This is a genomic window from Sphingobacterium sp. UGAL515B_05, assembly GCF_033097525.1.
Lineage (GTDB): Bacteria > Bacteroidota > Bacteroidia > Sphingobacteriales > Sphingobacteriaceae > Sphingobacterium.
In genome coordinates, this window is sequence record NZ_CP109907.1 from 1095759 (window position 1) to 1557131 (window position 461373).

Genomic DNA, 461373 nt, shown 5'->3' on the forward strand with positions numbered 1-461373 from the left:
ACACGTGTAATATCTGTTGTACCCGTGTTATATTGCCCACCCGAGTCTACCAACAATAAGCCTTTAGATTGTAATATATAGTTTGATTTTTCATTAGCCGAATAATGTGGCAGGGCACCATGATCCAAATATCCAGCAATCGTCGTGAATGAGACATCAACGAAGCCATCTTGACTTTCGCGGAATTCACGTAATTTGGCTGCGATGGACAATTCAGACAGTTCGCCCGAAGAAACATTTTCTTCCAACCACTTAAAGAAACGTGTCAAAGCGACCCCGTCTTTTATAAACGTATGGCGGTTATTTTCAATTTCAACTTTATTCTTAATCGCTTTTAAACTTGTTGAAGGATTTATTTTCTCAACAATCTTCACCTGTTTAGGTACACTGTCGAAAACAGCAAAACAGGTACGCTTAGGGTCAATAAGAACTGAAGCAACATTCAATGTAGGAATCGTTGTAAAGATATCTTCATAGGCTGCCACATCTACGCCGTAACCTTTAAGTTCTTCTATTGCATGCGCCGTCAATTTCGAAGGTTCGATGTAAAGTGTTGCATGTTCAGCAGTGATCAATACAAATCCCAACACAACAGGGTTACAAGGCACATCTTGACCACGGATGTTTAATAACCAGGCTAAATCATCCAAAGAGGAGATCAGATGAGCCTCTGTTCTATTCTTTTTCATCTCGGCACGTACCGCCTCAATTTTAGAAACAGTAGACTGCCCCGTGATATCTTCGGGCAACAGATAAGCCTGCGCCTTGGGTAGCTCTGGTCTACCCACCCAAAGGGATGACAGCAGGTCAACATGACCATCCACTTTAATTTCCAATGGCTCCAAAGTGTTCTGAACAGATTGAGCGACCAATAAGGAAGCAAGATTGCCATCAAAAGCAACTTTTGAACCCGCAGGCAATTTCTCAGCCAACCAATCGGCATATTCCGCAGCTCCCTGAGCTTTCAATTTCACCAATTCAAAACCTGTTCCCTCCAATTGCTCCACAGCTTGTACAAAGTAACGGGAATCTGTCCAAAGACCAGCGAAATCTTGTGTGATAGCTAAGGTACCTGCAGACCCGGTAAAACCCGAGGCCCAAGCAATACATTTGTAACGTTCTGGTAAATATTCACTGATATGAGGATCTGATGACGGAATAATATATCCATCGATTCCTTGAACCTTCATCGCCTCACGAATGGCAGCTAATTTTTCGATATGCTTCATGTCGTCTATACAATTTTATGCAAGTTAGGATTTTTTAGGGTCGAATGCCTAACTTTAGGGCAAATAAAACAAACGAAGAATAACGAGCACTTTTTGCTTAAATGATAGCCTCTGCTCGATATATCTCGATATATAATTATAAATCCGATAAAATATCCATGATTTCAAAACATGAATTAAAATAACCGTGTTAACAGGATCAACAAAGATAGGCTGGATATACCATAGAACAATAAAAAGATGCTATATGAACCAATTTCTGCTAAGTACCATTACTTTTTCCACTTACGCGTTAGCGACCGTTACCACTCCACTATTTGCGCAGGATCTTCGCAGTAAAATCCAGGATGCTTTTACGCAGTTTCAAAATCAGGAAAGCCTCAGGAATGGTTTGAGCTCACTGATAGTTTTCGATGGAAAAACAGGCCAGACTGTATTCGCGGCAAATGAAAATATTGGACTAGCAACTGCGTCCACCATGAAGGTAATCACTTCCGCGACGGCCCTGGACTTCCTGGGCAAGAATTTTCAGTTCAAAACAACGCTGTATTATACAGGCGAAATCGACGAGAACGGTGTGTTAAATGGAAATATTGTTGTGACAGGCACCGGAGACCCGACCTTGGGGAGCTCGCGCTATCCCGAGACACAGGCTGCAACGATATTGAATAAGTGGGTCGCAACGATCCAAAATGCAGGTATCAAAAGTATTCAAGGGGCTATCATCGCCGATGATCGGCTTTATAATGGCAACCAGCTTCCGGGTGGCTGGATCTGGACTGACATGGGCAACTATTACGGTGCGGGAATTTCTTCGCTCAACTGGTGTGAAAATGCCTTTGGCATCAATTTTCAGCCAAACACGAAAGTTGGAGCAAAAGCCGAGATCGTCAATTATACAGCACATGTTCCTTACCTAGAAATTATCAACGAGACAACGACAGGAAAAACCGGCAGTGGTGACAATGTATATGCCTATTCGGCCCCCTATTCGACTAAGATTTTTGTGCGTGGATCTTACGGACAAGATCTCAAAAAAACAATCGAGCTATCATCGCCGGACCCCGCTTATGACCTCGCTTATCAACTCAACGACGTATTAAACAATAACGGTATTGTTGCCAGCGAAGGGCCTGCTACTGGGACAAAGATGGATTCAGTCGATGTTTCAAAAAAACAAACCCTGGATATCCACCTATCCCCAACCTTAGATAAAATTGTCTACTGGTTTAACCAAAAGAGCATCAATCTCTATGGAGAAGCCCTATTGAAAGCGATCGCTTATACAACAGCGGGTAAAACAGGTACCGACGATGGCGCCTATTATATCCAAAAATATTGGAATGCCAAATTAGGCATAAAATCCAGTGAACTCAATAGTATGGATGGTTCGGGACTATCCCCTCAAAATCGAGTGACCACAGCAGCGATGAATAAGATTATGCAGTATGCACAAAAACAAAGTTGGTACCCTGCTTTCTACGAAAGTCTTCCTACCTATAACAATATGAAGATGAAAAGTGGAACAATCGGCGGCGTACTTGGTTATACAGGTGTACATACCAATAAAACAGGACAGTCATTTACCTACACTTTACTGGTTAACAACTATGCTGGCTCGGCCTCCAGCATGCGTCAACAAATGTTTAAACTGTTGGATGTCCTGAAGTAACATATTATTGTCTAATTATAATAAGATATTGGCAAATATTTCCAATTATCAAAAAGAATGATAGATTTGTAGCCTTAAATTAATAAAATCGTAATGAGTAACACTAATCGTAAACAGGCAGCGTTAAACTACCACGCAATGGGTAGACCTGGTAAAATAGCTGTTGTTCCGACCAAACCAACAAATTCGCAAAGAGACTTATCATTAGCATATTCTCCAGGTGTAGCGGAGCCATGTTTGGCTATTGCTGAGAACAAAGAAGATGCTTATAAATATACCGCAAAAGGAAACCTTGTTGCTGTTATCAGTAATGGTACAGCAGTATTGGGCTTAGGCGATATCGGCGCCCAAGCTGGTAAACCAGTTATGGAAGGTAAGGGTTTATTATTTAAAATTTTTGCCGACATTGATGTATTTGACATCGAAGTAGACACCAAAAATGTCGATGAGTTTGTCAACATTGTCAAAGCATTGGAGCCTACTTTTGGAGGGATCAACCTGGAAGATATCAAAGCACCGGAATGTTTTGAAATCGAACGCCGTCTAAAAGAAGAAATGAACATCCCAGTGATGCACGATGATCAACATGGTACGGCAATCATCTCAGGTGCAGCATTGATCAACGCCTGTGAAATTATCGGTAAAGATATTTCAAAAGTAAAAATCGTCGTCAATGGTGCTGGAGCAGCTGCAATGTCGTGTACAGCCATGTATATTTCAGTAGGTGCCAGCAAAGAAAATATTGTGATGCTGGATAGTAAAGGTGTAATCCGTACTGATAGAGAAAATCTAGACAGCATGAAAGCACAATATGCAACAGATCGCGATATTCGCACCCTGGCAGATGCTGTAAAAGATTCGGATGTATTTATCGGTCTATCGGCAGCAGACGTCATGTCGGCAGAGATGTTGTTATCGATGGCTCCAAACCCAATTGTATTGGCAATGGCAAATCCAAATCCTGAGATTGCTTACGATTTGGCGATGGCAACACGAAACGATATTATCATGGGTACAGGTCGTTCAGATTATCCCAACCAAGTAAACAATGTATTGGGTTTCCCATATATCTTCCGTGGTGCTTTGGATGTACGTGCAACAGCAATTAACGAGGAAATGAAAATTGCCGCAGTGCGTGCAATTGCAGATTTGGCGAAACAACCTGTTCCAGAAGAAGTAAATCAAGCCTATAACACGAGCAATTTAAAATTCTCGGAAGAATATATCATTCCAAAACCTACCGATCCGCGTTTGATCACTGAAGTTTCCATGGCTGTTGCAAAAGCTGCCATCGCATCAGGTGTAGCAAAGACCGTAATCGAAGATTGGGATCAATACAGCGATGCGCTACGTAAACGTCTTGGTAAAGATGATGCGATTATGCGCAATTTAACTATGGCTGCTAAAAGAGATCCTAAACGTGTTGTCTTTGCAGAAGCAGACAATTACAAAACGTTGCGTGCGGCACAGATTGTTAAAGAAGAAGGTATTGCAATTCCGATTCTTTTAGGTAGAAGAGATAAAATCGAACGTTTAATCAAAGAATATGCTTTTGAATTGGATGGTCTTGAAATTATCGACCCAGTTGCTGAAGTCGACAGCGAAACGGAGCGTTCGAAGAAATTTATTGAGCATCTATACATCAAAAGACAACGCCGTGGTATATCAAAATACGATGCCCGTAAGTTGATGTACGACCGCAACTATTTTGGTGCCTCTTTAGTGGAATTTGGTGAAGCTGATACCCTAATTTCCGGTATGACCAAAAATTATGCAAATACAATCCGTCCGGCATTACATGTAATCGGCGCGAAACCAGGCAGCCGTGTCGCAGGTATGTACATGATGCTAACTAAAAAAGGACCAATCTTCATGGGTGATACAACCGTGAATGAAGACCCTACAGCACAAGAATTAGCAGACATTACCCTGTTACTGGATAAAGCTGTGAAACGCATGAACATTCAGCCACGTATTGCATTACTATCTTACTCTAATTTTGGTTCAAGTGAAGGAAAAACGCCAACAAAAGTGAGAGCAGCAGCGCAGATTCTACACGATCAACATCCAGAGATTATTGCTGATGGTGATTTACAAGCAAACTTCGCCCTAAACAGCGAAATGTTGACAGCAAACTTCCCTTTCAGCTGCTTAAATGGAAAATCTGCAAATACACTCGTATTTCCTAATTTGGAGTCCGGAAATATCGCTTATAAATTATTGCAAGAAGTTGGTGAAGCTGAGGCTGTAGGTCCAATCCTTTTGGGTATGAACAAACCGATTCACGTATTGCAATTGGACAGCTCTGTGCGCGAAATCGTCAATATGGTTACCATTGCCGTAGTAGATGTACAAGCACATCTTAAAAATTTATAGAATCGCTTAAAATCTTCCTATATTCGTATACTATGTACGAATATTTCAATGGAAAATTAGCATATAAAGCCCCCACTCATGTTGTTATTGACGTGAGTGGGATTGGTTATTATGTCCACATCTCTCTTTATACCTTCTCCCAAATCAAGGATCAGGAAAATTGTAAACTATTTATTTCACTTCAAGTTCGGGAAGATTCACATACGCTTTATGGCTTTGCGACAGAAGGCGAGAAAAAATTATTCGAAAATTTGATCTCTGTTTCCGGTATTGGCCCCAATACAGGCCGGATGATCCTATCGTCAAACACACCGGATGAGATCCAGTCTGCCATCGTCAATGGCCAGGTTGCCCTAATTCAAAAGATTAAAGGAATTGGACCTAAAACAGCACAACGTCTTATCCTGGAACTTCAGGATAAATTAAAAAAACAGGGTTTCGAAGCTTTGGCAGCACCTATCCAATCCCAATCTGTACCAGAAGAAGCTTTATCAGCACTGGTTATGCTCGGATTCAACAAAGCCGCGGCAGAGAAGGTCTTAAATACCATTTTAAAGACCGAAAGCAATCTTTCCGTAGAGGATATGATCAAATTAGCACTGAAACGACTTTAATGCATAAACATTTGCTGAACATATCCGATATTAATCTTAGATAACGGATACCTACTGCTAACGCTATAACGCAAAGATATAAAGGAACCTTCGGGTTCCTTTGTCATTTCCCGGACCTCAGTTTTGCAATAAATCGAGGCCTAAAAGGAAGCATCACAACGGCGATTTATTCTTTACAAAGGCATAGCAATTTCCTTTTTTCCCCTTTGACTTTTAGCTTCAGCAAACGGATATTAAATAGGAACCAAATCCGGTCTTTTGACATTGCTTGTTCAGTGATCGTTCAGTGATCATTCAGTGCTTGCTCAGTGATCAGTCAGTGTAGACTGAATAAACACTGAATGATCACTGTCTAAAAACTGTTTTAAAATTGTGATTAATCCGAACTTGGTATCAGCCATTATGGCCATCTTTAATATGGTATTTAAGGGACTGTTACCAGAAAAGCAAATTCCGTTGTGCCCGTTACTGAACAGCTGCTCAGTAGAGCACAGGTAGATACAGTTAAAAGACATAAATTTTTTCACCTAGATTTAGCTACTATTTCCCGAAGTAAAAAGCCCCTCTTTAACAGGCTAAACAAACGATTGATCTACCCTAAAAACGCGATCACACAAACTACTTCTAAGTGGCCAAAAACACTGTAAGCAGTGTTTTCATACCCTATTTGTTACATTTCCTCTTTGCTAAAACGTATTTATTCACCTATTTTTAGGACTTCTTATTTCAGTTATAATCTCACGCATGAAGAAACTATTTTCACTTGCGCTGGCTCTAAGTATAGGAGCAGCAGTATTTGCGCAAGAAAAGAAAGATGCTACCTTGAACATTGTGCCATTACCGCAACAGGTTCAAATTAAAAATGGTACGTTTAAAATCAACGCTAACACCAAAATCGCCTTTGATAGCGAAGAGGACAAAAAAGTTGCAACGCTGTTTCAGGATTTCCTAAAAAGCAACTACAATCTCACTTTATCAGTAGTGAAATCAGCGAGCAGCAATACGATCTATTTCTCCTCCAAAAACGCAAAATCCACTAATGCTGAAGCGTCTGAACTTAACATAAGTTCAGACCGCGCAACTATTAGCGGAAAAGCTGCCGGTCTATTTTATGGTATGCAGTCGTTGATCCAACTGCTACCTGTAGATAAAAAGGCCAGCATAGAAATTCAACAAGCTTCCATCCAGGATGAACCTCGTTTTGCCTATCGTGGATTACATCTCGATGTTGGCCGTCACTTCTTTCCCGTGGAATTTGTAAAAAAATACATTGATATTCTGGCATCTTACAAATTGAATACATTTCATTGGCATTTGACAGACGACCAAGGCTGGCGTATAGAAATCAAATCACATCCAAAATTGACTCAAATTGGCGGTTACCGCAAGCAAACACTGCTGGGTAACTACAAGACAGATGGCGATTATGACAACACACCTTATGGTGGTTTCTATACCCAGGACCAAATCAAAGAAGTGGTTGCCTATGCAAAAGCTAAATATGTAACGGTTATACCCGAAATCGAGATGCCTGGACATGCATTAGCAGCACTTTCGGCTTATCCAGAATTGGGCTGTGGTGATAAGCCAGGACCTTACACAGCTGCTCAGACTTGGGGAGTGTTTGACGATGTATTCTGTGCCGGAAAAGAAGAGACATTCAAATTGTTGGAAGATGTAATTGATGAAGTCATTCCCTTATTCCCTAGCGAATATATCCACATCGGTGGTGATGAGTGTCCAAAAACGAGATGGAAAACATGTCCATTTTGTCAAAAAAGAATCAAAGATAACAACCTCAAAGATGAACACGAGTTACAGAGCTATTTTATCCAACGTATGGAAAAATACATCAATAGTAAAGGTAAACGTATCATTGGATGGGATGAGATCTTAGAGGGCGGTTTAGCGCCTAATGCGACGGTCATGAGCTGGAGAGGCGATCAAGGCGCAATTGATGCAGCCAATCAAGGTCACGATGTGATCATTATGGCAAACAGCTATGGTTTATATTTTGATCACAAACAAGGTCCTGATCAAAACAGAGAACCTTTAAGCATCGGCGGACTTTCCACATTGAGCAAAGTATATTCGTCAGACCCAATGCCTAGCAAAATTGCTGAAACCAACAAGAAACACGTTTTAGGTGTACAAGCAAATATTTGGACAGAGTATATTGGATCATCAAATAAAGTCGAATTTACAGTGCTGCCACGCGTGTTGGCGCTTTCTGAAATTGCCTGGACACAGCCAGAGAAAAAGAACTGGAAAAATTTCTCAGAACAGCGTGCAGCAAATCAGCTGGCTAAACTTGACCAAACCAATACGTTCTATCGTGTACCGGAAGTATATGGCATAACAGATACCACTGTATATGCTTCGGAATATACGATCAAAGGTTTGAAACCATCTGTTGAAGGGGCCAAAATTTATTACACATTGGACAACTACGATCCTTCAGAATTGGATTTAGAATATACAGGTCCAGTGAAAATTACGGTTCCTAATAGTAAGGAACGTGTTTTCAAAGCCGTTGTTGTAACGCCTTCCGGCAAAAGAAGCAACTACATTCGGGTGAATATTATCAACACCAAGAAATAATAACATTTGCCTGATAAGAAAGCGCTAATATTCTGTTAACTTTGAACAGCGTATTAGCGCTTTTTCATTTCATGCAGGTTGGCACTCAATATGCCGTGAAGCTTTCCGGACAGGCAAAACATGCTTGGCAATTGTAATCCTGATAGCAAATGCATGATTATTTTTTATACATAGATTTTTATGGCAGAGGATTTACAGATAGCTAAAGGTAGCAAAGAAGAACAATATCAAAATTTACTTCCTCAGATTGGAGGACTTTTACAAGGCGAGCCTAATCAAATTGCCAATTTGGCTAACATCGCTGCAGCACTGAAAGAACAATTCAATTTTTTCTGGGTTGGTTTCTATCTTGTTGATGGAGACGAGCTCGTATTAGGCCCTTTTCAGGGACCCGTTGCATGCACACGTATCAAGAAAGGCCGTGGCGTATGTGGGGGTGCTTGGGCACAGGAAAAACCATTGATTGTTCCTGATGTGGAGCAATTTCCGGGACACATTGCCTGTAGTTCGCTCTCGCGGTCCGAAATAGTGTTACCCGTTTTTAAACAGGGACAGATTATCGGTGTGCTGGACGTTGATAGCAGTGAATTAAATAGTTTTGATGAAGTCGATGAGAAATACCTTACGCAGGTATTACAGCTTTTAGACAGCGAATAAGTAAGCTCCACAAAAAGAGTGAAATAGCGTTAGTATCGGCCTAGATTTGAAAAACGAACCCTATACTTACGCTATTTTTTTACATTTCATGCTATCGACACCTGTTAATACAAAAAAACATCCGATCGATACCTAAAAACCAAATCCTACCTGTAAAGTAAAACGGTGCAGATCATATTTTTTATCCATTTGTGTTGTTCCATATCCTATGCTCGTGTCTGGCAAACTTCCTGAGGGTCGCGTATAAGTCTCCTTTCGGCTATAGTGCTGATACCGGTATCCCGTTGCCAAAGACCAATATTTCGCTGAATTCTTAAATTTAAAGCGCCAACCCAGCTGTGGATTTACCAACAAGCCGCCCTGATATTCATATTTTAAATTGTTCTCTACTAGATTTTTATTCAAGAAAGCAAAACTATAGCCTAAATCCAATCCTGCAAAAAAACTACGTTTTCTGTCAGGGAATTCCACATAATTCACTTTGGCTGAGAGTGGTAAAAACCATTTTGATCCTTCATTGCTTACAGGATACCTATCCACCCCTGTATTTAAACCCAGAGCAATATTTTCATGGAGCTGCACCCCATGGAATGTATGCAGACCAAATCCAGATTCGAGAAAAGCTGGGCCATAAGTAATAACCGAAAATTCATTATGATTTGTATATTTTTTTGTTTGGGCATCAACAGTTAAATACCCGAAGAGAGCCAAAATGGCAATCGAAAGTCTTTTCATATCAGAATAATGAAGCGCTTGAAATAGTTTCTTAATTGGATCTAATAACAGGAATAATGCTCAATTCATTCAATTTGGCTTTATTGCTATAATCGTATTGATGTACACCTTTTTCTCCAACAACGATCAGCGATTTTGGTCCAGCGATAACATCCATGCTCGTCAGATCTTTGTGAGTTTCTAAAAGCTTATTACCTATTTGGCTGACATCACTGGCATCGAATGACTTCAATCCAAATTTTCCATCACAGACATATAAGGTTTGGTCTGCTAGCGCCAGGCCATAGGGGTTCTCCAAAGTGAAGGTATTTTTCAACATCGGTTTTCTCAGATCTTGAATATCGATAACTTCCAACAAATTCTGCAGTCCACCACATACCACGCCTGCACGTAAGGTTACAAAGGCATATTTCTCATTGACAACGACAGGATCACAGGCACGAATATGTGCATAACGTGACAGTTCTACGGGAGCAGATGCCGTCGTGATATCATAAATCACCATGCCTGTATTGGAGCCGATAAACAGGCTGTTTTTAAAAGGAAAAATTGTTTCGATACCAGGGCCTACTTTGATATCCTTTACATAGGCCGGTTTACTTGCATTCTGTACGTTAAAAAGGTGTAATGTTGTTTGATCTACAGCATACAGGTGTTTATTGGCAATGGTAAATCGCGCCATAGATCCTCCTTTTCCAGATCCCGAATTGGTCTCATTATACACAATATCTTTTCGGCCATAGGGTGAATATTTATCTTTTTGGCTATAGCTTACCAGACTGTCCCGGAATCCTGTAATGATGCGATCGGCAGTGTTATTGAAGTAATCCATTTGAAGCAACATCTTAAACACATCCTTATTCCGTGTCAATAATTTGGGAGATGCAGGGTTTTCAAGATCGAAGGTCAACAGATCTGTAAAACTATCAGCATACAGTTTTCCATCTAGAACCGCAAGATCCACATTGCCAGGGATACTCAGGAACGATATCGCCAGAGGTTTTGACGGATCGACATTATTAAAAATATGAATACCTTTCCCCGGCTCATTAATAAACAGGTAATCTTGATAAATATAGATCTTTCCAGGTTGAACAATTGTGGTAGGACTACTTACGGGATTAGCTTTAGCCCGTATACTTTCCATTGTTTCAAATATGGGCACGCGAGCCAGGTACATTCCTTTACTTTCGATTTTATCACAGCCCGAAAGCGCTATACAGCCTAATAAGATAAGCCAAATTCTTTTCATAAAATATAACTATAAGGTCAATTAAATTTATAATTACCATAGTTAACGATATAATTATGAATTCGCTACAGAAGAAATCTATTTTTTTAACTGCTCAGTTAGTCCGTACCTTCTGCCCAATCTTTTATAAATGAAATTCCCATACCTTCACTAATTTGTCATCGCCGACACTAAAGAAATATTGTCCATTTTCGGACCATGCACCTGCGTTTACAGATAAATGATGGCCATCTTGCATCTTCTCGCGACTTATATTTTTCAATAGTGCGAAATCGGCTGTGGACCAAAATTTTAACGATTTGTCCCGACTGACAGTTGCAAAAATTGGTGCTTTAGGATGAGGATATATTCCGTATACGGTAAAAAGATGTGGTACAAAGGAAAAATGAGTTGTCAATTGATTTGGGTCTGAAATCACCAATTGCGCATCCCTCCCCCCACTTAGCAATTTATTATGGACAAATGCCAGCGACGTTGCGGGCATACTATGCAATTTTGATTCAGTAATAACATGAAAGTCAGCACTGTCCAACATATAAACTTGTCCATCTTTATCGCCCAATGCTATTCGTCCAAGTCCTTCATCAATTGCAATTGCTCGAATTGTTGTTGAGGATAAACGTTTTTCGTAAATATTTTTATACGTTTCCAAATCAATGACATACAATGTACCCTCTTCACCTACTGCCAGAAGCTCATTTTTCCAGGACATATAAGCCAATGCAAAAATAGCTTTGGTGCTTAGTTGTATGCTTGCTACAAGCTTTTGCTCTTCTACATGTACCAAAAGCAGCTTGCCTTCGCGCAAGGCTATGGCTAGAATGGGCGTTCCCGATATCATCCGTAAAGCGTAAACCGATGAACTTACCGCGCAGAGAATACGTTTAAACGCATTGTTTTCAATATCCCATTCAACAACACCCTTGTCGTTACCAGCGGTAAAAAAAGTATTCGGGTGGTAGCCCTTTTCTACACAAAAAATAGGGTTTTGATGTCCTGGTAATGTTGATTTTAATGTAATATCCATAGTAATTTCGGTAAAACTCATTCTCTATCCAGATCGCATAGTTCATATCTATTTTTTTATGCTGTAGGATTAAATTTTCCGCCGACCGAACTGTGATCCGCTAAAGATCAATACAGCAATACATAGTGTTCGTCGGTAGAAACAAGAAGTGCAGTATATCCACAAATATACTGCACTTCTTAGATTATTTTGTCATCTTAGCTTAAAGCCTTTTCCCGGCTCCGGATTTTATTCAACGGTGTTGCCATCATCCGATTTTAAGTGAGCTAGGAGCACGAGGTAAGATGTGCCATCAGCGACCTATTGATGTCTGCTCTCGAGGTTTTTCGCAATTGTTTCCAAAGAAAATCCTTTCTCACGCAACAATACGATCAAATGAAACAGTAAGTCTGAAGTTTCATTGATAAAATCAGTATCTGTTTCTGTCAATGCTGCAATTACTGTTTCTACGGCTTCCTCGCCAACTTTTTGCGCAATCTTATTGATACCGCGAGAACGCAGGCGATTGACATACGATTCGTCAGAAGGGTGTTCATAGCGATGGTTGACAATACGCTCTAACTCCAACAGAAAGTTTTGGTTGAAGTCCGTACTGAAACAGCTTCTGCTCCCGGTATGACAGGTCGGCCCCATTGGTTCTGCTTTGATCAAAACAGTATCTTTATCACAATCAACATGGATGCTTTTTACATTCAAAAAGTTTCCACTCTCCTCTCCTTTTGTCCAAAGGCGATTTTTGCTGCGGGAGAAAAACGTAACACGTTTTTCTGCTTGTGTTTTCTCCCAAGCTTTCTCGTTCATATAGCCTAACATCAACACTTCCAACGTTTGGAAGTCCTGCACAATCACTGGAACGAGGCCGTCACTTTTTGCAAAATCTAACATGATTTTAGTATTTCAATTTTTAATTATTTTCGAAGAGCCATGAGCTCTCGTTTAACTTCTCCGGACTTCATTCAGCAAGTGTATGACTTACTGCTCTTTGCTCATCGGTCTTCAATCCTGTTTCCTATCTTACGACAATTCCATTTTGACGCAAAGTAGCTTTAAGATCGGGAATCAATATTTCACCATAATGGAAGACCGATGCCGCCAGGGCAGCATCCACGTTAGCTTGTTGAAAAACATCCACAAAATGCTGTTGATTACCAGCTCCGCCAGAAGCAATCAGTGGAATATGAATCTGGTCGTTTATTGTTCTTAAAAAACCATTGTCAAAGCCATTTTTTGTTCCGTCATGATCCATTGAGGTCAGCAGGATCTCTCCCGCTCCACGTTCCTGCGCTTCAAGAATCCAATCTGCTGTGTTCAATTCCGTCTTAATACGTCCGCCACTCAGATGGACAAAATGCTGACCTTCGATGGACCGGGTATCGACAGCAACCACAACAAATTGTGCTCCAAAAGCGGCTGCCATCTGATTGATAAGATCGGGGTTACGTACCGCCGCGGAATTGATGGAAATTTTATCTGCCCCTGCATTCAACAGGATGTCAGCATCTTTAATTTCATTGATACCACCGCCGATTGTAAAAGGAATATTCACCTGACGTGCGACCGCTTTGACTAAATCAATTGTCGTTTTCCGCTCCTCATGTGTCGCTGTGATATCCAGAAAAACGAGTTCATCAGCCCCTTGTTGAGAATATTCATAGGCCAATTCAACGGGATCACCCGCATCGCGCAGATCCACAAAATTGACTCCTTTTACAGTCCGCCCATCCTTGACATCCAAACAGGGAATTATACGTTTTGCCAGCATTTTAAAATCTGATTAGCGATTTTAAATTCCAATCTTTGATTTCATCGATCGAGATTCTATTTTCATAGATTGCTTTACCAACGACAACAGACTCTACTCCGCCCAATTCCTGAAGTTTCTGAATATCATCCATTGAACTGATTCCGCCAGAAGCAATTAACTTGATAATTGGAGAATGGCTCAACAACTTTTGGTACAATTCAACACCTGCACCGCCCAATTTACCATCTTTACTAATATCGGTACATAAGAACCTAAAGAATCCTAAAACCAAGCATTTATCAATATATTCGATCAATTTGATTGGCGAGCTTTCCAACCATCCGGAGTATTTGATAACTTCATCCAATACGTCAATTGCGATAACGATGTGGTCTGCATATTTTACTTTACCTTCGTTCAGTGTAGCCAGTTCCTCCAAGAATGAAGGATTTGTGATTGCCTGTGTTCCGACAATAACGCGATAAACACCTGCATCTACCAATTCTTTAACCTTTTCTATGCTTCTAACACCACCGCCATATTGAATCTTCATATCCGTCTTTTGGATGATATCAAATAAATAGGCCTGATTGCTGAAGTCTCCTTTTGCACCATTTAAATCAATGATATGGACGAGTTCCGTACCATTTGCACGGTAGGTTTCGATTTGCTCTTCTAAACTAATCGCATACGTTGTAACGTCATTGTAGTTACCCTCTCTCAAACGGACAACTTTTTTGTCCAAGACGTCTATTGCTGGAATGATATACATAGTCGAATATTTTTAATCAATTTGAATAGTTGAAAAATTGAGCAACAGCTGCTCTCCTGCTTTTCCAGATTTCTCCGGATGAAATTGTACGCCAAAGAAATTGTCTTTAGAAATTGCAGCCGAAAAAGGCTGTCCATAGACACATTTTGCCGCGGTATATGTCGCATCGAATTCGATAAAGTACGAGTGGACAAAATAAAAATAAGTCTGATCTTCAATATGTGCAAATAAAGGACTATTTGTTGGCACAGAAACACTATTCCAGCCCATATGTGGTACTTTACCCGACTTTTCGGCATCAAAATGTAACGTCTTCAAAGGAAATAGCTTTAACATTTCGGCATTTCCTTCTTCTGAAAAAGCCGTCAGCAATTGCATACCAACACAAATCCCCAATACAGGCTTTTTTAGCTTTTTGATATAAGGCACCAATCCTGATTCCTGTAGTTTGTCCATTGCTGCGCCAGCATGCCCCACTCCAGGAATGATGATACGATCGTATTGATCGATCTCATCGGCTGTATTGACCATACCATAGGTAAGCCCAACACGATCCAGTGCTGCTGTCAAAGAGAAAATATTCCCTGCACCGTAATTAATAATTCCTATCATCTTACAATACTCCTTTTGTACTTGGCAATTGCATATGGTCGGCATCGCGTCTTACTGCTTTCTTGATAGATTTAGCAAAAGCTTTGAAAATCGCTTCGATCTTATGGTGCTCATTGTCACCTTCCGCTTTAATGTTTAAATTCGATCGTGAAGCATCTGAAAACGACTTAAAGAAGTGGAAAAACATTTCCGTAGGCATATCGCCGATCTTCTCGCGTTTAAATTCCGCATCCCACACAATCCAGTTGCGACCACCAAAATCCAATGCCACCTGAGCCAAACAATCATCCATTGGCAACGTATAGGAATAGCGCTCAATTCCACGTTTGTCCCCTAAAGCCTTCAAAAAGACTTCACCCAGTGCGATACCCGTATCTTCGATGGTATGATGTTCGTCGATATGAAGATCCCCTTTCGCCTTAATGGTCAAATCAAGTGCTCCATGTCTAGCCAATTGATCCAACATATGGTCGAAAAACGGCAATCCTGTTTCGATATCAGACTTACCCGAACCATCCAAATTCAACTGAATAAAAATATCCGTTTCATTGGTTTTCCGATGATGTTCGGCAGTGCGCGTACCCAATTTAAGGAATTCATACACCGTCTTCCAATCTGTTGTCTCTAAAGCTATAACAGTTGAATCTATCGCAAGGTTTTCCAAAGCACCTAATTGATCGTTAGCACGCAGCCAAATTGCCTTTGCACCGAGGTTTTGTGCTAATTTAACATCATTCACACGATCGCCGATGACGAAGGATTGGCTCAAATCGTATTTCGACGTATCAAAATAAGCTCCAAGCATACCAACTCCCGGTTTTCGGGTTTCCGCATTCTCGTGTGGAAAGGTTTTATCAATATGTTCCTCAGCAAACACTACTCCTTCTCCTGCAAACGTATCAATCACAAAATGATGGACTGGCCAGAAATTCTCCTCCGGATGGGAAGACGTTCCTAAACCATCTTGGTTGGAAACCAAGATCAATTCGAAATCCAGCTCCTTTGCGATACGTGGAAGATACTGCAAAGCACCAGGATAGAATTTTAATTTGGCAAAAGAATCGATTTGTTCGTCTTCAGGTTCCAAAATTAATGTTCCATCGCGGTCTATAAACAGTACACGTTTTAAGTTATCAGACATAGTATTATTTATTGATTTGATTAAGTTTTTCTAACAATATTTGATTTTCTGCAGGTGTTCCAACGGTGATCCGCAGGCAGCCTTCACACAGTTCGACTTTGGATCTATCTCTAACGATAATTCCGTACTGAACCAGGTAATCGTAAACTTCACGTGGCTGTTCCATCTTGACCAGAATAAAATTGGCATCAGAAGGTGTAATATGCTGTACATAGTCCAGTTCGAGCAATTCACGCACGAGTTTCTCGCGCTCCGCCACCGTCTCCTTGATCCAGTCATTGACTTGATCAACCTGATCTAAGGCCTCCAATACAATATCTTGTGTAGCCTGGTTAATGTTGTATGGTGGTTTTATTTTATTGTAAACAGCTATAATCTCTTTACTGGCAAAAGCCATGCCCAGACGTAGGGCCGCAAGTCCCCAAGCTTTAGACAAAGTCTGCAAGACCACTAGATTGGGATATTCAGCCAGTTCTTGCGTAAATGACTTGACAGCAGAAAAATTAATATAAGCCTCATCGACAACAACAAGCCCCTGAAAATTATTCAAGATCGTTTCAATATCCTGACGACGGATTGAGTTTCCTGTTGGATTATTTGGAGAACAGATAAAAATCAGTTTAGTATGTGCGTCTATTGCATTGGCAATACCATCCAAATCCAGCTGGTAATCAGCAGTAAGGTTTACCTTTTTGAAAGCAACATCATTGATGTTCGCAGAAACTTCATACATCCCGTAGGTTGGCGGAACTAATATGACATTGTCAACACCAGGGGTACAAAATGCACGGTATAAAATATCAATAGCTTCATCACTTCCATTTCCCAAAAAGATATGCTCTGATGGTACACCTTTTATTTTAGAAAGTTTTGCTTTAACTTGATGTTGGAGAGGGTCTGGATATCGGTTGTAATCATGGTTTAAGGGGGATCCAAAAGGATTTTCATTGGCATCAATCAATATGGATGCCTCCCCTTTAAATTCATCTCTTGCGGATGAATAAGGTACGAGCTTCTTAATATTTTCCCGTAGTAGGTTGTTTAAGTTGAATGGATTATCCATTATAAAAAAATTAGAGCCGTAAACTTAGATAAATTGTTCATCATATGCAATATAATAAGCAATTATTCATAGGCGACTATTGGATGTTCAGTTGCTTTGATCAGCTTGTTCTACCTGATAGTTTGCTTGTATCTATTCGTTTCGGGGTCCTGATTACTTCTCCTCTATCGCTATTTCAGTGGTCTTTACCCGTTAATCGCTAGGATATAAGAGAAAAATCAAAAAAACTAGACGGAAAACCATCTACCTTCCACAGAGAGTTCCGTATTTGGGAATACAGTTCTCGCTTCTTCCAATAGAGGATTTAAATCTCTGTACCGAGCTGAATAATGACCTAATAGCAACTTCTTTGCGTGAGTTTCCCGGGCGATTTCTCCAGCTTCCAGCGCTGTTGTGTGAAACGTCTCTTTTGCGCGATCAACCATATCGTGCAAGAATGTAGACTCATGATACATCAGATTAGCCTTTTGCACATAAGGCAGATATTCTGGCGTCCGTACGGTATCCGAACAATACACATAACTGCGCGATAAGGGAGCAGGAAGGCTCAGGTCGTCTGCACGATATACTGTACCGGTTTCATCGACGTAATCAAATCCTTTTTTGATCATCGGAAAATAGGCGGTAGGTATATTTAATTCCTGCACGACATCGCCCAACAATGTTCGCGCGCGGGGTCCCTCATCAAAACGAAAGCCGGTACAGGCAATACGATGCTTTAATGGAAAAGCACTTACTTTTAATGTTCTGTTTTCAAAAATAACGCCAGGCTGTTCCGGTGAAATCGGATGAAAAATAAGATTATAGCGTAAGATAGTCTCGGAATGCAAAAACTGCACGTCTAAAATTTCCTTTAACGCAGGCGGGCCATACAAATGGAGATCACTTTTTCGGCCGACAAGGTGCATCGATGAAAGCAGCCCCACCAAGCCCAAATAATGATCCCCATGCAAATGGCTAATAAATATATGTCCAATGCGATTACTTTTGATGCCATAGCGGCTGAGTTGCATTTGTGTGCCTTCTCCACAGTCTATCAAAAACAATTGCTCATTAAAGTTCAGCACTTGGCTAGTCGGATGACGATCAAACATGGGCGTCGCCGAGCTATTTCCTAATATCAGAACTTCAAACTTCATAATTAATCCTCAATTGCCCCACGATACTCAGATTCCAATTCGTGTGCAAAGATTAAATCCTCCGCAACCTTTAAAGATGGTGCTATTTTCAGCGATTTATCCAAATGCGACACACGAACCATATCCATTAGCGTTGGACAAAGATTAACCAAAATAAATATGCCACCAACAGACTGACATAAGCGATGGGCAAGTACGCCTAAACGGATACCTACCTCGTCCGTCTGCTTAACGTGGATCATATCCAAAACAATATTCCGTTGTCCAATTGTATTCCGCAACAAAAACTCCCCTTTGAGTTTGGCGGCATTATCCGCGTCAATCACATCGACATGAGGTTCAATGACAATATAGCGATCGTGCTTATCAATGGTATACTTCATTAGTCTATCTCCTTTGTTTGAGGATACAATGTACTAATAATTTAGCGTTTTCAAGGCGTTTGCCACATTTCTTTCCACACGTTCCAGTACGTTTTCCTGATTTGGATACACAAACTTCTCTCCGACTATATGCTCGTATAGCTCAATATAACGTTCAGAAATGGAAGCCACGATCTCATCGGTCATCTCCGGAACGACCTGACCGTCTTTCCCTTGGAAGCCATTTTCGATTAACCATTTGCGAACAAATTCCTTCGACAATTGCTTTTGTGGCTCCCCTTTTTCCTGGCGTTCCTGATAGCCTTCTGCATAAAAATAACGGGAGGAATCTGGTGTATGAATTTCGTCGATCAGCACAATTTTTCCGTCTTTTTTTCCAAACTCATATTTTGTATCCACCATTATTAGCCCTCTTTGCGCCGCAATTTCAGTTCCTCTTTGGAACAACGCTTTGGTATATTGCTCCAATTGAACATAATCTTCCTCGCTTACGATACCTTTTTTCAAGATATCGGCACGTGAAATATCTTCATCATGTCCAACAGCAGCCTTTGTTGTCGGTGTAATAATTGGCTCAGGCAGTTTGTCATTTTCTTTCAGTCCTTCTGGCAATGCCTCACCACATACTTCACGTTTGCCTGCAGCATATTCACGCCAAGCGTGCCCCGACAAGTAACCCCGAATAACCATTTCTACTTTAAACGGCTCACACATTTGACCGATAGTTACACTTGGATCCGGAACAGATACAACCCAATTTGGAATAATATCAGCCGTAGCCTTTAAAAATTTGGCCGCAATTTGATTCAACACCTGCCCTTTATAGGGTATAGGACGTGGGAGTACCACATCAAATGCCGAAATACGGTCTGAGGCAACCATCGCCAAATAAGTATTGGCAATCGTATATACGTCACGTACTTTTCCTCGGTAAAAAGCAGTCTGATTGTCGAAATTGAAATTTGTTTCTTTTATAGCATTCATGTTCAAAGTAAAATTCAAATGTAAGTAATTGTTCATCTATGACTGCGTTTAATGGCATTCATAGATGCAGCGCATTAATTTAAGAGCTCGCTCGGCTCTATTTGCCTTTTAATATTTAAATATCACCATAGGCTTCGAGGATGCGGCGAACCAATTTATGGCGAACCACATCTCCGCCACTGAGGTGGATAATGTCTATTCCTTCGATATTCTCCAATAAACGAATCGAAGTAGACAATCCAGATTGATTTTTTTTCGGTAAATCTACCTGTGTCATATCACCTGTAACGATAAATTTTGCCGTCGGCCCCATACGTGTCAAAAACATCTTCAGCTGCATATCCGTTGCATTCTGAGCTTCGTCCAGAATCACAAAGCAGTTATCTAGTGTTCGTCCACGCATAAATGCTAAAGGAGCGACCTCAATGGTCCGGTTTTCCAGATAACCTTTTAGCTTCTCTGCTGGAATCATATCGTCCAAGGCATCGTAAAGCGGTCTCAAATAGGGATCTACCTTCTCCTTTAAGTCGCCAGGTAAAAAACCGAGATTTTCGCCGGCCTCTACAGCAGGTCTTGTTAGAATGATCCTTTTGATTTCTTTATTGCGAAGTGCCCGAACAGCTAATGCAACCGCCGTATAGGTCTTTCCTGTACCCGCTGGTCCGATCGCAAATAAGATGTCATTTTTCGAAATACTATCCACCATCTTCCGCTGGTTGGCCGTACGTGCACGTACAATAAGACCATTAGGTCCATACACAATCGGTTCGGATCCAAAGGCTGCATGTTTGGCCGCAAGTTCTTTTTCTTGTTGGACTGCAGAACCTGCACTTGCTCCAAGGAGATTTTCAAAATCCAATAAAGTAATGTTGTTAAATTTCTCCAGATGAGCCATGACTTCCTTAAACGATTGCTCAAACAGATCTAATTCCTTCGCGTCTCCCAACACCTTCATTTCACTTCCGCGAGCTACAATCCGCAGTTTTGGGAATTGCTTCTTCAAATAATCGAAGTGCTCATTGTCTGCTCCCCATAATATGGGCAAATTCAGACCATCTAATGCAATTAGTAATTCGTTCAAATTTTATCCTATTTAGAATTAATTAGATTGTAGCCATTACACAATATCGTTGCTGTATAATACTATTCAAAATTAACGTATTCTAACGAAACAACCAAGAATATACACTGTACAAAAGACGATGATTTAGAAGCTCATGGAAACACTCCACAACGACACAAGAAGATTTCATTATACATAAAATCTTCGCTATGTTTGTGTATATCAATCGAAAAAAGAGCGATTCAAAATAAGTTATCCAATTAGCTTTATAAATCATCTGATAAATAGTAATTTTGTCCACTATTTAGATAAATTTAAAGGTATATTTAAGGGAATTCGACAGCAATTCGATCTAGGATTAGATTACAATGGCAGTAATTACATTAACAACAGACTTAGGACACAAAGATTTTTATCAAGCCGCGCTAAAAGGTAGTCTTTTATCGCAGTTGTCTGATGCCAATATTGTTGATATTACCCATGAAATCCCAGCCTTCAATATCCCTCGGGCAGCCTTTGTATTAGGTAACGCTTATCATTATTTCCCGAAGGGAACCGTACACATTATCGGAATTAATACCCTGTTTCATGAAGAGTCAAAATATATCGGCATGAAATACAACGATCATTATTTCGTCGGGGCCGACAACGGTATTTTCAGTCTATTGCTGAATGGTAATGAACCACAGGAACTCTATGAGCTCAACTTAATGCAAGACCTTCGGTATCTTCACTTTCCGCTTGCAGATATCCTTTCAAAATCCGCCTGTCATATTGCCAAGGGGGGCAAACTGAAAGAAATCGGAACTCCAATGCAACAGCTCATTGAAAAAGTAACTTTGCAGCCTATCTTCGACAAAGATATGATCCGAGGCAACGTTATTTATGTGGATGCTTTCGGCAACGCCATTACCAATATCTCAAAAGATCTATTCAATAAAGTTCAAAAAGGAAGGCACTTTGTCCTCTATTTCAAACGTAATGAAACCATTACCAATCTTTCCTGGCACTACAACGAAGTGGGAGAAGGAGAGAAACTTTGTTTATTTGGTATTTCCAACTACCTTGAAATCGCCATCAACAAAGGAAATGCAAGTCAGCTACTCGGGCTTCATGACGACGACTCCAATGTAATTCGTATCGAATTTAAAGATTAATTTCATAAATTCATCTTTGGTTCATTCGCTTCTTTTTTTCCCCTTGGTCAAACTGACCACAGCGCTAAAATTGTAGGCGTACCATCATGGCAAAATAAAATTTTACCATGAACGTTAGTTTAAACTAAACATTTGATAAATAGATCGTCCAAATACATGATGAAATTCTTAAGCTTCCTACTTCCAATCACCGTTCTTTTTTGCTTCTTTGGACAGGCCAAGGCGCAAAACAACCCAGACTCCAGCTCTTTTGAGGTACAACGAAGCCGTGTAAATGACCTACTCGATGCCCGTCAACAGAAATTCGGGGCTTATGACACGAGCCTCACACAAAAAACAGGACTTTTTGGTCTTTTCAAATCAAAGGGTGACATGCAAAAGAGCATCGATATCCTTAAAGATATCGTCATCACCGATAACAACATTTTCCTGGAAACCCAAAAACTATTGAAAATCAAAGATTTTGAAAAAGACAAGTTTCAACAGTTGGCAACCGATTACGACAAACAGGTCTCAGCCTATATAGGCACCATAAGCAAACTTCAAAAAGAAAACGAAAAGCTACGGGCACAGATTGACAAAACATCCGGCAACGGAGGTATAGGCAATATACTGCTCTATATCGCTTTACTTATTATCGCCGTATTAGGATATTTATGCTATAGATTTAAAGCGCAACAAACAGCTTCGAAACAACAAAATTTAAAATAAAGCGCCACAGCAATAAGCATCTGCATAACGGCATTCCGCTTAAAACTGCTGTTTAAAATAGAGAATGTACGATTCTGTTTAAAAAATTGACTAAAGTATGATAGCAAAATATTTTTAATCTCTTTACATTTGTCCTCGCAACAAAATTTGAAGTAGCGGATATGGCAAGAGGATTCAACAGCGGTAATAAACAAGAAGAAGATCTACCAAAACCAAAATTGAATAAAGAGCTCCTTTTGAGAGCGGCAAAAATAATGACCTATTTAAAACCCTATCGGTTTAAATTTGGGATCGGCATGTTTTTCTTGGTTTTATCAAGCTTGGCCATGCTGGCGTTTCCGGCCTTGCTCGGCGCTATGATTGACGCCGCCCAAGGCAAACAAACCTATCCATGGCTTACACCACAGGTCTATTATATCGGCGGAATAGCTTTCATTATTCTGTCTTTTTTATCGGTCGTTTCTTTTTTTCGAATCCGAATCTTTGTTGAAATTGCAGAGCGGACCTTGGCCGCCCTCCGCAAAGACACCTATCTTAAGCTGATTTCACTTCCCATAGAGTTTTTTGCCAATCGCCGCGTCGGGGAGTTAAACAGCCGCTTGTCTGCAGATCTTTCACAGATTCAAGACACCTTGACAACAACGCTCGCCGAGATTTTGCGTCAATTGATTAGCCTTTGCTTTGGTGTGTTCTTATTGGTTTGGGTATCACCCAAACTCGCGCTCATGAACCTTTGTATTTTACCGATCATCGTTGTGGCTGCTATTATTTTTGGAAAATTTATCCGCGAATTGTCGCGACAAGCACAGGATAAAATGGCCGAGTCGAATAGTATCGTTCAAGAAACATTGTTGGGAATAAGCAACGTAAAAGCCTTTGTGAATGAATATTTCGAATTCAACCGTTACAGTAATCAGATGGATTCAGTCGTGAAATTAGCGGTCAAAGGAGCTACCTTCCGGGGGCTTTTGCCTCTTTTATTATCTTCTGTATTTTCGGTGCTGTGATCGCAGTTATCTGGTATGGAGCAGCATTAGTTTCTATCCATGAAATGACAGTAGGCGACCTAACGACCTATATTCTATATTCGATGTTTGTTGCCGGTTCTATGGGCAGTTTTCCTGAGTTATATGCCAATATCCAACGCTCTTTGGGAGCGAGTGAACGGATTCTGGAAATTTTGGATGAGCCACAAGAAAACCTTAATGTAAAGCCGACTTGCAAGGAAGTCCACAAGACCATGACCGGTAAATTAAGCTTCAATCATGTTTCCTTTGCCTACCCAAGCCGTCCCGATATTGAAATCCTCAAAGACATCAACTTTACAGCCAATGCGGGTGATAAAATCGCCATAGTTGGCCCAAGTGGAACCGGAAAATCAACAATAGCTTCACTGATTCTGCAATTCTACACAGCAAAAAAAGGGGAAGTATGTTACGACGACAGACCGGCATCCGATTTTGAGCTTTGTGATATCCGCAATCAGGTCGCTATCGTACCACAAGATGTTTTGTTATTTGGCGGGACAATACGTGAAAATATAGCTTATGGCAAGCTCGAGGCTACAGAAGATGAAATTATAGCAGCTGCGAGACGTGCCAACGCACATCAGTTTATTTTAAATTTCCCTGAAGGCTATGACACCATTGTTGGTGAACGTGGCGTTAAACTCTCCGGTGGTCAACGCCAGCGCATTGCCATTGCCCGTGCGCTTTTAAAAGATCCTGCAATTCTTATCCTGGATGAAGCCACCTCTTCCTTAGACTCAGAGTCAGAAAGACAGGTACAGGAGGCATTGGAGGAATTAATGCGTGGACGCACCTCGATCATTATTGCGCACCGACTATCGACCATTGTTGATGCCGATAAAATTATCGTTGTCGAAAATGGAATCGTATCTGAAAGCGGCACTCACTTTGAACTGCTCCAAAAAGAAAGCGGTCTCTATCAGCATCTGTATAATCTGCAGTCAAAACAGCAGAAAATTGATATGTAAAATTTTGTTAATTATTGATTCTTTTTAAACAAATTCACCCGGTGATTGTTCATTTGGTATCATACTTGATTATCATTTGAATATATAACAAAATAGAAGAATTATGAAAAATAGCAAAAATGGATTAGTGGCATTTGCTTTGGTAGGATTAGCTGCGGGAGCTGCTGCATGGTATCTTTTAGGAACTGATGATGGAAAAAAACAATTAGATCGTGCAAATGATGGCATTAAAAGCTTAACTAAGTCATTGAAAGATCTTTCAAAAAAAGAAGCTAAAAAGGCACAAAAACTCGCTAACAGAGCTTCGGCTGAACTAGACCATTTGAAAGCAAAGGCACAAGCAGCGTTCAGCAAGGCGTCAGATGATGCAGATGCACTGAAAAACAAAGCAAAAGAAGCCGGCAGAGAAGCTTTGGACCACGCCAATAATGCCGCTCAAAATTTGGCAAGCAAAATCGACAATACAACTGATGCTGCAAAGTCCAAAATTTCTAACGCATAAGTAAAAAAATAGCTTTTTTAAGAATTGATGGTTCTGGTCACTCTCGTGGTCAAAATACATTTGTATCTTTGCTGCATATGACTTTGCTGCAACAGGTAAAAACTTTAATTCTTAAAGACATCATTCTGGAATGGCGTTCAAAATATGCTATTAACGGAATTCTACTATATGTCGTATCAACTGTTTTCGTTTGCTACCAAGCATTCAAATCAGTTGATACGGCTACTTGGAATGCATTATTCTGGATCATTATGCTCTTTGCTTCCATCAATGCAATCAACAAAAGCTTCGTCCAAGAAAACCCAAACCGACAACTTTACTATTATTCACTGGTCGATCCCAGAGCGATCATTTTAGCGAAAGTCATTTACAATATGATGATGATGACCCTGCTGGCCATCATTGCCTATTTTGTCTATTCGACGATATTCAGAAACCCTGTCGGTGATCCGACCCTTTACTTCATTTCGGTCATTTTGGGCAGCATTAGTTTTGCTACCGTTTTTACCATGATCTCCGGGATCAGTTCCAAAGCAGGCAACAACAGTACCTTAATGGCCATCTTGAGTTTCCCCGCCATCATCCCGCTATTAATCGTATTAATCAAACTTTCCCGCAATGCAATAGAAGGCCTGGAAAGGGCTTCCAGCAGCAAAGAAATAATCGTATTACTTGCAATTAATGTAATCACCATCACTATTTCTTTGTTGTTATTTCCGTACCTTTGGCGAGATTAAGTATCAGAATTGAGAACAAACTAAATTCAATTTATCCATGAGAAAAAAATGGTGGAAAATATTAGCGGTGATGATTATCTGTGCGGTCATTATCAATGGTCTTTTAGGACCTGTTCCCCGCCTATTCATCCTTCACGAAAGCATTCGAAATGTTTATTTTCATGTCCCAATGTGGTCTGCCATGTTCGTTATGTACTTGGTCTCTGTTATTTATAGTATTAAATACCTCAATACAGGCAAACAGGAGTATGATTTAATGGCCATTGAAGCTGTCAATACCGGAATAACATTTTGTTTTCTTGGACTTGCGACAGGTATGCTTTGGGCAAACATCACCTGGGGAGAACCTTGGCCAAATGATCCGAAGCTTAATGGCTCTGCAATAGCAACACTCATGTACCTGGCCTATTTGGTGCTCCGTAATGCGCTGGAAGAAGAGCAAAAAAGAGCCAAAATATCGGCTGTGTACAATATCTTTGCATTTCCAATTATCATCGTATTACTTTATATTCTACCGAAGATGACGGACTCTCTTCACCCTGGAAGTGGAGGAAACGCCGCCTTTGGCGATTTAAAAATGAGCAGCGAGCTGCGTCCTACATTTTATGCAGCGATGATTGGCTGGCCAATGATTGCAGCTTGGATCTGTTCACTTCGCTACAGGGTACGGTTGCTCGAAAAGAAAGATTTAAACGCATAGAATTGAACGGCTAATCCGATCCTTTATTTCTAAGATAGAGAAATCGGGTAGAGCACATTCTATAAAAAACAGGATATTACATAAATCAAACAGCGTGTATCGAATCATGTATTACACTGAAAACGACACGGATAATATTTTAAACAAATGAAAAAAATAACATTGTCAATCGCCTTACTACTCTTATCCACTTTGAGCACATTTGCACAAGATGATGTCGAGATGGCGACTGGATTGCGTAGCGAAGGTAAAATCTACGTTGTTGTATTGGTCATGTTGGTCATTTTTCTAGGTTTGGCTTTCTTCCTTTTTTTGCTCGATCGCCGTATCAGCAAATTGGAAAAAAAGAATAAATAGCATTTTATCGATCGCATACAATGATTATAAGTCAGTTTAGAAATTATTCACCCATCAATATTTTATTTCTATCCATCGTGGGTTTTGTTTTATGTTTAGGCATATTTCTTCACCTTCCGGACAAACTTGATTCTGTAATCTTTGAACCCGCATTGGGAAATTTATTGGGCGAAAATAACTTAATCAACCTCTCTCCCTCGACCAATGTTTTTATCACACTGATCTTAACGATCTTTCAGGCAACAATACTCAATCGCATCACAAGCCATTTTAACCTACTTGGGAAACCCAGTTTTTTGGTTGCTTTGATGTACATGACGTTGGCCAGCTTATTCTTACCATTTCTGGTTCTCTCCCCAACGCTGATCTGTAATTTCATTTCGATATGGATGCTGAGCAAGTTGCTTTCTCTCTATCGGCAGACAGATGTTAAAGCCGAAATGTTTGATCTCGGCATGATTGTCGGTATAGGAAGCCTGATCTACTTCCCATTTCTGAGTATGTTCTTCTTATTGTGGATAGGCCTGCTCATTTTTAGACCATTCAATTGGCGTGAATGGATCACACCATTGCTTGGACTGGCAACAGTGTACTTCATCTTGGCAGTTATCTATCTTTGGATGGGAAAAATGGAACAATTCTATACCATCTGGCTGCCGTTTACCTACAAATTTCCCACAGCTATTCGTATCCAATTAGTCGATTATCTGGTACTTGTCCCGGTAATCTTTACTTTGATACTTTTCCTACTGGTATTAAAAGACAACTTTTTCAAGAGTGTTGTGCATATCCGCAAGTCCTTTCAATTGTTGTTTTTTATGTTATGCTTGGCGATAATCTCTTTTTATTGGAATAAAAAACTGACTGAGGCTCATTTTTTACTTTGTGCCCCTTCGATCGCCATCTATATGGCTTACTATTTCACTTACGCCAAAAAGAAATGGTTTTTTGAGGTCGTGTACGGCATTATAACACTCACCATCATCTACTTCCAGTTTTTCTAAACAACTGTACAACAAGTGTTTAACCTTTTTTAACAAAATCGGCTTAACAAGCTCGCAAAAATTGAATAGTTTTGTATGCGATTAAAAGCAAAGAACATTTAAGACAAGAGTCAAATAACTCGAAAATTTCACTAAAACTAAATAAACATTAGTTTCTCAATTTTATAGATTGACCATGCAGAAACGCTTTACAAGCTCTCTAAGAAATAAATCACTCCAACTGTTGTTAGCAGGTGGAATTTTAGCTAGTTCTACTACCGCATTTGCCCAAAAAACGACATCAGCATCACCTTATTCTCAATTTGGACTTGGTCAGATGCGTGAAGATTTATTGCCACAATATAGAGGGATGGGAGGGGTCAATACCGCTATAAGGAAAATCAATGGTGTATACAATACCAACCCGAGCAACCCTGCATCTTATTCTGCGACACAGTTTACAACCTTTGATGCTGGTTTATATGGAAATTACACCCAATTAAACTCGACAACCAGATCAGACAATACGGCTGACTTTGCTTTTAGCCACATCACCATGACTTTCCCGATGAAACGATTTGGCGGTATCAGTTTAGGTATCCTTCCTTATTCAGATATAGGCTATCGGACATCTTCAACAGGAACGGTAGATTCTAATCCTTATACGAAAGTGTTCACTGGCGAAGGTGGTTTAACTAAAGCCTATGCCGGTTGGGGGGTACGCCTTGTAAAAGGCCTAAGTATTGGTGCCAATATGTCTTATCTATTTGGAACGCTAAATGATTATAGCCGTGTAGAATTTTTGCCTTCATCCGGAGCGTTAAATACCCAACAACAAAATAAGCGTGAGATCCAAGGGATTATCTTCGATTATGGTCTACAATATGAACAACCTTTAAATAAAGAATATTCCTTGACCTTTGGTTATTCGGGATCCTTAAATAATAACATCAAAGAGAGAGAGACAGTATTTAACACCAGAATTACACCTTCATCCGATCCAGACAATCAAAATATTCCTTTGGATAGCACCTATGTTTCTGATCGTAGCAGCAGACATTTAACGCTTCCTTTGCGACATAATGTTGGAATCACACTGGCACGTAGTGGACGTTGGTTAGTTGGCGCTGATTTTAAATACGCAGATTGGTCCAGATTCCAAACAAGAGCGGGAGAAAACGAACTACGGAAGAATTATGGCGTCGCTGTCGGAGGCCAGATAACTCCAGATGTTACTTCACTCAAGTATTTGAACCAAGTAGATTACCGAGTTGGTTTCAGATATAACAAAACACAATACTTCTTAAGTAACCAGAATATTAACGATATGGCGGTTACTGTAGGGGTAGGGTTGCCATTGGCAAGAAATCAATTTTCAGGAGCTTTCTCTAAGATAAACTTTTCCGCAGAATTTGGCCAAATGGGCAAAATCAGCAATAATCTCCTACGCGAACGCTATATTAACTTTAATATCGGCTTTACCTTAAATGACCGCTGGTTTAGAAGAACACAATTTGATTAATACGATGGCACGCAAAACATTTGCTTCATCCATAATCCAAAATATATCGCCCCTAGTAACATTATTTTTACTAGGGGCGCTCTCATTGACATCCTGCGAACCTGACCTCAAAGAGGTAGACCGCATCGCCAATATGAAAAAAGAAGAGGCCGTCGATATTTCACGTCATGTCGATATTATCTATAGCGATTCCACACGTGTAAAAGCAAATCTTACAGCGCCTGAAATGCGCATCAAACACGATAGCACTGAAGTATACGAATTTCCAAAAAGCATAAAAATCATCTTTTACGATGACAACTTAAAGGAAACTCAGCGAATTACCTCCGACCATGCCATTCGCAGAGAAAAAGAAAAAACGACCACCTTCACAAAAAACGTTGTAGTTACCATGGCTGATGGCTCTATCATTAAAACAGAAGAGATCATTTATGATGAAAGTAAAGTGGACAGCAACAGTAACATGACCTTTTACAATCATGTTCCGATTACGGCCTTCTTCCGGGATAATCGGGGAAACTTACAGGGCTCATCATTTACTTCAGACAAAGATTTTAAACATGTCAATATCGCTAATGCGACAGGCTATACGGTAATCACGAACAACAATCTCTTCCCTTCGTTAGGGAAATAGTTAATTGCGAGAAATACTTCCCATTATTTCGAGTTTGGCTTAATTTCTATAGGGGTATGACCAAATGGCTTTAGTCTGTTTCTCCAGACAGTTAAGTCGTTCAAAACAAACCCTTTGAACTAAAAAGAAACAAAAAACTCCACTTTATACAAATAGTTTTCAAATTTGTTTTACTACATTCAGGAAAATATTCCGTTTTTTTTTATAAAAATTGTATCTTGCACCGCATTTTGCTATACTATGCATAAATTAACGAAATACAAGTATTTACACAATATAAACACAATAAGCAGACTATGGGATTAATGGGCTTTTTGCGTAACAAAGCTGGTGTCATCTTGACCGCAGCTATGGCTATCGCAATTTTAGCATTTTTACTAGGCGATGTCGTTCGAGGGGGGGCTCCTTTTTGGGCGAGACATCAAAATCGTGTAGGGGAAGTCAACGGAACTGAAATTGAATATCCTGCGTTCAGTAAGCAAGTTGAACAAACAGAAGAAATGTTCAAACAACAAATGGGTGGCGCAGTTACCCCTCAAATGCGGACATACGCTGTTCAACAAGTATGGAATCAATTTTTGTCAAGAGAGATCTTGAAAAAGGAAATTGAAAAAATCGGTTTGACTGTCGGTAAAGACGAATTAAATGATTTAGTACAAGGCAACAACCCTTCGCCTCAAATCGTTCAAGCGTTTACCAACCCACAAACAGGACAATTTGACCCGAGTCAACTGCGTGCTTTTATCACCCAAATGAACTCATCAGGTAACCAACAAGTGGCTCAGCAATGGGAAGCACTACTTGAAGGCGTTAGAGATGAGCGTTTAAGCAGCAAATATGGAGAATTGCTATCCAATAGTGTATATGTTACTTCTTTGGAAGCAAACGAAGAATATCAGGAGCGTAATAAACTGGCAAACTTCAAATACATTCTTTTAGATTACGCTTCTGTTAAAGATGCTGATGCTAAATTGACTGATGCAGATTACCAAGAATATTATAATGATCATAAAAGTATGTTCAAAACACAAGAGGAAACACGTGCGATTCAATACGTAATGGTGGATGCAAAACCTCTTGCTAAAGATTCATTGGCCGTAAAAGAGACCATCAACAAGTTGAAACAAGATTTAATCGTTGCGAAAGACGACTCTTTATTTGCTTCAATCAATTCAGATAACAAATATCCATTTACTTATTTGAAAAAAGGTCAGTTGAGCCCTTCTCTGGATTCAGTTGTATTCAATGTTGCCGCCGGAACAACGGTTGGACCTTTTTTAAACAACAATGCGTATGAAATTGCAAAAGTTGTTTCTACGATTATCAGCCCTGATTCTGTAAAAGCATCACATATCCTATTGGATCCTGCTGCCGAGGGCGGCGTTGATAAAGCATTGGCAAAAGCTGACTCGATTAAAGGATTGATTCAAAAAGGAGACAATTTTGCAGCGCTTGCAGTTCAGTTTAGCAAAGATCCAGAGAGCAAAACCAATGGTGGAGAGCTTGGTACTTTAACAAGAGGCCGTATGGCTCCAGATCTTGAGAAAGCCATTTTCGAAGGTAAAACAGGTGATATCAAAGTTGTGAAATCACAATATGGCGTCCATGTCATTAAAATTGAGAAACAAACAGGAAGTTCAAAATATGCTAAAGTTGCCATCATTGATAAAGTGATCAACAGTGGAAAAGAAACGTTGAACAATGCGCATAGCAAAGCAACAGCATTCTTATCTGCAGCTACAGCACAGAACTTTGCTCAGGAAGCGAAAAAGCTTGGTCTAGAAGCAAAAACAGCCTCACGCGTAACAGCGATGGACAATGTACTAGATGGTGCCGAAGCTCCACGTGATTTAATTAAATGGGCTTTCGAGGCTAAAAAAGGTGAAATTTCAGATAAAGTATTTGAGACTGAAACCTCTTATATCTTAGCAAGCTTGGTCGACATACAGCCTAAAGGAACCCTTTCCTTGGATGCTGTTAAGAAAGATATTGAACCTGCCGTAAGAAATATGGTTAAAGCTAAAATCTTGAAAGATAAATTTGACAAAGCTTTAGCAGGTACATCTTCTATTGATCAAGTTGCACAAAAAGTTGGTAAAGCAGCTATTCACGTTGAAAATGTTGTCTTCGCAAATCCAGTTATCCCTGGTGTTGCATTAGAAAACAAGGTAGTTGGTACTGTTTTTGGACTACAGCCAAACAAACCTTCCAAAGCGATTGAAGGTAATACAGGTGTATATGTTGTACAAGTGAATGGTTTTACCAATCCTGCCGCTATTTCGGATATCAACGGACAAAAGAAACAAATGCTTGCAGCTAAAGCACAACGCGCTTGGGGATCTATTTTCCGCGCATTGCAAGACAAAGCTGAAATCATTGACAATAGAGTGAAATTCTTTTAAAAGAATTTTAAGTAAATTTGTAGCCGGACGAATTATCGTCCGGCTTTTTTTTGATGTAAATATGGATATTCAAACAAATATTGTCAACAAAGTTGCGCAAAGTGGGTTAGTCACTGTTGACTTGGCCGACTACCACCCTAAAGCAGACAATGTAGTATATGATATTAAGGATAATCTCTTCCATGGCCTGATTCTTAAAGAAAAGGATTTTCGCGAATTCATTAAGACGAACGATTGGTCGCAATATACGGGTAAACATGTCGCAATTACTTGTTCTGCTGATGCTATTGTGCCGACCTGGGCTTACATGTTATTGGCAAACAAATTGGAGCCCTATGCGGCAACTGTTATCTTTGGAGACGCGGATGAGCTATTACGCATTCAATATGCTGCGGCAATTGAACAGATTGACATGGAACAATTTCGGGATCAACGTGTCGTTGTGAAAGGTTGTGGCGATACTTTTATTCCAGCGTCTACATTTGTACAGTTTACGGTAAAACTAAGTAAAGTAGCAAAAAGTATAATGTATGGCGAACCTTGTTCTACAGTTCCTGTATTTAAGCGAGCGCAGCCGAAATAAATCAGATCCAAGATCAATATAAGTGATTGCACATGAACGTCTCATTAACATCAAAAGTTAAATTTATTTGAATGAAATTAACATTTCTTTTTCAAACAAATTTCGTAAACTTACGTACATGAAACTTATATCGACTTTGCTCATTTACTTATCCGTTATAGTAAGTACTGCTTTTGCTCAAGATTTACCGCATTTAAAAGAATCAGCGTTTAAAGGTGGCGAGAAATTAAAATATAAACTCCGTTATGGCTTTATTTCAGCCGCTACGGGGACATTAACCGTTGAGGATACCAAGGACGGAGCTGGAAACCCTTCCTTTCATCTATACGCTGCCGGCAAAACAGCTGGCGCCTTTGCAATATATACCGTACGAAATGAGTACAATTCGTATATCAATAGCAAGACATTTTTACCGTATTACTATACAGAGAACATTCGCGAAGGCGGGTATAGACGGAATGACAAAGTCCGCTTCAACCAAGAGACAAATACTGTTGTGGGTAATAAAGGAACTTTTAATTCGAAGGTAGATCAAACTTTTGATTTGCTTTCCTCCTATTATTTCGCCCGCAATCTGGATCTATCTACGGTAAAACCAGGTGAATCTTTTAAGCTGACTTATTTTTTGAATGATGAGATTGCCACCTTGGGCATACAATATATTGGTATAGAAAAAATAAAAACAGAATTAGGCACTTTAGAATGTCTCAAATTCAGTCCTGAGATTAAACCGGGACGTATCTTTAAAAAAAATAGCAAGCTTTATCTGTGGGTAACCAATGATGGCAACCGTATCCCGGTCAAAGCCAATGTAGATATTCTCATCGGCTCGGTCACATTGGAACTACTCGAAGCCAGTGGATTAAAATACAAATTGGGACAAAAAGCAAGCTACTCAAAATAATTAGCATGATTGAAGTAGGAAATGTATTGGTGCACGAAGATCTCATCAACAATGACTTTGTGTGTAACTTATCAAAGTGTAAAGGAATCTGTTGTATTGAAGGCGACTCGGGCGCTCCTCTGCTAGAGAGTGAAAAGGCTATATTGGAGGAGATTTACCCCAAAGTAAGGCCCTATATGACCGAGAAAGGTATTGAAGCGATTGAAGAGCAAGGGAAGTATGTTGTCGATGTGGATGGCGATCTTACGACCACCTGTGTCGATGGGAATAAAGAATGTGCCTATGTGACCTGGGAAAATGGCATCACAAAATGCGCTATCGAAAAGGCGTACGAACTTGGCGAGGTCCATTGGCGCAAACCCGTTTCGTGCCACCTCTATCCTATCAGGACAACACATTATCCCGAATTCGACGTACTTCACTATGACCGTTGGCATATCTGTAAAGATGCCTGCGCATTTGGCAAAGAATTACAGGTCCCTGTATTCAAATTTTTAAAGGATCCGCTCATCCGCACCTATGGTGAAGAATGGTACAAAAATCTTGAGAAAGCAGTCGAAGAGTTGTAACAAAATCACTATCTTTAAGCTTTAACTATTTTGGTATTTCACCCCAATTCATGTCAAAATTAAGAGAGATCCAACGCCCTATTGCCCACGAACTTGAGGCTTTTGAAAAAAAATTCAAAGCTTCCATGAAAAGCTCCGTCCCCTTGTTGGATCGTATTACACAATACCTGATCAAACGTAAAGGCAAACAAATGCGGCCTATGTTTGTGTTCTTTTCTGCTGGTATATGCAACGGAATTAATGAGTCTACTTACCGAGGAGCTGCTCTCGTAGAATTGTTGCATACCGCCTCACTCGTACATGATGATGTGGTGGACAATTCCTATGAACGCAGAGGTTTTTTCTCCATCAATGCATTATGGAAAAATAAAATCGCTGTTTTGGTGGGTGATTTTCTCCTGTCTAGAGGCCTGCTTCTTTCCGTAAAACATCAGGATTATCACTTGTTAAAAATTGTATCTGAAGCTGTGGATCAGATGAGCGAAGGTGAATTGCTCCAAATCGAGAAGGCCCGTAAACTGGATATCGAAGAGTCTATTTATTTTGAAGTCATTCGAAAGAAAACAGCGTCGCTGATTGCCTCCTGCTGTGCCTGTGGATCGGCTTCTTCCAATGCAGATCAGGAAACTATAGATAAGCTTCATCAATTTGGTGAAAAAATCGGAATAGCATTTCAAATCAAGGACGATTTATTCGACTTTGGGTTAGATGATGTTGGCAAACCGCTCGGCAATGACATCAAAGAGAAGAAAATGACCTTACCGCTCATCTATGCCTTGAATCAAGTGACTTCAAGTGAAAAGCGTAGGATCATTAATTTGATTAAAAACCATAATGAGGATGCACAAAAAGTGGCTGAAGTCATTGCCTTTGTCCGCCAGAGCGGAGGGCTCGAATACGCTACAAATAAGATGCTGGAATACCAACAAGACGCTTTCCGGATTTTGGAAGACTTTCCCGACAGCGAATACAAAGCGGGGTTGGAGCAGCTGGTAAAATATACAACAGAAAGAAAAAAATAAAATGAGTCACGAATTAATGTTTTTTGGCGGATTCCTCATCTTTATAGCACTTATGCTAGCAATAGATCTAGGCTTATTCTCCAAAGGCGACAAGCCTGTTAGCCTAAAGATGGCTAGCATCATGAGCGCCATCTGGGTCTTATTCTCATTAGGTTTCTATTGGCTTCTTCGTCACTATGGATTTGAACTACACAACATCCATGACTTAGACCACCTTCAGGAAATCATTACCAAACACCACCACGATATTAAAATTATTCCGGGTGATTTAGCGGCGAGTCTCGAGCTCTACAACAAAAATCTTGGTCTGGAATATCTCACCGGTTACGTTGTAGAATATGCCCTATCCGTAGATAATATCTTTGTGATGGTATTATTATTTACTTCGTTTGGTATTCCGGAGCGCTATTACCATAAAGTTTTGGTATGGGGAATTTTGGGCGCCATCATTATGCGTTTCTTATTTATTTTCCTTGGCGCTACCCTTATTGCTAAATTCGGCTGGATTCTATATGTTTTTGGTGCTTTTTTGGTCTTTACAGGTGTAAAAATGTTTATCAACCGTAACCAGGAAGAAGAAGTAGATCCACAGAACCACCCAGTTGTTAAATTCGCGTCCCGATATTTTAAGGTAACACCAAAATTAGATGGCGGGCACTTCTTCCATGTCGAGAATGGCGTGAAATATATGACGCCACTATTTCTTGTATTACTGGTCATAGAATTTACGGATTTGATTTTTGCAGTGGATTCCATCCCTGCAATTTTCTCGGTTACCAAAGATGCCTATGTTGTATTTTTCTCCAATATTTTTGCCATACTGGGATTGCGGTCTATGTTCTTCCTTTTGGTCAATATTATCCACAAATTCCAATATCTCAAAGTAGGTTTAGCCTTTTTGCTGGTCTTCATTGGTCTAAAGATGCTGCTGCATCACTGGTTGGCCGAAGTAGGTTTTACAACAACACATTCGTTGATCGTCATTGTCAGCATACTTGCATTGAGTATCGTTGCTTCGCTGCTTTTTCCAAAAAAGGCTACACCTGCTGATTAAGCCAATTTGTATTAAAAGAATACCAATGATTGTTATTCAGAAACATATGCTAGCAGTCAGCAAAAATTCATAAGTTAAACAAAATATAATGGGGCTGTCCAAAAAGGTTGGATAGCCCCTTTTTCTTGATATTTTAACGTATAACCTATACAGAACCTTTTCAAATATCCAATTCTCAGCGAGTTTGTTTTTACTTTTTAGAGCCCCACATTTCGAATCAAAAATACAGCATTTTGGGAGCCCATTCTCCAGCAATGGATTAGCAGAAAAACAGAATATTTTAAGAACAATTATTTTACAGAGGAATATACCTTACTAAATTTAATTTATTTAATTTAGCACCACATTAAATTAACAAAATACTAACAATGAATTGGAATAAAACCATTGTACTAGCCGCTTCACTTTTCGCAGCTTCCTTCCAAGTACAAGCACAGGACAATTTGATCAATGCACTAAAAGCAAATCAAAATGACAATAGCAAATCTGGATTTACATTTACTGAAGTCATCAATCTAGGGAACACATCGATCAAAAATCAAGGTTCATCTGGTACTTGTTGGTCTTATTCGGGTAATTCTTTCCTGGAATCAGAGATGATCCGTATGGGTAAAAAACCAGTTGAGATTTCCCAAATTTACACTGCGCGCAACACATACTTAGACAAAGCCCGTACATATGTCCGCCTTCATGGTGGATTGTCTTTGGGGGAAGGTGGTCAATTCCACGATGTATTGAACTCATTCCGTAAATACGGTACAATGCCACAATCTGCTTATACAGGTCTTCACTACGGTACTACACGCAACAACTTTGGTGAAATGACAAATATGTTGGATGCGATGTTAGGCGCAGTAGTAAAAGGTAAAACATTAACGCCAAACTGGGAGAAAGCATATACCGCAGCAATGGATTCCTATCTTGGGGAAGTGCCTGAGAAATTTGATTACAACGGTAAATCCTATACACCACGCACCTTTGCAGATCAGGTAATCGGTATCAATCCGGATGATTACGTTGGTATTGCGTCGGTAACTGACCATCCATACTATAGCCAATTCGTATTGTTAATTCCAGACAACTGGTCATTTGACCGTTTCTATAATGTTAAAATGAACGATTTAACGGATATCATCGACAATGCTTTACAAAAGGGTTATACTGTAGCTTGGGCAACCGACGTATCAGAAAAAGGTTTCTCTTGGAAAAATGGTGTTGCTTATGTACCTGAAAAATCTTTCGAGGATATGACAGATCAGGAAAAATCAACAATGTTTGTCGGTCCTAAACCAGAATTAAAAGTAACTTCAGAAGAAAGACAAAAAGCTTTCGACAACTGGCAAACTACAGATGACCACGGTATGCATATCGTAGGTCTTGTAAAAGATCAAAACGGAAAAGAGTATTACATCGTTAAAAACTCTTGGGGCACAACAAATGACTATCATGGTTATTTGTATGCGACAAAAGAATTTGTACGTTATAAAACAACTTCTCTGATGTTACATAAAGACGGTCTGACAAAAGATTTAAAATCGAAGATAAATATCAAATAAGCGATTTATCAGTCCACGAAAACACCTCTGAAATTAATACTTCAGAGGTGTTTTTGTTTTCAGATTAATTTAATAACTTAAACATAATTATGAATCTTTTGTTGAGTGAGTATGAGAAGTATAATCGCATTATGCCTTACAATTTTATTCGGGAATTTGGCTCAGGCCCAGACCAAGGGGGTGAAATTTGTAGAAGGGTTGAGTTGGAAACAAATAAAGGAGCGGGCACAAGCTGAGAACAAGTTTATCTTCGTAGAGCTATTTGCAACCTGGTGTGGCCCATGCCAATATATGAGCAATGAGATCTTTCCCTTAGAGCAGGTGGGGCAGCCAATTAATCAGAACTTCATTAGTGTTAGGGTACAAATGGATTCCACAGAGTCCGACAATGCCAATGTCAAAAAATGGTATGCCGATGCGCGTACTATTTCCAATGAATACAATATTCAATCCTTTCCCACATTTCTGATCTTTAATCCCAATGGGCAAGCGGTACACCGGATTGTCGGTGCAAGTGACGCTCCCGAATTTGTCGGTCATGTGATGGATGGCCTCTATCCCGAAACACAGTATTACACGCTGTTAAAAAAATTCGAGAAAAGACCGCAAGATATTTATACAGCCAAGCAGATGCTGAAAGCAGCGAATATTGCTTACGATGAAAATACGGCACGAAAGGCAGAAAATACCCTAGCAAATTCATTGGGCACGGATGAATTATTCAAAAAAGAAAATGTCCATATTTTATTGGCGGCGGCCAAATTCACCAATTCAAAAGCTTTCAATCTTATTCGCAACAATAAAGAGAAAATTGATATTTTATTAGAATCACCAGGTATTGCCAACCGGACACTGGCAAATGTTGTTGTCAACGAATTGTTTCAGATTAAAATAGATGCCAAACATGAACCCAACTGGGATAGTTATCAAAATGAACTCGCAGCAAAATATCCAGACATCGATTTCGTCCCGATGTTCAAGAAGATAAAAGCACACTATTACCTTCAGGTAAAGAATTATGTAGCCATGAAGAATACGATCAACGATTATCTTTCATCAGAAGACTTTACCCCCCATCAGTTAAACACTTTTGCCTGGACTATTTTTAACAATAGCAGTGATGTTGCATGTATTGAATCGGCACTCAGTTGGAGCAAAAAATCAATTATTGAAGATCCGAGCAGCGCATTCTTGGATACCTACGCAAACCTACTCTATAAGAAAGGAGAAAAAGAAAAAGCCATAAAGTGGCAAAATAAAGCTATTGAAATGGCCAGTGAGGACGATCGTCCTATCTATCAAGAAACACTGGACAAAATGATGAAAGGAATAAAAACTTGGGAGAACTAGCCTTATCCCAACCAATGCGAACGATTAAATTAAAAATCTAAAATACCAACATTATGAAAAAATTGATTTTGATGCTATTCCTCATTCCTACCCTACTATTTGCGCAAAGCGAGGGGGTCAAATTTGAGCATGGGCTCAACTGGAGTCAGATTAAAGAAAAAGCGGCTAAAGAAAACAAATTCATTTTTGTAGACTGTTTTACAACCTGGTGTGGCCCTTGTAAATATATGTCGAGTACTATCTTCCCACAAGCTAAAGTTGGTGATTTCTTCAATGCAAAGTTTATCAATGCAAAAATTCAGATGGATAAAACCAAGAATGATCATGAAGATGTAAAATCATGGTACGAAGAGGCCGACCGTTTTGCCAAAGATTATAAAGTTAGGGCATATCCAACTTTTTTGATCTTTGATTCAAAAGGTACCCTTGTGCATCGTATCGTAGGTGGCGGTGAAGCCGACGATTTTATAGCAAAAGCACAAAAATCACTTGATCCAAATACACAATATGAAACGCTATTAGCAAAATTTAATGCCGACCCAACTAATGTAAACATTGCCAAAAGTATGGCTATGGCAGCCAAAGAAGCGTATGATCAAGAGACACAGGCAAAAGCGGAAGGAGTGGTATTAGCGTCCTTGACTACAGATCAAATCTTTACAAAGGAGAATGTCAGTTTATTACTTTCGGCAGCGAATGTTGTCGATTCTAAGGCGTTTAATTTAATCAAAGACAACCCTGCTAAATTTGATGCTGTTAGTGAAAAAGTCAAAGCAAATGACTTCTTGTCCCAGCTGTTGGTTGGTAACGCGGTAAATACCAAAATCCGTGCAAAGGAAACGGTTGATTTCGCAAGTATAGAAAAAGAATTGGCGCAAAAATATCCAACTGTCAATACAGAAAAAGCAAGTCTCGAAATGCAACCACGTTATTACGGTTATACCAAAAATTACCCGGGCTTAAGAGATAGCTTCAATAAATATATTGCAAAATATGGGTCGACCATCACAGCAGGAGAATTGAATAACATGGCTTGGTCTATTTTTGAAAACTGTGATGATCCTGCCTGTTTAAAAGCAGCAGCGGAATGGAGTAAATTGTCCAATGAGAAAGAAAAAGATGCGCCGATGTATCTAGACACTTTTGCAAACATATTGTATCGCCTTGGAGAAAAAGAAAAAGCTATTAAAACGCAAGAAAAAGCAATTTCACTGATCACAGATGCTACCCAAAAAGAAGAATATGTTGCGACCTTACAAAAAATGAAAAAAGGCGAAAAGACTTGGCAATAAGAAGATCTTCTGATCGTCAATTTATAAAAAGGTCCCGATCGGTAATTTGATCGGGACCTTTTTATTGATTAATCCATAGCAAATGCGCTGAACTAACAGGCAATGCGCTTGGCGTTAGAAACTGCCTACTTATTTTAACTCTTTAACCCCCATATTCCAGAGTGCGAAAGCATATTTATCAACGGTACTATTGATCAGAACTTCTGTTGACCGTCCCGCACCGTGGCCAGCTTTTGTCTCAATACGAATCAATACGGGGTTATCACAAGCTTGCTTTGCCTGCAGTTCGGAAGCAAACTTGTAAGAGTGCGCAGGTACCACCCGATCATCATGATCTCCGGTAAAAACCATCGTCGCGGGGTAACAAACGCCAGATTTCACATTATGCACCGGAGAATAGGCTTTCAGATAATCAAACATTTCTTTGCTATCGCTGACCGTACCATAATCATAGGACCAACCTGCACCAGCTGTGAAGGTATGATAACGCAACATGTCCAAAACACCAACCTCAGGCAGTGCGACCTTGGCAACTTTGGGATCTATTGTCATTGTTGCCCCAACGAGCAAGCCACCATTGGATCCCCCCGATAAAGCAGTATACTCGGGTGATGTATAACCATTCTCCTGAAGATAATGTGCCGCGGCAATAAAATCGTTAAACACATTCAATTTGTTGAACTGTCTACCGCCATCATGCCATTTCTGACCATATTCACCGCCGCCGCGCAAATTTGGAACAGCATAAACACCACCATTTGCCAACCAAACTGCAACGGAAGTACTAAAGGCAGGTGTCAAGCTGATATTAAAGCCACCATAACCATACACAATCGTTGGGTTTTTCCCATTTAAGACAATCCCCTTTTTGTACGTAATAATCATCGGAACCTGAGTACCATCTTTGGATGTGTAGAAAACCTGTTTTGATTCATACTGATCGGAATCAAACTTCACCTTAGGTTTGATATAAAGTGTAGACTGACCAGAATTTACGTCAAACTTATAACTTGAAGAAGGTGTAATGTAATTTGAAAAACCAAAATAGATTTCTTTTTCCTTTTTCTTACCCGAAAAACCACTCGCCGTACCCACACCAGGCAATTCTATTTGCCGAATCTTTTTACCCGTATAATCGTATTGAATCACAACCGAAACGGCATCTTTCAAATAGTTTGCAAAAAGATAGCCTCCACCTGTACTGATCGAAAGTACATTTTCAGTCTCTGGAATAACATCTTTCCAATTCTCCTTGGCAGGATTCTTCAAATCAACTTTTACCAAACGGTTGTTAGCAGCCTTGTAATTTGTCTCCAATAAGAAACTATCCCCAATATTGTCAACGACACCTGTATTTGCATCAAAATGATCTTGTAGGCAGACAATCTTGCTATTCGGCTGATTGAGATCCTGATAATAAAGTTCATTTCCTGTTGTCGTATTTGCAGCAGAAATAATTAAGTAACGTTGATCGTCTGTTAATGAAGCCCCTACATAACGTCGCGGTGTTGCCGGGCCGCCAAAAATCAATTTATCTGTAGCTTGCGATGTCTTCAGTTTATGGTAGTATAATTTATGTTGGTCTGTTTTTTCAGAAAGTTCAGATCCCTTTGGTTTATCGTAACTCGAGTAATAAAAACCATCATTTCCTTTCCATGCAATACCAGAGAATTTGACATCCACTAGCGTTTCACCTACAGGCGATTTATCCTTGGCATTCAATACAATGACTTTCCGCCAGTCTGATCCTCCTTCAGAAATAGAATAGGCAACTAAGCTGCCATCCTTTGAAAACGAAACATCGGCCAATGAAGTTGATCCATCTTTCGAGAATGTATTTGGATCCAGGAAAACTTCTTCGGAGCCTTTTTCCCCCAGTTTACGATAAAGTACAGCATGTTGCTGTAAGCCGTTATTCTTAAAAAAATAAGTATATCCACCTTCCTTAAACGGAGTTCCTATCTTTTCATAGTTCCATATTTCGGTTAATTGATCTTTCAGTTTTGTGCGGAATGGAATTGCATTCAAATAGTCAAATGTTACTTTATTCTCTGCCTGTACCCAGCTTTTTGTTTCAGCGGACCGATCGTCCTCTAACCATCGATAAGGATCCGCAACCTTTTCACCCCAAAATTCATCCACAACTGTTCCTTTATTTGTCGTCGGATATGTTAACCGTTGTCCGTAACCGGTCGTCGCCGTACCTGTCATACCTATCATCATTAGGATAAGACCAAAATTTTTGTTTATCATAAAAAATTTTATACTTGTTTCAACCAACCTAAGTTTCACTCACTTAGCATCTGAAAATTCAATTTGAGTTGAATATAAACAAATTTATCGATCTCTTATTAAAAACAAGCTAGCTGATTCGGTAGCTGCGTTAATAAAGTCTTACCCACCAGCATCATAAACATATTTCTTCTTGACATATTTTTATAGCCACCGAAATTTCTTTAGATTTATTTAAATCTTGAAAATACTAAAACCATGTTCAAAAAAGTCATATATCTTACTTTGTCGATTTCCATTCTTCAAATTGGAGTAAGTGAAGCGCAACAACTTCCCATAGATCAACAGTATCGAGCCACCCCTACCAAGATCAACAATCTGGTCCACACCAAGCTGGATGTTCGTTTTGACTATAACAATCAATTCCTAAATGGAAAAGAGTGGATCACGTTACAACCCCATTTCTATCCAACAGATTCCCTTCGTCTCGACGCAAAAGGCATGGATATCAAACAGGTGTCGCTAGTCAATGGCCAACAATTGGTCCCTTTAAAGTATAGCTATGACAATAATTCCCTGCTGATCAAGCTGGACCGCAATTATCTTGGAAATGAAAAATACACGGTATACCTAGATTATACAGCAAAACCAAACCTATTGAAAGCACAGGGAAGCGCTGCAATCAACGATGCGAAAGGACTTTATTTTATTAATCCTGACGAACGTACGCCAAATAAACCACGGCAGATATGGACACAAGGAGAAACCGAAGCTTCTTCGGCATGGTTTCCGACCATCGATCGTCCCAATCAAAAGACGACAGCCGAAATCTCCATGACCGTACTTGACAACTATGTCAGCCTATCGAATGGTGTATTGAGTAAGCAACAGAAAAATAATGACGGTACCCGTACAGATACCTGGACAATGGATTTACCACATGCCCCATACCTATTTATGATGGCCGTTGGTGATTTTAAAATCTATCAGGACAAATACAACAATATTCCCGTTGACTACTATCTTGAACCGAAATATGCGCCCTATGCCAAAGATATCTTCGGTAAGACACCAGCGATGATGGATTTTTACAGCAGGACTTTGGGTGTTCCTTACCCTTGGAATAAATATGCGCAGATCGTCTGTCGCGATTATGTCTCAGGTGCCATGGAAAATACAAGTGCAACACTACATGGCGAACATGTACAAAAGACGAAACGCGAATTGTTGGACGATAATCAGGAAGGAACAATTGCGCATGAACTATTTCACCAGTGGTTTGGTGATTTGGTCACAGCAGAGTCCTGGTCCAATTTGACCATGAACGAATCTTTTGCCACTTTCGGCGAAGTGATCTGGCGTGAACACGACGGCGGTAAAGATCGTGGCGATAAATCCAGATTTGAAAAACTCCAGTCCTATCTAAAATCGACTAAAAATGGGAAAAGCCCGACTTTAGCCCGTTATTATTATCATGATAAAGAAGATATGTTTGATAATATCAGCTATGCGAAAGGCTCATTGATTCTCTACGCGCTCAAAGAACAAATGGGTGATGAAGCGTTCTATCAATCGTTGAAAAAATACTTGACAGACAATTCCTTTAAAACTGGCGAACCACAACAGCTCCGTCTAGCAATGGAAGAAGTGACCGGTAAAGACTGGGCTCCGTACTTCAATCAATGGTATTACCAAGGCGGGCATCCAATTTTGAAGGTCACAACAAGAAACGGAGAGAACAGTGTCGTGCTAAATGTAGCCCAAATTCAAGATTCTACAGTACAGACATTCCAGCTTCCCTTGGCCGTCGATATCTATACCAAAAATGGGAAGATCAGACAGACCTTTCAACTCAACAGGCGGAACGCCCAATTTATGATCCCGCTACCTGCTGCTGTTGAATTTATTGATATTGATCCCGAAAAAACACTCGTGGGTCAAATTCAAATCGATAAATCAGATGCCGACTATTTATATCAATATGAGCATGCACCTTCATTTGCCAACCGCGTCGGTGCAATTGCTTATGCCTCAAAAAATCCGACAAATACCATCAGCCAGCAAATCTTAACAAAAGCATTGGCGGATACCGATGCGGATCTCGCCGCAACAGCGATTCAAGGTCTCGATCTAAGCAATCCCGCGGTCCGCAAGTCGGCCGAAAAAACCATCTTGGCACTTGCAGAGAAGTCCGAAGCCTCTGTTATCCGTGCCTCTGCGATTCAAAAGCTTGCACAGACGAAAGATAAAAAATACAAAAATTTAATTCTGAATGCTGTAGCCGACAAGTCCTATATGGTTATTGCAAGTTCAATCATGGCAATAAAAAGTGCTTATCCGGATCAACTTCAGCAGTCTTTGAAGCGCATTGATCCCGATGCTACGGAATATCTAAAAGCGCTGATCACCGAATTATCTAAATCATAGCAAAATATATTGTGGAGGCGAATTTTGTATTCGCCTCCATTTTTTTTAGTTTTGGCCACATGTCAACAAGAACAAAAATTTATTTTGCCTCCGACTTTCATCTTGGATCTTACCCCTTGGAAAGTTCACGGGAAAGGGAGCTGCAAATTATACAGTGGCTGGATCAGATCAAAACGGATGCTGCACAGCTCTATCTTGTTGGCGATATCTTTGATTTCTGGTTTGAATACGCAACTGTTGTCCCAAAAGGCTATATCCGCTTTTTGGGCAAATTAGCCGAAATTGCAGATCTTGGCATTCCCATTACTTTATTTAAAGGCAACCACGATATGTGGATGTTTGATTACCTCAAAAAGGAATTAAATGTACGGATCATCGACAATGAGCTGGAGTTACAACTTAACGGAAAACATTTTTACATTCACCACGGCGACGGTTTAGGTTCGGGAGATTACAAATACAAGATACTCAAGAAAGTATTTCGGAGCCGTCTCTGTCAATGGTTATTTGCACGATTACATCCAAATCTAGGAATAGGAATCGCGACACGTTGGTCCAAACATAGCAGGCTTTCGAATAATGAGGACGAAAAATTTCTGGGCGAAGACAAAGAGTGGTTAATTGGTTATGCAAAGGAACTGGAGTCAACCCAACATCACGACTACTATATCTTTGGCCATAGACATCTTCCCTATGATGTTGAGCTGAACTCTAATAGTCGTATTCTAAATTTAGGGGAATGGATCAATTACCATACCTATGCCGTATGGGATGGTGAAACTTTACGTTTGGAAAAATGGGCGAGCAAATCCTAATTTCTTTATCCGATTGCCTGAATGGTTATCACTTTCTAACGCCTGAAAGTGCTGCAAAATTGGAGCAGGTCAGTAAGAAAATCACGGCGAAAAGAAATAGCCTGTTGATCGAACAGGACAAAATTCAAAAAGACATCTATTTTCTGGCTTCAGGGTTAGCCCGCGTTTACTACGAGACGGCCAACCGTCAGATAACCCTGGATTTTGTTTCGCCCGGTGGAACACTCATATCCATGAATAGTTATGTTCACGGCACCCCAGGCTATGAAAACATTGACGTCCTCGAAGACAGTATTGTTTATCAAATAGACCAAAAACAACTATTTGAACTCTATGAAAGTGATATCGCCATTGCAAATTGGGGAAGAAAGATGGCTGAACTTGAATTTATCAAGGCCGAACAACGAACCATGTCCAAACTCTTTAATACCGCCCAGGAGCGCTATGCTGAATTACTTCAAAAGTACCCCCAATATATCCAACGCATAAAACTGGGTTACATTGCCTCCTATCTTGGTGTCAGTCAAGTTACATTGAGCCGGATTCGCGCAAATATTCATACAAATTTTTAACATTTGTAAAAATTATTATCGCCCAAAAGCCGGACATTTGTATCGAAACAAAAAATCAAAAAAGATATGAACTGGGTATTTTTAATATTGGGTGGATTATGTGAAATTGGCTTTACGACCTGTTTAGGTAAAGCCAAAGATGCAACTGGAAATGCGCAATGGCTCTGGTACGGTGCTTTTGTCGTATTCTTATTTGCGAGTATGGGTTTATTGATCAAAGCCACACAGACACTTCCCTTGGGCACAGCTTATGCTGTTTGGACCGGAATAGGTGCCGTAGGTACCGTTTTAATGGGGATCTTCTTCTTTAAGGAGCCAGCAGATTTCTGGCGCATATTCTTTATTTTCACGCTGATTGCTTCCATCGTAGGACTAAAAGCAGTTTCCTCTCATTAATAGCAGGCTAGGTTGTTTAAAAGCAACAAAATTTCCTTACTTTTGTACACTCAATAGTAATCTAGGTCATACATTCCTAGAAGAAGCATTTTTGATATATGTTAGACAAATTACAAGCGATAAAGGAAAGATGGGAAGAGGTGGAAGCTGAACTGAGCAACCCTGAAACCATGCAGGATATGAAACGTTTTGCCAAATTGAATAAAGAATACAAAGATTTAGGCAAAATTGTAGACCAATACCATATTTACAGAAATATGGTCAGTAATATTGACACCAATAAGGACATCATCATGAACGAGAAGGATCAAGAACTTCGCGAGATGGCCAAGGAGGAGTTGGATCTTTTATATGTAGCCAAGGAAGAAAAAGAAGAGGAAATACGTTTAATGCTTATTCCGAAAGATCCTGAGGATGCGAAAAATGCCATTATAGAGATTCGTGGTGGAACAGGTGGTGATGAAGCAGCCTTATTCGCTGGTGATCTTTACCGCATGTATACACGTTATTTCGAAACCAAGGGCTGGCGCAACGAAGTAATGGACGTTACTGAAGGAACTTCCGGTGGTTACAAAGAGGTCATCTTAAAAGTTATCGGTGATGATGCTTATGGTCAGTTGAAATACGAATCTGGCGTTCACCGTGTGCAACGTGTTCCTGACACAGAGACACAAGGTCGTGTACATACTTCTGCCGCATCTGTTGCAGTTCTTCCTGAAGCTGAAGATGTCGATGTTGAGATCAATCCGGGTGATATAGAATTACAGACATCCCGTTCAGGTGGTGCTGGTGGGCAGAACGTCAACAAGGTAGAAACAAAGGTACAGTTGACGCATAAACCGACAGGTATTGTCGTTGTTTGTCAGGTAGAACGCTCCCAATTAGCCAACCGTGAGTTAGCAATGGAGATGTTGCGGAACAAACTTTATGAGCTTGAGTTGAACAAAAAGAACGGCGACATTGCTGCAAAAAGAAAAACTTTGGTGTCTACAGGAGACCGTTCGGCAAAAATTCGTACATATAACTACCCTCAAGGTCGCGTAACGGAGCACCGCATCGGAATGACGATGTACAACTTGCCGGCAATTATGGATGGTGATATTCAGGGAATTATCGATGCATTGCAATTTGCAGAGAATGCAGAGAAGATGAAAGAAGGTCAAGTAGATTAGTTTTTTTTCAAAAAATCTTTGCAGATACGTAAACAAACGCTATATTTGCACACCTTCTGAGGAGAAGGGTTGAGGTCTGGTAGTTCAGCTGGTTAGAATACATGCCTGTCACGCATGGGGTCGCGGGTTCGAGTCCCGTCCAGACCGCTTCAAAAGAGAGAGAAATCTCATACGTTCTTTAACAAAATAAGTTTTTAAGATTTTTAGGTCTGGTAGTTCAGCTGGTTAGAATACATGCCTGTCACGCATGGGGTCGCGGGTTCGAGTCCCGTCCAGACCGCCAAAAATTATTAAAAACAATCCTTAAGATTTTAGGTCTGGTAGTTCAGCTGGTTAGAATACATGCCTGTCACGCATGGGGTCGCGGGTTCGAGTCCCGTCCAGACCGCTAAAATTTTAAAAACACAATTGTTGGTCTGGTAGTTCAGCTGGTTAGAATACATGCCTGTCACGCATGGGGTCGCGGGTTCGAGTCCCGTCCAGACCGCCAACAAAAAAAGCATCATTTATATTTAAATGATGCTTTTTTTTTGCCTTAACAATACAACTGCTATTATTTTTTTAATTCGTACTGAAGAGCTCCCGAAGGGCAGTGCTTGATCTGTTCAATCAATTCAGCCGTACTCGCATTTTGGGCCGTAATCCAGGGCTTATCTTTAGGATGATAAACATTGGGCAGACTCTTCACACAAACTGCAGCATGTGCACAGCGTTCAGGTATCCAAAGAACGGTTATCTCCCCATTTGGATGTGGATATCTCATTATTTTTTCCATAATTTCATCTCTCTTTAACAATTCATCGTTTTAAGGACTAATAACAAAATGAGCAATTTTGTTTTAAGAATCAGCGCGTCGCTTTTTGATCATATTGCTTACCCGATAGATCATAAAAATACCCACAACGGAAATCAGAATAACAATCATCCCCAAGGTAGGGTAATGTTCCAATGGACTTTCTTTGTTTTCTTGGACAATGATTACACCTGCTAATGAAGCAGCCACACCACCAGCCAGCTGTTGCAACGAAGAACTGATACTCATAAATGCCCCCCGATCTTTCACCTCAGGAACAGCAGTGATCAAGGCCGAAGATGGTGTCATTCGACTTAAAATGCCCGCCATCATAAAAATGTTTAAGATAACAACGATATAAAATGGCGTGACACCTAGATTCGTGTAGATAAATACGACAACCATAAGCCAAAAGGAAGCGAAAGCAAAAATCTTAAACTTATCGTAACGATCACTCAATTTGCCTACAATAGGCATAATAATCAAGGAAGCAATACCCGATATCATAAACAACATCGGCAGCTGTTCGTGGCTTACTTTAAGGTTATTTACAGCAAAAGCACTTCCAAACGGCATCATCATATACCCCCCAATCGAAAGCAGGGCGGTGGCCATAAATCCAACCCGGTACTCTCGCTGTGAGAAAGTCAACCAAAGATGTTTTAACGCGGATTGATGTTTCTGAAGACCTATATGTGCTGTAATAGGAATGAGTTTGACCGCAATAATAACGACAATAATCAACGCCATCACGGCAATCCACAGGAAGGCACTATGCCAGCCCCAATTGTTTGCAATATATAGTCCTATGGGAATACCCAAAACCTGACTTGCGCCAAAGCCCATCTGCACAAAGCCCATTACACGTCCCCGCTGTTGAAGTGTAAAGATATCGGTAATAATAGCCATAGAAATCGATCCAATAACACCGCCAAACAGTCCCGTGATTATTCGTGCAGCAACCAACGTCCAGTAATCGTTAGCAAAACTACAGCAGAATGTTCCGATGATAAAGCCAGAATAGAAAAACAACAGGAGTTTCTTCCGATCAAAACGATCGGCAAAACCCGCGGTAAGTAAGCCCGAAGCACCCGCACTGAAGGCATAGGCTGAAACCGCAATACCAAATTGAGCCGGTTTGAGATCTATGGCTTTCATCAGGATATCCCCCATCGGTGACATCACCATAAAATCAAGCACCACCGTAAATTGCGTCATTGCCAATAAAAACACCACAAGTTTTTGATATGCCGTAAAGGGTGCATTATCAAGTTTATTTATTTCCATACTGTTCAGATTGCCACAGTTTAAACTGGCCTAAAAATACAGAAGTGTGTGAACATTCTTTGTAATATGTTTGCAAGATTATCGTGCAAGATTCTACCTTACCTTACCTTACCTTACCTTACCTTACCTTACCTTACCTTACCTTACCTTACCTTACCTTACCTTACCTTACCTTACCTTACCTTACCTTACCTTACCTTACCTTACCTTACCTTACCTTACCTTACCTTACCTGTTTAGGCTAGACGGCCAATCACTCTTTTCAATCGCTATTTAAACATAGCATAGGTCGCTAACAAAAAAAGCCAGCATCTGTTTGACAGATGCTGGCTCAATATGCGATGTAACGCGATTTACTCAGCTATAACAGCAAATTCAGCTCCCGACGCATAATCATCACCACGTTGGGAGTTAAGTCCAGTAAAACGGATATAACGTCCTTTCACAGGTTTTTCAAATCGAACAGTTTTTAACTTTTTATTCCGTTCAAAAGATCCGGACATCACATCTTCCCAGTTCTTTCCATCTTTACTCACCTGAATCTTATAATCCTTGATATCACCATTCGGCCCATCCTGTCTTGGTAGAAAAGTGAAGCCTTTAATTGTTTTGCTACTTCCAGCATCGAAATCAACCCAATGTGGATACTGTGCTACCGTAACCGAATACATCGTATGCCAAATCGAGGAAGGATCCCCATCCAGTAGGTTCTTAGCATCCCCTTCGCCAGTCTCCTGACTTGAAGCAAAAATAACTTCCATTGGAATAGTTTCGATTTTTGAGTATTGCTGTGTTACCTTTAATTTTTCGTTACGCTGATACCAAGCCGTCACTGTACCGCCGGCGCGTAAATCAAAAGGCGCCTTGTAGACACTTGCTTTCGCGTTATTCAAACTGTATAACACAGGCTCATTCTTATCTCCTGATTGAATAGAAACTTCACCATTTGAACTTCTTGCCAAAGAAATTGGCGCATCACCGGCAGTCGCTACCTGAGCCTTCTCCATCATATCATTGTTCTGAATCGGACGGATAATAAAGCCCATAGACGTTGGCACTGCTTTCACACGGTCTTTCTCCAACGGCGGACCTTGTCCACAGCTGTTACCGCCCAATCCTGTTACCGCAGCATCTAGATGCAGATGTACACCTGAACTTTTTGGCAATTGATAAGGGTGTGGCGCAAATGTCAGTTCGAGCTCACTATATTCCAAAACGGAAGTTGCCAAATGATTTTTTGCAACAAAGATAGCTCCTTGACCATTATTGTTGGTTAATGCTGTCCAGCGTACCTCTTCATTGTTGCTCATATTTTGCGGATTAGGCCATGGCACAAACTGGTCTTTTACAGTACTTTTATGCAATTCAATAAATTGAGCAGTCTTCCGGTCAGCATAATTGTTGATCGGTCCACGTCCGTAGTAACTATAATTGCCAAACTCGGTCGGTAATTGCAAAGAATAGCCCAATCGAGCTAATACGACACTCGCATTATTGGATGTAATACTTGACGACAATTCAATAGAGCCATCCTTATAGATTGTCCAGATCTGATTGCTTGTAAATTTAAAATCATCCTTACCAAAAGGCTTATCCGTATGTTCTTTAAGGGTATACGTTCCAGAAGTTCCACCTAACAGTGATGCGCCATAAGGTGCTTGTGACTCAATTGTAAACGCCAATACAACTGTTCCATCCTTCTTGGTATAGCTGTTTGAAGACAAAACCTTATGTTTCAGGTTATGTAATCCTTTTTCAAACCATTGTTGGTAAGCCCAGTTGTCATTGTCAACCGGAGCACGTAACGCATCCAATTTAGGACCTTCACCATCGCGGATAATTTGTTTACCGGCATACGTTAGATTATATATCGAGCCAGTTTTATTGTCAAACTTAACGATAAACTGATCTCCCTTTACCACCTGCAAATCACCTTCTTTGGAAAGCAACGGAGCCTCCCCTTGTGCAACAGATGAAATCAACGGTTTATTTTCGGCCGCTTTGACAAACAATTGTTCCTCCATTTGTACAAAGCCTTTGGCTGCCCAAGGTCGATCCGTATTGAGAATAAACTGTACTTTTACAAAATACTCCGATCCCGCATCCAACTGCGCATAATTTATCGGCAATACAAGTTGCTTGCGTTGGCGCGCCTCGGGCAAATCTGTCGCACTGATTGTACCCCCGCTATTTTTCACCTCTATCCCATTTTTATATAGCGACCATTGCACCTGATAATCGGATAGATCTTTAAAATAATTTTTATTGAAAAGTTCAATTTTCCCTTGTTGAATATCAATAGCTTTTACACCCGCATTTTGGTACACTTTCTTTACCTCATAATACTGTGGCTTAGGTTTCATATCGGCAAAGATCAACCCGTTATTAACAAAGGTCCCATCATTGGGTTTGTCTCCAAAGTCGCCACCATAGGCAAGAAAGCGTTCGCCGGTCTTTTTATCATAATAATACATGGCCTGATCAATCCAATCCCAGATGGCACCGCCCATAAAAAAGTTGGTCGATTCGATGGCTTCCCAATAATCAATTAGGTTACCAACAGCATTCCCCATGGAATGTGAATATTCCGAAATATGAAATGGATATTTCAATTTGTAGGTACCTTTTACAGCTCCTCTTACCCAGTCTATCGAAGGATATTGGTTGGATCCCATATCAACGATTGTATTATTACGCTCGTATTGAACAGGTCGTGACGTATCAATTTTTTTAATAGCCTGATAGGCGGCCACGAAATTATCACCCGGACCGGCTTCGTTTCCTAGAGACCAAATAACGACTGCCGGATGGTTGATGGTCGAATGCACCATCTCGATATTACGGGCTACATGGGCATTTTTCCATTCAGGAACATGAGAAAGAGACTCTTTGCCATAATAATATTCATGGCTCTCAATATTGGCTTCATCCTCGAGATAAATTCCATATTTATCGCATAAATAATACCAATAAGCAGGTTCTGGATAGTGCGAATTCCGGACATGGTTGATGTTCGCCCGTTTCATCAATTTCACCTCAGCTTCCATCTGTTCTCTGGTCACTACCTTACCATGTTCAGGATTGGTCTCATGACGGTTGACACCTTTGAGTTTCACCGTCTTGCCATTGACATAATAATAACGTCCGGCCAGGCCAAATTCATCATCCGCAGCCTTGGTGTCTTTAATCTCAACCTTTCTAAATCCAACGTAGGTAGAAATAGTCTCTATCGTTTTGTTCTTTTTATCCTTCAGTTCAGCCACCAAAGTATACCGATAAGGTAATTCGGCAGACCATTTATCTGGATTTTTGACATTCAACGTTGCTGTGATGCTATTGGAAACTTGACCATCCAGGGTTGGCACAGCAGAAGAGGCTTCTGTCTGGTCGACAAGGGTATTCTCGTCACTGTATAGCTTATTTTTATAAAGTGAATAAACAACTTTATACCCTTCAGCTTTCTTATTCCCTAGATTGCGTACAGTACTCGTAATTTTCAACGAACCATTTTCGTACTTGCTGTCCAAGTCTGGAATAGCCGCTAGATCGCGAATCTGAACTTTTGGCGTTGAAGTCAGCGAAACATCCCGAAATATTCCGGGCAATCTAAACATATCCTGATCTTCCAAAAAGGAAGCGTCCGAACTGCGGTAAACTTCAACTGCTAACACATTTTCAGCCCCCTTTTTTAAGTAAGGTGAGATATTGAAAGATGCGACGTTTCTTGAATTTTTTGAAAATCCGACATATTTGCCATTTATCCACAGGTAGAAAAAGGAGTCTACACCATCAAAATTGATAAATACTTCACGACCGTCCCAATCAGTAGGTACGGTAAAATTGCGTCGGTACGATCCCACTTCATTACGGTAGACATAAGTTGTCCAATCTTGGGCTGGTGTTCGCATGACTCCACCGCGCCAATCATCGACCTTCACTTGATGATGAAAGATCACACGTTGGTTCGTGTAAATAGGTACACCATATTTTAGGCTTCCATCCTTCTGTATACCATAAATATTCCAGCTCATCGGGACCGGAACAGATTCCCAGGCACCAACATTATAACTAGGATCATAAAAGTCCTTTGGCCGCTCTTCCGGAGTCTTTACCCAGTTAAACTTCCAGGATCCATTGAGCGAAAGCCAATAGTTACTATGCTCGGGAAGTACTTTTCGCGCACTTTCTACGTTTTGAAAGGAGAAGAACGAAGCATGTGGCAACTCCTTATTAAGTGATAATAATTGAGGCGATTCCCATTCATTCCCTTTCGGAGCCGCTGCAGCTCCATACTGGAAACCGTCGATAGATGGCGTAATCGTTTGCCCTATCGCAACAGTAGTGTCCAGCGACAGCAATGAGGCTAGAATCGTTGAAAAAATAACAGAGTTTCTTAACATAATGTAATTAAGCAATTTAGTCCAGGAAACCAAATGTAACTTCATTTTGCAGTAATAACAAGCAGATTATTAAAGCACTCGATTGCGAAACTTTTTCGATACAAAAAAAGATCATATAGCACGTTAAAATCGTCCCATAAGATCTTCCTTCCAGAATTGTACATAAAACAAAGCAAAAACATAAAAAATAGAGACGGTGAAAAAAAACTAAGTCTTGCCAAAAGCAGCTGATTCCAATAAAAAACAAATGCTTTCGGTTTCAAGGAATAAGCCTTATTTTTGGGGATAGATTTCGCTTTACACAAATAAAAGTTTACGTTTGAAAATATTTCGAAGAATTTTATTTTTCAAAGGGTTACAATTTAAGCATTAAGGTATTAATAGGTGAGTAAATTCAGTAAATCAGTCCTGTTAGAAAATGATGAGCAGATCATTGATGGCATCAGAAACGGCAACAGCTTGGCGATAGATGCTATCTATAAGCGGTACTATCCGTCTATAAGCCATATGATCTTGCAAAACAATGGAAGTGAGGATGAAGCGAAAGATATCTTTCAAGAAGCTGTCATTGTGCTCTACGATAAAGTTTCCAAGGGAAACTTTGAGCTCAGCAGCAAACTAAAAACATATCTTTACTCGATTTGCAGAAGGCTTTGGCTTAAGCAACTCAATCGTGCTGGTTTCGGCAACAGTGACATTAGGGGTTATGAAGATTCCCTCTTTGAGGAAGAAGATCTTCAACAGCATCAAGAACTTGAAAAAAAGTTCGACCAAATGGAACTTGCCCTCGAGAAAATGGGAGAACCATGTAAGACGATCTTACATGATTTCTATATCTTAAACCATTCGATGCAGGACATCTGTGAAAAATTTGGTTATACCAATACAGATAATGCCAAGACTCAGAAGTATAAATGCCTACAAAGGCTGAAAAAAATATTTTTTTCAACAGATTAAAATTTGAGTAACACCATGGGAACAATGAATCAAAAAGAATTTTTCGAATTAGCAGATCAATATCTTCGCGGCGAATTATCGACCGAGGAAAAAGCTGCATTTGAATCTTTTTGTGCTGAACAGCCCTCCTATGCTGCCCAATTACAACAACACCGCGAATTTGTCGTCAATATGCAGGAAACTAGCCATCGGCTGGATTTCAAAAATGCATTGGCACAATCAGCAAAAGAATACCATAAAACCCAAAGCAAAACAACCAAGGTTGTTCCAATGAAGCAATCAACAGTTATTTCACTTTGGGAACGTATCAAAGCAAGTTCTTTGGTGGCGGCAGTGGTAGCGGTATTTGCGGTATTTGGCACATTATGGTTGAGCGGTTATTACAGCAACCTCGAAAAAGCATCTTCCGATTACAGTGCATTACGTAGAGACATGAACAATGTCAAAAAGAACGTCAACGCACACAACGCTGCAATCAGGGATATCAATGACAAAAAATCAGTAAAAGGTACTGAAAGCCAGTTTGGCGCAACAGGATTTATGCTGACAACAGATGGCTATGTGGTCACCAACTACCATGTCATTAGTGGAGCAGATTCAATCTATTTACAAAATAGTAAAGGCGAATCTTATAAAGCACAAATCGTACATACCGATCCAAGCAAAGATTTAGCAATTTTATACATCGCAGATAAGACCTTTAAGAAAGCTAAAAGCTTACCTTACACGTTCAAAACTTCGAATTCAGATCTTGGCGAAGATATTTATACAATCGGGTTTCCTCGTGACGAAGCAGTATATGGTCAGGGATACCTAAGTTCATCAACAGGTTATGCTGGTGATACCATCGCATATCAGATCTCCGTGCCTGTCAATCCAGGTAACAGTGGCGGTCCCGTATTGGATAGCAGAGGTAATGTGATTGGTATTATTTCCGGAAAACAACGTGGCATAGATGGTGCTGCCTTTGCAATCAAAACGAAATCAATCTTGAATGCTTTAGCGGACATCCCAAGTGATTCACTGGTTACTGGTCTTAAGATCAATAAAAAGAATAGCTTGGCAGGCTTACCAAGAACAGAACAAATCAAGAAAATGCAAGACTATATCTACATGGTTAAAGTCTATTAGGATGCATTTTAAATCTATAAAAAAGGCAACGTTTTCCAATGTTGCCTTTTTTTTGTCCCTTAATTCAAGCCTAATTTTTACAGATTAGGTTGTGGTGTCGTTCTCAAATACGGTTTGATCTCTTTAAACCCTTTTGGAAATTTAGCAGGAATATCTTCTGTCTTTATCGCTGGAACAACAATAACATCTTCACCATGCTTCCAGTCAGCTGGCGTGGCCACTTGGTAATCGGCTGTTAACTGTAAAGAATCAATGACCCGTAAAATTTCATCAAAATTACGACCAGTTGATGCTGGATAGGTCAACGTCAGTTTGATCTTTTTGTCGGGACCGATAATAAATACCGAACGCACGGTCGCTGTTGCGGACGCATTTGGATGGATCATATCGTACAATTCCGATATATGACGATCTTCATCAGCGATAACCGGGAAATTCACTTCGGTATTTTGCGTTTCATTGATGTCCTTAATCCAATTCAAGTGATCGTTTACATTATCGACGCTTAGTGCAATGGCCTTCACACCTCTCTTGTCAAATTCAGATTTCAATTTTGCAGTACGGCCCAACTCTGTCGTACATACTGGCGTATAATCTGATGGGTGCGAAAAGAAAACGACCCAGCTATCTTTGATATAATCGTGAAAATCTATTTCACCAATGGTTGTTTGCGCTTTAAAATTTGGCGCTTCATCTCCTAATCTTAAACTCATAATCTTATTTTTTAAATGTGTTTAAATTATATAGTCTACAAATATAGTAGATTAAATTTAGCAAACAAGTAATTCTTCAATTTTTTAAATTAAGATGAAAAAACTAAACCTAATCCAATTGAAAGTAAGGATTTTAATACGTTGACTTTTCGCTGCAAATACGTCTCCAGATTAACCAAGACCAGGTGCCCTATCCAGCCCATTGTTCACCAAAAGCCTATATGATTAACTGAATTAGTATAAAAGTATTTTGCTTATTTACTATGCTCGCATAATATATATTTTGTATATTTGAGTATAGTGGTACACCAGTCTCATAAAATGATTGTGAGTTGGGAGAAAACTTTTTGACAGCAAACCTTATTAGATATATAAGTTATCGGCTTGGTAACTGACGAACCAAAAAAAACTGAAATACCATGAATTTTGAATTAAGCGAAGAACATAAAATGATCCGTGACGCAGCACGGGAATTCGCCCAGGAGCTAAAGGCTGGGGCAATCGAGCGCGATGAAGCCGCAAAATTTCCAATAGATTTTGTCAAGCAGATGGCTGAACTAGGATTTATGGGTATCATGACCCCTGAAGCGTATGGTGGGGCTGGCATGGATACGTTGGCCTATGTTCTTGTTCTCGAAGAAATTGCCAAAATTGATGCCTCTGCGGCCGTTATTGTATCCGCCCACAATTCCCTGGTATTATATGGACTCAATGCTTTTGGTACAGAGGAACAGAAACAAAAGTACCTGATTCCTTTAGCGAAGGGCGAGAAACTTGGCGCTTTTGCGTTATCAGAACCCGAAGCCGGTTCGGACGCCTCCTCGCAGCACACAACAGCCGAAGATAAAGGAGATCACTATCTACTAAATGGCACAAAAAATTGGATCACCAACGGTGGCCATGCTGATATCTATCTTGTAATCGCACAGACACATCCTGAAAAAGGCCACAAAGGAATCAATGTATTGATTGTTGAAAAAGGGCTGACGGGATTTACCATTGGTCCGAAGGAAAACAAGTTAGGCATCCGTAGTTCTGATACCCATTCACTTCTATTTTCCGATGTCCGGATTCCTAAGGAAAACCGCATCGGAGAAGATGGCTTCGGATTTAAGTTTGCCATGAAAACACTCGATGGCGGTCGTATCGGCATTGCAGCACAGGCTTTAGGAATTGCTGCCGGTGCTTATGATCTCGCTTTGGCTTACTCAAAAGAGCGAAAGACTTTTGGAAAACCAATTTCGGACCATCAGGCCATACAGTTTAAATTGGCCGATATGGAAGTCGATATCGAGGCTGCTCGACTTTTGACCTATAAAGCTGCCTGGACAAAGGACCAAGGTCTTCCTTACGGTAAAGAAGCTGCGGTAGCTAAATTACATGCATCGGAAGTTGCCATGAAACATACTGTGGAAGCTGTACAGATCCACGGTGGCTATGGTTACGTAAAAGAATATCATGTCGAAAGGTTAATGCGCGACGCAAAAATCACACAAATCTACGAGGGGACCTCTGAAATCCAACGTCTGGTGATCGCCCGCGAGATTCTGCGCTAAGCAACCGGAACAAAACCGCCTATTTCCGTTCACAATGGAAGGTCTAAAAAAGATTACACAAATTTGTTATTACTTCTGTTATAACGAGTCGATCAATGCGCTGCCCCAAAAAGTTTACAATTTCTTGGGGCAGTTAATTGATGGGCAGTTTTCTGCCCATTAGTAGATAACTTCCGAAATTCTGCTCCTATGCCAATTTAATCCCTTACGGTATCTAATTCAACATGGGGAAGTATCAGAAGTTATCTTTAAAGGCTCTTCAACTTGTTATCGATCATGGCAAGATAGTGATAATCCTGAAAGGCAAAGCTCGCCGTTTCGGCCATCGCCAGATTCAAAATAAACTTTGCTTTGCGAAGTAAATTTTCCTGATTACCATCTGTAGCATTCAAACCATCAAACAACAAGGTTAAAGCCAATGGATGTAGTTGCTGTATTTGAAGATCTGTTTTGAGATATGCCGAAAGCTCGCTTTCGGAAAGATTTAAAAAATAGGCCCTACTCTTTTCGAAGAATTTCTCATAAGCATCTTCAAACACTGCTGGATCAGTCCGCTCGATAAAGGCATCATGGCCTTCTGTCCATATGCGAAGAAATTTACCAATTTCTTCGATCCAATTCATCAATACATCTTTTTTAAAACTTAATCCCATGATCTATGCTTATCTGATCTGTCCATTTCCACGGACAATCCATTTCTCTGTTACCAATTTTTCTAATGCAAATGGTCCGCGGGCATGTAACTTTTGGGTCGAGATACCGATTTCTGCCCCCAAACCAAACTCACCACCATCTGTAAAACGTGTTGATGCATTGGCATATACCGCAGCAGCATCCACTGTGTTCAAAAATTGTTCGATATGGAGTTCACTGGAAGAAACAATACATTCCGAATGTTTGGAAGAATATTTTGCGATATGATCCAAAGCTTCATCTAAACTCCCAACTGTCTTTATTGAACACTTCAAATCTAAAAATTCTCTTCCAAAATCATCTTCTTCTGCACGTCTTAAATTTGAAAAATTTTCAGCCTTTAACACCTCATAAGCTGTAGGATCCGCAAAAACTTCCACCTGAGCATCTTCAAAGTAGGTCTTCAGTTTTGTTAGAAACTCGGGAGCAATAGTGCGATCGACCAAAACAGTATCTAAAGAATTACACACCGATGGTCTTGAAATTTTAGCATTAGCAACAATTTTAGCTGCCATATCCAGATCTGCTGTACGGTCCACATACGTATGGCATACTCCCGCCCCTGTTTCAATGACAGGCACCTTCGCGTGTTCCCGCACATAATCGATCAGCGACTGAGAGCCTCGTGGTATGATAATATCCACATATTGGGTCGCTTCCAACAATTCCGACACATGCTTTCTATCGACAGGCAATAGTTGCACAATATCCTTTGAGATACCATGCAGCTGCAGGACGTCATGGATCACTTTTAACAATGCTTCATTGGTTTGTAATGCATCAGAACCACCACGCAATAGACAAACGTTACCCGATTGAATACATAGTGCCGCAACATCTATCGTCACATTAGGTCGCGATTCATAGATTACGCCAACAACACCTAGTGGAACTGTAATTTTCTCGATCTCCAATCCATTCGGCAATATCTTTTTAAGCAATAGCTGATCTGCTGGGTCCGCTAGCTGGGCTATTTGCTTAACACTGTCAGCCAAACCTTTTAAACGATCGCTGTTGAGTAGGAGACGATCCTTTTTGGGGTCGTCATCAGACATACGATCCAAATCAATCTTATTCGCTTGTAATATAGCTGCGGTATGCGCGACAAGACCATCTGCGATGGCATTTAAAATAGTTATTTTGGTATCAGGAGCCAGTTGTTGCAAAATTTGTTTTGCTTTGGCCGCCGCCTGAAGTTGTTTTACGATGGATTCACTCATAACAATACGATATCATTTGCATGTGCAATTTCTACATTTTTTTTACTGGCCTGGGACAAAGCGGATGAATCCATCTTCGCCCGGGCAACGGCAACGGTTAGGCCTTCTAGATTGACGATATTTAACACTTCTCCTTTTTCAAAATGTTCAACGATACGGGTTACCCCCACGGCTAGTAAACTTTTGTGCTTCAATAACGCTTCCTCCGCTCCACGGTCGACCATCAATTCCCCTTTTATCAAACTTCCACTCGCAAGCCATTTCTTGCGGGAAGAGATCTTCTTACTTTGAGCCAGACACAATGTGCCGGTCTCGTGCTTAACCGCTTTTTGGATCGCCTCTTCGGTTTGCATACTGAAAATGACAACAGCGATCCCCATCTGATTGGCCAATCGGGCAAAGTTCAATTTCGAAGTCATTCCCCCCAATCCTACTGAAGATTTATCCTTCCTTGCCAAACCTAAGATATCCCGATCGATGGTTTCAATTTGCGGTATAATCTTGTTGTTTGCATCTAACACACCGGGGACGGAAGTACTAAATAGCAATTTTTCGGCACCAAAACCAACAGCAATCAAGGTTGCCAACTCATCATTATCTGAAAACTTCAGTTCTTTATTACTTACCACATCATTTTCATTTGCGATTGGAATCACATTGTTCCGCCACAATTCCTCATACGTATTTTTCAATTGTAGAAATTGATCCCGATTGGAAAAATGATGTCGCTCACATAAACTTTGCGCCAATGAAATTTTAAACGGTCGGAAATAAGTTGAATACGTATTAATCAATATGGGGTTCCCAATTGCAGCCGCGGCCTTTCGTTCGGATAGCGTTCCCGTATAACTGGGCAGAAAACGTTTACCGGCGGCAACAGCACCTGAAGAGACCAAGACAATATTGTATTTCTTTTGTAAGGAAGCAATCTGCCTAGCGATCTCCAAAACAATACGTTCATCAACTTCTCCCTCTTTCGTGGTAATAGAAGCCGATCCAAATTTGACAACGAGAATTGGCTTTTTCATTTTTTAGTATGTTTTAGTTTAGATTTGAGCACTAATTTACTGAGAAGAATTTGATTTACGCAAAATATGTTAACAATTGAACAATATAATTCAATTGAGAAACTCATGAAATAAGGTCGATTCCAGTGGATCAGGAGACATCTGATGTGAAAGAAAGGAAAATAATTAGCGTGGATCTCAGAGGTCATTACAGATCTCATCGATCAGTACAAATGACCTGAAGATGAAAACATAAAACTTGAGATTACAAAAAAGCAGCAAATCCGATGATAACGCTTCAAAAAAACAGGTTCTTTCTGAGGCGATATAATTGATGGAGTGCTGCTTCCCGTTAAAGTTATATTAGTTGCTATTTTTTCAGTATCTGATGGAGGTCAAATCGTAAGCCAACATTGAACGTACGGTTATAGAGTTTTACATTTTCATTGACGCTCATATCCTTCATCCCATAATTGGAGCCAATGAATAAACCATAGCCCCCATTCCATTTGTAACCTAAGTTAAAACCCAAACCATAGTCTGAAGGATTGGTCGTTGCATCGTAAAATTTTCCATCATTATTATTCACAGACATCTGTTTACCATAATAGGGACTAGCAGCAAGATAAATCCGACCTTCTCCAACCGTAATATTATAAGCTATATTCAATGGAATCTCGATCGCATTTCTTCGGTATGTTGTCCAGTTATTTTCAAGGGCATGCTTTGCCTCCATACCATTTTGGGTAAAGTTTACTTCAGGCTGAATAGAGAGTCCACCAACGAGCGGTATTTCAAGAAAAAGCCCTGCTGTAACACCCGAAATGCTTCGGAAGCTATAACTGTGGGATCGTTTATTGGATACCAATGATCCGGCATTCGTGTACCCGGCATTTATACCGTAGGAAATTTTACTTTGACAAAATGCTGTGGAAAGCACAGAAAACAGTATTATACTGCAGATTAAATGTTTCATATGTGGTCAATTTATTTACAATTGCCACAAATATGCACGGCGGAATCTTAATTTAAACGCTATTTAGCGTTGTTTAACAAATCTTAATATTGATTAACAATAATTAATAGATATTAACAAACCGCCTTCCTTTACGATGGGAACCGCTCTTCATAGAGCTTCTCCAAAGAGAACATTTCATCACGATATTTCGCAGCTTCCAAGAAGTCCATTTCTTTTGCAGCTTTGTCCATTTTCTTCCGTACGTTATCGATCGCCTTCTTCAAATCTTTCTCACTCAGGTATTGCATCACTGGATCAGCTGCAATAGCCTTCGACGGATCAGGTTCAACATAAATTTTAGGTTCAATACCCGAAAAATCAGCAACAGAAGTCTGCTCCAGAATCTCCTCCCTTGTTTTGCCGACTGTACGCGGTGTAATGCCATGTTCCAAGTTATACTTCATCTGCTTGTCTCGGCGACGATTGGTTTCATCTATTGTGACACGCATACTATCCGTCATTTTATCGGCATACATAATAACCCGACCTTTATCATTCCGGGCAGCCCGGCCAATCGTCTGAATAAGCGATCGTTCGGAACGCAGAAAGCCCTCTTTATCCGCATCGAGAATCGCGACAAGCGTAACCTCAGGCAAATCGAGCCCCTCACGCAGTAAGTTCACCCCGACCAGGATATCAAATTCGCCCAATCGAAGACCGCGTAAGATTTCCACCCGCTCCAGGGTTTTAATTTCGGAGTGTATATAACGGACTTTTAAATTCAGCTTGGTCATATATTTGGAAAGCTCTTCGGCCATGCGTTTGGTCAATGTAGTAGCCAAAACACGCCCTCCTTCTTTGATGGTCTTATCGACCTCTTCCAAGAAATCATCGACCTGATTAATCGCTGGTCGTACTTCAATAATCGGATCCAAAAGTCCTGTTGGACGAATGACCTGCTCAACAACAACACCTTCAGTCTGCTGCAGTTCGTAATCGCCCGGAGTCGCGGACACATAAATCGTCTGATTCGTCAGGGATTCAAACTCCGGAAAGTTCAAAGGTCTGTTATCCAAAGCTGCTGGCAACCTAAACCCATGTTCCACCAAGGAAACTTTACGCGACCGGTCACCACCATACATCGCACGCAATTGTGGTAAGGTGACGTGGCTTTCATCAATGACCAACAGGTAATCCTCTGGAAAATAATCCAGCAAACAGAACGGACGCATCCCCGGTTGTCTACCATCGAAAAAGCGGGAATAATTTTCAATTCCCGAGCAATAGCCCAATTCACGCATCATTTCCAAATCATAATTGACCCGCTCCTCCAAACGCTTCGCTTCCAGCATTAAGCCTTCCTCTTCCAGTTGCGTTTTACGTTGCATCAATTCATCTTGAATAGCCCAGATTGATTCTTTGAATTTTTCTTTCGGTGTAACGAAAAGGTTTGCCGGAAAAAGAGCAAGATCTTCCATTTTGTTGAGCGTTTTACCTGAAATAGGATCGATCTCACTCAGTTCATCAATTTCATCCCCAAAGAATGAAATCCGAATGGCATTATCCAAGTATGCCGGAAACACGTCCACCGTATCACCTTTAACACGAAAGGTACCCCGTTTAAACTCTGTGGTCGTCCGTGAATATAAGATCTCGACCAATTTATGCAGGAAAGCATTTCTTGTGACAGTCATACCGACACCAAAACGAAAAATAGATCGGGAGAAATCCTCCGGATTTCCCATACCGTAGATACAGGATACCGAAGAAACGACAACAATATCACGCCGACCCGACATCAATGACGACGTAGTCGCCAAACGTAACTTTTCGATTTCTTCGTTAATCGCTAAATCCTTCTCAATGTAGGTATTTGTCGAAGCAATAAAAGCTTCGGGTTGATAATAATCGTAATAAGACACAAAATAGTTGACCGAATTATTGGGAAAGAACTGCTTGAATTCACCGTACAACTGGGCCGCTAATGTTTTATTGTGACTTAAAATCAAGGTTGGCTTTTGTGTTTCCTGAATCACATTGGCAACAGTAAAGGTCTTACCCGATCCCGTTACCCCCAAAAGCGTTTGGTATTGCTCTGCCTGCTCTACACCTGCTACCAACTGCTTAATTGCTTCTGGCTGATCGCCTGTGGGTTTGTACTCCGATGTCAATTCAAATTTCATATACTTCCTATTTCTTAAAGAAAACTATTCAGGCCTCTTTCAGCAAACATTGCACCACGAATTACTTGAGCCGTAGGCTCAAAAAAAGCCTTTATGATCCGATGGTTTCAATCTGCTAACAAGAGGATTTTTCGACCTGTAGCCCAGGCCAAATCCTCTTATGGTCTTACACAAATTTACTAAAAATTTTACCATTTTAGCGCAAACTATAATAATACCATAGATGTTATTACTTTCAATTGATTATTTATTATCTTTAGTTTAATTGAACTAGCACACACGCCATGGTCACTATTCTATCTACCCAAAATAGCATTGCAAATCATTTTATTGCCGAGCTGAGAGATATCACTATTCAACAGGACCGTATGCGCTTTCGTCGGAATCTGGAACGATTAGGTGAGATTTTCGCTTATGAAATCAGCAAGACGATGGCCTACAAACCCGTTGAAGTTGAAACTCCGTTAGGCGTGGCCAAAACCCATCTCTTGATGGAACAACCCGTACTCGCTACAATTCTGAGAGCGGGTCTTCCCTTTCATCAGGGACTTTTAAACGTATTTGATCAGGCCGACAACACCTTCATTGCGGCCTATCGGCATACAAAAAAGAGCGGTGAGTTTGAAATTCATAAGGAATATGTCAATACACCAAACTTAGACAACCGTACAGTAATCATTGTAGACCCCATGCTGGCCACAGGAAAGAGCCTTGTTTTATGCTGTAAGGATCTACTGGCCGAATATGACATCAAGGAATTACACATTGTTGCGGCCATTGCATCCGAAGAAGGACTAAACCACGTTCAGGCTTTTGTACCCACGGCGCATATTTGGGTTGGCGACGTCGACCATGAACTGACCTCAAAAGCCTATATTGTACCTGGGCTCGGTGATGCCGGAGACCTGGCCTATGGTGTAAAACACCATTAATGTGGATAAATTATTTAAAACTAAATTAACACTTAGCTCATTGAAATTCAGTAAATTTATGTCAATGATGAAGTTTAATTTTTTTATATCTAATTTATATCGCTATGAGATGGCAAAAATACAATGGCGAATCCATTCGCTCCACGATTTTCGATGCTGTTGAAGAAGTCATTAAACGAGAAGATGCCCTAGGGAATAAGCTCAAGGTTTATATCGGCACCGATTCCCAAGTCAAGAGAGGCATCATCGACTTCGCAACAGTCATCGTCTTTCTCCGGGAACATAAAGGTGGATTTATGTTTATCCAACGGGACAAAAGGCACCACCGAATGAGCATTAAAGAAAGGATGCTACTCGAAGTCCAAAAATCCATCGATATAGCCTATCAACTCTGCCCCCTCCTCGAAAAACACAAAGTAGACCTCGAAGTCCACGCCGACATCAACACCAATCCAAATTTCCAGTCAAATGTTGCCCTGAAAGAAGCCATGGGCTATATTATGGGTATGGGATTTGTTTTTAAGGCCAAGCCCGAGTCTTTTGCCAGTACCAATTGTGCTAATAAACAGGTTCAATAATTGACTATAAGGCAGACTTTGTATATTTAGGGTGTAATTTTTAATACACCACATGCATGATTTTTTTCAGCAGATTGCACGTCAATTTGCCCAGACCTCTTGGCTCGAATGGTTAGGTACCCTGACAGGCTTTCTTTGTGTCTATTTGGCCGCTAAGCAAAATATATGGAACTGGCCGATTAGTATCATCAGCGTGGCGTCCTATGCTATTCTATTTTATGATGCCAAACTATATGGAGATACTGTACTGCAATTCTACTTTCTGTCTACTGCTGTTTATGGCTGGTATTACTGGATAAAACGAAAAGAAGAGAAAAAGAAACCCATCGTCAAAGCCAGCAAGGGGCAGTTGCTCCTTTGCCTCCTGGCAATCCTCGTCCTGACACTGTCAATAGGTTATCTCCTCGATAGCAAGACAAATTCCGATGTTCCTTATATTGACGCTTTCTGCACGTCCGTAAGTTTTGTTGCTCAATTTCTGATGACACGCAAAGTGCTCCAAAACTGGCTCTTATGGGTATTTGTGGATATTTGTTATATCCCGCTCTATATACACAAAGACCTTATGCTGACCGCAGTACTCTACCTTGTTTTCACACTCATCGCTTGGAATGGCTATCGCGATTGGCAGAAAACCTATAAAAATTTTGCGTAATATTGCCTATCAAAACGATCGATGTGGGAAAAGATTTCATAAAAATTGCCGTTGTTGGCCCCGAGTCCACCGGAAAATCAACGATGGCACAATTTCTTGCCAAGGAATTTCAGACGGTATGCGTGCCCGAATATTCACGTTATTATTGTCAAAGCCTCAACAATAAATATACCTTACAGGACGAAGTCAATATGTTTTATGGACAGGTCGCTTTGGAGGAAGCGCTGGTCCCTTTAGCACAAGGACAGCTCCTCATCTGTGACACGACCTTCCTTACGGTCAAAATTTGGTCAGATCATCTTTTCGGTCATACACCACAGGAAGTCACCGATAAAATTCAAAAACATGTTTACGATCTCTATCTGCTGATGGATATCGATCTACCCTGGCAGGACGATCCACTACGGGATTTTCCCGAACAGCGCGAACATTTCATGGAGATCTGGAAAAACGAATTGAACGCCATTAATGCGAATTATCGTCTTGTTTCGGGTCTCGGCGACCAACGTCTTGAAAATGGACTTCATGCTGTAAAAGATTTTCTGACATTGATTTGAGACAAGTGTCTTGACGAAGCAGCCTTTTACAGCTATATTTGTAAGAATAAAGTATAGCTGTTGTTTATGCGGAGTAAGTATACTTGCCCGGCGACAGAAAGCTTTATAAACACAATTAAAATAGAATATTAACATTTTACTTAAGAAATAATGTATCCAGAATATTTAGTAACTCCAATGCGTCAAGAGTTAGTTGATGCGGGATTCGAAGAATTAAAAACACCTGAAGCAGTTGATCAGGCTATCGCATCAGAAGGAACTGTTTTTGTGGTTGTAAACTCTGTTTGTGGTTGCGCTGCCGCAAATGCACGTCCAGCCGCAAAAGCTGCTGTAAAAAACGAAAAACACCCAGCCAAATTGGTGACTGTTTTCGCAGGTATGGAAACTGATGCAGTAAACACTGCACGTAACTACATGTTGCCTTACCCTCCATCTTCACCAGCAATGGCTTTATTTAAAGACGGGAAATTGGTACACATGATTGAAAGACATATGATTGAAGGTCGCCCGGCACAAATGATTGCTGACAATTTAGTTGCAGCATTTGACGAGTACTGTTAATCACGTATTTTGATTTTTGAATTAAAAAGGCTGTCCAAGTTATTTGGATAGCCTTTTTTGTCTATTGGATAATTCGTATTTTCCTTACTTTTCCTGCACGTCCCCTTTCAAAACTTTACAGATGGTCTCCTGTCCGAACATTAAGCGGCAACTCAGCATAGGCGCCTCACGTAAAGCAATTCGATCAGCTAAAGCAATTCGATCAGCCAAAACCTCAAGTCCGCATATCCAGCAGACCTAGCCCCAAGTCTAGTTTCAGTTTATTAAAAGCTTTTTCCTATTTTTAGGTTATGAAAACCTTCCCAATAATCATTTTTTTATTCTGCTTGACGATCATATCATGTTCACCGCAAACGAAAGTGGACCTTATTGTTTATCATGCGCAAGTATATACTGTAGATTCGGCTTTTAGTACAGCACATGCTTTTGCTGTCAAAGATGGTAAGTTTATTGCCATTGGTTCCGATGAAGAAATACAGCGAAAGTACAAAGCAATAGAAAAAATTGACGCACAGGGGAAGGCCATTTATCCGGGATTCTACGATGCCCATGCGCATTTATTTGACGAAGCCGAACTAATGGATCAAGTCGACCTAAACGGCGCCGATTCTTTCGAGGAGGTTATTCAACGTGTCAAAAACTACCAACAAAAAAATCCGCACAAAACTTGGCTGATCGGTGGTGGCTGGGACCAAAATCGCTGGAAAGATAAAACTTTCCCAACCAAGGATCTACTCGACAAAGCTTTCCCGGATATCCCCGTCTACCTTATGCGTGTAGATTATCATGCGGCGGTTGCGAACTCCAAAGCACTCGAATGGGCAAAATTAACAAGTATCCCCATCATTCGCGGCGGTGTGGTCGGCGGGACTAATAATACTCCCAATGGTCTCTTGATCGACAATGCAATGGATCTTGTCAATAAGACAATTCCGGTTCCGAGTGAAAAAGAATATTTAAGAATGCTCAAGCGGACGCAAGACTCCCTCCTTTCCGTCGGTCTTACCTCCATTGTAGACGCAGGTTTATCAAAAGAAAGGCTCGATCTCCTAAAAAAATACTATAGGGAAGGGCAGTTGAAAATTAGAGATTATGCCATGATCCTAGGCAATCCTCAAAATATAAAGCCATTTATCGATCAGGGTTTCTATGAAACAGACCGTTTCGAGATCAAAGGATTTAAACTGCTCGCCGATGGCGCATTGGGATCCCGTGGTGCATGCCTCCTCGCGCATTACCATGATGCCCCCACCCACGGCTTTCTCCTCCATAGCCCTCAAGAATACGAAGCAATGATCAAACAGATTGCCGAAAGTAAGTTTCAGGCAAATACCCATGCGATAGGCGATTCGGCCAATCGTATTATATTGGATATTTATGGCAAATACCTCCATAATAATGGCGATCGTAGATGGCGAATCGAGCACGCCCAAATTATATCGCCTGCAGATTTTGATAAGTTTCGAAAGTATCAAATCATACCATCTGTACAACCCACACATGCAACCTCCGATATGTACTGGGCCAAAGATCGACTCGGTGAAGAACGTATGAAAGGCGCTTACGCTTATAAGCATCTGTTGGAAGAATATGGAAAACTCGCTTTGGGGAGTGATTTTCCGGTCGAACATTTCAATCCCTTATATGGTTTCCACGCGGCAGTAGCCCGCGTTGACAAAAAAGGATATCCTAGCCACGGATTTCAGATGCAAGATGCGATAAGCCGTGAAGACGCTTTGAAAGGAATGACAATCTGGGCGGCATACTCCTGTTTTCAGGAGAAAAAAAGAGGAAGTATCGAAGTAGGAAAAGATGCCGATTTTGTTATCCTCGAAAAGGATATCTTGAAAATTCCGAATGAGCAACTGCGAAATGTAAAAACAGCACAGACAGTAATTGCAGGTGAGACCGTGTTTAAAAGATAACAATAGCTCATATGCCTAAACATGTCCACTAAACTTATATCGCTGACAAAGCGAAATAGTTAACAAAAAAATCGCTAACAAATCAAACATTTCTTCACCTGTAGCAACCTCCTCTAGGGAGGATTACGAGGAAAAGTTTGGATAAATTTTTATGATTACGAATATTTCGTATATTTACGATATAAGCATATATTTATGAAATATTCATTATCACTCCTATTATCCTTAGCGACGCAGCTGTTATTTGCACAAGAGCGTACTCCAGCAATCGCTAAAGTACATTACGAATTCAAGCATGTAAATGATAGCACCCAACGGGATCAATTTATACGCGATGAAACAGTCGTTTACCTGAATCAACAGGCCAGCTACTACACTTCATATTCATCCAGGCGCATGCAAGATGAGGTCAAAAAACAAATGGAGGGCCCCAGTTTCGACGGTACACTAAACATTACTACTCGTTCGACACCATCGAGCTCCTCCTATTTATTAGACGCCAATCAAAACAAAATGACCGAAGTGGTCAGCGTTGCCAGTGACAATTTTGCCATTCCACAGGTTTACCCTATTCAAGATTGGGAAATACTGGGTGACCGCAAAGAAATTGGTGGCTACAATTGCCAGAACGCAAAAACAACATTCAAAGGCCGGACCTATATCGCCTGGTTTACAACCGAACTGCCGTTTTCCTATGGTCCGTGGAAACTTCATGGCCTTCCTGGCCTAATTCTGGATGCTCGTGACACAAAAAATGAAGTGATTTTTGCTTACGCCGGATTCGACAAAATTGAGGATGGCAAAACATCGGTGGCCCTGCCGCAAAACGCCATTGTAAGTACTGCAGAAGAGGTAAAAAAAGTTCAGGAAGCCTTTAAGGCCAATCCACAAGCTTATATGCAAGCCCAATCGGGAAAAAACAGAACCATCAGTGTAGGTTCATCGGGAAATATGGTTGCAGTTAGATCCAGTTCCGGCTCCGGAGGAGGCTCCCCTGCTGGTGCTTTGGATCCGTCAAAAATAAAGAGTTTCAATATTTCAAGAGACGATAAATACAAACCTTCAAAAGTTACCAACAATCCGATAGAGCTGACGCCTTAATGAAAGTATTTTTATGTTTATTTATATTCGTTTTGCTTGGGCAAATAACCTTTGCCCAGCAAACGATTAGTGGAACGGTCCAAGTGGATAAGACACAACATCCCTTACCCTTTGCCAGTGTCAACATCCTTTCAGACAACAAAATCATCGCTTTCAAACCGACAGATAAAGAAGGGCGTTTTACAATTACATTACCAAAGGACTATGCAAGCCTCTACCTGCAGATCAATCATCTTACTTACGAAAAATTTGAACTCAAACTTGGCACGCAGACATCGAATCTTCGGATCGCCCTCGTACCAAAAACCAATCTACTACAAGATGTCATTGTAAAGAGCAAACCTAAAGTAAGCCGTTCAAATGATACGATCTCTTACGACGTCGGATCTTTTGCCAAAGAAGAGGATCGAAATATAGGCGACGTAATTAAACGTCTTCCGGGTATGGAAGTTACTGAATCGGGTCTTATTAAATACCAGGACAAAACCGTTTCTAAACTTTACATTGACGGTGATGATCTATTGGAAAACCGCTATGGTGTAGGTACACGGACAATCTCGCATAAAATGGTAAAAGACATTCAGGTACTCGACAATCACGAACATTATAAAGTTCTTAAAAATAAACGGTTTACAGAAGACGTCGCCATAAATCTCGTTATCAAAGAGGAAGCAAAACTAAAACTCACTGGGCAGGCCAAAATTGGCGTCGGCACGCCCAATCTCTATGATCCTGAATTGAACTCAATCCTATTCAACAAAAAAGTTAAGATGTTGAATGTCCTCAGCGGTAATAATACCGGCAATGATCTTTCCGGAGATATCATCGGCGCCAATCAGTCCTCTTTACTGGCCAAGTTTGGCAGCTCGCCCATCAACAATCTCCTGGCGACGAGCACAACAGGCAGTCCAAATATTCCTAAAAACAACTATTATTTCAACAATACAGGTTCGCTTAAAACCAATAATCTATATAACCTTAAGAATCACTGGCAGCTAAAATCAAATATTCAGGTTTTATACGACAACGATAGGCAAAATAATGCCTCAAGCACACAATACCTGCTCGATGATGGCGACGTCTATTTTAATGAGCAAAATCAGCTGAAAACAGCGCGATGGCTTGGCGCAGCCAGACTTTCGGCATCCACCAATACGGAAAAGAAATATGCGAGTAATGCCTTGTCATTTGAGTATGAAAAAAAAGATATAACAGCATTGTTGGCAAACTCCTCAGGCCAGATCGAGCAGTTCCAAAAACACCACATCAAGGGATTCAGCAACTTGTTTAGCTATATACCCCAACTTAAAAACAACGACATTATTGCAATCAACTGGTCTTTAAATTATGGTAATAAACCACAGACTTTACAGATCTATCCCGGTGTTTTTCCAGAAATACTCAACGATAGCATTCCCTATAAAAGTAGCCGCCAGCAAATTGAAGTTCCTTCCTTTTTTACGGAGGTCAGTACAGGTTATCGTTTCAATAAAGGCAGAATCAAGCAATACTATCAAATTGGCTTCGATACAGATCGCCAACACTTCAACTCGCTCCTTACAATAGCGGATAATGATCAACATATTCGAACTTTGGGCGATAATACCCGTAATGATCTGCATTGGAGCAGGTCCCAAGCATTTATTACTCCTCAATATTCCTGGAAAACAAGTCGGTTTGAAACCCAGCTCGACATCCCGGTCACCTATTTATTTACGCATTATGAAGATGTCAGTCATCAGCTGTCCACTTCCAAAAATTCTGTGCTGATCAATCCTAATTTAAAAGCGAGATGGCAGGTTTCTCAAGAAGACTATCTTCAATTTAACTATCAATTTGCGCAGGACATTGGCAACATAGAAGATATATACCGCGGTGCGGTATTACGGAACTATAGAATGCTCAGCCAAAATAATGCAGCGCTAAATGAATCCAAAAAACATACATTTAATCTCAATTATAATTTAGCCCGTACCCTAAAAGTATTATTTGCAAATGCTGGTATTAGCTATTCAAGATCGCTTTCCAACACGATATTATCTTCCGTTATAAAAAACAACATCACCGAAAATATCTTGGTCAATATGGATAACCTGCAGGAGCGCTGGTCTTCTCAGATCGGGTTCGACAAATACATTTTCCCCCTGGCAAGTACCCTAAAACTAAAAGGAAGCATTTCTCACTTCAAATACAATCAATTGTTAAACAATGCCCTAGTCCCTATTCGAAGTATGAGCTATCTATTTCAACCCAGTATAGAAGCTAAAGTCTTTAAATCTTATAACATTTCCTATTCAGGACTATTCAATTGGAGCAGGAGTAAACAACAGGGGCTGGACAATACGATCCAAAATAAAACCACCACAATGATGCATAATATAGGTTTTCCGACCAGCCCCTTCAAAAACGGCTTTATGCGGCTAAACCTGCGCAATCTTGCCACCTTTCAAACAAACATGAAGAATGCAAGTTATACCTTCATAGACTTTTTTACGCGCTACAAGGTCAACAAGTGGAAAATGGACTTCGAATTGGAAATGAATAATTTGGCCAATATCAAAAACTATCGTACTTATCTGATGACGGCCAATATGATTTCCGAGAATGAATTTGAACTTCGCGGAAGAACAATTTTACTCCGCACAGTTTTTAACCTTTAAAGCATCAGACCACATCGGAAAGAAACAATTGCGTTGGGTTATTAAAAAAAGAAGCCTGAGCAAAAAAATCACTCAGGCTTCTTTTTATATCTTGCGAAAAAGTATTCTTCGTTAAAAAACTTTAGAACTGTTTTCTATTGCATATCGAATAGATGTTTCTCAGCATGATAAGAAGAACGAACCAACGGTCCAGACTCCACATACTTGAATCCCATTTCTAAACCAATTTTCTGATATTTCTCAAACTGTGCAGGTGTAATCCATTCGATTACAGGATGGTGAGCTTTCGTAGGCTGTAAATATTGACCTAATGTCAAAATATGCACCCCGACGTTATATAAATCTTGCATTGCCTCGATAACATCTTCCTCAGTTTCACCTAAGCCAAGCATAATTCCTGATTTTGTACGGAGTCCCGCTTCAGAAATGCGACGTAGGCACTCGAGTGAACGATCGTATTTAGCCTGAACGCGAACTTCTCTTGTCAAACGACGGACAGTTTCGAGGTTGTGCGAAACAACTTCGGGACGTACTGCGATCACGCGGTCCAAATTATCCCATTGTCCTTTAAAATCTGGCAAAAGTGTTTCTAAGGTTGTTTCTGGGCTTTCTCTACGGATTGCGTTGATTGTCTCCGCCCATATTATCGAACCACCATCTTTTAGGTCATCACGATCCACCGAAGTGATCACACAGTGTTTTACCTGCATTAACTTGACAGAATTGGCGACACGATTGGGTTCATCCAAATCAACCGCCAGAGGACGACCGGTTGCTACCGCACAAAATGAACAAGAACGCGTACAGATATTTCCCAAAATCATGAAGGTTGCCGTTCCAGCGCCCCAACATTCGCCCATATTCGGGCAATTTCCACTCTCACAAATTGTATGTAATTTATGCTCGTCTACAAGACTTCTGACATGTCTATACTCTTTACCAACAGGCAATTTGACACGCAACCAATCAGGCTTGCGTTGTGCAGGAGTTGCCGGAATAACTGGAAGTTCAATCATACAACAAAGTTAAGGATTAAAAATGTAATTTCTACCCGTCAATTTGTTGGTTTTATATCATAAAAAATGACCGATTGCCACCAATAATAGAATTATGAAACAAAAATTAGGATATTTGTGTTGATTATCATTAATCTAATAACAAAACTATGCGACTGAGCCGATCTTTATCCATGTTGTTACTTGGGGGTGCAACCATCTTTACTGCACATGCCCAAACCAACTTTGACATTATACCCAAACCTTCGAAAATCATATTGGCTACGGGAACATACGCTATCCCTACACATCTTCAGGTAATTGTTTCAGATGAATTTCAGGAGGCGACACAACTACTTACTGAACACCCAGCTATCAAAAGCCTAGCTGTCGAAGTACTCAAGAAAAATAAAAAAGGTCCAAAAGAAGGCTTTCGCATTATTAAAGCAGTTGATGCAGATAACCTTAGCAAGAACGCCTATTCCATCCAAATCGATGAAAAAGGCCTGCTACTCAGGGCCTGGACTGTACCCCAGGTTATCAATGGGATTTACACACTGGTTCAATTGGGCTATCTACAAGCTGATCCAAGTAAAATAGCCTATGCGACTATAGTCGATGAGCCACGATTTGCCTACCGTGGCTTACACCTGGATGTATCGCGCCATTTTATGCCGCTATCTTTTGTAAAAAAGTATATCGACATTATGGCCATCTATAAATTCAACAATTTTCATTGGCATTTAACCGACGGAGCGGGGTGGCGATTGGAGATTAAGAAATACCCCGAGTTAACACAAAAGGCGGCCTGGCGTACACATACGGGCTGGAAAGATTGGTGGAACAATGGTCGTCAGTATGTAGAAAAAGGTAAGCCAAATGCCAGCGGTGGATTCTATACGCAGGAAGAAGCACGCGAATTGGTCGACTATGCAGCCCGTAAAGGGATCAATGTTATTCCTGAGATAGAAATGCCCGGACATTCGGAAGAAGTATTAGCCGTATACCCCGAACTCTCTTGCTCCGGAAAGCCCTATAGTCAGGGAGAATTCTGTATCGGCAATGAAAAAACCTTTGAATTTCTAAAAAATGTTTTGGATGAAGTCCTCACGATATTCCCTTCCCAGTACATTCATATCGGCGGTGATGAAGCTGAGAAAAAGCATTGGGAAACCTGCCCAAAAGATCAGGCGCTCATGCAAAAAGAAGGATTAAAATCTGTCGACGAACTGCAGAGCTATGCTATCAAACAAATGGATCTATACCTGCAATCCAAGGGTAGAAAGCTGATCGGTTGGGACGAAATCCTTCAAGGGGGGCTCACCGAAGGAGCTACTGTCATGAGCTGGCGCGGTGAAGATGGTGGCATAAAGGCCGCAAATGCAGGCCATGATGTCATCATGACTCCTGGTTCACACCTCTATTTTGATTCTTATCAGACAGACCCTCGGACACAGCCTGAAGCCATCGGGGGTTATCTGACACTTGATAAGGTTTATTCGTATGATCCTATTCCAGCCGCCATACAAGGGGACAAAACCAAGCATATCCTCGGCGCACAGACGAATATATGGACAGAATATGTACCTACCACCGAACACCTCGAATATATGGTGTTCCCACGTGCGCTGGCTTTGGCGGAGGTCAATTGGACGAATAAAGACGGGAAAAGCTGGACGGATTTTCAGCGAAGACTGCAATCACATTATAAGCTTTTACAAGATCTAAACGTCAATTATTATCGTCCTTCCTTTAATGTCGCTTATACTGCAACATACAATGCCGCTAAAAACAATAATAAAATTACGCTGACAACGGAGCAACTAAAAACAGATCAGATCCGATATACCATTGATAGCAGTGAGCCTACAATCTTGTCTACGCCATATACTGGACCATTTGAACTCAGCTCAACAGGTCATATCAATGCCGCTTATTTTCAAGATTCTATCAAAATCGGACCAACCCTATCCTTTGATATTGACATTCATCGTGCTATTGGAAAAAAAGTAACGTACAACACAGCATGGTCGGGATATCCAGCACAAAAAGATTCTACCTTAACAAACGGAATCATGGGCGGTCTTTCCTATCACGATGGTCAATGGCAAGGATTCACCAGTCCGATTGATGTTGTCGTGGATATGGAACGCAGGGAAGAAATACACCAAGTAGCCATGAATTTTATGCAGATGATCGGACCCGGCGTTTATATGCCTGGAGAAATGGAAGTCCTGCTTTCGGATAATGGCCGTACCTTCAGATCTGTAGGAACGATCAAAAATGACATATCCGATAAAGAATCCAAGTTGACGTTCAAAAGGTTTGAACTCAAACTTGACAAAGCCCAACAGGCTCGTTATATAAAAATCAAAGCCAGCAATCCAAAAAAAGGCTACTTGTTTACGGACGAAATCATCGTTTATTAAACAAATCAGTCCCATTATTGCCTAAGAGTTGGAAAACATACCGCTTATGTTTTCCAACTCGTTTTTGTTTTTTCAGGGCCACTTTTCTAAAAAACTACATTTTTTTTTGAAATATTCTTAAAATAAATAGTTAATTTTCAAAATTTAAAATGTAACTTTGCACTCCGACAAAGCAGTCGGAATGACCCTTCCCCATGAGCTACTTTTGATTGTCTTTGCTCAGATTTACAATAGGAAATTTAATTTTTTGAACTAGATATAATGCCAAGAAACACTTCCATTAAGTCGGTTTTAATCATCGGATCAGGTCCCATCGTTATCGGTCAAGCTTGTGAATTTGATTATTCTGGATCTCAAGCATCCCTTTCATTGAAAGAAGAAGGTATTGAAGTATCCATCATCAACTCAAACCCTGCAACAATCATGACGGACAAAGTTGTTGCAGACAATGTCTACTTACTTCCATTAACATGCGAAAGTATTGAAGAAATTTTGCAAAAACACAACATTGACGCTGTACTTCCTACCATGGGTGGCCAGACAGCTTTGAACTTATGTATCGAAGCTTCTAACCTAGGTCTTTGGGAAAAATACAACGTAAAAGTTATCGGTGTTGATGTTGCTGCCATTGAAAAAACTGAAAACCGTGAAGAATTCCGTCAATTAATGGTTGATATCGGTGTGGGCGTTGCAACATCCAAAATTGCAAACTCATTCCTTGAAGGTAAAGAAGCGGCACAAGAAATTGGCTATCCGCTTGTTATACGTCCATCTTATACTCTTGCAGGTACAGGAGGTGGATTTGTTCACAGAAAAGAAGATTTTGATGCGGCCTTAAATAGAGGTTTACACGCTTCACCAACACACGAAGTTTTGGTAGAGCAAGCGGTATTGGGCTGGAAAGAATTTGAGTTGGAATTACTTCGTGATACCAACGACAATGTTATCATCATCTGTACCATTGAAAACTTTGATCCAATGGGTATCCACACTGGAGACTCAATCACTGTTGCACCAGGCATGACATTGTCAGACAAATGTTATCAAGATATGCGTAATCAGGCTATTCTGATGATGCGTTCAATTGGTACATTTGCAGGTGGTTGTAACGTTCAGTTCTCTGTAAACCCGGAAAACGAAGAAATTATTGCCATCGAAATCAATCCACGTGTATCACGCTCTTCGGCTTTAGCATCGAAAGCAACGGGTTATCCAATTGCGAAGATTGCAGCTAAATTGGCGATTGGTTACAACTTGGATGAATTGCAAAATCAGATCACAAAGACAACATCCGCATATTTTGAACCAACATTGGACTATGTGATCGTTAAGATCCCTCGTTTCAACTTCGATAAATTCAAAGGAGCAAACAAGGAATTAGGTCTACAGATGAAAGCAGTAGGTGAAGTAATGGCAATCGGCCGTACATTTATCGAAGCTTTACAAAAAGCATGTCAATCATTGGAGACTGGCCGCGCTGGTTTAGGTGCTGACGGTCGTCAATGGAGAAACCTTGACGAAATCATGGATAGTTTGGAACATCCAAGTGGTGACCGTTTATTCCATATCAAAGATGCTTTCGAATTAGGCGTTCCTTTGGAATCTATCCGTAAGGCAACACGTATCGACAAATGGTTCTTAGTACAGATCCAAGAGTTGGTACACCTTGAGCAAGAATTACGTCGTTATCAATTGAATAATATTCCACGCGATTTCTTCATGACCTTAAAACAAAAAGGTTATTCAGATGTACAAATCGCATGGTTACTAGGAAATGTAACAGAGGATCAAGTTTACGATCGTCGTAAGGAGCTAGGTATCAACCGGGTTTACAAAATGGTCGATACTTGTGCTGCAGAATTCCCTGCACAAACACCATACTACTATTCGACATTCGAAGAAGAAAACGAATCGATCTCTTCAGACAGAAAGAAAATCATCGTTTTAGGTTCAGGTCCTAACCGTATCGGTCAGGGTATCGAGTTCGATTACTCGTGTGTACACGGTTTATTGGCAGCTAAAGAATCTGGTTACGAAGCGATTATGGTTAACTGTAACCCAGAGACTGTGTCGACAGACTTCAATATGGCTGACAAATTATACTTCGAGCCCGTATTCTGGGAGCATGTACGTGAGATCATCGAATTAGAAAAACCAGAAGGTGTTATCGTTCAGTTGGGTGGACAAACGGCTCTTAAAATGGCTGAGCGTCTAGAGCAACTTGGCGTAAAAATCATCGGTACTTCATTTGAGAATATGGACTTGGCAGAAGACCGTGGCCGTTTCTCCGATCTATTGAAAGAATTGGAAATTCCATATCCAAGATACGGTGTAGCAACTTCAGCAGAAGAAGCATTACAAGTTGCAAACGAAGTTGGATATCCAGTATTGGTTCGTCCTTCTTACGTATTGGGTGGACAAGGCATGAGCATTGTTATCAACGATGAAGATTTAGAAAAAGCTGTTGTCAACTTGTTGAAAAACCTTCCTGGAAACCATATCCTGATCGACCACTTCTTGGATCGTGCAGAAGAAGCTGAATCAGATTCAATCTGTGATGGTGAAGATGTACACATCATTGGTATGATGGAACATATTGAACCTGCTGGTATCCACTCAGGAGACTCTTCAGCTGTGTTGCCTCCATTTGGCCTATCACAAGCTGTTCAGGATAAAATGGAAGAATACTCCATTAAATTAGCAAAAGCATTGAACGTAAGAGGTCTATTAAACATTCAGTTTGCTGTAAAAGGTGAAAATGTATATGTTATCGAGGCTAATCCACGTGCATCACGTACGGTTCCTTTCATCGCTAAAGCTTATGATGTTCCTTACATCAATATTGCAACTAAAGTCATGTTGGGTGTTAATAAATTGAAAGACTTTACGATCGAACGTAAACTGAAAGGATACGCGATTAAAGAACCTGTATTCTCTTTCAATAAATTCCCTGAAGTAGACAAGCAATTAGGCCCTGAGATGAAATCAACTGGTGAAGCAATTCGCTTTATCAAAGATCTTCAAGATCCTTATTTCAGAGAATTGTACAATCAAAAATCAATGTTTTTGAATGCACAATAAGACATATCAATAAAATAGAAAAGGCTTGCATTTGCAAGCCTTTTCTATTTTATATCTTTTACACAGCGGAACCCAACATTATTTGTAGGACTGTTGACCTCCCCTTTTCCTCTGCTTCCGGCTTTATACCTTTCGCAATATTGATCATTGCAAAGAAATGACCCGCCCCGCTGAACGCGTTTTTCAAGATTTGGTTCCTGCGGATCATAAGAATCTTGTGGTCCTTTGGGGTTAGCAGTTGTACTATGCTGATAATAATCGGGTCTATAAAAATCAGCACACCATTCCCACACATTCCCTTCCATATCGTACAGTCCCAACGCATTTGCCTGAAATGATTTTACAGGCGCAGTCCCCTCAAAGCCATCTTCCTTTGAATCTTGTACAGGAAACTTTCCCTGGTAAATATTGGCGGTCCATTTACCATTAGGCTTCAAGTCTTTGCCCCAATAATACAAGTCATCGTTTGCATCTTTACGTCCTCTAGCCGCATATTCCCATTCCGCTTCTGTAGGTAATCGTTTGCCTGCCCATTTCGCGTAAGCTGCAGCATCTTCATAGGCAACCTGAACAACCGGATAATTCATTTTATCCTTTATCGAGCTATTCGGTCCCTCGGGATGTTGCCAGTTTGCACCGGGGACATACTCCCACCACATCAGGTAATTATTTAAGGAATTGAGTTCTTTGGGTTTAGAAAACACAGCCGATCCCGGGACTAACATCTTGGGATCTACCCCTGGAAAGTCTTTCGGATCCAGTTCCCGTTCAGCTACTGTAACGTAGCCCGTCTCCTTTACAAACTGCGCAAACTGTGCATTTGTGACCTCATGTTCGTCCATATAAAATGAATTCAGTTGCACCTGATGTAAAGGCTTACTATCTTCAAAATTCGAACTTCCCATCAAAAATTTGCCCCCTTCGACTAATATCATCTTGTCTGTAGTCTTACTTTTTAACTGAGCAATTTGGGATTTTATCATACCTGCGCGCGTAGGTATATTTTCCCCGACACAACAGGAAAGTGTATCCTTGGTGGAAAATAACGATAAACAGGTCATTAGAGTCAGATTGAATAACATAATTAAAGATAAACATAAAAGGGGCACAATAAAAAGTTCCCCTTCAATAAGTCATTTTATATAAGCGGACTATACGCCCAATTGTATATTTTCTTTTTTCGCTGATCTAGCACGAATAGGCGTATTTCCACCGCCTTTTAACGTGATTTCTACCGGCGTATTATTTTTCCATGCACCCTTTGTGAAATCCGGTACATCAACTGTTTTACAGTTCTTTTCTACAGATTCGAAACTCAATGGCACGATACAGCTCCATGAAGCAGCATCATAGACATCCTGGTCCAAAGGTAATCCGTTGCGCAAACAGTCAATCAGACGCCAGTCCATCATAAAATCCATGCCACCGTGTCCACCAACCTGTTTTGCCTGCTCACCAATATATTTCACCAATTCTGGTGTGTATTTATCGTACAGTTCTTTTAATTTCTGTTCTGTAATGAATTCATGGCCAAAAGCAATATTCTCCGTAGGATACTTTTGTGCAAACCCTTTGGTTCCACTTAGTGTATGTAATCTAGAGTAAGGTCTAGGAGAAGTGACATCATGCTGCAGCATAATCGTTTTTCCTTTTGCGGTGCGGATAAGCGTTGTATTCATATTACCACGGTATTTCTTTCCGACAAATTCCTGGAAAAAAGAATCCTTGGCCGCTAGCGCTTTTGCTTTTTCTCCCATCATAAAATCATTGGAAGACATTGCCACAAGATGATCCATCTTATCCCCTCTATTGATATTTAAGCATTGTGCCACAGGCCCAAGTCCATGAGTAGGGTATAGATTTCCATTTAATTTTATATTTTCTCTCAGGCGCCACATGTTATCATAGCCATTCTTTGCAAAATTAAGATCCAGCAAATCGTGAATATAAGCACCCTCGGCATGGACGAGTTCGCCAAACAAGCCTTGGCGTACCATATTCAATGTCAGCATTTCGAAGAAATCATAACAGCAATTTTCCAACATCATACAATGCTTTTTAGTCGCTTCAGATGTCTTCACGACCTCCCAACAATCTTTGATCGTCAAAGCAATCGGCACTTCACAAGCCACGTGATTACCCGCTTTCATCGCGGCAATACTCATTGGAGTATGATAATCCCAAGGCGTACAAATATAGACCAGATCGAGTTTCTCTTCCTTCAACAAGGATTTCCAGCCATCTTCACCTGAATATGCTTTCGGAGCTGTTAGACCTTTCGATGTAACGATTTTTGTTGCGCGTTCAACCCGATCCGGATGTTTGTCGCAAAGTGCGACAATTTCGCATCCCTCAATGAAGGACAACCGTTCAACAGCACCAGGACCGCGCATGCCCAGTCCAATCACTGCTACTCTGACTTTATCAATTTTTGGAGCTGCATAGCCACACATATTAAACGACTCTGCTGCCGTATTGGCATTGACCAAAGTAGGGAGTGAAACAGCCAGTGATGACAATATTCCGGCCTTTTTTAGAAAATCTCTTCTAGAATCCATAATTTAAAGTTCATATAAATTTAAAGGGACCAATTGGTCCCTCTAAAAAATCACCTATTTTAAAACAAACTAAACAGTCAATAGAAAAATCCTTTTGGATTGGATTTATATTTGGTTCTTATGTAAGAACTTAATCTCTATAACAATAATATAACACTTTTTTCTAAATAAAAAATGAAACTTGAAAGCAATCGTTTGCTTAATCTACACAAACGATTGCTTAATTTTTTATCATCGTTGTTTTTCAATCGATATTCATCAGCCACAAAGTTTTCAATAATGAAATCCCTGATAGGATAAGCCCATTATAATCGGTTACTCTAGCAGGGAATATCGAGCTGCATTTGCTAGCGTTATACAATTGTAACTACACAGAGGTATAGCTGCAGGTATAATGTTATATTACGTTCCTGACTGTAATGTGTACATAAAAAGATCATAGTCATGTTGTTAATGATATTTGCCCATAAAGTTTAATAATAGTATAGAATAGCTGTATAGTGTGTAATTCTGGTAGCTATATCTGTAACCACTACCGGTATACTTCCCAACAGTCGGATAGCATATACAGTATTATAAGTAGCTACTGCAAGACCAATTGATATGCAGCTATAGGATACAGGTAAAAAGTAATAGGATTTGATACGGTCAGTGAAGGCTGTATGAGTGCTGTCCACTGGATTACAATTCCCCTTGGCTACGAGGATGCTCCATATCACCGGAGCACAGTGACAGTTGCAGGATAGCGGCGGTTTCGGAACAGCTGCCGATGGGCAGGGCTCACCGACGGTCCTGTGCTGCGATAACCGATAGGCGGAGGATAGGCAGTGATGGTCAGTGGCCGAAGTGTAATGGCCATGGAAGTACTTAAACGAAAGAAGCCCTTGACTGTTTCCAGCAAGGGCTTCCGTGTAAAAAAAGGCACCGACCTACTCTCCCACCTGTTACGGCAATACCATCGGCTCTGGCGGGCTTGACTGCTCTGTTCGGAATGGGAAGAGGTAGACACCGCCGATATAGGCACCTAAAAATCTTTATTGGCATGATCTATGATTCATATCATGTTTCATGCCAACTGACATATGTATTGAAAGAGGTTCGTTTCCTGTATGTTTCAAAAATTAAAGAGGAAGACAACAGTGTCTGTCTGCTTGAGAAAGCTTCGGGCTATTAGTACCACTTGGCTTTGGTCTCTCAACCTTTACACCTATGGCCTATCAACGTAGTCATCTTCTACGACCCTATAAGGAAGTCTCATCTCGTGGCTAGTTTCGCACTTAGATGCTTTCAGCGCTTATCTATTCCAGACGTAGCTACCCTGCCGTACACCTGGCGGCATAACAGGTTCACCAGAGGTCTGTCCAACCCGGTCCTCTCGTACTAAGGTCAGATCCACTCAAACTTCCAACGCCCACAACAGATAGGGACCGAACTGTCTCGCGACGTTCTGAACCCAGCTCGCGTGCCACTTTAATGGGCGAACAGCCCAACCCTTGGGACCTTCTCCAGCCCCAGGATGTGACGAGCCGACATCGAGGTGCCAAACCTCCCCGTCGATATGAGCTCTTGGGGGAGATCAGCCTGTTATCCCCAGCGTACCTTTTATCCTTTGAGCGATGGCCCTTCCATACAGAACCACCGGATCACTATGTCCGTCTTTCGACCCTGTTCGACTTGTCGGTCTCACAGTCAAGCAAGCTTATGCCATTGCACTCCACGTACGGTTACCAAGCGTACTGAGCTTACCTTTGAAAGCCTCCGTTACCTTTTTGGAGGCGACCACCCCAGTCAAACTACCCACCAAACAATGTCCTCCCCATAGCGAGTTAGAAACCGAATACAGAAAGGGCGGTATTTCAAGGTTGATTCCATGACTCCTGGCGAAGCCACTTCAACATCTCCCGCCTATCCTACACATCCTGTACCCAATCTCAATGTTAAGCTATAGTGAAGGTGCATGGGGTCTTTCCGTCCCGTTGCGGGTAATCGGCGTCTTCACCGATACCACAATTTCACCGAGCTCATGGCTGAGACAGCGCCCAGATCGTTACACCATTCGTGCAGGTCGGAACTTACCCGACAAGGAATTTCGCTACCTTAGGACCGTTATAGTTACGGCCGCCGTTTACTGGGGCTTCGATTCAATGCTTCTCTTGCGATGACATCCCCTCTTAACCTTCCAGCACCGGGCAGGTGTCAGGCCTTATACTTCATCTTGCGATTTTGCAAAGCCATATGTTTTTGTTAAACAGTCGCCTGGGCCTTTTCACTGCGGCTGCTCTTACGAGACAGCGCCCCTTCTCCCGAAGTTACAGGGCCATTTTGCCGAGTTCCTTAGCCATGACTCACTCGAGCACCTTAGGATTCTCTCCTCGACCACCTGTGTCGGTTTGCGGTACGGGTCTTCATAACCTGAAGCTTAGCGGGTTTTCTTGGAAGTCTGTTTACCTGCTCTATCAGCGCCACCGGAGCTTTGCTGTACTATTGGGTTTCAGCAGGGTCGGCGGATTTGCCTACCGTCCCTATACCTACGCCTTTCAACGAACTATTCCGTCAGTTCGCGGCAGTGTCACTACTCCGTCACCACATCGCAGTTATGAAGAGTACTGGAATATTAACCAGTTGTCCATCGGCTTGCCCCCTTCGGGTGCGCCTTAGGTCCCGACTGACCCTGATCCGATTAACGTTGATCAGGAAACCTTGGTCTTTCGGTGGGCGGGTTTCTCACCCGCCTTATCGTTACTTATGCCTACATTTGCTTTTCCATAACCTCCACAGTTCATTGCCAAACTGCTTCTCCGGCGATGGAATGCTCCCCTACCAGATGTACATCTTTCAGTACAAATCCATAGCTTCGGTACCGTTCTTGATGCCCGTTTATTATCCACGCCCGGCCGCTCGACTAGTGAGCTGTTACGCACTCTTTAAATGAATGGCTGCTTCCAAGCCAACATCCTAGCTGTCTGGGCAACCGGACCTCGTTAGTTCAACTTAGAACGAATTTGGGGACCTTAGCTGATGGTCTGGGTTCTTTCCCTCTCGGCCTTGGACCTTAGCACCCAAAGCCTCACTGCCGGCTATATTTGATAGCATTCGGAGTTCGTCTGGATTTGGTAGGATTTGACTCCCCCGCACCCAATCGGTAGCTCTACCTCTATCAAACTCTACGCCGACGCTGTTCCTAAAAACATTTCGGGGAGTACGAGCTATTTCCCAGTTTGATTGGCCTTTCACCCCTACCCTCAGGTCATCCGGAAACTTTTCAACGTTTATCGGTTCGGTCCTCCATTACATGTTACTGCAACTTCAACCTGCCCAAGGGTAGATCACAAGGTTTCGCGTCTACCTCATCTGACTATGCGCCCTATTAAGACTCGCTTTCGCTTCGGCTGCGTCCCTGAAGGACTTAACCTTGCCAGACAAGAGTAACTCGTAGGCTCATTATGCAAAAGGCACGCTGTCACAGGACCTGCCTGCTCCAACCGCTTGTAAGCACACGGTTTCAGGTTCTTTTCACTCCCCTGTTCGGGGTTCTTTTCACCTTTCCCTCACGGTACTGGTTCACTATCGGTCTCTCAGGAGTATTTAGCCTTACCAGATGGTGCTGGTGGATTCCCACAGGATTTCTCCGGTCCCGCGGTACTCAGGATACCACTATGTCAACATTCTTTACCTGTACGGGGCTCTCACCCTTGTCGCGCAGTTTCCCACCTGCTTCCAGTTCATAGCGCTGTACAATGTCGTGGTCCTACAACCCCGGTCATGCCGTAACATGACCGGTTTGGGCTCTTTCCCGTTCGCTCGCCACTACTTGGGAAATCATTGTTATTTTCTTCTCCTACGCCTACTTAGATGTTTCAGTTCAGCGCGTTCGCGTTTTATACGACTATTCTTCAAATAGTCAGGTTGCCCCATTCGGAAATCTCTGGATCAAGTCGCATTTGCCAATCCCCAAAGCTTATCGCAGCTTATCACGTCCTTCTTCGCCTCTGAGAGCCTAGGCATCCCCCGTGTGCCCTTATTTACTTTCTTCACCGGCATAGCCTTTTGCTACTATGCGGCTGCTTTTGATATATATACCCGTATGCTACGTAAAGATTCGTTCGGCATTCACCGAGGGTCTCCTCTCTACATCGAACACATACACGTATTGTCTCTATACTGTTGTCTTCTCTTGTAATTTTTTTTCTCTTTCAATATGTCAAAGAACTCTTTTTCCGGTATAGATGAAGTATATCGCTATATACTTCCCCGGAGATGTGGAGAATAACGGATTCGAACCGTTGACCCCCTGCGTGCAAGGCAGGTGCTCTAGCCAGCTGAGCTAATTCCCCAAACGTTTTCGTAGTCCCGAGCAGATTTGAACTGCTGACCCCTACATTATCAGTGTAGTGCTCTAACCAACTGAGCTACGGGACTAGCTTATCTTGTTCATCTCTTTCTCTCGGTCCTGCTCCCTTAGGGGCGGGCACTTTCTTCTGATGTTTTTTCTTCTGCAATCATATGTAACGCGACGAGCACCGATCTTCGATACTCTAGAAAGGAGGTATTCCAGCCGCACCTTCCGGTACGGCTACCTTGTTACGACTTAGCCCCAATTATCGGTTTTACCCTAACACGCTCCTTGCGGTAACATGCTTTAGGTACCCCCAACTTTCATGGCTTGACGGGCGGTGTGTACAAGGCCCGGGAACGTATTCACCGCGTCATTGCTGATACGCGATTACTAGCGAATCCAACTTCATGGGGTCGAGTTGCAGACCCCAATCCGAACTGTGAATGGCTTTTAGAGATTAGCATCATATTGCTATGTAGCTGCCCGCTGTACCATCCATTGTAGCACGTGTGTAGCCCCGGACGTAAGGGCCATGATGACTTGACGTCGTCCCCACCTTCCTCTCTGTTTGCACAGGCAGTCTGTTTAGAGTCCCCACCACTACATGCTGGCAACTAAACATAGGGGTTGCGCTCGTTGCGGGACTTAACCCAACACCTCACGGCACGAGCTGACGACAGCCATGCAGCACCTAGTTTCGTGTCCCGAAGGACGAGTGCGTCTCTGCACTCTTCACTAACTTTCAAGCCCGGGTAAGGTTCCTCGCGTATCATCGAATTAAACCACATGCTCCTCCGCTTGTGCGGGCCCCCGTCAATTCCTTTGAGTTTCACCCTTGCGGGCGTACTCCCCAGGTGGATAACTTAACGCTTTCGCTTGGACGCTGGCTGTCTATCGCCAACATCGAGTTATCATCGTTTAGGGCGTGGACTACCAGGGTATCTAATCCTGTTCGATCCCCACGCTTTCGTGCATCAGCGTCAATACCAGCTTAGTGAGCTGCCTTCGCAATCGGAGTTCTAAGACATATCTATGCATTTCACCGCTACTTGTCTTATTCCGCCCACTTCAAATGGATTCAAGCCCATCAGTATCAAAGGCACTGCGATGGTTGAGCCACCGTATTTCACCCCTGACTTAATAGGCCGCCTACGCACCCTTTAAACCCAATAAATCCGGATAACGCTCGGATCCTCCGTATTACCGCGGCTGCTGGCACGGAGTTAGCCGATCCTTATTCTTCCAGTACATTCAGCTAGATACACGTATCTAGGTTTATTCCTGGACAAAAGCAGTTTACAACCCATAGGGCAGTCATCCTGCACGCGGCATGGCTGGTTCAGGCTTCCGCCCATTGACCAATATTCCTTACTGCTGCCTCCCGTAGGAGTCTGGTCCGTGTCTCAGTACCAGTGTGGGGGATTCTCCTCTCAGAGCCCCTAGACATCGTCGCCTTGGTAAGCCGTTACCCTACCAACTAGCTAATGTCACGCGAGCCCATCTCTATCCTATAAATATTTAATCAACTGAACATGCGAACTGTTGATGTTATGCGGTGTTAATCTCTCTTTCGAGAGGCTATCCCCCTGATAGAGGTAGGTTGCTCACGCGTTACGCACCCGTGCGCCACTCTCACCATCTTCGAGCAAGCTCTCCGATGGATCCCGTCCGACTTGCATGTATTAGGCCTGCCGCTAGCGTTCATCCTGAGCCAGGATCAAACTCTCCATTGTAAAATGAAGTTTTTGATTCCAACTATTTATAATAATCAGAATTCTTTTTTTATATCTCTGATCTTGGATCGAATTGAACGAATTACTTGAATTTGTTCATGACTTTCGTTTGTCTACTCGTCACGCTTACATGATTGTGTTTTCTTAAAGAACTCTGTCGCTTCAACTTCCGTATCCGCTTTATTCCGATGGGCATTGCGCCACTCTTTATCGTTTTGTTTTTCCCTTCGTTTCCGTTGGGACTGCAAAGGTAGAAATCTTTTCTGAACTTCCAAAAACTTTTTTAAGTTTTTTTTCTTTCCTCTTTTTTCGATTTCCGCGTTTAAAATAAACTGAACGGGATTTTAGATCCTGCCAGACTTCTCTTAAACCCTTCTTTTTTCATGATTCCCTCTTTCGGGGTAACCGTCCCTCCCTTGCGGAGTGGTGCAAAGATAGGGAGTTTAGGAACAAACTTCCAAGCCTTTTGTTCTTATTTATTTCATTTTTCCTTAACTGCCTGTAACGGTGCACGATTCTTTTTGTAAAACAGGTGATCGGAGGGCTGGAATGGCTGATCCGGCCGCCAGATTGGGCCTTCGGAGAACCTCAGGTTATCCTATAGCGTATGGAGGCAGGCTTCGCACTGGATCTATTACCAATTTCGTCTAACTTTTGTAGTTAATTAATAGGGGTATTACAGGGAGATAACAGGGGGTTAACAGGGGGTTAGCAGGGGTACAACCCCTATTAACCCCCTGTTAAATCGGTGCTATACTGCTATTAATTACAAATCGGTATACAATTTGAACATAAGCAACGTAATAACAGAGATCCGCAACGGTTAATACCATCGATATACATAATAGAGATAGGAGGTGACCGCGAACTGCAACCGCAGCGGAATAGAGGATGGCAGAACTGGCCTAAAGTAGACCTCGATCAATTCTCATTCTGGTGTAGGGTTTACTTAAATACCAATTAAAATCTTGCTTAAAGAAGAACCAAATAAAAGCGAATAAATAGAACACGACATAAATAACCCTATAAGTGTCCCAGCATCCAACCAGAATCGCCATGATATAGGCATTTTTTTATGAAAACGTTAGCCTGCTATCCGTTTTGGAGATTGCTCATATAGCGCGAAAGCATGAGATTAAGAATAAATAAGGCCATACAAACCGAAGGTTTATTTTGGCAATAGCAAAGCCTACACAAACTATACGATGCTTTAGTGAATTTTTATTCACTAAAGCATCGTATAGCTAATCCCCGTGGAAACTGTGGGAGCAAAGAAAATGATCAAGAAAAAGCGTTCAGCCCCGTAATATCTTGTCCTGTGATTAATAAATGAATATCATGTGTCCCTTCATAGGTAACCACAGACTCTAGGTTCATCATATGCCGCATTATTGGAAAGTCACCAACAATCCCCATTCCGCCAAGGATCTGCCTAGATTCACGCGCTATCTGTAGCGCCATATTCACATTGTTCCGTTTTGCCATGGAGATTTGCTGTGGCGTCGCCCGCCCCTCATTTTTGAGCTGCCCTAAACGCCACGACAACAACTGCGCCTTGGTAATTTCTGTCAGAAATTCCGCTAACTTCTTTTGCTGCAATTGAAAACCAGCAATTGGTTTATCAAACTGATGTCGCTCCAACGCGTATTGAACCGCAGTTTCATAACAGTCTATTGCTGCTCCAATCACCCCCCATGAAATTCCATAGCGGGCTGAATTCAAACAGGAAAGCGGTCCACGCATTGAATTTACAGCAGGAAGCACATTTTCCGCAGGGATATAAACATCATGAAAAACCAATTCACCTGTTTTGGAAGCGCGCAACGACCACTTATGCAAGGTCTCGGGAGTTTCAAAACCAGCCATTCCGCGTTCCACAATCACTCCCCTCACCTTTCCGGTCTCATCTCGTGCCCAAACGACAGCAATATCGCAGACAGGCGAATTTGTAATCCACATCTTTGCGCCATTCAATAAAAAACCATCTCCTTTTGCCGTCAATTTCGTTTCCATTCCCCCCGGATCAGATCCATGATTAGGCTCAGTCAGCCCAAAAGAACCGACCAACTCGCCCGATGCTAACCGCGGTAAATATTTACGACGCTGCTCCTCGCTACCATAGGTATAAATCGGAAACATCACCAAAGAGGACTGCACCGATGCCGCCGAACGAATTGCCGAGTCACCGGCTTCCAGTTCCTGCATAATCAAGCCATAAGAAATCTGATCCAATCCCGCCCCGCCATATTCAGCAGGAATATAAGGTCCCAAAGCTCCAATTGCACCCAATTTAGGCATCAACCCCGCAATAGCTCGGTGTTCCTGTGCTGCATCTTCAATGAAAGGCTTGATCTCTGTTTTCACAAAATCACGGACAGACTGCCGTATCAGTTTATGTTCTTCGGACAATAAATCGTCCACCTGGTAATAATCGATATTAATCTGTTTGATCATGATATAGTCTACATTAGCTTATCTAAGATAATGATTATTTTTCACTGAACAATATTCAGAACAAACTTGTCAACAAAAAATTTATTTCATATATTTAAACTATTCCACGAATAAAATAAACCATTATGATAAAATCAGCGCTTAAAACACTTGGAATATCTTCCCTGAATTTAGGATCATCAACTGGACAGCAATGGTTTTCCGAAGGTAAAGAATTCGAATCCATTTCACCTGTCGATGGAAAACTCATCGCAAAAATAAAAGGCAGCAATCGTAAGGACTATGAAGCGGTCATTAAGCAGGCAGGAGATGCTTTTTTACAATGGCGCCTACTACCTGCCCCGAAAAGAGGCGACATCGTTCGTCAATTGGGAGACAAGCTCCGTGAACTCAAACCCATTCTCGGAAAATTAGTTTCCTATGAAATGGGTAAATCTTACCAAGAAGGCATGGGGGAAGTACAAGAGATGATCGATATCTGCGACTTTGCATTAGGCCTATCCCGCCAACTGTATGGTAACACCATCCACTCGGAACGCCCCGGGCACCGTATGTACGACCAATATCACCCTTTGGGCGTTGTAGGTATTATTACAGCATTTAACTTTCCGGTGGCGGTATGGGCATGGAACACCGCCCTCGCCCTGGTCTGCGGCAATACTGTCGTCTGGAAACCCAGCGAAAAAACACCGCTATGTGCCATAGCTTGCCAAAAATTACTTGCAGAAATCCTACACAGCAACGGGCTGCGCGAGGGAATATCCAACCTCATTATGGGCGACAGAGAAGTTGGCGAGTGGCTTTCGGCAGACAACCGCATCGCTTTGATTTCTGCAACAGGATCCACGCGCATGGGAAAAGAAGTCGCCGTCACCGTAGCACAACGCCTCGGTAAAACACTTTTGGAACTCGGTGGAAACAATGCAATCATCGTTACTCCAGACGCAGACTTAAAAATGACCATCATCGGCGCTGTATTTGGTGCCGTGGGTACAGCCGGACAACGCTGTACAAGTACGCGAAGACTTATTATCCATGAGCACATTTATGACAATGTCAAAAAACAACTGACCAAAGCTTATGGTCAGTTAAAAATTGGTGACCCTTTGGACACGAAAAATCATGTAGGACCATTGATCGACAAAGCCGCCGTAAAATCATACTTAAACGCACTGGACAAAATTAAAACACAAGGGGGAAAAATGCTGATCAAGGGAAAGGTACTTGAAGGCAAAGGCTATGAAAGTGGCTGTTATGTGCAGCCTGTCATTGCCGAAGTCGAAAATCATTATGAAATCGTACAGCATGAGACCTTTGCCCCTATTCTTTACTTAATCAAATACAAGGGAGATATCAGTGCGGCCATAGACCTACAAAACAGCGTCGCACAGGGATTGTCTTCTGCCGTTATGACGAACAACCTACGGGAAGCCGAGCTATTTCTGAGTGCTGCTGGCTCTGATTGCGGTATCGCCAACGTCAATATCGGCACATCAGGAGCCGAAATCGGAGGTGCTTTTGGAGGCGAAAAGGAGACTGGCGGAGGTCGGGAATCTGGGTCAGATGCCTGGAAAGCCTATATGCGCCGTCAGACAAATACCATCAATTATACGACTGACCTACCGTTGGCACAAGGTATCAAATTTGATTTATAAACCATTTACACACAAAATTATGAGCAACGTACATGAAAGATTAAGCAAACATATATTGGCCGATGGATTTCCTTTGGTTATGGATATGGAAAAATCCCATGGTTCTTATGTCGTGGATGAAAATGGGGATGAATACCTCGATATGTTCAGTATGTTTGCTTCCATGGCCGTGGGTTACAATCATCCACATTTGGTCAAACAACGTGACTTCTTAGGCAAAATGGCCGTCAATAAGCCAGCCATGTCTGATATTTACCCAAAAGAGTTTGCTGATTTTGTCGACACTTTTGACCGCGTAGCCATACCGAAAGAACTCTCCTATGCCTTTTTCATATCAGGCGGAACACTCGCCGTGGAAAATGCTTTAAAAGCTGCCTTCGACTGGAAAACAAGGCTTAATTTTGCACAGGGAATACAAAAGGAAGCCAGCCAGGTCATTCACTTTAAACAGGCTTTTCATGGCAGATCTGGTTATACCCTGTCCTTAACAAATACACAAGACCCCAGAAAATACCTTTATTTTCCAAAGTTCAACTGGCCACGCATTACCAATCCGAAGTTGAGCTACCCCTTAACAAGCGAACATATCGATCAGACGATTGCTTTGGAGGAAAAGGCTGTCTCTGAAATACACCAAGCCCTTGCCGCCAACCCCAACGATATTGCCTGTATCATTATTGAACCGATACAGGGTGAAGGTGGCGACAACCATTTTCGAAAGGAATTTTTCGTACAGCTTCGTCAAATCTGTGATGAAAATCAGATCCTATTGATTTTTGACGAAGTACAGACCGGATTGGGTATTACGGGGAAAATGTGGGCTTACCAACATTACAACGTAATTCCCGATATCATTGCCTTCGGCAAAAAAGCCCAGGTATGTGGTATACTGGCGAGTAAGGAAAAATTTGATCAGGTGGAACATCATGTCTTTAAAGAATCCAGTCGTATCAATTCAACATTTGGTGGCGATTTTATGGATATGCTCCGCTTTAAATTAATTCTTGAAGTCATAGAACAGGAAAATCTCGTTCAAAATGCAGCAGAAAAAGGGCGCTATCTACAAGATAAGCTCCAGGAACTGCTAGCGAAAAAACCGCAGCTGTCCAATTTACGAGGTGAGGGTTTATTCGTTGCATTGGATTTCGCATCGGAAGCTGCACGCAATGAATTTATCAAAAATACCTATGCAAATAAACTGATTATGTTAGGCTGTGGAGAGAAAAGTATCCGTTTTAGACCGCACCTTAATGTGAGTTATGGGGATATCGATAAAACGATAGCAATTATAGAAAAGAGTATTTCCTAAAAAATAAGCAATGCTAAAAAGCTTCAATGTAGCCTATAGCATTGCTTATTTTTTTTATAAACTATCTACCTCTACATACATTGGGACGGTCAATATCGACCAGTTCTGAAATTCCATACTCATCAAACAGGTCTAAGAGTGCATCTGTACCCTCTTCAAGTTTGTAATCCATCTCTTCTTTATATACAGGGATCATTGCATAAAAATTGATCAGATTACCATCTTTGGTTTTTAACTCCAAAAATTCCTCATCAAAACTTAGCATAGGTGGAAGCAGCAACATACAACCGAAACCTGTATTTGCAATATCCTCGGCTTCCATCCCATTGGGAATGGTATGCCCATATCCCAACCAGGTTTTGTACTCATGTGGAAACCGCGCTAATCTTTTCAAAAAGTAGACCGGCCAATAATTGTTGTCATCCTGAAATTCCTCTTCTCCGATCTTCCAATCTGCGGGCAACACGACCATCAGCTCCGCCCGCTCATAAGTCTCTTTGTTTTCAACTTCATCTGGAACATGCATGGCCAAATCACTCATGCCTGAAGTAACCAATATATGGAATGGATAGTTTGCACTTGGTTTAATCCAATGCACATCGATATGAACAAGTTCGGAGATAATCTCATGGAACACCATATCGGGTTCGGCAATATATTTGGTCAAATGCTCCTCGATTTCATCCAGATAGACACATTGTACCTCCGGAAATAGGCTTTTTGGATCCTTATCATCAGATTGATCTTCATAACGGTAGACCGTAGACCCTCCGGCAGTAATTTCTGTATCTTTTTTTTCGGACGGAGATTCTTCCTCTTCGCCGCTCATAATTTTTTTGACTTTATCCCAAAATGACATATTATCTTATAAAAGGTGAAAACGTTAGCGATTATTTTCTATTCAAATTTATTCAATTACAGCTACTACAGGCTGTCTAAATCTTGTTTTAACTGGTTTTCCTTTGACCTGTCCCGGCATCCATTGCGGCGATCTGCGCATGGCAGACAACACAGCCTTTGCAAACTCGGGACTCACCTTATCGGGATTCTCGATTTCAATATTACAGATCTCCCCGTCTTCACAAACAATAAATTTCAGCATTGCCGTCTGCCGAGATCCATATTTTGCATAGGCCACACTGTCCATTGCCCTGATTGTTCCCGACAAATCCAAGTTATTTTGCAAAAATCTGGACCAGGCCACCACCCCGCCCTTAAAATAGGGAAAATCATCAACGTGCTGTGCAATACTGTCTGCAGGAATATCCCGTTTAGCAATCACTTGTGCACCTGCGGAAGTACACAATACCATAAAAAATAGAATTGAAAAAAAAGTCTTAAATCCCGTTAAATACATAACCTATCCTATCCATAATCGTACCATTTAACGCTTGTATAAGATAATTTATTGCTTTAAATCCTCCGGACTAATTGAGCGGCATAGCAACCTCTGCAATAAACGCCCCTTTTTCATCAACAAGAAAACTGATCGGATGCTCCGGATTTTTAATAATCTCGAATAAAGTCAATCCCCAAGGTTTCCAAAAATTTTCCAAAACTTGGCCATAAGTCTTATTTTGCCAATGATCAAAGATAGGTTTCATCGACATATCTGCTAATGGCATAGGTTCAACATAGACTTTTTGCGGGGTGTTTAGATAGGTATAATCTGGCAGACGGTTAAATAAGTAGGCTGAATAAAAATAGCGGGCACACAATTCTTCAAACTGGATCGGGTGTAATGTTTTGCCCGCAATGACTTTGAGAATATCCTCGTGATAAATATTGTTTGTCGCATTATCTTGAAGACAGGCAACTACAGCAAAGTTCTTCATACGGATCGAGAAGATCAAGGTATTGATTTCATCACGATACATAAATGTATCAGGTGCATTCTCAACAGGTACAACAACCAATGAAAATGGGAATGTATTTTCAAACTCCATCGGTACAACCAGAGACTGTAACATTGCATGTAGATTCGTAAAACGCTGCGCGAGTGCCTGAGAAAAATTCATATCTTCACCAGAAGCTTTTTGCTGCTGAATTCCCGCAAGAATTTCATTAAAAACCACCCCATAGATGATTTTTGTCATCCATTGAAACAATAGTAATGGATCCAACTGTTTGACGGCTTCATAGCCTTGTTCAAACGACTGTTCTACCGCACGCTCCATTTGCTCAATAGCTTCAGCAGCAGCCATGGAACACGGTAGTTTCAACGATTTGTAAGTAACCAGATTCTCATCCAGCATTTTAAAAGGTTTATCTTCCAATTGAAAAGATTTCATCATCCATACAGGAAACACCTGAATGGATTCTTCTTCCGACTGAAGCTTATTCCCTGTTAAAAAACAAATATCTGAATCAAACTGAAATTGTTTGAATGGATTATACAAAGTTGTCGCCATAATGCAGGCAAAGTTAAAACAAATCGAAAAGTCCGCAAGAAAAGCAAATTCTTATTACGATATGGTGACTTGCATCCTTAAACTTATTTTATTTTCAGAAATTATTGAAAATTCAAAAACTTTAAATACCTTTGATATAGGCAATCACAAAAAGGATGGGAAAGCCGATCGGTTCAATAGTCCGATAAAAACAAATTGAGGTATTGGCAAAATAAAAGTACGATGGAATTACAAGAAGCAAAACAACAGTTCATAGACACCTGGGGCGCATTAGGTTCTGAATGGGGGATCAACAAATCTGTTGCTCAGGTTCATGCCCTACTCCTTTCCGCAAGCAATCCCATGTCTACAGATGAGATTATGGAAAAGTTGGTGATTTCCCGCGGGAATGCCAATATGAGTATCCGGCAATTGATCGATTATGGTATTGTCTACAAAAAACATATTGCTGGTGATCGAAAGGAATATTTCGTCGCAGAGAAAGAGGTCTTAAAATGGGCGATGAAAATTGCGGTGATGCGTAAGCAGAAAGAGCTTGACCCCGTTATGGATATTCTAAAGGATATAAGCCGGAATACCGAAAAGGACCAGACAGCAGAAGGCAAAGAGTTCCATAAAACGGTAAAGGACATCCAAAATCTGACGGATCAACTCGAAACAATTGCCAACAAGATTTTCAATACAAGCGGCGGAGATTTATTAATCAAATTGATCAAACTAATGATGTAGCGTCATGAACTTCAATATCCTAGCGTACGCAATCTACGGCCTGCTCACCTGTTATATTATTCTTTGGGTGGGTCGGTTATTCCATAAAAATGGTCGGATTTTCATCCGATCACTTTTTCACCAGGAGGTCAACTTGGCCGATACGACAAATAATTTATTGCTGCTGGGATATTATCTACTCAACATCGGATATGCAATCCTCCAATTTAGTTATTGGCGACAAATTGAATCATTTGATGAAATGATCAGCAGCATTGCCTTTAAAACAGGACGATTACTTTTTGTCCTTGTTGGGTTACATTACTTCAATATGCTCAGTATTTACTTTTTCGCAAAAAGAAAGAATTCATTAACCATTAAACATTAATATCATGGGAAATTTAACAGTTATCGGGTACTTTATCTACTTACCCATTGCAATAGGATTAACCTATTATGTTGCCTACGTGCTTTTTAAAAATAGCATTGTTTACATGAATGATATCTTTGCCGGCAGGCCGGAGGTAGCCCATGCCACGAATAATCTATTTCGCATCGGATTCTACCTCATGAATTTGGGATTTGCACTCTATATACTTGAAATCAGCCTGTACAAGCCGAGCATTCAGGAACTCATTGAGCGTCTGAGTTATAAAATCGGTGGATTTAGCATATATCTTGGTGTAATGCTCTTTCTTAATATGTTTCTCTTCTTTAGAGGCAAACGGATTGCAAAACAACGAAGAAACATGGATACAACCTTCAACGCCTAATAAAAACAGACTGCAAATACACTTGCCATGAATAAAATAGTCATCGCTGGAGGAACAGGTTTTGTTGGACAATATCTTTCCGAGAGATTTCGTACATTAGGCTATCACGTAATCATCATTGGCCGTCGGCCGGGCAATATCCTTTGGACCGATCGATCCGCTATTTCCGATTCACTGGAAAATGCAGCGATGCTAATCAATCTAGCCGGAAAATCTGTCAACTGTCGGTATAACGAAAAAAATAAGGCCGAAATATTTTCTTCACGAACAGCAACGACTACGCTTCTCGGGGAGCTCATAGCAGGCTGTACCAATCCACCAAAGCTATGGCTAAACGCGAGTACCGCCACCATCTATCGTCACGCCGAAGATCGTCCAATGACAGAAAGTTCGGGGGAGATCGGAAGAGGTTTTTCCGTTGATGTTGCAACATTATGGGAAAAGACTTTCTTCGACTTCAAATCGGAAAAGACAAGACAGGTGGCACTTCGGATGGCGATAGTTTTGGGCGCGGATGGAGGGGTTATCCTTCCTTTTAAAAATCTTGTACGTGCCGGACTAGGGGGAATACAGGGAAATGGCCGGCAATATTTTAGCTGGATTCATATTGAAGATCTATTTCAGCTTATTTTGTTCTTAAAAGGCCATGAGGATTTGTATGGTGTCGTCAATTGTGCGGCACCCAACCCGATTATGAATAAGACTTTTATGGCAACTTTTAGACAGGTAATGAACCGCAAAATTGGCCTACCATCTCCAAAATGGCTACTGGAAATAGGTGCGGCTTTAATTGGCACGGAGACAGAGCTGCTTTTAAAAAGCCGTTGGGTATTACCTGAAAGGTTGGAGAACAGTGGATTTACCTTCCAGTTTCCAACAATTTCAACTGCTTTGCAGGATATTCTGCAGCGGGAATAAAAACCGAAAAGATAAATACGTGGGGTAAACCGTTTATCCCACGTTAACCTTGAAATTTTCAAATACAAGCGGCGCAGTGACAATGGCGCCCTCGTTATTTTTTACGCCTTTAAACTCGGAGGTTTTTCCTTTCTCCAGCAGGTTCTTCATCTCTTTTTCGTCCAGAAAGATACCATTTAATGTCCGCCAGATCTTAAAATCACATCCACGGGCATAATGGTCGCACTGGGCCACTTTATCGTAGAGCAAAATCAATCCCTTCTCACATTTCGGACATTTTATCTTCCCTTTTTGTTGAGGTTTAACTTCCTCTTGTACGAGAGAAATCCGCAGTGTCAACAATTCTTTTGTGATTTTGGCCGTATAGTCCTTAATATGTTTCATAAAAACATCGTAAGACACTTTATTGGCCCGCATTTCCTCCAGCTTCTGCTCCCATTTACCGGTCAAGGTTACTTTGGCAATGGAACGATCTTTTACAAGATTGTATACCGCAAGCCCCTTTTCCGTTGGAATCAGTTTTTTCTTGTCGCGCTTAATATAATCACGTTGAAAAAGTGTTTCGATGGTTGCAGCACGCGTAGCAGGTGTACCAAGTCCACAGTCCTTCATGGCCTGACGCATCTCATCATCTTCAATTTCCTTTCCAGAAGTTTCCATGGCCTTTAGTAAAGAAGCTTCCGTATGGATAGGTCTTGCTTTTGTAAAACGTTCGGCAAGCTCGAGGGTCAGAACCTGCAATAATTCCTCGGCTAATAGCCTCGGTAATTGCGCATTTTCATTATCCTGATCGTCATTGTTCTTATCTTCATCAGGCGCTTCGATCTGCTCCGCGGAAAGACGCCAGCCGTATTGCTTGATCACAGTACCTTTGGCGATAAGTTCAACTCCCTGCGCATCAATTGTCACGGTGGTAATATCTTTTATACAAACTTCCGAGAAACTTTCCACCATACGCTTGGCAATCATATTGTAAACGTTCTGTTGCTCTTTGAGCATGGGCCCCGGCTTTTCATCCGTCACCAACAAGGCGTGGTGATCTGTTACCTTTTTGTCATCGACAGAACGTTTGTTCAATTTTGCGCCGATCAGATTTTTTGCAATCGATGCGATGGATTCATCCGCGGTATCTGCTAAATGTTGAAAAAGTGCGCCAATTTCTTCAAAAACATCCTCACCGATGTAACGGGAACCCGTACGCGGATAAGTAATGACCTTCTTTTCGTAAAGTGTTTGTGCAATACTCAGTGTCTGATCTGCCGAATAACCATATTTTTTATTTGCATCCTGTTGCAGCGATGTCAAATCAAATAGCAAGGGGGGCTGCTCTTTTGTTTCTTTGGCTTCCACCTTTGCCACACGGGCATTGGAACCAACGGTCAATCGCGCAATGGTTTGCTCGGCAACATCCTTTTTATCGATCTTATTGGAGGTTGCCTTAAAACTGATATTGTCTTTTTCAAACCCGGCCTGAATTTTATAAAATGCCTGGGGTTTAAAATCTTTGTTTTCCAGGTAGCGCGAACAAATCATGGCCAAAGTTGGTGTCTGCACACGGCCCAAAGAAAGTAATCCTTTATTTCCCGCCGCCAAGGTGATGGCCTGCGTCGCATTAATACCGATGAGCCAGTCTGATTCCGAACGTGAGCGAGCAGACATATATAGGCTATCGTATTCGGTACCTGCTTTCAAATTGGCAAATCCTTCTTTAATGGCCTTATCTGTTTGGCTCGATATCCAAAGGCGTTTAAAAGGGACTTTAGAACCCAAAAAATAGTATATATTACGAAAGATCAATTCCCCTTCCCGTCCAGCATCGGTCGCCACAATAATTTCTTCGGCCTGTTCTAAAAGGGATTTTATGGTGTTGAGTTGTTTCACTGCTCCAGTATCATCCATCTGCTTGCCATCACGCTTCACCTTCTTCGACTCCAGCTTAAATGTTGGTGGAATGATCGGCAAATTCGAGATTGTCCACGAATTGTATCCGTAAGCCTGTGGCGTACAGAGTTGAACTAAATGACCAAAAGCATACGTAAAAGCATAGCCATTGCCGGCGATATAACCGTCTTTGACTTCCTTCGCCCCCATCACTCGAGCCAGATCACGCGCCACGGAGGGCTTTTCAGCAATTACAACCTTCATGTTAGATATGAGATGTTAGATTTTCGATCCGAAACCAGCTATAATACCCGAGGATATTACAGTTAGCCTCAATTTAATATTGATGTTTTAACCCTTTACCTTAAACGTCCCTATTCTATTGATGGTATCGTTATTCCCTTGATTTTACGATACAACTCTATCGCATAAACATCAGTCATACCTGAAACAAAATCCAATACACAACGAATTTTTGAATACGAATCTTGTTTGTCCGTATAAAATTGCTCAGGAATTAACGCAACTAGCTTTTTATCATAGTTGTTCTTATTCTTCTTCAGGTATGCCGGAACAAACTCTTTCAATAGGGCATCCATCACCCGGTAGCCAGCAATCTCAATCTGTACAACCGTAGGTGCATTATAGATTTTTGCAATGGAAATCTTCGAGATTTTGTTCATTTGTGTAACAATCTCTTCATCTAGGGCATCCATCAACGCTGATCCGAAAGATCCTGACAGAAACTTGTCCTGCTCACGTACAAAGACATCAACACATCCTTTAATCAAGGTATTGATCGCTTTGGCACGTAACAATGCTACGCGGCTTGGGGTATCCAGCAATCCATCGAGTCTGTCACGAAGATTTTCTTTACCACATAGTGGCAATAGTAATTCTTCCACTTCTTGATAGGACAATATTTTAAGGTGATGAGCATCTTCTAAGTCAATAATATTGTAACAGATATCATCTGCAGCCTCCACGAGATAAACCAAGGGGTGTCTCAGATAGCCCTTTGGATTAGCGGGATCTTTTAATAGTCCCAATTCATTGGCAATCTTCTCAAACGCCTTTTGTTCTTCTGTAAAAAAGCCATATTTCTTGCGGTGATGGCTCTTCTTAAGGTGGCCATCTATTGCCAGACAGGGGTATTTTACAATCGAAGCCAGGGAAGTATAGGTCAATGCAAAACCTTTGGGATCCTTTCCTTGGAAGGCATGCGTGAGAATCCGCAGGGCATTTGCATTTCCTTCAAAATGGGTCAGATCGGCCCATTCTTCGGCCGTTACCTGCTCTTGGTATTTACGTCCATCTCCATCTGTGAAATACGTGGATATGGCAGATTCACCCGAGTGGCCAAAGGCAGGGTTGCCCAGGTCATGTGAAAGACATGCCGCAGAGATAATATTTCCGACTTCTTGCAAAAAGGGGTAATCATTATCCAGGTTTGGATTTTCCTCTTTCAACTGCGCATAAAACATACGCCCCAAAGAGCGGCCCACACTGGCAACTTCTAGACTATGAGTTAATCTATTATGCACGAATACAGCGCCGGGAAGTGGAAAAACCTGCGTCTTATTCTGTAATCTCCGAAATGGGGATGAAAAGATCAAACGATCATAATCCCGTTGAAATTCCGACCGGGCCACAAGGTAACTATCTACGCTCCGATCTTCGTAACCCCAGCGCTTTGCAGAGAGCAAATCTTTCCAATTCATTTTTTCAGACATAGCGCAAACTTAGATAAATTTGCCTTTAAATACAATTATAATCATAGAAGACCGATTCGGAAATGACCCGAATGACTGTCCGTATATCGCTATATATTACTCCTGTTATTCACCTATTCAGGAGTCATTTTTGCAACATTATCGATGATTGCATTTCAAAATGACAAATTTTACAAACAGCTGTTATCAAAGTCATTTTTATACTGGTTATATTCTGTATCTTTAACCTAAATACCAATAGGGATCCATCATGACGAAATATCAAACACTTATTCCAAAACATTTTGAAGGTACAATCGAAGGCAAAAACACGCATTTGCTCTTATTAAAAAACGAAGGCGGCATGCAAGTACTCTTAACGGATTACGGTGCACGTATTGTCAGCATTTTGGTACCTGATAACAAGGGAAATTTAGTGGATGTTGCACTGGGTTTCGATTCCATTCAGGCGTATTTGGATTCTGATGAAAAATACCATGGCTGTACTGCCGGACGTTTTGCCAATCGCATTGCTGATGGCAAATTTGAGCTCAACGGAAAACAGTATACGCTTCCGCAAAACAATGGCAATAATTGTCTTCATGGCGGTATTTCGGGCTTTCACGATAAGGTTTGGGACAGAAGGGTAACTTACCAATCGCACGTCGAATTTTATTATGTTTCCCCAGATGGTGAAGAGGGCTTTCCAGGAAACTTAAAAGTTATGGTTTCTTATACCCTGACCAGAAATAACGAGATCATTATCAAATATCACGCGCAATCGGATGCAGATACACACATCAACTTGACCAATCATACATACTTCAATCTGGATGGGGAAGGCAGTGGCGACGTATTGCAGCAGATCCTTCAGATCAACTCAGATGAGGTCTTATTTGTTGACGACAACCAGATACCAAATGCAATAGTACCAGTTGAGGGCACCGCCTTCGACTTTCGCACCCCCAAACCAATTGTTCAAGATATTACTGCAAATAACGAACAATTGATCGCCGCCAAAGGCTATGACCATTGTTATGTCAACAACCAGCCTATTTCGCAGCCTTGTGCAACAGTTTATTCAAAAAACACGGGCATTCAGCTGGATGTTTTCACAACGGAACCGGGTGTACAACTCTATACAGCAAACTGGATGACGGGAAATGATTTTGGCAAAAGAGGTTATAAGTATCTGCCTTACGCCGGATTCTGCCTGGAAACACAACATTTTCCGGATACGCCCAATCAGACGGAATTTCCTTCAACCCTGTTAAAAGCGGGCGAATCGTTCGACTCCGAGACACACTTTAAGTTCTCTATAAAAAAATAAGAAAAGAAAACGGCCGATAAGCACATGCTTACCGGCCGTTTTATGTTGATGTGCTGTTTCCTTTGTAGGGCCACAGCATATTTTTTATTTTAAAAGATCATCCAATGCTGATTCGACTTTTTCAAAACCAAAAGTTGCTTTGACCTCTTCGAACATACGTTGGATCTGATCATTGCATAGATTTCCAATACTTCCTTCGTGGGTATGGTTTACCTCTTTTGATGGCTTGAAACGGCCTTCATCGATATCAATACCGATAGTCCTGTAGGCCTCCCGGAAAGGAACCCCTTTCAGTACCTCATTGTTCACAACTTCCACAGAGAACAAATAATCATATTTTGGATCGTCCAGGATATTGTCTTTAACAGAAATATTTTCCAACATGAAAGCTGCCATTTCAAGACACTCATTGAGCGATTTAAAAGCCGGGAATAGATTTTCCTTTAACAATTGAAGATCTCTATGGTAACCAGATGGCAGGTTGGTCGTCATCAACGCAATTTCATTTGGCAGCGCTTGTATCTTATTACAGCGCGAACGGATCAACTCAAAGACATCGGGATTCTTTTTATGCGGCATGATGCTCGATCCCGTCGTTAAATGTGCCGGAAAGGAGATAAAGCCAAAGTTTTGATTAATATACAGACATACGTCCATTGCAAATTTGGCCAATGTCGCCGCGATGGAACTCATGCCCTGTGCTAAGATACGTTCGGTTTTACCTCTCCCCATCTGTGCATAAACCACATTGTAATTTAGGTCTTCAAATCCCAGCAACTGCGTCGTCATCGTTCTATTTAATGGAAAAGATGATCCATAGCCTGCAGCAGATCCTAAAGGATTCTTATTACAAACCTTCCAGGCTGCACGCATCATCTCCAGATCATCAACAAGGCTTTCTGCGTAAGCACCAAACCATAATCCAAACGATGAAGGCATCGCAATCTGCAAGTGCGTGTATCCAGGAATCAGAATATGCTTATATCGCTCACTAAGCTGGATCAATTCATTAAAAAGAGCTTCCGTATTCCGGATGATATGCTGAATCTCTGAGCGGAAGTATAATTTTAGATCGACCAAAACCTGGTCATTACGGGATCTGCCGGAATGAATTTTTTTACCGGCCTCTCCAATACGCTGTGTAAGCAGCATTTCGACCTGTGAATGCACGTCTTCTACCGAGTCCTCAATACGAAAGTCACCGGCTAAAATTTCCTTATAGATATTTTTCAGTTCTTTTTGTACAAGCACTAGATCCTCATCGGTCATCAGATTTATGCTATTCAACATGCGTGTATGGGCCAATGAACCCAAAACATCCGCAGCAGCAAGTTGCAGGTCCATTACGCGGTCATTGCCCACCGTAAACGATTCTACAAAAGAATCGACATCTATATTTTTTTGCCAGATTTTCATTCGTATAATTTCTTTTTGATCCTGTTATTATCAAAAGCCTTTGGCCGGTTTAGCGTTGATCGAAGCTCCTGATAATTCTATCACATACAATTTTTACAAAAATACCAATTGCAAATGGTTATATCAATGCAAAGATTGCAGACATTTTTGGGATACGATTTGGGTGAGAACTGAAAAGGGCAGCAAAAAAAAGGAGCTGTTACAAAAAAAAATAAATGTTAAAAGTTTGTTAAATCGCGATAAACACATTTTATAAGTAATCACTCACTTTATTTTTAAAAGTTATTTTGTCAGTTTTTTAAGTATTCCTATGTTTGTAGTGTAAGGGAGATGAAAAAATAGAAGATGGTAGGGTTAGTAAATACTTACCGCTTTAAATACACCGAATTTTAGAACCAAATATGATAGACCCCAAAGTCTTAAAACTTGAAAGAAATTACCTAACCAATTGTGAATCGAAATTTAAAGGCACGTCAAACCAAGATGTGCCTTTTTTCTTGTGCAGCTTATTTTAGTTTTTTCAAAACTGTAATCCGTTCGCTACCAATCGATGGTTTATTGTATATATTTTGTCAAGTAAGCGACAAGAGCCCGAGCCAAGTTTCTCTTTTAATTGAAATTTTGGCTATTTTTGTTTAACATAATTGATCATATTCAACATAAAACGTATACGATGGGAACAGAAAGCAAGAGACAGCAACGTTTTGCTGGGGTCATTCAACAAGATTTAGCAGCATTATTTCAACGCGAAGGTAATTCATGGGCTCCCGGAGCATTTATTACGGTGACACGGGTTCGTGTTACGCCAGATTTGGCGATTGCACGTGTTTACGTGAGCTTTTTGAATACAAAAACGGCACAGGAGGATATTAAGGCCATTCGTTCCAAAACATCTGAAATACGCTACAAACTGGGTGCAAAAATTAAGAACCAGGTGAAGATCGTTCCTCAATTGGAGTTTTTCCTGGATGACACCAACGAATATGTGGAACACATGGATAAATTATTTGAAGAGATCAGTAAAGAACCGCGTCAGCCAGAATAATGCCATCTATCGTAGCATGTTAAACAACAATGGTATTTGAACTGAATACGAAAAGACTTGAGTTTGCGCACCCAAGTTATGCAGATGCAGATGGTTTACTCGCCGTAGGGGGAGATCTTTCGATAGATCGTTTGCTACTGGCCTATAGTAACGGAATTTTCCCGTGGTTCAGTGATGATAGCCCCATACTTTGGTATGCTCCAAATCCGAGATTTGTAATCTATCCGTCCAAGATCAGGATCAGCAAGAGCATGGCGACTGTTCTCCGGAAAAAAACATTTTCCTTATCGATAGACCGAAGTTTTAAAGAAGTCATTCGGCTTTGCGCGGCTATCGATAGAAAAGATCAGGCCGGAACATGGATAACAGAGGACATGATAGACGCATACAGTAAACTCGCCGCACGGGGTTATGCACATTCGGTGGAAGTATGGCACGACGGCTTTCTGGTTGGTGGGCTTTATGGCGTGTTAATCAATGGCGTCTTTTGTGGCGAAAGCATGTTTTCAAAAGTCGCCAACGCTTCGAAAGCGGCCCTGATTTATCTCGCGCAAGAAATTGAACTTCGGTTAATTGATTGCCAATTTCACACGGATCATTTGGAAAGCATGGGCGGAGAATACCTCTCCTTGACAGATTATTTAGCAATACTAACAATAGACCAAAGACATGAGTAGTCCATATCGCAAACATTTTGACATCGCTTCGGAGGTAACTTACCTAACGACACCGGGATCCGGCTTACTTTCACGTGAAACAAAGGCATGGCGTGCCAAAAGGGACCAAGATTTCTTTGACTCGAATACCACCTTAAGCGAACAGCAAGGCGCAACTTTAGATGACTGTCGGTATACACTCGGTAAATTTTTCAATTGCCCTTCCCAAAATGTCTTCTTATCAAGTTGTTTTTCCTTTGCCTTCAATGCGCTATTGGCAGGTTTACCAAAAGAAGCTAAGGTTTTATTACTGAATAATGATTATCCTTCCGTTAATTTCCCGACGATTTTAAGTGGTTTTGAGCACCAATTTGTTACAATGGACGAACAACTGGAAGCGAATTTATTGGACACGATAGCAACGTTTAAACCAGATGTCCTTATCCTCTCCATTGTTCAATATATTTCGGGGTTAAAAATAGATCTTTCCTTCATACAGGAATTAAAGCATCAGCATCCCGAGTTGTTGATTGTAGGCGACGGCACCCAATATTTAGGGACGGATCTTTTTGATTTCGCACTTTCAGGTTTTGACGCTGTATTATCAAGTGGATACAAATGGCTTATGGCTGGTTTTGGAAACGGTTTTATTCTCTTAAGTGAAAGACTCAAAGCAATGCTTTATGCGGATATTCAAAAAAATTACAGCTTCCTCAACAATCAATGGATGAATAAATCTGTGGTACAACTCTGTTTTGAACCAGGGCATTTGGACACCCTATCGCACGGAACGCTACAGCAGTCTCTTCTGCAATTGGAGGAATGGGGATTTGCCGAAACAGTAGCCTTTACCCAAAAATTGATCGAAGATGCCCGCGCTGAACTTGCCGAGAGAAAACTGTTATTGGATAGCATCATCAATAGACGTCCGCAGAGCAATATTTTCAATATTCAGATCAACCCCGATTATTATCAAACTCTCCTGGATGAGGGCATAAAATGCTTTCCCCGAGGTTCGGGCATCCGTGTCGGATTTCATTTGTATAATGATCACTCGGATCTTGAAAAGCTACTATATATTATTGACACAAAAGTAAAGTAAACATGAAATTTAGAATAGGCGACTTAGTACGGTTTGTCGATGAACCCATTGAAGGGCATATCACATCCATGCAGCCCAACGATATTGTAGGCGTTACAGACGACACTGGTTTTGAGATTCCGGTGCCAATGGATAAAATCACCCTTGTCTTCGGTAATATGCGTCGCGCAGATGATGAACTTGACCAGCATGCGACACCACTGACACCGCATCGATTTATCGAAAAAGGAATACTTCTGGCAATCTCGGGAGATCACAAAGATGGACTTGCCAAATTACACATCATCAATGAAACGAGCTTTGAGCTCCTGGTATCCGTATCTGAAGCGACAGCGAATAAAGTGAAAGGTATTTTCAGCAATAAGATACCGCCGCACGACTCTATGCAGTTTTATACAGGCAACTTTGCAAATGTTGGGAAATGGCCTACTTTCCGTTTTCAGATCATACGCCATAGCGGCAGTTTGCAGGAACTGACCTCACCAATCAACAGGGAACAACGTGTTCGTCCTGTAGATCTTACCAATCCAAAAGTCCTTAACGAAATTTTGGATGAAAAAATATGGTCTTACGAACTGGATAAGATTGAAGAGGATTTAGGACTGGACAAGCTAAAAAGTCATTTCGTACCGCATCGTCCAAACAAAAAATAAGCTAGATGAAATTCATCTAGCTTATTTTTTTTCTGAAACTGCTTGATCTTATTGGCCAGAAAGAACCTCCAGTCCGCTTTCATTGCTGTTGGTGTCTGCGAAGTCATGAAGGTTTTATTTGGCAAACGGCTTTATTTTATTCAGCTGCCGCAGAAACCTTCTTGGTACTCAACACTAACAGTAAGATTCCAATCAAATAGACAATCCAGCCCCAGCGCATGTGCAAGGATTTAGAAAGCAATTTATCGGCAAATCCCCAACCGAAATAGTTATTGATCTTAAACCAGACCGCTGTTATACTCAACAGGTACCAACAGGCGGCTAATCGGGTCATCCATTGATAAGCTCGAACTGCACGAACAAAAAATAAAAGGGCCGTCACCCCCAAAATAAGTAATGTAATAAAGAATAAATAGGCATCTACCTGATATAAATTCCAATTTCCTTTAATAGGTACTTTTAAGAACGGTGTCATGCTGGACAAAAAAGAAATGACTAGTCCAACGATGGCAACGTATTTTTTGATAATAATCATGATTCAAATTCCTTTAAAACTGCTACGAATATAAGTTGAATATTGACACATATATAACTTGTATTTCACTTTTTGAAAAATTATTCTATTTTTAAGCGCAATTAACGCTTAGAACAAATAAAAAACAGGGCTAATCAAAAGACCAACAATCATTTAGATCTTGTTTTCCACTTGTTTAAAAGAGATGAGTATAATTTTTAGCATTAAGCCGAATAATAAACATGAAAAGAGAAGTTGAAGAAATCACCGCAGATCAACCCACACAGCCAAATAAAAAGAAAAGAGTATATATCATTATTGGCGTCGTTCTGTTGGTTATCCTAGCGGGTGGCGGATATTACAATTATAGCCAGCGACAAGCTTTCGACGGCTTGCAAGTAGATAGTACCGCGACAGCTGTTGTCGGATTTGATAATGCCGATCCCAAAGACCTGGAAGATGCTGATGGATGGAGTTCATTAGAAGACTATCAACACTGGAATAATGCAATCTTCACTCTTCCGGAATACGACAACATCCCATTACGCTATAGAAGGGGGATTACAAAGATTTTTATGGGCAATAACTACCTAGAACCTGTAGATGATAAACCTATATACAAGTTTACTCGGATAAAAGATCGGGCTAAATCTGTTTTCTGCTATGGGAACTTTACAGATCGCAACGATGCAGACAGTTGGAATAAAGAAATGGCGTTTCTGATCGAAAAGAATGACTATCAGAGCAGTGCCATCTGGATCATATCTGCAAAAGGCGATATTTTATTCTGGAAAGAATATTCCAGCGAACTGCCACTCATCAACAGCTTCAAAAAGGGACAGAAAATTTTTATGGATGAGATGAAATTAGTGCCGGCTCCTGCTGATGGAATTATTGTCAAGAATAAAAATTCCAAATATGCATTAATTTACAATAAAAGCAGTAAGACCTTCGATAGCTATTATCAATATAGTGACAGTGAAATTCAAGAAGCTACTACTTCTGAAGAGGAGCCTTATGTGGAAGAATTGGAAGATGTCACTATCGATTCGGCAGCGACAAATACGGGTATCAAAGAGTAGTTTATCCTATTTTATAGCTAAAATTTTCGTCACGACAGATCGTGACGAAAATCATTCAGCACCATATATCAATATAATTACCTATAAAACAGTGGATTACATATAAAAAATATCTATTTAAAATCTTTCTAAATTAATCCCTTTGACAGATTTTTGACACAAGCACAAAGCTTTTAAGCTACATTTGTACCGTTAAATATAAGCGAGGGATTAGAGCTTTGAAAAATCTTAAAGTATTAGCGTTTACTCATAAACATGTCGAACTAAAAGATCTAGGTAATCTAGTGATCTGCAATGAGGATTTAGAAAGTCGCCTCATCAATCTAAAGCATAGCCTAGACATTCCAGAGATCTTTTATATTGGTACTTGTAACCGGGTAGAGTTTGTATTTTATGGTGCTCACGAATTGACCCATGAATTCATTGCTGATTTTATGGGAAAATTGAACTTCTGTGTCCCTCAGGAAAGACTACAATGTTACTTGGGACAGGTCAACAAATACGAGGGTATGGATGCTTTAAATCACCTGCTTCGGATGTCATGTTCACTTGAAAGTCTTGTTGTTGGTGAAAAAGAAATTTTGGCACAGGTACGTCGGGCATATGATCGTTGTAGAGAAGCTGGTTTTACTGGAGATTTTCTACGTCTGATGATGGATCGTCTCGTAAAAACTGCTAAAGAAGTATACACCTATACTAAAATTTCCAGAAACCCAATTTCAGTCGTTTCTCTTGCCTATCGCAAATTACGCGAATTAAAACTGGTTGAAAATCCTAGGATCGTTATCATCGGCTCCGGAGAAACCAATCAGAATTTAGCAAAATATTTCCAGAAGAACCAAAAAGCCAAGTTTGTTATTTTCAACCGCACAGTGGAGAATGCAAAGGCCCTAGCCGAAGAATTAAACGCTGAAGCTTACCCCTTGGCCGCTATTGATCAGTACAAAGAGGGTTTTGATATTCTGATTACTTGTACCGGTGCACCGACTTCCATTATTGACAACACACTTTATCAATCCTTGTTAAACGGAGAAACTGATAAGAAAATCATCATTGACTTAGCCGTTCCAAACGATATCGATGCTGAAGTTCTCCAAAATAATCCGATTCATTATATTGAAGTAAGTAGCTTACAAGCTATCGCGGAGAAAAACATCCAAGAGCGTTATAATGAACTGGAGAGTGCCGAAAAGATTATCCAAGACAATATCCAAGAATTTTTACCTTTAATCAAACAGCGACGTGTAGAAGTTGCTATGCGTGAGGTTCCTGAAAAAATTAAAGAAATTAAATCATTCGCTCTAAATGAGGTTTTTGCCCAAGAGGTTCAAGCCCTAACCCCCGAAGCGAGAGAAGTCTTGGAAAAAGTCATCAACTATATGGAAAAGAAATACATCAAGGTTCCAATGGTTATGGCGAAAGAAATTTTGGTTAAAACTCCAGAAACGGAAAAGAACTAACACTAAACCTGCTGCTTGGAGCAGTGATTTCCTTCTACTTTTTATTATCCCTAGGTTTTGTACTAAGGTTATTCTGCTCACTGAATGTGCTCTGCTCACATCCCGTGGAGCTACCCTTTGACTGTTTCACATAAATTTCGGTTTATCAATTATTTCCTGACATATAATGACAGTAACGTGTCAACATATTCCTTTCATTTATTTATTTTTGCTCTGATAAATGGTGTTAAACACATTTTTCCGAAATTGTTCATTTTCCGGGGCTCAATTGAATTAAAACACATTCTGTGCTAGTTGAATACGTAGCTACCGGTGGAACATCTTTGTGATTGTTTTAATAGGTAAAGTAAAATTAACGTGAATAGAAAACTAATTATTGGTACCCGGGGAAGCGTTCTTGCCATGTGGCAGGCAAATTTTGTAAAAGATCGATTGGCAGAAATCGGAATTGAAGCAGAATTAAAAGTCATTAAGACACAGGGTGATATCATTCAACACCTTCGTTTGGATAAATTAGAAGGCAAAGGATTTTTCACTAAAGAGCTTGAGGAAGAGCTTTTAAGCGGGACCATTGATTTAGCTGTACACTCACACAAAGATTTACCTACGGTCAATCCTCCAGGATTGATCATTGCAGCGGTTTCTGAGCGCGAAGATCCAGCTGAATTATTGATTATCCACAAAGATTGTGTGGACATCAAAAAACGTCTTTCATTAAAGCACAATGCGACAGTTGGAACATCATCTAACCGTAGAAAAGCGCAGATCTCGGCACTACGTCCTGATCTAGAATTTGACGATCTCCGTGGTAATTTGCAGACAAGAATCCAAAAACTACGTGATGAGCAATATGATGCCATAGTACTTGCAAAGGCAGGTATTAGCCGTATTGAAATGGATATTACAGATTTTCATGTGGAGGAGATTCCTCCTGTTGAAATTATTCCGGCACCAGCGCAAGGGGTACTTGCTATTCAGATCCGTGAAGTTGACAAGGAACTTTTTGAAGCTTTACAGCCCCTGAATAATGAAGAAGTAGCAAAAACAATCTCCGTAGAACGTTTGGTATTAAATAAATTTGACGCCGGATGTCATGCGCCACTTGGCTGTTATTGCCGCAAAAGCGGTGATGAATACGAAGCTTGGGCCTCTATTGCTGAAACAAGTGAAGAATTCCCTGATCGTGTTTACCTTAGAGATACTGATGTGACACGTTTAGCGGAGCGTATTTTCAATAAGTATGCAAAGGATAGAAAGCTGCCACAATCTGTATTTATCTCCCGAGAGGTAGACGAAAACTCCTATTTCGCTAGAGCAATGGCCAAACACAATATTACTATTGAGGGCCGCTCTTTGATCAAAATATTCCCCATTATCAATAAATTGGATCCTTTTATCCTAAAACATGTTGACTGGATTATATTTTCAAGCAAAAATGGTATTGAGCACTTTTTCAATTTAGAGCCTCGTTTGAGCAAAAAGACCAAAATAGGTGTCATTGGCCGCGGCTCGGAGGAGATTTTGCGTAAATATGACCGCGTTGCTGATTTCTCTGGCGACAGTGAAGGCATCAATATGGAGGAAATTGCGAAGAAATTTGCTGAATTGGCCAATGGTGGTACCGTGCTTATTCCTCGTGCGAAAGAATCTTTGGAAACAATCCAAAAAGCGTTAAGCCCGGAGACGAAAATCATCAATATACCGGTATACGAAACAGTCTTAGAAGAAAATGTAGATCCATCCAATGCGGAGGTATTGGTCTTTACCAGTCCAAGCAACGTGGAAGCTTATTTTGCGGACAATTTGTTGGAACCGGGCCAGAAAGTAATTTGTATTGGCCGCTCTACCGGTGCAAAGTTTGATGAGATGAATGTCCCTTATACACTTCCTTATTCTCCAGATGAAATCGGTCTTTCTGAAGCCGTTTTTGGATTGGAGTATTAGAATCGTATAAAGTAGTTTGTATTTCAACGTCGGTAAACGATTCCACTGACATTGGAATAAACAACATAGATCATAAATAATCTTAATATAATGTTACAACGTCCGAGAAGAAATCGTAAATCTGCCGTGATTCGCGACATGATTCAAGAGACACGTTTAGACGCGTCAAATTTGATTTTCCCACTTTTTATCATCGATGGGCAAAATCAAAAAACTGAGGTTAAATCGATGCCTGGCATCTATCGCTATTCAATAGACAATCTATTGAAAGAAGTGGAAAGTTGCCTAAAGTTGGGCTTACGCTCATTTGATCTTTTCCCTAACATTGAAGAGTCCTTAAAAGACAAATATGCGACAGAAAGCTACCGTGATGGAAGTTTATACTTACGTGCAATTGCAGCCGTAAAGAAAAATTTTCCGGAAGCTTGTATTGTAACGGATGTTGCCATGGACCCTTACAGCAGTGATGGGCACGATGGAATTGTCGAAAACGGTGAGATCCTAAACGATGAGACATTAGAGGTATTGGGCAAGATGGCTTTGGCACATGCGCAATCAGGTGCAGATATCATTGCTCCATCAGATATGATGGATGGCCGCATCGGTTACATCCGTGAGCTATTGGACCATAATGGTTTTACAAACGTTTCTTTGATGTCCTATACGGCAAAATATGCTTCGGCCTATTATGGTCCTTTTAGAGATGCCTTAGGCTCGGCGCCCAAGCATGGCGATAAAAAGACCTACCAGATGAATCCTGCCAATGCAAAAGAGGCGCTTATCGAAGCACAGCTCGATGCACAGGAAGGAGCAGATTTTCTGATGGTAAAACCAGGACTTCCCTACTTAGATATCGTTAAACTTCTTGCAGATAACTTCGATCTACCAATTGCGGTGTATAATGTCAGCGGAGAATATGCGATGTTAAAGGCGGCTATTCAAAACGGCTGGTTAGACGAACGTGTCATTCTAGAAACGTTATTGAGCTTCAGACGTGCTGGCGCTACAGCAATCTTATCCTACCACTCCAAAGAAGTATTGGAGAAAGGTTTTATTTCGCATTCAACTATTTAGACTATGCAAGCACCTGATATTTCAAGAGCAAAATCTGCTGAGCTATTTGAAAAAGCAAAACAATATTTCCCTGGAGGCGTAAACTCTCCTGTTAGGGCCTTCAAATCCGTATATGGTACCCCATTATTTATTGAGCGTGGCGATAAAGCACATCTTTGGGATGCGGACGGGAATGAATTCATCGATTTTTGTTGTTCATGGGGTCCCCTAATTTTAGGGCACAATAATGATCAAGTTCGTGAAGCTGTAGCGGCACAACTCGGGAAAGGCTTAAGTTTTGGCGCTCCTACTGCGTTGGAGAACCAACTGGCTGAGTTGATTATCGAAAACAATAGATTTATTGAGAAAATTCGCTTTGTCAGTTCTGGAACCGAGGCTGTAATGTCTGCTATCCGTTTGGCTAGAGGCTATACGAAACGTGATAAGATCATCAAATTTGACGGCTGTTATCATGGCCACTCCGATTCTCTTTTGGTGAAAGCTGGTTCTGGCCTGGTAACCTTTGGTGAGACATCTTCGGCGGGTGTACCTAAAGCATTTGCAGACGAAACCATTGTCATCGAATTAAACGATAAGCAAGCTTTAGAAGCTGCTTTTGCAGAGTTTAAAGATCAGATTGCGGCAGTTATCATTGAGGGTATACCTGCAAACAATGGTTTATTGTTGCAAACTAAGGAGTATGTTCACTTCTTACGTAATATCACCAAAGAACATGGTGCAATGTTGATTATGGATGAAGTGATCACAGGATTCCGTATTGGTTTTGAAGGTGCTTCAGCTTACTATGATGTACAACCTGATATTATTACCTATGGAAAAATTATTGGTGGCGGAATGCCTGTCGGTGCTTATGGAGCCTCAAAAGAATTGATGGCCTGTATATCTCCTGATGGTGCAGTTTACCAAGCGGGAACTTTATCCGGAAATCCAGTTGCTATGGCTGCCGGCATTGCTGCATTGGGTATCTTGGCTCAAAAGGATTTCTACACAAATTTAAATGCCAAAACAGAGGCCTTTGTCAATGATATGCGTACTTATATTGCTGAGAAAGGATATAAAGTTCAACTTTTCCATGTTGCTTCTATTTTTTGGTTTGCATTCACTGAACAGCAAGAAATTAAAAAAGCGAGTGAAATCGATCCTAAATCGATGGAATCTTATAAAATTATGCACCGCGAGTTGTTAAATCGCGGCGTTTATTTTGGCCCTTCAGGCTATGAAGTAGGTTTTGTTTCTGATGCACATACAGCAGCGGATCTTGACCAGGCAAAAAAACATATTTTCGATGCGTTGGACATTGTCTTTAGCGTATAAAAATCAAACTACTATAAAAAAGCCCTCCAGAAATATACTAGAGGGCTTTTTTTATAGGTTAGCGGAAGTTTCGGTTTGAATCAACGTACTTATTAAAGTTTATTTGCCAACTTCTTATCTTTGGATTTCATCTTGTTTAATCCGGCGATAAGTTCATCCAACGAAAACTTACCTTTGATATCCATAAACACACTTTCATCTTCATCATCATGGACCAGTAAAGAAACCCGCTGGATGACATTGTTCTTATCAATACGAGCGTTTAGCGAAATTTCCTGGCCATCGGTGTTAATAACCAGAAGTTCCTCAAATTTATTTTTCTTTAAAAACTTATGGTAATCGTCCAAAATACGCGCATTCTTTGTTTTATCATTATTCGAAAGCGTCAGCATCCTGAACTTCTTCAATTTCTTTACAATTTCGGCCATTGCACGAGTATCTTCATCGTTATCATCTTTTAAGGCTTTTTTCATAAAGGGTTTTGTTAACCACATCGGTAAATTGATCGCAACAATCTCAGCATCTTCAGATACATTAGACCGACTGACGAAGTCCATATTGGACGCTTTTTTTATCATGCATGATTGCATGGAGAAAAGAACGCCAACTAGGCACAACAAGGTTAGTAATCTTTTCATAATTTTCTACTTTTTGTTGTTATCTCCTTTGTTCTTATTTACCTTATTGTTCCCTTCGTTGACCAAGCTAGTCACATCTTTCAACGGTATAGCCCCGTCAAGAATCATAAATAGGTTTTGCCCATCTCCATTGATTGTAAGTAACAGATTGTTTAGGATATCTGCATTTGCAGACATATTTTCTACCATGAATCGGATATCTTGCCCATCACTGTTTAGCGACATAAGCTCTTCATATTTTAAATTAGACACCGCTCCCCGAATAATACCTGTTAAAGCTTTATCTTCTCCATCCTCAACAATCAGCATCCGCAACGATTTAACATTCTTAAGCAGTGGTGTAATTGTCTGCATATCCTCATCGTCTATTTTCAAATTACCCAATAGTTTGAACATCGGCGCCCCGATTTTGAGTGTTGTCACACCTTTCTTTCCTTGATATTGTTCAAAAAGTTTATCCAATTTTGAAATTTGTGCATTTGCCATACTTGCTACAAGTAGAAGGCAAGCTATTAAAAATCCTTTCATCTTATTTTAGTTAATCGTTATTGACATTTGTTTTATATTCATTGCTTTATCTACACCATTTTCCAAATTATTTGCCAGTAAACCTAAAGATTTTAGGGTCAGTTCAACAGCTTCCTGTTCGTTCGCGACAGGTTTCCCATTCAAAACAACATAATCTGCCCGGTAGGATTCACTTTCGACTGACTGCAGACCTTCAGCAACTATTTTCTTCTTTTCAGTCCATTCCTTCGCTTGTTTTTTCACTTTAGGGCGTTTGAACGTTTCTGCGATCTGTAACGTCTTACCCCTTTTCGCCGAACGGAAGCTATCATTAGAGTTATGAACTACTGTTTCTTTATTTTGATCTTCGATTAGCTGCTTGTCCGTGGATTTTAGCTCTTTCATTTCCTTTTCGGCAAATACCGGTACTCGCGTTGTTGGTTCCTGATTTAGGAATAGCGCAATTCCAATAGTCATTAACAACATGGCTGCTGCTGCATATTTGATCCAGCTATTTTTCCACCATATAATACGTTTCTTATCCTCATTGATCTCACTTTGGAAGTCCTCAAAGGACCAGTCCATTGTCTTATTTTTTTCCTGATTCAATGATTGAAAAAAAGCATTGTCCGAGTTTTTCAATGTTCTTTCTTCCTCTAATGACGACTGGCCATTAAAGTACTTCTCTTCCAGTTCTTTTAATTTCTTATCTTTCATCACTGTATATCTTATTTTCGAAGAAGATGAAACAATCGGGTTTATTTTTTACCTGAATAAATCCGCGTGGTTTCATAATCGAATAATTTTGTCAACTGTTCTTTTACCTTCTGTCTTGCACGCATCAGATTAACTCTGACTGCTGACTCCCCCATCTCCAATACTTCACCGATTTCATCGATGTCATAATCCTCAACATCGCGCAGATGCATAACAAGCCGTTGTTTTTCGGGAAGAGAATTGATCATCTCCAGAATAATTTCTTTCGTATTCCCAACGGTATGTTCGGTCATCGCAACAACCTGATGCTGTTCAACAAAATCCGCCCGGACCTTTTCTCTTTTTAAGCGATTGAGTGCTTCATTTTTCACACTCTGCATGCAGAAGGCTTCCATATTTTTGTATTGAAGCAACTGATCTTTTAATTGCCACAACCGCATCATCACATTTTGTACCGCATCAAAAGCCTCGTCATCATCAATCAAGATCCGCTTCGCAAAGCGAAATAGCTTATCCTTATGGATGAAAACGGTATTTTTAAATTGCTCTTGATTCATGTTATCGTCAATATTGAGACTTACGCTATTTTAATTTTTAATCGGCTTATGCTCCATCTCAATATCACCCGTGCCTTTTATATAATCAAGACATTTCAGCAGATCGATTTATTACATCTAATATGACTATTTTTTTAAAAATATTTAATTCACTGTGTATTAAACTTCAATGCGTAGCCCTAACGGCCTATTTTTAACCTTATTACAAACAAAATAGGGACATAGACTGTTACTTAAGATGCTGAATGATTAAAAAATTAAACAAAAAAATTATGAAGTATTACAGAATTACAGGTATTACTGCTGCAGTAGCGCTCCTAGTAGGCGCTGTTGGGTGTAACAACTCTTCTACGAAAAGTACAGGTGGAGCTGACTCAAGCAGCAGTATGGACACAAATACTGCACAAAAAATGGACTCGATCACCGTTAGTCCTATTGCAGACTCGAAAGAATTTCCTGGAGCTGATTTGCAGATCGCCTCGATCACTGCAGAAAAGGTAGGAACAGACTCCGCAAAAGTAACTGTAAAATATGCGATTAAGAATTTCAAATTGACTGAGATGACTGATGATGCCCATGCTGCCCATATGGCAAATTCGCATGATGGACAACATATTCATTTTATTTTAGACAATAAACCTTACACGGCTCTTTATAAGCCTGAGAATTCCGTAACAGTACCTTTGAATTCGGAACATTACCTGCTCTCCTTTTTATCAAGATCCTATCATGAATCCATAAAAACCACTGAAGCTTCTAAATTGGTAAAATTTAAGATTGATGCAACGGGTAAATTAACGACAGATGCAACACCAAAGGAACCATCACTTTTCTATTCGCGACCTAAAGGTGAGTATAAAGGAGATGAAACAAAAAATCTCCTGTTAGATTTTTACATCGTCAATACCAAACTTGCTCCAGACGGCAACAAGGTAATGGCAGATATCAATGGCCAGACATTTACATTGGACAAATGGGGGCCTTATGAGATAAAAGGCCTGCCAATGGGCAACAATAAAGTAAAATTGACCCTAGTAGATAAGGATGGTAATGCTGTTACCGGAGATAACGTTTCGGTAGAACGTGATATCAAACTGTCTGAAAAATAAATTGAGGACTGTCCTAAACACAAAAGAGTCGCATTAAAATGCGACTCTTTTGTGTTTAGGACAAACTTGGAGCGACAAAAAAATATTGTCTTTATTCCTTTTTGATTAAGGCAGTTTGTCAAAATCAATCTTCGGTGCATTATTTTTATTCCGGAATTCAAACTTACTTCCTGGCTTAACAACGTCATTAAAGAAACCGCCATTTCTAAGGAAGTATCCGTTTTTGGTAATGCCGCCGATTGCATCAATGCGTTGATTTGCACGATAGGTATTATCGACACTGAAAGAAGCCTCCTGTACAGCTTTCCATTGTCCATCATAGACCCATTGATTGCCAAACTCGACCTTTCTACCCAGGTAGCCTTGATTAGGACTAAAGTTCTCTAAGAAACTATGGAATCGTTTCAGATAGGTATTTGTCTGTGGACGTTTGAAGCTTGCGATCACATTCCATGCATTCTCTTCGGGTACAAAAAACCAAGCCGTATAATCAGTATTCCCTTTTCCATCGGGCACGCCTTTCAAGAGAAACTTATAGGTTACCCCTGCTTTCCAAAAGTACTTACGGTAACTCTGTCCGCCTGACCCTTCATTTCCAAACTCACCCGAATGCACATCCTTTCCTTTTTTTAGTAGATGGATTTTTTGCTCATCTGGAATACTTTTCGGGTCATCTGTGTGAAATGGACTCCATACGGAAAATAAGATCCGTCGCTCGGTTTCTGAATTAACCTGTATACCAAAGTAGCCTTCGCCAAAACCATTCGCCATAAAATAGGAACCAACTTTATCTTCTCCTTGAGGGACGGTTACTTCGTTATAATAGTAACTAACGTTACCCTCCGTAGGAACAGTATAATTTAGATGACAAGAAGGGCCTCTTCTGGACCAATAGTAATACTCAGGATCATTGGAAAATAGAAGACCTCCCGAAGCCGCTTCGCCGCTCACAAGCAATTCGGTTACATTGGCAAAATTGCTTCCCGATTTACTTAAGCCTTTTAAATTAACCTGAACGTAACCGGGCGACTTTACCTCAATGGACAGAGGCGCTGTTTCCGACAGCTCAGTACTTTCCACATTCACGATCGCCTTTTTCCCTAGTGCATCAATTTCTATTTTAGATTTCCCAGCATCATTTTTTGCTTTGAGCTTTAATGTTAATTTTCCAGCTTTCTGAGCCCGAAAATAAACTGATGCCACTTCCTGATCGCTTGACCATTTTACAAGGCCATTACGACCGGAAATTTCCGCTTCACCAGCTTGTCCTGCGGTAATGAAAGCATTCCCAGCAAGTGGTACGGCATAAGTCTCCCCTACTGTCTGCGCTATACCGCTTATCGAAAGACAGGATAAAGCTCCCATAAAGAGATACTGGATAAAGTGTTTTCTTTTCATACTTTATTTTTTTTATCAATTTATATATCAACCCTAGGCTAGTTATACTACCTGCGGTTATTAATGCTTGCCATGAATTCGAGATGCTGCCATACTCGAATACTTCACGAAACCAAACTCCTTTAGCTGTTCTGAAACTCAATTTATCAACTACCTTTCTGTTGCACTTTACTATTGAATAAAGAGGGTATCGATTTGTGAAACTGGATTATTTGATGAAGATAAGGCTTAGATTTACAGAAAAAGAAAGGAAATGTATATCAATCGATTGTGTAAAATTTATCTAAGTACATGACAAAATTTATAACAACTTCTGTCAATAGATCCACAATCTAAGCTTGTACATCAACATCTGTACGATGGCACAACGCATCTTTCTAGTTTCCTCGGCCCTCATTACCTTGACGATACAAATATGCACCCGAAATCAAACGATGTCAATAGCAGCAGACAACGGCGAAGAAATACGCCCAAATCCGATGGAAAACGGTTAAAAATGACACCTAAACACAGGACGCCCTGACCTCAATTAGAGTGATCCTTGAGCTTAACAAGGGATAAGGTAGGGTGATCCTTTAGTCGATGTAGTATGTTTCTTGTGGCAAGCTTGAGTGGAGCATAAAATTGCGTTTTTTTTGACCCTGACTTTTTCTTATCCCGAGCTCAGGTTGAACGTGGTTCCGCCTGTAAGATAAACTAAGTTTATCGGAACCTGTGTTGAATGGCTCTAAGATTAAGAATATACGAGTGGAGCTACAAGATAGACAACGCACTTTCTTCAGCAGGAATGACATAAAAAAAGTGAAGGATCTATCCTTCACTTTTCCACACGATGTTAATAAAATGTTGAAAACCTCATTTCGTTTTTAAGGTGATCCCTCAAGTTACTCACAACTTGTTTATATTGCTGTTTGATATCTTAAAAATGGCTAAAAACCAACGCTTTTCAAGTTTAATCCTGTGCGCTCGTCTAAACCGAACATTAAGTTCATATTCTGTACAGCTTGACCGGATGCGCCTTTCAGCAAATTATCGGTCGCATTTAAAATAAGTAGCTTATTTCCGTGCTTTTCGAGGTGGATAATACTTTTATTTGTATTAACGACCTGTTTGAGGTCAATATTTTTAGGACTGACATGTGTAAAAGGATGAGCAGCATAATAGCTCTCGTACAATGCATAGGCCTGCTCTTCAGACAAATCAGTGTCTACATAAATTGCCGAGAAAATTCCCCGGGCAAAATCGCCACGTTGTGGAACAAAATTAATTTTTGCAGCAGCACGTTCCAACAATGATCCTTCTGACACCGGTAAAAATCCCACTTGAAGCTGATCCAATGACTCAGAAATTTCCTGCAAATGCTGGTGTTCAAAAGATTTGTAAGCAGAAAGGTTATTGTTACGCCAAGAGAAATGTGTTGTTGCTCCGGGTTTTTGTCCCGCTCCTGTTGATCCAGTTGTTGCATTAACATGGATTTGATCAGGTAATAAGCCTTTACTCGCTAATGGCAATAAAGCCAATTGGATATTTGTTGCAAAGCATCCTGGATTAGCGATATATTGTGCCGTCTTGATTGCTTCTTTGTTAAGTTCTGGAAGTCCATATACAAATTGTTGCCCTTGATAAGCCGTATTCGCACGAAGACGATAATCTTGCGAGAGATCAATAATCTTCACGGATACATCGATTGGATTTGCATCTAAAAATTTGCGTGCATCACCATGACCAACACATAAAAACAAGACATCAATAGCTGAGTGAAAGTCCGAAGAGAAGGTCAATTCAGTATCACCAAATAAATCATTGTGAACTTCATATAACTTATTTCCTGCATTGGAAGCGCTATTAGCAAATACGATTTCCACCTCAGGATGATAAATCAATACACGTAATAATTCACCACCAGTATATCCTGCCGAACCAATTATTCCTACTCTTATCATTTTCTTGGATTTAGTATTTAGGTATGCGTTATCAAATGTTGGGCAATGTATTTTTTCCGAAGAATTCTACCGCAGGAAAAAATACATTGCACCAAACAAGGTTTATTTTTTATTCACTTTGTGCCAAATGATGGTTTGATTTCCAAAAATTTTGGAGAAACCTTTCACATCATCACCTGTATAGCCTTTATTCATTTCACCGTAGCTTCCGAATTTATTCGACATCAAATCGTGATCAGACTCGACACCAATAACGACAAAACGGTATGGATGAAGTTCGACAATCACTCGGCCAGTCACTGTTTCTTGTGAAGATTGTAAGAAAGCTTCGATATCGCGCATCACAGGATCGTGCATTTGACCTTCGTGCATATAATTTCCGTAGAATGCTGCGATTTGGTCTTTCCACGACAATTGCCACTTGGTTAAGGTATGTTTTTCTAAGGTATGGTGTGCCTTGATTAAAATAACAGAAGCTGCAGCTTCAAACCCCACACGACCTTTGATACCAATGATCGTATCACCAACGTGGATATCACGGCCAATACCATATGGTTGGGCGATTGCCTGCAATTCTTGGATCACTTTAACAGAAGCCATTTTCTCACCATTTAATGCATTAGGCTCTCCCTTTTCAAAATCGATTGTAATTTGCTGCGGCTCTGAAGAAGTCACTGGAGTTGGCCATGCCGACTCTGGTAAGTATTGGTTGGATGTCAATGTTTCTGCTCCACCAACAGAAGTACCCCAAAGACCTTTATTGATGGAGTATTTTGCTTTTTCAGCAGAATACTCTACACCATGCTTATTCAAATACTCAATTTCAGCTTCACGCGACAATTGTAGATCACGGATTGGGGTGATAATTTCCACTCCTGGAATCAGGGTCTGGAAAATCATATCAAAACGTACTTGGTCGTTTCCTGCACCTGTAGATCCATGCGCAACACATTCAGCACCAATTTTCTTTGCGTAGTTTGCAATTGCAGTTGCTTGGCATACACGCTCAGCAGATACTGACAATGGATAAGTCGCATTTTTTAACACATTGCCAAAAATCAAAAATTTAATAGTTTCGCGGTAATAGTCTGCCGTTTCGTCTATAGCTGTATGTGATTTCACACCTAAAGCATAAGCACGTTCTTCAATATTTTTTAATTCTTCATCCGAAAAACCACCTGTATTTACAACTACGGAATGAACTTCTAAACCTAAATCTTGTGTAAGATAAATACAACAGAATGAAGTATCTAATCCGCCACTAAATGCTAAAACTACTTTTTTCATTAGAATGTTATTTTATGAGTGTTTGTTTTCAACGGCTGATTTAAGCTCGTTTCACTCGGTTTTTTAGTATTATGTTGAGAGAACCTTGAACTGATCTCGTTATTATGAACATCTTCAGTTACCTGTTACATCTATTTTCAATATAATCGCTCGGCCTTAGCTTAATATCCTTTTGCGACTTTGTTATGCTTCGGAAAATTGACAGCAATAAATTTATTGGCCGATTTCCAAAACTTCGCCTGTATACGCTTTAGCAGAGACTGTTTTTGTGTAATTCTTTCCAAACGTTCTTTCGCTTCATGCTTGCGCTGGATCTTCTCCCGCAATTCACGTTCTTTCTCTTCGGGATCCCAAAGCATGGCGGTACACATGCAGTTTTTACGGTCTTTACTCATCAGGATCTCATAATTCACGCAGCTCTGACAGCCCTTCCAAAATTCATCATCGGAAGTCAATTCGGAATAGGGAACCGGTTCATAGCCTAGTTCTGAATTGATTTTCATCACGGCGAATCCGGTTGTCAAACCAAAGATCTTCGCTTTAGGGTATTTCTCACGTGAAAGCTCAAAGACTCTTTTTTTGATTGCTTTTGCCAAACCGACTTTTCTGAATTCGGGATTGACAATCAAACCTGAGTTAGCGACATAATCACCATGACCCCAAGTTTCTATATAACAAAAACCTGCCCATCGGCCATCTCTATGTAAAGCAATCACTGCTTTACCTTCATTCATCTTGTTGGCAACGTATTCTGGTTTACGACGCGCAATACCAGTACCACGAGCCTTTGCAGACTCGAACATTTCGTCGCAAATAACCTCTGCATAATGTGCATGCTCAGGTTTAGCCGGGATAATTAAAAAATCTGATATAGTCATTGACTTACGACCCTAATAATAAAACAACAACTACTGTTGCGTTTTGTTACTAAATAAATTAAAATAATGGATTCAAAACCATCGGACAATCATGGTCTTGCTTGGAAAGATTCACTACCTCAAATCAAGCCCGAGGTAGTATAGGTCGTCGGAGGCGTAAAACAGGTATTTCTACAAAAATGAAAGCACAAAAAACCTTCTTCATAAACTTCTCAAAAGTTTGAATATAAGAATAATCGTTCTTTTTGTTCTGTTTCATTTCTTTATGCTCTGTCAATTGTTTCTGACGATGCAAATGTATAAAAATATTTTTTTCTTTTCCACAATATTCTCTTTGATTTTTTGCAAAAATTAAAAATTTACAATCCACCGTCAAAACCTTCCTGCAAGCTTCATTTTCAAGCAATTAATCCACAACAAGTCGGTAATAGAACGATCACATTAGCGATATTAATTTGACAATAAAACGGATAAAGGTTTAAGGCTTTATCAATTGAAATTGTTGTTTTTTCTATCGGTTCGTTATTTTTAGTCAAAAACGATACTTTTGTAGGGATCATTTAATGGAGAATAGTATGTCACCGAGTTTAATTTTCTATATTATTTTTGCCGTCCCTTACATTATCTTTATGTATTGGCTCGTCAAACAGGACAAGCATAAATATGCCTGGGGAATAGCAATCATTACTATTGTTGCCCTATTAGCGATCTACGTATCGCAGAAAGCCAGTAAAGTGGCCATGGACAATTATCAACAGCATCAGATCGATTCTAGAGAGATCGAGCGGGAAGAGCGTTTACAAAAACAACAGGATAGCATTAATCATGCTCAACAATAAAAAAGCGGCTAATGCCGCTTTTTTATTGTTCGTTTGTATAAATTGGAATAATCCCTTCCAATTTAAAGAGAAAAGCATATTCCAATGCAATTTCCTTCAAATAGTCAAATCGACCCGATGCCCCACCATGACCATAATCCATATCTGTTTTCAACAGTAAAACCGCATCTCCTATTTTAGTAGCTCTCAGTTTTGCTACCCATTTTGCTGGTTCAAAATACTGCACCTGACTATCGTGCAGCCCGGTTGTGACCAATAAATTAGGGTATTCTTTTGCTTCAATGTTTTCATATGGAGAATAGGCCTTCATATAATAATAGGCTTCCTTCTCATTGGGGTTACCCCATTCATCATACTCATTTGTAGTCAACGGTATTGTATCATCCAACATGGTATTCACCACATCTACAAATGGCACCTGAGCTATTATGCCATGATATTGCTCAGGCGCAATATTAGCGATTACACCCATCAGCAAACCTCCGGCACTTCCCCCTTGCGCATAGAGATGTTCGGGCATACAATAATGTTGATCAATCAGGTATTTACCACAATCCACAAAATCATAAAAGGTATTCATCTTGTGCATCATTTTTCCATCTTCATACCATTGGCGCCCCATTTCCTCACCGCCTCTGATATGTGCCAAGGCATAGATAAATCCACGATCCAACAGACTCAGTCGATTGCTCGAAAAAGTGGGATCCATCGACGCACCATAAGATCCGTAGGCATATTGCAATAATGGAGCTGAACCATCAAGTTTGGTTCCCTTTTTATAAACAATAGAGATGGGCACTTGAACACCATCTCTTGCTGTTGCAAAAACACGTTCGGTGATATATGCGGTTTGGTCATACCCGCCCAATATCTCCTGTTGTTTTAACAATACTTTCTTCTGCTTAGCCATATCATATTCATAGACTGAGCTTGGTGTCACTAAAGAAGTATAGCCATATCGTAACTTATCACTGTTGTATTCAACATTAATACCCGGATATACCGTATAGGCAACTTCTCCGAAATCCAAATAGTGCTGATGCTGACTCTTTAAATTATAAATTGCCAATTGGGTCAATCCATTTTTCCTTTCAGCAATCGCCAAAAAATCCTTAAACTCTTCAATATCGCTGACCAATACATCCGGTCGATGGTCTATGAATGGCTGCCAGTAGCTGCGATCTGTACGATCTAAGGGACATTGCATGATTCGGAAATTAATAGCTCCATCATTGGTCAGTATTAAGAACCGATCTTCCAATGCAACAACCGAATAGAGAACATCCTGTATCCTAGGCTGAAAAATACGAAATTCCGATTGTGGTGAATCAGCATTTAATAACCATATTTCTGAGGACAATGTTCCTTCAGAATTGATCATAATATATTTTCCATTTTTGGATTTACCAACTCCGATATAATTTGTGTTATCTTTTTCTTCGTACACAAGCACATCTGCTGCCGGATCGCCCCCCAATGTATGCCGCATAATCTTTTCACTAAGCAAGGTAACAGGGTTCTTGGCCGTATAGAACAAGGTTCGATTATCATTTCCCCAAATAGCGGCTCCCTCTGTATTCTTTATCTGGTCGGGATAGATTTCTCCGGTCTCGATATTTTTGATAAATATGGTATATTCTCTCCGAGAGACAGTATCCACACTAAAGGCAAGCAAAAGATTATCCGGACTCACAGAAAATCCTTTTGCCGTATAATATGCGTGCCCTTCGGCAAGCTGATCTACATCCAACAGCACTTCCTCTTCGCCCTCCAGTGTCCCCTTTTTCCGACAGAATTTAAAATATTGTTTTCCCTCTTCTGTCCGGCTATAATAATAATAGCCATTTTTGTAATAAGGCACAGACTCGTCCTTTTCCTTAATCCGGGATTTCAATTCATGAAAAAGATTTTCCTGTAAATCTACCGTATCTTGAAGCATTAAATTGGTATAATTGTTTTCCTCTTCCAGATAGTCAATAACTTCTTGCGATTTTTCTCCTTTTTTAAAGTAATCAATCATCCAGTAATAATCATCTTGCACAGTATCATCATGTATCTTTCTGACATGGGGGTAAACTGCTGCCACTGGGGCCATCACGTTAGGCCAAACTATTTTCTTATTTTGTTGCATTCGCTCTATTATACACTAATCAATATATATTCTTTCTTATCCTAGCTATCTAGATCGTCTAAATAAAACAGGAGACTCTTAGAAATGGTTTGAATTTAAGATATTTCGTCAACAGTTTGCTAAGAGAGATGGATTATAAATACTTTTAATAAAAATTAACAGTTCAGAAGAGGCATTAGCATTATCTTTGCTATTCTGCTATAGGCAGGAATATGCGAGTTTACAAGCTCATGAAGAAAATTTAAAATAAACAGGAGAGAATAACCAGGTGGAACGCGTGCATTGCAACAAATGAAAGCAGACACTTCATTAAGAATTATTTACATATGAATTTAAAAAAATCACTATATCTAATTGCTTTAGGATCATTGCCACTTATCTCTTTCGGACAATCTGATACCATTCCAGCAAATTGGTTCAATTTGGATTATAAAACAGATGGGGTCATGGGAATCAGTACCGAAAAAACGTATAAAACGTTATTGAAAGGAAGAAAATCTACTCCAGTCATTGTTGGGGTATTGGATGGAGGTGTTGATGTTTATCACGAGGATCTCAAAGATGTTGTGTGGATCAATACGAAAGATAGTCTCGCGAATGGTATAGATAATGATGGCAATGGCTATATTAATGATAAATACGGGTGGAACTTCATTGGTAACGCAGATGGAAAAGATGTGCAATTCGACAACTTGGAATTGACAAGACAACTTAGGATCCTGGATAAAAAGTTTGCAAATATTACAGCAGCAACAGAACTCAATGAAGCTGGCCGAAAAGCTTTCACTAGTTATCAAAAGATGCTTGCCAAATATAAAAACAAGCTAGAAGAAGCTAAGATGGGCCAATTTTCCTACGATGCGCTCAAACGCAACATAGATGCTGTCGTCCGTGAAATTGGTAAAAAACCCGAAGATATCACACAGGATGATATAGACAATTTCAAAGCGACCACAAACACGCAACGTATCGCACTTGGCTATGCAAAGGATGAAATCAACAACGGCGGCTTCGCCAAATTTTTTGATGATATCACCGAAGGCGCAAAATATTTCAACAATCAAGTTGATTATCATTTAAACAAAGCATACGATTCTCGACCTATTGTTGGAGATAATTATGAAGATGCTTCAGAGCGACACTACGGAAATGCTGATGTAAAAGGACCGGACGCATTACATGGCAGCCATGTCGCAGGAATCATTGGTGCAAAACGTAATAATAATATTGGTATCAACGGAGTAGCGGACAATGTTAAAATACTCACAGTTAGACTTGTCCCTGATGGTGATGAGCGTGATAAAGACGTCGCAAATGCCATTCGCTATGCAGCAGACAATGGCGCCAAAGTACTTAACATGAGCTTTGGAAAGAGCTATGCCTATAATAAACAAGCTGTAGATGACGCGATCAAATATGCTGAATCCAAAGATGTACTGATGGTGCATGCCGCGGGGAATGACAGTGAAGATAACGATATAGAGCCTAATTTTCCGATGAAGTATTATACGGATGTAAAAGGTGATACAACCGGAGTTGCCAATGCTTGGATCACAGTTGGCGCAACTGGCCTTCATTTGGATAATGAACTTTTGGCTGATTTTTCGAATTATGGTAAAAAGACTGTCGATGTTTTCGCACCGGGAGTCCATATCAACTCTACTGTGCCAGATTCCAAATATAAAGAAGAACAGGGTACGAGTATGGCTGCACCTGTTGTTGCAGGTTTAGCCGCAATGATCCGTTCTTATTATCCCAATTTAAGTGCTGTAGAAACCAAACAGATTATTATGGAATCTGTGGAAAAGCCTGATCAACTTGTACAGGTAAAAGTTGGTGAAGATGCCAGCAAAACGGTTCGATTAGCAGACATTTCGGTCACTGGAGGAATCGTTAATGCGTATAACGCTATTATAAAAGCGGAGGAATATACTAACAGAAAGAAAAAATAAATATTTTCTCGTTTTTTATACCAAAACTATCTTTTGTCCGTTTAATTAATTAACTTACAGAGACAAAACAACAGATGCTTATGGTAGAAAACTTTACCCAATCAGAAAACGAAGTTCAAAATTTGCTAACCCAAAACGAGAAGGTAATGACAGACGAGGACATAGAAAATGAATTGAAACTTCAATTGCCAAAAATGTTGCTTCATCCAAGCAAAAGATGTATAGAGAATATCCTAGCATATTCTAAACAACTGGAAAAAAGAAAGGCCTAATCTGCAGATTAGGCCTTATTTTTTAATCTTAATATCGCCTTGATTTACCTGCAGTCTGAAACGGTCGGAACTTGCTTCCCGCTTTGCGCGCTAAAATCAGACTATTCCACTTTTACTAGACGTCAAAATTTCTTTTTTGATGGAAATTTTGGCTAGTTTTGAACCGATGTTAAAACAAGAACGATACAAGGCTTTCGTAGATTATTTCTCCAAAAATAGTCCTGACGCACAGACAGAACTCAACTATAGCAATCCATTTGAATTACTGGTTGCTGTTATTTTATCTGCACAGTGTACAGATAAAAGGATCAACCAAGTCACGCCCAAATTGTTTGCACGCTACCCAGATGCACACAGCTTGGCAGCCTCTAGTGTAGATGAAGTATTTAGCTATATCAGATCGGTAAGCTATCCAAATAATAAGGCCAAACACCTTGTAGGAATGGCTCAGCTACTCATTGAAAAGTTCGACAATATTGTCCCCGAAAAAATTGAGGATCTTGTGAAACTTCCGGGTGTGGGTCGAAAAACTGCTAATGTTATTTCTTCTGTTGTTTATCATAATCCGGCTATGGCCGTAGATACACATGTTTTCCGTGTTGCAAACCGTCTTGGGCTAACCTATCGTGCAACAACACCATTGGCCGTGGAAAAACAGCTGGTAAAAAATCTCCCTAAAGATACAATTGCGATCGCCCATCATTGGCTAATCTTACATGGACGTTATATATGTCTGGCCCGAAAGCCAATGTGTGAGAAATGCCCGATCACTTATATGTGCAAATACTTTGAAAAAAATCACCATATAAAAAGTGTCTCAGCTATAACAGAGATAGAAAACTAATTTTTTTAGTGAAAATATTTGGTTTATGATTTTTAATTTTTAATTTTGAGAAATATATACTAAAAATATGAGCAACACAGATAAACTAAAAGCTTTACAGCTGACGTTAGATAAATTAGAAAAGAACTTTGGAAAAGGTTCAATTATGAAATTAGGTGATACTGCTGTTGAGCCGATCGAAGCTATTTCTACAGGATCTCTAGGCTTGGATATCGCCTTAGGAATTGGTGGTGTACCAAAAGGCCGTATCATTGAAATATATGGACCTGAATCTTCAGGTAAAACGACCTTAGCAACTCACATTGTTGCCGAAGCACAAAAAAAAGGCGGTATTGCAGCAATCATTGATGCTGAGCATGCTTTTGATAAATATTACGCTCAAAAATTAGGCGTAGATGTAGAAAATTTATTGATTTCTCAACCAGATAATGGCGAGCAAGGTTTAGAAATTGCTGATAACCTGATCCGTTCTGGCGCAATTGACGTTATTGTTATTGACTCCGTTGCGGCTTTGGTGCCAAAAGGTGAGATCGAAGGCGAAATGGGTGATTCTAAAATGGGGCTTCAAGCTCGTTTGATGTCACAAGCTTTACGTAAATTGACCGGTACAATTTCAAAAACAAACTGTTGTTGTATTTTCATCAACCAATTGCGCGAAAAAATTGGTGTGATGTTTGGTAACCCAGAAACAACAACTGGTGGTAATGCATTAAAATTCTACGCTTCTGTACGTTTAGATATCCGTCGTACATCACAAATCAAAGATTCTGATGAAGTATCGGGTAACCGCGTAAAAGTGAAGATTGTAAAAAATAAAGTAGCACCTCCGTTCCGCATCGCGGAATTTGATATCATCTTTGGTGAAGGTATCTCTAAAGTAGGTGAAATCATTGATCTAGGTGTTGAATATGGTATTATTAAAAAAGCAGGCTCTTGGTTTAGCTATGGTGAGACCAAATTAGGACAAGGTCGAGATGCGGTTAAAGCCTTATTATTCGACAATCCAGATTTAATGGACGAACTTGAAGCTAAAATCCGTGCTGAAGTGACAGGAGAAGATCCAATGCTTAACATCGAGGAAAACGAAGACTAGTTGCTGTAAAAATTAGTATAATGTAGGTAGCCATCCTGTTTAGGATGGCTATTTTTTTTGCGAAAATTCAAGTGCTTAGATGATTATTTTGTTACATGTCCAAAGTTTTCAATTTGTACTAATAGATTTTATTAATTTTAGCAGGTCGAGCTAAAAACGCCTGACATCCAAATGCTAAACTTAATATAAACAATGAATCGTAAACTAATTCTATTTCTTTTAATACTGTTAGGCTCAGTATTTCATCTACATGCACAAACGATACGCATACTCTCCTTTAATATCCACCACGGAAACCCACCCACCGAAAAAGAATCAGTTATCAACCTTGACACAATTGCCAAAATTATTAAAAATTCAAAGGCTGACCTCGTAGGTCTTCAGGAAATCGATGTCAATCTCGGTAGATCATATTTTGAAAATCAAGCCAAAAAATTAGCCGAATTAACAGGCATGCATTATATATTTTCCAAAGGGATAGACCTGGATAAAGGTGAATATGGTACCGCTATCTTATCAAAAAATCCAATTGAACGTGTAGAGAAACACTTTCTACCTTCCCCTGTGGAAAGCGAAACACGCAGTTTATCGGTAATCGAAGTCACGATACGCAAAACGAAAATCTTATTTGCAAATACACACCTTGACCTGAAAGACAAAAACAAAATCGAACAGGCAAAATTCATCACCCAGCGTTTCAAAAACGAAAAGTTACCCACCATCCTTGTCGGTGACCTGAACTCCGAACCCAATGACCCAGCGATTACTGAACTTAGCAAAATATTCACAAAAAGCAGCATTGCTAACGGATTTACGTTTCCTCAAGATAAACCCACTACTGAAATCGACTATATCATGATTAATACAGCATCTGCCGCAAAGTTCTCCAACCACCGTATTCTGAACGAACAATACGCCAGTGATCATCGGCCATTATATGTCGAGATAAACATTAAATAACCACTTGTGACCTTTAAATATGAATTTTAACAGAAGAAGATTTTTGGAAGCCCTAGCACTGGCTGGGATTACACTGCCCAATATCAGCATCGCGCAAGAAAAAGAAGCAAATGAGGCAGACGGCGAGTTCTGCTTTGTCGTACCTGCCTATCTACAAAATCAAACCGAGACAGGAATCAGTATTTTTACGATTTTGAGCAAAGATGCCTTTGCTTGGCTTGAGATTCTCGACAACACAGGGAATGTCCAAAAAAAGATCTACCAATCCGAGGATGGGATGATCAATGCCAATACTGATTTCTTTCATTTTACGATTGAAGACGCGCCCCGATCGTTTCGCTATCGCATCAAGGCGAAGGAAATCCAAAAATTCGATCCTTATAAAATCGTATACGGTCAAGAAATAGAAACCGCTATTTTCGAGGCTAAATTAGCCAAGAGCAATCAAGAGCAGATTCGATGTCTGGTCTATAACGATGTACATGAGGAAAAAAGCAGCTATCGTGACCTTATTCCGCGTCAGGATATTTCACCCTACGATTTTTTTGTACTGAATGGTGATTCCTTTCATTATGTCACCAATCAGCAAGATATTACGGAGAAACTACTAAAGCCAATTGAATTTTTTGCGACAGGAAAACCATTCATTATGAATCGGGGAAACCATGAGACAAGGGGATCCTTCGCACGTAATTTCAAACGATATTTTGGTTATCCTGACAACAAGTATTACCAAGCTTTTAAAAGAGGTCCTATTTTTTGGATCATGCTGGACAGTGGCGAAGACAAGCCTGACAATCATGAGGTATACGCCGGAACAGTCGATTATGATAACTACAGAAAAGAACAGGCTCAATGGCTGGAAAAGGTTCTACAATCCAAGGAAAGAAAGCGTGCACAACATACTGTTGTTATTAGCCATATACCGATTTTTCATTCGGATGACTGGCATGGTACCTTGAATAACAGAGGATGTTTTCATCCCTTGTTTCAAAAATATAAAATTGATGCCATGATCTCTGGCCACACACATCAATATGGATACTATCCAGCAGATAAAGACCATAATTATCCTGTATTTATAGGTGGAGGTCCAAAAGTTGGGAAAAGAACTATCATCGACGTAGCCGGGAACAACAAGTCATTGAACATACGGATGACTAGAGACGATGGCACAGAACTGGGATTATTTAAGAAATAGAAAAGGGCGCTTGATAAGCGCCCTTTTCTATTTTGATTGAAGAAAGCTGCTATGCGAGCTTCCTTATTCTCCCTTTTCCAAGAAAGGGTATCGATAATCTGTATCTGGATTAAATGTCTCTTTGATTGTACGAGGAGACACCCAACGAAGCAAATTGATCATTGATCCCGCTTTGTCGTTTGTACCCGAGCCTCTAGCACCACCAAACGGTTGTTGACCTACGACAGCACCTGTACACTTATCATTCACATAGAAGTTACCAGCGGCATGTCTCAATTTATCTGTTGCTAAATTAATCGCATAGCGATCTTGCGCAATGATTGATCCAGTCAAGGCATAAATCGATGTTGTGTCAACAATATCTAACGTTTCTTCAAACTTAGCATCCTCGTAAACATATACGGTCAGGACAGGTCCAAACAATTCCTCAACCATTGTCTCGTAATCTGGTTTTGAAGCCTCAATGATTGTTGGATGAATGAAATACCCTTTAGATTTATCGTATGTACCACCAACTACAATTTCTGCATCATTAGATTCTTTAGCTCTGTCGATATACTTCGCTAATTTATCAAATGACTTCTCATCAATTACAGCATTGAAAAAGTTTGTAAAATCTTCTGTTCCACCGATTGTAAAAGATTTTACGTCAGTCGTCATAGATTCTTTCAATGCAGGCCACAACGATTTAGGAATGTATGCACGTGATGCTGCAGAACATTTTTGACCTTGGTATTCGAAAGCACCACGAACCAAAGCTGTATTTGCAGCTTTCAAATCGGCCGAAGGGTGTACAACGATAAAATCCTTACCACCAGTCTCACCGACGATACGTGGATACGTTTTATAACGGTGGATATTATTACCGATCGTCTTCCAAATATCCTGAAATACTCCTGTTGAACCAGTGAAGTGGATACCTGCGAAATCTGGGTGTTGGAAAATCACATCACCAGCGTCAGGACCTGAAACATACACCAAGTTGATAACACCATCCGGAAGACCAGCTTCACGGAAAATTTTCATCAATACATTTGCTGAATAGATCTGGGTGTTGGATGGTTTCCATACCACAACATTACCCATCATTGCAACACAGGAAGGTAGATTACCCGCAATAGCTGTAAAATTGAATGGAGTCAATGCAAATACAAAACCTTCAAGAGGACGTTGTTCTACACGGTTCCAAACACCTTTACCTGATATAGGAGGTTGTTGTTTATAGATTTCGCTCATGTATTGTACATTGAAACGCAAGAAATCCACAATCTCACATGCCGAATCAATTTCTGCCTGATATGGGTTCTTTGATTGTCCCAACATTGTTGCAGCATTCAACTCATAACGGTATTTACCTGAAATCAATTCAGCAGCTTTTAAGAATATCGCAGCACGATCTTCCCAAGTAAGGTTTTCCCAATCCTTTTTTGCCGCTAAAGCTGCATTGATTGCATCTGTTACATGAGATTTATCACCTTGATTGTATTGACCTAAAATATGTTGGTGGTCATGTGGAGGAGCTATGTTTACTTTTTTAGAAGTAGTGATTTCTTTACCACCAATATACATTGGGATATCGATTTGTTTCGAACGTGCCTCATCAATTGCTGCTTTCAACAATTTACGTTCTTTCGTTCCGACAGCGTATGTATACACCGGTTCATTGGCAGGAACAGGAACTGTAAAAAATCCTTTAGACATATTACAATTATTAATTATTCACCAAAAAATACTATTTATGAATCGTGAAGCGAACAAGTCCGTTCATTCCATTATTTGCATCAGAAACCATGGTTTCAACCTGTTAGCATCACACTAAATAGCGTTAATAGAAGTAAAATTACCTCAAATTTTATGAATACCCAAAGTTACTGTCCCTCTTTGAGCACCTTGGAAAAGATACGTTTAAATTTTTCCAATTTCGGTTTAATCACCAACTGGCAGTATGGCTCTTTTCCATTTAATCTATAATAATCTTGATGATAGTCCTCTGCCGGATAAAATACTGTTGCCGGAACTACTTCTGTTACAATAGTTTTATTAAAAACATGCTCCTTCTCTAACGCCGAAAGATAATATTGCGTCTTATCAAGCTGCTCTTTATTGTGTACAAAAATAGCTGAACGATATTGGGTGCCAACATCATTCCCTTGACGATTGAGCTCCGTTGGATCGTGTGCTACAAAAAAGGCTTCCAATAGTTTGTCGTAGCTGATCACTTTTGGATCAAAAATAATATTGGTCGCTTCCGCATGTCCTGTACTCCCGGTACAAACCTGCGCATAACTCGGATTTGCCACCCATCCGCCAGTATATCCTGAAATAACATTTACGACACCCTTTAACTCTTTAAATTGTGCCTCAGTACACCAAAAACACCCTGCTGCAAATGTTGCTGTATCCAAACTCGCCGTATTTTTAGCAGGCAATTTGGTGAAATCAGTTTTTTTTACCCGAAGCCCTTGCTGCTGCCCCTGGCAAGAGTTCAATACAAAAAGCGCTGTTAAAAGTATCAGAATATTTCTCATAAATAATTACCCTTCTTCCTTCCGTTTATGTTCCCCGAATTATTGGAGTTAAATTCATGCCCTATAAACAAATACTCACTAGGTTTTGTTTATAAAATAGAAAAGCGACAATAATAACTTATTGTCGCTTTTCTATTTTTCTATCAAATGATCAACTATTTAGCTGCAGCATAGTTTTGTGCTACGGCATCCCAATTGATAACATTAAAGATTTCCTCTAAATACGCTGGACGTTTATTTTGGAATTTCAAATAATAAGCATGCTCCCAAACGTCGATACCTAAGATAGGAGTTCCTTTTACCTCAGCAACATCCATCAATGGATTGTCTTGGTTTGGTGTAGAAGTTACGGCCAATTTACCATCAGCACCAACGATTAACCAAGCCCATCCTGAGCCAAAACGAGTTGCACCAGCAGCTTGAAGTTGCTTTTTCAACTCATCAAATGAACCAAATGTAGCATTGATTGCTTCGGCTAATTCACCTGTTGGAGTTCCACCTGCATTTGGGCCTAAAACCTTCCAAAACAAAGAGTGGTTGTAGTGACCACCACCATTATTACGTACTGCTGCGCTGTATTTACTTACATTTTTAATAATATCCAATAGGGATAAGTTTTCTGCGTCTGTTCCTGCGATAGCTTTATTTAAGTTATCCACATATGCCTGATGGTGTCTGTCATGGTGGATTTCCATTGTAGTTTTGTCAATATGTGGTTCCAATGCGTCGGCTGCGTATGGTAACGCTTCTAATTCAAATGCCATATCTATTTTAATTTAAATGTTTATTACTTCGTTTATACATACAAATATAACACAATATACACGGTTATGTTTTTATGTGTTACAATAAATCCATTATTTCCCTACCGTTTTTGACGAAAAAATGATTTTACCAAATCAGCACACTCTTCCTGTAAAACGCCATGTGTAATGACCGTTTTGGGGTGTAATATTTTATCGTGAAAATGGGAATAGCCACGCTTTTCATCTTTGGCTCCATAGACTATTTTACCAATATGTGTCCAATAGGCCGCCCCGGCACACATAATACAAGGCTCAATGGTAACGTATAATGTACATTCATCCAGGTATTTGCCCCCAAGGTAATTTGCTGCTGCTGTAAAAGCCTGCATTTCAGCGTGAGCTGTCACATCATTCAATCGCTGCGTCAAATTATGACCTTTCCCTATAACACGTCCTCGATGAACAATAACTGCCCCAATAGGCACCTCTCCCTCTTCGTACGCGACCTTAGCTTCATTCAATGCCATACGCATGAACGACTCGTCACTATCGATGAGTTGTGTTCCTTCAAAATCTATAAATGTCATGGTACAAACTTAGCTAAGTTTAGATCCATTTGGTAATTTTTTGTCGACGGATGTCAGAATAATATCTCCATTTTCGTCAGAAAAGCCGGTCACTAGACACTCAGAAAAGAAATTAGCGATCTGCTTTTTGGGGAAATTCACAACTGCGACAACTTGCTTTCCTATCAACTCCTCTTTGTTGTAGTGTACTGTAATCTGGGCACTACTTTGTAATATGCCAATTTCATCGCCGAAATCAAGTTTCAATTGATATGCTGGCTTTTTAGCTCTCGGAAAGTCTTTTGCTTCTAAAATAGTTCCTACCCGTAAATCCACTTTCTCAAAGTCGGTCCAACTAATGGCTTCACTCATAATCGGTTGTTACTAATATCCTGAATCTCTTTACCTATCGTAAATAAAACATAGGAAGGCTTCCGTCCCAAACGTAAAGACAATCTATTGATCAGTTTATCTTCCTCTCCTGCTTGAAAAGCTAAATCTTCATCACTTAAGTGGTTGTACTTGCGACGGAGTTTTTCTTTGGCTACTTGCCACTGTTCTTCGTTAATTTTTAGCATAACTCAGATTTAGGTATAAAATTTGTATATCTTTACTGAACTGTAAAAGTTTGTTTAAAGATACAATATATACATAAATAAAAGATTATGAAAAAGATTTTACCAGCATTACTTTTGATTTGTGGTAGCGTAGCAACGGCACAGGCGCAGCTTCTGCCTGGGTTTGAGGTGGGTGTAAAAGGAGGCTTGAACTTCTCTAAACTTAAAAGCGATGGCAAATATTTCAATTCTGACACGAAAGCAGGCTACCAAGCAGGTCTTTACGGACGTGTTGGTGTATTGGGATTCCATATTCAGCCCGAAGTTTATATAACAGGTAAAAACACGACCGTGAAAGCAGAAAATGGTGAATCGACAGATGTTAAATTTACAACGGTCGATGTTCCAGTATTATTAGGCAAACGCTTTGGCTTGGGTCCGATTGGAGCAAGGATTCAAACTGGCCCGATATTTTCATTTAAAGTAGATGATAAGCAAGATAAAGTCATTGACCAATTGAACCCAAATAACTACAAAAAAAGTGGCACTTCTTGGGCTTTTGGTGTAGGCGCTGATATTTCAAGCTTACGTGTAGATCTACGTTACGAAATGGGCTTAAATAAAGTCAACAACGAGAGCCAGGCTAATCCAAAAATTAACATGTGGAGTATCGGTTTAGGCTATAGGTTATTCAGTATTCTATAGTTCATTAAACACTGTTCATATACCGTTAGAAAGTCCGTTTTTATTCAAAACGGACTTTTTATTTCAATAAACTTTAGAACCGTTCTAAATTATTGCTTTTTCTTGTCAAAATGGTATCATATTTAATAGCAAATAGTAGATTTGCCTAATTCAAATTAAATTACAAGGATAATGAGTAAATCAAAGCCAGTTTTCAGTTCTTCGATTGGGAAGAAGCTAATCATGAGCTTAACAGGAATCTTCCTATGTTTATTCCTAGTTGTTCACTTGGTTGGTAACTTGCAATTATTTAAAGATGATGCGGGTCTAGCGTTCAACAAGTACGCCTATTTTATGACTCACTTTACACCAATCAAAGTTTTTTCTTACTTATTGTATGCTTCGGTAATTGTTCACGTCATCTACGCTATTACATTGTCGATGAAAAACAAGGCCGCTCGTCCTATTGGTTATGCCAAATATGATGGTCAAGCAAACAGCAAGTGGAATTCACGCAACATGGGTATCTTAGGTACTGTCATTTTAGTATTCTTAGCTACGCACATGTCTAATTTTTGGTGGAAATTTCACAATGATGAAGTACCGTACATCGAATACCGTACTGATTTGGCAACTGGACAAACCACAGTGAGAGAACTTCAAGCTTCTGAATTCCACGACTACCAAGAAACGGTAGAAAACAACGTTCAAATCTTAAAGGCAAGAGATTTGTATAAGCAAGTTGACTTTGCATTCAAAAATGTTGCATTGGTCGCTTTGTATGTTATTGCGATGGCAGCTTTGGCATTCCACTTAATTCATGGTTTCCAATCTGCGTTCCAAACTTTAGGTTTTAACCACAGAAGATATATTGGAATCATCAGAGCAATCGGTGTTTGGGTATTTGGGGTATTAATTCCAATTGGCTTTGCAATAATGCCATTGTTTTTCTTCTTTAAATAATTCAGAATCTTTTAAGATAAAGCTCAGGCTTTATCGATCAATATAAAATTAAGAGATATGTTAGATTCAAAAGTACCAGCGGGCCCATTAGCCCAAAAGTGGTCAAATCATAAATTTAATCTTAAGTTGGTTAACCCTGCTAACAAACGTAAATTTACTGTTATTGTTGTTGGTACAGGTCTTGCTGGAGCGTCTGCTGCAGCATCTTTAGCTGAATTAGGATATAATGTAATTACCTTCTGTTATCAAGATTCACCTCGTCGTGCGCACTCTATTGCAGCACAAGGTGGTATCAATGCAGCAAAAAGTTACCAAAATGACGGGGACTCAGTTTTCCGTTTATTCTACGATACAATCAAAGGTGGTGACTACCGCTCGCGTGAGGCAAACGTTTACCGTTTGGCAGAAGTGTCTGTCAACATCATTGACCAATGTGTTGCTCAAGGTGTTCCATTTGCACGTGAATACGGAGGTCTATTAGACAACCGTTCTTTCGGTGGTGCGCAAGTTAGCCGTACGTTCTATGCACGTGGTCAAACGGGACAACAGTTGTTGTTGGGTGCTTATTCAGCGTTAAACCGTCAAATTAAAAAAGGAAAAGTAAAATCGTATACACGTCATGAGATGTTGGACTTGGTTATGATCGATGGTCATGCTAAAGGTATCGTAACTCGTGACCTAGTTTCAGGTAAAATAGAAACTCATGCTGCACATGCAGTATTGATGTGTACTGGTGGTTATGGTAACGTATTCTTCTTGTCTACAAATGCAATGGGATGTAACGTTACAGCAGCATGGAGAGCACACAAACGTGGTGCTTATTTTGCGAACCCTTGTTATACTCAAATTCACCCAACGTGTATCCCGGTAACAGGAGATCACCAATCTAAATTGACATTGATGTCAGAGTCTTTACGTAATGACGGCCGTGTATGGGTTCCTAAAACTCAAGAAATGGCAGAAAGATTGCGTAAAGGTGAGATCAAAGCCAATGATATCAAAGAAGACGACAGAGATTATTTCTTGGAGCGTAAATACCCTTCATTCGGTAACTTGGTACCGCGTGACGTGGCCTCTCGAAATGCAAAAGAAGCTGTTGATGATGGTCGTGGTGTTGGTAAAACAGGTTTCGCTGTATTCTTGGATTTTAAAGAAGCTATCGGTCGTCTAGGCGAAGATGCAGTACGTGCTAAATACGGTAACTTATTTGACATGTACTACCAAATCACTGATGAGAACCCTTATAAACAACCAATGCGTATCTACCCTGCTGTTCACTACACAATGGGTGGTGTATGGGTTGATTACAACTTGATGACTACAATCCCCGGTTTGTATGCTTTAGGTGAGTGTAACTTCTCTGACCACGGTGCAAACCGTTTAGGTGCATCTGCATTGATGCAAGGTCTTGCCGATGGTTATTTCGTAATTCCTTACACTGTGGGTGATTACTTAGCTAAATTAGGTTCATTCGCACCAGTAGATCATACCCATCCTGCTTTCGAGACTACTCGTAAAGAAGTTGAAGATAAAATCAACAAATTGTTGTCGTTAAACGGTACACAAACTGTTGATGATATCCACAAAAAATTAGGTCTCATCATGTGGGAATATTGTGGTATGGCTCGTACAGCCGAAGGATTACAAAAAGCACAAGGTTTGATCCAAGAATTGAAAAAAGAATTCTGGACAAACGTTAGAGTTCTTGGAGAGAACGAAGAATTAAATCTTTCTTTAGAAAAAGCTGGTCGCGTAGCAGACTTCTTAGAGTTAGGTGAGTTAATGGTTGTTGATGCATTGCAACGTGCTGAGTCTTGTGGTGGTCACTTCCGTCTTGAAAGCCAAACTGAAGAAGGTGAAGCAAAACGTAACGATGATGAATTCGCCTATGTATCTGCTTGGGAATACAAAGGAGACAATGTACCTGAGGAATTACACAAGGAAGACTTGGTATTCGAGAACGTTCAGTTAACACAAAGAAGTTATAAATAAGAAGGAAAATTATCATGGCACAACATATGAATTTAACGCTGAAAGTTTGGCGTCAAAAAAATGATAAAGATAAAGGTCAATTTGTAACTTATCAGGCAAACAATATCGCTGATGATATGTCTTTCTTAGAGATGCTTGATATTGTCAATGAAGAGTTGACTCGTAAAGGAGAAGATCCTGTATATTTCGATCACGACTGTCGTGAAGGTATCTGCGGGATGTGTTCATTAGTAATCAATGGTCGCCCCCACGGTCCTAAAGAAGGTACAACAACATGTCAATTGCACATGCGTAGCTTCCACGACGGACAAACTATCGTAATTGAACCATGGAGAGCTGCTGCATTCCCGGTATTGAAAGACCTTGCAGTTGACCGTACTGCTTTTGACCGCATTCAACAAGCCGGAGGATATGTAAATATCAATACTGGCGGTGTTCCTGATGCGAATGTTATTCCTATTCCTAAACGTATTGCTGACGAAGCTTTCGAATCGGCAACATGTATAGGTTGTGGTGCTTGTGTTGCAGCGTGTAAAAATGCTTCTGCAATGTTATTTGTGTCTGCAAAAGTATCTCAATTTGCCTTGTTACCACAAGGTCAAACCGAACGTTACGAACGTGCGCAGGCAATGGTAGATCAAATGGACGCAGAAGGTTTCGGTAACTGTACAAACACGGGAGCTTGCGAAGCTGAATGTCCTGTAGGCATCAAATTAACAAACATTGCTCGTTTAAACCGCGAGTATTTGACTGCTAAAATCTTCAGACAAGAAGAGCCTCACGTTTAGTTGCATTTTCCATCTTCCGTGGTTTCGTTAGCATCAATAGCGGCGAAAACTCACTGAAGATCCTTTCTGACCATTGGAAATAAGCAATCCAGAAAAATAATATAAAAGTCCTTGCCCTAAGAAAGCAAGGACTTTTTTTTATATTTACAATAATGTAAATTGATGAACGTGAATTCTGGTATAAAAATTCGACTACTCTTACTTATCTTGACTTTATGCTTTATAGGAACAGCTATCACCATTAAAGAATCTGTTACCAATAAGGAAATACTAGACATTGATACAAAATCACTCAATGACTACATCGCGCAACAAGAAAAAAAAGTCGATCGTATTTTCAATGATTCACTCCTGCTCAAAACATTTAAAAACTACGATCAGTATCCGATAGCAGTTTATCAGGCTTTTGAAAAATTTAAAACCAACGAGAAGGTTTTTCTATTTCTTTTTAAGGACCATGAACCTAAAATGTGGAGCACACATCTATTCGTGCCTATCACAGATCAGGGATTCCCAGAAAAATCCAATTTTATTCAGGATGATAACCGCTCTTACGTTGTTCGAAAAAAAACAATTGGCAATATCAGTATACTCGCTTATATTATTGTAAAAGGCTATACAAATAATAACAACCCCTATTTAAATAGCTCTTTGCGGAGAAACTTCTTCGACTCCAGAAATATTGACATTGCCTCCTATACAGACACGGTCACGATTAAAAATATCTATAGCAATGAAGGGTCTTATCTGTTCTCCGTTAAGCTAAAAGATGGAGAGCATGAAAATGCCTATACAATTTTGCAATTCTTCTGTTGGCTACTTGCCTGGATCGCGTTACTGATCTTCTTCAATAGCCTCTGCTTACATATGGCCAAGACAGGAAGGGCCTGGTGGTCTGCGGTATTGCTATTGTCGGTATTTAGCCTTGTCAAATTTGCCGATCTTAAATGGAACCTGCTGTCCGAGAATGCGACATTTTCAATTTTCGATTCGCGAAATTACGCCTATAATCGCTTCTTCCCCAATATATGGTCCGTGATGTCCACCACCATATTGGTACTATGGTTGGTTCTATTTATCTATTCAATTCGCAAAGAGCTCAACTTTGACAAAATAAAAAACATCCGGCTCTTTAGAATTCCTATCGCAATCGGATTTATTCTAAGTATATATCTATCCTTCGGTCTATTGTATGATATCGCTGGTACATTGATTACACACTCCAACAATATCTATTTTGATTTCACAAAACTTGTCGATTTACATTTCTTAAGTTGGGTAGATCTAGGCATTGTTGGCATGGGTATTTTGACCTTAAGTATCTACATTGATCTCGTACTATTTTTTCTTAAAAAATTAGAATTAAAACCGACGCAGCTACTCAATATTCAACTGGCATGTGTCATTTTTGTCATCCTGATCATTTCCTTCTATATAGAGAAAAATAGCCTGGTCAATTTGTTACTCGCGCTGATCATCCTTATTAAATCATTTGGCGAGAAGTATTTCGACCGACATATATTAACAAATTATATCGCGGTACTGATACTTTGGGCAATCATAAGTGCGATCACGCACGCACGTTTCTATCAGGAACGGAACTTAATCGACATGAAAATCTTGTTGAGTAATCTACAATCAGAAGATGATGTCAATGCTGTTTCATTATTCTCTGATATTGAAAGCAGCATAGCAAACGATCAAGAATTAAAACATTTATTTAATATCAGTCTACCCTATACCAATACCGAAGGGATCAACGATTTTATCAAGAAAAAGTATTTTAGTGGCTATCTTTCCAAGTATGAGTTCAAAGCATATTATTATGATCAAAATAATATTCCGCTCAATCCAGCCAGTCAGAATAAGATCAATGAATATCGAGAAAAGGTAATCAACAAATCGATAAAAGTCACGCAGAACTTCTACCGTGCCAGTGCGGAATTAGGTACGCATGAATACTTCTCCATTATTCCTGTCGCCATTGACCAAAATAGGGTTGTCAATGTCATCATCAATCTTTCCAATAAAGATTTTAGTTATACGGTTCCCTATCCCGAAATCCTCACTGATATGCGGATCAACAATTCACAATATTATAATAAAGGGGATTATTCGATAGCCCTCTATAAAGGAGGCTCTTTAATAACACAGTTTGGAAAATATACCTACGAGAACAATTTAAGGGGGCTGAAAGGTGTTCCAGGAGAATATATTCAAGTACTGGACCGTGATGCATACCTACACATGGCTTATGTTGCCAATAAATTCTCAACATATGTTATCAGTAAACAGAAACCTTCTTTTTGGGATTATCTAGCGACTACTTCATTTTTGTTCTTGGTATTTTTTATGATTTTCATGTTTTTCCATTTTATAAAATCATTCTATATCTTTCTTAAGAACACCAAGCTAACGTTCCGTAATTTAAAATATCAGTTCTACAAAATAATAAATAAAATACAGTATTCTACACGTATTCAGACCTCCATTATCTCATCAGTAATACTGGCGATCCTTATATCGGCGGTAATTTCGTATATAAGTATCAACAAGCAGCTTTATAATAATAATAGAGCAAGTAAGGAACGTTTTATTATCGAATTAGGCAAACGGATGGAAAATATGTTGACCTACACGGATGAAACATCCACCGAAACGCAGCTTATCAGCATGCTCAAGACATTATCTGAAACTATTTCCAAAGACTTCAATCTTTATTCCAAATCAGGCAGGTTACTTTATAGCTCACAGCGTAGAATCTACGATCTGGAGCTTTTCTCTACATTCATTAATCCAGCTGCACTGAAGAATCTTTCTATCTTAAAAAAATCGGAGACGATTGAAGATGAGCGTATAGGCACTTTTCAATTTGAGACCAGTTATGCCACCATCAGGGATAAAAACTATAATACACTGGCTTATATAGGGATACCAAACTTCTCGCTTCAGAAGGAAGAAAACATCAATAAAAATCTTCTTTTAAATACGATAGTGAACATTTATTCGCTGATCATCATAGGCTTTGGTTTTTATGCGACATCTGTGGCCAACAGTGTCACCAATCCCTTGAGCATCATCAGTAAGAAGATCTCACAACTACGCCTGGGACAACCCAACGAACCTCTGTTTTGGCAACGCAATGATGAAATAGGTACATTGATCAAAGAATATAATCTCATGATCATCAAACTTGAGGACTACGCTAATAAAATCAAAGATACGGAACGTGAATCCACTTGGCGCGAGATGGCTCAACAAATAGCCCATGAAATCAAAAATCCGCTGACACCTATGAAATTAGGCATTCAGCAACTCCGCAGATCGTACAAAGACGAGGATCCTAAATTTCCAGATCGCTTCAATAAATTCTCCACTTCATTTATCGAACAAATCGATGCATTGACGCATATTGCCTCAGAATTTTCGCACTTCGCAAAATTCCCAAATACGGTAATGGAAAACATCAATATTGTAGAAAAAGTAACAAAGTCCATTTCCTTGTACAACAATACACCAAATGTAAGTATTCGTCTCATTAACAATGTCGATCACAAAACCCTTATTGTTAAGGCGGATGGTAATGAATTATTGAGAACCTTCAATAATTTAATAAAAAATGCGATTGAAGGCGGTTATGGGCGAAAAAACATGAAGATCGAGATTTCCATTGAACGCTACTCAGACAAATTTGTCAAGATCGACATCAAAGACAATGGTTATGGAATTCCCAAAGAGATGCAGGATAAGATTTTCCAGATTAATTTCACGACAAAGAGTTCAGGAAACGGTTTAGGGCTAGTTCTTGTCAAAAAAACAATTGAAGCCAGTAATGGACAAATTTATTTTGAGACTGTAGAAGGCGAAGGTACAACCTTCCATATACTGCTTCCTTTGCAACAGATAGAGTCTTAATATGTGAAGATAGCAGTCAACAAAAATAAGACATCGAAGAAAGCTTATATGCGCTCCATCTTCAGTGTCTCTAAATAATAAGGACCTGCCGCTCCATTTGTGTAAAGAAGGGGCCGTCACACCAACTGATGTAAATAAAAATATAGCACTCAATTAGGGCACAACTTAAATCTGATAGCATAAAACTAACAGTTAATGGATAGCCTTATTATTATATTTTAAGGATCAGATAACAAGAACAGTATACTATAAACAAAAAAGCTCTTTGCGGTCATGCAAAGAGCTTTTTTGTTTATAGTATATCTATTTTTAACGCAATACAACAGTAGATCGTCCCATGATTGCATTATCTTCATATAGCAAAACAGTATAGGCTCCTTTAGAAAATCCATCCTCTGCTGCCCAATAAACGATATAATCCTCGCCTTTGTTGGTAAATAGAATATTATGTTTAAAAGTATATTGCAATTTCTCACCGTGTACATAGAAAATATTATCGCCTTGTACGACCAAATTTCCTTGTGGATCTATAATTCTGACATATATATCACGTTCTCCACTTTTAGCCAACGGATTATCAGCAATGGTAAAGTTGATTTTTAACTTATCGATTTTTTTAGCACGCTCTTCTACAAATTCCTTTCCATTCTTTTTGACCTGAAGGCCATTTATACTGATACTTGAAACCTTTAATGCTGAAGCAGTCGCAACCTTCTCTTTCAGATCCGAATTTGATGTAACTAATGAAGTAATCTGTTTTTCCTTTTCGACAACAGATTCGCTCAAATTGGAGTTTTGCTTCGATAAAATCTGATTTTCCTGAATCAGCCGTTGCACATTTACACGATAAGTATCCACCTGCTTCTTAAGCTGATTGATCTTATGCTGTGCTTCATCGATATCTTTTGGAGTAATACTCTTATTTTCAAGCTTTTTACGAAGCTCTGCGATCTCAGCTCTAGAATCATCCTTCTGCACGGACATCTCTGGAGTCAATTGGACATTTTCTACATCAATTTTATCCAATTCAGCTTCAATACGATCGATTTGTACCTGCAAATTTTCTTTTTCAACTGTAAGTGTATAGACCTTTTCACCATTGGTCTTAAACTTGACATAAAAATATATGTTCGTTGCAAGTAATGCTGCTATCGCAATGATAAAGAAGTAAATCTTCGAAGAATCTTTCTTCTTTTCTTCTTCTTTCTTACTCGAAACAACTTCTGAATTTATCATAATATACTGTCATATTCATAGGTATAAATCTATAAATTTATACTATTGAATGTTTAAACAAAAATTATTCCAGTTTTATTTTTTATTACCAATTATGAATTATTCAAAATAATTCAAGGTCTCAAATCCGCCTTGTTTTAAGTATTCTTCCTTTCTCATCAGGTGAAGATCGGATTGTACCATATCTGTTACCAACATCTGAAGATCATATTTAGGCGTCCATCCAAGTTTTGTATTTGCTTTAGTCGGATCACCAATTAATAAATCGACTTCAGTTGGCCTATAATATGCTGGATCAACTTTGACAACTGTCTGACCGAATTTAATCAGCGATTTATCAATATTTAACTGGGCTAGGCGCTCCTCGTCAATATCGATAATTACCCCCTTCTCCTGCTCTCCCTTTCCACTGAACTCAATCTCGATTCCCAATTCTGCAAAAGCCATGCGAACAAAGTCTCTTACAGTTGTTGTCACACCTGTAGCAATTACAAAATCTTCTGCGGTTTCTTGTTGTAGAATCAACCACATTGCTTCTACATAATCTTTGGCATGCCCCCAGTCGCGTTGTGCCGATAGATTACCAAGATATAATTTATCCTGTAGCCCTAGCGCGATTTTTGCCACAGCTCGGGTAATTTTACGTGTCACAAAAGTCTCTCCCCTTACAGGGCTCTCGTGATTGAATAAAATTCCATTACAAGCATACATCTTATAGGCTTCACGATAATTGACAGTAATCCAATAACCGTACATTTTTGCTACAGCATAAGGACTTCGCGGATAAAAAGGTGTTGTTTCACTTTGTGGAACCGCTTGCACCAATCCATACAGCTCGGAAGTAGAAGCCTGATAGATACGGGTTTTCTCAATCATTCCCAATAATCGGACTGCTTCAAGAATCCGCAATGTACCGATACCATCGGCATTTGCAGTATATTCCGGTGTATCAAAACTAACTTTTACGTGAGATTGCGCCGCAAGATTGTAAATTTCGTCAGGCTGTGTTTCCTGTATAATACGAATTAAGTTGGTTGAATCCGTCAAATCACCAAAATGCAAGGTGAAATTTCTATTGTCAAGATGGGGATCTTGATAAAGATGATCAATACGATCTGTATTGAATAAAGAACTGCGACGCTTCAAACCGTGTACTTTGTAACCTTTCTTCAATAGGAATTCTGCTAGATAGGCACCATCTTGTCCTGTTATACCTGTTATTAAAGCAGTTTTCGTGTTTTGTTCAGCCATGTTTCTCTCTAGATTAAGCAATACCTGACGAAATCGTTAGGTATATATCCCATTTTCATACTTAAAATAAGCTTATCCGCTCACAAGATTATCATGCATAGTTGGCTTTTTCACTGTATCGGTAAATTCCGCAGCCTATGACACAAATAAATCATAATGAATTGGGAGTGTAAAAGTATTAAATTTTAAACAAAAAAAGCCATAGGAATTCCTATAGCTTTCTGTAATTCTTCTTTTATCGTTTACGTTTAGTTCGAACGCGTAAAATTAAATACTAAATAGGCTTCTCCGTTAGCAACAGTCAATGGCATACGCATAACTAATTTATTCCCATCCGAATAAGATAAATCCAAACGGTAACCTGTTGTTACATTCTTCGCCTTATCGCCTGCATAGATCTTTTTAAATTGAAACTGAGGTTCTCCTAAGCCTTTTCCAGGATTATAGATAGACCAAAAGATCTCACGTGATGCGCCCGGAGCACATAAAGTTCCTTGTGCATTAAAAGTAATAGATCCTTTACCATTTCCAATAAAATTCCATGTACTACCTACGAAACATTCTGCAGGAGCTTCTTCAAATACACTTTTAATCGTGAATGAAGAAGGTAAATTCTCTCTATCGATTGTATTCAACGTCCATGTACCTTTTACAGCGGATTTCCAATCCGAAGCACTTGGACCAGAAGCTGCACTCGTGTTGGAAGAAGGATTTCCAGTTGATGTACCTTGCTTTTGTGCTCCACAAGAAAATAAGGTCACCGTAGCAAAAATAGTTGCTAATGATAAAACGAATCGATTCATATCTATAAATTTTAATTTCAAATTGTATTTTTGGGGTAAATTAATCCACAAAACATGAAAATCACAGCCAAAAATCATACCATAAGCAAAATAATCGCAAAAACGCTGTTAAGGTTATTTATCATTTTATTGGCCTTTGCTTCTTATCCGCTTTTTTTAGGACAGGAAGCAAAAGGGAAATTGAATCAAATCAGCCTTGCTTTTACGAACAAGATAGCTCTCATCGCTCCTATCTTGTTATTTTGCTTCATCATTGGATTAATGATCGCTGTGCTCAAGCACAAATATAACAGAATTGACCTAAATTGGCTATTTTCTCTTGCGACTATCTTTGGTATTTTATATTTGATATTATTGTATTCAAGAATTTACCCAACGATTGCTTAAGTGTAATTGCACAATTCGCCAAAGTTTCTAACTTTGGATTCTCCAAAACGCTAATTACAGCCGAACAAGATTGGATGTATAATTTATATGGATAAAAAAAAAGGGCTCAAAATAGCCAAAAATATAGCAAAGATTGTCGTTACTGTAGGGGCCTTATACTGGGTATTCAGCAAGGTATCTCTCAAGGATCTGAAAGAAGCGGTAATCAACTCCAATCCACTCTATCTATTCTTTGCTCTAGTTGCTTATAGTATCTCTATTTTTATTTCCTCTTCGCGCTTATTGACCTTTTTAAAGGCAATAGGTTTGGATGTTACGGAAAAATATAATTTAAAACTATACCAACTTGGCTTATTTTACAACCTCATTTTACCAGGTGGCGTTGGGGGAGATGGTTATAAGATATTCTTCCTCAGGAAACGATTCTATATTAAAGGACGAAAATTATTTACAGCCTTATTTTTAGATAGATTAAGCGGACTATGGGCACTATGCCTAATCATTGCAGCGCTAGTCACCTATATGCCACAGCTAGGGATTCCAAACTATCTGACCATCATTTTATTTATTATAGGGAGCATTCTCTATTACTTTATCGTAACCAAGTTCTTTAAGGAATACAAGGCAACATTTCTAAGCGCGCATTTAAAAGCTATTGGTGTACAATCAATGCAGGTTACCGCAGCAATCCTCATTCTTTATGCCTTAGGTTTTAGCGGCAAGTTCTCTCCGTACCTATTTTTATTCCTTGCATCTTCTTTGGTTTCAATTATTCCGTTTTCTGTTGGGGGATTGGGCATGCGCGAACTTGTGATTATGTGGGGAGCCGGCATATTCCAGGTCGACTCACACAATGCTGTTTTAATCACCTTGTTATTTTATATTATTTCCGCTTTCGTTGCTCTTTCGGGAATTTATTTTATCTTTCATCCGCAGGCAATTGGAGAGGACAAATTACCTTCCGCAGAAGAAGTTGAACAAAGTCAAAAACTAGAAGAATAAACATGGCAAATATTATTATTACAGGCGCAAGCAGTGGTGTTGGATTTGAAGCGGTACTGGATTTGACCTCTAAAAAGGACAATAAAGTAATTGCATTGGCTAGATCAGCGGACAAACTGAGAAAACTCCATGAAATTGCCGGTCAGCTCAATTATGATGGTGGCACTTTATATCCGGCCCAATTTGATATTGTTTACGATGACTATGCTACTCTTGTTCCCTTCATCCAATCAAAATTTGATAAGGTTGATATCTTGATTAACAATGCTGGAGCACTCATCAATAAGCCATTTATGGAAACTGATGGAAAGGATTTTGCTGAAATGCTACAAACCAATGTGATGGGACACGTCAATATGATACAACACATTGTTCCCATGATGCAATCAGGCTCACATATTGTCAATATTAGCAGTATGGGCGGATTTCAGGGATCCATGAAGTTTCCCGGACTTTCGGCATATTCAACCAGCAAAGCTGCATTAGCAGTGCTTACAGAATGCTTAGCGGAGGAATTTAAGGAAAAAGGAATCAAAGTGAACTGTCTAGCCTTAGGATCTGCACAGACTGAAATGTTCGAAGCTGCTTTTCCAGGCGTTGAAGCGGGTACTTTAGCCTTTGAAATGGGACGCTATATCGCAGATTTTGCTCAAAATGGGCATCACTATTTCAATGGAAAAATACTTCCTGTCGCCAAAACAACACCCTAATTGGAATAGCGCACTTCAAAGAGATATCCCTTGTTCTAATACACTCAGGTTGATCTAATATAGTCAGGACCATTTAATGTACTATTAAATGGTCCCGATTTTTTTAAACCTATTTGATCCGGAAAAAATATTAAAATTCGCGGCCTTTAGTTGATTAAATCAATTTGTTTTCAGTTTAAGCCACTTTGTCAGATCATCCATCAATTGTTCATTAAAGCTCTCTGAGTTTTCAAAATATTCTTCAATTTTTCCTGTTTGCGCATTTTGAAAAAGGTGATTCAAATTAGGATAATCCTTAATGGTGACGTCGGTGGTGTTTAAACGCAGGTGTTGGAGACAATAAATGTTTTCATTCGCCGGGACTTGAACATCCTTTCCGCCGAAGGAAGCGAAAATCGGTACTTTCACCTGCTTCAGATAATAAGCTGGATCGATGCGAAGAAACGTTCTAAACCAGGGGCTCATCATTGGACTAAGTTTAATCTTCATATCAGGAGTCAGTGGATTCCCGTTATTTTGCTGAATAAGTTCTTTTTCCAACGATTCGGCCAATACTTTTGGTGGCTCGTCTTCCGATAGAATCGTATACAATTTTCGATTATTTGCTTTATTGGTCTGCAAAGCAGCTTCAGATAATCCACCCGCTTTTCCTAAAGCATAGCTCTGTAAAATCAGCAAAGAATCTCCTTTGATCACAGGTCCAGACAGGAGTGCAATATAGTTTACTTTACTATTCTCGGATGCCACGATTTCGGCAATTAGCGCTCCCTCACTATGGCCAATCATCCCGATTTTATCCACATCAACTACAGCTTTTTTGCTTAGAAAATCAACTGCAGCATTGGCATCAGAAGCAAAGTTAATCGTTGTCGCTAAATTAACTTCTCCTTTGGAACCTCCTATACCACGATCGTCGTAGCGTAATACAGCAAAACCATTTTTCGTAAGATGATCTGCGAGCACTTTAAAAGGTCTGTGGCCAAACATTTCAGAATCTCTGTTCTGCTGTCCGCTGCCGTTGACCAATACCACAGCTGGAAATGGTCCTCCACTCTTTGGATATGTCAAAGATCCTGTCAAAAATGCGTTGCCCTTACTATTTTTGAACGACACCTCCTCCTCTACATAACTATATGGAGGAAAAACATCCTGCTTGCGAGAAAGTCCACTCTGCTCATTTTCACTTCTAACCAGAATCATCGCAGATTCGAACGTTCCCTGTTTCATCACCCCTTTCATCACATCTTTGTCCCGATCTAAAAAGCCAGCATACAGAAGACCTATATTCCTAACGTCCATCCAAATGGAATCGTGCTCTATACGTATTTGAGTGATTGCAAATTTTTGCGCTGTTTGCATCGGACTCTCAAAGGTTCCATTCCACTTCCCTGTGCTATCTTTTTGAATATTGAACACCAGCAGCAGCTTCTGCCCCGAAACCTCAACCTCGCCCTTCCATGAGCCATCAAATGTCTGCGCGTGGGTACATGAAAAATGAAAACAAATGATAAATAGGTATAAAATTTTTCTCATTGTCGTTTTTTACTAGAAATTAAACTGTATGCATAAATCCAATATAAAATATAATGCCACAAATACTATACTAATTCCAATCTTCTTATTATTAACGGCTACATTCATACCCTTAACCAATAAATAGAATTGGTAGAATAGCAATAGCAAACTGATTATTCCAAACATACCAAATAAAAATAGCTCAGTTTTATCAACTCCGGCCAATGTATGATCGCCGTTTTGCACTGCTTTTAATACTTGATCAGTGAATTTATCCTGGTGTAACAACTTCCCTAAAAATAAGGCAAGATAGAGCGGAAATGGTATAATCAAAACGACATTCATGACATCAATGATTCTGGTCCTTCTGTTTAATAACATCCCTGCACCGTAAAGAAGTGTAAAAGGAGCCAAAACCATACAGGCATGAACGCCCAAGACAGCCCATATAGAAACCCCTTTATCTGGCTGATAGAAATGCATAAATCCATTAAACTGCTGGCCCGATAAATAAATAATATAGCTTGATAACAAAAATCCGATAACACCAGCAAAGAATAGTTTCCACTCCGGCAATTCCGCAAATGGATTCTGAAAAATCTGTTTAACTTTCATTTTTTAAGAATTGAGATAAGCTCAACTTTTCGATTTCTACTGGATTTTGGGTCCCAATAAGTAATATCTTATCAGTTTCCAATCTAAGTTGTAAGCCCATATTACCACGAGCTGAAAAAGCCAGCCCTTTCTGCCCTCTCCGAAAACCCCATCCACCAAACTCACCAATCGGGTTATATTTTCGTACCTCAACAGCACGAATATCTGTCCAACGTATCCTTTTACGATAGAAATTAAACGGAAAAAAAAAGACTTCAATTCCATCTTCACGAATAGTAGTTCTTAATCGTAGAACGCCAAACAATCCCCATAATACCACATTGATCCAAAACCCCGGTAATTGAAATAATGGAGCAAAATTCAACCGCAAGAGTTCATGCCAGTGCACAGAAAAACTGGCCACACTGACAGATAACAGGATCAGACAGAGCCACCAGCTAAAAAAAGACTGGCTTTCGGTATAAAGCGTATTATTTTTCATCTTGATATAATTCTTTGTTTATCAATCATTCGATTGCCCAGACTGCTAAATACTTCTATTTCTGCCACCATTGTTTGTATGATCAAGCGATTTCAATTTGCGAATCAGATCATCGAGAATATTACGGACCGTCGGATAAGATTTGCCCATCTGATTTGCCATTTCTTTTAAACTACCTGAGTGCATCAAAAAATTCAAAACAAATTCTTGCTCCTCTACAGTAAGCTGCATCAACACAGGTAAAGAAAACTTACCTACAACTTCGGTTTCACAGGAGTCACACACCAATTTAGCGACTTTTAACTTCGCCTCACAACAAGGACAATCAACCGGTATTTTTTTCATTAAATAATAACATTATTAACATTGTTAAAGATAATATTAATAATGTTAAAATAAAAGATTATAAAATCAATATTTTTCAAAAATCATTGCTTAATGATATATTTGTATCATTAAATAACGTTTATGAAGAAGTTTTTAGGCTATTTCCTATCTATTATATTTTGGTTTTGTTTTGGTTTATCCCTAATTATTTTCCACCCCATACAGTGGTTATGTTTAAAGCTGGGTGGATACAATGCACATAAAAAGAGTGTAGATATATTAAATGCATGCCTCGTTGCCTGCTATTACACGCTATTTAATCGGGTGACATTTATTGACAATAAAAGTATTCCAACAGGACAACCCATTGTCTTTGTAGCAAATCACCAAAGTACTTTTGATATTCCTCCAATGATCTATTTCTTGCGTAGATTTCATGGGAAATTTATTTCTAAAATAGAACTTGCCAGTGGCATACCTAGCATCTCCTTCAACTTAAAACATGGTGGTGCCGCAAATATAGATCGCAATGATCCCAAGCAATCTATTGCTGAAATATTGAAACTTGCCAATAATATGAAAACCAAAAACTGGTCCGCGTTTATTTTTCCAGAGGGAACAAGATCGAAAACCGGAAAAATGAAGGCCTTTCATGTTGGTGGAATTGCCACTTTACTAAAGAAAAATCCGAATGCACTCGTTGTTCCTATTGCCATTAGAGGGTCATATGAAATGGTACAATATGGCATGTATCCATTAACGCCATTTCTTCATATGACCTGGGAAGTGCTAGATCCTTTGGATACGGAGGGTAAGAATATTGAAGAGATCGTTAAATTAGCTGAGGAAGCAATAAAACTAAAGGTCGAAAAATAGGAATAAGCTACTTGACCTGCCTTCCTTTCCAGTCGTACTTCCCTACATTGCCCAATATGCCTATATAAGCCAGATAAAGGATATGAGCCAAGCTCAATAAAGGAAGATACCATAAGAGTTCCTTTCTGCTTGCGAACCTTGTCAAAGGTTCAATAAAAATAAATTCGACGACCATCTTTAATAGCAATGCAAAAAGTACAACCCAAGCAACGAATTTCACACCGAAAAGAGCAAGAACTGAAGCTACCAAAATCAATAAATTAAAGAACCAAATGGAAATCCCCAATGCGATGACACCTTTATTTTTATATTTGGTACTTTTTGAAGCCCAGCGTCTTCGCTGGCTAATGAATGACTTCAAATCCGGTTTGGCATCCGTATAAACAACAGCATCTTTTGATTTACAAAACGTTATTCGCTCGGGGTATTGTTCTGCTACCTTATGTAAAAAAAGTTCATCATCACCGGATGCAAGCTCGTCGATCCCTTTAAATCCGCCCATTTGTTTAAAAATATCCTTTCGATAGGCCAAATTAGCACCATTACAGGTCGTTGGTTTTTTGTTACCAATACCTGCAGCGCCCAGACCTATCAAATACAAAAATTCCAGGGTCTGCAGTCGTTCAAAAAAACTCTTTTCTTCTGAATACACCACTGGAGAAGATTGTAGATAAGCACCTTCTTTCTCAAATGTGCTGATAACCGTTGCTAACCAATTCGATCCCATGCGGCAATCTGCATCAGTGGTAATAATAATTTCACCTTGACAGCATTCTATCGCCCTTGAAATTGCTAGTTTCTTATACGAATTCAAACGTCCGTTTTCATTCAATTGAATAAGCTTAACACCTTTCTCTTCATATTCTTTCACAATCAAAGACGTATTGTCGTCTGAATGGTCATCGATAATAATGAGCTCCAGGAGCTCATTAGGATAATTCTGCCCGAGTATGGATTCAATGGTGCGTCTAATATTTAACTCCTCATTCCGCGCAGCGATAATCACAGATACGGTCATTGTTGGCCTAATAGAATTGTTAGGTTCCGAAATCAAGGACCAGCCTCTGCGCATCCATAAAACTAGAATTGCATATACGCAGGCAAAAATGATCAATAAATAGTTAAGAATTTGTATCACCGAAAAAATTAATCTTAAAAACAAAAATAGAACCAAATATAGCTGGAAGAATCAAATTAACGAACCAAATACAGGAAACAATAGCCATTACAGCAATCTCTTGTGTGGTAATATAGCTATATAAATTGCTAGCAACAAAACTTCTCACACTGAAATCAAAAATATCCAATGTAGGTAGAGCTGCCTGAACAAAAAACAGGATAAAAATCATCAGAATCATGGATAAAAGTGGTAACTCAGGCAAAGTTAGCTTCATCAAGATGATATACTGCGAAGTAAAAATAACAAATCGCGCCAAAGAATTTAAAAGAACAATACTGAGCTCGCGCAGTGAATAATGCTCCAATACTTCAAAGAAGGGCTTAATTCGCGTCAAAAACTTAATTTTACCGACCAATAAATCGATCCATTTTACATTGAAATATAAGATGACAAATCCTCCAGCATAGATAATAGCAAGTAGCCATACCCCAAATTGTACTGTTAAAGGAGTAGAAAGAAATTTACAGATAAACCAAGCGATACTTAGTGATCCCGCAACGCTTGTAAGCACCAATTGCGCAAATAATCCAACGCCCATCGCTACGGCTCCCTTTGCTCGATGTTGGGGCTGTAGAAAAAGTACCCGCCCGCCATATTCTCCAATCCTATTGGGTGTAAAAATAGCCCAGGTAAGCCCGCAGAAAACGGATTGGAAAGCCTTCCAAAATGAAATATGCTCCAGTTTAGATGCAAGATACCGCCATTTCACAACTTCAAGCAACCAATTGACAAGCATTAAAACCACAATTAAAATAAGGGTCCAAACAACCGAATGCTGCTCCAAACCAGCAATTAGGGTTTTGAATTTCTCAATATTGCTTCTATCGGATACCTTCACAACGATATACCAGGTCGCTAGGGCGAAAACCAGTATCTTCAATAAAAGACTGATGTATTTTTTTTGTCTTCCAGTCAACTTTTGATAATTAGAGAGCAATGTTACTAAATTTTAGCCAAATGATTAAGTTTTGTCGAACGCAATCCGCGAATAAAACGCAAAATTTGTATTATTGTATATGCAGAAGGAAAAGGCGAAAGAAAGAATAATTTTAGGTATAGACCCCGGAACAGTAATACTTGGGTATGGCATCATCAAAGAAGTCGGCAATAACATATCCTTGGTCTCAATGGGGGTCATCAAAATGGGACATTTAGATGACCATGCCCTAAAACTACAACGTATATTCAAAAAAACTTCTGCTCTAATGCAGGAATATAATCCCGACTGCGTAGCTCTTGAATCACCATTTTATGGCAAAAACATACAGGTCATGCTCAAATTAGGGCGAGCTCAAGGTGTTGCCATGGCGGCAGCGCTGGCGCAAGATATCCCAATCTTTGAATATTCTCCAAGAAAGATAAAACAATCCGTTACAGGGAATGGAAATGCTACAAAGGAGCAGGTTTCCGCTATGCTAAAAAATCTATTAAAATTTGAGGAAACACCACAATTTTTAGATGCCACCGACGGATTGGCAATCGCTGTCTGCCACTCGTTTCAGAAAAATGCAGTATCAGGCAGCAGCAAGTCGTACACTGGATGGTCCGCCTTTATCAAAGACAACAAAGATCGGATCAAGTAATTACATTTGTACCTGACGAATCACATTCTTCACATTCAACTCAACAATATCCGTCATCGTTTTACACTTGAGGTAAGAGTTATTTTGATAAAATTCAGCATAGCCCTCACGTAGCTGTTTGATATTCTCCTGCGTCGAAAGGACCTGCGTTTGCGAAGCATCCCTCAGATCAGCGATCCGATGTCTTTCACTCCGGACTCTATGCACAATGGAAGAACGCTCCTCCTGTTGGTATTGCAACACAGTTTTTTCATTTAGATGTTCCATCGCTAATTTGACATAGGGAAGATTCTCCTTAAAAAATTGTGGCATATATACTTTCGGATTTCCTTCATAAAACTGCTGGTCAAAATCTATTGCCCGAATTCGAAACTGGAAATCATCAAAATCTGGTGTAATCTGCATCACAAAATTGTAGGCCCTCATATCCCCCAACAACGTAATAATACATCGTTCATTAAACTTGACAAATTCTTTGGAAATCCGTGTCAGATTATAATCAGGCGAGAACATACGTGTTTTCGAAAAAGTGTCCCCGGGAATTCCAACAATATGTTCTTCAACCAAAGTATCATGGTCTACCATATAATTCACCTGATTGGGCGACAATATTTCTTCTAACTCCAATCCATATATTCGCGACGCATCGGCCTGCTTGATGTAAAAATAATCGTACACATCATTTAAACGATTTACGATACGAATACGAAATGGTTTCGTATTACCAAAACCGCAGTACTCTACACGATCAATATATTTATGTTGTACGATTCGCGTATTACCCGATGCTTTCAGTTTAGCATAAATCACCTTTAATCCGTCATACAATTGGTCGATAAGATATTGCGGAAACAGTGGAGTCTCCCAAAAAGTATCATTGCCAAATTTATCCATGACAGGTACTGTCTCCGTAAAATTCAGTAGATCTTTGTATCCTATCGGTAACTTTTCGTCTCGCTGATACAGCTTAAGGTATTTATGAAGTCCTTCCCCTACTTCAAAAATTGGTTTCTTTTTCGAAATCTTTACATCTTGAACTTCTTCCATCTCTATTCCGTATTTTATTTTTCGTTTACTTAAACATCACACATTCTGCTACATTTTGCCCCATCATATGCTAAATTTGAACTGATTAGATCTTCAATATGCCAACTGTTTTTCCTACTTCTAAAAAAGGCAATACTAAATAAATTGATCATAATCTTGATATCAAACATGAAAACAATCACTTAACCTATAATAAGATCACCATGAAACAATTATAATCACTTTCAATCAAAAACATATAACATTATCAATATGAATAAGTATTTTTTATTAAATTTACATCTATAAACCGAAAATTCTTAGTAATTTTGAAATAAATTTAATTATTTTAGCTATTGGTCAGATCTTGATGTAACGACCAATTAATGAACACAAAAACCATTGTTAATGGAAAATCAATATGCAAACTATGATCTAGACAATTTGGATATCCAAATCTTGTCTATTCTAATGAACGATGCCTCTATTCCTTATACAGAAATAGCAAAAAAGCTAATTGTATCAGGTGGCACAATTCACGTTAGAATGAAGAAGATGGAAGAACTAGGTATCATTAGAGGGTCAAATCTAATTATCAATCCTCAAAAAGTCGGATTTGATATCACGGCCTTTTTGGGTATCTATCTTGAAAAAGGTTCACAATATGCAGATGCGGTAGATAAATTGAAAGAAATCAAAGAAGTGGTCGAATTACACTATTGTACTGGCCAATACAGTATTTTTGCAAAAATTATCTGTAGAGATACAGTTCACCTGAGAAAAGTATTGAATGAAGATATTCAATCCGTACCGGGGATTCAACGTACCGAGACGATCATCTCTCTCGAGGAGAGTATCAAACGTCAAATCAGCTTAGTCTAGTATAAAAAAAGCTTCCATAAAAATGGAAGCTTTTTTTATACTATCTTTTCTAACATTGCGATATAGAGATCGATCCCGGCTCTAATTTCATCGATATAGATAAACTCATCTGCCATATGCGACCGCGCGCTATCGCCAGGTCCCAGCTTCAGAGAAGGGACAGGAATAAGAGCCTGATCGCTCATCGTCGGTGAACCATATACTTTACGGCCCAGTACAATGCCTGCTTTGACGATTGGATGCGTTTCAGGAATAGAAGAAGACTTCAGGCGCGTCGATCTCGCTGTGACCTCTGATTTTACATGAGACTTGATAATATCCAACGTCTCTTCATTCGAATAAGCATCTGTGGTTCTGACGTCGACAACAAAGTTACAAGTAGCTGGTACCACATTGTGCTGTGATCCCGCCTGAATTACGGTTACCGACATCTTAATTGGGCCTAAAGTTGACGAAGTTTTCTCAAATGTATAATTTTGAAACCATTCAATATCCTTGATCGCTTTATAGATCGCATTATCGCCCTCATTACGTGCGGCATGTCCAGCCGTCCCTAAAGCGGTGCAATCCAACACCATGAGTCCCTTTTCTGCAATCGCCAAATCCAATAAGGTTGGTTCACCCACAATTGCAAAATCAATTGGACCAATATCATCCAAAACAGATTCTACACCGTTCTTACCTGAGATCTCTTCTTCGGCACTGGCGACCAGACAGAAGTTATACTTCAATTCCGTCTGCTGGTAAAAATACAAAAATGTAGCTATCAATGATACCAAACAGCCCCCAGCATCATTGCTTCCCAATCCAAACAATTTACCTTCCTCTACAGTGGCCGCCAAAGGATCTCTTGTATAACCTGTATTTGGTTTTACTGTATCGTGATGGGAATTAAGCAATATCGTAGGTTTAGTGCTATCATAATGGGCGTTATACACCCAGATATTATTGCCTTTCCGATGTGTTTTGATAGCACGCTCCTGAAAGAAGCGATCAATTAAATCTGCCGTGAACTCTTCCTCCTTACTTAAAGACGACAGTCCAATTAATTGTTTTAAAAGGGCTAGAGCATCTTCAAATAGACGCTGTTTATCCTTCATGGTATAGTCCTCCTGCTTTATCCGCAGACAGTTTAATTCCCTTTATAAAAGCAGAACTAAAACCGTTATGTTCCATTTCGTTCAATCCCGCTATTGTACAGCCCTTTGGTGATGTTACCTTATCAATCTCGCCTTCCGGATGAGCATTGGTATGCAATAACAAATCGGCAGCACCTTTTGCAGTTTGCACGGCCATTTTTAATGCGTCATGCGCATGAAATCCGATCTCAACTCCACCTTGTGAAGCAGCACGAATAGCACGTAGGAAGAATGCGATACCGCAGGCACACAATGCCGTTGCCGATGTCATAAGGTCTTCATTAATAACAACCACTGAACCGACAGTTTCAAACATCTTTTCAACCTCCTTCAAACTATCGTCTGAAGCATTGTCGCTGGCGATACAAGTCATTGATTGCGCTATTGCTATTGCTGTGTTGGGCATTGCCCGTATAACCGTGGCATCCGCCCCCAACTCTGCTTTTAAATCGGCACAAGAGACTCCTGACACGATGGAGACAAAAATCTGATTTGTCTTTTCAATTACAGGCGCCACTTCCACCAATACCTTCTTTAGTTGCTGAGGTAGTATTGCGAAAACAACAATATCAGCCCCCTTTACAGCGAGCCTATTATCATTACTTACTGAGAAGCCCTGGCTCGCCTCTTCGGCCAATGCATTCAAATTTCTCCTCGTCAATGTAATATCGGCAGCATTTGCAAATTCACTTTTTACAAGTCCTTTTGCCAAGGAAAGACCGATATTACCGCTTCCGATAATGGTGACCTTTTTCATAGCGATCGTTGGGTTTAGGTTAGATTTTTATTTTAATGTCAAGCAGGTACCAAATTGTCCTTGTTGAAACAAATGTAAATTATTAGCATTTCCAATATAGACCTCTTGAACACCTTTATTTATAGCATTGAATGCATTTTGCAACTTAGGGATCATCCCGTCATTCACCACGCCGGACTCCTTAAGATGTTCAAACTCTTCTGACTTAATCGTTGGGATTACTGAATTCTCATCCGTTACATCGCGTAAAACGCCGTTCTTCTCGAAACAATAAACCAAAGAAGTTTCATATAATGAAGCCAAAGACACCGCCAATGAAGAAGCTATAGTATCCGCGTTGGTATTGAGCAATTGTCCAAGGCCATTGTGTGTAATAGCTGAAAACACAGGAACAAACCCTGCTTCCAAAAACTTCTTGATGGCTAGGGTATTTACAGAGTCATGCAACAAATCACCTACAAAGCCATAATCGACATCTTTTACAGGACGCTTTATAGCTTTTATGACATCCCCATCAGCTCCGGTTAATCCAACAGCATCGCATTTCAAATTTTGCAACTTAGCAACGATTGTCTTGTTTGTCAAGCCAGCGTACACCATTGTTACAATGCGTAACATTTCCTCATTTGTCACACGACGACCTTCTATCATTTGGGCTTCAATTCCCAGTTCACTAGCAAGGCGAGTCGCTATTTTACCACCGCCATGTACAAGAATCTTTTTCCCTGACAATGCAGAGAACTTTTCCAAAAAAGAATCCAATTGGCGTTCATCATCAATAATATTCCCGCCAATTTTAATTATATTTAATACACTATTAGCCATTACGCAACTTTTCCCAATAAAAATAGTTTTTCAATAATTTATAGGATTGGACTATGCCAAATCCTCTAACATACGTTTCAAAACAACCTGAGCAGCCCATACGCGGTTGCTAGCCTCTTTAATCACGAGTGAATTTGGTCCATCTAAAATCTCAGAAGACAATTCAAGATCTCTTCGTACTGGCAAACAATGCATTACTTTGGCATCATTCGTCAAATTGAGCTTCTTGTTATCCATCATCCAATCTTCATCAACACCATATACCTCGCCATATTCTTGATAAGAAGACCAGTTTTTCACATAGACAAAATCAGCATTCTTTAAACTTTCCTCAAGATTATTAGATATGGTTGCACCAGCGGTAAATTCTTCACTTAACTCATAGCCCATAGGCTGAGCTATCGTAAAATCGACCAATCCCTCTTCTTGTGCTTTGCACATCCATTCTGCGAAAGAATTAGGTACCGCCTGAGGTAATGCCTTAACGTGTGGGGCCCAAGCCAATACCACTTTCGGCTTTTCAGTCTTCTTGTACTCAGTGATGGTAATCATATCTGTCAAACTCTGCAGTGGATGGCGTGTTGCACTCTCTAAGGAAACAACAGGAACACCACAGTACTTAATGAATTTGTTGAACAGGTCTTCGCTATAATCCTCTTCACGATCTTTCAATTTTGGAAAGGAACGTAGTCCCAAAATATCACAATACTCGCCCATAACAGCAGCGGCCTCGCGGATATGTTCAACAGTTGTCCCGTTCATCACAACACCATCCTGTGTTTCAAGCGCCCAACCATCTTTATCCATATTCATGACCATCACATTCATGCCCAAATTCATTGCCGCTTTTTGTGTGCTCAAACGCGTACGCAAACTCGGATTCAAAAATACAAGTCCCAACGTTTTATGTTGACCAAGGTCCTGATTGTCATATGGTGCCGCTTTCAAAGCTAACGCTTCTTGAACAACGTCTGCTACACTAGACACATCCTTAACAGAGAAAAACTTTTTCATCTATATCTATTAATTCGAGTGTATTTTCAACGGGCAATCAATAGGCCTGTCACACTCAGTATATATTCTAACTACTACAGCGCAATCAAATTTACACTAGCCAACGTGCGGCTGTTGGACAATTTGATCGACAGCTTTAAGGTTCTATGCAACCGTTACTGCTTTGATATGTGCTTTCAATGCTGATAAAAACTGATCAGCATGATCTTTCGTAATATTCAAAGCAGGCAACAAGCGAATTACGAAAGGTTTAGCCTCCCCTGTAAAGATACGGTTCTTTAGCAAAAGATCTTTCTTTACATGAGCCAAAGATTCAGGTAGTTCTATACCGATCATTAATCCTCTTCCCCTCACTTCAACAATATCTTCGATTTGTTTAAGCTCATCAATAAGATATTGTCCGACTTGCGCCGCATTCTCCATCAACTTATCTTGTTGGATAACTTCCAATACAGCCAGTGCGGCAGCACATGCGAGATGATTGCCACCAAATGTCGTTCCCAGACTCCCGTAAGTCGCCTTAAATTTGGGCGATATACTGATTGCACCAATTGGAAAACCATTGCCCATCCCTTTTGCCATCGTGTAAATATCGGCTTCAACGCCCGAATAATCCTGCGCATAGAATAGGCCTGTTCTTCCATACCCACATTGTACTTCATCTGCAATAAACACGGCATTATATTGATCACAAAGAGAGCGAATCAACTGAAGAAACGATACTGACGCTTCCCTGATTCCACCTACGCCCTGAATACTTTCTACGATAACAGATGAAATTTCATTACCATATGATGCGAAAGCCTCCGTTAAAGCCGCTTCATCATTGAAAGGAAGAAATACAATATTATCGGTCTCGTTGACAGGAGCCACGATACTCGGGTTATCTGTTGCCGCTACGGCCAATGAGGTTCTTCCATGAAAAGCTTTTGAAAACGCTACGACCTTTTTCCGCTTATTGTAAAAAGAAGCCAGCTTCAATGCGTTTTCGTTTGCTTCCGCACCCGAATTGCAAAGAAATAAATCATAATCAACCTTTCCCGAAACTTCCCCTAACAATCGGGCAAGTTCACGCTGAATTGGAATCTCGACAGAGTTGGAATAGAACCCAATACGGTTCAATTGTTCTGTGATGCGTTGTACATAATGTGGGTGCGTGTGTCCGATCGATATCACAGCATGGCCACCATACAAGTCCAAGTAAGCATTTCCTTCGGCATCCCACACCGTTGATCCATTAGCCTTTACTATGTTAATGGGATTAATGGGATAAACATCAAATGGTTTCATCTTAATGAATTATAGATTGATAAACGAAATAGCTAGTAATAGAAAAAGCTATCAGATTTTAGCAATACAAATATATTAGTTATAACGGTAGGAATGGTCATAAAATAAAAAAAGTCCCCTTAAAAAGAGGACTTTTTTATGCTAGATCAGAAGAAGACTATTCTCCGTCTACTTTTTCTTCACCTTCTACTTCAGCTTTAACTTCTGCCGGAGCTTCAGTTTCAGCAGTAGTAGCAGCTTTTTTAGCACCACCACGACGACGAGTAGCTTTTTTCTCAGCAGAAGCAGCTTTTTTACCGTAGATTTCGTTGTAATCAACTAGTTCGATGAAAGCCATTTCCGCGTTATCACCTAAACGGTTTTCCATTTTGATGATACGAGTGTAACCACCTGGACGGTTAGCTACTTTTTCAGAAATTTCGCGGAATAAGATAGAAACAGCGTCTTTATCTTTCAAATAAGCGAATACTGTACGACGAGAGTGTGTTGTGTCGTTTTTAGATTTAGTAATCAAAGGCTCAACATACGTACGTAATGCTTTAGCTTTAGCCAAAGTAGTTGTAATACGTTTGTGTAGGATTAATGATGTTGCCATGTTAGCCAACATTGCTTTTCTATGGCTATCCGTACGGCCTAAGTGATTTACTTTTTTTCCGTGTCTCATTTTGATTTTATTATACTAATCGTACCGTTTTTGTATATGTCATTTATGCGAACATCACATATCCAGACAGCCAAAAGGAATTACGACTAGTGGTCGCTTAATAAATTATTATTCTTCGTCTAATTTGTATTTTGCCAAGTTCATTCCGAATGATAAACCTTTCGATTTAACCAACTCTTGGATTTCACTTAACGATTTTTTACCGAAGTTTCTGAATTTCAACATATCAGCTACGTCATAAGTTACTAACTCAGCCAATGTGCGAATATCCGCAGCTTTCAAACAGTTCAATGCACGAACTGAAAGATCAAGATCTACTAATTCTGTTTTCAAGATCTTACGCATATGTAAGATTTCTTCGTCAACAACTTTAGTTTCTTCTTTCGTTTGAGACTCAAGAAGCATATTCTCATCAGAGAATAAAATAAAGTGTTGAATTAAGATCTTAGCAGCTTCTTTCAAAGCTTCTTCGGGATGAATTGAGCCATCAGTAGAGATATCCAACAACAATTTCTCGTAGTCAGTTTTTTGCTCTACACGGTAATTCTCAATGGTATATTTAACATTCTTGATCGGAGTAAAGATCGAATCGATTGCGATAACACCTACTGGAGCATCAACAACTTTATTCTCATCAGCATTTACGTATCCACGACCTTTGGCAATACTCAATTCCAATTCAATTGTCACTGAATTATCCATGTTACAGATTACCATGTCTGGGTTTAAGACCGTAAAGTTATTAGAGAATTTTGTGATATCACCAGCTAAGAACTGCTCTTGACCATTGATTACTACAAATACCTTTTCGTTGTCACCAATCTCACCTGTTTTTTTGAAACGAATTTGTTTCAAGTTCAAGATAATTTCAGTTACGTCTTCAACAACACCTTTGATCGTTGAAAATTCGTGCGAAACGCCAGAAAACCTTATCGACGTAATTGCATATCCTTCTAAAGAGGACAATAGAATACGGCGCAAAGCATTACCAATGGTTACACCAAAACCAGGCTCCAATGGACGAAATTCAAACGTACCATCAAAATCCGTAGATTTTTGCATGATAACTTTATCCGGTCTTTGAAATGCTAAAATTGCCATTTATTTTCTTTTAATGTTTTATTTGTAATAATAATTGTAATACAATAGAAGATGCATACCCCAAAATTGGACTATGCATTCTTCTATTTTATTTATTATTTAGAGTATAACTCAACGATTAAGTTCTCTTTGATGTTTTCAGGAATGTCAGCTCTTTCTGGATAGCTTAAGAAAGTACCTGTCAATTCTTTCGCATTCCACTCTAACCAAGAAAATTTGTTTACAGTACGACCTGCAACTGAATTTGTGATGGCTTCAAGTGTTTGAGAACGTTCACGAACTGCTACAACGTCACCTGGACGCAAGCTATATGATGGAATGTTAACAACTTCGCCGTTAACAGTAACGTGTTTATGAGATACCAACTGACGAGCAGCGGCACGAGAAGTAGCGATACCTAAACGGTAAACTACGTTATCCAAGCGAGCTTCTAACAATTTCAAGAAGATCTCACCTGTAATACCTTGTTTAGAGGCAGCTTTAACAAATAGGTTTGAGAACTGACGCTCCAATACACCGTAAGTGTATTTTGCTTTTTGTTTTTCTAACAACTGAATAGCATATTCAGATTGTTTACCTCTGCGTTTAGAAGCTCCGTGTTGTCCAGGAGGGTAATTTTTCTTTTCTAACGCTTTATCTGGGCCGAAGATCGGCTCTCTAAATTTACGGGCAATTTTGGACTTAGGTCCTGTATATCTAGCCATTTTCTTTTACAATTAAAGTATCTATCAGCCTATAGCCGATGAATCTTATCTTTAAATTAATTAAACTCTTCTGCGTTTTGGAGGACGACAACCGTTGTGAGGAAGTGGAGTGATATCTTTAATAGTAGTCACATCGATTCCTACTGTTTGCAATGTTCTGATTGCTGATTCACGACCAGCACCAGGTCCTTTAACAAACACTTCAACTTTACGTAAACCCAAGTCGTGAGCAACTTTTCCACAGTCTTGTGCAGCTTGACCAGCAGCGTATGGAGTGTTCTTTTTAGAACCACGGAAACCCATTTTACCAGCACTAGACCAAGAAATAGTTTGACCTTGATTATTTGTCAAAGTTACAATGATATTGTTAAACGTTGCGTTAATGTGAGCCTGACCTACAGGTTCGATAACAACGATACGCTTTTTTGCAGCTTTTTTAGTTTTAGCCATTTCTTATTTATTATTTAGTAGCTTTTTTCTTGTTTGCAACTGTCTTACGTTTACCTTTACGAGTACGTGAGTTGTTTTTAGTACGTTGACCACGAACTGGTAAGTGTTTACGGTGACGCAATCCGCGGTAACAACCGATATCCATTAAACGTTTGATGTTTAATTGAATTTCAGAACGCAATGCACCTTCAACTTTCAATTCGTCGTTAATGATGGTACGAATTGCTGCCAATTGTTCATCATTCCACTCTTGTACCTTCACATCTTCGCTGATACCAGCTTTTTCCAAGATATATTCAGCTCTTGTACGACCGATACCAAAAATATAGGTAAGGCCGATCACACCTCTTTTGTTTTTAGGTAAATCAATACCTGCTATCCTTGCCATATAATATTAAGCTATTATTTTTTAAATGAATTAACCCTGACGTTGTTTAAACTTTGGGTTCTTTTTGTTGATTACAAAAACTTTACCTTTACGACGGATGATCTTACAGTCCGCGCTACGTTTTTTTATTGATGCTCTTACTTTCATGATATTTATTTTTTCAAAAGCTTGCGCTAATACAAGGACTTACAGCTATTTATAGCGATAAGTAATCCTTCCTTTAGTCAAATCATACGGAGACATTTCCAATTTAACTTTATCACCAGGTAAAATTTTGATATAGTGCATACGCATTTTACCAGAAATATGGGCAATGATTTCATGTCCATTTTCCAACTCTACCCTAAACATAGCATTAGAAAGTGCCTCTCTAATTATACCGTCTTGTTCTATTGAGGCTTGTTTAGCCATATATTCTCGATTAAATTTAATTTAAAAGCCTGCGAACAGGAGTGCAAAGATAAATAAAAATAATTGAAAACCAATTACTTTTTACCCAAAACTTTCTCTACATGTTCGAATGTCAGCAACACATCTGGTTCACCTTTACGGATTGCAACCATCTGTTCGAAGTGCGCCGATAATTTTCCATCCACTGTACTTACTGTCCAACCATCATCCCAAAAACGAACACCTGCGCGCCCCGCATTGATCATCGGCTCGATACAAATAACCAAACCTTCTTCCAATTTAGGACCTGCACCACGTTTTCCGTAGTTGGGAACTTCAGGTTTTTCATGTAAGTGGTACCCTACTCCGTGTCCAACTAGCTCGCGAACAATTCCGAATCCGAATTTGTTTACGTACTCCTGAACAGCCGAAGAAATATCTCCAACACGTTTACCAGCCACAGCCTGTTCAACACCTTTGTACAATGATTCTTTTGTTACATCCAATAACAACTGAGCTTCCTCAGATATCTCGCCTACACCAAAGGTATACGCTGAATCACTGATAAACCCATTCAAATTGACACCACCATCGACCGAAACAAGATCTCCATCTTTAATTTCATAATCGCTTGGAAAACCGTGTACAATTTGATCGTTAACAGATATACACAAAGAATATGGAAATCCGTGATAATTTAGGAACGCAGGCGTTCCACCGTTATCATGGATATACTCATAAGCTAATTTATCAAGAGATATAGTCTTTACCCCAGGCTTAATCACTTTTGCGATTTCACCAAGCAATTGCGAAAGCACATCTGCTGACTTCCGCAATTGCTCTATATCTTCTGCTGACTTATAAAATACTTTAGACATCTAAAGAAATTAAATTGCCGAATGATCCATTCCCTCAACAGACGCGGCCGAACGACCTTTAATACGACCTGTTTTCATTAATCCATCGTAATGACGCATCAACAAATGAGATTCGATCTGTTGCAAAGTATCCAACACCACACCTACTAAAATCAATAATGACGTACCACCGTAGAAGTGCGCAAATTGATTATTAATACCAAACAAACTTGCAATAGCAGGTAGAATAGCGATAATCGCTAAGAAAATTGCACCTGGAAATGTAATATTTGATATTACGCGGTCTATAAAATTACTAGTTTCCAATCCGGGTTTAATACCTGGAACAAAACCTCCATTTTTCTTCATGTCATCCGACATCTGTTGCGGATTCACCATAATTGCTGTATAGAAAAACGTAAATGCGATAATTAACACCGCAAATGTCACGTTGTATGCAACAGAAGTATAGTTACTCAACGAAGTCAAAAATTCCGACTGAATATTTGGGAAGAATTGTCCTAAACTCATCGGCACAAACATAATTGCCTGTGCAAAAATGATAGGCATTACACCTGCAGCATTTACCTTTAAGGGTATATACTGACGTACTCCACCGACTTGCTTGTTTCCAACGATTTTCTTCGCGTATTGTACAGGAATCTTACGAACACCCTGTACGATCAAGATCGTAAAGATCACAACAAAGAATAACGCCACAAATTCAAGCAACAATGGAATTGGACCACCACCACCTTTCGCCATTCTAGAAACCCATTCCGCAGTGATACCACTTGGCAATTGAGCGATAATACCTGTCATGATGATCAAAGAAATACCATTACCGATACCTTTATCCGTAATTTTTTCCCCTAACCACATCACAAATAAAGTACCGCCTGTCAAAACTATGGCAGTTAGAATAGTGAATAATGGGTCTGCGATTGTCTTAGCACTTGGCTCGATTTGAGTACGTACATAAGCAAAAGCCTGAAGCAAAGTAATCCCTAAAGTTAAATAGCGAGTAATCTGATTCATTTTTTGACGACCACTTTCCCCTTCTTTCTGCATCTTTTGGAAGTAAGGAACCGCGATGCCCAGCAATTGAACAACAATGGATGCCGAGATATATGGCATTACCCCTAAAGCAAAGATAGCCGAACGAGAGAAAGATCCCCCCGCAAACATATCCAATAAGCCCAATAAACCCTCTTTTTGACCAGAAGCCAAAGCATGAGGATTTACACCTGGTAATACCACGTGACATCCAATACGGTAAATCAAAAGAAAAAGTAAGGTATTTAAAATACGCGTACGTAAATCATCGATTTTCCAAATATTGGTTAAGGTTGTGATTAGTTTCTTCATTTATTAAATTTTAACGATAGAACCGCCTGCAGCTTCAATCGCTTTTTGAGCAGAAGCAGTAAACGCGTGCGCTGTTACTTCAACTTTAGCTTTCAACTCACCGCGACCCAAGATTTTAACTTTGTCATTTTTAGACACTAAACCATGAGCTTTCAATGCGTCGAAATCTACAGCTGTTAAATTGTGTTTCTCGATCAACGCTTGTAAAGTATCTAAGTTTACACCATTATACTCAACACGGTTGATGTTTTTGAAACCAAATTTAGGCACACGACGTTGCAAAGGCATTTGACCACCTTCGAAACCGATTTTCGTAGAGTGACCTGAACGAGAACCAGCACCTTTGTGACCACGTGTTGAAGTACCACCACGACCAGAACCAGTACCACGGCCAATACGTTTGCTACTTTTTACTGCACCTTTTGCAGGTTTTAAATTACTTAAGTTCATTTTAAACTAAATTGTGCTAGCCCTTCGCTCTCACTAAACAGGTACTAGCGATTAAAAAATAATGATTATTAATAACAAGTAATGGAAGAAGCCCAAAGACCTCTTCCATATGCTAATATTAAATAGTTTCGATAGCTACTAAATGGTTTACTTTACGTACCATTCCAATAATTGATGGAGTAGCTTCAACTTCTACTGAGTGGTTGATTCTTTTCAAACCCAATGCCTCAATAGTTTTCTTTTGGCGCTCGCTTCTGTCGATAACGCTCTTTATCTGGGTGATTTTAATTTTTGCCATGATAATTAACCGTTAAATACTTTATTTAAATCGACACCGCGGTGTTGGGCTACTGTATATGCATCGCGCATGCTTGCTAAAGCTGTTACAGTTGCTTTTACCACGTTGTGTGGGTTGGAAGAACCTAATGATTTAGCCAATACGTCTTTGATACCAGCAGACTCCAATACTGCGCGCATTGCACCACCGGCTAAAACTCCTGTACCTGCGATAGCTGGTTTAACCAAAACTGAACCACCAGAATATTTACCATATTGCTCATGTGGAACAGTACCTTTGATAATAGGAACTTTCACCAAATTTTTCTTCGCGTCGTCAATACCTTTCGTGATTGCTTCTGTTACCTCTTTAGCTTTACCTAAACCGTAACCAACAATACCGTTTTCATCACCTACTACAACAATTGCAGAGAAGCTGAAAGTACGACCACCTTTAGTAACTTTAGCTACACGTTGGATACTTACTAAGCGATCTTTTAATTCAATTTCGCTTGATTTTACTCTTTTTATATTGCTTAATGCCATTTCTTTCTATGATTAAAAGTCTAAACCGCCTTCGCGAGCACCTTCAGCCAAAGATTTGATACGGCCATGGTATAAGTACCCATTACGGTCAAAAACTACTTTATTAATACCTGCTGCTAATGCTTTTTCAGCCACTAATTTACCTACAGCTTTAGATTGATCAACCTTGTTACCAGATGCAACAAACTCTTTTGACAAGCTAGATGCAGCAACTAATGTTTTACCTGCATTGTCGTCAATGATTTGCGCATAGATACCTTTGTTACTTCTAAAAACCGATAAACGTGGACGTTCAGACGTTCCAGCAAGGTTTTTTCTGATTCCTTTTTTGATTCTCTCTCTACGAGATGCTTTTTGTCCTGCCATGATTATTATTTTTTAGCTGATTTACCTGCTTTTCTTCTCAATACTTCACCTGCAAACTTAACACCTTTTCCTTTGTAAGGTTCTGGTTTACGGAAGCCACGGATTTTTGCCGCTACCTGTCCGATCAATTGTTTGTCAGCACACTCCAAAGTGATTGTAGGGTTTTTACCTTTATCAGCAGTAGTTGATACTTTAACCTCTTTTGGCAATACAAAAACAATCTGGTGAGAGAAACCTAAAGTTAACTCTAATACATTACCAGTACTTGAAGCACGGTAACCTACACCGACTAACTCTTGCGTAGTTTTGTAACCTTCAGTCACACCGTGAACCATGTTAGCCAACAGGGAACGGTATAGACCGTGTAATGCTTTGTGTTTCTTTTGATCAGTTGGACGTGTTACAACGATATTGCCCTCTTCTTGAGCAATCGTGATGTCACGATCAACTTGTTGTGTTAATTCGCCTTTAGGACCTTTTACTGAAACTAAGTTTTTGTCCGAAATAGTAACAGTTACCCCAGCAGGGATAGCGATAGGCGCTTTTCCAATTCTTGACATTTCTTTGTGCTTTTACCTAGATTAATAAACGTAACATAAAACTTCACCACCAACATTTTGAAGTCTAGCTTCCTTATCTGTCATTACACCTTTAGATGTTGACAAGATAGCAATACCTAAACCGTTCAAAACACGAGGCATAGTATCAACGCTTGCATACTTTCTTAAACCAGGTTTACTCACACGTGTCAACGTACGAATAGCCGGAATTTTGCTAATTGGATTATATTTCAATGCGATTTTGATCGTACCCTGTACGCCATTCTCATCGAATTTGTAATTAGCAATGTAACCTTTGTCAAAAAGAACTTTCGTGATCTCTTTTTTAAGGTTCGATGCAGGAATTTCAACAACCCTGTGGTTGGCCTTGATGGCATTCCTTACTCGTGTAAGGTAATCCGCAATTGGATCTGTAGTCATTATATATGAAAATTTGTGACAGCGGTTTCCCTCCCAACCATTGGTATGGGACCTTCTATCTGTTAAACAATTTTAAAATGCAAAAACCCCGGCAATCCTAAATTGAATTGCCCGGGCAAAATTAAGTATTTTTTTTTAATTACCAAGAAGCTTTTTTCACCCCTGGGATTTTGCCATCTAAAGCCATCTCACGGAATGTTACACGAGAGATACCGAATTGACGCATATATCCTTTAGGACGGCCAGTCAATTTACAACGGTTGTGTAAACGTACTGGAGAAGCATTTTTAGGCAATTTATCTAATGCAACGTAATCGCCAGCAGCTTTTAATTCTGCACGTTTTGCTGCATATTTAGCTACCAATTTAGCGCGTTTTACTTCGCGTGCTTTTAATCCTTCTTTAGCCATTGTTATTAGTATTTTGATTTTTAAATGGTAAACCGAATTGTTTCAACAATTCTAAAGCTTCAACATCATTTTGAGCAGAAGTCACGAAAGTGATATCCATACCTTGGATCTTGTTGATTTTATCAATGTTGATCTCAGGGAAAATGATTTGCTCAGTGATACCTAAGTTATAGTTACCACGTCCGTCAAAGCCTTTATCGTTGATACCGCGGAAGTCACGAATACGTGGAAGCGATACAGCTACTAAACGATCCAAGAATTCAAACATATTATTGTCACGCAAAGTAACACGTGCCCCTACAGGCATACCTTTACGTAATTTAAAGTTTGAAATATCTTTTTTCGATTTTGTAGCAACAGCTTGTTGACCTGTGATTAAAGTCAACTCAGCAATAGCGTTATCGATTAATTTTTTATCAGCTGTTGCAGCTCCTACACCTTGTGAAACAACAATTTTCTCAAGTTTAGGAACCTGCATAATACTTTTATACTGAAATTTTTCTTGAAGTGCTTTACGGATTTCCTCCGCATATTTCACTTTTAATCTTGGTACGTAAGTCATTATTTAATTTCCTCCCCTGATTTTTTAGCGTAACGAACTAATTTACCATCTGCGTTTAACTTACGACCTACACGTGTAGTTGCACCTGTTTTAGGATCGATAACAGCTAAATTAGAGATGTGAATACCAGCTTCTTTCTCAATGATACCACCATTAGGATTAGCTGCACTTGGTTTAGTGTGTTTTTTTACGATGTTAGCGCCCTCAACGATAGCTCTATTTTTATCCACTAAAACAGTTAATACTTTTCCTTGAACACCTTTAGAGTTACCAGCGATAACTTTCACTAAATCACCTTTTTTAATTTTGATTTTGTGCGTAGTTGTTTTTGTTTTCTGTGCCATAATTATAAAACCTCCGGTGCTAATGATACAATTTTCATGAACTGTTTCTCACGCAACTCTCTAGCAACAGGGCCAAAGATACGTGTACCACGTGGTTCATCATTATTATTTAATAATACAGCGGCGTTGTCATCGAAACGGATATATGAACCATCTTTACGACGGATTTCCTTTTTCGTTCTAACGACTACTGCTTTAGAAACGGAACCTTTTTTCACGTTTCCTGAAGGCATAGCGCTTTTCACCGATACAACAATCTTATCTCCGATTGATGCATAACGCTTGCGCGTACCGCCCAATACACGGATTACTAAAACTTGTTTAGCACCGCTATTGTCAGCTACATTAAGTCTTGATTCTTGTTGTACCATGTTATTTAGCTCTTTCTATAATTTCTACTAATCTCCAGTTTTTTGTTTTACTCAGCGGACGAGTTTCCATGATTAATACCGTATCGCCGATACCGCAGGTATTAGTTTCGTCATGAGCTTTAAATTTAGTAGTTTTTTTAACGAACTTACCATAGATCGGGTGTTTCACTTTACGTTCCACTGATACCACGATAGACTTGTCCATCTTGTTGCTAACTACTAAGCCGATTCTTGTTTTTCTTAAATTTCTTTCCATTTCGACTTTAAATTTTACGCCTCAGAGGCTGTTTCATTTTTAGCTGCAGCTTTGCGTGCACTGATCTCTGTACTGATACGAGCGATAGTTTTGCGTGCTGCTTTGATCACGTTAGGGTTCTCAATAGCTGAAACAGCATGTGCAAATTTCAATTTTGTAAGGGCTGTTTTCTCTTCTACAAGACGAGCTTTTAAGTCCTCATTAGATAATTCTAAAATTTCTGAATTTTTCATGTTTTTTCAGTTGTTATTTGGGTTATCATCGCTTTATATATAGCGTTAGGGGTAACGGCCCTAACGCTTAAATGATGACATTACCAAGATTTTTATGCTTCAACGTAGTCTCTACGAATCACAAACTTAGTTTGAACCGGAAGTTTTTGAGCTGCAAGGCGTAAAGCTTCTTTGGCAATTTCCAAAGGCACACCTTCTGCTTCAAATAACATACGGCCTGGGCGTACTACTGCTACCCAGTATTCTGGAGCACCCTTACCTTTACCCATACGTACCTCTGCAGGTTTTTTCGTAACAGGTTTGTCAGGGAAAATACGAATCCAAACTTGACCTTCACGTTTCATATAACGTGTAACCGCAATACGAGCTGCCTCGATTTGACGACTAGTGATCCATGCTTGCTCCATTGTTTTGATACCGAAAGAACCGAAAGCTAACTCCGCTCCACGAGAAGCGTTACCTTTCATGCGGCCTTTCTGCATCTTTCTGAACTTCGTTCTTTTTGGCTGTAACATGTTCGTATACTTTTTAAATCTGCTTTTTCAGCAGGTTTTTGTTGTAATCTAAATAACTATTAATCTTTTTTCGGACCACGGTTGCTTCCACCACGGTTGTTTCCACCACGGTTATTTCCACCGCGACCACCTTTGTTGTTACGGTTGTCACGACGTTCGCCACCACCTTCGTGGTTGCCACGTGATTTTACACCAGATGCTTGACCAATGTTTGGAGATAAGTCACGTTTACCGTAAACCTCACCTTTACAGATCCAAACTTTGATACCAATTTTACCGTATGTAGTCAATGCTTCAGCTAAAGCGTAGTCGATATCAGCACGCAATGTGTGTAAAGGAGTTCTTCCTTCTTTGTATTGTTCAGTACGCGCCATTTCAGCACCACCTAAACGACCAGAACACATGATTTTGATACCTTCTGCACCCATACGCATTGTAGAAGCGATTGAAGTTTTCATTGCACGACGGAATGAAATACGTGCCTCTAATTGTTTAGCGACACCTTCAGCTACTAACTTCGCATCTAACTCAGGGCGTTTGATCTCGAAAATGTTGATTTGAACATCCTTTTTAGTCAGTTTTTTCAACTCTTCTTTGATCTTGTCAACTTCTTGACCACCTTTACCGATAACGATACCTGGACGAGCAGTGTGAATTGTAACAGTGATACGTTTTAAAGTTCTTTCGATAACAACTTTAGCTACACCACCTTTTGCAATACGAACAGAAAGATATTTTCTGATTTTTTCGTCTTCAACTAATTTATCGGAATAGTTTTTACCTCCGAACCAGTTAGAATCCCAACCTTTGATGATTCCTAATCTGCTACCTATTGGATTTGCTTTTTGTCCCATTTCTCAATAAATTAGTTTTGTTCAACGTTTAATTTGCTATCAACTACCAACGTAACGTGATTTGAACGTTTACGAACTCTGTATCCGCGACCTTGAGGAGCCGGACGCAATCTTTTCAACTGACGACCACCACCTACTGATACTTCTTTTACAATTAGTTCGCTTTCTTCCACTGATTTACCTTCGTTTTTGGCTTCCCAGTTTTTGATTGCAGATAATAATAATTTTTCTACACGAGCAGCAGCTTCTTTACTTGAGTGTTTCAAAATGTATAATGCATTTTCCACACGTTGACCGCGAATTAAGTCTACCACTAAACGCATCTTACGAGGCGAAGTAGGGCAGTTCAATAATTTGGCATCCGAAGCTCCTCCTTTTTGAGCTTTCTCTTGCTCTTTGCGTTGTCTAATTAAGACAGACTTTTTAAGTTTTTTTGTTGCTTCCATTACCTATTATTTTTTCTTTTCTGCGTGGCCTCTGAATGTACGCGTAGGCGCGAATTCACCAAGCTTGTGACCTACCATATTTTCTGTTACATAAACAGGGATAAATTTGTTCCCGTTGTGCACTGCGAAGGTATGGCCAACAAAATCAGGTGAAATCATTGATCTACGAGACCATGTTTTGATAACTGACTTTTTGTTAGTTTCATTCATAGAAAGAACTTTTCTTTCTAAGTTGTGATCGATATAAGGACCTTTTTTAATTGAACGAGCCATTATTTTTTCCTTCTCTCAATGATGTAACGATTCGATGTTTTCTTCTTGTAACGTGTTTTGAAGCCTTTAGCTAATACACCTGTACGTGAGCGTGGGTGACCTCCTGAAGTACGGCCTTCACCACCACCCATAGGGTGATCTACTGGGTTCATCGCAACACCACGAACTCTTGGACGACGACCTAACCAACGTTTGCGACCTGCTTTACCTAACACTTGGTTAGATCTTTCATGGTTCGATACCGAACCAATTGTAGCAACACAAGTCAATAAGATCATACGTGTTTCGCCTGAAGGTAATTTGATGATGGCATATTTACCATCACGAGCAGACAATTGAGCATAAGTACCAGCCGAACGAGCAATTGAACCACCTTGACCAGGATTTAATTCAATGTTGTGGATGATAGAACCCAATGGAATGTTTGCTAATGGTAATGTATTACCAACTTCTGGGGCAACTTTATCACCTGCGATTACAGTTTGACCAACTACTAAACCAGCTGGAGCAAGGATGTAACGTTTTTCACCATCAGCGTAATGCAACAAGGCAATACGAGCAGTACGATTTGGATCGTACTCGATAGTAGCTACTTTTGCAGGGATATCTTTTTTATCGCGTTTGAAATCAATTAATCGGTATACTTTTTTATGTCCCCCACCGAGATAACGCATAGTCATTTTACCGGAGTTATTACGACCGCCTGATTTCTTGTTGATTTTTACTACTAACGATTTTTCAGGAACGTTTGTAGTAACATCAGAGTAGTCAGCGCCTACTCTAAAACGAGTACCAGGGGTTACCGGTTTGAATCTTTTAACTGCCATTTTTTATTATATAGTACTGTAAAAGTCAATAGTTTCGCCGTCTTTAATAGTAATGACAGCCTTTTTATACTTAGGAGCTCTACCAGATACGAAACCTGCTTTTGTGTAACGGCTTTTTGCTTTACCAGCTACTACTGCAGTGTTTACAGCAAGAACTGTAACACCAAACATAGCCTCAACAGCTGCTTTAATCTGGATTTTGTTTGCTCTGTGATCTACTTTGAAAGCGTAACGGTTTAATTTTTCCGTTAACAAAGAAGCTTTCTCAGTCAAGATAGGTTTTTTAATAATTTCCATATTACTTAGCTAATGCTTCCTCCAAAGTTTTAACAGAATCTGTAGTCAACAATAATTTTGTTGCATTTAATACATCATATGTATTTAAGTCAGATGCAACAATAACTTTTGCTTTTTTCAAGTTTCTGCTTGATTTATAAACAATTTCATCGTAAGCTGGCAATACCAACAATGTTTTCTCATCAGCTACGTTCAACGCATTTATTAAAGCAACATAATTTTTAGTTTTGATAGCATCGAATTTTACTTCATCCAATACCACAATGTTATTATCTTTTGCTTTGTAAGATAACGCTGATTTACGTGCCACTTGTTTCAATTTTTTGTTCAATTTGAACGAGTAGTCACGAGGTTGAGGACCGAATACACGACCACCACCATTAAACAATGGAGATTTGATAGAACCCGCACGAGCACCACCAGTACCTTTTTGTTTGTGTAATTTACGAGTAGAACCCGCGATTTCGTTACGTTGTTTAGATTTGTGAGTTCCTTGGCGTTGGTTCGCTAAGTATTGTTTCACATCCAAATAGATCGCATGATCGTTAGGCTCTAACCCAAATACCGACTCAGGAAGTTGCACCTTGGCACCTGTTTCTTTACCTGATAAATTTAAAACTTTAACTTCCATCTCTACTATTTGTCTACGATTACATAAGAACCTTTAGCTCCTGGAATGGAACCACTAACAACGATAAGGTTTTGCTCAGCGTAAACTTTCAACACCTGTAAGTTTTGAACTTTAACTCTGTCACCACCTGTACGACCAGCCATGCGCATACCTTTGAATACGCGTGAAGGCCATGATGAAGCACCTAATGAACCTGGAGCGCGTAATCTGTTGTGCTGACCGTGAGTCGCACCACCTACACCACCAAATCCATGACGTTTCATTACACCTTGGAAACCTTTACCTTTTGAAGTACCAACTACATCTACGTACTCACCTTCTTCAAAAAGAGTAACGTCAACTACGTCACCAAGTTGTTTTGCATCTGGGAAAGTTTTAAACTCTACCAACTTACGCTTAGGCGTTGTGTTTGCTTTCGCAAAGTGCCCTTTCAAAGGAGCTGTCGTGTTTTTCTCCTTAGCTTCGTCGAAACCAAGTTGAATTGCCGAGTAGCCATCCTTTTCTTCCGTACGTATCTGCGTAACCACGCACGGCCCGGCCTGAATCACTGTACAAGGAATATTTTTCCCATCAGCGTTAAACAGGCTCGTCATTCCTACTTTTTTTCCAATAATACCTGACATGTTGTAAATTAATTAATTAAAAGTCCTTCGAAGCAGTAGGGCTTCGCTCAAGACATACTATCCCCATTAAGGGACTGCAAAGTTACAAACATTTTTATAACTGTCAAATAATTAGTGAATTATTTTTTTTATTTTCTACTTCTTTTTATCCCACCCTCCTATTTTGCGATTTATCCGCACAACATTCCCAACATCAAATAAATGCTGCTCCAAAAAAATAAAATTAGTATTCCGAATTTATACTGCCATACAGCTGTCACAAGCTGCAGTAATTTTGAACTGTCATACAACGCAGAAGGCGATGTATTGCTTACTAAAAACTTTAAATACGAGCATCATGAAAACAGAAATCATTTCCAAGAACGAGCTACTTCAGCATTGGTTAGGTCACAGAAATCTAACGAGACAGACTATTGAAAAATTTCCAGAACAGGAATTGTTCAATTATAAAGTAGAAGGCATGCGCACTTTTGCAGATATCATTAAAGAACTATTAGGTATTGCTGTACCAGGTCTCCGGGAGATTGTGAATAATAAAAGTGGTGAACTGAACGAAAATTTCAGTTATTCGACCAAAGCACAATTGCTTCAGGCCTGGGATGAAGCTACTCCTCAGATCAGTGAACTGTTCAATCAAATCTCTGAAGAGCGCTTTGCCGAAGAGTTCAACCTATTCGGCCAATACAAATCGCCCATTATCCACAGCATATTTTACTTTATCGACAATGAGATCCACCACCGCGGTCAGGGATTTGTTTATCTAAGATTACTTGGTATAGAACCTCCATTTTTTTGGGAAAGAGGTTAAATAGATCATGTCTGCAATGAAAATTCCTTCTTAACAGAGCGCTGAAGTCTATTTTTATTATTGTACGCAAAAAACTTGTTCGGTACCTGTCCTTTCAGCCGAACAAGTTTTTTGCGTGCAATAGCAGCAAAGTTGATTTCGTCGTTTTTGACTAAACTTGCTCCAATGCAGATGAGAGCAACCGCTTTACAACCTCTTTTAACGATTCGGGTTCAATAATTGTTCCTTTATCGGCAAACATCAGATACCAACGCGCAAAGCCATTCTCCATATTAATGCTTTCAAAATGCATTTCCACATAATTATCGGTGACCGTTTCTTTTTGGAAACCAAAATAGTGGCGATCCCATTCCATATAGCGGGCCATATCCTTGTCCACTTGCACGACAACTTTTGTCGTGGGAACGTCATGACGTTTATTCAGAAAAGATGAAAGTTCAGGATGCTCCTTTGCAAAGTCATCGGCAAGTATCCGAATATTGTTTATTCTATCCAAACGGAATTGCCTATAATCTTTCCGTAATCTACAAAAAGCAAGGACATACCAAAATTTGCTCTCCACAAAAATACCCACAGCTTCGATTTCACGCCTTTCTGGAGTTTTATCGGAAGGCTTGGAATAATAGATTTCCACACATTTCTTTGCAGCGATACTTTCGATCAGTATATTGGTGCCATGGGTAAGCTTCTCATTGAATTGATGACGCCCACCGCGCACCAGAAAGTTATCCCCTACTAAGGCTACCTGTTCTTTTTCGTTACCCCGTAATATGGCTTTCATCTTCAGTAATGCCGTGGTAAAATGATGCGCAAGATTCCGATCTGTATACTTTTCCACCAGTTTCTCCGCTGCCACAAAACTCAATGCCTCCTCTCGGGTAAATTGTAGGGGCGGCATCTTATATCCCTCCACCAAAGAATAACCGCTTCCCGCTTCACCATAAATCGGAATTCCAGCTTGCATCAGGGATCTGATATCACGATAAATCGTACGCTGACTTACCTCATAACGCGCTGCCAAAGCGGCGGCGGTGACCACAGGTTTTGCCTGTAGATGCATGTAAATAGCAAGTATACGGTCGAATCTCTTTTGAATATCGGTCATTGGGATAAAGGTACGAAAAGACCAAATGATTTAGGAATGAATTTTAGTCACAAAAAAGGTATCATTTTAAATTATGGAACACGACAGATACAATGCATCAACGTATTTAATTCTGCTCGCCTATCTTTATCGGACATGTATCAAATATAAAACCTACCTATAACTTGCTTCTTCAGGAGTACATAATTAGCAAGTAATATCAGATTCCTAATCAAAAAAGGAGTAGCACTATTTTTACTCGGGTTTAACAGGGGGTTAGCAGGGGTACTACCCCTGCTAACCCCCTGTTAAACCCCTGCTAATTTAAAAACTGATATAAGCTTGTTATACCAATATGCACTGCACTAGATGAGAGAGATTGTATCTGATAGAGAACAGGATCAAATACAACATAAAGAAACTAGGTTTTAATAGAGCGGATTAAATCCAATAAAACAAAAAAAGTGAAGTATATTACATACTTCACTTTTCCTCATCGTGTTAATAACTTTGTTGAAAACTAAAAAAACTACTGTTATTGTTTGATGACCTTTTCTCCTCGGAGCAACCGGTCGTATCGCACTAATGCCTCCACGTAGTAGTAATCGGCATAGGTCAAGGGCACATCTACTTCTGTTTTATGCGGAATGGATCCGACGCTATGTTTCAAGACGTAGCCACCGGCTTCCTTGTAATCTGCTTTGTAGGGTTTAGAAGAAAGCGACCGCAGCATTTGTTCAGCTTTAGAAATATACAGCTGGCTTTCGCTGCCCCTTGTATATTGCGCCAATTCCAGCAGAGCCGAAGCAGTTACTGAAGCTGTCGACACATCGCGAAGATCTTTCTGGCTATAATATTTACTATCTGGAGTAAGCTTGTTCTGGTCCATATCCCAATAAGGAATCAGGTCTTTTGGAAGATTAGGATGATTCAGATAAAACTGAGCAATATGCCTAGCCTGCTCTAAATATTTCTTGTCGCCCGTTTCGCGGTACATCATCGTATACCCATAAAGTCCCCAAGACTGGCCCCTAGCCCATGAGGATTCATCAAAAGCACCTTGTGCCGTCTTTCTCGAAATAATACGTCCATCTTTCGGATTGTAATCCACCACATGGTAGGAACTATAATCTTTTCGGTAATGATTGATCATCGTTGTATTGGCATGCGTTACAGCAATATCACGATAGCGTTTGTCTCCTGTTATCTTGGAAACTTCGGTCAAAAACTCCAGGTTCATCATATTGTCGATGATCACCGGATAGGTCCAGGGCTGGCCATCCCAGTTTTTGCCACCGTCCCATGAACGAATCGTTTGCGGTGCTTCATGGAAACGTGTTGCCAACGATGCTGCTCCCGTACTTAAAATTTCCTTATAGGCAGCTGAATCTCCTGTCAAACGTAATGCATTACCAAAGCTGCAGTACAACATAAAACCCAAATCATGTGTTCCCTTGTTGTTCTTTTCCTTCTCGAGTTCTTTCAATTTGCTTTTTGCCTCCGTTAATAGCTTCTCATCTTTAGTATATTCATAGAGATAGAGTACTGTACCGGGATAAAATCCAGAACACCACCAACTCGAACCCCAATTCACATATTTACCATCTTTATAAGTCGTGGGCATATCGGATTCATTGATCGATGCTGCGAGGTAAGCGATTTGTTTATGTGCATCTTCTAAATTGGTACGGACAAATTCTTTGTCAAGCCCCAATTTTGCTGTCCCTAAGTTTCGCTGACTGGAACAGGAAATTCCCTGCATTCCTAGCCCTATCATTAAAGCTCCCGTAATATAGTGTTGTATCTTCATTTTATCCAGTCCTTAATCTTTTGCTTTTTTATTCTTTTTTGTTTAATAACTTACATAATAGTCTTTGGGAAATTGCTCTGCATTCCAGCATTTTTGGGAAGTCCAGGGTTGTGGAGCACAGGTCCAAAACTCATCGTCTGCCGGTAACCCCAATGGCAAGAATGATAGGGAGGCCACATACATAGAGCCTGCGTTTGTATAGTAATCTGCGAGATTGGATTGTTTGTCACCTACCACCCCCATACGCAGCCATCCTGATGGAGCAAAGGTTTTATCGATATAAATATGCCTTAATACCGCTGTAAGAGCTGCCCGAACCTGCCCCTTCGAGATATCTTCGGGGAGCTTGTTCTCTAAAGCAACTGTCGCTAAGGGTTGGAATGCTGCATTCTTATAAGTTGAGGAGCGTCCAACAACAACATAGTGACCTTCTGGAGAAATCATACGTTCCAAATGATGCGCATAGCGCTGCATTCGTTTATACGCTCTATCATACATTTCTTTATATTTTCCGCCGGCGGTAATATTATGGCGTAGCGACTCCACCTGCATGCAATGAATCACATACCCATTGTAATGATCAAAACTAAAACGGGCTCCGTCGCTGTACCAGCCATCTCCCACGTACCATTCCTGATCAAATTTATTGACCGCATAATCGATCTTTTCTCTCGCACATTCCTCTCCTATGCTATAAAGAAATGTTTCTGTCATAGCGGCAAACAGCAGCCAATTGCTCTCATTCGGCTTGATTTTCCGCAGCAATTTGAATTCTTCAACTACTCTCTTTTTAGTCACTTGGTCCAAAGGCTGCCATAAAGCTTGAGGAGCTCTCAAAAAGGCTAATGCAAGATGCGCCGCATCGACGAGTGTTTGGGATGAAGGACCTCGCCAGGTAAAATAATCCGGCGATTTAGGATCTACACCATATTGTATACCCAGTAATGCTTGGTCACGTAATTTTTTACGCAATTGACCTTCTTCAGTTGCGTCATCTGGTAAGGCCAACCAAGGAGCCATACCTGCCAACAAACGACCGAAAGCTTCCAGGTATCCGACTCCAGGGTCTCTACTATCGAAAGTAGGACTCACTTCCATCGGCATATTTTTACGCCATTGTTGCTTACTGATATTGCTTAATATTGGAGCAGCCATCTTATATAAAATAGATACCCAATAGGCACGATCGTTCTCGCTGTAATTATTTCTTTCCGACGCGGCAACATTGGCTTTCGCTTCACCAGCAAAAGATGTCGCCAGTGCGCCCATTCCGGCACCGCCCAATAGTTTTAATAAGAGTCTTCTTTTCATTGACATTGGTTTATAACGAACACAATCGAAGTGTTACACAAAACATTAAAAATCTTTATTTTACGCTAAAAAAACAAATCAAAAAAAATCAATCGCTCTAGCAAACGATTGCGTGAGCGATTGATAACAACTTCTTTACGTGGGAAGTCATTTAGTTTTCTTTTACCAACCTGTATTTTGTGTTAAACTGGTATTTCGTTGTCTTTCCAATTCAGGGATAGGCCATGTATAAAGCTGATCTCCTAAATAGGTATATTTATCTACAATAGCACCCCAAGGTTGTTTGTTTCCAGCGTTACCACTAAATACCTGCTCCTTCCAGGATCTCCACCTTAACTCATCAAAATAGATAACACCTTCTCCAAATAGCTCTCTCCTACGTTCGTTACGAATTCGGCTAGTTAGATCGGCCTTACCGCTCACAGTCGTCGCTGCAGAGCTATTCAACAGCCCTACTTTAGCACGAGCGCGAACCTCATTCACTTTATCGACGGCAGGTCCTGTCTGTCCTTTTTCATTTAAAGCTTCGGCCCATAATAATAACACATCTGCGTAACGTATCACCGGATAATCAATATCACCTGCAACCCTGCTTGGAATAGGAGGTTTCCCGCCTTCATATACAAATTTACGCGGCAGGTAGAAAAACTGACTTTCAATATCCGTCCTTAGGTCAAAAACATTGTTTAATTGCTCAATATGTGGCCATCTAGACGTGAACGTTTGATCTGACGTACCATTCATTCCTACAAAAGTAGAGTAGGGTAAAATGACATTGGCACTTAATCGTGGATCTCGGTTTTCGAAGGCTTTCTTTAACCGGGCCTCATTTCCATTTGGCAGATACAGCCCAAAATCAAGTCCTCGTTTTGGATCGATCAAATCTGTGTATTTAGCGGGTTTGTTATTGGCCTGCGCTACTTGCTGTACATTGTCACGTATGAAATAGATTTCTCTCTTCGCTGGTGCCATAGCGTTATAGCCCGGGATTACATCATCCCAGTTAAATTTACTGCCATCTTTGTTCTCGTATAAGTCCACAAAATCCGGACTAACCAAATAGCTATCCCAATTGGAACCAAACGCTGAACGGCTACCAAAATAGAATTGCATGGTCGATCCATAATTATCTAATGCAATGTTCTGAATGGAAAAAATCATCTCGTCAGATTTTTCGTTGGCGGCGGTGAACAGGGTCTTATAATCTGAAAATAGTTGATGACCTGCATCTTTAACCGCCTGAAAATCTGCAATCGCCTTATCCCAGTCCTGTAGATACATATACACTTTACCACGCAACGCATAGGCAGCAGACTTCGTGATACGACCAAAATCTTTACTTCCAGCCGGAAATTTAGTTGGCAAATTAGTTTCGGCAATACAATCACTCAGATCTTTTAGTATAAAATCCCAAACCTCTTTTTCAGTATTTCTAGGTTTAGTAGCCTCGTTGTAATTGATCGGAGCGTCATATATAGGCACCCCTCTATACAATTGATTTAATCTGTAGTAATAAAATGCTCTTAAAAATTTCACTTCCGCCAATAGACGTGCTTTCTTCTCAGGTGCAGAAGGGGAAATGTTACTTATTCCATAAATGGCATCATTTGAACGATGTACACTTTCATATAACTCCTTCCAGACATCGGCAAAAAGTCCTGTTGAAGTATTGGCGGTAGCATTCAACAAGGGATCACCTCCCCTAGGTATCAGCGTATTGGATAAACGATCATATTGGTAAAGTTCACGATTATTTGTTCCGCCGGTTGAATATCCAAAACGCAATGCCTGATAAACTCCATTTACACCAAGATCGGTGTAGTTATCTGTTGTCCACATTTTATCCTCAGGGACTTGCGTGTTTGATGTGATATCCAATAAATCCTTTTTACAGGAGCCCATTGTCCCTAAAACGATAGCCAACATGGATATGCGCCCCAAGCACTTATTATATTGTTTGTAATGCGTAAATAATCTTCGCATACCTATAGTTATTATTTTCTTCATTTGTTCTTAGTATTAGAATCCAAAATTCAAACCGAATGCATATTGTTTCATCGTTGGATACTTAGCTCCAGCTCCGATTTCTGGATCAGCTCCAGGGAATTTTGTAAACATCAATAGATTCTCACCAGAGAAGTATACGCGTAGATTACGTACATGCAGACGTTCGGTAAGCCTATTATTAAATGTATAACCGATTTGCAAATTCCTCAATTTAATGAAGTCTGCATCATAGAGGTAATAGTTGTTCGCTACGTTATTGATAGTTTCGCCGTTATATTTTAAGCGCGCATAAGATCCGGTCAGATTTGTACGGGAGTCGCTCGGATTAGCAGGATCATAAAAATAATGGTCATCTGCCACACGTTTTGAAATTCCGTTTCCGTCACGAACAATGTTGTTGCTATAACCTTCATCATTCCAATAGTATTGCAATTTACCTTCACCAGACCACAGCATTTGCAGATCAAACCCTTTATAGGAAAATCCCAGATTAAATCCATAAATATATTTCGGAATATCGGAGGTTCCTGTGAAATCAAGATCGTTCTCATTGCCATAGATCTTATCTCCATTTAAATCTGCATAAAGAAAATCACCATAATAAAGTTGTTCTTTACCCAAAGTATTTACTGGAGAAAAACTATAACCAGCCGTTTTCATATCCTGAGCCCATTTATAATCCGCTTCGGTACGGATCATACCATCCCGTGGTCCACCATTCGGGTTCACAGATCCATCACTAGAATAGTAACTACCATCCCCTTTATAGCGCTGTCTTACATAAAACTCTCTATATGTATGTCCTTCCAAATTACGTTGGTTTGTACCAACAGCATTGGATACCTGTCCAATATTGGTACTGTAGCTATTCGTACCATTGACATCATTCCAACCTCTTACCAACTGGCCTTTAAGTTTGGTCACCCGGCTTTTATTGTAAGCAAAATTACCACCGATATTGTAGCTCACTTCACCTATTTTATCCTTCCAAGTCAGATTGAGTTCTATACCACTATTACGCATAGCCGCCGAGTTGACAATTGGAGCCGAAGTATTGCCGGTTGTTAGCGGCAATTGTTCAGGAACCAATATTCCGGAGGTTAGTTTGTTATAGTAATTCACCTCGACATAAGCCTTATTCTTGAAAGTAGAGAATTCAAGTCCCACCTCTTTATTTTCACTTTCTTCCCAAGCTAACATCCTATTTCCAAATTTGCTCCGTTCCAAACCACTCACTTGTGACCCGCCGTAGGAATAACCTACATTTCCATAAAAAGCAAGTGCCGGGAAATAATTCTCACTGTTTGGATCCCCGTTATTTCGGTCATTCCCCAATTTACCCCAAGATCCGCGCAACTTAACGTTCTGAACATAAGGATCTAAACCTTTCATAAACGATTCTTTAGAAAGCAACCAGCCCAAACCTACAGAAGGAAAATAACCGACCTGTTTATCTTTTCCGAATTTGGAGGATGCATCTCGACGCAAATTGAATTCTACCAGATATTTTCCATCAAAGTCATAATTCACCCGTCCAAAGAAAGACCGCATACTGGTTTCATATTCGTTACCATCAATGCTATTCATTTCATTTGCTGTACTGATATTAGAAATTGTTGGATCGATAACTCCTCTTTTTGATGCAGAGAACGTGTACCATTTGGTTTGGAACTCATTATGCCCCAATAATGCGCCTATATTATGCTTACCTATAGTTGTTTCATAACGGAGCACATTGTCAAAAGTCAACGTACGAAGATTTTCATAGCTTTGAGAAAGCGTAAGATTAGCTGCCACACCGGCAGGGAAAACAATTGCACCAGTCGCAAAATTATACTTATCTACAGGAATACTGCTGCCGGTCTGCTCTCTGAAGCGTGTCAGATAGTTGAATTTGGTTTCAAAAGTTAATCCTTTAATAATTTTAACATTGGCAAAAATAGTGGAGTTAAAATTTGATACTTTATCCATTCCCTGAGGTTCATATAGATACTGCATCAGATTGTTCAATTGAACGGACTCTTCAGCTGCTACCGCTCCTCCAAATTTCCCATCATACATCGGATATACACCCGGGGTTGACTGCCTTAAGAAATTATACAGATTATCAACGTTTGCTTTTTTCCGATCTTCTGTTGATGCAAAAGTGTTTGTCCCAATTGTTAAACGGTCTCCAATTTTAGTGCTCAGATTCGTTCTTAATTCATACTTTTTGGCGCCAGTGTTTTGCATAATACCTGGATTGTCCAAAATCCGTCCGGAAATCATATAATTGGTAGACTCCGATCCCCCAGTTGCGGATATATTATGACTCTGAAGCCAGCTCGAGTTATAGATCCAATCTGTCCAATCTGTATTTGGATAAGCAATATAATTTGGCAAACCCGAAGGAGCCATAACACCATTTGGATCCACATTTGCTTTTCGCCACTGCTCTATGGTAGATTCAGCATACTTATTCGGTTTTCCCAGATTGAAGGTTCCTTCATTCATTAACTCCATGTGACGTACGTAATCCGACACAAACTCAGGTGTTCCCATCGGTTTGGTCTTGGAAAGAATTCCTGAATAAGTCAATTGAGTCTTTTGATTTGCCTTACCTTTTTTAGTTGTGATTAATATAACCCCGTTTGCCGCACGTGTACCATAGATTGAAGCAGAAGACGCATCTTTCAAAACAGAAATTGTTTCAATGTCATTTGGATTTACCGCATCCATTGTTCCAACAATTCCATCAATAACAACCAATGCTTCAGCATTGTTCATTGTACCGATACCACGTACGCGAATAGTAGCGCCATCGGCGCCTGGTCGACCAGTCCCTTGTTTTACCTGTACACCAGCAGCAACACCACTTAATGCCGTAGAAACATTTGTGACAGGTCTATTTTCAATTTGCTTTGCATCAATTGTACTGACAGACCCCAAAAGCTTTTCCTTTTTCTGCTTTCCGTACCCCACCACAACAACCTCATCAATTACCGAACTTGTACCGTCCATAGTTACATTGACGACACTACGCCCATTGACAACAACTTCTTGATTTTGATAACCGATGTAAGAAACTACGATAGTCGCATTGGAGCCAACAGACAATGAATAGGTACCATTAGCATTTGTAGAAGTAGAAACACTTCCGCCCTTTTCTCGAATCGTTACACCCGATAAAGGTGCTCCCTGACTGTCTGTAATCCGCCCCGTAATTGAAATTTTCTGTTGTGCCATACCCGCACCCACAGTAAACATCATCATAGCAGACAGTCCAACTTTGTAAAACTTTGCCATACTTTAGGAAATTAGTTTTATAATAAAAATTGGTTGTTTAATAGGTCAAAGATGAGTTTATGAGCAAATTAAGAGGGGTGAAATTCATAAATATTTGGGGGTAAAATCTTAAATTTGACACAAATACCCCATAACCATGAGCATACTACCTATTTTATCGCGACAATTTCTGCTGTTGATATCCATCATTTCCCTTTGTCATGCCCAGAATTTAAAATTTGAGACATTAAGCCAGGAGAACGTATTGGATAAACAGGCGGTATTAACAATTGCTCAGGATAAACAAGGTAAACTTTGGTTCGGCGGCGGAGCCAACCTTTTTGTATACGACTCCCAGAATATCACTAATATTCTCGTACAGGATACGGTATTTAAAAAGGTAGATTACATTAACAAGATTGCCATCAACGCAAACAATGACCTTTTTATTGCTACAGCAACGCAATTATTCATTTTCGATATCGACAAACGCAAAGCGGTATTTAAACAGGGAAAACCTTTTCAAGAAAAAATTGCTGTCGCCGACATTCAGTTCCTTTCAGACAAAATATTTCTGTGCACCGACAAAGGGCTCTATCAGGCTATCCCCACAGCGGGTACCTACAATCTCAAAAAACTCATTAACCAATCCCGGGTACAATCGATTATTCAGACAGGACCTGAAACCTATATCATGGCGAGCATGGATGGCATAACGTCTTTTTCATTGAAAAATAATCAAATTTCTACGAACCAGAATCTTATAGCATCTCCCCTGCCTTTAAAAGAGCAGATTTTCAGCACAATGTATCTTCATAAAAATATCCTGTGGGTTGGCACAAAATTGCATGGAATATTCCAATACAACTTCGTTGATAAAAAATGGAATAACCTAACAGAAACAAATAGTAATCTGCTCAGCAATAACATCCGGAAAATTGTCCCAACTAAACAAGGAGACCTACTGATTGGTACACTAAAAGGGCTCTCCATCTTTAATGGGGCACCACATTTCTTAAACTATAAACATAATACCTCCGTCAAAAACTCATTGAGTCAAAACTCCATCTATGATATTTTTATTGATCGACAACAGATCACCTGGATAGGAACTTATTTTGGAGGAATCAATGCCATCTACCCCGATCTGATCCCCATACAGCATTATTCAACGCGTTCGCGTCCAGGTCTCAGCCTCAATAGCGATATCACTGGCAGTTTTGCAGAGTCAGAAAATGCGTTTTGGATTGGAACAGAAGAAGAAGGAATCAACAAAATTGACAAAAGAACAGAAACGACCTCTCCTTTGTCTAAATTAACCCAGTCAAATCTGATCAAGGATCTATACGTTAGAGATAACAAAATTTATGCAGCACAGTATGGCGGTGGTTATTCCATTATCGATGCACAATCTGGAAACACACAACACTTTTACCTTGAAAAAGATCTCCTGAATCTCAAAAACAATATTTATAGCATTTACGTCGATCCCGTACATCGCATTTACCTCGGAACCAATAAAGGGCTTTACATCGTCGATCCCGGAAAGCCTGCAGCATATAACGCTGCCTTAAAAACAGGTACAATTGATGATATCCAAGCCGATAATAAACAGCATACTTATTTTCTCAGCGGAGGTACACTTTTTCGCAAAAAACCGAATGAATCAAACATAAAACCATTAAAACAACTGGACACATTGACGCTAGGTGGGTTTTATGTTCAGCCGAATGGGGACATCTGGCTGACATCCAAAGAATACTTATATCATTTTGACCAGCATGATCAATTAACCAAGGTATCTCGCTTTCCAAACAACTCATTAGGCTGGCCCATCTTTGTGAACAATCAGGTATGGCTTACCAGTAAAAATGGACTAATATGCTATAATCCCAAAACAAAACATAGTTACCTCCTGAATCAATATGACGGTTTACCGGTCAAAAATCTACTTGGAGCCAAAGTCTTTGCCAGCCAAACGGGAACACTGTTCGTCACGACACTCAATGGTGTAGTTGCCCTAGATACCCGAAAAATAATCTTCAATCAGACTATACCCGAGGTACTCTTCCGAAATATCTTTCTCGAAGAGTCACCATTGAACTACGGACGGCTTCAGAAAACAACAGATCCCAATAGCTATCAGCTCAAACTCCGACATGATGAAAACTTTGTTACGATTAATTTCTCAGGTTCTAATTTCATCAAACCACAAAAGAATAGATACCGATACAAGCTCGATGGTTTTGACAAGGATTGGGTTGAAACTAGTACTCCCTCAATACGCTATACCAATATTCCGGTCGGAATGCATACTTTGACCATATTCGCCAGTAACAACGATGGCATTTGGAGCAGTATCCCCCTACGGATCAATATCGATATTAAACCTCCCTTTTGGAGAACCTGGTGGGCCTATCTGTTGTATGCGGGCTTGTTCACCTTGGGTGTACATTTTGTCATCAAGTTTGTTGTCGAACGTGAGATGTTGATCAATTCAGAACGGGAACAGGAAAAGAAAATAAAATTCTTCACACAGATATCGCACGAAATTCGCACACCGTTGACGTTGATTACAGCTCCATTAGACGAAATTATCTCCGAAACGGCCAATCTGACTTCTACACAAAACAAAGTAAAACGGATAAAAAAGAATGCCAGTAAACTGCTTGGTGTAATCAACGAGTTGCTGGACTTTAAAAAATTCGATGATAAACACTTTGTACTGAAGAAAACCGACATCTCTTTTAGGGAATACATAGAAGATACGTTCTACTTACTGAATGACCTTGCCAAAACAAAACATCTCAACTATTATATACGTCAGTTGGATGCAGTAGGATTACAATCCATCGATACCGTGCAATTTGATAAAGTGATGTTTAATCTACTGTCCAATGCTATCAAATACACACCAGATTATGGTACAGTTTACCTGGAGTTGATCGAAAGCGATGACTCGTTTTCCATAAACATAGTTGATAACGGCATTGGCATTGCTACAGACAATCAGTTTAAAATATTTGAAGAATACTATCGTGAAGAACAAGCTAATGATGCGATCGGCACAGGCATTGGATTGGCACTTACCAAACAAATTGTACTGCAACACAAGGGAGACATTCGTTGTTTTTCACAGGACGATGAAAAAGGAAAATGGACGGTATTTACGGTAACCTTACCGAAACAAGCTGGCGAGAAAGTAGAACCGCAAGCAATAGGCCTCCTTGGAAAGGAAACAGAAGACATTAGCATATCCAGACCAGGCACATTCGACAGCTCCTTGCAACAGACGATTTTAATTGTAGAAGACAATAAAGAATTATTAGCAACAGTTGTCAATCTGTTTCATGATACCTACACGATCATTACAGCAAACAATGGTGAAGAGGCTCTTTCCAAGGCATTGGAATATATCCCTGATCTGATTATTTCAGACCTCATGATGCCTTACATGGACGGTGCTCAATTGTGTCAGGCCATTAAAACAAATATGGTAACAAGCCACATTCCATTCATTTTGCTGACGGCCATAACCGATAGCCATTCACAAACCTTAGCACTAGAACTGGGCGCCAATATCTATTTGACAAAACCCTTCGACAATAAACAATTATTCCTGTCTGCTCAAAATCTCTTGGCTATCAGCCAGAAAAAAAGTAGAGAATTTCAGGTCAAAACAGCTTCATTCGACAATGAACTTGATGCGCAATTTATCTCATCCCTAAATGAGTTGATCGAAGAAAATATTCAGTCAGATGGCTTTGATGTCAATTTTATAGCGCGAACAATGGGAATGAGCGCTCCAATTCTCTATCGTAAACTGAAGGCCATATCCAATTTATCACTCAATAATTATGTCAAAACGTATAGGTTAAACAAAGCAAGAGAATTACTGACATCGACCATGAATATCAGTGAAGTTGCTTATGCAGTGGGCTTTTCTGACAGGAAATACTTCAGTAAGGAATTTAAAAAACAGTTTGGATACAACCCATCGGAACAGATCGCGACGCCTAATCAAAGTAGCTAAACCCTGCTATATCGAATTGTGGTCTCTATAAGACCCAATAAACTCCGTAAGCCCCAATGAAAAGACAGAGGTGGCTATGCCACCTCTGTCTTTTAGTTTTAACAACGTTTTTAATCAAGTTTGAGTCTTACTTAAAACAAATCATTTTTTAAACGATCTGGTCCCGCTAAAATAAGCTTTTAACTATTGACAACCTTATTTAGCAATCTCTTTAATCATTGGTTCGCCCGCCAATAAGCGTTGGTATCGGACCAGGGCCTCCACATAATAGTAATCGGCATAGGTCAACGGCACATCGATTTCCGAATTTAACGGTAGCGCTCCAACGCTATGTTGTAAGATATAACCTCCATTTTGACCATAAGGTGCCAGATAAGGGGCCTTGGACAGGTTTTTAAGAATCGTTTCTGCTTTTTCAAAATAATTTAGGGCTTCGCTTCCTTTTGTATATTGTGAGAGCTCTAACAAAGCTGATGCATATAGTGCCGCCGCAGACACATCTCGTAGATCCTTATTCGGATACATTTTATCTGACTGCGCAATTTTATCTTTATCAAAATCCCAGTAGGGAACCAGATCAGCAGGCAGATTCGGATTGTTTAAGATATATTTCGCGATTTGCTGGGCCTGCTTCAAAAAGTCTTTCTTCTTTGTCTCGCGATACATCATGGTATAACCATACAGCGCCCATCCTTGTCCTCTTGACCATGCCGATTCATCAAATGCGCCTTGGTGGGTCTTTTTACCAATGGCCTTACCTGTGTTTTTATTATAATCGATTACATGGTATGAACTATAATCTTTTCTAAAGTGATTTTTCAAGGTTGTTTCAGCGTGCGATACCGCAATATCATAGAATTTCTTATCTCCAGTCATTTTAGACACCTGTGTCAAAAACTCCAGGTTCATCATATTATCGATTATAACCGGATACTGCCATGATCCGTGATCCCAAGAACGGATCGTTTTGGTAGTTGGACTATAGCGAGATGCCAGGGAATTGGCGCCGGTGCTGAGTACTGGACCATACTTTTGGTTATCACCCGTGAGACGCAGTGCGTTTCCAAAACTACAGAATAACATAAACCCTAAATCATGTGTACCCTTGTTGTTCTTTTCTTTTTCTAGATAGGTCAATTTCTCGGTTGCTTTCTTTAATAGCCCTTCATCTTTGGTACCTTCATATAAATACAACAATGTTCCTGGATAAAACCCCGAGCACCACCAGCTCGACGAAGAAAATACCTCTTTGCCATTTTCGAAAGTTTTTGGAAATTTTTCTGCCGGAGTTTCGTTCGCCAGGACTTTGATTTGCTTCGCTGCAGCATCTAACTGCTGCTGAATAAACGCTTTGGATAGATTCGGTTTTGCCGTTTGCGCCTGAAGGACAGTCGAAGTACCCAAAATGGCCAATAATAACACGGAAAGTTGTTTTAATTTCATTATTTTCTAGTCTTTTATTTTTATTTGGTCAGCGCATTAGCGCTTTAATTCTATACCTAAATAATCCGCTCTTTTTCTTTATTTCAATTGATCGAGGAATATTAAGCAATTGACCTCACCGTAGTTTCTTTAACTTACCTTTTATCAATGTACACTAATCAAAGCGATTGCCCCCTTATCAAGATTCAGATCAATTATTCCGTCTTTCCTTATATCAAACGTACCTTTTCCTTGTATCTTTACCTCTGGTATTCCGATATCGGATTTTAATCGTAGACGACCTCCATATTGACTTTTGATCCGGATGCTGGCTGTTTTTCCATCTTTCCGCTCTGCTGATACGAGATTTCCACCATCTGTCAAAAAATTGGTAAAGGAAACATTCTTCCATTTATGAGGAATAGCAGGAAACACGCGTAATACACCATTCCAATACTGCATACACAATTCTTGAATACTGGCCATCGCTGCCAGTGGGGTTTCTATCACCGGACCGCTTTCAGCATATAGTGTATTGGCTTTAATATATTTCTGCAATAGCACATCCAGCGAAGCCAAAGCCGAGTCTCCTCTTCCCATCATGGCATACATAGAGGCAGCCCCCGTAAATGAATAGCCCTGCAACAATTGCTTTTTGCCCTGCCAATGTGCAATAGAGCGCTCAATAAGAGATTGATTATTTACCTGATCCCAGTTTATATCGTAAAAAGGATAAATCATCATTAGATGCGAATAGTGACGATGCGATTCGCCATAGGGAAGATCTTTTGCGATCATAAAGCCATCGACATCTTGTGGATAATCAATCAAGTTGGCCAATACGTCTTTCCAGACAGCGTGAAGTTTATCCTTGCCGCCTCTTTCTTGATCCAGCTCAATAAGCGTCTTGAGCCCCCATTTGAAAATAGAAAGATCATAATTTGTATCATAAGCATACCCTTTTGAATATTCTGGTGAATAGGTTTTCACACCGATATGGTATTTTCCTGCTTGATTTTTTTCCAATAAGTGCAAATGATAATTTATCGCTTCCTTCAGTAGCGGAAATAAACGATCATATACTTCCTGCGACAGGGTCGCTCGATAATATTGATAATAACTATGCAACAGCCATACGAGATTCCCTAGCTCCTTTTCTCCATCGGAAGCCGCATCCAATGAAACATTTTTTGCCAGAAGAACAGGACTCCATAAGCTTGGCCCCGAGGAGCGACCTACAGCCAAACTGTTATAGCGATAAGGCTCGGGAACATTTTGTCTTAAATTATCTTTATTCCGATCAATCATCTGAATCAACGAGTTTGCAATGCCGAGCTGGTTCGCTTTGAAAACAGGAGAATAAGCAAGTTGCATATTAAGATTAAGCCAGTACGCTGGCCAAGGAGTTGAACTTGTCCAGGGTCCCTGTAAATCCATAGCGGGTTTATCTGACCTTGTTGCACTGGCAAGCTTATACAGTTGCATATCATAAAACTGCTGGTAAACCGTATCTGGCAGCTCCAGTGTAGATGCTGCAAAATAGTCTGTCCACCACTTACGATGGGATGCCAGTCCCTTCGTTAACTTTTGTTCATTAAAATTCTGAACATAATTGATCGCCTTTTTGACATAAGCGGTTCCCTGCTGGTTATAATCTACGGTAATTAAATAGGTATCCACTTCTTTGCTGGATCGGCCACAATAAGCCGTCACATACCCTCCACCAGCTAGAAGAGGCTGATCAAAATATTTTGTTTCGCCTTGCGTGCCAAAACTTCCTTTTGGATTTGTCGGATAGTTTTTCGGTTTTTGCGTATAGCTGAATCCCATCCTTGGACTGATGGCTTCGTCGGGCTTCCATGTAAGCTGGTAATTCCCGTTAAAATCTTTTTTAAATACCTCTAGCAAAATAATGTTGTCATTTGATAAGGTGGTCGTCCGAATTCTCACCATCCCTTGGCCTGTGCTGACTTTCGCCTCAGCATAGGCGTCTTTTAAATGAATTTCTCCTTGTGCCTGCACAATCGGGCTTTCTAATGCCAATTCAAAATGACCTAACGACATACGCGCCTGATCAAACAATTTATCGGCCGAATTCGCTCGATGATCATAAATATCAGTTCTTCCAATATCCACACGCATCGAATTCTTACCAGCTAAGTAGGTCATCGTTCCCAGGAGACCATTTCCAGTAAACACACCTTCATAAATCGTATGGCCCAACACTGGAATTCTATATTGAGCTGATCCTCCAAATGGCTGGCATAGGATGCAAACGAGTAAAAACAGTATTCTTAGATTCATCATTAGGATTCAATGCTATCAGAGCGACCATAAAGATGCTGGATTATTCTCCTGAAATCAAGCCTCTTTTACGAAAACGATTGAGGAAAATCGAGATTCGAGTCCTTTTCTGTCCACCACATCGAATAGCTACCACACTGAAATGTAACAATTTAGTAGATAAAGCAACACAGCATAGGCAATATTGGGGTAGCTATATATGAAAGAAATGAATTCAATAGTGCTCTTTTGTTATTTTTTAATAAAACACAAATAAACAATACGTAAAATTTTAGTTATCAGTTTACATTTATCAGTTTTTTATTTATTTTTAAGATTAAATATCCAATGCCGTTATTTTTAACAGCCTAATAGTGGATCAATTATAAAACAACTAATCCAACCAAAATGAAAGAACAGAATTCATCAAGGCGTGATTTCATAAAAAAATCCGTGGTCGGTGCTGCGGCATTTTCAATTGTACCACGCTTTGTACTCGGAGGACAGGGCTATCTTGCTCCGAGCGACCATCTAACCAAAGGTGTAATTGGTGTCGGCAATATGGGCCGTGGACACTTTGGCTACGCCGGAACTAAAACAGTAGCCATTTGTGATGTGGACAAAACCCATCTAGCGGCAGCACAAGCAGACTTAGGCGGTGGTGTGAAGGAATACCATGACTTTAGGGAGTTGATTAAATCTCCGGAAGTAGATATTGTGCATATTGCTACTCCGCCACATTGGCATGGACTAATGTCCATCGAAGCGGCAAAAGCAGGAAAAGATATCTGGTGTGAAAAACCAATGACACGTACTATCGGTGAAGGTAAAAAAGTGAAAGAAGCCATTGCACAACATGGCAATATCTTCCGTTTAAATACCTGGTTTCGTTTCAAGGATGATTTTTATGGAATGAATGTTCCAGTAAGCAAAATCAAAAAATTAGTTGATACTGGCATGTTAGGTTGGCCTTTGAAAGTTACGATAAGCAAACATACCGGCTTTGACTGGAAGTTCTATTGGGTAGGAAAGGAAAATTTACCAGAGGAGAAAGTACCGGCTGAACTTGACTACGATTTTTGGTTAGGTCCGGCGCCATACAAGCCTTACAATAAACACCGCGTACATACCACTTTTAGAGGATATTGGGATTATGATGGTGGCGGTCTAGGAGATATGGGGCAACATTATATGGATCCTGTTCAATACTTCTTAGGTAAAGACAACGAAAGCCCGATTACCGTCGACGTTGATGCTCCGCAGCAACATCCGGATGCCGTGGGCACGTGGAGACGAATTACATTTACCTATGCCGATGGTTGTCAGATCATTCTAGACGGTGAAGCGAAAGATGAAAAGGCAGCCTATATTGAAGGTCCAAAAGGTAAATTATATAGAGGGTTTCAATCAGATATACCAGATTTGGAGAGAAAACTTGCACAGTATCCTGAACCTGCACCACAGATTACTGACTTCTTGGAATCCGTTCGCACAAGAGAAAAGTTTGCACTGAATGAAATCAATGGACACCGTTCTTGTACCTTGGTCAACATGGGATTAGCAGCATTGCGACTGAACAGATCACTAAAATATGACTCCCAAAATGAGCTATTTATTAATGACGACGCCGCAAATAGATTAATTCACCAACCAATGAGAGGCCCTTGGTCTATTTAAAAAGATATCCTAATGAAAAGAATATTCAATTCGCTGACCGTATTGCTTCTTATATCTAGTGCAACCTACGCTCAGCAACCACAAAATAGAACGACTGCAACTAAAATAGCAGACGTATTGGCACAACAGCCTGCCGAAGAAAAAGAAAAGTTTTTACTTGCCATGCATGAGCTGGAAGGTTTTTCTTCTGATGATGTCGTTACGTTCCTCAAAGGACTTAAAGCACCAGGTAGCAACAATGCTCCGATAGAATTTGCGGCAAACAGCTATTCGTTTTATGTAAACCAACCAGGTAAAGAACAGCAGAAAAGAGTGTTTGTTGAAGGATTGGCAAAATCCATAGCGCAATTGAGTGAACCAACAAATCAAGTCTTTGCCCTACGCCTGTTACGCCAATGTGCAGATAATACAGCTATACCTGCTGTCGCAAATTGTTTGACAAACGATTATCTTGCAGATGCAGCAGCGAGAACCCTAGTATCTATTCGTACCCCTGAATCAACAGCAGCCTTAGAAAAAGCTTTAGCAGCATCCACAACAGAGAAAACTGCCATTGCCCTGGTTACAGCACTCGGAGATCTAAAAGATAAAAATGCTGAAAGTGCCATTTTAGGATTAACGCAAAAATATAATTCGGATAGCTTCCAGCGGACGGCATTAATTGCGTTGAGCAAAATCGGAGGTACAGCCTCAGAACCGCTATTCCAGGAAAAACTAAATGCTGCCGGCTATAGCTATGACAAATTGGATGCAGTAGGACTTGGTATTGACTATGCTCAAGCATTGATCGACAATAAACACGACCAAGATGCGGTTAAGTTCCTAAACAAGTTTTTCCAGGAATCTCAAAAAGTAAAATCGATCAACGGCCAAATTGCATCGCTTAAATTATTGACAACCATCGACCCAGCGAAACAACAAAAGAATTTGTTAGCAGCTGTTAAGAGCGATAACGGTGCTTACCGTAACATTGCATTACAATTACTCGGAAAATACGGAAAAGGCGCCGACGCAAAAAGCTTGCTTGCTTTAGCAAGCAAGGGTACGCCTGAAGTGCAAGAAAGTGTATTGAACTACTTAGCCCACAATGGTTCGGCAAGCAGCTTAAAACTAATCCAGGCATTAGTAAATAAAACGCAGTCTCCAGTAACTAAATTAGCTGGATTAAGTGCGCTAAACACACTATCTCAGGGTAAAGAAACCAATACCTTAATCCAGGCGCTCAACGCTGATCAACAATTCAATAATTCGGTAAAAGCATTGATCCTTTCATCGAAAGATGCAAATGTCGTTACTGACGTCAACAATGCACTTGCCACTGTAGACGACGACAAAAAGATTCAATTGCTGGATATTTTAAGTAAACGTTCCAACAATGCATCATCCAAAGCTGTATTGGCCATAAAGAGTTCAAACCCTGCTGTCGAAGAAGCAATCAACAAAGCACTCCCAAATGTAGCTCAAGAATCGGATTTAGAAGAACTATTCAGTAGGTTAAACAATACGACAGACAATAAATCTGCCGTGCTATTGCAACGTGCCATTGTCAATGTGGTTCAGTCAAGCACAAATTCAAAAGGATTGACAGAAAAACTAGCTGCAAATATATCGAAGTCTGCAGCACCTAATACCGCTAAGTATTTCCCTATTTTTGCTGGACTTGGTGATACCCAGTCATTGAAAGCTGTAACTGCCTACCTTAACAACACTAATACAGGTCTACGGTCTGCAGCAATTGAGTCTTTGGCTGGATGGTCTACCTCCAACGCACTGCCAGAATTAGTATCGCTGTCCCGAACAGAAAAAGATGACAATCTTTTCAATACGGTCTACAAAGGATTAATTAAATCAATTTCTTCTTCTTCTAATACGCCTGAACAGAAAACTTTGTTATTAAGAGATGCATTTAACGTTGCCAAAACAGCCGATCAGAAAAAAGCAGCATTATCGGCGTTACAACCTACAGGAACATACCAGTCTTTAGTTTTTGCCGCCGATTTAATGAACGACGCTCAACTTGGCGGAACTGCGGCCAATGTAGCGATGAACATTGCAATGGACAACAAGTTCTATGGCAAAAAAGTTAGAGAGGTTCTTGAACAAGTAATCGGTAAATTGTCGGGTAGTGAAAGTGGATACCTTAAAGAAGCTGTTGTTCGCTATCTTGCTGAAATGCCAATCAAAGAAGGCTATGTTTCGATGTTCAACGGTAAAGACCTAAGTGGCTGGAAAGGTTTGGTAGCGGATCCGATCAAACGCAGTAAAATGAACGAGAAAACTTTAGCAGCAGAACAAGCTAAAGCCGACGATATCATGCGTAAAGGCTGGTCTGTATCTAATGGTGAAATCGTATTTAGTGGTAAAGGCGACAATCTCGCTACTGTAAAACAATACGGCGACTTCGAAATGCTCGTAGACTGGAAATTGGAGAACTACGGTGGTATAGAAGGTGATGCCGGTATTTACTTAAGAGGTACTCCACAAGTACAAATTTGGGATATCGCAAATACAAGAGTTGGCGCCCAAGTTGGCTCCGGCGGATTATACAATAACCAGAAAAATGAAAGCAAACCATTGAAGGTTGCCGACAACGCTACTGGCGAATGGAATACATTTAAAATCAAAATGGTAGACGATAAAGTCACAGTTTGGTTAAATGGACAGTTAGTAACCGATAATATTCCGCTTGAAAACTATTGGGATAGAAACCAATCAATTTTCCCTACCGAACAAATTGAGTTACAAGCGCATGGTTCAGTTGTTTATTACAGAGATCTTTTTATCAAGGAATTCCCAAGAAAACAAATCTTTAAATTGAGCGATCAAGAGAAAAAAGAAGGTTTTGAAGTACTTTTTGATGGAACAAACCTCGACAAGTGGACAGAAAACCAAGCTTATGTCGTCAATGACGAAGGTTATATCTGGGTGTATCCAAATGCAAAATTTGGTGGAAACCTTTACACAAAAGAAGAATATGCAGACTTCATTTATCGCTTCGACTTCAAATTAACTCCTGGAGCCAACAATGGTGTGGGAATACGCGCTCCTCTGGAGGGAGATGCCGCATATGAGGCCATGGAAATCCAGGTACTTGATGATGGTGCAGATGTTTATAAAGACTTGAAGCAATACCAATATCACGGTTCAATTTATGGAGTTGTTCCTGCCAAAAAAGGTCATTTAAAACCTGTAGGTGAATGGAACTCCGAGGAAATCGTGGTGAAAGGAAATCGCATCAAAGTTACACTGAATGGCGCGGTTATCGTGGATGCGGATATCGCCGAGGCAAGCAAAAATGGAACCCTGGATGGCAAACAACATCCTGGGCTTAAACGAACCTCTGGTCATATCGGATTTTTAGGACACGGTACCGAAGTATTCTTTAAAGATATTCGAGTAAAAAAACTCAAATAGTCTAAACTTATACGTAGAGAGGGGATAAGGAATCTTATCCCCTTTTTGCTAATTAGCCCACTTGCTTGTCAAGTGAGAAAAATAACCAAATGATTCCAAAACTTTTGCTAAATTAAAGCCCTGAGGATTCTATTTCAAAATATGATGTTTTATGACTAAAGCCGTAAACTTACTGATTAACAAAAAATTGGAGAGTAAACCTGAAAAGAAAAATCTGTTCAATAAACTCTCCATTATAAAATTAATAGCCGAATTAGGATCTGTATCGGTAAATGACATTGTAAAAAACCTCTATTTAAGCCTGCCTACGGTAAATAGCCTGATTGCAGAATTGCTGGAAGATGATTTTATCCGTCAATTTGACAAAGGAGAATCTATTGGTGGTCGCAAACCCAATTTATATAAATTATGTGATGGATTGTTTCAAGTGCTGTCGATTGAACTTCAACGTTTCTCTATTACAATGAGCATCATGGACAATAACCAGAACATAATTGCTGAAACGATCGAGCTGGACAACGAACTATCCCGCGATGCAGAAAATCTCGCCAGCATTACACAAATTATAGATCAATATCTGGTCGACAAATCAGTTGATGTCGAAAACCTAACGGGGCTTATCATTGGTATGCCGGGCTTGATCAACGCTGAAGAAGGTACCAACGAGACTTTTTTACATGACGATAATCAATCCATAACAAACTATTTTGAGCACATATATAAAAAACCGGTCTTCATTCTGAATGACGTCAAAGGTGCAGCTTATGCAGAATTGAAATTTGGATTGGCAAAAAACACAAAAAACAGTTTAATTATCCTAATGGATTGGGGGATAGGTTTGGGAATCGTGTCCAATGGAGAAGTCTATCTAGGCCGTGATGGCTACTCCGGCGAAGTAGGACATATGCCCTTTATCGACAACGGTGAACTTTGCTATTGTGGCAAAAGAGGCTGCCTAGAGACTGTCGCTTCTGGAATTGCACTGGTTAACAATGCCAAGCAGGAAATAAAAAAAGGAGAGCTGACTAAATTAAATGAATTACAACCCGATGAATTACAACATTTAACACCGACACATATTATTGAAGCTGCAAATAAAGGGGACCAATTTGCAATAAATCAGATTTCTAAACTGGGAACAAATCTAGGCAAGGCATTTGCATCGCTAATACAACTGCTCAACCCCGAATTGATCGTGTTGGGTGGAAAAATTGCAAAAGCAAATGAATTGATCACTATTCCGATACAGCAAGCCATAAATTCTTATACCATGGCGATATTGAAGGAACATTGTGACATAAAAGTTTCAAGCCTAAATCTCGACAGCAATACTGTAGGCCTTACAAACTATTTCATCACAAAATACCTATCCGTTGAACTACTTCGGAAATCCAAAATCTAAAATTGCCCTGTACTCAATAAAACAAGAGTACAGGCTCTTTCAGTCTTAATACCGTGCTCCATAGCGAGCTGCTCTAATTCAGCATTTTCCGCACCAGGATTAAATATAATTCTTTTGGGCTTCGTCGCTAATATATAATCGTAATACTCCTTCTGATTAGGCTCACCAAGATACATCGTCACAGTGTCAATATCGGTGTATATCTCACCTTTTTTTTCAACAGGAACTCCAGCTGCTTCACCTCCACTCAAGCCAATATTGACGATATCATGCCCGTGCTTATGCAGCATATTTGCAGCTTTATTCGAATAACGCGAAGGATTGGTGCTGGCACCCAAAATCAATGTTTTTTTCATCTTTTTATTCCTTTTATATCTACCTCTTGCTCGCCCACTACCCACAGTCAACTTACGCCCTATTGTAACTAAAGAGCGAAGATGACTATGATTTTATCAAAATAATATTACTTAGAAACTACTCATCAATGATAAAATCGCCATGGTTACTATACGCATTTTTACGTAATACCGGCATTCCCATAATCTTATAAAGCTCGTCCAGTTTGACCAGGCTTCCATTTGTCATATTAGAAAGTAAAACAATAACAATGTTTCTCTTTAAATCTCTCACATAAATATGTCTAAAACCGTGCCACCAACCTGTATGATATACGATATGGTCGTTTCCATGCTCAAACGTACGCCAACCATAGCCATAGCTAAAAATTCCTTTTTTCGCATCCGGATATCCTCTATATGCCGAATCCAATGTTGATTGCTTCAACAATCGTCCATCTCTCAGGGCCAGATCAAAACGATAAAGGTCACGCACAGTACTATAAATTCCTTTGTCACCAAGCGGTCCGTCCTGAAAGTTTTGCACCACCGATCTTCGCCATACCTTATCATGCCCAATAACATTGGTAGGAATTTTATCATACACTGCCTTAGAAAGTGCAGCTGTATTTATCATTCCAGCAACATTGAATACGCTATCTTTCATATACGTAGCATAATCTTGTTTTGATATCTTTTCAATAATGGCCCCTAAGACCATAAAATTAGAGTTATTGTAAAAGAAACGTCCTCCAGGTGCACCATAACGATTGGGCTTAAATTCAGTCAACATTTTCATCACATCCTGATTCGTCATTCCCTTCTTACGATCAGGCCAGTGTTCCTCTGAAAAATAAACGTAATTGGGCAACCCCGAACGGTGTGTCAATAACATCTTTATAGTAATACCTGGATAAGGAAAATCCGGATAGAAGTCGTTGATTGTTTGGTCAAGACGCAGCTTTCCTGCCTCCACTAACTTTAAAATTCCGACAGCTGTAAGCGGTTTAGAAACGGAAGCGAGTTCAAATTTATCATCAATTTTTAAACTATCCCGTTTTAAGTAATTGGCCCAGCCGAATGTATTCTGATATAAGATTTTACCATCTTTAGCAACAAGAACATTCCCATTGAATGCAGCTTTTGAATGTAGATTTTTCATAAAAGCGTCAATCTTCTGATCTGCATTATTTGAATTATAGACCAGTCTTGTACTATCCACTTTTGCCTGCGCGATCGCTGCTTCCTTCTGTTTTTTCTCTTTTGAACTACAAGCCACTGTAGATACAAACAAAAGAGCAACCATTCCCTTTAAAAAAAATAATTTCACTATACTAAGTCTCCCGGATTTTTGTGTTTTATATATTATATATCAATAAATACCTCCTGTTTCCTTTGTCCTAAATAATATCAAATTATTGAAGCTCGTAATAGAAGGACCCGCATACTGATAATAATGCTAAAATGAAGATTTTAGTATAAAAAAACGAATTTTTCCCCTACAATAATTGTTATTTATCGTATATGTTACCGTTTTTTTAGTGCAGTCTCTTTTCTTATCACGTTGAACAAAGCACACAGCACCTCAAACAAATTCGCAATGAAGAAAACTGGATTTCAGGAATAAGCTTTTCAATACAAAGTACTTATCAAACAAGGCAATAAAAAAGCCACTTTATTACTAAAGTGGCTTTTAATTCCTCTATTAAAGGATTATGCTAATAATCTTACTGGATTTTCAACCAAAGATTTTAATGTTTGCAAAAATGCAGCTCCAGTTGCACCATCAACCACGCGGTGATCACAACCCAAAGTCACTTTCATTACATTACCAGGAACTACAGCACCATTCTTAACAACAGGAACTGCTTGAATAGCACCAACAGAAAGGATAGCTCCATCTGGTGAGTTGATAATGGATGTAAATTCGTCAATGCCAAACATACCTAAGTTGGACACTGTAAATGTAGATCCTTCCCAATCAGCAGGCTGTAATTTTTTAGCTTTCGCTTTTTGAGCGAAATCTTTCACCTCTGCAGAGATATGCGACAATGATTTACCATCTGCAAAACGCACAACAGGAACTAATAAACCATCTTCAACAGCCATTGCAACACCAATGTTGGTATGCTCATTGAAACGGATTTTATCGCCTTGCCATGAAGAGTTTACAGCAGGATGTTTTTTCAAGGCAACTGCAACAGCTTTTACAACGATATCATTGAAAGAAACTTTTACTGGAGCAACCTCATTGATCTGCGCACGAGCAGCCATTGCATTGTCCATGTCAATCGATACAGTCAAATAGAAGTGTGGAGCTGTAAACAATGACTCTGCTAGACGACGCGCAATAGTTTTACGCATTTGGTTAACTGGTTTTTCAGTATAGCGCTCTTCACCAACAAATGTAGGCAAAGTGATTGCTTTTGCTTCTGTTGCAGGAGCAGCTGCTGCTTTTGTCTCCGCAGGTTGTGCAGCAACAGGAACAAACGATTCAACGTCTTTCTTCACAATACGGCCGCCATCTGCAGAACCTTTGATATCACTTAAATTGATCCCTTTTTCTTGTGCAATTTTACGTGCTAAAGGAGAAGCTTTCACACGAGAATCATCGCTTGAAGACGATGCTACCGGTGCAGCAGTTACAGCAGCAGCAGCAGCTGAATCAGCTTTAGGAGCTTCAGCAGTTTCCGCCTTTGCAGGTGCAGATTTTTGATTTAACAAAGGTGTGATATCAGTTCCAGCAGGACCAACGATCGCGATGATGTCGTTTACCTTTGCAGCTTGTCCAGCTTCAAGACCAACATATAACAAGGTGCCATCAGCATACGCTGTAACCTCCATAGTCGCTTTATCAGTTTCTACATCAGCAATAGCATCGTCAGATTTAATCGTATCACCAACTTTAAAGTTCCATTGCGCAATGACCCCCTCTTTCATGGTATCACTCAACAATGGCATTGTAATAACAGTACATCCCAATTCTTCGGGAGTTACAGTACTAGCTGAAGATTCTGGACCAGAAACTTCTTCTGCTTTTTTTTCTTCGGTTTTTTCTGGTGCTTTTTCAGCAGCAGGTGCATCACCACTCAACAATGCTTGAAAATCTTCACCCGGTTCTCCTAAAACAGCAATAACAGCATCAATAGCTACTGCTTCGCCTTCTTTGGGACCAATATATAAAAGAGTTCCTTCTTGGTAAGACTCAAAGTCCATCGTAGCTTTATCTGTTTCAATCTCAGCTACTAAATCACCAGAATTTACTTTATCACCAACTTTTTTGTGCCATTTCGCGATGACCCCTTCGGTCATTGTATCGCTCATTTTCGGCATTCTTACTACTTCAGCCATTCTTTATTATATTATCAAGTTAAAGAGTATTAATCTAAAATAAATGGATAGTCTTGTTGTACATATACATCTTTGTACAATTCATCTGCAGTTGGATAAGGAGATTCCTCTGCAAATTTTACCGACTCCTCAACGACCTTTTTCACATCAGCCTCAACTTCTGCAAACCAAGCGTCATCTGCATAGTTGTTTTCTAAAATAGCATGTTTAGTAGACAACAATGGGTCACGGTCTTTATACGCTTCTAATTCTTCTTTCGTACGATATTTAGCGGGATCAGACATTGAGTGTCCTTTGTAACGATATGTACGAATTTCTAGGAATGTTGGACCTTCACCTGCACGAGCACGTTGAACAGCTTCGTCCATCGCATTGTGTACAGCAACAACATCCATTCCATCAACCGGAGCAGAAGGCATATCGAAACCTAAGCCCATTTTGTAAATATCCTGCATGTTCGTTGTACGTTGTACAGAAGTACCCATTGCATAACCGTTGTTTTCACACACGAAGATAACAGGAAGTTTCCACAACATTGCCATGTTTAATGTTTCGTTGAACGCACCTTGACGTACAGCTCCATCGCCCATATAACAGATATTTACATTATCTGTACCAAGATATTTCTCAGCAAATGCGATACCAGCACCTAAAGGAATCTGACCACCAACAATACCATGGCCACCCATGAATTTATGTTCTTTAGAGAAGAAGTGCATAGAGCCTCCTTTACCTTTTGAACAACCTGTGATCTTTCCATATAATTCAGCCATACAAGCATTTGCAGAAACGCCTTTAGCCAAAGCGTGGGCGTGATCACGATAAGCAGTGATTAAAGAATCCTCAGGTTTAATTACCGACATCGTTCCAGCGACTACAGCCTCTTGTCCTATGTACAAGTGACAGAAACCACGAATCTTTTGCTGTCCGTAAAGTTGACCTGCTTTTTCTTCAAACTTACGCATAAGTAACATAGACTTATACCACTCCAAATATGTCTCTTTTGTTATAGGTGTTGAACTCATTTCAAAGTTTTGATTTTCTTACTATTCTAGACTACAAATCTAATAATTTTGCACGAATTTCCTTGTTCAAAAATCAATTTTATTTATACTTTAAGACACTTCTAAGACATTTGATTTAAAGTATATAGCAATTGATTACAAATAAATGAACGGCACGATCAAATAAATCAAAAACTTATGAAAATAAAAAAGCCAAAGGACTTAATAATCATTTGGCTTATTCTATTTTACACAAACTGTTTGTTATCGGAGTTTTTGGATCAACTCGGTTTCGGTTACCTTTATCTGCTCCCCGCTTTCCATATCTTTTAAAGATAATTGCCCAGAAGCAGCCTCTTCGTCACCCACTAATAATACGTAGGGGATTCCTTTCCCATCCGCATAACCCATTTGTTTTTTCAATTTCACAGGAGAAGCATAGAGTTCCGAAGCGATATTTTCCTTCCGAAGCTTATTGAGTAAATTCAGGGTATAACCTTCCAGTTGCTTATCAAAATTTATAATCAGGAGTTTGGTAGAGTCGGCCTTACCAATAGGAAATAAGTCCAACTCTTCCAACACATCATAGATACGATCCGCACCAAAGGAAACACCGACTCCGGTCAGCCCCTTTAGCCCAAACATACCTGTAAGGTCATCGTATCGACCACCGCCGCCGATACTTCCCATGGCAACTTCATTCGTCTTGACTTCAAAAATACAACCTGTATAATAATTGAGACCGCGCGCCAATGTAATATCCAGATCTATGATTGTGTGAAGCAATTTTTCTTCAGCACCTAGTTTGGCTACATAGTCAAATACTTCCTCAATCTCAGCAATACCATTTAAACCAACAGTAGAAGTTGATAAAATTGCTTTTAATGCAGACAGTTTCTCCGCATTGGATCCCTCCAACAAAATAATAGGTTTCAAAATAGCAAGATCTGCTTCCACGAAACCTCTCTCTAACAATTCTTTGTTCACACCATCGAGTCCAATCTTATCCAATTTATCAATAGCGACAGTCATATCGACAATCAGTTCTGGTTTTCCGATGATTTCAGCAATCCCAGAAAGAATCTTTCTATTGTTGATTTTAATATTAAAATCCTTAAGCCCAAATCGTTCAAAAGCTTCTTGATAAATCAAAATAAACTCAGCTTCATTCAATAGACTTTCTGAACCAACAACGTCAACATCACATTGATAAAACTCACGGTATCTTCCACGCTGCGGACGATCTGCGCGCCACACAGGTTGTACCTGAAAACGTTTAAATGGTAAAGCAATATCATTTTGGTGCATCACAACATAGCGTGCAAAGGGCACAGTAAGATCATATCTTAGTGCTTTCTCTGAAATATGCGGAATAAGTTTATTGGAATTTTTATCGTGAAGCAGGCTATCAGGCGTTTTCGCCAAATAATCACCCGAATTAAGAATCTTAAAGATCAACTTATCCCCCTCATCCCCGTATTTACCGGTGAGGGTTGTCAAATTTTCAAATGAAGGTGTCTGTATTTCATTATAACCATATTTTCTAAATACCGTTTTCAATGTATCGAAAATATAATTGCGTTTGATCATTTCGGAAGGCGAAAAATCACGCGTCCCTTTTGCCAAAGAAGGTTTTACTATTGCCATATCCGGCAAAGTTAATATTTAGTGGGGACTAAATAAATTAAAGAATAAAAATCATCTATTCTACTTCAAGAATTTTAAGGAATTCACAGGCTTTCTCTGCGGCAGATTTCTCGGCGGACTTCTTATTGAAATCACGTCCAAGTCCACATACAACACCATCAACAACCGCTTCAATACTAAACATTTTAGAAGACTCCCCTTCCGGGTTGTCTGTTTGCCTAAATACGATTTCTTTGCCGGTATGTTGACACCACTCAATTAATCTACTCTTAAAGTTTGTTTCTGTCTGTTCAAGAAGATGGATATCGACGTGCGGTTTAATAATTCGCTGAAGTAAAAAGCTTTTTGTAAAGACATAGCCCTTATCCAGATAGACTGCACCAACCAATGCCTCGAAAGCATCGCCCAACAAAGATCCTTGTTTATTCGGAAAACTGATCATTCGCGCATCAAACTGAATAAGCTCATTAAAGCCTAACTTTCGGGAAAGTTGGTTCAGGTTCGCTCTACTGACAATTTTGGAACGCATTTCAGTCAAGAACCCTTCATCTTTATAAGGGTATTTCTTAAATAACAGTTCAGCCACGACCGAACCCAAAACAGCATCACCTAAGAATTCTAAACGTTCGTTGCTATTCTTTGCCCCCTCTTTAATTGTAACGGCGACAGACTTATGTCGAAAGGCCATCTTATACAGATGTACATTTCCGGGAACAAATCCCAGCAGGTTTTTTAGTTTTCTAACGTATTCCCGATCTGGTGAAAAATATAATTTATATATCCTTGCAAAAGGCATCTCTTCTAAAAATAAGGCGACAAGTCCTAATTAAAGAACCTGTCGCTAGCTCATATTACCAAACCATGTTTGAAGGATCAAACATTAAGGTTTATATTTTTTCACAATAACGGTAGCATTATGCCCACCGAAACCAAATGTGTTACTCAACGCTGCGTTAACAGTACGTTTTTGCGCTTTGTTGAATGTAAAGTTCAACCTATTATCAATTTCCGGATCATCTGTAAAGTGATTGATTGTCGGAGGGACAATATCATTTTGGACAGCCAAAATAGAAGCAATAGTTTCTATAGCCCCTGCCGCCCCCAAAAGGTGTCCAGTCATTGATTTCGTTGAGCTGATATTCAATTTATAGGCGTGTTCACCAAACAGGTCAACAATAGCTTTAGTTTCACTAATATCACCAACAGGTGTAGAAGTTCCATGGACATTGATATAATCAATATCTGAAAAATCCATCTCTGCATCATTGACAGCCATTGTCATAGCTAGTTTAGCGCCCAAGCCCTCAGGATGTGACGCTGTGATATGGTGTGCATCAGCACTCATTCCACCACCAGCAATCTCTGCATAGATTTTTGCTCCACGTGCCAAGGCATGCTCTAAGCTTTCTAAGATCAAGGCACCTGAACCTTCCCCCGAAACAAAACCATCTCTATCCTTGTCAAAAGGGCGTGAGGCCGTCTTCGGATCGTCATTTCTAGTTGACAAAGCATGCATAGCATTGAACCCACCAATTCCAGCTTCATTGACTGTCGCTTCTGATCCACCCGTAACAATCACATCTGCTTTTCCCATACGAATATAGTTAAAAGCATCTATCATTGCATTGGTAGCCGACGCACAAGCCGATACGGCAGAAAAGTTGGGACCACGAAGGCCATGACGCATTGAAATATGTCCTGGAGCAATATCAACGAGCATCTTAGGAATGAAGAAAGGGTTGAAACGAGGTGTTCCATCTCCTTTTGCAAAGTTTGCAACTTCTTCAGTGAACGTTGTCAAACCTCCAATTCCTGATCCCCAAATTACTCCGATACGATTCGTATCTAATTTTTCAAAATCTAAGCCAGCATCTTTAATTGCCTCATCCGTTGACGCAATAGCATACTGGACAAAAGGATCGACTTTACGAGCTTCCTTACGATCCATAAATTCATGTGGATCAAACCCCTTTACCTCACATGCAAACTGAGTCTTGAATTTTGACGCATCAAAATGCGTAATAGGAGCAGCTCCGCTTACACCATTTATTAATGCCTCCCAGTAAGCTGAGACGGTATTACCAATTGGTGTAAGGGCGCCTAATCCTGTTACTACTACTCTTTTAAGCTCCATTTATTACGATTAGCCTAATTAAATTAGTTAGTTAACGTTTTTTTCTAAATAAGCGATTGCTTGACCAACAGTACCAATAGTCTCTGCTTGATCATCAGGAATAGCAACGTTGAATTCTTTTTCAAACTCCATGATCAACTCAACAGTGTCAAGTGAATCAGCACCTAAATCATTAGTGAATGAAGCTTCTGGTGTTACTTCGTTTTCGTCTACACCTAATTTTTCAACGATAATTGCTTTTACTCTTGAAGCGATATCTGACATGATTTTATAGTTTAATTGTTTAATAAATCTGTGCAAAGAAAAATAAATTTCATCAAAATTCAAACCTAAATTGATATTTAGATGAAAGTCACCATGTTAGGCGACCGAACTTATTCGCGTCTTATACTAGCTAACCCACTCTATATTAACTTAGTTCAAGTATAACAAAAAATATTTTGTATTCCAAACGCTCAGCTAATTAACTCAAATTTTACACAAAAAGTATATTCCTACCTTAAAATTATTAGTACCTTCGTTAACCGAGGAACATATATTTAAACATTAAAGTGGTCAATAAGTTAGTAGCAAGATTGGATATGGACATGGATGAAGAGTTGGATTTTACCCTACTCGCCATCACCTGTTCGTTGAAAGATTACCGACTTTGCCATTTCATCAACAAGGAGACTAACCTCAATTTTTCCAGAGGAAAAGAAAGCAAATACGATCATGATGGTCGACAAAAAAATAAAACCGAAGAAGAACTTGAATACCACATTATCTTTGACTCAAAGAAAAAAACAAGCTATCACTTCACTGCTTTTCATTACCTGATTCCCGATGCGGACACAGAATATTTCCTGATCAACAACAAGAGCATCGAAGGAACTTATTTAATTCCAGAAAACCCCCACTTCGATTTTTTTATCATCATCAAAAATTACATCTGTGAGGATGATGTGGAACTTATTATCAAAAGGATCAGTAAATTACCGGAAGTCGTCATTGCAAAAGAAATATCACCAAAAATATTGAAATCTAAAGAAAATCTCATATTTTAGCAAACTGTAGGTTAGTGTAGCAAATACACCCCGGTTTAGATCTAAATTAATTCGATTTAGTTTTGACAAAACGCAACAATATAGCGAGCTATTTGTTGTGATTAATGAAGAACATTTAAAATACAAAATATCAGATGGAAAAAGTTCAAAAAAGGACTAAAATTGTCGCAACATTAGGCCCTGCCTCGGCAGACAAACAAGTTTTGACCAACATGATTGCCAAAGGGGTTGATGTGTGCCGGTTGAATTTCTCTCATGGCAGCCAGGAAGATCACCTTAAGGTAATCGAAACTATAAATGCAATAAACAATGAAACAGGATTCAATGTTGCCATCTTAGCCGATTTACAAGGTCCAAAAATTCGGATCGGAAAAATGAAAGAAGGTGGCGCTGTTCTCACTAATGGTTCAAAAGTTGAAATCACAACACACGAACTTATCGGAGACGAAAACAGAATCTACATTACATACGAAAACTTTCCAAACGATGTTGAAGCCAACGAAATCATTTTACTTGACGACGGAAAACTTCAACTTCGTGTTTTAGAGACCAACCATAAAGATACAGTTACCTGTGAAGTTGTACACGGAGGTGTCCTTACTTCACGTAAAGGGGTTAATTTACCAAATACAAAAGTATCTATCCCGTCGTTGACAGAGGAGGATTTAGACAACTTGAACTTTGCGCTAGATCATGGTGCAGACTGGATTGCGATGTCATTTGTACGTTCGGCAGAAGATATTTTTCAATGTAAAAAAATCATTGAAGCAAAAGGAAGCCACGCACGCGTAATCGCAAAAGTGGAAAAACCAGAAGCGATTGAAAATATTGACGCAATTATCGAAGCGACAGATGCTATTATGGTTGCTCGTGGTGACCTAGGCGTTGAGCTTCCAATGGAAGAGGTGCCAGGGCTTCAAAAGATTATCGTACAGAAATGTAGAGATCTTTCAAAACCAGTGATCATTGCAACACAGATGTTGGAAAGTATGATTACTACCCCACGTCCTACACGTGCTGAAGTAAATGACGTAGCCAACTCTGTATTGGATGGAGCGGATGCTGTGATGTTAAGTGGCGAGACTTCAGTTGGTGAATTCCCTGAAATCGTTATTGAAACAATGAGCAAAATCATTATTCACGTGGAACAAACTTCTTATCCTTATTATAATGAGAAGGTTAGTGAAATACACGATGGAACGCTTATTCCAGATGCGATTTGTGCTTCTTCGGTTTATCTTGCTCAAAAAACAAATGCGTCAGCAATTGCAGTATTGACATCTTCTGGAGCAACAGCGTTTGAAATTACAAGTTATAGACCAAATGTAGATATTTTAGTTTTCACAGGAACACAAAAATTGCTCAAACAACTCAGCCTGCTTTGGGGAGTTAAAACCTTCATCTACGACAAGTTTGAAAGCACGGATGGATCTATCCATGATGTTAACAAATTTATTGTAAAAAATAACTACGTTAAACCTGGATCTATCATTATCAACACTGCTTCGACACCGTTGATCGAAAAAGGAAAAACAAATACAATCCGTGTTTCCCAACTATAGTGGAGATTAAGGATTAAAAGCAAAAAAAATAGCGTTCTAAATAGAACGCTATTTTTTTTGTCTGTTTGGATATAGGGAGTCTATTTTTAATTTAAAGTCCTTCATTTTGAGTGAATCCTCCAATCGTCTAAACGGAGGCTTATCTATTTCTCCATCCTCTTTGGGCATTTTTTCTGTTCCTGGCATCGGAGCTAAACCATCCACACGCTTCAGGTTCTTGATAGGCATATTGTACTTCTCATTAGAAGAGTCCAATTTTAGGACGGGCATCTTTGCTTCCTTTTTCTCCATCAAAGGAATCTGCGGCTTTACCTTCACCTGCCCCAAAGCAATTGTTCCTATGGAAGATAATGCCAATAATAATACATAACTTTTCATCGCTATATAGTTGTTAAAGAGTATCTGCACTCAATTGCACCAATGAATATGTTATACTCGGCTTATTCACTTCTATAGCAGCCAGACTTAACCGCGTAGACTAAATTTATCAGTAGACCAATTCAGCACATAATTTATTTCTATTCACTAATTTACAAACAACAACAGCTATATTTAAACAAGTTGCTGTTAAACATTGTTAAAACAGCTTCAAAACACATTAGCATCTTTATATTTGTAACAATTTAAGAAAATGAGCTATCGAACCCTCATGAACACAAAAAATAACATCAGGGCTGAATACGCAAATAGTGAGCAAACTAAATGTTATAAACTTTGTGATACAATTAAAATACATTTATTAAATACCCTATTCGAATGAAGAAAAATAGCATTGTATTAATTATTGGACTAATGTCACTAGCCCTTATCGGTGTATTGGCCATGCAATTCTATTTTTTGAGAGATTCTTATCGTCAAAAATCCCAATTATTTGATGAGTCTGTCAATGCTGCGATTACCGCAGTTGCCGGAAAGCTTGAAAGACGGGAAGTTGTTGACTTTGCTAAAGTTCAACAGGAACGTAACATTGAAAAATCCAAGCAGGAACAAGCCAAACAACGTCTTTTGGCCGAGCAACTCGAAATACAGTATAGAGTTGAAGAATTAAAAAACAAACAACATGTTATTTTCTCAAACTTTAAAGAGCAAGAAGACCAATTACGTGCATTGTATCCAAATGTAATTGAAATCAAAAATTCTTTTTACGAAACATACATCAAAAGACCAGAGTACCAGAAATACATCAAATTTTCTGTTTCAAATGAGCTTACAGACGATAATCTAGTACAGGCTTTTATCATGTTAAATGCATCAAAAGTAGATGATCAGGTGAATGGGAAAGATGACAGCACGCGGTTTGTTATCCCACTAATGGACCCATTGGTCAATCAACAGACAAAATTTAGGGTAGCCACGTTACCACCAAGAGAGAATGCAAAACTTGCAAAAACCATCTCTGATTTGGAAAAAAGGCTCGATGTGCTAAACAGAAAGAATTCTTGGTCCGGTTTCAACGTTTACGACTCCGTTGCTATGCTCGGTGGTAAAAAGGCAGATTACATCGAAGATGTTGCTATTGGAATGGAGCTAGCAAAGCGTCCGTTAAAGGATCGGTTGAATGTCATCATTGTCCAGGAACTGATCAAAGATGAGTTGGCTCAACGCGATATTAAAGCTCCTTTTAATATTGAAATATGGAGTACAAACAATATATTGCTAAATAATATCCTAAACGAGGCTGCTTTAAACAACCCTACTAATACAACGAAATACTCTACTGCTCTATTTAAAGGTGATATCGGTGCTGCACCAGGAAAATTAACAATCTACTTTCCCAATAAAAAGGCAATAATCGCAGATAATATGGGCTATCTGCTTCTGCCTATGCTTGCACTCCTATTCTTATTGGTGGGTTGTTTTGCATATACATTGATTATCATCTTCAGACAAAAGAAAGTTTCGGAAATGAAAACAGATTTCATCAACAACATGACGCACGAATTTAAAACACCTGTTGCGACCATCATGATTGCCAGTGAATCGCTGAAAGACCCCGACATCAATGCAGACCATAAACGTGTTCAAAAATTAGCCAATATCATCTATGACGAAAATGTTAGGCTAGGAAATCACATCGAACGTGTACTTGATCTAGCTCGATTGGAAAAGGAAACATTAAAGTTAGACCAGGTAGATGTGCATATTAATGATCTTGTTTCAGCAGTTACCGACAGTATGCAGTTAAGGATGCAAAATATAGGCGGAAAATTTTCCATAGATCTAGCGGCAACGAAAGATGTAGTTGTTGGTGACGAGCTGCATTTTTCAAATGTATTTTATAATCTACTGGATAATGCGATTAAGTACAACAAAGGAGATCTGCATGTGAATATACAATCAAAAAATGTCGGTGATACCATTGTCGTCACCATTGCCGACAACGGTATTGGGATGAGCCGGGATCACCTGCAAAAGATTTTCGACCAGTTCTACCGTATTCCAACAGGAAATGTTCATAATGTCAAAGGATTTGGTCTTGGCTTAAGTTATGTACAGGATATCCTGAGAAGGCTGAACGGAAAAATTACAGTTAAAAGTGAAAAAGATAAGGGCACGACCTTTGAAGTAATTTTGCCTATTAAAAAATAAAACGTTCCTTTTTTGTATATTTCCTCTTTAAAAAATTTCAAAGGTTGAGGAAAGCTGATTTATCAGCATCAAGGGACATTGGTGAAAATTAATATAATCATTATGCAAAAGATATTATTAGCAGAAGATGATCCTAATTTGGGGGATCTTTTAAAAGACTATCTCGAATTAAAGGGAAAATTTGACGTCACATTATGCACGGATGGAGATGAAGCGATTTCTCAATTCAAAAAAAATAACTACGACCTCTGTATTTTCGATGTCATGATGCCAAAAAAGGACGGTTTTACAGTGGGGCGTGAAATCAGAAAAACAAACAATACTGTTCCTATTATCTTTGCCACAGCAAAGGGGATGATGGAAGATAAAACCGAAGCCTTCGAATTAGGGGGAGATGATTATATCACAAAACCTTTTCGAGTAGAGGAATTATTGCTCCGCATCAATGCTTTGCTGAAACGCAGTGTTCGAGACAAAGAAGAGGAAGTGGTTGCTGATAAATTTGAAATTGGCGATTATTTCTTTGATTATACAAGTCAGCAAATTTCTTACAAAGGACAGATGCAAAAACTATCCACTAAAGAAGCGGAACTACTACGCTTGCTTTGTTTAAAGAAAAATGATGTGCTGACCCGGGAAGAAGCTTTATTAAAAATATGGCATGATGACAACTACTTTACGGGTAGAAGTATGGATGTATTTCTCAGTAAACTTCGTAAATATCTAAAAGAAGATAGTAAAGTTGAAATTGTCAATGTGCACGGAAAAGGTTACAAACTTTTGGTAAGCTAAAAGCATGGGGAATGAGAAACAGTCATTCCCCATTTTTTATGCTACACAGCGTATTGAAACAGGACATACACTAAATCATGGATGAAAAGAAAAGAACAAAACAATTTTATCCTTAGTAGAATATAAAAAATTGACGCACTTTTATAAAAAATTTGCATTTCAAAAAGAAATGTTCTAACTTAGCGTCGCTTATAGAGAAAGGCAGAGGGAATAGACCCGATGAAGCCTTAGCAACCTGTCCCTTGACAAGGTGCTAAATTCTACCCTACTTGATATGGGAATGATAAGCCGAAGTCACCAAATTCTAGTGTGTCCTTCTCTCTCTAGCAAGAAATATAGTTGAAAAAGAAATATTAAAAACATTCATTATGTTATTGACTAACAATTTAGGTTACCCTCGTGTGGGCGCGTTCCGCGAATTGAAAAAAGCCAATGAGGCCTATTGGGCTAAAAAATCTTCTGTTGAGGAATTATTGGACACAGCAAAAAAAATTCGTGAAGGCAATTGGAAAACACAAAAAGATGCTGGAATAGATTTGATCCCTTCCAATGATTTCTCTTTTTACGATCAAGTATTGGATTTAACCCTTACTGTTGGTGCAATTCCTGCTCGTTACCATTCTTTATTGAATAAAGTAGATAACAATTACAGCTTAGATCTATATTTTGCCATGGCGCGTGGTTTCCAACAAGAAGGAATCGACGTGACGGCAATGGAAATGACCAAGTGGTTGGATACGAACTACCACTATATGGTGCCAGAATTCACAAAAGATCAAGAATTCAAATTGACGTCCGAAAAATTCTTAAATGAATATAACGAAGCAAAATCATTGGGCATCGATACTAAACCAGTTCTATTAGGTCCTATCACTTACCTTTTGATCGGTAAAGAAAAAGAAGCTGGCTTCGACCGCATCGATTTATTGGATAAACTTGTTCCAGTATATGAGCAAATATTAGCTAAACTAGCTGAGGCCGGTGCGCAATATGTTCAGATTGACGAGCCTTTCTTAGCATTGGATTTAGATGCTAAAGTAAAAGCTTTATATCAACCAACTTTCGAAAAATTAGCTGCAGCAGCAAAAAATATCAAATTAATCGCGACGACTTACTTCGAAGCTTTAAAAGATAACGAAGATATCGCAGTTAACCTACCTATCCATGCTTTACATTTGGATTTGGTACGCGGTGAAAACCAATTGGATACGGTACTAGCTAAAGTTCCTGCTTCATTAACATTATCTTTGGGTATTGTTGAAGGCCGTAACATCTGGAAAAATGATTACGAAAAATCATTGGTTAAAATCAAACAAGCTGTTGATGCATTAGGAAAAGACCGTGTATGGGTAGCTCCTTCTTCATCATTGTTGCACGTTCCTTTTGACTTAGACAATGAACACAATGAGCAATCGCTACCAGCTGAAGTAAAAAACTGGTTAGCATTTGCTAAACAAAAATTAGCTGAGGTAAAAGACTTAGCCGTATTAGCAGAAGGTGAAGTTGATGCTGAAACAGCAAAACGCTTCGAAGCGAACAAAGCTGCAGCTGAAAGCCGTCGTACTTCTCCACTGATCCACAAACCAGAGGTTAAAACACGTACAAGCAATATCACTGATGACGATGCGAAACGTACTTCAGCATTTGCTGACCGTAAAGCAGCGCAACAAGCGAAGTTCAACTTGCCGGCATTCCCTACCACAACTATTGGTTCATTCCCACAAACGAAAGATGTTCGTAAATGGAGAGCAGACCTGAAAAAAGGTGCTATCACGCAGGCAGAGTACGATAAAGCAATCGCAGAAGAAACTGAAAACACAATCCGTCTTCAAGAGCAATTGGATATCGACGTATTAGTACACGGCGAATTCGAACGTAACGACATGGTTGAATACTTCGGTGAACAATTGGCTGGTTACGCTTTCACACAAAACGGCTGGGTACAATCTTACGGTTCACGTTGTGTAAAACCTCCAATTATCTATGGTGATGTATACCGTCCTGAAGATATGACTGTCCGTTGGTCTTCATACGCTCAATCATTGACTAACCGTCCGGTTAAAGGTATGTTGACTGGTCCGGTTACGATCTTACAATGGTCTTTCGTACGTAATGATCAACCGCGTTCAACAACGACTTACCAAATTGCATTGGCGATCTTGGATGAAGTACAAGCGTTGGAAAAAGCAGGTATCAAAATCATACAAATCGATGAACCAGCAATCCGCGAAGGATTACCGCTTCGTAAAGCTGATCAAAAAGATTACTTGAACTGGGCAGTACGTGCTTTCCGTGTTTCTTCATCAAATGTAGAAGACGATACACAGATTCACACACACATGTGTTACTCTGAGTTCAATAATGTCATCGAAGACATCGCTGCAATGGATGCTGACGTCATCACGATTGAGACTTCACGCTCTCAAATGAAATTGTTGAATGCTTTCGCTGGTGATTTCAAATATCCAAACGATATTGGTCCAGGTGTTTATGACATTCACTCACCACGTGTTCCAAGCAAAGATGAGATGGTAGATCTATTGCGTAAAGCAAAAGCAGTAGTTCCAGCAGCACAACTTTGGGTTAACCCTGACTGTGGTTTAAAAACTCGTGCTTGGCCAGAAACCAAAGCGGCTTTAGAGTCGATGGTTGAGGCTGCGAAAATCTTAAGAGCAGAATAATTCTTAAACTATATTGATAAAGCCCTAGATGAAATTTCATCTAGGGCTTCTTTATTGGACCTTGGTTCGAAACAAAAACCGTCATCCGGATAATGTGAGCCTATTTTCGGGTGTTCTTCTTTTCTTTCTTGTTTTCCTTTTCTCTCCCGTTGTTAATTTCCTGTTTCCCCTTAATCCGATCTTCAATCGACTTCAGGCTTGACGAAAAATCAAGATCAACATTTTCAAGTTTTGCCATCTTTAACGCCTTCAATGCCTTTTTGTATTTTCTCAATTTTTCAAATAGAAGTGCTTTCTTGATCCATATCCCTGTCATGGGCATCGCCGGAAGTGTCAAAGCAAATTTAATCGTCTTTTTTGCAGCTTCATACTCCCCCATATCAATCAGCGTCTGAATGAAATAAGGATATACTTCCAATGCCTGCACATTATGCACCAAAGCTTCCTGGAAATATCTTTTTGCCTGCTCATAATCCAATAGCTGTTCGGCATGAACTCTTCCCATCAAACACAGCGCCATTGTATTGGACTCATCATAAGACAGGGCATAGGATAAGGATTCCATGGTCTCCTCCAAATACATAGGATAGTTATCCAGTGCCTGAAGGACATATTTATTTACTGAATTCATAAAATTTTCTAAAACATAACATTCATATCCAGCTTTCACAATACCCTCGAAAGCAGCTGAATTTTTAAAACTCCATCATAAGCTAAGCATATTGGAACAGTGGGCCACCATTTAGAGCGCCAATTTTTAGCCAATATCAACGTAGATTACTTAACGTATTAAGAAAGAAGATTAGGAAAGGGCCGTATTCCGAAGAATATTCCCGAGAATCTTCTCTGTGGACGAAGCGGGATTTTCTAATATTGCAAACATATTCTTCCGTTTTTATTAATTACTCTGTTAAATTGCAAAGATTCAAAATATTTATCAAATCCCCAAAAACTTTTGATTATTAATCCGTTATATCTTACAGCACGATATTGGCATATTATTGTCGCATCAATTTCGCTGAAATTCAACGACTATTTCCCCATCTTTGGACTATGGAAAGTCAATCAGCTAATCAATTAATCAAACTATCAAGAAAACGTAAGGGACTAACGCAGCAGGAACTCGCCGATCAGGCGGGTGTATCGCTAAGAACAGTGCAACGCATCGAAAAAGGCACTGAAGAAATCAGTGGATTTAGTCTCAAACAGATCAGTCAAATCTTGGAAATACCTTTAGAACAACTCATTATGCCAAATGTAAATCAAATCAGTATCGACAACAATCAAACAGGAAGTATTAAAGCGCTATATTTAGCATCGCTCACCTTTCTGGTCAATCCATTATTAGGATTACTGGTCCCAGCGATTATGGGCTATACGAAGCAAAACAAAGATGCCTTATACAGTAAGCACCTAAAAAAAATAATTGTAATACATGCTGTTGGACTATTTTTTCTCGGAAGTTTCATAGGCTATATCATTATTGCAGATTTTTTTAAGATTTCGCTACCGTCTTTTTTAAGCGATATCTTTAATAGCGCCTACTTTTTACTCATCCCAGTATGCTATTACCTATTGATTCTAACCTTCACTATTTTTAATTATATCGCAATAAGGAAGGCCAAGCTCAGTTCCGCAAACTAGACCAATACTAAGGAATCTGTTGCAATTAAAATCACAGTGGTTTCTTTTGAACGATCAATACCCAATCATTCTCCAGCAACAGATAGCCTGTTTCATAAATAAAGTTATAGGTCTGGCCCTTGTTATTGGAAAAAGTATGTGTATGGAACTTAAAATCAAATCCCAACCGCTTTAACTTTTCCCGTTGTATCTTGACCATACCCTCCCCACTCAACGCATCCAATAAAATGCGGCGGTTTTTTCGTAAGATATTATTCACATTGCGCACCATATTGGTCTGGTCGCTATTTAATTTGTTGTTATAGGCGTTCCGGCAAGCATCATCACAAAATCGCTTGTCAGAACGGCCATATACACCCTTGCCACATTCAAGGCAGACTTTCTCGACAGAACTCATAACGGAAGATTAAACGACAACAAACGGTTACAATCGACTATAGTCGAATACAAATGGTAAATAGACGACTATATTCTTTTCCCCGCCCCACCTTTGCTTAAGATCATTTGGCATCGATAGCCAATGACCGTCAACTAAAATAAGAATTATTAAAAACATTTAAAAATTAGACACATGAGCACATTACGTAACAAAGTACAATTGGTTGGGCACTTAGGAAACGATCCATTAATCAAAACAACTTCCACCGGCACAAATTATTCCATATTACGTCTCGCCACCAATGATCTTTTCAAGAACAAAGCCGGCGAGTGGGTTGAAGAGGTCCAATGGCACACACTCGTGGTTTGGGGTAACCAAAACAACACCATTGAAAAGAAATGCAAACGTGGAACCAAACTCATGGTCGAGGGCAAACTTACCTATCGTAACTATGAGAATGCAGATGGGGTAAAACAATATGTTACAGAAATTAAAGTAGATAATTTCTTGGTATTATCAGATCCTAACAATAGTAAAGAAGAGATATCTATTCCTCCTGATGAGAACGAGGATGATTTACCCTTCTAGTATGACCGAACAGGTAGGGCATTTTTACTGCCCTACCTATTTTACTGTTCTCAGCTTACTTTGTTAAACTAGCCGTTAGCGCCTTTCCTAGATTTTCCGCATAAGCCTTCCACAATTTGGCATCTTCCGGTGTAAACTTAGAAACAGCTTCAGTTTCTTTGGTAGCCCATTCCTGTCGCTTGGACGCAAGCTCCTTCAGCTTAACAACATCGCCACTTTTAGCAACAGCGATAAATTCCTTAATATATTTTGTGTAATCTTCCGCCAATTTTTGTGTCTCAGCAGAACTAAATTTAGGTATTGGCACTTCTCCCCCTCTATTCTCCGACAGCGTTTTGGCCGTATCTTTTTTTATGTCAATTGCAGCAGTCGTATCTTTTACTTCGATTTTTTTAGTCGTGGAATTATTACAGGAAACAACAAAAAATCCAGCAATTAATGCTAATAAAGTTATTTTCTCCATCTATTTAAATTTAGTTTTTTAGCCATGGTAATTTAGCCGTTTTGGCATGTTTTACTGAAACTAAACTAATTTAATTACAATGCCCGACTTCACAAAATTATTTTGTGGGCATTCACATCTGCAGACCTGATTTTGTAGCCTTCTTTTCTTGCAGGAAATTCAGTATCAGATCAACTTCAAAGCCGCATTTAGCAGGGGTATAACAGGGGGTTAGCAGGGGGTTAACAGGGGTATAACAGGGGTAAATCCCTGCTAACCCCTTGTTACCCCCATGTAAGTAGAGTACAATGACACCATTAACCTCGAATATGGTAACAATATATAAATACGCTCGATACCGGCAATACCAAATAAACAGCAGGAAAAAGTTCCATGCGATTAGATTCGCTCAAACCTGGCATACAATTTCCAGAAATATGCTTTCTCTCCCAAAGTGAAATCAACCTTCTTCCAGACATTTAAGGCTAAACTAATCTCCTTTTCCTGCAAACTGTATTTTCCAATAAAGAACTCTTCCTCGGAAAAATACAAACCAAAGGCCTTATCCAAAGTATGTAAGCTCTGAACATCAACTTCTTCAAAAAACAAAATGGATTGCGGACTAGCCAAAAAATCGCTCGGTACCGGAATAGCGTCAGCATATTCGATTGCGATGAGACGGTTCCTACTTTGCAAAGGAAATTCAATTATTGGAAGCTCATCTAATTTCGAAAAATGACTACTCGCTTCAAAAATAGCATCCCGTTCCAGCAGCGGGATTTGTAACAATCTTTTACGTCCAATACTAGAAACATTTGGCTCAAAATAATCATTGAAATTAAGAATTTCATTGACAGATAGATTTTTTTCAATAAGATGCTGCACAGGAATGCCAAAATAATTTGCAATTTTAAGAACAATCTCAATTTTTGGTTCCGCACGCATTTCTTCGTAAGACGAAATATTACCTCTAGTAAGATTAAAAATATCCCCAAATGCCTGTTGACTCATTCCTTTCACTTTTCTTAGTTTCTTAATATTGTTCCCTACGTTACTCATTTTAAAAAAATTGAATTTTTATTGCAAAATATTTTTGCATTTTTATTACCTTTATGCAAAGAATATGTGCAATATATAAAAAACTTGATTATGTACTTCTCAAAAATTGAAAATTATATCGCCAACATCGGTTACACCATTACCCATAAGGATACAAAAGAAGGAATCTTTGTCATCGAAAATGAAGACGACGGAATTCGTAACCTCATTGTAGGCATTGCCCAACCCATCCTGATTTTTGAGCAATACCTTTTTACAATCAGCAATGAAACCATGGATATGTTCAAATCACTATTGATAAAAAATAGAGATATTATCCACGGCGGATTTGCGTTAACGGAAGATGGTACCAAAGTTATATTTCGGTATACATTACAAATACATAATCTCGACCAGAACGAATTCGATGCAGCCATCAACTCGCTGAGTCTGTTGATGAGTGAATATTATAATCAGTTAATAAGTTTTTCAAAATTATAAAATAATGAATATTTTTAAGAGAATTTTCAGAATCGGTCAAGCAGAGATCCACGCAGTCGTGGACAAAATGGAAGACCCCATCAAAATGACGGAACAGGGTATCCGTGAGATGAAAGAGGACCTGGAACAATCGTTGGAAGCCTATGCTAAAGTGAAGGCCTTAGCCATACGTACCCAAAACAATTGTGAAAAGAAAAAAGAAGAAGCCAATGAATTTGAGAACAAAGCTATTCTATTACTCCAAAAGGCACAAAAGGGAGAGCTAACGGCAGAAAAGGCCGAAGGTCTGGCAAAGGAAGCGCTGTTGCTGAAAAAACAGTTATTAATCGAAGCTAGTGAATTGGAGAAACAAGCTGTGATTCATCAAAGTTCAGCCGATGAGCTACACAAAAATGTAGACATTCTCAAATTCAATATATCGAAATGGGAAGGTGAACTCTCCACATTAAAGGCACGTGTAAAGGTCTCTAACGCAGCGAAAATGGTCAATCGGCAGCTCGCTAATATCGATTCCAATAGTACGATTTCCATGTTAGAACGTATGAAAGAGAAAGTCGAGGAAGACGAGGCACTAGCGAAGGCCTATGGTGAGATTGCACTAGGCAACAAAAGTAAAGTTGATGAGATTAACGAGACCATCGGCGGGTCTGAAGCCGTCAACAACGAATTAGAAGAACTAAAAAGAAAATTAAATAGTGATGAAAAGATTTGAGTATAAAACGCTAAAAATTGAACCTAAGGGTTTCTGGGGAACAAAGTTGGATCCCGAAAAAATTGATGAAATCTTAAATGATCTTGGAAATCAAGGCTGGGAATTGGTAACCATGCAGGACCTTGAGGTCAATGGCAATTCCTGGTCATTCCATTACACATTCAAAAGGGAGAAAATTTAAACAATAATACGATGACAGAACTAATCAATATCTTATTCAATCCATTATCCAATGGAATTATGACAGTCTTAACCGGCATGTCTGTAGTGTATTGGTTATTTATGTTTCTGTTGGGTGATGGAGTACATCTCTTTGATGCCGATGCAGATATAGAGCTCCATCCCACACCTGATGTCACGGACGTTGATGGATCACATGATATCGCAACTGAGGGGGGCGACCATGCTCACCATCATCATACGGATACGGACGCTAATACAGAACCTGGTTTCTTTGCAAAAGCAATGGATTACATCAATGTTGGCAAAGTACCCATCATGCTTATTGTAACACTATTCAAATTTATAGGCTGGATAATTACCATTGTTTCTTCGCTCTTTATCGACGTTGCTTCATGGGGAATAAAGTCTGTATTAATCCTAATCCCCGTTTTCATTGTTACATTTATATTAATGCATTTTCTGACCAAACCCTTAGCTAAAATGTTTAAAACTATAGGTTATAATGGCGAAGAAAGTCACGATTTTCTTGGTCGCATGGGTAAAATGAGAGCCAGTATTGAAGGCAAGAAAATAGGTTCTGCCGAATTTATCATCCAACAGGACCCGATTCGCCTCAATGTTGTCAGCCACAATGGGGAGAAAATAGGCTACGGAGACGATGTCATTATTGTTGACGAATCCAAGGACAAGAAATATTATTATGTGACCAAAGAAATCACGATAGACAATATTTAATGAAAAAAGAAGAAAAGACTCGACACCTAAACAACTGTCCGAAAAGAACGGGTCTTTATTCCTTTAAATCCTAATCGTAAACCCAACTATTAAAATCTAAATAAATACAAATCATATGCTATATCAACCTCTTTTATTTTTAAGTGGCTTAAACGGAATTATACTTTTAATTGTCGGATTGGCTGTCTTTTTAATTTTTGCATTCTTTGTTGTATTGAGTGCATTCTATAAGAAAATTCCACAAGGGAAAGCAATTGTCCGTACTGGTGTTGGTGGTACAAAGGTAGCATTCAACAAAGGAATGTATGTTGTACCTGTATTTCACAAGATGGAGATCATGGACATCTCAATCAAAAAAATTGAAATCGCCCGAATGCAGGGTGAAGGTTTGATCTGCAAGGATAATATTCGTGCAGATATCAAAGTTGCTTTCTTCGTTCGCGTTAATAAAAGTGTGGATGATGTGATCAATGTTGCCCAAAATTTAGGTTGTGATCGTGCAAGTGAGCCGGAAACATTAAAAAGCATTTTTGAATCTAAATTCTCCGAGGCCCTAAAAACAGTCGGTAAGAAATTTGATTTCATCGAATTGTATGAAGCCCGTCGGGAATTTCGCGACGAAATTTTGGATATCATCGGAACTGACCTGAACGGTTATATTCTAGATGACTGTGCAATCGACTATCTTGAGCAGACCGATATTGAGCATCTCAACCCAAACAATATCTTAGACAGTGAGGGCATTAAAAAAATAACGGAGCTAACGGCAAAACAAAATATCAATGCCAATTTTATCCGTCGTGATGAGGAGAAATTAATCAAAAAACAAAACGTGGAAGCACGGGAAGCTATTCTAGAACTAGACCGTCAGCTTGCCGAAAAAGAAGAAAAGCAAAAACGGGAAATTGATAACATCAAAGCACGTGAAGAAGCAGAAATAGCAAAGGTACGTGAAGAAGAGCGCTTAAAATATGAAAGTGTCCGTATTTCTACCGAAGAGCAACTGGCAGTACAGGAAGAAAATAAGCTGCGCCAGATCATCATTGCTGAGAAAAACAAGCAGCGCACAGATGCTGTTGAAGCAGAGCGCGTAGAGAAAGACCGTGCTTTGGAACAAACAGAACGTGAGCGCATTGTTACCTTGGCTCAGATCGACAAAGAACGCTCTATCGAGACGGAGAAGAAAAGTATCCAAGGGGTTATCAAGGAACGCGTACAATTGGAGAAAGGGGTTATTGAAGAGCAACAAGGCGTCCGAGACATCGAAGTATTCCGTGAAGTAGAACGAAAGAAACAAGCGGGTGTTATTGCGGCATCACAAGAAGCAGAAGAAAAATTAATATCCACTGTTAAGGCGGCCGAAGCTGCAAAAATCGCAGCAGAGCAGGAAGCGGAGAAAAAAGTAATCGATGCAGAGGCGGCTCGTAAAATTGCCGAAAAACGTGCTCAGGAATTATTGATCGATGCGGAAGCGAAAAAAGAAGCATCGCTGAAGGAAGCCGAAAGTCGTAAGATTATTGCTGAAGCACAAGCCAAAGAAGAAGCTGCGCTTGGCTTATCCGAAGCTGAAGTAATGGTTGCAAAAGCCGAAGCCGAAGAAAAACAAGGTACCGTTGAAGCTAATGTGATCGAGAAGAAAGCTGAAGCAATGCGTAAAGAGGGCTTAGCACAAGCAGAAGTTGTTCGTGAGAAAGCACTTGCTGAAGCAAAAGGTATCGAAGAGAAAGCTGAGGCGATGAAGAAATTGGATGGTGTGGGCAGAGATCACGAAGAGTTCAAATTGCAATTGCAAAAAGAACGTGATATTGAACTCGCACACATCAATATCCAAAAAGACATTGCTCAAGCACAAGCTGGCGTATTGTCGGAAGCACTTAAAACGGCAAAAATAGATATCGTTGGTGGCGAAACCATGTTCTTTGAGAATATCGTCCGTCAAGTTTCCAATTCCAAAGGTTTTGATCACTTGATTGACAACTCTAAACATGCCACAGCTATTAAGAATTCACTGATAGGTCCAGATGGACAAGGAGACCTTGCAGAGAAGGTGCGTGGATTAGCCGATAAATATGGAATTTCCACAAACGATATAAAGAACCTCACAGTTTCAGCAGCATTGATTAAACTTCAACAAGCGGCGACTGACGCTGAAAATGGCGAAGACAAAAGCTTTATCAATTCTTTGTTCGGATTGGCGAAAAACTTGGGCATATCAAACAAGAAACTATAAGAATATCCATCATCTTGAGCCTGCCAAAGAATTTAATCGCGACAGGCTCAAGATATTTTCTGAAAAATTTAGACAAGCAGTAAGATGCGTTTTATCCTATTTTCTGTTTTTATATTCTTAAACACACGAGTTGTAACAGCACAGACTGTTCAGCAAAGATTAGATTCATTGTTCCAATCGCTCAATACAGATGGAGAATTAAGTGGTGCGTTCTTGATCCTCGATAGTGGTCAAGTTGTGTTTGAAAAATATCTAGGTTTTCAGGATGCTTCCAAAACAAAAAGAATAACGAGCAATAGTCGATTTGAGTTAGCTTCAGTCAGTAAACAGTTTACGGCAATGGCCATTATGCAGCTGGAAGAGCAAGGTAAGATTTCTTACGACGACGATATCGTCAAATATTTCCCTCGTTTAAAGTTTAAAAATGTTCGCGTCAAAAATTTGTTGCGCCATACTTCTGGAATACCTGATTTTTTTAGTTTTCCAGAAAAATGGGTTGACACAAAGAAAATAAATAAAAATAGTGATATACTCAAAATACTAGAAGAACATGTAGATTCTGTTCTTTTCAAACCAGGTGAACAATGTTCGTATTCGAACACAAATTACCTGCTCTTGGCTTTGATTGTAGAGAAAGTATCTGGTCAACCGTTCGCTGTATATATGCAGAAATTTATATTCAAACCCGCTGAAATGCGAAATACATCAGTGTTCTCTGCACATTCACCACACGCAGATCTAAAAAACTATGCAAAGGGGATAACCTATAATATTCAAAATAAAAATTTTATAAATGTTGATGATTTTGAAACTTATAAATATGCCACCTATTTTGATGGTGTCAGTGGACCATATGGAATAAGTAGTACAGCTGAGGATCTACTAAAATGGGATCGAGCCCTTCAGAACTTCACACTACTAAAACGTGATAATTTTATAAAAGCTATTTCTAGCGATACCCTTAATAATGGGAAGCTGATTAGTCGGCATCATATGTATGAAGGTTTAGGTTGGGTATTTATGGATAGCACCAATAATGAGAACAAAATGCATTTTCACACGGGAGGTTACCCTGGTTATCAAACTATCCTTGTGCGAAACCCGGAAAATCAATGGTACTTTGTAGCTTTGATTAATAAATCAAACACCATAGGAGTCTTTCCTTTAACTATGGCAGTAGCAGCGATTCTGGAAAAAAATGAAGCTCTTCCTTTAGTCGAGCGAGAGAAACTTACAGGTGCAATCACGCTCGTTGAGTTCCAAATAAAACAGCTATTAGGAACATATGAATACACGAAACAACCCGAATTGAAATTTAAAATTACAGTTGACGACAAAGGCAGTCTATTTGCCCAGTTATCTGGACAGTCAGCCATTGAGGTCTATCCCAAAAATGAACTTGAGCTATTTTATACCGAGGTAAAAGCCGAATTAAAATTCCTGAAGGAAAATGATCAGATTTTATCAGTGACCTTATATCAAAATGGTCGAGAGTTAACATTCAATAAAGTGAAATAAGCGAAAGAACAAGCTGAAACTTATGCCAGAAGAAAACGTAACAAATCAGAACGACTCCCTTGATCAAGGTGCATACGAGATTATTCGGAAGCGACTTCTAACACAAAAAGAAGAGCTTTCTATCAAACTCCAGCAACTAAATAATGCCCGCAAGGAAGTATTTAATGCGACAAGCTTTATACTCAAGGCCAATCAACGGATCACCACAGAAAATAATTGTGTTGCTCGCGGTATTTTAGCCCTGGACAATCTATGTATATTCGGTTATAACGTCCATTTTGGGCTACGTACCGAAATTAAACTCGAAGATGTTTTCAGTGTATATACGTTCGAAAACAATCAATTTATCCCACAATCACTCGATCTGATCAATGATCCTAATTTCATTGGCGATTACCAAAATTTATATAAATACTATCGCGACTCGATCTTTTCCAAGTTTCGACGTACGGAAAATTATCTTTATATGATCTTTCAGACCAGCAAAAATCCTGCTGACCTGAAGGCATTCAAGTGGTTGATTAAAGACGGAACGCTCCAATATCAGGACGACCGCAGCATTCATGAGGTTAAATTGCCTAATCAGTTTGAGTTTGACTGGACGAAAACAACCTTAGAAGACCGTCGCCTCGGAAAACACCCGCACATTTCCATTAAGGACAAGATCTTTATAGAAGCGATCAATGGCGATATTACTTTTAAAATTGAAAACAATACCGATACGGGAAAAGGAATCTTCTCCGAAAAAGTTTCAAACGCAGACCAACAACTGGATGATGCGGATTACTACTATGCAGACCTTGGCAATTTGATTGCCGTTCGTATTAAACCGTATCAAGAAGATTTCCGTGCATTTGTCTTTAACCAGCGGACAAAGCAAGTAGTAAACCTTAAATCACTGAATGAATCGGCCATTCTACTACCCGATAATCAAGGAATCATTTTTTCTAACGGATACTACCTGCAGAATGGCACCCATAAAATCTTTGACGTCCAGTTTGACCAGGTTAGTTTTCTTAGGCGCATAGCATCACCAAACGGCGAAGACTTTCTCTATATCTTTTGTCAGGAGGAAACGAATACCTACATCTTACTGTCTTATAACATCATTCAGCAGCATGTCGAAACTCCGATCATCTGCAATGGCTTCACCCTTTTCAAAGACGGTAGTTTAATTTACTTCCGCACAGAGGCTGAAGCAACACGACATCATCAGGTTCAGATCTGGGAAACCCCTTACATGGCGGTACTCAAAGAAAATGAGCTAAAAAAAGAAGATCCGCTTTATAAGGTCGGTAATAAACAGATCGTACAAGCCATGGCCGAGGCACAAGAAGTCATACAGCTCATCAACAAAGAAGACAGTTATGAAGGTCTTTACGAGGATATACTCAAAAAATCGACTGTCCTACTTGACTCCTATTTTTGGATAAAGGATGAAGCCTTGTCAAATCTTGGGCAGCCACTCGCACAGATCAAGGAGGTCGCCAATACAGCAATTGATGAATTTGTTAAGGTCCAAGCCCAACGTAAATACGCCACAGAGCTCAATAGCAGTGCCGAGAAGAAAATGGAGGAGCTTACCTTTTCCATCAATAGTACAGTAGTCGAGAAGCTTGATCAACTTGTTCATCAACTGGCAGATTCACGTCGTTTACAGGGCGAAATCATTGACCTCAAAAATGTCAAATATATTGATGTAGTCCGCATCGATGCTTTACTCGATAAACTACAGTCAATCACCACCGAACTCGCCGAAAAGACAATTGCCTTCTTGCTTCGCGACGAGGCTTTACACCCCTATGAGCAGAAAGTGGAGCAACAGAAAAACAATGTTGCTGCAATTATCAAAGTCTACGACGCCAAGGCGATCGAGGAAGCCAATTCGGCTATATCGAGCGAGCTGGAGCTGTTGATCGATATTCTAAACAGTTTAAAAATCGACGACTCCACTCAAACCACCAAAATCATCGAAAAGATAGCTGTTATTTTCTCTTCCTTGAATGAAGTCCGGTCGCAGCTTACACGCAAACTCAATTCATTAAAAAGTACGGAAGCCATTGCAGAATTTTCTGCCCAACTTACGTTACTGGAGCAGTCTGTCACCAACTACCTTGAACTCTCTACGACAACAGAAAAAGTAGACGAGTATTATACCAAGGTCATTGTTCAACTGGAAGAACTTGAAAGTAAGTTCTCAGAATTTGAGGACTTCGCCCTGAAGATAGCAGATAAGCGCGATGAAATCATCAAAGCATTTAATTCCCGCAGAGAGCAAATCGTTGAACAGATCAACAAACGAAGCTCTTCACTCGAACAAATTGGCCTTCGTGTATTAAAGAATATCGAAAACAAGTCAAAGACATTTGCAACGCGTGAGGAAATCCTAAGTTTCTTTGCTTCAGATTTGATGATTGACAAAATCAGACAACTTGTGCAAGAACTGAAAACGCTCAGTGATGTTTCAAAAGCTGAAAATCTTGAAAACCTACTCAAAAAATCTCAAGAGGATGCATTACGCGTTTTACGTGACAAGAATGATCTTTTTGTAGATGGAGAGAACATTATTGCTCTTGGTAAGCATAAATTTGCCGTCAATAATCAGTCACTCAGTTTAACGCTCTTGCGCAAAAATGACGAAATATACTTCCATCTTACCGGAACGAGCTTCTATCAAAAAGTCAAAGGTTCCGAAATTGAAAACTTTAGAGATATTTGGGATCAGGAACTGATTTCCGAAAACAAAGATGTATACCGAGCTGAATATCTCGCTTATAAAACATTCCTTGCTTCTAAAGGACAGCACGATTTTGATGCCAACCTGTTTATCAATCAGACTGTCGAGCAAAGTTATTCGGAAGGTTATGTCAAAGGAGTGCATAATTTTGATGCCCTGGTAATCTATGATACCATCAAACAACTAGACAGCAAGCTTGATCTTTTACGTTACGATCCTCATTTGCGTGCTATGGCGCAGTTGTTTTGGCATTCACTGGCCCAAGACCAACAGGAAAAACAGCAAGCGTTGATCCAGTCTACACACGCCGTATTAAAAGCATTTCCAAATTCCACACGCTACCAATCTGTCGTTGACGAACTCACAAAATTATTCAACAATTGGGACACTCATTTGGATCGCTCGACAATTAATGGAGAGGAGATTGCGAGCTATCTTTTCCAGACTTTCACAAGCTATAGCAAGTTTGTCGTCAGTGAGCAATCGGATGAACTGAAGAAGGCTTTCATCAGGCTATTGGAAAACAAAAAGAGTTTCAAACTTTTTGAAGCAGATATTCAGCATACACAATTTAGTCTCGTAGACCGTTTCTATTTGACTTTAAATTGGCTAAATTCTTTTATCGACGAGAACAGTGACTACCAGGCTTTCCACAAGTACATTGAGGAAACTGCAGTCACACTTCTTTATCCAAAAGATGAATACCAATTGATCATCGCCAAAGACAATGCGCTCATCCAGGGATTAAAGGGAAATCATCCGATCTTGAACAATGGAGAAGAACAGATTCAATACCATCAATTTCTGCGTAGGTTGAAGACATTTGCCGAATTGAATGCCCCTCGTTTTCAAGAATTCGCTTCTTTGAAGGAGCAGCTTGGAAAAACATATGCCAAGGAGCTGAAAATCGGAGAATTTGAACCAAAAGTCTTAACATCTTTTGTCCGAAATAAGTTGATCAACGAGGTTTACTTTCCATTGATCGGAAATAACCTGGCTAAACAACTTGGGGCAGCTGGCGACAATAAACGTACCGCCAGAATGGGCATGCTTCTCCTCATTTCTCCGCCAGGTTACGGAAAGACAACATTGATGGAATACCTCGCGAAAACCATGGGATTACATTTTGTGAAAATCAACGGACCTACGATAGGGCATTCCATTACTTCGATTGATCCTGTGGAGGCCAAAACTTCCGGGGAACGTGAGGAACTTAAGAAGATTAATCTTGCCTTTGAAATGGCCGACAATGTGATGCTCTACCTCGATGATATCCAACATTTGAATCCGGAATTCCTACAGAAATTTATTTCATTGGCTGACGGGCAACGTAAGATCGATGGTATTTTTGAAGGCGAGAGTAAAACATATGATTTGCGTGGGAAAAGATTCTGCATCGTAATGGCTGGAAACCCCTATACAGAAAGCGGGTCCAAATTTCAGATTCCAGATATGCTTGCCAACCGTGCCGATGTCTACAATCTAGGGGATGTGATCGGTGATACCGAAGCACTATTCAATCTAAGCTTGATCGAAAATGCGGCAATTGAAAACAGCTACCTAGAGAAAATAGCAAGCAAATCCTTCAACGACTTCTATGCTTTAGTGAACTATGCGCAATCAGTGGTAGATCAACTTCCCGATTTAGAAGGCAATTACCTGAAGCAAGATATCGATGATTTTATAACGGTATTAAAACATGTTTTAAAGATCAGAAATGTTGTTATCAAGGTCAATCAAAATTATATTCAAAGTGCGGCCATGCAGGACAATTACCGAACAGAACCGCCGTTCAAAATGCAAGGATCCTACCGGAATATGAGCAAGCTCGTTGCGCAAGTTGTGCCCATGATGAACGATGAGGAGATTGATCAGGTTCTCCTCGCACATTATGAAAGCGAGTCACAAACCCTTACTGCCGATACAGAAAGTAATCTTCTAAAATTGAAAGAACTCGCCGGATTGATAAACAATGTGGAACAAGAGCGCTGGGAACACATCAAACAAATCTTCCGCAAAAACAATAAACATGGTGGTTTGGCCAAAGATGATAAGGTGTTTGCACAAATGCAGGACTTTAACGAAAATCTAGAGGGTATCATACAGGCCATTCGTGCTTATAAGAATTAGCATTTTTCATGATTTTTCCAGCTGACGACAAAAGATGAGTCAGCTGGAAAAAACTATCCTAAATAGACGCACAACCGTGCTTTTCTAGAAATAGCGATTGCGGACTACTTATTTACCGCGCCCGAAGAGACTGTAAATATGCCAAAGTCGTCGATTAGCATACGTTCCTTAACGACTCCATTGTAGGCCATCAGCCGGTCTAGTTCTTTCTGCGAACGACGGCGCATCACCCAGTCTTTTTTCTGATGACTGTTTAACACGTAAGCAATCATCTTTAACTGTGGATGCCATGGCTGTCCAGTATAAACCAAATGACTACTTTCTTCACAAATCGAAGTTGCACCTTTTACAGCCTTACTTGCCATTTCATTGTCACCAAAAAGTTCAAAGATACCTGAGATAATAACAATGTTAGGCTCAAATTCTAGTTTGGAATAGGTAGCTGGATCAAAACAATCGTAGTTGGTAAATCGTATTCCCTGCAATCGGTTTCTACGGATAATCTTCTCTCCTACCGCAATATTTGACAACAGGAATTCATTAATCACGATTTCGACCTCGGGATATTTTTCTTTAATATCAAATAAGTAATTTCCGGTCCCACCCGCAATGTCCAATATCTTAACGGTTTTCCCAGCAGCTTTAACATTTGTTATATGCTCTTCCAGCAACTGTAACAAGTGTTGTTTTCGAATGCGAATTCCTTTCCAGCCGATGGCCTCCAGATAACCACGGTCGAGGATGCGCCCAAAGCGATTTTTACCCTGCGATTCATTGCGATAGACGTAGTCTAGCGATATCCCAGAATCAAATCCAAACTGCAGGCCTAAATTCATTCCTTTACTTAAGGAACCTATTTTACCCAATGCCCATTTCTGGACCGCATAATTCAATTTTTCACCCGCAGGAAGTAACTTATGGTATAATTGTTCATACTCTTTCACCGAAAACTCATCGGGTTCCAGCGTCAGCTCAGGACGTTGTCGGGCATAGGCCTTGTCGATAAAGTTTCGCAGATACTGATACACCTTTTGCCGGTTTGTTTCAAATAGAATCCCATGGTAGAAATTACGTAATGTAATAAAGGTCTTCAACTTTGAGGCGATTGTCACAAAGAATTTTTTCTGCACCGAATTTTTGACCACATAATCTTTTTCAGCAGAAAGGACAATCACAGGAATATCAATCGCCGCAGCGTCTTCAACGATACGCTCGCCAGCTTTTAATAGATCAACCAACAAAGCGCCATTGATAGATTTGGATATCAAAGGATCGGCATCGTAAGCCTTCTGCTGATCGATATCGTGAGTCAACACCTTAGATTTGACATAACTCTGGATAATCAGATCTTTTTTTAGCTTTGTTCCCAAAGCAATCATCTGATTTGCCAAGGGCACATATAATTTAATTTCAAATGCAGGTGCCAACAATGCAATACCTGCGACTTTAGGAGCAAAATCATGTACCCAGGCACTGACAACAACTCCTGCAATACTATTGGCGATAACGAAAATGTCTTTCGGATCAACCAAATATTCACGGCCTATATAATGAACGAAACTATCTAAATCCCGTACATAATCCATAAAGATCGGTGAAACTGGTTCTTTCGTATAACCATGTCCGCGCAAATCAAATGCAAAGATTGAATGATCAGCAAACTGTGGATCCGTAGCCATCTCCTGCAGACGTTCCGAATGCTCATGCCCACGGTGCAGTACGATCAATGCCCGCTGTCCGGCCTGATAATTCCAAACGCGATATAATAACTCCCCTTGATCAAAACTCTTGAAGTAACCTGATTTCATGTATAATTTTATTGACTAATATCAAATAGCATATTTAACAACAAAGATCATGCAAATGACTGTCTAGCTATTTCTCTCGACTAGCACCTCCATCAACTGAAGTGTATGTTTATGCAACACAAGATGCTTATTATGAGATTTAACCAAATCTATAGCATCCATTAAATCTAAAGATAATATTTTTTGTGACAATAGAACAGCAAAAATCATACTCCTGTTGTAGCCCATTGTACAATGTATAATCATATTTTCACCTCGCTTCAATTGCTGATAACGGATGACGAGCGCAGCCAATATCCTTTCGGCATCAGCCAGCGTAATTGCCGCTATATCCAACAATGGAAATGAATGATAGTTTTCCTGTACATGTAGGATCGCTATTTCTTCCAATTCTGCAGCCAGGTCAAAAACAACCAGATGCTTATTCAGACCAAGCACACGGAGATCTTCTGCTGTCGCCCTCGGGCCTACATAACAACGTGGTAAAATCTCAAGCAATGATGATTTATTACGACGTCTTACGAATCGCCACAACAACCAATAAATCCATTGGTATGGGCTATAAAACAATTTCTTAAAGCCGGGTATCCAACCTTCTTCATTTTTCAGAAACGTTGGATTATTGATAACATAATTTCTTCCTACCGCAATACAGACTAAGGATGGCCAACACCAAAGATATAATCCAAATGCATGAGTCCCGCCCCACAATGCCAGTAACAGTAAACACCAGCCGATGGCGTAGTAAACGTTGCCAATTCCTTGGTTTCTACGACAAACCTCGGCCTCCAAGTCTAATTTCGCCTTTTCGTCTAATTTCATCTTTTCGGTACCGGCCAAAAAGGGCAAATCCCCCGCCTTTAGCCTCGATAAAGCGCTGTCATGAAGCAATACCGATGGAGATGGGAATAGGACAAATCCGACATGAGCCAGAATCATCGCGGTCAACACATCCACCAGATGGTGCTGATAAACAGTGAGTGTAGCAATTCCCATGAATAGCAACCAAATCCCCACTATCCAGCGTGTCCAGCCTTTTAGCTGCCTACCGAGCACAGACCAAAACAGACATGCATACGCCACATGCAGCGAAGGGGCTTGATTAAATGGAGAGTCATGCTTACTCAAAAAGGTGAAGAAGAATTTAAAAACAGGATGCTCAACGTTAGGCCTATCAAAGGAAAATCGCAAGGGAAAAATAAAAAAACAACAAATAGAGACGATGGTAATGAAACTGAAACGCTTCGTATAGACCCAAAGCTCTTCTCGACTTCGACAACAGAAAGGAACCAAAGCGAAGAACAAACCGCTACTCATGTAGGGGATAATCATCCAAGAAACGAACGGCATAAAGTGTTCAAAAGGAAACACAAACGAAGATACAATAACCTGATTTGCAGCATGGACCGCAGCAGCAGAATAAGTCAACTGAAAAAATAGCGCACAATAAAGGAAAACAGCAAATTGCAGCCCCCTATTTTTCAGTCGTTTTTCATCCATTTGGCCTTCCTTGACATAATTTTATTCAACACAATATTTGGAAGTAGTCCCAGAGATGCCATCAACCACTTCATACGCTTCGGAAAAACGACTTGCTTCTTCTTCTGTTCGATAGCTGTCATTATACGCTGTGCGGCATCGTCTACAGGGATTAAGAATGGCTTTTTAGACAAATCTTGCTTATTGAGCGCTCTCAATTTTTCCGTATCAACATAGCCCGGAGCAATAACAGTAACCCCGATTCCATACGGATAAAGTGCCCTACGATACGCATCAGCCACTTGGATTGCAGCACGCTTTGTCTTACTATATAGGCTTGAATTGGGAAAATGGAGCGTTCCCGAAACTGATGCAACAATTGCAATTTGTCCTTCCGGCTGGCCTTGCATAGCAGTTCTAGCCGCTTCAAAACAATTTAAAGTGCCCATCATATTGACCTGGAGCATAGCCACCGTCTCCTGATAGCTTATTTGTTGAGCAACGTCATCCGCGTAACTCCCTGTACAATTGATAAAGAGGTCTAAAGGCATATGCGCACAAAATGAACTGACCGCATTTTGCAGGCTGCTCAATTGACATACATCGACTTCAAAACTTCTGATGCTATGTCCCCAAGGATAGGCTGACATTTTCGTCAGATCACGTCCACATACCGCTACCTCGGCTCCTCGCTCAAGATAACGCTTGGCCAAAGCAAGGCCTATTCCACTTGTACCACCAGCAATAAATACTTTCATTTCAATGAATTTAATGTCACCTCATAGCCATAGTTCCATTGCGCTTCCATCGCTTCAGCAAATTCTTGTTGATCAATCGGGAAAGACAGCGTAACTTCAAATCTAGACCAATCAATTCCTTTTTTACAGTATTTCCCAGCTAATTGTTCCGCGGCATCCCGTGTATCAATCCAATGTGCACACGGAAACTGCTGTTCCAAATCTGTTAATCGTTTATTTCCGCTAAAGCCTAATACCGCCCGAACCAACGCTTCTTCTTGTGGTTTATAAGGTTGTTTACGCTCACATATAATGTTTTGAGCAAGCACCTTTGCTAGCTCCATTGGAACAAGATCAATTGCTCCACCAGCGTAATAAGTTTTATTGGAGCATACAGGTTCAATATAAAACATATCGGACATCGAAATACGGGCCGCCTGTAGCATAGAAAATTCAGCGCTCAAATGAACTGCCTTAGCCACTGCACTATGCTCGTAATTATCATCCAAAATTCTTATTGCCTCAACAGGCACGTTTGCCAATACATCCTGAGTTCCCATCAATATCTTTTGATAGAGTTTCCGGTCCCCACGCCGCTGCCCAACTTCAGACGGACTGAATAGCATTTTAGCGCCGACCACAAGTGCTGGAATTGCTGCTGAGAATGGTCTATCCAATGTCGGCAATAGTAAGGAAAGATCCTGTTCCATATGAACGAGATAGCGATTAAAAACGTCCTCAATAAAGGGCGCCCGTTTTTTGTTAAACTGTTTTTTCAAAACATACACGCCCAGCCTCCCCAAACGACGCTGTTCTGTAAGCCGATGATGCAGGAAAAACTGATAAAACTCGTCTGATTGCAGATAGGACTTGCGCGCTTCATGTGTATCAAAGGCCTGTATAACAGCCACTGCCATTGAACCACCACAGCTTGCGATGAGCAGATCTGGTTTTAAACCCAGCTCATCTAACGCAGCATACATACCAAGATATAGACTGAACCGGGTTCCACCCCCCGAAAATAAAACAGCACGTTGATAAGCCATCAGATTGAAATTTTAGTTAGCCTTCTCACTACCACATTCATCAAATTCTATTAATTCCCCAACAACAGGATAATCAAAGCATAAAACAGTGGCGCATTGAAGATCAGACTATCGATACGATCCAATAAGCCACCATGCCCAGGAATTAATGTCCCAGTATCTTTTACTCCTGTCTTTCTTTTCAGATAGGAAAAAAGGACATCTCCCCAGAATCCCAAAATACCGAAAAACAAACCGAACAACGAAAAGTATAGAAAATTCTGAAATGGCAGTAAAAAATAGCCCAATAAATTACTCAATATAATTGTTAAGCTGATACCGCCCACACATCCCGCAATTGTCTTATTTGGACTAATACGCGGAACGATTTTACGTTTGCCAAAAAACTTGCCCATCAGGTATTGAAAGACATCATTCAGTTCCGTTAACATAACAATATATCCGACTAATTTTAGTCCTAGGAACGCGTTGCCATCCATTTTAATGGATCGGATAAAAGCTAAATGGCTAAATGATAGCAAACAAGCTACCGCGCCCAAAAACAGCCCAAATACAGCTCCCTTCTTAACCTTTAAACCATATTTGAAAAACAAAGCAGTCCCCAAACACAAGACGCTAGCCAACAATAGATATGCTTGATAGGAACAAAAGTATAGGAGCAATGCTTGCAACAATGCCATGCAAAGAAACACCAGTGGTTGCATCTTACCTTCAGGGATAAACATACAAGCAAACTCGCGCATCCCTTGAAAGGTTATCCAGGCCACAAACAAGGGTGATAATGTTGCAGGAACGAAGGCAACCGCCAGTACCAAGACAATATATCCCCAGCTTCTAACACGAACAGGAACATCTGCGAATTTGCCGTTGGCATCAGCCATGTGCCAAAGCCTTTCTCAATCGAGTTACCGAACTTAAAAGTAAGAGTAAGCACAAAACACCAAAAATATAACTTGAAACAGTAACTATGGAAATATGCAATAATGCTAAAATTCCATATACCCCCAACAGCAAAGCACGATCACTTTTACCCATCGGCCCATCGTAACGACGATCATTGGCAATCACCTTCCCGATCAATCCACAAAATTCATTCACAACACTTAATACGATAAAAGCGACGATCAGATATACGCTTTCCGGATGAAACTTCAGCAAAGGAAAAAATAGCACGACATCCGAAACAATATCTCCGACTTCGTTCAAAACTTCGCCCGTCTTGCTAGTCTGATTAAAAAGTCGTGCCATCATGCCATCTAAGGCATTCAAGGCCATTCGTAATAACAATCCGATTGGCAGGGCCAAAAAGAAAATCGGGAAACGATCAGCATACCAAAACAGTGAAGCAATGATCAAAGACAATACAATAGATCCGATCGTGATCTGGTTTGCCGTTACCTTTTTTCTATGTAAAAAGTTCAAGATCGGCATCAGCAACTGCTGAAATTTTGGTTTTAATTTATAAACAGAAATCATCTCGCGCTAGCTGTAATTTATTTTTTCATTTTTTTTAAAAAAAATTTTGCATAGTGTAATATATACACTACATTTGTGTCATCATAATTTAGGTTTATAATTGGTTATTTAAGGTTTTCATTCTCCCCGTTTGAAAACCTTTTTTTTGCCCTAAATTACCGACTACCATCTTCCACCGGCACCACCCCCACCAGAAGATCCGCCACCAAAGCTTCCACCGCCACCACTACTACTAGATCCTCCGCCAGAGCTACTCGATGTTGAGCGCACTTTAACTGGAGTCGAGTGTTCAGCATGAGATACCCGATGTCCACAATTCTTACACAAGTCAAAGCGTTCCTCTAATCCCTGCGAACTATAAGTTGCTGCACGTATCGTCTTGGTACGTCCAGTTTCAAACGTTCTATAATGACATGCAGGACATTCAGTGAACCCAACATTCTCGTCCCAGGGAACCAACTTTGTTTCATTGTTCACCTGATCTATCCAGATTTCGTACGAACGGCTACCGATTTTTTCCTCCAAAAGCTGCCCCTTATCCAGGTACGCACTTTCACGGGTAGATACATCGTCCTTATTCATGCGCAACCAGCGACCAGATTGATCCGGCGGCATCAATCGAAGTTCATTCTTCCGAATGCGCTTGTTTAATCCAATGAGATCAAATAGTGCCAATGGACTCAGTAATAGCGGAACCAAACCCCAGACACGAAATTTACGTAGGGCCTTTTGAATATTTTCCTCATCCTGATAGGAATTAACAATTTGCGTGCGGCTTGCATTGTATTTCATGGCCAGGGTAATACTACCAAAAACAACTATAAAATAAGGTAGATTTTTCCACTGATAGACCTCCTCAAAATTATTGAGGGCAAATGCACAGATAAACACCGAGATAAACATTAATATCCCCATACAGCCGCATCCACTGACTAAAGGCGGAAAATATTTACTTTTTTTGGTCAACTTTCCTTTGATCGCTCGCGTCACCTCGCCCAACCAGATATAACAGATCACAAATAAACCTAAAACCAATAGTGAATTTCGCAGGATAGGACTTTTAAAGCTCCAGACCGGCGTTGCCTCTGGCATCAAGCGTTCCAGCTCAGCCTTACTATCCGGTGAGGTAAGTATTGTCTTAATAAATTCTGCGGCCTCCGTAACACCGCGGTCGTAATCTTCATTCCTAAAATTGGGTACGAGATATTTTTCGCCAATACGTTTTAAATAGGCATCGGGCAAAATACTTTCCATACCATACCCTGTAATAAAACGGTATTCATGCCGGTCTTTAGCAATAAACAACAAAAGCCCATTGTTACTTTCCTTCTTACCGATACCCCAGGTATTGAATAATTTTAAGGCAAATTCGAAATCACTGTCACCAACATAATCATTCACGACAACGATGGCAAATTCACCTTTTGTAGCAGCCTCAATCTGCGTCGATAAGCCATCTAATTCGGCCACTGTACCCGAGGATAGAATCCCATCCGGATTGGAGACAAAATAATCCTGTCCCTTTAATTTGGGGCTTGGCAAATTGTCGACGGTATAGGCGATAAATTGCCCGAAAGCTGACAGCCCAGGGAGGCAGCTTCCTACCCAAATCAATAAAAAAATAGAAAAACGATGTAATCTCTGCATAGTTTTAGAACAACAAAATTTGGCTCATTGTCACGATATTAAGAAAAAAAAATCAAACAAAGGTTTTCATCAAAAAAAAGCCCATAATCAAGCGATTATGGGCCTATATAATTCAATATTCGTTTAACACGCGCTGTCCTATTAATGTGTCCTAGCAATATGAAACTTTCCCATTCGCTGTCAATGACCAAGCCAGTGTAAAATCAAGACACCGATCAATCCAATAACAGAAACGAGCGTTTCCATCACCGTCCATGAGCGAAACGTATCCTTTATGCTCACTCCAAAATAAGATTTAAACATCCAAAACCCCGGATCGTTGACGTGTGAGAACATGAGACTACCCGCTCCCGTCGCTAGCACCATTAATTCAGGAGTAACCTCTCCTGCCTGCACAATGGGAAGCATAATGCCCGCTGCCGTGAGCCCAGCAACACTAGCCGAACCGATAACTAGGCGAATGATACCGGCTATTAACCATGCAAGCACAAGAGGCGACAAACTCAGGTCTGCTGTTATATCAGCGATGTAGTTCGCTACACCACTATCTACCAAAATTTGCTTGAAAGCGCCTGATGCTGCAATAATAAAAAGGATCATCATTATCCCGCGGATTGCTTCTTCCACACTTGCTGACTGCTCCCGCAAACTTTTGCCTTGGCGGATACCCATTGTGTACATCGCCATTAGCGATGCAATCATTAAAGCCACCACCGGGTCACCCAGGAAACGTAGTGCCTTCAGCCAGGAGGAGCCTTCTGGAAATATTAGATGGGAAAATGAACCAAAAGCAATTAAAATTATTGGAAAAAGCCCGGTAAATATACTAATTGCAAATCCGGGAAGCTCTTTTCGATCTGCTTGATTGTGTTCAGGAAAAAACTCCGTGGGCGGGTTGGTCGGAATACGCTTAAGCATCCTGCCAAAGAGCGGTCCACCGATAATTATGGCAGGAATTGCCACAACAATGCCGTACGCCATTGTTAAACCTATATCCGCTTTGTAGGTAAGCGCTATGGCCGTAGCTCCCGGATGTGGAGGCAAATAACCGTGTGTCACGGACAGCGCTGCCAGCAACGGAATGGCTACGTAAAGCAAGGGCATTTTATTAGATGCACATACCATGAAAACGAATGGTACTAAGACGATAAAACCGACATTGTAGAATAAGGGAATACCTACTAAAAAGCCCGTGAGAACCATAGCCCAAGGTAAGTTCTTTTTGCCAAATACAGCAGTTAGCACCGTTGTAATCTTTTCTGCAGCACCACCCTCCGCCATCAATTTCCCCAGTAGAGACCCGAAAGCCAACAATAGTGCCAACTGGCCCATAGTTGTACTCACTCCAGTTTCAACAGATTTAAGGATATCGACGGCACTCATATTCATCGCAAAACCGACCGCAACCGAGGTTATCAGTAATGAAAAGATCGTGTTTAACCTGACGACAGTGACTAAAAGAAGTAGTAAAGCTACTCCCAAAATAACGATGATTAGAGGCATAATAATTTATATCTAGTTAAAACTCACCTTCCAATAAATGGTACAGGCGTTCAAATTTTTGGAAGTTTCTAATATATACAGCGTGATTCTCCGCACTCGGTTTATAACAGTGCTCGGTATCTTGCTTTCCTTCCGTTTGTTTGTTTTTTATAGTAGGACCACCTCCATGTATGCCCAAGGCTTCCAAGCCTATCAATGCTGCTCCCCATGCAGAGCTTTCTACTGTATTTTTGGTAAATACAGGTTTATTGAAGATGTCTGCAAGCATCTGCACCAAAAACGATGAACGCGCTAAGCCGCCGCTTGCAAAGATCGTATGAATGGGACCGGTGTTCTCCTCTAATGCGAGTCCTACACTGTAAATTGCAAACAACATCCCTTCCATCATGGCACGTGCAAAGTGCGCCCTGCCGTGATGCAACTGTATTCCAAAATAAACGCCTTTTGCATTGGAATTCCAATGTGGTGCCCGTTCACCAGTTAGATAGGGCAAGAATATCAAGCCCTCCGCCCCGGGAACGACGGAGTCGACCAAAGCATTTAACGACGTAGAAGGATCTCCATCTGCTTCCATTTGGGTAATTTCGCACAAAAAGTTGTCTCGAAACCAGTCGCGTAATACACCGCCATTGTTAACCGCACCACCAATTATATATTCATTTGGTCTCAGCAGGTATGTAAATAGTCTTTGTTTTTTCTCTTGATTTGCCTGCAAACTTGCTACGCGAATAGCCCCACTGGTACCGATTGTTACCGAAGCCACTCCGGGACTTATAGCCCCTACCCCGAGATTAGCCAAACAACCATCGCTACCACCTATAACAAAAGTGGTATCTTCAGGGATCTGCATCAAGGCCGCAATTTTTGGGCTAGGCATATTTAAAATATAATCGACCGGAACTGGAGATGCTAGTTGCTCTTCCGATATACCTGCCAAGCTTAACGCCTGATCAGACCATGTTAGGCGATGTATGTCGAAAAGCCCTGTTGCAGATGCGATGGAATGATCGACCACGTAAACTCCAAAGAGCCGGTAAAAAAGAAATTCTTTGATACCGATAAACTTGTGCGACTGCGCAAATAATTTTTGATCGTTGGACTTTATCCACATTAATTTGCAAAGCAAAGACATGGGATGTATTGGTGTACCCGTCTGCTGATAAAGCAGCCTGCCTACCTCACTTGCCTCCAAGGCAACCGCAATATGTTCACTTCTTCGATCTGCCCATATAATACAGTTGCTAAGTGGCTGTCCCGCCGAGTCAACAGCGATTAGTCCGTGCATAGCACTGCTCACCGAAATACATACGGGTTTCGGTAGCTCAGTACGAGATTGCCTTAAGCTAATCATTACATACCGAATAGACTCAATACATGCTGCATAAACAATCTCCGGATCTTGCTCGTACCAGCCTTCCGACGGGTTTAATATAGGATAAGATATACTATGCTGCGACAAGATGTTACCTTCGTAGTCAAATGCAACAGCTTTCGCAGATGATGTCCCAATGTCTAATCCAATGATCATAAATAAAATTGATGTTTAGGAGAACTCAATATACGGATTATCTGTTAGTTTACAACTAAAGGCTCAATACCAGCGAAGTAATTCGAGGGAGAGAAGCGCCACATACCGATCTGCTGATAATTGTCTTTCGTAGTATCAACATTAACGGTAAATATCAACTTAGAAAAACGGTATTAAACGATGAGTATAGATAAAAAGAATAACTACGATTTTGGAATAGTTGGACTCGGCGTAGCGGTATTGATCGGGAAAGTATCTGTCACACGCTTTGGGATTAAGGGAAAAAAGCTTGAAGATTCGGTTAATCTTAATTTAAAATGCAAAAAAGCGGCTTTTATATCAAAAAGCCGCTTTTTATAACTGAGCCCCTATCGGGTTTTACAGTACGTTTATTTAGATGCTAACGTTCAATATCCTTTAAGCTACTCATCTTCTTGTATTCCAAGAAACCTTTAATGTCTTCAAAATGCTCCCGTACGCGTTTATTTCCGAATTCAAAGACTTTCTCTGCCAAACCATCCAAAAAGTCACGGTCGTGCGAAACAAGGATCAGCGTACCATCGAAATCTTTCAAAGCATCTTTGATAATGTCCTTTGTCTTCATGTCCAAATGGTTTGTCGGCTCATCGAGAATCAATACATTTACCGGTTCCAACAACAATTTTATCATTGCCAGACGTGTTCTTTCTCCTCCGGACAGCACTTTCACCTTTTTAGTTGTATCATCACCACTAAACATAAAGGCTCCTAAAAGATCTTTCATTTTAACACGCACTTCACCTACAGCAATTTGATCAATGGTATCAAAAACGGTCATCTCTCCATCAAGCAATGCGGCCTGATTTTGTGCAAAGTAACCAATTTTTGCATTGTGCCCTACTTTCAGCGTGCCTTCGAAATCGATTTCCCCCATAATTGCTTTGATCATGGTCGATTTACCCTCACCGTTTTTCCCGACAAAAGCGACCTTTTCACCACGTTCGATGACCATATTTGCTTTTTGAAATACGACGTGCTCATCATAAACCTTGGTTAGATCCTCAACGATAACAGGATATTGACCTGAGCGCGGGGATGGTGGGAATTTAAGACGCAGTGCGGAAGTATCTACCTCGTCGATCTCAATGATTTCCAATTTCTCCAACATCTTTACACGCGATTGCACCTGCAATGTTTTAGAATAGGTACCTCTGAAACGATCGATAAACTCCTGATTGTCCGCAATAAAGCGTTGCTGCTCTTCGTACGCTTTTAGCTGATGCTGGCGACGCTCCTGACGTAATTCCAAGTAATGACTATACTTGGCACGATAATCATAAATCCTTCCCATCGTCACCTCGATGGTCCGATTGGTGATATTGTCGACAAATGCCCTGTCGTGCGAAATAACGATAACTGCTTTAGCCGAATTGACGAGGAAATCTTCCAGCCATTGGATACTCTCGATATCCATGTGGTTGGTTGGCTCATCCAATAGAATCAAATCCGGCTTTTTCAATAATATTTTAGCTAATTCGATACGCATCCGCCAACCACCGGAAAACTCAGAAGTCTGTCTTGTAAAATCCGAACGCTCAAAACCGAGCCCCTTCAGGACCTTTTCAACCTCTGCATCATAGTTAACTTCCTCAATCGAATAGAACTTTTCACTTAATTCAGATACGCGTTCGATCAATTGCATATAATCGTCAGACTCATAGTCTGTTCGGATATTTAATTGCTCATTCAGGTTTTCCAACTCATCACGCATACCATAGACTTCTTCGAAAGCCTTTGATGTTTCTTCAAAAACAGTCACGTTATCCTCTGTTAACAAATGTTGCGGTAAATAGGCTATAATCGCATCTTTCGGACCAGCAACATTACCTGTAGTAGGTTTACCCACTCCAGCGATAATTTTCAGTAAGGTGGATTTACCAGCACCATTTTTACCCATCAATGCGATCTTATCATTCTCATTGATGGAGAAAGATACATCTGAAAAAAGAGTTGTTCCCCCAAAGGAAACAGAAATATTATTTACGTCAATCACTGTATATACACTTAATTTTGGCACAAAGATAAGCGAATCAATCTTATAAATAGACAATGGTGCATTTTTGTGTATCTTTGCCCCATGCGTTTTGATATTATTACGGTCTTACCTGACCTCTTGGAAAGTCCATTTGCACACTCTATTTTGCAACGAGCAAAGAACAAAGGCTTGGCTGAAATATATGTCCACAATTTAAGAGACTATTCAACAAATAAACACAAAAGTGTCGATGATTATCCGTACGGGGGCGGATCGGGCATGGTCCTTCAAATAGAACCCTTTGCCAAGTGTATAGAGCAATTGCAGGCTGAACGGGAATACGATGAGATCATTTACATGACTCCCGACGGTGAAACATTCAATCAGGATATTGCGAATGGCTTATCTACAAAAGGAAATATGATGATTCTCTGTGGGCATTACAAAGGAATAGATCAACGTATCCGTGATATTTATGTAACAAAAGAGATCTCAGTCGGTGATTATGTACTGTCCGGAGGTGAGCTTCCAGCGGCGATTGTTACAGATGCTGTTATCCGTCTGATTCCCGGAGTTTTGTCGGATGAGACATCCGCGCTTTCAGATTCTTTTCAGGATGGATTATTAGATGCGCCTATCTATACACGCCCTGCAGACTGGAAAGGCCACAAAGTGCCTGATATTCTCCTGAGTGGTCATGAGGCAAAAATCGCTGCATGGAAAGATGAACAACAGTTAAAAAGAACGCAAGAAAGACGTCCTGATTTATTAAATGATTAAGAAATAAGGTGAATTTTTGTTTTTTTGTCACAAAAAGTTTGCTTATTTATTTTTTTTTATAAATTTGTGTAATAATGACACGAAGATATACAAATACAAATTGGTGGTGGCCTGAAGCAATAAGCATCGGGAACTAATTGGTATTGTCATAATATTTCATAATCAACCAAAACCATTTATGGAAATTCCAACCCCGATGCTGACCAGTATCGGGGTTTTTTTATGCATAGTTTACAACAAGAAGATAAGACACAAAAAATGAAGTATACATTCAAAACACAAACAAGAAAGTTGCTTGCGGATACAACGACACCAGTGAGCATCTATCTTCGCCTAAGAGATATCTTTCCAAACTCCTTGTTACTGGAAAGCTCCGACTACCATAGTCGCGACAACAACATCAGTTACATCTGTTGTCAACCGATTGCCGGAATCCAGCTCGATGAGAAAGAGCTGACGCTCACTTATCCGGGTAGAGAACGTATCGTAAAAAATGCGCACGAAATCGAATTACGTCAAGAAGTTTCCGATTTTAGAAATTCCTTCGAAGATCATACAATTGCTGAACTTAACTTGATCTCCAATGGCCTATTTGGTTACTTCACCTTCGATTGTATTGAACACTTTGAGGACATCAAACTAACAACAACGGTAGATCCGGCACGGAAAATACCGTTTATGCAATATCATGTTTACAAATATGTCATTGCCATCGACCACTTCCGTAATCAACTCTATATTTTTGAACATCTGCTGGATGACGAAGAATCAGAGCTTGAAAGAATGCAGTTCCTTATTCAGAACAAAAACTTTCCTGAATATACCTTCAAACTTGCTGGCGAGGAAAGCTCCAATCGTACCGATGAAGAACACCGTCAGCTGGTTAAGAAGATGAAAGAGCATATCCAACGTGGTGATGTATTCCAGATCGTTCCATCCAGAGGCTTTAAGACACCGTTCTCCGGTGATGAATTCAATGTCTATCGTGCGCTCCGCTCCATCAACCCTTCGCCCTATCTTTTCTATTTTGATTATGGTGACTTTAAACTTTTCGGATCATCGCCTGAGGCTCAACTGCGTATCCACGGGAAACAAGCGACGATTTTCCCTATTGCAGGAACATTTAAACGGACAGGTAACATGGAGGAAGATCAAAAGATAGCCACCAAGCTCAAAGAAGACCCAAAAGAGACTTCCGAACATGTTATGCTCGTCGATCTTGCCCGCAATGACTTAAGTAGACATTGCACCCAAGTTAAAGTTGAGTCCTACATGGAACCACAATATTACTCGCATATTATCCACTTGGTCTCCAAAGTAACGGGCATATTAAAAGATAATATCAACCCATTTGACATCGTAGGTGATACTTATCCAGCAGGTACGCTTTCAGGAGCTCCAAAACATATGGCGTTGACATTGATTGATCGTTACGAAGGATTACAACGCTCATTTTATTCGGGTGCAATCGGATTCATGGGTTTTAACGGAGACTTTAATCATGCCATTATGATTCGTTCCTTCCTAAGTAAACAAAACACCTTACATTATCAGGCCGGTGGCGGTATCGTATTAGATTCAGACCCCGAAATGGAGCTACAAGAAGTAAATAACAAAATTGCTGCGCTACGAAAAGCATTACAATTAGCAGAAACATTATGATCAGACCATTGGAATACTGTGTCAACAAGCAACATATCCATGATTCGGTAGACACCATTGACAACCGCATCGTTGAGCTATTGGCATTACGAAAAACCTATATCGGCAAAGGCAAGTCCTTCGAGGATGAGCAAAACGAAGAGCAGAATATCATTCGGAACCTGGACAGTAATTATGTCCTACTGGCAAAAAGATTTCATTTGCCAATCGAATTTATTCAGTCCATATTCCAGGAAATTGAAAATTATATTAATCAAGATTTTATAGCAAAAGGTTATGAGCAACAATAAAATAGTCGTTATAGACAACTACGATTCGTTCACCTACAACTTGGTCCATTTGTTACAGGAATTAGATCAAGAATATGTTGTATGGAGAAATGATAAATTTAAACTGGAAGATATTGATGCTTTCGATAAAATACTTCTTTCGCCAGGTCCAGGTATTCCAGAAGAAGCTGGATTATTACTTGATGTTATCCGTACCTACGCTCCACATAAAAGTATATTAGGTATTTGCTTAGGCCAACAGGCTATTGCAGAAGTCTTTGGTGGTACACTATTCAATATGGAAAAACCTTTGCATGGCGTAGCAACAAATATTACTGTTGTGGATGAGTCAGAGAAATTGTTTCGGGACTTCCCAAAAGATTCCAAAATTGGACGCTACCATTCTTGGGCTGTAAACAAAGACACTCTACCAGCTAGCCTAAAGGTAACAGCGATCGACGAGAATGGCATCATTATGGCCTTAACCCATACCGAATACGATGTAAGGGGAATGCAGTTCCACCCAGAGTCGGTATTGACCACAAATGGTAAAAAATTAATTGAAAACTGGTTGGGAATCTAACATCTAAAAAAATGAATATACTTGATAAAATCATTGAACGAAAAAAAATAGAAGTAGAAAAAGCAAAAGCTTTAGTTCCTTTTGAGGAACTATTAAACTATCCCTATTTCAGTGTGGCTTGTCTATCGTTGAGAGAATCTATTCTTGATCCTGAAAAAACAGGAATTATAGCGGAATACAAAAGGGCATCGCCATCAAAAGGAGACATCAATAGTACTTCAGCAGTGGAAGATGTTGTAAAGGCATACGAGGAGGCAGGTGCTTCGGCAGTCTCGGTTCTTACTGATGGCGAATTTTTCAAAGGCAATTTAGAAGATCTATCGAAAGCACGCGAGGCTATTAGCATTCCTATCTTAAGAAAAGAATTCATCGTGGATAAATATCAGATCACCGAAGCGAAAGCTTATGGAGCAGATATCATCCTTTTAATTGCAGCATGTCTGAAAAAGGAGGAAATACAGGAATTTGCAGCCTATGCACACCAATTGGGTTTAAATGTTTTACTTGAAGTGCACAACGAACAGGAACTGTTGGATAATCTTTTCGATGACATTGATGCAATTGGTGTCAATAATAGAAACCTTAAAGATTTTTCAGTCGACATTCAGCATTCTTATGATCTCCTGAACAAAATACCAACAGAATATATTAAAGTATCTGAGAGCGGTATATCTGATCCTTCGACAATTAAAGCCTTAAAAAAAGCTGGATTCCAAGGATTTTTAATTGGTGAAAATTTCATGAAGACAGCCGATCCTGGACAAGCTATCAAAGAATTTGTAAAAGAAATATAAGGAAATCAAACCCTGACGATAGGAAGACTATACTTTCACATAACTATGAATTTAGTGGGGTTGGCGATTCGAACGGTCAACGTTCGACAGGATTTGTAGAGATCAAAAATCGGCTCTAAACTCGTGACAGTTAGCTAACTTTATACTAATGCCAAATTTTGTACCTTTGTAAAAAATTATCGAAGATGTCGGTCAAGATTGGTGAAAATATTGATTTGGGTAAATTCCCATTGTTATTAGCTCCGATGGAGGATGTAAGTGATCCTCCGTTTCGCTATGTGTGCAAACAGAATGGTGTTGATTTAATGTATACTGAATTTATTTCTTCGGAAGGCTTAATTCGGGATGCTGCAAAGTCAATTCAAAAACTAGATATTTTTGAATATGAACGTCCTATTGGCATTCAGATCTTCGGTGGAGATATTGAAAGTATGCGTCAGTCTGCTGAGATCTGCACAAAAGCAGGGCCTAATTTAATCGACATCAATTACGGCTGTCCAGTTAAAAAAGTAGTCTGTAAAGGAGCTGGTTCATCCTTACTACAGGACATCGATAAAATGGTTGCAATGACAAAAGCTGTCGTTGAGGCTACGGATTTACCCGTAACGGTGAAAACACGTCTTGGCTGGGATGACAACACAAAAAATGTATACGAAGTTGCCGAAAGGTTACAAGATGTGGGGATCAAAGCACTTGCTATTCATGGACGTACGCGCGCGCAGCTGTATAAAGGTCAGGCGGACTGGTCTATGATTCGTGATATCAAACGCAATCCGCGCATCAAGATTCCAATTTTTGGCAATGGCGATGTAGACTCTGTCGAAAAAGCTGCGGCATGGCGGCAGGAGTTTGAAGTGGATGGCATTATGATTGGCCGTGCAGCAATCGGATACCCCTGGATCTTTAGAGAAATAAAACATTTTTTCAATACTGGTGAGCGTTTAGAAGGACCAACTATTGCCGAACGTGTCGAGGTTTGCAGAACTCATCTGAACAAATCCATTGAATGGAAAGGTGACAAATTGGGTATTTTTGAAATGCGCAGGCATTATGCGAATTACTTCAAAGGAATCCCTAACTTTAAAGAACACCGAATGAAGTTGGTCAGCTTACAAAGCCAAGCTGAGATTCTTGAGGTACTTCATGAAATTGAACACAATTTCTCAACAGAAATGGTATAATCCTGAAGTCCACAATTTATAAGGAAAAAGGTCGTGCTAAGTTAACATTAGCACGACCTTTTTTCTGTTAAGCATCTTTATTTACGAATCGCTTGAGCTGATTTCGTTCCATCAAAAATACACCTCCAATGTAAGCAACTAAAAGCCCATTACCAACGAAGACATTATGATTAAACACAAAGTAAGAAAGGTAGGAGAAACATATTCCCGCGAATATATACATCAGGATCTTGCCCAATTTATAAGGTATAGGATAATGTTTTTGCCCCCATACATAAGATAGCACAACCATAGAAAAGTAGGCCAGAAATGTGACTATTGATGCGCCCACATAACTGTATCTTGGGATCAGATAATAATTTGCAACGATGGTAATTCCTGCGCCTACCAATGAAATATACAAAGCGTAACGTGTTTGGTCAGAAAGCTTATACCAGACCGAAAGATTCATATAGATTCCCAACAGCACATAATTGAATAGTAATAGCGGAACGATGAAAAGTCCAGACCAATATAAGTCACGAGTTTCCACATTTCCTTTAATAAAATACTTCAGCCAGTCAATATTAGCTGTAATCCCCAGCATAACTAACATCATGGCAATTACGAAATATTCCATAATCAACGCATAGGTCTTCTTTGCATTAGCATTTTTTGCATAAGAAAAGAAAAATGGTTCGGCGCCCAACCGAAAAGCCTGAACAAAAATGCTCAGAAACATCGCTAATTTTCCAACGGCCCCATAGATCCCCAGATCGCGATCACCAATATCCTTAGGCAGGTAGATTGGCAACACAATTTTATCTAAATTTTCGTTGATGATATAAGAAATATTAGCTATTAAAATCGGAAAGCTATACGATAGCATCTTTAAGATTAGCTGCTTTTCGGGTTTAAAATAAAACCCTTTCATTTCAGGCAGGAGCAACAGGAAGGTCGCCGCACTTGCCACAATATTAGAAATAAATACATAACCTATCCATTCATTTCTATACCAGCCGGAACACCAAGTACCCAAAGCACCACCATCTTTTATCAGATAGGGAACTAGCGCAATAAAGAATAGGTTAAGAAGAACCATAATACCGATGTTGGCCAATTTGATAGTACCAAATCGAATAGGCCTTCCCTCCGATCTCAATTTCGCAAAAGGAACAATAGCTAATGCATCCAATGCCAATATGAGGGCGAAATATTTTACATAACTCTCGTAATCGGCATTGTAAGTTCCCTTATTCAACCAACTACCAATGGTGCCAGCAAAGACAATGGCCGTTATAAAAAATAATGTAGCCAAAAAGGCAATGACGATAAAACTATTATTGAAAACCTGCTTTTTATCCTTTTCTTCGACTTTTTGGAGAAACCTAAAAAAAGTAGTTTCCATACCAAATGCCAAAACAGCATTGATCATGGATGCCCAGGCGTACATGTTGGTAAATATTCCGTAAGAAGCAGGTGGGTATTTGAGGACATACAATGGCGTCATGACGAAATACAGCATACGGGCTATAATCGTACTCAGGCCATAAATCATGGTCTGTCCGGCGAATTTTTTAAGTACTGACAAGGCGAAACGGCTTAAGATTGAACTCTTTTAACTACTTCAAAATTGGAAAAGCCCTTCATTTCGCCTTCCTTTACCTCAACACTTTCAACGATTGCACCCTCGGGCCCTTCTTGGCAGAACTCCAACAGTGAATCTAGTGCAAAATCGTCGCCCTCGCCCTCGATATAAACAGAACCATCTTTTAAATTGACAACAAAGCCCCTAACACCCACTTGATCTGCAACCGCCTTGGCTGTCAATCTAAAAAAGACTCCCTGTACTTTACCTCTTATTGAAATATTCAAATGTTTCATCTGTAACTTATTTTTTCTTCCATCGGTCAGATGGAATTTACCATGACTATAGTGTTGTTATTAAAGTCATGAACGGTTCAATAAGAGCAAAAGTACAGAAGTTTGGGGAATTAAATACTACGCTAAACGTTTTACCTTAACATCTTCATTGAGGCGCATGTGTTCCATCCCTTCCAACAACACAATCCCAGGTTTTTTACCCACTTCGAGTGACCCAAATTCATCCTCAATGTTCAACGCGATAGCACCATTGATTGTGGCCCATTGAATGGTCTGCAAGAAGTCGAGATCCTCAAAGTGCGCATGCAACACTTTTAGCTCCTCCAAAATGGACAATGTATCGTTTGAAGCTAAACTGTCTGTTCCGATGACTAAACGCTGTCCGGCATTCATAAAATTCTGAACCTTTGGTAATGTTCCCTCAATATAAAGGTTGGCCTTTGGACAGAGACACCACATCACATCACGGTCCATACGTTCTACAAAATCCAAATCTTTAAGAGAGGTATAGGTGTTATGAACCAACAATAATTTATTTGGATAAGGCAAATAAGGAAGATAAGACTGAATCGAATTTCTTGCCTGCGCCTTAATCGCATCAGCATTTTTCCCTATACTTTTATAAAAGTCCAAGAACTCACCCATTTTATAACGGAACAGTTTATTCTCCTCTTCACTTTCTTGATTGTGAATACTGATAATATTTGTTTCCGAAACCATCTTCTTGAACTTTTTGAAAAGTACCTTCGAACACGAGTATGGGGCATGTGGCGTAATCGATACATGGCCATTCCTAAACTCCTGGGTCAATGATTTAGCCTCCTTTAATTTAAAGTCCGCTTCATCAGGTTCAATTCCAAGCACCTCCACAAACGTGTGATACAGGATCTGAGAATCTTCCTTTAATTTTGATGAATTATCAGTGTTGGCGTGATCTCCGACTGCGACAATACCATTTTCGTACATCTCTCTATCGGCTTTAGCCATCGCATCGTCGATTTTCTTCATCGATGCCGATCGCGTAGTCATCACCTTACTCAGAAAGCTTGGAAGTCCTGTCCCTTTAGGAACAATACCTTTCATATGCGACAATTCAATGTGGCAATGTGAATTGATAAAACCTGGAATTATCACTCCTTCATATTTCTCAACCTTAACTTTATCTGCAGGTGTAAATGAAGTTGGGTCATAGATACCTTGAATTACTCCCTCCTCATCTACCGAAACAATACCGTCTTTTATCGGCATTGAAGTAATCGGTAGAATATAATTAGCGCTTAAATATTTTAACATTTTATCTCCTCACTATCAATTTAGTAACTAAAATTTTTTGACCTGTATAAATACATACCTCTAGTAGAAAAATTCATGCCAAGGTACCTAAAAAGAACAATATATACCAAAAACAACAATTTCCATAAATTTTTAACCAAAAGGAAATAATATCATAAATCCGCACTTTTCCATTTGTCATAAATTACTTCTTTATACTTCATTTCAATTTTAAATTTATATATTCGCAACGTCGAATAGGGGTGCCTTGTTTTGTCAGGAACACAAATAAAGGCTGAGATTATACCCAACAGATTAAATTCTGTGCACCTGATCCAGATAATGCTGGCGTAGGGAGAGGTTAGTTAAATAGTGCGGTCATAGTAACCCCTTGCTATGATTTGTTTAACTCAAACAAAATACATTACCATGATCAAATTTTTGATTTGTAGCTCCTTAGCTACTATTTCAAGCCAAATTGCCATTGCGCAACAAAATCTGACAATTAGAACTATAGACAAGAGCAATCAAAATCCCTTACAGAATGTCTCGGTGTCCATAGATGGACAGGCACCCATCACTGGCCAATCGGACAAAAATGGACTGATTAAACTATATCGTATCAATGCAGGTAAGCACCAGATCCAGGTATCATCACTTGGCTATAAGACATGGAGTCGAAATGTGGATGTTAAAGACAATTTGGAGCTTACGGTAGCATTAGAACCAAGTACTATTCAAATGGAAGAGGTGCTTGTTCAATCTACCCGTGCCAAAAGAAATGCTCCTACAACCTTTAAAAACATCTCCAAAGAAGAAATAACGCGTAACAACCTCGGCCAGGATATCCCATTCCTTTTAAATCAGACTCCATCCGTGCAGGTCAATTCCGATGCCGGTGCAGGCATTGGTTATACCGGAATGACAATCAGGGGATCGGATAATCAACGAATCAACGTAACATTAAATGGAATCCCTTTAAATGATGCGGAGAGTATGGGTTCATTTTTTGTAAACCTTCCCGACTTTGCCTCTTCTACCGAGAGCATCCAAGTTCAGCGCGGTATTGGGACTTCGACGAATGGTGCCGGATCATTTGGAGCCTCATTAAATATTCAGTCCAATACGTTAGTCGAAACCCCTTACGCAGAACTCAACAATTCATTTGGCTCTTACAATACCTGGAAAAATACAGTCAAGGTAGGTACCGGACTAATCAACGACAAATTTGCCTTCAATGCTAGATTATCCCGTATCAGCAGCGACGGTTATATCGAGAGAGGTAGTTCAGACTTACAGTCTTTCTATGTGGACGGAGGCTATTATGGCAAAAAACATATTTTAAAAGGGATTGTATTCTGGGGAAAAGAAAAGACATATCAAGCCTGGAATGGCGTTCCTGAACCATTGATTACTGGCGATCGATCGCGCATGGATGACTATGCAGATAATGCACTCGAAATCTCGGGCGCAGAGAAGGATCGTTTCATGAACGCAGGCCGGAATTATAATCTATATACGTATCAGAATCAAACAGATAATTATACGCAGAAACATCATCAACTTCATTATACCAATATCCTGAACGACAAATTGACACTCAATACAGCCCTACACTATACAAGAGGTTATGGTTACTATGAAGAAATGAGACCGGGAGATAAACTAAGTAAATACGGTTTGCCTAACGTCATCATTGGTAAAGATACCATACAAAAAACAGATCTCGTCCGTAGGAGATGGCTTGATAATTATTTTTATGGCATGACCTATGCCCTAAATTACAGACCGAATGATCAGCTTGAAATTACTTGGGGTGGAGCTTATAATCAATACAAAGGAAAACATTATGGCCAGGTGATTTGGGCACAATATGCATCAACCGGTTTTCTCGACGACAAATATTACTTCGGGAAATCACAAAAAAATGATTTCAGTAATTTCTTAAAGGTCGATTACAAACTAGACAAGTGGATATTAATGGCCGATATTCAATATCGGAATGTAGATTACCACATGTATGGTGATGACGATAAGGTAAAAAATTATAATTATCATCCTAAGTTTAATTTCTTGAATCCTAAAGCTGGGGCAACATATTTGCTAAATGACCATTCAAATGTATACGCTTCTTATGCCTTTGCACAAAAAGAACCTGTTCGCAAGGATTTTATAGAGAAAAATAGCGCCTTACCAGACCCTAGCCCAGAGAAAATGCAGGACATCGAATTTGGCTATCGCTTTACAAATGAAAAATTCAACATCGGATTGAATGGATATGGTATGTTTTACAAAGATCAATTGATCCCAACAGGCGAAATCAGTGATACGGGCTCTCCAATTCGACAAAATGTCAAAGATAGCTATAGAATGGGGCTTGAATTCGATGGATCATGGAACATCAGCAAACAGTTCAACTGGAAAGCAACAGCTAGTTTCAGCCAAAATAAAATTAAAGATTTTGAAGAGGTTATAGGTAATACAAGGATATTTTATTCAAAAACAGACATTGCTTTATCTCCGGGAACGATTTTGTCAAGTAATTTTTCTTATAGTCCGATAACATCACTTACATTCTCTCTTCTATCCAAATTTGTAGGAAGACAATATCTAGATAATTCATCTGCGAAAGAGAGGAGCATTTCCTCTTATTTTGTCAACAATCTGTTAGCAAACTATAGCTTTACAGCTTTAGGTATCAAAAACATCAGTGCAACTTTACAGGTCAACAACATACTCAACGAGAAGTACGAAGCCAATGGCTACACCTTTGGCTGGATGGAAGGTGATACCCGAAAATATTATAATTTCTATTTCCCTCAGGCACCAACAAATTTCCTATTGGGCTTGAATTTCAAATTTTAGAAACAATTTATTTAAATAAAAAAACGTCTCTTTTTTCCTGAGGAAGCAAGAGACGTTTTTCATTTAATATGGCGGATAAATTGCACATTACATCGTGTTTAACAATCGGAATTTTTACCTTTGGTTTTATACTTTTCATTATGCGCGCAGTTATACAACGAGTGAAAAACGCCTCTTGTACGGTAGATAATCAGATTACAGGCCAGATCCAGAAGGGTTTAATGATTTTATTAGGAGTTGAAGAAGCAGACACAACAGAAGATCTGAAATGGTTAGGACAGAAATTCATCAACTTACGCATCTTCGAGGATGAACAGGGCCTGATGAATAAATCGATACAGGATATAGACGGAAATATCTTACTCATCTCACAATTCACCCTCTTTGCTCAAACAAAAAAAGGAAACAGACCTTCTTTTATCAGAGCAGCAAAACCGGATAAAGCCAAACCAATGTATGAAGAGATGGCTTTATTGTTAAGTCAATTGCTCCAAAAAGAGGTTCAACTTGGCATATTCGGAGCAGACATGAAAATCGACCTATTGAATGATGGCCCAGTTACCATCGTAATGGATACAAAAGATAAGGACAACTTTTAATTTTTTATTGAACAAGATGACAATTAAAGAAGCACAAGAAGTTATTGACAAGTGGATCAATAGTACCGGAGTACGTTATTTCAACGAACTGACAAACACCGCCATACTCATGGAAGAAGTCGGTGAGGTTGCCCGAATAATGGCTCGGCAATACGGAGAGCAATCTTTCAAAAAATCAGACAAAGAAGTCAATTTAGCAGATGAAATGGCCGATGTATTATTCGTTTTGATATGTCTTGCCAATCAAACGGGAATTGATCTAACAGAAGCTCTGGAACAAAATCTTCAAAAGAAATCAATTCGCGATGCCGACCGCCATAAAAACAACGAAAAACTTAAATAATTGGAGATCGTATTGTTTGTACAACTCTTTGTGATAATATTTAAAGTTTAAATCGAATACGATGTATAAATTCATAACCTATTCGCTCATAGCGAGCATATGCCTTGCCTCTTGTGCGACGAAACAACAGCTAAATTCTAAGGTCGAGCAGGCCAGTACTTTTAATAAGGCTGCCGTAGTCACAGCGCATCCTTTGGCTTCAGAAGTGGGCGTAAAGATTTTAAAACAAGGTGGGAATGCAATAGATGCTGCAGTTGCCGTCCAATTTGCTCTTGCAGTTGTTTATCCAAATGCAGGAAATATTGGTGGTGGCGGCTTTATGCTCTACCGCGATCATCGGGGTAATTTAGATGCCTTAGATTTTCGTGAGAAAGCCCCTCTAAAAGCATCCCGGGATATGTATCTCGATGCCCAAGGTAATGTTATTCCTGAGTTGAGTCTTTACAGTCAATTGGCCTCAGGCATCCCTGGGTCTGTTGCCGGTATGTGGGAAGCACACAAAAAGTATGGCAAGTTGCAATGGAAGGATCTCGTACTCCCGGCAATACAGCTCGCCAGAACAGGTTTTAAAATCAGTCAACGACAAGCCAATGAGTTTGAAAGCCATAAAGATCGTTTTGTCAAGCTGAATCCCTCTGGTGCTGCAATTATCAAAACCACAGCTTGGAAAACCGGTGACCTATTTATACAGGAGGAACTCGCGAAAACGCTGGAAAGAATCGCAATAGAAGGGCGAGACGGCTTCTATAAAGGTAAAACGGCCGACTTAATTGTTGCCGAAATGGACAAAGGGAAAGGCATTATCAATCATCAAGATCTACTGGATTATCAGGCACTTTGGCGTACCCCAATTTCCACAAATTACAGGGGGCACAAAGTTATTTCCATGCCGCCGCCTTCGAGTGGGGGAACATCTCTTTTGGCCCTGCTCAAATCAGTCGAACAGTTTCCACTTCAACGCTGGGGCTTTCAAACCGATTCAACCATTCGTGTCATGGTCGAAGCTGAACGTTATGTATATGCCAATCGGGCCAAATATTTAGGAGATCCTGATTTTATTAGGGTACCTGTCCAACAGCTTATTGACTCCAGCTCAAATGCACATAAACTCAATTCATTCAATTTCCGTAAAGCGACATTAAGCAAAGATGTCAATGCAGATGTCATTCCTGGCTATGAAAGTGAACAAACGACACATTTCAATATCGTAGACGAGCAAGGGAATGCAGTATCCATTACAACAACACTCAATGATTCTTATGGCTCGGGAGTATTTGTGGCCGGCGCAGGTTTTCTCCTAAACAATGAAATGGATGATTTCTCTGTGAAGACCGGTGTCCCAAACATGTATGGGCTTACAGGGGAAAAAGCGAACGAGATTCAGCCCGGCAAAAGAATGCTCAGCTCAATGACACCCACTATTGTAGAAAAAGATGGCAAACTATTCATGGTTGTGGGAACCCCCGGGGGATCAACCATCATTACCTCTGTTTTTCAGACTATCCTCAACGTTATTGACTTCCGACAAAATGCACAATCGGCAGTGAGCCTGCCAAGATTTCATCATCAATGGCTTCCTGATCGCATTGATGTCGAAAATAACGCTATCAATGCCAATTTACGTGACCAATTGACAAAAGATGGCTATACGATAAATCCGAGAGGGGCAATCGGCCGTGTGGAGAATATACTTGTCTTACCAAATGGTAAATTACAGACAGGAGCCGATCCACGTGGAGACGATACAGCGAAAGGTTATTAGATTAAAAATGATTAAACTATTAATTATTCACCTCGAGAGTACGATCATTATTACGAGAAATATAGAAGGCGTCATTAAGTACAAGGCATAAAAAAAAACCTGTTATCTAAGATAACAGGTTTTTTTTTATAAGGATGAATCTTACATCATTCCACCCATACCGCCACCCATTGGAGGAGCACCAGCACCTACAGGGTTTTCTTCAGCTTCGTCAGCTAATACACACTCGGTAGTCAATAACATTGAAGCAACTGAAGCTGCATTTTCCAATGCTACACGAGATACTTTAGTTGGATCGATTACACCAGCAGCGATTAAGTTTTCGTAACGGTCTGTACGTGCGTTGTAACCGAAATCTGCAGTTCCTTCTTTCACTTTTTGAACGATTACCGCACCTTCGATACCAGCGTTATTACAGATCTGACGTAATGGTTCTTCGATAGCGCGTTTAATAATGTCAATACCGATTTGCTCATCTTCGTTATCACCTTTAAGGTTTACCAAAGCTTCAGTTGAGCGAATGAATGCAACACCACCACCAGCAATAATACCTTCTTCAACAGCTGCACGAGTTGCATGTAAAGCATCATCAACACGGTCTTTTTTCTCTTTCATTTCAACCTCAGTAGTTGCACCTACATATAATACAGCTACACCACCTGACAATTTTGCCAAACGTTCTTGTAGTTTTTCGCGATCGTAATCAGAAGTTGTTGTTTCGATCTGTGAACGGATTTGAGCAACGCGTGCTTTGATATCCTCTACATTACCAGAACCATTGATAATAGTTGTGTTATCTTTGTCAACTTGAACTTTTTCAGCTTGACCCAAGTAAGATAATTCAGCATTCTCTAATTTGAAACCTCTTTCTTCAGAGATAACAGTACCGCCAGTTAAAATAGCGATATCTTCTAACATTGCTTTACGACGGTCACCGAAACCTGGAGCTTTAACAGCAGCAACTTTCAATGAACCACGGATTTTATTAACAACTAATGTCGCCAATGCCTCACCATCTAAATCTTCAGCGATGATCAATAATGGTTTGCCAGTTTGAACTTGTTTCTCCAAGATAGGCAACAATTCTTTCATATTGCTGATTTTCTTGTCGTAGATCAAGATGTATGGGTTATCTAATTCTGCTTCCATTTTGTCAGAATTTGTCACAAAATATGGAGACAAATAACCACGGTCAAATTGCATACCTTCTACAGTTTTTACTTCTGTTTCAGTACCTTTTGCCTCTTCAACAGTGATAACACCATCGTTACCTACTTTTTCCATTGCCTGAGCAATCAAAGCACCAATTACTTCGTCGTTGTTCGCTGAAATAGTAGCAACTTGTTTAATTTTATTATTGTCTTGACCAACTTCTTGAGACTGAGATTTCAAGTTAGCAACCACAGTTGCAACAGCTTTGTCAATACCACGTTTTAGATCCATTGGATTAGCTCCTGCAGCCACAGATTTGATACCTGGAGCAACAATTGCTTGTGCTAATACAGTAGCAGTTGTAGTACCGTCACCAGCTTGATCAGCCGTTTTGGAAGCTACTTCTTTTACCATTTGTGCACCCATATTTTCTAAAGCGTCTTTCAATTCGATTTCTTTCGCTACCGAAACACCATCTTTAGTAATTACTGGAGCACCAAATTTTTTCTCAATAATTACGTTACGTCCTTTAGGACCCAATGTTACTTTAACTGCATTCGCTAAAGTATCTACACCTTTTTTAAGGGCCTCGCGAGCCTCAACGTTATATTTTACTTGTTTTGCCATTTTTTTATGAGTATTTAGTATTTCCAAGAAGCATCATCAGACGTTAGTATTGAACTGTAAATAAATTCTATCTTTAATACGTCTATTTTTAAAGCTTCATTAAAATAACCTATTGAATTCTTAATTGAGCCAGTAAGCTCTTTTTAAATAACCTCTTCTTATTAATTAGATAACCGCGTAAATATCAGACTCACGCATTATTAAGTACTCTTTTCCTTCGTAAGTAATTTCAGTACCTGCGTATTTTCCGTATAATACTTTGTCACCAACTTTCACAGTTAACGGTTCGTCAACTTTACCTGTACCTACAGCAACTACTGTACCTTGAGATGGTTTTTCTTTTGCTGTATCGGGGATATACAACCCTGAAGCTGTTTTTTCTTCTGCTGGAGCAGCTTCTACTACTACTCTGTCTCCGATAGGTTTGATACTTAATGCCATAATTAATTTACTTTTTATCTGTTATTGAATTTATTTTTATGTTATAATCGTTATAAACCCATCATCTTTTATGCCAATTGTAAATAAAGCAGCTTATAAGACAATTTTTCACAGAAAAGTTAATATCTACATCGACAAAAATTCATTTTGCTGTCACACTGTCATTCCAAATCTGCCAGTCTTACTTTGTCGACCGACATGCTAATAAATTTAATAGCGAAGGCCTGCCATAAACAAAATATCCAACATAAAAAAGCCCCGCCTGTGAAACAAACGGGGCTCATAATTCTTTATTGATAACTATTTCTTAGCTTCTTCTGCCGGTTTTGTTGCCGGTGTAGTCACTGGGGCCTTTTCTTGCGATTGAGCCGGAGCAGCTTGCCCTTGTCCCGCAGGAGTACCAGCAGGTTGTTGTCCAGTACCCAAATTCAATGGACCTTGTTGTTTAGGCGCTTCAATTTGACCGCCCAATCCACCTTTAGATGTACTTGGTGATGTGCCAATAATATTTACACCTAAGCTAAACACCATAATGGCAATAACCATGATCCAAGTACCTTTTTCCAAAAAGTCACCTGTACGTTTTACTCCCATAAGATTCGTTCCACCTGAAAAACCAGATGACAAACCACCTCCTTTTGGATTTTGGATTAAAACCAAAAACGCTAAAATAATACTAGCTAATATGATTAGACCGATTAATAATCCTTGCATCTCTTTATGTTATTAATTTAATTTCTTTTCTAATTCTGTTATGCGTGCCGCAAAGTAAGCATTTTTTTCTGGATATTTCAAAACTAATTTTTTGTAAACCTCTATTGCTTTTGGATATAAGCCTTGTTCCACATAGATCTTTGCGAGCGTTTCGGTAACAAGTGTATGTTGATCTTCCGAACTTTTCCTAGCTTTATTCTCCAAGTCTAATTTTTCCGCTTGTAAAGGCTGAATCATAGGCTCTTCACGAATAAACTTTTCGATCACCTCATCAGTTTTACGCGGTATTTGAAAAGAGATTGTCGTTTTAACCTCATCACTCAACTTTGCTTCAGGCGATTGTAAATGAAAAATATTCTCCCGGATCTGTTGATCGAGTAGCTGAGTATCTAGTTTCTCATGAATTTTAGCAATATCGTCATTGGAGGGCTTCATTGGCCCTAATGGGGATTTAACATAGGGCTGATAGGTATCAGCATATTCTAATCTCGTCTTATGCAACCACCATAAGAAACTGTATGGCATGGTATCATCATCATAGACCGAAATACGTTCTTGACCTTCGTTCTTTGCATCGATAACAGACTCCTCTGGGGTAGATATTACAACTGATGATCCCTCTGAATCGACAATAACATCCTGTTGCTGATCGTTTGACCGAAAATAATCTTTTGCAACCCCCGCTTGGATTAAACGATCCAATTCATCAACCTCTACTTTAGTTAAAACTGGCTCAGCCGCCATTTCTTCTTCATCTACAACTTCTACAAATCCACTATCGCCGCTAAGTTCCTCTCCCCCTAGAAGTTCATCCGATTGTATTACTGGCAAAGAAGCTACCGCTGATTTACTATGCATAAATTCATACAGCCAACTGGGAGAAGAAGCATAAAGTAATGTAGTCGATAAATTCTGAACAACATGATGCTTTCCAAAAACTTTACGCTCATAGACGAATCGTAAGCTCTGGGCATAAGGGTATTTTTCAATCAAGGCCAAAATGATGTCTTCTTCGACAGCATCTGGATGGTTAATTGCTTGAAAAAAAAGCTCGTTATTGGGTAATGTTAGATTAAGATTCATCTTATAAATAGAATTACCAATTAGCAAACGCTTTATTGTAAATATCCTCAGTTAACATTTGAATGATTTCTTTACCCAAAGTCTCTTCTTGTGAACTCTGAAGATTTCCTGCAAACTCCTTAAACCGAGTAAAAGGTTGTTCAAAATCATCCTTTGGATTAATTTTATTATGGTAAGCAACCTTAATCGTAATAGTCAATCTATTCATAGCTGCGCGATCTGTACCGGCTTCAACAGCAGCAGGGCTTATCGTATACTCTGTAATAAACCCCTCAAACGTAGCGTCACCGTCTTGATTCACCTGACTCAATCGAGATTGATTACGGATACGCTCTTTGAGTGCCTCCGTAAAATTCTGACTTAATGTCGGATAAACCAAAGGAGCTATATTTTCGAAATATTGAATATTGACTGTTTTCATTCCCTCAGGAATGGACCCACCCGTAAATCCATATTTTACCCCACAACTATTCATTATAAACAAAAAGATTGTCGTGAGAGAAGTATATAAAATTTTTTTTGACAACATCTGTAAACCTTAATCTAAATTTAAGTCTTTAATTTTTCTATACAAAGTTCTTTCAGAAATCCCCAGCTCTTGCGCAGCAGCCTTACGCTTACCACGATGCTTTTTCAATGCTTTCTTGATCAGATCAGATTCTTTATCAACAAGCGATAACGATTCCTCGACTTCTTGGGCATCCTGCAGATATTCATCTTGTGAAACAGGGCTTTTCAATACATTTGCAGTATTTGCCGGCGAATGTATGGTTAAAGTTGGTGTTGTATTATAGTTTTCTGGTTCTGATTTCAATTGTGGTTCGATCTCCTGATATAATTGATTAATGTAAGGAGAATTTTGATCAAATGTACTGGAATCGACTCCTTTCTGAATCAATTCAACTACCAGTTTCTTCAGATCAACCATATCCTTCTTCATATCAAATAGGACTTTATACAGCAAATCTCTTTCTGAAAAATCCTCTTTTCCACCATTGTTTGAAGGAACTACCGCCGGTAAACTCGTTCGGGATTCATTGGGTAAATAATTCTGAAGTGTATATGCATCCACAACACGTTCTTTCTCCAAAACCGCAATTTGTTCCGCAACATTTTTCAGCTGACGCACGTTTCCTGGCCAGCTATAGTTGCGCAGCATATTCTGAGCATCCTCTGTCAATTGAACTCCAGGTGTACGGTACTTTTCAGAAAAGTCCACAATAAACTTACGAAATAATAAGTTGATATCTTCAGGCCGTTCACGCAATGATGGCACACGCAATGGCACAGTATTTAAACGATAATAAAGATCTTCGCGAAATTTACCTTTTTGTACGGCTTCAAAAACATTCACATTTGTTGCGGCAACCACACGTACATTTGTTTTCTGCACCTTGGATGATCCCACCCTTATGTACTCACCGGACTCCAACACACGTAACAACCTCGCTTGCGTACCCAAAGGTAGCTCACCGACTTCATCTAAAAAGATTGTTCCGCCATCAACGACCTCAAAATAGCCTTTTCTGGCTTCATGAGCACCAGTAAAAGAGCCCTTCTCATGACCAAACAACTCAGAGTCAATGGTTCCTTCCGGTATCGCTCCACAGTTGACAGCTATAAAAGGGCCATGCTTACGTGAGCTCAATTGATGGATAATATGCGAAAAAACCTCTTTACCACTTCCACTTTCACCTTGTATTAATACAGAAATATCGGTGGGCGCCACTTGTCGTGCGATATCGATAGCACGATTCAACAACGGCGAATTACCGATAATTCCAAATCTATTCTTTATATCTTGGTTATCCATAAATTTCCAGTTGGAAATACAACAATCTAAGTTCTCTTAATCAACAATTTTCCCTAAAAGGGTCGCAGAAGTACATGATTCAACAAGTACATTCACATAATCACCTTGCTTAAATCGAGGATCTATTGGGAAGACCACCAATGCATTTTGGTCATTACGGCCACAGAAATCGAACTCAGATCTTTTCGAAAATCCTTCAATAAGTACTTTACATACCTTTCCAACAAAATGTTGATAACGATATAAGCTATGATCACGTTGTTTATTGATCACTTCTGTTAAACGACGTTTTTTCACTTCCTCCGGAATATCGTCTGCATATCTTTTCGCAGCCAAAGTACCTGGCCTTTCCGAATAAGCAAACATATAGGCGAAATCGTACTTAACATAATCCATCATAGACAATGTTTCCTGATGCTCCTCTTCTGTTTCAGTACAGAAGCCTGTAATAACATCTGTGGAAATAGCACAATCCGGTATAATACGACGAATGGCATCTACTCGCTCCATATACCACTCACGATCATAGGTACGGTTCATCAATTCCAATACTCTAGAGTTCCCTGATTGAACTGGCAAGTGGATATAATTACAGATGTTTTCATGCGAAGCTATCGCATATAAAACTTCATCTGTAATATCTTTGGGATGGGAAGTAGAAAAGCGAATACGTAAAAGCGGACTGATTTCAGCAACCATTGTAAGCAAGTTAGCAAATGTGATCGTTTCACCCGGTTCCTCCCCTTCAACTACTGGAACAGTATATTTATAAGAATCCACATTTTGTCCCAACAACGTAACCTCCTTATAGCCTGCATTAAAAAGATCTTGGGCCTCCTTCACGATAGATTGTGGGTCACGACTACGTTCACGACCACGTGTAAAAGGAACAACACAGAAAGAACACATATTATCGCAACCACGCATAATTGAAATAAAAGCTGTTACACCGTTTGAATTCAAACGGACAGGATTAATATCAGCATACGTTTCCTCTCTAGATAATAAAACGTTTACAGCTTTAGCGCCATCGTCAACCTTATCAATCAAATTTGGTAGATCGCGATAAGCATCTGGCCCTACAACAACATCAACCAATTTTTCCTCCTCTAAGAATTTCGATTTTAAACGCTCAGCCATACAACCTAACACACCTACAATCATTCCGGGATTTTTTGCTTTAGCAGCTTCAAATTCCTTTAGACGGTTACGCACTCGCTGCTCTGCATTTTCGCGGATTGAACAGGTATTAATAAAAACGACATCAGCTTCCTGATAATTCTTGGTTGTTTCAAATCCCTTATCCAACAAAATAGAAGCAACAATCTCACTATCCGAAAAATTCATCTGGCAACCGTAACTTTCAATATACAATTTACGTCCATTACTTAACGTCGGATCCTGTTCTAATAATAATGCCTCACCCTGACGAGATTCGTCGTGTTCTTTAGTGGTATGTGTTAAATCTAGCATAGCTCGATATTCAATAGAATATAATTTTTATTATTTTCAATGGCGTAACCAAAGCAATGACCAATCTTTTGTTGATCTAATTTTATGCTCTTAGTTATTTCAAAGACTACAAAGTTAGAAATTTAAATCCATAAAATGACAGTTTGTCAGACAGAAATATGGTTTATCCTTTGTCAAATTTTAGGAGTAAATGGATAACTCGAAGAATTCTAATCTCAGGCATTCAAAAAAAAAGCGCTGAGTTTATCAACGCTTTTTCTATGATTTATAATCAAAAAAATAGATTCCGAAAGACCATAGTCCCGAAAAGCTATTTATTGACCTACTTGTTGTTTTGCTTCTTTCTTCATTTGATCACCAGCTACAATCACAATTTCGACACGACGATTTTGTGCACGTCCCGCTTCAGTATCATTGCTTGCAATTGGTTCAGAGAAATTTCTACCTTCTGTTCTGATACGCGATGACGCTAAACCTTTAGATACGGCAAATGCGCGTACCGAATTCGCACGATCCAAAGATACTTTTTCATTTGCAGCAAGTGTACCTACATTATCTGTATGTCCGATAACCAAGATTTCAGTCCCCTGTTCTTTATTCAAAGTAGTTACTAAATTCGCAATATTATCCTTAGCCGATGCTTTTAAGTCTGATTTATTAAAATCAAATAAAATACCTGAATCAAACTTAACCACGATACCTTCTGCAGATTGCGTAACCTCCGCTCCTTCAACAGTTTTAGAAATCTCAGCAGCTTGCTTATCCATTTTTTTTCCAATCAATACACCCGCAGCACCACCGATCGCAGCACCAGCCAACGTACCGATAGCCGTATTACCAGCTTTACCGCCGATCAACGCACCCAATGCACCACCGGCAACACCACCGATTACTCCACCCTTAGTTGTATTGTTCGTATTTTGGATGGTAGAACAACTTCCAAATAACATAGCTGAGGTTGCAACAGTCAAACCAAATACAGCCAATTTTCTATTCATTTTCATATGTATGCTATCTAAGACTTTTAATATTCAAACTAAATACCGTTCTATTAAAATCAAACAAAGTGCCAAAAGATATTTTTCTCAACTTTTTTGTTACGAAACAGAAAAAAAGGTAAGTGAAACTTCCCAAATGCAGCCAATGCGCTACAAACTTTGCTGTCTTTGTTTACAACAAGCTAACAGCTACAGAAACAAATTGTTTTATTTCTCCTGCGTCTTTACTTCAATATCCGGCAATAGCGAACCCTTTGGCCTCCCTTTAGCATTAAAATCTTCCATCGACTGTTGTACATAATGCATCAGATCATATTGCCCCCAATGTTCAGCAAGATCAAAAGATGGACGATAACGTATCATAAAAGCATCCAATTCCGTACTGTCCAGTTTCGTCAGATTTTTAACAGCTTCACGAGAAAAAATACGATCAACTTGCAGCTCCTCTTTTTCTCGGTCCATAAACCGTCCAAAACGCTTCGCATTCTTTGCTTCCCGTCCAAAAAGATTATACAATGCAGTTGCCGGACTACCTAGGTAAGTTCCAAACTTATTTTTACCTCCATTATAAACACCCTTTTTCGAGTAATTATTCATGGCATCATTTAACTCAGCTTCCTTCGTCTTCCGCTCAACAATGACTGTCTCCAAACGTATCCCCTCCTGCAATTCCACATAAAACTCGTTTAGGTTTGTCAACACAGTTTTAACAGGCGAATACCCAACTTTGGTAAAAGACAGGGAATCCCCGACCGATGCATCAATTGTAAAAACACCAAAAGAATTGGTTAATGTCGACCTGTGCGTACGCATATTAAGTACCACAGCATCCCCAATCCGATTTCCGTTCCCCTTTTGCAATACCATCCCCGAAACCTTCTGCTGTTGTTGTGCAGTCGCGCCGAAACCGGTAAATAACAGCAAAAAAAGCCCTAGTATATGTATTTGTAATATTTTCATCCTATTATTTCACTTCAATTATCCCAATTGCTTTACATTGATTACAGTTCACAGCCATTAATTGGGCCCACAGTACAACTTTTAAAGATAACATGTGCACTTATTTTTAATCTTATGATTCGCTTTATACACGTTACCTATTTGCTAAAAATAATAATAGTTTGACACTTGTACTGTTAAAAAAGTTTAAATATTCTTAAGTCCGCTATTTGTATGGATAAAAAACAAAATTAGCACCTTCCGCAACGACAACAAACAAACACATAAAGTCTTTGGCTGGTTTATAGTTTTGAATAAAAGACGATTTACGATCCTCCTGTACTATATTCATCTCTACAAACTCCTCCAATGTAGAAGCATTAATTGTCCATTTTGTATTCAGTTCCTTGCGATCCAATATCACCTCCCCCACAGATACCTCATGTTGATGAGCTACAAAAATGGGATATTCGGAATAGCCTTCTTCGACAATCTCTAATGCTACTTCGCGAATTGATTCACTATAAAAATCGAGATCTACCTGCAGACTCTTCAATGGACTTTGCGCTGTAGACGTCGTATTTTCTTCTCTTGCAGATCCCGCAAATAAATCTTCTAATTCCATAATGTATACGATTACTTTTTTAATTCCAATAAAACGACATTCTCAACGTGTTGTGTATGTGGAAACATATCTACCGGTTTGATACGTTTTACTTCGTACTTCTCCGCCAATAACACAAGATCTCTCGCTTGTGTTGCCGCATTACAGCTAACGTAGACAATACGAGGTGATTCCATTTCCAACAAACGCGCCACAACATCTGCATGCATTCCTGCACGTGGAGGATCTGTAATTACAACATCTGGCTTACCGTGCTCAGCAATAAACGAAGGAGTCAATACATCCTTCATGTCACCAGCGTAGAACTTTGTGTTCGTAATATCATTGATTGACGAATTGACTATTGCATCCTCAATAGCCGTTGGAACATACTCTACCCCAACAACTTCTTTTGCATTCTTGGCCACAAAATTCGCTATCGTACCGGCACCAGTATACAAATCATATACCAATTCATCTCCCTTCAGATCAGCAAAATCACGGGTGATTTTATACAACTCATACGCCTGTGCAGAATTCGTTTGATAGAAAGATTTTGGCCCGACTTTATAGCGCAAGCCTTCCATCTCTTCGTAAATAAAATCACGGCCAGCATATACGTGAATATCTTGATCGAAGATCGTATCATTGCGTTTCTGATTTACGATATACAATAAGGAAGCGACTTGAGGAAATTTCTCTTTCACAAAATCCATCAGTGCCTCTATTTGCCCATCCTCCGGATAAGCAAAAACAACGATCACCATCATTTCTCCAGTAGAAGAAATACGAATTATCAAATTACGCAACACGCCCGTGTGTTCACGCAAATCGTAGAAAGTCATACCTTGACTAAGTGCAAAATCACGAATAGCATTGCGCACCTCATTCGAAGGATCTTCCTGAAGAAAGCAATGATCAATATCCAGGATTTTATCAAAACGCCCCGGTACGTGAAAGCCCAACGCATTCATTTCCAATTTGGATGCATCTTCATCCACAGAAGTCAACCATTTTTTGTTGGAAAAAGTATATTCTAATTTATTCCTGTAGTATTCAGTTTGCGCCGAACCCAAGATACTTTCCATCGTGGAAGTATCTACTTTCCCTATACGCGACAAGGCATTATCGACAGATTGTTGTTTAAATTTTAATTGGGCATCATATGTCATATGCTGCCACTTACATCCACCACACACACCAAAATGCTCGCAAAATGGATCTACCCGATAAGATGATGCCTCTTTTAAACTAGTCACACGAGCTTCAGCAAAATTCTTTTTCTTGCGCATAAGCTCCACGTCGACAACATCACCCGGAACAGCTTTTTCTACAAACAAAACCAAATCTTTGGTTTTTCCAACACCTCTACCCTCTTCGGCAATATCAATGATGGCAATATCTTTCAAGAACTTTTTCTCTTGCGGAATTCTTCTACTCATAGGCTGCAAAAATACAATTTTTATAATGATTTTTCATCTGCATAAATTATTTACACGCGTTGATTATCACAACTATAAATAAGCCAGCTACACTCCTTTTTGTTAATGATGACAAGCGGGACCAAGATTATCCAAAGCAGACAAAGCCCAGCAATTGATCCGATCAACATAAAACTACTTTCTGGAAACAACTCAATAGGAGAACAGTCAGTGCACTTCAAACTTGACTTATGTAAGGCTCAGAAATAAAACAGAGAAGGAACTGAATACGTTATTGAACCGTTGCCTGAACAAGATAGGGAAGGATTTCCTTTTGAAAGGAAATAAAATTTTTACGCACGTCGGCATCTGAGACAGCCGTAAATGCAAAAGAAAACACGATACTTTTACTGGATTTGATCAGAAAGGTTAGTTTTTCTTCACTAATTGCTTCATTAATTTTCTCATTCTGAATGAATGTACTTAGGAGCAAAAATTCCAAATCCTCAGAAAGTGTTTTTAGGTATTCTTGTGCGTTGGCAGACTCACGAATAAATTCCCATCCGATCAACTCATTGCACGCCGTATACGTCAATCGGCTTACACGCAAAATAGTCGACGCCAAAAAGGAAGCCATATCATCTTCATATTTGGTCGTTTTCAAAATATCCTGCAAACTTGCACGAAGATAGTCCATCAAAATGGCATGCAAAATCATCTCTTTACTTTCAAAATACTTGTACACAGTTGCTTTCGCTATTCTGGCTTTTTTTGCCAATGTATTCACACTGGTTTTATGATAACCATTTTGGCGAAAAAGCTCTCGTGCAGTTCTTTTTATGGATTCAATGATATGATCTGGTTCCATGTAATTTTGATAATACGGATACTGAATGTCAGCAATAAAGATGAAAGACCAAAAAGCATCACATTATTCTCATACCTCGTCATAATGGAGAATAATGTGATGCCATAATCTTTACGAATATTAATTTATATTAATTCCGTCTCAAATTGAGACAAGAAACGTGTATCATTCTCAGAGAAAAGGCGTAAATCTTTAATCACATATTTCAGATTAGTTATCCGCTCGATACCCATACCAAAAGCAAAACCGGAGTATTTTTTACTATCAATACCACAATTATCAAGCACGTTCGGATCCACCATACCACAGCCTAAAATTTCTACCCAACCAGAGTATTTGCACAAATTACATCCAGCACCCTTACAGATAGTACACGAGATATCCATTTCTGCCGAGGGCTCCGTAAATGGGAAATATGAAGGACGGAAACGTACTTTGGTACCTTCACCGTACATTTCTTGGACAAAATGATATAAAGTTTGTTTCAAATCAGCAAAAGAGACATTCTCATCTACATACAAACCTTCCACCTGATGAAAGAAACAGTGTGCACGGGCCGAAATAGCCTCATTTCTATAAACACGTCCGGGCATAATCGCACGGAAGGGCGGTTGACCGGCTTCCATTAAACGAACCTGAACGGAAGAAGTATGCGTTCTTAACGTAATATCATTACCCTGCTGTTTTTTGATAAAGAAAGTGTCTTGCATATCACGTGCAGGATGTTCAGGCGGGAAATTTAAAGCTGAGAAATTATGCCAGTCATCTTCGATTTCAGGACCTTCTGAAACAATAAAACCTAACTTCTTGAAGATTTCAACGATTTCTTTCCGAACCAATGAGATTGGGTGTCTAGATCCTAACTGAAAACCCTGTCCTGGTAATGTTAAATCGCCTTCAAGTTGTTGTGATTTTTGCTTTTCTCCAGATCCAAACTTTTCTTGCGCTTCCTTGAACGTATTTTCTGCCAATTGCTTAAATTCGTTCAACACCTTTCCTAAAGTACGTTTCTCTTCAGGCGTAACTGTTTTGAATTCATCAAAAAGGTTTTTCACAATCCCTTTGGAAACCAAAAACTTCAATCTGAAATTTTCTACATCGGCTGAAGAAGTTGGCGCAAATGCCTTAATTTCTTCAGTATACTGCGTAATTCTATCTTGCAACATAATTAAAGCAAACATAGCCAAAATTTCCGCGAAAAAGAAATTTTGGCTATTGCCCAATGTGTACTAAAACTTCAGATAAAAGATAAATAAAAACGAAACGCATTTCGAACATTTGTGCATTAAGCGATAATGGCAGCAAAAAATGTACAATAAACAAAAAGAGCAAACTCATTTGTCTGCTCTTCGTTATATCATCGATTTGACTATCAAAGTAAAGTTTTTACATCATTAGAACTTTCTTCTAATTAAAATGGTAATGGATTGTCCTCCTGGTCATTTTCAGTGAAATCAACTTCCACCTCTTTATCTTCGACCTTTTGCGCCTGCGTATTCGCTGTATTACCAGCGCTTACTCCTGCGTTTGGTTCGAAATCTGATTTACGACCCAAAAGTGTAAAAGTTTCGGCAACAACCTCCGTCGCATATCGCCTAATACCTTCCTTATCCTCATACGTACGTGTTCTCAGTCGACCTTCAATATAAACTAACTTCCCCTTTGTTAGATATTTTACAGCCACGTCAGCTAGACCTCGCCACATAACAATATTGTGCCATTCGGTTTGTTCTACTCTTTTTCCGTCTTTGTTATACGTTTCTGATGTTGCCAATGGAAAACTGGCAACAGAGACATTGCCTTCTAAATAGCGAATTTCGGGATCTTTTCCAAGGTGTCCCACTAAAATGACTTTGTTAACTCCTGACATAATTTAAAAGCATAAATGGTTAAAAATTTGACCTTTCCAAAAAAGTAAAGATCAACTTGTGTTTAGCTAATTTATCCAAATCTTTTAGAATTACATAATCCCAATTGGATTTTTTTTGAATTAAATCGCCTTTTAACCGCACTTCAAAGAATGTGGCATAGATATTCTGATGGCTTAAAATATGTTTTGTCTGCTTCTGCAAGATATTCAGATGAGTACCATGCCCAAAGTATGACACAAACCAATCATCTTCAAGAATTTCTGGAATATCCATCGTATGATTCGACTCCAACAGTGGAAATTCGTATAAATTTTGCCAAACATCGCCCTCACCTCGCTTAGACATAAGAATCTTATCGTTATCGCGCAGAATAAAATAATTGAAATATCTATCTTTGCTTGCCTTTCCTTTAAGCTTGACAGGCAATTGATCCACCTCATCCCGTGTTAAGGCATAACAAGAAAGTCGGAACATACATTGCTCGCACAAAGGTTGCTTCGGCTTGCAATGGATTGCTCCAAAATCCATGATAGCCTGATTGTAAAGGGCTGGGTGATTCTGATCTAAATTTTCTTTGGCCAAAGCCGTAAAAATCTTCTTTCCTTCAGTAGAATTTATCGGAGTTTCTATCCCATAATATCGCGCAAGCACCCGAAAAACATTGCCGTCCAAAACAGCCTGAGCTTCATTATTAGCGAAAGAAGATATCGCTGCTGCCGTATATTCCCCTATTCCCGGAAGACTTAATAAAGTCTTATAATCTACAGGAAAAACACCATTATATTGATCTCGGACAATTCGAGCGGCTTTATGCATATTCCTACCCCTCGAATAATACCCCAACCCCTGCCAGAGGTGAAGAATATCATCTTCGTCGGCATTCGCAAAGTCTACAACGGTATTAAATCGTTCGACAAAACGCAAGTAGTATGGCAAACCCTGCTCTACACGTGTCTGTTGTAAAATAATCTCCGAAAGCCATATTTTATACGCATCTTTTGTTTCTCTCCATGGTAAATCTCGCTTATGTAGTTGATACCATGCCTGCAGTTCCTCACCAAATATCATAGCAACAAAAATGCATAATTTTTCCCTATTCCGAGCATCGCGTCATCCTAGGATGGGACGAAGAATAGATGTAATCTGCTCATCCGGTTCTAAAACGGTATTCTCTAACGCGATCGAGCCATTGTATTTTTCTTTTAATGCCTGATAAAGTCGTCCATCATAAGAAACAGCAAGTCGCCCATCCGCTTTCAGGTAAACAGGTAAATGCCGATTTCCGACATCAAAACAGAACTCTCCCACTACCGACAGACTCTGACTATCCAACAGCACACACAGGCAGGGTAAAATATTCACCTGTATAAATAAATCCCCCTCATGATAAATACATTGACCTGAATGCAATGCTGTACTATCATCACGCTGGATTCGCACAGTATTACCCTTTCTTGTTTTTCGCTGAATAACACGCTTATTCACCTCATAATAGGAGAGATCCAGAATATCCGAATCGCGTCCCAACTTAACATTGTCGAAGCTTGGTATAAAATCAATCCATATTTCACTGGAAGAATCTCTTCTAAGCATAGTTCAACTCCTCCTCTTCCTTGACTCTAGCCATTTTTCTTCTCCTTTTACGACTAGTTATTTTATCTGTAACAGCCGTAGCTTCTTCTTGGTCTTTCTCTACCGACGCTATTTGCCCCGCTTGTGGACCATCTTTTCCTTCTGAAAGCTTGTGCAGGGTAAAATCCCAGCACAATTGCCCCAACATGTGTAAAAAGTCATACAGCAGTTCTCCATCTGTTCCCAGTGCCCGCAAAACAACGACATCCGTGGATGCTTGAGTGAAACCATAAGAAATATCGCTGTATTCAACGGTTAAGATTTCATCGAGCTCCTGTTTGAGTTCCTTTGCAAATAGAGAAGAGAATAAGAAAGTCGCCTGATGGGTATAACCTTCAAAAAACAGCATTTTCTGAATAGGCTGGTTTTTGGGGTTCATCAGTTGATTGTCTATAAAAGACAGCTTACCGTCCCTAAAAATCTTCGTCTGTGTATGTAACCTATCAAATTCAAAAGCTTCTTTCATGTGGATCCTTCCTGCACTGATGATATCGCCCCATATTAAAACCGCATCTTCAGCTAAATGAATGTGGTTCGTTGCTTTGAAAATAGAATCCTTAAACGGTGTAACAGGATGTGGAATATAATGAATGATCCCTCCTAGCCCCACACGCACATCAGTATGTTGTTTAGCACCAGTTTTCATGGGGTGCAGCTTATTGAAAGACTGCGTAAAAAGTTTCAGTTGTGCGTCTTCTTTTACATGCACATCAATATGTAGGTAATCCGAATCCATGATACCCGGCGACGCACTCATAATAATCATCTCGAGATGATCCGTTAGCCCTGCCGCACCATAATGGGTCAGTTTATACGGTGCGTTGTGATAACTTTCCTTCAACCTGCTTCTACCCTCTTCTTTGGCTACGTTTAATACGATTTTACTATCCATATACGATAAATTTTAACCAACAGGCTCCAACAAAGCATACTTTTTGATCCACGCCTTTACGTCTTCCAGCCCCTCCAAAGACATTAAATTAGTAAAAATAAATGGCCGTTCTCCACGCATACGAATGGTGTCCTGACGCATGACTTCCAGGTCGGCATGTACATACGGCGCAAGGTCAATCTTATTGATTAACAGTAAATCTGAACGTGTAATACCCGGACCACCTTTTCGAGGCATTTTCTCCCCTTCGGCAACATCGAGTACAAAGATGGTCAAATCAGCCAAATCTGGACTGAAAGTTGCCGTCAGATTGTCCCCACCACTCTCAACAAAAATCAGTTCAACGTCTTCAAAACGATTGGCCAATTCTTCCACAGCTTCAATATTCATCGACGCATCTTCACGAATAGCGGTATGTGGGCAACCTCCTGTTTCAACACCTATAATCCGTTCAGCTGGTAATGCCGAATTCTGTTGCAGATACATCGCATCCTCACGTGTATAAATATCGTTTGTGACTACACATATACTATAATCTGCAGACATTGAACGTGTCAGACGCTCAATAAGTGCTGTCTTACCAGATCCCACCGGACCCGCAACACCAATTTTCACATAATTTCTTTTGGACATCTATTTTTTCCTCCTTTTTACGAAATGTAAATTCGTGTATATAATTTCTCATGCTGCATGCACCGAATATCTTGGGCAATACAACAGTTTCCAATCAGATCATCATCTAACGCTGGCTGTAGTGCCACCAATTTATTAATTAAGGGTTGCAGCTTAAACAGGATCTGCTGCGCATCCATCTGGCTAATAGGGACCAATTTTGCACAGTTTGTCATAATCCCATTCAATGAATTGTAATAAAAGGCACTCAAAGCGTCTGTGTAGCTAATTCCCTGTGCATGGGCAAACATGGCAAATGCCATCGCATAGTGGCCATGAAGCTCCTGCGCATTAATCGCTTTCAGATATGCCGAACAACGTTTGACGGGCTTTAGCTTTTCCGTCAATTTCAGGAAACGTATTCCCAATTTTTTACTCGCATCCCGAATCTCATAAGGAGCCTTAAATGCTGAAATCAAAGCGTCCAATTCAGCGATTTTCTTCTTTGTCGCTCTCGATTCACAAAGTTGCCAAGCCTTATGAAAAAAAGCAGCATCGTTGTAATAGAAACTATGCTCCAATAGCGTTTGCGCATATTCCTTTGCAGTCTTGGAATCATGTACAATCTCCTTATTGATATAAGTTTCCAGTCCATAGGAATGTGTAAACCCTCCAATTGGGAATACAGAGTCATTGATCTGCATCAATGTCAACAATGGATTCATAAGCAAATTATTATTCATTTAGTTTTTCTTAGGGTATGCAGGCATCCATCACATATATTTTATAAACCCGTAAGCCCAATCCGTCTACTGCGATGCTGTTTTCCTTAGAACCCCTGCCAATGCAATTTTATTTTGGACCACCGCATACTGATGAATCCGTAAGGTATGTGTACGTTCGATAACCCGCGACTCTTTAGTAGGCCTGAATCCCGCACGCTCCAATGTTTCCCATAGCGGGTTTTCATAAGCAGCAATAATTTCATTTGCTGGATTAATAAACACTGGAATATGCTTATTACCAATCTCCAGGCATATGCGTGCCATATCCAGTCTATTTTTCGGACGCACAACAAGGCAAGGACAGGGTAATATTCGGACAACAATACGCACAGCCTCTGTTTCGAACAAAATATCTCCATCAAACAAAGACTCTTTCCTTAAATTTTTAAATCCAATTTCTCGACCTTGGACTGTAAAGCCGCGTATCACACGTTTTTCGGTATCAAACCATTCGAGCTCCAAAAAGTCAAGTACTACAGCTTCTTTGTCCGTACCATCGGCCCAAATATTTCCCTTAATGTCTCTTGCTAACAACATAACTACCTAATTAGAACAAAAAGTAACGTTGTGCCATTGGAAGTTCTTTCAACGGCTCACAGGTCGCCAATACACCATCTACTGTAACCTCATAGGTCTCTGGATTCACTACGATATTTGGTGTAGCATGATTGTGTACCATATCTTTCTTCATCACGGTACGGCACCCTTCTACCGGCAGGCACTTACGCGATAAGTTCAATTTTTGAATATTTCCGTTTTCTAAAGACACTTTAGAAACGAAATTAAAGCACAATTTTGATACTGCTTTGCCATAATTTCCAAACATTGGCCTATAAATGATTGGTTGTGGTGTCGGAATTGACGCATTGGCATCCCCCATTTTAGCGCCCAAAATCATACCGCCTTTGATGATCAACTCGGGTTTTACACCAAATAATTCTGGTTTCCAAAGGATCAAATCTGCATACTTTCCTTTTTCAATCGAACCAATATATTGGTCAATACCATGCGCTTTAGCAGGGTTGATTGTAAATTTAGACACGTAACGTTTGACACGGAAGTTATCATTTTCTTTGCCTTGATCTTCAGCTAAAGGGCCGCGTTGGATTTTCATCTTATGGGCCGTTTGGAATGTACGGGAAATGACCTCTCCCACACGCCCCATCGCTTGGCTATCGGAACTCATAATGGAGAATACGCCCATATCCTGTAAAATATCTTCGGCAGCGATTGTCTGTGGACGGATACGTGAATCAGCAAATGCCACGTCTTCTTTTACATTTTTATCCAAGTGATGGCAGACCATCAACATGTCTAAGTGTTCTTCAGCAGTATTTACCGTAAAAGGTTTTGTTGGGTTGGTAGATGCAGGGAGGATATTAGGGTACATCGCAATCTTTATAATATCCGGCGCATGCCCACCACCTGCACCTTCCGTGTGAAAGGTATGGATGACACGACCATCAATTGCTGCAACTGTATCTTCAAGGAAACCAGCTTCGTTAAGTGTATCTGTATGAATAGCAACCTGTACATCGTATTTATCAGCAACTTTCAATGCCGCATCAATAGTAGCAGGAGTTGCCCCCCAATCCTCATGGATTTTCACGCCCAATGCACCCGCTTCAATCTGCTCTTCGATTGGTTTTGTGGTGGAAACGTTGCCTTTTCCAAAAAAACCAACATTGATCGGAAGATTTTCAAAAGCTTCAAACATACGCTCGATATACCACTTTCCTGAGGTCACTGTCGTTGCCAGTGTTCCATCTGCTGGTCCCGCACCGCCACCAATAAAAGTAGTTACACCAGAATATAGCGCTGTTTCAATCTGTTGCGGCGAGATAAAGTGAATGTGCGTATCAATACCTCCTGCCGTCAGGATATAGCCTGCACCACCGTGCACCTCTGTAGAAGCACCAATCACCATACCTTGGGTTACTCCATCCTGCACATCTGGGTTTCCAGCTTTACCAATACCGACAATTTTACCGTCCTTAATACCAATATCGCCTTTTACAATACCCCAGTGGTCAATGATAATGACGTTGGTAATACAGAAGTCCAACACATCTTCATCGCGCAGTGCACGGGCAGACTGGCCCATACCATCGCGGATAGTTTTCCCACCGCCAAATTTATTCTCCTCACCGTAAACATTGAAATCTTTCTCAATCTCGATAAACAGTTCCGTATCGGCCAAACGCACTTTATCGCCTGTAGTGGGACCAAAAAGAGCCGCATATTTTTCTCGGGGAATATAAAGTTCTCCATCAATATATTTCACTGAAGATTTATCTAAACCTAGTTTATCTAAACCAAGCGCATGTAGACCAACCGTAGTACCCAAAGTAGTGAGCCCTACAACTTTAATCCATTCGCGTCTATTCCATCCTCCCATATTTATTTAGATTGTCTGAATTTCAATTTTTTCATTTTATCAATGGCTTTGGTCTTCACCGATTGATCTGTATACTTCCCATTTGTCAATCCATTAAAACCGTGGATTTCCTTACTTCCGCCAAATTCAACCAGAACAACTGATTTTTGCTCGCCTGGTTCAAAACGAACAGCGGTGCTGGCTGGAATATTCAAGCGCATCCCAAACGCTTTCTCCCTGTCGAAGGAAAGCAACTTGTTCGCTTCAAAGAAATGATAGTGTGAACCTACCTGAATCGGTCGATCACCTTCATTTTTTACAACAATGCTTGTGGTACGATGTCCCACATTAGCTTTGATTTCTTCTTTTTTTAAAATGTATTCTCCTGGAATCATGTCTTCTAAGATTTATTAACGAATAGGATCATGGACAGTCACCAATTTGGTACCATCTGGAAAGGTAACTTCGATTTGAACATCATGGATCATTTCGGGAACCCCTTCCATGACCTGGCTTCTTTTCAATAAGGTCGTACCATAGGACATTAAATCAGCTACGGATCTCCCGTCCCGGGCTTCCTCCATAATCTGGGCACTGATGTAAGCGATGCACTCCGGGTAATTCAACTTTACCCCACGTTTCAATCGCTTGGCAGCCAATTCGCCGGCCAAATGCAGCATCAGCTTTTCTGTTTCTCTCGGTGTTAAACGCATAAAAAATAAGTATGTATTATTTTGTTAAAGGAATTTATTATAAGACTGGAATGGTAAAATATGCTCCGAAAGCAAGACGGTTGTATTGACTCTTGGCCATATCCATATAGCTCTTATAATTGACCGTATTGCCAACATACCCCAAATAGAACCGAAGATCCTGATTATGGAATGGCTTATGTTGCAAAGTCGCAAAGTACGTCCAGTTTTGACGAAAATTCTTACCCAACTGATCGTCATCGCGCGATCCAGCGATCTCGTACCCACCTTTTAAGGCTATTTCCCACTTTTTACTCAAAAATTGATCATAACGCAGTATGGCAGAACTATAGTTAACGTCTTTTGCTAACACTCGGTTCTCACCGGTTCTACCATAAAATTCATTGATTGCAGAAGATGCAATCAGCGCATGATCAACTGCGAAATAAGAATATTGCAAATCCAGGTACAGCATCTGTTTGGCCGTTTTGAATTTGTTCGCTAACGAAACGGCATGATTGGTATGCCCCTTCGCAAACTGTGAGACATTGTAGGACCACTTGGTATTGATTCTTTTTTCCATAAATGCTCCGACCCAAGTGAAATAACCTCCCATGGGCACAGCTGATCGTTCCAGATCACCAACAGCAAAACCATTTTTTGTATGAAGATCCATAAAACTATCATTGGTCGTATTGTACACTTGCGCATGTAACGAATGATTTGGATTCACTTCATACGACAACATCCCACCTACAACAAAGAGGTTTAAGACGCGGTCGACATAGTCTGTGAACTTATATTCGTAAATAGGATTATTTTCAAACTCATAACTTCCCACCATCGCACTTTGCTTACCTGCTGTGATGGACCACTTCAAATCTTTTCCAAACTTATACTTGATTAATGCCATGTCCAAGGCTCTGGATCCATTATCTTGACTCGTTGGAGCAAATGACCTATTCAAACGAAAACGCACTTTATACGACAGCCTATCATTGTATTCCCCGCTCATCAAAATACGGGCGTCATCAAGGTTTGCTTTTGCTTGAGACTCCCCCTCCCCATTGTCCGTTTGCAGACCTGCTCTTAACAGGACATCCAATTGAAATGATTTTGCTCGCGCGGGTTCTTTCAGTAACAAGCTGCTTCTTTGCGCCTGAACAGAGTCCGTTTGGATCTGCTCCTGCGCATGCAATGATGCTATACTAATCCCCAGTGTTGTAAAAAGTGAAAGTGTTTTTTTCATCCTTATGTTTTATTCCTATATGGTATGGAAGCAATCCCAAGATTTTCAAAACATCATTCGTTGCGAAAAATCAAGAAAGATTCCTGAGATATACCGATCTCTGGTACAAGTATATCACAGCCACCTAAAAATGGAATAAGGATGAGATTAAAATGAAATTAGAAAGGAGTTTTTGGGATGGTCACAACAACCAGAGTACCCTGACCTTCGGTAGAGCTGAGCACTAACTCAGCGCCATGCAGGTCAAAGATATTCTTGGCCAAAACAAGCCCCAAGCCGTTTCCATAGATATCACCGACATTGGATGCCCGGTAAAAGGAGGTAAAAATATGTGGTTGGTCTTTTTTGGGTATGCCTATACCCTGATCAAATACTTTAATCGTAATATTTTTGCTATCGCTGCTAATTGCGACACCAACCTGTTGCCCCCGGCCATATTTAAATGCATTGGAAATAATATTGCTAAAGGCAATAAAAAACAGATCAGGATTGGCAGAAACAGTGAGTTCATCGCTGTCCTCGGGAATCTCCGTTAGATCAAAAGAAAGCTTCAGTTCTTTATGGATATTCTTTTCAGCGTTATAAATTTCATAGAGCAACTCGTCAATTCGAATAATTTCCTTATTATCCACCTCGCCCTTAAAACCCATACGGGAAAGCTGTAGCAGATTATTGATGATCAACTCCATCTTATCCGCATATTTCGCGATGATCTCCAGGGAATAATAGGCTTCATGTTCTTTTGACAAGAGCTGTTGTGCCAATTCGGCTTCCCCACCAATAATCGTAAGCGGAGTTTTCAGGGAGTGGGAAGCATTTCCAATAAAGCTTTGTTGAGACTGAACCGAAATATCCAATCGGCTAAGCATTGAATTTAAGTTCGCAATCAAGACACCCAATTCATCTTTGCTATTGCTAAATTTACTAAAAAGGCGATGGTCTAAATGTGCGATATCAACTTTATCCAAATCATTATTGATATCCTTAATCGGTTTCAATAATCGATCTGCAAAGTAAAAAGACATCAGGACAATCAGAAAAATTGCCAAAATGCCTCCTGTGATAAGCGTACGATCCAACTGACGCTGTTCATCATGACCGTAGTCGTCTATACCCTCCGATACAACAATCAGATTTTCATGATGGAGGTGATCCTGAAAAAAAACGGCTACAAATGCCGTCTTCCCATGCATATATCTGCCTTTCCCATTACGAATCACCTCTGTATAAAATGTTTTCGGCATAGGAAGTTCAGGACGGAACTGAACGCTATCACTCCCTTTGGCAATCCGAATAAGGTGATCTGTTCCTTCAGATAATTGTTTCAGGTATTTACGTTTAACCTGAATATAAAGTGCTCTATTTTCCTCTTTCTGATGCACAATGTGGTCGCCAACGATCACCGCATTCTCTTCTAGCCGATGAAAAAATTTGGTCTGTAGACTGTCGTACGTGAAATAAGACACATAAATGGCAAAAACAACAAGCAACAGGGTGCTGATGATAGAAAATAGGAGAACTATTTTGGTCCTAATTTTCATGACGGATGACATAGCCCATACCGATCACCGTATGGATAAGTTTACGTGAAAATTGTTTATCGATCTTTTTGCGCAAGTAATTTACATACACATCAACAACATTGGTACTTAAGTCAACATCCATACCCCATACTTCTTCCAAGATATCGATCCGGCTCAATACCTTATTTCGGTTGAGCATTAAAAATTCAAGTAAACGAAATTCCGTTGCGGTAAGAATAATAGGCGAATTGGCTCGCTGGACGGATTTGCTGTCTCTATCCAATTGAAGATCGTCAAATACCAATATATTTTTCTGCTCGGTAACAGTTTTAGATTTCCGGCTATAACGATTGATCCGCGCCTTTAGTTCTTCCAAACGAAAAGGTTTGGTTAGGTAATCATCCGCATCCCTATCAAATGCTTCCACAATATCCTCCGTCTGATTCAATGCCGTAAGGATAATAATCGGAACCTCATTATTGGACATTCGGATATTTTTACAAACATCCAGACCATTCATTCCAGGCAACATCACATCCAATAAAATAAGGTCATAGTGATTCAGTCCAGCCATTTTTAGACCAGTATAACCATCCATTGCGATGCTTATATGATAACCCTCATCTTTTAAGCCCCTTTCGATCAGCGATATGACGGATGGTTCATCCTCTATAAGTAACAGTTCCACAGCTATCCTTTTTAATCAGTAAAAAATTCGAGGTTTGTAAAATACAAAATTAATATTTCACCTTTCCTTTAAACACACTATATAAGATTTATTTTCACCACTTCTTGACGATTATCTGATATTCGTGATCAAAACAAATCAAAATACCCTCAAAAATGTCTCTTTTTGAAAGAATCTCATCAAATAACGAAAGATTATTTCAAAAACCAGTCTAATTTCAATATTTTTGTATTTCAAAATCACACGATGAAGCAATTTTTCCTTTGTTTAACCTTAACGTTAATGCTGTTTGTCAACCAAGCTGACGCGCAACAAAAATTGTATAAGATTTTTTACCAATTTGCTGACCCTGAAACCGGAACTGATACCGCCGCTTCCGAATTTATAAAAATATTGGCCGGAAATAAAGAGACATTAATGCACGCTTTTATTAGCAAAGACCAGATGCGGATTGAAAATTTGCTTTTCGGCAAATCGATACAGATTAGCAATATCTCCGAAGGTAGTTCTTTTCTGCTGAATGAAATAAATAAAACCTACACCCCAACAGAACTGGCCACCGGCAAACTCATTGAGACTGGCACAAATGAAGGCGATAATTATGCCTATTCGGGGGATTTTGAGATCAGTTTAGTTCCTAATCAGAAGAAAATAATTGCCGGAATTACCTGCGAAAAAGCAACATTCAATCTAACAGGTAGCCACGATCCACAAACGGAAATTACCGTTTGGTATGCACCCAACTTACCAAAGTTATACTGGGGCACTTACGATTATCTCGAAAAAGTGCCGGGGGCAGCGCTCTATATCGGGTCGGCCGGGCTCGGAATTCAAGCGACCAAGGTAGAAGAATTAACATTCGACAAATCACTCTTTGAAATTCCAGCGGATTATGAAGAAGGAGAACCTATTGAGGAAGCTGTAGATTCCACGCTAAACGACCATCTATCTTGGTATCAAGATTCCAATACAGCATATTTTGGTGTACAGGACAATTTAGGAAACAAATTAACACCAGCAAAGTATACGGCAATATATAGCTATGTAGGAGACTATGCCATCGTAAATGATGCAGCACAAATGTTTGGCTTAATAGACATACACGGTAAAGAAGTTATTCCTTGTCAATATGAATCGCTCAGTTTAGAAACCGAAGGTGGTCCAGTGGTTTACATGAGCGATCTTAAGTATGGACTGTTGGATACAAACGGTAAAATATTGCTGCAGGCCAAATATGACTTTATTTCAGTTCCTAGCCCAGAATATGCACTTTTTACGGAAGGAGAACATACGGGTATCATGGATCAAAAAGGCGCTGTTTTACTTCCTGCCAAATATGAAACCATTTCGGATTATCGCGATAACCTCGCGTTAATTCTAGTCAACCAATCCTACCAGCTTATTAATAAAACGGGGCATAATCAACTTAAAACCGATTATGAGTTCCTATCGTTTGCGGGTGAAAGACTTCTACTGGCATTTAATGACAATAAATATGGGTACATTGATTACACCGGAAAAGTCATTGTTCCATTTAAATTACAAAATGCCCAAGCTTTTGAAAACGGGCTAGCGCTTGTAACGGAGGATCTAGAGAATTTTTACTATATTGACGCAAAAGGGAAGTTTATCAAGAAATATGAAGAGTAATCCACAGACATTCCACTTGTCGACATTGCATCGTGGAAAATACATGTTAATCTTGCTGATTTCAATCTTTTTGATCGGTATGGGAATGTCTAAAGTTCCCATACAGGAAATTCTCAAGATTATTATTGCTCTTTTAATGATTCCTTTAGCACTGTATCTGGCCATAAAGTCTTCGACTTTGTCATCGACTTGGGTCTTGGATGAGGATACACTTCAGATAAGCAACGCTAAAAAAACAATCGTTTTCCCTTTGCATAATATTTCTCATATCAGGAATCTCAAACGTTCTGGCGGCAACCTGATCATTATCAACCAAAACAAAGGGCCAGCCTTCCGTACCTGGCGCAACAAATTATTTCAAAAGGAAGATGATCTTCCCCTGCTAACGGAAGCCCTAAAGGACGCTGACATCGAATATTACGACCTATAAATTCTTTATTCCTTCGGTAACATTTGTTACAGGCTTTTGCAAAGGCAGTATGTACCTTTGTAACATCACTTAAGAACAATGTTATGCTATTGGAATACATCAAACAACCATGGCCCTGGTATATTTCAGGACCTTTAATTGCACTGGTCATGTACCTGCTGCTCAAACAGGGAAAGGATTTTGGCATGTCCAATAATCTGCGCACCATGTGTACTGTATTGGGGGCCGGAAAAACTTCCTCTTTTTTCAGATTCGACTGGAAGACCCAGTCATGGAATTTATTGGTAGTACTCGGGACAGCTATTGGCGGTTTTATTGCACATCATTTTCTGAGCGACGGCACTGCAAGCCAGATTAATTCCAAAAGTGTTGCCGACTTAAAAGAGCTGGGTATTATCGACCATCTACAAGGCTACCTTCCTGAATCCATTTTCATTTTCGACGGATCTTTGTTTCAGTTTCTACTTTTAAGTATTGGCGGTCTATTGATTGGGTTTGGAACCCGCTATGCTGGTGGATGTTCATCTGGCCATGCTATTTCTGGACTTAGCAATTTTCAGCTTCCTTCTTTGATCGCCGTTATAGGTTTCTTCCTAGGTGGGATCATCATGGTTCATTTTTTATTCCCGCTAATTTTCGCATAAATGAAAGCACTAAAATTTATTTTCATCGGTATATTGTTTGGAATCATCTTATACAAATCAGAAGCCGCATCATGGTATAGAATCTACGAAATGTTTCAATTTCGTTCCTTTCATATGTATGGGATTATCGGTACAGCACTGACCACAGCAATTATAATCGTACAAATCATCAAGAGAAAACAAATCAAAGATAGTAACGGGATGCAAATAGCAATCCATGATAAAGACAAAAGTATTACACGATACCTACTCGGGGGAACAATCTTTGGCTTAGGCTGGGCATTGACAGGCGCTTGTCCGGGACCAATGTTTGCCCTAATCGGTGTCGGTTATTGGACTATAGGAATCGTCTTGCTTTTTGCTCTGTTGGGTACTTGGCTTTATGGAGTCTTGCGCAATAAGTTGCCGCACTAGTTTTAACAAACTACTTTAGACCAAATTACCTCATATACGCGCAATCTGAGGCCTGTACCACTAGTTAAAATTTTAGAAAGAGAAAATGGAATTAATATTTATAGCTGGTTTTATATTAGCTGTTCTGGTCGGCCTGTCAATGGGTTTGATGGGTAGCGGCGGAAGTATTCTAACATTGCCAATATTTGTTTATATTTTTCATATAGAACCTCAATATGCATTGGACTATTCGTTGTTTTCTATTGGAATATTAGCCTTGGTCGGATCAATTTCTCCGTTGAAAAAAAGAGAAATTGACCTGAAAACTACGGCCATTTTTCTCTTTCCATCGCTAATTTCGGTCTATTTGACCAAGCGTTATCTCCTTGTAGCCATACCAGAGTCATTCCACCTTGGCGAGATAGCGATCTCCAGAAACCATATCATCATGCTCCTTTTCTCGATTGTGATTCTGATTTCTGCGACAGCAATGGTACGAAGACGTAAACAGGTTCAGCACAATCGATTCAGAGGTGGAATTGGTCAGATTTTCAACGTTGTCCTCGTCGGACTGCTCGTCGGTATCATGACTGGCCTGATCGGTGCAGGAGGAGGCTTTATCATTGTACCGGCCCTCGTATTACTCTTAGGAATTCCACTTAAGCAGGCCATTGCCACCTCGTTGTTTATCATCGGGTTAAACGCCTCATTCGGTTTGATCGCGAATTATCAGTTCCTGGAACATATGAATTGGTTTATATTGGTTACCTTTACGTTAATCACTTTAATAGGCCTCCAAATTGGTTCCAAATGGAAAGACAAATTAGATGCGGCAAAATTGAAAGGTATTTTTGGGTACTTTTTAATTAGTATCGGCATCCTAATATTTGCTTTCGAATTCATTCAATTTGTAAATTATTAAAATCACACGTTATGTTTTTTCAACACATTTTTGAGTCATCTTTAGCACATTCGAGTTATATCATTGGTTGTCAAGCCAAGGGTGTAGCGCTAGTCATTGACCCTAAAAGAGATGTAGACAGCTATCTTGAGATTGCACAAAAGAATAATCTGACCATAACCCATATTGCGGAAACGCATATACATGCCGACTACCTTTCAGGTACGCTAGAATTAGCCGCATTGACAGGCGCCCAACCTTATCTATCTGATGAAGGTGGAAAAGATTGGCAATATGAATTTCCACATATTGGATTAAAACATGGAGATCAATTTCAAGTTGGAAATCTGATTTTCCAAGTTATCCATACCCCCGGACATACGCCCGAGAGTATCAGTTTTATATTGATTGATACGCCTGCAACCATGGAGCCAGTCATGATATTTACAGGTGATTTTGTATTTGTTGGAGATATCGGACGCCCAGATCTGTTAGAAAATGCAGCCGGAATGATCGGAACCAAGGAAATTGGAGCCCACCAAATGTACCGATCGTTGCAACATTTCTTGGCTCTACCTGATCATATTCAAGTATGGCCCGCACATGGGGCCGGATCCGCGTGTGGAAAGGCGCTAGGCGCCGTTCCGAGTTCAACAGTTGGTTATGAAAAAATACGAAACTGGGCGCTTCAATACCAAAACAACGAAACAGCCTTTGTGGAAGAGCTATTATCAGGACAGCCCGAACCGCCACGCTATTTTGCCATGATGAAAAAACTCAACAAAATAGCACGGCCTTTGCAAACAGCAGTTCCTCAGTACAACAAGTTAACGAACGAAACTTTTCTGGATTTATACCACAAAGGAACAACTATCATTGATACACGCCATAAGTTTGAGTTTGCCAAAGGATATCTCCCCAATAGCATCAATATTCAGAACAACAAAACGTTTAATACCTGGGCTGGTTGGATACTTAATTACATGGATCCTTTTATACTCATTGTAGAGGAAAGCCAATTGGACGACATTGCCCGCAAGCTTATGCGCATTGGATTGGATCATGTTGCTGGATATGTTACGCCTGATACGATTCCTCATTTGGGGATTCCATTGGAACATCAGCAACTCATCGGTTTCGAGGAGATGAATAGTGTATTGGGCAAATCCGATATCCAAATACTTGATGTGCGCAATGCCAGTGAGTTTGAAGAGGGGCATTTACCGCATGCGACTCATATCTTTGTCGGTACAATTGCAGACAATCTTAACCAAATTGACCGAAGCAAACAGCTGTACCTGCACTGTCAGTCCGGAGACCGCGCAACCATAGCAGCATCCATATTGGCGAAAAACGGTATTAAGGACGTCAAAATTTATAGTCCTTCCATCAATGAATGGAAATTAAAGGGCGGAACTTTGGTACAATAACCTATATAAAAAGATCCCAGGATAAATATTCCTGGGATCTTTTTTTAAAGCACCAAACGATACGGTCGAATTTGAGCTGCCAATGCATACAATAAGGAGCAACTTAACTCGGCAGTATGTTTAGTTTATAGACTATTTCTATTGATCCGCAAGAATTCGATAACCTCGTCCTTCTTCTCTTCCAACTTGCCTTTCTTTTCCGTAAATTGGTGATTATAGATGGTCAGGTACTGATGGTCGTCCGTTTCAGATTCATATACTTCGGCAGTGGCAAAAGAGAAATGCTCTTCTTCATCCGAAAGATGGTCATACACATAGGCAAAATCATGATTACCCAAGGAGCTTACTACAGCATCTTTATCCGCCACGAATTTTAACCTTCCGGGTAATGTCCGTTTATTCATCCATGTTTCGTCTTTTTCAGAAAAAGGGTAAATAGTAATACCCCGGAATGCCATAATAATTGGGGTAATCAGAATAATACCCATTTCAATGGCCCACACGGCCCACAACATACCGCCCGAAACCGGACTCTTTTTCAAGGTGAAAGTGCCGACTTCATTTAAACCCTGCATCGCTTCCCAAATAAATGAAGGGTGTAAGAAAAATGCTTTGAACCCCTCCAGATTAAAAGACGATTTTACCCAGGTATCTCCACCCATTGTCCCCTCCGCATTGTACATCAGCGACACAAAAAGAGCCCACTGGGCATAAAAACCTAAAATTGCAATCAGCAAAGTAATCAATATTGCAATGCCCTTATTTCTTAATTTCCATCGTTTGAAACAAAAATTAAGAACATAGAATATTCCAGCACCAAATCCCAATGTAATAAATACATTAAAATAAATAATAGGAATAAACCACTGCAAAGCGATGTAAACAATTGCCAGGACAACGGCACCCACTGTACCTAGCACAAGAGAGCCAATTAATGCCAAAGCAGGAGCCTTTCCCGAGGGCTTATAATATAGATTTTCCATAAAAACAGTAAAATTGATTTTTAACTTAACAGATAAATCCCCTAACCAAAACCAAGCCAATTCTCCAAAGACCAGTCAATTTTCGTCAAGATTTGATGACATTAACTTCGTTACATTCGTTTAAGTGCCATTTATTGAGACAATTTTGTAAGTTTGGGGCATGAAAATCAAAATAATATCCTTTTTTACACTTGCATGTGTATTAAATATTTGGGGGGCAGTAGCGAAGGCCCAAAGAAAAGGATTCTGGCAACAGAAAGTTGACTACAACATGGATGTCAACGTGGATGAAAAAGCATATCAGTACGATGGAAAAATGACCTTGAAGTACAGCAATAATTCAGGGCAGTCACTAAAAAAGGTATATTTCCATTTATATTTTAATGCGTTTCAACCAGGATCGATGATGGATTACCGCTTAAAAAACATCAGTGATCCCGACAAGCGAATGGTCACTAACTTGGGTACAAAAGAAAAACCGGTATATCAAAGCCGTATCGGAGAGCTGAAAGCCAACCAAACTGGTTATCAAAAAATCAAAAGCTTAACAGTCAATGGTGCCAACACAACATTTAAAATTGATGGAACTATTTTGGAGGTAACTTTACCAGTTGCAATCCAAGATGGGGAAACAGCACGTTTTGATATGGAATGGACCGCACAAGTTCCGGAACAAATCAGAAGAACTGGCCGAAATTCGGCCGAAGGTGTAGCACTATCTATGGCACAATGGTATCCGAAGATGGCTCAATTCGATGAATTCGGCTGGCATTTGGATGAATATACGGGCCGTGAGTTTATTGCCCCTTTTGGCAACTTTGACGTTACCATACACCTCAATAAAAATTATGTCGTTGGTGCCTCAGGTGTTCTTCAAAATCCATCAGATGTTAAAGGCTATCAACCAAAAGCAAAAGTAAAAGCCGTCGACAATAAAGCAACCTGGCACTATAAGGCCCAAAATATCCACGATTTTGTGTGGGCTGCAGACCCCAAATTTGTCGTGGATTCCGCCTCAAGTAAAAATGGCATAAGAGTGTATACCGTGTTCTTGCCAACGGACAAAGAAGTGATCTCGAATTGGAAAACAGCAATAGGACTTTCTACCGAATTCTTTGACTTCTGTAGTGCGAAGTTTGGTAAATATCCATGGCCAACTTATACCATCATTCAAGGTGGAGATGGCGGAATGGAATATGGTACAGCTACGCTTATCACAGGTGGCCGCAATCTAAAAAGCCTTGTCGGTGTAATATTCCATGAATCGGCACACTCTTGGTACCAACAATTGTTTGGGATCAACGAAACCGTAGATGAATGGTTTGATGAGGGCTTCACATCCTATGTCGAAGAGCTGGCTATGCAGCATATCTTTGAAAAAAGAGGTGCCATAGCATCTAACCCACAAATTGCAGCCTACCGTGGATATTACAAATTGGCCCTTTCAGGTAAAGAGGAACCAATGAGTTTACTGGCAGATTATTATAACACCAACTATGGCTACAGCAACGAAGCATACAACAAAGGTGCCGTGCTTGCAGAACAATTGGGTTATATTATTGGTCAGGAAAATTTAGAAAAAACCTTCTTGAAATTCTATGATATCTGGAAGTTTAAACATCCGACACCAAATGATTTCAAACGCGTGGCTGAAGATGTTTCCGGTATCAACTTGAAATGGTATTTCAACCTATTTATCAATACGACACGTCAAATCGATTACGCCATTGAAAAAGTAACAGATACAGAAATCCTATTGGCCAATAAGTCCAATTTTGCCATGCCACTGGATATTCTGGTAGAATACACCGACGGAAGCAAAGAATTATTTTATATCCCTTTGCGTGAAATGCGTGGAGAAAAACCGGAAGAGCATTTTGACATTTACAAAGGTGTCAAAAGAACCGTGCTTGAGGATTGGTTCTGGACCAAACCCGACTATACTATCCATGTGTCGAAAACACCAAAAACGGTAACAATTGATCCTTCATTGCGATTAGCGGATGTAGAATCGGCAAACAACAGTTTTAGTAAGTAACTACATATATTTCCCATTATCCGAACAGATGGGAAAATCAAGGCAGCTTCCAAACCAAATATATACGACGCGGTTTGGAAGCTGTTTTTTTAATTCCATGGATTATATACCCTTAAGCGGAATAACCATATTCCATGTACGTTCAAATTGATAGGGCTCTGAACCATCTCCCGTAGCAGCAAACAAATGAGTAGGCTTCCCATTTTCAAATAGTAAAAACGGTCGTTCAAAATTGGCCTGATGACTCGTCGTGCCATCATCCCATTGAATTGTTTTAGAATAAGCTTTTACAGACTTCGAAAGATGCCAATCTATGCCATCTTTGGAATAAGCATGTATTCCGCCACCCTCTTCACCGCAGATCTTTCCGTAACGGTCCTTCATAATAAGTTCAAACTGCTGACCGTTATACCAGACAAATGGATCTTCTACATCATTTTCATGGTTTTGGTCCGTATGAAATGAAAAAATAGGCTTGTCCGATAAACGGCGATAAGGTCCGAGGAAAGAATCCGCTTGTGCGGCTCCCAATAAAAGAGGTGGATTATAATTTACCGGAGAAGATTTATAAACTAAATAAACCTTTCCGTTCGGTAAGACAACTGGCGAAGGATTTGATGTAATGGAGGCATCCCATTCCCCTTTTCGGGGATTCAAAATCGGTTGATCAACTCTTTTCCATGGCCCTGCAATTGACTTGGAATAGGCCATCCCAATACGTTTATGCATCCAGGCTTTCTGGCCTAAGCCCGACTCCCATACGTTTTCTGTAAAAGAGGGATTTGGTTCGTCATAGTTATTACCAAAGTAATAAAGCACATAATAGTCACCATTTTTTACAATTCGAGGATTGTGTGTCGTACAGCCATCAAAATATTGCTTCCCCCGAGCAGGCAGTACAACTTCAACAAATTCGTATGGCCCTTCAGCGGTATCTGAAATAGCCCTGACGACTTCGGAATTTGTCACCCAATTACCAAAGCCATATTGTTTGCTCCAACGCGAAGCAAACATATGATATCGTCCATCTTCTCCTTTTATGACCGATGGATCCCAAATCCAATAATCTTTCATCGCAAATCCTCCTCCTTTTGGCGCCGGTAATAACTTATCTATAAAGGAGTCTTCAAGACTGTCCCTCAAAGCATATCCATGGTTTGAAAATATGAAGAAGCCAGAAACACAGGCTACATTTTTCAGAAAGTCTCGACGAGAGGTTTTCATACGTTTTACATTTATTAGAAGAAAATAATTCGTTTTTTAATCTATTTGCTAGGCTCCCATGAAATAATTTACACGCGACTCGTACCGATAGCTTTTTTATTTTTTAGAAGGAAACTTTTGAATTTACTCCTCCTTCATCTGAAATTAGGTGTTATATTGGTGCTTTCTACCAACAAATATTGACAACAAGATAAAGAATAACTAGCTTGTTATCAATCTTCTTTTAGATAATTCTTCCATCCTATTGCACTTTCTTTTTAAATCACTTCGTGTGCGGGCGGAAGAGTCCGACGAATATTTCTGGATATATCGTCGAGAAAGAAGAAATAATACGAATAAGAAGCGAAGTTGGTCAGGTCTTGGTATATTTGTCCCCATGATTTATGTCCATATCCCTTTCTGTAAACAGGCTTGTCATTACTGTGACTTCCATTTTAGCACGTCACTACAATACAAAAGTGAGATGATCAATGCCATACGACGGGAAATCGAGCTCAGAGCAGCCTATTTGGAAGACAAAAAGGTCGAATCGATCTATTTTGGTGGAGGCACGCCATCCTTATTGGAAGCTGAAGAGATCGCACGGATCATCGATACGATAGCAATGCATTTTGACATCGTAAATCAGGCTGAAATTACGTTGGAAGCAAACCCCGACGATCTAAATGCAGCCAAAGTAAACAGTCTGCGGAATACAGCAATCAATCGATTCAGCATAGGCATACAGTCATTCTTTGAAGAGGATCTTAAATGGATGAACAGAGCACATAATCAGCAGGAAGCACTGGCTTCTATCATGCGGGTGCAAGATGCGGGCTTTGAAAATATTACCTGTGATCTTATTTATGGCTACCCACTGTTGACTGATGAGAAATGGCGCCACAATATGCAACAGCTGATTGACTTTGAAATTCCCCATATTTCTTCGTATTCCATGACCGTAGAAAATAAGACAGCATTGGATCACTTCATTAAAAAAGGCTTAAGTCCAGCTATAGATTCTGATCAGGCAGCGGATCAGATGAGTCTTCTTATCCATACATTGAAAGCCGCGGGATATGAACAATATGAAATTTCCAATTTTGCAAAAAATGGCCTTTATGCACGTCATAACACAAATTATTGGAAAGGCAAACATTATCTTGGTATAGGCCCTTCAGCACATTCGTTCAATGGAACTTCCAGAGCTTGGAATGTTTCCAACAACGCGAAATATATGACCTCAATCAATTCAAACCAACTTCCCCTAGAAATTGAGGAGCTTTCTACGCTGGACCAGATCAACGAAAGTATCATGACTTCGCTGAGAACCATGTGGGGACTGGATTTGATTGCGCTGGAAAGCAAATTCGGGCAATCTGTCAAAAACCGAGTCCTAAAGGATGCTGAACCATTTCTAGGAGAGAAAAATCTCGTTTTGGAAGAAAACAAATTACGCTTGACGGATCCCGGTAAATTAATGGCTGATCATATCATGTCTGAATTATTTATAATAGAGGATTAACAAATAAATCACTAATATTTTATTAAAATAATAATATTACAAGTATTTACATTCAAAAAATTACGAAAATAAAAATATAAATCTATTTTCTAGGCGGTTTGTACTATGTTTGCAACATAATCTATTATAAAATTATGATGTCACACAAGCCATCTTTTGATTTAGAGATCAAAAGTTACAGAGAGCAACAAAACGCTGCCGTAAGCTTAATGCAAATTGTCAGTAACCTGTGGTATAACCACGCTATTGAACTTGTCTTTTTTCGAAATCAACTCATTGATGTAAAATCGAGTTCAATTCTCAACCTGATCAAGGAAAGCGTCCTCCTTACCGACGAGCCATTCCATATTTTTGACATCCTTCACACAGCACAGGTATTGGAAAAACTCACGCTATCACCTGCGCGTATCGATATCGGAAAACTTACCTTACAGGTCAAGAAACAGACTATTGACAACAACGATCTGCCTAGTTTTATTACAAATGAATTAAAAGATATCAATCAACAAGCGGAATTAAAACCACGCGATGTTGTGCTTTATGGATTTGGCCGTATCGGCCGTTTACTCGCCCGAGAGCTTATGCATAAAGCCGGTGCTGGACAGCAGCTTCGCCTTCGTGCCATTGTAACGCGAGACGCCAATGATAGCAAGTCCATATTGAAAAGAGCGACACTATTAAAAACAGATTCCATACATGGTGCATTCGAAGGCGACGTACAGGTCGACATTCCAAATCAAGCACTTATTATCAATGGCATCACTGTCCACCTTATCTCTGCCAAACAGCCAGAGGACATCGATTACACCTATTATGGAATACAGCATGCTTTAGTCGTCGACAATACGGGTGCTTTTCGAGATGAGCAAGAACTGAGTCGCCACCTGAAATCCAGAGGTGCCGCCCAAGTTTTATTAACAGCACCCGGAAAAGGTGTTCCAAATATCGTATACGCAGTCAACGAAAATGATATTGACGTGCAACAGCATGCGATATTTTCCGCCGCTTCCTGTACGACCAACGCAATCTCTCCTATTTTGGCGGTCCTTGAAAATAGAATAGGCATTGAAAAAGGGCATATAGAAACCATACATTCCTATACTAACGACCAGAATCTTGTCGACAATATGCACAAGAAGTCCAGACGGGGCCGTGCCGCAGCGCTCAATATGGTGATCACAGAAACTGGAGCGGGGGCTGCCGTTTCTAAAGTATTGCCTTCCCTGAAGGGCAAACTGACCTCCAATGCCATTCGCGTTCCCGTACCAAATGGATCATTGGCAATTTTAAATCTCGAAATTAAATCTAAAACTAACGTCGAAGAAATCAATGCACTTTTAAAAGAGGCATCACTACAGGGTGACCTTGTCGAACAGATTAAATTTTCTAAAGATGATGAACTCGTTTCTTCAGATATCATAGGCTCCACTGCCGCTGCGATCGTGGATGCTCCAGCGACGATAGTCTCGGCAGATGGCAGGAATGTCATTCTATATGTCTGGTACGACAATGAATACGGATATTCCCATCAGGTAATGCGCTTATCTCGTCATATTACCGGCGTAAGAAGGTATACCTATTATTAGGGACCAGTATAAAGCATCAAGAAGAACAAGAATAAATAAATCACGCGGAACCGGTGGAATATAGGCGGCGGCAGTACAGCTACCGCTTATATTTTTACAGGATTGCTTTTGAGGTATTTCATAATGATCGGTGTTGCACCTGCTTTCTGCAGAACATATTCACGGGCCAGTTTTCCGGCCTTTTGACGGACAGTCTGATCTTGCAAAACAGCAAAGACTTTCTTTAATTCTTTAGCACTGGCAATGGCGAAACCTGATCCATTTTTCACAAGATCTTTCGCCTCCTGAAACTTCTTGAAATTTGGTCCAAATAGAACCGGTATGCCATAAGTTGCGGCTTCGAGTGTGTTATGTATCCCCACGCCAAAACCACCACCAATATAGGCCAGTTGGCCATACCCATACAAAGACGAAAGCATACCAATGTTATCGATAACCAGTACCTTTGAATCGGCTATTATTGCGGCATCGTAGGTAGCCATACCCGAAAAGCGGAGTGCCTTCGGCCAAAGCTTAAAAATGCTCGCTAAATGTGATTCGTTAATTTCATGCGGAGCCAAGATCAGCTTATAGTCTGAATAATCCAGAAGCAATTCCTGTAGCGCCTGCTCATCCTCGGGCCAGGTACTTCCTGCAACCAAGGCCGGATTTTCACCAATAAATTGGCTGATCTCGGGAATCATTTTTCTGCTTTTAGGAATGTCTACTACACGATCAAAACGTGTATCTCCGGCTAACCCGGCATTCCGTATCCCAAATTCTTTCAAAAGACGTACACTTTCTTCATTTTGCACAAAGAAGTAAGTCACATAACTTAAAATTTTCAGAAAAAAAGTACCATAGGCCTGAAAGAAAATCTGATCGGGTCTAAATATTGCTGAGATCAAAAACAAGGGAATGCCCCGTCTATGCAGGCCTTCAAAAAAATAATACCAATATTCATATTTCGTAAACACAGCAAAACTTGGATTGATCAAGTCGAGAAAAAGCCGTGCGTGCTGAGAAGTATCGTAGGGGAGGTAAAAAACATAATCGGCCAAAGCAGTGTTTTTTCTGATTTCATAGCCAGAGGGAGAGTAAAATGTTACAATTATTTTATGATCCAAATAATTATTTTTCACCGCTTCCAGGACAGGTCTTCCTTGCTCAAATTCCCCCAATGAAGCAAAGTGAAACCAAATATGTTTTTGGGAAGAATCAACCGTTTGTTTCATCCTCGAATACCAGTCTTTTCGTCCCGCTACCATGAGCTTGGCTTTGGCATGAAAAGGAGCCAAAATACGCAGTAAGAGTCCATAAAGAAAGATTCCAATTGAATAAAGCAAACGCATGTTTTTAAAATAATGTTTATCTTAGTCAAAGATATTAAACCCATTTCATTAAACGGAACCATTGAGTGGAAAATAAACATCGCAAACGGATTTTGATAACAGGAGCAGCGGGCTTCCTCGGCTCTCACCTTTGCGATCGCTTTATTGCCGAAGATTACGATGTCATTGGAATGGACAACCTAATTACCGGAGATCTACAGAATATAGCCCATTTATTTAAGTTGGAAAATTTTGACTTCTATCATCACGATGTCTCAAAATTTGTCCACGTTCCCGGGCACTTGGATTATATCCTGCATTTCGCTTCGCCAGCCAGTCCCGTTGATTACCTTAAAATTCCGATACAAACATTGAAGGTAGGATCTTTGGGCACACATAATCTCTTGGGCCTAGCGCGTGCTAAACAAGCACGGATCTTGGTAGCCTCCACCTCTGAAGTTTATGGCGATCCACTGGTATCACCACAATCCGAGGACTACTGGGGCAATGTAAATCCCGTGGGACCTCGCGGTGTATACGATGAAGCGAAGCGCTTCCAAGAGGCAATAACGATGGCCTATCACAATGCACACGGTCTGGAGACCCGTATTGTCAGAATATTTAACACCTTTGGTTCCAGAATGCGTCTCAATGACGGTCGAGCTATCCCCACCTTTATCGCACAAGCGATACGCGGCGAAGACATCACGATTTTTGGGGATGGTTCACAGACACGATCATTCTGTTATATTGACGACCAGGTCGAAGGCATTTTTCGCTTGTTGCATTCGGCATGTGCAACACCTATAAATATTGGTAATCCAGACGAAATTAGCTTACTGCAATTGGCCCATGAAATTGTCGAATTGACCGGCAGTTCGAGTAAAATTATCTACGAAACATTGCCAATCGATGATCCCAAACAACGAAAACCTGATATTGGCTTGGCCAAATCAAAATTAGCCTGGGAACCTCAAGTAGACCGAAAAACAGGATTGAAAAAAACCATAGAATTTTACAAAAAGATCCCTTTGGATACCTTATCACATAAAGACTTTACTTACTATAATCAACAATAATGAACAAAAAAATACTAGTCACAGGAGGAACAGGTTATATCGGTTCGCACACAGTGGTCGAACTACATCAAGCAGGATATGTACCTGTCATCGTGGATGATCTGTCTAATTCAAACATCAAAATTTTGGATCAGATTGAAAAGATCATCGGCGTTAGACCTGAATTTCACCAGTTTGACCTTTGTGACACAGACCGCGTGAATGAATTTGTAAAAAACAATACTGATATCTCAGGCATTATCCATTTTGCAGCTTCTAAAGCTGTAGGCGAGTCTGTACAGAAGCCTTTGAAGTATTACCACAACAATTTCTTCTCGTTAATTAACTTATTAGAGGCATATCAAAATAAGCCTATTAATTTTGTCTTTTCTTCAAGCTGTACCGTATATGGTGAGCCAGACTACTTACCTGTAGACGAGAGCGCTCCTGTGAAAAAGGCAACCTCTCCTTATGGAAATACAAAACAAATTGCTGAAGAAATTTTACAGGAAACCGCTGCTGCATATGACAACTACAATATTATTGCGCTCCGTTATTTCAATCCTGTAGGCGCACATGAGTCGGCACTGATCGGTGAATTACCAAACGGTGTTCCTCAGAACCTGCTTCCATTTATCACACAAACAGCCATTGGAAAAAGAGAAAAATTAACGGTATTTGGCTCTGATTACGACACACCGGATGGATCTTGTATCCGCGACTATATCCACGTTGTTGATTTAGCAAAAGCTCACGTTGCAGCAATCAGATTATTGGAGCAAGGCAACCCGAACGGAAAATATGATGTCTTTAATGTGGGAACCGGAAATGGATATTCTGTCCTTGAAGCGATCAAGGCTTTTGAGAAAGCTTCAGGACAAAAACTAAATTACGAATTTGGTCCACGTCGTGACGGCGATATCATCAAGGTTTACGGGGACGTCACTAAATCGGCCAATCAGTTGCATTGGAAAGCAGCACTTGGTATTGATGAAATGATGGCTTCTGCCTGGGCATGGGAAAAAAATCTGAAGGAAAATCCATTGGATTAAAAACAAAAAAGGCTATTCAAGCAAAGTTGAATAGCCCTTTTTTTATATTTTATAACCCCCCAGTCCTTAGCATCAAACTATACCAGCTCCTTATCGGAAATATATTCCATAAGTACTCCGGCCTGGTCCCCGAGCTTCTTTTTCAAGCGCTGCATTGATTTTTTGATGGCGTCGGGAGTTACACCCAACACATTGGCAACTTCCTTATTATTAAGCCCCAATTTCATAAGTACGATTACGCGCAAATTGGATTCAGTAATATCGGAAAACTTGGATTGTATCTCTTGCAGCAAATTAGGAAATTCTTTCACGATCAAAAGCTTAAATTCCTGCCATTTTTCCTCCGTGATCAAATGTGACTGTAATAAAAGCTTCAGCTCATCTCGATCTTTTTCAACCACATTCCCTCTTTCCTGGAGCATCGCAGAGAGTACATTGATCTGTTCGTTATTCCGCTTAAGATAAGCCACATATTCTTCTACTTGACTTTTGGAACTTACCAATTCCCTATCCAATTCGGCCTTCGTATACTTCAGGTTGAGCAGCTGATATTCATAATCACGAATACGTTTTCTCGCCCGGTACCGAACGGCGTTATAAATAAAGAAAAATAAAACTAAGACGAGTAAACTTAATATCAGCCACAATCTTCTTTCGGCCTGCTTATTTTTAATCACCGCCTGTGCCAAGGATAATTTATCCGCATATTTCTGTTTATCCGCCATAAACTTCAATTGAGATAGTACTGGATCACCATCCAAAAATCGCAGGGAGTCCTGCAGACGTTCAATCCGTCTACGCGCATTTAATTCGCGTACAGCATCTTGGTTCTGAATGGCCAAATTCAGTTTATGGACTTCAAGCTCTAATATTGTTTTCTTATCATCTGAACCTAGCAAAAGTGATTCTGCCTCTCGAATCATCTGACGAACATCCGTTATTTCTTGCCGGGCAATGTTTAGCCGAATACGCATCATTAAAGCGAAAATCGTATTTCGTTTATTACCTAATGATCTAGAAATTTCAAGATCCTTATCTAGGAGTGATAAGGCCTTGCGATAGTCTTTCATCCCTTCAAATACAGCCGCCTGATTACCCAAAATCTTTGCATAGCGTAAAGAATCGTTTTCGGAAAGCGCCAAGGTCTGAGCAAGCTCAAAATTTTTCATTGCCTGCAAAGTATCTCCCCCACTTTTAAGGGTCAATACCCCCAAATTATCCAAAATTTCTGCTTTCAACCGAGGCGAGATCAGCTCCTGTTGCTATCCTAAATCTAAATATTTGATCCCAGAAGTATAATCTCCTAAAGTTCCAAAAAAATACCCTAGCTTTTTATAGGTCTGCGTTAGGTCTAAGACAAGTTCTTTTGGAATATCATCGAGGCCTTTTTCTCCTTCCAGGATAAATGGCAAAGCCTCAGATGCTTTTAAACATCGATACAGATAAAATCCATACATAACCTTGACCCAGGTTTTTACATTTTGATAGCTGTACCCCTCTTCCAGATCCAATGCTTTCAGATAGTATTTATCGCTAAAACTATTTCTTGTACCTTCGTCATTAAAAGACTGATCTGCCAACAAACAATAATAGATTGCCAGAAGTGCTTTATCATTTTTTCGTACCGCCTGACTAAAATATGGAGCAAGATATTTGCTCAATGTCAGACTAGAGGACTGATGTTGCTCGGATTCTTTTATAATTGTTTCGTAAAAATTCTTTTCTTCTATCGAGGAATTGGAATCCATGAGATCCATTCCGATAGCACTATGACAGGGCATAATGGTTAGCAAAAAAAGAATTAGAAAAAATCTGGACATATCGGCACAGGCATTGAATTTCGCATTAAAAATAAAAAATAATTTCTATTAAACCACCATGGGACAAAATCAACTAACAATAGAGTTATCCTAAAAATGAGGCATAACCACACGTTATATACCCTACTTAACACAACAATAGTACACAAATAATAATCTACTAATGTTAACCGTTCGAATAAAGAAGTCGCTTATTTGAAAGCATGGCAGTCATCCAAAAGAGCGGAAAGATTATTCTTTTGAATCCATATTATTCCTTATCAAAATGATAAATATGATTTGGGGTAACAGCCTCCGTCAACTTAACATCATGTTCATTTTTATCCGAGATAAGGTCAATCGGATCAAAAAAAGACAGTCCGACACGTTGAACGTCAGCTTTACAACGTGAGAAGAAACGATCATAAAACCCCTTTCCATAACCTACTCTATAGCCGAAAAGATCAAAGACCAATAAAGGAACAACAATCATATCAATAACCGAAGGGTCTACTTCGACACCAGAAATTGGCTCTGAAATTCCCCATGAATTCTTTTCGAATATGGTATGTTCATCTAATACATAATGCTGCATCGAATAATCGTCAAAATTGGACCGGGAAACGACGATCTTTACCTGAGGAAAAAACGTTTGAATATAATTTATGATATCATAAGTATTGGGCTCATGATATTTTTCAATAGGAATAAAAATATGTAAAAAACCAACTTTAGAGAGGTCAATTTTCATAAACTGGGTAAGCAGCATTTCATTAAGGGTTGTTTCTATCGCCAAAGACAATTGACATCTTTTAACTTTATACTCAAATCTTAATTCTTCCTTCGATTTCATCTGTAAAAAATATTTTTAACATTCCATTCCCATTGACAAAAATTAAAGAGACCTCATTATAAGTTGGTCCATCCAACGATAATCAAAGAACAATATATTCATCAATAGCATTGACACAAACCATGAGGTAGAGTCGAAGCCTTGATAGATATCGAAAATGTCCCCAAATTAAATTTATCAAATTTTATTAAGATAAAAAAAACGGCCTTGTAGCGAGCGCTAACAAGACCGAATAATCAACCTAAACCTAAAATCTTACTATTATTTTACGCGCTCGATATAATTACCTGTTTGCGTATCAACTCTTACTTTCTCACCTTGATTAATGAACAACGGTACCATAATTTCAACACCAGTCTCTACAGTTGCTTTTTTCAGTGCATTTGTAGACGTATCTCCTTTTACAGCCGGTTCAGTATATGTAATTTCTAACTCAACACTTTTTGGAGCTTCTGCCATGATAGGCTCATCACTTTCAAAAGCAATAATTACAGTCATGCCCTCTTTCAAGAAACGAGCTGAATCACCAAATAAAAATTTAGGAATATTGAATTGCTCGTATGTATTGTTATCCATTACCACGAAGAAATCTCCATCCTCGTACAAATACTGATAATCGCTAGTTTCTACACGTGCAATTTCTACAGATTCGTCAACTCTAAAACGGTATTCAACTAACTTACCCGTTTTAACATTACGCATTCTCGCTTGATAAAACGCACGTAAATTGCCTGGTGTACGGTGTATATATTCTTCTACGGATACTAATTCTCCGTTAAATCTTAAGATATTTCCTGATTTTACCTCTGATGCCTTAGCCATTCTTTGAATTGAACTTTAAACGGTTATCTCATTATTGAGTCGTCAAAAGTACAAAAACTAATTGTGTTATTAAAATTTCATTCGCTACTTTTTTATTGAAATAACTGTTTTCAATGGTAACAGGAGCCACCTCTATATTTTCAAAAAGGTGAATACAAATAACATCCTCACAACACTTACCAAAAAATATCGACGCAGTTATAAAGACGACAATTCGTACCGGTTTGGCTTCAAAGAAAACGTGATACTAGGATGTTATCGTTAAGGGCTGTGCATGAAATGCTATGAAAAATAGAAGATTTAGGATTTAAAATCCAGAATGGATATCATCTCATCACAGAATTCATATTCTTTCTTTTGGTTTGAACAGACGACAAGTATTCGGGATTCTAATTTTGTTCGATCGATCAAATTTAGGTACCATTCTTCACCGGCACTATCCAAATTACTTGTTGGCTCATCCAACAATACCAAGCTAGATACAGAACAACAAGCTAGGGCTAGCTTTACCCGTTGACGCATACCTGATGAAAAAAATCGTATCTCCCTGTCAAGCGCATGCTCCAATCCCAATAAGCTGACAACTGTTTCTTTATCAAAAGAAGGAAGATAATTTTTAAATTTAAAATGAAAATCAATAAGCTCATTTAAAGTAAACTCCTCGATTAGTTCAACATAAGGAGCTGCGAGAGACAACTGCTGATATATAGTGTCCACACCTAGGACTTGGTCTCCATCCGTGTAGATCAATTCACCCGATGAGGGTGTCAAACTACTTGAAAGCACTTTTAGAAAAGTAGATTTTCCTGAACCATTATGGCCAAGGACGGCATAACTCTTGCCGGACTCGAAGGTATAGTTTATATGCCTAAAAATCCATTCATTGTTATACCTCCTACCAATATCTTTTAATGTAATTTTCAAATTCACAAGAATCGATAACGCGATTACATCGCTCTATTATTGAATCCTTTCATAATACCTCTGCCTGAATTGCGAATAAAATCCAAAATCTCATCACGAATTTCTGTAGCCTGATATTCAGCCTCTATAATTTCTATCGCTTTAGCCAGATTTCGATTTTGGACAAAAAGGATTCGATAAAGATTCTGAATTTCGGCAATCTGCTCTTCTGAAAAGCCTCTTCTCCTCAATCCAACAGAATTAATTCCCGCATAAGAAATAGGTTCACGCGCAGCTTTAACAAAAGGAGGAATATCCTTTCGCACCAATGAACCACCAGTAACAAAGGCATGAGAACCAATTTTTACAAATTGGTGAACGGCTACCATTCCAGCTAACACAACATAATCACCTACAGTAATATGTCCAGCAAGCGTACTATTATTTGAAAAAACACAATTATCTCCAACTTCGCAATCATGCGCAACATGACTATATGCTTGAATCAAGCAATTTTTCCCAATGACCGTTTTGTATCTGTCCTTGGTGCCTCTATTGATCGTTACACACTCACGAATCGTTGTATTATCTCCAATTTCAGCTGTCGTAATCTCACCATCAAATTTTAAATCTTGAGGCTCCCCAGAGATTACCGCACCAGGATATATTTTACAGTTTTTTCCTATTCGTGCTCCATCCATGATCGTCACATTTGAGCCTATCCAAGTGCCCTCACCAATGACGACGTCTTTATAAATGGTTACAAATGGCTCGATGACCACATTTTTAGCAATTTTTGCTTCGGGATGAATATAAGCTAATGGCTGTATCATCTATACTACTTTAGTTATTATTTACTCTTACGATCTGTGCCATAAGCTCTGCTTCACACACAATCTTCTCTCCTACCATTGCTACACCTTTCATTTTCGCGATGCCTCTTCGAATTGGCTCCATCAAATCACATCTAAAAATAACAGAATCTCCGGGAGTTACCTGCGCTTTAAAACGTGCATTTTCTATTTTAAGGAATAAAGTCAGCCAATTCTCAGGATCGGGAACTGTCTTCAGAACCAAAATCCCCCCTGTTTGTGCCATAGCCTCTACCTGCAAGACCCCTGGAAATAAAGGTGCTCCAGGAAAATGTCCCATAAATAGATCTTCGTTCATGGTAACATTCTTCAAACCAACAACATGTGTTTCCGTCAATTCAAGAATCTTATCCACCATAAGCATGGGTTGACGATGCGGTAAGATTTTCATGATTTCTACCGTATCATATAATGCAGGCATATTAGGATCGTAAACTTTAATTTTTTTACGTGTTTTATCTTTCTTGATCTGCTCCTTTATCTTCTTTGCAAAGGCAACATTTGCAGCATGACCTGGACGAGCAGCCATAATATGACCTTTTAAAGGTCTTCCAACTAACGCTAAATCTCCAACCATATCCAACAATTTATGTCGGGCAGGTTCATTTTGATAACGCAATTGATTATTGTTCAATATTCCTTCCTTCGCAACTGCAACGGTTTCTTTATGAAAAAGATGCGCTAATTTTTGTAGTTCTTCAGGAGAAGTCTCCTTATCAACAATAACAATGGCATTACTCAGATCGCCACCTTTAATAAGCCCATGGTCAACCAGCATTTCCAGTTCATGCAGGAAGCAAAAGGTACGCGAAGAGGCTATTTCTGATTTAAAATCCTCAATCGATGTTATTGCTGCATGTTGACTTCCGAGTACCGGCGAGTTAAAATCGATCATACAGGTCATACGATAGCCATCCATCGGCATGCCCAATATTTCTACTTTACGATCAGGCTCTGCGTAATGGATATTATTAGAGATCTCGTAATAATCCCGATCAGCATCCTGTTCTTCAAAGCCTGCCTCTTCAAGCAACTTCACAAAAATAGCCGAGCTTCCATCCAATATTGGTATTTCAGGGCCGTCAATATCAATCAGCACATTATCAATTTGTAAACCAATTAACGATGCCATCAAATGTTCAATTGTACTCACGCTTGCCCCATTCTGCGTTATTGTCGTCCCACGGGAGGTATCTGTGACATTATCCGCATCAACCAAAATTTCTGGTTGCCCCTCTAAATCCACACGTCTGAACTTAAACCAGTGATTTTCCGGAGCGGGTTTAATAGTCATCGATACAATTTTTCCTGTATGAAGACCTACCCCCGAAATTTCAACCTCGTTTTTGATGGTTCTCTGTTTTACATTCATTTCTAATAACATATTTTTAAATCAAAACTTCTTTTGACAAAACCTTTATCCTTTAAGCTATATTGATGTTCGCCATCGGCTTACTCAGGAATGATTATTTCATCACAATTAAAGAACAGTTTATTTTCAATGAAAAATAATTATTTCAATTTTTTTTCTACTAACTTTTCTAACTCTTGGATTCGTTTTTCCAACTCAGGAAGACGTGCAAAAATCACATTAGAGCGCAACTGCGGCTGGTAAGACATTACTGGCGTACCGCCCCACTTTTTACCTTCTTCTTTAATCGATCTATTCACTCCTGATTGGGCTTGGATTTGAGATCCCTTTGCAACAACAATATGTCCAACGACACCAACCTGACCTCCTAAAACCACATGTTCTCCAATTTTTGAACTACCAGAAATACCTGTTTGCGCTGCGATTACTGTATTCTTTCCAATATCAACATTATGTGCAATTTGGATCAAATTATCCAACTTGACACCATCACGCACTATAGTAGCGCCCATTGTTGCTCTATCGATTACAGTATTGGCACCAATCTCAACATTATCTTCCACTTGGACATAACCAATCTGAGGAACTTTTTTATATGTTCCATCTTCTTGCGGTGCAAATCCAAATCCATCTGATCCAATCACAACGCCAGAGTGTACTACGACATTTTTTCCAATCTTACAATCGTGATAAATCTTCACCCCCGGATAAAGTGTTGTATTATCTCCTATTGTAACTTTATCCCCAATATAAACTTGCGGATAAATTTTTACATTATCTCCAATACAAGCCCCTCTACCAATATATACAAATGCACCTATGTAACCTCCTTGACCGATCTCAGCATCAGCATGAATAAAATGAGGTTCTTCACGTCCGCTTTTGTCAAGACGAAACTCATTATACATATTCAGAATAGTAGAGAAAGCAGCATAAGCATTCTTAACCCGTATGATCGTCAATGTCGTTTTAGTTGCTTGAGTCAAGTGGAAATCTTCATTAACAATAACGATCGAGGCGTCGGTAGTATAAATAAAATGCTCATATTTTGGATTTGACAAAAAAGAAAGATCGCCTTTTTTACCTTCCTCAATTTTGGCAAGGTTACCTACAGTAACTTCTGGATTTCCTTCAATCCGTCCTTCTAATAATGTCCCTATTTGTTGAGCAGTAAATTGCATGGTACAAATCTATGTTTTTTTATTAAAAAATAACTACATGATGGAAGTAATTGCAACATATCCCACCTCTTTTGGATAACATAAAGCATATTTAGCTACATTTTTCGATAGTGCTTCTAAATTCCCGAGGTCAGAAGCTTCTGCAATGTCAACAAGCTCGCCCGATTTCAATAGTATTTTAATTTGATCCTGGGAAGAATTATAGGCCCGGTTTTGAATTTCCTGCGTAAATACATAATAATGAATATCCTCTTGAGCCACATTCATCTCCCTCTGTACTTTCGCCTTCACTAAATCAACATACTCTGGAGCAAATGGCTTATTACTCATGACCGATCGATATAGATTACGTTTCATCACGCGCTGGCACATGGTACTTAAAATAGGATCCTCATGACGTTCCCATGTTTTTATGGCAGACATAATATCCGTATCATCTAAACGGGTGAACCAATCCAAATGTAACGGGTCATCCAAAAAGTTAGTTTTGTTAACCTGCTGGCTTAAAAACCAATGAAACGCCGGAGTAGAAAAGAGCTTATGGCCAGCAGCCGTCAGATATTTTGCCCGCTGCAGAATTTTAATCAATAACTGTTCAGCACCGATAACGGTCTTGTGTAAATAGACTTGCCAATACATCAACCGCCGCGCAATCAGAAATTTCTCTACAGAATAAAGCGCTTTATACTCTACCACTATTTCATCCTCCACCACATTGAGCATTTTTATAATACGGTCAAAAGAAATGACGCCTTCCGATACGCCTGTAAAAAAACTATCTCTGTTGAGGTAATCCATTCGATCAACATCCAATTGGCTCGACACCAATTGATGCAGAAATTTACGTTCGTATTTATTATTAAAGATTGTAATTGCAAGACTTAGTCTTCCACCCAGATCATGGTTGATTCGATCCATTAAAAGGGAAGACAATAGCTCATGAGAAACACCTTCAATCAAACTATGCTCCAAAGAATGTGAAAAAGGGCCGTGACCTATATCATGCAGCAATATTGCCGACAGAACAGCCTCCTCTTCATCCCCTGAAATTATAACACCTTTACTCCTCAAAGTTTCCAATGCCATCGACATCAAATGCATCGCTCCTATGGCATGCTGAAAACGGGTATGCAAAGCTCCGGGATAGACGAGATGTGTCATGCTCACCTGCTTAATATAGCGGAGCCTTTGGAAATAAGGATGTTGCACTAGATCGAAGACCAATCCTGTAGGAATAGCGACAAATCCATATACCGGATCATTAATAATTTTATTTTTGTTCAATGTGGAGACAAATTAATACGATCATCAACACTATAAATATGAAACCGAGCCCTTTAATCATGAACTCCTGGTTAACACTAGTATAAACTTAAAACAAAGATAGTTAGTTCATCGTTAATAAATGTTAAAAATAAAATCTGAAGCACGATATTTGCTTATGTTAGCATGAGATCGAAAATCCGATCCCCCCCTCTACTACTAATAGACATATAATAACAAGATGCAAAAAACACATATTCTTTGGGCTGACGATGAAATTGACTTTCTAAAACCACACATTTTATTTTTAGAAAGCAAAGGTTACAAAGTTGACACAGTCAACAATGGAAATGATGCCGTTGAAGCCTTTAAAAATGGTTTTTTCCACCTCGTTTTCTTAGACGAAAATATGCCTGGGCTAACCGGGCTCGAAACACTTGCCATACTCAAATCGATCAACCCTACTGTTCCCGTTGTTCTGGTCACAAAAAACGAAGAAGAACATGTCATGGAAGATGCCATTGGCTCCAAAATAGATGATTATCTTATCAAGCCGGTCAACCCCAAGCAGATCTTGATGACAATAAAAAAATTAACGGAGAACAAACGTCTTGTCAATGAGAAAACATCCATGGCTTATCAACAAGACTTTCGCAATTTGGGGATGATCCTGAATGATAATCTGGATTTTAACCAATGGTCAGAAGTTTACAAAAAACTTGTCTATTGGGAATTGTCCCTCGAAAAGCTTGAAGATAACAATATGCATGAAATTCTGACGATGCAAAAATCCGAAGCAAACATGCAATTCTCAAAATTTATAGAAAACAACTATATACAGTGGATCAATCGCCCCGAAAACGCACCCATTTTATCACACCAGCTATTTAAAAAGAAGGTATTTCCGACCATAGAAGATAATGTACCCACATTTTTCTTTCTAATCGACAATTTGCGTTTCGATCAATGGAAAATTATCAATGAGGTAATCACCGACTATTTTAGACTTGAGGAGGAGATAAACTATTACAGTATTTTACCGACGGCCACACAATACGCTCGAAATGCTATCTTTAGTGGTTTAACGCCACTGGAAATGGAAAAACGCTTTCCGAAATTATGGCAAAACGATGAAGACGAAGGCGGCAAGAATCTCTATGAGGATAAATTTTTGGAGGATCAGATTAAGCGCCTTTATCGCAAACCCATAAAGCACTCTTACACGAAAGTATTGACATTGGAACAGGGAAAAGACGTAGTAGACAATCTCGGTAATTTGATGCACAATCAACTCAATGTATTAGTGTATAACTTTGTTGATATGCTTTCTCACGCACGTACAGACAGTTCTATGATTCGCGAATTAGCAAACGACGAAGCAGCATATCGCTCCCTTACTTTGTCATGGTTTGAACACTCCCCTTTATTAGAAACTATAAAATGGCTATCACAGAAGAAAGTCCGTGTGATTATTACAACCGACCATGGCACTATTCGCGTAAAAAAACCAAGTAAAATTGTTGGTGATCGAAACACAAATACAAATTTGAGATATAAACAAGGGAAAAATCTAAACTATATTGACAAAGATGTTTTTGTTATCAAAAATCCCCACGAGGCACAGTTGCCTAAACTTCATGTTAGTTCAACATACGTTTTTGCCAAAGAAGATTCGTATTTTGTTTACCCCAACAACTACAATCAATTTGTCAATTACTTTAATGGAACGTTCCAGCATGGGGGAATATCTTTAGAAGAAATGATTATCCCCTTTGCGACATACTTGCCGAAATAGTAATTTTGTAACATGGAAATTATTGTAAATACGATAGCAGATCTATCTCAAGCGGCTCAGACAGTTTTAAATAGTTTTCCAAAGGACCGCATTTTTTTGCTATATGGTTCAATGGGGGCTGGAAAGACTACTTTTGTAAAATACTTATGCCAACAGTTAAACGTACAAGATAGCACCTCTAGTCCTACATTCTCCATTGTTAATGAATACGAATCTCCCGTTGGTCCTATATATCACTTTGACTTTTACCGTATTAAAGACGAACAGGAGGCATTCGATTTTGGTTATGAGGAATATTTTTATTCAGGTGCTTACTGCTTTATTGAGTGGCCAGAGAAAATCCCCAATTTACTTCCTGAAGAAGCAAAAGAGATACATATTAACACCATAGATGCAACAACACGTAAAATTTCCATTCGTTAACCTACCTTTTTTGACCCCTTACTATGGCTCATTCATCATCTTGTCAATATATTCCTTCTGATATTCATGTGCCCGGATTAGCGGCCATACATGCAGAACATCTTAGCTTTTCCTTTCATGAGAACAACATCCAATTCGCCGTCGAAAATAGCTCTTTTGATATCGAAGAAGGGAAGATTACAGCAATTATCGGTGAATCTGGCAGTGGAAAAAGCACCTTACTACGGCTAATATACGGTTTATTGGAACCAACCGGCGGTGTTGTCCGCTATAAAGGGTGGCAGGTTCCTACGCGTAAAGACAAGTTAATTCCCGGACACGACGCAATGAAACTAGTCTCACAGGGCTTCGATGATTTAAATACTTATGCCAATGTATGGGATAATGTTGCGTCGCAGTTACCAAATACCGACATTAAACGCAAACAAGATAAAACGGCGGAAATACTGCAACGTCTACGCATAGATCACCTCGCTAAAAAAAGAGTGGCAGACATCAGTGGCGGAGAGAAACAGCGTGTTGCGATCTGTCGCGCCCTGATAAACGAACCTGAAGTTTTACTAATGGATGAACCCTTCAATCAGGTCGATGCTTCTTTTCGCGACACACTACAGCAGGATATAAAAGACATTGTTAAAGAAACTGGACTAACCGTCATTTTAGTTTCACACGATCCTACGGAAGTACTTGCCCTGGCAGATAATCTCATCGTGATGAAATCGGGCAAAATCCTAGATCAAAACAACCCGCACGTACTTTATAGTAATCCGTCGCACCCTTATACCGCGCAATTACTGGCAAAAAGCAACATATTACAGGTTGAGCAAGCTCAAAATTTAGGCATAACAAGCGAAAAACCAATCGCGATACATCAAGAATGGATTTCAATCAGTCCTTCTGAGCAGTCTACTTTTTTTGTAAAAGATGTGCGATTCAGAGGTTTTTATTATGAAATCGTCGTCAGTAATAATGAGATTAACTTACATGCAATTATAACGTCGCAAATAATTCCACAAAAACTACAGGCTGTCGATCTAACCATATCGCACTGGATCGCTTTTGACCATTAATTGTATGCCCTAGTCTTGTGTATCTAGCCAAGATAAAAATGCGTCAAACCATAACTTATCCGAGGTTTTGTTAATTAACCCAAAGCCGTGCCCCCCTTGCTCAAAGGTATAAAGCTTGTTGGGCACTTTTGACTTGTCCAAAGCTGCCATCATTCTATAGCTATTTTCTATCGGCACAGCCATATCGTCTTTGGCATGTACGAAGAAAACCGGACAAACCTCAGAAGATACCTGCAGATTGGAAGAGAACAGTTTGATTTGGTCTTCCGAAGGGTTTTCTCCAATGAGATTGATACGCGAACCTTTATGTGTTATATCATTTTCCATAGAGATTACTGGATAAATCAATCCTGCAAAATCAGGTCTTAGCGATACATGGGAAGGATTCGCTATATAATCTTTCTTAAACTTCGTAATTAAAGTGGAAGCCAGGTGCCCGCCAGCGGAAAATCCAATTACTCCAACTTTTCGAAGTCCGGGATGCAAGGTTCGGATCAATTGCATTGCCCGCTGGGCATCTTGAAGAGGTCCAATTGATTTGTCACGCATAATATTCGGTGATGGCAATCGATATTGTAAAACAAATGCTGAATAACCATTTTTTATCAACTCTTTTGCTACAGCATGTCCCTCATGATCCATTGCTATATGAGAATAACCACCCCCCGGAATAACCAATACGGCGATATTTTTATCAATACTTTTATCTGCCGTATAAGCGAATAACTTTGGTACATTTTTTTCTAAATTCACTTGCTCCTTATCAGTCGCGTTTGGAATGGAATCTGCATAAAGATGTATTGTTTCCTGCGCCTTAACGAGAGAAATCAACGAACATAAAATCATAAAAATTCTTTTCATTAAAATAATATTTTAAAAGAGAACTCCAGATTACATTTACTCGAAAAACGAATCAAATATGAGCTGGATACCCATGGTTTATAAGGAAGACACAACTAAAAGATCTAAATCTTTCGCCGTCATATTAAATCTTGAGGCCATGTCAACATTTGTAAGGTTTCCTTGGTACAAATAAATTGAACTCCGAATACCGGGATTCTTCCAGATTGCATTTTTCAGCCCCCCAAGTTCGGCAAAATCAAGCAAAATTGATGTAAAAATATTGCTCATTGCATAAGTGGCTGTTCGTGCTACCCGAGACGCTATATTGGGGACACAATAGTGAATAACGTCAAATTTCCGAAAGATAGGTTTATCATGTGAGGTTACTTCTGAGCTTTCAAAATTCCCCCCCTGATCGATACTCACGTCGATCACTACAGAATTAGGTTTCATTTTAGAAACCGTTTCTTCCGAAATTATACAGGCAGAGCGTCCATTACGAGCTCGTAGGGCGCCAATAACTACATCAGAGCTGATAACTGCCTTGTTTAAAATAATAGGTTGTATAACGGAAGTGAAAACACGGCTGCCAAGATTGTTTTGCAGGCGTCTAAGTTTATAAATCGAATTATCAAACACCTTTACCTCTGCTCCTAACGCCAAAGCCGTTCGGGCAGCTTGTTCACCAACGGTGCCCGCGCCAATAATAACGACTTCTGTGGAAGCTACGCCGGTCACACCACCGAGCATCAGTCCCTTCCCTCCAAATGCATTGCTCAGATACTCCCCTGCAATTAAGGTTGCCGTTGCCCCTACGATTTCGCTCATTGCACGAACCACCGCTAGGCAACCACCCTCATCTCTTAAATATTCGTAAGAAATTGCAGTGATTTTTTTATGCATTAACGCCTTTAGTACATCCAGGTTCATGAGTGAAGGTTGCTGTGACGATAATAAAAGCTGCCTTTCTTTCATCAACTTCACTTCACTAAGGATAGGGCTACCAACTTTAATGATCAGATCTGCCTGATAAACCTCTTCCCGAGAAGAAACGATACGAGCCCCCTGTTCACTATAATGATGATCCAAAAAATTAGCCCCCGCACCAGCGCCCGTTTCAATAATTACTTCGTGCCCATTTTCTACCAATAATGCAACCGCTAATGGTGTCAAGCAGATCCGCTTTTCCTGAAGCGAAATTTCTTTTGGAATGCCAATAAATAAACTCTTTGCATTCTTTTTCTTCTCAAACAGCATCTCTTTTGGAGAAATCATAGCCTGACTCGCAAGCTTTCCTAACTCATTCATCTTGTAAAATTGATCGTTAGCTAAAATTACAATAAAAAATCAATCTTATCAAACGAAGATAAATTTGGTTTGGCACAGCTTTGGAATGAAACAAATTTATCTACATTTGTCTAAATTAATCAGATATAATACCATGCTCAGCAAAGTTAATATAGTGCCACGGTGGATCATTTTTTTATTGGACATCTTTAGTGTATCCATCGCTTATCTCCTCGCAAATGTCATTTACTATGATTTTAACTTCGATTTTCTGCTTGACATTGATTTTGCCATTCGTTACATTTTATTTATAGGTATATGTTCCTTATCATTCTACCTCTTTAAGATGTATACTGGTATAGTTCGTTACACAAGCGCTATCGATTCAATACGGATATTATCAACGATAACATTTAGTGTTTTTGTTCTCCTGGTTATAAAATTAGTCATTCAGGCAAACGAGATAGAACGAAACATTCCAACTGCACTCATTATTTTCTTTGCACTCTTCTCCTTTCTTATTTTAACCGTATATAGAACGATTATCAAAATTTTCTTTCTATACACCAAAAAAGTCAGTGGCTCCAGAAAAAAGACACTGATCTATGGCGCCGGTGATTTGGGGATTGCTGTAAAAAGAACCTTAGACCATGATGTACGATCCAAAAATGCTATTGTTGGATTCTTGGACGATAATGAACAAAAAATCAACAAGGTAATTGATGGTACCAAAATATATTCCTCACAGAAGTTCAGCCATCTGATCAATACATTGAATGTTGAGGAGGTTATCATCGCTTCGCACAACATCCCTTCGGACCGTAAAAATGAAATTACAGATGTTGCGCTCGAAAAAAATGTGAACATATTAACGCTACCTCCTGTTAAAAAGATCATGAATGGTGATCTTAACCCAAATCAGATCCAAAAAATAAAAATTGAAGATTTATTAGAAAGAGAACCAATTAAAATTAACGACGACCACATCTTAAACCAAACGAAAGGCAAAAGAATCTTAGTTACTGGTGCGGCAGGATCCATAGGGAGTGAAATCGCAACCCAATTAGGGAGATACGAACCTCAGATGATCATCCTCTGCGATCAGGCCGAGTCGCCGTTACATAACCTCCAACTTGACCTTCAGGATGAATTTCCCAATCAGGTATATCATACTTATATCGCAGACGTCCGAAGTACAAAAAGGATGCAATTACTTTTTGAGACTTTCAAACCACACTATGTATATCACGCTGCAGCATACAAACATGTCCCAATGATGGAAAACCACCCTTTGGAAGCGGTACAGACCAATGTCATGGGTACTAAGAATCTAGCTGATTTAGCCGTAGCATATCAAGTGGAAAAATTTGTTTTTGTCTCTACCGATAAAGCTGTCAATCCCACGAATATCATGGGAGCGACAAAGCGTATCGCAGAAATCTATGTACAATCGTTAAACAATCATTTGGAAAACTCGTTAGGGGCAACTGTGCACACCAAATTTATCACAACCCGCTTTGGCAATGTCTTAGGCTCCAATGGATCAGTTATCCCTCGATTCAGAGACCAGATTCAAAAAGGCGGCCCCGTAACAGTTACGCATCCAGAAATTACGCGGTATTTTATGACCATTCCCGAAGCCTGTCGATTGGTTCTTGAAGCTGGTACGATGGGACAAGGAGGAGAGATTTTTGTATTTGATATGGGAAAATCTGTAAAAATAGTCGAGTTAGCAAAAAAAATGATTCGCCTTTCAGGATTTAAACCGAATGAAGATATTGAAATAAAATTCACGGGATTAAGACCCGGGGAAAAACTATATGAGGAGTTATTAAATGATTTGGAGAATACGTTGCCGACGCACCACGAAAAGATCATGATCGCCAAAGTCAGAGAAAATAATTATGATATTGTAAGTATAAAAATCGAAGAATTGCAACAGCGTTTAGCGACACAGAACAAAAACGAAGTTGTCTATCAAATGAAAATTATTGTACCTGAATTCAAAAGCAAAAATTCGATCTACGAGCAACTGGATCGGGAAATCGAGTTATCGAATAAGTCGGAAAACTAAAGTTAATTCACTTTAAAATTTGCAAAACACTTGCAAATTTGCTCGAAAAGTGTATTTTTGCAATCCATATTTTACTGATTAGTAATGTCTAAAAACACAAATAATACAAATCAAGGTTTCAAACCTTCAAAAGGATCTTTTTTTCAAGATAACCAAAAAAGTGTCGTGTTCATTTTAGGTGGTATCGTTGTATTGATCTTACTTTATTTTGGATATCAAAAGCTTTATCTAGATCCAAGAGCAGAAGAAGCTTCGAACCGTATGTACAAAGCAGAACAGCTGGCCACAATTGATTCTTTACAAAATAAAGCAATCACGGGCGACGGTGCTTTTCTTGGATTTAAACAAATTGCGGATGAATATTCCAATACAAAATCGGCAAATATTGCAAACGCATATTTAGGCGGTTTATATTTACGTCAAGGTAAATTCGAAGATGCTGTGAAGGCTCTTGAAAAATATGCTCCAACAGGAAGCCAAATTCTAGATCCGCTCGTAATTGGTCTCACTGGAGATGCTTATTCAGAGTTAAAAGACTACAAAAAAGCCGCTGATTACTACAAGCAAGCTTCTGAAAAATCAAGCAACTCGTATACAACTCCGCTCTTTTTGAAAAAACTAGGGCTTGTATATGAAGCACAAAATGACTATAAAAGTGCAGAGACTGCTTACAAGAAGATTAAAACAGATTTCCCAGAGAGCCAAGAAGCTTCTACAATTGATGGTTTATTAGGCCGTGTACAAGCACATTTATAAGAGAATAATTATAAAAGCATAATAAAAAGAGGCTATTTGATAGCCTCTTTTTTTGTGACCATCTAAAATCACTATCTTTGTTACTATTATGGCAAGTAGCATTAAAAATTTATCCGACTTTTCGCATATCCAGGTTGCGGATGCAAGTCCATTCAAATTTGCAATCGTTGTTGCACAATGGAATGCAGAAATTACAGGTGCATTATTGAATGGTGCAATAAAGGGTTTGGAAGAGCATGGCGCTAAGGAAAACAACATCCAAGTCATTGAGGTTCCTGGAAGTTTCGAATTAATTTCAGGAGCAGACCTCGCATTCAGAAATCAGGGTTTTGACGCTGTTATCTGTTTAGGTTGCGTCATTCAGGGTGAGACCAGACACTTCGATTTTATCTGCGATGCAGTTGCAAATGGTATTGCCAATGTAGGGCTCAAATATAATAAACCGGCTGTTTTTGGCGTATTAACAACTGACAACCTTCAGCAAGCATTGGATCGTGCCGGAGGGAAACATGGTAATAAAGGCGAAGAAGCTGCTATTACAGCAATACAAATGGCTCATATTGCCAAAAAATTCTAGTTTGGTATCAATTTTGCCTACCATTCAATGATGAAAAGTATTACTGAGCATAGCTTATTACTCAGGTACTTATATTTTGAACAAATCGATTAATAAAATATTCAGTTATCTTATTAATCGATTTTTATTTTTTCACTAGAATAAATTGTTATCGAATTGTCTTGATTGTCGTGTAAATCAATTATACAACAGTCGGTAGTTTTATAGACAATGACGCAATAATGAAGTTTCATGGGATCAATTTTGATACGAATTACTTGATGATTGTTTCTTTAAAAAATAGGATTATGAAAACATTATCGAATGTACTCTTGGTCGTTATACTGACGTTATTCTGTCAGTTGGATCTAGTGGCACAAGACGATAGTCTAAACAAGCAGATTTGGCAAAGTATCGGTGGCCAGGAAAAATGGGATTCTTTGCAGTTTTTGGCTTTCTCAGCAAAGGGAAATACCATCTCAGATCAGTTGTCAAACGACGAACGAAAGTTCCTGTTCAATAGAACGACTGGAGCATGTCGATTTGATGGCTATAAGGGAACGGATCAGGTGACCTACCTGTTTAATTTTAAAAACCCTGGGTCAGATAAACTCTTTATTGGAGGGAATCTATCTACAGATGGGCCCGAGCTTAAGAAATCAATTAAAAACCAGCTATTTTCGGATCTCAATCTACTACTTTTGCCTACTTTGATCGGACAGAAGAATGTGCAGCTGAAAAACCAGAAGGAAAGCTTCAGTGCTGGACAGAAATTAACGATAGCAAATATCAGCTCGTCAGGCCCTATCTTTGGTTCAAAGATTGATGGTTTGCTTTATATTGATCAAAATACTGGTGAGATTGTGCGTTACGAATACACAGATAAGGGCGAAAAAAACACCTATGAAGTGAGCAAATATAAAGAGATTGGCGACGGGATACGTTTACCCAGTTTCTTCAATTCCACAAGCAATGACCAAAAGAGTTGTATATTCTCCTCTATTTCATCTTTTGTACAGGTAGAACAGAAAAAATTTACAGAACTATAATATGATTAATTGGATAGAATTAAATACAGAAGAACAGCTACAGGAGCTTTATCAATCCGATAAAGTTGTAGCCATCTTTAAACATAGCACGACTTGTGGTATTAGCAATATGGCTAAGCGTAGTCTTGAGCGTATGTCTGCTACTTCAGACCATGATTATGCGATTTATCTTTTAGACCTTTTGCGTTACCGCCCTTTATCGAATGAGATTGCCCAACGTTGGAATGTAGAACATCAATCACCTCAAATACTGATTGTTGAAGGAAAAAACAGTTTATATGACGCTTCACATGGTGATATCCAATTTGATGAGATAGAACAATACCTAACGGCAATTTGACATAATAGGCCATAACTGCTGTTCAATAAAAATAATTAGCATAAAATATCCCAAGCGATCTTCAACATGTATTGTATTGATCACTTGGGATATTTTATGAAGCTGAAAACAGCTGAATTGGCTACTTATAAATTTCTACTGTTATTTTACCGTCTTTAGTCACCGTACCCCGATACATGCCGGCGGTATTAAAAGGCATAGCAACATGTCCATTTTTATCCAATGCGATCATGCCGCCATTACCGCCCATTTCACCAATCCGATCAATTACTTGCCTGCTCGCCTGATCAACAGGTTCACCTTTATATTCCATTAAAGCGGACACCGAATATGCCGCCACGGTGCGGATATAATATTCACCCCATCCAGTACAGGAAACAGCACAGGTATTATTGTTCGCATACGTTCCAGCACCAATAATTGGTGAATCTCCGACCCGCCCAAACTTCTTGTTTGTCATCCCTCCTGTAGACGTACCCGCGGCCAAGTTTCCTGCTTTATCCAAGGCAACACATCCTACTGTACCGAATTTAGCATCTTTATTGATGATGCCTAAGCGTGAGCTTTGTTTTTGATCGTGATCTAGTTGTGTTCGTGTACTGTCATCCTTGCTCACTTTCTGCAAAGCTTCCCAACGCGCTTCCGTCCAAAAATAAGAAGGGTCTACAATGGTCAATCCCACTTGCTTCGCAAACTCTTCGGCACCTTTACCCACCATCATAACATGCTCAGATTTTTCCATCACCGCCTTGGCTGCCGAGATTGGATTTTTGATCGTCGTCACTCCTGCAACGGCGCCTGCGGCTAAGGATTTACCATTCATGATGGAAGCATCCAGTTCGTTGCGTCCGTCATGTGTAAAAACCGCTCCTTTCCCTGCATTAAACAAGGGTGAGTCTTCCATAACATGGATAGCAGATTCGACGGCTTCCAAACTGGATTTACCTTCTTGCAACTTTTGATAGCCGATACGAAGCGCTTGCTCCAAGACGATCCTATAAGCTTGCTCCATCGAATCTGTCATATTCTTTTTCAAGATCGTCCCCGCTCCACCATGGATCGCCAAAACAAATTCACCCTCCGTCATGGCCACAGGTTTTTGATACGATTTACAGGAAATTGCCAACAGGCTTCCCACAATTATTATGGCGCATATCTTGAGGTTATTCATCTTCCTTCTCCCACCATTCTGAAGATTGTAAATCATCTATCTCACGACGGTCTTTTTTAGTAGGTCGCCCTGTACCGCGGTCGCGTTTTAGGACAGGAGCATGAAATACGGATTTAAACCCTACAGTTTCTTCAACAGGTGTTTGATCCTCGTAGAATTGAACAGCAGTCTTGGCGTCAACACGACGTTCCAAAAGACCTGTCACCTTCACCACTTTTTTCTCAATTCCCTTTTGGACATGGTATACATCTCCGATCTTAACTTCATAGGAGGGTTTTATATTTTGGCCTTTTAGTTTCACCCGACCTGCCTTACAGGCCTCTGTTGCCAAAGTTCTTGTCTTAAATAAGCGAATTGACCACAAATATTTATCAATTCTCAATTTTTCTGATGTTCCAGCCATAATACAAAAATAATTATATTTTTAGAACCATTATAACCAAAAGCAATTATGGAAAATTCCGATTAAACTGAGTTCAATTATTAAAACGTCTTTCATCCGTTCACCGGAAGAGTGTAATAGCTAATTGCGGACAAGTTGTCATCAAATCCATACCAAGTCCTGACTGCAAGCGGGGTGTGAAAACAATGTCTGCAGTGTGAATGCACCTTGAAAAGGTGGACTCAACGTGGACTCACTGTGCATACACTGTAGTTGGAGTCAGGAGTTGACCATAATCTGATAGGGTGTTGTTATCAGGAAAGTCTATTGCAAGGAACAATGGATAAAGTTGTTTTTAAGTCCAACTTTATCTAAGTTTGTACATCAAAATAAACTAATTCAAATAAGAAAATAAATAATATGGTAGAGCCACTTAAAAAACTGATTGAGGAAGCTTGGGAAGATAGGCAATTATTGGAATATAAAGAATATACAGAAGCCATCCGCACTGTTATCATGAAATTAGATAGCGGTGAAATCCGCGTCGCTGAAATGATCGGTACAAGATGGCACGTCAATGACTGGATAAAGAAAGCTGTTATTTTATATTTTCCAATCAATGATATGCGCGAAATGACTGCAGGTCCTTTTGTGTTTCATGATAAAATGAAATTAAAGACAGACTACAAACACACTGGAGTACGTGTTGTACCAGGGGCTTCTGCTCGTTTAGGTGCATATTTGGCTAAAGGAGTGATTATGATGCCTTCTTACGTTAACATCGGTGCTTATGTAGACGAAGGTACCATGGTGGATACTTGGGCAACTGTTGGCTCTTGTGCACAAATTGGTAAACATGTACACTTAAGTGGCGGCGTCGGAATTGGTGGCGTATTAGAGCCTGTACAAGCAGCTCCAGTGATTATTGAGGACAATGTTTTCATTGGTTCAAGAGCGATTGTAGTAGAAGGTATTCGTGTAGAGAAAGAAGCTGTGTTGGGTGCTAATGTGGTATTGACAGCGTCAACAAAAATTATCGACGTTACGGGACCTCAACCAGTAGAATATAAAGGTTATGTACCTGCCCGCTCTGTTGTTATCCCGGGTTCTTACACCAAAAAATTTGCGGCAGGGGAATATCAAGTTCCTTGCGCTTTGATCATTGGTCAACGTAAAGAGTCTACAGACAAAAAGACTTCATTAAATGATGCACTACGTGATCATAATGTAGCTGTATAAAAATTAAAACTAGTATAAAGATAAGATGAGTGCATTCGTAGATCGTGAGGATTTGAATAAGGCCTTGGAGACGTTAAAAAACGGCGGATTAATTCTATACCCTACCGACACCATTTGGGGGATCGGTTGTGATGCCACCAATCCTGATGCCGTGGAGAAAGTTTTCCAGCTGAAAGGAAGAGATAAATCCAAAAGTCTGATCGTCCTTTTACACAACGACAATCAATTGGCAAGTTATGTAAATGAAATCCCGGATGTGGCTTATCAACTTATTGAATACACCGAAAAACCCTTGACAATTGTCTATTCGAATGCCAAAAATCTTGCGCCCAATGCGATTGCTGAGGACGGTTCAATTGGCATTCGAATTGTCAAGCACCCTTTTTGTGAACAACTTTTACAACGGTTTCGCAAACCGATAATTTCAACTTCAGCAAATATCAGTGGTGAACCCACGGCGAAAGATTTTGACGAAATATCTGATGCCATCAAAGATGGCGTAGACTATATTGTCGCCTATGACAGAGACGTAACAACAGATGGAAAATCATCTACTGTCATGAAGCTGGACCCAAGTGGTAAATTTGAATTTATTAGAAAATAGCATGAAAAAGATCGTTTTATTTTTTGCATTAGCATTTGCTGTTACCAATTTATCTTTTGCGCAGCAAAAGGATATTCCCGCAGCCAAACCAGGCGTAAAATATGGCAAAGAAATCTCTGCGACCAATGCGATTTCAGTAGCAAAGCTTGAAAAAGAACTCACGCAAAAGAACGCATTCAACGGAAAGGTGGCAGGTAAGGTCGTTGAGGTATGTAAGAAAAAAGGCTGTTTCATGACCCTGCAACGGGAAGGCGAAGAACCTATTACCGTCCGTTTTAAAGACTATGGTTTCTTCATGCCAGCAGACATTGTCGGCAAAACGGTTGTTGTCGAGGGTATCGCAAAGAAAAAGGAAGTTTCTGTAGCATCGTTACAACATGCGGCAAAGGATCTTGGTAAATCACAGTCTGAAATAGACCAGATTACACAACCTAAAAAAGATATTAGCATTATTGCTGACGGTGTTTTGGTTGTCAAATAACCCATTCTCACACCAAACCTAGCATTGTTCTGATGAAAAGATTCCACACTTCAGCCTGTCACTCCATACTGGTCGATGGTACCTTAATGACCTTCGAAAAGCCCATTATTATGGGGATACTCAATGTGACTCCAGATTCTTTTTATGACGGTGGCGCCAATACAACCGTCGAACTTGCGGTAGAGAAAGCAAAGAAGCTATTGCTTGAAGGTGCTCAAATTCTTGATATTGGCGCATATTCCTCACGTCCGGGCGCCCCATTAATTTCATCACAGGAGGAAATGGATCGAGCTCTTCCCGCTATTCGAGCAATTAAAACTGCATTTCCTAACGCTATTTTATCAATAGATACCTTTAGGGCAGACGTTGCTGCGGCTGCAATCGATGCGGGAGTGCACATCATAAATGATGTTTCGGGAGGTACGCTCGATGATAACATGTTCGCCACGGTAGCAAAATATCAAGTTCCTTATATTCTCATGCATATGCGCGGTATTCCCGAAAATATGCAGGAAAAAACAGATTATACAGATATTGTAACTGACGTAGCCACCTTTTTAGGTGACCGCATTGCGACACTAAGAAGTATGGGGGTGAAAGACATTATTCTTGATCCGGGATTTGGTTTTGCAAAGACAGTCGAACAGAACTATGAGTTGCTCTATCGTGTCAATGAACTTCACTACTTCGAATTACCAATTTTGGGTGGAATATCCCGTAAATCCATGATTTATAAAAAAATCGGAATCACCGCCCAAGAAGCTTTAAATGGCACTACAGCTTTAAATACCTTACTTCTCGAAAGAGGCGTACAAATTCTCCGCGTACATGATGTAAAAGAAGCGAAACAATTGGTTGATCTCTTCTATTCATAAATCAGCATTATTTGCCTACAAATTTGGGATCACTTAATGTTTTAATAAACGCTATGATAGCTTCCTTTTCTTCTTCTGTCATCGGAATTCTTTTACCATTTTCTTTAAGAATCGGATCAAGGTTAGCTGCATCCAAAACACCTTTGTCAAAATAATCCAGGACAGATTTTAACGTTGGGAACTGTCCAAAGCTTCCATAAGGTGCTGTATATTCCGCATTTCTTAAAGAAGGCACCCGAAAAGCCATATAGTCCGTTTCAATACCTGTGATACGTGCTCGTCCGGCCTCGTCTGGATGTTTATTTAAAGGAAACCCTACATTTCTAAAACTCTGATCGGTAAATAATTCTGTTGCATGGCAGCTTTCACACTTCAACTTAAACAGCTGATATCCGCGTTCTTCCTCAATCGTGAATTGCTCCCCTTCACCTCGTTTTACCCGATCATATTTACTGTCGGCCGAAATTAAAGTATACTCATATTGCGCAATGCTTTTATAAATTCGTTCAGGTGTAATATTCTCATCGCCAAAAGCCTTCTTGAACAATATTTTATAATCAAACTCGCCATTGATTTTACCGATGACCTCCAGAATAGATGAGTTCATCTCCTCATGCGTGATAATTGGCACTAAAGGTTGCTTTTCCAGTTCGAGTATATTGCCATCCCAATTATAAAATTTCATAAAAGCCAAATTCTGCAAAGGTGGCGTATTCCGAAAGCCTACGCGATCATCTATACCCACTGCCTGCATTTTTCCATCGGAAAAAGCCAATGAGGGATTATGGCAACTGGCACACGATATCGTATTATTTCCACTGAATCTTTTCTCATGAAATAGTTTTTCACCCAATTCAACACCATACTTTGTCGGCTTATTGCTATTAAATGCATTATTCAGACTGGGAAAATCCGCAGGAATATTTAAAGTAACTGTTGGGTTATCATCCTGCGTAGATTCAACGATATCATCCCTACTACAGGATAAAGCAATTACTATAACTGTCAGGATTAAGATGACTTTTTTCATCCTTTTATTTTTATCAATGGTTGATGAATATTCAAAATGCATTCGAAAGTGATGATACAATCAGACTGCGTTCTTTTGTTTATGCATAACATATTTTCAGCAAATGGCTACAATCCCATTCAAGATCATAGCCATTCACGTAAAATTTAGTTAGAAACACTCTCAACAGTGAACATCCCAGCTGTATCACTGCTACCGTTACCACCAAGATTATCAACAAACTTCACCATTTCCACTGCCGAATGAATATTAGGCACAGCATTGTTAGCACCCAATGTAATGGTATTCGTCTTCCCGCTTAAGAGCTTATCAAAATCCGCCCTGATATTAATCTGTGGTACACTTTTTCCAACAGTAACTAAGGAAGGTAAATTCAAGGTAATATCCCGATAAGCATCTACCCCCTGTTTATAGGTGGATTCATCACCATTTGTTCCGCTGATCGTACTTCCTGTGTGAATAGACAACTCTTTATGATCAGCACCATAAAAGCCTTCCAATTTCGTAAATCGGTAACCTGTTCCCCATTCCCAGTGCATTTTAGTATCGTTGGCCCCAGCTGTTGCATAGAAAACCGGGAATCTCAGTTGATCCAACGTATTTATTTCCTGTTTTACCCCCAAGCCGAATTTGATCTGTTTATACTCGCCAACAGGTATATTACTCAACACATAATTTAAAGTTGCCGCTTTCGCCTGATCAATTACTGTAGCCCCTTTATCCAGATCATTTACATTATAAGGGATTTCAGATCCATCGGCTTTAATCAGTCTGATATTGCTAATTACATACTTCAGCTCAGAAAATTGATGCAGTTGTCCACTGGCTGATGTATTTGTTGTGGCAGCTGGAGAATCTGCACCACCCAGCACAATTGTTGTATTTTTAAATGTATTGTTGAAATGTAAGTTAACACTGTTGGCGACATCTTCACTTTTGCTACAAGAAATCATAACCAAAGAAATCATCAGGAGTTTAATTGCATTTTTTTTCATTTTATTCTAAGTTTTAAAGTATTTAAAAATTGATTTTTAAGGATGTAAAAATATTTCTACCCATGCGTGGTATATTTCCCCAATCTGCATAGGTACTATAGTATTCATTGAAGAGGTTCTCCGCACCGACCTGAAACACGGCATTTAATTTTCCAATAGTGAAGTTATAGTCTGCCGAGACATTCCATATCTTATAGGATGCAGTTTGGTCCTCTCCGTATTCAGGGCTGAAATTGACCTGACTAAAGTCTCCGTTCATTGAAGTTTGCACACCGATCATTTTGTATCGGTAATGCAATGATGTTTGATAACTTAAGGGACGTATAAAAGGCAGGTTTCCGCCCATATTGTCTTGCCCTCTGGCATAGCTAAGTACGACTTTCCAATCTAGACTTGGCAAAACTTGATATTGCGCATTGAGTGCCAGATTAAACAGAGTCGCATGATCTAAAGAGGTATAGCCTTTCACGCCTACCGATTGATAGTTCATCGGGCTACCCAAACTCAATATCCGGCCAATAATGTAGTCTTGGATAAAGAAATAATTGGCCTTGGCCCCAATGCTTAACTTTCCGGTCTTAAATCCGGCACTGGCATTGGCTTCATAAGAAACTTCATTTTTTAAATCCGGATTTCCGATATAATCGTACCGATCGAAACTGTTGTAAATGTAATAACCATAAGCCTCCGAAACAGAAGGAGCACGATGCCCAAACCCTGTTCCGAGGGAAAAGTCAAACTGACCAATATTTAACTGATAGCTAGCATGTAGGCTCGGCAGAATTCTATTTTTCTTCTGTGGAGAACCAGGATGGAAAATCCAGTTGAATTCAACGTATTTCGAATAGTTATAATTCAAACCCAATGAACCTCCAAAGACCAGTCTACTGATATCAGAAAGATCGAACGCGTTATTCATGGCTACACTTGCAAAACGGGTGGTCACCCATGGCCAGCTATAGGCAAACATGGTCTGTTTGGATCGATCCTGCGGATACATGCGCATCTCAGCTATCGATAGATTATCATAAGCATTTACCTGTATTTCCGAAGAATAGCGGTCTTTCTGCAGATTAATTTTAGATAAAAGACCGTAGGTCGTACTCCAGCCTGGCATATCCATATGGACCAAATTTTCCGGACGGGTCGTATCATCCATATAGTGCTCAACTGCATTAAAATAAACTTTGGTGTCCCATACCTTTACCAAACCCTCTTCAAACAACTGTTTGTATGCCGCGGAAGTGATAATCGCTCTGGATAAGGACAAGTCCATTGGCAAAGCAGGAAATCCCACATCTTTTGCACGATCAAAAATAGCATCTACCCGAACAGCAGAAAGCGGACTTGTTTTATAGGCCAAGCCCAACGACGCATTGAATTTATTATATTGCGAATGCCGTACTTCATCGTCATTTCCATCATAATAATTTCCAGCCTTCCGGAAGGCAATACTTCCATCTGCCACAAATTTGTCACTTGAGTAATATAGATTCCCAAGATTGAAATTCTGCTTATTATTGAATTCAAAACCAGTCTGATAGGCTCCGCCAATTTTTTTCTGCAGACCAAACGCGGTATTCCTTCTTTTTAGATCTATACTGCCAGCGACCGTAGCACCATGCAGATTACCTTCCTGCCCCGATTTAATATCTATTGCAGCAAGGTTATTACTTTCTACATACGAGGTTATCGGGTCCATTTTATCCGTACATGCTCCAAAGACATGCATCCCATCGATTGTAATTGTCGAACGCTCACTACTCATATTATTGAGCAGGGGTTCCCAGGCATAGGCACCGCGTTTTATGAAGCTGATATTACTTGCAGAAGCCAAATATTCATCCACAGAGACTGTCATCTTCAGATCGTTTTCAATCCTCTTTTTGGCAGCTGCATTGACTGTAACCTCGGCTAGACGTCTCGTTGTATCACGGGTAATAGGATTGTTTTGTCCGTGTACGTTCCATCCCAAAGACAACATAAAGAGAATAATACTTATCTTCCTCATAGCCTCTAGAATAGAATATCAATGTATAACTCACTTTTACGACCTTCTACCCCCGGTGTAAAGTCCTTGGGCACCTCAGTTCCTGCTATTACCCTTCCATTTTGGTTGACCAAAATAAAATTCAATGTCCAGTTACCTGTCATTGTGTAATTCACAACGCCATGGTACAATCCGTCTGCCTGTTGTACCAAGTCCTTATTATTGGGCGAAGAATGGTTGCCCATCGAAGGTTCTGGCATACGCGGATCCAATTGTAAGGTATATCCATTGACTGTCGTATAAGACAATTGTGCAGCGTCCAACTTATAAATCCCGGCGACCAGCTTATTTTCAGAAACAGTTGGTTTCCAAGGAGCAATCAAGGCGATTAAATACTGTTCGCCATCTTTCCCGGTGAAAGTGGTTAGGTTACGGTTTTTATTTACCTGCGGCTTCACAGTTACATGCTGTGTAGCTGTGAAAGTCTGTCCGCCAATTGTAAAATCGATTTCCAAATTCCAGTTTGCTGCCGCAGAGCTTTCATCTGTAAATACACTGTAACCCGAAAAGTAGCGACCATCCAACGTGTAGTCCATTTCGGACTGGTGTGGACAAACAATTTTCATTCCTTCCACATTGGTTTGGACTGGCAGCAATTTGACTGAGGAAACGGCTACAGGTTCATTATCTTGCTGCTTATTGATTATCACGCGGATATCATTATAACCGCGATACAATACCCCACCTAAGGCCTCAATACGAATACTATACCCTGAAGAAACAAGACTTGTAACCTCTTTAAACTCCGTATTCACCGCCACAGTATTTCCACGTTCTGCCTCATAGTCTGTTTTCTCCTTTGTACAAGCAATTAGGAGAAAGGATATAATTGCGATATAAAAACCCGCTTTTTTTATAAATAAATATCTCATCTATAATTTTTCATTTGTTAGGAAACTATCCGATTTATTGCGTGAGCTCCGGAACTCACGCAATAAATCAAAATGATATCCTATTGTGACGAACGGATATATTTCATCGTATAGATGCGCTCCATTCAACTTCTAGCGAAATGAAACCATCATACTGATATTGAACAGATTATTAGCTATTATCAATATTCAAATGATTCGGACCCACACCGCGATGTAGCCCAAATAATTAGGAAGGTTTCATTGAAATAAATAGTTATTGAATAAATAGCTTAACCGAAAGATCGATTTTATAGACAGAGCATCACTAAAAGCAGTTTCACAGCGAAATTATAACACGAAGGAAATCTTAGCATACCTTGTAATCCATCGTCAGTGATCGACTACTTAATCAAATAAAATATTAACTGGATTTAAACCAAAGGGGGGTGAAATATTGTAAAGATGGGATTATAGGAATAATCTTCTTTATATACTGGAAGCAGGCGCTCCACAGTGTCTTCATAAAGAGCCGTGTTTTTAAAAGTAAAATCTTGTGTATTATTTATAAAAACAACATCAATAATACGTAATTCAAGATTTTTTTGTTCCTTTTCCTCATGCTCGCGCATTTTCTTCATCAAAATACACTGGCCTCGACAGGCAAGCGCATTATCGTTAAAGCGATTGATACATTCATAGCGCGCGATATAATCTCGATTCAACTCGAAGACGGTCCATAGCCATACCGTTGAGAAGCTCTGCAGGAGCATCAAGGGTAATAGAATCCATATAAACAGTCTAATTTTCATTCGAATATTTTATTCTCAATAGCAGCTTACCTCGTTAAGATTGTTTCTTTATCTTGTAAACTTACCAAATCGAGCTCATGATAATTCGTTTTGAGTTTGGGCAAATATAACAAATGAATCTTGGAATAAACAAATGCTATTTAAAAGAAAAAGTCCTAGGCAGACTACTACCTAGGACTTATAAAACTCAATTTTAATTATTTTGACGCAACCGTCAAAACCGCTTTCTTATTACCAGCGGCTAAATCCAATGTAAAAACATAGGTTTTACCTGCCTCTAAAACTTTGCCGGTTTTGATACCCAGATTGCCTGAATCACGACCATTATTGCCATCCCCCACAAAGACGATATCACTTGAGGTTGTCACATCTGCACCACCAAATTCACCGCCCCATCCTTTTTGATGGAAAAATTTGAAGTTGATGTTATCGGATTTTATAGACTCTCCTGCCTTAACAGTTATCTGGTATTTCTTGTTACCTAGCGGCACCAGACAAAGTGCTTTATCCGTGTTCCAGCCCACCTGGTTACTGGATACTTTAGGCTTTCCAATTCCCTCACCGATAATCCATACAGCACCAGATCCATCATCTTGTAGTTTTGCCAAATCATTGCCTGTCATCGCCTCAACCACAAAGTATTTTAAGTTAAAGTCTGCTGTAACACGGTATTTTCCAGTTGATCCTTTAAACGATAGGGTTCCATCGGCCGCTTTGGTAAAGAAATCTGGATCGATCCACCAATCTTGCAGATCCGCAATCCCTTCAAAAGTCGTCGTTTTCCCTTGGGCCAGCTCGATTTCAACTTTTGCATGTTTATCATCCACTCGACTGAACTGCGATCCATTTAACAGTACAACAATAAATGGAGATGCCTGAAATGTCAATGTATTAAATTGAATTGGATATACACCAGAAGTCGAATTTGAAAAAGGAATTTCAGCGGTAGACCCCAAGTTAATAACATTATTGACCCAACCAAAATTCATCGCATTGCCTTGTGTACCTACTTTTGGCGCTTGAATATAGCCTTTTACCTCAGCTGCAAAATTTTCTTTTGCCGCATATTGGTTGCGCCCTACCTTTTCCATGCGATAGGATTTGGATTCTGTGACTAAAGTTAAATATGGAAAGTCGGGTCTGCTCAGATTAATATCAAAAGATTGTTCGGTTATTTTTTGGCTAATATTCTGTACGACAAACTTAAGGGTTGCTTTTCCATCGGGAATATCTTTCAAGAACGGAACATAAATTTTTCCAGCATAGTCTCCATTTTGTTTGGTACGGATAACGGTTTCGGTTACCTTGTCGTCGGTAAAATACAATTGGGCTTTAACAGTAGAAAGCGCAACTTCACTATCCGACACATGGACCTGAAACTCGAGACTATCCCCAAAATTTGCAGTCGAGATAGGCGATTTCAATTCGATTTTAGGATCCCCTATTTGATAGGTATATTTTTCATCCTTTTTACAGGAACTAACTGCAGTAATAGCAGCAGTTCCCAATAGTATATTGATGAGATATCTTTTCATTTGTTCATAATTTATGCGCTATCAACGCGATAGCGCTTAGGGTTTATCATCCTCCAGTTAATAGGTCCAACGGTAAGAAACAACCGACTTAGCTGGCACATCATAGCTAAAATGATGTTTACCGTCTGCGACAGTGATTTTACGACTATCGCCTGATTCGTTTAACAGAACGACAGCATAGGTCCCATCTGTATTTTGAAAGGCTGTATAAACCAAACCTTCCGCCGTATAGCCAGAAGCGCCAATCCTTGTAGCTCCTGATTTAACCACCGAGGAAAGATGACCAACAATATAGTAATGCGAATTGCGCGTTATATTCTTATAATTTGCCTTACTAATGTCCACGGCGCCATAACATGTCTGGCAGCCCCCCTCGCGATTTGGCCCTTTGTCAGTATCAAGCATCAGGTTCCATACAATGACGCCCTTGCTCCAATTGTTGACGGTGCCCAATGCAACTTCTCGCATATCCTCCATCAAACGTTTTTCAAGATTGCGTCCATCATTCCATTCTCCAATGGATGTTTCCGTAAATACCAATTCCTTGTCTGGGCGTTGATTATGAATATCGATAAGTTCAGCTTTATCCCCACCATAATTATGGTACGCCGCTCCGGCGAAGAATGACGCTGCGCCGGCATCGTTATAAATCTTTACTGGATAATCTGTCTGATCAGCGATATTATCATAATTATAATTATGATCAAATGCATAAATCTTTGTTGATAAATTAGCCGCTTTTAATTGTGGGCCCAAAGCTTGTTTGACAAAAGCCTGTTGTTCCTGCCATGACATATAAAGCGAAGCGGAATTTTTTCTATTCAATGGTTCATTTTGAACAGTAATCGAATAAATATTAATGCCTTCTTTCTTCATTGCCTGGATCCATTGAACGAAATACCAACCATAATCCTGGTAATATTTTGGATTTAACTGACCACTGGTCCATGAATCAAAGGGCTTTAAATCAGTTAGGTTGTTAACTTTCATCCATTTCGGTGGAGTCCATGGGGAGCCCATGATTTTTATGGATGGATTGATAGCAAGTATTTCTTTAAGCACCGGAATGATATATTGGGTCTCTTCAGACTGCAATCCAAAATTTTCCTTTCCTTCTTTGTCCCAACAGGTATATTCGCTTAAAGAGAAGTCGGAACATCCAATAGCAATACGGATATAGTTCATTCCCATTCCATCTTTATCTGAAAACGTCTCTGTAAGGAATTTTGTCCGATCTTCCTTACTCATTTTCATTAAATTATAACAGGTTGAGCCTGTGACGGCTGCACCGAAGCCGTCCATCGTCTGGAATTTCTTAGTAGGATCTAGCGTAATTGTATTGGGCGACATATTAAATTTGGAGCTGAAATCAACAAAGCGCTTTCCAAAATCCAAAGACCGACTGCCTGTCGTCGTATAAATGGTAACATCACCACTTTTTTTAATTTCATCACCTTGCGAAGGTGTATAGCTGTCACGGTTACAAGATGTTGCCGTCACTAGACAGGACAACAAGAATGTATATATCATAGTTTTTTTATTAGTACGTTTCATCTGTTAATATATTTGTCTCCATCCATCAGATGGGGGATTCCACTTGTTAAATCAATTAATACCCCGGATTCTGAACTAGATTAGGATTCTGATCAATTTTTGGTTGCGGAATCGGTAAACGGTAAGAGTTCTTCGTAAAGGGATACACCTGTGCCTTTCTTCCAGCGTCTTTCGCATAGACCGCATTCATGACAGCTTCCACCTTGTCCAAGCGCACGAGATCAAACCAGCGTTGTCCTTCGAAGGCTAATTCCAGACGACGTTCTTTCAGATAAGCATCTAATAAAGCATCCTTATTTGAACGTATCGCAGTTGACAATTTTGGTAGTTTAACACGTGTGCGAATTTTGTCAATAATGTCTGCTGCGCCGGATAAATCTGATCCCTGTTGAATTAAAGCTTCTGCCTTGAGCAATAAAAGATCTGCATAACGAAGCTTGACAATACTATTAAATGCAGACCGCAGTTTAAACATGAATGGATAATGATTGGCGGGATAATAGTTGCTCCAAGTGGTGGTGTAATAGACAACGGATTGCCCCAAACGAATCTGATCCCCTTCATTCGTATATGCTTGTATCAAATCCCGTGATGGGGTTACCCATTTTGCCCATGTGAAGTTATTATCATAATTGGACAAATCCCTTCCAAACATCCAAGTCGCCCAATTGCCTCCTCCTGCAGTGAACTGTGCTTCCAAAATCGATTCTTTTGTATTCCGTTGTGCAAGATCTGTATTGCTTGCATTCATCGCATATAAATCCGAGTAATTGGTATTCAGATCAAAGCCATCAGCTGTCAATGCGTCAACAAATTGAATGACTTTAGCATAATCGCGAATCGGTTTTTCGGCATAGATCTTTGCCAGCATAGCTCGCGCTACGGATTTGGTAAATAAAGTTTTATTCCCATTATTGTTGGCAGGTGCATCTGCCAATCCATCCATCAGGTCTTTTTCGATCTGTTTGTAGGCTTCTTCTTCAGTAGCTTGTTTCGGAAAATATTGCGGATAAACTTCATTGACATTATCACCGGTAATATCGGGTGCGATCGTTGTGATGATAGGGATAGATCCAAATATACGGACCATATCAAACATCGCCAATGCTCTGAATAGTTTCGCTTGTGCTTTATAAGTCCTAATTTCTGTATCGCTCACCGATTTATCAGCGACACTATCCACATAAATGATCAATCGATTTGCACGGCCAACATCTTCCAGATACCTACCCCAATCCCGGTCAACCACAGAATTAGACCCTTCAATAGAATTATTTTCAAAAGGTACAACTTCCGCGCCGGTCGTTCCCGCATAGGAATTATCGGCGTGGGAATCGCCAATCAAGAGAAGGTCGAGGTACCAATGTTCCTGCCTATCTTTCATCTGCTGGTAAATCCCCGCCAAATAAGTTTCAACTTCGGCTTTATTCTTGAAAACGACCTGTGTTCCTGTCTCCGTCTTTCCTTGACTGACATCCGAATAATCTGAAAGCGGATCACGATTCAAAGAACAGGAGAATAAAAACAAAGAGCCTGTTAGCAAAGAAAGAGCGTTATATATATATTTTTTTTTCATGATACAGACAATTAAAACTCAATATTAAGACCTAAAACAAATGAACGATTCTGTGGATAGGTTCCCCAATCAATACCCTGGATTCTGGAATCAGATCCGCCGGAATATTGGTTTACTTCGGGATCCATACCGGAATATTTAGTCAAGGTAAATAGATTACTTACAGATAGATAGGGCTGAATTTTATGGATACCAATACGTTTCAGTCTCTCCGGAGAAATGGAATAGCCCAAGGAAACATTTTTCATCCGCAAATAACTACCATCCTCAACAAAATAGGTTGAATTCTTCATGTCAAACCCAGCTTTCGGAACGTTGGTAATCTGTCCCGGTACCCGCCAACGATCCAATACAACAGTAGTTTGATTTCGCCCATCATACATCCCCTCTGTTTCCATGCGGCTCGCATTGAAGATATCGTTTCCGTAAGTTCCCTGAATAAATATACTGAGGTCGAAATTTTTCCAGGAGAAGCTGTTTGTCATACCATAGACAAACTTTGGAAGAGGGTTACCGATATATGTACGGTCGCTCGATGAAATCTTTCCATCGCCATTCAAGTCGCGATACATGAGCTCACCGGTTTCAGGGTTTACACCATCAGAGATATAACCGAAGAATCCTGCAAGTGATCTTCCTGGCTCATTCTTCACGACAAAATCATTGACATAATCGTTTGTCTTGACATCGTAGTACACTTGTTGTAGATCCAGTTGTTTCAGTTTATTTCTGTTGAAAGAAATATTAAAATCTGTATTCCAAGTCAAGTTTCCGGTCAGATTTTTTGAATTTACCGCAAATTCAAAACCATGGTTGTTCAGTCGGCCGCCATTTCTTTGGATTGTGGTTGCTTGCTGTCCTGCTGGCAAGCTTGCATTCATTAAAAGATCTTTCGTATCCTTGTTGTAATAATCTGCACTGATCGTCAGTCTATTGCTCAACATGGTGATATCAAAACCAATACTGGTTGTGCTTGTCGTTTCCCAAGTCAAGTCTTTCGCTCTTAAGATTGTTGGCTTATTGATATTTGGCACTGAATTGTCTTTTCCCTCAACGAACCACTGTTGACGTTGGATACCGCTCAATTGCAGGTAGGCATAATCACCTAATCCATATTGATTACCTGTCTGTCCCCATCCGCCACGGATTTTAAAGTCATTTATCCAGGTTACATCTTTCATAAAGTCTTCAGAAGAGATTCTCCATGCAGCTGAAACCGACGGAAAATACCCCCAGCGACGTTCCGGACTCAACTTTGAAGAACCATCGGCACGCATATTTGCGGTCAATAAATACTTGCCATCATAATTGTACATTGCGCGTGCGAAATAGGACATAATCCCCCAATTGGATGCAGAGGATCCTGTTCTATCCCAGGAGATCTTGTTCGCCGCATTAAGTGTCTCAATGATTCCATTTGCATAATTTGAACCATAGATATAGCTTCTGGAGTACTTGGAATCCGTCCATGACGAACCGCCCATTACTTCCAAATTATGCTTTCCAAAGCTCTTCGTGTACGTCAAGAAATTGTCCCAAGTCAACACGGTATTTGTATTACGAATATCTGAAGCCTCTCCGAATTGGTTTCTTCCCCAAGCTGTTGTCCAAGGGTCCAAAAAGGTCGTCATCACACCTGATCTTCTATCCAATGAAAACGCAGTTTTCCAAGTTAAATTAGGCATAAAAGAAACCAGTGCACTTCCTGTGGCAACAAGTCGGTTTTCGCGGTTATTATTATTTCTTGTCCGGGCTAGGTTTTCCAAAGGACTGGTGATGTTGTTGATCCCATAGAAATTATTATAGAATCGATCCGGATTGGTTGGATCCCATACAGGCGCGTAGGTTGGTGTTGTAATCACCGATGTAACTACGCCCCCACGATTAGAACCCAATCCTGAGGTAATTCCATTATCATTGTTATCGGAATAATTGATATTCGCATTCACCTTTAGCCATTTTCGGACTTGGTTATCAATATTAGCACGAAAATTATATCGTCTAAAGAAGGATCCTTGTAGTGTTCCTTTTTCGTTCAAATACCCCCCTCCTAAATAATAACGGAGCTTCTCATTGCCATCCGAAACGGATATTTGATGATTTTGTTGAATACCTGTCTTATAGGTTTCTTTAAACCAATCTGTTTGATCCAACAATCCCTCTGGCAGATTTATCATGCCTATTTCATCCTGTAAATCTTTGTATTGACTGGTATTTAAAACTTTAACCGTGTTATTGACAACATTGGCTGTCCACTGTGTTCCCAGTGTAATTTTTGCTTCCCCGGCTTTTCCTGATTTTGTCGTAACCAAGATAACACCGTTCGAACCACGCGAGCCGTAGATCGCTGCCGATGACGCGTCCTTTAGAATTTGAATATCCGTGATATCATTCGGTGACAAGAACTTAATATCTTCCACAGGAACTCCATCAACAACATACAAAGGAGTGGTATTACTATTAAAAGACGTTATCCCACGAATTTGTATCTGAGGTGCTGCACCTGGCTGACCACTCGGCTGAATAACAGTGACCCCGGCAGCTTTACCTTGAATGGCTTGCCCAAAATTAGTAACGGGTCTCTTTTCTAAGTCTTTGGTGGAGACAGAAGAGATTGCAGTCGTGACATCTTTTCTTTTCACGCTACCATAACCGATTACAATGACATCCTCCAGCAAATTGGTTGAGGAATTTAATTGGACAATCATGGTACTGTTGGCAGGTAGTTCTTTACTGTCGTAGCCAACAAAAGTAAATTGGAGTATACTGCCCGTGCTTGCTGAAATTTGAAAACGCCCATCTCCGTTACTGGAGACTGCGTTATTACTTCCTTTTTGTGTAATGGTTACTCCAGAGAGTGGTTTCTGATCTTGGGCATCCAAGACACGTCCACTAACTTGAATTCGGTCTTGGGCAAACACCAAATTCACCAAAGTAAACAAGAAAGCTAACCCCGATGAAAAGGCAACTTTTCGTGTAAAGTAAATCATATGAAATAAAAAAATTGGTTATTGTTTAATCTTTTGGTTATTCCAAAATGGCAATGAGTTTCCCCTGCTTCATTGCTCAAAACAAAACTAAGATCAGCTTGACGGAGAAAAAAGAGCGAGTACTTAAAAAGTACCGAAGAAAAAACATAAATAACTAAAAATAAGATACCTACAAAAAACACCCTCCCTTAAAAAGTACCTAAAGGAGCGTACAATTGTCTTTAAAACAGCTAATTTTCGGGTATTACAGCACATTTTATGCCCGGTCGATCACCGCAATCTGACATACAGCCGCCTCGAAAGCATCACGATTTCCCGCGGCTTTATTACGTACTTTTGTTCTGTAATTATAAACCGTCCGAAGCGAGTATCGCAGGAAACTTGCAATCTTTACGGAATCATCGATCCCTAACCGAATTAATGCGAAAATCCGAAGTTCGGTATTTAACAACTCCGTTTTCTTGGGATAAATTTTCTCGTCCTCCTGAAGTAAGGCATTGAATTCGTCAACAAAGGTTGGATATAGATTTAAAAAGATACGATCAAAATTAACATAAAGTTGCTGCACTTCCCTTTCTTCCATTTGCGTTGACTTTAACTGTTCCCGCAGCGCATCCCATTGCTGATTCGTCGCTTTTTTCAGTAATGCCTTTCTGATATCTTCCATTTTATCGATGTAACTCGAGCACATATCAAAAAATTGAGCAATATATTCTTCTTTAATATGATTGGATTCAGATAATTTAAGGTTAGTCTGTTTTATTTCATCATTCAATGAGCGAAGTTGTTGGTTTGTAGCTGATAATTCCGACCGTATCCTTCTCAAATGTTGCACCTGTCTATAGATAATGACAAGTCCAATAATGACACCGATCAATAAAATACTGACGATAATGACCAGTCCAACCAATTGTCGGTTTTGACTACTGATTTTCTGCTGATAGGCGGCATTGATAATGGGATAAGAAGAGGTCCCCTCGATAATGCGATACCGTACTTTACATAACATCGCATCGTCTATGGCTTTTTCAATAAATTGAAAAGCGCGATCAAAATCCTGTTGATCGTAATATGTTAGCGCTAAATCATGAAAAGATGCATTATCACGATTAGCCATTTCAATATCTGCACTGGCTGATATTGAAAGATAGTAAATCTGGCTTTTCGTATCCTTTTCATATTTATAAATGAGCCCCATAAAATAGGCGATCAGCGCGCGTTGCTCCATATCCTTTTTATTCTCATTCCAAAGAACCAGTAATTGCTTTTTAGCGTCCTCACGATTACCGTTAAAAAGTGTTTTTATCGCAATGGTGGTACGATACTCCAAGGAAGACTTTGGTAGTACCGTTAACAACGAATCACGATACTTTTCACTTGCCTGGTAATATTCTGACCGATTATTGCTCTGACCGTAATGACTATAAAAGGAGCTGTAGGTATCGTAATATTTTGCAAGGAGATCCCGGCCAAGATGAGCAGACTCGACTTGCTTCAACAATTGTGAAGCTTCTATATACCGTCCGATGGTGGAATACACCCAGGCCAAATCGAGATGAATCACTGCCTGCAAGGAGTCATTATGCGGTGGAGCGAGCTTTTGACACAGTAAAATATAAGTAAGCGCTGCGTCAGAATCAAACTTCTTATAATTTTCAAAGATTTCGTAGTTCTTCTTCAAAAATTGAGCAGGATTGCCTTCTAATGCTTTTGCCTCCTGTTTTAATTTCTCCAATTTATCTTCACGGTTCTTGATGTAAATTTTCTGATTTTCCATCAGATATTCCAATCGTTGCAAAACCCGGGTGCTATCGGAAGCCACTTGTGCAGATAGGTAAAGACTAAAATGTGCGAAAAGAATAAAAAGAAAAATGCGCTGCAACATAATAAAATCGGTTCAAGATAGTGTAGACTAAACTACATAAAAATAACAACAAAAAAGAGGACGTCTCACGACGGCCTCTTCCCCTGACCCAGTTAAGGGTCCAAGAATTAACAAGTTAATTCTTTATCGCATGAAAAATAGTTTTCTTTTTAATCCATAATCACCTATTTCCAACCTCCTCCCAAGGCTTTGTAAAGTAGAATCTGATTTAAAGTATTCTCTTTCTCCAATTCTACTTTTCCGATTTGGGCTTCCAGAGACTCTTTTTGGGCCGTAACAACATCTAAAGAAGTTACCCGACCAGCAATAAATAGTTCCTGTGCGGCTTCAATAGAGAGATTTAACGCTTGAACATGCTCATCAACAAAGCTACGTCGTTTGACGATCGCCTCTTGCGTCATGACAACATTGGAAACTTCGTTATAAGCGTTTACAACTGCTTTTTCATAGTCTACAAACGCAATTCCATAATCTGCTTTCGCAATCTCATACTGCGTTTTTAGCTGTCTTTGATTAAATATTGGCAGTGTAATACCGCCAAATAAATTATACGCAATAGATTTATCCAAATTAAATAACTTGTTAAAGCTAAAGCTCTGTAATCCGATAAATGGACTTATTGCAACAGAAGGCAAAAAAGCCAAGCGTGATGCTTCCTGATTATTCGAAGAAGCAATCACCTTCAAATAAGCGGCCTTAATATCCGGGCGTTGGTTCACGAGATCATCTGGTGTACCAAAATGCATTGCATGATACAAATCTGCATTTTCGGTATATGTACTTCTTACAATAGGTTGATAAAAACGCCCCAACAGGCCGTTGATATGATGTTCCCAAAGTGCTATTTCTTGGCTCAATTGTTCTTTGGCAGCTTTCGAATTGGCTAATAGCGCCTTAAATTGTTGCACAGAAAGCTCAGTCGCATAACCGGCATCTTTTTTCACCTCAACAACTTCCAGTGCATTTTTATGTAATTCAATATTCCGATTGTAAACTTTTATCTTTTGATCCAAAGCAATTAGTTCATAATAAGCCGTCGCAATATTGGATACCAATTCCGTTTCTAATAGACGCTTGCCTTCCTGCTCAGCTAAAAAGCTAAAATAAGCGGCCTGCTTTTGACTTTTCAACTTTCCCCAAAGATCAATCTCCCAGGACGAACGAAGTCCGATAAAATAATCTGGGATAAATGGTTCGGGCAATTTTTCATCACTTTTCAAGTTCTCCGAAAAATTTGAATCATAATTACCTATTCCTGATTCTGTATAATGTCCATACTTCCGTATTCCTCCTTCTACTGCAGCCTCTACAGTTGGCCCCAATGCTGCCTTCCGTTGTTTAAAATAAGCTTGTGCAGATTCCAACCGCAAAATGGATTGACGAATATCTAAATTGTTCTGCAGCGCAGAATCAATTAGAGAAACCAACTTCGGATCTTTAAAAATTTCCTTCCAAGACCGACTTCCTACATTTAAACTATCTGGCGAAAGATGTTTGGAAAATGAAGTCGGTACATGTAATTTCTCCGGTTGAAGTGTTTTTTTGGGAACCGAGCAACTACCAAATAAAATAAGTGCAACTATGACTAAAGAAGCTTTTTTAACGACCTGTTTCTTGTTATCCTTTTTTGAAAATAAGATCACTAATCCCGGGATGACAATTACCCCGAGTATGGTTCCGATAAGCATTCCTCCCACCGCAGCGGTACCGATACTTCGATTACCCAATGCTCCTGCTCCACTGGCCATCATCAAGGGAATTAGACCTGCAATAAATGCAAAGGAAGTCATTAATATCGGACGCAAACGGGCAACAGCTCCTTCGATTGAAGCGGTCACGATATCCATTCCCTGCTTATATTTCAAATTGGCATATTCCACAATCAGGATCGCATTCTTACCTAGCAAACCAATCAGCATGACCAATGCTACCTGCGCATAAATATTGTTTTCCAATCCAAAGACCTTCAAGAAGATAAATGCACCAAAGATCCCTGCCGGAAGACAGAGCAGAACAGGTAAAGGCAACAGAAAGCTTTCATACTGTGCACATAACAACAGATAAACAAACAAAAGACAGAGTGCAAAAATATACAAGGCTTGGTTTCCGGAGATTTTCTGTTCACGAGTCATCCCCGACCATTCGATACTATACCCTTGCGGCAAAGAAGAAGCAATTTTCTCGACTTCTTCGATAGCTTGCCCGGAGCTGAAACCAGCTGAAGACTGTCCAGTAATCATGGCCGAACTAAACATATTGTAACGGGTAATTTGTTCAGGACCATAAATTCTTTCCATCGAAATAAAGGCATTGTATGGAACCATCTCACCCGTCTCATTCTTCACATATAAGCGTAATACATCTTCTGGTCTCTGGCGATATTCGGGACCAGCCTGTACCATGACCTTATACATCTGTCCGTAACGGATGAAATTTGTCGCGTAAAGACTTCCCATTAAGGTCTGCAGTGTATTCATGGCATTCTCCACCGATATTCCTTTTTTTGCAGCCATATCGTAATCCACCTTCAGCATATATTGGGGGAAGTTCACATCAAAACTGGAGTTGATATCCTGAAGAACTTCACTTTTTTCCATATCATCCATAAACTTCTGTAATACCTCGGCCGTCTTGTTGAGATCCTCATTCCCGCTACGATCCAATAAACGTAATTCAAAACCCGAAGAGTTACCAAAACCGGGAACTGTCGGCGGCGGAAAGAATTCAATCTCTCCATCAGCAAAATCCTTTGTTTTATCCCGCAATTCTTTAATGACATCATCTACCGTTTGATCACGCTCTTTCCAAGGTTTAAGATTGATCATCCCCATCCCATAGGAAGCACCAGATACTTCAGTTATGATACTATACCCCGACAATGTAGACACCGTTTCAACAATATCGAGTTTCCGTGATACGGAGTCAATTTTATCCAAAACGCGTTCTGTACGGTCTACGGTTGCTCCCGGTGGGGTTGTTACAGCGACATAGATCATTCCTTGATCCTCGGTTGGAATAAAACCTGAGGGTAAGATGGCACTACTTCCCCAGGTCGCTAGAAAGAATCCTCCAAGTAGAAGGAGAGTCAGTCCACGTCGCGCACTGGTTTTTACCAAAATTCCCTTATAACCGAAGGCCGTCTTGTCATAAATGGCATTGAATTTTTTAAAGAAACGGTCCAACCAGTTATTCGAAGGTTTACGGTCATGGGGCGATTTTAGGAAAAGCGCACATAAAGCGGGTGTCAATGTCAATGCGTTGATACCTGAAATAACAATGGCGGCCGCGAGCGTCAATGAAAATTGACGATAAAATATCCCCACCGGCCCTGAAAGAAAGGCAACAGGAACAAACACAGCAGACATCACCAACGTAATGGCCACAACAGCGCCACCGACTTCTTTCATTGCCTCCAATGTCGCTTCCATAGGTTGAAGATGTTCTTCTTCCATTTTTGCATATACAGCCTCGACCACGACAATTCCATTGTCTACCACAATACCTATGGCCAGTACCAAGGCAAACAAGGTCAGCAGGTTGATTGAGAAACCTAACATCTGCATAAAAAATAATGCCCCAATCAAACACACTGGTACAGCCAAAATTGGTATAATAGTCGCCCTAAAATCCTGTAAAAAGATAAATACAACGATAAAAACCAAAAGAAACGCCTCCAATAAGGTTTTGATGACAGAAGAAATTGAAGCATCCAAAAACCGCGATACATCATACCCCATGGTATAGGTCATGCCGGTCGGGAATTGCGTTTGTTTCAATTCTGCCATGCGGTCTTTTACACGCTGAATAACCTCTTGTGCATTTGATCCCGGCAATTGCTTTAGCATGATGGATGCGGATGGACGTCCATCAGTTTTGGATACCATTTCATAATCCAATGAACCAAATTCAACATCTGCTACGTCTTTTATACGGATAATAGAACCATTTGAAGTCGCTCGAATAGGTATATTGGCATACTCCTCAATTTCAGTGAATTTACCGGGATAACGCAATACATATTGCTGCATGTTACGCATTTTATCGGAACTGATACCGGTTTGTCCTGGCGCAGCCTCGATATTCTGTTTTCGTAATGCAGCCACCACATCCTCCGTAGATATATTATAAGCTGCCATACGATCAGGTTTAATCCATACACGCATCGCATAATCACGCATTCCCATAATCTGAGCGAGACCGACGCCTTCGATCCGTTTCAGTTCCTTTAGAATGTTGATATCTGCGAAATTGTAAATGAATCTTTCATCCGCGGTTTCATCATCGGTAAAAACATTCAGATACATCAACATGGAGTTGACCTCTTTTTCGGTGGTTACCCCTGCTTTGATGACCTCTTCAGGGAGTTCATCCAATACAGTAGTTACCCTATTCTGTACGTTTACAGCTGCAATATCTGGATCTGTACCAACTTCAAAAAAGATTTGAATAACCGTGCTGCCGTTATTGGTAGACACTGAATTCATGTAAGTCATCCCAGCTACACCGTTGATTGCTTTTTCCAAAGGAATAGCGACGGCATTTGTACTCACCTCAGCATTGGCACCTGTATAATTGGCATTGACGACGACCGAAGGTGGTACAATGTCCGGAAATTGTGTGATGGGCAATGTAAATAAGGCCAACAACCCTAAAAGTGTAATAAACACCGAAATAACCAACGACAATATGGGTCGTTTTATAAATGTTTCAAACATAATTTATCCTCCACTACAGTTTCCTCATTTTTGGATTAATCTTCATTCCACTCCGCAGTCCCTGTACTCCCTCATAGACAATCTTGGCGTTGGGATCTAAGCCTCCATCCACAATGTAATAATGCCCCACACGCGGGCCCGCTGTAAAAGGTGTCATTTTTACGGTACTATCTGCCTGTACAGTATAAACGTATGTCTTGTCCTGAATTTCAAATACTGATTTTTGGTGTACAAAGGTATGTTCCCCTGTCTGCATTGGCACTGCAATCTTACCTGTTGCACCATGCTTTAGGATATGCTCGGCATTGGGAAATTGAACCCGAAGGGCAATGGATCCAGTATTGGCTTCAAATTCACTTTCTACCAAATGGGCAATTCCCTCGTGTGGATACAGCTCACCATTGGCCAAAATTAACTTGACCGATTTTTGCGTTTCCTTACCGTCCAACTTATCACGCATAAGTGTCAGATACTCTCTTTCAGAAATATCAAAATAAACATTCACTTTGCTTAAATCGGAGATCGTCGTAATTAAGCTACCCTCGGTCAATAAAGAGCCTTCTCTCAATAAGATACGGTCTATACGGCCGTCAAAAGGAGCCTGTATAACAGTATAGTCTAATCTTGTCTGTGCCTGATTAACCAAAGCTCGGGCTTCTTCTATCTTAGAATTGGCCGCTTTTAATTGAATTTTCAATAAATTATATTCGGAAGAGCTTACAATATTCTTGTCAACCAGTTTTTGAGTTCGTTCCATTTCCAGCTTGATCTTTTGCGCTTCGGCAATGGCATTATCATACTGTGCTTTGGCCTTGGCTAATTCCGAACGATATTCCTCGTTATTATACTTAAACAGCATTTGGCCTTTCTTTACCCAAGCCCCTTCGTCTACATAAATTTTATCCAAAAATCCATTCAATTTGGAACGAATTTCGACGTTTTTTAAGGCTTGAACATCCGCAATATATTCTTGATAAACAGTCGTATCCATTACCATTAAAGGTACTACAGGAATATTTTTGAGTTCTTCTTTCGGATCAGCGTTAGCGTTGGATGAATGGCATGAAGCCAGCATCCCAACCATACCCACAAAAAGGCACAGTAAAAGTAATTTCTTCATAAACGATAAAAAATGTAAAATGTTAAACCCTCCTACGGTATTTTAAAATCAGTCGTTAGGAGAATGTGTTAGATGGGAGCTACAGCAATTCTATAGCGTAAAGAGCGGCCCAAAGCCTTCCATACCATATATAGAAATAAAACTAAATTGTTGCAGCCTCCGCTAGAAAATTAGAGGAGCGTAACTAGAATGGCCTAAAACGGGATAGGAAGCGATAATACCCTGGTAAGCATAGGGTTTTAGATCGGTAAAAAGGATGTTCATCATCTTTTGCAAAACATAATGCCGTAAAGACGATTCCAAAAACAAAAATAAAAATTGGTAGGACTTGACTATTGAGTGAAAATATACGATAATCATCTTGCAATAGTACTTTTTCTTCTTGGGAAGAATGAATGGGTTCCAAATCCAATACGTCATCCAGAAAATACTCCACAATGGTCTCACCTGCATGCAACACCTGTCCAGTTGCCGAGGAGAAAGACTCATAGGTCAACAGATTAAGGTATGCAAAGAGTGTTAAAAAATGAAATATTTTGCCTAACATATCGAAATTTCGAATCACAAAGGTATGACTTTAAATAGCTAAGATTATTTTATTCGTGTAAAAAAACCATGACAGCCTAAAAAATTAGCTGTCATGGTTTTCAAAAAACAAGTAATGTTCATGGTTTCCGCTATAAACCTTAAAAGATCAATTAAACAGTCGACACAATTACTTAGCACTAAAGTATCATCATTGAATTCATTAGTGTCTATCAGAACTCAATCTTTATTTTCCTTTTACTTTTTCGTTACTAAAGGAATATGGAGCATCTTCTTTTTTTGTACCTCTATTTTTATTCGGTGCTTCGCTCATTTTGAAATCAAGTTTGGCACCCTGCAATAAATCTTTATAACGGATATAATTATGACTATAAGGCTTTCCATTCCAAGTTAGTTGATCTACGTAGACCTGATTTGGTCCCTGCTGTTTAGCTTGGATATTCACTTTTTTCCCATTTTCGAGATTTAGTGTCACCTTATCGAATTGTGGTGAACCAATCACGTATTCGCCCGAGGCAGGAGAAACAGGATAAAATCCCAGCGAAGAGAAGACATACCAGGCTGAAGTCTGCCCGTTATCTTCATCACCACAATAGCCGTCTGGTGTAGGCAAATAAAGTTTATCCATTATTTTGCGCACCCAATATTGTGCTTTCCAGGGCTCTGCAGCATAATTATACAGATAGGGCATATGTTGGATCGGCTGATTTCCATGCGCATACTGCCCCATATTCATCACCTGCATTTCACGCATTTCATGGATCATTCCACGACTTTTCATACCCTCATAACTCGGAATAACAAACACCGTATCCAACATGGACACAAATGATTGATTACCCCCCATCAAATTAATTAAACCCTGAGGGTCATGGAACACACAAAAACTCCAATGCCAAGCATTTCCTTCCGTATATTCTCTTGACCAGGCACTTGGATCAAAATCTGAGACGAACGATCCGTCTGCATTTTTTCCACGCATAAGTTTTGTACTTGGGTCAAACAGATTTTTATAGTTCATCGCGCGTGTTGCATAAATAGCTGTTTCAGCTTCCGGTTTGCCCAATGCTTTGCCAAATTCATAAATACACCAGTCATTGTATGCATATTCCAGTGAACGTGCTACATTTTGGTCTACTTTTACATCAGCAGGTATATAGCCCAATTTATTATAATATTCATAACCGAAGCGTCCCGTCGAAGAGTGTTTCGGATAGGCACTATTGGCCCCATGCTTCAGCGCTTCCCATAACAGGTCTTTATCATAGCCTTTCCGATCAGTAATCAAAGCATCTGCTACAATAGAAGCGGAATTGTTTCCAATCATCGATGCACGATGTCCTGGCGAAGCCCACTCCGGAAGGTAACCACTCTCTTTATACGCATTCACCAAACCTGCCTGCATCCGATCATTCATCGACGGATACAATAAATTCAACAGGGGAAACAAACTTCTAAAGGTATCCCAAAAACCTGTATCCGTAAACATTTCCCCAGGCAGGACCTGCCCATTGTAAGGGCTATAGTGCATACGTTTGCCTGTTCCATCAATTTCAGAAAAATCCCTTGGAAAGAGTGTTGAACGATAAAGGCTGGAATAAAATGTACGTAACCGGTCAATATTGTGGTCTTCAACCTGTACACGTCCGAGGATTTCGTTCCACTGTGCTTTACCTTCGTCAACAACCTGTTGAAATGTTTTGGACTTCACTTCTTTTAGATTAAGTTCTGCCTGCTCAAAACTGATAAAGGAAGAAGCAATACGGGCGGTGACCTTTTCCCCTCTTTTCAAGGAAGAGAAACCAACGACTGCTCCGGCGTGATTGTCCTGAATTTCCAATTCATCTTTACTTATCGCTCCGCTTTTAACAGCAGCTTTGTAGGAGAATGGTCTATCGAAAGTAATGACGAAGTAATTCTTGAAATTCTCCGGAACACCACCACTATTTTTTGTTGAATACCCGATAATTTTATTTTCCTGCGGAATTACTTTAATATAAGACCCCTTATCAAATGCATCAATAATAACATAAGCACTGTCTGTTTTAGGGAATGTGAACTGAAAGATTGCTGCCCGTTGTGATGGCGACAATTCTGTTGTCACATCGTGATCCGCAAGGTAAACGCTATAATAATAAGGTTTGGCAATTTCAGCTTTATGCGAAAACCAGCTCGCCCGTTTTTCTTGATCAAATTGCGGTGTACCTGTTATTGGCATGATTGAAAACTGACCATAATCATTGTTCCAGGGGCTTGGCTGGTGGGTTTGCTTAAATCCTTTAATTTTATCTGCCGTGTAAGTATATACCCAGCCATCGCCCATATTTCCAGTCTGCGGGGTCCAAAAATTCATACCCCAAGGCCGAGCGATCGCAGGATAAGTATTGCCATTAGACAATTCATACTTCGATTCAGTACCGATCAAAGGGTTAACGAAATCAACAGGCGAGGTTTGTTGCGCCATTCCAGCATGCGCCGCGAACAGAAAAAGAATACTACCTGTTAGTTTTTTAATATTAAACATAAATGAAGCGTTTGGTTAAGCTTAAAATTATTAGCAAAAAAGCTAAAACGTATTAGTAAATATAAGTAAGAAATTTAAATATAGTCGATTGCCCTGGTCTTTTTCACAATATGGTTACAAAAAAACCGCAATCAAATGATTGCGGTTTTTAATATCACGCAAAAACTACCACCCAGGATTCTGCCCTAACGAGGGAGACTTTTGGATCTCTGAGTTTAAAATAGGAAATAAGTAATGAGTTGGAGCAGTAAAAACTCTACTTTCAACAAAGAAACGTTCCATCTTATAACGTTTATCACCAATTTGGATTTTACCATTTACATCTTCAACGGCTCTCATGCCATTAATCATATTCTGAAGTTTCGGATAAGCTGTATTACTATTCTTCCAGTAATTTATACTTCGCTCGTTATTTGTACTACCTGATGCAGTAAAGTTCTGATATTTAGTTTTCTCCACCGAACTACTAGGTTCTAGATACAGGCGACTATCAAAAGCTCTCTTATTCTCATAAAAGAATTCGACCCTTCGTTCACGATAAATGTACTCACGCATCAAATTTTTATCAGCAAGTGTTGTCAAAGGCATGGGCGCCATAAAAGACCTCGCTCTTACCTGATTAATTAAATCATAGATCTCTTGCGTCGGTCCATCAACTTCATTAACTGCCTCTGCATAAATGTAAATAAAGTCTGGTAAGCGCCATACTGGAGGGGCACTGATGATAACACTTCCATTCTTATTCCAAGCTTCCTGCAAAAATTTCCTCAGATAATATCCAGTACGTGTTGCATTATTAGCGCCAATCTGATCTGCTCCGCTCGCAATATTTGTCTGGGATGGATTATTGTTTCCGCCGCGGAATGCTGCACCATGAAATATAATGTCTCGATAAAAACGTGGATCCCTTTTTACTGAAACGTAAGGATTCCCGTCATCATACCCATCTTGTTTAGCCTTGGCACTATAAATCGGATAACCAAAACCATCTGGTGACAGGTATTCATACTCATCGACTTGCTCCTGAACAGGCATCTGACGAGCTCCACCGCCTCTACTTGGCGGATATACATCACCAAACCACCCCTCTCCCTTATAGCGCGTAAAAAACAAAACATACTCATTTTTGAACGCCTCCATATCATAAAACATCTGCCAGAGACGTGTATAAACTGTTGAGTTGCTCGTGTTTTGCCCCCCGCTATCTCCAAAATCGGTATTTGAATATTTCTGATACAGGCTATAACGTTTTCCACCTGCAACCTTACTTTCAAGAACTGCCTTAGCAGCCTCTTTAGCTTTCACCCAACGCTGAGGATCATATGTAGCGTATTCGGACTCGAACTTACGCGTCCCATTATAACCTTTTGCAGCAGATCCATTCCAAAGTGGTGTAGCGGCCATCCACCGTGCTTCTGCAATTAATCCAAGACATGCACCTTTATCGATACGTCCAAAATTTTGACCCTCCCATTTTTCCGGAACAGCATTATATGCTGTTGTTGCATCAGCAACAATTTTGTCAATAACTTTATGAACTGACTCACGTTCAAAGTTCATGTTTTCAGTGGCCGTAATTACATGGTCTATGTAGGGAATCTCACCATATATACGAACAGCCATTAAATGAAAGTAAGCTCTAAGAAAGTAAACCTCACCAACGCGCATTGGAAGTGAGCCTGGCTCCAGGATATCGTCTGGTGTACTGTACTTTTTTATTCCTTCCAAAATGACATTGGTTCTACGGATACCGTCAAACATACTACTCCAAAATTGCCCGTTATCTCCCGGAAGCTCATTGATATTCCAATCACCGGTATTATATCTATTCGTAATATTTCCTTCTACTGTAGAACCTTCGGCCTCATCGGTTATTGCAGCACTCGAAAAATGATAGAACCACGAAATAGGTTGATTGACACCTTTCGCTTTAGCATACACATCCGTAACAAGCTGATTTACTTTCTCATAACGAGTAAAAACTTCATCTTCCCGGATTTGATCGTCGGGTAATTTATCCAAATATTTGTTGCAACTTGCGATCACAATCAGAACCACACCTGCTATAAAAAAAAGTATTCTTTTCATCTTCAATACATTCATAAGATTAGAAATTAAGATTTATTCCAAAGTTGTAGACTTTGAGAATCGGGTACCAATAACCGCTTGTATTTCCCATCTCAGGATCTATACTTAAATCCTTTAAACCTGACCAGGTAAATAGGTTCATCCCTTGCGCATAAACGCGTAATTGGTTCAAACCAATTTTTTTAATAAGATCTTTCGGCAAATTATAACCAATCTCTATATTTTTGAGTCTTAAATATTTAGCATCATATAAAAACAAACTACTGTTGCTATTTTTATTATTTTCGGAATTGCCAATATGTAGAGCGGGGTAAGTTGCAGTTTCGGCCGTTTCCGGAGTCCAACGTCCCATATGAATTGGTCGAACGGAGCCAAGTTTATCTTGATCAAAAGTCGGGAAATCCCATACAGCCGCATCTTTCAATAAAATTGAAGAATTTAACGCTCCTTGAAACAAAAGACTAAAATCAAAACCCTTGTATTGCAGCGATATTGGTAAACCAAATTGAATCTCCGGACTTCTAGGATTTCCCATCACTGTGCGATCCCCTAAATCTGTAATTTTACCGTCACCGTTCAAATCCTTATATACGACATCGCCTGGTCCTACTGTTCCCCAAGGTTGAAAATTATTCTGATTTAATTTGTCCGCCTCGGCTTGATCTCTAACAAAGTGATCGAAAACATAGACAAAATTTTCGTAAAGTCGTTTGCCCGTTGCTTGTCTGTATTCATATTGTCGTGGTACCTCTTGTCGAAAGATCAACTTATTTCTGGAAAAGGTGAAATTAGGTTTTAGAGAAAATCTGAAATTATCGCCAATCATGTCTGAATAACTCATCTCTATATCAATACCACGGTTGCGGACCTTTCCAATATTGATCAGCGGAGAGCCTTTACCAACTACGCCAGGAAAACCAATGTCATCCGCCCCCAGTTCAGTAATAATATCATAACGATAATCTTCAAAAACATCAATGCTAAAGTTCATCTTATTCTTTAAAAAGCCCATATCGAGACCGATATTGGTTTTTCTAGATTTCTCCCATGTTATATTTTCGTTTGCCAGGCGTCCTTCACGAAGCCCACTTAGTCCATTGTTAAAATTCTGTTCCCCAAAACTATAACCATCTCCTCCCTGAAAAAATGCGAGATAGCCGAATCGAGCGTCACCTGGCATTTTATCATTGCCCACAAGTCCCATCGAGGCTCTCAGCTTCAAAAAGCTCAGCCAGTCTTTGGTATTAGACATAAATTTCTCTTTGCTAACCACCCATCCTAATGCTCCAGCAGGGAAAAATCCATAACGTTTTCCCTCTATAAAATTTTCAGATCCATTGTAACCAAAGTTAAATTCCGCTAAATATTTTTCTAGATAATTATAAGTAAACTGCCCTGTCATACCTTGATAACGAATATCAACACTGGCCCTTGAATTTGTCGCATCATAGACAGACTGGCTTGAGCGATTGAAAAGCAGCATCCCAGTTACATTGTGCTTATCGTTAAATAAACGATTGTAATTTATTTTTCCTTGAATGAAAGTTCTATTAAAAGGACTACTTTGTGTAAATGAATTTCCAACGGTTTGATCTACCGTATATTTGTTCCCATTTCTGTAAGTACCCTCATAGTATTGCGGATTCATAAAAAGATCGATACCATCTGTAGGCTGAAAAGTTGCATAATTGGGATATACCCTATATCCTTCACTATAGGTACCCAGCTCGCGTCGGACCCATTGTTGCTCTCTAGCATCATAGGAAAATATTCCGTCAACAGAAAGTCCCTTGGTAATAAAATCCATATTCCAGCCGGCAGCAAAACTCCCTTCCAAATAGGTATTTTTTTCTGTATGATATCCTGATCTAGTCAACTCTCCAAGAACATTAAAGCGGTAAATTTGATTACCAAACAACAATCCCGAAGGGTTATTCAGCAGATACCCTTGTGTTGAAGGTTGACTATTGGGTTCTAGAACGATGGGTAAATACGGAGGTTGTGTCATTGCAAGGGTCATCAATCTACTTGCGGAAGTTCCAGGTGAAGTTCGATTGGTAATACGAGCACCTAAATTGAGTTTTACCCACAAGTTTTTTGTAATGTTGACATCAATATTGGACCTAAAATTATAGCGCTGAAATTTAGGAGAAACATTATATTTAGATAAATCAACATGGTCATAGTTATTATCTTGCCCCATATAGCCGCCCATCACAAAATATTTCGCGATATCATTGCCCCCACGAATCGATAGATTGTATTCGTGTTGAGGTGCAGTCCTAAAAATATAGTCGAAATAGTCCCAATTATAGCCTAGCCCGTCCGAATTATCGCCCTTTGCCCTTCGAAATCTGTCTATAGCATCCTGACTAAACAATTTCAAGTTATCGGTATTTCCACCTGATAGCTTGGCATCATTCGTTAAAGCTTCATTGTAGAGAGTCGCGTAATCTGCAGATCCCAAAAGCTTCGGCAATTGTGCCGGCGTATTTAATCCATAAGACGCTTTGAAGTCTACGGTTGCTTTATCGGCGGATTGTCCTCGTTTTGTGGTAACAACGATAACCCCATTCGCTCCACGAATTCCGTAAGGTGCCGTAGCTGCTGCATCCTTCAAAATGGAAACAGTCTCAATTTCGTCTGGAGCCAAATAACTCATATCGCGTTCAATTCCATCCACAATTACAATAGGGGACTGATTACCATAAGTTGATTTACCACGAATAAACAATTCCGAACGATCTACTCCTGGCTCCCCTCCAGCATATTGGTTGACGACCAGCCCTGGTAATCTTCCCGCGAGCATGTTATTAATATTTGCTGCTGGGCTTTGTACAAGATCCTTAGTCGTAATCGTTGCTACGGCACCAACTACATTTCTTTTCTTCTGAGTTGTATATCCAACAACCACAACATCCTCTAGTGCTTTTACATCTTCTACTAGGCTAACCTGTAGCGTTGACCTTCCACCCGCAACAATTTGTTGAGGCTGAAAACCAATATATGAGAAGGTCAATACTGCATCCTTATAGGGAATTTCGATTCGATATCGGCCTGATGCATCTGTTTTCGTTGATTTGCCACTCGCCTTAACCACAATGGTGACACCTTGCAAAACTTTCCCTGTCGAACTGTTCAAAACTGTTCCCTCTACAATAATACTCTCTTGTCGGAAACTGAAATGGCTAGACGCAGCTTTCAATTCGGTCCACAAATTGAACGTGCTACACACCGAAAGCGTAAAAAATAGTGGAATTACCTTTCTTTTCATAAATAATAATTAATGATTGGTTTACTAATACAACAATTGGTCGTCAATCGATTACTTCTTTGAAATGACTACACCTCCAAAGAGAGCAACCTTAAGCTGATAAACTAATTCGTTTTAGTAAAATTAAAAAGAAAGAAAAGAGAAAGTTGTTAATCGATTGTTAATGACAATTATTGAAATCTACCTCTAAAATAAATCCCACTTTGTAAACAGTTTTAATAGCAACATTACGCGACCTTTTCAGCATTTTTCTAATCTTGCATATAAAAACATCGAGACTTCGCCCCAAAAAATAATCATTATCTCCCCAAAGAGCGAGTAAAATCTCTTCTCTTTTCAAAACAACATTCGGTTTGTTTGCTAAGAATGTCCAAAGTTCGAATTCACGTGGTGATACTACCTGCCGAGAGCTATCATTAAACTCTATTGCAAGTAAATTACGATTAAGTTTAATATCGCCAATATTGAGTTGCAATTGACAAAAAGCATTTTGCTTAACCATATAATTTTGAAGTTTCAGAGACAATTCTTCAACATCAAACGGCTTTGTTATATAATCATTGCCCCCAAGACGCAGACCTTTTAATCGATCTGTTTTAGACAGCCTTGCTGTAAGAAAAAGCACAAACTGGTTTTTATTTAACTGAGAAATATATTCAACCAATTGAAACCCGTCCCATTTAGGAAGTTGTATATCTACAATAAGGATATCATATTTATTAGTCTTATAATAACATATTCCCTCCTCAGCAGACATTGCATGACTAACATCAAATCCGAAATTTGATAGATAATCTATGAGCATTGTCGCCAAATCAAGATCGTCTTCAATCAGCAATATATGTCCATATTTTGGTATCATCTATTTTATTATTGGTATCGAAATAGAAAATGATGTTCCTGGTTGAGTATCTGATTTAACGTCGATCTTCCATCGATGAATCCGTATAACTTCCTTTACGAAAAAAAGCCCCAGGCCTAGCCCATTTGTGGAAGCTTCTTGTTTACCCCGATATCCCTTCGCGAAAATATACGGCAACTGGTTATTTGGAATACCTATTCCATTATCTTGGACAGTCATCATCACCGTATCTCTTGAGCCTATGCTAAAACGAATATGAATACGCTTTATTGGCTCTTTATTATACTTCAGTCCGTTATCGACCAAATTGTTTACCGCAGTAACAAACATAAATGGGTTGACGAGCACCTTAACTTCTTTAACGTTTTGATCCACCAAAATTTGAATTGCCGTACTTTCTGATACTAAAATCCCTAGGTCCTGTTCTAATTGAACCATAAGTTCTTCCAAAAAGTGTTCTTCTAGAATCACCTCTTCCTGATTAAACACACTCAAATCAATAGCCTTATTAACTAATCGATCCAAACGGTTTATCTGACGCATCAGGGTATCCAAAGTTGTCGACATTTTTAACTTATCATCTATCGAAACTTTTACCGCCAAATTAGTTAAACCAATTCGTATGGTTGTTAATGGTGTGTTGAACTCATGTGTGACATTGTTAATAAAGTCGGAAGCCATTTCCGCCATTCTTTTTTGCTTTATCCAACTACTGTAGGTCATCAAATACAACCAAACAATACCAATTATACAACAACCCGACAGTAATAATAAGGGGAAAATGGATCTTAATACAGAAAAATTTGTATCAATATTTCCAACGTACAACGTAAAAGCCACACGATTTGACATCTTACTATTTGCAGTTATTGCAATCGACGATACTAGATTGTCTTTGTCAATAAACCGAAATTCCCCTCCAATAGGAATATGCTGATCTATTCCAAAGTCCATAATTGGTATAAATGTCTTCGCATCAAAAGTCACCGAAACATCTTTCAATACAATTGCATAACCAAAGCCTTCACCCAAATTGACTTCGGATCTGATGATCTGAAATAGACTGTCCATTGCTGGATGATTTCGGAGCTTCAATATCAAGGTCTTCGCGATACTATCTTTCAGATTATCGAAAGCATTTCTATCATCTTGATAATAAGTTTTCAGACGAACCAAATGAGGCATTAAGGTTGAATCGATAAGTTTTTGTCCGCCCGGAAATATCTTATCGTTCGAAATATGTTTATTGTAAACAACCTTAATTTCCTGTTTTTCTTTTTGAAATAGTTCACCTCTTTTAATCTCATATGATCGTGCAATCATGAGATATTGTAATATCAAAAACAATATTAAGCAACAGCAAGCTATCCATTTATATACGCCTGATCGCCTCATCTTTATTAACAGACTACTATTTGCTCGGTTTACTGCTCATCTCGAAGATTAATTCACCACCATTTATAATGCTGCTATACGGTAATAGAAAATCAGCCAATTTCCGCCCATTCAAAGACACGGATTTAACGTAAACATTCTTTTCAGACTGGTTACGGGCAACTATAGAAAGACTGCGTCCATTTTCAAGATTAACCTTTGCCGATTTTACCAAAGGACTGCCAATCCAATAGTTATCTTCCCCAGGTGCCACCGGGTAGAAGCCTAATGCAGTAAATAAATACCAAGCAGACATTTGTCCACAGTCATCATTCCCTCCTAAACCCGCATGACCGTTGTGATACTGATTCCGTATGATTTGTCTGACGCGAGCCTGAGTTTTCCAGGGGCTCTTCGTAATATTGTACAAGTATGCCACATGATGGGAAGGTTCATTTCCGTGCACGTAATTTCCGATAATGCCATCCCGGGTAATATCCTCCGTATGTTCAAAATATTTATCCGGTAATTCCATGGTAAACAGTGAATCCAAATAAGACGCTAAACGTTGTTTACCTCCCATTAATGCCATCATTTCAGTAGGTTGATGCGGTACATACAGACTGTAATTCCATGAATTACCTTCAATAAACCCTTGTCCATGTGTATCCAAAACATCAAATTTCTCCTGAAATTTACCAGCCGAATTCTTTGGACGCATAAATCCAATAGCGGAATCATAGAGTGATTTCCAACTTTCAGCCCTTTTGGAAAAGGTCCTGTAAATATCCTCTTTTCCCAATTTTTTCGCTAATTGCGCTATACACCAATCGTCATACGCATATTCCAATGTATTAGAAACAGATGTTCCCGATACATCTGCAGGAACATATCCCTTATCTATGTAAGCCCCAATCCCCTCGTACTGACGTGTATTTGCTGTTTGTACACAAGCTGCTAATGCAGCTTCCGCATCACCTTTGTAAACACCTTTGAGGATAGCATCTACAATAACCGATACGGAATGATAGCCACTCATGCACCAGTTATCATTTGCATAATGCGACCAGATCGGCAACATTTTTAATACACTCTGGTCATAATGAGCCATCATGGATGCGACAATATCTGCATTGCGAGATGGGTTTATTAGATTCAAAAGCGGATGAAAGGCCCTAAATGTATCCCACAAAGAAAATGAGGTATAATTCGTAAAGCCTTCGGCACGGTGTACTTCCTGATCCAACCCTTTATATTCACCATTGGTATCCATATACACCGTCGGCATTAGGCTTGCGTGGTACATCGCGGTATAGAAATTGACAAGATCTTCCTTGTTCAACATCTCAGCTTCTATTTTATGCAGCTCCTTCTCCCAGGCGTTTTGCCCTTGCTTAACGTAGCCGTCAAAATTCCAGTCCGGAGCCTCAGCCTCCATATTGGCCAATGCATTCTTCATGCTAACTGGACTTAAAGCCACTTTCAGAAGGATAGCTTCTTGCGCTTTTGTATCAAAATCCAAGTGAAGCTTAATATTGTGCGCTGCGAGATCAGGGAAATTATTTTGTTGATCAAACTTACGCCAGAAACCATTATACACAGATTTTCCATCTTCATATTTGGCGCCGTAATTCTTAAAAGCTTTTGAAGTCTTTATCGCAAAGTATACGGTGCGGGTTCTTGACCAACCGTTCGTTTGACGGTAGCCTACCAGCGTAGAATCGTTCAGTACTTTAACAACGGTCCAAACATTTTTCCCTTCGTAATTATAGATCCCAGCGGTTAAATCAACAATTAGATGTGAGGCATCTGACTCATTGAACGTATACCGATGTATACCCACACGTGTTGTCGTCGTTAACTCGGCTTTAATCTGATGTTTATCCAGTAAAACACTATAATAGTTGGCCTCAGCCCGTTCATTGGCATGCGAATATGGCGATCGATAACCATCTTGTGGTCGATCAGCTGTACCCGGGTTTAATTGGACTTTTCCTTGTGTCGGCATGATCTGTATATCTCCAAGATCGGAGTGACCTGTGCCACTAAAATGCGTATGGCTAAAGCCGACAATCGTTGGATCATCATACTGATAACCAGCACAATATTTATAAACATCACCGTTATACCGCCCATTGACAGCATACGATAATGTATCCGTATCCGGGCTTAATTGTACGGCGCCAAAAGGAACCGTTGCCCCAGGAAAGGTATGCCCCATCCGAGCAGTACCAATAAGCGGTTTCACGTATTGGACTAAGTTAGTTTCTTGCGCCTTTATTAAAAATGGGATACCAATTAATCCCCAAAAGACCAAACTTTTTATATTCATGACTTATGAATTATACTTTAGGATTTTTACTGTAATCCGCCCATAGCTCATCGATAGTCTTTCCCGTTTGTGCTTTCCAAAAAGCATCACTATAGCTTTTACCACGCATAGCGGCATCCAATTTTTTAACAAAATCCTTTTTTACATGCGTGTTAATCCAGTAGAGGAACCGGGCAGTAACACGATAAGAATCTGTGTATTTCTGTTTGTCGCTATACTCAGGTAACTTCCAATTGGCACTAGCATTATCTATTCCATCATCAAATCGGACGAAATCTGCTATCCCTTCCGTTATCCACCACGGACCAGCTCCATCAGGGTATGCCTGGACAATATGCATTACCTCATGGGTGACCACATCAATATCACCCGGATTTTTGGCAAACCAAGCTGGGCTGTAACGGACAATCCCGCCCGCTGTCGCTGCCACACCTTTATAGTCCGGATCAATCACGAAAGACACCTTTTTTATGGTCTTTTTATTATATTTCTTGGCCAGTTTAGGATAGTTCGTAAAATAAGCCGCAATTAATCGCTCTTTCAAAGACGCACTAAAGTCTTTGTCTTTATTTATCCAAATCAGGGTGTATCCACCTTTACTGATACTATCAACATCCACAGCCACCTTGCGGTCGTTTTCTGTATGTTTCCAGTTGTCCTGCGCGAAAAGTGAACAAGAGTATGCCAATCCAAATACGGTAACAACTACTTTTAAGTTTTTAAAGTTTATCATAACCTAATGATTATTTCTTTTTGTTCGATTTCAACTTGATATTTGTTTGCAAATCCGTTGTCATTGAATAAGGCGCAGAATTTCTGGACGATCCCCTTGTATAATTGGGTTTTGCCGCCATGTCAAAATTAAGTATACCACCTTCATGCAATGCTTTGTGACTTAACCAGTTTTTACCATAATCCTTACCGTTAATTTGCAATGTGTTTACATATACATTTTCAGCTGAGTTCTTTGGTGCATCAATAGTCAATGTCTTACCATTTTCAAATGTTAAGGTCGCTTTTTTAAATAATGGAGCTCCGAGCACATATTCATCCGTCGCCGGACAAACAGGATAGAATCCAAGCGCTGAAAAAACATACCAAGCGGACGTCTGACCATTATCTTCATCTCCACAATAACCATCAGGTGTAGGTTTATACATTCGATCCATCACTTGACGCACCCAATACTGTGTTTTCCAAGGTTGGCCAGCGTAATTGTATAAATATGGCATATGTTGAATCGGTTGATTACCATGAGCATATTGTCCCATATTTGCTACTTGCATTTCACGAATTTCATGAATAATACCACCATAATAACTATCGTCGAAATCTGGAGACTGAACAAACACCGAATCCAACATGCTCACAAAAGTCTTCTCTCCGCCCATTAAATCGATCAGTCCCTGAACATCATGGAAAACGCTCCACGAATAATGCCAGCTATTTCCTTCAGTGAAAGCATCTCCCCATTTCAACGGATTGAACGGAGCCTGGAATTTTCCATCTTTATTTTTTCCACGCATAAGATTGGTCGATGGATCAAATAAATTTTTGTAATTCTGTGCACGCTTAGCATACAAATCAATTTCAGCTTTCGGACGGTTCAAAGCTTTTGCCAATTGGTAAATGGTGAAATCATCATACGCATATTCCAATGTACGTGCAGCATTTTCATTGATTTTAACATCATATGGCACATAACCCAAACTATTGTAATATTCAACGCCTTTTCTTCCAACAGCACTCATTGGTCCTTCGTTATTAGCACCGTGTTGTAAAGCTTCGTATAACTTATTGATATCATAACCGCGTAATCCCTTCATATATGCATCCGAAACGACCGATGCAGAGTTATTTCCTACCATGATATCAGCATATCCCGGACTGCTCCATTCAGGAAGGAAGCCTCCTTCTAAATACGCGTTAAGTAAACCTTCCTGCATCTCCTTATTAATGGAAGGATACATAAAGTTTAAGAACGGATACAATGCTCTAAAAGTATCCCAAAAGCCTGTTCCTCCGAACAAATAACCAGGAAGTGTTTTTCCATTATAGGGGCTGTAATGAACAGCCTTTCCTTGCGCATCAATTTCATATAATTTGTTCGGGAAAAATAAGGTCCGATACATCGTCGAATAGAATGTACGCAGTTGATCAATATCGTCCCCTTCTACTTTAATTTTTCCTAAAGTTGAATTCCAGATCTGACGCCCGTCTTCTTTAATCTGATCAAACGACTTATTACCCAACTCATTTAAGTTTAATAAGGCTTGTTCGGCACTGATAAAGGAAGACGCAACCTTTACCTGTACAGGTTTCATTTTGTCCTTTACCTTAAACCCGACGATTGCACCTGTGTGATCACCTTTGATCTGAAGCTGCCCATCCTTTTTTTCTTTGCCTTCCCAAGTAGCAACACTTGCAAAAGGTTGATCAAACACCAAAACAAAATAATTCTTGAAATTCGCAGGCAGCGGACCGCGTGCGTACTTCGAAGAATAGCCAATTATCATATTTTTTTCTGGAATAATCTGAACCTCAGACCCTTTTTCATAAGCATCCAAAACGATATAAGCGTCATCTGTTTTATTGAACGAGATCCTAAACATGGCTGCGCGTTCTGTTGGTGTCATCTCTGCAGTCACATCGTGATCTGCTAGATAAACCGAATAATAATACGGTTTTACAATCTCAGCTTTATGCGAAAACCAGCTTGCACGCTCGTCTTGATCAAATACAGGCTTTCCTGTCACGGGCATGATAGAAAAAACACCGTAATCATTCATCCAGGGAGATGGCTGGTGAGTCTGTTTTAAACCACGAATTTTATCTGCGGTATATTGATACTGCCATCCGTCGCCATTTTTCCCTGTTTGTGGTGTCCACATATTCATGCCCCAAGGCCGCGCAATCGAGGGATAGGTGTTACCATTAGACAACTCAAATTTGGATTCGGTACCCATTAATGGATTAACAAGATCGACAGCTTCTAGCTGCTGCCCTCTAAATTTCTGAGCCAAAACCGGTTTTGCGTAAAACAAACCCAAAGACAATAACGACCCTAGAAAAACACTTAAAGATTTCTTCATTATTTAGGATATATAAAAATATTTCTACTAAAACGTATTAGTAAAGATATAAAAAAGAATATTAAATCAAAATAAAGTCCTAGAATTGGACAAACACGTCTTATGATTTTTACAATTCAATTTCTAGATATTCATTTGTTGTCCCTTTTTATCGCTTGATCAATTTAGTTGAAATGATATATTCTTTTGGTGTGGATATCCCCTGATCTATTTCCTTTAACAAAACTTTCACACAAGTTTTAGCTAGAGCTTCCAATGGTTGCTGAATACAGGAAATTTTAGGATTCAAAATATCAAATAATTCATGATCATCAAAAGAAAACATCGGAAAATTATAGCTATTCTCAGGTGTCGACCGTAATACCTTCAATCCGAGAATACAAAGATAATTTGTGGTAAAAAATAGACCATCTAAGCCTACCTGCTTAGCAGCCCAATTTTTCAACATACGTGAACCTTTCTGCCTCAAGTGCTGATAAGGTAATTGCAGTATGCGAGGCTCCATCCCAGATGTGTTACAAAACTCCAAATAAGCACGCTTACGTGCCAACATTTGTGGTTGATCCGAATCGATTGTTACCAATCCAAAATTTCGACAACCGATAGCCTTCAAATGATCGCAGGCATTTTTCCCACTAACTTCATTGTCAATATGCACGTAATGGGTTTCAACCATTGGCGAATTTCTATCAAAAACGACCAATGGAACTCGATGTTCCAATATTTTTCGCATATACTCCTCCAGGTCTACTGTAGGAGCCAAAATAATCCCTTCCACTTTCTTTTCCAACATTGAATCAATAATATCACGCGCATTTTGCGAGTCTCCGAGCGTACTGCTATAAAGAACATGATAATTTTTTCTCCGGAACAACTCCTCCACATATAACGCAAATGGGCCAAAAAAAGAATCCCCAATATTCTCTACAATTAGACCAATGGTATTTGACCGCCCAGTTGCTAAACTCTTTGCCAAAGCATTAGGTTTATAACCAACTTTTTCAACATAGGCAAGTACGCGGTTTTCCAATTCCTTGCTAATACGTGCTCGCTCGGCTTTGTGATTGATTACTAATGAAACAGTTGATTTAGACACATTGAGTTCCTGTGCTATTTCTTTAATTGATTTGGCCATAAGAGCATTTTCATAAAATTAGGGTGAAATTAGAAAATAAATATGAACATATCGGAGATTACAATCGATAGCACACAATAAATTATTACACAATCGTATGCGTAGACAGCAAAAAAAATTAGATTGACAATGCATACAATCCGACTTCTATGGTGACCTTTCTGTTATTGAAGCTTTAAATATAAATGTCCCATTTCAATCCGACGTTCTCTACTGATTTTCTCTAAGTGCTAGCGTTATGAGAGTCAATTTTTATTCTATTTACCGAATCGTTTTGATGGCTAGTAATTTAAAAGAACTTAAATCTTTGCGTCCATTAATTTGTTTTCAATTATTTTTGATTTATCTAATTTAATTTTGATCACGAATGCATTTTTATTTTTCAAACTCTTTGGCAAAGTTATATCGAAATAAATATTCTTATCTCTATCAAAACCGATATTCGTTTTTTTCAAAAGCAAATCACGCTTATCATTTAGCAAAGAAGCCGATGCCGGCGTCAAGTTTGCACTTTTTGGAAAGACAAGCCTTAAGATATTGTTTATCGGTTTATTAATTACTGTTAGGAATAGCGAGTTAGCATCAGTTTTGCTTATTGTATAGTATCCGTATTTACTCTCCAGCGGAAAGTGATTGACTTCATATATAGCTTCGGCATTCACTTTAGTCCATTTTCCAAAATCTGTTATCAGTTCATTCTCATATTTGCTCATGTTTCCATTTTCGTCCGGACCAAAATTGAGAACGAAATTACCATTCATAGAACGAGATCTCATTAATAAATCGATAACATCATCTGTCGTTTTTAAATACATCCCATCAGTATTTTTTATATATCCCCATCCATTGGGAGGGATCGTCATAACACAGTCCCAATCGTTACCACCAAGTATGTCGATACTAGCTGGCATTTTTCTTTCCCATCCCTGCTCATAATCCCCTAATAAGACACCATTTGAATCAAAGTGACGGCTTTCATACTCATCGTTTCGAAAACGAGATCCAATTATTAAGTTTGGATTATTATTTCTCAACTCTTTTTCTAAATTATAAGTAAACTCGTAGGAATTTATCCAAGACGGATCCCAGGTACCATCAAACCAAAAACCTTTTATTTGTGGGTAATTTGCCTGCAATTCCAATAACTGGTTCCTTGTGTATTTCAAAAATCGGTCAAATCTAGCTTTCTCATCGGCAGTTTTCGGTATTTCTTTGACATAATCCTTGTTATTCCATTCCTCTACGGAAAAATATAAATAGACATCTATACCTTGCTCAGAATAGGCATCTACGACTTGCTTGACAATGTCTTTTTTGTATGGACTATTGGCAATAGTATAATCAGAATATTTAGAAGGCCACAAGCAAAAGCCATCATGGTGCTTTGTCGTAAAAATCACATATTTGGCGCCCATTTCCTTCGCTCGTTTCGCCCATTTCTTCGCATCAAAATTTTTCGGATTGAATTGTTTATATAGGTTATCGTAGATATCTATCCAATTTTTTGGAGTCGTTGGCCCTCCCCAAGAGCGTATCCATTCAGAAGCAGCAGCACCTTGCCTAGCACTAACGCCATTCCACTCATTCCCCGGTATCGCATACAATCCCCAGTGGATAAATTGCCCCAGCCCATAGTTTCGAAAGGCTGCCATCGCGGGGTCCATCCTATTCGATTTAGTAATAGCTCCAAATTTTACTTCAATTGGTACAACTGGTTTCTCTCTTTTATCTGTCCATTGCCCCTTAACAATTCCTTGTTGGAATAAAAAAGCAGACATCAAAATAATTATAGACTTGTTTTTTTTCATCGTTTAAAATTTATTTAAATAATACTAGTGCAACTAACAATATGGTCTAATATGGGTATTCAGCGTACAAAATAAATTCTCTTGAAAAAATCATCCTGGTGATTCAACTATTCCAAAGAACTAAAGTGAAATAGATAATCTTATAACGAAGATTAAAACGACTGTAACAATACTGACATTACGCAATTAGAGTAAGTCTTCTATTCACGTGTTTTTCCATTTGTTTGGAATCATATTCAAACAAATAGCTTTCATTTAAGATATCTACAAGCTTATTTCTAATAAATACATGCAATAAGCCTGCTTTGATAAAATGATCTGTATTCATATTGCGATCAGACGTATAGCCCAATAATTTGATCGTTGAAAATCGTTCAGACACGTCTTTAATCAGCTCAGCTTCCGCCAATCTAAACCTATCAAGGTCTATAAGACATATTTCTGGCAAAATGAGATTATTTGTTAGATTATTCAGAAGTTCGACACCACTAATACTTGTAAAATGGAGCTCAAATAAACCCATTTTACGGCACAGCATTGTTATCATTATTTGTTGAAATATGCTTCCACTGACAACAGATATCTTTTTTCTATAATACATCATTTAAAAAAGAGCACATATTATATATGTGCTCAATCACACTAAACTAAACCAAATAATACTTATCCTTATAGGCCCACGCTTTGTGGAGAAGAACCTAACTTTTCTATAATATCTCCTGTCTTACCCTGCTTATACAGCAACATTTCATCCATACGAGCGACAAGATTAGTCTGATCTGAACGCAGTATAACATAGGGTACTATTTTTCTCAATGCGTCTAATGTAAACATCCATTGCGAACGGCCAGTAATACCTTCCCGATAATAAGGAACAGGAATAAATCCTTTGCCAAACTTAACCTCCACGTTTTCCGTTGAATTATCATTACTCTCTCTAAAACTGAAATAGACCAATCCTTCATTTGGCCCAACAGATACGGATTGTTTACCTCTTTTAAGATCAATATATTGTTTAACTGGTCCTATAGTATTGCCCAAGGCATTAGCGATCGCAAGCCGCGCTAGTGCCTTACCCGTCTTAACGTCAATATGTAGTGTGCTACCCGCTGCAACATAAAAGCCTGTCATCTGCAAATCTCGTTGATAACTTGCAGACTGCATTGCCTCTGTTCTAGTAGTCTTGGCGGAGTATGTACTAAAAATTTGTACTGAATCTACTATCGCTAACGGCTCCGCTCCTGAGTCTTCCAATAATATATAGGCCCACGCACTCTTTCTACTGCAGGAAATGCATGATGTCACAAAAAGAAACATAAGGAGGAATAAAACGAACCTTCTCATAATTTATCGAATTAGTTTATCAATTATATTCTTTAATTGTATTCGGTTACTACTGACCTAGTATCACTCCCTTTGATATACAGATCGATACAGATATTCTGTTGATAAAATTGGTCAGATTTATAATTTAAATCAATATAGTGCTAAATTGAAAAGTACAAAAACAATTGTTAAGCTCAATCGATTGCACAATCAACGAAAAGCATTTCGTTTCTTAACCAAGGTGACAATATGGAAACAAATAACATTTGTAGTTCAAAATCAACGCCCAGTGTGCACGCCTCGATTCAATAGCAACAGATCACTGATATCTAACGAATTAAAGTCGTTTAAAGTAATAATCTGTTGTTTTTTAACAAACGGATCAAACAATGTTACATTAGCCCAATCAATTGCAATCACAACTGTAAAACCCGTAAAACACAAATCTCCTCTTCGAAATACCCCTATAAACGGAAGGTCCACTTCGGCATATTTATTAGCACCTGCTACTCTTGTACTATCAATACCATACCCAAACAGGATATCCCTAATCGTTTGTACAGATTGCCAATCTTGATATGTCGCTATCAATGCTGACAAATCAATCTTACGATATGTTATATCATAAAAGTCTAATATAAACTTACATGATCCCTCTAAATCAAGCCTATTGCCTCTTCTTATCTTTTTAAAGAATTTCACTTTTTACATATTAAAGCATCATTTTGTAGGAAGTACGTTCGCAGAGATCGGAGAAACAATTACAATCGCACCAAAAAAAACACTACTGTCAAATATAAGGAGTAATAGCGCTAGGCCAGATGGCCGATAAGTAATCAAACGTTTGCTTGTTTAACGAATACGTTTTCAAAGAATTATATCTCTTCAGAGTCAAAAACAATACCGCCTAATCTAAATCAATCATTCTTAAGTCTTAATCGTTTTCGTTCTTTACACAATCGATTGCATATTAAATCGATGATATATTTTCCCTAATTCTTGTATAGATTTAATAGGAGAACAACATATGGGTTCATATTTAATCTGTGGTACCAAAAGCATCTTCATAAAGTTTTAATAACCAGTTTTCACACTATTTTGCGCTCAAAAGGCCATCACTGGATAAAAGATAGAACAAAATAACTAATATAAACAACCGACTATGAAAAGGATCACTATAAAGGATATCGCAAAAACTTTGGGATATTCAATTGGCACTGTTTCAAAAGCACTGGCAGATAGCCATGAAATCAGCGAAGTTACTAAAGTTGAAATACAAAAATTTGCCGATGAAAATGGCTATCAATACAACCAATATGCTAAATTACTCCGAACCGGAAAAACAAATATCATTGGCATGATTGTGCCGAAAATTGGTAATTCATTTTTCTCCCAGATTTTGGAAGGAATAGAAGAAAAAATGTCAAAAACGGCCTACAACCTAATCATTATGCAAAGCTATGATGATCCGGTCCGTGAATTAAATCTCTTAGAAACGCTATTTAGAAAAGGAGCTGACGCTATTATAATTGCCCCAACAGGCAATTGCATTTCACTTGATTATCTTAGAAAATTAAAAAAAGATGATATTCCAGTTGTTTTAATAGATAGAATAAATTATGCCATCAACACCCATAAAATTGGCATCGATAACTTTAGAGCTGTCTATCAAGGCATATCCCATTTGATCAGTATTGGACGCATGGATATCCTTTTTATTTCAAGTATGGCCAAAGGAGTTGTGGAAGAGCGACGACGTGGTTATCTCCAGTGTTTAAACGATTCTGGTATCCAAATAAATTATGAAAACCTCCTATCGATTGATGTGGAGAAAAATGGTGAAAATAGTCGTGAAGAACTGATAAAATATTTTGCACAAAGGATTCAGGAAAACACACTTCCGAACGCTATATTTACGGCCTCTGATCAATTATCCTATCAGGTTTTAGAAGTATTGCATACGTTGAATATTGAGGTACCTAAAAGCATAGCACTCTTAGGTTTTGCTAACTTCACATTTTCCAATCTCTTTAGACCGCCCTTATCCTGTATCGTCCAACCTTCAAAAGAAATGGGTTCAGAAGCATTTGCTCTAATTGAAGAAATTTTAGATAAACCTGACGGGCAAAAAAGCTCTTCATTTGAAGACATTAAATTACCTGTGAAAATGGAAATACGCCATTCTACAAACTAAGTTGTTGAGAAACCGTATCTAATAGACCGCATTTGTTAAAAATCCCCGAAGCGTATAGCTTCTGGGGATTTATCTATATTTTTGTTTCTCTTACCTATCTGCCTTTTTTGTGTTTTGAGTTTATATCGCATGTTCCTAAATATCATCCGAACGAATGATACGCACGGAACCTACAGTTTTTTCAGCATTTTTATTTGTATTATTGGCCACGTACCAGTTTCCTGTCCATACATCATAATAAATACCGAATGGTTGAAAGAACCTTGCGGCCACATCCTTAATTGGGACATTATCAATAACTTGACCTGTTTCATCACCCGAGGAAACTCTAGTAGACAACTCAGTCATCACATCCGTCTTCAAATCATAGTAAAAAATCAGATTGTGATTACCAGCTGTAGCCAAAAGCACATCTCCCGCCGTAGCAAACAACCCTCTGTTATTGACGTTTGAATTTTGATATGGTGCTATCGAATTCGATGTAAAATTGTATTTGAAGACATTATTATTATTGTTGCTTGACACATACATATCCTCGCCATCTGGAGTTATAGTCATCGTAAATAGATTGCCCGCACCACTTGGTATCGCCAATGTGGATACCGTATTTGCTGTCGTTGAAAGATCGATCTTTCTTAGGCGAGCGCCTCCCCATTCTGAAACATATAGAGATTTTCTTGCCTTGTCAAAAATAATACCCGATGGTCTGTTAAATGTTGCAGCAGAACCTACACCATCAGCTGTGCCCGAAGCCCCTGTACCAGCTATTGTCGATACCGTATAATCTCCGTTCGCATTTTTTACGATCTTACGAATTCGATGAGCTCCAACAGCACTAGCGGCATCAGTCGTATAAATGGTACCTGAAGAATCGACAGCTACGCCCCACATACCGTTAAAGGTTGCCGCGGTGCCAGCTCCATCGACAGATCCTGTCGCACCACTGCCGGCAATGACACTAGCACTCCCTGAAGCATCGACCATAAACAATTGATTCTTATAACCATCGGCAATATATAAGTTATGGCTATTATCCATCGTTATAGCAAAAGGACCTTTTACACTAAGTCCATTATTCAAAACCAAGGTTGAAACTTTTAAATTTGTCAAAATAGGCTTCGTGTACCGAGGGTCCAGATCTTTAATCATCACCTGAAAAGGTGTAACCGTATTAGATTCCGCTAGCGTCATTGTGCTATTTTGCACTTCAAATCTCACTTTGGAATTATTGTTGTATTTGATCTCTATATCCCCTGGATATACTTTGTTCACGAGTGTAAATTGACCAGCGTTATCAAATTCACCTTCCTCCCAAGTGGAAAATTCCCTATCTACAACCGATTTATAACGATACTGGAATTTTTCATTTTTTATAACTTGATTACTGAAAACCTGCTTGCTCACCAATTTCAAATTACCTTTGCCGAATAAGGATTTAGTAGTCAAGGTAAGCTCAATTGGGGTCCTCGTCAACAAAGCTCCCTCTAGTGAATCTGGCATATATGCCACATCCGGTTCAGCAACCTTCACCTTATAGTGCACAGGAAATGCTCTGCCTGTAAAAGACACCCTACCCTGTTCATTAGACAACAAAGTATCTACAACAGAATAAGATTCTGTATTACTTTCGCGTTCATAAAGTCCTACTTTTATACCCACATAGGGCTGCTTGAGGTCATTGAGTACCTGAACATTGATTTGAGAAACTCCAAATCGTGGATAGCTATTCAATATGATTGGATAATCTTTGTTTTCAGTAATATCTACAAAATTCTCATCCAAGTGATAGCGCCCTGTATCCCGTATAGATACTTTTACCAAATTAGGAAATGGGACATCGTACCTAAATTGTCCTTTTACATCAGTAGACACAGTATCTATAAAAGTCTGCTCTCCATTGGCTTTCGTCTGCCGTTGAAACAATATTTTTACGCCTTTTAACACCGTATTATCATCAGTATTAGTCAAAGTCCCCGAGATACTTCCTCGCTGGACAACAGTAGTCTGATTCCAATAATCATCCCTTTTACATGCTGCAAATGCTATAAGGGCAACGCATGTTGCATAAAATAGTTTTCTTTTCATCATGGTCTAATCGATTCGGTTATTTTCCAACAAATTCAGTTTCATAGGTATTCAAAAACACCTTCCCTTCGAGTCCCCAGGATTCGGCCGGTTTGATATTTAGCCAATAAAAAATTTGGGGTGCAATGTCTACTGCGCTTAGCAATAGTTCATCAGGATTTTTTTCTGAGCCTGTCAACAACTTACAAAAATCATTCTGTAAAAACTCCCAGCTATAAGCTCCATTGATCATAAAATCAGGTGCCCCAGCAACGTTGTTTTTCAATCGGGCCCCTACGCCATCTCCTAGATCCCATCCACCGATCATATCAGCTTTATACTGATTATCCACTGGGCTTTTACAATAATTATTCGTTATGTAATCTACGGGCAATGCTCTATTATAAATACAGACATCCTTCACCGATTGTATCAAAGAACCACCTACATAAGACGCCGAATAACCGACATTCAGATTACTTGCAGAGGTTCCCTGTGCTGTGCCTAAGCTACCTTCTGCCCCCATCTCGCCATCAGTAAATACCTGAACTTTACGAGTTGAGCCATCCATATAAACACGTGCCGTCAGAGTATACCATTTACCTACTTCAAATTTCTTATCAAAAGTGACTTGTGTTCCTTTTATCTTAAACCTCCAGCCAACACCACCATTGTGGATAAAAGACCAACCATCATCGGAGTTACCAGTATTGGCCTGCTTAGAGATAATAGCCGGATTTAACGTTCCAAATTGATGAATCAATAATTTTAGCTGAATTGTATATTCTCCTGAAGTACCTAGGTTATAACGTGCCGCATCTGCTGCTGTTATTGTGCCGTTAATACCGCTCTTTGCCTTGAACCCGTTGGTAAAAGGCGGTGCTACAAATTTCCGTTTGACAAAGTTTGGATTGTATAGAATAAGAGGAACCTTACGCTCCTCCAGGGTAGCACCACCATAATTTTTATCATATCCACCATGATTGGATGTAATCACTACTAACCAATCTTCACCAGCATAATTTTTTCGCTGCTCAACTGCGGCTAAGATCTCGCCCACATAACCATCAATTCGGTCCAATGTTGATTTGTATTTTAGATTATCCAAAGAGAATCCTCCGGTCATCCCCTCCGTATTTAAGTCACGAAAATTGACCACGGTGAACCCTAAATCTTTCTCTCCATTTTTGATACGATCCACAGCCTTCACTTTAACCTCTTCATCTGAAGCGACCACTCCATTGTCATCTGACAAGTTAAATAAATTATGATCCAATGGTTCCCACGCTGTAATCGACAGTGTTTTGAGTATCCGTCCTGATTCCAATAAGCGCTGGTATAAACTAATATAGCCCGTGGAAACTCCAGTACCATTATGGTCATGAATATCATCATCATCTTCTTCCGCTATAGCAAAATCATTGGTGGTTACACCATGTTTACTACTACTTTTCCCACTCAAGATTGTTGTCCACGTAGCGGCATCTTTTGTATTGGCATCGGCCATGCCTTCAAAAGTATACTTCGAATGTTCCAATAGTTTACCGATATTAGTAGGAACGTAATTATTTAGTTCTGTTCCTACTAATCCATCGATTGAAATTAATAACACCTTTCTATCCTTAGTAATTACTTGAGGTTCCTCTTTTTCAAACACTAAGGGCGGATCAAAATATTTTTTACATGACATAAGGCAACAAACCGTAACAACTAGCATGCTCCCCAATATATATTTATAGTTCTTCATCTCGATTTATATTTTCATTTATTTGTCGAATGCCCACGCACCAAGTTCTGCCATAGCCACATCCGCATGGATTGCAGCTTTTATATTCAAACGGAACTCCTTAAATTTCCTTTGAACACCGTCCGAGAATCTCACGTATACCTTTTCTGGATCATTATTCATAATTGCCAAAGTATTTCCGCCTTCCATTGGTACGACCTCCCAAGCGGCCGATGCATTGGCCCGAACCTCCATTGTATAATCAGTAAGATAACGTGTCAAGTATCCCGAACGTCCCTGAAAATAGAATCCGTCAGCGTTAATATCATTTGGGCTTACAACAGCAATACTGTATGGGAAAGTCTTCACGCTACCAATATGCCAAAAGGTAGCAGACTTCCCGTCAAAAAGATTAGTAAGCGGATAACTCGCATGTGAAGAATACCCAGAAGAAAGGGCCGCCGTCCAATTTGTGGTGCCAACATCCGTTCTATAGACTGGAATAGGTCCATCACCTCCTGTTTTGGTGACTGGATTAAATAGCCAAACTGCTTTATTCAACAATGGAAACCCCTTTTCTTCAGACACATAACGTTTAGACACTGTACTTACCTTGAGCCCCCATTGATTCAAATAAGGTTCCATATCTATTTTGGTATATTCCGATAATGCCTCGTAAAAGAAATCTATTTTAGATTGATCATTTGCTGAAGTAAAGCGCGCTTCACGCCCTCGGACATAGATGTAAGTCATAAATTCATAGCCATACTTTTCAAATATCTGTGCATACATCATCAAACGGATATCGTGTGCTTTACTTTTATAAGCATTACCTTCAACATCCATACTGGCCCAGTTAATGTCATCTTTAGTTATCCCAGCAGTTTTCTTTGCCGCGATATAAGGAACCGCACTATTCCATACTTCGGCAATCTTATAACTCTGATGTCCAAAAACCTTAGATACCCTAAAATGGAACAAGTTATTGGTAACCTCGCCATTTCCGGCAAAATTCCAAGTCGAGCCCATTTGCATGTTATGACCTAGTTCGTGAAAAGTTCCCCAATTGGCATTTTTCACACCATCTATACTAACTGCTTGCTTGAAGTAGTTCTCAGTAGCGCCAGCCCGAACCGGATAACCCGAAACCTGGGCTACCCCTGGTTTAAAGAGAACGTCATGGACAATCCGCCACTTGTTGAAAGGAGCGCGATGTCGAATATCAGGATTCCCTTCGGTCATCCCGGTCCAATCCCAATAGCCCTCACGAATAGCTTTATCCCAAGTTTTCATTAATTCAGTAGGATCTTCAATAGGGTGCTGTTTTAACCGTTCAGTCTGCATCGTAAAAACGATGCGGTCCCCTTCCAGATCAAACCAAGGTACTGTTGATTTTGCCACTAATGCTTTCCATTCTTCATTTGTCGTAGCCCCAGGACCACTCAATTTAAAGCTCGGCGCTTTGGCGACACCCGAAAAATGAAGATCAACCACACGTCCAATCGGACGGGAAGGGATAATATAAATTAATCCACCATAAAGGTTGCGCATATAATTTTTCCCTGGAAAAAGTGTAGCCTGACTAAATATGACAGCATCACGAGCAGGAAAATCAATACCATCCAAACTAGTTGAGACATGCGGACTAATTTGCGCCGTCAAACCATACACACCTTCTGGAACATTGATCACCACCAGTTCACCAGCCGGGGCATACACCCCAGTCCCTTGCCATGCTCCGGGCGCAACAGAGATTCGTAAGTCTGACGCTCTGATCTCTTCATAATTGAGATCGATCTGCACTAAATAATTCTCCAAACGAGGCTCTTCCGCCGTCATCAGTCCAGGGAATAAACGTGCTTGTGTGTATTTTGAATAATCGATCTTAAAGCGATTGGTATCAACACTCACTGTTACAGTATCCTGATAATCAACATCGGAATACCCGTTATCTGCCGGGCTAAGGCGATCCTTTCGACAAGAGTAGGCTAAGGAAAGAAAGCCTGCCGCCAACAGTAAAAAACTAAAATTTCTTTTCATGTGCATTATCGGTTAATTATTGGAAAATGCTGGAGACCAGCTTTGGGCATCCAAATTAAATTGTCCTACCTCAAGGATATTCATCCAGTTATAGATCATCAATGGGGCATCAACTGTACGAACAACATAACGATCCATGCGCTCCGGCAAAGTCGGGCACAATGAGGCACCCCGTTCTGAAAAACTATTCCAAACATAACTTCCTGTCAACTCAAAATTTCGTTTATTCTTACTTTTGTCTTTCAGTATTGCGCCACCGTCGTCAGCAGGCCAATAGCCAATCAAATCATTGTAAAAGGGACTTGTAGAGATTGCCATCGTTGAACAGGATATTGCTTTAATCACGTCATCCGGAATCGCTGCCTTATAGATTCTAACATCAGCAATAGTATGAGCAAAACCACCATTATTTCCATAAGACCCCTCATAATAGCCCAATTTTAGTGGACTATCAGAACTTAAATTCCGACCAGCAAATGTCGTATTCGTACTTTTTAGATCGCCATCTCTATACATCTTCACAATACGGTTATTTCCGTCCTTGTAAATTTTTACGGTCAATGTATACCAAGTATCGAGATCGAAAGCTGTTCCATCTATAGCATAATTTGCTCCAGTTGAACTATTCCCAATAAACCTCCAACCTGAGCCTCCATTATATGTAATAGACCAACCAGCTGGAAAATTTGCAGCGCTGTTTTGCTTTCCGAAAATTACGCCATTTTGGGCTGTACCAGCCTTACCATTTCGACCATTCATTTCATTAACTTTCAGTTTCAATTGTATGGTATAGTCCCCGGCATCTACGCCCGTACCCAAATTATATAATGCCGCTTGAGCCGCAGGTAAATTTGCAGATCCATTCGCTTCAGAATACCGCACCGCCGAACTTGTCCATGCCGGATCTACCGTTTCCATGCGTTCTACTAATTTGTAGCTAAACTCCGGGTTATTCATTAGGACAAAATTATTGCGTTCTGGGATCGCAAATACACTACCATCTTGCAGTGCCGGATTAAGGGTATATTTCCCCCCATTAGTCGAAGCGACAACAATCAGCCAACGTTCGTTTTTATAATTTTTACGATTGGTTATCGTTTTTCTTATCTCGCCAAGTTGGTCATCAAACGTGGCCAATGCCTGGATATATTTATCATTCTCAGAACCATATCCTGTCTGTTCTCCCACTTGTCGAACACTGGAAAACGTTGCCATGACAAACGTAGCCTCATCCTTACTCAATTCATCCTTTGTTGCACTTAACACCTCAGCATCTGTAGACAGGACTTTATTATTGTCCACACTATTCGCTTCAATCAGTGTTGGCACGAGTGGATTGGAGGTCAATAGTGCCGTTCGGCTCCCTTTATATTGTTTAATCCGTTTGAAGAACGTCGGATAGGTTGCTAGATTATTGCCGTTCAATTGATCATCACTGACTTTATGTTTTTCAATTTCAGTACCTGTCAGCAGGTCAGCATAATCTGTGGCCAATGTTTCGTGTTCACTACTAACGGAATTCCAGCTAAAAACGCTGTTCATACTGAGCGCAGCCATATTGGGCATATGCCCATAATCTGTTGCTTCACTGCCAACAATTGTCCCAACAGCACCTTCAACGACAACATACGCGATCTTGAATTGATTGGCACTTAAGCCTAGATCCTTAGGTTCTGAGCCAAACTCAAGTTTATTCTCTATGCTTTTGTTGCAGGAAAACGCAACGACCAATAGTAGACAACCCCAAGCAGCAAACCTATATTTTTTCCATGTATTTCTTTTCATCTTTTAGATTTTATAGATAAATAAAAGCTAATCCAATAAAGTCAATCGAACGATATTGCCTAAATTATTTTTTCCATTAAAGGATTGGATACGACCGACAAGGGTAATTGTTTTTTGTCCCAGGTTATTGGTTCCTTCTAAGGAGTCATGTATCGTACCGACCAGCCTACCTGTGTTGTTAAAATCTTCTACTAAATTTCCCTTCGAATCGATTATCATCAAACCCTCGCGGATAATATTATTATACTTGCCAAAGGATCCCGTGACCAGAATGAGACTATTGGACAACTGTACCGCATAACCTGGAAATCCAGATGCAAAACCTAGGCTTTGGAAATTTGCGTCACTGCTCCCGTCTTCATTGAGCAGCACCATCCCATTGGCAGGTTTTCCATTAAACATGGTAAAACTACCTGTCACTAGGTATTTTTTTGTCAGCTTAGAATAACTTATATTAGATACAAAACCATTAGCTCCACTACCAACTTGAAAATCTGCATCAAAATTCCCGTCGCTTTTTAATCGGACAATGTTATTGGCATTTTGTGTATTGTTAAAGCGTGTAAATGCTCCAACTAAGATCAATTTGCCATCGTCTTGCAAAACTGCGTCGGCAATTATACCGTTAACACCCTCAAAACCTTTATTAGGCAGCGTCGTTTTATTAACAAAATAGCTATCATCCAATGCGCCATCGGCCTGCATGCGGGCCACACCTCCCATTGGAAAAATATCCATCAAGATATTGTCATAAGTAGATCGAGTATAATAATTGTTGACATACTGGCCAAACTGACCAACCACAGTTACCTTATTATTTTGGTAAAAAGTTTTTACGATTGGCGATAATGTACCACCATTAAAAATCGGCACGATCAGGTTACTTTTAGCCGGATCAGAAGTTAGGTTAAGGATCGGTGTAGATTTCACCTGCAGTGCTCCTGTACTACTGATCGTAGTCATATTTCGCACCAGCTTTATGGTATCGTACTGCGTGATATTGCCTGAGATTAAAATATCCTTATTGTTCATTTCAACCATCGATGTGATCGTACCTGTCACACCTTGGCCAAATTGCATCCCACGCACAAACTCACCACTATTGCTGATCCGTGCAATACCTGTAATTTTGGTCGATGCTGCATTACCATTATAGTCTGTAAAATTGCCGCCGATAAATACCTGATTGGCGGATGTCCTTAAAATCGAATAGATAGGACTATTCGCTCCTATGCCAGATTGGAAAGTTGGGTCAATAGAAAGCTTACCAACGATAGGCAACATCGGACCGGCAAATATCTGTCCATCAACGACAATTTTGACCCCACCGGTACTACAATCTTCAGGGACAATACCTGTCAAGGTCGAATCACTTATATTGGTGACTTGTGCCTGCATATTATTGATATAGAATTTCAGTTGATCTTTGTATTTCAATAAGCCTCGTATACTGAATACTACTTCTGCTCCGGGTTTTGCTTGGGAAGGAGATGGCGCCACCTCCCCAAAAACAACATCCACCGGTTCCTTACCTCCTGCATATGGATCTGGCCCGTATTCTAGCTTATTACTGCACGAATACAGACTAAGCATAAAAGTTCCTGCAAGGATATATTTCGTTATGTTCATTATTTCAACTATTATTTCGTATTATAATCTATTCCGAGCTCCATAGCTAAATCCGTGAATCGAGTCCCCATAAACCCAAAGATGTGGTTTCTGTAATTGAGAACATGCACCCGACCATTAGTTGGCTGAATATTGGAAGACGCCACAAAAGTACTGATCCAACCTTGGGTAGGATTTGTAAAGTCCGGGATATAAGAAACCATCAATTGTCTCGGTCCGCCGTACTTGATCGTAGCGTCGCCATTTTTCAGGTCATGAAAGACAACACCAACATTGATTGCTTCATCTGCATTATAGGTCTGATAGATCTGACCACCAAACGCGTATTTGGCAGTTGTATCCACTTGTCTGAAATCTGTCAAACCATAATCTCCTTTAATAATATATTGACTCAACAAACGACGATAAACCTCGGGTTTCACATCTTTAAACGATTTAATCGTATCCCTGCCCAATATATATAGGTTGAAATTCAGATTGAATAGCGCACTTTCAAACGCCGGATCCGGTGGAGCGAAAAAAGTAATCTTTTCATTTTTCAGGACATCTTCCATGCCCGCGTAACGAATAATCTGAACCAATGTATCAAACGGATCCTCAGGGCGCTGGGCTTTGGACTCCAAATACTCCATCATATTACCCTTAAAATGAGGATCATGAACACCGCTATCTTCAAAATAATCTTTGTTGCTACAAGATGCCAAAACGGTAAGCAATAAGATTACCGCAGCTAGGATATTATTTAATTTCATTTGCACGTTTTCCTTTCTATTTCCAGTAGTTATTTAATGTCATGTAGGGATTGTTGTTCATCGCTTTTGGATTGATCGGCCAAGTCCAGGCTTCCTGCAGATAGTCGCTATAAGTAACCGGATTAAAACAATATTTAGCATCGTATAGCTTCCCAGTACGCACTAGGTCATAATAATAATGTCCTTCTCCCATCAGCTCTTTGCATCGCTCCCAGTAAATCGCATCTTTCAGGTTATTATCGTAATTATTGCTAGCGGGATACAGCCCCGCCTCGGCACGCGCCCGAATCATATTAAGTAAGGTAGTAGCCTTAGTTTCGTCGCCCAAATTAGCGTTAGCCTCGGCCTGCAATAGAATTGCGTCAGCTAAACGAAGCATAATCTGATAGTTACCTAATGACTGTGCGGTATTGCCCTCACCTAATGCGAGATTAAAAAATTTAAAAAAAGTAAAAGCACCTGTTCCCGAAAACATAAAATTGTCACCCTTTGGGTCGGTAAACCAATATTTGATCCGTCCATCTTGTTCGCCATCGGGATACAGCGTGTGCATGTATTCTGGCCGATACGTTAACTCGCTTAAATTAGTCGTTGTCTGATTCAAAATAAAATAAGGCGCATGCAATACATGGGCGAAATAAGTCTTCCGTGTATTTGAATAGGATTCACCATAATTCACATTATTGGGGATTTCAAATAATCCCTCTTTTGAACGTCCATTAAATACCTCGGCAACCCTATTGATCGGTAATAGCTCATAGGCTTTACTTTCTAACACACCATCATTGTAAAGCTCATCACCGAAACGGTCAACAGCCTCATAATATGTTTTTTCATTTGCCTTATCAAAACCAGCAAGCCACATATTCAGATGCATCATCAAGGCTAGAGCCGAACCTTTCATGGCTCGTACCCCACGATTAGCAGGATCTGCATAAGTCCAAGGCAGGTCGTCTTTTACTTTCTCCAAGTCTTCCAAACAGGCTTTGGCAACTTGAATATGCTTTGTCCGTGGAAGAGGATCCTGGTTGTAAGCATCGGTAAAGTAAGGCACATCCCCAAATAGACGCAACATTACGAAATAGGACATACTACGCATAAATACAGCTTCAGCTTGATAAGCCTTCACTTCCGCTTGTGAAAATGAAGGATCATTTTCCGCGACTTTTGGCACTAGGGAATATAAAATATTAGCGGACTGAATCACTTTATAAATAGGCGTCCAATCACTGATTTTATCCCATTCGACATTGTAAGTCCAGAAACGATCGGCATCTGTTCCAGGTTCCGGACGAACAGTATTCACCAAGGTTCGAATATCACCCCGCGATATATAAGTTATATCAAGTCGATTAGGAAAGGTTGCCGTACGCAAAACAGGTGCGTTGCGGAAATCACCGACCAACAGAATAGGACGGTCGATACCTACCCCGACGCGAAAGAGACGATATATTTCTCGTGTAAATGTTTCCGCATCGTTTTTATCACGCCAGAAATTATTACCCGAAAGACTATCGGTCGGTTCCACATTTAAAAATTTCTTACATGAAGATATTCCTATGATTAATGCAACTGCACAAATCAGTTGTAAGAGGTTATTCTTTTTCATTTTCATCTTCGATTAGAATTGAACATTTAGACCAACAGTGTACGTTTTTGGTGTTGGATAGCCATCTGATCGGCCGTATCCCATCGCGGTTACACCCTCTGGGTTGGGGCCCGTGTATTTAGAAAAGGTGTACACATTATTGGCAGTACCATAGACACGTAAGGAAGTAATCTTATATTTCGATGTCCATTGTCGGGGGAAATTATAAGCTAATGTAATGCTATTGATTTTCCAATAAGATCCATCTTCCAAAAATAAGGTCTGATTTGGACGGAAAGGTTTTACACCGCCATTTCGTGAATAATCAAATGGATTAGGCAAAAATGCATTGTCGCCATAATTTGTCCAAAAATCATAACCATCCATCGGTAAGAGTGCTGAATTTTTTTGTCCACGTGTATCACCAAACAAGGGGTTACCGTAAGAATTCATCTGACCCGCCATAGCCGCATTGATCACATCACGCTTTAAGGTATAGGATGTATTAACATTTAAACTAATGTTTTTATATTGGATAAAAGTCGACAAGCCTCCCGTCACTTTTGGCTGCGCATTTCCAACAATCACCCGGTCACGATCATCGAGTATGTAATCACCATTTAAATCTGTCCAGTACGGATCACCCGCCTGAAAATAATACGTTTTTCCATCACGGATCGTTTTGTAGGTTTCACCGGTTTCAGGATTAATTGGAACGGACTCATTGGTTGGGAATACCCCACGATAATCGTACAACAAATAGGACATGCTATTGCGGCCGAGGCGATAATAAGTATCGAAACCATTCCCACTATTATCTCGGACAATATATTGTCTTGCATTATCCGGAAGACGTGTTAGAATATCATTATTAATAGCACCGTTCAACGAAATATTCCAATTGACTGGGCTATTTTGTGGAAGCGGTCTAAACATGAAAGTAAATTCATAACCATAGTTCACCATACTCACATCATTCCCTTTCAGCATACTATAACCATTGTGATCCGCTAGGTTGCGTTCCCATAGCATATTATCCACTTGCTTGTAATAAAACTCCTGAATTGTGGTAATCCTATTGTTTAAAATACCCGCCTCCACGGCCAAACTGGTGGACGTGGTAGTTGAAGGGATCAACTTACTATTCGGCATTTGTTTCCAATCAAATCCAATGGTTGGGTTATTATTAAATTCCCCTGTAAAAATATATTTACCATTGGCATCAAATACAGTTCCTGTAGGTACAATATTTTTACCCCAACCGGCACGGAGGGACAGGTAATCCAACCAATTTTCTGCAGCATCTTTCAAAAAGCTTTCTTTTTGCATATTCCATCTTGCAGAAATCGATGGATTTTTTTGCCATGGAACATCTGGGCCAACACTTGAGGATTTATCAAAACGATAGGTAAAATCCACAATATATTTCGACATATAATTATAGCTTAACGCTCCGGCAAATCCCGCAGAACGCACATCCGACGCATTATTTAAAACGCCACCTTTTGATGAACCATAACCTAAGGGGCCTTCCAGCTGATCATTACCAAAACCTGTTTTTTCCTGCGCTTTCGCTTTCAAATTCATGAGGTTTAACTCATTAAACACATAAGTAGTTAGAATATGCTTATCCTCAGGTCCCCAAGATTTAATGTAAGTCAGCTGCGCCATATTATAGATGGTATTCCGCTGCGAGTCGTAATTATATAATTTGGAAATATTATTGTTCGAAATACCCGGCGAAAAATTATCCGTACGATCACTGATGTAATTGTAACTAAAGTTATTTTTTGCACGCAATCCTGGGATAAGTTCATATTCCAATTCGACATTGGATTTGATATCTGTCATTCGGTTATCGTTGCGTCCCAAGATACTCGCGGCCACCGTTGGATCAACAAAAGGTGAATTTGGGGCTGGAAGCAATGACGATGCCGACGCCGAATTAGCTACCCCACCCTGACTAACGGCAGTTCCCGTACCCGTCTGTTGACGACCAATATTTCCGGCCATATTCACAAACATGCGAAAACGGTCAGTTGGTCGGTACTCCGAGTTCATCGTCAAGGTATAACGGTCGAAACCAGTATTTTGCACAATACCTTTTTGTGTAAAGTACTGGCCATTAATCTTATAATTGAATGTCGCATCTCCTCCGGAAGCATTTACGTTGTGCGACTGACTATACGTCGGTCGGTAAAATACATCTTGCCAATTCGTCGAATTATTAAAATATGGATTGAGACTATCCGAAAGTATTTGATTGTCAAAAATAAGATCCCGACCGTGATAATAACCTCCCGAATACCCCAATATTTGATTGATCCGCGAGAGACGTTCGTTTTTTCCGCCCAAAACATTGCGTAATTTAGGTGGCAGATTAAAAAATTGATTGGTCGAATACTGAATAATCGGCACCTTGGAAAGCCCTCTTTTTGTGGTGATCCGGATGACCCCATATGCTCCCCTAGAACCGTATAATGCGGTAGCTGCAGCATCTTTCAAGACGTCAACAGATTGTATATCCTCTGGAGGGATTAATGAAATCGGACTAATACCCGCACCGGCGCTATTAAATCCATATTGAAAGTCTGTATTGTCATCAACTGGCACACCATCCACAATATATAATGGTGAGGTTGGTGTCAAAAAAGCGTCTTGCCCTGATCCGCTAACTGAAATATTGGATAAACCACGTACTAAGACCGATGCTCTCACCCCAGGTTGACCGCTATTTACCTGGACGTTCATCCCCGCTACTTTTCCTTGCAACAATTCAGTCACATTGGAAACAGGATTGTCTTGTAATTGTTTACCGTCGATGGTCATCGATGAACCTGTCAAGGTCTCGCGTCTACGCGTCATAAATCCCTGAACGACGACTTCCTTCAACATGTTTTCATCTCTGGTCATGTAAATAGTAAAGATGAACGCTTTTCGATCTACCAATGATTGTGTTGTAGTCTTATAGCCTGTACTTGTAAAAATTAGGATATCATCTTTCGGAGCCGTCACCTTAAAAGATCCTCTTTTGTCTGACGACCCCAGTGCTTTATTCAATTTGGTGGACCTAATCGTTACATCAGAAACACCACTTCGTGTGGTCTGATCTTGCACGAAACCTGCTACATTCACCGTTTCTTGCGCCGTGACAAGCCTAACGATCAATAGTAAACAAGCAATTAGTATATATCTTCTCATTTGGTTTTTCATGGTTAATCGTTGTCAAATAAAGGAGCCTCATCCGGGAAGAAAAATATAATCTCCCAATCCCCTTTTTCATAAATATTGAAATCGAATCGTACTCCTGAAAATTCTCGAATTCCGCCGAATGCAATCCTTGTAAAAGTAAAGGACGTCGAAGCTCGCCCACCTGAAGTCCATTCTGTGGCTAATGTAGGAACCAACGGAATAGGATAAGCGACATCATAACGTACCGAAGTAGAATCTTTATCAAACGTTTTATTGAAACCATGCACCAACTTATCCCAATTTGTATTATTAAATCTTGACAATTTTATGGGTTGCAAGTCAGGTCCAAGGAATTTAAAACTTAGCGAACTTCCTTCGCCTTTCTTATAGAACCATATTTGGGGCTGCACCAGGGTTCGGGTAGAATCTCCCAACAAATTCATTGTTATTGTTGGGCGTAAAATCCCCCTCTCAACAAAAGGAGCGTAAGGTTGTTCTTTCAATGGCGTCAACAACATATTCTTAAAGAATCTACGACCGCCATTACTGCTGACTTCTACATCAAAATAATAACCGGAATCTGGATATGATTTCAACACAGTAGAATTACTTGTACCGTGCATTGTTAAATTTCCCGAATGCTGCGCGATCTCCCAAAGGGGCCTCATTACAGTATCCCTTTTTGCCTGTATTTCTGCTAAAGATTTTTCAGTCCCCGTATAAGGTTGCTTCCAGATGGATACCGGAAACAATTTTAGCAGCTCCGGTGCTTCCTTTCCTTCAAAGGTTCGGACGGCAGAAATTCGAAAACTCAAGGGTAAGGTGGATTCACCAGCATTAAAAATATCCTGAAATTGAGTTGTTTGCCCTAAAATTGGTTTAAATTCCGTCTGTGTAAAGTTCATATCCAAACTAAACGCATCTAAATCGGAGGGAAAGTTTTTCTTACAGCCAGATAAAAGAAATATGGCTACAAGGAACATTAATTGAATATATTTTCGATTCATAATTACAGGTTAAAGCGGTTTAAGAATTCACCAAATCCGAACTCATGACCATTGGCCAAGATATGAACGACACCATTTTGCGTCTTAATATTAACAGCTTGTGTAGCGGAGCGTGTCCAATATTGGGTAAAATTGGATCCCTTTGTATCACTATAGAATACGGTGACCAATCCACCATCCACCAATCCAGATGCTTCTTGTTTCACGCGCTGTGCGTGCATAGGTTGATCATGTGTCAAAGTATGCACAAATAAACCATCAACATAGAGCATGGAATCCGTTGTTACAATTCCCTTCACGATATACTTGCTCAATAGGATATCCAACTGATCCTTATCTAGATCTTTAATATACAAGGGCGCTTTCTTCTGATTCTTTCTGATCAAATTGAAATTGTTGATTGCAGACTGAAATGACGCATTGGTTGGTGCAAAGACAGTTAAGCTCTCTGAAGCAAGCTGATTTTTGAGTTCGGGAAAAAAGGCCAATGCATGCATCAAGGAATCATAGACCTCAGGTTTGGATTCGAAATATGCTATCGTATTTCCGGAGAATAGATTTTCTTGATTTTGAAAATCATAATAACCTTCTGTTTTATTGCAACTTGTTAGTATAAAACCAAACAATAAACCGAATATTCCGACACCACAATATTTTCTTATAGTTTTCATATTATTTCCAAAATGAATTTTGATTTAATTGGCTATTATTATTCAGTACATCTTGTGCAATGGGCCAGAATATGCCCTTTCCATCAATAAGTTTATTAAATTCAGGATCATTCCGCTTTAATTTCTTGTAGCGAACTAAATCATACCAACGCCAGCCTTCCCCCAAAAGCTCTCTTCTGCGCTCGGCGAATATTTCATCCAACAGATCGGCGTCACTAGGGGAATCATTTAGCCCTCTACTTTTGCGGACTTGGTCCAACAACCCTTTGGCCAAATCCTGCTGTCCCAATACAACGAGTGCTTCTGCACGGAGTAACGCGATTTCTTCCAAACGTGAAAAGACTATGGCTGAGCTAAATAATGGCAAAGAGCCATCTGCACCCGAAACACCCTCCCGGATCACTTTAATTTTGCTGAAGATGGGGTATTGACCACCAATATTAGAGAAATAGGTAGAAGCGATCGTGCCATCCTTGGCGATATTATACCGGACATCGTTGTCTTCTGTAAAAACCTGGATAATATGGTCATTTGGAATATAGATATCTGGGGTCGCTTTCGACACCAACGGGCTTGCTAATGTTAATTGCTCCAAATGTCCTTCATACGACGCTTCTCCCTCGGCCCATTTAAATGGAAATGCAACCAACTGTGAATTGGATGAATTATAGAAAAAACCATTTGCGGTGGTAATGTTGGAGGACAAGTTGAATGACGCCCCAGATTTACTTGCATTAGTAAGGACATAATCTGCATATACTGATGCTCCCAAATAATTACCTGACCAAGCGGCAATATGTGCCAGGATTGTATTTGCCGACAAACGATTAAAAAGTACACCGTTCCATCGATCGCGATTGGAACCATGGTAATTTAATGTAGGATATACTGGATCTGTCTCACTCCCATAAATAAAAGGCAACTCATCTTTGATGGATTTGATCTGATTTTCGGCATAGGCCAAAACCTCCTTTTCTGGGGAAGCTTTAATATTGGGAAAATTGCCTTCATAAGACTTATCCCAAATAGGTACATCACCCCAGGTACGGGCCAAAAGATAATAGCAAAACCCTTTGATAACTCGCATTTGAGCGATATCGATCTTATTGTTCAGCGCAGTATATTGCGCATCTAGGGGAACAATTCTGCCGGAATTTTCGATAAACAGATTGGCCGCATTGATCACCGCATAGAATTTACGCCAGTTGCTCAATTTTTGTACTAGGGGATAAGATGAATTTAGTTCACCAGCTATAATAACATCCAAGTCTCTTTTATTAACCGCCGAAAAATCCCCGGATCTTAACTCGCCGTACATCCAATAGCCATTATCTTGTGCCAAAGCGGTACGTAACAAACCATAAACTCCCATCAGTGAGCTTCGTGCATCGTTAATATCTTTCCACTTGTTCTCTTCGTTGACAATATGTCTGGCGTCAACGTCCAGCATGCTGCTACAACCAGATAACAATGGGCTCGCCGCAGCAAAAGCAATCAGTAGCAGGCTCAATTTGCTACATTTCCGCACGTTTCGTTGTGTTGTTTTCATCATTAACTCTCCTTAAAAATCTAGCTTAATACCTAATACAATCGTTTTTGGTAATCTCAGTCCTTCGCCTGTATCATACCCAAAGAAGTTAATCAACTCTGGGTCACGTCCCGAATATTTCGTGAGTGTAAGCAAGTTACTTCCACTGAGATAGAGGTAAAATTTAGAAAAGCGCGCATTCGACTTTTTGACCATCGATGTAAAGTCATAGCCAAATGTCAGATTACGCAATTTCACAAAAGATGCATCTTCCAAAAACATATCCTGCTCCGCTTGATACGGTGATACTGGAGACCACGGATTATATAACGGGTAGGCCTTTTCATCAAAGTTCTTTTCCCAATAGGTAATGTCCCGCACTGAGCTAAGTGAATGCCCCTCATCTTGGTTCGCAAAATCAAAATACCGCGCTGTTTGTGCATTTAACGCGTCTTTTTTCAGATTAAAGTACAATAAGAAGCTGAGGTCAAAGTTGTTCCATCCGAATCTATTATAAAATCCACCCGTAAACTTAGGAATGTAATTACCCATTAAAACACGATCCTTATCATTGATATCAAAATCGCCATTTGTATCTTCCCAGCGTGGATCACCACCTTTCATGGTTGTATCGTTATAGGTCAAAATTTTATGATCCGCATTTACAGGAACATCCAGATCGTTTTCATAGATCCCCTGATTTTTCAACACCCAAAATTGATCGATGCGATTACCCACAGCAAGTTTTCTGTTACCAATTTCTATCTCCTGCAAACCACGAGGTAGGGCTTTTAGCTGATTGGTATTAAAAGCGATATTAAAGGAACTATTCCAGGATAAACGATCAATAGCAGCAGGAAAATTGAAATTCAACGTAAAATCTACCCCTTTGTTATTGATGGCCATGCCACTCAACCGTTCATACTGATAACCAGATTCGGCGACAGTAGGCACTGTAAACACAACGTCTTTGTTATCCTTATTGTAAAACTCTATACGGGAAGTAATTTTGTCACCTTTCAAAGCGAAATCAATGCCGGCATTAAACATATCCGTATAGGCCCAGGGCAGATCGTAACCTACCCAACCGGACTGATATGGTCTGCTAATTGTACCTATTCCATTGTAGGAGATTACGTTTTTATTGGAACCCCAACCCAGTTCCGTACCATATTGCGGCCCCGCCGCTTCAATATCGGTGGATGGAAGATTGCCCAAACGTCCGCAGGACGCCAATATTTTAAGACCACCAATATCGTCGCTTTTGATAAGTGAATTAAAATCATATTCACCATTGAACGTGAAAGAAGTAAACCATCTATGGTCTTTTTGTACTGCTGAAGACCCATCTCGGCGAATGAGAGCTCCGATTTTTAAAGCTCGATCAATGGTATAAGTTCCACGGAAATAAGCTGACGCCAATCTAAAATCCATGCGATCCTGATAGTAATAAGGAATAAATCCTACGGACTTTAGGTAATTGGATTTTTGGCTGTCGCCTTCAACGACATTTACCTTGATAAAATCATTCGGCCCTTTGTAACCTTGAATAAAATTATACTTCTGCTTATCTGATTGGTAGCTAAATCCGGCTTCCACGAACAAATTGCTTTTATCGTTGATGGTATAACGATAATTCAATGTATTGTCAAAAGCCATTCGTTCATTATAGCCATAGTAATTCGAAACGTAATTGTTTCCTGACATCAAGGTTGATGGCCAAAATACATTACGAACATTTTCGTTATAATCCAGGTATAACTTGGGTGCGAAATTTAAATTTTTAAGGATAGCAAAATTTAAAGCAAAGGAACCCAACAAACTGGTGATATTGTTTTCATCCAAGGATTTTTCATACTCATCCACATACAGTCCATACAAATCCTTATTCGGAGACAAAGGAGTAGACAAATCCGGGATATAAGCGGTCTCCCCCAAACGCTCAGTGATCGAACGGTTTCTATCTCTGTTCAGTCGTGTTCCTTGAATCATACTCGATATCGTCAACCATCTTATGGGCAACATATTCAAGTAAAATGCCGCTTGGTAGCGATTTAGACTTGTTTCGTCTGCTGCGCCCGCATCACCAGCATAATTTCCAAAAAAACGAAAGTTAGCACGCTCGGAACCACCCTCTAAGCTACCATTGATATCGTAAATTGGCTTCGCTTTATAATAAAGATCGGTCCAGTTGGAAGGGCCATAAAAGTTAACGTTTGAAGAATCACTCAGATAAGCTGGATAAGCTGCCATTTGGCTCTCATTAGCATACTTAGCATAGAATGGAGTCCTAAATTTCTTTTCAAACTCAGCATTTATGGTGGTTACATTTGATGGTGTAGCATAACCATAATGACTGTTGACACTGATTTTCCTTTGACCAGCTTTTGCATTCTTTGTAGTAATATAGATCACACCATTCGCGGCTCTCGGTCCAAAGATAGCGGCAGTACTATAATCTTTCAGCACATTGATAGATTCAATATTATCTAGATTAAAAATACTGTTGATATTCGTTGCCGCACCAATCGGTTGGAGGTTATAATTCTGAATAGCATAGCTTAATGTTTGATCGTCAATTAGAGGGATACCATTCATAACGATCAGAGGCTTACTTTTATTGACATCTGCAATATCAACAATTGGGCGAGCTAAGCCGCGCACCAGTACATTTTGTTTTATTGTCCCCGGTTCTCCAGAAGATTCCTGAATATACACTCCTGCACTGGTCCCTTTCAACATCTGTTGCATCGTGAGATAGGGTCGCTTCTTTGCAGCAGCAATATTGACGGTATCTACACCTAGGTAAGGTTTGGTAGGATCCGAAGAGTAATAGATAATCGAATCTTTGGATACAGTATCTGCCTTCAATCCGAACTGCAACCTAAGGGAGCCTGTACCACGATTTGATATCGAAGGGGGCGCGGCTTCCAACTCAGGTAAACAACCTAAACTCAGCAGAAAAAATAACGTACAATAGCTTACATTTCTTTTCATAAACAGTACTCAAAAGGTTAAATGCCAGTATAATCCAGCACATCTTGGTTTTTAATCAATTAGACAGGTTTTTTATTGGTCCCGTATTCATTATGAGTGTAATATTACAGCTTTGAATCCATTCCGGCTTAACAGCTTCTTAACGCAATCGATTGCCCAAATGCCGAAAACGTTATAGTGTAAAAGCGACACTGTGGCCCCAAAAAACACATTTTATAGTTAGAGATTACTTCCTATTTTTTGTCTTTTAAGCATGTTTATCTTGGTCAATTGAATGAATTTATACCAACGATACCAGATAATAACTAGCAAAAAAATAGCATCAATACGTATACAGAGAATTTCATGAAGAGGGTGGACATCAGACATTGCGCCCGAGAGTTTAGAAAGGAAAACATCCCAAATCCACTAAAGAATACCGTTGCAATATTTTTTCTCTAAAAGCAACACAATTGATCATTATATCCCTATCGATAAAGTCGGAAATTTAATTTCGGTAGATAGTCCATAACCGGGTGATCCAAAATTAAAAGCTTTGATTGAAGAATGGATTAAAAATAAAAGTAGGTTGAATCGGGAACTATTCAATAGCTCCCGACTCAACATTTTTTTCCCTATCTTTTTTTTAGATACCTTTGTATCACAATGAAAAACTAAAAATGGATAGTACAATTGCATTTTGGCTAAAACAAATCGCAGAAGGCGACCGAACTGCATTCGATGCATTATACAATCATTTCTGGAAAACAATATACCAATACGTCTACCCAAAAACGAAAAACACCGAAGCAACTGAAGATATCCTGCATGACTTATTCTTGAGTATCTGGAAAAATCGAAGTAGATTGCAAGAAATCAATAATATCGAATCCTATCTAAAAACAGGTGCACGATACCTCACTTTCTCCTATTTCAACAAAAATAGCGGACAACATCAAGTGGAAATCGACAAAGTCGACATTGTCCTTGATGATGCTCCAATTGAAGATCGCTTACATTACCGCTATTTATTGGACCTCATTCAAGAAGAAATACAAAATCTTCCCGAACGTTGCCGAATTATTTTCAATGAAAGCCGTATCAACCACAAATCCATCAACCAGATAGCCCTCGAGTACGGCCTATCAAAAAGTACCGTTGAGAATCAACTAAACAAAGCCCTAAAACGTTTACGACTGGTTACCAAAGACTTCCACACCTTTCTCTCCTTTTTTTAATTTTTTTTCATTTTCACGTAGGTGCTTTTATCTTTTTCGATGACTATATCTATACGAGGCTAACCAAACGACCTGTGAAGTCATCATGATGTATTCAAGTGATACAGGATAATGAATATCACTGATAACTCAATCATAGCTGAAACAGTCGAAGGAAACATTAATCTCTTAAAGAGACTGCTTACTAATGAATAAACAGATTTTAACTAGATGAAAGTACCTAATACGCTGCAAAAACTAATCAAAAACTATCTATTGGGCTTTGAAAACAAGGCAGAATATGATACACTAAAAAAATGGTTTGATGAATCCGATGCACAAAGCATGCCTACAGACAGCGATATCCAGGCAGGCCAACTCATTGTCTTACAACGCCTAGGTAATAATCAACTATTTCATGAGCCGCGCACATTTAGTCAAAAGTATCGCTATGGAATTCGTATCGCAGCATCAATCACCATTGCTCTTGGTTTTGCTATGGCATACTATTATTACCAATATGCCATCTTTGACAAAATAGCTCCGCAACAACTAGCCTCAATACGACCAGTTAAAGAAAATGTGCAACTTACTTTTGAAGACGGTAAAGTGGTTATACTTAATGACCAAGGCAAACATACTCAAGCTATTGAAGGCGTTCAGGAAATCAAAAACGGAGAGCTTGTCTATAATGACAACGCAAATCACATCGTTCAAAATACACTTTCAACACCTCGGGGGCAACTATTTAAAATTGTACTCCCCGATGGAACCAAAGTATGGATGAATGCAAATAGCTCCTTAAGCTACCCTTCGAAATTCATAGGTCCAGAGCGGTTAGTAGAATTACATGGTGAAGCCTATTTTGAAGTTAGCAAAAATCCGGAGCAACCGTTCATCGTAAAAACAACCAATCAACAAGTCAGAGTTTTGGGTACACATTTCAATATCAATGCCTACGATAATGATCTTACGACGCAAACAACACTTGTTGAAGGTAAAGTTGAAGTACAGCATCAGCAGCAGAAAATACTCTTGACACCCAATCAACAAGCAACTTTTAAAGGCACAGCGCTAAGTAAGAAAAATGTAGATGCCGCCGAGTATATAACCTGGCGCGAAGGTTATTTTACCTTCCATAATGCCACAGCAAATGAAATCATGCAACAGTTAGCAAGATGGTACGATCTCAACGTCCGTCTTGACGACTCCGAAATAAACGAACGATTCAGTGGAAAAATCAATAAGCAGATGAATTTGCAGGAAATCCTAACCGTCCTCCAAACTGCTGGATTGAATTTCGATATCGTACAGAATAAAAATCAACAAAAAACAATCCTACTGAAAAACTAAATTATTAATACTGAACTTATAAAACATTAACCTAATGCAAAACAACAGGAAGGCCAAACCTTCGGTCCCATGGGATAACCATGTCCAAATTTCAGCAAACTCAGACGCCGTCACCTGGCCTCGGGCTTTTGTGGAGAGCAGTAATGACAGCAAATTACCCACCGTATTTACCCGAAAAAACAAACTGCGTTTTCACCTTGTTTCGGCGCTTTTGACCATCAGTTTGATGCAGCTCCATGGCACAACAAATGCGCAGCGCATCTCTATCAATTCAAATAAATCGTCCATCAAACAAGTTTTCCAGCAACTGGAAAAACAATCTGGTTATAGTTTTTTCTATAAAGACGTCATTCTCGAAAAAATTAAGGATACGGGTGTTAAACTCGAAAATAGCACCCTACAGCAAGCTTTAGATGCCATTCTTAAACCAAATGGTTTGGATTATGAGGTTGTTAATAGGACTGTAATTATTAAACCTATCTCAAAACCAATCCAAACCACTAAACTAATTAATAAAAACTTACAGAGCTATGTCACCGGAAGGATCCTAGATGAAAACGGCAAACCTATTCAGGGGGCATCTATTCGACTAAGAAACGATGAAAAGAAAGGTGTTAAAAGTCTAGTTGATGGAAGCTTTAACCTTCCCATAACCTCACTAAATGAAATTCTTATTATCTCTTCCTTAGGTTATGAAAAGAAAGAAGTTAAAGCTAGTTTGAATAAGGATGAAATGATCATTCAGTTAAAGCCACAAAATACCGCTCTGGATGAAGTTTCTATAGTTTCGACTGGTATCTTTAAAAAAGAAGACAAAAGTTTCACCGGAGCGTCTCGAACTATTTCTGCTAAGGAATTAAAACAATACGGTTCCCGCAACTTAGTAACATCACTTCGAAATATAGACCCATCGTTTAATATCATTGAAAGCAATTTATTTGGTTCCGATCCGAATAGGCTTCCAGAGATCCAAATGCGAGGGAATGCAAGTATCCCAAATGTTAATCAGATTCAAAGTGAAACGAAGACGCAATTAAATACCCCTTTAATAGTAATAGATGGATTTCAAACGACATTGCAAGCGTTGATTGATATCAATGAAAACGATGTTGAGGCTATTACGCTATTAAAAGATGCCGCAGCGACAGCTTTATACGGTTCCAGAGGTGCCAATGGAGTTATAGTTGTAACAACTAGAATGCCTCGTCCAGGAAAGCTGAGATTAACTTTTGGATCAGAATTAAAAATTGAGATGGCAGATTTAAGCGGCTACCATCTCCTCAATGCAAGGGATAAACTGGAACTCGAGCGGCAAGCTGGTTATTATGACAAAGCAAATGCTTATCAAGATATACCTTCAAAGCGATATTACAATTTTCTTCTCAACGAAATCAATAGTGGCGTAGAAACGGATTGGATGGCAATTCCCTTAAGAACCTCACATGCATTGAGAAATAACCTACGTCTTGAAGGTGGTGACCAGCAATTTCGGTATTCCGCAACCTTACAGAACAATAATACTGCGGGTGTGATGAAAGGTTCTTCACGAAATACAATAAATGGATCGATCACCTTATCATACACCTACAACAACCTATTATTTCGAAATTATCTGAATGTTAATAATGTCAAGAGTCAGGAATCTCCATACGGTACTTTTTCAGATTATGTTAAACTCAACCCATACTGGCGTCCTTACGATGTTAATGGGAATGTCAATAAAGTATTGGGCGATCCGGGAAATGATGACAACATATACGTAAGGGGTACCTTACCAACTAATCCCCTTTATGATGCGACATTAAAAACATTTGACAAAGGTGAAGAAACGCTAATCACAAACCAGACAGCTGTTGAGTGGAAAATCATAAAGGATCTCCTACTTACAGGTAAATTTAGTTTTACGAAAACAAATAGCCAAAATGATGCATTTAGACCCGCAGAACATACAAACTTTGCAAATTATACCGGTGATGATGTCTTTAGAAAAGGGGATTATGCTCTTGGAATTTCAAATGGAATGAGATATGAGGGTGGATTGAACCTATCTTACAGGACCAAAATAAAAGATAAACATCAGATCTTCGCAGGGGCTGAGGCAAATATTTTACAAAGTAAATCTTCCGACTATTCATTTTTAGCAGAGGGGTTTCCAAATTCTAATCTGGATTTCCCATCAATGGCTTTACAATATCAAAAGGGAGGAAAACCAAGTGGTAGAGAATACTTCTATCGAACGTTGGGATTTGTTGGAAATGCAAATTACAATTATGCCAATCGCTATTTTGTTGATGGTACATTTCGCTATGACGGATCATCCCAATTTGGATCAAACAAGAAATTCGCACCTTTTTGGTCTGCAGGTTTAGGCTGGAATATAGATGAAGAAAAATTTTTCAATAAAGAAGGAAAAATCAACAGACTGAAGCTGAGAGGGTCTGTAGGAACCTCAGGTTCTACAAACTTCGACACCTATCAGGCGCTCACGACTTACGCTTACTACACCGGTGATCGCTATTATAACTGGATAGGGTCCTATTTATTGGGAATGGGTAATCCCGACCTCAAATGGCAACAAGTCATGAAATATAATATTGGAACAGATGTCGATCTATTCAATCGCTACCTTCTTCTACAAGCAAATTATTATATCGAAAACACCAATGATTTAGTCTCGGCTATTAATACCCCGGCATCTAATGGTTTTGAATCCTACACATCAAACGTTGGAAAACTTCGCAATAAAGGATTCGAATTCTACGCAACAGTTTTTCTTATGAAAAAGCCAGAAGGAGTTACCTGGTCTGTTTCAGGAACGGTTTTACATAATAAAAATAAAATCATTAAAACCTCCGAAGCCTTGAAAGATGCGCAGAAAACGTTACAGGGAAACCAGTACGATGCTGCGCAGATGTATATAGAAGGATATTCTAGCAACGCGATTTGGGTTGTAAAATCTCTTGGGATAGATCCAAGTACAGGTAAGGAGCTATATTTATCATCGGATGGTACACCAACCTACACATGGAATGCAAATGATGTGACAGCAGTCGGAAATACAGATCCTAAAATATGGGGTAGTTTAAATACCATGGTACGCTATAAAGGATTGACATTCACTGCAGCCTTGAGTTATAAGTTCGGCGGACAAACGTATAATAAAACACTGGCCGACCGGGTAGAAACAGGGAATTATTCCAATAATGTTGATCAACGCGTATATACTGGCCGCTGGCAACAGCCCGGAGATATTGTTCCGTTTAAAGGACTATTAAATACTACGCCGACTTATAAAACATCCCGATTTGTACAAGACGAGAATACCTTTTATGCCCGGAATTTCAATGTTCAATATGATTTCCGTTATGCAAAATGGGTTAAAAAAATCGGTTTCGAAAATGTTAACGTAGGACTAAATATATCAGACCCATTTATCATATCAACTATTCGTCAAGAACGAGGAACCAGTTATCCATTTTCTCGTCAATTTACATTGAGTTTAAATGCAACTTTTTAAACATGAAAAAATCTATCTATATAATCTTGCTTGCTACCGCGTTTTATACAGTTTCATGCAACAAATTCTTGGATATCGTACCAAAAACCCAAGTTCCCCAGGATCAACAATTTGATACTGAACAAGGATTTAAAGATGCTTTGACTGGCGTCTATATTAATCTAAAAAATGAAAGTACATATGGCAAAGAATTAAGTTTTGCTACCATTGAAAATTTAGTATCAAGTTGGGATGTCACAAACAACACCGTCGAACAACAATTGGGCCTTTACAATTTCTCGGATAGTAAAGTAATCGACAAATTTAACCGAATCTTTAGCCAACAATATAAAACAATAGCTCATATCAATGCTATACTGCAACAAATCGATTTAAAAAAATCGGTCTTAAAAACAGCGGGTATATACGAAATCATAAAAGGGGAATGCCTCGGTTTAAGAGCCTTTATCCATTTAGATTTAATGCGCTTGTATGGTCCTATGCCTCAAAACCCTTCGATTGGCAACGAATTAGCCTATGTGACAGAATTTGGAAGAAATATCAATGCACATATTTCCTATGAATCCTACAAAGCACAACTATTGAACGACATCAAACAGGCAGAAGAACTTATTAAATCAGTAGATCCCATGCTTAACTATTCAATGGCAGATATACGCAACCCCAATGGGTATGGTAGTGCTTTTAAACCAGATGATGACTTTATCGCCTACCGGAATATGCGCATGAACTACTATGCAATAAAGGCATTGGAAGCTAGGGCGAACTTATGGTATGGAGATAACGACAAAGCATATTTAGCTGCAAAAGAGATCATCGAAGCACGTAACGAAAAAAATGTCCCTAAATTTCAATTAGCTGGTGGCGTCGAATATACAGCATCAAATTTTATGCTGACAACCGAACAAATTTTTGGCCTTTATGCTTATGATATGGCCAAAACTTATACAAATTATTTCGGAAACGGCCTCTACCGTAAAGGGACATCGGCCACAACAATTACAAATCAATTATACGGTAATACCGGCACCGATTTCAGGGAAGCTACCTTATGGAATTTAATTACCATGACTAACGGCTCAAAATATAACGTCATCAAAAAGTATCTCACAAATGAAAATAACGTTACTGTAAGCACGGATTATAAACAAATTCCACTACTTAGGACAAGTGAAATGTATCTAATTTTAGCTGAAACAGCACCATTTAATGAAGGTTTAGATTATTTTAAACAATTCAGACTCTCTCGGAATATTGGATCCACTGCTATACCACAAGATAAATCAAGCCTGCAATCAGAAATAATTAAAGAATATCGGAAAGAATTTTATGCTGAAGGTCAAGCATTTTACACTTACAAAAGGTTAAACGTTCCCAAAATCCAAGTGCTATTCGCTCCATCAGCAGCTTTAATTAATTACTTATTACCTATGCCAACGGTTGAATCATCTAATTAAGGAATACAATGAACAACTATAAATCTATACTATTTATGCTCTCAGTATGCACCATAATATTTATCTCCTGTGCAAAAGATGAGTACTATATTTTTAACGATGAAGCTCGTATTCAGTTTGGGCCTCCTATCGTACCGCGAGGAACGACTGTTTCGGAATATCAGGATACATTAAAAGGTGCGACTTTCTATTACGATGCTGAAAAAATCACTAGGGATACCATATACTTCGACATTTATACAATTGGTAAATTGTCCAATACAAACCGCAGCTATAAAATTGAGCAAATAAATCTACCAAATGTCGATAATGCTATCCCCGGAAAACATTATGTGGCATTTGACGACCCGAGTCTCACAAATGCATATAGCATCAATGCCGATTCAGTACATGCAAAGGTTCCAATTGTTATCTTACGCGATCCAGAATTAAAAGCCAAAACGATAAATCTCGGATTTCAATTAGTAGAAAACAACAATTTCAAGCTCGGAGAAAACAGCAAACTCTGGCGTAAACTCCAAATAACAGATCGTCTAAATAAACCCAATAATTGGACAACTACGATCTCTCAATACTATTTTGGAGCATATAGTGTCCGAAAACATCAATTTATGATTGAGACTACACAAGAAAGATGGGACGATAATTTTTTTTCAGAAGTATATAGCGCTATAGATCTAATCAACTATTATAAATCTGTCCTTGGCACTGCATTGATCGATTACAATAATGCGCACCCAGGCAATCCATTAAAAGATGAAAATGGAGAATTAATCACCTTTCCAAACTAAAACGAATATGAACAAGTTTCTCTATTATTTACTAATTGGACTTACACTAATTGTCTCCTCTTGTGCTAAAGATAAAAGCAACTACACATACAATACAGAAGAGTACATCGAAATTGAAGGTATCGAAGACAAGTATACAGCAGTTGCGTTTCAAGATACCATCAAGATTGAACCGCAGATCAGCTCAAACAAAGATGGTGATTTAGAATATAGCTGGGGCATATATGAAACAAATGTGCAAGGTCGATCGGCTCCAGTAGACACAATTAGTCATACGAAAAATCTAAAATACGCAGTCCATGAAGACGCAAAAGACTGGGTGCTGGTATTCCTTGCAAAGAATAAAAGAACAGGATACACCCAATATAAAACTACAACACTAACGGTCGCTACTGCTTTTACTAGAGGTTGGTACATATTGAAAGATGACGGTGCAAATTCAGATCTAGATCTTTTTCTAACCCCCCAAAGTATCATGGTCAATGGAAAAATCGAAAACGCGCTTAGCACAGCGAATGGTTCTAAACTTCAAGGAAGAGCAAGTAATTTCAGTTTTACATCTGCATACAAAAGTAATATCTTGAACCCTACAACATATGCAAATACAAGAACCTTATTTATCACCACAGAAAAAGATGTACAAGCTGTAGGCATTAATAATTTAAAAACAATCAGAGACAAATCAACACTATTTATCGGTGGAGACCAAAACATCGCTCCCCCAGTTGGTGCATTTGTTGGAAATTCTGCCATATATCTTATTAATAGAGGTGAATTATACAATATCTACTCCAATAACGTAAACAAAGGCCAATTTGGGAGCAAAGTAAGATATGACGACAATAATAGCCCATATAGCCTATCCCCTTATTTTGCAAGCCAATATAATGTAGATCCTATTTTATTTGATAACAACAGTAGTTCATTTGTTACGCTGGTAAATGGATCGGGATCTACATTGACGACTTTCTCAAATGTTGATGGGAATACATTACCTACGGTCAAAAACAATAAAACTGCTTTATATTTAGGATTCAAATCCACCACATACCTACCAGCACCGGATTACTATTATAAAAGACAGGGATACGCTATTTTGAAAGATAAAACGGATCCTTCCTTAAAATCCTTGTGTTTTCTAGAAGGCGACAGAACAAAACTGACGATTAAAAGTGAAACTTTAAGCCCGAGCTCTCTATTACAGAATGCCTCACTATATACCTTGTTGACTGAAGATGAAAATCTATTATATTTTGTCACCAATAACAATGTTTACAGCAGAAATCTTAGCAATGGTTTTGAACAATTACAATATGCTGTACCAAGTGGAGAACAAGTAACTTTTATCAAACATCTAAAATATGCCGTCACAACCGAGCCGGAATACAATTTCAATTTCTTTATCATAGGAAGTAAATCTGGCTCAAACTATAAAATAAGAATGTTTAAGAAAAACTCTGGAAATTTAGAATCTGTTCCCACTCAAATTTTAGAAGGAACTGGTTCCGCCAGATCAATCTTATATATCTCGCCAAGGGTCTCTGAAAGTAGTTATCCGAGTACCTATTAATTCATTATGGAGATCTAAAGCCATCTCTAAGGTTCTAAGAAAAACAGATGGTTAAAAGTATTTAAAACCAATTTTATGTGGTATATACAAACAAAAAAATCAATTTTAGTTGGGTTATGTGCCTTAGCTTGGGTCAGTAGCTATGCACAATCTACAGAAATATTTACCCAAAAACTGCTTCAAGCGTTCCAGCAGAAAGACACCGCTTTCATAGCTGGAGAATTGGCCCCCAACTTCTCAATAGCAGGACATACAGATGCTGGAGCCAGATTTCGTTTGAACCAAATTGTTAAAAACTATCCAGTTTCAAAAATTGAGTCAAAAACAGATAAAAAAACAAAAAAAGGCTCTCTAATAAGCCTAGACCTAATTAGTACGGAAAATAAAACGGTTCATACACACGCTTTACTAGATTCATCTGGTAAATTAATACATCTTTCATTATTCGACGAACTCTACGGGGTCAAGCGCATGGAAAAAACAAAATTACGTGCTATTATCCCCTTCGAAAACAAGAACGGCTCCATTTATCTCCAGGTCAAAATCAACGGATACGAAAAACCATTACGACTATTGTTTGATACTGGAGCGGACGGCATGGCTGTAAATCAACAATTAGCCGATGCTATTGGCCTAAAGGTCACAAGAGAGAATAATGCTTCTGTGGTTGGTGGCAATACCAAAATTCAAGTATCGGACAATAACAGCATTCTATTAGATACCTTAAAATTAAACGGACAGGGTATTGCGATATTCCCAGAAATGGGTAAAGAAGGTGATGGTATCATTGGTAATACATTGATTCGTCAATTTATTACTCACATCGATTACGACAAAAACTTAATTTCGCTGTATGATTTTGGAGATTTTCAATATAAAGACAAAGGAACTACCGTTTCGATTACAATGCCCGCGGGAGTAATGATTCTTCCCGGCCAACTTGAAATCATACAAGGCAAAACGTATACAGGACATTTTGTATTCGATACCGGAGCATCCTATGACCTCATCTGTTTCCGTCCATTTGTACGCCAAAATAAGTTACTTGTTAGTGGATTTAAGCCCGAAGCTCAGGCAGCAACCGTAAGCATGGGCGTCTCTTCACCGACCTTCTCCGGTAACAGTTATCAATTTGCTATTTCACCACTACCCGCCGTAAAAGGTTTACCTATTACATTAATGGGAGGTAGTTCCGCAAACGAGCAATGGAAGCCAGGATTTGACGGATCCATAGGTGTCCGACTCCTCAGCAGATACAATATCACAATCAATCTAGCAGATAATGAGGTCCATTTTTCTCCGAATAAACTACATACCGCCCCGCAAGACTTTCTGGTAAAAAACTATCAATTTGGATGGGACAATGTTGGTCGACTGAAAGCTTTAGGAATAATAGGTGCTCTTGAAAATCCCGATGGTTTAAAAGCAGGGACCATAATTCACAGGATCGACAATTACACCGCAGATCAACTGAAGAAAAAACCGATGCTAATTGAAGAAATAAGACTAAAAGCAAAGGAACAGTCCATTATTATTACAGTTGCAGACAATAAAACGGTTACAATTTAACAACTGAGAGGCCCTAAATATACAATCGCCCAAAACACAGATTAGATGAAAAAAAATATCTTCTATATGGTCACAACCTGTTGTGGTCTGCTCTTGTCATGCCTGTTGCATGCGCAGGAAAAAATAGTTCAAGGAACTTATGCCGAATGTCAAGCCCTGGCAAAAAAAGAGAACAAACTTATCCTTATTGACCTTTACTTTGTCGGATGTATGCCTTGTGCGGAGATGGATAAACAAGTGTTCCCAGACCCTGCTGTGGTCAGTGAACTCAAAGCCAATTATATTCTCTACAAAACCGACGTGATGAAGGAGATAGACGGCAAAAGGCTGGCCCGAAAATACGGTGCCCCCGGTTTCCCAACTTATGTTATTGTAAATCCAGATGGAAAAACGCTATTGACCGAATCAGGATTCTTTGGGGTAGACCGATTTGTCCCCTTCTTAAAAGAAGCCGTTCAACGCAGCAAATCCGAATTATTTCTAGCCTTTAATAATAGTCTGGACAATAACTATCCAGCGGCCTATAGTGAGCGGTTTATAAAGACTGGTGAGAAACACGATTTTGCAGAATTAGAAGGCTATCTGGATCAACAAAAAGACCTTTTCTGCGAAGCAGCATTTTTAGCCAATAGCGTTACCTCATTCCCGAAATACAACGATTGGGTTTACACACACCTACCTCAACTCATCAAGATGTACGGTAGTAATCTACTTCGGAATAAAATTTCAGCAATAGCATCAAAGAAAAGCAAACAATATGGTTCTGCGCAACAGCTGGACAGCTTAGAAAGTATGCTCACGTATATTCGTCCAACTTTTAATGACAAATTGTGGGATACCTTTTTACCCACGTTTATCTCCAATTATTACACAAGTTCCAAAGATGCCAATACCTATTTGAAATTGATCACGCAATTCAATCTTTACACGACTTGGGATCTTAGAAGCAATGCGTTCGGACAAGTCATCATAGACCAAGCGAAGGAGCCTAAAATACTAAATAAAATATTAGCCGAATACCAGCAACAGCAAAGTATAGGGCAACTAGATGTCATCGACAACTACCGCTTGACCTTACTTTATTACTATCTAAAAGACTTTAAAAACGCGACAAAATCTGTGCAAACACTCTTAAAAGCTGATCTGTCTAGCTCCAATCATTCCACACTAAAAAAAGAAATACTTGCTTTGAAAGATGCCATAGACAAAAAGAATCCAGATTTATTTCAAGCGAAAGATATCAAGAAAATTATCCCATTTAAACTTAGTTAAACCAATTCAATCATGATCAGAAAAACCATTTTATTATTGACGACATTCGTTTCATCGATTGTTGTGTTAGCACAACAACCGAGTAATGTTACCGGAACAACAGATCCTATTAAAGTAAAACGTGTAGGCCTATTCAAAGTACTCAATGGACGACTAAAAGAAATTGCAACAGCTATTCCGGATGCTGCTGGCCGATTTGGATTCCGTTTCACACCAGAGTATGAAGGCTTATATTCGATTGGTAGCGGAACCGCACAAAATCAACAGGGATTGTTCCGCTTCTATTTCAAAGGCAGTGAGGAACTTAATCTAAAATTGACACCGAGTGAATATGAACTTATTGGCAAGAATAGTCCCGAAAATGAGGCGCTTTATCATTGGGACAAACTTTCAAAAAGTTTCCATGATAAAGGAACAACTCCGGGAGGTATGAGTACCTATGTAGATTTCTTTCCTGAGGTGGAACAATTCAAAGGAAAACTCGATGGTATCAAAAAAGCAGTTAAAACCGGAAACACAAACTTCGATAAATTTTTCCCTGAAATAGTAGATTACGATTTTGCGTATTATGCCATCTCCTATTTATACATGCCCCGTACGGCACACCCGAGCAAAGAGGAAATGAGCGATTATTATACGCAATTTAATGCAGATCGCTTTCTCACAACTGAGCTTCTTAAATTTCCCTACGGAGATCGTTTCATGAGTAATATGGTGTACAGGAAGTTAGATTTGGCAACGAAACCGACATTTGATCAACAGGTTGCTGCGATAGGCCCCGATGTGCTTAAAGGACAATATGTGCTACAACGTCTCGAAGGAGCGCGCTCTTACAGCGACTTTCAGGAAATGAATAATACCTATAGAAAATACTTTACTTTACCTGAGCAGATTGAACGTGCAAAGATTGTTGAAGCTAAGCTTGTAGAGACAAAAACTGGTGTACCTGCATTTCAGTTTAGCTATCCGAATATTAGTGGTCAAAAAGTTAGCCTTGCGGACCTAAAAGGTAAAGTTGTTTTAATCGATATGTGGGCGACCTGGTGTGGTCCCTGTCGTGCAGAAGAACCACATTGGGAAAAATTGAACGAGGAATTCAAAAACAAATCAGTTGCTTTTGTTGGGGTTTCTGTTGATCAAGATAAACCCAAATGGGAGGCTTATGTAAAGGAAAAAAACTTAAAAGGGATCCAATTACACGCAGGATCTGGAAATACCCTATCAGACGCCTATAAAGTCAACTCGATTCCACGCTATATCCTCATCGACAAATCCGGCAATCTGATCTCAGCCGATAGTCCGAGACCAAGCGACCCTAAATTGAAGGCACTTCTCGAAGAATGGATAAATAAATAAGAAAATCCTACCATACATCTACATACACGAGGGGCCGTCCAACAAAATTGGATAGCCCCTTCGCATAGTTAAAGAAGCACCGCCAAGAGATGCTACTTATCAATGAATTGTTAACTTATTATCCCAATTGTGGATCCGTTTTCGAATGATTACCCGTTTCTACACGACCAGCAAACTGGCGTGCAAATTTGGTCCCCTCCACGTGCAAAGTAACATCATACCAACCGTGGGTTTTATGAGATTCTACAATCCACTTCGTAGATTTCCCTGCCGCAAGTACAATAGATTTCTTCCAGGTGCTGTAAGCATTATCTTCTACATGTACATGAAATGATTTTTTCCCTTTGTTATGGACCTCCAGTACAAGATTACCCGTCAACAAACCTTTCTTCCCGATTTCATACGTCGCTCGAACAGATAAGGGTTCCTCCCGTCCTTGAAATCCACGCATAAAACCATTAGGTCCGTACACAGTCAAATCGTAATGGTGATCTTTAAAGTCCCCCAAGTTCCATTCAAAACTTAGTTCCTGACCTGCCATAACTGCAAACGGCCAAAATTTCACGCCCTCCTTATAGCTCGGTCCACTATAGACATTAAAAGGACTACTGAGCGATTTACTGCCAAATACCTTATTGCCAACTTCTAGCGATAGATGAAACTGACTGTGTTCCTTAGCAAAAGAGTCTTTGACATAAAGTTCGTAAGCCAACGCGCTGGAGTTTTTCTGACCTTTCTCCTGTCTTGCCAGTAAAGTGGAATGACCTTTAGACCGCAATCCTGCGGCATCCTCTTTCGACCAAACATGAAAATTATTAGGTAGCGGTTTCGATTTCGCCTGGTCAATGGCATAGATCTGCTGATTCCGATCGAGGAATGGTAAATCAACAGCATTCGCTCCCTCAGCTTTCCGAAATATCGATGTCAAATCACCTGTAATGGCCCGGCGCCACGAACTGATATTCTCCTCTTTCACATGCTTGCCCAACTTTTTCTCAAAGAAATGCTCCATAAACTGAATCGTCGACGTGATATCGCAAATCTCCGAGTTGACCCAACCGCCTTTTGACCAAGGTGATGCCACAATCAGAGGTACACGGTAACCGAGCCCCACTGGACCTTCCGTCGCATTACCCTTTTCTTCCCCATCGGCAAGCTCCTGTGCTAAACTCACATATTCACCGCTATAATCTAACTCCGGTGAAGTTTTTCCTGAATGGCTATCTGCTGGGTTAGGGGCTACAAAAGGAGGGATATGATCAAAATAACCATCATTCTCGTCATAATTCAGAATAAAAATAGTCTTCTTCCAGATTTCGGGATTTTCTGTCAGAATATTCAAAAGCTCCGATACATACCAAGCTCCATACATGGGTGCACTCGGATGATCTGAGAAGCTTTGTGGCGCCACAAGCCACGACACAGCAGGTAACTTCCCAGATTTCACATCATGTCTAAATTGGTGTAAAACATCTCCCTTAGGAACAGTAATCTTTTCACCTTCATGTGTCACCACGCTTGTCTCACGATAGAAGGAATCACCCTCATTCGTCTGAAAAGCGCGCTCATGCAAGGCACGCTGTTCTTTAGGAAGCTGCTGAAAAGCATGATCCGTAAGACGTGCCAAATGTTTTTGATAGCTATTCAGCTGCTCCTGCTTCTGCTTGAGTTTATTCTGTGTTTTTTGTACGCTCTCGGTATTATTATTCGCTAATGCCTTTTCTAGTTCTTGAATTTCAGCGGGTAATTCTGCAACACGTTTACGCATAAAATCAAGATGGCTTTTCTTGAATTCAATGTGATATTGTGCAAACCATTCCAAATTATTGTCCGTGAAATTTCCCAACAGATCCTCACCGTCTAAGCCGCTTTCTATGCTGACTTCATTTTGGTAGACTTTCCAGGAGATCCCTGCTTCTTCCAAGCGTTCCGGAAAAGTTTTCCAATGTGCCCAACGGTTAAAATAGATATCTGAATTCCGCACCAATGGCTTAGCCCCTTTATGTGGCACACAGGTTCCCGTCCAGAAGAAATGCCTATTGGTTGTTGTACCCGTAATAGATGAACAGAAGTGCTGGTCGCAGATGGTAAAGGCATCAGCCAATGCATAATAAAATGGAATATCCTCACGTGTATAATACCCCATGGTCAAAGGAATATCTTTCAGGACCTTCCCGCCTGGACGCTTCGCTTCGATCCAGTTATCATGTTTTCCCTGATTACGGGCTGCCATCTGGTTTTCCCAGGAATGTGGTAAATTTCCGGTCCAGGCAGCATTTGAGTTTTTGATATCCAGTCGAAACGGCGAATAGGTCTTGCCTGCAGCCGAGGACTGCAACCATACAGGGTTACCATTAGGTAATTTAATCGCCCGTGGATCATTGAATCCCCGAACACCACGAAGTGTTCCAAAACTATGATCAAAAGAACGATTCTCTTGCATTAATAATACAATATGTTCGGCATCTAAAAAGGTACTTCCTGTTATAGGTTCAATCGCCAATGCGCGCTGTATGGCATCTGGCATAGCACTCTGTAAGCCAAAAACACCAGCTAACAATGAAGCCTTCTTGATAAAATCTCTTCTGCTATCCATAAATAAATTTGTTCTCTCTCTTATAAATTCAATGGTTACAACGAATATATCTATTCGCGGTCTTTTTTTATGTAACGTTTTTAACAAACAATCCCCGCAAACGATTGATCTCACTTGCGGGGATTGTTTTTTTTCGAAGGACTTATTTCAAAAGCCACATCAATTGGTTGATCTCATCCTTACCCCCATATTGGCGGGCGAGTGCTTCATCCAGATTTTGTCCGTTATAGTTGTACTCACTGGCTGGATAGCGCCAACGAACTGGTATTTTGGTTGGATCATCCGCATTTAAACTAGATGCTGGATTGATTTTCCATTTTGGGTAACCTGTACGACGATAATCGTAATAGGGATTTATTCGTCCTTGCAAGAAACTAGCTAAATACTTTTGCGTCATAATTGCCTCAATCTGCCCTTCTTTAGTAGCAGGGAATTGATTACCATAGGAAGCAGTAGCACTGGCGATATAGGCCCCATCCAAAGGCATATTGTGTGTGTATTGGCTAGTATTTGGAGTGTTTTCAGCAATGAATTTCATTGCTGACTCAATACCTTTTTTATACCAATTGACTGAAGACTCTGTAACCCATCCTCTTGCAGCTGCTTCAGCAATTACAAAACATAGATGCGCATAGCTGTACTGTTGTGTCGGTTCGCCACTTACTAGCTCGGTATAGCGATCATTCAATTTAGAATAGTCGTTTTTCTTCTTCAAGTCCGCAATATCGCCAAATGCCAATGATGGATCAATACCAACATATGCATCGAAATCACTCACTTGCTTGCCATTGGCAATTTGCAAAGCTGATGGATTTGCATAGAAAAATAGCCTTCTATCTTGATACTGCTTCAAACGATCGATAATCTCCGTAGACACAACAGGATAAATAACGAAACTATTACTGATTTTATAAAAAGGATAGGTTTGACCACTTTTATCCGAGCGTACTAACTGAAAATTATCGGCATTCGCTGTGAATATAGGCTTGTTCGTTAGAATCGATTGAAACCGTCCCTTTAAATTCAAATCTGCATCAGCTTCCTTTTTGCTCAATTGGATCAGTACATTTAACGCAAAACTGTTGACGAGCTTTCTCCATTTTGTTATATCTCCACCATACATCGGATCGCCTGCAAATTTTGCTCCGCTTGCAAAGAGCTGATCTGCTTTTTCTAATTCATCAAGAATACCCAAAAAGACTTCCTTTTGGCTGTCGTATTTTGGAAAATATGTTTTGTCAGACTCCCCTTTTAATGCTTCTTTATAAGGTATATCTCCAACACTCATGGTAGCCTCATAAAATTTTACAGCCCTAGCGAAATACATTAATCCATTGTAGGAATTTGCTAACACATCTGTCGAAGCATACTGTCCCATAAAGTGGGCATCATTGATTGCATTCATCGATATACTCCCTTCACCGAATCCGTTATATTGATACCCTTCAACTAATTCCGTCCATGCAATCTCCTTTGTTAATAAATAGGGCTGCATAAATGATTTCTGAGTAGGCTGGTTCGCTAAATTTAATATGATACGAGTCGCTAACATCGAAGAATTCACTTGAACAGGAGTTTCCGGATTCGTGTTTATCTCATCAAATTTTGAACAACTTGCCAATGAGATTAAACTCCCCATGGCAATATATATACACATTTTTTTCATTTTCATCTTAATTTCACTGGTTTTTAGAAAGTTACATTTAAATTAAAACCTATGTAACGCATAGATGGCGAGTTCAAATCTTCTGAACCTACATCTGGATCAGAAAAACGGTATTCTTTTGTCCAAAGAAGCAAATTCTGCCCAGTAACACCGACACTGGCACGCTTAGCTTTAAATTTAGATGCCAATTTCTCAGGGACGCGATAATTGAGCGATAGCTCGCGAAGTTTAATAAATGTCTCATCCCAATAATTACGTCTTCCAGAATACGCAGATTTCCAATAGGTCTCATAAGAAACTACTTTATCATTGTCTGCAAAAACACGCGTGTCTTCTGCAATTTGTCCGTATTTATCATACGTAACACCTCCTGAAACGATCTTCACACCAGGTGCAACAAACGTTTTATTACCATTAACGACCTCTTCGTAACGATATGGATTGTCTGAATCAGGATGCGCACCAGTCTGCCATAAACGAGCGTTCATACCTGAATAAGACATTCCTTTTATTCGACCGTCAACACTCAAAGAAAGCGAGAAGTCTTTGTAACGAAATTGATTTGTCAATCCACCGAACCATTTTGGTGCAGTATAACCATACAACTGAGCAGCATATTTTGCAGATATTGGCATTCCCGAAGCATTGTTAACAATCTGACCGTCAGGCGATCTTTCCCAATCCTTTACTGTAATATAATCCGTCCTAGCTCCCTTTTTAACGTATAATGCATCTGCAGAATAAACAGGATCAAGCTTGTGGAAGAATTCCAAGTTTTGCGACATATTTAAAATAATATCCCATTGGAAATTTTCCTTTTTGATAGCAGCCGTACCCAATGTAATTTCATGGCCTTTGGTCATTTTCTCCTCTTGCGTATTAATTAACCGCGAAGTAAAACCTGATGACCCCGATATGGTTGCATAAGTTGTTACATTATGTAGTAGACGATAATAGCGGGTATAATTACCATAGAATCGATTTTTCCATAATCCAAAATCAAAACCGAACTCTGTTAAATCGCGCTGCGTAGGTGATATGGAGTAATCCTTGATTGAATTCGGATAAGAAGCGGTTGGCAATCCATCCCACACATTGTTGCTAATTGTAAAGGCCTGGTTTATTTCATATGGAGAAGGTACTGTCTTCGTAACGGCCCAAGATCCACGGATTTTAAACATATCCAACCAAGCTGGCTTATTTCCTATAAGATCACTTACGACTATACTACTTGAAACTGAAGGATAAAAATAGGAACGTTGTTCTTTAGATAAAGCCGAAGACCAATCGTTACGTCCTGTCGCTTCTACAAAAACAGCATTACGCCAGGAAACAGAAAGGCGTCCATAGGTGCTGTTGACCATTTCTTTTGTTTTACTTTCAACAGTCGACACTGGATCAATTGAGTTTCGAAGTGAGTAAAAGCCTGGAATCGATAACCCATTGACTGTCGTAGCTGTAACTGCATTGTCACGTCGATAAAAAAGAGCACCGCCCAATAATCCGTCGAAGCCAAAATCACCAACTTTCTTTTTCGCTGTAAAGATTACGTCATTTGTTGTACTAAAACCGTCTTGATTTTGCATCCAATACTTTCCTTTACTGTCAAAGCCGGAATATCCGCCCCTCGTACCATAAATCCCCATTGGATTGCGTTGCTCTCGTCTTTGTCCATAATAATCATATCCTGTACGTACCATAAGTTTCCCCCAATCAGAAACCTTATAATTCAAGGTCAAGGCAGCGTTCATCTTATTAACCAGCTCAGGGGTAACCTTCTCATAGGCCGTTAAATAAGGATTATCATACCAAGCTTTATACATCCAATTTTGAGATTGATCTTTAATCAACCAATAATCTTTGTAATCCTGTAAATTATACTCAGGCCCGGTCCACACGAGAATATTATAAATATATCCCTGATCATTATATCCTGCGCCAAAATTACTTGTTGCTGAACGACGGTTATATGCAAGACGCGTTTCTATATCAACTTTTTCGCTAATCTTAGTCTGCCCAGCGACAGACATGTTTGTCATATTCAACTTTTGGTTTGGATATTGCCCTTTATTATAGATATGATTTATCGATGTTCTAATACTTCCGTGTTCACCCTGATTGGTAAAACTGACGGAATTATTAGATATAAATCCCGGCTCAAGGAAATTCTTAAAATTGTCCTTGCCCCGTGAAAGCAACTCCATCTCTTCTAGTTGTTTTGTCTGTGGGTTCCATTGTTTGGCTGTACGCCCAATATCCAGTTTATCTCCCCACACATAATCATCATTATTAAACTTTCCTCCTTCACCTGAAGAGTACCCATGTTGTACCTCGGGCAAAGCTAGATAACCCGAAAAAAACATGTTATTGCTATTGACGGAGATCTCCGTTCCTTTTTCCGCAAGTCCCTTTTTTGTCGTAATCATAATGGCGCCACCAGCCCCCATGCTACCGTACAAGGCCGTTGCGGTTGCACCTTTCAGAACGTTCATATCTTCGATATTATCTACCGGCACATCACGTAGAGTAAGATTTTCATAGGCGACACCATCGATCACCAAAATAGGTGTTAATCCCCTTACTTGGATTTGGGGTGTACTGTTAAACTCCGTACTGTTCAAAACACGGACACCCGAAATACGTCCGGTCAATGTGGTTCCTACATCAACCCCCTTTACACGCGTCAGATCATCACCTTTAATGCTTTGCGTTGCATATCCCAGTGCTTTTTGTTCTCTCTTTATACCCAGTGCCGTTACAACAACTTCACCAAGCTCTTCGGAAGATTTGCCTAACTTAATAACATCAGCATTTGAAGCGGATACTTCACTTGTTTGATAACCAATATAGGAGACCAATAAAATAGCATCGTCTGCCACATTGACAAATCGAAAAGTGCCTTGCTGATCGGTCGTTGTTACTTGTGTACTGCCTTTAACACGTACGGTTACACCAGCGATAGGCTGCCCCGTTTCTTGATCTACAACCCTACCATTGATCTCTTTGGCTGTATTAGAAACCGGTTTTTCGTTTTTCACCCTTGCATCAGCGCCGGTTTTTCTCGAGATCACATAAAGCTTTTCATCAATTTTTTTGACCTCAAGATTTCCGTCCGAAATCGTCTGTATAAATTGAACAATTTGTTCCTTTTTCAATTTATCAAGGTCAGCGGATTCATTGATCTTTTGGTTCGAGATCGAAGCGTCATAACCAAATTTAACGTTGAATTTCTGTTCCATTCGCGTGAGGATTTTCCCGATTCCTTCACTGCTAGAAAATTGTGAGGCCATGGTCTGAAGCGCGAGCGTTTGGAATAGCAAAGCTCCTCCCATGAGTTTTAAATAGTAATTGGTTCTTTTCATAAATTACTTTTTATGGATAATTGTTTGATTAAATGCAGTATTGAGCATCTTGAGCGACTTTTCCAAATCGCTAGCCGGTAGATAACCGGTATAACTTTCAGTCCGGAAGGAGTCTATCAATTCGAGTTGGCTATCCGGATAAAGATTATTTAGATCATCTACTATCTGCGTGAGTGGAACTTGATTAAATGACAAGAGATCACTCTTCCAGTTCGATGCAGTGCTCGTATCCGTTTTGGCTACATCAAATTGTCTTTGTCGCGCATCATAGGCGACTTTTTGGCCAGGGGTAACAAATGAATATTGCCCGCCGCGCGAAACGCGTACTTTACCATGATTCAACACCAGACTGCTACGCCCCTCAGAACAATTTAAATTAAATGCTGTGCCTAATACACGTACATCAAAGTCCCCAGAACTGGCAATTACAAAAGGTTGTTCAGCATTCTTAGCCACCTCAAAAAATGCTTCCCCCGAAAGCTTTATCCGACGTAAACTATCTGCATCAAAATCTGACAACAATTCAATATGCGCACCTTGCCGAAGAGAAACATGTGTACCATCGGGCAATACAAGTTGCTTAACAAATTTTGTCGGATTGGAATAATGAACAATTTCAGAAGCCCTAGTCACATGTTGTTCCTTAAATTTAAATTGAAATAGGCAAGCAAGACCGATAAACAGTAGGCAAGCGGCAGCGGAAATGACAGACCAACGTCTTTTCCAAATAGGTATTACGGGCGGCGTCAACGAGGTTCCGGTGATTGTAAAGAAAATATCTTCAGAAATTGTTTTGTTCAGCTCACAATCACGATCGTCTAGCGCAACCACCTCTTCCACATCCGGAAGCTCATCCCTCTCACAAGAAGTCAGCAAATCAAGAAATATGGTGTTTTCCTCGGGACTAAGTTCTCCCTTAAGGAATTTTTTATATAAAGCAGCTATTTTGGAATTCATCATCTATGCCCATCTTTAAATACATATACGTACCTAGATGACCGGAAGACGATGCGGCTCTAAAAAATATTTAAAAAAATCAATAGGGCTATTGAAATCTCAAAATGATCAAGAATATATTGGCGCACAAACTTATTTCCTTTAACCAGTTGGTCACGGACCGTATTCACAGATATACCGAGCCTTTCAGCAATCTCATGATTATCCAAAAACTCTTCTTTACTCAAAAGAAAAATTTCAAGTCGCGATTTTGGGAGTTTTGAAATGGCCTCGCGATAAACTCGCTCCAAATCTTTAAACCGAATAGCTTCCTCATTTGAATTGTCTACCAATTTGGTTTGATCGATATCTGTAGCCTGAAATTGGAATCTCACCTTTTGTTTCCGAAGCTCATCAAATACAAGATTGCGGGCAATCGTATAGAGATAGGATTGTGGATTTTTATCGCCGTCCAATTCTGCCCATTTTTTCCAAATTCGGGAGAATGTTTCCTGGACCAAATCTGCGGCAGCTGGTTCTTCTTTCAGGTGTAAATACGCATATTTATACACTTTGTCCTTATACAGCAAGAAGAAAGTTTTAAAATCCAAGGCATTATTATTTTCAATAGGCATGCTTCATCACTTATAATTGATCCTACAAGTTTAGTGAGAATTTTTTAAAATATGCCCATGAAATACACAGGATATACGACCTACAAACCCAAGGCTAACAAGTGATAACGATTTAGTTATAATCAATTTATATTAAATTAACACAAGTGCATGGAGTATTCGATCAACAAAATAATGGTCAGGAGACCACGCCATCTTCTACAGCAAAGAAAAACCTGACTTAAATACATAAAAAAATTCCATGACATGTATGCCATGGAATTTTTATTTATTTCTATTGATTACAATACTGCTTTCTATTTTAACAACGGAAATGGTCCCAAGAAGTAAGTCGCTCGTTTATAGAAACGGAGAAAGAAATCAAGTACCGCATAGTCCACTGGAAAGAAAAATTGCTTATCCACTTCCGCCTTAAATAGATTGACATAGTACTTAGGCAACTCGCTCGGAAAGAAATCCTCAACCAAAAGATTCAAAAAATATCGTGCATAAGGCACGTCATTTTGATTACCTTTCTCCACAAAGTCGTTATTTTTTAATGGAAAAAACTCTTCTATACCACCAAAAACTTCTAATCCTGTCTTCGGATTAAAGAATACCGTGACTTTCGCATCTTTTGTAAGATCCAAATTTGATTCCGGAAGAGGAGACTCCTCTTTGCCCGGATATTTTTGTTGATATTTTTTGAAGAAATCCGTTGCAAATTCCTTCACGTCTTTTCCTTCCATAAACGCAACAGCCGCCTTATGCTCAGACTGGAATAATTTACCCATATCTTTCAGCTGCTTTTCTGTTTTCTTCAAGCTCTTATCCTTGCCATTCAAGGCCTCAATGCGATAAGTCATCTCATATTGTTCCGGTAAATCAAAATTTACTTCGTCGGTATTGACAACGGTCATAATTCCTGACAGATTCCAGGCATCTTTCCATGGTACAATTTCCATATAGAAAGATAAGGCTTCTGTAGGTTCAACAAATTGCTGTATAGAGTCCTTAAAGATTTTAAATGCAGTCTTTGTACCGATATGTTTTACATGCACATAAAGCTCGTCCGTTTTTACATAGTCAAAAAAGCTATTAATACGATTACCTAAGGTTTTGACAATATCATATAGCGCATGTTCTTTGCCAATCACCTCAGCTACAAATTCAGATGCCTTCAATGCAAACAGATGTAGCCTATAATTATTGAAATGATTATCTCGAACACGATAGACCATCTGTTGTAACTGATTCTGATCGTGTTGATATCGCCCTATCTCCGCAACTTGCATCAAATGATTGAGATTGGTGTTATATTCACCTGCTGTCAGGTAATTTGTAGCGACAAGCTTTTCAATAAAATTACGGACTTCAAAATAGTTGGCCCCTTCGTCCAAAGCATATTCTAGTTTTAACTTTTCATTTTCAGGAGCAACTTCATAATGTTCTTCCAAGATCGAATAGGCCAAATCTGTAACCAATTGAATCAGACGGCCACGGGGATCAATAAACAAATGTGGGTTACGTTCACTGAAAAACAACCAGGTCAATACGGCAATATCTTCACTATTGATATCCTCAGCATAATAATCCGTTAGGTCATTATCACTATAAAAAGGTAAAAGTTGATTGTATAGTTCTGTATGGATCGTCCTAAAAGCAGCAAAAATTCCTGTTTTTGCAATCACGTCTTCTAAGTAACAGGTCAGATAGATACTCAATGTCTTTAAAGCATCTGTATGTATAAGATCATTTGTCTCTTGCTCCTCAAACCATAATGTAGATAAACTATCATTGATTTCATTTGCAACACGTAAATAATAACTATCTATTTCATTTGTTTTTTGATAAGTATGGTGTGCTATCCAGTCTTGAATAAAAATTCTATTTCCTCTCATATGAAAAATGCTAAAACCAAAAGTAGCCAAATTTTCGAAATATCCATACGGGCAAAACACAAACACGTTCGAAAATAATCTACATTAACTAAAGCACCCACAAACAGCAGGTAACATCCAAGAATCCCTCGTAAAATTTTAAAATACGTCCTTACTGTAAAGTAGATTAACTGGACTAAAAACAGGCAGTATCTGCTAGGAACGATAAAATTGTCACAAAAAAAGAGATACCTTAAAAGGTATCTCTTTTTCCAATGACTATAATTTGATGCTAGCCAGTAGCAATTACATTCTTACTAGTTCCCAAATGGTCTTGCAAGGTCGGATTCAATATGGTACATGTTTTGAGTAAATCACGTACAGGATATTTAGCCACCACATCTTCCAAAGCGGCCAAATGGCGTTCATGATGTGCATCTGAACCCACAAAATCATACATTCCAGATTTAATCATCGTTAAAGCTGCAGATTTTACTTCAACACCATAGTACCTGCTGATAGATAACAAGTTTAACTGTAACATGCAACCGGCGTCCTTAATCTGTTTATACATATTAAAGTTATAATGATAATAATTATAACGTTCCGGATGTGCCAAAATAGGCTGGTAGCCAAGATTTTGTATATCCAATATGGTCTGAAATAACGCTTTGGATTCTTGTAAATAGGACATCTCAATAAGTACATATCCACCGGGCATAACACAGAGTTCATTCGATCCGATGAGATTCACTATTCCGTCATCTATCATATGCTCAGCTGCAGCATAAATTTCCGGCATATTAGGCAGGCCAGCGATGCCAGCCAGTAATTTGTCCTTCGCAGCTTCAATCGTACGAATCGAATTTGGATGTACGCCATCCATAATATGCGGTGTACAGATAAATTTCTCGAAGCCCATTCGGCCAAGCCCTTTCAACAATACTAATGATTGTTCAATTGATTGACTTCCATCATCTATTCCAGGAAGGATATGGTTATGCATATCTACCTCCAAGAAGGCCAATTTACCGACAACCTTTACTTTTGATTCCTGAGTTTTGTTTCCAAACAGTTTTGAAAATATCCCCATATCGTGATGTATAAAATCGTTTTTTGTCTGTTAACTTAATTTATTAAACGTCAAAAGTACCATAAACAAAGCAAACGATCTTAATATTATTTTAACATTATAAAAATATAACCATAATATTACAAAAGAAACCCAAACAATGGTGCAATAAAATTGTTTCGCACCCTATTTTAGTTACTTTTTATTTAATTCAGCCAAGATTTGATCAAGTAAATAACTGATCGCACCATCACTGGTCTGCGGCAATCTTGTCGACATTTCAACTTCGGCACGGTTACCCACTACGCCCTTTGAAGTAATTGCGGTACTGCCATATTGATTGAGTTGTGCCAGTGTTGTTTCCCATTGTTTACCAGGTGCAACCCCCATTTCCTTTAACATTCCAGGTAGCTTTTGCAGATCCATAGCCGCAGACATCTTATTTTGCTTCATAAGCTTCACAAAATCCTTATTTACAGAAGCGTTCATCTTATTCTGACGGATATCATTCAAGGCCAACGAATCATTACTGACCATTACCAAATCCTCTTTCAGGAGAACATACATTGGAAAGTCCTTGGCTTTCTGTTTTGAAAAGGCATAAATGCCGTCATAGACCTGCCCAACTTGCTTTGAAACGGCAATTTCCAACCCCTTTTTTATCAAACGTTGATCCTTTGATGTAAACATCCAAATAAATACAGGAAGTGTTTCTTCCTTCGTCTTTTTCACTTCGGTTGCATTGTAATCATCGTCGTAGGTGTAATCGATATAGTCTTTTTTGAACTTCCGAAGACCGTTCACGACAACCAAATGGTCTCCAGGCATCACCTGAGCAATGGCCTTTTCATCTAATGCTATTTCAAGCGCCATCAGCCCCCACTCCACAACATCTTGTTGCGGACCAAGCAAACCACTGTAATACTTAGCCATATAAGCCGGCATTTCTCTTAAATACGCTTCTGAATTAATGTTCACATTAAAAAACCCCAAAGTCTTATCGGTTAAATATTTACTGAACTTCGCATTGGGTTTTCTCGCATACATTCTTTTTGTCATCTCTGCCAAACTTTTATCTAAGCCTACAGACCCTTTTAACTTCAACACATTTCCTTCTTGCACTAAATCCAATAGACCATCTTGATAACCGGTCTTGAACTTATCCAGTTTGATCCCCATGTAATAATAAGGAAGAGAGGTGGTATAAGGCAATAGACCACGATATAGATCCTCTACATGAGGAACATACAATCGAATAAGTCCCAGATTTTTTAGAACTTTCTCCTGATCTGAAATTGACAGGGACTTATAATTTCCTGAAAGCAAACGGGACGCTTCATTCAACAACCATTTATCGCGCAAACCAGTACGAATAGAATCATTTTTTCTGTTTTGATCTTCATAGGCCGTATAAAGCGAATCATAATAACTGGGATCATGCATTTCAACGGGATCACCCGCAGCGATATCAACAACCGGTGGTAATACTTCCGTCGCAGCGGCCGCGATTGTATCGGGTTCAACGGCAATAGCAACTGGCGGTGCTACCGGAACGGCAAGCGGTTTTTCATCCTCATCCCAAACCTCGGCAACTGAATCCACAGCGGCAACTGTCGTATCTGCCCATGCATCATAATCGTCAGACGGGCGCGCGACGTAATCCACCTTTTTGATTCCATACCGACTAGCAATTGAATCATTGTCTAAAAAGGTGGTATTCGTCGTCGCCGAAATAAATCGAGCAATCCGATCATTATAGACCAACATGCTACCTGGTTTTAGACCGACGCTTAAATATCCATTAGCAAATGCTTTCGGCTCACCAGCCTCATGAAGCAATTTCTCAAATTGCCCTTTATTGTTTAAAGGAAATATGAATTCCGTAAAGCTTATACTGTCAGTTTTCCTTGTATAAAAATAAGCGGTCTGAGACAGGTCTACACCTAGATTTTTAATATCCCTATTTGCAGGAATTCCCGACTTCTCAAAAAAACCAGTTTTCTGAAGCAACTCGTTCAGCTTATTTGCATTAGCCTTCTGTACAATATCTTTCATATTGAAAGCCGCAATCATTTCTGCATCTTCGGGGATCTGTTTGATCAAGTCCTGCGCCTTTATACTTGTCCCAAAAGACAAACAGGCTAATCCTACCAATATAAATTTTGATTTCATTTTATAATAATTTTTCAGCTACACCCAACCTATGCTATAGCAGCGCTTTCAGCAACTAAATATGGTCTCGGTTTCACCAACGTTATTAGGTTATTTTGTTAATGTGATTTTATTTGCCAAGCTCGATTTACCATATACCAAATCCATAAAAGGTAGCTTTAGCAAAACTCCTTTCTTATTTCCGGCAACCTTTGCCAGGCCGTTTGCCTGAGATGCTATCGGTTTTTCAAAACGAATAATCTGTGTATAGAATGCATCTGAAAACTGGGTGGTATTATCGCTTCCCAACTGATTGAATTTTGTCTTCCAGTCAGCAGAAGCTACAAATTTGCGCTCAAACACATTAGTCTGTGCATTATAATGATAGCGGTTTGAATTCGATATCTTTGTTTTAAATCGATTTGCCAATATATCTGAAAAGGCATTCAACGATTCTATCTGACTAAAATCACATGAAATATTAACGATATAATTGGTAAAATCCGTTGTGTATTGCACATTGGAAATTCCTTTAGTCTGTTTCAGTAGTTGAACAGCAGAGCGGATCTCTTTCTCCATATCGGCCTGAGAAGGGATCTGAATTCCCTTGATACTTTTCATCTTCATTAAAGAAGCTACCTTGGTTTTGCTTTTACTTAAATTCAATGTCGCTGCAATATGCCCAGAACCATTCGTTTTTAAGTCGATCTGCTCAACAAAATCAAAGCAGCTCGATAATGTAAACGCCATTACAACGGCACAGATCATCGTATAAAATCTTTTCAATTTTCCTTTTACTTTAAATACTTCTTCCATTACAACGTTGTAACGATTAATAATTTGTCAAATCAATATATGTTTTGACATGAACAGCAAACATTGTGCTATTTTTTTCCTATTGACAAATTTATTAAAAACGAGAACGCACTTTACTACCTGATTTCAGGGAAAAGTGAAGAAAATGATAGCTTGCTTTTACTCCTTTACAAAAGAATTAAAGCCGCTATCCTTAGCCCATTGAAGCGTATTATAATAGGGATGTATCCACTTATTTAAATCATTGGGGACATAACAGGACAATCCGGAAAATCGCAAAATGGGTTTACCTAGAAAAGTTGCCGTATTCGCCTTATAGATAACCAATTTCGACACTGAAGCCTCAATAGTGGTTGTCGCAGACGGCAAAAAATGCTGATGAACAAAATCAAGAAAATCAAAACCTGCCGACAAGGATTTTTCATCAAAATCCAGTCGCTGTAAGTTATCGCGATAGATCCTTGTGAGCGGGGCTCTGGTCAGTGCATCGTGAACGTTATTTGCAAGATCCGGCCAATATGCATTATTGACCACAGAAATAGTCGCAGATCGATAGCGTCCTGTCAACTGATTATAAAAATTAAAATATGTTTCCGCAGTAGATTTCAGTCCACGCTCAAGATCAGGGTCGACCAAGTTCTTTAAGACCAAATGATAAGGCATACTTGTTGATAAGACTTCCGCTGGAGAAGCTATTGTATACTTGGCCTTGTCGCGAAGTTGATATAATACTTCGACACTTGCCATGGAACAGGCGTCAAATAGGAGAAAGTCCAGGCCCGAAGGAATGATTTCCTGCAAATCGCGAAGCTCAGTTTTGTTACCCCTATCCTCATTAAACGACATTAACTTGACCCCAACATTCGGCAACCAATTTGTTGCATGTGACCACAGGACAAGCCCCGCTGGGCGACCTCCAACATAGGATTTCATGGTCTGCAGAATTTGTTTCATCACAACGGGATTTGCTGAATCCTGATCACCATACGTTTTGATGACCGTGCTCTTTATTTCTGAACTCTGATCAGCAACAATTTTATAGATTTTAGGCGTAGTACCAGCCAATGCCGCATATACATACACATCAGCATCTAATCCAACCATTCCCTCTTCCATTGCATTAATACTATTGTAAGCATCTGAAACCAAGTTATTATTGGCCCCGATATAAACCAACACAACTCTGCTATCTTTCTCTATCGCAGTATCTTTTTTGTCATTGCAACTATTTAACAGCATAAGAAATGGCATGCAAAACACCAAAAATATTCTAAACCAGATGGGATTCATCAAAACACAATTAAAATCGCAACAAATATACCTAAAAATCAAACTGATACATCAACCAAACATTTAATTACACAAAAGAATATAAAAGCTTCACATTAATTTAACTTAACTTAAGTATTTTTGTCATTACTTTATTAACAAACACTAACTATCAATATGATTAACAAGATCATAACTATTCGAAGACAGAATATGTTGCGAATAGCTTATTTTATGATTGCATTGCTTACATTTAATTCATGTCAGAAAACTGAATCTCGAATTGAGCAGGCTGCAGTACAATTTACCCCGACTATTGTCGGTCAAATCAACACAAAAGCTACCGGAACTTCCTGGGACCAGAATGACCAAATCGGTGTATTTATGTACAGATCAGGTCAACCTTTGGCATCAGCCACTCTTATTGACCAGGTCAACAATCACTTGTTCACTTTTAAAGGTTCGCTCTTTCAAAGCAGTAGTTCAATCTTTTTACCCGCAGAAAAAGTAGACTTCATTGCATACTATCCGTACAAATCGTTAACAGGTTTTCAATATCCAATCGATTTAAGTGATCAGTCAAATCCAGTAGCTTTAGATCTGATGTACGCAAACAACGCCAAAAACATCGATAAAAGCAACAATACCATTCCGCTCACTTTCGTACGACAATTGAGCAAAATCAGCATTAATCTATCTATTACCAATACCGCTGCTTTGGAAGCAAACCAAATTACGGTAAAGATGCCGGCCATAAGCACACAAGGAGAATTTGACTTAACAACGGGAAAACTGACTGTTAACTCGACTGACAAAAAAGATATCCAGGGAAAAGTAACTACAAACGCCAATAAAACTGCCCGTGTGGAATTTATGTTGCTTCCCGGTGAAGATATCACTGGAAAGGCGATCAAATTTGTAGCCTCCAATGGCGACAGCTATACATGGACCATTCCACAAGACCAGAACTTAAAAAAACTAACTGCCGGAAATCAATATAGTTTTGATATTAAAATTGATAATGGTAAGCCAAGTGGTGGAATCGGCGATACCCAAGCCTATCTGGAAATTCCCAAAATGAGCAAGCTAGGCAATGATGAAGTATTTATACAGCATTTCATGCCCGACGCGAGCGACAGCAGAAACTATGCGATGCTCTATGACAAAAAGTTAAAAATGGCATATTGGGTAGCTTACCCATTATACAGCAGCATCCTCGGATCGGGCAATCGTACCGATGCTTGGGGATATGACCCACAAGTCTCTACTGCGTTTCAACCTAATCTATTTAATGGTTTCAAGCCAACAGGCTACGATAGAGGCCACCAATTGCCAAGTGCAGACCGCAACTTAAATACCACCCAAAATAAAACAACGTTTTATTTTACCAACATGACAGCACAAGCTTCACGTCTCAACCAAGGGATATGGGCAAACCTAGAAACGAAAGTCCGAACCTGGACGGCACAATGTGACACGATGTATGTCGTCACAGGAGCAATGCCTACCACAAGCACCAACACCGTGTTGGACTTTGCGCAAGACAACGACGGAAAAGATATCGCCAAACCCAAATATTACTTCAAAGCATTAGCCATGAAGAAAGGGTCCGAATATTATACTCTTGCCTATAAGATAAACAATGAAACCCCTCCTTCAGGAGTAACCTTCGAAAATTATAGATTGACGGTAAGCGATCTTGAAAAAGCAACCGGCTTCACATTTTTTCCTGATCTAAATGATACACAAAAAGGAAACATAAATACCTCTATTTGGAAATAATTAATAAACGATTTAGTCATATCAATTTAGTTTAATTATGAAAGTAAACCAACTTTTATTCCTAGCGACTGCGGCAGCTGCCGTAACCAGCTCTTGCCAAAAGGCACCTGTTTCAGAACAAGAAATCACCAAAGCAGTGACTTTTTCGTCAACAATCTCTAACCAAGTGACCACAAAAGCTGCTGGCGCAAACTGGGAAAGCAACGATGCAATCGGTGTTTTCATGAAAACCGGTAGTGGTTTAAGCAATGTATTGGCAAGCAACAAGCAGTATGTAACGACAAAAGGAGATGGAAATTTTAACGCAAGCAGCACTACGGAAGAAATCAATTACCCAGCTGATGGTTCCAATGTAGATTTTATTGCCTACTATCCTTACCAAACAACAATCACAAACAACATTTATCCGGTTAATGTAGCTGATCAAACCCAACAAAATAAAATTGATCTCTTATACGCTAATAACGTAACTGGAGCCAACAAAAATAAACCGAATGCGCAACTCCAATTTGGCCACAAACTCAGCAAAGTCGAACTGACTGTTGCTGCTGGGACTGGTGTAAGTTCCCTATCAGGTCTTACGGTAACCTACAATGGATTTAATACTACAGCGAACTTCGACCTAGCAACTGGCACATTGGCTGCTGGCGCTAACCCAGCTGCGATCAAAGCAAAAACTACAGCCGGAACATCGTCAACATTAGCAGAGGCCATCTTATTACCTGTAGCTAACGTTGCTGGTGCAAAAGTTGAATTCAAAATTGGTAATGAAACCTATACGTGGACTTTACCATCATCAACAACTTACGAAGCCGGTAAAAAATACAGCTACAATATCACCTTGCAAGAACAGGCTGGCAACAATGCAGCTATTGTGGCGTCTGGGAATATTACAGACTGGACCGATGTACCTTCGGGTTCATACGTGATCGGTAAAGACGAAGATAATGGTGGTACAACTGATCCTGTAGAACAAACATTGTATGAAGAAGATTTCGGGACAACCCCATTAAGTAAGGATGAAAAATTTAAAATAGCTGATTTCAAAGGCTGGTCGAATACGACCGTTACATATTCCGATCAATATGCAAAAGCGGATATTAGAACAACTGGGACTATTGTAAACAATCACGTATGGTTGCCTACTACAGGTAATTCAGAGCTGGCTATAGAAGGAATTAATACAGAAAAATCAAGTAAATTAAAAGTTTCGTTTGATGTGGCAATTGGGACATCAAAGGATTTCGACCTGCAAAATCTAGCAATCATATTTAACGGTCAAACATTCAATCCTGAATCTAAAATGATTCTTTCTGCAGATGCAAATAAATTCATTAATGTAACAGTAGATCTTTCTACTGCAACTACACTTTCTGCTAACTCAAAATTATCCTTCTTCTCAGATATCCAGACCAACAAAGCTGGTCTTCGCATCGATAATATCGTCTTAAAAGGCTTAAAATAAATACAATAAAAACATCCTCAAATGCAACACATCTAAAATGTGTTGCATTTGTCATCTAAATACATTTCACTATTTAACCTCAAGCTATGTATAAAAAATACATACTTTTTGCCCTCTTATCTGCTGCCAGTACACCTATATTTGCCCAAAGGGCCAATGTACAGGGTATTGTCCGCAACCAGGTGAGCAAAGAACCTTTCTCCAATGTACGTCTCGTCTTTGAGAAAAATCAAAAGTCGGTCGTCACCGATTCCAAAGGGAACTTCAGTCTACCGAAGTTAAACTCGGGTGAGGAAACTATCCTGATCACAGGTGGTAACATCCAGGAGGTCAAAATTACCGTTCAGATCCCTGCCTCTGGCCTTCTCAAAATGGACGACATCTACGTCCTTCCAAGTACCGACAATGATAATATGGTACAGTTGAGCATGGCCGCCGATGATCTATTGGATGATGACAACGAATCTTTCGACCAAAACATTGCTGCCAAGATTATCCTTTCTAACGACGTATACGTCAACAAAATTGGTTATCAGCTCTCTCAATTCCGTTTTCGCCTCCGCGGATACAACAACCGCTACGAACAAAAATACATCAACGGCGTACACTTCAACGACCAATTGCGCGGAGTCTTCAACTATGCTTCCATCGGTGCCATCAATGATTTGACCCGAAATGGAGACCAAGACAATGCTATGGACGCCTCGACCTTTACATTCGGCTCCATCGGCGGTTCCGAAAATATCAATATGCGCGCCAGCGCTTTCGCCAAAGGAGCAAAAGCAACAGCCACATACACCAACCGCAATTATTATAGCCGGGGTATGCTGAGCTATTCAACGGGACTAATGGACAACGGCTGGGCATTTACAGGCTTACTCGGTGGTCGCTATGCGGATAAAGGAAATATTGAAGGTACATTTTACAAAAACTTCTCCTACGCACTTTCCATCGAAAAACAATTCCAGCAAGGTAAACATAGTTTATCATTGGTCACCTTTGGTTCACCGGTAGAGCGTGGCCAACAATCGGGTTCTTTTCAGGAAGCTTATGACCTCCTCGACAACAACCTATACAACCCCAATTGGGGCTACCAAGACGGAAAAATCAGGAATTCGCGTGTCGTCACTGCTTATGACCCTACCGCAATCCTTTCACATATCTGGAAAATCGATCCAAATACAAAACTAACGACAGGTATATCGCTGCACTATGGCAAGTATGCCAGTACAGCATTAAACTGGTACAACGGGCCGGATCCTAGACCAGACTATTACCGCAATTTGCCGAGTTATTTTACGGATTCCATTACCAATCAGTTCTATACGAACTTATGGCAATCGGCCAAAGTATCGCAAGTGGACTGGGACAATTTATACCTCGTCAACAAGCTCGAAAATAAAATCAACGATGGTGCAGCCATCTACATGTTGGAGAAACGCCATAGCGACCTATTGGAAAGCAGTTTTAATACCACGCTCAACAAAACAATCAATGAGCATGCTAAACTGACGCTCGGTATAGGCGCCAAAGGTTCCCAATCGCAACAGTATAAAACTGTAGCGGATCTACTGGGCGCCGAATATGTACTGGATATTGACAAATTCTCTGAACGTGACTTTGGACAAAATACAGGTCAGAGCCAAAACGACTTGTTAAATCCCAACTTTAAGGCACGCAAAGATGATATTTTTGGATATCGTTACAACATCAATATCAAATCTGCGAATGCTTGGTTACAAAACGAATACACGTATTCGAACATCGACTTTTTCTACGCTACACAGCTTTCTTACACCAGTTTTCAACGCGTAGGCTACATGAAAAATGGACGCTTCCCGACCAATTCTTATGGTAAAGGGCAAGAACACCATTTTTTTGACTATGCTTTCAAGGGTGGAATGACCTACAAATTCAATGGCCGCCATTTATTAAACGCCAAAATTAGCTATCAGACCAAAGCACCATTGGCCAATGATGCTTATATCTCACCAAGGGTAAGTGACTTTACTTTTGAAGACCTCAAAAGTGCCAAGATATTCTCTACAGACATCAGTTATGTCTTCTCCTTGCCGAAACTAAATGGTCGTTTATCGGTCTTTCAGACCAACTTTACAGATCTCATCAGCCGACAAAGTTACTACAACGATGCCGCCCGTACCTTTATCAACCATGGACTAAAAGATATGAACCAGGTCAATAGAGGTATTGAGCTCGGATTGACCTATAAAGTTGACAACAATTGGAGTATTGATCTCGCAGCAACAAAGGCTGAATACTATTACAGCAACAACCCAATGGGAGCACAAAACTCCGAAAATGGATTGATCAATAATGAACGCGAGATGGTGTACCTCAATAACTACTATGTTGGTGGAATGCCACAGACCGCAGGAACTTTAGGAGTCCGTTATTTCGTAAACTACTGGTTTTTTGGCGCTAATTTAAATTACGCTGGCGATATGTATCTATCGAAAGCTCCTCTTCGTCAGTTGGCATCTAACTACAGCACCATCAATCCGTACGATCCGGAGCTCGATAATGCTTATCATATCCTTACTGATCAAGAAAAGTTCAAAAATAGCGCAACAGTCGATCTATCAATCGGTAAAATTCTTTACCTGAAAAATCGCAATTCAATGAACTTCAATTTAGCGGTCAATAACGTCTTAAATAACAAAAACATCAGAACTGGAGGTTTCGAAAATGCACGTTTGGATATTACTGCAGCAAATAAGTTTGCATCCAAATATTATTACATGCAGGGAATCAACTGTTTTATGAATGTATCCTATAGATTTTAATCTCGACAATAATGAACAAAAAAAATATACAAGCTGTCTATACATCGATGCTATCGGCTATCTGTATTGGACTCATCTTATTTACAGGAGCCTGTAAGCGTGATCCTGAAGCCCCTCTATTGACTAAACCGATCTATGAGGGTCCCAATGCCAACACAACGATAGCCGCATTGAAAGAAAAATATGCTAACATTACCGATCCAAAAGTAATCGATGAGGATCTGATCATTAAAGCACTGGTGACCGGAAACGACATTTCGGGCAATATCTACAAACAATTGTACATTCAGGATGAAACTGCTGCCATCAATCTAGGAGTCGACCAAAATAGCATGTACACAACTTTCCGCGCAGGCCAGGAAGTGTTTATCAACTTAAAAGGCCTGTCCATGGTGAAATATGGCAGTGAACTACAGATCGGTTTCAGTGGAACCAATGCCAACCGTATCGCCTGGGAAATTTTCAAAGAACATACCAAAGTAAACGGATGGCCAAATGCGGCCAATTTAACGCCATTGGAAGTTGATCTTTCTAAATTAGACGCTTCGATGGTCAACAAGTTGGTGATCATTAAAAATGTGCGTTTTAACAACGGTGGTGTCAATGCTTTCGCAGGTGGAACGGCGACTGTTAGCGAAGTAGTCAAAGATGCGAATGGCAAAACATTGGATGTCCGCAACAGTAACTTCTCCAGTTTTGCTAAAGATATCCTTCCTAAAGGGAATGGAACATTAGTCGGAATATTGGGCCGTTACAATGGTGGCTGGCAGCTCTTCCTGCGTGATAAAACAGATGTGATTGACTTTGATGGAACTGACGCCGGAACAACACCAACTGACCCTGAAACCGGAGGAACAATTTTCAACGAGACATTTGGAAATGGCACCTACCCGAGTGGCAACCGTCCTAAAATTGCAGATTTCACCGATTTCGATATGAAAGCTCCGGTGACCTACACCGAGGAAAGTGGTTCGGCAGATATTCGTACAGCGACAGGAATCAGTGCCTCGGTATGGCTTCCGGCAAACAAAGATATTACACTGAAAATCGCCGGAATACAAACGGCCAACAAAACGGATCTTACATTGAGCTACCAACTTGTTCCTAATATTTACAATGTTGGTGAAGCAACCAACCTCAATGCCATGAAGGTGAAGGTCAACGGAACAACTTATACGATTCCAAGCACACCAGTAGCGATCAACTCAACAGATGATCGTAATAAATATTACACCGTCAGTATTCCAAACATTACAGCTGCAGCGACAAGTACCGTCGAATTTATAATGACTGGCGCTGACAATGCCTTTGGCTTCCGTTTAGATAATATTAAAATCGTAAGCGCAACTGGCGGAAACGGTTCTGGCAATACGATTATCGTTACTAAATAAATAAGAAATGAGATATCAACAGATTAGCTGTATTTTACTTCTTCTTCTATTTGGTGTAAAACTGGGTTCTGCACAGAGCAATCGTCGCGTATACCCCGTCGCCTTCTACAATTTGGAGAACCTATACGATCCTGTAAAAGATTCAACGATCAATGACGATGAGTTTACACCAAAGGGTGCCAATACATGGACAGAAGCTAAGTATCAGCAAAAAATAAAAAACATGGCACGAGCGATTCGTGCCATCGGTTCACCTAGTTCTAGTTTGGGTCCTATCGCTCTAGGGGTAGCCGAAATTGAGAACCGTCGGGTTTTGGAAGATCTTACACGAGATCCCCAGCTCCGTGAGCTGGGATTAAAGATCGTTCATCACGATTCTCCTGACCGTCGCGGTGTGGATGTTGGGTTCCTTTACAATCCGGAATTCTTCACGCCTTTTAATGACAGGGTTCATCCATTCAACCTACCGGAAAACCCAGGCTTTAAGACGAGAGATCAACTATTGGTATCCGGTACGATTGCTGGAGATACGGTACATATCATTGTCAATCACTGGCCTTCGCGTTATGGCAATAAATCTTCTGAACTTCGCGAATTTGCAGCAGGTATTACCAAAGGTATCTGTGATTCCCTATATCGTGAAAATCCCGAGGCCAAGATTATTATCATGGGCGATTTAAATGATGATCCCAAAGATAAAAGTGTAAGGGAAGTATTGCAGGCCAAGAAAAACCCGCAGGATGTACCTGCGCAGGGCTTATATAATACCATGTGGAAGTTTTACGATAAGGGAATTGGATCACTGGGCTATCAGGGACAATGGAATCTCTTTGATCAGATCATCATTTCCAGACCTTTATTGGACAATAAAAACAAGGGTTTACGTTTTGTCAAAGCTGAAATCTTCAATCGGGATTTTTTGGTGCAACAGGAAGGCCGAAACAAAGGTTATCCGCACCGAACATTTTCTGGGGGAGTATTTATCAATGGCTACTCAGACCACTTTCCAACATTGATCTATTTGGTAAAATAATATAAATGAAATCCGATTAACTCTTCTTAAGCGGAATTAAAGATAGGAGCTCGTTATAAATGAGCTCCTATTTTTTTGATCTCCCCCGGTCTTCAGTAATCTTTTTATTATACACAAGATATAAACTACCATTTAATCTCATTATTATACCATGGTTCAACCGCAATTTTTACTAGATTTAGCAGATGAAGCTTATACTATTTGATCTGGACGGAACACTGCTAGACACATTACAGGACCTCGGGGACAGCTGCAATGCTATTCTTGAACAATATGGATATCCAACCCATCCCCTTGTTGCTTATAAGAAATTTGTCGGCAACGGTGTCCAAAAACTTATCGAACGCGCATTACCGCAAGAAGCACGGACAGAAAATATCATCTCAACTTTACTCAGTGCCTTTAAAGTGTATTATGAGCAAAAGCCCATAACGCACACAAAACCATATACCGGCATTATACCGCTACTACAAGAACTGAAATCATTAGGCTATCTCATCTCGGTAGCATCAAATAAATACCATGAAGCGGTGATACCTTTGATGGCCGAATACTTTCCCGATATTTCATTTGATCTCGTCCTGGGGCATCGAACAGGTCGCCCCGCCAAGCCTGATCCCGATATTGTCTTCGACAGTATCCAAACACTCGGTGTTAGCAAACAGGATTGCTTTTATGTAGGCGATTCATCCGTGGATATGGATACCGCCAATAATGCCGGGGTAACAGCTATTGGTGTTACCTGGGGCTTTCGCGATGAAGACGAATTGAGACAACACGGTGCACAGCATATTATCCACCATCCACAGGAACTGTTGGCAATTCTATAAAAGAAAAAGGCGGGATTTAAATCCCGCCTTTTTCGATCACTGCCAGTGGTCTGGAGTAGCGCTCATATACATTTGAAATGCCGATGAGATCGCGAAAACCTTCGCGCGAATGCCAAAATTTACATTTTTGCATCCATGAGTTGATCACCCTGTACTTTTGGCTTACCAAGCTTCATTTTTACAACAAAAGCTTTATCTGCACTAAACGTTGCCGGAAGAACAACATCATAGTATGTATTCTTATCAAGATCCAAACCAATATCGGAACGTTTAAGAGCTAATGATTGACCATTTTGCAATAAGACAGCCTCTACTGGAACCTCAGCTGAATTCTTCGGTACAGCAATGCGGACAATATTATTGACCGGTCGATTAAAGACAGTAAGATAGAGGTTGTCCTCTTTTTTTGTAAAATACCCCAATTTAGATGGAGCAAGTCCTGCATGTCTCACACCATAAACAGCTTCACCATTGGTTTTGATCCAGTCTCCAATCTCTTTCGCCAATTTATCCTCTCCTGGATGCATCCGACCATTTCCATCCGGGCCAAAATTCAACACGAAATTCCCGTTCATCGACACACAATTCATCAACATATCGATCAAATCGTCGGATGTCTTTGTATAAATACCCGACCAATCTTTCATGTACCCCCAACCATTTGGTGGTATCGTCATGACACAATCCCAATCACGCCCCTCTAGCCATTCAAATTCTTTCGGCATCTTACGCTCCCAGCCTTGCTCATAATCTCCCAACATATCACCATTCGAGTCGAAATGCCGCTTTCCAAATTCATCGTTTCGAAAACGACTACCAATGATTAGGCCCGGGTGTTTCTCGCGGAGTTCCTTTTCCAGTTTATAGGTAAAGTCATAGGACTGAATCCAGGACTGATCCCAGGTACCATCGAACCAAAATCCTTTTATCTGCGGATAGTTTTGAAGCAGCTCCAACAATTGGTTACGGGTATACTCCAAAAACTTATTGAATTTTGCCTTTTCTTCCGGTGTAGACGGCGCCTTACCCATATAGTTTGAATTATTCCATTCTAAGATCGAAAAATACAAAAACACATCTATCCCTTCAGCGGTGTAAGCGTCTACAACCTGCTTGACGATGTCTTTTTTATAAGGGCTTTTCTTAATGGTATAGTCTGTATACTTCGAAGGCCATAAGGCAAATCCATCGTGATGTTTGGTTGTAAAAATCAGGTATTTTGCCCCCATTTCTTTAGCCTGCTTAGCCCATAGCTTTGCGTCAAATCCTTTGGGATTAAATTGCTTGTATAAATTATCATAGGTGTTTTTCCAGTCCTTTGGTGCAGTAGGTCCACTCCAGGTACGAATCCATTCGGAAGCGGCCGCACCTTTACGAGCACTTACTCCTTCCCATTCATTGCCAGGAATTGCATAAAGGCCCCAATGGATAAACTGTCCTAAACCATATGTCCGAAAACGCTCCATCGCTTCATCGGTTCGATGTGCCGGTGTTAAAGGCCCGTATTTTACGTCAATTCTTTGCTCCACCTTTTTGCGTGGCCCAGTCCATTGGGCAGAAACAGTTTTCCCGGCCAATAGCGCACCAGCCAAGAGCAAGGGCATCATCAATCTGTTATAGCTTATCATATTTTATCTAATTGTTTATTACCACGATTCTATATAGTCCAACTTATTCAAAGACAAAAAACGCAACTAGTCGGGACGATCAATATACTGTTTCTGTACTTTCTTCATGACGATCGGTTCAGGATTACTGTCCTGAAATGGATCAAAGTAATAGAGTCCCTGTTCCCGATACAGTGCTAAATGTTTCTTTAACACTTTAGTGAATTGGTCAAAATTACGTTGCCTGCCAGATGTCCATGCTGCTTCCGCCAATGCCGCAATTCTCGGAAAGACGAGATAATCCAATCGATTGGTATTTGTCACGGTTTCAGTCCATAGATTGGCCTGTATACCCAATATCTGTTTTCTTCGACCACCTAAACTGTCCAACTGTTCGCCAGCAAAATTGTAGATATTCTGGATAGGGTTAAACCCTTTGCCCCATTTCCGTCCATACCGATGGTTTTCCTGCTGCACAAAATCAAAATATAGAGGTAAACGCGGTGTAAGAATTGCCTGATATCCTTTATCCAAAATTTTGTTGAGCTGTTCGGGTTTATCATGGCGCCACCACATCATCACAGTCTGCGCTTTGTTCAGTTTTGCGTCTACCATCTCATCCCAAACAACGATTTTTCCATTTATTCGGGCAACGGAATCTGCCATACGTCGAATAAAATACTCTTCCACTTCCTTGTTGGATTTCAACCCTTCTGCCTTTTTTAACTCCTGCACCTGTAGATCATTATTCCAGGCATCGCTACCAAAAGCCACTTCGTCTCCGCCCAAATGAATGTAAGTCGAAGGAAAAAGCGCTTTTACCTCGCGCAATACATGACTTAAAAATGAATATGTCGTATTTTTTGCTGGGTGAAAAGTAAAATCAGGGTGTTTTTCATTACCTCCGCCCGATAAAAACGGATAAGCGCGATTTGCCGCTGTTGCATGTCCAGGCATATCAATCTCAGGAATGACCTCAATATTACGTTCATCAGCATAAGCAATAATCTCACTGATATCATTTTGCGTATAATACTGTACTCCAGCATAGGGGTCTAAATAATTGCCTATACCCCCTATTTGAGCCAGCCAGGGGTAACGTTGTATACTAAGGCGCCACGCAGGTTCATCCGTCAAATGCCAGTGAAACTTGTTCAACTTATAAAAAGCCATCCAGTCCAACAATGACTTTACTTTTTCCTTTCCGAAGAAGTGTCTCGACTCATCTAACATAAAACCGCGCCATGTAAATTGTGCTTTATCTGTAATTTCAACAGCATCCAACTCACGCTGATCACCGCTTAGGGCTGCAACGGACAACAATTGGTCTAAACTTGCAATTCCATTGACAAGTCCTGATTTATCTGAAGCGTAAATTCGAATATGAGTAGGATCTATCTGCAGACGATAGGCCTCATGTTCAAGTGTTTTATCCCAGCTTACCATAACCTGGGCTTCGTCGACCTTGGTTGCAGCATAGGCCGAAATCCCGAAACGCCCAAGTAGGAGCTTCTTGAAATACAATATCGTGGGATCAAAATAAGGATCGCTTATAATGCCTATATTTCTACCCAGGATGAGTTTCCCCTTCCGCGCTTCCTGCTGCTGAGGACGTGGGATAATAGCAACCTGTGCCTCCACAAACTGTATCGTCAAGAATACCAAAAGAAATGTTCCTATTAATCTATGTTTCATCCGTTCTATCGTTATTTTCAACTAATCAGATTAAATCTGCTTGTGTAAAGTATTTGTTTCTAAGTAGGTTCGATCCTACATTATTCAAACCTAGTTTGTGCTATAATCGGCCCACCACAGCCAGCACGCGATGTAAAAGGAATACGAAAATCCATCGTATGAACTGTTTATATCGGTTCTGCCCACAGTTTATCTTGTAATGCAATGGTAAAGAATTTATTATTTATTACTGTAGCCCAAGTATAGTCAATCGTTTGCGCAAATCTCGAAAACGTTGTAGTGGATGGACGCAATAAAGCGAATAAAGAAAAAACAACAATCAATAAAGATATTTTAATTATTTATAATTAAAAACAAAGTAAGATAGGATGAACAACGCTGATGGCCCAATTAGTCATTGTCGTTTTGTTAGCTATATTTGAAGACATAAATTTGAAGACACAAATACAATACCCTAAGTTAAAACCGTATGATAAAAAAGATCTTTTATACCTTAATCTTTATTGGAATACTGCTATTGAACGTACAAGCGCGAACCGTAGTTCCATTTAATACCAGCTGGACTTTCAAAAAGGGACCTTTTTCTACCTCGACATTAGATTATAATCAGCTGTTTGAAGGGAAATGGCAGCTTGTCAATTTACCGCACACCTGGAATGCAAACGATATGCAGACCAAAGAGATTAAGTCTGGTAGTTTAGGAAAAAATGAGCGCTTTTATACCGGTGATGCCTATTATCGCAAATCTTTTGTTCCCGAAACAGCTTGGAAAGATAAACGCATTTTCATCCGATTTGAAGGGGTCAATACCAACACAGAAGTATACGTAAACAATCAGCCCCTGCCTACCAAAGAAGGCAAAAATGATATTACCTACGACAATACGAAACGCAATGGAAATTATAACTTCGTGGGCAGACATCAGGGTGGTTATTCTGCATTTGTATTCGAACTGACCAATATGCTCCAATTTGGAAAAGAAAACGAAATTTTGGTGAAGGTAAACAATGAAGCTACTCCACAGGTAATTCCTGTTAACCATACCCTTTTCCCTATGTACGGCGGTATTTATAGACCGGTCGAACTTATTGTAACCGAAGACATCCATATTGCGGTGAATGATTTTGCAGCTAAAGGAATCTATCTCACGCAAAAAAATGTCTCCAAGAAAACAGCCGATGTTGCTGTAAAAATAAAAATAGACAACAAGTCCGGAAAGAAACAACCGATCGAATTGCTGACAACGATTTTCGAAAAAGACGGATCGATTAAAGCCAAACAAAGTACACAGTACACGTTGTTACCGCAAGGCCGTCAAACCGTTACGCAACAGATCCTAGTCAAAAGTCCACATTTATGGCAAGGTTTAGATGATCCCTATCTCTATAAGGTGGTCACACAAATCAAAAAGAACAACCAGGTAATTGATGAAGTAACAGCACCGCTTGGTCTTCGTAAATTTGAATTACGAACCGGTGAAGGATTTTTCCTAAATGATATCAAATATCCGCTATATGGTGTTTGTCGCCATCAGGATCGACTCGGTAAAGGATCGGCCCTAAGCAATGCAGACCACGACGAAGACCTAGCAATCATCAAAGAAATGGGAGCAACATCGATCCGATTGGCACATTACCAACAGTCTGAGTACTTCTATTCAAAATGCGATAGCATGGGTCTCGTTATCTGGGCCGAAATCCCGTTTGTCAATCGGGTAACCACCTTGGAAGACAACAACGCACAACAACAGCTGAAAGAACTGATCCGCCAAAATTTCAACCATCCTTCCATCTATATATGGGGTATGCACAATGAGGTATACTCTCCTACTGCCTATACCGTCGAACTAACGACCAAATTAAATGACCTCGCTAAATCCGAAGATCCTGATCGCTATACCGTTTCTGTCAGCGGTTACAATGTTATCGACCACCCAGTTAACAATAATGCAGATGTACAAGGCATCAATCATTACTTTGGCTGGTATAATGGTGAACTGGAAGATAAATCAGATAAGGAGGATGATGTCGCCTCCTGGGCAAAACGTATCAGTGAAGAATTCAAAGATTACCGGATTATCTTTTCGGAATATGGTGCAGAAGCCATTCCCGAAGATCAAGCAGAAGAAGTTGGAAATTTTGGAAATCAATGGAGCAATCCATCGTTTTTCCCTGAAGAATATGCAACCAAATTTCATGAAGTACATTGGGGCGTGATATCCAAAAGTCCAATTTTCCTAGGTTCTTATGTCTGGAACACATTCGATTTTGCCACGCCCATTACTGCGCTGAACGTTAACCCACGGAATTATAAAGGACTGGTTTCCTTTGACCGTAAACTGAAGAAGGATGGCTTTTATTGGTACAAAGCCAATTGGAGCAAAGAACCCGTGTTATATATTACACAGCGTCGTATGATCAACAGAGGTAATGAAATCACGCCTATTACGGTTTATTCGAACCGAGGTGAGCCAACATTGATCATCAATGGGCAAACGATCAAAGGGGCCAAAATTGGTCAGACCAACGTACACTACATCTTCGAAAACGTGAAGCTAAAACTGGGGAAGAATACTGTAGAAGCAAAAGTAATCCAAAAAGACGGTAAGGTATTAACCGACACGATTGAATGGAACTATGACCCAGCGTTTAAACAGGGACCATCGGGACCAACAAAATCGAAAACAGAGCATGTAGGTCTATAATCACGCTAGCAAAATAATAGACAAAAAACAGGGGTAGTCTAAAAAGCTACCCCTGTTTTTTTGTTTAAGGATATATCCCCCCTCGGCTATAGTGATCATCAGATCACTTACCCTAATTTCAAAAAAGTATTAACCGATAAAAGCGGGTCGTTTACCGAGATTGTCTCGAGACTGGCCTAATGCCCCTCTTCAGCACCCTATTTGCTTCCTATCTTTGAGTCATCAAATAAGAAATAAAAAAATTAAAAAATAAACATCATGGCAACTAAAACAACATTCAGCATCAACAGTAAAACAATTACTAAAGTTTTTCAAGATCTTTTTGATTCCTTCAAAAGCTCACGTTTAAAAGTTTCCTCCAAGAATGGACAAGAATACTTAAATATCTCCTTGCTATTAGCTGTAATCATCGGAATTATTTTCCCTGTAGCTTTCATTGCATTGATTATTCTAAGCCTGATTGCACCTATTGAAATTGCAATCCTTCAAGAAGTAAAAGAAGAGAATGCAGATCAAAAGATGATCGAACTCAAATAAGTAAAAAATAAAGGGTAATACCCTTTATTTTTTTTCTATCTTATCAAACGGCCTATTTGGAGACAAATTAAATGTAAAATTTCCTTTTGAATCCACACCGCCAGCACCTCTGACACGGGCTTTGATTTCGTATTTCGATTGGGGATTATAATTCGTTACCGTAAAATTGTAGTAAAAAGGTTTGATCTTGTTGGTTCCCCTAAATTTATCCGCAAGCGCATGATGTCCATCCTCTGCAATGACCTGCCCGTCCTGTAGCAATTGTACGGCATCGATCTCCAGAAAATTCTTCCCCTCCACAAAGAAAAATCCAGCTTGCGCTCGTCCATTATCGTAAATCTTCCTGCTCACGTCAAAAGTTAGAAAACTATACGTTTCCTTGATATCATTAGGGCCCCATGATCCGGCAATATATCCCCCGGGACGATAATAATCAATACGCATGGAGTCTAATCTTGGAAGATTGGCATCCAATCGATGGCTAAACGCTGCATAATCTTTCGCAGACTTAGCAGACCATCCAATTTCAGCAACGGCAAGCAATCGCGGAAAATTCTGCACATTCAGGTCTTTAATATCCTGGGCCAACGCTGTCCACATATTTCCCTGAACACCGAGGACAAGCTGATCCTCAGCCGGACTAAGTCCTGCAGAAGGATCAAATTCATACACTCTTTTCAGCGAGTTTATCTGCGGATAGGCCAGATCAGTCATGGTACCATCATTCCGATCGGCTTGGGTAATATCAAAATAGAGATGCGATGCTGGTGTGGCCACGGCTTTAAACCCATCTTTGGTTGCTTCCTTGATCGCTTCTTCACCAAGCCAGCTCATAATCGCTGTACTCTTTGGTAAGTTTTCAGCATCGGCCAAAATATCATTCCACCCGATCGGTTTTTTTCCTTTTTGGACAATGATAGCAGAAACACGTTGAACGAAATAGCTCTGCAGTGCTTTGACATCTCTAATCTGGTGCTGTTTCATAAAATCCTGCACGTGTGGTTCTTTTTCCCACAAGTCATGACGGACTTCGTCCCCCCCAAAATGGATATAACTACCCGGAAAGAGGTTAGCGATTTCAGTGAACACATTATTCAAGAATTCATAGGTAAACTCTTTTGTAGGATCCAATGTATTGGGGGTAAATTGATTTCCCCAATAGCCCCAAGATGACACAAAAGGAAAAATGTGATTCGGGTAGGAATTTTTGTTGACCCCAAGTTCAGGATAGGCTAATATGGTTGGCCATGAATGTCCAGGAACATCGATCTCGGGCACAATCGTAATATTACGCTCTCGAGCATATTGAACAACTTCCTTGATCTGCTCCTGTGTATAAAATCCACTGCGTTCTGCAGGTTGTTTTTCTGTTCGATGAAATACCGTCGCATTTTCCATGGTCAATTTCGGATATTTCTTTATTTCGATTCGCCAGCCCTGGTCATCCGTCAAATGCCAATGGAACGTATTCATTTTGTATAATGCCATGACATCCAAATACTTTTTCACAGTTTTCACATCGAAGAAAGTCCGGCTCACATCTTTCATATAACCACGCCAATGATAGCGGGGATAATCTTTAATTTTCACTGCTGGAATATTCCAGCTTATTTCTTTGGTTGGGTTACTACCCTCGAAAGCTGTCGGTAAAAGTTGCCGCAGTGATTGCGTTGCATTGAAAAGCCCATGGGAGCTTTTTGCTGTCACGACCACTCCCCGATTGGAAACCTCAAGCTGATAGCCTTCGTCATTAGGCGTTGTCAATTTAGGGTCTAGGTTAAATTCAATGCTATTGCTCGCCTGTTTCTTTATGTTCAGGGGATAATGCGTTACTTTTCTCAGCTGCTCAACAAACAAAGACACATCTTTCACATCGCAGTTCTTAAAACTTAAGGTAGTTTGTGGATTTAACAGAAACTGGCCTGCTCCTATATTGATTTCCTGAGGTTTGGGGATAATATCAATCCCAGACTGCGCATGGAGCCCTTGCGCAAATAAAAGGGATAACGCTACTGAACAGAGGAGTGTTTTCATTAAAATTTAAGTTTTTATTTTTAAATAAACAGACAAAAAAAGACCGTTTATTGGTTTCGTTATGCAAAATAAAAAATAAAAAATGATCCTTCTACTCCAACTTTCAATCAAACGATTGTGTAAGATTTTCAAAAAGTAGCTCGTTGGCTACAGGCACACCAAGAGGATATCATTTTTTAGTATTAAATTTGACTTCCAGACAAAACAAAATAGGCTATAGTTAACTTATTGGGGTGAAAGAACAATAACGTGAAAAACAGTAAAAAATTATTTATTATCAGGACAGTTTTAATTGCTTTTCTGATTCTTTCCTTGGTTTATATCGGGTCGATATTTACCTATCAATATATTGAGTACCAAAAGACCGAAGCCCGTTTAAATAAAGCGTATAGTTCTAAAAATCAATTGACGAATCTTTTTTACGAACTCTTCTCCTCGTATAATGCTGCCGGAAATGCCTTTCGCTCTTATACCGTGGACTTTAGTACCGAAAATTTAAAGAATTACAGCAATAGTTTAGATACGTTACGATTTTATATCGATTCCCTTTCTAAATTATCTTCCCAAAAGGGACTTACTTTCTCTACGAAGACATCCTTGGAACAAAATATCACCCTTTCCGACGAGTTTGCCCACATCAAACTGGCTGTTGACAACATGATTTTTTTAGCCAAAGACTCGCTGTCACTCTTAACGAAAACGAATAGAACCATTCGTCCAGGGAATAATCGGATACTTGCAGATTCTGTTGTCAATAAAATATTAAGAGATACCGCACTCAATGTAAGTAAGAAGGATACCATTGTCCGAAAGAAAGAAAAACTCTTTACACGTATTTTCAAAGCCAAAAATGACACCCTTGTTGCCGATAAACTTGAACAAAATTTCAACGTTAACCAAATCAAGGCAATACATAGCCAGATCCAAAGTTTGATCGAGCAAAATGAAATATTTCACCGGCAAGATTTCAGTAAGATTCGCCGTTCTTTTGCTGAGCTTCAACACAAGGAAAGACAGCTTCTACAATCTAATTACAACTTATTCAGCACGATTAGTACGGCCTTGCTTCGCATTAAGACCCATGAAGATGAGATACTAAGAGCTGCGGAAATTCAAGATTTCAAACTCTATAAAGAAAACTCTTCCATTTTCGGCAAACAGGTGATCGCTTCTATTATTCTTATGATTATTATGGTGACACTCTTGTTGTCCTACCATTACAACACACTTGTGTATGAGCGCAAGCTTACTGCCGCTAGAGATTATGCCTTGCGAACAGCGAAAGAGAAGGCCAGTATACTGGCCAATGTAAGTCATGATGTGCGCACACCGGTCAATTCTTTGGTCAGTGTTATTGATCTGCTAAAGAGTAATGCGGCAAACAATCGGGTCAACCCTATTTTATTAGACTCCATTACACAAGATATCCATGTGATCAATGATACCGTGGAAGATATTCTGAATCTGGGTAAGCTAGAGTCTGGTACACTAGAAATTAAGGCCGAGTATTTTTCGCCAACTCAATTGCTCGCGAACCTCATAAAAATGCAGCAGGCTCAAGCAGACAAAAAAGGACTGAAACTTATCAGTGACATTGATATCGATCCCGACATCTTAATCAAAAGCGGAACGTATCGTGTACGCCAGATTGTTTCAAACCTCTTGAGCAACGCCATTAAATATACAGATAAGGGGCAGATAGAAGTAAAAGCCTTTATCAGCAGAGACCCAGGAGGATCCAAATTACATATATTAGTCAACGATACGGGAAAAGGTATTTCTGCGAAAGATCAAGGACATATTTTCGAACAGTACTATATGACCGATCAGAAATCCAAGAATAGTTTTGGATTGGGATTACATATTGCTAAACTCATGGCCGAACAGCTAAACGGAACGTTAAGTGTTAGCAGTCAACAGGGCAAGGGATCAACATTTACATTAGTCGTTCCGTTTACCGAAGAAAAGAAAAATAGGAAACAAATTACGAGCTTGGACAAGCTCTCAAAAGAGCTACGCTTTGTCGTTATTGATGATAATCCGATCAATAATCTATTCGTAAAACAAGCATTGCAACATTTCGAGGATGTGAAAATCTATCAGGATTCATCTACAGCAATAGCCTATCTGAAGGAAAATAGAACGGATATTATTATCACCGATCTCAAAATGCATGGCCCTACCGGCTGGGATATCCTCAATACGGTCAAAGACAACAATAGCGTAAAGGGATGGAATAGCAAAGTTATTGCCCTGACGTCAGACGAATCCCAAGTAACCATGCAGACCCCCGAAGGGCAGCTACATCAATTTGATGGCGTTATGACCAAACCTCTGGACAAAGCTATCCTTGCTCAGCTCATCGCAAGGATTTCATAAGCTAGGCAATGTAAGTAAAAGAAATAAGGGACTGTCTTTGACAGTCCCTTATTTCTTTTACACAATAGACCTACTAAAGTAACCGTGATCCCGCAGGACATCGTTACCTACAGGATATGCTGTTATTTAAGTACTTCCGCAAGCTTGGCATCCAACTGCTCGTCTGAACCGCCATTGCCCCCACCATACCGTCCGATAATAACACCTTGCGGGTCTATTAACACTTTTGTTGGTAACGAACTGACACCATACCCCTTCGTTACATCTTGGCTCAGATCAAAATTTGTTCCATCAAATTTTGCCCCACGCAAAACATGTTTCCAAATGCCAATCTCATCTTGTTCAACTGCCTTGTGCCACTTTTCAGGCTTGCTGTCATCGTCTGCAATCCCTATGATTTCAAAACCTTTACTTTTATATTGCTGATACAACTTAATAAGATGCGGATTCCCTTTGCGACAGGGCACACACCAGCTAGCCCAGAAATCCAGTAAAACATACTTACCTCTGAAATCCGACAAACTTAGGGCCTTGCCCTCGATATCTGTCGTGCTAAATACGGGAGCAGTCTTGCCAACAGCACCACTTCGGCTTTCCGCTAGTTTTTCCGAAATGTCTTTTCCAAAACGACTATTTTGCACTTCTTTGGAAAAACCAGCAAACAACTTTTCCGTTTCTTCCAACGATAGGTTGTTCATCCTGAACATCAGCAAATAAGGACTTAAAAAGGACTGTGGATGGTTTTTAATAAAGGTCATATCAATCTGGGCCGCTCTTTCATTAAAAGGTTCAAATTGATTCTTGATGCTGGCAGCCTCTTCACTAAGTAGCTTTACTTTCTTTTCTAAAGCTTCTAGTTCTCGCTCAGCACGACTATACTCCTTATTTTTCGCAGCATAAGCCTGACTAATGGGCTCCATTCCTTTTCTGATAGCTGACTTTTCGAGTTCCAGCTGCTTGTACTCAGCATCCAATTTTGATCCTCTCAGCGTATAGTTTTTTAGATTATCATCTTGAAACTCCAATTTCATTTTGGTCGGTTCCAGGTACATTTGTGTATAATCACTCTCAGCTGCGCGCTCGGGATGTGGCGATCGGGTCAAAAATACCAGGGTAGGCTCCGTCAACGTGCCTTTAAATTGAAAATGGTTTTTGAGAACTGAGGCACTATCAGTTACTTGTTTACCTTGACCATCCATATAAAAAAGGTAAAGCTTTTCGGTTGTCCCGGTTTTAAGTTCACCATCGAGAACAAAATTTTTCTGTGCCATTCCCATCATAGGAACTACCATAAGGGCGGCTATTTTTAGTATATGTTTCATTTGATTATTTCTTTATTTGTATGTTGCGCTAATTTTACAAGTCCACTAACTTTTACCACCCATACCCAGGATTTTGATCTTCAAACGTTGGATTTTTTTCATATTCTGAATAAGGTACAGGTAGGATATACTGCCATCTCTCTTTCATATTACCATTCAGTTGTTTAATCGTATCAAAAGGTAAACGTAACAAGGCCATCCAGTCCGAACCGTCCTCTGCAACGAGACTTCGCATGAGTTCTCTAAAAACTTCCGTAGTCAACTGCTCTCGCGTATTCATTGCATTTAATACTGTAAAATCCGTAATGCCAGCCTTCGATCTGACCACTTTAAGTAGGTCCCGGACTTCTGTCAAGCTGCCATTCGATTTGGCAAGAGCCTCAGCCTTCAGTAAATAAGCTTCGGTCAAACGAAATACAAACTTAGCTTCCGCTTGTCCGCCGGAATGTTTCTTAAAAACCTGACGTTTGGCTACTGTGCCAATCATCCAGTTGGCCCTTGGATCATTCTTCAAGAGGTCTAATAAAAATGGTGTTGCATTATAATTAAAATTAGCGCGGAAATAGTACTTTTCCATTTCTGCAATTTGGTTAGCAAAAGCCTTTGTACCAAGAATCACCTCTTTACTAGCCAACCCTTTTGTAGAAAAAAGGTCCTCAACATGGGCTTCAAGGGCATATGGGGATTGTTCAATGAGTTGGTTCGCCAATGTAATGACGGCAGTATAATCAGCGGGAGCTTGTCGTAACATCAGGACCCTCATTTTCAGCAGCATGGCAGCCCATTTGGTTGCATAGTAGTTTGGATTATTCTCTGGCGCATTTGCTATTGCGTAATCAATATCGTCCAGGATAAACGCGTAACTATCGGCAACATTTTTACGAACAGTAGCTATAGTCGATACCGTAACAGGTTTTGTACGTATCATGACCCCGAATTTGCTGCTGCTGTCAAAAAATTCGCCATAGTACGCTAATAACTTAAAATTGGCATAGGCTCGTAAAAACCGGGTTTCTCCAAGTATCTCCGTACGTCTGCTTCCGCTAAATTTCTCTTCACTCAATGCTTCAAGGCCCGCTATCACACCGTTGGCAGCATTCGCAAGTTTATAATTTCCGCTCCATATCGGCAGAACTTCGCCATTATCCTTTGCGGTCATCGTATGCATTTCAGGACGACTAGGACCCTGATAATTTTCAATGAGACCTGCGAACTGTGCCGGAAGTATTTCATGCGACGGTGCCCAGGTAGTCCCAGGTAGACCAGTTGTCCTGTTTTCAGTTACATTGACAAATAAATAATACACCCCATTTAATGCAATTTCTGCACTCTTTTGATCCACAATGACATTGTCGTCAACTTTTTCCTGTGTCGGTAACGCATTTAGCGTCTTGTCACAGGATGTATTCATTCCTATTAATGCTGCTAACAGGAAATATAGTAGAAAGCTCTTTTTCATTCGTTTAATTTATTTTCTTAAATCAGCTTTATGTTTTAAAAACCAAATCGTAGTCCAAAGGAAAACATCCTATTCGCTGGGTAGGCAGAAATATCGCGCCCACCACCAATGACTGACGTAGGATCATCAGAAACCTCGGGATCCATTCCCGGATAATGCGTAATTGTAAAGAGATTTGTAGCCGAGACATAGGCCGAGCCACTTCTCAACTTTAATCCATTCAGCAAAGATTTTCCAAAATTATAAGACAAGGTAATAGACTTAAGTTTGAGATAGGATGCATCGAACACATTGACATCTGCTAATGGTCTAAACTGTGCCGTACCGTAAAGCAGTCTTGGTCTTGTCGCCGTAGTATTATTCTCATTGTATCTTCCCAATACGCTCACACCTCGATTTGCCAAATTATCGGCGGAGCCATTAGCAATATCCGACTGATAGATCAAATCATTACCATAAGAAAATGTAAATAGTGTGGTCAGTCCGAAGTTTTTATAATTGAGTGTGTTGGTGATACCGCCAAAAAAATCCGGCGTTGCATTACCTATAATATCCTGTTTGTAAAAAGGTTCACCTTCCCCGATGCCATTGGGGTCTAATTTATATTTCATATCCCCCACTCCAATGTAATATTCCATGTACTCTAGGAAAGGAAAACTTTCTTTATAAGCCTTAAGCTCATCCGCAGTTCGGATCAGGCCATCGGTTACATAACCATATAACAAACCTAACGATTCGCCTTCCTTAACAATACTTGTCCCTAGATTTAATCCATCACGATCATTGGGATTCGAAAACGGTCCACCATTGATATTTAAGACCTTATTCCTATTCTTCGAAATATTGAGGGCCAAATTCCAATTGAAATCTTGTTTTCTAATCAAGTCACCCCGAATATCAAACTCTAGCCCCCGATTACGAATTTTAGCAATATTAAGCACCACATTCGAATAGGCAGAGCTAGGCGCGGTTGTAATATTGAGCAATAAACCGTCCGTAATCTTTTCATAATATCCGATGGATCCCCTTAATCTTCCTTTGAAGAACGCATAATCCAGACCGGCATCTTTCTGAGTGGTCGCCTCCCACTTAATTTTGTCATTACCCAACTGTGTCGGAATAAATGCATTTTTACCGGCATAACTTACTGGCGAGTATAAGGTTCTATAAAGATTACTTCCAATATTCTGTGTACCCGTTTTACCTGCGCTGACGCGAATTTTCAGCTCGTCTATCCAAGGGACACTTTTCAAAAATTCCTCTTCCGAAATTTTCCATGCTACAGCACCTGAAGGAAAATAGCCCGTCTGATTTGCAGGAGCAAATTTGGATGAACGATCAGAACGACCTGTGAATGTAAAGAGATAACGGTCTTTCCACGTATAATTAGCACGCAAATAGAACGATAACAACGCATTCGTTTGTGCAGGGCTACTCCCCTTAACAGCTACTGGAATCGCAGCGGAATTTAAATTGTTCAGAAAATTATCATCCGGATAACCAGCGCCGGAAGCCGAGAAAAAATTCATCTTATAATTTTCCCATGATGTCCCAATCAATGCATTCAGACGATGGTCTTCATTAAATTGTTTGTCCCAGGTTAATGTGTTTTCGATGAATGTATTGATCGATTCGGTATGAGCCTGACTTCCTGTCCCCCCGTTTGAATCCCCAGCACCATAAAAGCCACTCATCATCACATAGCTGGGTACATAATTCAATTGATTATAAGTACTATAATTGATTGAGCCCACCGAGCGCCATTTCAGCTCGGGCAAGATATCCCACTCTGCGGCTAAGGAGCCCAGCAGCATACCCGTCTTTCCCTGATTGATCCCCGAGGCCATTGCCAAAGGGTTTTGATAGCCCTGGTATGCCGCGTGCAATAAGCCAAAGTTGGAAAAAGTACCATCAGCATTGTAAGGGGACTCTGTTGGCGGTGCAAACAGCGCCTGCGTATAGGCTCCATTTGTAATATGATTTGTCGTATAGCTATAATCAACATTGGTATTCATACGAAAGCGCGGAGCAATCGTTGCATCCAAATTTATTTTACCCGACAGCCGATTAAAGTCTGTGCCAATAATTGTTCCCCGTTGATTATTATAAGCTAAGGAAGTATAATACTTTGTATTCATGCCCCCCCCACGCACCGATAAATCAGCATTCTGAAGGATCCCTTTCCGTAAAACCAAGCCTAGCCAATCCGTATTGTTATTTCCGAAAAACTTAGGATCGTTTTCAATGGCTGTAGGTGTCGCGCTCGGCGGAAGCCCCATATTACTCCTTGCTATATTGAGATTATGGGCTGCCTCCTTCATAATCATCTTGTATTGATCTGCATTGAGTATCTTTTCCTTAAAAGGAGAAGTAAGCCCCGTATAATAATTAAAGTCCAAAATTGGTTTACTCTCTGCAAGGCCTCTTTTTGTGGTAATAATAACTACGCCATTCGCTGCCTTGGACCCATAGATGGCGGTCGCGGAAGCATCTTTAAGAATATCTATGCTTTCGATATCATTGATATTTAAGCCTGCCAAGCTATTGAGCCCCCTGTTAAAAGATCCCGATACCATACTGCCCATATCATCGCCGTAATAACTTTCCATCGGATTAACAACTTCTGCACTGCTCGACACATAGCGATTTTGCACATTGACAGGTATGCCATCAATAATATACAGGGGTTCATTTGTGCCCAACAGTGAGGCACCCCCGCGGATTCTGATGCGTGCTACAGCACCGGGCGAGCCATCCGATTGTACCACCTGTACCCCAGCAGCCTTACCAGACAAAGCCTGATCAATACTCGTAAAGGGTACATTCTTTATTTCCGAAGGATTTACAGAAGCTACAGAACCTGTTAAATCACTACGTTTTGTTGTACCATACCCTACGACGACGACATCATTAATCACGTTATCCGCGACCGTCATTCTAATTAATACATTTCCTGCTTCAACCTTTTGTTCGACAGTACGGTATCCTATACTAGTAGCGATCAGTATATCCCCTTTTTTTGCTGCAATCCGAAACTCACCCTGCGACCCACTACTGGTCTGTATAGTCGCCTTTTCTTTTACACGAATTGTAGCACCCGCCAGCGGTTTACCATTTGCATCGACAACGATACCACTTACACTTTGCTGCTGCGCAGCTGTTGGCTTTTTGGCTACCACGACAATCGACTTTCCTTCCATCAGGTAGTCGAGGTTCTGCCCTTCAAAAATTGTGTTGAGGGCTTCCTTTATCGTTGCTTTGTTGAGATCCACCTCAACAGATCCAGCCTTTTTGGCAAGTTCTCCCGTCAGGATATAGTCGTATCCAGTCTGCTTTTTAACCTCTTCTAAGATCTGCGATAGCTTACCTTGCCGATGTAGCGTAATAGACTGTCCGCTGGCCAAGCTAATTCCAGGAAAAAAAGATGGAACGATAAGGTACATTGCAAGTGCGCCCTTTCTGAGCATTCGCCCAACAGGGGGGCTTAATGGACTTTCAGTCCATAAATTAGGTAACTGTTCTTTCATAGTTAGTTAGGTATAATGAGATTAGGTACTTACGTCTATTCGACAATCAGCGTTTTCTCTCCTTGACTGCTCATGGTAACGCGAAATGTGATATTTGAAGTTTTTTTCAAGAGTTCCAAAACATCGGCAAGACTATTTTTACGCGAGACGCTACCGTAGAATGTGACATCGGGATAGCTCTTTTCATATTTTATATCCACATTGTACCAGCGCGAGACCTTATCGAGCACGCTCTTCAAGGATTCGTTCTCAAAGACAAAATCGCCATGGATCCAGTCGAGTTGAATTGTATTGTCGAAAGGTTCGACATCGACATCCTTTTTATTGCTATCCCAAATAGCCTGATATCCTGGCTTCAATTTGACGGTCCGATTCTCACGCTGATACTTTACCACAACACTGCCTTCCACAAGCGCTGTTTTGGTCAGCATTTCTCCAGCATAAGCCTGTATATTGAAAATAGTGCCCAATACCTCCACATCCTGCTCAACGGTATGGACGATAAATCGTTTCTTATGCCCATTTTCCATCAATTTAGATACATGAAAAAGCCCCTCTCCGATCAACTCTACCCGACGGATTTCCTGACTGGCCAAATCCTGTGAGAAACGTAACGTGGAACCCGCATTTAGGGTAACTTCTGTACCATCCGGCAATTTTAGGTTAATTGTACCACCTTTAGGCGTTTCGATCTGATTGATGACCGCTTGATTCAAATTGCTGTTAGCCGCCACATACTCCACCCGGCCATCCCGGTTTTTTATCACATTACAATTACCAACCCGTAACATCGTTCCTGGTTTCATTCGATCAAGATCGACTATTTGACCATCAGCAAGACGGATCAATGCCTGATCTCTTGCGGGCATTACTGTTTCTGCAGCTATCTGATGTTGGCCTTCGGCTTCGATCTTCCCATACCAATGGTATACAGCCAATCCAGCTAAAAAGAAAACCAATAAACTTGCAGCAATCCAATAATGAACTATACGACTTCTGATCGTTAACAAACTCCGGTGTGCAGCACCAATTCCAAGTTCCTCGTGGATGCTACCGAGCAATTTATCCCGAATATCTGCTTGATGATATTGTGGATTTTCCTGGAAAAACGCCTTATCTTCCGATTGTGCGTACCAATGGTCCAATTCATGCTGCTCTAAAGCATTTAGATTCCCTGAGAGAAACTTCTCAAAAAGCTCTTTTAATCGTTGATAGTTGTACATTTGGTTAGCCTGTTTATAGATAAGTCGTACGAAAGAGGCCAAGGTTCTATTCAAAAAGTATTTTTTTTGAATATTTCTTTTAAAAACCTGCAATTGACTGCTAAAAGAACTTAGACGATAGATGTATTGAGGAGATCGACGCTTATTTGGAGATAAAAATCGTGGCCAACAGACAAAATAGAAAGTCTGTTTTCATCTCTTTTCGTAAGATAAACAATGCTTTATGGATGTGTTTCTTGACAGTGCTTTCGGAGATATTCAATTGCTGCGCAATCTCTTGGTGAGACTGATGTTCAAAGCGGCTCAAATGGAATACTTCCTTACATTTTTCAGGCAAAGTATTGATTATACGAACCAACTTTTCATTTGTTTCCTTAATTTCTAATAAGGCGTCGGGAGAAGGGACATCTTGACTTGTAAAAGACTGCCAGGTATCCATTTTTTCCGTCTGACGCATCATCTTCCGGTAACGGTCAATGACTTTATATTTTAGGGCGGCAAGAAGATATCCTTCCAAAGTCGTACGCACTTGAACACTCTCCCTGTTTCGATATAGATCCACAAATAACTGTTGTACCAGCTCCTGCGCCTCATCAGCATCTCCCAGCTTACTATACGCTGCATCCAGTAATCTATTCCAATAGCGATGATAGAGACAATCGAATGCGTGTCGGCTATTATCTTTCATTGCCAACAATAAGTCTTGATCACTTTGTCCCTCTTTGTTTTTCACGGTATGTTTCTCTATTAAAAACAAATGAACATAATTTTATATAATACTCCAAATGCGAATACAATTTGGGCATATCTTTTAAAAAATATAGCACTAAAAAATAGAATTATTTACGTAGCGTACTGAGACTAATTCATGTTATCGCCACTGTAAGGGAAGAGTTCATATAAGCTAAGGGCCTAAAAATATGAAAAAGGGATATGCTCGTATCGGATAAGCAGTGATGGGCAGTTACGGAAATGCTACCGATGGACCGGGCTCACCGACGGTCCTGTGCTGCGATAAACAATATATAGAGGATATGCAGTGATGGTCAGTGGCGGAAGTGTTATGGCCATGGAAGTATCCAAACGAAAGAAGCCCTTGACTGTTTCCAGCAAGGGCTTCCGTGTAAAAAAAGGCACCGACCTACTCTCCCACCTGTTACGGCAATACCATCGGCTCTGGCGGGCTTGACTGCTCTGTTCGGAATGGGAAGAGGTAGACACCGCCGATATAGGCACCTAAAAATCTTTATTGGATGATCTATGACATTCATATCATGTGATTCATGCCAACTGACATATGTATTGAAAGAGGTTCGTTTCCTGTCTGTTTCAAAAATTAAAGAGGAAGACAACAGTGTCTGTCTGCTTGAGAAAGCTTCGGGCTATTAGTACCACTTGGCTTTGGTCTCTCAACCTTTACACCTATGGCCTATCAACGTAGTCATCTTCTACGACCCTATAAGGAAGTCTCATCTCGTGGCTAGTTTCGCACTTAGATGCTTTCAGCGCTTATCTATTCCAGACGTAGCTACCCTGCCGTACACCTGGCGGCATAACAGGTTCACCAGAGGTCTGTCCAACCCGGTCCTCTCGTACTAAGGTCAGATCCACTCAAACTTCCAACGCCCACAACAGATAGGGACCGAACTGTCTCGCGACGTTCTGAACCCAGCTCGCGTGCCACTTTAATGGGCGAACAGCCCAACCCTTGGGACCTTCTCCAGCCCCAGGATGTGACGAGCCGACATCGAGGTGCCAAACCTCCCCGTCGATATGAGCTCTTGGGGGAGATCAGCCTGTTATCCCCAGCGTACCTTTTATCCTTTGAGCGATGGCCCTTCCATACAGAACCACCGGATCACTATGTCCGTCTTTCGACCCTGTTCGACTTGTCGGTCTCACAGTCAAGCAAGCTTATGCCATTGCACTCCACGTACGGTTACCAAGCGTACTGAGCTTACCTTTGAAAGCCTCCGTTACCTTTTTGGAGGCGACCACCCCAGTCAAACTACCCACCAAACAATGTCCTCCCCATAAGGGAGTTAGAAACCGAATACAGAAAGGGCGGTATTTCAAGGTTGATTCCATGACTCCTGGCGAAGCCACTTCAACATCTCCCGCCTATCCTACACATCCTGTACCCAATCTCAATGTTAAGCTATAGTGAAGGTGCATGGGGTCTTTCCGTCCCGTTGCGGGTAATCGGCGTCTTCACCGATACCACAATTTCACCGAGCTCATGGCTGAGACAGCGCCCAGATCGTTACACCATTCGTGCAGGTCGGAACTTACCCGACAAGGAATTTCGCTACCTTAGGACCGTTATAGTTACGGCCGCCGTTTACTGGGGCTTCGATTCAATGCTTCTCTTGCGATGACATCCCCTCTTAACCTTCCAGCACCGGGCAGGTGTCAGGCCTTATACTTCATCTTGCGATTTTGCAAAGCCATATGTTTTTGTTAAACAGTCGCCTGGGCCTTTTCACTGCGGCTGCTCTTACGAGACAGCGCCCCTTCTCCCGAAGTTACAGGGCCATTTTGCCGAGTTCCTTAGCCATGACTCACTCGAGCACCTTAGGATTCTCTCCTCGACCACCTGTGTCGGTTTGCGGTACGGGTCTTCATAACCTGAAGCTTAGCGGGTTTTCTTGGAAGTCTGTTTACCTGCTCTATCAGCGCCACCGGAGCTTTGCTGTACTATTGGGTTTCAGCAGGGTCGGCGGATTTGCCTACCGTCCCTATACCTACGCCTTTCAACGAACTATTCCGTCAGTTCGCGGCAGTGTCACTACTCCGTCACCACATCGCAGTTATGAAGAGTACTGGAATATTAACCAGTTGTCCATCGGCTTGCCCCCTTCGGGTGCGCCTTAGGTCCCGACTGACCCTGATCCGATTAACGTTGATCAGGAAACCTTGGTCTTTCGGTGGGCGGGTTTCTCACCCGCCTTATCGTTACTTATGCCTACATTTGCTTTTCCATAACCTCCACAGTTCATTGCCAAACTGCTTCTCCGGCGATGGAATGCTCCCCTACCAGATGTACATCTTTCAGTACAAATCCATAGCTTCGGTACCGTTCTTGATGCCCGTTTATTATCCACGCCCGGCCGCTCGACTAGTGAGCTGTTACGCACTCTTTAAATGAATGGCTGCTTCCAAGCCAACATCCTAGCTGTCTGGGCAACCGGACCTCGTTAGTTCAACTTAGAACGAATTTGGGGACCTTAGCTGATGGTCTGGGTTCTTTCCCTCTCGGCCTTGGACCTTAGCACCCAAAGCCTCACTGCCGGCTATATTTGATAGCATTCGGAGTTCGTCTGGATTTGGTAGGATTTGACTCCCCCGCACCCAATCGGTAGCTCTACCTCTATCAAACTCTACGCCGACGCTGTTCCTAAAAACATTTCGGGGAGTACGAGCTATTTCCCAGTTTGATTGGCCTTTCACCCCTACCCTCAGGTCATCCGGAAACTTTTCAACGTTTATCGGTTCGGTCCTCCATTACATGTTACTGCAACTTCAACCTGCCCAAGGGTAGATCACAAGGTTTCGCGTCTACCTCATCTGACTATGCGCCCTATTAAGACTCGCTTTCGCTTCGGCTGCGTCCCTGAAGGACTTAACCTTGCCAGACAAGAGTAACTCGTAGGCTCATTATGCAAAAGGCACGCTGTCACAGGACCTGCCTGCTCCAACCGCTTGTAAGCACACGGTTTCAGGTTCTTTTCACTCCCCTGTTCGGGGTTCTTTTCACCTTTCCCTCACGGTACTGGTTCACTATCGGTCTCTCAGGAGTATTTAGCCTTACCAGATGGTGCTGGTGGATTCCCACAGGATTTCTCCGGTCCCGCGGTACTCAGGATACCACTATGTCAACATTCTTTACCTGTACGGGGCTCTCACCCTTGTCGCGCAGTTTCCCACCTGCTTCCAGTTCATAGCGCTGTACAATGTCGTGGTCCTACAACCCCGGTCATGCCGTAACATGACCGGTTTGGGCTCTTTCCCGTTCGCTCGCCACTACTTGGGAAATCATTGTTATTTTCTTCTCCTACGCCTACTTAGATGTTTCAGTTCAGCGCGTTCGCGTTTTATACGACTATTCTTCAAATAGTCAGGTTGCCCCATTCGGAAATCTCTGGATCAAGTCGCATTTGCCAATCCCCAAAGCTTATCGCAGCTTATCACGTCCTTCTTCGCCTCTGAGAGCCTAGGCATCCCCCGTGTGCCCTTATTTACTTTCTTCACCGGCATAGCCTTTTGCTACTATGCGGCTGCTTTTGATATATATACCCGTATGCTACGTAAAGATTCGTTCGGCATTCACCGAGGGTCTCCTCTCTACATCGAACACATACACGTATTGTCTCTATACTGTTGTCTTCTCTTGTAATTTTTTTTCTCTTTCAATATGTCAAAGAACTCTTTTTCCGGTATAGATGAAGTATATCGCTATATACTTCCCCGGAGATGTGGAGAATAACGGATTCGAACCGTTGACCCCCTGCGTGCAAGGCAGGTGCTCTAGCCAGCTGAGCTAATTCCCCAAACGTTTTCGTAGTCCCGAGCAGATTTGAACTGCTGACCCCTACATTATCAGTGTAGTGCTCTAACCAACTGAGCTACGGGACTAGCTTATCTTGTTCATCTCTTTCTCTCGGTCCTGCTCCCTTAGGGGCGGGCACTTTCTTCTGATGTTTTTTCTTCTGCAATCATATGTAACGCGACGAGCACCGATCTTCGATACTCTAGAAAGGAGGTATTCCAGCCGCACCTTCCGGTACGGCTACCTTGTTACGACTTAGCCCCAATTATCGGTTTTACCCTAACACGCTCCTTGCGGTAACATGCTTTAGGTACCCCCAACTTTCATGGCTTGACGGGCGGTGTGTACAAGGCCCGGGAACGTATTCACCGCGTCATTGCTGATACGCGATTACTAGCGAATCCAACTTCATGGGGTCGAGTTGCAGACCCCAATCCGAACTGTGAATGGCTTTTAGAGATTAGCATCATATTGCTATGTAGCTGCCCGCTGTACCATCCATTGTAGCACGTGTGTAGCCCCGGACGTAAGGGCCATGATGACTTGACGTCGTCCCCACCTTCCTCTCTGTTTGCACAGGCAGTCTGTTTAGAGTCCCCACCACTACATGCTGGCAACTAAACATAGGGGTTGCGCTCGTTGCGGGACTTAACCCAACACCTCACGGCACGAGCTGACGACAGCCATGCAGCACCTAGTTTCGTGTCCCGAAGGACGAGTGCGTCTCTGCACTCTTCACTAACTTTCAAGCCCGGGTAAGGTTCCTCGCGTATCATCGAATTAAACCACATGCTCCTCCGCTTGTGCGGGCCCCCGTCAATTCCTTTGAGTTTCACCCTTGCGGGCGTACTCCCCAGGTGGATAACTTAACGCTTTCGCTTGGACGCTGGCTGTCTATCGCCAACATCGAGTTATCATCGTTTAGGGCGTGGACTACCAGGGTATCTAATCCTGTTCGATCCCCACGCTTTCGTGCATCAGCGTCAATACCAGCTTAGTGAGCTGCCTTCGCAATCGGAGTTCTAAGACATATCTATGCATTTCACCGCTACTTGTCTTATTCCGCCCACTTCAAATGGATTCAAGCCCATCAGTATCAAAGGCACTGCGATGGTTGAGCCACCGTATTTCACCCCTGACTTAATAGGCCGCCTACGCACCCTTTAAACCCAATAAATCCGGATAACGCTCGGATCCTCCGTATTACCGCGGCTGCTGGCACGGAGTTAGCCGATCCTTATTCTTCCAGTACATTCAGCTAGATACACGTATCTAGGTTTATTCCTGGACAAAAGCAGTTTACAACCCATAGGGCAGTCATCCTGCACGCGGCATGGCTGGTTCAGGCTTCCGCCCATTGACCAATATTCCTTACTGCTGCCTCCCGTAGGAGTCTGGTCCGTGTCTCAGTACCAGTGTGGGGGATTCTCCTCTCAGAGCCCCTAGACATCGTCGCCTTGGTAAGCCGTTACCCTACCAACTAGCTAATGTCACGCGAGCCCATCTCTATCCTATAAATATTTAATCAACTGAACATGCGAACTGTTGATGTTATGCGGTGTTAATCTCTCTTTCGAGAGGCTATCCCCCTGATAGAGGTAGGTTGCTCACGCGTTACGCACCCGTGCGCCACTCTCACCATCTTCGAGCAAGCTCTCCGATGGATCCCGTCCGACTTGCATGTATTAGGCCTGCCGCTAGCGTTCATCCTGAGCCAGGATCAAACTCTCCATTGTAAAATGAAGTTTTTGATTCCAACTATTTATAATAATCAGAATTCTTTTTTATATCTCTGATCTTGGATCGAATTGAACGAATTACTTGAATTTGTTCATGACTTTCGTTTGTCTACTCGTCACGCTTACATGATTGTGTTTTCTTAAAGAACTCTGTCGCTTCAACTTCCGTATCCGCTTTATTCCGATGGGCATTGCGCCACTCTTTATCGTTTTGTTTTTCCCTTCGTTTCCGTTGGGACTGCAAAGGTAGAAATCTTTTCTGAACTTCCAAAAACTTTTTGAAGTTTTTTTTCTTTCCTCTTTTTTCGATTTCCGCGTTTAAAATAAACTGAACGGGATTTTAGATCCTGCCAGACTTCTCTTAAACCCTTCTTTTTTCATGGTTCCCTCTTTCGTGGTAACCGTCCCTCCCTTGCGGAGTGGTGCAAAGATAGGGAGTTTAGGAACAAACTTCCAAGCCTTTTGTTCTTATTTATTTCATTTTGTTCTTAACTGCCTGTAACGGTGCGAGATTCTTTTTGTAAAACAGGTGATCGGAGGGCTGGAATGGCTGATCCGGCCGCCAGATTGGGCCTTCGGAGAACCTCAGGTCATCCTATAGCGTATGGAGGCAGGCTTCGCACTGGATCCATTATCCTTTTCGTTCAATTTTTGTTAATAATTAGCAGGGGTATTACAGGGGAATAACAGGGGGTTAGCAGGGGGTTAGCAGGGGTACAACCCCTATTAACCCCCTGTTAAATCGGTGCTATACTGCTGTTAATTACAAATCAGGATACGATCAAAATAGATGCATTCCGGTCGCAGGGTCTAGTTAAGCCCTAACGAAGTCTATTTAAGGCCAACTCAGGATGGAATCAAGACCTAACCACCACCAAACCGTTTTTGAGCTACCGTCCTAGAAATAACAAAGAATAGCCGAAAGACGCTGGGTAATCAGATTCTCAAAGAATATGATCTCTTTTTGTTTTTACACAATCGATTGATTTCCTCAACACTATTTTTTATAATCAATTAATTACTTATTTTAACCTGACCAATAAACTTAAAGAAATATGAGGGCCATCATTCTCTTATTAGCCATGCTGTCGATTTTGAGCAAAATAGACGTTAAAGGCCAAAATCTTATTTATGCAAAAGATATTCCAACTGAAAAGCTTAGGATAATCCCCGAAACAACGCAAGGTGGCACAGTTTCCGAGCTGTTAACTGACCTTGAATATATTCCACTAAAAGGAACCAAGAATCAGCTCCTAAGCGAGGTCGTTGAAATGAACTGCAACGCAGATCGCATAGGAATATTAAATTCAAAAGGTGAATTTTACCTCTATGATATCCGCGGCAATCTGTTGAAAATTATAAATAGTGTAATCGGTCAAAAAGAAGAAAAAGAAAAATGGGCTATGCTCTTCCACAATATTCAATTTAATGAACATGGATTTGAGCTATCACATGCGTACATCAAGGCTCGCTATGACCTCAATGGAAATTTTATTGATACCATCAGTAACAGCAACAACAAGTGGGACTATGCGACACAAATCGCTACTAAAAAGTGGACATATTAT

General features: G+C 39.9%; 378 protein-coding genes, 8 tRNA genes, 6 rRNA genes, 3 pseudogenes and 2 riboswitches (2 of these 397 running past the window's edge). Of the genes and pseudogenes, 157 read left to right on the forward strand and 238 right to left on the reverse strand.

Annotated features, from left to right (window positions below; all coding sequences use genetic code 11):
* Positions 1-1229, reverse strand: partial view of an aminopeptidase P family protein gene (locus OK025_RS04325; RefSeq protein ID WP_317668457.1) — the 5' portion only. It extends 547 nt beyond the left edge of the window; 1229 of the gene's 1776 nt are visible here — the first part of the coding sequence; its start codon is at positions 1227-1229; its stop codon lies off the left edge, out of view.
* 247 nt (positions 1230-1476) lie between these two features.
* On the opposite strand from OK025_RS04325, the gene dacB reads away from it, so the two are divergent.
* From dacB to OK025_RS04350, 5 genes are all read left to right on the forward strand, one after another.
* On the forward strand, positions 1477-2901 hold the full coding sequence (gene dacB / locus OK025_RS04330) for a D-alanyl-D-alanine carboxypeptidase/D-alanyl-D-alanine-endopeptidase (protein ID WP_317668458.1): 1425 nt from the start codon (positions 1477-1479) through the stop codon (positions 2899-2901).
* 93 nt (positions 2902-2994) lie between these two features.
* Entirely contained in the window at positions 2995-5277 is a 2283-nt protein-coding gene (locus OK025_RS04335; protein WP_317668459.1) for an NADP-dependent malic enzyme, read from the forward strand.
* A 32-nt stretch (positions 5278-5309) separates the two neighbouring features.
* Entirely contained in the window at positions 5310-5891 is a 582-nt protein-coding gene (gene ruvA / locus OK025_RS04340) for a Holliday junction branch migration protein RuvA (RefSeq protein ID WP_317668460.1), read from the forward strand.
* A 744-nt stretch (positions 5892-6635) separates the two neighbouring features.
* Complete coding sequence (locus OK025_RS04345; RefSeq protein WP_317668461.1) at positions 6636-8492, forward strand: beta-N-acetylhexosaminidase; 1857 nt, start codon at positions 6636-6638, stop codon at positions 8490-8492.
* A 180-nt stretch (positions 8493-8672) separates the two neighbouring features.
* Positions 8673-9149: a GAF domain-containing protein gene (locus OK025_RS04350; RefSeq protein WP_317668462.1), complete on the forward strand. Its 477-nt coding sequence runs from the start codon at positions 8673-8675 to the stop codon at positions 9147-9149.
* A 132-nt stretch (positions 9150-9281) separates the two neighbouring features.
* Here the strand turns inward: OK025_RS04350 and OK025_RS04355 are convergent, their stop codons facing one another.
* The 13 genes from OK025_RS04355 to OK025_RS04415 form a co-directional block, all read right to left on the reverse strand.
* A complete protein-coding gene (locus tag OK025_RS04355; protein WP_317668463.1) occupies positions 9282-9884 on the reverse strand; it encodes a hypothetical protein in 603 nt (200 codons plus the stop codon).
* A 31-nt stretch (positions 9885-9915) separates the two neighbouring features.
* Positions 9916-11136 (reverse strand): hypothetical protein, encoded by a 1221-nt coding sequence (locus tag OK025_RS04360; RefSeq protein WP_317668464.1) that lies wholly within the window; start codon positions 11134-11136, stop codon positions 9916-9918.
* Positions 11137-11260: 124 nt separating this feature from the next.
* The gene (locus tag OK025_RS04365; protein ID WP_317668465.1) at positions 11261-12163 is read right to left on the reverse strand and encodes a WD40 repeat domain-containing protein; all 903 of its coding nucleotides are present in this window, start codon (positions 12161-12163) and stop codon (positions 11261-11263) included.
* A gap of 300 nt (positions 12164-12463) precedes the next feature.
* Positions 12464-13048, reverse strand: a complete 585-nt coding sequence (gene hisIE, locus OK025_RS04370) for a bifunctional phosphoribosyl-AMP cyclohydrolase/phosphoribosyl-ATP diphosphatase HisIE (RefSeq protein WP_075990989.1) — start codon at positions 13046-13048, stop codon at positions 12464-12466.
* A gap of 124 nt (positions 13049-13172) precedes the next feature.
* On the reverse strand, positions 13173-13925 hold the full coding sequence (hisF, locus tag OK025_RS04375) for an imidazole glycerol phosphate synthase subunit HisF (RefSeq protein WP_317668466.1): 753 nt from the start codon (positions 13923-13925) through the stop codon (positions 13173-13175).
* Position 13926: 1 nt separating this feature from the next.
* Positions 13927-14679 (reverse strand): HisA/HisF-related TIM barrel protein, encoded by a 753-nt coding sequence (locus tag OK025_RS04380; protein ID WP_317668467.1) that lies wholly within the window; start codon positions 14677-14679, stop codon positions 13927-13929.
* Between the two features lie 12 nt (positions 14680-14691).
* A complete protein-coding gene (hisH, locus tag OK025_RS04385; protein WP_317668468.1) occupies positions 14692-15291 on the reverse strand; it encodes an imidazole glycerol phosphate synthase subunit HisH in 600 nt (199 codons plus the stop codon).
* 1 nt (position 15292) lies between these two features.
* Positions 15293-16432, reverse strand: a complete 1140-nt coding sequence (gene hisB / locus OK025_RS04390; RefSeq protein WP_317668469.1) for a bifunctional histidinol-phosphatase/imidazoleglycerol-phosphate dehydratase HisB — start codon at positions 16430-16432, stop codon at positions 15293-15295.
* Between the two features lie 4 nt (positions 16433-16436).
* Entirely contained in the window at positions 16437-17495 is a 1059-nt protein-coding gene (hisC, locus tag OK025_RS04395) for a histidinol-phosphate transaminase (protein ID WP_075990985.1), read from the reverse strand.
* Positions 17496-17722: 227 nt separating this feature from the next.
* On the reverse strand, positions 17723-18634 hold the full coding sequence (locus OK025_RS04400) for a ribonuclease Z (protein ID WP_317668470.1): 912 nt from the start codon (positions 18632-18634) through the stop codon (positions 17723-17725).
* Between the two features lie 2 nt (positions 18635-18636).
* Entirely contained in the window at positions 18637-19017 is a 381-nt protein-coding gene (locus OK025_RS04405; protein ID WP_046672339.1) for an STAS domain-containing protein, read from the reverse strand.
* Between the two features lie 33 nt (positions 19018-19050).
* Positions 19051-20001 (reverse strand): phosphoribosylaminoimidazolesuccinocarboxamide synthase, encoded by a 951-nt coding sequence (locus OK025_RS04410; protein WP_317669756.1) that lies wholly within the window; start codon positions 19999-20001, stop codon positions 19051-19053.
* A 115-nt stretch (positions 20002-20116) separates the two neighbouring features.
* Positions 20117-21082 (reverse strand): PhoH family protein, encoded by a 966-nt coding sequence (locus tag OK025_RS04415; protein ID WP_046672338.1) that lies wholly within the window; start codon positions 21080-21082, stop codon positions 20117-20119.
* A gap of 350 nt (positions 21083-21432) precedes the next feature.
* Between OK025_RS04415 and OK025_RS04420 the strand changes: the two genes are divergently transcribed.
* From OK025_RS04420 to OK025_RS04515, 20 genes are all read left to right on the forward strand, one after another.
* On the forward strand, positions 21433-22221 hold the full coding sequence (locus OK025_RS04420; RefSeq protein ID WP_286778475.1) for an S-adenosyl-l-methionine hydroxide adenosyltransferase family protein: 789 nt from the start codon (positions 21433-21435) through the stop codon (positions 22219-22221).
* 156 nt (positions 22222-22377) lie between these two features.
* On the forward strand, positions 22378-22932 hold the full coding sequence (locus OK025_RS04425) for a hypothetical protein (RefSeq protein ID WP_317668471.1): 555 nt from the start codon (positions 22378-22380) through the stop codon (positions 22930-22932).
* Positions 22933-23093: 161 nt separating this feature from the next.
* Positions 23094-23939 carry an ABC transporter transmembrane domain-containing protein gene (locus OK025_RS04430; protein WP_317668472.1) on the forward strand — a complete coding sequence of 282 codons (846 nt, stop codon included), beginning with the start codon at positions 23094-23096 and terminating at the stop codon, positions 23937-23939.
* Positions 23936-24928: an ABC transporter ATP-binding protein gene (locus tag OK025_RS04435; RefSeq protein ID WP_317668473.1), complete on the forward strand. Its 993-nt coding sequence runs from the start codon at positions 23936-23938 to the stop codon at positions 24926-24928. Before OK025_RS04430 ends, OK025_RS04435 begins: the two co-directional genes overlap by 4 nt.
* 103 nt (positions 24929-25031) lie before the next feature.
* A complete protein-coding gene (locus OK025_RS04440; protein ID WP_317668474.1) occupies positions 25032-25430 on the forward strand; it encodes a hypothetical protein in 399 nt (132 codons plus the stop codon).
* Between the two features lie 77 nt (positions 25431-25507).
* Complete coding sequence (locus tag OK025_RS04445) at positions 25508-26167, forward strand: heme exporter protein CcmB (protein WP_046672334.1); 660 nt, start codon at positions 25508-25510, stop codon at positions 26165-26167.
* Between the two features lie 37 nt (positions 26168-26204).
* Positions 26205-26867 carry a cytochrome c biogenesis protein gene (gene ccsA / locus OK025_RS04450; RefSeq protein ID WP_046672333.1) on the forward strand — a complete coding sequence of 221 codons (663 nt, stop codon included), beginning with the start codon at positions 26205-26207 and terminating at the stop codon, positions 26865-26867.
* A 147-nt stretch (positions 26868-27014) separates the two neighbouring features.
* The gene (locus tag OK025_RS04455) at positions 27015-27224 is read left to right on the forward strand and encodes a CcmD family protein (protein ID WP_046672332.1); all 210 of its coding nucleotides are present in this window, start codon (positions 27015-27017) and stop codon (positions 27222-27224) included.
* Positions 27225-27244: 20 nt separating this feature from the next.
* Positions 27245-28228, forward strand: a complete 984-nt coding sequence (locus OK025_RS04460; RefSeq protein ID WP_317668475.1) for a DUF6427 family protein — start codon at positions 27245-27247, stop codon at positions 28226-28228.
* Positions 28229-28403: 175 nt separating this feature from the next.
* Positions 28404-29729: a hypothetical protein gene (locus OK025_RS04465; protein WP_317668476.1), complete on the forward strand. Its 1326-nt coding sequence runs from the start codon at positions 28404-28406 to the stop codon at positions 29727-29729.
* Positions 29730-29733: 4 nt separating this feature from the next.
* Entirely contained in the window at positions 29734-30363 is a 630-nt protein-coding gene (gene lptC / locus OK025_RS04470; RefSeq protein ID WP_317668477.1) for an LPS export ABC transporter periplasmic protein LptC, read from the forward strand.
* 296 nt (positions 30364-30659) lie between these two features.
* The gene (locus OK025_RS04475; RefSeq protein ID WP_317668478.1) at positions 30660-32765 is read left to right on the forward strand and encodes a SurA N-terminal domain-containing protein; all 2106 of its coding nucleotides are present in this window, start codon (positions 30660-30662) and stop codon (positions 32763-32765) included.
* A gap of 61 nt (positions 32766-32826) precedes the next feature.
* On the forward strand, positions 32827-33348 hold the full coding sequence (locus tag OK025_RS04480; RefSeq protein ID WP_317668479.1) for a DUF2480 family protein: 522 nt from the start codon (positions 32827-32829) through the stop codon (positions 33346-33348).
* A gap of 118 nt (positions 33349-33466) precedes the next feature.
* Positions 33467-34252 carry a DUF3108 domain-containing protein gene (locus OK025_RS04485; RefSeq protein ID WP_317668480.1) on the forward strand — a complete coding sequence of 262 codons (786 nt, stop codon included), beginning with the start codon at positions 33467-33469 and terminating at the stop codon, positions 34250-34252.
* 5 nt (positions 34253-34257) lie between these two features.
* On the forward strand, positions 34258-34821 hold the full coding sequence (locus OK025_RS04490) for a DUF3109 family protein (protein ID WP_317668481.1): 564 nt from the start codon (positions 34258-34260) through the stop codon (positions 34819-34821).
* A 50-nt stretch (positions 34822-34871) separates the two neighbouring features.
* The gene (locus tag OK025_RS04495) at positions 34872-35843 is read left to right on the forward strand and encodes a polyprenyl synthetase family protein (protein ID WP_317668482.1); all 972 of its coding nucleotides are present in this window, start codon (positions 34872-34874) and stop codon (positions 35841-35843) included.
* Between the two features lies 1 nt (position 35844).
* On the forward strand, positions 35845-36897 hold the full coding sequence (locus OK025_RS04500) for a TerC family protein (RefSeq protein ID WP_317668483.1): 1053 nt from the start codon (positions 35845-35847) through the stop codon (positions 36895-36897).
* 368 nt (positions 36898-37265) lie between these two features.
* Positions 37266-38453, forward strand: a complete 1188-nt coding sequence (locus tag OK025_RS04505) for an aminopeptidase C (RefSeq protein ID WP_317668484.1) — start codon at positions 37266-37268, stop codon at positions 38451-38453.
* Positions 38454-38564: 111 nt separating this feature from the next.
* On the forward strand, positions 38565-39803 hold the full coding sequence (locus OK025_RS04510) for a thioredoxin family protein (RefSeq protein WP_317668485.1): 1239 nt from the start codon (positions 38565-38567) through the stop codon (positions 39801-39803).
* 53 nt (positions 39804-39856) lie between these two features.
* On the forward strand, positions 39857-41095 hold the full coding sequence (locus OK025_RS04515; protein WP_317668486.1) for a thioredoxin family protein: 1239 nt from the start codon (positions 39857-39859) through the stop codon (positions 41093-41095).
* Positions 41096-41224: 129 nt separating this feature from the next.
* Here OK025_RS04515 and OK025_RS04520 read toward each other — a convergent pair whose 3' ends face one another.
* Positions 41225-43348 carry a prolyl oligopeptidase family serine peptidase gene (locus OK025_RS04520; RefSeq protein WP_317668487.1) on the reverse strand — a complete coding sequence of 708 codons (2124 nt, stop codon included), beginning with the start codon at positions 43346-43348 and terminating at the stop codon, positions 41225-41227.
* 237 nt (positions 43349-43585) lie between these two features.
* Here OK025_RS04520 and OK025_RS04525 point away from each other — a divergent pair, with 237 nt between their 5' ends.
* The 9 genes from OK025_RS04525 to OK025_RS04565 all read left to right on the forward strand — a co-directional run bounded on the left by OK025_RS04525 (position 43586) and on the right by OK025_RS04565 (position 49199).
* Positions 43586-45754: a M1 family aminopeptidase gene (locus OK025_RS04525; RefSeq protein ID WP_317668488.1), complete on the forward strand. Its 2169-nt coding sequence runs from the start codon at positions 43586-43588 to the stop codon at positions 45752-45754.
* Between the two features lie 59 nt (positions 45755-45813).
* Positions 45814-46569, forward strand: a complete 756-nt coding sequence (locus OK025_RS04530) for a UDP-2,3-diacylglucosamine diphosphatase (protein ID WP_317668489.1) — start codon at positions 45814-45816, stop codon at positions 46567-46569.
* On the forward strand, positions 46551-47141 hold the full coding sequence (locus tag OK025_RS04535; protein WP_317668490.1) for a Crp/Fnr family transcriptional regulator: 591 nt from the start codon (positions 46551-46553) through the stop codon (positions 47139-47141). Before OK025_RS04530 ends, OK025_RS04535 begins: the two co-directional genes overlap by 19 nt.
* Positions 47142-47207: 66 nt before the next feature.
* Entirely contained in the window at positions 47208-47537 is a 330-nt protein-coding gene (locus tag OK025_RS04540) for a multidrug efflux SMR transporter (protein WP_317668491.1), read from the forward strand.
* A 98-nt stretch (positions 47538-47635) separates the two neighbouring features.
* Entirely contained in the window at positions 47636-48709 is a 1074-nt protein-coding gene (prfA, locus tag OK025_RS04545; RefSeq protein WP_293905354.1) for a peptide chain release factor 1, read from the forward strand.
* A gap of 73 nt (positions 48710-48782) precedes the next feature.
* Positions 48783-48856 (forward strand) — tRNA-Asp (locus OK025_RS04550).
* A 59-nt stretch (positions 48857-48915) separates the two neighbouring features.
* Positions 48916-48992, forward strand: a tRNA-Asp gene (locus tag OK025_RS04555).
* A gap of 31 nt (positions 48993-49023) precedes the next feature.
* Positions 49024-49097 (forward strand) — tRNA-Asp (locus OK025_RS04560).
* A 25-nt stretch (positions 49098-49122) separates the two neighbouring features.
* Positions 49123-49199 (forward strand) — tRNA-Asp (locus OK025_RS04565).
* A 63-nt stretch (positions 49200-49262) separates the two neighbouring features.
* On the opposite strand, the gene OK025_RS04570 is transcribed toward OK025_RS04565, so the two are convergent.
* Together OK025_RS04570 and OK025_RS04575 are read right to left on the reverse strand one after the other, a co-directional pair.
* Positions 49263-49484, reverse strand: a complete 222-nt coding sequence (locus OK025_RS04570; RefSeq protein WP_317668492.1) for a (4Fe-4S)-binding protein — start codon at positions 49482-49484, stop codon at positions 49263-49265.
* Between the two features lie 63 nt (positions 49485-49547).
* On the reverse strand, positions 49548-50789 hold the full coding sequence (locus OK025_RS04575; protein ID WP_317668493.1) for an MFS transporter: 1242 nt from the start codon (positions 50787-50789) through the stop codon (positions 49548-49550).
* A 66-nt stretch (positions 50790-50855) separates the two neighbouring features.
* On the opposite strand from OK025_RS04575, the gene OK025_RS04580 reads away from it, so the two are divergent.
* Positions 50856-51029: a hypothetical protein gene (locus tag OK025_RS04580; protein ID WP_317668494.1), complete on the forward strand. Its 174-nt coding sequence runs from the start codon at positions 50856-50858 to the stop codon at positions 51027-51029.
* Between the two features lie 113 nt (positions 51030-51142).
* Here OK025_RS04580 and OK025_RS04585 read toward each other — a convergent pair whose 3' ends face one another.
* The gene (locus OK025_RS04585; RefSeq protein ID WP_317668495.1) at positions 51143-55189 is read right to left on the reverse strand and encodes a glycoside hydrolase family 2 TIM barrel-domain containing protein; all 4047 of its coding nucleotides are present in this window, start codon (positions 55187-55189) and stop codon (positions 51143-51145) included.
* Positions 55190-55573: 384 nt separating this feature from the next.
* Here OK025_RS04585 and OK025_RS04590 point away from each other — a divergent pair, with 384 nt between their 5' ends.
* Positions 55574-56146 carry a sigma-70 family RNA polymerase sigma factor gene (locus OK025_RS04590; RefSeq protein WP_317668496.1) on the forward strand — a complete coding sequence of 191 codons (573 nt, stop codon included), beginning with the start codon at positions 55574-55576 and terminating at the stop codon, positions 56144-56146.
* A gap of 24 nt (positions 56147-56170) precedes the next feature.
* The gene (locus OK025_RS04595; RefSeq protein WP_317668497.1) at positions 56171-57277 is read left to right on the forward strand and encodes a serine protease; all 1107 of its coding nucleotides are present in this window, start codon (positions 56171-56173) and stop codon (positions 57275-57277) included.
* A 77-nt stretch (positions 57278-57354) separates the two neighbouring features.
* On the opposite strand, the gene OK025_RS04600 is transcribed toward OK025_RS04595, so the two are convergent.
* Positions 57355-57990, reverse strand: a complete 636-nt coding sequence (locus OK025_RS04600; protein ID WP_248933000.1) for a peroxiredoxin — start codon at positions 57988-57990, stop codon at positions 57355-57357.
* A 419-nt stretch (positions 57991-58409) separates the two neighbouring features.
* Here OK025_RS04600 and OK025_RS04605 point away from each other — a divergent pair, with 419 nt between their 5' ends.
* Positions 58410-59546 (forward strand): acyl-CoA dehydrogenase, encoded by a 1137-nt coding sequence (locus OK025_RS04605; RefSeq protein ID WP_317668498.1) that lies wholly within the window; start codon positions 58410-58412, stop codon positions 59544-59546.
* Between the two features lie 248 nt (positions 59547-59794).
* On the opposite strand, the gene OK025_RS04610 is transcribed toward OK025_RS04605, so the two are convergent.
* The 5 genes from OK025_RS04610 to uvrB form a co-directional block, all read right to left on the reverse strand.
* Positions 59795-60169, reverse strand: coding sequence for a hypothetical protein (locus OK025_RS04610; RefSeq protein WP_317668499.1), 375 nt, complete (start codon positions 60167-60169; stop codon positions 59795-59797).
* Positions 60170-60208: 39 nt separating this feature from the next.
* Positions 60209-61459 (reverse strand): glutamate-5-semialdehyde dehydrogenase, encoded by a 1251-nt coding sequence (locus OK025_RS04615; protein WP_317668500.1) that lies wholly within the window; start codon positions 61457-61459, stop codon positions 60209-60211.
* The gene (proB, locus tag OK025_RS04620) at positions 61456-62487 is read right to left on the reverse strand and encodes a glutamate 5-kinase (RefSeq protein WP_317668501.1); all 1032 of its coding nucleotides are present in this window, start codon (positions 62485-62487) and stop codon (positions 61456-61458) included. Before proB ends, OK025_RS04615 begins: the two co-directional genes overlap by 4 nt.
* Positions 62488-62836: 349 nt before the next feature.
* A complete protein-coding gene (locus OK025_RS04625) occupies positions 62837-63442 on the reverse strand; it encodes an outer membrane beta-barrel protein (RefSeq protein ID WP_317668502.1) in 606 nt (201 codons plus the stop codon).
* A gap of 131 nt (positions 63443-63573) precedes the next feature.
* Entirely contained in the window at positions 63574-65607 is a 2034-nt protein-coding gene (gene uvrB / locus OK025_RS04630) for an excinuclease ABC subunit UvrB (protein ID WP_201670136.1), read from the reverse strand.
* Between the two features lie 284 nt (positions 65608-65891).
* On the opposite strand from uvrB, the gene upp reads away from it, so the two are divergent.
* The 8 genes from upp to OK025_RS04670 all read left to right on the forward strand — a co-directional run bounded on the left by upp (position 65892) and on the right by OK025_RS04670 (position 74576).
* Positions 65892-66539 (forward strand): uracil phosphoribosyltransferase, encoded by a 648-nt coding sequence (gene upp / locus OK025_RS04635; RefSeq protein ID WP_313186537.1) that lies wholly within the window; start codon positions 65892-65894, stop codon positions 66537-66539.
* A gap of 104 nt (positions 66540-66643) precedes the next feature.
* Positions 66644-67117: a ribonuclease H-like YkuK family protein gene (locus OK025_RS04640; RefSeq protein ID WP_046672303.1), complete on the forward strand. Its 474-nt coding sequence runs from the start codon at positions 66644-66646 to the stop codon at positions 67115-67117.
* A 52-nt stretch (positions 67118-67169) separates the two neighbouring features.
* Entirely contained in the window at positions 67170-67772 is a 603-nt protein-coding gene (gene pnuC, locus OK025_RS04645) for a nicotinamide riboside transporter PnuC (RefSeq protein ID WP_317668503.1), read from the forward strand.
* Positions 67773-67795: 23 nt separating this feature from the next.
* Positions 67796-68329, forward strand: a complete 534-nt coding sequence (locus OK025_RS04650) for an ATP-binding protein (RefSeq protein WP_317668504.1) — start codon at positions 67796-67798, stop codon at positions 68327-68329.
* A 150-nt stretch (positions 68330-68479) separates the two neighbouring features.
* Positions 68480-68890, forward strand: coding sequence for a BrxA/BrxB family bacilliredoxin (locus OK025_RS04655; protein WP_070563263.1), 411 nt, complete (start codon positions 68480-68482; stop codon positions 68888-68890).
* Between the two features lie 359 nt (positions 68891-69249).
* The gene (locus OK025_RS04660; RefSeq protein WP_317668505.1) at positions 69250-70815 is read left to right on the forward strand and encodes an amidohydrolase; all 1566 of its coding nucleotides are present in this window, start codon (positions 69250-69252) and stop codon (positions 70813-70815) included.
* 195 nt (positions 70816-71010) lie between these two features.
* On the forward strand, positions 71011-71916 hold the full coding sequence (locus OK025_RS04665; RefSeq protein ID WP_317668506.1) for a GLPGLI family protein: 906 nt from the start codon (positions 71011-71013) through the stop codon (positions 71914-71916).
* Positions 71916-74576 (forward strand): carboxypeptidase-like regulatory domain-containing protein, encoded by a 2661-nt coding sequence (locus OK025_RS04670; RefSeq protein WP_317668507.1) that lies wholly within the window; start codon positions 71916-71918, stop codon positions 74574-74576. The genes OK025_RS04665 and OK025_RS04670 overlap by 1 nt, the downstream gene beginning before the upstream one ends.
* A gap of 134 nt (positions 74577-74710) precedes the next feature.
* On the opposite strand, the gene lipA is transcribed toward OK025_RS04670, so the two are convergent.
* On the reverse strand, positions 74711-75592 hold the full coding sequence (lipA, locus tag OK025_RS04675; protein ID WP_046672297.1) for a lipoyl synthase: 882 nt from the start codon (positions 75590-75592) through the stop codon (positions 74711-74713).
* 173 nt (positions 75593-75765) lie between these two features.
* Between lipA and OK025_RS04680 the strand changes: the two genes are divergently transcribed.
* Positions 75766-78000: a beta-N-acetylhexosaminidase gene (locus OK025_RS04680; RefSeq protein ID WP_317668508.1), complete on the forward strand. Its 2235-nt coding sequence runs from the start codon at positions 75766-75768 to the stop codon at positions 77998-78000.
* A gap of 261 nt (positions 78001-78261) precedes the next feature.
* Positions 78262-81081, forward strand: coding sequence for a carbamoyl-phosphate synthase large subunit (gene carB / locus OK025_RS04685; protein WP_075990945.1), 2820 nt, complete (start codon positions 78262-78264; stop codon positions 81079-81081).
* Between the two features lie 44 nt (positions 81082-81125).
* Here carB and OK025_RS04690 read toward each other — a convergent pair whose 3' ends face one another.
* The 9 genes from OK025_RS04690 to OK025_RS04730 form a co-directional block, all read right to left on the reverse strand.
* Positions 81126-82016, reverse strand: coding sequence for a formylglycine-generating enzyme family protein (locus OK025_RS04690; protein WP_245972924.1), 891 nt, complete (start codon positions 82014-82016; stop codon positions 81126-81128).
* A 216-nt stretch (positions 82017-82232) separates the two neighbouring features.
* The gene (locus tag OK025_RS04695) at positions 82233-83639 is read right to left on the reverse strand and encodes a Gfo/Idh/MocA family oxidoreductase (RefSeq protein WP_317668509.1); all 1407 of its coding nucleotides are present in this window, start codon (positions 83637-83639) and stop codon (positions 82233-82235) included.
* Between the two features lie 916 nt (positions 83640-84555).
* Positions 84556-84667 (reverse strand): 5S ribosomal RNA (rrf, locus tag OK025_RS04700).
* A 123-nt stretch (positions 84668-84790) separates the two neighbouring features.
* Positions 84791-87671 (reverse strand): 23S ribosomal RNA (locus tag OK025_RS04705).
* Positions 87672-87899: 228 nt separating this feature from the next.
* Positions 87900-87973 (reverse strand) — tRNA-Ala (locus tag OK025_RS04710).
* A gap of 11 nt (positions 87974-87984) precedes the next feature.
* Positions 87985-88058, reverse strand: a tRNA-Ile gene (locus OK025_RS04715).
* Positions 88059-88178: 120 nt separating this feature from the next.
* Positions 88179-89708 (reverse strand): 16S ribosomal RNA (locus tag OK025_RS04720).
* Together the 16S, 23S and 5S rRNA genes with 2 tRNA genes alongside form the textbook arrangement of a ribosomal RNA operon.
* A gap of 113 nt (positions 89709-89821) precedes the next feature.
* The gene (locus OK025_RS04725) at positions 89822-89983 is read right to left on the reverse strand and encodes a hypothetical protein (RefSeq protein ID WP_317667786.1); all 162 of its coding nucleotides are present in this window, start codon (positions 89981-89983) and stop codon (positions 89822-89824) included.
* 1006 nt (positions 89984-90989) lie between these two features.
* Positions 90990-92162 carry an acyl-CoA dehydrogenase family protein gene (locus OK025_RS04730; RefSeq protein WP_317668510.1) on the reverse strand — a complete coding sequence of 391 codons (1173 nt, stop codon included), beginning with the start codon at positions 92160-92162 and terminating at the stop codon, positions 90990-90992.
* 125 nt (positions 92163-92287) lie between these two features.
* On the opposite strand from OK025_RS04730, the gene OK025_RS04735 reads away from it, so the two are divergent.
* Positions 92288-93817: an aldehyde dehydrogenase family protein gene (locus OK025_RS04735; protein ID WP_317668511.1), complete on the forward strand. Its 1530-nt coding sequence runs from the start codon at positions 92288-92290 to the stop codon at positions 93815-93817.
* A gap of 19 nt (positions 93818-93836) precedes the next feature.
* Entirely contained in the window at positions 93837-95126 is a 1290-nt protein-coding gene (gene lat / locus OK025_RS04740; RefSeq protein WP_317668512.1) for an L-lysine 6-transaminase, read from the forward strand.
* Positions 95127-95187: 61 nt separating this feature from the next.
* Here lat and OK025_RS04745 read toward each other — a convergent pair whose 3' ends face one another.
* From OK025_RS04745 to OK025_RS04755, 3 genes are all read right to left on the reverse strand, one after another.
* A complete protein-coding gene (locus OK025_RS04745; RefSeq protein WP_317668513.1) occupies positions 95188-95955 on the reverse strand; it encodes a suppressor of fused domain protein in 768 nt (255 codons plus the stop codon).
* Between the two features lie 78 nt (positions 95956-96033).
* Complete coding sequence (locus tag OK025_RS04750; protein ID WP_317668514.1) at positions 96034-96438, reverse strand: energy transducer TonB; 405 nt, start codon at positions 96436-96438, stop codon at positions 96034-96036.
* A 115-nt stretch (positions 96439-96553) separates the two neighbouring features.
* Positions 96554-97537, reverse strand: coding sequence for a hypothetical protein (locus OK025_RS04755; protein ID WP_317668515.1), 984 nt, complete (start codon positions 97535-97537; stop codon positions 96554-96556).
* A 222-nt stretch (positions 97538-97759) separates the two neighbouring features.
* On the opposite strand from OK025_RS04755, the gene OK025_RS04760 reads away from it, so the two are divergent.
* Genes OK025_RS04760 through OK025_RS04775 form a run of 4 tightly spaced genes read left to right on the forward strand, consistent with a single transcriptional unit; the run spans position 97760 to position 99936 of the window.
* Positions 97760-98266, forward strand: a complete 507-nt coding sequence (locus OK025_RS04760) for a GbsR/MarR family transcriptional regulator (RefSeq protein WP_112373885.1) — start codon at positions 97760-97762, stop codon at positions 98264-98266.
* A 4-nt stretch (positions 98267-98270) separates the two neighbouring features.
* On the forward strand, positions 98271-98633 hold the full coding sequence (locus OK025_RS04765; protein ID WP_317668516.1) for a hypothetical protein: 363 nt from the start codon (positions 98271-98273) through the stop codon (positions 98631-98633).
* Positions 98634-98637: 4 nt separating this feature from the next.
* Positions 98638-99018: a hypothetical protein gene (locus OK025_RS04770; protein WP_075990933.1), complete on the forward strand. Its 381-nt coding sequence runs from the start codon at positions 98638-98640 to the stop codon at positions 99016-99018.
* Positions 99019-99045: 27 nt separating this feature from the next.
* The gene (locus OK025_RS04775; RefSeq protein ID WP_317668517.1) at positions 99046-99936 is read left to right on the forward strand and encodes a TIGR01777 family oxidoreductase; all 891 of its coding nucleotides are present in this window, start codon (positions 99046-99048) and stop codon (positions 99934-99936) included.
* A 33-nt stretch (positions 99937-99969) separates the two neighbouring features.
* Here OK025_RS04775 and OK025_RS04780 read toward each other — a convergent pair whose 3' ends face one another.
* Complete coding sequence (locus OK025_RS04780; RefSeq protein WP_317668518.1) at positions 99970-102081, reverse strand: DNA topoisomerase 3; 2112 nt, start codon at positions 102079-102081, stop codon at positions 99970-99972.
* 110 nt (positions 102082-102191) lie between these two features.
* Positions 102192-103550, reverse strand: coding sequence for a deoxyguanosinetriphosphate triphosphohydrolase (locus OK025_RS04785; protein WP_317668519.1), 1359 nt, complete (start codon positions 103548-103550; stop codon positions 102192-102194).
* Positions 103551-103800: 250 nt separating this feature from the next.
* Between OK025_RS04785 and OK025_RS04790 the strand changes: the two genes are divergently transcribed.
* On the forward strand, positions 103801-104859 hold the full coding sequence (locus OK025_RS04790; RefSeq protein WP_317668520.1) for an aldose epimerase family protein: 1059 nt from the start codon (positions 103801-103803) through the stop codon (positions 104857-104859).
* 84 nt (positions 104860-104943) lie between these two features.
* On the opposite strand, the gene argH is transcribed toward OK025_RS04790, so the two are convergent.
* Positions 104944-106275: an argininosuccinate lyase gene (gene argH / locus OK025_RS04795; protein WP_317668521.1), complete on the reverse strand. Its 1332-nt coding sequence runs from the start codon at positions 106273-106275 to the stop codon at positions 104944-104946.
* A 673-nt stretch (positions 106276-106948) separates the two neighbouring features.
* Between argH and rbfA the strand changes: the two genes are divergently transcribed.
* Genes rbfA through OK025_RS04815 form a run of 4 tightly spaced genes read left to right on the forward strand, consistent with a single transcriptional unit; the run spans position 106949 to position 109731 of the window.
* Complete coding sequence (gene rbfA / locus OK025_RS04800) at positions 106949-107320, forward strand: 30S ribosome-binding factor RbfA (protein WP_317668522.1); 372 nt, start codon at positions 106949-106951, stop codon at positions 107318-107320.
* Between the two features lie 29 nt (positions 107321-107349).
* The gene (aat, locus tag OK025_RS04805) at positions 107350-107997 is read left to right on the forward strand and encodes a leucyl/phenylalanyl-tRNA--protein transferase (protein ID WP_317668523.1); all 648 of its coding nucleotides are present in this window, start codon (positions 107350-107352) and stop codon (positions 107995-107997) included.
* Positions 107990-109078, forward strand: a complete 1089-nt coding sequence (locus tag OK025_RS04810) for an aminotransferase class V-fold PLP-dependent enzyme (protein ID WP_317668524.1) — start codon at positions 107990-107992, stop codon at positions 109076-109078. Before aat ends, OK025_RS04810 begins: the two co-directional genes overlap by 8 nt.
* Positions 109079-109080: 2 nt before the next feature.
* A complete protein-coding gene (locus OK025_RS04815; RefSeq protein WP_159731357.1) occupies positions 109081-109731 on the forward strand; it encodes a hypothetical protein in 651 nt (216 codons plus the stop codon).
* A 136-nt stretch (positions 109732-109867) separates the two neighbouring features.
* On the opposite strand, the gene OK025_RS04820 is transcribed toward OK025_RS04815, so the two are convergent.
* Positions 109868-110266: a hypothetical protein gene (locus OK025_RS04820; protein ID WP_317668525.1), complete on the reverse strand. Its 399-nt coding sequence runs from the start codon at positions 110264-110266 to the stop codon at positions 109868-109870.
* Between the two features lie 221 nt (positions 110267-110487).
* Here OK025_RS04820 and OK025_RS04825 point away from each other — a divergent pair, with 221 nt between their 5' ends.
* The 5 genes from OK025_RS04825 (at position 110488) to hemL (ending at position 117119) form a co-directional block, all read left to right on the forward strand.
* A complete protein-coding gene (locus OK025_RS04825; protein ID WP_317668526.1) occupies positions 110488-111327 on the forward strand; it encodes a hypothetical protein in 840 nt (279 codons plus the stop codon).
* 218 nt (positions 111328-111545) lie between these two features.
* On the forward strand, positions 111546-112787 hold the full coding sequence (gene hemA, locus OK025_RS04830) for a glutamyl-tRNA reductase (protein ID WP_317668527.1): 1242 nt from the start codon (positions 111546-111548) through the stop codon (positions 112785-112787).
* A gap of 357 nt (positions 112788-113144) precedes the next feature.
* Positions 113145-114731 carry a hydroxymethylbilane synthase gene (hemC, locus tag OK025_RS04835; protein ID WP_317668528.1) on the forward strand — a complete coding sequence of 529 codons (1587 nt, stop codon included), beginning with the start codon at positions 113145-113147 and terminating at the stop codon, positions 114729-114731.
* A 90-nt stretch (positions 114732-114821) separates the two neighbouring features.
* Complete coding sequence (hemB, locus tag OK025_RS04840) at positions 114822-115805, forward strand: porphobilinogen synthase (RefSeq protein ID WP_317668529.1); 984 nt, start codon at positions 114822-114824, stop codon at positions 115803-115805.
* 3 nt (positions 115806-115808) lie between these two features.
* A complete protein-coding gene (gene hemL / locus OK025_RS04845) occupies positions 115809-117119 on the forward strand; it encodes a glutamate-1-semialdehyde 2,1-aminomutase (RefSeq protein ID WP_317668530.1) in 1311 nt (436 codons plus the stop codon).
* 92 nt (positions 117120-117211) lie between these two features.
* Here hemL and OK025_RS04850 read toward each other — a convergent pair whose 3' ends face one another.
* Genes OK025_RS04850 through OK025_RS04865 form a run of 4 tightly spaced genes read right to left on the reverse strand, consistent with a single transcriptional unit; the run spans position 117212 to position 119538 of the window.
* The gene (locus OK025_RS04850) at positions 117212-117757 is read right to left on the reverse strand and encodes a DUF4252 domain-containing protein (protein ID WP_317668531.1); all 546 of its coding nucleotides are present in this window, start codon (positions 117755-117757) and stop codon (positions 117212-117214) included.
* Between the two features lie 6 nt (positions 117758-117763).
* The gene (locus OK025_RS04855; RefSeq protein WP_120333165.1) at positions 117764-118285 is read right to left on the reverse strand and encodes a DUF4252 domain-containing protein; all 522 of its coding nucleotides are present in this window, start codon (positions 118283-118285) and stop codon (positions 117764-117766) included.
* A gap of 6 nt (positions 118286-118291) precedes the next feature.
* Positions 118292-118981, reverse strand: coding sequence for a hypothetical protein (locus OK025_RS04860; RefSeq protein WP_317668532.1), 690 nt, complete (start codon positions 118979-118981; stop codon positions 118292-118294).
* Positions 118982-119022: 41 nt separating this feature from the next.
* Positions 119023-119538 carry an RNA polymerase sigma factor gene (locus OK025_RS04865; RefSeq protein ID WP_205399855.1) on the reverse strand — a complete coding sequence of 172 codons (516 nt, stop codon included), beginning with the start codon at positions 119536-119538 and terminating at the stop codon, positions 119023-119025.
* 272 nt (positions 119539-119810) lie between these two features.
* Here OK025_RS04865 and OK025_RS04870 point away from each other — a divergent pair, with 272 nt between their 5' ends.
* Positions 119811-120647 carry a hypothetical protein gene (locus OK025_RS04870; protein WP_317668533.1) on the forward strand — a complete coding sequence of 279 codons (837 nt, stop codon included), beginning with the start codon at positions 119811-119813 and terminating at the stop codon, positions 120645-120647.
* 105 nt (positions 120648-120752) lie between these two features.
* Here the strand turns inward: OK025_RS04870 and OK025_RS04875 are convergent, their stop codons facing one another.
* Positions 120753-122045 carry a DUF3472 domain-containing protein gene (locus OK025_RS04875; RefSeq protein WP_317668534.1) on the reverse strand — a complete coding sequence of 431 codons (1293 nt, stop codon included), beginning with the start codon at positions 122043-122045 and terminating at the stop codon, positions 120753-120755.
* Between the two features lie 359 nt (positions 122046-122404).
* Between OK025_RS04875 and OK025_RS04880 the strand changes: the two genes are divergently transcribed.
* Complete coding sequence (locus tag OK025_RS04880) at positions 122405-122539, forward strand: hypothetical protein (RefSeq protein WP_317668535.1); 135 nt, start codon at positions 122405-122407, stop codon at positions 122537-122539.
* 435 nt (positions 122540-122974) lie between these two features.
* On the opposite strand, the gene argC is transcribed toward OK025_RS04880, so the two are convergent.
* The 3 genes from argC to OK025_RS04895 form a co-directional block, all read right to left on the reverse strand.
* The gene (gene argC / locus OK025_RS04885; RefSeq protein ID WP_317668536.1) at positions 122975-123988 is read right to left on the reverse strand and encodes an N-acetyl-gamma-glutamyl-phosphate reductase; all 1014 of its coding nucleotides are present in this window, start codon (positions 123986-123988) and stop codon (positions 122975-122977) included.
* Between the two features lie 102 nt (positions 123989-124090).
* Positions 124091-125275, reverse strand: a complete 1185-nt coding sequence (gene argG / locus OK025_RS04890; RefSeq protein WP_317668537.1) for an argininosuccinate synthase — start codon at positions 125273-125275, stop codon at positions 124091-124093.
* Positions 125276-125436: 161 nt separating this feature from the next.
* Positions 125437-126153, reverse strand: a complete 717-nt coding sequence (locus OK025_RS04895) for a GNAT family N-acetyltransferase (RefSeq protein ID WP_070561978.1) — start codon at positions 126151-126153, stop codon at positions 125437-125439.
* Positions 126154-126728: 575 nt separating this feature from the next.
* Between OK025_RS04895 and OK025_RS04900 the strand changes: the two genes are divergently transcribed.
* Positions 126729-126992 (forward strand): hypothetical protein, encoded by a 264-nt coding sequence (locus tag OK025_RS04900; RefSeq protein WP_075990905.1) that lies wholly within the window; start codon positions 126729-126731, stop codon positions 126990-126992.
* Positions 126993-127014: 22 nt separating this feature from the next.
* Here OK025_RS04900 and OK025_RS04905 read toward each other — a convergent pair whose 3' ends face one another.
* Positions 127015-129123 carry a S9 family peptidase gene (locus OK025_RS04905; protein WP_317668538.1) on the reverse strand — a complete coding sequence of 703 codons (2109 nt, stop codon included), beginning with the start codon at positions 129121-129123 and terminating at the stop codon, positions 127015-127017.
* Positions 129124-129449: 326 nt separating this feature from the next.
* Between OK025_RS04905 and OK025_RS04910 the strand changes: the two genes are divergently transcribed.
* The 5 genes from OK025_RS04910 to OK025_RS04930 all read left to right on the forward strand — a co-directional run bounded on the left by OK025_RS04910 (position 129450) and on the right by OK025_RS04930 (position 135445).
* Positions 129450-131075, forward strand: coding sequence for a S8 family peptidase (locus OK025_RS04910; RefSeq protein ID WP_317668539.1), 1626 nt, complete (start codon positions 129450-129452; stop codon positions 131073-131075).
* A gap of 438 nt (positions 131076-131513) precedes the next feature.
* A complete protein-coding gene (gene nth, locus OK025_RS04915) occupies positions 131514-132191 on the forward strand; it encodes an endonuclease III (RefSeq protein ID WP_317669757.1) in 678 nt (225 codons plus the stop codon).
* Positions 132192-132258: 67 nt separating this feature from the next.
* Entirely contained in the window at positions 132259-133284 is a 1026-nt protein-coding gene (gene recA / locus OK025_RS04920) for a recombinase RecA (RefSeq protein WP_046674918.1), read from the forward strand.
* Between the two features lie 192 nt (positions 133285-133476).
* Complete coding sequence (locus OK025_RS04925) at positions 133477-134244, forward strand: endonuclease/exonuclease/phosphatase family protein (protein ID WP_317668540.1); 768 nt, start codon at positions 133477-133479, stop codon at positions 134242-134244.
* A 19-nt stretch (positions 134245-134263) separates the two neighbouring features.
* Complete coding sequence (locus OK025_RS04930) at positions 134264-135445, forward strand: metallophosphoesterase family protein (protein WP_317668541.1); 1182 nt, start codon at positions 134264-134266, stop codon at positions 135443-135445.
* A gap of 63 nt (positions 135446-135508) precedes the next feature.
* Here the strand turns inward: OK025_RS04930 and pruA are convergent, their stop codons facing one another.
* The 6 genes from pruA to OK025_RS04960 all read right to left on the reverse strand — a co-directional run bounded on the left by pruA (position 135509) and on the right by OK025_RS04960 (position 139863).
* Complete coding sequence (pruA, locus tag OK025_RS04935; RefSeq protein ID WP_317668542.1) at positions 135509-137146, reverse strand: L-glutamate gamma-semialdehyde dehydrogenase; 1638 nt, start codon at positions 137144-137146, stop codon at positions 135509-135511.
* A gap of 167 nt (positions 137147-137313) precedes the next feature.
* Positions 137314-137973: a peptide-methionine (S)-S-oxide reductase MsrA gene (gene msrA / locus OK025_RS04940; protein ID WP_317668543.1), complete on the reverse strand. Its 660-nt coding sequence runs from the start codon at positions 137971-137973 to the stop codon at positions 137314-137316.
* A gap of 155 nt (positions 137974-138128) precedes the next feature.
* Complete coding sequence (locus OK025_RS04945; RefSeq protein ID WP_317668544.1) at positions 138129-138737, reverse strand: superoxide dismutase; 609 nt, start codon at positions 138735-138737, stop codon at positions 138129-138131.
* Positions 138738-138838: 101 nt separating this feature from the next.
* A complete protein-coding gene (locus tag OK025_RS04950) occupies positions 138839-139306 on the reverse strand; it encodes a nucleoside deaminase (RefSeq protein ID WP_046674913.1) in 468 nt (155 codons plus the stop codon).
* Between the two features lie 9 nt (positions 139307-139315).
* Positions 139316-139657 (reverse strand): tRNA-binding protein, encoded by a 342-nt coding sequence (locus tag OK025_RS04955; protein ID WP_317668545.1) that lies wholly within the window; start codon positions 139655-139657, stop codon positions 139316-139318.
* The gene (locus OK025_RS04960) at positions 139654-139863 is read right to left on the reverse strand and encodes a hypothetical protein (protein WP_317668546.1); all 210 of its coding nucleotides are present in this window, start codon (positions 139861-139863) and stop codon (positions 139654-139656) included. The genes OK025_RS04955 and OK025_RS04960 overlap by 4 nt, the downstream gene beginning before the upstream one ends.
* Before the next feature lie 87 nt (positions 139864-139950).
* On the opposite strand from OK025_RS04960, the gene OK025_RS04965 reads away from it, so the two are divergent.
* The 5 genes from OK025_RS04965 (at position 139951) to OK025_RS04985 (ending at position 148184) form a co-directional block, all read left to right on the forward strand.
* The gene (locus OK025_RS04965; RefSeq protein WP_317668547.1) at positions 139951-140547 is read left to right on the forward strand and encodes a porin family protein; all 597 of its coding nucleotides are present in this window, start codon (positions 139951-139953) and stop codon (positions 140545-140547) included.
* A 171-nt stretch (positions 140548-140718) separates the two neighbouring features.
* A complete protein-coding gene (locus OK025_RS04970) occupies positions 140719-141489 on the forward strand; it encodes a succinate dehydrogenase cytochrome b subunit (protein ID WP_317668548.1) in 771 nt (256 codons plus the stop codon).
* A 57-nt stretch (positions 141490-141546) separates the two neighbouring features.
* Positions 141547-143481, forward strand: coding sequence for a fumarate reductase/succinate dehydrogenase flavoprotein subunit (locus tag OK025_RS04975; protein ID WP_317668549.1), 1935 nt, complete (start codon positions 141547-141549; stop codon positions 143479-143481).
* A gap of 14 nt (positions 143482-143495) precedes the next feature.
* Entirely contained in the window at positions 143496-144269 is a 774-nt protein-coding gene (locus OK025_RS04980) for a succinate dehydrogenase/fumarate reductase iron-sulfur subunit (protein ID WP_317668550.1), read from the forward strand.
* 162 nt (positions 144270-144431) lie between these two features.
* Positions 144432-148184, forward strand: a complete 3753-nt coding sequence (locus OK025_RS04985) for an ATP-binding protein (protein ID WP_317668551.1) — start codon at positions 144432-144434, stop codon at positions 148182-148184.
* Between the two features lie 309 nt (positions 148185-148493).
* On the opposite strand, the gene OK025_RS04990 is transcribed toward OK025_RS04985, so the two are convergent.
* From OK025_RS04990 to OK025_RS05000, 3 genes are all read right to left on the reverse strand, one after another.
* Positions 148494-149420 carry a hypothetical protein gene (locus OK025_RS04990; protein WP_317668552.1) on the reverse strand — a complete coding sequence of 309 codons (927 nt, stop codon included), beginning with the start codon at positions 149418-149420 and terminating at the stop codon, positions 148494-148496.
* 99 nt (positions 149421-149519) lie between these two features.
* Complete coding sequence (gene gmd, locus OK025_RS04995) at positions 149520-150671, reverse strand: GDP-mannose 4,6-dehydratase (RefSeq protein ID WP_046674906.1); 1152 nt, start codon at positions 150669-150671, stop codon at positions 149520-149522.
* A gap of 248 nt (positions 150672-150919) precedes the next feature.
* Complete coding sequence (locus tag OK025_RS05000; protein ID WP_075994619.1) at positions 150920-151474, reverse strand: lipocalin family protein; 555 nt, start codon at positions 151472-151474, stop codon at positions 150920-150922.
* 54 nt (positions 151475-151528) lie between these two features.
* On the opposite strand from OK025_RS05000, the gene OK025_RS05005 reads away from it, so the two are divergent.
* From OK025_RS05005 to OK025_RS05015, 3 genes are all read left to right on the forward strand, one after another.
* Positions 151529-151861, forward strand: coding sequence for a hypothetical protein (locus OK025_RS05005; RefSeq protein WP_313188686.1), 333 nt, complete (start codon positions 151529-151531; stop codon positions 151859-151861).
* 87 nt (positions 151862-151948) lie between these two features.
* Positions 151949-152863 carry a lysylphosphatidylglycerol synthase transmembrane domain-containing protein gene (locus OK025_RS05010; RefSeq protein ID WP_317668553.1) on the forward strand — a complete coding sequence of 305 codons (915 nt, stop codon included), beginning with the start codon at positions 151949-151951 and terminating at the stop codon, positions 152861-152863.
* Positions 152864-152865: 2 nt separating this feature from the next.
* Positions 152866-153573: an SDR family oxidoreductase gene (locus OK025_RS05015; protein ID WP_317668554.1), complete on the forward strand. Its 708-nt coding sequence runs from the start codon at positions 152866-152868 to the stop codon at positions 153571-153573.
* Positions 153574-153732: 159 nt separating this feature from the next.
* Here OK025_RS05015 and OK025_RS05020 read toward each other — a convergent pair whose 3' ends face one another.
* Genes OK025_RS05020 through OK025_RS05035 form a run of 4 tightly spaced genes read right to left on the reverse strand, consistent with a single transcriptional unit; the run spans position 153733 to position 156529 of the window.
* Complete coding sequence (locus tag OK025_RS05020; protein WP_317668555.1) at positions 153733-155106, reverse strand: alpha/beta hydrolase family protein; 1374 nt, start codon at positions 155104-155106, stop codon at positions 153733-153735.
* A 12-nt stretch (positions 155107-155118) separates the two neighbouring features.
* Positions 155119-155703, reverse strand: a complete 585-nt coding sequence (locus tag OK025_RS05025; protein WP_317668556.1) for a YIP1 family protein — start codon at positions 155701-155703, stop codon at positions 155119-155121.
* Entirely contained in the window at positions 155693-156184 is a 492-nt protein-coding gene (locus OK025_RS05030; protein WP_317668557.1) for a hypothetical protein, read from the reverse strand. The genes OK025_RS05025 and OK025_RS05030 overlap by 11 nt, the downstream gene beginning before the upstream one ends.
* Before the next feature lie 45 nt (positions 156185-156229).
* A complete protein-coding gene (locus OK025_RS05035) occupies positions 156230-156529 on the reverse strand; it encodes a DUF2089 family protein (RefSeq protein ID WP_317668558.1) in 300 nt (99 codons plus the stop codon).
* Positions 156530-156652: 123 nt separating this feature from the next.
* Here OK025_RS05035 and OK025_RS05040 point away from each other — a divergent pair, with 123 nt between their 5' ends.
* The gene (locus tag OK025_RS05040) at positions 156653-157387 is read left to right on the forward strand and encodes a lysophospholipid acyltransferase family protein (protein ID WP_317668559.1); all 735 of its coding nucleotides are present in this window, start codon (positions 156653-156655) and stop codon (positions 157385-157387) included.
* A 7-nt stretch (positions 157388-157394) separates the two neighbouring features.
* On the opposite strand, the gene OK025_RS05045 is transcribed toward OK025_RS05040, so the two are convergent.
* Positions 157395-158525 carry a glycosyltransferase gene (locus tag OK025_RS05045; protein ID WP_317668560.1) on the reverse strand — a complete coding sequence of 377 codons (1131 nt, stop codon included), beginning with the start codon at positions 158523-158525 and terminating at the stop codon, positions 157395-157397.
* Positions 158509-159483: a lysylphosphatidylglycerol synthase domain-containing protein gene (locus tag OK025_RS05050; RefSeq protein WP_317668561.1), complete on the reverse strand. Its 975-nt coding sequence runs from the start codon at positions 159481-159483 to the stop codon at positions 158509-158511. Before OK025_RS05050 ends, OK025_RS05045 begins: the two co-directional genes overlap by 17 nt.
* A gap of 100 nt (positions 159484-159583) precedes the next feature.
* On the opposite strand from OK025_RS05050, the gene ruvC reads away from it, so the two are divergent.
* On the forward strand, positions 159584-160150 hold the full coding sequence (gene ruvC, locus OK025_RS05055) for a crossover junction endodeoxyribonuclease RuvC (protein WP_088160095.1): 567 nt from the start codon (positions 159584-159586) through the stop codon (positions 160148-160150).
* Here the strand turns inward: ruvC and OK025_RS05060 are convergent, their stop codons facing one another.
* Positions 160151-161197, reverse strand: coding sequence for a hypothetical protein (locus tag OK025_RS05060; RefSeq protein WP_317668562.1), 1047 nt, complete (start codon positions 161195-161197; stop codon positions 160151-160153). It lies immediately after the preceding gene.
* A 387-nt stretch (positions 161198-161584) separates the two neighbouring features.
* Between OK025_RS05060 and OK025_RS05065 the strand changes: the two genes are divergently transcribed.
* Positions 161585-162058, forward strand: coding sequence for an Lrp/AsnC ligand binding domain-containing protein (locus OK025_RS05065; protein ID WP_046674894.1), 474 nt, complete (start codon positions 161585-161587; stop codon positions 162056-162058).
* A gap of 35 nt (positions 162059-162093) precedes the next feature.
* On the opposite strand, the gene OK025_RS05070 is transcribed toward OK025_RS05065, so the two are convergent.
* The 34 genes from OK025_RS05070 to rplC form a co-directional block, all read right to left on the reverse strand.
* Entirely contained in the window at positions 162094-163158 is a 1065-nt protein-coding gene (locus OK025_RS05070; RefSeq protein WP_317668563.1) for a M20 family metallo-hydrolase, read from the reverse strand.
* Positions 163148-163954 (reverse strand): pyrroline-5-carboxylate reductase, encoded by an 807-nt coding sequence (gene proC, locus OK025_RS05075; RefSeq protein WP_120333134.1) that lies wholly within the window; start codon positions 163952-163954, stop codon positions 163148-163150. The genes OK025_RS05070 and proC overlap by 11 nt, the downstream gene beginning before the upstream one ends.
* A 27-nt stretch (positions 163955-163981) precedes the next feature.
* Positions 163982-164779, reverse strand: a complete 798-nt coding sequence (gene argB / locus OK025_RS05080) for an acetylglutamate kinase (RefSeq protein ID WP_070570388.1) — start codon at positions 164777-164779, stop codon at positions 163982-163984.
* Positions 164780-164830: 51 nt separating this feature from the next.
* Positions 164831-165793 (reverse strand): acetylornithine carbamoyltransferase, encoded by a 963-nt coding sequence (locus OK025_RS05085; protein WP_075990879.1) that lies wholly within the window; start codon positions 165791-165793, stop codon positions 164831-164833.
* Positions 165794-165937: 144 nt separating this feature from the next.
* Positions 165938-167083 carry an aspartate aminotransferase family protein gene (locus OK025_RS05090; RefSeq protein ID WP_317668564.1) on the reverse strand — a complete coding sequence of 382 codons (1146 nt, stop codon included), beginning with the start codon at positions 167081-167083 and terminating at the stop codon, positions 165938-165940.
* Between the two features lie 157 nt (positions 167084-167240).
* On the reverse strand, positions 167241-167747 hold the full coding sequence (gene rplQ, locus OK025_RS05095; RefSeq protein ID WP_317668565.1) for a 50S ribosomal protein L17: 507 nt from the start codon (positions 167745-167747) through the stop codon (positions 167241-167243).
* Between the two features lie 108 nt (positions 167748-167855).
* Positions 167856-168848 carry a DNA-directed RNA polymerase subunit alpha gene (locus OK025_RS05100; protein WP_046674887.1) on the reverse strand — a complete coding sequence of 331 codons (993 nt, stop codon included), beginning with the start codon at positions 168846-168848 and terminating at the stop codon, positions 167856-167858.
* 95 nt (positions 168849-168943) lie between these two features.
* Positions 168944-169552 (reverse strand): 30S ribosomal protein S4, encoded by a 609-nt coding sequence (gene rpsD / locus OK025_RS05105; protein ID WP_046674886.1) that lies wholly within the window; start codon positions 169550-169552, stop codon positions 168944-168946.
* Between the two features lie 60 nt (positions 169553-169612).
* The gene (gene rpsK / locus OK025_RS05110) at positions 169613-170002 is read right to left on the reverse strand and encodes a 30S ribosomal protein S11 (protein ID WP_046674885.1); all 390 of its coding nucleotides are present in this window, start codon (positions 170000-170002) and stop codon (positions 169613-169615) included.
* A gap of 10 nt (positions 170003-170012) precedes the next feature.
* Complete coding sequence (rpsM, locus tag OK025_RS05115) at positions 170013-170390, reverse strand: 30S ribosomal protein S13 (protein ID WP_046674884.1); 378 nt, start codon at positions 170388-170390, stop codon at positions 170013-170015.
* Positions 170391-170420: 30 nt separating this feature from the next.
* Entirely contained in the window at positions 170421-170537 is a 117-nt protein-coding gene (gene ykgO / locus OK025_RS05120) for a type B 50S ribosomal protein L36 (protein ID WP_013665024.1), read from the reverse strand.
* A 45-nt stretch (positions 170538-170582) separates the two neighbouring features.
* On the reverse strand, positions 170583-170801 hold the full coding sequence (infA, locus tag OK025_RS05125; protein WP_002997456.1) for a translation initiation factor IF-1: 219 nt from the start codon (positions 170799-170801) through the stop codon (positions 170583-170585).
* Positions 170802-170875: 74 nt separating this feature from the next.
* The gene (gene map, locus OK025_RS05130; RefSeq protein ID WP_070570396.1) at positions 170876-171658 is read right to left on the reverse strand and encodes a type I methionyl aminopeptidase; all 783 of its coding nucleotides are present in this window, start codon (positions 171656-171658) and stop codon (positions 170876-170878) included.
* 9 nt (positions 171659-171667) lie between these two features.
* Entirely contained in the window at positions 171668-173005 is a 1338-nt protein-coding gene (secY, locus tag OK025_RS05135; RefSeq protein ID WP_070570398.1) for a preprotein translocase subunit SecY, read from the reverse strand.
* A gap of 3 nt (positions 173006-173008) precedes the next feature.
* Positions 173009-173455, reverse strand: coding sequence for a 50S ribosomal protein L15 (rplO, locus tag OK025_RS05140; RefSeq protein WP_070570400.1), 447 nt, complete (start codon positions 173453-173455; stop codon positions 173009-173011).
* 118 nt (positions 173456-173573) lie between these two features.
* Positions 173574-173753, reverse strand: a complete 180-nt coding sequence (rpmD, locus tag OK025_RS05145) for a 50S ribosomal protein L30 (protein WP_046674880.1) — start codon at positions 173751-173753, stop codon at positions 173574-173576.
* A gap of 5 nt (positions 173754-173758) precedes the next feature.
* Complete coding sequence (gene rpsE, locus OK025_RS05150; protein ID WP_070570402.1) at positions 173759-174277, reverse strand: 30S ribosomal protein S5; 519 nt, start codon at positions 174275-174277, stop codon at positions 173759-173761.
* Positions 174278-174289: 12 nt separating this feature from the next.
* A complete protein-coding gene (gene rplR, locus OK025_RS05155) occupies positions 174290-174652 on the reverse strand; it encodes a 50S ribosomal protein L18 (RefSeq protein ID WP_172462327.1) in 363 nt (120 codons plus the stop codon).
* The gene (rplF, locus tag OK025_RS05160; protein WP_070570404.1) at positions 174649-175203 is read right to left on the reverse strand and encodes a 50S ribosomal protein L6; all 555 of its coding nucleotides are present in this window, start codon (positions 175201-175203) and stop codon (positions 174649-174651) included. The genes rplR and rplF overlap by 4 nt, the downstream gene beginning before the upstream one ends.
* A 21-nt stretch (positions 175204-175224) precedes the next feature.
* Positions 175225-175626 carry a 30S ribosomal protein S8 gene (rpsH, locus tag OK025_RS05165; RefSeq protein ID WP_223584601.1) on the reverse strand — a complete coding sequence of 134 codons (402 nt, stop codon included), beginning with the start codon at positions 175624-175626 and terminating at the stop codon, positions 175225-175227.
* Positions 175627-175762: 136 nt separating this feature from the next.
* Positions 175763-176032 (reverse strand): 30S ribosomal protein S14, encoded by a 270-nt coding sequence (rpsN, locus tag OK025_RS05170; protein ID WP_028071569.1) that lies wholly within the window; start codon positions 176030-176032, stop codon positions 175763-175765.
* Positions 176025-176594, reverse strand: coding sequence for a 50S ribosomal protein L5 (gene rplE / locus OK025_RS05175; protein ID WP_046674875.1), 570 nt, complete (start codon positions 176592-176594; stop codon positions 176025-176027). The genes rpsN and rplE overlap by 8 nt, the downstream gene beginning before the upstream one ends.
* Positions 176594-176938: a 50S ribosomal protein L24 gene (gene rplX / locus OK025_RS05180; RefSeq protein WP_070570406.1), complete on the reverse strand. Its 345-nt coding sequence runs from the start codon at positions 176936-176938 to the stop codon at positions 176594-176596. Before rplX ends, rplE begins: the two co-directional genes overlap by 1 nt.
* Before the next feature lie 2 nt (positions 176939-176940).
* Positions 176941-177309 carry a 50S ribosomal protein L14 gene (rplN, locus tag OK025_RS05185; RefSeq protein WP_046674873.1) on the reverse strand — a complete coding sequence of 123 codons (369 nt, stop codon included), beginning with the start codon at positions 177307-177309 and terminating at the stop codon, positions 176941-176943.
* A 1-nt stretch (position 177310) separates the two neighbouring features.
* Entirely contained in the window at positions 177311-177565 is a 255-nt protein-coding gene (rpsQ, locus tag OK025_RS05190; protein ID WP_046674872.1) for a 30S ribosomal protein S17, read from the reverse strand.
* Between the two features lie 14 nt (positions 177566-177579).
* Positions 177580-177798, reverse strand: coding sequence for a 50S ribosomal protein L29 (gene rpmC / locus OK025_RS05195; protein WP_046674871.1), 219 nt, complete (start codon positions 177796-177798; stop codon positions 177580-177582).
* A gap of 92 nt (positions 177799-177890) precedes the next feature.
* The gene (rplP, locus tag OK025_RS05200; protein WP_046674870.1) at positions 177891-178313 is read right to left on the reverse strand and encodes a 50S ribosomal protein L16; all 423 of its coding nucleotides are present in this window, start codon (positions 178311-178313) and stop codon (positions 177891-177893) included.
* Positions 178314-178372: 59 nt separating this feature from the next.
* Entirely contained in the window at positions 178373-179167 is a 795-nt protein-coding gene (rpsC, locus tag OK025_RS05205; RefSeq protein ID WP_046674869.1) for a 30S ribosomal protein S3, read from the reverse strand.
* Positions 179168-179178: 11 nt separating this feature from the next.
* Entirely contained in the window at positions 179179-179613 is a 435-nt protein-coding gene (gene rplV, locus OK025_RS05210) for a 50S ribosomal protein L22 (RefSeq protein WP_070570408.1), read from the reverse strand.
* 6 nt (positions 179614-179619) lie between these two features.
* Positions 179620-179886, reverse strand: coding sequence for a 30S ribosomal protein S19 (gene rpsS / locus OK025_RS05215; RefSeq protein WP_002997495.1), 267 nt, complete (start codon positions 179884-179886; stop codon positions 179620-179622).
* A complete protein-coding gene (gene rplB, locus OK025_RS05220) occupies positions 179886-180713 on the reverse strand; it encodes a 50S ribosomal protein L2 (protein WP_070570410.1) in 828 nt (275 codons plus the stop codon). Before rplB ends, rpsS begins: the two co-directional genes overlap by 1 nt.
* Before the next feature lie 6 nt (positions 180714-180719).
* Positions 180720-181010, reverse strand: coding sequence for a 50S ribosomal protein L23 (gene rplW, locus OK025_RS05225; protein ID WP_046674866.1), 291 nt, complete (start codon positions 181008-181010; stop codon positions 180720-180722).
* Between the two features lies 1 nt (position 181011).
* Complete coding sequence (gene rplD, locus OK025_RS05230; protein ID WP_070570413.1) at positions 181012-181641, reverse strand: 50S ribosomal protein L4; 630 nt, start codon at positions 181639-181641, stop codon at positions 181012-181014.
* A 5-nt stretch (positions 181642-181646) separates the two neighbouring features.
* A complete protein-coding gene (gene rplC, locus OK025_RS05235) occupies positions 181647-182264 on the reverse strand; it encodes a 50S ribosomal protein L3 (protein ID WP_046674864.1) in 618 nt (205 codons plus the stop codon).
* A 337-nt stretch (positions 182265-182601) separates the two neighbouring features.
* Here rplC and OK025_RS05240 point away from each other — a divergent pair, with 337 nt between their 5' ends.
* Positions 182602-183072, forward strand: a complete 471-nt coding sequence (locus OK025_RS05240) for a DinB family protein (protein WP_317668566.1) — start codon at positions 182602-182604, stop codon at positions 183070-183072.
* A 151-nt stretch (positions 183073-183223) separates the two neighbouring features.
* On the opposite strand, the gene OK025_RS05245 is transcribed toward OK025_RS05240, so the two are convergent.
* The 5 genes from OK025_RS05245 to OK025_RS05265 all read right to left on the reverse strand — a co-directional run bounded on the left by OK025_RS05245 (position 183224) and on the right by OK025_RS05265 (position 192569).
* A complete protein-coding gene (locus tag OK025_RS05245; protein WP_317668567.1) occupies positions 183224-184177 on the reverse strand; it encodes a YafY family protein in 954 nt (317 codons plus the stop codon).
* Positions 184178-184691: 514 nt separating this feature from the next.
* Positions 184692-185966, reverse strand: coding sequence for a glycoside hydrolase family 88 protein (locus OK025_RS05250; RefSeq protein ID WP_317668568.1), 1275 nt, complete (start codon positions 185964-185966; stop codon positions 184692-184694).
* A gap of 42 nt (positions 185967-186008) precedes the next feature.
* Positions 186009-187277: a DUF2264 domain-containing protein gene (locus OK025_RS05255; protein WP_317668569.1), complete on the reverse strand. Its 1269-nt coding sequence runs from the start codon at positions 187275-187277 to the stop codon at positions 186009-186011.
* Between the two features lie 162 nt (positions 187278-187439).
* Positions 187440-189284, reverse strand: a complete 1845-nt coding sequence (locus OK025_RS05260; protein ID WP_317668570.1) for a RagB/SusD family nutrient uptake outer membrane protein — start codon at positions 189282-189284, stop codon at positions 187440-187442.
* Positions 189285-189296: 12 nt separating this feature from the next.
* Positions 189297-192569: a TonB-dependent receptor gene (locus OK025_RS05265; protein WP_317668571.1), complete on the reverse strand. Its 3273-nt coding sequence runs from the start codon at positions 192567-192569 to the stop codon at positions 189297-189299.
* A gap of 136 nt (positions 192570-192705) precedes the next feature.
* On the opposite strand from OK025_RS05265, the gene OK025_RS05270 reads away from it, so the two are divergent.
* Positions 192706-196581, forward strand: coding sequence for an ATP-binding protein (locus OK025_RS05270; protein ID WP_317668572.1), 3876 nt, complete (start codon positions 192706-192708; stop codon positions 196579-196581).
* A 195-nt stretch (positions 196582-196776) separates the two neighbouring features.
* Here OK025_RS05270 and OK025_RS05275 read toward each other — a convergent pair whose 3' ends face one another.
* Both OK025_RS05275 and OK025_RS05280 read right to left on the reverse strand, forming a co-directional pair.
* Positions 196777-198024 carry a glycoside hydrolase family 88 protein gene (locus OK025_RS05275; protein ID WP_317668573.1) on the reverse strand — a complete coding sequence of 416 codons (1248 nt, stop codon included), beginning with the start codon at positions 198022-198024 and terminating at the stop codon, positions 196777-196779.
* A gap of 144 nt (positions 198025-198168) precedes the next feature.
* Complete coding sequence (locus tag OK025_RS05280; protein WP_317668574.1) at positions 198169-200310, reverse strand: glycosyl hydrolase family 95 catalytic domain-containing protein; 2142 nt, start codon at positions 200308-200310, stop codon at positions 198169-198171.
* Between the two features lie 384 nt (positions 200311-200694).
* Between OK025_RS05280 and OK025_RS05285 the strand changes: the two genes are divergently transcribed.
* The 3 genes from OK025_RS05285 to OK025_RS05295 all read left to right on the forward strand — a co-directional run bounded on the left by OK025_RS05285 (position 200695) and on the right by OK025_RS05295 (position 206779).
* On the forward strand, positions 200695-201963 hold the full coding sequence (locus tag OK025_RS05285) for a Gfo/Idh/MocA family oxidoreductase (protein WP_088160080.1): 1269 nt from the start codon (positions 200695-200697) through the stop codon (positions 201961-201963).
* A gap of 12 nt (positions 201964-201975) precedes the next feature.
* Positions 201976-205377 carry a DUF1080 domain-containing protein gene (locus OK025_RS05290; protein WP_317668575.1) on the forward strand — a complete coding sequence of 1134 codons (3402 nt, stop codon included), beginning with the start codon at positions 201976-201978 and terminating at the stop codon, positions 205375-205377.
* 151 nt (positions 205378-205528) lie between these two features.
* Positions 205529-206779 carry an ROK family transcriptional regulator gene (locus tag OK025_RS05295; protein WP_317668576.1) on the forward strand — a complete coding sequence of 417 codons (1251 nt, stop codon included), beginning with the start codon at positions 205529-205531 and terminating at the stop codon, positions 206777-206779.
* Here the strand turns inward: OK025_RS05295 and OK025_RS05300 are convergent.
* The 8 genes from OK025_RS05300 to OK025_RS05335 form a co-directional block, all read right to left on the reverse strand.
* Complete coding sequence (locus OK025_RS05300) at positions 206776-207135, reverse strand: CoA-binding protein (protein WP_317668577.1); 360 nt, start codon at positions 207133-207135, stop codon at positions 206776-206778. The two genes, OK025_RS05295 and OK025_RS05300, sit on opposite strands and share 4 nt — an antisense overlap.
* 118 nt (positions 207136-207253) lie before the next feature.
* Positions 207254-208444 (reverse strand): serine hydrolase domain-containing protein, encoded by a 1191-nt coding sequence (locus OK025_RS05305; protein WP_317668578.1) that lies wholly within the window; start codon positions 208442-208444, stop codon positions 207254-207256.
* A gap of 383 nt (positions 208445-208827) precedes the next feature.
* Entirely contained in the window at positions 208828-210465 is a 1638-nt protein-coding gene (locus OK025_RS05310) for a 2-oxo acid dehydrogenase subunit E2 (RefSeq protein WP_317668579.1), read from the reverse strand.
* 29 nt (positions 210466-210494) lie between these two features.
* The gene (pdhA, locus tag OK025_RS05315) at positions 210495-211490 is read right to left on the reverse strand and encodes a pyruvate dehydrogenase (acetyl-transferring) E1 component subunit alpha (RefSeq protein WP_046674850.1); all 996 of its coding nucleotides are present in this window, start codon (positions 211488-211490) and stop codon (positions 210495-210497) included.
* 243 nt (positions 211491-211733) lie between these two features.
* Positions 211734-213116: a histidine--tRNA ligase gene (hisS, locus tag OK025_RS05320; protein WP_317668580.1), complete on the reverse strand. Its 1383-nt coding sequence runs from the start codon at positions 213114-213116 to the stop codon at positions 211734-211736.
* A gap of 55 nt (positions 213117-213171) precedes the next feature.
* The gene (rnc, locus tag OK025_RS05325) at positions 213172-213912 is read right to left on the reverse strand and encodes a ribonuclease III (RefSeq protein ID WP_317668581.1); all 741 of its coding nucleotides are present in this window, start codon (positions 213910-213912) and stop codon (positions 213172-213174) included.
* Positions 213913-213996: 84 nt separating this feature from the next.
* The gene (fabF, locus tag OK025_RS05330) at positions 213997-215250 is read right to left on the reverse strand and encodes a beta-ketoacyl-ACP synthase II (RefSeq protein WP_317668582.1); all 1254 of its coding nucleotides are present in this window, start codon (positions 215248-215250) and stop codon (positions 213997-213999) included.
* A 27-nt stretch (positions 215251-215277) separates the two neighbouring features.
* Entirely contained in the window at positions 215278-215514 is a 237-nt protein-coding gene (locus OK025_RS05335; RefSeq protein WP_028070665.1) for an acyl carrier protein, read from the reverse strand.
* 287 nt (positions 215515-215801) lie between these two features.
* On the opposite strand from OK025_RS05335, the gene OK025_RS05340 reads away from it, so the two are divergent.
* Together OK025_RS05340 and pyk are read left to right on the forward strand one after the other, a co-directional pair.
* Positions 215802-216296 (forward strand): IPExxxVDY family protein, encoded by a 495-nt coding sequence (locus OK025_RS05340; RefSeq protein ID WP_317668583.1) that lies wholly within the window; start codon positions 215802-215804, stop codon positions 216294-216296.
* Positions 216297-216430: 134 nt separating this feature from the next.
* Positions 216431-217858, forward strand: a complete 1428-nt coding sequence (pyk, locus tag OK025_RS05345) for a pyruvate kinase (protein WP_317668584.1) — start codon at positions 216431-216433, stop codon at positions 217856-217858.
* A gap of 48 nt (positions 217859-217906) precedes the next feature.
* Here the strand turns inward: pyk and OK025_RS05350 are convergent, their stop codons facing one another.
* Positions 217907-218236, reverse strand: coding sequence for a hypothetical protein (locus OK025_RS05350; RefSeq protein WP_317668585.1), 330 nt, complete (start codon positions 218234-218236; stop codon positions 217907-217909).
* Between the two features lie 378 nt (positions 218237-218614).
* On the opposite strand from OK025_RS05350, the gene OK025_RS05355 reads away from it, so the two are divergent.
* The 3 genes from OK025_RS05355 to metE all read left to right on the forward strand — a co-directional run bounded on the left by OK025_RS05355 (position 218615) and on the right by metE (position 223920).
* Positions 218615-220447 carry a HAMP domain-containing sensor histidine kinase gene (locus OK025_RS05355; protein ID WP_317668586.1) on the forward strand — a complete coding sequence of 611 codons (1833 nt, stop codon included), beginning with the start codon at positions 218615-218617 and terminating at the stop codon, positions 220445-220447.
* 102 nt (positions 220448-220549) lie between these two features.
* The gene (locus tag OK025_RS05360; RefSeq protein WP_172840643.1) at positions 220550-221239 is read left to right on the forward strand and encodes a response regulator transcription factor; all 690 of its coding nucleotides are present in this window, start codon (positions 220550-220552) and stop codon (positions 221237-221239) included.
* Between the two features lie 186 nt (positions 221240-221425).
* Positions 221426-221529: riboswitch (SAM riboswitch) on the forward strand.
* Between the two features lie 78 nt (positions 221530-221607).
* Complete coding sequence (gene metE, locus OK025_RS05365; RefSeq protein WP_317668587.1) at positions 221608-223920, forward strand: 5-methyltetrahydropteroyltriglutamate--homocysteine S-methyltransferase; 2313 nt, start codon at positions 221608-221610, stop codon at positions 223918-223920.
* A gap of 100 nt (positions 223921-224020) precedes the next feature.
* On the opposite strand, the gene OK025_RS05370 is transcribed toward metE, so the two are convergent.
* Entirely contained in the window at positions 224021-224551 is a 531-nt protein-coding gene (locus tag OK025_RS05370; RefSeq protein ID WP_317668588.1) for a hypothetical protein, read from the reverse strand.
* Positions 224552-224973: 422 nt separating this feature from the next.
* On the opposite strand from OK025_RS05370, the gene OK025_RS05375 reads away from it, so the two are divergent.
* Positions 224974-225564 (forward strand): helix-turn-helix transcriptional regulator, encoded by a 591-nt coding sequence (locus tag OK025_RS05375; RefSeq protein WP_317668589.1) that lies wholly within the window; start codon positions 224974-224976, stop codon positions 225562-225564.
* 31 nt (positions 225565-225595) lie between these two features.
* On the opposite strand, the gene OK025_RS05380 is transcribed toward OK025_RS05375, so the two are convergent.
* The gene (locus tag OK025_RS05380; RefSeq protein ID WP_317668590.1) at positions 225596-225961 is read right to left on the reverse strand and encodes a hypothetical protein; all 366 of its coding nucleotides are present in this window, start codon (positions 225959-225961) and stop codon (positions 225596-225598) included.
* 174 nt (positions 225962-226135) lie between these two features.
* Here OK025_RS05380 and OK025_RS05385 point away from each other — a divergent pair, with 174 nt between their 5' ends.
* The gene (locus tag OK025_RS05385) at positions 226136-226531 is read left to right on the forward strand and encodes a single-stranded DNA-binding protein (RefSeq protein WP_317668591.1); all 396 of its coding nucleotides are present in this window, start codon (positions 226136-226138) and stop codon (positions 226529-226531) included.
* 55 nt (positions 226532-226586) lie between these two features.
* Here the strand turns inward: OK025_RS05385 and OK025_RS05390 are convergent, their stop codons facing one another.
* Positions 226587-226994, reverse strand: a complete 408-nt coding sequence (locus tag OK025_RS05390) for a hypothetical protein (protein WP_317668592.1) — start codon at positions 226992-226994, stop codon at positions 226587-226589.
* A 378-nt stretch (positions 226995-227372) separates the two neighbouring features.
* Entirely contained in the window at positions 227373-228032 is a 660-nt protein-coding gene (locus OK025_RS05395; protein WP_317668593.1) for a helix-turn-helix transcriptional regulator, read from the reverse strand.
* Between the two features lie 90 nt (positions 228033-228122).
* Here OK025_RS05395 and OK025_RS05400 point away from each other — a divergent pair, with 90 nt between their 5' ends.
* From OK025_RS05400 to OK025_RS05430, 7 genes are all read left to right on the forward strand, one after another.
* Positions 228123-228512, forward strand: coding sequence for a YbjN domain-containing protein (locus OK025_RS05400; RefSeq protein WP_317668594.1), 390 nt, complete (start codon positions 228123-228125; stop codon positions 228510-228512).
* 4 nt (positions 228513-228516) lie between these two features.
* A complete protein-coding gene (locus OK025_RS05405; RefSeq protein WP_088160063.1) occupies positions 228517-229224 on the forward strand; it encodes a PspA/IM30 family protein in 708 nt (235 codons plus the stop codon).
* Positions 229211-229405 (forward strand): DUF4177 domain-containing protein, encoded by a 195-nt coding sequence (locus OK025_RS05410; protein WP_046674835.1) that lies wholly within the window; start codon positions 229211-229213, stop codon positions 229403-229405. Before OK025_RS05405 ends, OK025_RS05410 begins: the two co-directional genes overlap by 14 nt.
* Positions 229406-229416: 11 nt before the next feature.
* Positions 229417-230142, forward strand: a complete 726-nt coding sequence (locus OK025_RS05415) for an OB-fold-containig protein (RefSeq protein WP_317668595.1) — start codon at positions 229417-229419, stop codon at positions 230140-230142.
* Between the two features lie 115 nt (positions 230143-230257).
* Positions 230258-232372: a flotillin family protein gene (locus OK025_RS05420; protein ID WP_317668596.1), complete on the forward strand. Its 2115-nt coding sequence runs from the start codon at positions 230258-230260 to the stop codon at positions 232370-232372.
* Between the two features lie 84 nt (positions 232373-232456).
* Positions 232457-233890, forward strand: coding sequence for a serine hydrolase domain-containing protein (locus OK025_RS05425; protein WP_317668597.1), 1434 nt, complete (start codon positions 232457-232459; stop codon positions 233888-233890).
* Positions 233891-233912: 22 nt separating this feature from the next.
* Complete coding sequence (locus OK025_RS05430; RefSeq protein WP_317668598.1) at positions 233913-238757, forward strand: DNA repair ATPase; 4845 nt, start codon at positions 233913-233915, stop codon at positions 238755-238757.
* Between the two features lie 104 nt (positions 238758-238861).
* Here OK025_RS05430 and OK025_RS05435 read toward each other — a convergent pair whose 3' ends face one another.
* The 9 genes from OK025_RS05435 to OK025_RS05475 form a co-directional block, all read right to left on the reverse strand.
* On the reverse strand, positions 238862-240565 hold the full coding sequence (locus OK025_RS05435) for a bifunctional alpha/beta hydrolase/class I SAM-dependent methyltransferase (RefSeq protein WP_317668599.1): 1704 nt from the start codon (positions 240563-240565) through the stop codon (positions 238862-238864).
* A gap of 63 nt (positions 240566-240628) precedes the next feature.
* Positions 240629-242065 (reverse strand): phosphatase PAP2 family protein, encoded by a 1437-nt coding sequence (locus OK025_RS05440; protein ID WP_317668600.1) that lies wholly within the window; start codon positions 242063-242065, stop codon positions 240629-240631.
* Complete coding sequence (locus OK025_RS05445; RefSeq protein WP_317668601.1) at positions 242047-242802, reverse strand: SDR family NAD(P)-dependent oxidoreductase; 756 nt, start codon at positions 242800-242802, stop codon at positions 242047-242049. The genes OK025_RS05440 and OK025_RS05445 overlap by 19 nt, the downstream gene beginning before the upstream one ends.
* Entirely contained in the window at positions 242799-243827 is a 1029-nt protein-coding gene (locus OK025_RS05450; protein ID WP_317668602.1) for a patatin-like phospholipase family protein, read from the reverse strand. Before OK025_RS05450 ends, OK025_RS05445 begins: the two co-directional genes overlap by 4 nt.
* 50 nt (positions 243828-243877) lie before the next feature.
* Positions 243878-244708 carry a phosphatidate cytidylyltransferase gene (locus OK025_RS05455; RefSeq protein ID WP_317668603.1) on the reverse strand — a complete coding sequence of 277 codons (831 nt, stop codon included), beginning with the start codon at positions 244706-244708 and terminating at the stop codon, positions 243878-243880.
* A complete protein-coding gene (locus OK025_RS05460) occupies positions 244701-245303 on the reverse strand; it encodes a CDP-alcohol phosphatidyltransferase family protein (RefSeq protein WP_317668604.1) in 603 nt (200 codons plus the stop codon). The genes OK025_RS05455 and OK025_RS05460 overlap by 8 nt, the downstream gene beginning before the upstream one ends.
* Positions 245304-245465: 162 nt before the next feature.
* Positions 245466-246950, reverse strand: a complete 1485-nt coding sequence (locus OK025_RS05465; protein ID WP_317668605.1) for a TPM domain-containing protein — start codon at positions 246948-246950, stop codon at positions 245466-245468.
* Positions 246951-247130: 180 nt separating this feature from the next.
* The gene (locus OK025_RS05470) at positions 247131-248453 is read right to left on the reverse strand and encodes a gluconate:H+ symporter (protein WP_317668606.1); all 1323 of its coding nucleotides are present in this window, start codon (positions 248451-248453) and stop codon (positions 247131-247133) included.
* 16 nt (positions 248454-248469) lie between these two features.
* A complete protein-coding gene (locus OK025_RS05475; RefSeq protein ID WP_317668607.1) occupies positions 248470-249981 on the reverse strand; it encodes a gluconokinase in 1512 nt (503 codons plus the stop codon).
* 180 nt (positions 249982-250161) lie between these two features.
* On the opposite strand from OK025_RS05475, the gene OK025_RS05480 reads away from it, so the two are divergent.
* Positions 250162-250341 carry a hypothetical protein gene (locus OK025_RS05480; RefSeq protein ID WP_317668608.1) on the forward strand — a complete coding sequence of 60 codons (180 nt, stop codon included), beginning with the start codon at positions 250162-250164 and terminating at the stop codon, positions 250339-250341.
* Between the two features lie 40 nt (positions 250342-250381).
* On the opposite strand, the gene OK025_RS05485 is transcribed toward OK025_RS05480, so the two are convergent.
* Positions 250382-252013, reverse strand: a complete 1632-nt coding sequence (locus OK025_RS05485) for an ABC-F family ATP-binding cassette domain-containing protein (RefSeq protein ID WP_075994613.1) — start codon at positions 252011-252013, stop codon at positions 250382-250384.
* Positions 252014-252097: 84 nt separating this feature from the next.
* Between OK025_RS05485 and trmD the strand changes: the two genes are divergently transcribed.
* The 6 genes from trmD (at position 252098) to dusB (ending at position 257264) form a co-directional block, all read left to right on the forward strand.
* Positions 252098-252775, forward strand: coding sequence for a tRNA (guanosine(37)-N1)-methyltransferase TrmD (gene trmD / locus OK025_RS05490; RefSeq protein ID WP_088160046.1), 678 nt, complete (start codon positions 252098-252100; stop codon positions 252773-252775).
* Positions 252776-253033: 258 nt separating this feature from the next.
* Entirely contained in the window at positions 253034-254437 is a 1404-nt protein-coding gene (locus OK025_RS05495; protein WP_317668609.1) for an anthranilate synthase component I family protein, read from the forward strand.
* Positions 254434-254727 (forward strand): chorismate mutase, encoded by a 294-nt coding sequence (locus OK025_RS05500; protein ID WP_075990830.1) that lies wholly within the window; start codon positions 254434-254436, stop codon positions 254725-254727. The genes OK025_RS05495 and OK025_RS05500 overlap by 4 nt, the downstream gene beginning before the upstream one ends.
* A complete protein-coding gene (locus OK025_RS05505; protein ID WP_070561612.1) occupies positions 254714-255289 on the forward strand; it encodes an anthranilate synthase component II in 576 nt (191 codons plus the stop codon). Before OK025_RS05500 ends, OK025_RS05505 begins: the two co-directional genes overlap by 14 nt.
* Positions 255290-255300: 11 nt before the next feature.
* The gene (gene trpC, locus OK025_RS05510; protein WP_317668610.1) at positions 255301-256083 is read left to right on the forward strand and encodes an indole-3-glycerol phosphate synthase TrpC; all 783 of its coding nucleotides are present in this window, start codon (positions 255301-255303) and stop codon (positions 256081-256083) included.
* A gap of 185 nt (positions 256084-256268) precedes the next feature.
* Entirely contained in the window at positions 256269-257264 is a 996-nt protein-coding gene (gene dusB, locus OK025_RS05515) for a tRNA dihydrouridine synthase DusB (RefSeq protein ID WP_317668611.1), read from the forward strand.
* A gap of 67 nt (positions 257265-257331) precedes the next feature.
* Here dusB and OK025_RS05520 read toward each other — a convergent pair whose 3' ends face one another.
* The 3 genes from OK025_RS05520 to OK025_RS05530 form a co-directional block, all read right to left on the reverse strand.
* Positions 257332-258801 (reverse strand): lipopolysaccharide biosynthesis protein, encoded by a 1470-nt coding sequence (locus tag OK025_RS05520; protein ID WP_317669758.1) that lies wholly within the window; start codon positions 258799-258801, stop codon positions 257332-257334.
* Positions 258802-258845: 44 nt separating this feature from the next.
* Positions 258846-259127 (reverse strand): acylphosphatase, encoded by a 282-nt coding sequence (locus OK025_RS05525; RefSeq protein ID WP_317668612.1) that lies wholly within the window; start codon positions 259125-259127, stop codon positions 258846-258848.
* A 117-nt stretch (positions 259128-259244) separates the two neighbouring features.
* Positions 259245-260420 carry an amidohydrolase family protein gene (locus tag OK025_RS05530; RefSeq protein ID WP_317668613.1) on the reverse strand — a complete coding sequence of 392 codons (1176 nt, stop codon included), beginning with the start codon at positions 260418-260420 and terminating at the stop codon, positions 259245-259247.
* Positions 260421-260648: 228 nt separating this feature from the next.
* Positions 260649-260774: riboswitch (TPP riboswitch) on the forward strand.
* Positions 260775-260828: 54 nt separating this feature from the next.
* Between OK025_RS05530 and OK025_RS05535 the strand changes: the two genes are divergently transcribed.
* The 4 genes from OK025_RS05535 (at position 260829) to ggt (ending at position 265968) form a co-directional block, all read left to right on the forward strand.
* Positions 260829-263264 (forward strand): TonB-dependent receptor, encoded by a 2436-nt coding sequence (locus tag OK025_RS05535; RefSeq protein ID WP_317668614.1) that lies wholly within the window; start codon positions 260829-260831, stop codon positions 263262-263264.
* A 140-nt stretch (positions 263265-263404) separates the two neighbouring features.
* Positions 263405-263863 (forward strand): D-aminoacyl-tRNA deacylase, encoded by a 459-nt coding sequence (dtd, locus tag OK025_RS05540; protein WP_120333195.1) that lies wholly within the window; start codon positions 263405-263407, stop codon positions 263861-263863.
* A gap of 16 nt (positions 263864-263879) precedes the next feature.
* Positions 263880-264206, forward strand: coding sequence for a nucleotide pyrophosphohydrolase (locus OK025_RS05545; RefSeq protein ID WP_317668615.1), 327 nt, complete (start codon positions 263880-263882; stop codon positions 264204-264206).
* Between the two features lie 61 nt (positions 264207-264267).
* Entirely contained in the window at positions 264268-265968 is a 1701-nt protein-coding gene (gene ggt / locus OK025_RS05550) for a gamma-glutamyltransferase (protein WP_317668616.1), read from the forward strand.
* Between the two features lie 141 nt (positions 265969-266109).
* On the opposite strand, the gene groL is transcribed toward ggt, so the two are convergent.
* The 26 genes and pseudogenes from groL to OK025_RS05680 form a co-directional block, all read right to left on the reverse strand.
* Positions 266110-267747, reverse strand: coding sequence for a chaperonin GroEL (gene groL, locus OK025_RS05555; protein WP_070561631.1), 1638 nt, complete (start codon positions 267745-267747; stop codon positions 266110-266112).
* 165 nt (positions 267748-267912) lie between these two features.
* On the reverse strand, positions 267913-268188 hold the full coding sequence (groES, locus tag OK025_RS05560; protein ID WP_028070710.1) for a co-chaperone GroES: 276 nt from the start codon (positions 268186-268188) through the stop codon (positions 267913-267915).
* Between the two features lie 300 nt (positions 268189-268488).
* Entirely contained in the window at positions 268489-268902 is a 414-nt protein-coding gene (gene secG, locus OK025_RS05565) for a preprotein translocase subunit SecG (protein WP_120333071.1), read from the reverse strand.
* A 12-nt stretch (positions 268903-268914) separates the two neighbouring features.
* Positions 268915-269985 carry a hypothetical protein gene (locus OK025_RS05570; protein WP_317668617.1) on the reverse strand — a complete coding sequence of 357 codons (1071 nt, stop codon included), beginning with the start codon at positions 269983-269985 and terminating at the stop codon, positions 268915-268917.
* A 13-nt stretch (positions 269986-269998) separates the two neighbouring features.
* Positions 269999-270460 carry an LptE family protein gene (locus OK025_RS05575; RefSeq protein WP_317668618.1) on the reverse strand — a complete coding sequence of 154 codons (462 nt, stop codon included), beginning with the start codon at positions 270458-270460 and terminating at the stop codon, positions 269999-270001.
* A 63-nt stretch (positions 270461-270523) separates the two neighbouring features.
* On the reverse strand, positions 270524-271798 hold the full coding sequence (locus OK025_RS05580; protein ID WP_317668619.1) for a sigma-54 dependent transcriptional regulator: 1275 nt from the start codon (positions 271796-271798) through the stop codon (positions 270524-270526).
* A 36-nt stretch (positions 271799-271834) separates the two neighbouring features.
* Complete coding sequence (gene miaB / locus OK025_RS05585; RefSeq protein WP_317668620.1) at positions 271835-273271, reverse strand: tRNA (N6-isopentenyl adenosine(37)-C2)-methylthiotransferase MiaB; 1437 nt, start codon at positions 273269-273271, stop codon at positions 271835-271837.
* Between the two features lie 314 nt (positions 273272-273585).
* Positions 273586-274275, reverse strand: a complete 690-nt coding sequence (locus tag OK025_RS05590) for an OmpA family protein (protein WP_317668621.1) — start codon at positions 274273-274275, stop codon at positions 273586-273588.
* Positions 274276-274476: 201 nt separating this feature from the next.
* Entirely contained in the window at positions 274477-275229 is a 753-nt protein-coding gene (locus tag OK025_RS05595; RefSeq protein ID WP_317668622.1) for a hypothetical protein, read from the reverse strand.
* A gap of 205 nt (positions 275230-275434) precedes the next feature.
* Positions 275435-275833, reverse strand: a complete 399-nt coding sequence (locus OK025_RS05600) for a hypothetical protein (protein WP_317668623.1) — start codon at positions 275831-275833, stop codon at positions 275435-275437.
* A gap of 11 nt (positions 275834-275844) precedes the next feature.
* Positions 275845-277254 (reverse strand): 23S rRNA (uracil(1939)-C(5))-methyltransferase RlmD, encoded by a 1410-nt coding sequence (gene rlmD, locus OK025_RS05605; protein WP_317668624.1) that lies wholly within the window; start codon positions 277252-277254, stop codon positions 275845-275847.
* 271 nt (positions 277255-277525) lie between these two features.
* Entirely contained in the window at positions 277526-278101 is a 576-nt protein-coding gene (locus OK025_RS05610) for a TetR/AcrR family transcriptional regulator (RefSeq protein ID WP_317668625.1), read from the reverse strand.
* A 125-nt stretch (positions 278102-278226) separates the two neighbouring features.
* A complete protein-coding gene (pheS, locus tag OK025_RS05615; protein ID WP_317669759.1) occupies positions 278227-279267 on the reverse strand; it encodes a phenylalanine--tRNA ligase subunit alpha in 1041 nt (346 codons plus the stop codon).
* Positions 279268-279512: 245 nt separating this feature from the next.
* On the reverse strand, positions 279513-279971 hold the full coding sequence (locus OK025_RS05620; protein WP_046674796.1) for a single-stranded DNA-binding protein: 459 nt from the start codon (positions 279969-279971) through the stop codon (positions 279513-279515).
* A 19-nt stretch (positions 279972-279990) separates the two neighbouring features.
* Positions 279991-281040: an A/G-specific adenine glycosylase gene (gene mutY / locus OK025_RS05625; RefSeq protein WP_317668626.1), complete on the reverse strand. Its 1050-nt coding sequence runs from the start codon at positions 281038-281040 to the stop codon at positions 279991-279993.
* A gap of 42 nt (positions 281041-281082) precedes the next feature.
* Positions 281083-281565: an urease accessory protein UreE gene (locus tag OK025_RS05630; RefSeq protein WP_317668627.1), complete on the reverse strand. Its 483-nt coding sequence runs from the start codon at positions 281563-281565 to the stop codon at positions 281083-281085.
* On the reverse strand, positions 281558-282496 hold the full coding sequence (locus OK025_RS05635; RefSeq protein ID WP_317668628.1) for an urease accessory protein UreD: 939 nt from the start codon (positions 282494-282496) through the stop codon (positions 281558-281560). The genes OK025_RS05630 and OK025_RS05635 overlap by 8 nt, the downstream gene beginning before the upstream one ends.
* Positions 282497-282508: 12 nt before the next feature.
* Positions 282509-283129, reverse strand: a complete 621-nt coding sequence (gene ureG, locus OK025_RS05640; protein ID WP_317668629.1) for an urease accessory protein UreG — start codon at positions 283127-283129, stop codon at positions 282509-282511.
* Positions 283130-283146: 17 nt separating this feature from the next.
* Positions 283147-283851 (reverse strand): urease accessory protein UreF, encoded by a 705-nt coding sequence (locus tag OK025_RS05645; RefSeq protein WP_317668630.1) that lies wholly within the window; start codon positions 283849-283851, stop codon positions 283147-283149.
* A gap of 66 nt (positions 283852-283917) precedes the next feature.
* Positions 283918-284430 (reverse strand): urease accessory protein UreE, encoded by a 513-nt coding sequence (locus OK025_RS05650; RefSeq protein WP_317668631.1) that lies wholly within the window; start codon positions 284428-284430, stop codon positions 283918-283920.
* A gap of 10 nt (positions 284431-284440) precedes the next feature.
* The gene (gene ureC / locus OK025_RS05655; protein ID WP_317668632.1) at positions 284441-286291 is read right to left on the reverse strand and encodes an urease subunit alpha; all 1851 of its coding nucleotides are present in this window, start codon (positions 286289-286291) and stop codon (positions 284441-284443) included.
* A gap of 77 nt (positions 286292-286368) precedes the next feature.
* Positions 286369-286665, reverse strand: a pseudogene (gene ureB, locus OK025_RS05660) (urease subunit beta); the annotation flags it as partial.
* A 15-nt stretch (positions 286666-286680) separates the two neighbouring features.
* Positions 286681-286983 carry an urease subunit gamma gene (gene ureA, locus OK025_RS05665; protein WP_317668633.1) on the reverse strand — a complete coding sequence of 101 codons (303 nt, stop codon included), beginning with the start codon at positions 286981-286983 and terminating at the stop codon, positions 286681-286683.
* 37 nt (positions 286984-287020) lie between these two features.
* Positions 287021-288211 (reverse strand): porin, encoded by a 1191-nt coding sequence (locus OK025_RS05670; protein WP_317668634.1) that lies wholly within the window; start codon positions 288209-288211, stop codon positions 287021-287023.
* Positions 288212-288369: 158 nt separating this feature from the next.
* Positions 288370-289752 carry a HAMP domain-containing sensor histidine kinase gene (locus OK025_RS05675; protein WP_317668635.1) on the reverse strand — a complete coding sequence of 461 codons (1383 nt, stop codon included), beginning with the start codon at positions 289750-289752 and terminating at the stop codon, positions 288370-288372.
* The gene (locus OK025_RS05680; protein ID WP_317668636.1) at positions 289742-290422 is read right to left on the reverse strand and encodes a response regulator transcription factor; all 681 of its coding nucleotides are present in this window, start codon (positions 290420-290422) and stop codon (positions 289742-289744) included. Before OK025_RS05680 ends, OK025_RS05675 begins: the two co-directional genes overlap by 11 nt.
* Positions 290423-290668: 246 nt before the next feature.
* Here OK025_RS05680 and OK025_RS05685 point away from each other — a divergent pair, with 246 nt between their 5' ends.
* From OK025_RS05685 to OK025_RS05710, 6 genes are all read left to right on the forward strand, one after another.
* On the forward strand, positions 290669-292072 hold the full coding sequence (locus OK025_RS05685) for a WG repeat-containing protein (protein ID WP_317668637.1): 1404 nt from the start codon (positions 290669-290671) through the stop codon (positions 292070-292072).
* A complete protein-coding gene (locus tag OK025_RS05690; RefSeq protein WP_317668638.1) occupies positions 292062-292502 on the forward strand; it encodes a hypothetical protein in 441 nt (146 codons plus the stop codon). The genes OK025_RS05685 and OK025_RS05690 overlap by 11 nt, the downstream gene beginning before the upstream one ends.
* Before the next feature lie 83 nt (positions 292503-292585).
* Complete coding sequence (locus OK025_RS05695) at positions 292586-293146, forward strand: YeeE/YedE family protein (protein ID WP_317668639.1); 561 nt, start codon at positions 292586-292588, stop codon at positions 293144-293146.
* Complete coding sequence (locus tag OK025_RS05700) at positions 293147-293560, forward strand: DUF6691 family protein (protein ID WP_317668640.1); 414 nt, start codon at positions 293147-293149, stop codon at positions 293558-293560.
* 85 nt (positions 293561-293645) lie between these two features.
* Positions 293646-294461 (forward strand): sulfite exporter TauE/SafE family protein, encoded by an 816-nt coding sequence (locus OK025_RS05705; RefSeq protein ID WP_317668641.1) that lies wholly within the window; start codon positions 293646-293648, stop codon positions 294459-294461.
* 11 nt (positions 294462-294472) lie between these two features.
* Entirely contained in the window at positions 294473-295870 is a 1398-nt protein-coding gene (locus OK025_RS05710; RefSeq protein ID WP_317668642.1) for an MBL fold metallo-hydrolase, read from the forward strand.
* Between the two features lie 125 nt (positions 295871-295995).
* On the opposite strand, the gene OK025_RS05715 is transcribed toward OK025_RS05710, so the two are convergent.
* Positions 295996-296853 (reverse strand): hypothetical protein, encoded by an 858-nt coding sequence (locus OK025_RS05715; RefSeq protein ID WP_317668643.1) that lies wholly within the window; start codon positions 296851-296853, stop codon positions 295996-295998.
* Between the two features lie 160 nt (positions 296854-297013).
* On the opposite strand from OK025_RS05715, the gene OK025_RS05720 reads away from it, so the two are divergent.
* The gene (locus tag OK025_RS05720) at positions 297014-298891 is read left to right on the forward strand and encodes a M1 family metallopeptidase (protein ID WP_317668644.1); all 1878 of its coding nucleotides are present in this window, start codon (positions 297014-297016) and stop codon (positions 298889-298891) included.
* A gap of 102 nt (positions 298892-298993) precedes the next feature.
* On the opposite strand, the gene OK025_RS05725 is transcribed toward OK025_RS05720, so the two are convergent.
* Positions 298994-300115 carry a glycoside hydrolase family protein gene (locus OK025_RS05725; RefSeq protein ID WP_317668645.1) on the reverse strand — a complete coding sequence of 374 codons (1122 nt, stop codon included), beginning with the start codon at positions 300113-300115 and terminating at the stop codon, positions 298994-298996.
* A 376-nt stretch (positions 300116-300491) separates the two neighbouring features.
* Here OK025_RS05725 and hemW point away from each other — a divergent pair, with 376 nt between their 5' ends.
* On the forward strand, positions 300492-301619 hold the full coding sequence (gene hemW, locus OK025_RS05730) for a radical SAM family heme chaperone HemW (protein ID WP_317669760.1): 1128 nt from the start codon (positions 300492-300494) through the stop codon (positions 301617-301619).
* Positions 301620-301753: 134 nt separating this feature from the next.
* On the forward strand, positions 301754-303205 hold the full coding sequence (locus tag OK025_RS05735) for a glyceraldehyde-3-phosphate dehydrogenase (RefSeq protein WP_317668646.1): 1452 nt from the start codon (positions 301754-301756) through the stop codon (positions 303203-303205).
* An 86-nt stretch (positions 303206-303291) separates the two neighbouring features.
* Here OK025_RS05735 and OK025_RS05740 read toward each other — a convergent pair whose 3' ends face one another.
* Positions 303292-304536 carry a 3-deoxy-D-manno-octulosonic acid transferase gene (locus tag OK025_RS05740; protein WP_317668647.1) on the reverse strand — a complete coding sequence of 415 codons (1245 nt, stop codon included), beginning with the start codon at positions 304534-304536 and terminating at the stop codon, positions 303292-303294.
* Between the two features lie 65 nt (positions 304537-304601).
* On the opposite strand from OK025_RS05740, the gene OK025_RS05745 reads away from it, so the two are divergent.
* Together OK025_RS05745 and galE are read left to right on the forward strand one after the other, a co-directional pair.
* Positions 304602-305594 (forward strand): UDP-glucuronic acid decarboxylase family protein, encoded by a 993-nt coding sequence (locus tag OK025_RS05745; protein WP_317668648.1) that lies wholly within the window; start codon positions 304602-304604, stop codon positions 305592-305594.
* Positions 305594-306625, forward strand: coding sequence for a UDP-glucose 4-epimerase GalE (gene galE, locus OK025_RS05750; protein WP_317668649.1), 1032 nt, complete (start codon positions 305594-305596; stop codon positions 306623-306625). The genes OK025_RS05745 and galE overlap by 1 nt, the downstream gene beginning before the upstream one ends.
* Positions 306626-306702: 77 nt before the next feature.
* On the opposite strand, the gene OK025_RS05755 is transcribed toward galE, so the two are convergent.
* The 9 genes from OK025_RS05755 to OK025_RS05795 form a co-directional block, all read right to left on the reverse strand.
* Complete coding sequence (locus tag OK025_RS05755; protein WP_317668650.1) at positions 306703-307863, reverse strand: hypothetical protein; 1161 nt, start codon at positions 307861-307863, stop codon at positions 306703-306705.
* Positions 307864-307887: 24 nt separating this feature from the next.
* Positions 307888-308445, reverse strand: coding sequence for a hypothetical protein (locus OK025_RS05760; protein WP_317668651.1), 558 nt, complete (start codon positions 308443-308445; stop codon positions 307888-307890).
* Between the two features lie 250 nt (positions 308446-308695).
* Positions 308696-309277: a 5-formyltetrahydrofolate cyclo-ligase gene (locus tag OK025_RS05765; RefSeq protein ID WP_317668652.1), complete on the reverse strand. Its 582-nt coding sequence runs from the start codon at positions 309275-309277 to the stop codon at positions 308696-308698.
* Between the two features lie 261 nt (positions 309278-309538).
* Positions 309539-310099 carry an elongation factor P gene (efp, locus tag OK025_RS05770; protein ID WP_046674772.1) on the reverse strand — a complete coding sequence of 187 codons (561 nt, stop codon included), beginning with the start codon at positions 310097-310099 and terminating at the stop codon, positions 309539-309541.
* A 300-nt stretch (positions 310100-310399) separates the two neighbouring features.
* Positions 310400-311029: an ABC transporter ATP-binding protein gene (locus OK025_RS05775; protein ID WP_317668653.1), complete on the reverse strand. Its 630-nt coding sequence runs from the start codon at positions 311027-311029 to the stop codon at positions 310400-310402.
* Positions 311030-311046: 17 nt separating this feature from the next.
* Positions 311047-311835, reverse strand: coding sequence for an acyl-ACP--UDP-N-acetylglucosamine O-acyltransferase (lpxA, locus tag OK025_RS05780; RefSeq protein ID WP_075990789.1), 789 nt, complete (start codon positions 311833-311835; stop codon positions 311047-311049).
* A gap of 10 nt (positions 311836-311845) precedes the next feature.
* A complete protein-coding gene (locus OK025_RS05785) occupies positions 311846-313246 on the reverse strand; it encodes a bifunctional UDP-3-O-[3-hydroxymyristoyl] N-acetylglucosamine deacetylase/3-hydroxyacyl-ACP dehydratase (RefSeq protein WP_317668654.1) in 1401 nt (466 codons plus the stop codon).
* A 140-nt stretch (positions 313247-313386) separates the two neighbouring features.
* Positions 313387-314427 carry a UDP-3-O-(3-hydroxymyristoyl)glucosamine N-acyltransferase gene (lpxD, locus tag OK025_RS05790; protein ID WP_317668655.1) on the reverse strand — a complete coding sequence of 347 codons (1041 nt, stop codon included), beginning with the start codon at positions 314425-314427 and terminating at the stop codon, positions 313387-313389.
* 33 nt (positions 314428-314460) lie between these two features.
* Positions 314461-315711, reverse strand: a complete 1251-nt coding sequence (locus OK025_RS05795) for an HD domain-containing protein (RefSeq protein ID WP_317668656.1) — start codon at positions 315709-315711, stop codon at positions 314461-314463.
* A gap of 220 nt (positions 315712-315931) precedes the next feature.
* On the opposite strand from OK025_RS05795, the pseudogene OK025_RS26740 reads away from it, so the two are divergent.
* Positions 315932-316264, forward strand: a pseudogene (locus OK025_RS26740) (response regulator); the annotation flags it as partial.
* Between the two features lie 257 nt (positions 316265-316521).
* Here OK025_RS26740 and OK025_RS26745 read toward each other — a convergent pair.
* Positions 316522-316620, reverse strand: coding sequence for a hypothetical protein (locus tag OK025_RS26745; protein ID WP_411567698.1), 99 nt, complete (start codon positions 316618-316620; stop codon positions 316522-316524).
* Between the two features lie 13 nt (positions 316621-316633).
* Between OK025_RS26745 and OK025_RS26750 the strand changes: the two are divergent.
* From OK025_RS26750 to OK025_RS05810, 3 genes and pseudogenes are all read left to right on the forward strand, one after another.
* A pseudogene (locus OK025_RS26750) lies at positions 316634-317485 on the forward strand (PglZ domain-containing protein); the annotation flags it as partial.
* Positions 317486-317497: 12 nt separating this feature from the next.
* On the forward strand, positions 317498-317908 hold the full coding sequence (gene tsaE / locus OK025_RS05805; RefSeq protein ID WP_317668658.1) for a tRNA (adenosine(37)-N6)-threonylcarbamoyltransferase complex ATPase subunit type 1 TsaE: 411 nt from the start codon (positions 317498-317500) through the stop codon (positions 317906-317908).
* 23 nt (positions 317909-317931) lie between these two features.
* Positions 317932-318978, forward strand: a complete 1047-nt coding sequence (locus tag OK025_RS05810; RefSeq protein ID WP_317668659.1) for an ABC transporter ATP-binding protein — start codon at positions 317932-317934, stop codon at positions 318976-318978.
* Between the two features lie 9 nt (positions 318979-318987).
* Here the strand turns inward: OK025_RS05810 and OK025_RS05815 are convergent, their stop codons facing one another.
* Positions 318988-319839, reverse strand: a complete 852-nt coding sequence (locus tag OK025_RS05815) for an alpha/beta hydrolase (protein ID WP_317668660.1) — start codon at positions 319837-319839, stop codon at positions 318988-318990.
* 78 nt (positions 319840-319917) lie between these two features.
* Positions 319918-321129, reverse strand: a complete 1212-nt coding sequence (locus OK025_RS05820; RefSeq protein ID WP_317668661.1) for an alanine dehydrogenase — start codon at positions 321127-321129, stop codon at positions 319918-319920.
* An 85-nt stretch (positions 321130-321214) separates the two neighbouring features.
* On the opposite strand from OK025_RS05820, the gene OK025_RS05825 reads away from it, so the two are divergent.
* The 5 genes from OK025_RS05825 (at position 321215) to ytxJ (ending at position 325883) form a co-directional block, all read left to right on the forward strand.
* A complete protein-coding gene (locus tag OK025_RS05825; RefSeq protein ID WP_317668662.1) occupies positions 321215-323182 on the forward strand; it encodes a nucleoside-diphosphate sugar epimerase/dehydratase in 1968 nt (655 codons plus the stop codon).
* An 84-nt stretch (positions 323183-323266) separates the two neighbouring features.
* A complete protein-coding gene (locus OK025_RS05830) occupies positions 323267-323938 on the forward strand; it encodes a tetratricopeptide repeat protein (protein WP_286849555.1) in 672 nt (223 codons plus the stop codon).
* Positions 323939-324026: 88 nt separating this feature from the next.
* Positions 324027-324515: a 6,7-dimethyl-8-ribityllumazine synthase gene (gene ribH, locus OK025_RS05835; RefSeq protein WP_075990779.1), complete on the forward strand. Its 489-nt coding sequence runs from the start codon at positions 324027-324029 to the stop codon at positions 324513-324515.
* A gap of 287 nt (positions 324516-324802) precedes the next feature.
* Entirely contained in the window at positions 324803-325543 is a 741-nt protein-coding gene (locus OK025_RS05840; RefSeq protein WP_317668663.1) for a hypothetical protein, read from the forward strand.
* A gap of 1 nt (position 325544) precedes the next feature.
* The gene (gene ytxJ / locus OK025_RS05845; RefSeq protein ID WP_317668664.1) at positions 325545-325883 is read left to right on the forward strand and encodes a bacillithiol system redox-active protein YtxJ; all 339 of its coding nucleotides are present in this window, start codon (positions 325545-325547) and stop codon (positions 325881-325883) included.
* Between the two features lie 121 nt (positions 325884-326004).
* Here the strand turns inward: ytxJ and OK025_RS05850 are convergent, their stop codons facing one another.
* Positions 326005-327090: an isoaspartyl peptidase/L-asparaginase gene (locus OK025_RS05850; RefSeq protein ID WP_317668665.1), complete on the reverse strand. Its 1086-nt coding sequence runs from the start codon at positions 327088-327090 to the stop codon at positions 326005-326007.
* Entirely contained in the window at positions 327047-327457 is a 411-nt protein-coding gene (locus OK025_RS05855; RefSeq protein WP_317668666.1) for an RNA-binding S4 domain-containing protein, read from the reverse strand. Before OK025_RS05855 ends, OK025_RS05850 begins: the two co-directional genes overlap by 44 nt.
* A gap of 399 nt (positions 327458-327856) precedes the next feature.
* Between OK025_RS05855 and OK025_RS05860 the strand changes: the two genes are divergently transcribed.
* The 4 genes from OK025_RS05860 to folP are packed head-to-tail and all read left to right on the forward strand — an operon-like array spanning position 327857 to position 330635.
* Positions 327857-328675: a 2,3,4,5-tetrahydropyridine-2,6-dicarboxylate N-succinyltransferase gene (locus OK025_RS05860; RefSeq protein ID WP_317668667.1), complete on the forward strand. Its 819-nt coding sequence runs from the start codon at positions 327857-327859 to the stop codon at positions 328673-328675.
* 25 nt (positions 328676-328700) lie between these two features.
* Complete coding sequence (locus tag OK025_RS05865; RefSeq protein WP_088159989.1) at positions 328701-329279, forward strand: L-threonylcarbamoyladenylate synthase; 579 nt, start codon at positions 328701-328703, stop codon at positions 329277-329279.
* A gap of 1 nt (position 329280) precedes the next feature.
* Positions 329281-329760 (forward strand): DUF4920 domain-containing protein, encoded by a 480-nt coding sequence (locus tag OK025_RS05870; RefSeq protein ID WP_317668668.1) that lies wholly within the window; start codon positions 329281-329283, stop codon positions 329758-329760.
* Between the two features lie 32 nt (positions 329761-329792).
* Positions 329793-330635: a dihydropteroate synthase gene (folP, locus tag OK025_RS05875; protein WP_317668669.1), complete on the forward strand. Its 843-nt coding sequence runs from the start codon at positions 329793-329795 to the stop codon at positions 330633-330635.
* Positions 330636-330642: 7 nt separating this feature from the next.
* On the opposite strand, the gene OK025_RS05880 is transcribed toward folP, so the two are convergent.
* The 26 genes from OK025_RS05880 to OK025_RS06005 form a co-directional block, all read right to left on the reverse strand.
* Complete coding sequence (locus tag OK025_RS05880; RefSeq protein WP_317668670.1) at positions 330643-331665, reverse strand: cytochrome-c peroxidase; 1023 nt, start codon at positions 331663-331665, stop codon at positions 330643-330645.
* 146 nt (positions 331666-331811) lie between these two features.
* Positions 331812-332660 (reverse strand): MbnP family protein, encoded by an 849-nt coding sequence (locus OK025_RS05885; RefSeq protein ID WP_317668671.1) that lies wholly within the window; start codon positions 332658-332660, stop codon positions 331812-331814.
* A gap of 22 nt (positions 332661-332682) precedes the next feature.
* Positions 332683-334671 (reverse strand): TonB-dependent receptor, encoded by a 1989-nt coding sequence (locus tag OK025_RS05890; RefSeq protein WP_317668672.1) that lies wholly within the window; start codon positions 334669-334671, stop codon positions 332683-332685.
* Positions 334672-334676: 5 nt separating this feature from the next.
* A complete protein-coding gene (locus OK025_RS05895; RefSeq protein WP_317668673.1) occupies positions 334677-335582 on the reverse strand; it encodes a hypothetical protein in 906 nt (301 codons plus the stop codon).
* Between the two features lie 413 nt (positions 335583-335995).
* Positions 335996-336373 (reverse strand): hypothetical protein, encoded by a 378-nt coding sequence (locus OK025_RS05900; protein ID WP_075990767.1) that lies wholly within the window; start codon positions 336371-336373, stop codon positions 335996-335998.
* Between the two features lie 197 nt (positions 336374-336570).
* Positions 336571-337908, reverse strand: coding sequence for a DUF5125 domain-containing protein (locus OK025_RS05905; protein WP_317668674.1), 1338 nt, complete (start codon positions 337906-337908; stop codon positions 336571-336573).
* A gap of 57 nt (positions 337909-337965) precedes the next feature.
* Positions 337966-339438 carry a glycoside hydrolase family 30 protein gene (locus tag OK025_RS05910; protein WP_317668675.1) on the reverse strand — a complete coding sequence of 491 codons (1473 nt, stop codon included), beginning with the start codon at positions 339436-339438 and terminating at the stop codon, positions 337966-337968.
* Between the two features lie 79 nt (positions 339439-339517).
* Positions 339518-341038: a RagB/SusD family nutrient uptake outer membrane protein gene (locus OK025_RS05915; protein ID WP_317668676.1), complete on the reverse strand. Its 1521-nt coding sequence runs from the start codon at positions 341036-341038 to the stop codon at positions 339518-339520.
* 11 nt (positions 341039-341049) lie between these two features.
* Positions 341050-344028, reverse strand: coding sequence for a TonB-dependent receptor (locus tag OK025_RS05920; protein WP_317668677.1), 2979 nt, complete (start codon positions 344026-344028; stop codon positions 341050-341052).
* 256 nt (positions 344029-344284) lie between these two features.
* A complete protein-coding gene (locus tag OK025_RS05925) occupies positions 344285-345913 on the reverse strand; it encodes a DUF6377 domain-containing protein (RefSeq protein WP_317668678.1) in 1629 nt (542 codons plus the stop codon).
* Between the two features lie 164 nt (positions 345914-346077).
* Entirely contained in the window at positions 346078-350628 is a 4551-nt protein-coding gene (locus tag OK025_RS05930) for an efflux RND transporter permease subunit (RefSeq protein WP_317668679.1), read from the reverse strand.
* 13 nt (positions 350629-350641) lie between these two features.
* Positions 350642-351748: an efflux RND transporter periplasmic adaptor subunit gene (locus OK025_RS05935; RefSeq protein WP_317668680.1), complete on the reverse strand. Its 1107-nt coding sequence runs from the start codon at positions 351746-351748 to the stop codon at positions 350642-350644.
* A gap of 184 nt (positions 351749-351932) precedes the next feature.
* The gene (locus tag OK025_RS05940; protein WP_070561742.1) at positions 351933-352295 is read right to left on the reverse strand and encodes a hypothetical protein; all 363 of its coding nucleotides are present in this window, start codon (positions 352293-352295) and stop codon (positions 351933-351935) included.
* A gap of 225 nt (positions 352296-352520) precedes the next feature.
* Positions 352521-354818 (reverse strand): GH92 family glycosyl hydrolase, encoded by a 2298-nt coding sequence (locus OK025_RS05945; RefSeq protein WP_317668681.1) that lies wholly within the window; start codon positions 354816-354818, stop codon positions 352521-352523.
* Between the two features lie 165 nt (positions 354819-354983).
* The gene (locus tag OK025_RS05950; RefSeq protein WP_317668682.1) at positions 354984-356906 is read right to left on the reverse strand and encodes a RagB/SusD family nutrient uptake outer membrane protein; all 1923 of its coding nucleotides are present in this window, start codon (positions 356904-356906) and stop codon (positions 354984-354986) included.
* Between the two features lie 19 nt (positions 356907-356925).
* Positions 356926-360180, reverse strand: a complete 3255-nt coding sequence (locus OK025_RS05955) for a TonB-dependent receptor (protein ID WP_317668683.1) — start codon at positions 360178-360180, stop codon at positions 356926-356928.
* Positions 360181-360340: 160 nt separating this feature from the next.
* On the reverse strand, positions 360341-361042 hold the full coding sequence (locus OK025_RS05960) for a response regulator transcription factor (protein WP_317668684.1): 702 nt from the start codon (positions 361040-361042) through the stop codon (positions 360341-360343).
* Complete coding sequence (locus tag OK025_RS05965; protein WP_317668685.1) at positions 361043-362365, reverse strand: HAMP domain-containing sensor histidine kinase; 1323 nt, start codon at positions 362363-362365, stop codon at positions 361043-361045.
* An 88-nt stretch (positions 362366-362453) separates the two neighbouring features.
* The gene (locus OK025_RS05970) at positions 362454-364748 is read right to left on the reverse strand and encodes a GH92 family glycosyl hydrolase (RefSeq protein WP_317668686.1); all 2295 of its coding nucleotides are present in this window, start codon (positions 364746-364748) and stop codon (positions 362454-362456) included.
* A 10-nt stretch (positions 364749-364758) separates the two neighbouring features.
* Positions 364759-365481, reverse strand: coding sequence for a basic secretory protein-like protein (locus tag OK025_RS05975; protein ID WP_317668687.1), 723 nt, complete (start codon positions 365479-365481; stop codon positions 364759-364761).
* A 10-nt stretch (positions 365482-365491) separates the two neighbouring features.
* Positions 365492-367840 (reverse strand): GH92 family glycosyl hydrolase, encoded by a 2349-nt coding sequence (locus OK025_RS05980; RefSeq protein ID WP_317668688.1) that lies wholly within the window; start codon positions 367838-367840, stop codon positions 365492-365494.
* A gap of 148 nt (positions 367841-367988) precedes the next feature.
* Positions 367989-368975: a LacI family DNA-binding transcriptional regulator gene (locus tag OK025_RS05985; RefSeq protein ID WP_317668689.1), complete on the reverse strand. Its 987-nt coding sequence runs from the start codon at positions 368973-368975 to the stop codon at positions 367989-367991.
* Between the two features lie 299 nt (positions 368976-369274).
* Positions 369275-370783 (reverse strand): alpha-L-fucosidase, encoded by a 1509-nt coding sequence (locus OK025_RS05990; RefSeq protein WP_317668690.1) that lies wholly within the window; start codon positions 370781-370783, stop codon positions 369275-369277.
* 178 nt (positions 370784-370961) lie between these two features.
* Positions 370962-371330, reverse strand: coding sequence for a hypothetical protein (locus OK025_RS05995; RefSeq protein ID WP_317668691.1), 369 nt, complete (start codon positions 371328-371330; stop codon positions 370962-370964).
* 122 nt (positions 371331-371452) lie between these two features.
* A complete protein-coding gene (locus OK025_RS06000; RefSeq protein WP_317668692.1) occupies positions 371453-372127 on the reverse strand; it encodes a M60 family peptidase N-terminal accessory domain-containing protein in 675 nt (224 codons plus the stop codon).
* 261 nt (positions 372128-372388) lie between these two features.
* Positions 372389-372811 carry a hypothetical protein gene (locus OK025_RS06005; protein ID WP_317668693.1) on the reverse strand — a complete coding sequence of 141 codons (423 nt, stop codon included), beginning with the start codon at positions 372809-372811 and terminating at the stop codon, positions 372389-372391.
* 460 nt (positions 372812-373271) lie between these two features.
* On the opposite strand from OK025_RS06005, the gene OK025_RS06010 reads away from it, so the two are divergent.
* Complete coding sequence (locus tag OK025_RS06010; protein ID WP_317668694.1) at positions 373272-374303, forward strand: LacI family DNA-binding transcriptional regulator; 1032 nt, start codon at positions 373272-373274, stop codon at positions 374301-374303.
* A gap of 135 nt (positions 374304-374438) precedes the next feature.
* Here the strand turns inward: OK025_RS06010 and OK025_RS06015 are convergent, their stop codons facing one another.
* The 12 genes from OK025_RS06015 to OK025_RS06070 are packed head-to-tail and all read right to left on the reverse strand — an operon-like array spanning position 374439 to position 395282.
* Positions 374439-376391: a hypothetical protein gene (locus OK025_RS06015; RefSeq protein ID WP_317668695.1), complete on the reverse strand. Its 1953-nt coding sequence runs from the start codon at positions 376389-376391 to the stop codon at positions 374439-374441.
* A gap of 16 nt (positions 376392-376407) precedes the next feature.
* Positions 376408-378114, reverse strand: a complete 1707-nt coding sequence (locus tag OK025_RS06020; protein WP_317668696.1) for an alkaline phosphatase family protein — start codon at positions 378112-378114, stop codon at positions 376408-376410.
* Positions 378115-378132: 18 nt separating this feature from the next.
* Positions 378133-380133 carry a M60 family metallopeptidase gene (locus tag OK025_RS06025; protein WP_317668697.1) on the reverse strand — a complete coding sequence of 667 codons (2001 nt, stop codon included), beginning with the start codon at positions 380131-380133 and terminating at the stop codon, positions 378133-378135.
* A gap of 12 nt (positions 380134-380145) precedes the next feature.
* Entirely contained in the window at positions 380146-381918 is a 1773-nt protein-coding gene (locus OK025_RS06030) for a LamG-like jellyroll fold domain-containing protein (protein ID WP_317668698.1), read from the reverse strand.
* Between the two features lie 27 nt (positions 381919-381945).
* Positions 381946-383547 (reverse strand): DUF5008 domain-containing protein, encoded by a 1602-nt coding sequence (locus tag OK025_RS06035; protein WP_317668699.1) that lies wholly within the window; start codon positions 383545-383547, stop codon positions 381946-381948.
* An 11-nt stretch (positions 383548-383558) separates the two neighbouring features.
* The gene (locus OK025_RS06040; protein WP_317668700.1) at positions 383559-384299 is read right to left on the reverse strand and encodes a fasciclin domain-containing protein; all 741 of its coding nucleotides are present in this window, start codon (positions 384297-384299) and stop codon (positions 383559-383561) included.
* 16 nt (positions 384300-384315) lie between these two features.
* A complete protein-coding gene (locus OK025_RS06045) occupies positions 384316-385908 on the reverse strand; it encodes a RagB/SusD family nutrient uptake outer membrane protein (protein WP_317668701.1) in 1593 nt (530 codons plus the stop codon).
* 12 nt (positions 385909-385920) lie between these two features.
* The gene (locus tag OK025_RS06050; protein ID WP_317668702.1) at positions 385921-389088 is read right to left on the reverse strand and encodes a SusC/RagA family TonB-linked outer membrane protein; all 3168 of its coding nucleotides are present in this window, start codon (positions 389086-389088) and stop codon (positions 385921-385923) included.
* Between the two features lie 14 nt (positions 389089-389102).
* Complete coding sequence (locus OK025_RS06055; protein ID WP_312337998.1) at positions 389103-390086, reverse strand: DUF5007 domain-containing protein; 984 nt, start codon at positions 390084-390086, stop codon at positions 389103-389105.
* A gap of 2 nt (positions 390087-390088) precedes the next feature.
* Positions 390089-390757 carry a fasciclin domain-containing protein gene (locus tag OK025_RS06060; RefSeq protein WP_317668704.1) on the reverse strand — a complete coding sequence of 223 codons (669 nt, stop codon included), beginning with the start codon at positions 390755-390757 and terminating at the stop codon, positions 390089-390091.
* Position 390758: 1 nt separating this feature from the next.
* Positions 390759-392309 (reverse strand): RagB/SusD family nutrient uptake outer membrane protein, encoded by a 1551-nt coding sequence (locus tag OK025_RS06065; protein ID WP_312338002.1) that lies wholly within the window; start codon positions 392307-392309, stop codon positions 390759-390761.
* A 9-nt stretch (positions 392310-392318) separates the two neighbouring features.
* Positions 392319-395282 carry a SusC/RagA family TonB-linked outer membrane protein gene (locus OK025_RS06070; protein WP_317668705.1) on the reverse strand — a complete coding sequence of 988 codons (2964 nt, stop codon included), beginning with the start codon at positions 395280-395282 and terminating at the stop codon, positions 392319-392321.
* A gap of 659 nt (positions 395283-395941) precedes the next feature.
* Between OK025_RS06070 and OK025_RS06075 the strand changes: the two genes are divergently transcribed.
* From OK025_RS06075 to OK025_RS06115, 9 genes are all read left to right on the forward strand, one after another.
* Positions 395942-396499 carry an RNA polymerase sigma factor gene (locus OK025_RS06075; protein WP_317668706.1) on the forward strand — a complete coding sequence of 186 codons (558 nt, stop codon included), beginning with the start codon at positions 395942-395944 and terminating at the stop codon, positions 396497-396499.
* Between the two features lie 210 nt (positions 396500-396709).
* Positions 396710-397831, forward strand: a complete 1122-nt coding sequence (locus OK025_RS06080; protein WP_317668707.1) for a FecR family protein — start codon at positions 396710-396712, stop codon at positions 397829-397831.
* A gap of 34 nt (positions 397832-397865) precedes the next feature.
* Positions 397866-401348, forward strand: coding sequence for a SusC/RagA family TonB-linked outer membrane protein (locus tag OK025_RS06085; RefSeq protein WP_317668708.1), 3483 nt, complete (start codon positions 397866-397868; stop codon positions 401346-401348).
* 2 nt (positions 401349-401350) lie between these two features.
* Positions 401351-402805 carry a RagB/SusD family nutrient uptake outer membrane protein gene (locus tag OK025_RS06090; protein ID WP_317668709.1) on the forward strand — a complete coding sequence of 485 codons (1455 nt, stop codon included), beginning with the start codon at positions 401351-401353 and terminating at the stop codon, positions 402803-402805.
* Between the two features lie 8 nt (positions 402806-402813).
* Positions 402814-403596: a DUF4843 domain-containing protein gene (locus OK025_RS06095; RefSeq protein ID WP_317668710.1), complete on the forward strand. Its 783-nt coding sequence runs from the start codon at positions 402814-402816 to the stop codon at positions 403594-403596.
* Between the two features lie 7 nt (positions 403597-403603).
* Positions 403604-405166, forward strand: coding sequence for a PKD-like family lipoprotein (locus OK025_RS06100; protein ID WP_317668711.1), 1563 nt, complete (start codon positions 403604-403606; stop codon positions 405164-405166).
* Between the two features lie 75 nt (positions 405167-405241).
* Positions 405242-406735 (forward strand): retropepsin-like aspartic protease, encoded by a 1494-nt coding sequence (locus OK025_RS06105; protein WP_317668712.1) that lies wholly within the window; start codon positions 405242-405244, stop codon positions 406733-406735.
* Positions 406736-406780: 45 nt separating this feature from the next.
* Positions 406781-408007 carry a thioredoxin family protein gene (locus OK025_RS06110; protein ID WP_317668713.1) on the forward strand — a complete coding sequence of 409 codons (1227 nt, stop codon included), beginning with the start codon at positions 406781-406783 and terminating at the stop codon, positions 408005-408007.
* Positions 408008-408019: 12 nt separating this feature from the next.
* The gene (locus OK025_RS06115; protein WP_317668714.1) at positions 408020-409363 is read left to right on the forward strand and encodes a TlpA disulfide reductase family protein; all 1344 of its coding nucleotides are present in this window, start codon (positions 408020-408022) and stop codon (positions 409361-409363) included.
* Between the two features lie 118 nt (positions 409364-409481).
* Here OK025_RS06115 and OK025_RS06120 read toward each other — a convergent pair whose 3' ends face one another.
* From OK025_RS06120 to OK025_RS06165, 10 genes are all read right to left on the reverse strand, one after another.
* Positions 409482-411959, reverse strand: coding sequence for a phosphocholine-specific phospholipase C (locus OK025_RS06120; RefSeq protein ID WP_317668715.1), 2478 nt, complete (start codon positions 411957-411959; stop codon positions 409482-409484).
* A 142-nt stretch (positions 411960-412101) separates the two neighbouring features.
* Positions 412102-413631: a SusD/RagB family nutrient-binding outer membrane lipoprotein gene (locus OK025_RS06125; RefSeq protein WP_294345801.1), complete on the reverse strand. Its 1530-nt coding sequence runs from the start codon at positions 413629-413631 to the stop codon at positions 412102-412104.
* Positions 413632-413648: 17 nt separating this feature from the next.
* Positions 413649-416987, reverse strand: coding sequence for a SusC/RagA family TonB-linked outer membrane protein (locus OK025_RS06130; protein WP_317668716.1), 3339 nt, complete (start codon positions 416985-416987; stop codon positions 413649-413651).
* 3 nt (positions 416988-416990) lie between these two features.
* Positions 416991-417947 carry a FecR family protein gene (locus tag OK025_RS06135; protein WP_317668717.1) on the reverse strand — a complete coding sequence of 319 codons (957 nt, stop codon included), beginning with the start codon at positions 417945-417947 and terminating at the stop codon, positions 416991-416993.
* Between the two features lie 56 nt (positions 417948-418003).
* On the reverse strand, positions 418004-418558 hold the full coding sequence (locus OK025_RS06140; protein WP_317668718.1) for an RNA polymerase sigma-70 factor: 555 nt from the start codon (positions 418556-418558) through the stop codon (positions 418004-418006).
* Between the two features lie 296 nt (positions 418559-418854).
* Positions 418855-420438: a DUF3843 family protein gene (locus tag OK025_RS06145; protein WP_317668719.1), complete on the reverse strand. Its 1584-nt coding sequence runs from the start codon at positions 420436-420438 to the stop codon at positions 418855-418857.
* Positions 420439-420709: 271 nt separating this feature from the next.
* Entirely contained in the window at positions 420710-421510 is an 801-nt protein-coding gene (locus OK025_RS06150) for a tyrosine-protein phosphatase (protein ID WP_317668720.1), read from the reverse strand.
* Between the two features lie 174 nt (positions 421511-421684).
* The gene (locus OK025_RS06155; protein WP_317668721.1) at positions 421685-423661 is read right to left on the reverse strand and encodes a hypothetical protein; all 1977 of its coding nucleotides are present in this window, start codon (positions 423659-423661) and stop codon (positions 421685-421687) included.
* A gap of 90 nt (positions 423662-423751) precedes the next feature.
* A complete protein-coding gene (locus OK025_RS06160) occupies positions 423752-424456 on the reverse strand; it encodes a hypothetical protein (protein ID WP_317668722.1) in 705 nt (234 codons plus the stop codon).
* A gap of 159 nt (positions 424457-424615) precedes the next feature.
* Positions 424616-425695 (reverse strand): clostripain-related cysteine peptidase, encoded by a 1080-nt coding sequence (locus OK025_RS06165; RefSeq protein WP_317668723.1) that lies wholly within the window; start codon positions 425693-425695, stop codon positions 424616-424618.
* Positions 425696-425902: 207 nt separating this feature from the next.
* On the opposite strand from OK025_RS06165, the gene OK025_RS06170 reads away from it, so the two are divergent.
* From OK025_RS06170 to OK025_RS06195, 6 genes are all read left to right on the forward strand, one after another.
* Positions 425903-427507 carry a fimbrillin family protein gene (locus OK025_RS06170; RefSeq protein ID WP_317668724.1) on the forward strand — a complete coding sequence of 535 codons (1605 nt, stop codon included), beginning with the start codon at positions 425903-425905 and terminating at the stop codon, positions 427505-427507.
* Between the two features lie 37 nt (positions 427508-427544).
* Entirely contained in the window at positions 427545-428972 is a 1428-nt protein-coding gene (locus OK025_RS06175; protein ID WP_317668725.1) for a fimbrillin family protein, read from the forward strand.
* Positions 428973-429058: 86 nt separating this feature from the next.
* A complete protein-coding gene (locus tag OK025_RS06180) occupies positions 429059-431776 on the forward strand; it encodes a TonB-dependent receptor (protein WP_317668726.1) in 2718 nt (905 codons plus the stop codon).
* A gap of 11 nt (positions 431777-431787) precedes the next feature.
* Complete coding sequence (locus OK025_RS06185; RefSeq protein WP_317668727.1) at positions 431788-433167, forward strand: DUF5689 domain-containing protein; 1380 nt, start codon at positions 431788-431790, stop codon at positions 433165-433167.
* A gap of 7 nt (positions 433168-433174) precedes the next feature.
* Complete coding sequence (locus OK025_RS06190; protein WP_317668728.1) at positions 433175-434200, forward strand: endonuclease/exonuclease/phosphatase family protein; 1026 nt, start codon at positions 433175-433177, stop codon at positions 434198-434200.
* A gap of 185 nt (positions 434201-434385) precedes the next feature.
* Positions 434386-435030 (forward strand): HAD family hydrolase, encoded by a 645-nt coding sequence (locus tag OK025_RS06195; RefSeq protein ID WP_317668729.1) that lies wholly within the window; start codon positions 434386-434388, stop codon positions 435028-435030.
* Between the two features lie 119 nt (positions 435031-435149).
* On the opposite strand, the gene OK025_RS06200 is transcribed toward OK025_RS06195, so the two are convergent.
* Positions 435150-436658 (reverse strand): alpha-L-fucosidase, encoded by a 1509-nt coding sequence (locus OK025_RS06200; protein ID WP_317668730.1) that lies wholly within the window; start codon positions 436656-436658, stop codon positions 435150-435152.
* 66 nt (positions 436659-436724) lie between these two features.
* A complete protein-coding gene (locus OK025_RS06205) occupies positions 436725-438332 on the reverse strand; it encodes a beta-N-acetylhexosaminidase (protein ID WP_317668731.1) in 1608 nt (535 codons plus the stop codon).
* A 469-nt stretch (positions 438333-438801) separates the two neighbouring features.
* Between OK025_RS06205 and OK025_RS06210 the strand changes: the two genes are divergently transcribed.
* Positions 438802-441036, forward strand: coding sequence for a glycoside hydrolase family 2 protein (locus OK025_RS06210; protein ID WP_317668732.1), 2235 nt, complete (start codon positions 438802-438804; stop codon positions 441034-441036).
* Between the two features lie 258 nt (positions 441037-441294).
* Positions 441295-441573, forward strand: coding sequence for a DUF4342 domain-containing protein (locus tag OK025_RS06215; RefSeq protein ID WP_201670012.1), 279 nt, complete (start codon positions 441295-441297; stop codon positions 441571-441573).
* A 24-nt stretch (positions 441574-441597) separates the two neighbouring features.
* Here the strand turns inward: OK025_RS06215 and OK025_RS06220 are convergent, their stop codons facing one another.
* On the reverse strand, positions 441598-443607 hold the full coding sequence (locus OK025_RS06220; protein WP_317668733.1) for a beta-N-acetylhexosaminidase: 2010 nt from the start codon (positions 443605-443607) through the stop codon (positions 441598-441600).
* Positions 443608-443856: 249 nt separating this feature from the next.
* Here OK025_RS06220 and OK025_RS06225 point away from each other — a divergent pair, with 249 nt between their 5' ends.
* Positions 443857-445986, forward strand: coding sequence for a hybrid sensor histidine kinase/response regulator (locus tag OK025_RS06225; protein ID WP_317668734.1), 2130 nt, complete (start codon positions 443857-443859; stop codon positions 445984-445986).
* Between the two features lie 122 nt (positions 445987-446108).
* On the opposite strand, the gene OK025_RS06230 is transcribed toward OK025_RS06225, so the two are convergent.
* The 11 genes from OK025_RS06230 to OK025_RS06280 all read right to left on the reverse strand — a co-directional run bounded on the left by OK025_RS06230 (position 446109) and on the right by OK025_RS06280 (position 460076).
* A complete protein-coding gene (locus OK025_RS06230; protein ID WP_317668735.1) occupies positions 446109-447308 on the reverse strand; it encodes a redoxin domain-containing protein in 1200 nt (399 codons plus the stop codon).
* Between the two features lie 52 nt (positions 447309-447360).
* The gene (locus OK025_RS06235; protein ID WP_317668736.1) at positions 447361-448767 is read right to left on the reverse strand and encodes a RagB/SusD family nutrient uptake outer membrane protein; all 1407 of its coding nucleotides are present in this window, start codon (positions 448765-448767) and stop codon (positions 447361-447363) included.
* Between the two features lie 35 nt (positions 448768-448802).
* Positions 448803-452294 carry a TonB-dependent receptor gene (locus OK025_RS06240; protein ID WP_317668737.1) on the reverse strand — a complete coding sequence of 1164 codons (3492 nt, stop codon included), beginning with the start codon at positions 452292-452294 and terminating at the stop codon, positions 448803-448805.
* Positions 452295-452329: 35 nt separating this feature from the next.
* A complete protein-coding gene (locus OK025_RS06245; protein ID WP_317668738.1) occupies positions 452330-453517 on the reverse strand; it encodes a FecR family protein in 1188 nt (395 codons plus the stop codon).
* A gap of 142 nt (positions 453518-453659) precedes the next feature.
* Positions 453660-454250, reverse strand: a complete 591-nt coding sequence (locus OK025_RS06250; protein WP_317668739.1) for an RNA polymerase sigma-70 factor — start codon at positions 454248-454250, stop codon at positions 453660-453662.
* A gap of 395 nt (positions 454251-454645) precedes the next feature.
* Positions 454646-454757: ribosomal RNA gene (rrf, locus tag OK025_RS06255) — 5S ribosomal RNA — on the reverse strand.
* A gap of 126 nt (positions 454758-454883) precedes the next feature.
* Positions 454884-457765, reverse strand: a 23S ribosomal RNA gene (locus OK025_RS06260).
* A 228-nt stretch (positions 457766-457993) separates the two neighbouring features.
* A tRNA-Ala gene (locus OK025_RS06265) sits at positions 457994-458067 on the reverse strand.
* Positions 458068-458078: 11 nt separating this feature from the next.
* Positions 458079-458152 (reverse strand) — tRNA-Ile (locus OK025_RS06270).
* 120 nt (positions 458153-458272) lie between these two features.
* Positions 458273-459802 (reverse strand): 16S ribosomal RNA (locus OK025_RS06275).
* A 112-nt stretch (positions 459803-459914) separates the two neighbouring features.
* Positions 459915-460076: a hypothetical protein gene (locus tag OK025_RS06280; protein ID WP_317667786.1), complete on the reverse strand. Its 162-nt coding sequence runs from the start codon at positions 460074-460076 to the stop codon at positions 459915-459917.
* A 784-nt stretch (positions 460077-460860) separates the two neighbouring features.
* Between OK025_RS06280 and OK025_RS06285 the strand changes: the two genes are divergently transcribed.
* A protein-coding gene (locus OK025_RS06285) for a 6-bladed beta-propeller (protein WP_317668740.1) crosses the window boundary here: on the forward strand, positions 460861-461373 show its start. It continues 645 nt past the right edge of the window; the window shows 513 of its 1158 coding nt (coding positions 1-513); the start codon lies at positions 460861-460863; its stop codon lies off the right edge, out of view.

Bases quoted from the DNA above. Each gene is read 5' to 3' on its own strand.
- dacB (WP_317668458.1), top strand. From the start codon at position 1,477: ATGAACCAATTTCTGCTAAGTACCATTACTTTTTCCACTTACGCGTTA.
- OK025_RS04335 (WP_317668459.1), top strand. From the start codon at position 2,995: ATGAGTAACACTAATCGTAAACAGGCAGCGTTAAACTACCACGCAATG.
- ruvA (WP_317668460.1), top strand. From the start codon at position 5,310: ATGTACGAATATTTCAATGGAAAATTAGCATATAAAGCCCCCACTCAT.
- OK025_RS04345 (WP_317668461.1), top strand. From the start codon at position 6,636: ATGAAGAAACTATTTTCACTTGCGCTGGCTCTAAGTATAGGAGCAGCA.
- OK025_RS04350 (WP_317668462.1), top strand. From the start codon at position 8,673: ATGGCAGAGGATTTACAGATAGCTAAAGGTAGCAAAGAAGAACAATAT.
- OK025_RS04355 (WP_317668463.1), bottom strand. From the start codon at position 9,884: ATGAAAAGACTTTCGATTGCCATTTTGGCTCTCTTCGGGTATTTAACT.
- OK025_RS04360 (WP_317668464.1), bottom strand. From the start codon at position 11,136: ATGAAAAGAATTTGGCTTATCTTATTAGGCTGTATAGCGCTTTCGGGC.
- OK025_RS04365 (WP_317668465.1), bottom strand. From the start codon at position 12,163: ATGGATATTACATTAAAATCAACATTACCAGGACATCAAAACCCTATT.
- hisIE (WP_075990989.1), bottom strand. From the start codon at position 13,048: ATGTTAGATTTTGCAAAAAGTGACGGCCTCGTTCCAGTGATTGTGCAG.
- hisF (WP_317668466.1), bottom strand. From the start codon at position 13,925: ATGCTGGCAAAACGTATAATTCCCTGTTTGGATGTCAAGGATGGGCGG.
- OK025_RS04380 (WP_317668467.1), bottom strand. From the start codon at position 14,679: ATGTATATCATTCCAGCAATAGACGTCTTGGACAAAAAAGTTGTCCGT.
- hisH (WP_317668468.1), bottom strand. From the start codon at position 15,291: ATGATAGGAATTATTAATTACGGTGCAGGGAATATTTTCTCTTTGACA.
- hisB (WP_317668469.1), bottom strand. From the start codon at position 16,432: ATGTCTGATAACTTAAAACGTGTACTGTTTATAGACCGCGATGGAACA.
- hisC (WP_075990985.1), bottom strand. From the start codon at position 17,495: ATGGATAATCCATTCAACTTAAACAACCTACTACGGGAAAATATTAAG.
- OK025_RS04400 (WP_317668470.1), bottom strand. From the start codon at position 18,634: ATGAAGTTTGAAGTTCTGATATTAGGAAATAGCTCGGCGACGCCCATG.
- OK025_RS04405 (WP_046672339.1), bottom strand. From the start codon at position 19,017: ATGAAGTATACCATTGATAAGCACGATCGCTATATTGTCATTGAACCT.
- OK025_RS04410 (WP_317669756.1), bottom strand. From the start codon at position 20,001: ATGAATGCTATAAAAGAAACAAATTTCAATTTCGACAATCAGACTGCT.
- OK025_RS04420 (WP_286778475.1), top strand. From the start codon at position 21,433: ATGGCAGTAATTACATTAACAACAGACTTAGGACACAAAGATTTTTAT.
- OK025_RS04425 (WP_317668471.1), top strand. From the start codon at position 22,378: ATGATGAAATTCTTAAGCTTCCTACTTCCAATCACCGTTCTTTTTTGC.
- OK025_RS04430 (WP_317668472.1), top strand. From the start codon at position 23,094: ATGGCAAGAGGATTCAACAGCGGTAATAAACAAGAAGAAGATCTACCA.
- OK025_RS04440 (WP_317668474.1), top strand. From the start codon at position 25,032: ATGAAAAATAGCAAAAATGGATTAGTGGCATTTGCTTTGGTAGGATTA.
- OK025_RS04445 (WP_046672334.1), top strand. From the start codon at position 25,508: ATGACTTTGCTGCAACAGGTAAAAACTTTAATTCTTAAAGACATCATT.
- ccsA (WP_046672333.1), top strand. From the start codon at position 26,205: ATGAGAAAAAAATGGTGGAAAATATTAGCGGTGATGATTATCTGTGCG.
- OK025_RS04455 (WP_046672332.1), top strand. From the start codon at position 27,015: ATGAAAAAAATAACATTGTCAATCGCCTTACTACTCTTATCCACTTTG.
- OK025_RS04460 (WP_317668475.1), top strand. From the start codon at position 27,245: ATGATTATAAGTCAGTTTAGAAATTATTCACCCATCAATATTTTATTT.
- OK025_RS04465 (WP_317668476.1), top strand. From the start codon at position 28,404: ATGCAGAAACGCTTTACAAGCTCTCTAAGAAATAAATCACTCCAACTG.
- lptC (WP_317668477.1), top strand. From the start codon at position 29,734: ATGGCACGCAAAACATTTGCTTCATCCATAATCCAAAATATATCGCCC.
- OK025_RS04475 (WP_317668478.1), top strand. From the start codon at position 30,660: ATGGGATTAATGGGCTTTTTGCGTAACAAAGCTGGTGTCATCTTGACC.
- OK025_RS04480 (WP_317668479.1), top strand. From the start codon at position 32,827: ATGGATATTCAAACAAATATTGTCAACAAAGTTGCGCAAAGTGGGTTA.
- OK025_RS04485 (WP_317668480.1), top strand. From the start codon at position 33,467: ATGAAACTTATATCGACTTTGCTCATTTACTTATCCGTTATAGTAAGT.
- OK025_RS04490 (WP_317668481.1), top strand. From the start codon at position 34,258: ATGATTGAAGTAGGAAATGTATTGGTGCACGAAGATCTCATCAACAAT.
- OK025_RS04495 (WP_317668482.1), top strand. From the start codon at position 34,872: ATGTCAAAATTAAGAGAGATCCAACGCCCTATTGCCCACGAACTTGAG.
- OK025_RS04500 (WP_317668483.1), top strand. From the start codon at position 35,845: ATGAGTCACGAATTAATGTTTTTTGGCGGATTCCTCATCTTTATAGCA.
- OK025_RS04505 (WP_317668484.1), top strand. From the start codon at position 37,266: ATGAATTGGAATAAAACCATTGTACTAGCCGCTTCACTTTTCGCAGCT.
- OK025_RS04510 (WP_317668485.1), top strand. From the start codon at position 38,565: ATGAGAAGTATAATCGCATTATGCCTTACAATTTTATTCGGGAATTTG.
- OK025_RS04515 (WP_317668486.1), top strand. From the start codon at position 39,857: ATGAAAAAATTGATTTTGATGCTATTCCTCATTCCTACCCTACTATTT.
- OK025_RS04520 (WP_317668487.1), bottom strand. From the start codon at position 43,348: ATGATAAACAAAAATTTTGGTCTTATCCTAATGATGATAGGTATGACA.
- OK025_RS04525 (WP_317668488.1), top strand. From the start codon at position 43,586: ATGTTCAAAAAAGTCATATATCTTACTTTGTCGATTTCCATTCTTCAA.
- OK025_RS04530 (WP_317668489.1), top strand. From the start codon at position 45,814: ATGTCAACAAGAACAAAAATTTATTTTGCCTCCGACTTTCATCTTGGA.
- OK025_RS04535 (WP_317668490.1), top strand. From the start codon at position 46,551: ATGGGCGAGCAAATCCTAATTTCTTTATCCGATTGCCTGAATGGTTAT.
- OK025_RS04540 (WP_317668491.1), top strand. From the start codon at position 47,208: ATGAACTGGGTATTTTTAATATTGGGTGGATTATGTGAAATTGGCTTT.
- prfA (WP_293905354.1), top strand. From the start codon at position 47,636: ATGTTAGACAAATTACAAGCGATAAAGGAAAGATGGGAAGAGGTGGAA.
- OK025_RS04570 (WP_317668492.1), bottom strand. From the start codon at position 49,484: ATGGAAAAAATAATGAGATATCCACATCCAAATGGGGAGATAACCGTT.
- OK025_RS04575 (WP_317668493.1), bottom strand. From the start codon at position 50,789: ATGGAAATAAATAAACTTGATAATGCACCCTTTACGGCATATCAAAAA.
- OK025_RS04580 (WP_317668494.1), top strand. From the start codon at position 50,856: ATGTTTGCAAGATTATCGTGCAAGATTCTACCTTACCTTACCTTACCT.
- OK025_RS04585 (WP_317668495.1), bottom strand. From the start codon at position 55,189: ATGTTAAGAAACTCTGTTATTTTTTCAACGATTCTAGCCTCATTGCTG.
- OK025_RS04595 (WP_317668497.1), top strand. From the start codon at position 56,171: ATGAATCAAAAAGAATTTTTCGAATTAGCAGATCAATATCTTCGCGGC.
- OK025_RS04600 (WP_248933000.1), bottom strand. From the start codon at position 57,990: ATGAGTTTAAGATTAGGAGATGAAGCGCCAAATTTTAAAGCGCAAACA.
- OK025_RS04605 (WP_317668498.1), top strand. From the start codon at position 58,410: ATGAATTTTGAATTAAGCGAAGAACATAAAATGATCCGTGACGCAGCA.
- OK025_RS04610 (WP_317668499.1), bottom strand. From the start codon at position 60,169: ATGAATTGGATCGAAGAAATTGGTAAATTTCTTCGCATATGGACAGAA.
- OK025_RS04615 (WP_317668500.1), bottom strand. From the start codon at position 61,459: ATGAGTGAATCCATCGTAAAACAACTTCAGGCGGCGGCCAAAGCAAAA.
- proB (WP_317668501.1), bottom strand. From the start codon at position 62,487: ATGAAAAAGCCAATTCTCGTTGTCAAATTTGGATCGGCTTCTATTACC.
- OK025_RS04625 (WP_317668502.1), bottom strand. From the start codon at position 63,442: ATGAAACATTTAATCTGCAGTATAATACTGTTTTCTGTGCTTTCCACA.
- uvrB (WP_201670136.1), bottom strand. From the start codon at position 65,607: ATGAAATTTGAATTGACATCGGAGTACAAACCCACAGGCGATCAGCCA.
- upp (WP_313186537.1), top strand. From the start codon at position 65,892: ATGGTCACTATTCTATCTACCCAAAATAGCATTGCAAATCATTTTATT.
- OK025_RS04640 (WP_046672303.1), top strand. From the start codon at position 66,644: ATGAGATGGCAAAAATACAATGGCGAATCCATTCGCTCCACGATTTTC.
- pnuC (WP_317668503.1), top strand. From the start codon at position 67,170: ATGCATGATTTTTTTCAGCAGATTGCACGTCAATTTGCCCAGACCTCT.
- OK025_RS04655 (WP_070563263.1), top strand. From the start codon at position 68,480: ATGTATCCAGAATATTTAGTAACTCCAATGCGTCAAGAGTTAGTTGAT.
- OK025_RS04665 (WP_317668506.1), top strand. From the start codon at position 71,011: ATGAAATATTCATTATCACTCCTATTATCCTTAGCGACGCAGCTGTTA.
- OK025_RS04670 (WP_317668507.1), top strand. From the start codon at position 71,916: ATGAAAGTATTTTTATGTTTATTTATATTCGTTTTGCTTGGGCAAATA.
- lipA (WP_046672297.1), bottom strand. From the start codon at position 75,592: ATGATTGAACTTCCAGTTATTCCGGCAACTCCTGCACAACGCAAGCCT.
- OK025_RS04680 (WP_317668508.1), top strand. From the start codon at position 75,766: ATGTTGTTACTTGGGGGTGCAACCATCTTTACTGCACATGCCCAAACC.
- carB (WP_075990945.1), top strand. From the start codon at position 78,262: ATGCCAAGAAACACTTCCATTAAGTCGGTTTTAATCATCGGATCAGGT.
- OK025_RS04690 (WP_245972924.1), bottom strand. From the start codon at position 82,016: ATGATATTAGTCGAAGGGGGCAAATTTTTGATGGGAAGTTCGAATTTT.
- OK025_RS04695 (WP_317668509.1), bottom strand. From the start codon at position 83,639: ATGGATTCTAGAAGAGATTTTCTAAAAAAGGCCGGAATATTGTCATCA.
- OK025_RS04730 (WP_317668510.1), bottom strand. From the start codon at position 92,162: ATGATCAAACAGATTAATATCGATTATTACCAGGTGGACGATTTATTG.
- OK025_RS04735 (WP_317668511.1), top strand. From the start codon at position 92,288: ATGATAAAATCAGCGCTTAAAACACTTGGAATATCTTCCCTGAATTTA.
- lat (WP_317668512.1), top strand. From the start codon at position 93,837: ATGAGCAACGTACATGAAAGATTAAGCAAACATATATTGGCCGATGGA.
- OK025_RS04745 (WP_317668513.1), bottom strand. From the start codon at position 95,955: ATGAGCGGCGAAGAGGAAGAATCTCCGTCCGAAAAAAAAGATACAGAA.
- OK025_RS04750 (WP_317668514.1), bottom strand. From the start codon at position 96,438: ATGGTATTGTGTACTTCCGCAGGTGCACAAGTGATTGCTAAACGGGAT.
- OK025_RS04755 (WP_317668515.1), bottom strand. From the start codon at position 97,537: ATGGCGACAACTTTGTATAATCCATTCAAACAATTTCAGTTTGATTCA.
- OK025_RS04760 (WP_112373885.1), top strand. From the start codon at position 97,760: ATGGAATTACAAGAAGCAAAACAACAGTTCATAGACACCTGGGGCGCA.
- OK025_RS04765 (WP_317668516.1), top strand. From the start codon at position 98,271: ATGAACTTCAATATCCTAGCGTACGCAATCTACGGCCTGCTCACCTGT.
- OK025_RS04770 (WP_075990933.1), top strand. From the start codon at position 98,638: ATGGGAAATTTAACAGTTATCGGGTACTTTATCTACTTACCCATTGCA.
- OK025_RS04775 (WP_317668517.1), top strand. From the start codon at position 99,046: ATGAATAAAATAGTCATCGCTGGAGGAACAGGTTTTGTTGGACAATAT.
- OK025_RS04780 (WP_317668518.1), bottom strand. From the start codon at position 102,081: ATGAAGGTTGTAATTGCTGAAAAGCCCTCCGTGGCGCGTGATCTGGCT.
- OK025_RS04785 (WP_317668519.1), bottom strand. From the start codon at position 103,550: ATGTCTGAAAAAATGAATTGGAAAGATTTGCTCTCTGCAAAGCGCTGG.
- OK025_RS04790 (WP_317668520.1), top strand. From the start codon at position 103,801: ATGACGAAATATCAAACACTTATTCCAAAACATTTTGAAGGTACAATC.
- argH (WP_317668521.1), bottom strand. From the start codon at position 106,275: ATGAAAATCTGGCAAAAAAATATAGATGTCGATTCTTTTGTAGAATCG.
- rbfA (WP_317668522.1), top strand. From the start codon at position 106,949: ATGGGAACAGAAAGCAAGAGACAGCAACGTTTTGCTGGGGTCATTCAA.
- aat (WP_317668523.1), top strand. From the start codon at position 107,350: ATGGTATTTGAACTGAATACGAAAAGACTTGAGTTTGCGCACCCAAGT.
- OK025_RS04810 (WP_317668524.1), top strand. From the start codon at position 107,990: ATGAGTAGTCCATATCGCAAACATTTTGACATCGCTTCGGAGGTAACT.
- OK025_RS04815 (WP_159731357.1), top strand. From the start codon at position 109,081: ATGAAATTTAGAATAGGCGACTTAGTACGGTTTGTCGATGAACCCATT.
- OK025_RS04820 (WP_317668525.1), bottom strand. From the start codon at position 110,266: ATGATTATTATCAAAAAATACGTTGCCATCGTTGGACTAGTCATTTCT.
- OK025_RS04825 (WP_317668526.1), top strand. From the start codon at position 110,488: ATGAAAAGAGAAGTTGAAGAAATCACCGCAGATCAACCCACACAGCCA.
- hemB (WP_317668529.1), top strand. From the start codon at position 114,822: ATGTTACAACGTCCGAGAAGAAATCGTAAATCTGCCGTGATTCGCGAC.
- hemL (WP_317668530.1), top strand. From the start codon at position 115,809: ATGCAAGCACCTGATATTTCAAGAGCAAAATCTGCTGAGCTATTTGAA.
- OK025_RS04850 (WP_317668531.1), bottom strand. From the start codon at position 117,757: ATGAAAAGATTACTAACCTTGTTGTGCCTAGTTGGCGTTCTTTTCTCC.
- OK025_RS04855 (WP_120333165.1), bottom strand. From the start codon at position 118,285: ATGAAAGGATTTTTAATAGCTTGCCTTCTACTTGTAGCAAGTATGGCA.
- OK025_RS04860 (WP_317668532.1), bottom strand. From the start codon at position 118,981: ATGAAAGATAAGAAATTAAAAGAACTGGAAGAGAAGTACTTTAATGGC.
- OK025_RS04865 (WP_205399855.1), bottom strand. From the start codon at position 119,538: ATGAATCAAGAGCAATTTAAAAATACCGTTTTCATCCATAAGGATAAG.
- OK025_RS04870 (WP_317668533.1), top strand. From the start codon at position 119,811: ATGAAGTATTACAGAATTACAGGTATTACTGCTGCAGTAGCGCTCCTA.
- OK025_RS04875 (WP_317668534.1), bottom strand. From the start codon at position 122,045: ATGAAAAGAAAACACTTTATCCAGTATCTCTTTATGGGAGCTTTATCC.
- OK025_RS04880 (WP_317668535.1), top strand. From the start codon at position 122,405: ATGGCACAACGCATCTTTCTAGTTTCCTCGGCCCTCATTACCTTGACG.
- argC (WP_317668536.1), bottom strand. From the start codon at position 123,988: ATGATAAGAGTAGGAATAATTGGTTCGGCAGGATATACTGGTGGTGAA.
- argG (WP_317668537.1), bottom strand. From the start codon at position 125,275: ATGAAAAAAGTAGTTTTAGCATTTAGTGGCGGATTAGATACTTCATTC.
- OK025_RS04895 (WP_070561978.1), bottom strand. From the start codon at position 126,153: ATGACTATATCAGATTTTTTAATTATCCCGGCTAAACCTGAGCATGCA.
- OK025_RS04900 (WP_075990905.1), top strand. From the start codon at position 126,729: ATGTCACCGAGTTTAATTTTCTATATTATTTTTGCCGTCCCTTACATT.
- OK025_RS04905 (WP_317668538.1), bottom strand. From the start codon at position 129,123: ATGCAACAAAATAAGAAAATAGTTTGGCCTAACGTGATGGCCCCAGTG.
- OK025_RS04910 (WP_317668539.1), top strand. From the start codon at position 129,450: ATGAATTTAAAAAAATCACTATATCTAATTGCTTTAGGATCATTGCCA.
- nth (WP_317669757.1), top strand. From the start codon at position 131,514: ATGTTAAAACAAGAACGATACAAGGCTTTCGTAGATTATTTCTCCAAA.
- recA (WP_046674918.1), top strand. From the start codon at position 132,259: ATGAGCAACACAGATAAACTAAAAGCTTTACAGCTGACGTTAGATAAA.
- OK025_RS04925 (WP_317668540.1), top strand. From the start codon at position 133,477: ATGAATCGTAAACTAATTCTATTTCTTTTAATACTGTTAGGCTCAGTA.
- OK025_RS04930 (WP_317668541.1), top strand. From the start codon at position 134,264: ATGAATTTTAACAGAAGAAGATTTTTGGAAGCCCTAGCACTGGCTGGG.
- pruA (WP_317668542.1), bottom strand. From the start codon at position 137,146: ATGTCTAAAGGATTTTTTACAGTTCCTGTTCCTGCCAATGAACCGGTG.
- msrA (WP_317668543.1), bottom strand. From the start codon at position 137,973: ATGAGAAATATTCTGATACTTTTAACAGCGCTTTTTGTATTGAACTCT.
- OK025_RS04945 (WP_317668544.1), bottom strand. From the start codon at position 138,737: ATGGCATTTGAATTAGAAGCGTTACCATACGCAGCCGACGCATTGGAA.
- OK025_RS04950 (WP_046674913.1), bottom strand. From the start codon at position 139,306: ATGACATTTATAGATTTTGAAGGAACACAACTCATCGATAGTGACGAG.
- OK025_RS04955 (WP_317668545.1), bottom strand. From the start codon at position 139,657: ATGAGTGAAGCCATTAGTTGGACCGACTTTGAGAAAGTGGATTTACGG.
- OK025_RS04960 (WP_317668546.1), bottom strand. From the start codon at position 139,863: ATGCTAAAAATTAACGAAGAACAGTGGCAAGTAGCCAAAGAAAAACTC.
- OK025_RS04965 (WP_317668547.1), top strand. From the start codon at position 139,951: ATGAAAAAGATTTTACCAGCATTACTTTTGATTTGTGGTAGCGTAGCA.
- OK025_RS04970 (WP_317668548.1), top strand. From the start codon at position 140,719: ATGAGTAAATCAAAGCCAGTTTTCAGTTCTTCGATTGGGAAGAAGCTA.
- OK025_RS04975 (WP_317668549.1), top strand. From the start codon at position 141,547: ATGTTAGATTCAAAAGTACCAGCGGGCCCATTAGCCCAAAAGTGGTCA.
- OK025_RS04980 (WP_317668550.1), top strand. From the start codon at position 143,496: ATGGCACAACATATGAATTTAACGCTGAAAGTTTGGCGTCAAAAAAAT.
- OK025_RS04985 (WP_317668551.1), top strand. From the start codon at position 144,432: ATGAACGTGAATTCTGGTATAAAAATTCGACTACTCTTACTTATCTTG.
- OK025_RS04990 (WP_317668552.1), bottom strand. From the start codon at position 149,420: ATGATAAATTCAGAAGTTGTTTCGAGTAAGAAAGAAGAAGAAAAGAAG.
- gmd (WP_046674906.1), bottom strand. From the start codon at position 150,671: ATGGCTGAACAAAACACGAAAACTGCTTTAATAACAGGTATAACAGGA.
- OK025_RS05000 (WP_075994619.1), bottom strand. From the start codon at position 151,474: ATGAATCGATTCGTTTTATCATTAGCAACTATTTTTGCTACGGTGACC.
- OK025_RS05005 (WP_313188686.1), top strand. From the start codon at position 151,529: ATGAAAATCACAGCCAAAAATCATACCATAAGCAAAATAATCGCAAAA.
- OK025_RS05010 (WP_317668553.1), top strand. From the start codon at position 151,949: ATGGATAAAAAAAAAGGGCTCAAAATAGCCAAAAATATAGCAAAGATT.
- OK025_RS05015 (WP_317668554.1), top strand. From the start codon at position 152,866: ATGGCAAATATTATTATTACAGGCGCAAGCAGTGGTGTTGGATTTGAA.
- OK025_RS05020 (WP_317668555.1), bottom strand. From the start codon at position 155,106: ATGAGAAAAATTTTATACCTATTTATCATTTGTTTTCATTTTTCATGT.
- OK025_RS05025 (WP_317668556.1), bottom strand. From the start codon at position 155,703: ATGAAAGTTAAACAGATTTTTCAGAATCCATTTGCGGAATTGCCGGAG.
- OK025_RS05030 (WP_317668557.1), bottom strand. From the start codon at position 156,184: ATGAAAAATAATACGCTTTATACCGAAAGCCAGTCTTTTTTTAGCTGG.
- OK025_RS05035 (WP_317668558.1), bottom strand. From the start codon at position 156,529: ATGAAAAAAATACCGGTTGATTGTCCTTGTTGTGAGGCGAAGTTAAAA.
- OK025_RS05040 (WP_317668559.1), top strand. From the start codon at position 156,653: ATGAAGAAGTTTTTAGGCTATTTCCTATCTATTATATTTTGGTTTTGT.
- ruvC (WP_088160095.1), top strand. From the start codon at position 159,584: ATGCAGAAGGAAAAGGCGAAAGAAAGAATAATTTTAGGTATAGACCCC.
- OK025_RS05060 (WP_317668562.1), bottom strand. From the start codon at position 161,197: ATGGAAGAAGTTCAAGATGTAAAGATTTCGAAAAAGAAACCAATTTTT.
- OK025_RS05065 (WP_046674894.1), top strand. From the start codon at position 161,585: ATGGAAAATCAATATGCAAACTATGATCTAGACAATTTGGATATCCAA.
- OK025_RS05070 (WP_317668563.1), bottom strand. From the start codon at position 163,158: ATGAAGGATAAACAGCGTCTATTTGAAGATGCTCTAGCCCTTTTAAAA.
- proC (WP_120333134.1), bottom strand. From the start codon at position 163,954: ATGAAAAAGGTCACCATTATCGGAAGCGGTAATATCGGTCTTTCCTTG.
- argB (WP_070570388.1), bottom strand. From the start codon at position 164,779: ATGGCTAATAGTGTATTAAATATAATTAAAATTGGCGGGAATATTATT.
- OK025_RS05085 (WP_075990879.1), bottom strand. From the start codon at position 165,793: ATGAAAAAGTTTTTCTCTGTTAAGGATGTGTCTAGTGTAGCAGACGTT.
- OK025_RS05090 (WP_317668564.1), bottom strand. From the start codon at position 167,083: ATGAAACCATTTGATGTTTATCCCATTAATCCCATTAACATAGTAAAG.
- rplQ (WP_317668565.1), bottom strand. From the start codon at position 167,747: ATGAGACACGGAAAAAAAGTAAATCACTTAGGCCGTACGGATAGCCAT.
- OK025_RS05100 (WP_046674887.1), bottom strand. From the start codon at position 168,848: ATGGCAATTTTAGCATTTCAAAGACCGGATAAAGTTATCATGCAAAAA.
- rpsD (WP_046674886.1), bottom strand. From the start codon at position 169,552: ATGGCTAGATATACAGGACCTAAGTCCAAAATTGCCCGTAAATTTAGA.
- rpsK (WP_046674885.1), bottom strand. From the start codon at position 170,002: ATGGCTAAAACTAAAAAAGCTGCAAAAAAGCGTATCGTTGTTATCGAA.
- rpsM (WP_046674884.1), bottom strand. From the start codon at position 170,390: ATGGCAAGGATAGCAGGTATTGATTTACCTAAAAACAAAAGAGGTGTG.
- ykgO (WP_013665024.1), bottom strand. From the start codon at position 170,537: ATGAAAGTAAGAGCATCAATAAAAAAACGTAGCGCGGACTGTAAGATC.
- infA (WP_002997456.1), bottom strand. From the start codon at position 170,801: ATGGCTAAACAAGCCTCAATAGAACAAGACGGTATAATTAGAGAGGCA.
- map (WP_070570396.1), bottom strand. From the start codon at position 171,658: ATGTCTAAAGTATTTTATAAGTCAGCAGAAGATATAGAGCAATTGCGG.
- secY (WP_070570398.1), bottom strand. From the start codon at position 173,005: ATGAAGAAACTAATCACAACCTTAACCAATATTTGGAAAATCGATGAT.
- rplO (WP_070570400.1), bottom strand. From the start codon at position 173,455: ATGAACTTAAGTAATTTAAAACCTGCAAAAGGTGCAGTAAAAAGTAGC.
- rpmD (WP_046674880.1), bottom strand. From the start codon at position 173,753: ATGGCAAAAATTAAAATCACCCAGATAAAGAGCGTTATCGACAGAAGC.
- rpsE (WP_070570402.1), bottom strand. From the start codon at position 174,277: ATGGCATTAAGCAATATAAAAAGAGTAAAATCAAGCGAAATTGAATTA.
- rplF (WP_070570404.1), bottom strand. From the start codon at position 175,203: ATGTCAAGAATTGGAAAAGCGCCTATCGCTATCCCTGCTGGGGTAACT.
- rpsN (WP_028071569.1), bottom strand. From the start codon at position 176,032: ATGGCTAAAGAAGGATTAAAAGCACGCGAAGTAAAACGCGCTAAATTG.
- rplE (WP_046674875.1), bottom strand. From the start codon at position 176,594: ATGACTTACGTACCAAGATTAAAAGTGAAATATGCGGAGGAAATCCGT.
- rplX (WP_070570406.1), bottom strand. From the start codon at position 176,938: ATGGCACAGAAAACAAAAACAACTACGCACAAAATCAAAATTAAAAAA.
- rplN (WP_046674873.1), bottom strand. From the start codon at position 177,309: ATGGTACAACAAGAATCAAGACTTAATGTAGCTGACAATAGCGGTGCT.
- rpsQ (WP_046674872.1), bottom strand. From the start codon at position 177,565: ATGGAAAGAAATTTAAGAAAAACAAGAATCGGCTTAGTAGTTAGCAAC.
- rpmC (WP_046674871.1), bottom strand. From the start codon at position 177,798: ATGAAAAATTCAGAAATTTTAGAATTATCTAATGAGGACTTAAAAGCT.
- rplP (WP_046674870.1), bottom strand. From the start codon at position 178,313: ATGTTACAGCCAAAAAGAACGAAGTTCAGAAAGATGCAGAAAGGCCGC.
- rpsC (WP_046674869.1), bottom strand. From the start codon at position 179,167: ATGGGACAAAAAGCAAATCCAATAGGTAGCAGATTAGGAATCATCAAA.
- rplV (WP_070570408.1), bottom strand. From the start codon at position 179,613: ATGGAAGCAACAAAAAAACTTAAAAAGTCTGTCTTAATTAGACAACGC.
- rpsS (WP_002997495.1), bottom strand. From the start codon at position 179,886: ATGGCTCGTTCAATTAAAAAAGGTCCTTATATCGATCACAACTTAGAA.
- rplB (WP_070570410.1), bottom strand. From the start codon at position 180,713: ATGGCAGTTAAAAGATTCAAACCGGTAACCCCTGGTACTCGTTTTAGA.
- rplW (WP_046674866.1), bottom strand. From the start codon at position 181,010: ATGGAAATTATTAAAAAACCTATCTTGACTGAGAAAGCTTCTTTGTTA.
- rplD (WP_070570413.1), bottom strand. From the start codon at position 181,641: ATGGAAGTTAAAGTTTTAAATTTATCAGGTAAAGAAACAGGTGCCAAG.
- rplC (WP_046674864.1), bottom strand. From the start codon at position 182,264: ATGTCAGGTATTATTGGAAAAAAAGTAGGAATGACGAGCCTGTTTAAC.
- OK025_RS05240 (WP_317668566.1), top strand. From the start codon at position 182,602: ATGAAAACAGAAATCATTTCCAAGAACGAGCTACTTCAGCATTGGTTA.
- OK025_RS05245 (WP_317668567.1), bottom strand. From the start codon at position 184,177: ATGACCGATATTCAAAAGAGATTCGACCGTATACTTGCTATTTACATG.
- OK025_RS05250 (WP_317668568.1), bottom strand. From the start codon at position 185,966: ATGAAGATACAACACTATATTACGGGAGCTTTAATGATAGGGCTAGGA.
- OK025_RS05255 (WP_317668569.1), bottom strand. From the start codon at position 187,277: ATGAAAAGAAGACTCTTATTAAAACTATTGGGCGGTGCCGGAATGGGC.
- OK025_RS05260 (WP_317668570.1), bottom strand. From the start codon at position 189,284: ATGAAGAAAATAATAACTATAGGTATGCGAAGATTATTTACGCATTAC.
- OK025_RS05265 (WP_317668571.1), bottom strand. From the start codon at position 192,569: ATGGCAAAGTTTTACAAAGTTGGACTGTCTGCTATGATGATGTTTACT.
- OK025_RS05270 (WP_317668572.1), top strand. From the start codon at position 192,706: ATGAGCATACTACCTATTTTATCGCGACAATTTCTGCTGTTGATATCC.
- OK025_RS05275 (WP_317668573.1), bottom strand. From the start codon at position 198,024: ATGAAATTAAAACAACTTTCCGTGTTATTATTGGCCATTTTGGGTACT.
- OK025_RS05280 (WP_317668574.1), bottom strand. From the start codon at position 200,310: ATGATGAATCTAAGAATACTGTTTTTACTCGTTTGCATCCTATGCCAG.
- OK025_RS05285 (WP_088160080.1), top strand. From the start codon at position 200,695: ATGAAAGAACAGAATTCATCAAGGCGTGATTTCATAAAAAAATCCGTG.
- OK025_RS05290 (WP_317668575.1), top strand. From the start codon at position 201,976: ATGAAAAGAATATTCAATTCGCTGACCGTATTGCTTCTTATATCTAGT.
- OK025_RS05295 (WP_317668576.1), top strand. From the start codon at position 205,529: ATGACTAAAGCCGTAAACTTACTGATTAACAAAAAATTGGAGAGTAAA.
- OK025_RS05300 (WP_317668577.1), bottom strand. From the start codon at position 207,135: ATGAAAAAAACATTGATTTTGGGTGCCAGCACCAATCCTTCGCGTTAT.
- OK025_RS05310 (WP_317668579.1), bottom strand. From the start codon at position 210,465: ATGGCTGAAGTAGTAAGAATGCCGAAAATGAGCGATACAATGACCGAA.
- pdhA (WP_046674850.1), bottom strand. From the start codon at position 211,490: ATGAGTTCAACACCTATAACAAAAGAGACATATTTGGAGTGGTATAAG.
- hisS (WP_317668580.1), bottom strand. From the start codon at position 213,116: ATGGCAATAGTAAAACCTTCTTTGGCAAAAGGGACGCGTGATTTTTCG.
- rnc (WP_317668581.1), bottom strand. From the start codon at position 213,912: ATGCCTTTTGCAAGGATATATAAATTATATTTTTCACCAGATCGGGAA.
- fabF (WP_317668582.1), bottom strand. From the start codon at position 215,250: ATGGAGCTTAAAAGAGTAGTAGTAACAGGATTAGGCGCCCTTACACCA.
- OK025_RS05335 (WP_028070665.1), bottom strand. From the start codon at position 215,514: ATGTCAGATATCGCTTCAAGAGTAAAAGCAATTATCGTTGAAAAATTA.
- pyk (WP_317668584.1), top strand. From the start codon at position 216,431: ATGGAAAAAGTTCAAAAAAGGACTAAAATTGTCGCAACATTAGGCCCT.
- OK025_RS05350 (WP_317668585.1), bottom strand. From the start codon at position 218,236: ATGAAAAGTTATGTATTATTATTGGCATTATCTTCCATAGGAACAATT.
- OK025_RS05355 (WP_317668586.1), top strand. From the start codon at position 218,615: ATGAAGAAAAATAGCATTGTATTAATTATTGGACTAATGTCACTAGCC.
- OK025_RS05360 (WP_172840643.1), top strand. From the start codon at position 220,550: ATGCAAAAGATATTATTAGCAGAAGATGATCCTAATTTGGGGGATCTT.
- metE (WP_317668587.1), top strand. From the start codon at position 221,608: ATGTTATTGACTAACAATTTAGGTTACCCTCGTGTGGGCGCGTTCCGC.
- OK025_RS05370 (WP_317668588.1), bottom strand. From the start codon at position 224,551: ATGAATTCAGTAAATAAATATGTCCTTCAGGCACTGGATAACTATCCT.
- OK025_RS05375 (WP_317668589.1), top strand. From the start codon at position 224,974: ATGGAAAGTCAATCAGCTAATCAATTAATCAAACTATCAAGAAAACGT.
- OK025_RS05380 (WP_317668590.1), bottom strand. From the start codon at position 225,961: ATGAGTTCTGTCGAGAAAGTCTGCCTTGAATGTGGCAAGGGTGTATAT.
- OK025_RS05385 (WP_317668591.1), top strand. From the start codon at position 226,136: ATGAGCACATTACGTAACAAAGTACAATTGGTTGGGCACTTAGGAAAC.
- OK025_RS05390 (WP_317668592.1), bottom strand. From the start codon at position 226,994: ATGGAGAAAATAACTTTATTAGCATTAATTGCTGGATTTTTTGTTGTT.
- OK025_RS05395 (WP_317668593.1), bottom strand. From the start codon at position 228,032: ATGAGTAACGTAGGGAACAATATTAAGAAACTAAGAAAAGTGAAAGGA.
- OK025_RS05400 (WP_317668594.1), top strand. From the start codon at position 228,123: ATGTACTTCTCAAAAATTGAAAATTATATCGCCAACATCGGTTACACC.
- OK025_RS05405 (WP_088160063.1), top strand. From the start codon at position 228,517: ATGAATATTTTTAAGAGAATTTTCAGAATCGGTCAAGCAGAGATCCAC.
- OK025_RS05410 (WP_046674835.1), top strand. From the start codon at position 229,211: ATGAAAAGATTTGAGTATAAAACGCTAAAAATTGAACCTAAGGGTTTC.
- OK025_RS05415 (WP_317668595.1), top strand. From the start codon at position 229,417: ATGACAGAACTAATCAATATCTTATTCAATCCATTATCCAATGGAATT.
- OK025_RS05420 (WP_317668596.1), top strand. From the start codon at position 230,258: ATGCTATATCAACCTCTTTTATTTTTAAGTGGCTTAAACGGAATTATA.
- OK025_RS05425 (WP_317668597.1), top strand. From the start codon at position 232,457: ATGCGTTTTATCCTATTTTCTGTTTTTATATTCTTAAACACACGAGTT.
- OK025_RS05430 (WP_317668598.1), top strand. From the start codon at position 233,913: ATGCCAGAAGAAAACGTAACAAATCAGAACGACTCCCTTGATCAAGGT.
- OK025_RS05435 (WP_317668599.1), bottom strand. From the start codon at position 240,565: ATGAAATCAGGTTACTTCAAGAGTTTTGATCAAGGGGAGTTATTATAT.
- OK025_RS05440 (WP_317668600.1), bottom strand. From the start codon at position 242,065: ATGGATGAAAAACGACTGAAAAATAGGGGGCTGCAATTTGCTGTTTTC.
- OK025_RS05445 (WP_317668601.1), bottom strand. From the start codon at position 242,802: ATGAAAGTATTTATTGCTGGTGGTACAAGTGGAATAGGCCTTGCTTTG.
- OK025_RS05450 (WP_317668602.1), bottom strand. From the start codon at position 243,827: ATGGCTTATCAACGTGCTGTTTTATTTTCGGGGGGTGGAACCCGGTTC.
- OK025_RS05455 (WP_317668603.1), bottom strand. From the start codon at position 244,708: ATGGCTGATGCCAACGGCAAATTCGCAGATGTTCCTGTTCGTGTTAGA.
- OK025_RS05460 (WP_317668604.1), bottom strand. From the start codon at position 245,303: ATGATTTCTGTTTATAAATTAAAACCAAAATTTCAGCAGTTGCTGATG.
- OK025_RS05465 (WP_317668605.1), bottom strand. From the start codon at position 246,950: ATGCAGAGATTACATCGTTTTTCTATTTTTTTATTGATTTGGGTAGGA.
- OK025_RS05470 (WP_317668606.1), bottom strand. From the start codon at position 248,453: ATGCCTCTAATCATCGTTATTTTGGGAGTAGCTTTACTACTTCTTTTA.
- OK025_RS05475 (WP_317668607.1), bottom strand. From the start codon at position 249,981: ATGATCATTGGATTAGACATTGGGACATCATCTGCGAAAGCTGTTGCA.
- OK025_RS05480 (WP_317668608.1), top strand. From the start codon at position 250,162: ATGAGTATAGATAAAAAGAATAACTACGATTTTGGAATAGTTGGACTC.
- trmD (WP_088160046.1), top strand. From the start codon at position 252,098: ATGCGTTTTGATATTATTACGGTCTTACCTGACCTCTTGGAAAGTCCA.
- OK025_RS05495 (WP_317668609.1), top strand. From the start codon at position 253,034: ATGAAGTATACATTCAAAACACAAACAAGAAAGTTGCTTGCGGATACA.
- OK025_RS05500 (WP_075990830.1), top strand. From the start codon at position 254,434: ATGATCAGACCATTGGAATACTGTGTCAACAAGCAACATATCCATGAT.
- OK025_RS05505 (WP_070561612.1), top strand. From the start codon at position 254,714: ATGAGCAACAATAAAATAGTCGTTATAGACAACTACGATTCGTTCACC.
- trpC (WP_317668610.1), top strand. From the start codon at position 255,301: ATGAATATACTTGATAAAATCATTGAACGAAAAAAAATAGAAGTAGAA.
- dusB (WP_317668611.1), top strand. From the start codon at position 256,269: ATGTCGGTCAAGATTGGTGAAAATATTGATTTGGGTAAATTCCCATTG.
- OK025_RS05520 (WP_317669758.1), bottom strand. From the start codon at position 258,801: ATGATTTATGGCCTGAGTACGATTATAGCCCGTATGCTGTATTTCGTC.
- OK025_RS05525 (WP_317668612.1), bottom strand. From the start codon at position 259,127: ATGAAACATTTGAATATTTCAATAAGAGGTAAAGTACAGGGAGTCTTT.
- OK025_RS05530 (WP_317668613.1), bottom strand. From the start codon at position 260,420: ATGTTAAAATATTTAAGCGCTAATTATATTCTACCGATTACTTCAATG.
- OK025_RS05535 (WP_317668614.1), top strand. From the start codon at position 260,829: ATGATCAAATTTTTGATTTGTAGCTCCTTAGCTACTATTTCAAGCCAA.
- dtd (WP_120333195.1), top strand. From the start codon at position 263,405: ATGCGCGCAGTTATACAACGAGTGAAAAACGCCTCTTGTACGGTAGAT.
- OK025_RS05545 (WP_317668615.1), top strand. From the start codon at position 263,880: ATGACAATTAAAGAAGCACAAGAAGTTATTGACAAGTGGATCAATAGT.
- ggt (WP_317668616.1), top strand. From the start codon at position 264,268: ATGTATAAATTCATAACCTATTCGCTCATAGCGAGCATATGCCTTGCC.
- groL (WP_070561631.1), bottom strand. From the start codon at position 267,747: ATGGCAAAACAAGTAAAATATAACGTTGAGGCTCGCGAGGCCCTTAAA.
- groES (WP_028070710.1), bottom strand. From the start codon at position 268,188: ATGGCATTAAGTATCAAACCTATCGGAGACAGAGTAGTAGTAGAAGCT.
- secG (WP_120333071.1), bottom strand. From the start codon at position 268,902: ATGCAAGGATTATTAATCGGTCTAATCATATTAGCTAGTATTATTTTA.
- OK025_RS05570 (WP_317668617.1), bottom strand. From the start codon at position 269,985: ATGAATCTTAATCTAACATTACCCAATAACGAGCTTTTTTTTCAAGCA.
- OK025_RS05575 (WP_317668618.1), bottom strand. From the start codon at position 270,460: ATGAATAGTTGTGGGGTAAAATATGGATTTACGGGTGGGTCCATTCCT.
- OK025_RS05580 (WP_317668619.1), bottom strand. From the start codon at position 271,798: ATGGATAACCAAGATATAAAGAATAGATTTGGAATTATCGGTAATTCG.
- miaB (WP_317668620.1), bottom strand. From the start codon at position 273,271: ATGCTAGATTTAACACATACCACTAAAGAACACGACGAATCTCGTCAG.
- OK025_RS05590 (WP_317668621.1), bottom strand. From the start codon at position 274,275: ATGAAAATGAATAGAAAATTGGCTGTATTTGGTTTGACTGTTGCAACC.
- OK025_RS05595 (WP_317668622.1), bottom strand. From the start codon at position 275,229: ATGAAAATATTACAAATACATATACTAGGGCTTTTTTTGCTGTTATTT.
- OK025_RS05600 (WP_317668623.1), bottom strand. From the start codon at position 275,833: ATGGAATTAGAAGATTTATTTGCGGGATCTGCAAGAGAAGAAAATACG.
- rlmD (WP_317668624.1), bottom strand. From the start codon at position 277,254: ATGAGTAGAAGAATTCCGCAAGAGAAAAAGTTCTTGAAAGATATTGCC.
- OK025_RS05610 (WP_317668625.1), bottom strand. From the start codon at position 278,101: ATGGAACCAGATCATATCATTGAATCCATAAAAAGAACTGCACGAGAG.
- pheS (WP_317669759.1), bottom strand. From the start codon at position 279,267: ATGTTGCAAGATAGAATTACGCAGTATACTGAAGAAATTAAGGCATTT.
- OK025_RS05620 (WP_046674796.1), bottom strand. From the start codon at position 279,971: ATGTCAGGAGTTAACAAAGTCATTTTAGTGGGACACCTTGGAAAAGAT.
- mutY (WP_317668626.1), bottom strand. From the start codon at position 281,040: ATGATATTTGGTGAGGAACTGCAGGCATGGTATCAACTACATAAGCGA.
- OK025_RS05630 (WP_317668627.1), bottom strand. From the start codon at position 281,565: ATGCTTAGAAGAGATTCTTCCAGTGAAATATGGATTGATTTTATACCA.
- OK025_RS05635 (WP_317668628.1), bottom strand. From the start codon at position 282,496: ATGGATAGTAAAATCGTATTAAACGTAGCCAAAGAAGAGGGTAGAAGC.
- ureG (WP_317668629.1), bottom strand. From the start codon at position 283,129: ATGTCCAAAAGAAATTATGTGAAAATTGGTGTTGCGGGTCCGGTGGGA.
- OK025_RS05645 (WP_317668630.1), bottom strand. From the start codon at position 283,851: ATGAATAATAATTTGCTTATGAATCCATTGTTGACATTGATGCAGATC.
- OK025_RS05650 (WP_317668631.1), bottom strand. From the start codon at position 284,430: ATGTTGTTAGCAAGAGACATTAAGGGAAATATTTGGGCCGATGGTACG.
- ureC (WP_317668632.1), bottom strand. From the start codon at position 286,291: ATGGGAGGATGGAATAGACGCGAATGGATTAAAGTTGTAGGGCTCACT.
- ureA (WP_317668633.1), bottom strand. From the start codon at position 286,983: ATGCGTTTAACACCGAGAGAAACAGAAAAGCTGATGCTGCATTTGGCC.
- OK025_RS05670 (WP_317668634.1), bottom strand. From the start codon at position 288,211: ATGAAAAAAACACTTTCACTTTTTACAACACTGGGGATTAGTATAGCA.
- OK025_RS05675 (WP_317668635.1), bottom strand. From the start codon at position 289,752: ATGAAAATTAGGACCAAAATAGTTCTCCTATTTTCTATCATCAGCACC.
- OK025_RS05685 (WP_317668637.1), top strand. From the start codon at position 290,669: ATGAAGCAATTTTTCCTTTGTTTAACCTTAACGTTAATGCTGTTTGTC.
- OK025_RS05690 (WP_317668638.1), top strand. From the start codon at position 292,062: ATGAAGAGTAATCCACAGACATTCCACTTGTCGACATTGCATCGTGGA.
- OK025_RS05695 (WP_317668639.1), top strand. From the start codon at position 292,586: ATGCTATTGGAATACATCAAACAACCATGGCCCTGGTATATTTCAGGA.
- OK025_RS05700 (WP_317668640.1), top strand. From the start codon at position 293,147: ATGAAAGCACTAAAATTTATTTTCATCGGTATATTGTTTGGAATCATC.
- OK025_RS05705 (WP_317668641.1), top strand. From the start codon at position 293,646: ATGGAATTAATATTTATAGCTGGTTTTATATTAGCTGTTCTGGTCGGC.
- OK025_RS05710 (WP_317668642.1), top strand. From the start codon at position 294,473: ATGTTTTTTCAACACATTTTTGAGTCATCTTTAGCACATTCGAGTTAT.
- OK025_RS05715 (WP_317668643.1), bottom strand. From the start codon at position 296,853: ATGGAAAATCTATATTATAAGCCCTCGGGAAAGGCTCCTGCTTTGGCA.
- OK025_RS05720 (WP_317668644.1), top strand. From the start codon at position 297,014: ATGAAAATCAAAATAATATCCTTTTTTACACTTGCATGTGTATTAAAT.
- OK025_RS05725 (WP_317668645.1), bottom strand. From the start codon at position 300,115: ATGAAAACCTCTCGTCGAGACTTTCTGAAAAATGTAGCCTGTGTTTCT.
- hemW (WP_317669760.1), top strand. From the start codon at position 300,492: ATGATTTATGTCCATATCCCTTTCTGTAAACAGGCTTGTCATTACTGT.
- OK025_RS05735 (WP_317668646.1), top strand. From the start codon at position 301,754: ATGATGTCACACAAGCCATCTTTTGATTTAGAGATCAAAAGTTACAGA.
- OK025_RS05740 (WP_317668647.1), bottom strand. From the start codon at position 304,536: ATGCGTTTGCTTTATTCAATTGGAATCTTTCTTTATGGACTCTTACTG.
- galE (WP_317668649.1), top strand. From the start codon at position 305,594: ATGAACAAAAAAATACTAGTCACAGGAGGAACAGGTTATATCGGTTCG.
- OK025_RS05760 (WP_317668651.1), bottom strand. From the start codon at position 308,445: ATGTCCAGATTTTTTCTAATTCTTTTTTTGCTAACCATTATGCCCTGT.
- OK025_RS05765 (WP_317668652.1), bottom strand. From the start codon at position 309,277: ATGAAATCGAAGGAAGAATTAAGATTTGAGTATAAAGTTAAAAGATGT.
- efp (WP_046674772.1), bottom strand. From the start codon at position 310,099: ATGGCTAAGGCATCAGAGGTAAAATCAGGAAATATCTTAAGATTTAAC.
- lpxA (WP_075990789.1), bottom strand. From the start codon at position 311,835: ATGATACAGCCATTAGCTTATATTCATCCCGAAGCAAAAATTGCTAAA.
- OK025_RS05785 (WP_317668654.1), bottom strand. From the start codon at position 313,246: ATGAATGTAAAACAGAGAACCATCAAAAACGAGGTTGAAATTTCGGGG.
- lpxD (WP_317668655.1), bottom strand. From the start codon at position 314,427: ATGCAATTTACTGCTCAACAAATAGGGACATTATTAGAAGGACGGATT.
- tsaE (WP_317668658.1), top strand. From the start codon at position 317,498: ATGGAAATTATTGTAAATACGATAGCAGATCTATCTCAAGCGGCTCAG.
- OK025_RS05810 (WP_317668659.1), top strand. From the start codon at position 317,932: ATGGCTCATTCATCATCTTGTCAATATATTCCTTCTGATATTCATGTG.
- OK025_RS05815 (WP_317668660.1), bottom strand. From the start codon at position 319,839: ATGAAAAGAATTTTTATGATTTTATGTTCGTTGATTTCTCTCGTTAAG.
- OK025_RS05820 (WP_317668661.1), bottom strand. From the start codon at position 321,129: ATGAATGAGTTAGGAAAGCTTGCGAGTCAGGCTATGATTTCTCCAAAA.
- OK025_RS05825 (WP_317668662.1), top strand. From the start codon at position 321,215: ATGAAACAAATTTATCTACATTTGTCTAAATTAATCAGATATAATACC.
- OK025_RS05830 (WP_286849555.1), top strand. From the start codon at position 323,267: ATGTCTAAAAACACAAATAATACAAATCAAGGTTTCAAACCTTCAAAA.
- ribH (WP_075990779.1), top strand. From the start codon at position 324,027: ATGGCAAGTAGCATTAAAAATTTATCCGACTTTTCGCATATCCAGGTT.
- OK025_RS05840 (WP_317668663.1), top strand. From the start codon at position 324,803: ATGAAAACATTATCGAATGTACTCTTGGTCGTTATACTGACGTTATTC.
- ytxJ (WP_317668664.1), top strand. From the start codon at position 325,545: ATGATTAATTGGATAGAATTAAATACAGAAGAACAGCTACAGGAGCTT.
- OK025_RS05850 (WP_317668665.1), bottom strand. From the start codon at position 327,090: ATGATTTACAATCTTCAGAATGGTGGGAGAAGGAAGATGAATAACCTC.
- OK025_RS05855 (WP_317668666.1), bottom strand. From the start codon at position 327,457: ATGGCTGGAACATCAGAAAAATTGAGAATTGATAAATATTTGTGGTCA.
- OK025_RS05860 (WP_317668667.1), top strand. From the start codon at position 327,857: ATGGTAGAGCCACTTAAAAAACTGATTGAGGAAGCTTGGGAAGATAGG.
- OK025_RS05865 (WP_088159989.1), top strand. From the start codon at position 328,701: ATGAGTGCATTCGTAGATCGTGAGGATTTGAATAAGGCCTTGGAGACG.
- OK025_RS05870 (WP_317668668.1), top strand. From the start codon at position 329,281: ATGAAAAAGATCGTTTTATTTTTTGCATTAGCATTTGCTGTTACCAAT.
- folP (WP_317668669.1), top strand. From the start codon at position 329,793: ATGAAAAGATTCCACACTTCAGCCTGTCACTCCATACTGGTCGATGGT.
- OK025_RS05880 (WP_317668670.1), bottom strand. From the start codon at position 331,665: ATGAAAAAAGTCATCTTAATCCTGACAGTTATAGTAATTGCTTTATCC.
- OK025_RS05885 (WP_317668671.1), bottom strand. From the start codon at position 332,660: ATGAAAAAAAATGCAATTAAACTCCTGATGATTTCTTTGGTTATGATT.
- OK025_RS05890 (WP_317668672.1), bottom strand. From the start codon at position 334,671: ATGAGGAAGATAAGTATTATTCTCTTTATGTTGTCTTTGGGATGGAAC.
- OK025_RS05895 (WP_317668673.1), bottom strand. From the start codon at position 335,582: ATGAGATATTTATTTATAAAAAAAGCGGGTTTTTATATCGCAATTATA.
- OK025_RS05900 (WP_075990767.1), bottom strand. From the start codon at position 336,373: ATGAAAATTAGACTGTTTATATGGATTCTATTACCCTTGATGCTCCTG.
- OK025_RS05905 (WP_317668674.1), bottom strand. From the start codon at position 337,908: ATGAAAAGATATCTCATCAATATACTATTGGGAACTGCTGCTATTACT.
- OK025_RS05910 (WP_317668675.1), bottom strand. From the start codon at position 339,438: ATGATATATACATTCTTGTTGTCCTGTCTAGTGACGGCAACATCTTGT.
- OK025_RS05915 (WP_317668676.1), bottom strand. From the start codon at position 341,038: ATGAAAAAAAAATATATATATAACGCTCTTTCTTTGCTAACAGGCTCT.
- OK025_RS05920 (WP_317668677.1), bottom strand. From the start codon at position 344,028: ATGATTTACTTTACACGAAAAGTTGCCTTTTCATCGGGGTTAGCTTTC.
- OK025_RS05925 (WP_317668678.1), bottom strand. From the start codon at position 345,913: ATGTTGCAGCGCATTTTTCTTTTTATTCTTTTCGCACATTTTAGTCTT.
- OK025_RS05930 (WP_317668679.1), bottom strand. From the start codon at position 350,628: ATGTTTGAAACATTTATAAAACGACCCATATTGTCGTTGGTTATTTCG.
- OK025_RS05935 (WP_317668680.1), bottom strand. From the start codon at position 351,748: ATGAAGAAATTACTTTTACTGTGCCTTTTTGTGGGTATGGTTGGGATG.
- OK025_RS05940 (WP_070561742.1), bottom strand. From the start codon at position 352,295: ATGTTAGGCAAAATATTTCATTTTTTAACACTCTTTGCATACCTTAAT.
- OK025_RS05945 (WP_317668681.1), bottom strand. From the start codon at position 354,818: ATGTTTAATATTAAAAAACTAACAGGTAGTATTCTTTTTCTGTTCGCG.
- OK025_RS05950 (WP_317668682.1), bottom strand. From the start codon at position 356,906: ATGAAAAGAATACTTTTTTTTATAGCAGGTGTGGTTCTGATTGTGATC.
- OK025_RS05955 (WP_317668683.1), bottom strand. From the start codon at position 360,180: ATGAAAAGAAAGGTAATTCCACTATTTTTTACGCTTTCGGTGTGTAGC.
- OK025_RS05960 (WP_317668684.1), bottom strand. From the start codon at position 361,042: ATGATACCAAAATATGGACATATATTGCTGATTGAAGACGATCTTGAT.
- OK025_RS05965 (WP_317668685.1), bottom strand. From the start codon at position 362,365: ATGATTGCACGATCATATGAGATTAAAAGAGGTGAACTATTTCAAAAA.
- OK025_RS05970 (WP_317668686.1), bottom strand. From the start codon at position 364,748: ATGAATATAAAAAGTTTGGTCTTTTGGGGATTAATTGGTATCCCATTT.
- OK025_RS05975 (WP_317668687.1), bottom strand. From the start codon at position 365,481: ATGATAAACTTTAAAAACTTAAAAGTAGTTGTTACCGTATTTGGATTG.
- OK025_RS05980 (WP_317668688.1), bottom strand. From the start codon at position 367,840: ATGAAGAAATCTTTAAGTGTTTTTCTAGGGTCGTTATTGTCTTTGGGT.
- OK025_RS05985 (WP_317668689.1), bottom strand. From the start codon at position 368,975: ATGGCCAAATCAATTAAAGAAATAGCACAGGAACTCAATGTGTCTAAA.
- OK025_RS05990 (WP_317668690.1), bottom strand. From the start codon at position 370,783: ATGAAAAAAAACAAGTCTATAATTATTTTGATGTCTGCTTTTTTATTC.
- OK025_RS05995 (WP_317668691.1), bottom strand. From the start codon at position 371,330: ATGATAACAATGCTGTGCCGTAAAATGGGTTTATTTGAGCTCCATTTT.
- OK025_RS06000 (WP_317668692.1), bottom strand. From the start codon at position 372,127: ATGAGAAGGTTCGTTTTATTCCTCCTTATGTTTCTTTTTGTGACATCA.
- OK025_RS06010 (WP_317668694.1), top strand. From the start codon at position 373,272: ATGAAAAGGATCACTATAAAGGATATCGCAAAAACTTTGGGATATTCA.
- OK025_RS06015 (WP_317668695.1), bottom strand. From the start codon at position 376,391: ATGATGAAAAGAAAACTATTTTATGCAACATGCGTTGCCCTTATAGCA.
- OK025_RS06020 (WP_317668696.1), bottom strand. From the start codon at position 378,114: ATGAAGAACTATAAATATATATTGGGGAGCATGCTAGTTGTTACGGTT.
- OK025_RS06025 (WP_317668697.1), bottom strand. From the start codon at position 380,133: ATGAAAAGAAATTTTAGTTTTTTACTGTTGGCGGCAGGCTTTCTTTCC.
- OK025_RS06030 (WP_317668698.1), bottom strand. From the start codon at position 381,918: ATGAAAAGAAATACATGGAAAAAATATAGGTTTGCTGCTTGGGGTTGT.
- OK025_RS06035 (WP_317668699.1), bottom strand. From the start codon at position 383,547: ATGAACATAACGAAATATATCCTTGCAGGAACTTTTATGCTTAGTCTG.
- OK025_RS06040 (WP_317668700.1), bottom strand. From the start codon at position 384,299: ATGAAATTAAATAATATCCTAGCTGCGGTAATCTTATTGCTTACCGTT.
- OK025_RS06045 (WP_317668701.1), bottom strand. From the start codon at position 385,908: ATGAAAAAGAATAACCTCTTACAACTGATTTGTGCAGTTGCATTAATC.
- OK025_RS06050 (WP_317668702.1), bottom strand. From the start codon at position 389,088: ATGAGAAGATATATACTAATTGCTTGTTTACTATTGATCGTTAGGCTT.
- OK025_RS06055 (WP_312337998.1), bottom strand. From the start codon at position 390,086: ATGAATCGAAAATATATTCAATTAATGTTCCTTGTAGCCATATTTCTT.
- OK025_RS06060 (WP_317668704.1), bottom strand. From the start codon at position 390,757: ATGAAAACTATAAGAAAATATTGTGGTGTCGGAATATTCGGTTTATTG.
- OK025_RS06065 (WP_312338002.1), bottom strand. From the start codon at position 392,309: ATGATGAAAACAACACAACGAAACGTGCGGAAATGTAGCAAATTGAGC.
- OK025_RS06070 (WP_317668705.1), bottom strand. From the start codon at position 395,282: ATGAAAAGAAATGTAAGCTATTGTACGTTATTTTTTCTGCTGAGTTTA.
- OK025_RS06075 (WP_317668706.1), top strand. From the start codon at position 395,942: ATGGATAGTACAATTGCATTTTGGCTAAAACAAATCGCAGAAGGCGAC.
- OK025_RS06080 (WP_317668707.1), top strand. From the start codon at position 396,710: ATGAAAGTACCTAATACGCTGCAAAAACTAATCAAAAACTATCTATTG.
- OK025_RS06085 (WP_317668708.1), top strand. From the start codon at position 397,866: ATGCAAAACAACAGGAAGGCCAAACCTTCGGTCCCATGGGATAACCAT.
- OK025_RS06090 (WP_317668709.1), top strand. From the start codon at position 401,351: ATGAAAAAATCTATCTATATAATCTTGCTTGCTACCGCGTTTTATACA.
- OK025_RS06095 (WP_317668710.1), top strand. From the start codon at position 402,814: ATGAACAACTATAAATCTATACTATTTATGCTCTCAGTATGCACCATA.
- OK025_RS06100 (WP_317668711.1), top strand. From the start codon at position 403,604: ATGAACAAGTTTCTCTATTATTTACTAATTGGACTTACACTAATTGTC.
- OK025_RS06105 (WP_317668712.1), top strand. From the start codon at position 405,242: ATGTGGTATATACAAACAAAAAAATCAATTTTAGTTGGGTTATGTGCC.
- OK025_RS06110 (WP_317668713.1), top strand. From the start codon at position 406,781: ATGAAAAAAAATATCTTCTATATGGTCACAACCTGTTGTGGTCTGCTC.
- OK025_RS06115 (WP_317668714.1), top strand. From the start codon at position 408,020: ATGATCAGAAAAACCATTTTATTATTGACGACATTCGTTTCATCGATT.
- OK025_RS06120 (WP_317668715.1), bottom strand. From the start codon at position 411,959: ATGGATAGCAGAAGAGATTTTATCAAGAAGGCTTCATTGTTAGCTGGT.
- OK025_RS06125 (WP_294345801.1), bottom strand. From the start codon at position 413,631: ATGAAAATGAAAAAAATGTGTATATATATTGCCATGGGGAGTTTAATC.
- OK025_RS06130 (WP_317668716.1), bottom strand. From the start codon at position 416,987: ATGAAAAGAACCAATTACTATTTAAAACTCATGGGAGGAGCTTTGCTA.
- OK025_RS06135 (WP_317668717.1), bottom strand. From the start codon at position 417,947: ATGATGAATTCCAAAATAGCTGCTTTATATAAAAAATTCCTTAAGGGA.
- OK025_RS06140 (WP_317668718.1), bottom strand. From the start codon at position 418,558: ATGCCTATTGAAAATAATAATGCCTTGGATTTTAAAACTTTCTTCTTG.
- OK025_RS06145 (WP_317668719.1), bottom strand. From the start codon at position 420,438: ATGAGAGGAAATAGAATTTTTATTCAAGACTGGATAGCACACCATACT.
- OK025_RS06150 (WP_317668720.1), bottom strand. From the start codon at position 421,510: ATGGGGATATTTTCAAAACTGTTTGGAAACAAAACTCAGGAATCAAAA.
- OK025_RS06155 (WP_317668721.1), bottom strand. From the start codon at position 423,661: ATGAAATCAAAATTTATATTGGTAGGATTAGCCTGTTTGTCTTTTGGG.
- OK025_RS06160 (WP_317668722.1), bottom strand. From the start codon at position 424,456: ATGGAAGAAGTATTTAAAGTAAAAGGAAAATTGAAAAGATTTTATACG.
- OK025_RS06165 (WP_317668723.1), bottom strand. From the start codon at position 425,695: ATGCTGTTAAATAGTTGCAATGACAAAAAAGATACTGCGATAGAGAAA.
- OK025_RS06170 (WP_317668724.1), top strand. From the start codon at position 425,903: ATGATTAACAAGATCATAACTATTCGAAGACAGAATATGTTGCGAATA.
- OK025_RS06175 (WP_317668725.1), top strand. From the start codon at position 427,545: ATGAAAGTAAACCAACTTTTATTCCTAGCGACTGCGGCAGCTGCCGTA.
- OK025_RS06180 (WP_317668726.1), top strand. From the start codon at position 429,059: ATGTATAAAAAATACATACTTTTTGCCCTCTTATCTGCTGCCAGTACA.
- OK025_RS06185 (WP_317668727.1), top strand. From the start codon at position 431,788: ATGAACAAAAAAAATATACAAGCTGTCTATACATCGATGCTATCGGCT.
- OK025_RS06190 (WP_317668728.1), top strand. From the start codon at position 433,175: ATGAGATATCAACAGATTAGCTGTATTTTACTTCTTCTTCTATTTGGT.
- OK025_RS06195 (WP_317668729.1), top strand. From the start codon at position 434,386: ATGAAGCTTATACTATTTGATCTGGACGGAACACTGCTAGACACATTA.
- OK025_RS06200 (WP_317668730.1), bottom strand. From the start codon at position 436,658: ATGATAAGCTATAACAGATTGATGATGCCCTTGCTCTTGGCTGGTGCG.
- OK025_RS06205 (WP_317668731.1), bottom strand. From the start codon at position 438,332: ATGAAACATAGATTAATAGGAACATTTCTTTTGGTATTCTTGACGATA.
- OK025_RS06210 (WP_317668732.1), top strand. From the start codon at position 438,802: ATGATAAAAAAGATCTTTTATACCTTAATCTTTATTGGAATACTGCTA.
- OK025_RS06215 (WP_201670012.1), top strand. From the start codon at position 441,295: ATGGCAACTAAAACAACATTCAGCATCAACAGTAAAACAATTACTAAA.
- OK025_RS06220 (WP_317668733.1), bottom strand. From the start codon at position 443,607: ATGAAAACACTCCTCTGTTCAGTAGCGTTATCCCTTTTATTTGCGCAA.
- OK025_RS06230 (WP_317668735.1), bottom strand. From the start codon at position 447,308: ATGAAACATATACTAAAAATAGCCGCCCTTATGGTAGTTCCTATGATG.
- OK025_RS06235 (WP_317668736.1), bottom strand. From the start codon at position 448,767: ATGAAAAAGAGCTTTCTACTATATTTCCTGTTAGCAGCATTAATAGGA.
- OK025_RS06240 (WP_317668737.1), bottom strand. From the start codon at position 452,294: ATGAAAGAACAGTTACCTAATTTATGGACTGAAAGTCCATTAAGCCCC.
- OK025_RS06245 (WP_317668738.1), bottom strand. From the start codon at position 453,517: ATGTACAACTATCAACGATTAAAAGAGCTTTTTGAGAAGTTTCTCTCA.